Origin of the sequence: Streptomyces sp. CB02414, from assembly GCF_001905385.1 — a bacterium.
GTDB lineage: Bacteria > Actinomycetota > Actinomycetes > Streptomycetales > Streptomycetaceae > Streptomyces.
On sequence record NZ_LIPF01000007.1, the window covers coordinates 1 to 458,295 of the forward strand.

Annotated in this window: 388 protein-coding genes, 1 tRNA gene, 23 pseudogenes and 1 riboswitch (1 of these 413 only partly in view); of the genes and pseudogenes, 192 read left to right on the forward strand and 220 right to left on the reverse strand. The window is 71.6% G+C overall.

The annotated features are described in order from the left end of the window. Positions 1–439: 439 nt before the first annotated feature. The 6 genes from AMK11_RS22460 to AMK11_RS37975 all read right to left on the reverse strand — a co-directional run bounded on the left by AMK11_RS22460 (position 440) and on the right by AMK11_RS37975 (position 10,622). Entirely contained in the window at positions 440–2,866 is a 2,427-nt protein-coding gene (locus AMK11_RS22460; RefSeq protein ID WP_073729839.1) for a DEAD/DEAH box helicase, read from the reverse strand. A 182-nt stretch (positions 2,867–3,048) separates the two neighbouring features. Next, on the reverse strand, positions 3,049–3,726 hold the full coding sequence (locus AMK11_RS22465; protein WP_073729840.1) for a restriction endonuclease: 678 nt from the start codon (positions 3,724–3,726) through the stop codon (positions 3,049–3,051). Between the two features lie 752 nt (positions 3,727–4,478). Beyond that, positions 4,479–7,493 (reverse strand): AAA family ATPase, encoded by a 3,015-nt coding sequence (locus tag AMK11_RS22475; RefSeq protein ID WP_073729842.1) that lies wholly within the window; start codon positions 7,491–7,493, stop codon positions 4,479–4,481. 1 nt (position 7,494) lies between these two features. Next, positions 7,495–8,664, reverse strand: coding sequence for an exonuclease SbcCD subunit D (locus AMK11_RS22480; protein ID WP_030229525.1), 1,170 nt, complete (start codon positions 8,662–8,664; stop codon positions 7,495–7,497). A 375-nt stretch (positions 8,665–9,039) separates the two neighbouring features. Further along, entirely contained in the window at positions 9,040–9,441 is a 402-nt protein-coding gene (locus AMK11_RS39130) for a hypothetical protein (RefSeq protein WP_338012653.1), read from the reverse strand. Beyond that, complete coding sequence (locus AMK11_RS37975) at positions 9,435–10,622, reverse strand: ATP-dependent nuclease (protein ID WP_338012654.1); 1,188 nt, start codon at positions 10,620–10,622, stop codon at positions 9,435–9,437. Before AMK11_RS37975 ends, AMK11_RS39130 begins: the two co-directional genes overlap by 7 nt. A gap of 781 nt (positions 10,623–11,403) precedes the next feature. Between AMK11_RS37975 and AMK11_RS22495 the strand changes: the two genes are divergently transcribed. Further along, complete coding sequence (locus AMK11_RS22495) at positions 11,404–12,513, forward strand: XRE family transcriptional regulator (RefSeq protein ID WP_241847039.1); 1,110 nt, start codon at positions 11,404–11,406, stop codon at positions 12,511–12,513. Between the two features lie 125 nt (positions 12,514–12,638). Further along, positions 12,639–13,736 carry a hypothetical protein gene (locus AMK11_RS22500; protein WP_073729843.1) on the forward strand — a complete coding sequence of 366 codons (1,098 nt, stop codon included), beginning with the start codon at positions 12,639–12,641 and terminating at the stop codon, positions 13,734–13,736. Here the strand turns inward: AMK11_RS22500 and AMK11_RS22505 are convergent, their stop codons facing one another. Both AMK11_RS22505 and AMK11_RS22510 read right to left on the reverse strand, forming a co-directional pair. Beyond that, positions 13,737–14,366 carry a hypothetical protein gene (locus AMK11_RS22505; RefSeq protein WP_079187626.1) on the reverse strand — a complete coding sequence of 210 codons (630 nt, stop codon included), beginning with the start codon at positions 14,364–14,366 and terminating at the stop codon, positions 13,737–13,739. A gap of 516 nt (positions 14,367–14,882) precedes the next feature. Continuing rightward, positions 14,883–14,956 (reverse strand) — tRNA-Met (locus AMK11_RS22510). Between the two features lie 158 nt (positions 14,957–15,114). Between AMK11_RS22510 and AMK11_RS22515 the strand changes: the two genes are divergently transcribed. Continuing rightward, positions 15,115–16,026, forward strand: a complete 912-nt coding sequence (locus AMK11_RS22515; protein WP_143194589.1) for a hypothetical protein — start codon at positions 15,115–15,117, stop codon at positions 16,024–16,026. 196 nt (positions 16,027–16,222) lie between these two features. Here AMK11_RS22515 and AMK11_RS22520 read toward each other — a convergent pair whose 3' ends face one another. The 4 genes from AMK11_RS22520 to AMK11_RS22535 form a co-directional block, all read right to left on the reverse strand. Beyond that, positions 16,223–16,795, reverse strand: coding sequence for a transcriptional regulator (locus AMK11_RS22520; RefSeq protein ID WP_073729845.1), 573 nt, complete (start codon positions 16,793–16,795; stop codon positions 16,223–16,225). Next, positions 16,795–18,363 carry a helix-turn-helix domain-containing protein gene (locus tag AMK11_RS22525; RefSeq protein ID WP_073729846.1) on the reverse strand — a complete coding sequence of 523 codons (1,569 nt, stop codon included), beginning with the start codon at positions 18,361–18,363 and terminating at the stop codon, positions 16,795–16,797. The genes AMK11_RS22520 and AMK11_RS22525 overlap by 1 nt, the downstream gene beginning before the upstream one ends. Continuing rightward, complete coding sequence (locus AMK11_RS22530; protein ID WP_073729847.1) at positions 18,360–18,647, reverse strand: helix-turn-helix domain-containing protein; 288 nt, start codon at positions 18,645–18,647, stop codon at positions 18,360–18,362. Before AMK11_RS22530 ends, AMK11_RS22525 begins: the two co-directional genes overlap by 4 nt. A gap of 118 nt (positions 18,648–18,765) precedes the next feature. Further along, positions 18,766–19,167 carry a hypothetical protein gene (locus AMK11_RS22535; RefSeq protein WP_073729848.1) on the reverse strand — a complete coding sequence of 134 codons (402 nt, stop codon included), beginning with the start codon at positions 19,165–19,167 and terminating at the stop codon, positions 18,766–18,768. A 418-nt stretch (positions 19,168–19,585) separates the two neighbouring features. Between AMK11_RS22535 and AMK11_RS22540 the strand changes: the two genes are divergently transcribed. Then, entirely contained in the window at positions 19,586–20,086 is a 501-nt protein-coding gene (locus AMK11_RS22540; RefSeq protein WP_073729849.1) for a hypothetical protein, read from the forward strand. Between the two features lie 816 nt (positions 20,087–20,902). Continuing rightward, positions 20,903–21,106 (forward strand): annotated as a pseudogene (locus AMK11_RS22545) (site-specific integrase); the annotation flags it as partial. Between the two features lie 14 nt (positions 21,107–21,120). On the opposite strand, the gene AMK11_RS22550 reads toward AMK11_RS22545, so the two are convergent. After that, positions 21,121–21,936, reverse strand: coding sequence for an alpha/beta fold hydrolase (locus tag AMK11_RS22550; RefSeq protein ID WP_073729850.1), 816 nt, complete (start codon positions 21,934–21,936; stop codon positions 21,121–21,123). Between the two features lie 153 nt (positions 21,937–22,089). Between AMK11_RS22550 and AMK11_RS22555 the strand changes: the two genes are divergently transcribed. The 5 genes from AMK11_RS22555 to AMK11_RS22570 all read left to right on the forward strand — a co-directional run bounded on the left by AMK11_RS22555 (position 22,090) and on the right by AMK11_RS22570 (position 25,690). Beyond that, entirely contained in the window at positions 22,090–22,545 is a 456-nt protein-coding gene (locus tag AMK11_RS22555) for a MarR family winged helix-turn-helix transcriptional regulator (RefSeq protein ID WP_073729851.1), read from the forward strand. Between the two features lie 26 nt (positions 22,546–22,571). After that, the gene (locus AMK11_RS22560; RefSeq protein ID WP_073729852.1) at positions 22,572–23,336 is read left to right on the forward strand and encodes a class I SAM-dependent methyltransferase; all 765 of its coding nucleotides are present in this window, start codon (positions 22,572–22,574) and stop codon (positions 23,334–23,336) included. Positions 23,337–23,731: 395 nt separating this feature from the next. Continuing rightward, positions 23,732–24,100 carry a transposase family protein gene (locus tag AMK11_RS38325; protein WP_241847076.1) on the forward strand — a complete coding sequence of 123 codons (369 nt, stop codon included), beginning with the start codon at positions 23,732–23,734 and terminating at the stop codon, positions 24,098–24,100. Continuing rightward, complete coding sequence (locus AMK11_RS39230; protein ID WP_443333928.1) at positions 23,994–24,593, forward strand: ISL3 family transposase; 600 nt, start codon at positions 23,994–23,996, stop codon at positions 24,591–24,593. Before AMK11_RS38325 ends, AMK11_RS39230 begins: the two co-directional genes overlap by 107 nt. Positions 24,594–25,273: 680 nt before the next feature. Then, complete coding sequence (locus AMK11_RS22570; protein ID WP_073729853.1) at positions 25,274–25,690, forward strand: DUF4259 domain-containing protein; 417 nt, start codon at positions 25,274–25,276, stop codon at positions 25,688–25,690. A 671-nt stretch (positions 25,691–26,361) separates the two neighbouring features. Here AMK11_RS22570 and AMK11_RS22575 read toward each other — a convergent pair. After that, positions 26,362–26,970, reverse strand: a complete 609-nt coding sequence (locus tag AMK11_RS22575; RefSeq protein WP_073729854.1) for a GNAT family N-acetyltransferase — start codon at positions 26,968–26,970, stop codon at positions 26,362–26,364. 159 nt (positions 26,971–27,129) lie between these two features. Next, positions 27,130–27,900 (reverse strand): methyltransferase domain-containing protein, encoded by a 771-nt coding sequence (locus tag AMK11_RS22580; protein ID WP_073729855.1) that lies wholly within the window; start codon positions 27,898–27,900, stop codon positions 27,130–27,132. Positions 27,901–27,928: 28 nt separating this feature from the next. On the opposite strand from AMK11_RS22580, the gene AMK11_RS22585 reads away from it, so the two are divergent. Together AMK11_RS22585 and AMK11_RS22590 are read left to right on the forward strand one after the other, a co-directional pair. After that, positions 27,929–28,399, forward strand: a complete 471-nt coding sequence (locus tag AMK11_RS22585; protein WP_073730300.1) for a MerR family transcriptional regulator — start codon at positions 27,929–27,931, stop codon at positions 28,397–28,399. Positions 28,400–28,639: 240 nt separating this feature from the next. After that, the gene (locus tag AMK11_RS22590; protein WP_073729856.1) at positions 28,640–28,855 is read left to right on the forward strand and encodes a hypothetical protein; all 216 of its coding nucleotides are present in this window, start codon (positions 28,640–28,642) and stop codon (positions 28,853–28,855) included. A gap of 61 nt (positions 28,856–28,916) precedes the next feature. Here AMK11_RS22590 and AMK11_RS22595 read toward each other — a convergent pair whose 3' ends face one another. Then, on the reverse strand, positions 28,917–29,309 hold the full coding sequence (locus AMK11_RS22595; RefSeq protein WP_073729857.1) for a DUF6415 family natural product biosynthesis protein: 393 nt from the start codon (positions 29,307–29,309) through the stop codon (positions 28,917–28,919). A 1,061-nt stretch (positions 29,310–30,370) separates the two neighbouring features. Here AMK11_RS22595 and AMK11_RS22605 point away from each other — a divergent pair. Further along, positions 30,371–30,508, forward strand: a pseudogene (locus tag AMK11_RS22605) (helix-turn-helix domain-containing protein); the annotation flags it as partial. Between the two features lie 148 nt (positions 30,509–30,656). On the opposite strand, the gene AMK11_RS22610 reads toward AMK11_RS22605, so the two are convergent. Continuing rightward, a complete protein-coding gene (locus tag AMK11_RS22610) occupies positions 30,657–30,908 on the reverse strand; it encodes a hypothetical protein (protein WP_073729858.1) in 252 nt (83 codons plus the stop codon). A 251-nt stretch (positions 30,909–31,159) separates the two neighbouring features. On the opposite strand from AMK11_RS22610, the pseudogene AMK11_RS37520 reads away from it, so the two are divergent. Beyond that, a pseudogene (locus AMK11_RS37520) lies at positions 31,160–31,960 on the forward strand (IS5 family transposase). 208 nt (positions 31,961–32,168) lie between these two features. Here the strand turns inward: AMK11_RS37520 and AMK11_RS37980 are convergent. The 3 genes and pseudogenes from AMK11_RS37980 to AMK11_RS22635 form a co-directional block, all read right to left on the reverse strand. Further along, positions 32,169–32,327 carry a hypothetical protein gene (locus tag AMK11_RS37980; RefSeq protein ID WP_158070987.1) on the reverse strand — a complete coding sequence of 53 codons (159 nt, stop codon included), beginning with the start codon at positions 32,325–32,327 and terminating at the stop codon, positions 32,169–32,171. A gap of 190 nt (positions 32,328–32,517) precedes the next feature. Then, a pseudogene (locus AMK11_RS39235) lies at positions 32,518–32,763 on the reverse strand (DUF6083 domain-containing protein); the annotation flags it as partial. Between the two features lie 94 nt (positions 32,764–32,857). Further along, positions 32,858–34,144 (reverse strand): MFS transporter, encoded by a 1,287-nt coding sequence (locus AMK11_RS22635; protein ID WP_073729861.1) that lies wholly within the window; start codon positions 34,142–34,144, stop codon positions 32,858–32,860. A 180-nt stretch (positions 34,145–34,324) separates the two neighbouring features. On the opposite strand from AMK11_RS22635, the gene AMK11_RS22640 reads away from it, so the two are divergent. Genes AMK11_RS22640 through AMK11_RS22660 form a run of 5 tightly spaced genes read left to right on the forward strand, consistent with a single transcriptional unit; the run spans position 34,325 to position 56,796 of the window. After that, the gene (locus tag AMK11_RS22640) at positions 34,325–37,048 is read left to right on the forward strand and encodes an amino acid adenylation domain-containing protein (protein ID WP_073729862.1); all 2,724 of its coding nucleotides are present in this window, start codon (positions 34,325–34,327) and stop codon (positions 37,046–37,048) included. Beyond that, a complete protein-coding gene (locus tag AMK11_RS22645; protein ID WP_073729863.1) occupies positions 37,048–40,170 on the forward strand; it encodes a non-ribosomal peptide synthetase in 3,123 nt (1,040 codons plus the stop codon). Before AMK11_RS22640 ends, AMK11_RS22645 begins: the two co-directional genes overlap by 1 nt. After that, positions 40,167–46,382: a non-ribosomal peptide synthetase gene (locus tag AMK11_RS22650; protein WP_073729864.1), complete on the forward strand. Its 6,216-nt coding sequence runs from the start codon at positions 40,167–40,169 to the stop codon at positions 46,380–46,382. Before AMK11_RS22645 ends, AMK11_RS22650 begins: the two co-directional genes overlap by 4 nt. Further along, positions 46,379–56,584: a hybrid non-ribosomal peptide synthetase/type I polyketide synthase gene (locus AMK11_RS22655; protein WP_073729865.1), complete on the forward strand. Its 10,206-nt coding sequence runs from the start codon at positions 46,379–46,381 to the stop codon at positions 56,582–56,584. The genes AMK11_RS22650 and AMK11_RS22655 overlap by 4 nt, the downstream gene beginning before the upstream one ends. Beyond that, on the forward strand, positions 56,581–56,796 hold the full coding sequence (locus AMK11_RS22660; RefSeq protein WP_073729866.1) for an MbtH family protein: 216 nt from the start codon (positions 56,581–56,583) through the stop codon (positions 56,794–56,796). Before AMK11_RS22655 ends, AMK11_RS22660 begins: the two co-directional genes overlap by 4 nt. Positions 56,797–56,909: 113 nt before the next feature. Here AMK11_RS22660 and AMK11_RS22665 read toward each other — a convergent pair whose 3' ends face one another. The 3 genes from AMK11_RS22665 to rfbB form a co-directional block, all read right to left on the reverse strand. Then, positions 56,910–57,392: a pyridoxamine 5'-phosphate oxidase family protein gene (locus tag AMK11_RS22665; RefSeq protein WP_073729867.1), complete on the reverse strand. Its 483-nt coding sequence runs from the start codon at positions 57,390–57,392 to the stop codon at positions 56,910–56,912. Between the two features lie 228 nt (positions 57,393–57,620). Then, positions 57,621–58,424 carry a phytanoyl-CoA dioxygenase family protein gene (locus AMK11_RS22670; protein ID WP_073729868.1) on the reverse strand — a complete coding sequence of 268 codons (804 nt, stop codon included), beginning with the start codon at positions 58,422–58,424 and terminating at the stop codon, positions 57,621–57,623. 194 nt (positions 58,425–58,618) lie between these two features. Then, on the reverse strand, positions 58,619–59,599 hold the full coding sequence (rfbB, locus tag AMK11_RS22675) for a dTDP-glucose 4,6-dehydratase (RefSeq protein WP_073729869.1): 981 nt from the start codon (positions 59,597–59,599) through the stop codon (positions 58,619–58,621). A 103-nt stretch (positions 59,600–59,702) separates the two neighbouring features. Between rfbB and AMK11_RS22680 the strand changes: the two genes are divergently transcribed. Then, positions 59,703–60,320 (forward strand): dTDP-4-dehydrorhamnose 3,5-epimerase family protein, encoded by a 618-nt coding sequence (locus tag AMK11_RS22680; RefSeq protein ID WP_079187629.1) that lies wholly within the window; start codon positions 59,703–59,705, stop codon positions 60,318–60,320. Here the strand turns inward: AMK11_RS22680 and AMK11_RS22685 are convergent. Then, on the reverse strand, positions 60,272–61,138 hold the full coding sequence (locus AMK11_RS22685) for a putative sugar O-methyltransferase (RefSeq protein ID WP_073729870.1): 867 nt from the start codon (positions 61,136–61,138) through the stop codon (positions 60,272–60,274). The genes AMK11_RS22680 and AMK11_RS22685 overlap by 49 nt on opposite strands. A gap of 219 nt (positions 61,139–61,357) precedes the next feature. Here AMK11_RS22685 and rfbA point away from each other — a divergent pair, with 219 nt between their 5' ends. From rfbA to AMK11_RS22700, 3 genes are all read left to right on the forward strand, one after another. Beyond that, positions 61,358–62,245: a glucose-1-phosphate thymidylyltransferase RfbA gene (gene rfbA, locus AMK11_RS22690; RefSeq protein WP_073729871.1), complete on the forward strand. Its 888-nt coding sequence runs from the start codon at positions 61,358–61,360 to the stop codon at positions 62,243–62,245. Between the two features lie 9 nt (positions 62,246–62,254). Then, complete coding sequence (locus AMK11_RS22695; RefSeq protein ID WP_073729872.1) at positions 62,255–63,322, forward strand: carboxymuconolactone decarboxylase family protein; 1,068 nt, start codon at positions 62,255–62,257, stop codon at positions 63,320–63,322. Between the two features lie 112 nt (positions 63,323–63,434). Beyond that, on the forward strand, positions 63,435–64,814 hold the full coding sequence (locus AMK11_RS22700; protein WP_073729873.1) for an FAD-dependent oxidoreductase: 1,380 nt from the start codon (positions 63,435–63,437) through the stop codon (positions 64,812–64,814). A 298-nt stretch (positions 64,815–65,112) separates the two neighbouring features. On the opposite strand, the gene AMK11_RS22705 is transcribed toward AMK11_RS22700, so the two are convergent. From AMK11_RS22705 to cmdF, 6 genes are all read right to left on the reverse strand, one after another. Continuing rightward, positions 65,113–66,591, reverse strand: coding sequence for an amino acid adenylation domain-containing protein (locus AMK11_RS22705; RefSeq protein WP_073729874.1), 1,479 nt, complete (start codon positions 66,589–66,591; stop codon positions 65,113–65,115). A 107-nt stretch (positions 66,592–66,698) separates the two neighbouring features. Continuing rightward, the gene (locus AMK11_RS22710) at positions 66,699–68,201 is read right to left on the reverse strand and encodes a 4-hydroxyphenylacetate 3-hydroxylase family protein (RefSeq protein ID WP_073729875.1); all 1,503 of its coding nucleotides are present in this window, start codon (positions 68,199–68,201) and stop codon (positions 66,699–66,701) included. After that, entirely contained in the window at positions 68,198–68,335 is a 138-nt protein-coding gene (locus AMK11_RS37985; RefSeq protein WP_158070989.1) for a hypothetical protein, read from the reverse strand. Before AMK11_RS37985 ends, AMK11_RS22710 begins: the two co-directional genes overlap by 4 nt. A gap of 192 nt (positions 68,336–68,527) precedes the next feature. After that, positions 68,528–69,940 carry a multicopper oxidase family protein gene (locus AMK11_RS22715; RefSeq protein WP_241847041.1) on the reverse strand — a complete coding sequence of 471 codons (1,413 nt, stop codon included), beginning with the start codon at positions 69,938–69,940 and terminating at the stop codon, positions 68,528–68,530. 172 nt (positions 69,941–70,112) lie between these two features. Further along, the gene (locus tag AMK11_RS22720; RefSeq protein WP_073729877.1) at positions 70,113–72,242 is read right to left on the reverse strand and encodes a molybdopterin oxidoreductase family protein; all 2,130 of its coding nucleotides are present in this window, start codon (positions 72,240–72,242) and stop codon (positions 70,113–70,115) included. Positions 72,243–72,256: 14 nt separating this feature from the next. Continuing rightward, positions 72,257–73,870 carry a tyrosine 2,3-aminomutase gene (cmdF, locus tag AMK11_RS22725; RefSeq protein WP_073729878.1) on the reverse strand — a complete coding sequence of 538 codons (1,614 nt, stop codon included), beginning with the start codon at positions 73,868–73,870 and terminating at the stop codon, positions 72,257–72,259. A 257-nt stretch (positions 73,871–74,127) separates the two neighbouring features. Here cmdF and AMK11_RS22730 point away from each other — a divergent pair, with 257 nt between their 5' ends. The 4 genes from AMK11_RS22730 to AMK11_RS22745 all read left to right on the forward strand — a co-directional run bounded on the left by AMK11_RS22730 (position 74,128) and on the right by AMK11_RS22745 (position 78,890). Beyond that, the gene (locus AMK11_RS22730) at positions 74,128–75,279 is read left to right on the forward strand and encodes a DegT/DnrJ/EryC1/StrS family aminotransferase (protein ID WP_073730303.1); all 1,152 of its coding nucleotides are present in this window, start codon (positions 74,128–74,130) and stop codon (positions 75,277–75,279) included. Positions 75,280–75,379: 100 nt separating this feature from the next. Beyond that, a complete protein-coding gene (locus tag AMK11_RS22735; protein ID WP_073729879.1) occupies positions 75,380–76,657 on the forward strand; it encodes a class I SAM-dependent methyltransferase in 1,278 nt (425 codons plus the stop codon). Beyond that, positions 76,654–78,000, forward strand: coding sequence for an NDP-hexose 2,3-dehydratase family protein (locus tag AMK11_RS22740; RefSeq protein ID WP_073729880.1), 1,347 nt, complete (start codon positions 76,654–76,656; stop codon positions 77,998–78,000). Before AMK11_RS22735 ends, AMK11_RS22740 begins: the two co-directional genes overlap by 4 nt. Positions 78,001–78,008: 8 nt before the next feature. Beyond that, positions 78,009–78,890: a Gfo/Idh/MocA family protein gene (locus tag AMK11_RS22745; protein ID WP_073729881.1), complete on the forward strand. Its 882-nt coding sequence runs from the start codon at positions 78,009–78,011 to the stop codon at positions 78,888–78,890. A 68-nt stretch (positions 78,891–78,958) separates the two neighbouring features. On the opposite strand, the gene AMK11_RS22750 is transcribed toward AMK11_RS22745, so the two are convergent. The 8 genes from AMK11_RS22750 to AMK11_RS22785 form a co-directional block, all read right to left on the reverse strand. Beyond that, positions 78,959–80,632 (reverse strand): MFS transporter, encoded by a 1,674-nt coding sequence (locus AMK11_RS22750; protein ID WP_079187678.1) that lies wholly within the window; start codon positions 80,630–80,632, stop codon positions 78,959–78,961. A 73-nt stretch (positions 80,633–80,705) separates the two neighbouring features. Next, entirely contained in the window at positions 80,706–82,184 is a 1,479-nt protein-coding gene (locus tag AMK11_RS22755; protein ID WP_073729883.1) for a class I SAM-dependent methyltransferase, read from the reverse strand. 69 nt (positions 82,185–82,253) lie between these two features. After that, positions 82,254–85,364: a non-ribosomal peptide synthetase gene (locus tag AMK11_RS22760; protein ID WP_073729884.1), complete on the reverse strand. Its 3,111-nt coding sequence runs from the start codon at positions 85,362–85,364 to the stop codon at positions 82,254–82,256. 135 nt (positions 85,365–85,499) lie between these two features. Beyond that, on the reverse strand, positions 85,500–86,777 hold the full coding sequence (locus AMK11_RS22765; protein WP_073729885.1) for a nucleotide disphospho-sugar-binding domain-containing protein: 1,278 nt from the start codon (positions 86,775–86,777) through the stop codon (positions 85,500–85,502). Positions 86,778–86,826: 49 nt separating this feature from the next. Beyond that, positions 86,827–88,062, reverse strand: a complete 1,236-nt coding sequence (locus AMK11_RS22770; RefSeq protein ID WP_073729886.1) for a cytochrome P450 family protein — start codon at positions 88,060–88,062, stop codon at positions 86,827–86,829. A 197-nt stretch (positions 88,063–88,259) separates the two neighbouring features. Continuing rightward, positions 88,260–89,147 carry a phytanoyl-CoA dioxygenase family protein gene (locus AMK11_RS22775; RefSeq protein WP_073729887.1) on the reverse strand — a complete coding sequence of 296 codons (888 nt, stop codon included), beginning with the start codon at positions 89,145–89,147 and terminating at the stop codon, positions 88,260–88,262. A 17-nt stretch (positions 89,148–89,164) separates the two neighbouring features. After that, positions 89,165–89,434 (reverse strand): phosphopantetheine-binding protein, encoded by a 270-nt coding sequence (locus tag AMK11_RS22780; protein ID WP_073729888.1) that lies wholly within the window; start codon positions 89,432–89,434, stop codon positions 89,165–89,167. A 42-nt stretch (positions 89,435–89,476) separates the two neighbouring features. Next, the gene (locus tag AMK11_RS22785) at positions 89,477–90,658 is read right to left on the reverse strand and encodes an acyl-CoA dehydrogenase family protein (RefSeq protein ID WP_073729889.1); all 1,182 of its coding nucleotides are present in this window, start codon (positions 90,656–90,658) and stop codon (positions 89,477–89,479) included. Between the two features lie 243 nt (positions 90,659–90,901). Here AMK11_RS22785 and AMK11_RS22790 point away from each other — a divergent pair, with 243 nt between their 5' ends. From AMK11_RS22790 to AMK11_RS22805, 4 genes are all read left to right on the forward strand, one after another. Continuing rightward, positions 90,902–92,281: an extracellular solute-binding protein gene (locus AMK11_RS22790; protein ID WP_073730304.1), complete on the forward strand. Its 1,380-nt coding sequence runs from the start codon at positions 90,902–90,904 to the stop codon at positions 92,279–92,281. A 153-nt stretch (positions 92,282–92,434) separates the two neighbouring features. Further along, positions 92,435–92,863, forward strand: coding sequence for an SgcJ/EcaC family oxidoreductase (locus AMK11_RS22795; protein ID WP_073729890.1), 429 nt, complete (start codon positions 92,435–92,437; stop codon positions 92,861–92,863). Positions 92,864–93,129: 266 nt separating this feature from the next. Further along, positions 93,130–94,479, forward strand: coding sequence for a condensation domain-containing protein (locus AMK11_RS22800; RefSeq protein ID WP_073729891.1), 1,350 nt, complete (start codon positions 93,130–93,132; stop codon positions 94,477–94,479). Positions 94,480–94,483: 4 nt separating this feature from the next. Continuing rightward, a complete protein-coding gene (locus AMK11_RS22805; protein ID WP_073730305.1) occupies positions 94,484–95,728 on the forward strand; it encodes an acyl-CoA dehydrogenase family protein in 1,245 nt (414 codons plus the stop codon). Positions 95,729–96,384: 656 nt separating this feature from the next. Here the strand turns inward: AMK11_RS22805 and AMK11_RS22810 are convergent. The 5 genes from AMK11_RS22810 to AMK11_RS22830 all read right to left on the reverse strand — a co-directional run bounded on the left by AMK11_RS22810 (position 96,385) and on the right by AMK11_RS22830 (position 100,775). Continuing rightward, entirely contained in the window at positions 96,385–96,921 is a 537-nt protein-coding gene (locus AMK11_RS22810; RefSeq protein WP_158070990.1) for a prephenate dehydrogenase/arogenate dehydrogenase family protein, read from the reverse strand. 44 nt (positions 96,922–96,965) lie between these two features. After that, positions 96,966–97,769 (reverse strand): TIGR03084 family metal-binding protein, encoded by an 804-nt coding sequence (locus tag AMK11_RS22815; RefSeq protein ID WP_073729893.1) that lies wholly within the window; start codon positions 97,767–97,769, stop codon positions 96,966–96,968. A gap of 140 nt (positions 97,770–97,909) precedes the next feature. Beyond that, a complete protein-coding gene (locus AMK11_RS22820) occupies positions 97,910–98,368 on the reverse strand; it encodes an acyl-CoA thioesterase (protein ID WP_073729894.1) in 459 nt (152 codons plus the stop codon). A 158-nt stretch (positions 98,369–98,526) separates the two neighbouring features. Continuing rightward, positions 98,527–100,191 (reverse strand): FAD-dependent oxidoreductase, encoded by a 1,665-nt coding sequence (locus AMK11_RS22825; protein WP_073729895.1) that lies wholly within the window; start codon positions 100,189–100,191, stop codon positions 98,527–98,529. Beyond that, positions 100,188–100,775 carry a DUF5987 family protein gene (locus AMK11_RS22830; RefSeq protein WP_073729896.1) on the reverse strand — a complete coding sequence of 196 codons (588 nt, stop codon included), beginning with the start codon at positions 100,773–100,775 and terminating at the stop codon, positions 100,188–100,190. The genes AMK11_RS22825 and AMK11_RS22830 overlap by 4 nt, the downstream gene beginning before the upstream one ends. Before the next feature lie 462 nt (positions 100,776–101,237). Between AMK11_RS22830 and AMK11_RS22835 the strand changes: the two genes are divergently transcribed. Together AMK11_RS22835 and AMK11_RS22840 are read left to right on the forward strand one after the other, a co-directional pair. Then, the gene (locus AMK11_RS22835; protein ID WP_241847043.1) at positions 101,238–102,059 is read left to right on the forward strand and encodes a transcriptional regulator; all 822 of its coding nucleotides are present in this window, start codon (positions 101,238–101,240) and stop codon (positions 102,057–102,059) included. A 57-nt stretch (positions 102,060–102,116) separates the two neighbouring features. Further along, entirely contained in the window at positions 102,117–102,887 is a 771-nt protein-coding gene (locus AMK11_RS22840; protein WP_073729898.1) for a helix-turn-helix domain-containing protein, read from the forward strand. 266 nt (positions 102,888–103,153) lie between these two features. Here the strand turns inward: AMK11_RS22840 and AMK11_RS22845 are convergent, their stop codons facing one another. The 11 genes from AMK11_RS22845 to AMK11_RS22895 form a co-directional block, all read right to left on the reverse strand. Continuing rightward, positions 103,154–104,500: a cytochrome P450 gene (locus AMK11_RS22845; protein ID WP_073729899.1), complete on the reverse strand. Its 1,347-nt coding sequence runs from the start codon at positions 104,498–104,500 to the stop codon at positions 103,154–103,156. Beyond that, positions 104,497–105,048, reverse strand: coding sequence for a flavin reductase family protein (locus tag AMK11_RS22850; RefSeq protein ID WP_073729900.1), 552 nt, complete (start codon positions 105,046–105,048; stop codon positions 104,497–104,499). The genes AMK11_RS22845 and AMK11_RS22850 overlap by 4 nt, the downstream gene beginning before the upstream one ends. Then, positions 105,045–105,497, reverse strand: a complete 453-nt coding sequence (locus tag AMK11_RS22855; RefSeq protein ID WP_073729901.1) for a hypothetical protein — start codon at positions 105,495–105,497, stop codon at positions 105,045–105,047. Before AMK11_RS22855 ends, AMK11_RS22850 begins: the two co-directional genes overlap by 4 nt. Continuing rightward, on the reverse strand, positions 105,490–111,378 hold the full coding sequence (locus AMK11_RS22860; RefSeq protein WP_073729902.1) for a type I polyketide synthase: 5,889 nt from the start codon (positions 111,376–111,378) through the stop codon (positions 105,490–105,492). The genes AMK11_RS22855 and AMK11_RS22860 overlap by 8 nt, the downstream gene beginning before the upstream one ends. Next, positions 111,375–112,403 carry an enediyne biosynthesis protein gene (locus tag AMK11_RS22865; protein ID WP_443333929.1) on the reverse strand — a complete coding sequence of 343 codons (1,029 nt, stop codon included), beginning with the start codon at positions 112,401–112,403 and terminating at the stop codon, positions 111,375–111,377. The genes AMK11_RS22860 and AMK11_RS22865 overlap by 4 nt, the downstream gene beginning before the upstream one ends. Then, entirely contained in the window at positions 112,400–114,364 is a 1,965-nt protein-coding gene (locus tag AMK11_RS22870) for an FG-GAP-like repeat-containing protein (RefSeq protein ID WP_198941439.1), read from the reverse strand. The genes AMK11_RS22865 and AMK11_RS22870 overlap by 4 nt, the downstream gene beginning before the upstream one ends. Further along, a complete protein-coding gene (locus AMK11_RS22875; RefSeq protein ID WP_073729904.1) occupies positions 114,361–115,359 on the reverse strand; it encodes a DUF1702 family protein in 999 nt (332 codons plus the stop codon). Before AMK11_RS22875 ends, AMK11_RS22870 begins: the two co-directional genes overlap by 4 nt. A 106-nt stretch (positions 115,360–115,465) precedes the next feature. Next, positions 115,466–116,446, reverse strand: coding sequence for a DUF1702 family protein (locus AMK11_RS22880; RefSeq protein ID WP_073729905.1), 981 nt, complete (start codon positions 116,444–116,446; stop codon positions 115,466–115,468). Positions 116,447–116,587: 141 nt separating this feature from the next. After that, a complete protein-coding gene (locus AMK11_RS22885) occupies positions 116,588–117,031 on the reverse strand; it encodes a winged helix-turn-helix transcriptional regulator (RefSeq protein ID WP_073729906.1) in 444 nt (147 codons plus the stop codon). A 1,095-nt stretch (positions 117,032–118,126) separates the two neighbouring features. Then, complete coding sequence (locus AMK11_RS22890) at positions 118,127–119,302, reverse strand: IS701 family transposase (RefSeq protein WP_073729907.1); 1,176 nt, start codon at positions 119,300–119,302, stop codon at positions 118,127–118,129. A gap of 530 nt (positions 119,303–119,832) precedes the next feature. After that, positions 119,833–120,813: a hypothetical protein gene (locus tag AMK11_RS22895; RefSeq protein ID WP_073729908.1), complete on the reverse strand. Its 981-nt coding sequence runs from the start codon at positions 120,811–120,813 to the stop codon at positions 119,833–119,835. Positions 120,814–121,108: 295 nt separating this feature from the next. On the opposite strand from AMK11_RS22895, the gene AMK11_RS22900 reads away from it, so the two are divergent. Then, a complete protein-coding gene (locus AMK11_RS22900; protein ID WP_079187633.1) occupies positions 121,109–121,840 on the forward strand; it encodes a TetR/AcrR family transcriptional regulator in 732 nt (243 codons plus the stop codon). Between the two features lie 31 nt (positions 121,841–121,871). Here AMK11_RS22900 and AMK11_RS22905 read toward each other — a convergent pair whose 3' ends face one another. From AMK11_RS22905 to AMK11_RS22915, 3 genes are all read right to left on the reverse strand, one after another. Then, a complete protein-coding gene (locus AMK11_RS22905) occupies positions 121,872–122,618 on the reverse strand; it encodes an SDR family NAD(P)-dependent oxidoreductase (protein ID WP_073729910.1) in 747 nt (248 codons plus the stop codon). 87 nt (positions 122,619–122,705) lie between these two features. Next, complete coding sequence (locus AMK11_RS22910) at positions 122,706–123,389, reverse strand: haloacid dehalogenase-like hydrolase (protein WP_073729911.1); 684 nt, start codon at positions 123,387–123,389, stop codon at positions 122,706–122,708. A gap of 83 nt (positions 123,390–123,472) precedes the next feature. Further along, positions 123,473–124,522 carry a ScbA/BarX family gamma-butyrolactone biosynthesis protein gene (locus tag AMK11_RS22915; RefSeq protein ID WP_241847044.1) on the reverse strand — a complete coding sequence of 350 codons (1,050 nt, stop codon included), beginning with the start codon at positions 124,520–124,522 and terminating at the stop codon, positions 123,473–123,475. A gap of 160 nt (positions 124,523–124,682) precedes the next feature. Between AMK11_RS22915 and AMK11_RS22920 the strand changes: the two genes are divergently transcribed. Then, a complete protein-coding gene (locus AMK11_RS22920; RefSeq protein ID WP_241847045.1) occupies positions 124,683–125,315 on the forward strand; it encodes a ScbR family autoregulator-binding transcription factor in 633 nt (210 codons plus the stop codon). A gap of 308 nt (positions 125,316–125,623) precedes the next feature. Here the strand turns inward: AMK11_RS22920 and AMK11_RS22925 are convergent, their stop codons facing one another. The 3 genes from AMK11_RS22925 to AMK11_RS37990 form a co-directional block, all read right to left on the reverse strand. Beyond that, the gene (locus AMK11_RS22925) at positions 125,624–126,127 is read right to left on the reverse strand and encodes an FAD-binding protein (RefSeq protein WP_241847046.1); all 504 of its coding nucleotides are present in this window, start codon (positions 126,125–126,127) and stop codon (positions 125,624–125,626) included. A gap of 33 nt (positions 126,128–126,160) precedes the next feature. Further along, positions 126,161–126,373 carry a hypothetical protein gene (locus AMK11_RS22930; RefSeq protein WP_073729913.1) on the reverse strand — a complete coding sequence of 71 codons (213 nt, stop codon included), beginning with the start codon at positions 126,371–126,373 and terminating at the stop codon, positions 126,161–126,163. Positions 126,374–126,707: 334 nt separating this feature from the next. Continuing rightward, positions 126,708–126,857, reverse strand: a complete 150-nt coding sequence (locus tag AMK11_RS37990) for a hypothetical protein (RefSeq protein WP_158070991.1) — start codon at positions 126,855–126,857, stop codon at positions 126,708–126,710. Positions 126,858–127,174: 317 nt separating this feature from the next. Here AMK11_RS37990 and AMK11_RS22935 point away from each other — a divergent pair, with 317 nt between their 5' ends. Beyond that, the gene (locus AMK11_RS22935; RefSeq protein WP_079187635.1) at positions 127,175–128,245 is read left to right on the forward strand and encodes a methyltransferase domain-containing protein; all 1,071 of its coding nucleotides are present in this window, start codon (positions 127,175–127,177) and stop codon (positions 128,243–128,245) included. 177 nt (positions 128,246–128,422) lie between these two features. Further along, positions 128,423–128,911, forward strand: coding sequence for an MFS transporter (locus tag AMK11_RS22940; protein WP_198941440.1), 489 nt, complete (start codon positions 128,423–128,425; stop codon positions 128,909–128,911). A 548-nt stretch (positions 128,912–129,459) separates the two neighbouring features. Here the strand turns inward: AMK11_RS22940 and AMK11_RS22945 are convergent. Beyond that, the gene (locus tag AMK11_RS22945; protein WP_073729914.1) at positions 129,460–130,158 is read right to left on the reverse strand and encodes a YHS domain-containing protein; all 699 of its coding nucleotides are present in this window, start codon (positions 130,156–130,158) and stop codon (positions 129,460–129,462) included. 944 nt (positions 130,159–131,102) lie between these two features. Between AMK11_RS22945 and AMK11_RS22955 the strand changes: the two genes are divergently transcribed. The 4 genes from AMK11_RS22955 (at position 131,103) to AMK11_RS37995 (ending at position 133,403) form a co-directional block, all read left to right on the forward strand. Beyond that, entirely contained in the window at positions 131,103–132,404 is a 1,302-nt protein-coding gene (locus AMK11_RS22955) for a phytase (RefSeq protein WP_073729916.1), read from the forward strand. A gap of 269 nt (positions 132,405–132,673) precedes the next feature. After that, positions 132,674–132,868, forward strand: a complete 195-nt coding sequence (locus tag AMK11_RS22960) for a hypothetical protein (RefSeq protein ID WP_073729917.1) — start codon at positions 132,674–132,676, stop codon at positions 132,866–132,868. A 41-nt stretch (positions 132,869–132,909) separates the two neighbouring features. Then, complete coding sequence (locus AMK11_RS22965) at positions 132,910–133,254, forward strand: hypothetical protein (protein ID WP_073729918.1); 345 nt, start codon at positions 132,910–132,912, stop codon at positions 133,252–133,254. After that, positions 133,251–133,403, forward strand: a complete 153-nt coding sequence (locus AMK11_RS37995) for a hypothetical protein (RefSeq protein ID WP_158070992.1) — start codon at positions 133,251–133,253, stop codon at positions 133,401–133,403. Before AMK11_RS22965 ends, AMK11_RS37995 begins: the two co-directional genes overlap by 4 nt. A 350-nt stretch (positions 133,404–133,753) precedes the next feature. Here AMK11_RS37995 and AMK11_RS22970 read toward each other — a convergent pair whose 3' ends face one another. Continuing rightward, on the reverse strand, positions 133,754–134,131 hold the full coding sequence (locus AMK11_RS22970) for a hypothetical protein (protein WP_073730309.1): 378 nt from the start codon (positions 134,129–134,131) through the stop codon (positions 133,754–133,756). 118 nt (positions 134,132–134,249) lie between these two features. On the opposite strand from AMK11_RS22970, the gene AMK11_RS22975 reads away from it, so the two are divergent. After that, the gene (locus tag AMK11_RS22975) at positions 134,250–134,525 is read left to right on the forward strand and encodes a hypothetical protein (protein WP_073729919.1); all 276 of its coding nucleotides are present in this window, start codon (positions 134,250–134,252) and stop codon (positions 134,523–134,525) included. A 235-nt stretch (positions 134,526–134,760) separates the two neighbouring features. On the opposite strand, the gene AMK11_RS38000 is transcribed toward AMK11_RS22975, so the two are convergent. Beyond that, a complete protein-coding gene (locus AMK11_RS38000) occupies positions 134,761–135,084 on the reverse strand; it encodes a hypothetical protein (RefSeq protein ID WP_158070993.1) in 324 nt (107 codons plus the stop codon). Between the two features lie 452 nt (positions 135,085–135,536). Here AMK11_RS38000 and AMK11_RS22980 point away from each other — a divergent pair, with 452 nt between their 5' ends. The 3 genes from AMK11_RS22980 to AMK11_RS22990 all read left to right on the forward strand — a co-directional run bounded on the left by AMK11_RS22980 (position 135,537) and on the right by AMK11_RS22990 (position 141,695). Next, entirely contained in the window at positions 135,537–138,308 is a 2,772-nt protein-coding gene (locus tag AMK11_RS22980; protein WP_073729920.1) for a helix-turn-helix transcriptional regulator, read from the forward strand. A 946-nt stretch (positions 138,309–139,254) separates the two neighbouring features. Then, on the forward strand, positions 139,255–140,169 hold the full coding sequence (locus tag AMK11_RS22985; RefSeq protein ID WP_073729921.1) for an MBL fold metallo-hydrolase: 915 nt from the start codon (positions 139,255–139,257) through the stop codon (positions 140,167–140,169). A 35-nt stretch (positions 140,170–140,204) separates the two neighbouring features. After that, positions 140,205–141,695 (forward strand): carboxylesterase/lipase family protein, encoded by a 1,491-nt coding sequence (locus tag AMK11_RS22990; protein WP_073729922.1) that lies wholly within the window; start codon positions 140,205–140,207, stop codon positions 141,693–141,695. A gap of 910 nt (positions 141,696–142,605) precedes the next feature. On the opposite strand, the gene AMK11_RS23000 is transcribed toward AMK11_RS22990, so the two are convergent. Then, complete coding sequence (locus tag AMK11_RS23000) at positions 142,606–143,475, reverse strand: helix-turn-helix transcriptional regulator (protein ID WP_338012657.1); 870 nt, start codon at positions 143,473–143,475, stop codon at positions 142,606–142,608. A 111-nt stretch (positions 143,476–143,586) separates the two neighbouring features. Here AMK11_RS23000 and AMK11_RS23005 point away from each other — a divergent pair, with 111 nt between their 5' ends. Further along, positions 143,587–144,033, forward strand: coding sequence for a nuclear transport factor 2 family protein (locus AMK11_RS23005; protein ID WP_079187636.1), 447 nt, complete (start codon positions 143,587–143,589; stop codon positions 144,031–144,033). Then, positions 144,030–144,893 (forward strand): NAD(P)H-binding protein, encoded by an 864-nt coding sequence (locus tag AMK11_RS23010; RefSeq protein WP_073729925.1) that lies wholly within the window; start codon positions 144,030–144,032, stop codon positions 144,891–144,893. Before AMK11_RS23005 ends, AMK11_RS23010 begins: the two co-directional genes overlap by 4 nt. A 278-nt stretch (positions 144,894–145,171) precedes the next feature. Here the strand turns inward: AMK11_RS23010 and AMK11_RS23015 are convergent, their stop codons facing one another. The 4 genes from AMK11_RS23015 to AMK11_RS23030 all read right to left on the reverse strand — a co-directional run bounded on the left by AMK11_RS23015 (position 145,172) and on the right by AMK11_RS23030 (position 148,258). Continuing rightward, on the reverse strand, positions 145,172–145,672 hold the full coding sequence (locus AMK11_RS23015) for a hypothetical protein (protein WP_143194590.1): 501 nt from the start codon (positions 145,670–145,672) through the stop codon (positions 145,172–145,174). 50 nt (positions 145,673–145,722) lie between these two features. Then, positions 145,723–145,923, reverse strand: coding sequence for a hypothetical protein (locus AMK11_RS23020; RefSeq protein WP_073729927.1), 201 nt, complete (start codon positions 145,921–145,923; stop codon positions 145,723–145,725). Continuing rightward, positions 145,907–147,154 (reverse strand): cation:proton antiporter, encoded by a 1,248-nt coding sequence (locus tag AMK11_RS23025; protein ID WP_073730310.1) that lies wholly within the window; start codon positions 147,152–147,154, stop codon positions 145,907–145,909. The genes AMK11_RS23020 and AMK11_RS23025 overlap by 17 nt, the downstream gene beginning before the upstream one ends. A 597-nt stretch (positions 147,155–147,751) precedes the next feature. After that, positions 147,752–148,258 carry a MarR family winged helix-turn-helix transcriptional regulator gene (locus tag AMK11_RS23030; protein ID WP_073729928.1) on the reverse strand — a complete coding sequence of 169 codons (507 nt, stop codon included), beginning with the start codon at positions 148,256–148,258 and terminating at the stop codon, positions 147,752–147,754. A gap of 126 nt (positions 148,259–148,384) precedes the next feature. On the opposite strand from AMK11_RS23030, the gene AMK11_RS23035 reads away from it, so the two are divergent. Next, a complete protein-coding gene (locus AMK11_RS23035; protein ID WP_073729929.1) occupies positions 148,385–148,930 on the forward strand; it encodes a nitroreductase family deazaflavin-dependent oxidoreductase in 546 nt (181 codons plus the stop codon). A gap of 321 nt (positions 148,931–149,251) precedes the next feature. Here the strand turns inward: AMK11_RS23035 and AMK11_RS38615 are convergent. The 3 genes and pseudogenes from AMK11_RS38615 to AMK11_RS23055 all read right to left on the reverse strand — a co-directional run. After that, a pseudogene (locus AMK11_RS38615) lies at positions 149,252–149,696 on the reverse strand (transposase family protein); the annotation flags it as partial. A gap of 249 nt (positions 149,697–149,945) precedes the next feature. Then, entirely contained in the window at positions 149,946–150,500 is a 555-nt protein-coding gene (locus AMK11_RS23050; RefSeq protein ID WP_338012655.1) for a hypothetical protein, read from the reverse strand. A 589-nt stretch (positions 150,501–151,089) separates the two neighbouring features. Beyond that, the gene (locus tag AMK11_RS23055) at positions 151,090–151,530 is read right to left on the reverse strand and encodes a VOC family protein (protein ID WP_073729931.1); all 441 of its coding nucleotides are present in this window, start codon (positions 151,528–151,530) and stop codon (positions 151,090–151,092) included. Positions 151,531–151,944: 414 nt separating this feature from the next. Here AMK11_RS23055 and AMK11_RS23060 point away from each other — a divergent pair, with 414 nt between their 5' ends. After that, positions 151,945–153,135 carry an NAD(P)/FAD-dependent oxidoreductase gene (locus tag AMK11_RS23060; protein ID WP_073729932.1) on the forward strand — a complete coding sequence of 397 codons (1,191 nt, stop codon included), beginning with the start codon at positions 151,945–151,947 and terminating at the stop codon, positions 153,133–153,135. Between the two features lie 10 nt (positions 153,136–153,145). Then, positions 153,146–154,084 carry a sigma-70 family RNA polymerase sigma factor gene (locus AMK11_RS23065; protein WP_073729933.1) on the forward strand — a complete coding sequence of 313 codons (939 nt, stop codon included), beginning with the start codon at positions 153,146–153,148 and terminating at the stop codon, positions 154,082–154,084. Positions 154,085–154,360: 276 nt separating this feature from the next. Here AMK11_RS23065 and AMK11_RS23070 read toward each other — a convergent pair whose 3' ends face one another. Next, positions 154,361–155,590, reverse strand: coding sequence for an outer membrane protein assembly factor BamB family protein (locus AMK11_RS23070; protein ID WP_073730312.1), 1,230 nt, complete (start codon positions 155,588–155,590; stop codon positions 154,361–154,363). A gap of 259 nt (positions 155,591–155,849) precedes the next feature. Here AMK11_RS23070 and AMK11_RS23075 point away from each other — a divergent pair, with 259 nt between their 5' ends. Further along, complete coding sequence (locus tag AMK11_RS23075; RefSeq protein ID WP_073729934.1) at positions 155,850–156,503, forward strand: hypothetical protein; 654 nt, start codon at positions 155,850–155,852, stop codon at positions 156,501–156,503. 1,339 nt (positions 156,504–157,842) lie between these two features. After that, positions 157,843–158,796: an adenosine kinase gene (locus AMK11_RS23080; protein ID WP_073730313.1), complete on the forward strand. Its 954-nt coding sequence runs from the start codon at positions 157,843–157,845 to the stop codon at positions 158,794–158,796. A 553-nt stretch (positions 158,797–159,349) separates the two neighbouring features. Here the strand turns inward: AMK11_RS23080 and AMK11_RS23085 are convergent. Further along, positions 159,350–159,784 (reverse strand): DoxX family membrane protein, encoded by a 435-nt coding sequence (locus AMK11_RS23085; protein ID WP_073729935.1) that lies wholly within the window; start codon positions 159,782–159,784, stop codon positions 159,350–159,352. Between the two features lie 83 nt (positions 159,785–159,867). On the opposite strand from AMK11_RS23085, the gene AMK11_RS23090 reads away from it, so the two are divergent. Continuing rightward, positions 159,868–160,545 carry a helix-turn-helix transcriptional regulator gene (locus AMK11_RS23090; protein ID WP_073729936.1) on the forward strand — a complete coding sequence of 226 codons (678 nt, stop codon included), beginning with the start codon at positions 159,868–159,870 and terminating at the stop codon, positions 160,543–160,545. Positions 160,546–161,249: 704 nt separating this feature from the next. Here the strand turns inward: AMK11_RS23090 and AMK11_RS23095 are convergent. Both AMK11_RS23095 and AMK11_RS23100 read right to left on the reverse strand, forming a co-directional pair. Beyond that, on the reverse strand, positions 161,250–162,470 hold the full coding sequence (locus tag AMK11_RS23095) for an MFS transporter (protein ID WP_073729937.1): 1,221 nt from the start codon (positions 162,468–162,470) through the stop codon (positions 161,250–161,252). Positions 162,471–162,536: 66 nt separating this feature from the next. Further along, positions 162,537–162,947 (reverse strand): MerR family transcriptional regulator, encoded by a 411-nt coding sequence (locus AMK11_RS23100; RefSeq protein ID WP_073729938.1) that lies wholly within the window; start codon positions 162,945–162,947, stop codon positions 162,537–162,539. A gap of 253 nt (positions 162,948–163,200) precedes the next feature. On the opposite strand from AMK11_RS23100, the gene AMK11_RS38005 reads away from it, so the two are divergent. Further along, positions 163,201–163,356 (forward strand): hypothetical protein, encoded by a 156-nt coding sequence (locus AMK11_RS38005; RefSeq protein ID WP_158070994.1) that lies wholly within the window; start codon positions 163,201–163,203, stop codon positions 163,354–163,356. Between the two features lie 37 nt (positions 163,357–163,393). On the opposite strand, the gene AMK11_RS23105 is transcribed toward AMK11_RS38005, so the two are convergent. Further along, complete coding sequence (locus AMK11_RS23105) at positions 163,394–163,555, reverse strand: hypothetical protein (protein WP_198941441.1); 162 nt, start codon at positions 163,553–163,555, stop codon at positions 163,394–163,396. Between the two features lie 316 nt (positions 163,556–163,871). Here AMK11_RS23105 and AMK11_RS23110 point away from each other — a divergent pair, with 316 nt between their 5' ends. Next, the gene (locus AMK11_RS23110) at positions 163,872–164,051 is read left to right on the forward strand and encodes a hypothetical protein (protein WP_143194591.1); all 180 of its coding nucleotides are present in this window, start codon (positions 163,872–163,874) and stop codon (positions 164,049–164,051) included. Between the two features lie 71 nt (positions 164,052–164,122). On the opposite strand, the gene AMK11_RS23115 is transcribed toward AMK11_RS23110, so the two are convergent. Then, complete coding sequence (locus AMK11_RS23115) at positions 164,123–164,893, reverse strand: NAD(P)H-dependent oxidoreductase (protein WP_073729941.1); 771 nt, start codon at positions 164,891–164,893, stop codon at positions 164,123–164,125. Positions 164,894–165,019: 126 nt separating this feature from the next. Here AMK11_RS23115 and AMK11_RS23120 point away from each other — a divergent pair, with 126 nt between their 5' ends. Together AMK11_RS23120 and AMK11_RS23125 are read left to right on the forward strand one after the other, a co-directional pair. Beyond that, complete coding sequence (locus AMK11_RS23120; RefSeq protein WP_241847047.1) at positions 165,020–165,319, forward strand: type II toxin -antitoxin system TacA 1-like antitoxin; 300 nt, start codon at positions 165,020–165,022, stop codon at positions 165,317–165,319. Beyond that, a complete protein-coding gene (locus AMK11_RS23125; RefSeq protein WP_073729942.1) occupies positions 165,316–165,702 on the forward strand; it encodes a fic family toxin-antitoxin system, toxin component in 387 nt (128 codons plus the stop codon). The genes AMK11_RS23120 and AMK11_RS23125 overlap by 4 nt, the downstream gene beginning before the upstream one ends. A 49-nt stretch (positions 165,703–165,751) precedes the next feature. Here the strand turns inward: AMK11_RS23125 and AMK11_RS23130 are convergent, their stop codons facing one another. The 3 genes from AMK11_RS23130 to AMK11_RS38995 form a co-directional block, all read right to left on the reverse strand. After that, a complete protein-coding gene (locus tag AMK11_RS23130; protein ID WP_198941442.1) occupies positions 165,752–166,039 on the reverse strand; it encodes a DUF5302 domain-containing protein in 288 nt (95 codons plus the stop codon). 14 nt (positions 166,040–166,053) lie between these two features. Next, positions 166,054–167,682, reverse strand: coding sequence for a ribosomal protection-like ABC-F family protein (gene abc-f, locus AMK11_RS23135; RefSeq protein WP_073729943.1), 1,629 nt, complete (start codon positions 167,680–167,682; stop codon positions 166,054–166,056). A 218-nt stretch (positions 167,683–167,900) separates the two neighbouring features. Further along, a complete protein-coding gene (locus AMK11_RS38995) occupies positions 167,901–168,035 on the reverse strand; it encodes a hypothetical protein (protein ID WP_274535681.1) in 135 nt (44 codons plus the stop codon). Positions 168,036–168,705: 670 nt separating this feature from the next. On the opposite strand from AMK11_RS38995, the gene AMK11_RS23140 reads away from it, so the two are divergent. Further along, positions 168,706–168,984 carry a hypothetical protein gene (locus AMK11_RS23140; RefSeq protein WP_143194592.1) on the forward strand — a complete coding sequence of 93 codons (279 nt, stop codon included), beginning with the start codon at positions 168,706–168,708 and terminating at the stop codon, positions 168,982–168,984. A gap of 246 nt (positions 168,985–169,230) precedes the next feature. On the opposite strand, the gene AMK11_RS23145 is transcribed toward AMK11_RS23140, so the two are convergent. The 14 genes and pseudogenes from AMK11_RS23145 to AMK11_RS23205 all read right to left on the reverse strand — a co-directional run bounded on the left by AMK11_RS23145 (position 169,231) and on the right by AMK11_RS23205 (position 185,717). Then, on the reverse strand, positions 169,231–169,512 hold the full coding sequence (locus tag AMK11_RS23145; RefSeq protein ID WP_073729945.1) for a hypothetical protein: 282 nt from the start codon (positions 169,510–169,512) through the stop codon (positions 169,231–169,233). 104 nt (positions 169,513–169,616) lie between these two features. Then, the gene (locus AMK11_RS38620) at positions 169,617–169,805 is read right to left on the reverse strand and encodes a hypothetical protein (RefSeq protein ID WP_241847080.1); all 189 of its coding nucleotides are present in this window, start codon (positions 169,803–169,805) and stop codon (positions 169,617–169,619) included. Between the two features lie 65 nt (positions 169,806–169,870). Further along, positions 169,871–169,945: pseudogene (locus AMK11_RS38625) on the reverse strand (hypothetical protein); the annotation flags it as partial. A 34-nt stretch (positions 169,946–169,979) separates the two neighbouring features. Continuing rightward, positions 169,980–170,114, reverse strand: a pseudogene (locus tag AMK11_RS39000) (3-hydroxyacyl-CoA dehydrogenase NAD-binding domain-containing protein); the annotation flags it as partial. Positions 170,115–170,266: 152 nt separating this feature from the next. Further along, on the reverse strand, positions 170,267–170,983 hold the full coding sequence (locus AMK11_RS23155) for a hypothetical protein (protein ID WP_073730316.1): 717 nt from the start codon (positions 170,981–170,983) through the stop codon (positions 170,267–170,269). After that, complete coding sequence (locus tag AMK11_RS23160) at positions 170,980–175,299, reverse strand: protein kinase domain-containing protein (RefSeq protein WP_073729947.1); 4,320 nt, start codon at positions 175,297–175,299, stop codon at positions 170,980–170,982. The genes AMK11_RS23155 and AMK11_RS23160 overlap by 4 nt, the downstream gene beginning before the upstream one ends. Before the next feature lie 5 nt (positions 175,300–175,304). Continuing rightward, entirely contained in the window at positions 175,305–175,967 is a 663-nt protein-coding gene (locus AMK11_RS23165) for a DUF7019 family protein (RefSeq protein ID WP_073729948.1), read from the reverse strand. A 446-nt stretch (positions 175,968–176,413) separates the two neighbouring features. Beyond that, a pseudogene (locus AMK11_RS23170) lies at positions 176,414–176,965 on the reverse strand ((2Fe-2S)-binding protein); the annotation flags it as partial. Positions 176,966–177,035: 70 nt separating this feature from the next. Then, positions 177,036–177,440 carry a (2Fe-2S) ferredoxin domain-containing protein gene (locus AMK11_RS23175; RefSeq protein WP_198941443.1) on the reverse strand — a complete coding sequence of 135 codons (405 nt, stop codon included), beginning with the start codon at positions 177,438–177,440 and terminating at the stop codon, positions 177,036–177,038. 62 nt (positions 177,441–177,502) lie between these two features. Next, a riboswitch (cobalamin riboswitch) is annotated at positions 177,503–177,626 on the reverse strand. Positions 177,627–177,684: 58 nt separating this feature from the next. Beyond that, positions 177,685–178,671 carry a ferric reductase-like transmembrane domain-containing protein gene (locus AMK11_RS23180; RefSeq protein WP_073729949.1) on the reverse strand — a complete coding sequence of 329 codons (987 nt, stop codon included), beginning with the start codon at positions 178,669–178,671 and terminating at the stop codon, positions 177,685–177,687. Between the two features lie 240 nt (positions 178,672–178,911). After that, entirely contained in the window at positions 178,912–180,294 is a 1,383-nt protein-coding gene (locus tag AMK11_RS23185) for an alpha-galactosidase (protein WP_073729950.1), read from the reverse strand. A gap of 176 nt (positions 180,295–180,470) precedes the next feature. Beyond that, positions 180,471–181,322 (reverse strand): annotated as a pseudogene (locus AMK11_RS39240) (beta-galactosidase); the annotation flags it as partial. A 476-nt stretch (positions 181,323–181,798) separates the two neighbouring features. Beyond that, complete coding sequence (locus AMK11_RS23200) at positions 181,799–184,573, reverse strand: glycosyl hydrolase (RefSeq protein ID WP_073729952.1); 2,775 nt, start codon at positions 184,571–184,573, stop codon at positions 181,799–181,801. Positions 184,574–185,159: 586 nt separating this feature from the next. After that, positions 185,160–185,717, reverse strand: coding sequence for a TetR/AcrR family transcriptional regulator (locus AMK11_RS23205; protein WP_073729953.1), 558 nt, complete (start codon positions 185,715–185,717; stop codon positions 185,160–185,162). 130 nt (positions 185,718–185,847) lie between these two features. Between AMK11_RS23205 and AMK11_RS23210 the strand changes: the two genes are divergently transcribed. The 6 genes and pseudogenes from AMK11_RS23210 to AMK11_RS23235 all read left to right on the forward strand — a co-directional run bounded on the left by AMK11_RS23210 (position 185,848) and on the right by AMK11_RS23235 (position 190,689). Then, entirely contained in the window at positions 185,848–187,044 is a 1,197-nt protein-coding gene (locus AMK11_RS23210; RefSeq protein WP_079187639.1) for an MFS transporter, read from the forward strand. Positions 187,045–187,338: 294 nt separating this feature from the next. Continuing rightward, positions 187,339–187,461 (forward strand): hypothetical protein, encoded by a 123-nt coding sequence (locus tag AMK11_RS39005; RefSeq protein WP_274535682.1) that lies wholly within the window; start codon positions 187,339–187,341, stop codon positions 187,459–187,461. Positions 187,462–187,835: 374 nt separating this feature from the next. Further along, positions 187,836–188,309: a hypothetical protein gene (locus AMK11_RS38650; RefSeq protein WP_241847048.1), complete on the forward strand. Its 474-nt coding sequence runs from the start codon at positions 187,836–187,838 to the stop codon at positions 188,307–188,309. Between the two features lie 75 nt (positions 188,310–188,384). Further along, positions 188,385–188,519 (forward strand): annotated as a pseudogene (locus AMK11_RS36985) (RNA polymerase sigma factor); the annotation flags it as partial. 233 nt (positions 188,520–188,752) lie between these two features. Beyond that, complete coding sequence (locus tag AMK11_RS23230; protein WP_383580077.1) at positions 188,753–189,457, forward strand: DUF899 family protein; 705 nt, start codon at positions 188,753–188,755, stop codon at positions 189,455–189,457. Between the two features lie 365 nt (positions 189,458–189,822). Further along, positions 189,823–190,689 (forward strand): phenylalanine 4-monooxygenase, encoded by an 867-nt coding sequence (locus AMK11_RS23235; RefSeq protein WP_073729956.1) that lies wholly within the window; start codon positions 189,823–189,825, stop codon positions 190,687–190,689. A 218-nt stretch (positions 190,690–190,907) separates the two neighbouring features. Here AMK11_RS23235 and AMK11_RS23240 read toward each other — a convergent pair whose 3' ends face one another. The 3 genes from AMK11_RS23240 to AMK11_RS38195 all read right to left on the reverse strand — a co-directional run bounded on the left by AMK11_RS23240 (position 190,908) and on the right by AMK11_RS38195 (position 194,430). Further along, positions 190,908–191,417, reverse strand: coding sequence for a hypothetical protein (locus tag AMK11_RS23240; RefSeq protein WP_073729957.1), 510 nt, complete (start codon positions 191,415–191,417; stop codon positions 190,908–190,910). A 278-nt stretch (positions 191,418–191,695) separates the two neighbouring features. Further along, positions 191,696–193,756: a flavin monoamine oxidase family protein gene (locus AMK11_RS23245; protein WP_073730318.1), complete on the reverse strand. Its 2,061-nt coding sequence runs from the start codon at positions 193,754–193,756 to the stop codon at positions 191,696–191,698. 170 nt (positions 193,757–193,926) lie between these two features. Beyond that, positions 193,927–194,430, reverse strand: coding sequence for a hypothetical protein (locus AMK11_RS38195; RefSeq protein WP_198941459.1), 504 nt, complete (start codon positions 194,428–194,430; stop codon positions 193,927–193,929). Positions 194,431–194,832: 402 nt separating this feature from the next. Here AMK11_RS38195 and AMK11_RS23250 point away from each other — a divergent pair, with 402 nt between their 5' ends. The 4 genes and pseudogenes from AMK11_RS23250 to AMK11_RS23260 form a co-directional block, all read left to right on the forward strand. Next, positions 194,833–196,137: a DUF4241 domain-containing protein gene (locus AMK11_RS23250; RefSeq protein ID WP_073729958.1), complete on the forward strand. Its 1,305-nt coding sequence runs from the start codon at positions 194,833–194,835 to the stop codon at positions 196,135–196,137. Between the two features lie 647 nt (positions 196,138–196,784). Then, positions 196,785–197,051, forward strand: coding sequence for a hypothetical protein (locus AMK11_RS23255; RefSeq protein WP_241847050.1), 267 nt, complete (start codon positions 196,785–196,787; stop codon positions 197,049–197,051). Positions 197,052–197,109: 58 nt separating this feature from the next. After that, a pseudogene (locus AMK11_RS39245) lies at positions 197,110–197,274 on the forward strand (helix-turn-helix domain-containing protein); the annotation flags it as partial. A 402-nt stretch (positions 197,275–197,676) separates the two neighbouring features. Next, positions 197,677–199,458: pseudogene (locus AMK11_RS23260) on the forward strand (BTAD domain-containing putative transcriptional regulator); the annotation flags it as partial. Positions 199,459–199,712: 254 nt separating this feature from the next. Here the strand turns inward: AMK11_RS23260 and AMK11_RS23265 are convergent. Both AMK11_RS23265 and AMK11_RS23270 read right to left on the reverse strand, forming a co-directional pair. Next, the gene (locus tag AMK11_RS23265; protein ID WP_073729960.1) at positions 199,713–200,456 is read right to left on the reverse strand and encodes a phosphotransferase family protein; all 744 of its coding nucleotides are present in this window, start codon (positions 200,454–200,456) and stop codon (positions 199,713–199,715) included. A 112-nt stretch (positions 200,457–200,568) separates the two neighbouring features. Beyond that, entirely contained in the window at positions 200,569–201,297 is a 729-nt protein-coding gene (locus AMK11_RS23270; protein ID WP_073729961.1) for an SDR family oxidoreductase, read from the reverse strand. Between the two features lie 76 nt (positions 201,298–201,373). Here AMK11_RS23270 and AMK11_RS23275 point away from each other — a divergent pair, with 76 nt between their 5' ends. Beyond that, complete coding sequence (locus tag AMK11_RS23275) at positions 201,374–201,751, forward strand: MerR family DNA-binding transcriptional regulator (protein WP_073729962.1); 378 nt, start codon at positions 201,374–201,376, stop codon at positions 201,749–201,751. A 96-nt stretch (positions 201,752–201,847) separates the two neighbouring features. Here the strand turns inward: AMK11_RS23275 and AMK11_RS23280 are convergent, their stop codons facing one another. From AMK11_RS23280 to AMK11_RS23300, 5 genes are all read right to left on the reverse strand, one after another. After that, on the reverse strand, positions 201,848–202,264 hold the full coding sequence (locus AMK11_RS23280) for a peptidoglycan-binding domain-containing protein (protein ID WP_073729963.1): 417 nt from the start codon (positions 202,262–202,264) through the stop codon (positions 201,848–201,850). Between the two features lie 159 nt (positions 202,265–202,423). After that, entirely contained in the window at positions 202,424–202,798 is a 375-nt protein-coding gene (locus AMK11_RS23285; protein WP_143194593.1) for a hypothetical protein, read from the reverse strand. A gap of 138 nt (positions 202,799–202,936) precedes the next feature. Beyond that, positions 202,937–203,362, reverse strand: a complete 426-nt coding sequence (locus tag AMK11_RS23290) for a peptidoglycan-binding domain-containing protein (RefSeq protein ID WP_073729965.1) — start codon at positions 203,360–203,362, stop codon at positions 202,937–202,939. Positions 203,363–203,659: 297 nt separating this feature from the next. Continuing rightward, entirely contained in the window at positions 203,660–204,244 is a 585-nt protein-coding gene (locus AMK11_RS23295) for a peptidase inhibitor family I36 protein (protein WP_073729966.1), read from the reverse strand. A 76-nt stretch (positions 204,245–204,320) separates the two neighbouring features. Beyond that, the gene (locus AMK11_RS23300; protein ID WP_073729967.1) at positions 204,321–205,310 is read right to left on the reverse strand and encodes an ArsR/SmtB family transcription factor; all 990 of its coding nucleotides are present in this window, start codon (positions 205,308–205,310) and stop codon (positions 204,321–204,323) included. Positions 205,311–205,779: 469 nt separating this feature from the next. Between AMK11_RS23300 and AMK11_RS23310 the strand changes: the two genes are divergently transcribed. Beyond that, complete coding sequence (locus AMK11_RS23310; RefSeq protein ID WP_073729968.1) at positions 205,780–206,103, forward strand: hypothetical protein; 324 nt, start codon at positions 205,780–205,782, stop codon at positions 206,101–206,103. Between the two features lie 175 nt (positions 206,104–206,278). Here the strand turns inward: AMK11_RS23310 and AMK11_RS38660 are convergent. After that, positions 206,279–206,515, reverse strand: a pseudogene (locus AMK11_RS38660) (sulfatase-like hydrolase/transferase); the annotation flags it as partial. Positions 206,516–206,637: 122 nt separating this feature from the next. Here AMK11_RS38660 and AMK11_RS23320 point away from each other — a divergent pair. Further along, positions 206,638–207,177, forward strand: coding sequence for a GNAT family N-acetyltransferase (locus AMK11_RS23320; protein WP_073729969.1), 540 nt, complete (start codon positions 206,638–206,640; stop codon positions 207,175–207,177). 161 nt (positions 207,178–207,338) lie between these two features. On the opposite strand, the gene AMK11_RS23325 is transcribed toward AMK11_RS23320, so the two are convergent. Beyond that, entirely contained in the window at positions 207,339–208,409 is a 1,071-nt protein-coding gene (locus AMK11_RS23325) for a cation diffusion facilitator family transporter (protein ID WP_073729970.1), read from the reverse strand. 84 nt (positions 208,410–208,493) lie between these two features. Here AMK11_RS23325 and AMK11_RS23330 point away from each other — a divergent pair, with 84 nt between their 5' ends. Then, entirely contained in the window at positions 208,494–208,853 is a 360-nt protein-coding gene (locus AMK11_RS23330) for an ArsR/SmtB family transcription factor (protein WP_073729971.1), read from the forward strand. 255 nt (positions 208,854–209,108) lie between these two features. Here AMK11_RS23330 and AMK11_RS23335 read toward each other — a convergent pair. Continuing rightward, positions 209,109–209,644: pseudogene (locus AMK11_RS23335) on the reverse strand (hypothetical protein). Positions 209,645–210,094: 450 nt separating this feature from the next. Then, positions 210,095–210,634 (reverse strand): hypothetical protein, encoded by a 540-nt coding sequence (locus AMK11_RS23340; protein ID WP_073729972.1) that lies wholly within the window; start codon positions 210,632–210,634, stop codon positions 210,095–210,097. A 405-nt stretch (positions 210,635–211,039) separates the two neighbouring features. Between AMK11_RS23340 and AMK11_RS38665 the strand changes: the two are divergent. From AMK11_RS38665 to AMK11_RS23360, 5 genes and pseudogenes are all read left to right on the forward strand, one after another. Continuing rightward, a pseudogene (locus AMK11_RS38665) lies at positions 211,040–211,192 on the forward strand (GNAT family N-acetyltransferase); the annotation flags it as partial. 65 nt (positions 211,193–211,257) lie between these two features. After that, complete coding sequence (locus AMK11_RS38670; RefSeq protein WP_241847051.1) at positions 211,258–211,419, forward strand: hypothetical protein; 162 nt, start codon at positions 211,258–211,260, stop codon at positions 211,417–211,419. Between the two features lie 65 nt (positions 211,420–211,484). After that, positions 211,485–212,006 (forward strand): effector-associated constant component EACC1, encoded by a 522-nt coding sequence (locus AMK11_RS23350; protein WP_073729973.1) that lies wholly within the window; start codon positions 211,485–211,487, stop codon positions 212,004–212,006. Between the two features lie 2 nt (positions 212,007–212,008). After that, complete coding sequence (locus tag AMK11_RS23355; protein WP_107429737.1) at positions 212,009–216,562, forward strand: caspase, EACC1-associated type; 4,554 nt, start codon at positions 212,009–212,011, stop codon at positions 216,560–216,562. 385 nt (positions 216,563–216,947) lie between these two features. Beyond that, positions 216,948–217,511, forward strand: a complete 564-nt coding sequence (locus AMK11_RS23360) for a DUF3291 domain-containing protein (RefSeq protein ID WP_073729975.1) — start codon at positions 216,948–216,950, stop codon at positions 217,509–217,511. 25 nt (positions 217,512–217,536) lie between these two features. On the opposite strand, the gene AMK11_RS23365 is transcribed toward AMK11_RS23360, so the two are convergent. Further along, the gene (locus AMK11_RS23365; RefSeq protein ID WP_073729976.1) at positions 217,537–218,790 is read right to left on the reverse strand and encodes an amidohydrolase; all 1,254 of its coding nucleotides are present in this window, start codon (positions 218,788–218,790) and stop codon (positions 217,537–217,539) included. After that, positions 218,787–220,205, reverse strand: coding sequence for an MFS transporter (locus AMK11_RS23370; RefSeq protein WP_241847052.1), 1,419 nt, complete (start codon positions 220,203–220,205; stop codon positions 218,787–218,789). The genes AMK11_RS23365 and AMK11_RS23370 overlap by 4 nt, the downstream gene beginning before the upstream one ends. A gap of 108 nt (positions 220,206–220,313) precedes the next feature. Here AMK11_RS23370 and AMK11_RS23375 point away from each other — a divergent pair, with 108 nt between their 5' ends. Then, the gene (locus AMK11_RS23375) at positions 220,314–221,336 is read left to right on the forward strand and encodes an Lrp/AsnC family transcriptional regulator (protein ID WP_073729978.1); all 1,023 of its coding nucleotides are present in this window, start codon (positions 220,314–220,316) and stop codon (positions 221,334–221,336) included. Positions 221,337–221,370: 34 nt separating this feature from the next. Here the strand turns inward: AMK11_RS23375 and AMK11_RS23380 are convergent, their stop codons facing one another. Continuing rightward, entirely contained in the window at positions 221,371–222,225 is an 855-nt protein-coding gene (locus AMK11_RS23380) for an NmrA family NAD(P)-binding protein (protein ID WP_073729979.1), read from the reverse strand. On the opposite strand from AMK11_RS23380, the pseudogene AMK11_RS38675 reads away from it, so the two are divergent. Together AMK11_RS38675 and AMK11_RS39135 are read left to right on the forward strand one after the other, a co-directional pair. After that, a pseudogene (locus AMK11_RS38675) lies at positions 222,224–222,445 on the forward strand (hypothetical protein); the annotation flags it as partial. The gene AMK11_RS23380 and the pseudogene AMK11_RS38675 overlap by 2 nt on opposite strands. 127 nt (positions 222,446–222,572) lie before the next feature. Next, positions 222,573–222,869: an SbtR family transcriptional regulator gene (locus tag AMK11_RS39135; protein WP_338012656.1), complete on the forward strand. Its 297-nt coding sequence runs from the start codon at positions 222,573–222,575 to the stop codon at positions 222,867–222,869. A 44-nt stretch (positions 222,870–222,913) separates the two neighbouring features. Here AMK11_RS39135 and AMK11_RS23390 read toward each other — a convergent pair whose 3' ends face one another. From AMK11_RS23390 to AMK11_RS23400, 3 genes are all read right to left on the reverse strand, one after another. Then, entirely contained in the window at positions 222,914–223,789 is an 876-nt protein-coding gene (locus tag AMK11_RS23390) for a geranyl diphosphate 2-C-methyltransferase (RefSeq protein WP_073729980.1), read from the reverse strand. Positions 223,790–223,804: 15 nt separating this feature from the next. Continuing rightward, entirely contained in the window at positions 223,805–225,040 is a 1,236-nt protein-coding gene (locus AMK11_RS23395; RefSeq protein WP_073729981.1) for a family 2 encapsulin nanocompartment cargo protein terpene cyclase, read from the reverse strand. A gap of 77 nt (positions 225,041–225,117) precedes the next feature. After that, positions 225,118–226,533, reverse strand: coding sequence for a family 2B encapsulin nanocompartment shell protein (locus tag AMK11_RS23400; RefSeq protein WP_073729982.1), 1,416 nt, complete (start codon positions 226,531–226,533; stop codon positions 225,118–225,120). A gap of 320 nt (positions 226,534–226,853) precedes the next feature. Between AMK11_RS23400 and AMK11_RS23405 the strand changes: the two genes are divergently transcribed. From AMK11_RS23405 to AMK11_RS23415, 3 genes are all read left to right on the forward strand, one after another. After that, the gene (locus AMK11_RS23405) at positions 226,854–227,753 is read left to right on the forward strand and encodes an MBL fold metallo-hydrolase (protein ID WP_241847053.1); all 900 of its coding nucleotides are present in this window, start codon (positions 226,854–226,856) and stop codon (positions 227,751–227,753) included. Between the two features lie 120 nt (positions 227,754–227,873). Next, complete coding sequence (locus AMK11_RS23410; protein ID WP_073729984.1) at positions 227,874–229,550, forward strand: RecQ family ATP-dependent DNA helicase; 1,677 nt, start codon at positions 227,874–227,876, stop codon at positions 229,548–229,550. 128 nt (positions 229,551–229,678) lie between these two features. Then, positions 229,679–230,680, forward strand: a complete 1,002-nt coding sequence (locus AMK11_RS23415; protein WP_073729985.1) for an NAD-dependent epimerase/dehydratase family protein — start codon at positions 229,679–229,681, stop codon at positions 230,678–230,680. A gap of 16 nt (positions 230,681–230,696) precedes the next feature. Here AMK11_RS23415 and AMK11_RS23420 read toward each other — a convergent pair whose 3' ends face one another. Both AMK11_RS23420 and AMK11_RS23425 read right to left on the reverse strand, forming a co-directional pair. Beyond that, complete coding sequence (locus tag AMK11_RS23420; protein WP_073729986.1) at positions 230,697–231,809, reverse strand: sensor histidine kinase; 1,113 nt, start codon at positions 231,807–231,809, stop codon at positions 230,697–230,699. A gap of 1 nt (position 231,810) precedes the next feature. After that, entirely contained in the window at positions 231,811–232,572 is a 762-nt protein-coding gene (locus AMK11_RS23425) for a response regulator transcription factor (protein WP_079187644.1), read from the reverse strand. Between the two features lie 114 nt (positions 232,573–232,686). Between AMK11_RS23425 and AMK11_RS23430 the strand changes: the two genes are divergently transcribed. The 3 genes and pseudogenes from AMK11_RS23430 to AMK11_RS38685 form a co-directional block, all read left to right on the forward strand. Then, on the forward strand, positions 232,687–233,394 hold the full coding sequence (locus AMK11_RS23430) for a glycosyltransferase family 2 protein (protein WP_073729987.1): 708 nt from the start codon (positions 232,687–232,689) through the stop codon (positions 233,392–233,394). After that, on the forward strand, positions 233,391–234,029 hold the full coding sequence (locus tag AMK11_RS23435; RefSeq protein ID WP_073729988.1) for a TIGR04282 family arsenosugar biosynthesis glycosyltransferase: 639 nt from the start codon (positions 233,391–233,393) through the stop codon (positions 234,027–234,029). Before AMK11_RS23430 ends, AMK11_RS23435 begins: the two co-directional genes overlap by 4 nt. Further along, positions 233,993–234,547, forward strand: a pseudogene (locus tag AMK11_RS38685) (class I SAM-dependent methyltransferase); the annotation flags it as partial. The gene AMK11_RS23435 and the pseudogene AMK11_RS38685, both read left to right, overlap by 37 nt. A 128-nt stretch (positions 234,548–234,675) precedes the next feature. On the opposite strand, the gene AMK11_RS37555 reads toward AMK11_RS38685, so the two are convergent. Then, complete coding sequence (locus tag AMK11_RS37555) at positions 234,676–235,158, reverse strand: hypothetical protein (protein WP_241847054.1); 483 nt, start codon at positions 235,156–235,158, stop codon at positions 234,676–234,678. Beyond that, a complete protein-coding gene (locus AMK11_RS23450; protein ID WP_073729989.1) occupies positions 235,155–236,405 on the reverse strand; it encodes a molybdopterin-dependent oxidoreductase in 1,251 nt (416 codons plus the stop codon). Before AMK11_RS23450 ends, AMK11_RS37555 begins: the two co-directional genes overlap by 4 nt. Positions 236,406–236,518: 113 nt before the next feature. On the opposite strand from AMK11_RS23450, the gene AMK11_RS23455 reads away from it, so the two are divergent. Together AMK11_RS23455 and AMK11_RS23460 are read left to right on the forward strand one after the other, a co-directional pair. Next, complete coding sequence (locus AMK11_RS23455) at positions 236,519–237,853, forward strand: hypothetical protein (protein ID WP_073730323.1); 1,335 nt, start codon at positions 236,519–236,521, stop codon at positions 237,851–237,853. Positions 237,854–237,973: 120 nt separating this feature from the next. Beyond that, entirely contained in the window at positions 237,974–238,543 is a 570-nt protein-coding gene (locus tag AMK11_RS23460) for a DM13 domain-containing protein (protein WP_073729990.1), read from the forward strand. A 42-nt stretch (positions 238,544–238,585) separates the two neighbouring features. On the opposite strand, the gene AMK11_RS23465 is transcribed toward AMK11_RS23460, so the two are convergent. Beyond that, positions 238,586–239,152, reverse strand: a complete 567-nt coding sequence (locus AMK11_RS23465) for a dihydrofolate reductase family protein (RefSeq protein WP_073729991.1) — start codon at positions 239,150–239,152, stop codon at positions 238,586–238,588. Between the two features lie 52 nt (positions 239,153–239,204). Between AMK11_RS23465 and AMK11_RS23470 the strand changes: the two genes are divergently transcribed. From AMK11_RS23470 to AMK11_RS23500, 7 genes and pseudogenes are all read left to right on the forward strand, one after another. Continuing rightward, positions 239,205–239,789, forward strand: coding sequence for a hypothetical protein (locus tag AMK11_RS23470; RefSeq protein ID WP_073729992.1), 585 nt, complete (start codon positions 239,205–239,207; stop codon positions 239,787–239,789). 3 nt (positions 239,790–239,792) lie between these two features. Then, positions 239,793–239,992: pseudogene (locus tag AMK11_RS38690) on the forward strand (DUF4872 domain-containing protein); the annotation flags it as partial. A 782-nt stretch (positions 239,993–240,774) separates the two neighbouring features. Continuing rightward, the gene (locus tag AMK11_RS23475) at positions 240,775–243,612 is read left to right on the forward strand and encodes a helix-turn-helix transcriptional regulator (protein WP_079187646.1); all 2,838 of its coding nucleotides are present in this window, start codon (positions 240,775–240,777) and stop codon (positions 243,610–243,612) included. Between the two features lie 768 nt (positions 243,613–244,380). After that, a complete protein-coding gene (locus AMK11_RS23485; RefSeq protein ID WP_073729994.1) occupies positions 244,381–245,586 on the forward strand; it encodes a S1 family peptidase in 1,206 nt (401 codons plus the stop codon). A gap of 267 nt (positions 245,587–245,853) precedes the next feature. Continuing rightward, positions 245,854–252,393, forward strand: coding sequence for a type I polyketide synthase (locus tag AMK11_RS23490; RefSeq protein WP_073729995.1), 6,540 nt, complete (start codon positions 245,854–245,856; stop codon positions 252,391–252,393). A gap of 59 nt (positions 252,394–252,452) precedes the next feature. Further along, a complete protein-coding gene (locus AMK11_RS23495; RefSeq protein ID WP_073729996.1) occupies positions 252,453–253,670 on the forward strand; it encodes a geranylgeranyl reductase family protein in 1,218 nt (405 codons plus the stop codon). Positions 253,671–253,971: 301 nt separating this feature from the next. Continuing rightward, positions 253,972–254,343, forward strand: a complete 372-nt coding sequence (locus AMK11_RS23500) for a hypothetical protein (RefSeq protein ID WP_073729997.1) — start codon at positions 253,972–253,974, stop codon at positions 254,341–254,343. A gap of 265 nt (positions 254,344–254,608) precedes the next feature. On the opposite strand, the gene AMK11_RS23505 is transcribed toward AMK11_RS23500, so the two are convergent. Then, positions 254,609–255,520: a LysR family transcriptional regulator gene (locus AMK11_RS23505; protein ID WP_073729998.1), complete on the reverse strand. Its 912-nt coding sequence runs from the start codon at positions 255,518–255,520 to the stop codon at positions 254,609–254,611. Positions 255,521–255,593: 73 nt separating this feature from the next. Here AMK11_RS23505 and AMK11_RS23510 point away from each other — a divergent pair, with 73 nt between their 5' ends. Next, positions 255,594–256,526: an EamA family transporter gene (locus AMK11_RS23510; RefSeq protein ID WP_241847056.1), complete on the forward strand. Its 933-nt coding sequence runs from the start codon at positions 255,594–255,596 to the stop codon at positions 256,524–256,526. 167 nt (positions 256,527–256,693) lie between these two features. On the opposite strand, the gene AMK11_RS23515 is transcribed toward AMK11_RS23510, so the two are convergent. Further along, positions 256,694–257,317 (reverse strand): hypothetical protein, encoded by a 624-nt coding sequence (locus AMK11_RS23515; RefSeq protein WP_073729999.1) that lies wholly within the window; start codon positions 257,315–257,317, stop codon positions 256,694–256,696. Between the two features lie 175 nt (positions 257,318–257,492). Here AMK11_RS23515 and AMK11_RS23520 point away from each other — a divergent pair, with 175 nt between their 5' ends. Continuing rightward, a complete protein-coding gene (locus AMK11_RS23520; protein ID WP_079187647.1) occupies positions 257,493–258,929 on the forward strand; it encodes a transcriptional regulator in 1,437 nt (478 codons plus the stop codon). Between the two features lie 14 nt (positions 258,930–258,943). Here AMK11_RS23520 and AMK11_RS23525 read toward each other — a convergent pair whose 3' ends face one another. Further along, positions 258,944–259,600, reverse strand: a complete 657-nt coding sequence (locus AMK11_RS23525; RefSeq protein WP_073730001.1) for a hypothetical protein — start codon at positions 259,598–259,600, stop codon at positions 258,944–258,946. Positions 259,601–259,812: 212 nt separating this feature from the next. Between AMK11_RS23525 and AMK11_RS23530 the strand changes: the two genes are divergently transcribed. Next, positions 259,813–261,285 carry an extracellular catalytic domain type 1 short-chain-length polyhydroxyalkanoate depolymerase gene (locus AMK11_RS23530; RefSeq protein WP_073730002.1) on the forward strand — a complete coding sequence of 491 codons (1,473 nt, stop codon included), beginning with the start codon at positions 259,813–259,815 and terminating at the stop codon, positions 261,283–261,285. A 94-nt stretch (positions 261,286–261,379) separates the two neighbouring features. Here AMK11_RS23530 and AMK11_RS23535 read toward each other — a convergent pair whose 3' ends face one another. Then, positions 261,380–262,582, reverse strand: a complete 1,203-nt coding sequence (locus AMK11_RS23535) for an MFS transporter (protein WP_073730003.1) — start codon at positions 262,580–262,582, stop codon at positions 261,380–261,382. A gap of 54 nt (positions 262,583–262,636) precedes the next feature. On the opposite strand from AMK11_RS23535, the gene AMK11_RS23540 reads away from it, so the two are divergent. Further along, positions 262,637–263,377 (forward strand): AraC family transcriptional regulator, encoded by a 741-nt coding sequence (locus AMK11_RS23540; protein WP_073730004.1) that lies wholly within the window; start codon positions 262,637–262,639, stop codon positions 263,375–263,377. Between the two features lie 30 nt (positions 263,378–263,407). Here the strand turns inward: AMK11_RS23540 and AMK11_RS23545 are convergent, their stop codons facing one another. The 4 genes from AMK11_RS23545 to AMK11_RS23560 all read right to left on the reverse strand — a co-directional run bounded on the left by AMK11_RS23545 (position 263,408) and on the right by AMK11_RS23560 (position 265,958). After that, on the reverse strand, positions 263,408–263,809 hold the full coding sequence (locus tag AMK11_RS23545) for a hypothetical protein (protein WP_079187648.1): 402 nt from the start codon (positions 263,807–263,809) through the stop codon (positions 263,408–263,410). A gap of 135 nt (positions 263,810–263,944) precedes the next feature. After that, on the reverse strand, positions 263,945–264,607 hold the full coding sequence (locus AMK11_RS23550) for a VOC family protein (protein ID WP_073730324.1): 663 nt from the start codon (positions 264,605–264,607) through the stop codon (positions 263,945–263,947). A 56-nt stretch (positions 264,608–264,663) separates the two neighbouring features. Beyond that, on the reverse strand, positions 264,664–265,347 hold the full coding sequence (locus AMK11_RS23555) for a hypothetical protein (RefSeq protein WP_073730006.1): 684 nt from the start codon (positions 265,345–265,347) through the stop codon (positions 264,664–264,666). A 68-nt stretch (positions 265,348–265,415) separates the two neighbouring features. Continuing rightward, a complete protein-coding gene (locus AMK11_RS23560) occupies positions 265,416–265,958 on the reverse strand; it encodes a GNAT family N-acetyltransferase (protein ID WP_073730007.1) in 543 nt (180 codons plus the stop codon). A gap of 371 nt (positions 265,959–266,329) precedes the next feature. Here AMK11_RS23560 and AMK11_RS23565 point away from each other — a divergent pair, with 371 nt between their 5' ends. Beyond that, positions 266,330–266,935 carry a dihydrofolate reductase family protein gene (locus AMK11_RS23565; RefSeq protein ID WP_073730008.1) on the forward strand — a complete coding sequence of 202 codons (606 nt, stop codon included), beginning with the start codon at positions 266,330–266,332 and terminating at the stop codon, positions 266,933–266,935. A 29-nt stretch (positions 266,936–266,964) separates the two neighbouring features. Here the strand turns inward: AMK11_RS23565 and AMK11_RS23570 are convergent, their stop codons facing one another. Further along, positions 266,965–267,618, reverse strand: coding sequence for a hypothetical protein (locus tag AMK11_RS23570; protein WP_073730009.1), 654 nt, complete (start codon positions 267,616–267,618; stop codon positions 266,965–266,967). Positions 267,619–267,632: 14 nt separating this feature from the next. After that, on the reverse strand, positions 267,633–269,135 hold the full coding sequence (locus AMK11_RS23575; protein ID WP_073730010.1) for an alpha/beta hydrolase: 1,503 nt from the start codon (positions 269,133–269,135) through the stop codon (positions 267,633–267,635). A 235-nt stretch (positions 269,136–269,370) separates the two neighbouring features. Between AMK11_RS23575 and AMK11_RS23580 the strand changes: the two genes are divergently transcribed. Next, on the forward strand, positions 269,371–270,552 hold the full coding sequence (locus tag AMK11_RS23580; RefSeq protein WP_073730011.1) for a sensor histidine kinase: 1,182 nt from the start codon (positions 269,371–269,373) through the stop codon (positions 270,550–270,552). Continuing rightward, positions 270,553–271,230, forward strand: a complete 678-nt coding sequence (locus AMK11_RS23585) for a response regulator transcription factor (RefSeq protein WP_073730012.1) — start codon at positions 270,553–270,555, stop codon at positions 271,228–271,230. It begins immediately after the preceding gene. A 176-nt stretch (positions 271,231–271,406) separates the two neighbouring features. Here the strand turns inward: AMK11_RS23585 and AMK11_RS23590 are convergent, their stop codons facing one another. After that, the gene (locus AMK11_RS23590) at positions 271,407–271,862 is read right to left on the reverse strand and encodes a hypothetical protein (protein WP_073730325.1); all 456 of its coding nucleotides are present in this window, start codon (positions 271,860–271,862) and stop codon (positions 271,407–271,409) included. A gap of 221 nt (positions 271,863–272,083) precedes the next feature. On the opposite strand from AMK11_RS23590, the gene AMK11_RS23595 reads away from it, so the two are divergent. From AMK11_RS23595 to AMK11_RS39250, 4 genes and pseudogenes are all read left to right on the forward strand, one after another. Continuing rightward, the gene (locus AMK11_RS23595) at positions 272,084–272,647 is read left to right on the forward strand and encodes a GNAT family N-acetyltransferase (RefSeq protein WP_073730326.1); all 564 of its coding nucleotides are present in this window, start codon (positions 272,084–272,086) and stop codon (positions 272,645–272,647) included. A gap of 147 nt (positions 272,648–272,794) precedes the next feature. Then, entirely contained in the window at positions 272,795–274,366 is a 1,572-nt protein-coding gene (locus AMK11_RS23600; protein ID WP_073730327.1) for an SDR family oxidoreductase, read from the forward strand. A 43-nt stretch (positions 274,367–274,409) separates the two neighbouring features. Then, entirely contained in the window at positions 274,410–275,783 is a 1,374-nt protein-coding gene (locus AMK11_RS23605; RefSeq protein ID WP_073730013.1) for a cryptochrome/photolyase family protein, read from the forward strand. A gap of 109 nt (positions 275,784–275,892) precedes the next feature. Further along, positions 275,893–276,179, forward strand: a pseudogene (locus tag AMK11_RS39250) (polyprenyl synthetase family protein); the annotation flags it as partial. A 150-nt stretch (positions 276,180–276,329) separates the two neighbouring features. Here AMK11_RS39250 and AMK11_RS23610 read toward each other — a convergent pair. Continuing rightward, positions 276,330–277,328, reverse strand: a complete 999-nt coding sequence (locus AMK11_RS23610; RefSeq protein WP_073730014.1) for a MerR family transcriptional regulator — start codon at positions 277,326–277,328, stop codon at positions 276,330–276,332. Between the two features lie 157 nt (positions 277,329–277,485). On the opposite strand from AMK11_RS23610, the gene AMK11_RS23615 reads away from it, so the two are divergent. Next, positions 277,486–278,097: a sigma-70 family RNA polymerase sigma factor gene (locus tag AMK11_RS23615; protein WP_073730015.1), complete on the forward strand. Its 612-nt coding sequence runs from the start codon at positions 277,486–277,488 to the stop codon at positions 278,095–278,097. A gap of 31 nt (positions 278,098–278,128) precedes the next feature. Here the strand turns inward: AMK11_RS23615 and AMK11_RS23620 are convergent, their stop codons facing one another. Further along, the gene (locus AMK11_RS23620) at positions 278,129–279,886 is read right to left on the reverse strand and encodes an immunity 49 family protein (protein ID WP_073730016.1); all 1,758 of its coding nucleotides are present in this window, start codon (positions 279,884–279,886) and stop codon (positions 278,129–278,131) included. Between the two features lie 78 nt (positions 279,887–279,964). Beyond that, positions 279,965–280,324, reverse strand: a complete 360-nt coding sequence (locus AMK11_RS23625) for a hypothetical protein (RefSeq protein ID WP_073730017.1) — start codon at positions 280,322–280,324, stop codon at positions 279,965–279,967. 457 nt (positions 280,325–280,781) lie between these two features. Between AMK11_RS23625 and AMK11_RS23630 the strand changes: the two genes are divergently transcribed. From AMK11_RS23630 to rpmF, 3 genes are all read left to right on the forward strand, one after another. Then, positions 280,782–281,696, forward strand: a complete 915-nt coding sequence (locus AMK11_RS23630; RefSeq protein WP_073730018.1) for a YceI family protein — start codon at positions 280,782–280,784, stop codon at positions 281,694–281,696. Positions 281,697–281,740: 44 nt separating this feature from the next. Then, entirely contained in the window at positions 281,741–282,262 is a 522-nt protein-coding gene (locus AMK11_RS23635; protein ID WP_073730328.1) for a GNAT family N-acetyltransferase, read from the forward strand. Positions 282,263–282,363: 101 nt separating this feature from the next. Continuing rightward, positions 282,364–282,534: a 50S ribosomal protein L32 gene (gene rpmF / locus AMK11_RS23640; protein ID WP_073730019.1), complete on the forward strand. Its 171-nt coding sequence runs from the start codon at positions 282,364–282,366 to the stop codon at positions 282,532–282,534. A 25-nt stretch (positions 282,535–282,559) separates the two neighbouring features. On the opposite strand, the gene AMK11_RS23645 is transcribed toward rpmF, so the two are convergent. The 6 genes from AMK11_RS23645 to AMK11_RS23670 form a co-directional block, all read right to left on the reverse strand. Further along, the gene (locus AMK11_RS23645; RefSeq protein WP_073730020.1) at positions 282,560–283,093 is read right to left on the reverse strand and encodes an SRPBCC family protein; all 534 of its coding nucleotides are present in this window, start codon (positions 283,091–283,093) and stop codon (positions 282,560–282,562) included. A gap of 62 nt (positions 283,094–283,155) precedes the next feature. Continuing rightward, the gene (locus AMK11_RS23650) at positions 283,156–283,677 is read right to left on the reverse strand and encodes a GNAT family N-acetyltransferase (protein WP_073730021.1); all 522 of its coding nucleotides are present in this window, start codon (positions 283,675–283,677) and stop codon (positions 283,156–283,158) included. Positions 283,678–283,698: 21 nt separating this feature from the next. Continuing rightward, positions 283,699–284,106 carry an ASCH domain-containing protein gene (locus tag AMK11_RS23655; RefSeq protein WP_073730022.1) on the reverse strand — a complete coding sequence of 136 codons (408 nt, stop codon included), beginning with the start codon at positions 284,104–284,106 and terminating at the stop codon, positions 283,699–283,701. Positions 284,107–284,236: 130 nt separating this feature from the next. Next, the gene (locus tag AMK11_RS23660) at positions 284,237–285,805 is read right to left on the reverse strand and encodes an MFS transporter (protein WP_073730023.1); all 1,569 of its coding nucleotides are present in this window, start codon (positions 285,803–285,805) and stop codon (positions 284,237–284,239) included. Positions 285,806–285,993: 188 nt separating this feature from the next. Next, positions 285,994–286,596, reverse strand: a complete 603-nt coding sequence (locus AMK11_RS23665) for an NAD(P)H oxidoreductase (RefSeq protein ID WP_073730329.1) — start codon at positions 286,594–286,596, stop codon at positions 285,994–285,996. Positions 286,597–286,640: 44 nt separating this feature from the next. Next, a complete protein-coding gene (locus AMK11_RS23670; protein ID WP_073730024.1) occupies positions 286,641–287,390 on the reverse strand; it encodes an SDR family oxidoreductase in 750 nt (249 codons plus the stop codon). 172 nt (positions 287,391–287,562) lie between these two features. On the opposite strand from AMK11_RS23670, the gene AMK11_RS23675 reads away from it, so the two are divergent. Together AMK11_RS23675 and AMK11_RS23680 are read left to right on the forward strand one after the other, a co-directional pair. Then, on the forward strand, positions 287,563–290,793 hold the full coding sequence (locus AMK11_RS23675) for a BTAD domain-containing putative transcriptional regulator (RefSeq protein WP_073730025.1): 3,231 nt from the start codon (positions 287,563–287,565) through the stop codon (positions 290,791–290,793). 199 nt (positions 290,794–290,992) lie between these two features. Continuing rightward, on the forward strand, positions 290,993–291,712 hold the full coding sequence (locus AMK11_RS23680; RefSeq protein WP_073730026.1) for a VOC family protein: 720 nt from the start codon (positions 290,993–290,995) through the stop codon (positions 291,710–291,712). A 15-nt stretch (positions 291,713–291,727) separates the two neighbouring features. On the opposite strand, the gene AMK11_RS23685 is transcribed toward AMK11_RS23680, so the two are convergent. After that, complete coding sequence (locus tag AMK11_RS23685; protein ID WP_073730027.1) at positions 291,728–292,117, reverse strand: thiol-disulfide oxidoreductase DCC family protein; 390 nt, start codon at positions 292,115–292,117, stop codon at positions 291,728–291,730. Between the two features lie 45 nt (positions 292,118–292,162). On the opposite strand from AMK11_RS23685, the gene AMK11_RS23690 reads away from it, so the two are divergent. Then, positions 292,163–292,639, forward strand: a complete 477-nt coding sequence (locus AMK11_RS23690) for a nuclear transport factor 2 family protein (RefSeq protein WP_073730330.1) — start codon at positions 292,163–292,165, stop codon at positions 292,637–292,639. A 40-nt stretch (positions 292,640–292,679) separates the two neighbouring features. On the opposite strand, the gene AMK11_RS23695 is transcribed toward AMK11_RS23690, so the two are convergent. Further along, complete coding sequence (locus tag AMK11_RS23695; RefSeq protein ID WP_241847057.1) at positions 292,680–294,014, reverse strand: NAD(P)-binding domain-containing protein; 1,335 nt, start codon at positions 294,012–294,014, stop codon at positions 292,680–292,682. A gap of 144 nt (positions 294,015–294,158) precedes the next feature. On the opposite strand from AMK11_RS23695, the gene AMK11_RS23700 reads away from it, so the two are divergent. Beyond that, complete coding sequence (locus AMK11_RS23700; protein WP_073730028.1) at positions 294,159–294,533, forward strand: ArsR/SmtB family transcription factor; 375 nt, start codon at positions 294,159–294,161, stop codon at positions 294,531–294,533. Here AMK11_RS23700 and AMK11_RS23705 read toward each other — a convergent pair. The 3 genes from AMK11_RS23705 to AMK11_RS23715 are packed head-to-tail and all read right to left on the reverse strand — an operon-like array spanning position 294,467 to position 297,035. Beyond that, positions 294,467–295,624 (reverse strand): ArsO family NAD(P)H-dependent flavin-containing monooxygenase, encoded by a 1,158-nt coding sequence (locus tag AMK11_RS23705; protein ID WP_079187653.1) that lies wholly within the window; start codon positions 295,622–295,624, stop codon positions 294,467–294,469. The two genes, AMK11_RS23700 and AMK11_RS23705, sit on opposite strands and share 67 nt — an antisense overlap. Continuing rightward, positions 295,621–296,730, reverse strand: coding sequence for an ACR3 family arsenite efflux transporter (arsB, locus tag AMK11_RS23710; RefSeq protein WP_073730029.1), 1,110 nt, complete (start codon positions 296,728–296,730; stop codon positions 295,621–295,623). The genes AMK11_RS23705 and arsB overlap by 4 nt, the downstream gene beginning before the upstream one ends. Beyond that, on the reverse strand, positions 296,727–297,035 hold the full coding sequence (locus AMK11_RS23715; RefSeq protein ID WP_073730030.1) for an ArsR/SmtB family transcription factor: 309 nt from the start codon (positions 297,033–297,035) through the stop codon (positions 296,727–296,729). The genes arsB and AMK11_RS23715 overlap by 4 nt, the downstream gene beginning before the upstream one ends. Positions 297,036–297,130: 95 nt before the next feature. Here AMK11_RS23715 and AMK11_RS23720 point away from each other — a divergent pair, with 95 nt between their 5' ends. Further along, positions 297,131–297,544: an arsenate reductase ArsC gene (locus tag AMK11_RS23720; protein WP_073730031.1), complete on the forward strand. Its 414-nt coding sequence runs from the start codon at positions 297,131–297,133 to the stop codon at positions 297,542–297,544. Between the two features lie 79 nt (positions 297,545–297,623). Here AMK11_RS23720 and AMK11_RS38010 read toward each other — a convergent pair whose 3' ends face one another. Continuing rightward, positions 297,624–297,800 carry a hypothetical protein gene (locus AMK11_RS38010; protein ID WP_158070995.1) on the reverse strand — a complete coding sequence of 59 codons (177 nt, stop codon included), beginning with the start codon at positions 297,798–297,800 and terminating at the stop codon, positions 297,624–297,626. Between the two features lie 756 nt (positions 297,801–298,556). Between AMK11_RS38010 and AMK11_RS38015 the strand changes: the two genes are divergently transcribed. Further along, a complete protein-coding gene (locus tag AMK11_RS38015; RefSeq protein WP_158070996.1) occupies positions 298,557–298,727 on the forward strand; it encodes a hypothetical protein in 171 nt (56 codons plus the stop codon). On the opposite strand, the gene AMK11_RS23725 is transcribed toward AMK11_RS38015, so the two are convergent. Genes AMK11_RS23725 through AMK11_RS23735 form a run of 3 tightly spaced genes read right to left on the reverse strand, consistent with a single transcriptional unit; the run spans position 298,714 to position 303,042 of the window. Then, entirely contained in the window at positions 298,714–299,154 is a 441-nt protein-coding gene (locus AMK11_RS23725) for an OsmC family protein (RefSeq protein ID WP_073730032.1), read from the reverse strand. The genes AMK11_RS38015 and AMK11_RS23725 overlap by 14 nt on opposite strands. 10 nt (positions 299,155–299,164) lie before the next feature. Beyond that, positions 299,165–299,926 carry a peptidase E gene (locus AMK11_RS23730; RefSeq protein ID WP_073730033.1) on the reverse strand — a complete coding sequence of 254 codons (762 nt, stop codon included), beginning with the start codon at positions 299,924–299,926 and terminating at the stop codon, positions 299,165–299,167. An 11-nt stretch (positions 299,927–299,937) separates the two neighbouring features. Further along, positions 299,938–303,042, reverse strand: a complete 3,105-nt coding sequence (locus AMK11_RS23735; RefSeq protein ID WP_241847058.1) for a LuxR C-terminal-related transcriptional regulator — start codon at positions 303,040–303,042, stop codon at positions 299,938–299,940. A 343-nt stretch (positions 303,043–303,385) separates the two neighbouring features. Here AMK11_RS23735 and AMK11_RS23740 point away from each other — a divergent pair, with 343 nt between their 5' ends. The 3 genes from AMK11_RS23740 (at position 303,386) to AMK11_RS23750 (ending at position 306,494) form a co-directional block, all read left to right on the forward strand. Continuing rightward, positions 303,386–304,978, forward strand: a complete 1,593-nt coding sequence (locus tag AMK11_RS23740; RefSeq protein WP_073730034.1) for a S8 family peptidase — start codon at positions 303,386–303,388, stop codon at positions 304,976–304,978. Between the two features lie 193 nt (positions 304,979–305,171). After that, positions 305,172–306,014, forward strand: a complete 843-nt coding sequence (locus AMK11_RS23745; protein ID WP_198941446.1) for an alpha/beta hydrolase — start codon at positions 305,172–305,174, stop codon at positions 306,012–306,014. Between the two features lie 33 nt (positions 306,015–306,047). Continuing rightward, complete coding sequence (locus AMK11_RS23750) at positions 306,048–306,494, forward strand: TIGR03618 family F420-dependent PPOX class oxidoreductase (RefSeq protein ID WP_073730036.1); 447 nt, start codon at positions 306,048–306,050, stop codon at positions 306,492–306,494. 26 nt (positions 306,495–306,520) lie between these two features. Here the strand turns inward: AMK11_RS23750 and AMK11_RS23755 are convergent, their stop codons facing one another. From AMK11_RS23755 to AMK11_RS23765, 3 genes are all read right to left on the reverse strand, one after another. Then, positions 306,521–307,192 (reverse strand): enoyl-CoA hydratase-related protein, encoded by a 672-nt coding sequence (locus AMK11_RS23755; RefSeq protein ID WP_073730037.1) that lies wholly within the window; start codon positions 307,190–307,192, stop codon positions 306,521–306,523. A 124-nt stretch (positions 307,193–307,316) separates the two neighbouring features. Continuing rightward, complete coding sequence (locus AMK11_RS23760) at positions 307,317–307,718, reverse strand: STAS domain-containing protein (protein WP_241847059.1); 402 nt, start codon at positions 307,716–307,718, stop codon at positions 307,317–307,319. A gap of 98 nt (positions 307,719–307,816) precedes the next feature. Further along, positions 307,817–308,575, reverse strand: coding sequence for an IclR family transcriptional regulator (locus AMK11_RS23765; RefSeq protein ID WP_073730039.1), 759 nt, complete (start codon positions 308,573–308,575; stop codon positions 307,817–307,819). Positions 308,576–308,719: 144 nt separating this feature from the next. Between AMK11_RS23765 and AMK11_RS23770 the strand changes: the two genes are divergently transcribed. Together AMK11_RS23770 and AMK11_RS23775 are read left to right on the forward strand one after the other, a co-directional pair. Further along, complete coding sequence (locus AMK11_RS23770) at positions 308,720–309,403, forward strand: hypothetical protein (RefSeq protein ID WP_241847060.1); 684 nt, start codon at positions 308,720–308,722, stop codon at positions 309,401–309,403. Beyond that, a complete protein-coding gene (locus tag AMK11_RS23775) occupies positions 309,339–309,914 on the forward strand; it encodes a S1 RNA-binding domain-containing protein (RefSeq protein ID WP_241847061.1) in 576 nt (191 codons plus the stop codon). Before AMK11_RS23770 ends, AMK11_RS23775 begins: the two co-directional genes overlap by 65 nt. Here the strand turns inward: AMK11_RS23775 and sigJ are convergent. Next, positions 309,877–310,812, reverse strand: a complete 936-nt coding sequence (sigJ, locus tag AMK11_RS23780; protein WP_073730040.1) for an RNA polymerase sigma factor SigJ — start codon at positions 310,810–310,812, stop codon at positions 309,877–309,879. The two genes, AMK11_RS23775 and sigJ, sit on opposite strands and share 38 nt — an antisense overlap. Before the next feature lie 374 nt (positions 310,813–311,186). Between sigJ and AMK11_RS23785 the strand changes: the two genes are divergently transcribed. Next, complete coding sequence (locus AMK11_RS23785) at positions 311,187–311,627, forward strand: YybH family protein (RefSeq protein ID WP_073730041.1); 441 nt, start codon at positions 311,187–311,189, stop codon at positions 311,625–311,627. Between the two features lie 24 nt (positions 311,628–311,651). On the opposite strand, the gene AMK11_RS23790 is transcribed toward AMK11_RS23785, so the two are convergent. Further along, a complete protein-coding gene (locus AMK11_RS23790; protein ID WP_073730042.1) occupies positions 311,652–312,278 on the reverse strand; it encodes a hypothetical protein in 627 nt (208 codons plus the stop codon). Between the two features lie 56 nt (positions 312,279–312,334). After that, positions 312,335–312,976, reverse strand: a complete 642-nt coding sequence (locus tag AMK11_RS23795; protein WP_443333930.1) for a DJ-1/PfpI family protein — start codon at positions 312,974–312,976, stop codon at positions 312,335–312,337. 252 nt (positions 312,977–313,228) lie between these two features. Between AMK11_RS23795 and catA the strand changes: the two genes are divergently transcribed. Beyond that, complete coding sequence (catA, locus tag AMK11_RS23800) at positions 313,229–313,894, forward strand: type A chloramphenicol O-acetyltransferase (protein ID WP_073730044.1); 666 nt, start codon at positions 313,229–313,231, stop codon at positions 313,892–313,894. A gap of 46 nt (positions 313,895–313,940) precedes the next feature. On the opposite strand, the gene AMK11_RS23805 is transcribed toward catA, so the two are convergent. The 4 genes from AMK11_RS23805 to AMK11_RS23820 form a co-directional block, all read right to left on the reverse strand. Further along, a complete protein-coding gene (locus AMK11_RS23805) occupies positions 313,941–314,369 on the reverse strand; it encodes an RNHCP domain-containing protein (RefSeq protein ID WP_073730045.1) in 429 nt (142 codons plus the stop codon). A gap of 21 nt (positions 314,370–314,390) precedes the next feature. Continuing rightward, positions 314,391–314,771, reverse strand: a complete 381-nt coding sequence (locus tag AMK11_RS23810) for an RNHCP domain-containing protein (protein WP_073730046.1) — start codon at positions 314,769–314,771, stop codon at positions 314,391–314,393. Positions 314,772–315,000: 229 nt separating this feature from the next. Further along, positions 315,001–315,933: a CU044_5270 family protein gene (locus AMK11_RS23815; protein ID WP_073730047.1), complete on the reverse strand. Its 933-nt coding sequence runs from the start codon at positions 315,931–315,933 to the stop codon at positions 315,001–315,003. Continuing rightward, a complete protein-coding gene (locus AMK11_RS23820) occupies positions 315,930–316,568 on the reverse strand; it encodes an RNA polymerase sigma factor (RefSeq protein WP_073730048.1) in 639 nt (212 codons plus the stop codon). Before AMK11_RS23820 ends, AMK11_RS23815 begins: the two co-directional genes overlap by 4 nt. Before the next feature lie 131 nt (positions 316,569–316,699). On the opposite strand from AMK11_RS23820, the gene AMK11_RS23825 reads away from it, so the two are divergent. The 4 genes from AMK11_RS23825 (at position 316,700) to AMK11_RS23840 (ending at position 321,441) form a co-directional block, all read left to right on the forward strand. After that, entirely contained in the window at positions 316,700–318,814 is a 2,115-nt protein-coding gene (locus AMK11_RS23825; RefSeq protein ID WP_073730049.1) for an acyltransferase family protein, read from the forward strand. Positions 318,815–318,912: 98 nt separating this feature from the next. Further along, on the forward strand, positions 318,913–319,836 hold the full coding sequence (locus AMK11_RS23830; protein ID WP_073730050.1) for an aminoglycoside phosphotransferase family protein: 924 nt from the start codon (positions 318,913–318,915) through the stop codon (positions 319,834–319,836). Between the two features lie 110 nt (positions 319,837–319,946). Further along, entirely contained in the window at positions 319,947–320,681 is a 735-nt protein-coding gene (locus AMK11_RS23835; RefSeq protein ID WP_073730051.1) for a D-Ala-D-Ala carboxypeptidase family metallohydrolase, read from the forward strand. 97 nt (positions 320,682–320,778) lie between these two features. Continuing rightward, positions 320,779–321,441 carry a histidine phosphatase family protein gene (locus AMK11_RS23840; protein ID WP_073730052.1) on the forward strand — a complete coding sequence of 221 codons (663 nt, stop codon included), beginning with the start codon at positions 320,779–320,781 and terminating at the stop codon, positions 321,439–321,441. A 17-nt stretch (positions 321,442–321,458) separates the two neighbouring features. On the opposite strand, the gene AMK11_RS23845 is transcribed toward AMK11_RS23840, so the two are convergent. Beyond that, on the reverse strand, positions 321,459–322,865 hold the full coding sequence (locus AMK11_RS23845; RefSeq protein WP_073730053.1) for a cellulase family glycosylhydrolase: 1,407 nt from the start codon (positions 322,863–322,865) through the stop codon (positions 321,459–321,461). A 165-nt stretch (positions 322,866–323,030) separates the two neighbouring features. On the opposite strand from AMK11_RS23845, the gene AMK11_RS23850 reads away from it, so the two are divergent. Together AMK11_RS23850 and AMK11_RS23855 are read left to right on the forward strand one after the other, a co-directional pair. After that, positions 323,031–323,543 carry an SRPBCC family protein gene (locus AMK11_RS23850; protein ID WP_073730331.1) on the forward strand — a complete coding sequence of 171 codons (513 nt, stop codon included), beginning with the start codon at positions 323,031–323,033 and terminating at the stop codon, positions 323,541–323,543. Between the two features lie 29 nt (positions 323,544–323,572). Next, positions 323,573–325,900: an FdhF/YdeP family oxidoreductase gene (locus AMK11_RS23855; protein ID WP_073730054.1), complete on the forward strand. Its 2,328-nt coding sequence runs from the start codon at positions 323,573–323,575 to the stop codon at positions 325,898–325,900. Positions 325,901–325,920: 20 nt separating this feature from the next. Here the strand turns inward: AMK11_RS23855 and AMK11_RS23860 are convergent, their stop codons facing one another. Then, on the reverse strand, positions 325,921–327,441 hold the full coding sequence (locus tag AMK11_RS23860; protein WP_073730055.1) for a carboxylesterase/lipase family protein: 1,521 nt from the start codon (positions 327,439–327,441) through the stop codon (positions 325,921–325,923). A gap of 77 nt (positions 327,442–327,518) precedes the next feature. On the opposite strand from AMK11_RS23860, the gene AMK11_RS23865 reads away from it, so the two are divergent. From AMK11_RS23865 to AMK11_RS23880, 4 genes are all read left to right on the forward strand, one after another. Next, on the forward strand, positions 327,519–329,984 hold the full coding sequence (locus AMK11_RS23865) for an SCO7613 C-terminal domain-containing membrane protein (protein ID WP_073730056.1): 2,466 nt from the start codon (positions 327,519–327,521) through the stop codon (positions 329,982–329,984). 67 nt (positions 329,985–330,051) lie between these two features. After that, positions 330,052–330,498 carry a hypothetical protein gene (locus AMK11_RS23870; protein ID WP_143194594.1) on the forward strand — a complete coding sequence of 149 codons (447 nt, stop codon included), beginning with the start codon at positions 330,052–330,054 and terminating at the stop codon, positions 330,496–330,498. Beyond that, complete coding sequence (locus tag AMK11_RS23875) at positions 330,467–330,889, forward strand: hypothetical protein (RefSeq protein WP_143194595.1); 423 nt, start codon at positions 330,467–330,469, stop codon at positions 330,887–330,889. The genes AMK11_RS23870 and AMK11_RS23875 overlap by 32 nt, the downstream gene beginning before the upstream one ends. Positions 330,890–330,950: 61 nt before the next feature. Then, positions 330,951–331,409, forward strand: a complete 459-nt coding sequence (locus AMK11_RS23880; protein WP_073730059.1) for a PPOX class F420-dependent oxidoreductase — start codon at positions 330,951–330,953, stop codon at positions 331,407–331,409. Between the two features lie 18 nt (positions 331,410–331,427). On the opposite strand, the gene AMK11_RS23885 is transcribed toward AMK11_RS23880, so the two are convergent. Further along, on the reverse strand, positions 331,428–332,033 hold the full coding sequence (locus AMK11_RS23885) for a class I SAM-dependent methyltransferase (RefSeq protein ID WP_073730060.1): 606 nt from the start codon (positions 332,031–332,033) through the stop codon (positions 331,428–331,430). A gap of 89 nt (positions 332,034–332,122) precedes the next feature. Here AMK11_RS23885 and AMK11_RS23890 point away from each other — a divergent pair, with 89 nt between their 5' ends. After that, positions 332,123–332,857: a class I SAM-dependent DNA methyltransferase gene (locus tag AMK11_RS23890; protein ID WP_073730061.1), complete on the forward strand. Its 735-nt coding sequence runs from the start codon at positions 332,123–332,125 to the stop codon at positions 332,855–332,857. On the opposite strand, the gene AMK11_RS23895 is transcribed toward AMK11_RS23890, so the two are convergent. The 4 genes from AMK11_RS23895 to AMK11_RS23910 are packed head-to-tail and all read right to left on the reverse strand — an operon-like array spanning position 332,808 to position 336,391. Next, the gene (locus AMK11_RS23895; protein WP_073730062.1) at positions 332,808–333,863 is read right to left on the reverse strand and encodes a pyridoxal-phosphate dependent enzyme; all 1,056 of its coding nucleotides are present in this window, start codon (positions 333,861–333,863) and stop codon (positions 332,808–332,810) included. The genes AMK11_RS23890 and AMK11_RS23895 overlap by 50 nt on opposite strands. Further along, positions 333,784–334,836 carry a GHMP family kinase ATP-binding protein gene (locus AMK11_RS23900; protein WP_079187657.1) on the reverse strand — a complete coding sequence of 351 codons (1,053 nt, stop codon included), beginning with the start codon at positions 334,834–334,836 and terminating at the stop codon, positions 333,784–333,786. Before AMK11_RS23900 ends, AMK11_RS23895 begins: the two co-directional genes overlap by 80 nt. Further along, positions 334,833–335,642 (reverse strand): Rossmann-like domain-containing protein, encoded by an 810-nt coding sequence (locus AMK11_RS23905; RefSeq protein WP_073730063.1) that lies wholly within the window; start codon positions 335,640–335,642, stop codon positions 334,833–334,835. The genes AMK11_RS23900 and AMK11_RS23905 overlap by 4 nt, the downstream gene beginning before the upstream one ends. Continuing rightward, positions 335,639–336,391: a methyltransferase gene (locus AMK11_RS23910; protein ID WP_073730064.1), complete on the reverse strand. Its 753-nt coding sequence runs from the start codon at positions 336,389–336,391 to the stop codon at positions 335,639–335,641. Before AMK11_RS23910 ends, AMK11_RS23905 begins: the two co-directional genes overlap by 4 nt. Positions 336,392–336,569: 178 nt before the next feature. Here AMK11_RS23910 and AMK11_RS23915 point away from each other — a divergent pair, with 178 nt between their 5' ends. Continuing rightward, positions 336,570–337,877, forward strand: coding sequence for an MFS transporter (locus tag AMK11_RS23915; protein ID WP_073730065.1), 1,308 nt, complete (start codon positions 336,570–336,572; stop codon positions 337,875–337,877). 98 nt (positions 337,878–337,975) lie between these two features. On the opposite strand, the gene AMK11_RS23920 is transcribed toward AMK11_RS23915, so the two are convergent. The 3 genes from AMK11_RS23920 to AMK11_RS23930 are packed head-to-tail and all read right to left on the reverse strand — an operon-like array spanning position 337,976 to position 340,781. Then, positions 337,976–338,971, reverse strand: coding sequence for an ABC transporter substrate-binding protein (locus AMK11_RS23920; RefSeq protein ID WP_073730066.1), 996 nt, complete (start codon positions 338,969–338,971; stop codon positions 337,976–337,978). 3 nt (positions 338,972–338,974) lie between these two features. After that, positions 338,975–339,760, reverse strand: a complete 786-nt coding sequence (locus AMK11_RS23925; protein WP_073730067.1) for an ABC transporter ATP-binding protein — start codon at positions 339,758–339,760, stop codon at positions 338,975–338,977. A gap of 1 nt (position 339,761) precedes the next feature. Then, entirely contained in the window at positions 339,762–340,781 is a 1,020-nt protein-coding gene (locus AMK11_RS23930) for a FecCD family ABC transporter permease (RefSeq protein ID WP_073730332.1), read from the reverse strand. A 308-nt stretch (positions 340,782–341,089) separates the two neighbouring features. On the opposite strand from AMK11_RS23930, the pseudogene AMK11_RS39255 reads away from it, so the two are divergent. After that, positions 341,090–342,062 (forward strand): annotated as a pseudogene (locus AMK11_RS39255) (VWA-like domain-containing protein). On the opposite strand, the gene AMK11_RS23940 reads toward AMK11_RS39255, so the two are convergent. Further along, positions 342,011–342,445, reverse strand: coding sequence for a winged helix-turn-helix transcriptional regulator (locus tag AMK11_RS23940; protein ID WP_073730068.1), 435 nt, complete (start codon positions 342,443–342,445; stop codon positions 342,011–342,013). The pseudogene AMK11_RS39255 and the gene AMK11_RS23940 sit on opposite strands and share 52 nt — an antisense overlap. Positions 342,446–342,555: 110 nt before the next feature. Between AMK11_RS23940 and AMK11_RS23945 the strand changes: the two genes are divergently transcribed. Next, entirely contained in the window at positions 342,556–343,440 is an 885-nt protein-coding gene (locus AMK11_RS23945) for an NAD(P)-dependent oxidoreductase (RefSeq protein WP_198941447.1), read from the forward strand. 7 nt (positions 343,441–343,447) lie between these two features. On the opposite strand, the gene AMK11_RS23950 is transcribed toward AMK11_RS23945, so the two are convergent. Together AMK11_RS23950 and AMK11_RS23955 are read right to left on the reverse strand one after the other, a co-directional pair. After that, complete coding sequence (locus AMK11_RS23950) at positions 343,448–344,041, reverse strand: hypothetical protein (protein WP_073730070.1); 594 nt, start codon at positions 344,039–344,041, stop codon at positions 343,448–343,450. A 24-nt stretch (positions 344,042–344,065) separates the two neighbouring features. Beyond that, positions 344,066–344,821, reverse strand: coding sequence for an AraC family transcriptional regulator (locus tag AMK11_RS23955; protein WP_073730071.1), 756 nt, complete (start codon positions 344,819–344,821; stop codon positions 344,066–344,068). 160 nt (positions 344,822–344,981) lie between these two features. Between AMK11_RS23955 and AMK11_RS23960 the strand changes: the two genes are divergently transcribed. The 6 genes from AMK11_RS23960 to AMK11_RS23985 all read left to right on the forward strand — a co-directional run bounded on the left by AMK11_RS23960 (position 344,982) and on the right by AMK11_RS23985 (position 356,290). Further along, complete coding sequence (locus AMK11_RS23960) at positions 344,982–345,872, forward strand: alpha/beta fold hydrolase (protein WP_073730072.1); 891 nt, start codon at positions 344,982–344,984, stop codon at positions 345,870–345,872. 46 nt (positions 345,873–345,918) lie between these two features. Then, on the forward strand, positions 345,919–347,385 hold the full coding sequence (locus AMK11_RS23965) for an aldehyde dehydrogenase family protein (protein WP_073730073.1): 1,467 nt from the start codon (positions 345,919–345,921) through the stop codon (positions 347,383–347,385). Between the two features lie 42 nt (positions 347,386–347,427). Beyond that, positions 347,428–348,990 (forward strand): GMC family oxidoreductase, encoded by a 1,563-nt coding sequence (locus AMK11_RS23970; protein WP_073730074.1) that lies wholly within the window; start codon positions 347,428–347,430, stop codon positions 348,988–348,990. Beyond that, a complete protein-coding gene (gene betT, locus AMK11_RS23975; RefSeq protein WP_073730075.1) occupies positions 348,987–351,107 on the forward strand; it encodes a choline BCCT transporter BetT in 2,121 nt (706 codons plus the stop codon). Before AMK11_RS23970 ends, betT begins: the two co-directional genes overlap by 4 nt. A gap of 86 nt (positions 351,108–351,193) precedes the next feature. Continuing rightward, a complete protein-coding gene (locus AMK11_RS23980; RefSeq protein WP_073730076.1) occupies positions 351,194–353,821 on the forward strand; it encodes a SpoIIE family protein phosphatase in 2,628 nt (875 codons plus the stop codon). Between the two features lie 72 nt (positions 353,822–353,893). Continuing rightward, the gene (locus AMK11_RS23985; RefSeq protein ID WP_073730077.1) at positions 353,894–356,290 is read left to right on the forward strand and encodes a SpoIIE family protein phosphatase; all 2,397 of its coding nucleotides are present in this window, start codon (positions 353,894–353,896) and stop codon (positions 356,288–356,290) included. Positions 356,291–356,308: 18 nt separating this feature from the next. On the opposite strand, the gene AMK11_RS23990 is transcribed toward AMK11_RS23985, so the two are convergent. Beyond that, complete coding sequence (locus AMK11_RS23990) at positions 356,309–356,887, reverse strand: dihydrofolate reductase family protein (RefSeq protein ID WP_073730078.1); 579 nt, start codon at positions 356,885–356,887, stop codon at positions 356,309–356,311. 201 nt (positions 356,888–357,088) lie between these two features. Between AMK11_RS23990 and AMK11_RS23995 the strand changes: the two genes are divergently transcribed. Next, complete coding sequence (locus AMK11_RS23995) at positions 357,089–358,270, forward strand: serine hydrolase domain-containing protein (RefSeq protein WP_073730079.1); 1,182 nt, start codon at positions 357,089–357,091, stop codon at positions 358,268–358,270. A 22-nt stretch (positions 358,271–358,292) separates the two neighbouring features. Here the strand turns inward: AMK11_RS23995 and AMK11_RS24000 are convergent, their stop codons facing one another. Continuing rightward, on the reverse strand, positions 358,293–359,093 hold the full coding sequence (locus tag AMK11_RS24000; protein ID WP_073730080.1) for a VOC family protein: 801 nt from the start codon (positions 359,091–359,093) through the stop codon (positions 358,293–358,295). A 176-nt stretch (positions 359,094–359,269) separates the two neighbouring features. Here AMK11_RS24000 and AMK11_RS24005 point away from each other — a divergent pair, with 176 nt between their 5' ends. The 3 genes from AMK11_RS24005 to AMK11_RS24015 are packed head-to-tail and all read left to right on the forward strand — an operon-like array spanning position 359,270 to position 363,636. Then, positions 359,270–360,775, forward strand: a complete 1,506-nt coding sequence (locus AMK11_RS24005) for a peptide MFS transporter (RefSeq protein WP_073730081.1) — start codon at positions 359,270–359,272, stop codon at positions 360,773–360,775. A 32-nt stretch (positions 360,776–360,807) separates the two neighbouring features. After that, positions 360,808–362,814: a CocE/NonD family hydrolase gene (locus tag AMK11_RS24010; RefSeq protein ID WP_073730082.1), complete on the forward strand. Its 2,007-nt coding sequence runs from the start codon at positions 360,808–360,810 to the stop codon at positions 362,812–362,814. A gap of 24 nt (positions 362,815–362,838) precedes the next feature. Then, positions 362,839–363,636, forward strand: coding sequence for an inositol monophosphatase family protein (locus AMK11_RS24015; protein ID WP_073730083.1), 798 nt, complete (start codon positions 362,839–362,841; stop codon positions 363,634–363,636). 101 nt (positions 363,637–363,737) lie between these two features. On the opposite strand, the pseudogene AMK11_RS24020 reads toward AMK11_RS24015, so the two are convergent. Next, a pseudogene (locus tag AMK11_RS24020) lies at positions 363,738–364,076 on the reverse strand (ABC transporter ATP-binding protein); the annotation flags it as partial. A gap of 98 nt (positions 364,077–364,174) precedes the next feature. Then, positions 364,175–364,723, reverse strand: coding sequence for a pyridoxamine 5'-phosphate oxidase family protein (locus tag AMK11_RS24025; RefSeq protein ID WP_073730085.1), 549 nt, complete (start codon positions 364,721–364,723; stop codon positions 364,175–364,177). Between the two features lie 134 nt (positions 364,724–364,857). Between AMK11_RS24025 and AMK11_RS24030 the strand changes: the two genes are divergently transcribed. Beyond that, positions 364,858–365,565 (forward strand): 2-phosphosulfolactate phosphatase, encoded by a 708-nt coding sequence (locus AMK11_RS24030; RefSeq protein WP_073730333.1) that lies wholly within the window; start codon positions 364,858–364,860, stop codon positions 365,563–365,565. Here AMK11_RS24030 and AMK11_RS24035 read toward each other — a convergent pair. Both AMK11_RS24035 and AMK11_RS24040 read right to left on the reverse strand, forming a co-directional pair. Then, complete coding sequence (locus AMK11_RS24035) at positions 365,543–366,421, reverse strand: NmrA family NAD(P)-binding protein (protein ID WP_073730086.1); 879 nt, start codon at positions 366,419–366,421, stop codon at positions 365,543–365,545. The two genes, AMK11_RS24030 and AMK11_RS24035, sit on opposite strands and share 23 nt — an antisense overlap. Next, positions 366,418–366,840: a nuclear transport factor 2 family protein gene (locus tag AMK11_RS24040; protein WP_073730087.1), complete on the reverse strand. Its 423-nt coding sequence runs from the start codon at positions 366,838–366,840 to the stop codon at positions 366,418–366,420. Before AMK11_RS24040 ends, AMK11_RS24035 begins: the two co-directional genes overlap by 4 nt. A 92-nt stretch (positions 366,841–366,932) precedes the next feature. Between AMK11_RS24040 and AMK11_RS24045 the strand changes: the two genes are divergently transcribed. After that, positions 366,933–367,529 (forward strand): TetR/AcrR family transcriptional regulator, encoded by a 597-nt coding sequence (locus tag AMK11_RS24045; protein WP_073730088.1) that lies wholly within the window; start codon positions 366,933–366,935, stop codon positions 367,527–367,529. Here AMK11_RS24045 and AMK11_RS24050 read toward each other — a convergent pair. Further along, positions 367,507–367,659, reverse strand: a pseudogene (locus AMK11_RS24050) (RNA polymerase subunit sigma-24); the annotation flags it as partial. The gene AMK11_RS24045 and the pseudogene AMK11_RS24050 sit on opposite strands and share 23 nt — an antisense overlap. 63 nt (positions 367,660–367,722) lie before the next feature. Between AMK11_RS24050 and AMK11_RS24055 the strand changes: the two are divergent. Then, the gene (locus AMK11_RS24055; protein ID WP_073730089.1) at positions 367,723–368,625 is read left to right on the forward strand and encodes an aminoglycoside phosphotransferase family protein; all 903 of its coding nucleotides are present in this window, start codon (positions 367,723–367,725) and stop codon (positions 368,623–368,625) included. 17 nt (positions 368,626–368,642) lie between these two features. Here the strand turns inward: AMK11_RS24055 and AMK11_RS24060 are convergent, their stop codons facing one another. Further along, on the reverse strand, positions 368,643–369,044 hold the full coding sequence (locus AMK11_RS24060; protein WP_107429739.1) for a RidA family protein: 402 nt from the start codon (positions 369,042–369,044) through the stop codon (positions 368,643–368,645). Between the two features lie 100 nt (positions 369,045–369,144). Here AMK11_RS24060 and AMK11_RS24065 point away from each other — a divergent pair, with 100 nt between their 5' ends. From AMK11_RS24065 to AMK11_RS24085, 5 genes are all read left to right on the forward strand, one after another. After that, positions 369,145–369,528 (forward strand): winged helix-turn-helix transcriptional regulator, encoded by a 384-nt coding sequence (locus AMK11_RS24065; RefSeq protein WP_073730091.1) that lies wholly within the window; start codon positions 369,145–369,147, stop codon positions 369,526–369,528. Positions 369,529–369,874: 346 nt separating this feature from the next. Continuing rightward, positions 369,875–370,111 (forward strand): hypothetical protein, encoded by a 237-nt coding sequence (locus AMK11_RS24070; protein ID WP_241847063.1) that lies wholly within the window; start codon positions 369,875–369,877, stop codon positions 370,109–370,111. A 185-nt stretch (positions 370,112–370,296) separates the two neighbouring features. Next, positions 370,297–370,986, forward strand: coding sequence for a YceI family protein (locus tag AMK11_RS24075; RefSeq protein ID WP_073730092.1), 690 nt, complete (start codon positions 370,297–370,299; stop codon positions 370,984–370,986). A 20-nt stretch (positions 370,987–371,006) separates the two neighbouring features. Further along, positions 371,007–373,100, forward strand: coding sequence for a DUF4139 domain-containing protein (locus AMK11_RS24080; protein WP_073730093.1), 2,094 nt, complete (start codon positions 371,007–371,009; stop codon positions 373,098–373,100). A 6-nt stretch (positions 373,101–373,106) separates the two neighbouring features. Further along, the gene (locus AMK11_RS24085; RefSeq protein WP_073730094.1) at positions 373,107–374,666 is read left to right on the forward strand and encodes a mucoidy inhibitor MuiA family protein; all 1,560 of its coding nucleotides are present in this window, start codon (positions 373,107–373,109) and stop codon (positions 374,664–374,666) included. Positions 374,667–374,685: 19 nt separating this feature from the next. Here the strand turns inward: AMK11_RS24085 and AMK11_RS24090 are convergent, their stop codons facing one another. Then, positions 374,686–375,663, reverse strand: a complete 978-nt coding sequence (locus tag AMK11_RS24090) for a DUF3500 domain-containing protein (protein ID WP_073730095.1) — start codon at positions 375,661–375,663, stop codon at positions 374,686–374,688. 98 nt (positions 375,664–375,761) lie between these two features. Next, positions 375,762–377,213 (reverse strand): amidase, encoded by a 1,452-nt coding sequence (locus AMK11_RS24095; protein WP_073730096.1) that lies wholly within the window; start codon positions 377,211–377,213, stop codon positions 375,762–375,764. Between the two features lie 150 nt (positions 377,214–377,363). On the opposite strand from AMK11_RS24095, the gene AMK11_RS24100 reads away from it, so the two are divergent. Beyond that, a complete protein-coding gene (locus tag AMK11_RS24100; protein WP_073730097.1) occupies positions 377,364–377,969 on the forward strand; it encodes a TetR/AcrR family transcriptional regulator in 606 nt (201 codons plus the stop codon). Between the two features lie 21 nt (positions 377,970–377,990). Here the strand turns inward: AMK11_RS24100 and AMK11_RS24105 are convergent, their stop codons facing one another. The 6 genes from AMK11_RS24105 to AMK11_RS24130 all read right to left on the reverse strand — a co-directional run bounded on the left by AMK11_RS24105 (position 377,991) and on the right by AMK11_RS24130 (position 381,480). Further along, positions 377,991–378,599, reverse strand: coding sequence for a DUF998 domain-containing protein (locus AMK11_RS24105; protein WP_073730098.1), 609 nt, complete (start codon positions 378,597–378,599; stop codon positions 377,991–377,993). A gap of 21 nt (positions 378,600–378,620) precedes the next feature. Next, positions 378,621–379,133, reverse strand: a complete 513-nt coding sequence (locus AMK11_RS24110; RefSeq protein WP_073730099.1) for a hypothetical protein — start codon at positions 379,131–379,133, stop codon at positions 378,621–378,623. Between the two features lie 146 nt (positions 379,134–379,279). After that, a complete protein-coding gene (locus tag AMK11_RS24115) occupies positions 379,280–379,825 on the reverse strand; it encodes a TetR/AcrR family transcriptional regulator (protein WP_073730100.1) in 546 nt (181 codons plus the stop codon). A gap of 22 nt (positions 379,826–379,847) precedes the next feature. Continuing rightward, positions 379,848–380,684: an alpha/beta fold hydrolase gene (locus tag AMK11_RS24120; RefSeq protein WP_073730101.1), complete on the reverse strand. Its 837-nt coding sequence runs from the start codon at positions 380,682–380,684 to the stop codon at positions 379,848–379,850. A gap of 101 nt (positions 380,685–380,785) precedes the next feature. Then, on the reverse strand, positions 380,786–381,175 hold the full coding sequence (locus AMK11_RS24125; RefSeq protein ID WP_073730102.1) for a VOC family protein: 390 nt from the start codon (positions 381,173–381,175) through the stop codon (positions 380,786–380,788). Next, the gene (locus AMK11_RS24130) at positions 381,172–381,480 is read right to left on the reverse strand and encodes an ArsR/SmtB family transcription factor (RefSeq protein WP_073730103.1); all 309 of its coding nucleotides are present in this window, start codon (positions 381,478–381,480) and stop codon (positions 381,172–381,174) included. The genes AMK11_RS24125 and AMK11_RS24130 overlap by 4 nt, the downstream gene beginning before the upstream one ends. 291 nt (positions 381,481–381,771) lie before the next feature. On the opposite strand from AMK11_RS24130, the gene AMK11_RS24135 reads away from it, so the two are divergent. The 6 genes from AMK11_RS24135 (at position 381,772) to AMK11_RS24160 (ending at position 389,234) form a co-directional block, all read left to right on the forward strand. Then, a complete protein-coding gene (locus tag AMK11_RS24135) occupies positions 381,772–382,290 on the forward strand; it encodes a lytic polysaccharide monooxygenase auxiliary activity family 9 protein (RefSeq protein WP_073730104.1) in 519 nt (172 codons plus the stop codon). 140 nt (positions 382,291–382,430) lie between these two features. Continuing rightward, positions 382,431–383,630: an AAA family ATPase gene (locus AMK11_RS24140; protein WP_073730105.1), complete on the forward strand. Its 1,200-nt coding sequence runs from the start codon at positions 382,431–382,433 to the stop codon at positions 383,628–383,630. A gap of 20 nt (positions 383,631–383,650) precedes the next feature. Then, a complete protein-coding gene (locus AMK11_RS24145; RefSeq protein WP_073730106.1) occupies positions 383,651–385,252 on the forward strand; it encodes a VWA domain-containing protein in 1,602 nt (533 codons plus the stop codon). Positions 385,253–385,322: 70 nt separating this feature from the next. Continuing rightward, the gene (locus tag AMK11_RS24150; protein WP_073730107.1) at positions 385,323–386,627 is read left to right on the forward strand and encodes an ATP-grasp domain-containing protein; all 1,305 of its coding nucleotides are present in this window, start codon (positions 385,323–385,325) and stop codon (positions 386,625–386,627) included. Positions 386,628–386,639: 12 nt separating this feature from the next. Beyond that, the gene (locus tag AMK11_RS24155) at positions 386,640–388,685 is read left to right on the forward strand and encodes a CocE/NonD family hydrolase (RefSeq protein WP_073730108.1); all 2,046 of its coding nucleotides are present in this window, start codon (positions 386,640–386,642) and stop codon (positions 388,683–388,685) included. Positions 388,686–388,727: 42 nt separating this feature from the next. Beyond that, the gene (locus AMK11_RS24160) at positions 388,728–389,234 is read left to right on the forward strand and encodes a nucleotide triphosphate diphosphatase NUDT15 (RefSeq protein ID WP_073730109.1); all 507 of its coding nucleotides are present in this window, start codon (positions 388,728–388,730) and stop codon (positions 389,232–389,234) included. A gap of 10 nt (positions 389,235–389,244) precedes the next feature. On the opposite strand, the gene AMK11_RS24165 is transcribed toward AMK11_RS24160, so the two are convergent. Further along, a complete protein-coding gene (locus AMK11_RS24165; RefSeq protein ID WP_241847064.1) occupies positions 389,245–389,742 on the reverse strand; it encodes a hypothetical protein in 498 nt (165 codons plus the stop codon). Positions 389,743–389,888: 146 nt separating this feature from the next. On the opposite strand from AMK11_RS24165, the gene AMK11_RS24170 reads away from it, so the two are divergent. Beyond that, positions 389,889–391,085 carry a glycoside hydrolase family 64 protein gene (locus AMK11_RS24170; protein WP_073730110.1) on the forward strand — a complete coding sequence of 399 codons (1,197 nt, stop codon included), beginning with the start codon at positions 389,889–389,891 and terminating at the stop codon, positions 391,083–391,085. A 111-nt stretch (positions 391,086–391,196) separates the two neighbouring features. On the opposite strand, the gene AMK11_RS24175 is transcribed toward AMK11_RS24170, so the two are convergent. From AMK11_RS24175 to AMK11_RS24190, 4 genes are all read right to left on the reverse strand, one after another. Further along, positions 391,197–392,639: a GH1 family beta-glucosidase gene (locus tag AMK11_RS24175; RefSeq protein ID WP_073730111.1), complete on the reverse strand. Its 1,443-nt coding sequence runs from the start codon at positions 392,637–392,639 to the stop codon at positions 391,197–391,199. A 51-nt stretch (positions 392,640–392,690) separates the two neighbouring features. Beyond that, the gene (locus tag AMK11_RS24180) at positions 392,691–393,614 is read right to left on the reverse strand and encodes a carbohydrate ABC transporter permease (protein WP_073730112.1); all 924 of its coding nucleotides are present in this window, start codon (positions 393,612–393,614) and stop codon (positions 392,691–392,693) included. 12 nt (positions 393,615–393,626) lie between these two features. Then, on the reverse strand, positions 393,627–394,613 hold the full coding sequence (locus AMK11_RS24185) for a carbohydrate ABC transporter permease (RefSeq protein WP_073730113.1): 987 nt from the start codon (positions 394,611–394,613) through the stop codon (positions 393,627–393,629). Positions 394,614–394,719: 106 nt separating this feature from the next. Further along, positions 394,720–396,027 (reverse strand): ABC transporter substrate-binding protein, encoded by a 1,308-nt coding sequence (locus tag AMK11_RS24190; protein ID WP_073730114.1) that lies wholly within the window; start codon positions 396,025–396,027, stop codon positions 394,720–394,722. 260 nt (positions 396,028–396,287) lie between these two features. Between AMK11_RS24190 and AMK11_RS24195 the strand changes: the two genes are divergently transcribed. Continuing rightward, on the forward strand, positions 396,288–397,301 hold the full coding sequence (locus AMK11_RS24195; RefSeq protein WP_073730115.1) for a LacI family DNA-binding transcriptional regulator: 1,014 nt from the start codon (positions 396,288–396,290) through the stop codon (positions 397,299–397,301). A gap of 3 nt (positions 397,302–397,304) precedes the next feature. Here AMK11_RS24195 and AMK11_RS24200 read toward each other — a convergent pair whose 3' ends face one another. From AMK11_RS24200 to AMK11_RS24210, 3 genes are all read right to left on the reverse strand, one after another. Beyond that, positions 397,305–397,988 (reverse strand): haloacid dehalogenase type II, encoded by a 684-nt coding sequence (locus tag AMK11_RS24200; protein WP_073730116.1) that lies wholly within the window; start codon positions 397,986–397,988, stop codon positions 397,305–397,307. Between the two features lie 118 nt (positions 397,989–398,106). Beyond that, positions 398,107–398,595 (reverse strand): DUF6083 domain-containing protein, encoded by a 489-nt coding sequence (locus AMK11_RS24205; protein ID WP_073730117.1) that lies wholly within the window; start codon positions 398,593–398,595, stop codon positions 398,107–398,109. A gap of 196 nt (positions 398,596–398,791) precedes the next feature. Beyond that, on the reverse strand, positions 398,792–399,400 hold the full coding sequence (locus tag AMK11_RS24210; RefSeq protein ID WP_073730336.1) for a GNAT family N-acetyltransferase: 609 nt from the start codon (positions 399,398–399,400) through the stop codon (positions 398,792–398,794). An 82-nt stretch (positions 399,401–399,482) separates the two neighbouring features. Between AMK11_RS24210 and AMK11_RS24215 the strand changes: the two genes are divergently transcribed. Beyond that, the gene (locus AMK11_RS24215; RefSeq protein ID WP_241847065.1) at positions 399,483–400,043 is read left to right on the forward strand and encodes a GNAT family N-acetyltransferase; all 561 of its coding nucleotides are present in this window, start codon (positions 399,483–399,485) and stop codon (positions 400,041–400,043) included. A 30-nt stretch (positions 400,044–400,073) separates the two neighbouring features. On the opposite strand, the gene AMK11_RS24220 is transcribed toward AMK11_RS24215, so the two are convergent. From AMK11_RS24220 to AMK11_RS24245, 6 genes are all read right to left on the reverse strand, one after another. Then, complete coding sequence (locus AMK11_RS24220) at positions 400,074–400,844, reverse strand: class I SAM-dependent methyltransferase (RefSeq protein WP_073730119.1); 771 nt, start codon at positions 400,842–400,844, stop codon at positions 400,074–400,076. 93 nt (positions 400,845–400,937) lie between these two features. Continuing rightward, positions 400,938–402,116 carry an aminotransferase class V-fold PLP-dependent enzyme gene (locus AMK11_RS24225; protein ID WP_073730337.1) on the reverse strand — a complete coding sequence of 393 codons (1,179 nt, stop codon included), beginning with the start codon at positions 402,114–402,116 and terminating at the stop codon, positions 400,938–400,940. Positions 402,117–402,151: 35 nt separating this feature from the next. Beyond that, a complete protein-coding gene (locus tag AMK11_RS24230) occupies positions 402,152–403,489 on the reverse strand; it encodes a pyridoxal-phosphate dependent enzyme (RefSeq protein ID WP_073730120.1) in 1,338 nt (445 codons plus the stop codon). Next, positions 403,486–405,003 carry a Y4yA family PLP-dependent enzyme gene (locus AMK11_RS24235; protein WP_073730121.1) on the reverse strand — a complete coding sequence of 506 codons (1,518 nt, stop codon included), beginning with the start codon at positions 405,001–405,003 and terminating at the stop codon, positions 403,486–403,488. Before AMK11_RS24235 ends, AMK11_RS24230 begins: the two co-directional genes overlap by 4 nt. A gap of 77 nt (positions 405,004–405,080) precedes the next feature. Continuing rightward, on the reverse strand, positions 405,081–405,542 hold the full coding sequence (locus AMK11_RS24240) for a nuclear transport factor 2 family protein (protein WP_073730122.1): 462 nt from the start codon (positions 405,540–405,542) through the stop codon (positions 405,081–405,083). A 135-nt stretch (positions 405,543–405,677) separates the two neighbouring features. Next, positions 405,678–406,223 carry an AAA family ATPase gene (locus tag AMK11_RS24245; RefSeq protein WP_073730123.1) on the reverse strand — a complete coding sequence of 182 codons (546 nt, stop codon included), beginning with the start codon at positions 406,221–406,223 and terminating at the stop codon, positions 405,678–405,680. Between the two features lie 128 nt (positions 406,224–406,351). Between AMK11_RS24245 and AMK11_RS24250 the strand changes: the two genes are divergently transcribed. Both AMK11_RS24250 and AMK11_RS24255 read left to right on the forward strand, forming a co-directional pair. After that, a complete protein-coding gene (locus tag AMK11_RS24250; protein WP_073730124.1) occupies positions 406,352–406,555 on the forward strand; it encodes a hypothetical protein in 204 nt (67 codons plus the stop codon). Positions 406,556–406,723: 168 nt separating this feature from the next. Beyond that, a complete protein-coding gene (locus tag AMK11_RS24255; RefSeq protein ID WP_073730125.1) occupies positions 406,724–407,596 on the forward strand; it encodes a glycerophosphodiester phosphodiesterase in 873 nt (290 codons plus the stop codon). Here the strand turns inward: AMK11_RS24255 and ku are convergent. After that, the gene (ku, locus tag AMK11_RS24260) at positions 407,593–408,564 is read right to left on the reverse strand and encodes a non-homologous end joining protein Ku (RefSeq protein ID WP_073730126.1); all 972 of its coding nucleotides are present in this window, start codon (positions 408,562–408,564) and stop codon (positions 407,593–407,595) included. The two genes, AMK11_RS24255 and ku, sit on opposite strands and share 4 nt — an antisense overlap. Positions 408,565–408,694: 130 nt before the next feature. On the opposite strand from ku, the gene AMK11_RS24265 reads away from it, so the two are divergent. The 3 genes from AMK11_RS24265 (at position 408,695) to AMK11_RS24275 (ending at position 411,902) form a co-directional block, all read left to right on the forward strand. Further along, on the forward strand, positions 408,695–408,910 hold the full coding sequence (locus AMK11_RS24265; protein WP_073730127.1) for a hypothetical protein: 216 nt from the start codon (positions 408,695–408,697) through the stop codon (positions 408,908–408,910). A 141-nt stretch (positions 408,911–409,051) separates the two neighbouring features. Next, a complete protein-coding gene (locus AMK11_RS24270; protein ID WP_241847066.1) occupies positions 409,052–411,136 on the forward strand; it encodes a SpoIIE family protein phosphatase in 2,085 nt (694 codons plus the stop codon). 94 nt (positions 411,137–411,230) lie between these two features. Next, positions 411,231–411,902 (forward strand): CBS domain-containing protein, encoded by a 672-nt coding sequence (locus tag AMK11_RS24275; protein WP_073730128.1) that lies wholly within the window; start codon positions 411,231–411,233, stop codon positions 411,900–411,902. Positions 411,903–412,062: 160 nt separating this feature from the next. Here AMK11_RS24275 and AMK11_RS24280 read toward each other — a convergent pair whose 3' ends face one another. Then, a complete protein-coding gene (locus AMK11_RS24280) occupies positions 412,063–413,010 on the reverse strand; it encodes a LysR family transcriptional regulator (protein ID WP_073730129.1) in 948 nt (315 codons plus the stop codon). Between the two features lie 97 nt (positions 413,011–413,107). Between AMK11_RS24280 and AMK11_RS24285 the strand changes: the two genes are divergently transcribed. Next, complete coding sequence (locus AMK11_RS24285; RefSeq protein WP_073730130.1) at positions 413,108–414,421, forward strand: aspartate aminotransferase family protein; 1,314 nt, start codon at positions 413,108–413,110, stop codon at positions 414,419–414,421. Between the two features lie 59 nt (positions 414,422–414,480). Here AMK11_RS24285 and AMK11_RS24290 read toward each other — a convergent pair whose 3' ends face one another. The 3 genes from AMK11_RS24290 to AMK11_RS24300 form a co-directional block, all read right to left on the reverse strand. Continuing rightward, positions 414,481–416,700 (reverse strand): MMPL family transporter, encoded by a 2,220-nt coding sequence (locus AMK11_RS24290; protein WP_073730131.1) that lies wholly within the window; start codon positions 416,698–416,700, stop codon positions 414,481–414,483. Positions 416,701–416,966: 266 nt separating this feature from the next. Then, positions 416,967–418,082 (reverse strand): winged helix DNA-binding domain-containing protein, encoded by a 1,116-nt coding sequence (locus AMK11_RS24295; protein WP_073730132.1) that lies wholly within the window; start codon positions 418,080–418,082, stop codon positions 416,967–416,969. Between the two features lie 146 nt (positions 418,083–418,228). Next, positions 418,229–419,437: a Cmx/CmrA family chloramphenicol efflux MFS transporter gene (locus AMK11_RS24300; RefSeq protein ID WP_073730133.1), complete on the reverse strand. Its 1,209-nt coding sequence runs from the start codon at positions 419,435–419,437 to the stop codon at positions 418,229–418,231. A gap of 159 nt (positions 419,438–419,596) precedes the next feature. Here AMK11_RS24300 and AMK11_RS24305 point away from each other — a divergent pair, with 159 nt between their 5' ends. The 3 genes from AMK11_RS24305 (at position 419,597) to AMK11_RS24315 (ending at position 422,073) form a co-directional block, all read left to right on the forward strand. Next, a complete protein-coding gene (locus tag AMK11_RS24305) occupies positions 419,597–420,808 on the forward strand; it encodes an MFS transporter (RefSeq protein WP_073730134.1) in 1,212 nt (403 codons plus the stop codon). 70 nt (positions 420,809–420,878) lie between these two features. Continuing rightward, positions 420,879–421,460 carry a sugar O-acetyltransferase gene (locus AMK11_RS24310; RefSeq protein ID WP_073730135.1) on the forward strand — a complete coding sequence of 194 codons (582 nt, stop codon included), beginning with the start codon at positions 420,879–420,881 and terminating at the stop codon, positions 421,458–421,460. Positions 421,461–421,470: 10 nt separating this feature from the next. Beyond that, positions 421,471–422,073: a TetR/AcrR family transcriptional regulator gene (locus AMK11_RS24315; RefSeq protein ID WP_073730136.1), complete on the forward strand. Its 603-nt coding sequence runs from the start codon at positions 421,471–421,473 to the stop codon at positions 422,071–422,073. A gap of 49 nt (positions 422,074–422,122) precedes the next feature. Here the strand turns inward: AMK11_RS24315 and AMK11_RS24320 are convergent, their stop codons facing one another. Then, positions 422,123–423,421, reverse strand: a complete 1,299-nt coding sequence (locus AMK11_RS24320; protein WP_073730137.1) for a YeeE/YedE family protein — start codon at positions 423,419–423,421, stop codon at positions 422,123–422,125. A 310-nt stretch (positions 423,422–423,731) separates the two neighbouring features. Continuing rightward, a complete protein-coding gene (gene htpG, locus AMK11_RS24325) occupies positions 423,732–425,633 on the reverse strand; it encodes a molecular chaperone HtpG (protein WP_073730138.1) in 1,902 nt (633 codons plus the stop codon). A gap of 229 nt (positions 425,634–425,862) precedes the next feature. Between htpG and AMK11_RS24330 the strand changes: the two genes are divergently transcribed. The 7 genes from AMK11_RS24330 to AMK11_RS24360 all read left to right on the forward strand — a co-directional run bounded on the left by AMK11_RS24330 (position 425,863) and on the right by AMK11_RS24360 (position 433,089). After that, positions 425,863–426,735 (forward strand): SGNH/GDSL hydrolase family protein, encoded by an 873-nt coding sequence (locus AMK11_RS24330; protein WP_073730139.1) that lies wholly within the window; start codon positions 425,863–425,865, stop codon positions 426,733–426,735. 27 nt (positions 426,736–426,762) lie between these two features. After that, the gene (locus AMK11_RS24335; RefSeq protein WP_073730140.1) at positions 426,763–427,719 is read left to right on the forward strand and encodes a GlxA family transcriptional regulator; all 957 of its coding nucleotides are present in this window, start codon (positions 426,763–426,765) and stop codon (positions 427,717–427,719) included. A gap of 120 nt (positions 427,720–427,839) precedes the next feature. Continuing rightward, complete coding sequence (gap, locus tag AMK11_RS24340; protein ID WP_073730141.1) at positions 427,840–428,838, forward strand: type I glyceraldehyde-3-phosphate dehydrogenase; 999 nt, start codon at positions 427,840–427,842, stop codon at positions 428,836–428,838. A 50-nt stretch (positions 428,839–428,888) separates the two neighbouring features. After that, a complete protein-coding gene (locus AMK11_RS24345; RefSeq protein ID WP_073730142.1) occupies positions 428,889–429,383 on the forward strand; it encodes a peptidylprolyl isomerase in 495 nt (164 codons plus the stop codon). 148 nt (positions 429,384–429,531) lie between these two features. Continuing rightward, complete coding sequence (locus AMK11_RS24350; RefSeq protein WP_073730143.1) at positions 429,532–431,010, forward strand: glutamate-cysteine ligase family protein; 1,479 nt, start codon at positions 429,532–429,534, stop codon at positions 431,008–431,010. A gap of 28 nt (positions 431,011–431,038) precedes the next feature. After that, entirely contained in the window at positions 431,039–431,872 is an 834-nt protein-coding gene (locus AMK11_RS24355; RefSeq protein ID WP_073730144.1) for a class II glutamine amidotransferase, read from the forward strand. Positions 431,873–432,150: 278 nt separating this feature from the next. Next, positions 432,151–433,089 carry a TauD/TfdA dioxygenase family protein gene (locus tag AMK11_RS24360; RefSeq protein ID WP_079187660.1) on the forward strand — a complete coding sequence of 313 codons (939 nt, stop codon included), beginning with the start codon at positions 432,151–432,153 and terminating at the stop codon, positions 433,087–433,089. 19 nt (positions 433,090–433,108) lie between these two features. On the opposite strand, the gene AMK11_RS24365 is transcribed toward AMK11_RS24360, so the two are convergent. The 4 genes from AMK11_RS24365 to AMK11_RS24380 all read right to left on the reverse strand — a co-directional run bounded on the left by AMK11_RS24365 (position 433,109) and on the right by AMK11_RS24380 (position 438,247). Continuing rightward, on the reverse strand, positions 433,109–434,932 hold the full coding sequence (locus AMK11_RS24365; protein WP_073730145.1) for a glycoside hydrolase family 2 protein: 1,824 nt from the start codon (positions 434,930–434,932) through the stop codon (positions 433,109–433,111). Between the two features lie 68 nt (positions 434,933–435,000). After that, complete coding sequence (locus tag AMK11_RS24370; protein ID WP_073730146.1) at positions 435,001–435,900, reverse strand: carbohydrate ABC transporter permease; 900 nt, start codon at positions 435,898–435,900, stop codon at positions 435,001–435,003. A gap of 2 nt (positions 435,901–435,902) precedes the next feature. Beyond that, on the reverse strand, positions 435,903–436,844 hold the full coding sequence (locus AMK11_RS24375) for a carbohydrate ABC transporter permease (RefSeq protein WP_073730340.1): 942 nt from the start codon (positions 436,842–436,844) through the stop codon (positions 435,903–435,905). 23 nt (positions 436,845–436,867) lie between these two features. Further along, entirely contained in the window at positions 436,868–438,247 is a 1,380-nt protein-coding gene (locus tag AMK11_RS24380) for an extracellular solute-binding protein (RefSeq protein WP_073730147.1), read from the reverse strand. Positions 438,248–438,392: 145 nt separating this feature from the next. Here AMK11_RS24380 and AMK11_RS24385 point away from each other — a divergent pair, with 145 nt between their 5' ends. After that, on the forward strand, positions 438,393–439,448 hold the full coding sequence (locus AMK11_RS24385; protein ID WP_073730148.1) for a LacI family DNA-binding transcriptional regulator: 1,056 nt from the start codon (positions 438,393–438,395) through the stop codon (positions 439,446–439,448). A 22-nt stretch (positions 439,449–439,470) separates the two neighbouring features. Here the strand turns inward: AMK11_RS24385 and AMK11_RS24390 are convergent, their stop codons facing one another. After that, positions 439,471–440,946 (reverse strand): glycoside hydrolase family 43 protein, encoded by a 1,476-nt coding sequence (locus AMK11_RS24390; protein WP_073730149.1) that lies wholly within the window; start codon positions 440,944–440,946, stop codon positions 439,471–439,473. A gap of 222 nt (positions 440,947–441,168) precedes the next feature. Between AMK11_RS24390 and AMK11_RS24395 the strand changes: the two genes are divergently transcribed. The 3 genes from AMK11_RS24395 to AMK11_RS24405 all read left to right on the forward strand — a co-directional run bounded on the left by AMK11_RS24395 (position 441,169) and on the right by AMK11_RS24405 (position 444,247). Continuing rightward, positions 441,169–442,656, forward strand: a complete 1,488-nt coding sequence (locus AMK11_RS24395; RefSeq protein WP_073730150.1) for an NCS1 family nucleobase:cation symporter-1 — start codon at positions 441,169–441,171, stop codon at positions 442,654–442,656. Positions 442,657–442,705: 49 nt separating this feature from the next. After that, positions 442,706–443,431, forward strand: coding sequence for an aspartate/glutamate racemase family protein (locus AMK11_RS24400; protein WP_073730151.1), 726 nt, complete (start codon positions 442,706–442,708; stop codon positions 443,429–443,431). A 129-nt stretch (positions 443,432–443,560) separates the two neighbouring features. Beyond that, positions 443,561–444,247: a GntR family transcriptional regulator gene (locus tag AMK11_RS24405; protein WP_073730152.1), complete on the forward strand. Its 687-nt coding sequence runs from the start codon at positions 443,561–443,563 to the stop codon at positions 444,245–444,247. 15 nt (positions 444,248–444,262) lie between these two features. On the opposite strand, the gene AMK11_RS24410 is transcribed toward AMK11_RS24405, so the two are convergent. After that, positions 444,263–445,192, reverse strand: coding sequence for a GNAT family N-acetyltransferase (locus tag AMK11_RS24410; RefSeq protein WP_073730153.1), 930 nt, complete (start codon positions 445,190–445,192; stop codon positions 444,263–444,265). A gap of 164 nt (positions 445,193–445,356) precedes the next feature. Here AMK11_RS24410 and AMK11_RS24415 point away from each other — a divergent pair, with 164 nt between their 5' ends. Then, positions 445,357–445,791: a hypothetical protein gene (locus tag AMK11_RS24415; protein ID WP_073730154.1), complete on the forward strand. Its 435-nt coding sequence runs from the start codon at positions 445,357–445,359 to the stop codon at positions 445,789–445,791. Positions 445,792–445,812: 21 nt separating this feature from the next. Here AMK11_RS24415 and AMK11_RS24420 read toward each other — a convergent pair whose 3' ends face one another. Genes AMK11_RS24420 through AMK11_RS24435 form a run of 4 tightly spaced genes read right to left on the reverse strand, consistent with a single transcriptional unit; the run spans position 445,813 to position 450,975 of the window. Then, a complete protein-coding gene (locus tag AMK11_RS24420) occupies positions 445,813–447,732 on the reverse strand; it encodes an amylo-alpha-1,6-glucosidase (protein ID WP_073730155.1) in 1,920 nt (639 codons plus the stop codon). Next, positions 447,729–449,111, reverse strand: coding sequence for an MGH1-like glycoside hydrolase domain-containing protein (locus AMK11_RS24425; RefSeq protein ID WP_073730156.1), 1,383 nt, complete (start codon positions 449,109–449,111; stop codon positions 447,729–447,731). Before AMK11_RS24425 ends, AMK11_RS24420 begins: the two co-directional genes overlap by 4 nt. Next, on the reverse strand, positions 449,108–449,908 hold the full coding sequence (locus AMK11_RS24430) for a sugar phosphate isomerase/epimerase family protein (protein ID WP_073730157.1): 801 nt from the start codon (positions 449,906–449,908) through the stop codon (positions 449,108–449,110). Before AMK11_RS24430 ends, AMK11_RS24425 begins: the two co-directional genes overlap by 4 nt. A 20-nt stretch (positions 449,909–449,928) precedes the next feature. After that, positions 449,929–450,975: a zinc-dependent alcohol dehydrogenase gene (locus tag AMK11_RS24435; RefSeq protein WP_073730158.1), complete on the reverse strand. Its 1,047-nt coding sequence runs from the start codon at positions 450,973–450,975 to the stop codon at positions 449,929–449,931. Between the two features lie 143 nt (positions 450,976–451,118). On the opposite strand from AMK11_RS24435, the gene AMK11_RS24440 reads away from it, so the two are divergent. Genes AMK11_RS24440 through AMK11_RS24460 form a run of 5 tightly spaced genes read left to right on the forward strand, consistent with a single transcriptional unit; the run spans position 451,119 to position 456,618 of the window. Continuing rightward, positions 451,119–452,522: an ABC transporter substrate-binding protein gene (locus tag AMK11_RS24440; RefSeq protein ID WP_073730159.1), complete on the forward strand. Its 1,404-nt coding sequence runs from the start codon at positions 451,119–451,121 to the stop codon at positions 452,520–452,522. A 30-nt stretch (positions 452,523–452,552) separates the two neighbouring features. Beyond that, positions 452,553–453,572 (forward strand): carbohydrate ABC transporter permease, encoded by a 1,020-nt coding sequence (locus AMK11_RS24445; protein ID WP_073730160.1) that lies wholly within the window; start codon positions 452,553–452,555, stop codon positions 453,570–453,572. Then, a complete protein-coding gene (locus AMK11_RS24450) occupies positions 453,569–454,453 on the forward strand; it encodes a carbohydrate ABC transporter permease (protein WP_073730161.1) in 885 nt (294 codons plus the stop codon). Before AMK11_RS24445 ends, AMK11_RS24450 begins: the two co-directional genes overlap by 4 nt. 17 nt (positions 454,454–454,470) lie before the next feature. Further along, positions 454,471–455,670: an ROK family transcriptional regulator gene (locus AMK11_RS24455; RefSeq protein WP_073730341.1), complete on the forward strand. Its 1,200-nt coding sequence runs from the start codon at positions 454,471–454,473 to the stop codon at positions 455,668–455,670. 54 nt (positions 455,671–455,724) lie between these two features. After that, positions 455,725–456,618 carry a Gfo/Idh/MocA family protein gene (locus AMK11_RS24460; RefSeq protein WP_073730162.1) on the forward strand — a complete coding sequence of 298 codons (894 nt, stop codon included), beginning with the start codon at positions 455,725–455,727 and terminating at the stop codon, positions 456,616–456,618. A 24-nt stretch (positions 456,619–456,642) separates the two neighbouring features. On the opposite strand, the gene AMK11_RS24465 is transcribed toward AMK11_RS24460, so the two are convergent. Both AMK11_RS24465 and AMK11_RS38700 read right to left on the reverse strand, forming a co-directional pair. After that, complete coding sequence (locus tag AMK11_RS24465; RefSeq protein ID WP_241847068.1) at positions 456,643–457,572, reverse strand: SDR family oxidoreductase; 930 nt, start codon at positions 457,570–457,572, stop codon at positions 456,643–456,645. Between the two features lie 99 nt (positions 457,573–457,671). Next, a pseudogene (locus AMK11_RS38700) lies at positions 457,672–457,811 on the reverse strand (RidA family protein); the annotation flags it as partial. A gap of 202 nt (positions 457,812–458,013) precedes the next feature. Here AMK11_RS38700 and AMK11_RS24475 point away from each other — a divergent pair. Further along, positions 458,014–458,295, forward strand: the beginning of a protein-coding gene (locus AMK11_RS24475; protein WP_073730164.1) for a tellurite resistance TerB family protein. It continues 315 nt past the right edge of the window; 282 of the gene's 597 nt are visible here — the first part of the coding sequence; the start codon lies at positions 458,014–458,016; its stop codon lies beyond the right edge, outside the window.

Sequence of the window (458,295 nt, forward strand, 5' to 3'; positions counted from 1 at the left end):
GCGCGCGTCCTGCTCCGCAGGAACGACGCGCCGACGCTACGCGTCGGTTCAGCACCCGCTCCGCGGGTGCTGGGCTCGGTCCCTCCGGGACCGGATCCGCTCCGCGGATCGAGTTGGGTCGTCGGTGCGGTGTCCCGATCGCTCCGCGATCGTACCTCCTCCCCGACTCGCCTTCGCTTTTCAAGTCCAACATGACTGGGATGCAGGTTGATTCGGCTAGCAGTAGGGGGCGGCGGGCGTTGGCCTACCCGACTGGGTACTTGGTGACGGCTCGTCAGTTACGACTAGAACGTCAAGCCGTGCCAATCCTGTGTGCCGCTGCTTCCTTGTCTCCAAAACTTTGGAGTATTCGAGTTCTGCCACTCCCCCGCTCACTGGAGAATGGGACCCGGGAGCGGGCGAACGCGTCTGCTGTCGCGCTGAGCTCAGCGGCCAAACCTCAGCCGCTTGATGGTCCGATGGTCCCAGGAGCACGGACCAGATCGATGCCGTGCTCGGCAAGGGTAGCGGACACCAACTCTTCTTGCTCTGAGGGGAGTTGATCATTGTTCAGCTTGGTGCGGACCTTGGCGAGCCAGGGACCGATCATGACACGGTCGCCGTCCACCTCGATCCACTCTCGGGCGCCGGGGGTGCGTCCCCACCGTGCCACGAAGAGCCCGAGGATCTCGGTGGTTTGCGCGAACGTGCGCCGCCGCGATGTGCTCGGCCTGCCCGCGACGTGTTTCTGTTCCAGGAGGGCGCAGTCGGGGGTGATTCCCATGCGGGCGAGCAGGTCGCGCTGGCCGGGGTCGAGGTCGGGCCAGCTGGTGAGCTGGCGGCGTAGCCAGCTGCCCGCCTTCACTCCATGGATGACCGCGTCGCGGCGCAGCGTGCTGGGGTGGTTGCCGGCTTCCAGGTGGCGGCGCAGCAGATGGTACTTGCGATGCCAGTCGGGGCCGTAGGGGAGTTTCCAGTCTGGGTCGAGGGCTGTGAGCTGGTTGTCGCGGTCGGGGGTGAGGCGGTCCTTTCGGGCTAGGGCGCGCTGGTCGGCAAGGAACTGGCCGCCGGGTAGTTGGGTGGGGATGGCAAGGTGGCCGTGTTCGGCGTGGAAGGCCTCGACGGTGGCCAGGTGGCCTTGCCAGGTGGCCTCGTGGTCGTCCCAGATCATGCCGAGATCCTCGAGCTCGGCGATCCATGCCGGATCGAGGGTGCCTGCCTGGTAGGCGGTGCGTTGGCCGGTGATGAATTGCCCCAGCCGGTAGCCGTAAGCGTCCTCGTAGTCGGCGCTCACGCGCAGGTGGCTGTGTTCGCTTTGGTAGCGGATGGCGGCGGCTAGGCCAGCGCGGCGGGGAGCAGACAGGACGGCGCCGCTGGAGGGCCACACCAGCAGGTCGAGGGCGCGGGCGATCGCGGTGGGGTCGAGGGTGTGGTCGAAGCGGAAGCGGCGGGTGATGTAGGTGTGGGAGTCGCGGGCGGGATGCTGGTTCTTGGCCCGGGGGGTGTGGGCGGCGATGGTCTGGTCGTGGTGGCGCAGGGCGGCGGTGACCAGCCAGAGGGCTTCGTAGGGGGTGCCGAGGAGGTCGGTGGGGTCGGTGCCGGGCGGGATGTAGGCGGGGATGACGAGGCTGGCTGTCTTCGTCTTGAGGGTGGGTGGTTTGCGCAGGGCGCGGCCGAGCGCTTGGACGATGCGGCGGACGCTGGCGGTGCGGTCGGCGAAGACGACAGCGTCGACGGCCGGCAGGTCGACGCCTTCGCCTAGGACCTTGGCGTTGGCCAGCACGCCTCGCTCGGCGTTGCTGAAGCGGGCGATGGTGTCGGCGCGCCGGTGGGGGCTGTGGGTGCCGTCGATGGACTGCACGACGACGTCGTCCGCCCAGTCGGGGCGCAGTTCGTCGGGGAGGGTGCGCAGGGTGTGGGCGAACTGGCGGGCGAAGTCGGCGGCGTCGGCGATCTGCTGGAAGTAGACGAACACGTGCCGCAGGTCCTGCTCGCGCATGGCTTTGAGGATGGCCAAGTGCAGGGCGGTGGTGCGGCGCGCGGTGGGTCCGGCTTCAGGATCGGTGAGCGCGTTGTGCAGTTCAGTGTCGGTGACGGTGGGGACGGCGAGCTGGTAGTCGGCGAGGACGCCGTCATCGATGGCGTCGGCGTGGGAGTAGGTGTGCAGGCGGGGGCCGAAGATCTGCGGCTGGTCCATGGTCGCCAGCAGGGCTGGGTCGTCCCAGGCGGGTGCGGTGGCGGTGGTGCGCTTGGGTTGCGCTCTGGTGGTGGGCGGCTCGGTCAGGCGGGGGGCGTCCCACACATAGGGGGTGGCGGTGAGGTAGAGGCGGCGCTCGGCAGGGATGCGCTCGTTGTCGTGCAGCGCAGTCCAGTTCTTCTCCCAGGTGCCGGCCGTGGCGTGGGCTTCGTCCACGACCAGCAGGCCGAAGAGGGGGGCGGGGAAGATCGCGGAGTGCTGGGCCTCTTCGATCTTGGACAGCGAGTCGTAGGTGAAGAAGACCGTCGCTTTGGGGTGGCGGCTGAGCCAGTAGGCCAGGTACTCCCCCGCGTTGGCCGAGTCGACCTCGGCCTCGGCGAGCAACGGGTGGGAGGCGGCGCGTAGCGAGGAGACGGTGATCATCGGCTCGCGGCGGCCGTCTGCGCGGGCGGCCGCTGCCCACTGTGCGACCAGGTCCAGGCTGGGCACCGCCACTGCCAGGTGCTGCACGCCGAGTTCCTCGGCTACGCGCAGTGCGAAGAGGGTCTTGCCGGTGCCGCAGGCCGAGACGGCGTGCCCGCGGGTGCGCGGGCGGCGCAGGTGGCGAACCGTGTTGGCGAGGCCCTCCTGCTGGTCTGTGCGCAGGACCAGACGCCCGAGGTGTTCTGTTGCGGTGGGACTGGCGGTCATCGCGCGTTTCCTCGGCATGCAGGAGGGGCTGACTCGCGTTCATTCTCGCGTACAGCAGGGGTGCGGCGCAGTGTCTCTGCTCTGGCGGGGGCGCGCTGCGAGCCCATGCGCGCCCCATGATCAGTGTTGTCGGATGCGGATAGGGGGCGACGGCTCAGGGCTCGGGCTTTCTCCGCTTGGTTTCAGGCAGCCCGGCGGAAGGCTGTCTTGCGTGGCGTGGGCAGGCGCAGAAGGTCTTGCAGGGGCGTGCCGTGTTCGGCCCACCGGCGCAGGCGGTCCCGGTCGATCCAGTGCACTTGGTGGCGTTCGCCCCATGTTTTGGCGTCCTGGGTGAAGGAGCCGTTGGTGACCACGACTGCGATATCAGCTCCGTGCGCGGGGCCTGCGGTGCCTTTGACCTGGTACATCACTGAGGAGCCGACCTTGCCGGCGACGGTCGTGTGCTTGGCCTGCAGGACGATTCTGCCGCGTTGGCGGTCTTCGCCGATGACGTCTGCGGCCTGGTCTCCTTGCCGGCCGACCTGCCGTGCGTTCCAGCCGTCCCTGAGGAGCAGGTCACGTAGGGCGAACTCGAAGGCCCGGTCGTCCATGGCGTCGAGTTGCGCGAGCGTGATCCGGAGCCGGGCCAGCGTCTGGGCCCGCACCTTCCGGGCCTGCAGTTCACGGATGAACCGCCAGGCTGCGTAGCAGAGGGCGAGAGCTGCGAGGACGGCGAGCCATGGCCAGATGCGGACGGCTGCCTGCCATGTGGCTGTGGCGATCTTGGCCAGCAGCCAGAGTGCGGCGCAGGCGACGGCCGCGGCGGCGGCCTGTTCCCTGCCGCCGCGGGGTGGGCGTAGCCGGGGCGAGCGGCGGGGCATCAGTGGCCCACGCTCGCTGACACTGATGGTGTAGGGGTTTGCGGTGTTGTCGGGGAGGCCTCTCCGAAGCCGATGAGCTGGCTCCATAGCCACACCACCGCGATCAGCCCTGCGATCGACCAGCCGCTCAGTTTCTTCGCGCTGGGGCGGGGTTTGCGTCGGTAATGACTTCGCACCTTGTAGTAGCCCTCGGGCGGCTTCGCCACTGCTTCCTCCTCCGTGTCGTCAGGCCGCCAACTGCGGTCTGATCTCTGGGAATTGGTGTAGCAGCGGGTACTGACAAGTCCGCCGGTTTGATCAGCGGAGGCTTTGGCAGTGCCTCGAAAACGCGCCGTGATGCGGTCACAGGTCCGGCGGTGTTCGAACATGCGGGACAGTGGTTCTCGGATCTGCGGAAACTCCTGTCATGCGGACTGGACTGGCGTGTTCTGGTACGGCTGCGGTGGCCGATGCAGGTGCTCATGCACCGCAGTGCTCTGTTTCCGTCACTTCGATCACATGCAGAAATGGCATGAAGCAGTACGTGTTCGATGCGCTCCTTCTGGGAGGCAGGTCGGGTGCCTTCAGGGATGGGCGGCTTTCGACGCGGGAGCGCTGTGGGGCTGCCTTTCTCGGCGGGGCCGAGAGGGGTACAGGCAGCCCCGGTGGTTGTGGCTACGCCTTGGGCCGACGGCAGGTTAAAGATCAGTGAGTGTGCGCGGCCTGGGGCTTGCGTTTCGTCGGCGAGGGCGGGTCCGGCGTCCGTCGTGGGGTCATTCGGCCGTTTCGGTCAGGTGGGTGAGGGTGGAGCCGTCGATGTTCTTGGAGATGTGCAGGCGTTGGCTGATGCGGCGGCGGAGTTCGGGGACGTGGCTGATGAGTCCGACGGTGCGGTCGTGGGCGCGTAGGGAGTCCAGGACGTCGAGGACTTGGTGGAGGGTGTCTTCGTCGAGGGTGCCGAAGCCTTCGTCGATGAAGAGGGTGTCCAGTGCCTGGCCGCCGGCTTCGGCGGTGACGATGTCGGCCAGGCCCAGGGCGAGGGCCAGGGAGACGTAGAAGGATTCGCCGCCGGAGAGGGTGTCTGTGTGGCGTTTGTGTCCGCTCCAGGCGTCGAGGACCTTGAGGTCCAGGCCCGATTTGGCGCCTCGGGCAGCTCTGTCGTCGGAGTGGACGAGGGTGAAGCGGTGGTGGGACATGCGTGACAGGCGGGTGTTGGCGGCGTCGACGACGTCTTCGAGACGGGCTGCCAGGACGTAGGACTCCAGTTGCATGCGGAGCTGGTTGCTGGGGGAGCTGCCGCTGATGAGGCCGTGGAGGTGATCGACGGTGCGGTAGGCGTCCTCGAGGGGTTCCAGGCGCTGGATCTGGGTGTCCAGCTGAGCGGTGAGGGCGGCCAGGGTGGTTGTCCGGTCGGCGGCCTGGGTGGCGAGGGCTGCCGTGCGGGTGTGGGTTGTGGTGGCGGTGTTCAGTTCGGTGACGGCGTGCTCGAGGTCGGCGGGTGGCTGGGTGATGGCTGCCTGCAGTTCGGGGTCGGCGAGCCGGGCGGTCAGTACGAGGCGCTGTTCACGCCAGTGGGTGATCTCTTTGTCGATCGCGGTGAGTTCGTCGTCGGGCAGGCGGGCGGCCGAGGCTTCGGCCGGGGAGGTGAAGTCTGCCGCGTGGGCTGCCTGCTCGGCGAGAGCGGCGGCGCTGTGGCGGTCTGTGGCGGTTGTTGTCACGGTGGCGGCGCACGCGGCGGCGGCCTCGAGGCGGCTGGCGTGCTGGGTGAGGGCGGTGATGCGGTCGGCGAGTGTGGCGTGCCCGTTGAGGGCGGTGGCGAGGCGGTGGGTGAGCTCTTCGCGCTGCGTGTGCAGGCTGTCGTAGGTTGCGTCGGCGGCGCCCAGGCGTGCGGTGGCGGTGTTGCGGGTGTGCTCGGTTTCGGCCTGTTCCTTTTCCAGAAGGGCGAGTTGTTCGCTGGCCGGTCCGGCGTCGGATGCCTGGGAGAGGGCGTCGGCGAGGTGTTGTTCGAGGGCGGTGCGGTGGGCGGTGAGGTCGGCGAGGGGGGTGTCGCCGCCGGCTTCACCGCGTGCCGTGGCGGCCTGTTCGTTCAGGTGGGCCAGGGCCTCTTTGGCCTTGTTCTCACTCTGCTGGGTGCGGGTGTGGGCTGCTTCGGCGGCCTGTTCGTCGGCGGCGGTGGGCTGGCCTGGCTGGGCAGTGGCGGGTGCGGGGTGGGTGAGGGAACCGCATACGGGGCAGTCTTCGCCGTCGACGAGCCGGTCGGCGAGTTCGGCGACGATGCCGTCCGTGCGGCGGCGTCGGATGTCGATGTACGTTTTCGCGGCTTGCTCGGAGTCCTTCTCGGCCTGGCTGAGGACTTTGTGGGCGACGCTGATCTGCTGGTCGAGGGCGTCACGGCGCCTGGCGGCTTCCAGCTGCTTTTCAACGAGGTTGAGGGTGGGGGTGAGTTCGCGGCTGGTTTCCTGCGCGCTGCGGGCGGCTTCCAGACGTGCGGCAAGGTCGGCGCGGCGTTGTGGAAGGGCGTTGAGCCATTGCTGGGCGTCGGTGAGGGTTTCGGTGAGCTGCTGGCGCTCGCGGTCGAGTGCGGCCAGTTCTGCCGTGTGGCGCTGGAGGGTGGCCTCGTCGGGCAGCAGCGCCTGGACAGCGCCGGTGTCGGCGTGCAGCTGCTGCGCGGCGTGAGTGAGGCCAGCGGCGTCGAGGGATGTGTGTTCGGGCGGCAGCAGGGCGCGGGCGCGGCTGTCCTCGTCCAGGGCACGGGTGTGCTCGCGGTCGGCGGTGTGCGCGGTCTCCAGGACGGGTTGCAGTTGCTGGGCTTTCACAGCGCGGTCGCGGCGTTCGGCAAGGAGGTCGTGGCGGGTGGCCTCCTTGTGGAGCAGGTCGAGCTCGTGTGCGGTGGTGCGGTGGGCCTGCTGGAGACGGTGGAGGTCGCGGACGGCCTGTTCTGTCAGGCGGGCTTGCGCCAGCTGCTGCTCGGCGGTCTCGGTGGCGGCGTCGGCGGCGTACTGGCGGGTGAGGGCTTGGTGGTGCAGGGCGCTGGCCCACGCGCGGGCGGGTGCGGTGAGGGTGGCGGGGTCGTCGGCCCGGGGGGCGTTCTGGGCGGGTTCGAGGTCGTCGCCGGCTGCCTGCTTGATGCGTTCGGCCAGGCGCAGGACGTCGGCGCGGGCCTCGTCGCGCGTCTTCGTGGTGAGGGTTTTGCGGTTGGCGAGGAATTCTTCGATGAGGCCGAAGCGGCGGGTGCCGAAGAGGGTGCCAAGCAGGATGCGGCGTTCAGATGCGTCGGCACGCAGGAACTTGGTGAACTCGTTCTGCGGGAGCAGGACGACCTGGCAGAACTGCTGCCGGGTCAGGCGCAGGAGGGACTTGATCTCTTCTGCGGCTTCCCTGTGGGACTTGATGACGCCTTCCCACCGGCCGTGTCCGTGTTCGTCGAGGACCCACTGGTGCAGGTGGGTTTCGGCCTTCTGGTCGACGAGTTCTGCGCTGTTGCGCAGGTGGGGTCGCTTCTGGGCGGGGATCCTGCGGATCTGCAGGCGCTTGCCGGCCAGGGTTAATTCCAGGGTCACTTCGGTCAGCAGGTCCGCGGGAGCGTGATCGCTGCGCAGCCGCATGTTGCGTTCGTGAGGCGGCAGGCCATACAGGGCGAAGCAGATGGCGGCGAACAGGGTGCTCTTGCCGGCGCCGGTGTCGCCGTGCAGGAGGAACAGGCCGTCGGCGGACAGGGCGTCGAAGTCGACGGTGTGCCGGCGGGCGAAGGGGCCGAAGGCCTGCAGGCGCAGGGAGTGCAGACGCATGTCAGACGGTTTCCTTCTCCTGGGCGCGCACGCGCATGTCGTCGACGGCCTCTTGCAGGAGGCCTGCCTCTGCGGTGGTGGGTGGGGTGCCGCGCACGGCGGTGATGAAGTCGTGGGCGATGTCGAGGTCGCCGCGGCCGCGTACCCGTTCGCGGTAGGTGGGGCTGTCGGTGGCCTGTGCCGGGATGCCAGCGGGTACGTGCCGCATGTCCAGCGTCTTGGAGAAGCGCTGTCTGAGTCGTGCCATCGCCTCGTACGGCAGGGCGGTGTCGGTGAGGGTGACCTGCAGCCAGGCTTCGCTGAGAGCTTCGTGCGCGGGGTCGGTCAGCAGATCCTCGATGCGGCCGGTCAACCGGGCCAGCGGCAGATGGAGGTCGGCCGGGATGTTGTGGCGGGTGATCGTGGGGGCTCCGGCGGCCGGCAGGTCGGCCAGGGTGATCGATTTGGTGTGGTTGGCCTCGGAGAAGGAGTAGGCCAGTGGGGAGCCGCTGTAGTGGATGCGGTCGTTAACGCTCTGCGGGCGGTGCAGATGGCCCAGGGCGGTGTAGTCGATGCCGTCGAAGAGGTCGGCGCCGGCGTGGGCGACTCCGCCGACGCTGATGTCGCGTTCGCTTTTGCTGGTGGTGGCACCGGTAATGAAGGCGTGGGCGAGGACGACGGAGCGGGCGCCCGGACGGGTGGCGAGGTCAGTCCGGATGCGGTCCAGTGCCGAGGTGAGAACGGCCTGGTGGGAGGCTGTCTCTGCGTCCAACTGGGTGCGTACCAGGGCGGGCTCGAGGTAGGGCACTCCGTAGACGGCGACGGGACCGTGCTCGTCGTCGAGGAGGACGGGGCGGGCAGCGTCGGCGGGGTCGGTGCGCAGGTGAACGCCCGATTTGGCGTACAGGCCGGAGCCAGTACCGAGACGGTGGGCCGAGTCGTGGTTCCCGCTGATCATGACGGTGGGGATACCAAGGTCGGCAAGCTGGTGCAGAGCCCGGTCGAACAGACGTACCGCGTCCAGGCTCGGAATGGCACGGTCGTAGATGTCGCCCGCGATCAGCAGGGCGTCCACCTTCTGGGTGCGGGCGGTGGCGCAGATGTGGTCCAGGACCTTGCGCTGGTGGTCGATCAGATCTTCCCCGTGGAACCGGCAGCCGAGATGCCAGTCCGAGGTATGCAGAAACCTCATGGGCACAGACCGTAACCAGAGTGGTGGGAGCTACGGGCGGTTTTCCCGATAAACGGTCTTGTTTCGGGGGCTTGGGGCACGTGAGGGAAAGGTTTCTTCGTATGCGCCGCCGGGTGGCGGAGCCGGACGCGGCTCGCAGGGTGATTGTCAGTGGCAGGAGGCAAGATGAGCAGTGGGGGAAGGAGGATGTGATGTCGTTATCGCGTTCTGCCAGGACCGAGCACACTGTGGCGCCCGGGGGCTGCCGGTGGTGCGGAATCGAAGCCCGCGCGCACGCGCGGCAATGGACTGCGGAGGCCGGATGGCACGCCTGGACGGCGCCGACCACTGAGCAGCGCAAGGAGCGCATGCTGCAGCGGCGAACGCAGCAGCAGGTCAGCAGGCGAGGGCCTGCACCTCGGTGAAGATGTCCCGTAGCTGCTGGGGGACCTCTTCGGGGGTGGTGAGCATGGACACCAGTGCGTAGAGCATGTCGGCCTTGCCGTTGGGGCTGCTCTCTGCGGCCTGCTGTTTGATCATGTAGAGGATGCGCTCGCTGAACTTGCCGCCCCGGTGCTCGCTGAAGTCGTCGGCGCTCCAGGGCTGGCCCTCGGGGCGGGGCCAGTGGGCGTTGGCGGCGGCTGCCCACTGGAGGTCGCTGAAGAGCTCTTCCAGTTCGTTGTAGCCCTGGCTCTCGCCGACGTACGAGACCTGCTTGGTGAGGTCGAGACCGGCTTTGATGAGTTTCTCGGTTCTGAAGTGCTTATTTGCGCGGCTGTCGGCGTCGACCATCAGCATGACGGTGCGATGGTGCTTGACGAGGTAGCCCGCGAGGTGGAGTGCTCCTTCGTTGTTGTCGCAGGCCCACAGGGCGATGCCGGCCGCCTGCAGGGGCAGTCCCTGCGAGAGGCGGAAGAGCAGGGGCACGCACTGCTGCTCGGTGGGCCTTCGACTGCCAGGAAGCAGCGTTCGTGCAGCAGGACGGAGTTGCGCAGTCCCACCGCGGCGGCGATCTGTCCGAGGTGGAAGTCGATGCCGTCGTGGGTGTCGCCGTCGAGGCGCTCGACGAGGGTGCGGCCGCTGTCGCTGAGCTTGAGGTGGACGACGTCGGCGATGTCGACGCCGTCGATGAGGTTCATCGAGTGGGTGGCGACGATGACACTGACGTGGGGCAGGGCGCACTGCTTGCGGATGATGTCCATGACGGTGCGCTGGTGGCGGTAGTCGAGGTGGGTGTCGGGCTCGTCGTAGACGACGATGGTCTGGGTGGGCTGCGGCTCGTCCTGCTCCCCCGTCGCGGCGAGTTCACTGCTTTCGAGGAGGCTGCTGGTCCACTCCCACACGGCGAGGGCGATGCGCCGGGTGCTGCCCTGGCCCGAGCGGGTCAGATCCACAGGCTCGCCGTCGGCCTTGGAGACCTCCAGCGGCGCTCTCTTGAAGCCGCCCTTGAAGGAGACCTCGGGCTTGACCTCCACGCCGACGAACTCACGGCAGTGCTGGCGGATGTGCCGGCACAGGGAGTCCGCTTCCTTCTCCAGCCGCTGCGTGATCTCCTTCTCGATCTCCCGGACCTGTCCCTGGAGGGTCTCGTCCTCCAGGTGGGTCTCGTAGCAGCTGCTCAGCGCGGTGCGCACCGCGTCGTCCGGGCTCTCGTCCTTGCCGCCGAACGCCAGCAGCCGCGGCAGCCGTGCCTCGAGGTCTTTCGGCAGCGGCTGCCACTGCTCGGTCTGCGGGACGGTCGCGGCGTGTGCGGTGAGCGCGGCCAGCAGATCTTCCTTCAGCGTGCCCGACGGGGCAAGTCCGAACTCGGCGACCAGTTCGGTCAGGTCCTTCTTCATCAGCCGACCCAGGCCCTGCAGACGGCTGTCGGCGGGCTGCGATCCGAAGAACTCCCAGCATGCCGCCTCACCGGCCCGTGAGCGGCGCCGGATGCGGAGCTCCGCCGGTAAGGGGGCGGCGGCCTGCTCGACGGTGTCCAAGCGGAAGACGCCCTCCACCCATGTCCCGCGCAGCGCTGTCCCTTGACGCCTTCGTCCTGCTGGTAGGTGCGGTCCTCGTCCGTCAGACGGTGCTCGCCCAGCAGGAAGGCCAGCGCGGCCAGGACCGCGCTCTTGCCGCCGTCGTTGCGGCCGGCCAGGATCGTCGGGCTGCTGACCGGGATGTCCTGCACATGGGTCAGCGAGCGGAACCCGCACGCGGAGAAGCGGATGAGGTGCACGGTCGAGCTGCTCCGTATCTCCCCGCTCCGCCGGGCGACGGGCAGGGGTGTGGCGTGCGGGCGTTACGCGTGCGGATGAGGCACCTGAGCACTCATCGCAGGCAGTCATCTTAGAGGGACGCAAAGCAACAGCTCCCCGTATTGCGTCAGTTAGGGTCTGGCTCGAGGCAAGGCGGGACTCTCCGCGCCGGGGCTGGAACGCCGCATCCCGCAGAAGCCGGGCGCTGCGCCGGCACGGCCTCGCGGCGTACGTCTTGACCAGCGCGGACCGGAACAGCACGGTCCTGCGGCCGGGAGTCGGGAGCGGAGGATCGAGACCCGGGACGTCGCGGCCGCCATGGCGGAGCACTTCGCCGAGGGCGTCACGGCCGATCGAGCCTCGTCTCGGGTTCCAGGAGCAGTCATCCGCGTGAACGAGCGGCGTCACGCCGCCCGCCCATCCCCCAGCCACTCGCCTTGACGTTCTGTCAATTTTGTCAACTTCGATACACAGAGGAATATTTGAGGCTAATCTTTTGAGGTCTGATCTGAGGTGGTACAACGTGAGCGACGTACATTCGGCGCAGCCGGGGATGCTGGTGGTGGCCCGCGAGTTCCGCGGCATGACACAAGCCGACGTGGCTGAGGCGATGATGAAGGCCTCCGGCGGTGACGCGGCGGTGTCGCAGGGGTACGTGAGCCGCGCTGAGAGCGGCCGGCTGGCGGTCTCAGGAGAGCGGCTGGAGTTCTATGCGGCGGCGTTGGGGTATCCGCCGGAGCTGCTGTGTCTGGATCCGCAGGTGCATGGGGTCGGCGTGGGGCTCGTCCACCACCGCAAGCGTGCGTCGTTGACCGTCTCCGCCCTTCGGCGCCAACATGCCCATCTCGCCCTGACACGGGCTCAGCTGGAGGGCATCGCCGCGTGCCGACCCGGTCTCCGCGTGCGGGCCGCCGCCATTCCCACTGTCGCACTCGACGCCCTGACCACCGCCAAGGATGTAGCCCGGCAGGTCCGCAAGGCCTGGGGCATGCCGCCGGGCCCAGCGGCGGACCTCACCGCATCCCTGGAGACGGCCGGAGTTCTGGTGGTCGCGCGTGATTTGGGCAGCGGCCGGCTCGATGCGGTCAGCCAGTGGGACGGCACGCAGCCGCCGCTCATCCTGGCCAACCACCACGCGCCCGCAGACCGCTACCGCTTCAGCCTGGCGCACGAGCTGGGGCACCTGGTCCTGCACCAGTCCCCTGGCGACAGCGCCATACAGGAGCGGCAAGCCGACGAATTCGCCGCCGAGTTCCTCATGCCCGCGCGTGACATCCGCTCCGCCTTCGCGCCCCGCGTCGACCTGGAACTGCTGGCCCGGCTGAAGCGGGAGTGGAAGGTGTCGATGGCCGCGCTGCTGCGCCGGGCGCAGAGTCTGAACATCGTCACGGATTGGCAGTACCGCAGTGTGATGGTGGAGATGTCCGCGCTGGGCTACCGCACGGCCGAACCGGTCGAGATAGACCGGGAGCGGCCCCGATACGTCCCCGGGCTGATCCGCTCCGCTCTGGCCGCGGGGATGAGCGAGGAAGAGCTGGCCCGCTGTGCCCGGCTGCTGCCCGAGGACTTCCAGCTGCTGTACGCCCCGCGCGAAGGCGCGGCGGTGGATTCCGCTTCGAAGGTGAGGCCATGACTGAGTCGTTCCCCTCCCCGCGCCCAGGCGCCGGTTCCGATCCCGCGGAGCCTCCCGACCCTCCTCTCACCCAACCGCCCTCTGTACCCGAGCAGTTGCGAGGTCGGATACTGCTGCAGGCCGGAGTGAGCCGCGTCGGCTATATCCGCGAGCAGCTCGATCCGGTGCGCAGCGGGCTTGTCGTCAGCGGGGCAGGGGCGGCGGCGAAGGTCCGCAAACTGCGCGAGGAAGGGTTCACGGGACCGCTGCTGGCGGATCCCGCCGTCTACACCGTGGCGGCGGCCAGCGAGGGCGACCCATTTCCCGACGTCTCGCAAGGCCAGCTGGCCTTCGGCGACCCGCTGCAGCTGTCGATCGAGGAGCAGGTGGGCCACCGTGCGGGCGCGACGGCGGCCATGACGCCCACCGGATATCTGCACGCGGAAGACTCCGACGCCCTCAAGGCCGCCGTCCACCAGGTTCTCAAGCTCGAGGACCCCCACGTCTTCTTCAGTGTGCCGGTGGACGTGGCGTGGCTGCGCGACGACGCTGTCGGACAGTTGATCGCCTGGCTCAATGTCGTACCGAACCCCAAAGCGGTCATGCTCGGCGGGCAGATGGACCCGCTGGCCAGCTTCTCCCAGGCGGTCGGCAACCTCAAGCGGCTGCTGGCGGAGGCCCCCGGGACCGCGCTGCTGCGTGCCGACCTCGCGGCGTTCGGGGCTCTGGCCCACGGGGCGGCGTTCACCGCTTTCGGCGCCACCAGCAGCGTGCGGCACATCGTCCCGCCTGGCCAGGCGGCCAAGCGGTCCCCGGGCGGTCCGAACTCGCCCTCCGTGCTGCTGCCGGAGCTGATGGACTTCTTCCTCGGCGAGACGCTGGCGAAGAGGTTCGCCGCGGGCCTGGCGCCGGTGTGCCGGTGCGCGGCCTGCGACGGGCTCGTCCTGGACACTTTCGTCAGCAATCACTGGCAGGTGCCGGCGGCCGCCCACAATGCGGCGGTGCTGATGGAGTGGCTGCGCAGCATGGACGCCGTCGAGCCAACCGGGCGGCCCGCGTGGTGGCAGCAGCGCTGTCGGCGCGCGGTGGACCGCTACCCGGTGCTCAACGCTGAACTCGACCATCCCGGGTTCAGCGCCTTCGAGGTGCCCCAGCAGCTGCTGCAGTGGGCACAGGCCCCCGTCGGCCCGCAGGCCCCCTCGACGGCACGCCCGGTGGCGGGCGCGGAGCGCGGTGAGCCGTGACTAGCCGATGCGGTGGTGGAACTCCTCTATGAAGCACCATGCCGCGGGGGTATGGCGGCGCGGGGTGTAGGACCGGGGTTCCAGCAGCAGGTCCACGCTCTCGCCGTCGGCCACCAGGACGCCGATGCCGTAGAAGGCGGCTTCCATCAGCTTCTCCTCAGGCGCAGGTGGAGCGCTGTCCAGCAGCAGGGCGCGCCGGCAGAAGGGGGCGAAACGGCCGGCTTGCTCGAGTCCTCCGCGCCAGCCCGCGGCGCTTGCCCGCACCACGGCGAGATCAACGGTGAGCGGCCGCACCGCGCGACGGGTGACCTCACAGCGGTCGACGTCGGCGGCACCGGCCGGAAGCCGACGTACCGCCGAACGCAGCCGTGCAGGCAGCGACGCCAGTGCAACGGGCTCGTCGACGGGCAGCTCCAGAAGCGTCTGCAGCGCATCAAGTCTGTCGAGGCGGGCCGCTGAGACGCGGGCGCGGCGTGCGCATTCTTCCTCGTCGAACCGGTAGAACAGCAGCGCCTGGCTGCCCATCAGCTGGAGCGAGACAGACAGCGCGGCAGGATCCAGCAGGGCCGCAGAGGCTGCGCGTACCGACGTGCCCACCGACGGGCTGGCCAAGGTCACCATGCCGTTCACCCTGCCTCATCCGACTTCAGCCGCACCCGGCGGCCCCGACTATCCCACCCAATGGGGCACGGCCGCCTCGTCCAAACGTTCCAAAAATGCGCCCAATCCCTGCCACAGTGCTATGGCGCCGATCGCCGGTAGAACTACCGCTGTTCCCCAGACACCAGGCCTGCGCTTGGCATGCCTGGCCAGGTGGACCACGGCGCAGGTCCCGCACGGCACGGCGGCTCGGTGACGGTTATGCGCAGACCGGCTTTTGTGCAGACCAGGACGTGCTGCGGGATCCCAGCGCGGACCGCGCACATGGCGACCCTGCACCGTATGCAGACGCCAGCCGCTGCGATCCGCGCACCGTCACCGACGACTCCTCCGTTCGCCGCAGAGCGTCCAGCGAGAACGGCCTGGGATCGATCACCTCGGTCAGGCAGCAAGGACGGCCGGGCTCCCTGCCGGGCAAGAGTCAGACGTGGGCTCGTGCCAGGCACGAAAGAGCCCGGATCGTGTAGATCCGGGCCTCTTCAGCAGTAGCGGGGACAGGATTTGAACCTGCGACCTCTGGGTTATGAGCCCAGCGAGCTACCGAGCTGCTCCACCCCGCGTCGGTATCCCCCACCGTACGTCATCCCAGCAGCCGCCGAAGACCACGTTCCGGTGCAGGTGTAGGTTCCACGACTTGGTAAGCAATTCCGCGTGATCACGAGCACTGTGCGAGCAAATCACCAGTTCGTGAGCAATAGCTGGCGTGCGGGGAGCCTTGGTGGTGTTCACTGAGGTGATCGACGCCGTCGTGAGGGGATCCATGGATGCTGAACCTGCCGAGCCGGAAGAGGCAGCAGCCGCGAAGCCAGGCGCTGTCGTTGCTACAGCGGAGGTGACGCTGCCAAGTCTCAGCGTCGCAGTCACTGCGGAGACGGCCAAGGCAGTCGCGGAGGCCCCTGAAGAGCCTGGGAACCTCACCAGGCTCGTCCTCACTCCCCTGGGGAACCGACCCTACAAAGCCCCTGAGGTCGTACCGGTCTGGTGGCGGCTGCGGAGCACCCACGACAGCGTCTCCGGCCTGTTCGACACGCTTCATCTGGTTCGCCGGACACGCGCGGCGCAACATAACAGGACGACGCGTGGGCGCCTGCACTCCGACGCCCAAGACCTCCTGCGAGCGGCCATCGTGTTCACTTCCGCCGGGCTGGACGCCACGGTTCAGGCGCTGATTCATCACTCAGTGCCAGTACTGATCGCCCAACCAGGCACCCCGAGACTCAAGTACGAGAGCTTCATCGAGCAGCAGGCCAAAGCTCCCCACGTAGACGAGGACTTCCTGGCAGCACTGAAGGAGCAGGATCCTGGTGTCGCACTGCTCGACCTCTACGTCGTAAGCAAGACGAAGGCGAGTTTCCAAGGAAGTAGCGATCTCCGTGACCGCGCTGGCGCTTCGCTGGGCATTTTCAACCAGCAGATCCCGAAGGCGCTGTTTGCCGCCCTCGATGCCTTTTTCACTGCCAGGAACGATGTTGCACACCGGCTCGACATGGAGAACGTCGGTCAGAGCACGACCAAGCCACTGACGAAGATCCGCGCTCAACAGGATGTACTGCAGATGTGTGACCAGGCTCTTCTCCTAGTCCGCGAACTGATCAAAGAGACGGCCGTGAATCTGGCCGCCAGCCGCTGAGCGCCTTCACGCTCCGAAGGCCCAGACAAGCGAACCGATTCAGGACGGCGCTCTTACCCTGAAGCAGCTGAACTGCTGCAACCAGATTGCTCATGATCCGCCGACGAACTAAATCGTCGGCACTGCTTACCCATTCGGATGCCGCAGGTGAGTGGCTCGCGAGCGCTTACGAGTCTGCAGTTGCTAGAGCAGGGCTCTATGCGGCAAAGCCGACGTTGGTGACGTACTCGTACTGGCCCCACTGCGAGCCGAGGTCCACGATCGTGTCCTGCCACGCTGCGTCGAGGCTCTGGTGGTCGCCGGCCGCCCAGGAGCCGACGATGCGGTCCCAGCGGCGCACGTTCATCGTCCGGTACTCCACCACGCGCTGCAGCTGTTGCGGCACCTGGGACTGGTTGAGCGGGTGGATCTCCACCCGGGTGCCGCGTCCGTCGCGGTCGAGGCGCCTGAGGAGGTGGCGGGCGACGTTGTGACGGCGCACCGTCCGATATGCCTGCTCGATGCGTTCCAGGCTGGTCTTGGAGGGGCGGCGTTTGCCCTCCAGCCAGGCCTTCAGCGTCCGGTGGGTCACAGTGAGTCCGGCGTCCTGCGCGGCCTTCAAGGTCGGGGTCGACTTCGTCAGGTAGTGCAGGCGCGCCATCCAGCCGCGCTTGGCGGTCACGGGAGTGGCGATGCCGCCCGCGAGTTCGTCGAGTTTGCGAGCGACGGCGTCGCTGCCCTTGATGCCCCGGGCGCCGAACCGTCCGAAGTCGATGTTCTTCTCTGGCACTACTCCCCCTCGTCTGCGTGCTCAGCGACGTCGCTTCCGGCGGTGTACGTGTCCTTGACCTTGACCTCGGTAACAGCTCGGCCTTCGGCGAAGACACGGCGCCAGTCACCGATGACGTGAAGTTCGTCGGTGCCCATCGCCCGGACGACGGCCAGGCCCTCGTCATGGGCCTTGAGCGCCTTGAGCCACAGATTGGCGAAGGCCTGGCTGCGGATGAGGTGCATCCAGTCCGGCCGGTAGAGCTCCCGGTTGTAGTTCGACTCCCCCATCGTGGAGACGAACTTCGAGTACATCGCCTTCACGTACTCCAGCGTCACCGTGTCGCCCTGCTCGATCGCCGTGTCGCGGGCGTCCTTCAGGGCGATGCGGAACTTCTCCAGCAGGTTCTCCGTGGCCCCGGAGGTGTACGACTCGTGGATCTGAGGAGGGTCGCACAGCTGGTGCTTGGGGCCGGACAGGCGCAGCAAGAGGCGGAGCGTCGGCTCGGTGACCCACAGGGGACCGGGCTCGTCCCGCTGGCCGATCGGGTTGGGCAGCACCGCCTCGTGCTCCCACTCGGGCGGGGTGATCAGGTGGACTCCGGAGCGGCGGCGGTCGTGGGCGAGGCCGGTGGAGTGCTCGAGCTGGCCCAGGGGGAGGTGCGTCTTAAGGGCGGAGAGGTAGGCGCCGTTGATGTCGAGCGCGGTCACCTGATGCCGGCCGGGCGGGAGTTCGTGACGGGTCCACTTGGGGCGGGCTTCCCAGATCTGGTCCGCGCCGCGCGCGGTCTGCTTCTTGAGGATGTCGGGGATCCAGGGGTGCGCGATCATGTCGTAGCGGGCGCCCTTACGGGTCTCGTCCAGCAGTCGCATCGCGTCCGGGATGGCCCGCTTCACCAGCGCCGCCGTGGCTGCGTCGACATCGCCCTGGTGCTCGGCGAGCGCGCCCTGCACGGCCTCGCGGATCAGGTCGACCGGGCCGGACGTCTCCTGGAACGCGTGGCGGGCTGGGCCCTTGGAACGCTCCGTCGCACGCGCCGGACGTGTCGTGCGCAGCGGCGCCTTCGAGGTGTGCGTGGTGGGCTGTCCGGCTAGCGGGGCAGCTGGGGCCCCGGTGGCGGTGGGCTGGCAGTCGGCCGGGGTCAGGTGCTGAGCGAACCCCGCCACGCGTTGTCCGGCGGGACGGCCGCACAGCACACAGGGCTCAGGGGCGACGAGCAGCTCCACGTCGTCCCCTTCCTCGTCCTGGCCGAGGTCGAGCGAAGACAAAGGGGTGACAGTCGCGGCCGTGCCTGACGCGACGGGCTGCTCCGCAGCCGGCGCCGCCTCGGTCTCGGTCTCGCTCTCGGTGGCGAGCTTGGCGTTCAGCCCGTCCAGCAGGTAGGCGTATTTGGTGCGGATCTCGCCGGCCGGGTCCCGGCCGCTTTCCCATCCGCTGAGGGTTGAGGGGCTCACGCCGAGCGCGCGTGCCACCTGCGCCTTGGACAGCCGAGCCCGCTCCCGCAGCTCGCGGCGCACGTGGCAGGGCGGGAGTTCGGCCTGGGGGCCGACGGCGTCAAGTAGCGAGTCGATCGCGTCGAAGTCGCTCACCGGCCCGTCCCCCTTGCTTCGGTCCGCGCGGTACGGCGCCTGTCGGCGGGCAGCGCCTCGCACGCTCTGGTCGGACCCGCCAGGAGATCCAGCGCGCCGATGCCGTAGTGCTCGGCCAGGACGTCGACGTCGCGCAGGCTCCAGGAGATGGTGCCCGACTGCCGGCGCGACACCTGTGTCTGCGTCAGTCCCAGCACCCCTGCGACCGACCGCTGCGATTCACCCGTTACCTGCATCAACGCGGCCACCGTCAGCCGCAGCGACTCCTCCAAGCGCAATCCCATGCCACCATCTTACCTGAATCCATGCAACTTCCGCATCTGCATCAGCTTTTCACTATCGTCAATGCAGAAAAGCTTTCAGCGTTCTGAGGGAGCTGAAGGTTCTCGGGCACCCGGTGTGTCAGCGATCCATGCCGCCGGGATCACGCGGAAGCCGTCGGGCCGCGCGCCGGGCTTCCCGATTCGCCTGGCGCGCCTGTTCCACCGCACGATCGGACAGGCACCGCGGGCACACGAGGTCCACGACACGGCGGTGCAGGGCCCGGCGCAGCCGGAGCCCGGGCGGTGGCGGCCACCCACGGCAGTGGCGGCGCACCGTACGCACTCCAGTGCCCAAGAGCGCGGCGACCAGGGAGGCGTTGCCGGCGTAGTTGGCCAGGAGGAACGCCATCTGCGCCTGGTGGCCGGCCGGGAACCGGGCCGCGAACTCGCTGAGCTCCTCGGCCTGGAGGAGGGTGTCGTGGCGTTCGCAGCGCGGCGTCTTCTTGTTGTTCCGGGCGATGCCCGGCGAGCTGATGTCCATAGCTCAAGAAGCCTGCCGGGGGCTGTCTGTGGACAGCGGGCTGCCATTGAGGGCTTCTCGCCTGCGCCGTCACCGACAGAGGCAGCCGCCCGTCCCTTGCAATCCGTAACGCTGCTCCCCGTGCATCTTCCCGGCGGAGGCTCCAAAGGCCCGGAACCCGCCCTGGGCATCACCGCGGTGGCTGAGGATATGAGAGACGCACGGCAGGTGGGCCGCAGCTCCCGGCCTACGGCGGCAGGAGTCAGATCCGGTCATGTTGTTTCGAGGCAGAGTGAGACGCCCTGAGACGCAGGGAGACACCGACGGACACCCAAGAACGCCACTGAACGACAACGACCGCCAACACCCCTGGCCAGAAGTGTCCGAGACGGGACACCGGGTTGTTTCGACCTTGAGGAGGGGAGCAACACTTGCCGTTATGCCGAGCTTTCAGCAGAGGAAGGCCGTGGGCGACGCGCACGAAAAACGTGTCGCTGAGGAACTCGCCCTGCGCGGATGGGACGTCAGCCCCTGGGGCCAGGGCGTGCTGACCGAAGCGGTGCGAGTCGCCCTGCGGGGCACCGGGAGTTCGCTGCGGTGGACACCCGATCTGGTGGCTGCCAAGGACCGGCAGGTGTTTCTGATCGACTGCAAGAGCCGCATGACCAGCCGCATCACCCAGCGCCATGCGGTGGAACGGGCCGCCGTCATGGCGCACCTCCAGCTCGCCGCATGGACCCAGCTGCCGATCTGCTACGTCTTCGACAACCTCGACGTCCTCACTCCCCTGGACGTCCTGATGCTGGGCCGCACAGGTCCGCAACCTGTCGCAGGCTCAGGCTCCCCCTACCACCTGGTGCCCACGAGACGCTCCCTCGCATTCGACGATGTGTTCGGAACCACGCAGCAGCTACACACCCCCGAACTCGGCGCCGCCTGACCCGGTCAGCATGCAGCTGCCAGCCAGGGCGCCCCGTCTCCTGCGCCGTGCCCATCACACCCGAGCGGTTCACCACTCGGCCCGCCGCAGCAGACCAGATGGATCAGGCCGGCGAAGGCAGTGGGCCGCCTGGTGGTCAGGGAACGGCACGGGGCGGCAGCACCCAGCAGTTCCCAGCCCGGCCTGAGGTCCCCTCACAGCTGGACGACCCCCTGCCTTGCTCTCCGCTCTCACCCACAAGGATTCGCGTGGTTCACGTGTCCAGAGGCGCGACAGGCTGGTCCCTGCTGTTGCTTGCACCCACCGTGCCGGTCCACCGGCTCACCGCTCGCGCGGCTCATGGGAAATGTGGAACCAGTTGCATAATGACGACAATTGACCACGTGCGCACATGGTCGGGCAAAGATCGGTCCCTTCTCGTTCACAGTCGCCGGGCAGCGCCGTGCGGACGCTAACGTCCCCCGGAGTGCGCACTGCTGCGGGAGGCTGGCCGTCATAGTGGAAGCGACCCCGGAACTTCTCACCCTCAGAACGAACTACGCGGCCAAGATCGATGCCGACCTGGAGCTCGTCGAAAAAGACCGCGAGCGTGTCCGTACGGAAATCGACGCGTTGCAGGATCAGCTGCACACCCTGGAGGGCAACCACGCCCTGCTGCTGAGCATGCGGGAGGCCCTGTCCGGTCACTCCCCCGCCGCCTGCCCCGAACCAGGGCCGGACCGTGCAGCCACGACCGGCAGCGGTCCTGCCGCTGCGCCCGTGTCCGACGGTGTGCCCCGCACACGGACGACGGTGCCGCTCCTGGTGGTCGCCGGGATGCCGGCCTGGGCGAAGCGGATGACTCCGCTGGACTCGGAGACCCCGGCCCGCTCGAAGATGGCTGTCGACCGGCTGATTGCGCGGCGCGAGGTGCACCTGCGGGAGAAGACGCTGGGGCGCACGCTGTACGAGACCTGCGCGCGGGCAGAGGAGATCCTCAGCGTCAACATAGAGGATCTGGACCTCGCCGGTCGCCGCTGCCGGGGAGTCTCTGGTCAGGCCGGGCCATGAGCCGATGTCCGGAGGAAGTCCAGCAGGACGCGGTTGAAGCATTCTGGCTGCTCAGCGCCGGGGAGGTGCCCGGCACCATCGATGACGCTCAGTACGGAGTGCGGGGCGAGGTGGCTGATGGCTTCGGCGACTGTGACCGGTGTGTAGACGTCATCGGCGCCGACGACGATCAGCACCGGGCATCGCACGGCGGCGAGCGTGTCACGGTAGTCAGGGCGCTCGGCCCGGCCCCGCAGGGCAGCCGCGGCACCACGGGGGTCGGTGGCGCGCATCATGCCGAGGACGTGTGCGGCGACGGCCGGCAGTGCGGTGACGTTGTAGGCGGCCAGCATCTTGTCGATGACGTCGTCCGCGTAGTCAGCCATGCCGTTGGCGAGCAAGCGGTCGGCCAGGTGGTTGCGAAATGTCTTGCCGTCGGGTGTCTCAGCGGATGCCGAGGTGTCCGACAGGACGAGAGCACGTATGCGACGGGCGTAGCGGCGGTGCATCTCCATGGCGATCTGCCCTCCCATCGAGACGCCGCCGATCACGGCCTGATCGATGGCGAGCAGGTCCAAGAGGCCGATGAGGTCGTCTGCGAAGTCGGACAGATACACCGTTCCGGGAGTGACGTCGCTGTCGCCGTATCCGCGCAGGTCCGGGGTGATGACGCGGTAACCGGCCCCGGCCAGCGCTTTGCTCTGCAGGGCCCACAGCGTGCGGTTGAAGGGGTGCCCGTGGATCAGTAGAACCGCCGGCCCCGTCACGGGGCCGTAGTCGTCGTAGTGGAGCGTGGCTCCGTTCACCGTTGCGTGGCTCATCGAGCCTCCTTGTGTGGGTTGTTGGGGCTTTCGCGGCACAGTACGACCCTGGCATTTGCTTCGCCAAGCAAATAGAGTGCTGACGTGATGTCTGAGCCACAGAGTTCCCGAGAGCCGCGTCCCGCCGACGATGCGCAGGACGACCGATGGTGCATGGCGGTACGACTGCTGGAGCGCGTGGAGAAGCAGTTGGACGAGGCCCTGCAGCGCGAGCACGGCTTGCCGCTGTCGGAGTACCGGGCCATGTGTGCGCTGAGTCGTACGGAGACCGGCTCCGCCCTGCGGATGGGGGAGCTGGCCGATCGGATCGGGCTCAAGGACAGCACGGTGACGCGTCTGGTCGGCCGGTTGGAGGGCCGAGGACTTGCGAAGCGATCGTCCGGGGCCGGTGACGGGCGGACGGTCACCACCAGCATCACGTCGGCGGGCAGGCTGCGTTACGCGGCGGTGACGCCCATGTACCGGGCTGCTCTCGGGGACGCTTTGGAGGACGCCCTGGCCAACGTGTACCTCCGCGATCTCGCCGCCTGGGTTCTGACGGGCGAGTCGGCCGTGCCAGGTGCGTCCGCTCTCCAGAACACGGACAGGGGTGCAGCTTCCACGCCCTGATCGATCCGTTTCATGAAAGGACATGTATGGCCACCGCTGCCGATCATTACGAAAGCCTGCTCGCCGAGCACTACACCTGGATGCTCGGCGGCGACATCGAGGAAGCAGCGGCGGCACAAGCCGGCCTCTTCCGCGAGTTGGGGGTGACAGCACCGGTACAGGGGGGAGCCGCCGCCGTGGACCTCGGCTGCGGCCCGGGCCCGCAGACTCTCGCCCTGGCGTCTCTCGGTTTCGCTTCCGTGACCGCGGTGGACACCAGCGCACGTCTCCTGGAAGAGCTGACGGGGTTTGCCAGGCACTCCGGTCACGCCCAGGCCGTCCGCACCGTGCACCAGGACCTCCGCGGGGCCCTGCCTCGTCTCGCTTCCCCGGACTCTCTCGCCGTCGTCGCGTGCATGGGCGACACCCTCCCGCACCTGCCCAGCAGCCAGGACGTGCAGGAACTGGTCACGGACGTGGCCAAGGCACTGCACCCTGGGGGAAGCTTCGTGGCCACTTACCGGGACCTGACCCGCGAACTCCACGGTCCGGAGCGGTTCATCCCGGTCCGCAGCACCGGTGACCGGATCCTCACCTGCTTCCTCGACTACCAGGGCGAGGACACCGTCCTGGTTCACGACCTGGTCCACACCCGCCATCCCGACGGTTGGAAGCTGAAGACCAGCAGCTACCCCAAGCTCCGTCTGTCTCCCCAGTGGCTCACCGATCAGTGCTGCGCGGCCGGACTCGACGTACGGCGCCACGCCGCCGGCCCTCGTGGTCTGTACGTCCTGCACGCCGTCAAGCAGTGACAAGGCTCCGGTCCGCCCACAGCAGCACGCCCTGAGGGCTGTCGCGTGCGGGTTCGTCTTCTCCCGGCGACCCCGCACGCCACCCCGGATCCCGCGTTCCCGCGCGTTTTTCCGACGCGTCACGGCAGCGGTGGGACGACCAGTCCAGGGGTTCTGGCTCGCATTCCGTGAGACGGCACGCTGAGTGACGACTGACGCTCGGATCAACCTCCCGGAGGTTGCCTGAAAATGGTCAGTACCGACCGCGGGGTGGCCGACAGTTCAGCGTCGTGGAAGAGACATCGCTCCGACTGGAGGGGCTGTTGTTCCCGGCGATCGTGGACCTAGCGGTGCTGTCGGTGGACGTGAACAACGAAGCTGTACACGTCGAGGCCCGCAGTACGGCGGCCGAGGCGGTGTGTCCGAGCTGCGGGAGCCATTCAAGCCGAATACACAGCTCCTACCTGCGCTTTCCCGCCGATTTCCCCAGCGCGGGGCGGCGAGTGGTTCTCTGCCTGCGGGTCCGCCGGTTCTTCTGCCGGAATGCTTCGTGCGGACGGCAGACGTTCGTCGAGCAGCTACCGGGCCTGACCCGGCGGCACAGCCGGTGGACCGACCGTCTACGTTCGACGCTGGCCGCGGTCGGGCCTCGCCCTCGCCGGCCGGGCCGGCGCCCGGATGGCACGAGTCTTCGGGGTGTCCGTCAGCCGCAGCACGGTGTTGCGGCTGCTCACGGCCTTACCGGAGCCGGAGGCGCCCTCCCCACGGGTGGTCGGCGTCGATGAGTACGCGACGCGCAAGGGCCGCGTCTACGGCACCGTTCTGGTCGATTGCGAGACCCGTCGGCCGGTGGACCTGCTGCCCGACCGGGAGGCATCCAGCCTGGCCGAGTGGCTGGCGAAGCGCCCCGGGATCGAGGTGATCTGCCGGGACCGGGCTCCGTTCTTCGCGGAAGGCGCCACGGCCGGGGCACCCCAGGCGATCCAGGTCGCTGACCGGTGGCACCTGTGGCACAACCTCGGCGAGGCCGCCGAGCGGGCCGTCTCCCACCACCGCCAGTGCCTGCGCGTCCTCGTCCTCGAACCGGCCGGAAGGGGTACCGATGATCCCACTCCGCCCGAAGGGAGTACCCACCTCACCGTGGAGGAGCGACCGGTTCGCCAACCGCATCCGGGCCAGACACGCCACCGTCCACGCCCTGCTGGAAGCCGGCCACAGCCGCCGCTCCATCGGGCGTCGGCTCCATATGACCCACCGCACCGTCAAGAGCCTCGCTGACGCGGCCAGGCCGGAAGATCTCTTCCGCGGCCAGTGGCAGCGCAACCGAACCTCCGTCCTCGACGAGTACAAGCCCTATCTCGACGACCGCTGGAACCAGGGCTGCACCAATGCCTGGAAGCTCTGGGAGGAGATCATCCCGCTCGGCTACCAGGGCAGTTACGGCATTGTCAGCGCCTACATCAGGAAGAAGCGCACCTCCCCCCGTCCGGTCACCGCACAGCCGCCGGCACCCCGCGTGGTGACCAGGTGGATCCTCAGCCGCCCGGAATCCCTCACCGAGAGCGAACAACTCCGGCTCAAGGCCGTCCTGGCCGACTGCCCCGAACTCGACGCCCTGACCGGTCACGTCCGGTCCTTCGCCCGGATGCTCACCGAGCGCCGGGGCGAGCAGCTCCCACAATGGCTCGACGCCGTCCGCCAGGACGACCTGCCCAGCCTCCACACTCTCGCGGCAGGCATCGACCGCGACCGCGACGCGGTCATCGCCGGACTCACTCTGCCCTGGAACTCCGGCGTCGTCGAAGGACACGTCAACTGAATCAAGATGCTCAAGCGCCAGATGTTCGGACGTGCCGGCCTCGCACTGCTCCGCAAGCGAGTCCTCCTCGCCCCATGACCGATGCCAGAGGCGCCTGGAATCCTGCCTCCATCCGAGACAGCCATACCAGGAGCCATGCATGGGAACGTGGGGAACCGGCCCGTTCGAGAGTGACCTCGCCGCAGACTTCGTCGATGAACTTGAGGGACTCACCCACCAGCAGGTTATCGACGTGCTTGGGCGGGCATTCCAACGAGTCACCAGCTCAGGAGCACGCATCGATGGCGGAGACGGCGCTGAAGCCGTTGCCGCTGGTGCCCTCGTCGCCAGCACCATCCCGGACAGCCTCATCGCGATCGATCCAGATGACGGTCCAAGGGGACCGCTGCCCAAACTACCGGCATCACTCCACGCGTTGGCCAGGCTCGCACTGGACCGGGTACTCCAGGACGGATCAGAAATGGCGACGGGGTGGGTGGACAGTGCCGACGCCGACCAGTGGCGCCAGGAAGTGCAACGGATCCTCCAGGCACTCGAAGAAGCAACTGGTCACTAATCGTAACCGCGTCACGAAGAGCGAGCCAGAACCCTGCGACGTGAACAGAGCCACTGGGATCGACGGAGATCCGACGCCTGCAGCTGACGGATCTCAATCGGTCGGCCGGACGCCTCATCGCTCGCCGCGGAGACGAGCACACCGTCTACCTGGACGAGCTGACCCTGGAGCTTCTTACCGACTGCCTCCGCGAACGCTACGAGCGTTGGCCTCGCAGTACCAACGCGCATCTGTTCGTCACGCAGGTCACCGCCCTCGCCCCAGAGGGGCCACCGGTTGCCAAATACAGCATTCAACCGATCCTCCCTCAGCTTTGGCTCCAGCCGCAGAAGTCGAGGACCAATCGGATCCTCGACGAAGCGCACGAGACCGCCGACCCCGTCCACCTGATGCGTGTCTTCGGGATCGCACCCGACATCGCGACGAAGTACCTCAAGGCCGCCCACCCGCACCGCTTCATCAAGGACAACACCCAGGCGTGACGAGCCGGCTGGCTCGCGGCCCCGCTTGTCACTTGGGCCCGCCTGCGTGGGCCAGCACGTTGCCGGCCAACTCCTTGGGGGACAGCTCGCCGTCCAGGAACACGGTGTCGAGGCGTGCGGCCGCTCGGGGTTGTGGCAGTTCAGGAAGCCCGCGAGGGCCGCGTAGCGCTCTCACCGGGACGCCCTGGCTCACACTTGCGGATCTCGGTACGAAGGGCGAGGAAAGAACTCAGGGGCCTGGTGCCGCCAGGTCAGTAGTGGCCCGGAGCGGCCCCTGGTGATCGGGGCGGCGTTGGTGATGTGGAAGCCGGTGGCGCGGGCTACAGCCGTGCTGGCTGCGTTGTCGGGGTTGATACGCAAGATGACCTGCTGCAGGGCCAGGACCTGGTAGGCGTAGTCGGTCATCAGCCGTACCGCGCGGGTGGCCAGGTGCTGCCGCCGATAACGGATGCCGACGGCGTAGGCCAGTTCGGCGTACGGCCCGCCCTGCGAGGGCCCGTCGGGGCCGACGACGAACAACAGGATCTCGCCGAGCGCGGTATGCCCGTCACTGGTGATGGCCAGCTGGATGCTGCGGCCCTCGGCACGGCGGGTGCGGGCCTGGTCCAGGTAGGCGCGGGCGGCGGCCAGATCGAACGGGTGGTACAGGGGCGTCCACCGGTCGACCTGGGGTTCGTCGAACAACTCCACCATCACCGGCGCATCGGCATCATTCCACTCCCGCAACTGCAGCCCCAGGCCGGTGATGCTCACGGCGGCAGGCAGACAGCCGTTGGCAGTGGGTGCGGGATCGGTCATCCTTGCTCTCCTTCGTCGTGGCACGTACGTGCGCCGGTGGGGTGGTGTAGTGCCAGGCGGCGGAGCGAAGCAGGCGCGCAGGCCGTCAAGGCCGACGAGGACGGTAGAGCCCTCGTGGCCAGCGACGCTCAAGGGAATCCGCGGGTGGCCGCACAGCTCCTAGGCGGAGGCGGCGGCCACGAAGAACGGAATGGCGATGAGAAAGCGGTCAGCCTCGGCGCGCCGGCGCTGCTCGGCGAGCCACTCGTCGGCCTGATCACGGCCGACGGCGCCGCTCGTGCAGGCTGGCTCGGCGAGCCTGGTGAGCAGCGACAGCATCGCGGGTTCCGTGAACACGCTGGTGTGCACCTCGACGGTGGCGTCGTCGAAGCCGCCATCCAGGAGCAGATTGCGGTACTGGCGGCCAGCGCGGGGCGTGCCCAGGAGGTCGGCGCGGGCGTGCACGATCGTGCGGGTGAGTGCCGCGTCGTCCGAGTCGATCATGATGGCGTCCCAGTCCTGACCGACCAGGACGATCCTGCCGCCCGGGCAGAGGACGCGCCGCGCCTCCGCCACCGCGCGCCCTGGTTCCTGAAGGACGTGGAGAACCTTGTCTGCGCGGTAGCCGCGCACGCTTCCGTCAGCGAACGGCAGATCGTCCGCCCCCGCCTTCCGGAACTCGGCCGCCGACCATCGTTGCCGGGCCGCGGCCAGCATCCACGAGTCGGGGTCCACGCCCACTGCGTGGACGCCGCGTTCGGCCAGCTCGGCGACGGCGCGTCCGGCGCCGCAGCCGACGTCCACGACAGTCGAGCCCGGGACGAGAGACAGCAGTTCGTAGGAGCGGGCCCGCAGCCGGGTGGCGCTCGGTATCTGGTCCGCCGCGTCGAGGACGGCCAGCAGGGCCTGGGTGTCGCGGCGCTCTTCTACCACTTCCTGGTTTTTGGACATGGACGCCAGGCTGCTACTTAATGTCGGCATGAAGTCAAGCGACGACAGCGCCGTCGGTGCGATGAGCATCGGCGCTCTTGCGGCACGGTTCGGCCTGGCCACGCACGTCCTGCGGCATTGGGAGTCGAAGGGCCTGCTGCACCCCGGACGGGACGCGGGCGGGCGCCGCCGCTACGGTGCGGACGACCTCACCCGCGTGGCGATAATCCTCCTTTCCAAGGAGGCCGGCCTCGGCCTGGACACCATCAGGAGCCTGTCCGCCACTGTCGACCGCGCCACCCGGCACAAGGTCCTGCGTGCCGAGGCCGAGGAACTCCGATCGAGAATCGCGGCGGCCCGGGTCTCATTGGAGCTCATCGAGGGCGGCCTGAACTGCGCGCACGAGGATGTCACCCAGTGCCCGAACTACCAGCGGCTCATCGCCGAGCGGGTCGGCTCCCGAGTGCCGGCGCACGGGCGGGCGCGAGGCGGGAACCCGCCTGTTCCGCGGGACGATTGAGCACGGATCGGCCGGGGAGCTAATGATCACGACCGTGGCACCAATCTCATGAGACCACACAGCTAAGCGGGGCCGAAACCCACTGGCAGCCGGGAACCCTCTCACGCTGTCCAGGCCAGTTGGAGGCCCGGAACCCGCGGGCTACTCTGCCTCCAGGAACTCAGCCACCCTCCGTTTCCCGGATTTTCCCTCCAGGAATCCACGAACCCGTCGGCTTGGCGCCGTGCCGACTTCGACCACATGGTCCGGCTCGGTCGGGTCCGCTCCCCGCAGTCGATCGAGGTCCGCTTCGGCACCAGCCGGGCCGGTGCCGTCGACGTCGCGCTCTACACCACGGCCCCCGTCGACGCGGTCATTTCCAACCATCCCGAGGACGACTGGGAGCAGCTGCGCGCGGTGGAGAAGGGCCGACGCTCTCCGCTCGCCTCGCTACGCCAGGAACCGGCACCCGCGTAGGTCCGCTGCGGGTACAGCCCTCCGCACCCGGGCCCGTGGTCGCACCGGGTACGGAGGGTGGTCACACGGCCTGGGGGCGCGCGGCCTCCAGGCGGTCCAGGCGTGCGTAGAGGGCACGGACGAGGCGGGCGCGGTTCTGGACGCAGCGCACGGTGCCCTCGATCGGCACGGACTGCCGGCCTTCCGCCTCTCGCAGAACAACGGCGGCGAGCGCCTTGGGACCGCTGTCCTTGGGCAGCTGGTCGGCGCGGCGGCGGACGTCGGAGGCGACGGCGCGGGCGTGGCCGGTGAGCTGGAGGGCGATCTGCTCCAGGTCGCGGGCGGTGAGGGCGTCATGGTCGGTCCAGGCGAGGACGGCCTTGACGAGGCTCTCGTACGGTTCACGGTCGAGCGGGAGCCCGGCTTCGATCAGGCCGTCGGGGTCGTACAGGACCGTGTGCGTGCTGGTGTGCATGGCGGGCCTCGATGCCGGGAGCGTCGTGTGCGGGTGGCCGGCGGTCGCCGCTGGGGGTCATCGCCGCCGTCGGCTCCGTCGTCCTGGTCCTCGTCGTGCTGGCCGAGGAACCGGGCGAAGCCGCGGTCCGCGCGGGCCAGCAGGGCCGGGGAGGGGACGCCGTAGGCAGGCGACTGGAGGCCGCGGCCCTCCGGGGCCGGGGCGGTGCTGTCGATGTGTGCGCGCAAGGGGGCCCCGCCTCTCCGGCTGGTGGTCCGTCGGTGCCGTCGACGCTACGCACCTGTGGTCCGCGCGCTCAACGAAGTTGCGGAGAATTGCGGGACTTCAACGACTCCTTCCGCTTCCCGGCCCGCGCCGTGGTCACCTACAACCTCCCCTGACGCGCACGGTGGAAAGTCGCGGTTAGCCGCTGCCGACCAGATCACCCCGGAAAATCGGGCCTGGGTGGCGTGAGAGGTCACCAAGAAGGTGACCATCGACCTGCTGAACCCGCTCTGGCGGTTGCGGCTCACACACCCACAGACCACTCAGAGGGCAGTTCGTGAGGTGATGTCGGTTTCCCGGTGAGGCTGTCCGGGCGGACGCGAAAAAACTGATCACCTGGGACATCAGCGTCGACTCGGCTGCCTGCCGGCCGGGCCCAACAGTGCGCCGCCGGAGCCTGGACGGCTGCCAGCGCTCTGGACAGACACGATTTGAACGTGTTCAATTATGAGTACGCGGGAGGCCACGCCGAAGGCTGCCCCGCTCTTGCGGCGAGTACTGCGGGGAGGCGCTGTGGGGTCGGGGGCAGGCATCATTGCCTGGGCGGTGTTCTTCTTCTACGTGCTCCTCATGGCGCCGTTCTGCATCCTTGTTGGCTCGAGAACGTCCTCGGGCATGGGCTGGTTGATGTCAGTTCCCTTGATTGCCTTGCCCCTCGCCTTGTTGGTCGGCTTCCTGATTCCCTGAGTTGCTGGAGTTCCGGTCTGTCGGCGACGGCTGAAAAGTGGACCAGGGGCGACGCTTGAAAGTTGACCCCCTCCAGGGGTCTGGCTCGTTGAGTCAGAACGGGAAGAGTGGTGATCAGCGTGGAGGACTGGGCGGAGATCCGTCGGCTTCATCGGGCCGAGCAGATGCCGGTGCGGTCAATCGCGAGGAAGCTGGGAATCGCGAGAAATACCGTTCGCAGGGCGATCGCGGACGACGCACCGCCGAAGTAGGCGTCACAGTACTCGCACAGCGGAGAGCGGGCTCCGGCGCCGTATTTGTGGGTGGGCCGGCGGCAGGTGGAGCAGGGGCCGACCTGGTCGCCGGGGCACGTGCGTGCCGAAGTGTCCGGCTCCCTGGTGGGCGGTACAGGGGCGGTCATCGGGTTTCCTCGTCGTCCCGGCGGCCACGAACGGCCGCTTCGAACGAAGAGTAGAACGTAATCCGCTCTGCCCCCGGCAGGCTGGCTTCCCGGGCCGCCGCCCGCAGGTCCGCGGCGATGCCTTCCAGCGTCTGCGGGAGGCGGGAGCGGCGGCGGACCGCCATCCCGTGGTCCCAGCGCAGATCCACCCAGCGCGGACCCGCGTCCGGGAAGTGCACGGCGCGGGCGGTGGCCGCCTTGGTCACCACACACGACACAGGGCCGGGGAGGCGTCTCCTGGACGCGGGCCAGCGTCTCCCGTCGCGCGGGCGGCACCGGGGCCGCCTCTAGGCCGTCGGGCTTGCTGTGGTGGTCGAACAGGTCGGCGGGCTCCATGACGTCTCCGTTTCGCCTGTCCTGTGTCAGCGAACTTTGAGCGTGTGCCATCGGCCCTTGAGTAACTGGCTCTAACAAAGCTGCTGATCATGAGTCTGTCGGCGTTCTGCTCGTATGTCTGGGTATGGGAAACCGTCAGTCGCGGCCGTGGGTCGTGTCGGATGAACTGTGGTCGCTGGTCGAGCCGTTGCTGCCGAAGCCGGGTCCGAAGAAGGCCGAGGGCAGACCGCGGGTGCCGGACCGGCAGGCCCTGTGCGGGATCCTCTTCGTCCTGCACACCGGCATTCAGTGGGAGTACCTGCCCCAGGAGCTCGGCTTCGGCTCGGGCATGACCTGCTGGCGGCGCCTTGCGGCCTGGAACGAGGCCGGCGTCTGGGACCAGCTCCACCAGCTGCTGCTGAACGAGCTGCGGTCGAAGAACCAGCTGGACTGGGAACGGGCGGTGATCGACTCCTCGCACGTGCGAGCTGCCCGACGGGGCCCAAAAGCGGGCCCAGCCCGGTCGACCGCGCACGGCCGGGCAGCAAACACCACCTCATCGTCGACGGACAGGGCATCCCGCTCGCGGTGTCGCTGACCGGCAGTAATCGCAACGACGTCACACAACTCGAACCGCTACTCGACAAGATTTCCCGCCGTCGCGGGCCAGGTCGGCAGACCCCGCCGACGCCCCGACGCACTACTGGCTGACCGCGGCTACGACCACGACAAGTACCGCCGCCTGCTCTGGCAGCGAGGGATCCGCCCCGTGATCGCGAGACGGGGCGAGCCACACGGCACTGGCCTGGGCATCTTCCGCTACGTCGTCGAACGCACCATCGCCTGGCTCCACGGCTTCCGCCGCCTACGAAGCATTCCTCGGCCTCGCCGTCTGCCTGATCACCCACCGCCACGTTCGACGCCTTTGTTAGGACCTTTAAGTTGACATCTACATGAGAATTACATGCGGCACGGCAGTGAGAGTCAGCAGCCGGAGCCCGGGCGGTGGCGGCCACCCACGGCAGTGGCGGCGCGCCGTGTGGGCTGCGTGCAGGAGGGGGTCGAAGACCTGCCGTCCGGCCAGGGCGAGGTCGGCGGCGTTCGGCGCTGCTGCATGGGCGGGGCGATGCTGGGTGCGCCGGCGCTCTGCTCCCCTACGGCAGACGGCTGAGGTCACAGACGGCCATCGTCCCGGTGGGCAGGGCGAGTTGGCCTCGCTGGGGGCCGGCGGGCAGGAGCTTGAAGACCCCTTTGGGGGCGCCGGGAGCCAGTACGGGCAGCGGACAGCGGCGGCGGTGCCGGGTCTGGGCCACACACCGGAGGTCCTCCATCGGCCGGCGGCGAGACAGCGGCCCAGCAGCAGATGCACGACGGGACGGCAGGCCGGGCGCTGCTGGCGTCCGGCTCGTGCGGGGGCGGCGCGGCCGGGGCGAAATCCCCTGAGTCGATCAGGCGGCGGGATCGGACGCCGAGCCGGCGGCGCATCTCCTCGGCGTGGGAGGTCAGGCGGAGCGTCGGGATGCGGGCCGGGCAGAGCACGGCGTGCGGGACGCGGCACCAGGCGCTGCCGTCACCGTGCGGGTGGACGATGCCGCAGCTCAGGTGCCAGCGGCAGGAAACGGGGACGAGGGCAGCGGCCAGTTCCGGCGGGGGCAGGGCGGTGGGGCGCTGGTAGAAGTCGGTCCACCCCCGTCGCGCGGCCCCGATGACCGACCTGCTCCCCGGCCCCACCCGCCGGCGGCCGGCCATCCCAACCACACAGCAAGTCCCTGACCAGCCCCACAACACCCCACCCCAGAACGCCAGCACCGGCACGAAGCCGAGAGAGCGCACCAGGGGACTGTCAGTCGGCCGGCTGCAGTTCCTTCGCGGTGGTCGTAACGCGGCGTTGTTCCAGGCGGGTCGACCAGCGGCTGGTGTACAGGAGTCCGGTTCCGGAGGCGAGGAACAGGCCGGCGAGCAGCAGCCAGCCCGGTGAGCCCCATCCGGCGAGCAGCGCAGTGAGCAGACCGGGGGCGAGCATCATCGCGGCGCCTTCGCCGACGCCGAACATGCCCTGGTATTCGCCGTGGGCGTCTTCGCGGGTCATGCCCACGGAGAGGCCGTACCCGCCGGCGACGAAGAAGAGTTCGCCGAGGGTGTGGACCGCGGCGGCGACGAACAGCAGGGCGATGACGGTGCCGGCGGCGGCGCCGTCCGTGGTGGCGAAGAGAAGGCAGGACACCGCCAGAGTGACCCCGGCCAGGGCCGACATGCGTCCTGCGCTCGGGACCGTGGTGGCTGCCTGGGTGAAGCGGTTGAGCAGCAGCACGATGACCACACCGTTGAAGGCCAGCAGGACGCCCATGGTCCAGGGTGGCGCCTGGGTGTGGGAGGTGAGCCAGACGGGCAGGCCCGCGTCGAGCACACCCCAGTTGAGTGCGAGGACGCCGTTGAGGACGGTGAGGACCAGGAACGGGCGGTCGCGCAGCACCAGCATTTTGCGTGTGACCTGGCGTTCCCGGAGTGACTCGACGTGCGGGACGCGCGCGATCAGGGCGGTGAAAGCGAGGCTGGCCGCTCCGCAGAACAGCACCATGCCCACGTAGCCGGGGCGGTTGTCGAGGGTCAGCACCACGATGCCGATGACGGAGCCGGCGACCGCGCCGATCTCCTTGATGACGTGGCAGTTGCTGATCGATTTGAGCCGGTCGGGGCCGTCGGTCAGGCCGGAGAGCACGGCGATGCGGATGCCCGGGGACGCCTTCTCCGCCGTCACCACGACAGTGGTCGCGATCATGGCTGTCCAGAAGTCGTGCACCAGTGCCAGGGACATGGTGGCCAGGCCCTGGACCGCCGCGACGGCCATCAGCACCTCGCGGGGCCCGATGCGGTCGGCGAGGTAGCCGACCGGCATGCCGGCGACCATACCGACGAGACCCGCAGCGGTGATGCCGATGCCGAACTGGGCCGGCGACAGCTGGACGGACCGCAGGAAGAACAGCGCCCAGCAGGCGTACCAGGCGCCGCGGCCGACCGACAGTACGAGGGTCGCGACGTAGACCGAGCCGACCGGTCCCTGCCAGAAGCCGCGTCGGGTCCATCCGGGCCGGCTCTGCCGCCCGGTGTCCTGCCCCTCCGTCGCCGTCATAGTCGTCCTGCTCCTTTTCGCCCGTGTCCGGTCAGCATCGCGGGTGCGGCGGAGGGCTTCATCTTCCGTGTTGCGCAGTTTCGGCCGGGCCGCCGGCAGTGCGCATGGCGGAAGAAGACAGACCGGGACGGCCGAAGGGAGGCTCGGGCCGGTAATCGAGAGCCGCGGGAAGGGAACGCAGTGGACGAGCGGGTTGCCTCACGAGCGGACCGGACGGACGGCGGGGGGCGGCCCGTACATCACGCGATCGCATACTGGGCCCGCCGTACTCCTCAGGCACCGGCGATCACCTGCGCCGACGGTGTGCTGTCCTACCGTGAGCTGGACGAGCGGGCCAACCGGCTGGCCCACCATCTGCGCGGGCTCGGCGTGGAGCGGGGCGTGGTCGTCGCCGTCCACCTGGACCGTGGCCTGGAGCACTATGTGGCGCTGCTGGGTGTGCACCGGGCCGGGGGTGCCGCGTTGCCGCTGGACACCGGCTATCCGGAGGCGCGTCTGCGGTACATGCTGGAGGACAGCGGCGCCCTGGTGGTCATCACGAGGCAGGATGCGGGCGCCGGCACAGTGGTGGACCCGTACGCCGATGCGGCGCTGATCGCCGCGTGTCCCGCCACGCCGCCGGACGTCGGGGTGCGCCGGGACGACCTGGCCTGTCTGATGTACACGTCGGCGTCGACGGGCGCACCCAAGGGAGTGCAGCTCGAGCACGGCGGGATCGCCGACCTGTGCCGCTGGCATGCGGAGGCGCTCGGACTCACCGCGGCCGACCGGGGTTCGCTGGCCGCCCCGCTGAGTTTCGACGCGTCGATCCTCGATCTGTGGCCGCTGCTGAGCGTGGGCGGGCATGCCGTCGCGGTCTCCGACGACGACCGGGGCGACCCCGAGCGGCTGGTCCGGGCGTTGCGGGAGCGTGTGATCACGGTGTGTTTCCTGACCACCGCGCTCGCCGAGATCGTGCTGGCCCAGCCGGGCCTTGAGACGTTGGCGCTGCGCTGGCTGGTGACGGGCGGTGAGGCGCTGCGGCGCCGTCCCCGGCCCGGCCTGCCGTTCCGGCTCATGAACATCTACGGTCCGACCGAGACGACGGTGTACGTGACGTCCGCGGTGGTCGCCGACGAGGCCGCAGCGGACGGGCCGGTCCCGATCGGGCGGCCGTTGGGCGGGGTGGATGTGCGCCTGCTCGACCCGCAGGGCCGGCCCGTGCCCGCGGGTGAGGCCGGTGAGATCGTGGTGGCCGGTCCCGGTGTGGCCCGCGGCTATCTGCGCAGGCCCGGGTTGACGAGCCGGCGGTTCGGGATGGACGGCGGGCTGCGCACCTATCGCACCGGCGACCTGGCGCGGCTCGGGGCGGACGGGCAGTTCGAGTTCCTCGGGCGGATCGACCGGCAGGTGAAGGTCCGCGGGCATCGCATCGAACCCGACGAGATCGAGCGGGCGTTGATGCGGCACCCCGGTGTGCGGCAGGCCGCGGTGGCCGCTGTGCGGCCCGCGGGGCAGGCCGCACAGTTGGTCGCGTACGTCGAAAAGGCCGGCCCGGGCGGTGCGGCGGGCTGGTCGGTGCCGCCGGGGCCGGCCGGGAGCGCCGTCACCACGGTCGCCGCCGTGCGGGCTCTCGCGCCCCGGTCCGTGCTGGAGATCGGGCCGGGTGTGCCGGGCCTCGACAAGGTGTGTGACGTCCATGAGCGGCGGGAGTCGCTGACGTCGGAGGTGCGGGGGGCCTACGACCTGGTGCTGGTCGATGCGCACGCCGTGGACGGTGCCGATGGTCTGCTCGCCGTGATCGGCGCGGCGCAGCGGCACGGCGGCACGGTGCTGGTGAGCGGGGTGCGGTCGCTGCCTCTGCTGGGGCCCGCCGCGGGGAGGGCCGTGCTGGCGGCCGCGGTGGACGGCACCACCGGCGACGAGCTGCGCTGGCGGGCGTACGGGCAACACCGGGACGATGCCGGGCCGGCGGTGCATCCGGTGGTGTTCGCGGACCTGCCGGCGGGGTCGGTGGAGATCGTGCCGCGGTACGACCGTGCCGACCCCGGCCGGTTCGATGTGCTGGTGCGGGCGGGCGAGGTTCCGGAGGCTCCCGGGTTCGAGTGGCGGGACTACGGCGGCGAGGTCGACCTGGCGGCGATCCGTGCGGTGCTGCGTGGTGGCGAGGCGCGGGTGTTCGGTGTCCGGGGCATTCCGTACGCGGAGCTGGCGGCGCGGTTTTCGGCGTGGCGCGGCATGGCCGGGCAGGTGACCGCCGGTGAGCTGCGGGCCCGGGCCCGGCCGGGCGGGGCGCCGTCGCCGGTCGATCTGCGGGCGCTCACCCTCGGTCTGCCCTACCGGGTGCGGCTCAGCTGGGCCGCCGGGCGTGCCGACGGTGCACTGGACGCGGTGTGGCTGCACGACACGGTGCCCGAGCCGGTGCGGCTGCCCTGGCCCGGCCCGGCCGCGGCACCCGTCGAGACGGTGAACCGGGCGCCGGACGAGGCGGGCGACGAGCGGCTGCGGGAGGAGTTGCGTGAGGTGCTCGCGGCCCGGTTCGTACCGCACGAGATGCCCGACCTGCTGGTTCTGCTCGACCGGCTGCCGTTGACGCCGGTCGGCAAGGTGGACCGCAGCGCGTTGCCGTTGCCGTGGTGGCTCGACGGGCCGCGGCGTGGTGCGGACGGTCCGCGGAGCGCCGCCGAGGAGGCCGTGAGCGGGCTGGTCGAGGAGCTGCTCGGCCGTGGGGTCGGCCGGGACGACGATCTGCGGACGCTAGGCGCGCACTCGCTGACGTTCGCCCAGCTCTCGTCGCGGATCCTGCACGAGTTCGGTGTGCGTGTCCCCGTACGCCGGCTGCTCGAGGAGCCTTCCGTCGCGGCGATCGCCGGTCGCCTCGGCGTGTCCGGGACGAGCCTTGTCGGTCACACGGAGGTCAGCTGATGGATGCCCCGCTCACCTTCGCCCAGCAGCGGTTGTGGTTCCTCGACCAGCTGCATCCCGGTGCCGCCGGGTACAACATTCCGTCCGCGCACCGTATTCGGGGGCCGCTCGCGCCCGGTCTGCTGGCGCGGGCGCTGACCGAGGTGGTGCGTCGGCACGAGGTGTTGCGGGCCGCGGTCGCCGACGGGCCCGACGGTCGGCCGGTGCACCGGATCCAGGCCTGCGAGCCGGTCGAGGTGCCGGTGACGCCGGTCGGCGGCGTGCCGGGGCAGGAGCGGCTTGCGCGTGCCGCGGAGTTGGCGCGGGAGCAGGTGCTGCGGCCGTTCGAGCTGCGCCGGGGCCCGTTGTTGCGGGCCGGTTTGCTGCGTATCGACGAGGACGACCATGTGCTGGTGCTCTGCCTGCACCACCTGGTGGCCGACCAGTGGACCCTGTCGCTGCTGCTGCGTGAGGTGTCCGAGCTGTACGAGGCGTACCTCCTCGATGTGGATTCTCCGCTGGGTGAGCCGCCGCTGCAGTACACCGATTTCGCCCGGTCGCAGCGGGAGACCCTCGACGAGGACGTCCTGGACGGTCAGCTCGAGTACTGGCGGGGGAAGTTGGCGGGTTGTGAGCCGCTGGGGCTGCTCACGGACCGGCCGCGGCCACCGGTGCAGTGCTGGGACGGGGCACGGGTGCGGCGGCGTGTTCCCGCCGAGGTGCTCTGCGCGGTGCGTGAGCTGGCCGCCCGGCACGACGTGACGCTCTTCGCGGCTGTCGCCGCCGGGTTGTCGGCACTGCTGGCCCGGCACACCGGGCAGCGGGACGTGCTCCTCGGCGCGGCGCTGGCCCACCGCGACCGCCCCGAGCTGGAGGAACTCCTGGGGTTTTTCGTCAACACGGTCGTGCTGCGTACGGACCTGACCGGTGACCCGTCGTTCGGTGAGTTGCTCGGGCAGGTGCAGGAGACGGCGCTGCAGGCGCAGGAGAACCAGGACCTGCCGTTCGAGCAGCTCGCCGACCTGCACGGCCCTGACCGTGATCTGAGCAGGCCGCCGCTGGTCAATGTCGTGCTGTCGTTCCTCAACACGCCCGCCGACCCGCTGCGGGTGCCCGGCTCGACGGTCACCGAGTTCGTCTTCGATCCCGGTGTCGTCAAGTTCGAACTCGACGTGATGGCGTTCGAGGACGGCGGCGAACTCGTCGTCGACGTCGACTACCGGCAGGACCTGTTCGACCGCTCCACCGTGGAGCGTCTCCTCGCTCACCTCGAACGGATCCTGGCCGCTGCCGCCGCCGGCCCGGACCGGCCGGTGTCCTCGCTTGCGCTGCTCACCGCCGACGACGAGGCCGAGCTCCTCGCCCGGGGCAACGCGGCCGCGCCGTTACACGGTGCGGGCAGGTCGGTGCCGGAGCTGTTCGCCGAGCAGGTCGCGCTGCGCCCGGAGGCGCCGGCCGTACGCGAAGGGGAGGAGGTTCTCACGTACGCCGAACTGGACGCGCGGGCCGAACGGGTCGCGGCCGCGCTCGCCGGACTCGACGGCCCGGCGTGTGTCGGTGTGTGTTTGGACCGCTCCGCGGACCAGGTGGCGGCGCTGCTGGGCATCCTCAAGGCGGGCGGCCACTACCTGCCGCTCGATCCCGGCTATCCGGCGGAGCGGCTCGGTGGTCTCCTTGCCGATGCCGGTGCCGTCGCGGTGGTGACCGGCAGCCCGTACGTGCAGAAGACGGCGGCCTGGGCGGGGCCGCGGGTGCTGATGGACCAGCTGCCCGAGGCCACGGGCCGTGCGGCGCGGGGCGTGCCGGGGCCGGAGGATCTGGCGTACGTCATGTACACCTCCGGGTCGACGGGCCGTCCCAAGGGGGTGCGGGTGCCGCACCGGGCGGTGGTGCGGCTGGTGCACGAGACCGACTATGTCGACATCGGGCCCGGTGACCGGGTCGCGCACAGCAGCAGCATCTCGTTCGACGCCGCCACCTTCGAGATCTGGGGCGCCCTGCTCACCGGCGCCGAGGCGGTCGTCCTGCCGAAGGAGACGGTGGTGGAGCCCGCGGTGTTCGCGGCCGCGCTGCGGGAGCGGGGCGTCACCGTGCTGTGGATGACGTCGTCGCTGTTCAACCACACCGTCGGCGCAGTGCCGGACGCGGTCGCCGGGGTCGGCACGGTCCTCGTGGGCGGCGAAGCACTCGATCCCGCGGTGATCCGTACCGTGCTGGAGCCGCGGAACGCGCCGGGGCGGCTCCTGAACGGGTACGGGCCGACGGAGAACACCACGTTCAGTACCACGCACCTGATCACCGAGGTGCCGCCGGAGGCCGTGTCGATCCCCATCGGCAGGCCCGTCCGTGGTTCCCGCTGCTACGTCACCGACCCGCAGCTGCGGCTGGTCCCCGCCGGGGTGCCCGGTGAGCTGCTCGTCGCGGGCCTCGGCCTCGCCCACGGCTATGTGGGGGCGCCGGACCTGACGGCCGAGCGGTTCGTGCCCGATCCGTACGGCGAGGACGGGGCGCTGCTGTACCGCACCGGTGACATGGTGCGGTGGCTGCCCGACGGCACGCTGGAGTTCCTCGGCCGCAGCGACGACCAGGTGAAGATCCGCGGCTACCGGATCGAGCCGGGCGAGATCGAGGCGCGGCTCACCGGCTGCCCCGGGGTGCGGTCGGCGCTGGTGCTGGTGCGCCGGGACGAGGACGGGCCCCGGCTCGTCGCCTACGCGGTGCCTGACGCGGGTGTCGAGCTGTCGGTGCCGGAGCTGCAGGACCTGCTGGCCGCCGTGCTGCCGCCGTACATGGTGCCCAGCGACTTCGTGATACTCGGCCAGTTCCCGCTGAACGCCAGCGGCAAGGTCGACCGCGCGCGGCTGCCGGAGCCGGTGCGGGCCGAACGCGCCGCCGGTGTCGCGCCGCGCACCGATCTGGAGGCGGCCGTGTGCCGTGTCTGGGCCGAGCAGCTCGGTGCGGGCGAGGTCGGTATGACCGACAACTTCTTCCATCTGGGCGGCGATTCGCTGCTCGCCACACGTGTGGTGGCCAGGCTGCGCCGGGTCCTCGGTGTCCGGCTGAGCGTGCGCACGCTGTTCGACCGACCCACGGCTGAGGCGTTCGCCGCCGCTGTCGACGATCTCAGGAGGACCGGAGTATGAGCACGACGACCGTCGGCACGCCGGCGACGAGCGTCCAGGAACGCATGTGGTTCGCCGAGCGTCTCGAACCGGGCGACGGGCTCTACAACGTGCCGTACGCGTGGCGGGTGCAGGGCACGCTCTGCGCGGAGGCGCTGGAGCGGGCCGTGGCGGTGCTGATCGAGCGGCACGAGATCCTGCGTACGACGTTCGCCGAGCGTGACGGCCGCCTGTTCCAGCAGGTCGGCGAGGCCTGGACGCCGGTCGTCGACCGGGCCGACCTGCGGGGCGAGCCGGAGGACGCCGTCGAGGCGTGGATACGTGCGGGCTCCCGCAGGCCGTTCGACCTGGGCGGGCGGCGGCTGCTGCGGATCGGGCTGGCCGAACTCGACGGGCAGCGGCAGGTGTTGTTTCTCTGCGCCCACCATCTGATCTGGGACGCCACCTCCACCCAGGTGTTCCTGCGTGAGCTGCGCGACTGCTACGACGTGGCCGCCGCCGAGCTGGGCGTGGGCAGCGCCCCGGCCGCGACGCCCGTGTGGCAGGAGGAGGCGCTGCCGCTGCCCGCGCTGTTCCTCGGGCAGGCCGCGCGCACCCCGGACGACACGGCGCTGGTGCACGGGGGCAGCACGCTCAGCTATGCCGAAGTCGGTCGCCGGGCGCACGCGGTGGCCGGTCATCTCGCGGCGCGCGGGCTGGGGCGGGGCGACCTCGTCGGGGTGTACCTCGACCGGTCGGCGGACCTGGTGCCGACGCTGCTGGGTGTGCTGCTTTCGGGTGCCGCGTATGTGCCGCTCGACCCGATCTACCCGGACGAGCGGATCGCCGGCATGCTCGACGACTCCCGGGCGGCGCTGCTCATCGCCGACCGGGCCCCGGGCGCCGAAATCGCCGCCACCGGCATCGAGACCGTCCTGCTGGGCGAGGTCCTCACGGCCGCACCGCTCGCCGTGCCGGTCCCGGTGGGCGGCGACGACATCGCGTACGTCATCTACACCTCGGGTTCCACGGGCAGGCCGAAGGGAGTGCAGGTCACGCATCGTGGTCTGGCGAACCTGCTGCGGTCCATGGCGGTCCGGCCCGGGTTCGGCGACCGCGACACGATGCTGGCCCTCACCACGGTCTGCTTCGACATCGCCGCACTCGAACTGTTCCTTCCGCTGATCACCGGCGGCACCGTCGATGTCGCCTCCGCGGAGGTGGCCCGCGACGGTGACCTGCTCGTGCGGCATCTCACCCGTACCCGCCCCACCCACATGCAGGCGACACCGGCGACGTGGCGGATGCTGCTGGCCGCGGGGTGGGCGGGCGACCCGGAACTGACCGTCCTCTGTGGTGGGGAGGCGCTGCCGCGGACCCTCGCCGACGAGCTGCACCGCCGCTCGCGGGCGTTGTGGAACCTGTACGGCCCCACCGAGACCACCATCTGGTCGACCGCGGGCCTGGTCGCGGCCACCGGCCCGGTCACGCTGGGCCAGCCGGTCACCAACACCACCCTGCACGTCCTCGACGAGAGGCTGCGGCCCGTACCGGCGGGGGAACCGGGTGAGCTGTGGATCGGCGGTGACGGTGTCGCCGCCGGGTATCTGCGCCGGCCGGAGCTGACCGCCGAGAGGTTCCGCACCGACCCGGCCGACCCGGACGGCGGCATCATCTACGGCACCGGTGACCTCGTGCGGATGCTGCCGGACGGGCAGCTCGCGTACGTCAACCGGGTGGACAACCAGATCAAACTGCACGGGTTCCGGGTGGAGCCGGGTGAGATCGAGGCGCTGCTGCGGGAACGGTCCGACGTGGCGGACGCGGCGGTGCTCCTCGACGGCGCCGACACGCTCGCCGGGTACCTGGTGTGCGACGGGGAGCCGCCGTCGGCCGCCGACCTGCGCGCCCACCTCTCGACCCGGCTTCCCGCCTACATGGTGCCCGGAGTCTTCCGGATCGTGGAGCGCTTCCCGCTGACCGGCAACGGCAAGGTGGACCGCAACGCGTTGCGCGCCCAGGGCGGCGGGCTGCCGGCCGCGCCCCGCGCCGAGCCGTCGACACCGACGGAACAACTCCTCGCCCAGATCTTCACCGAGGTCCTCGGCTGTCCCCCGCCGGGTGCCGGTGACTCGTTCTTCGAGATCGGCGGGCATTCCCTGCTGGTGCCCCGGCTCACCGGGGCGATCGCCGCCCGCACCGGGATCCGCCTCTCCGTCCGTGACCTGTACCGGGTGCCGCGGCTCGGCGAACTCGCCGCGCACCTGGACACGCGGGCCGAGGACCGGCTCGTGGAGCAGCCGGAGACGGCGGCGGCCGGGGTGCCCGCGACGAGCATGCAGGAACAGATGTGGCTGGCCGAGCAGATGGACTGCACCGGCCCCGCCTACAACGTTCCCCTGTCGTGGCGGATCACCGGCGACGTCGACCCGGGGGCGCTGCGGACCGCGCTGGGCGCGCTCGTCGAACGGCACGAGATCCTGCGTACCGCCTTTCACCACCACGACGGGCGGCTCCACCAGGTCGTCACCGGACCGTGGACGCCTGAACTGGCCCACGGCACCGAGGACCTGGCCGTGCTGACCGACCGGGAGGCGTCGACGCCGTTCGACCTCGCGGCCGGGCGGCTGCTGCGGGCCCGCCTGGTGCGGACCGGGCCGGACACGCACACGCTGCTGCTGTGTTTCCACCACATCGCGTTCGACGCGCAGTCGGTGCCGACGCTGGAACGCGACCTCGCCCACTTCTATGCGCGCGCCCTCGGTGAGACCGTCGGTGAGCTGCCGCCCGTGGTGCAGTTCGCGCGGGCCCGGTGGGAGGAGGACCCGGACGCCGTCGGCCACTGGGTGGACCGGCTGACCGGCGCGCCCGACACCCTCGGCCTCGGCGCGCCGCCGCGGCGCCCGGAGGCGCACGGCGCGGTGCCGGTCCCGTTCGCGCCGGAATTCGCCCGCCGCACGGCCGCGCTCTGCGACGAGCACCGGGTGTCCTGGTACATGGTGGCGGTCGCGGCGGTCGCCGCGTGGCTGCACCGTACGGACGAAGGCGGCGACGTCACGTTCGGGCTGCCGATGGCCAACCGGGAGGGCGGCGGCCTCGACGACGTGCTGGGGCCCTGCCTGAACACGGTGGTGCTGCGCTCGCGGGCCGGGGCGGCGACGACGTTCGCCGACCTGCTCGACGAGGTGCGCGACAGCATGCTCGACGCGTTCGAGTACCAGGCGGCGCCGCTGCCCGAGGTGCTGTCCGCACTGGCCCCGCAGCGGCGGTCCGGGCGCACCCCGTACCTGGACGTCATGCTGAACCTGGTGTCCGTGCCGCGCACCCGGCGGGCGCTGGGCCCGGCGACGATGGCGGCGCTGCCGTTCGACCGCTGGCAGCACGAGACGAAGTTCGGTCTGACCGTGACGTTCGTGGAGGACGACGGGCAGCTCAGCGCGGTGCTGTCGTATCGCGGGGACCGGCACACCGCCGCCCGTGCCCGGCGGCTCGCCGAGCGGCTCGGCCGGGTCCTCGACGGGCTCGCCGACCTGCCCGGGGTGCCGTTGGCCGAGCTGCTGCCGTCCGGCCGCCCGCAGTTCCGGGACTTCGCGGTGGCGCAGGCCGAGGAGCGGGACAGTGCGCACGGCCGGGAGGGGCTGGACGCGTGGGAGCGGCAGCTCTCCGGGACACCGGCGTTCCCGGCGCTGACCGCGCCGTTGCAGACCGCGCCGCCCGGTTCGGTGGCCATCCCGCTCGGGCCCGGGGCGCTGGACGGGCTGCGCCGGATGCGGGCGGAGCACGGCCTGTCCTGGTTCATGGTGGCCGCGACCGGGCTCGCCGCGCTGCTGCACCGGTGGACCGGGCAGGAGGACGTCGCGTTCGGCTGCCCGGTCGCCAACCGGGACGAGTTCCCCGACCTGCTCGGGCCGTGCCTCAACACGCTCGTGCTGCGCTCGACGTGCGATCCGGACACCACGGTGCTGGACCTGGCGCTCGCCATGCGGGAGACCGTGCTCGGCGCGTTCGACCTGGACCGGGTGCCGTTCGAGGACGTGGTGAGCCGGCTGCGGCCGCCGCGCCGCCCGGGCTGGACGCCGTACGCGGACGTGACGCTGGCCGCGACCGCGGCGGGAGGGGCCGCCGTGCCGATCGGCGGGGCCGCGCTCACGCCCGTCGAGCTGGACCACGCGGGGGCCGGGTACGCCGGGAAGTTCGGGCTGACCGTCGGCTTCGAGGAGACCGACGGCAGGCTGCGGGGCACGATCCTGTACCGCGGTGACCGGCTCACCGGCGGTGAGGCGGAGCGGATGGCCGCCTGGCTGGGCCGGTTCGTCGAGTCGTTCGCCGAGGTCGCGGACCAGCCGGTCGGCACGGTCGACCTGCTCGGCGCCCCCGAACGGGCGGAGCTCGCCCGGTTCGAGGAGTCCGCCCCGGCGGGGGCGCAAACGACGGTTCTGGCGCTGTTCGCGCAGCGGTGCGCCGAGCAGCCGGACGCGCCGGCGATCCGCTCCCGCTGCGGTGTCCTCAGCTACGCGGCGCTCGACGCGCGGGCCGACGCGCTCGCGGCGGTGCTGCGGCCGCTGGCCGGTGACCGCACGGTGGTTGCGCTGCTGCTGCCCCGCGGCGCCGACCTCGTCGTGTCGATGCTGGCCGGGTGGAAGGCGGGGCTGGCGGTCTGCCCGCTCGACCCGGAGTACCCGCAGGACCGGATCCGGTTCATCCTCGGCAACGCCGGTGCGTGCGCCGTCGTCACCGACCGGCCCGCCGAGGCCGCCGGGGCCGTGCCGCCGGGCGTCGAGGTCGTCGACATCGGCACGGTCGCCGAGAGCGCCGGCACGGTCACCAGGGACGCCCCGGCGGCGCTGCCCGGCCCGGACGCGACGGCGTACATCCTGTACACGTCGGGTACCACCGGCGAGCCGAAGGGTGTCGCCTACCGGCACGGGAGCCTCGCGCACGTGACCCGCTGGCACATCGACGCCTTCGACGTGCGGCCCGGCGACCGGGTCAGCCAGATCCACAGCGTCGCGTTCGACACGACGCAGCACGAGGTGTGGCCGGCGCTGTGCGGCGGCGCGGAACTGCTGCCGTACGAACGTCCCGTCGTGGTGCCCGAACTCACCTCGTGGCTCGGTGAGCAGGGCGTGACGATGTTCTTCGCGCCGACACCCGTGGCCGAGGCGCTGTGGGCGGCGGGCACCGAACTGCCGGCGCTGCGCTGGCTGTTCTTCGCCGGCTCGGCGCTGACCACGCTGCCGCCGGCCGTCCCGTACGGGGTGTGCGACGCGTACGGGCCGACCGAGACGTTCATCACGACCAGTCATGTCCTCGACGTGTCGACGGCGACGGTGCTGAACTGCATCGGCCGGCCCCTCGACGGTGTGCGCCCGTACGTCCTGGACGCGGCGGGGCGGCGCTGCCCGGTGGGGATGCCGGGTGAGCTGTTCGTCGGCGGGGTGACGGTCGCGCAGGGTTACTGGGGCCGGGACGACCTGACCGGGGAGCGGTTCAGCGACCGCGATCCGGACGGCGGTCCCGGCTGGGTGTACCGCACCGGGGACCGGGCCCGCTGGCTGCCGGACGGCACCCTCGAATATCTGGGCCGCCTGGACCGGCAGCTGAAGGTCCGCGGCTACCGTGTCGAACCCGCCGAGGTCGAGACGCAGTTGCTGGCCGACCCTGCGGTGCGTCAGGCCGTGGTGCGCGGCTGTCCGGGTGAGGCGGCGCCGCTGGTCGCCTATCTGGTGGCCGTGGCGGGCGAGCGTGCGGACACACCGGCGGTGCTGACGCGGCTGAGGTCGCGGCTGCCGGAGTTCATGGTGCCGAGTGCCGTGGTGTGGCTGCCGGAGCTGCCGCTGAACCATCGCGGGAAGCTCGACACGGGGGCGCTGCCCCGGCCGCAGCGCGCCGACCGGGTCGGTGAGGTCGCGTGGACGGCGCCGGAGTCGGAGACGGAGCGGCGGATCGCCGGTGTGTGGTCGGCGGTGCTCGGCCTCGACGCGGTCGGTACGCACGACAACTTCTTCGACCTCGGCGGCAATTCGCTGCTCCTCGGCACGCTGCACGCCCGGCTGGAGAGCGAGCTGTCCCTGACCCTGCCGATCCGGCGCCTGTTCGAACATCCCACCGTGCACGCGCTGGCCCGGTCCCTGGCCGCCGGCAACGGCGAGCCGTCTTCGGCGGCCGCCGAGGTCCGCAGCCGCGCCGCACAGGCGCGGCGGGCCCGTCGTGCCCGCACCGCCCGACCGACGAAGGTTGGAGAGGACGCATGAGCGAGTCCAACGCTGTGGCGATCGTCGGGCTGGCCGCCCGGCTGCCCGGGGCCGAGAACGCCGGACGGTTCTGGCGGAACCTGCGCGACGGTGCCGAAGGCATCAGCCGGTTCGGTCTCGAGGAGCTGATCGCCGCCGGGGTGGATCCGGCGCTGGCCCGGCATCCGCGTTATGTTCCCGCCCGCGGTGTGCTGGCGGGCGGTGAGTTCTTCGACCGCGGGTTCTTCGGCTACAGCCCGGCCGAGGCCGCGGCGATGGACCCGCAGCAGCGGGTCTTCCTGGAGTCGGCGTCGACGGCGCTCGACGACGCGGGGATCGATCCGCAGCGCTTCGGCGGCTGGGTCGGTGTGTACGCGGGCTGCGACATGATGAACCCGCAGCTGCAGGGCACCGGCGGCGACGGACTGTCCAGCATGATCGGCTACGACAAGGACTTCCTCGCCACCCGGGTCGCGTACAAGCTGGGGTTGCGCGGCCCGGCGCTCACCGTGCAGACGGCGTGCTCCACGTCGCTGGTGGCGGTGCACCAGGCCGCGCAGAGCCTCCTCAACTACGAGTGCGACGCGGCTCTGGCCGGGGGCGCCTCGCTGTGGTTGCCGCAGGTCACCGGCTATCTGTACGAGGAGGGGTACGTCGAGTCCGCGGACGGCCACTGCCGCCCGTTCGACGCGGCCGCCAGCGGCACGGTCGGCAGCAGCGGCGTGGCCGTGGTGGTGCTGCGGCGGCTGGAGGACGCGGTCAGGGACGGCAACCGGATCGTCGCGGTGATCCGCGGCTCGGCGCTGAACAACGACGGCGGGGAGAAGATCGGCTTCAGCGCGCCCTCGTTCGCCGGCCAGCGTGACGCCATCCAGTACGCGCACGCCCAGGCCGGTGTGGAGGCCGGCGACATCGCGTACGTGGAGGCGCACGGCACCGCCACGCGGGTCGGCGACCCCGTCGAGGTGGCCGCGCTGACCGCGGCGTTCCGTGAGTCCACCGACCGGGTCGGTTACTGCCGGCTCGGCGCGGTGAAGAGCAACATCGGCCACACCGGTGCCGCGGCCGGCGCGGCCGGGCTGATCAAGACGGCGCTGATGCTGCAGCACCGGGAGCTTGTGCCGACGCTGCACTACCGGGAGCCGAACCCGGGTCTGGAGCTGGGCACGTCGCCGTTCCGGATCGCCACCGAGCTGGCGCCCCTGCCCGCCGAAGGGCCGGTCCTCGCCGGGGTGAGCGCCTTCGGTGTGGGCGGCACCAACGCGCACGTCGTCCTGGAGTCGCCGCCGGTCCGCAGCCGTAGGGACGGGGTGGGGCCTCGTGTCTTCTGCCTGTCGGGAGCTTCGGCGGCGGCCGTCCGCAGTCAGCGCACCGCACTCGCCGAGCACCTGGAGTCGTCCGCCGACCCGCAGGACGACGTGGCGTTCACCCTGGCCACCGGGCGGCGCCGCTTCGACCACCGCAGTGCCGTGGTCGCGGCCGACCGGGCCGAGGCGGCCGAGGCGCTGCGTGCGGCGCCGCCGGTCGCCCGGGTCTTCGCCGAGCGGGACATCGCGTTCCTGTTCCCCGGCACCAGTGTGCTGCGCTCCGGTTTCGGGGGCGCCGCGCACCGCAGGCTGCCGGTGTTCCGCGAGACGTTCGACGCGCTCGCCGCCGAGTGCCGCAGCCGCTACGGCATCGACCTCGACGTCGTGCTGCGCCCGGATCCCGGCCTGGAGTGGCTGCGGAGCATGGTGAACGAGCAGCTCGCGCTGTTCGCCATCGGGTTCTCCCTCGCCCGGCAGCTGCAGGCGTACGGCATCGAGCCGAAGGCCATGCTGGGGCACAGCGCCGGTGAACTCGTCGCCGCGGCCGTCGCCGGACGGTGGTCCCCCTCGGACGCGCTGCGTCTGGTGCACGAGCGCGGCACCATCCTGAGCGGCGTCGGGCCGGGCCGGATGCTGACCGTCAAGGCGTCCCCGGACGAGGTGCGGGAACTGCTCGCCGCGCGGCCGGGGCTGGCCGTGGCGATCGAGGCGCCCCGCTACTCGGTGCTGGCCGGCCCGGTCGAGGAGATCGACCGGCTGAAGGCCGACGGGATCGGCGACCGGGTCCTCGACATCGACGGCGCCTTCCACACGGAGGCGATCAGGCCGGCCGCCGAACGGCTCGGCCGGATCGTCGAGGAGATCCCGCACACGGCTCCCACCCTGCCGTACCTGTCCAACGTCACCGGCGGCTGGGCCGATCCGGCGGTCACCTCGGGCGGCGCCTACTGGGCCGACCACGCGGCCGGCACGGTGCGGCTGTCCGACTGCGTGGACACCCTCCTCGACAGCTCCTGCCGGGTCTTCGTCGAGCTCGGCCCCGGCCAGACCATGACCCGGATGCTGCGCGGGCATGCGGCCTGGACCGGTGAGCACCTGGCGGTGCCGGTCGGCGGAAGCGCCGAGAACAGCGAGGAGGAGAACCTCCTCGCCGCGCTCGGCAGGCTGTGGGAGTGCGGCTTCGACATTCCCGTCGAGGAGCTCCTCGACGCGCCGCAGCTGTGCGCCCTGCCGCCGCACCCGTTCGAGCCGATCGACTGCGAGAGCAACCGCGTCCGGTCCACCGGGAGTCCGGCCGCGGGCCGGCGGGAGCACGACGTCGTCGTCACCGTCGGCGACCTGCCCGCGCCGGGGCTGATCGCCGCGCTGGCCGGCGACACGGGCACCGTGCGGTCCGCCGCGGCGGACGGGGCGGTCGCCGCCACCGAGGGCGCGGTCGGCCCGGCCGTCGCCGTCGCGGTCGACGACCCCGCCGTGCGGGAGGCACTGCCAGAACTCGCCGGGCAGGCCGCGGCCGCAGGGGTGCGGCTGCTGCTGGTGGGCGGCGGGCTCGTCGGTGCGGGTCCGGTGCCCGACCTCGTGGCCCGGCTGCGGGAGACCGCCCAGGTCACCGTGTTCGACCTGGAGGAACAGGCACCGGCCCCGGTGCGTGCGCCGGCCGCCCTCGGTGCGGTGCACGCCTGGCGCGACGGCCGCTGGTGGCTCCTCGACGAGGAACCCCCGCCCGCCGTGGAGGCCGAGCCCAAGGCGGCGGAGACGCAGGCCGCCGACGAGGTCCTCGACGGGCCCCGGGACGCCACCGAGGAGGCCGTCGCGGCGATCTGGTGCGAGCTCCTCGGGCTGGCCGCCGTCGGTGTCCACGACGACTTCTTCGAACTCGGCGGGCACTCCCTGCTCGCCACCCAGCTCGGCTCCCGCCTGCGGGCCCGCTTCGAGACGGAGCTGCCGATCGAGGCGGTCCTCGACAACCCGACGGTCGCCGCACTGGCCCGTGCGATCGGCGGCTCCGGTCCGGCCCGGCGGCAGGCCGTCGTTCCCCGGCCCGTGTCCAACGAGCCGCTGCCCGCCGCGTTCATGCAGCGGCGGCTGTGGTTCCTCGAACAGTCCGGTGCGGACCTCGCGTACGCCATTCCGCTCGTCCTCGACCTGGAGGGCGACCTGCGGATGGGGCCGCTGCGCGAGGCCGTCACCGAGGTGGTGCGGCGGCACGAGGTGCTGCGCACGGTGCTGCCCGAGCAGGACGGCGAGCCGGTGCAGCAGGTGCTGCCGCCCGCGCCGGTGGAGATACCGCTGGTCGACGTGGCGGACCTGGACGAGGCCGGGCAGGAGCAGCGGATCACCGACGATCTGCGGCGCCCCTTCGACCTGGCGGCCGGACCGATGCTGCGGGTCACCGTGTTCCGCACCGGCGCCGGCCGGTACGTGCTCGCTTTGTGCGTGCACCACATCGTGATCGACGGCTGGTCCCTCGACGTCCTCTGCGACGAGATCAGCCGCCTGTACAACGCGTTCCGGGACGGCCAGAAGTCGCCGCTGCCGCCGTTGCCCGTCCAGTACGGCGACTACACGCTGTGGCAGCGCGACCGGATGCCCGCCATCCTCGACAGCGGCCTGCCCTACTGGACCGAGCAGCTCGCCGGCCTGCCCGCCGCCCTGGAGCTGCCGACCGACCGGCCCCGGCCGCGGGTGCAGACCAACAACGGCGCGGTCGCCGACCGGCAGCTCCCGGCCGGGCTGCGCGCCGACCTCGAACGGCTGGGCCGCAGCCACGACACGACGCTCTTCATGACGCTGCTCGGCGGCTACCAGGCCCTGCTGCACCGGTACACCGGCGCGAGGGACATCTGCGTGGGCACCCCGGTCGCGGGGCGCACCGAGGTCGAGCTGGAGCGGATGATCGGTTTCTTCGTCAACACGCTGGTGCTGCGCACCGAACTCGACCGCACGCTGTCCTTCGCCGACCTGCTGGCCCGGGTACGGGAGACGGCGGTGGGTGCTTTCGCGCACCAGGAGGTGCCGTTCGAGCGGCTGGTGGAGGAGCTCAACCCGGCCCGTGACCCCAGCCGCAACCCGCTGTTCCAGGTGATGTTCAACCTGCTGAACCTCAACGACGACCCGCTCGACCTGGCCGGGGTCGCGGCGCACGACCGGCCGGGCTCGGGGCTCGGCAGCGCCCAGGTCGACCTGTCGCTGGACGTCTACCAGCGCGACGACGGCCTGCTGTGCCGGCTGGAGTACAACACCGACCTGTTCGACGCCTCGACCGCCGACCGGATGCTGCGCCATTTCGAGACGCTGCTGACCGCGCTGGCCGCGGACCCGGGCGCCGCGCTGGGCAGTTGTGAGCTCCTCGATGCGGCGGAGCGGCGGCAGCTCCTGGAGGAGTGGAACGACACCGTCCGCCCGGTCGAGCCGGTGACCGTGCCGGAGATGTTCGAGCGGGCCGCACGCCGTGTGCCGGACCGGGTCGCCGTCGTGGCCCGGGACGGCAGGCTCACCCACGCCGAACTGCATGCCCGCGCGAACCGGGTGGCCCGTCATCTGATCGCGCAGGGGGTCGGCCCGGAGGACCGGGTCGCGCTGGTCCTGCCCCGTACGACCGACATGGTGGTGGCGCTCCTCGGGGTGCTCAAGTCCGGGGCGGCCTACCTTCCGGTCGATCTCGCCATGCCCCGCGACCGGGCCGACGCGATGCTGGAGGACGCGGCGCCCGCCGTTGTCCTCACCGGGCTCGACGACGAGGTGCTTGCCGGTTTCCCGGACGGTGACCTCGACCCGGCGGAGCGGGTGCGGCCGCTGGACCCGCGGCACCCGGCCTATCTGATCTACACCTCCGGTTCGACGGGGAAGCCCAAGGCCGTCGTGGTGGAGCACCGTAACGTGGTGAACCTGTTCCACGAGCACCGGACCACGCTGATCGCGCCGCTGGCCGCGCGGGTCGGGACCGTCCAGGTGGCGCTCACCGCGTCGTTCTCCTTCGACACGTCGTGGGACGAGCTGCTGTGGCTCGCCGACGGGCACACCCTGCACGTCATCGACGAGGAGCTGCGCGCCGACACGGAGGCGGTCGTCCGATACGTGCGGGACGAGAGGATCGACTTCCTGGACGTGACCCCGTCGTACGCGAAGCCGCTGATCGCCGCCGGTCTCCTGGACGGCGGCGACGGCGGCGGGCACGCCCCGGCGGTCCTGTCGGTCGGCGGTGAGGCCATCGACGCCGCTCTGTGGGACGAGATCGGTGCCGCGCCGCGGACCGACTGCTACAACTACTACGGGCCCACCGAGTGCACGGTCGACACGCTCGGCAGTCCGATCGTGGCCGGCCGGCCGGTCACCCTGGGCCGTCCGCTCGCCAACACCCGTGCGTACGTGCTGGGTCCGGACCTGCAGCCGGTGCCGCCCGGCGTGGCGGGCGAGCTGTATCACGCGGGTGCGGGGCTGGCCCGCGGCTACCGGGGCCGGGCCGCGATGACCGCCGTACGGTTCGTCGCCGACCCGTTCGGTGAGCCGGGCTCCCGGATGTACCGCACCGGTGACCTGGTGCGGTGGCGGGGCGACGGGACGCTGGAGTATCTGGGCCGGACCGACGACCAGGTGAAGATCCGCGGTTTCCGGATCGAGCCGGGCGAGGTCGAGGCGGTCCTCGAAGGGCACCCGGCGGTCGCCCAGGCCGTCGTCGTGGCGCGGGAGGACCGGCCCGGTGACGCGCGTCTGGTCGCCTACGTGGTCCCGGCCGATGTCGACGCGGCCGAAGTGCGGGCCTGGTCGGCCCGGTCGCTGCCGGACTACATGGTCCCGGCGGCGGTCGTGCCGCTCGCCCACATTCCGCTGAACACCAGCGGCAAGGCCGACCGGAAGGCGCTGCCCGCGCCGGTGTTCGCCGCCGCGGCGGCGTCCCGGGCGCCGCGCACCCCGGCGGAGCGCACGCTCGCCGACCTGTTCGCCGACCTGCTCGCGGTGCCGCCGGTCGGCATCGACGACGACTTCTTCGCGCTGGGCGGGCACTCGCTGCTGGCCACCCGGCTGATCACCCGGATCCGCTCCGCGTTCGGCGCGGACCTCCCGGTGCGGGCGCTGTTCGAGACGCCGACCGTGGCGGGGCTCGCCGAGCAGCTCGCCGGGACGGACCGTGCCGGCGGCAGCCCGCTGCGCGTCTTCGAGCGGCCGGAGATCCTGCCGTTGTCGTTCGCCCAGCAGCGGCTGTGGTTCCTCGACCGCCTCACCGGGTCGGACTCGACGTACAACCTGCCGTTCGCGCTGCGGCTGACCGGCACGCTCGACTCCGGCACGCTGCGGCAGGCCCTCGCCGACGTGACCGGCCGGCACGAGGCGCTGCGGACCGTGCTGCCCGAAGTGGACGGGGAGCCGCGCCAGGTCGTCCTGGCCGGGCCGGACGCCCGGCCGGAACTGACCGTCACGGACGTGGCGCGCGCCGGCCTGGAGGAGGCCGTCGAGAGGGTCTGCGCCACCGGCTTCGACCTGGGGGCCGAACTTCCGTGGCGGGCGCACCTGTTCCGGCTCGCCGACGACGAGCACGTCCTCGTCGTGGTGCTGCACCACATCGCCGGTGACGGCTGGTCCCTCGCACCGCTGGTCGAGGACCTCGGCACCGCGTACCGGGCCCGCCTCGCCGGGGCCGCTCCCGACTGGCGTCCGCTGCCCGTCCAGTACGCCGACTACACGCTCTGGCAGCGGGAGGCCCTCGGCGACGAGGACGACCCGCAGAGCACCCTGGCCCGGCAGATCGCCTTCTGGAGCGACACCCTGGCCGGCGCGCCGGAGCTCCTCGACCTGCCCCTGGACAGGCCGCGCGGGGCGAGCGCCGACGGGCACAGCGCAGTCGTGGACTTCCGCGTCCCCGCCGAGGTGCACGGCGCGCTGGCCGGGCTCGCCCAGGAACACGGCTGCACGCTGTTCATGGTGCTGCAGGCCGCACTGGCGGCGCTCCTGACCCGGTCGGGCGCCGGCACGGACCTGCCGATCGGCACGGTGGTGGCCGGGCGTCAGGACGAGGCGCTCGACGACCTGGTCGGCTTCTTCGTCAACACGCTCGTGCTGCGCACCGACACCTCGGGCGATCCGACGTTCAGTGACCTGCTGGCCCGGGTCAAGGAACGGGATCTGGCGGCGCTGGCCCATCAGGACCTGCCGTTCGACCGGCTCGTGGAGATCCTCAACCCGGTCCGGTCGCCGGCCGCGCACCCGCTGTTCCAGGTGGCGTTCGTGCTCCAGAACACCGGCCGGGCCGAGGTGACGCTGCCCGGTCTGCGGGTCGAGCCGGAGCCGGTCGGCGGCGTCAACGCCAAGTTCGACCTGACGTTCAACTTCAGCGAGAGCGGCGACGGCGTCGACGGCTCCCTGGAGTACCGGACGGACCTGTTCGACGCGTCCACGGTCGCGGCGCTGGCCGAGCGGCTGCTGCGGCTGCTGACCGCCGCGGCCGCCGAACCCGGCACCAGGGTGTCCGCGTTCGAGCTGCTCTCCGACGACGAGCGGCGCCGTGTCCTGCCCGACGCGTCCGGTGCGCCGGTGCCGCCCCGCACGTTCCCGGAGCTGTTCGCTGAGACGGTGGCCGCGTACCGGGACGAGATCGCGGTGGCCGACGGCCGGGTGGAGTGGACGTACGGCGAACTCGACGCCCGCGCCGACGACCTGGCCCGGCTCTTCGCCGCGCACGGGGCCGGACCGGAGGACGTGGTCGGCCTGGCCCTGCCCCGGTCGGCGGAGATGGTCGCCGCGCTGCTCGCGGTGCAGAAGGCCGGTGCGGCGTATCTGCCGGTCGACCCCGGGTATCCGGCCGAGCGGATCGCCCACCTGCTGTCCGACGCCGCGCCCGCGCTCGTCGTCAGTACCGGGGAGACCGCCGCGGTGCTGCCCCGGCTCGACTGCCCGGTGCTCCGTCTCGACGCGCTGCCCGAGGTCCCGGCCGACGGGCCGGTGCCCGCCGCCGTCGACCTGCGCAACCCGGCCTACCTGATCTACACGTCCGGGTCGACCGGCCGGCCCAAGGGTGTGGTCGTCTCGCACGCCGGTCTGGCCGCGTTCGCCGCGACCCAGCGCGAGCGCGTCGGGACCGGTCCGGGCGACGTGGTCCTGCAGTTCGCCTCGCCGAGCTTCGACGCGTCGGTGTGGGACCTGTCCCTCGGCCTGCTCTCCGGGGCCCGGCTGGTGCTCGCCCCGCCGGAGGAGCTGCTGCCCGGGCCCGCGCTGACCGGTCTGGTCCGGCGGCACGGGATCACCCACATGTGCCTGCCGCCGTCGTCGCTCGCGGAGCTGGACCCGGCGCAGATCCCGGCGTCGGTGACGGTCATGGTCGGCGGCGAGGCCTGCCCGGCCGGTGTCGCGGCGACCTGGTCGGACGGCCGGACCCTCATCAATGTGTACGGGCCGACCGAGACGACCGTGGTGGGCACCGTCAGCGACCCGCTGAGCGGTGGCGGCGCGCCACCGATGGGGCGTGCGGTGCGGGACATGCGCCTGTACGTCCTCGACGCGACGCTGCGGCCGGTGCCGCCGGGGGTTCCCGGTGAGCTGTATCTCGCCGGGCCCGGACTGGCCCGCGGCTATCTGCGCCGGCCCGCCGTCACCGCGGAACGGTTCGTCGCCGATCCGTACGGCAGCGGCGGCGCCCGGATGTACCGCACCGGTGACCTGGTGCGGTGGCGGGGCGAGGGCACGCTGGAGTATCTGGGCCGCACCGACGACCAGGTGAAGATCCGCGGTTTCCGGATCGAGTTGGGCGAGGTCGAGGCGGTGCTCACGGGCCACCCCGCGGTGAGCCAGGCCGCCGCCGTGGTCCGCGAGGACCGGCCGGGCGACCGCCGTCTGGTCGCCTACGTGACCATCACCGGCGCGCAGGCCGCCCCGGCGGAGCTGCGCGCATGGATGCGTGAGCGGGTCCCGGCGCATCTGGTGCCGTCGGCCGTGGTGCTCCTGGACGCGTTCCCGCTGACGCCCAGCCGCAAGATCGACCGCAAGGCGCTGCCCGCGCCGGAGGCCGGCGTCGCGGACCGGCCCGCCCGTACCGCCCGTGAGGTGGCGCTGTGCGGTCTGTTCGCGGAGGTGCTCGGGCTGGAGCGGGTCGGGGTCGACGACGGGTTCTTCGAACTCGGCGGCCATTCCCTGCTTGCGGTGAAGCTGTTGAAGCGGGTCCAGTCCGTGCTCGGCGCCGAGCTGAGCATGCGGACGTTGTTCGCGGCGCCCACGCCCGAGGCGCTCGCGGAGCAGCTCGACCTGGCCGTCCCGGCGAACGCCGCGGTCGACGTGCTGCTGCCCGTGCGGGCCGTCGGTTCCGCGCCCGCGCTGTTCTGCGTGCACCCGGTCTCCGGGCTCAGCTGGTGCTACGCGGGCCTGCTGCCGCACCTGCCGGGCCATCCCGTGTACGGGTTGCAGGCGCGCCGGGACGAGCCCGCGGCGGACCTGGAGGCGATGGTCGACGACTATCTGGCGCGGCTGCGCTCGGTGCAGCCGGCCGGCCCGTACCACCTGCTCGGCTGGTCGGCGGGCGGGACGATCGCGCACGCGCTGGCGTGCCGGCTGCAGCGCGACGGTGAGCAGGTGCGGTTCCTCGCCCTGCTCGACTCCGCGCCCGCTCACGGCCGGATGGACCGTGCCGCGATCGCCCGTGCGATCGGCGACGACGTGGGTGTCACCGGTGAGGACCTGGACACTCTGGTGGACAGCGGCCTGCACACGCAGCGGCTGCTGCACGAGGCCCCGCCGGGGGTGTTCCACGGCAACGTCGTCTACCTGACCGCCGCCCGCGACGGCGCACCGGCCGTCGACTCCTGGCTCGGCCACGTCGACGGGGAGATCAACGAGTACCGGATCGACTGCCACCACACGACGATGATGCGTCAGGGCCCGCTCACCGAGATCGGTCCGATCATCGCCGCCGAGCTGAAGGAGACACGATGACGAACCCGTTCGAGGACGCCGACGGCCGGTACCTGGTGCTGGTCAACGACGAGGGCCAGTACTCGCTGTGGCCGGAGGCGGCCGGGGTGCCGGACGGCTGGCGGTGCGCGCGGCCCGCGGACAGCCGGCAGAGCGCTCTCGACTTCGTCGAGCGGACCTGGACCGACATGCGGCCGCTGAGCCTGGTCCGGGAGATGGAGGGGGCCTCGTAGGGCCTGTGTCGCCGAACCCCCGTCAGGTGTCCTGCGCAGGTCACATGACGGGGGTTCGGACGTACGGGTGCGGACGTACGGGTGCGGACGGCCCCGGTGTTGAGGGCCCGGTGTCAGAGGGACACTGCCATGCGGTGGTCGGAGACACGGCCGTGCTCGGGGCAGGGCTCGCTGGACGCCTGCGGGCAGAGCATGAAGTGTCCGGTCACCGTGGCCCGGTACGCCCGGTACCGGCCGGGGGGCCGGAAGGCCTCGGGGCCCCGGCTGAACGGTGCCTTGCCCAGGTAGATCTCCAGGCCCCGGTCCAGTTCGTCCCCCGTCAGCTCGCACGCCGTGGCGGACATGTACACCGCTTCGTCCGAGCCCGGCACCTGCTGCGAGTTGAACACCACGATGCCGACCTGGGGCCGTGCCGCGATGTTGCGGACCTGGGTCGCCTCGGGGGACGAGATCCAGTAGAACGTCCCGTATCCGTCGGCCACGTAGTAGACCGGGGACGCCCAGGGTTCGCCGTCGGCGTTCGCGGTTCCCAGGGTCATGAAACAGTTTCTGTCGATGATGGCCCGGCCCTCGGCTATCAGTTTCTCCGTGTCCATGGCGTAGACCGTACAGCTGAGACGCCGTCAGTGCCGGTGTTTCGCGGAGGTTTTCCTTCCGGGCAGGTTCTCTTTTCTGCTGTTCCGGGCGTGTTCGGGTATTCGCCGGTCGTTCTCCGGGCCGGCGGGCTGGGGTTTTCCCCGTTCTCTGACGCGCAAGAGAGGGCCCATGCCTGAACCCCCGCCGCCTGACCGGTTGTCAGGCGGCGGGGGTTCGGGTGCAGGCTCTCAAAGAGTGGTGCCGGCGAATGCGGTGACCGGTGTCGTGTCCTTGCTGACCAGGAATTCCGGGCGCGGTGACGAACGTGGGGCGTTGCTCACCGCGTTGTAGGTGATCAGCAGCATCGCCCGGCGGTCGGGGGAACGGTTCGACGACGAGGCGTGCACGATGCTGGGGTGGAAGGCGAAGACCGAGCCGGCCGGGCCGACGATCAGCTCCTTGCCGTACTCCTGACGCAGCCGCTCCGCGACGTCGTCGGGGACGGTGTACTCGAGGTCCGCCGCGACGTGCTGGCGCCAGTCGCCCGAACGCCCCGCTCGGCCGGCCGTCTCGACCAGCCCCAGCTCGTGGGTTCCCGGCAGGACCTGCAGCGGGCCGTTGCCCTCGTGGGTGTCGTCGAGGAGGACGGCGATGTTGACCGCCCGGTCGTCGGTCATGCCGTCCTCGTTGCGCCAGAACGTGTAGTCCTGGTGCCACGGCCAGGCCGCGCCCTCGAAGGGCTGCTTCAGGTTGACCTTGAACTGGTAGACGTAGACCGGCTCGCCGATGATCGACTCGGCCAGGCCGAGGAGCAGCGGATGCCGCACCAGCCGCGCGCTCGTCTCGTCGAAGAGATGGCAGCCGTGGACCGCCCGTACGACCTCGGTGTCCTTCTCGAACACCACCTCGGGCCGGGTCTGACGGCTGATCCGGTCGATGCTGTCGCGGATTCTGCCTATTTCATGGGCGCTGAGCGACTCGGTATGGCGATGATATCCGGCAGTCCCGTATTCGACCTGAGCGATATCAATGTCCTGCGTGGCCAGTGCCATGGCTGGCGACACCTCCGAAAGGTTGTCTTCTGTCCCGGTTGTTCGACGGCCGGTCGTCGCAAGCGCGCCGGAAAGGGCCGGTCCATGTGCCCTCATCGACATCCGGCACCGCGCTTCCCCGACTTCGGGGCGAAATCCCATAGTCGTCGGCATGTGTTCCGGGGTCATCTCTCTGATTGCTGAGCCGCGCACGCTCAGCCGGCGGATTTCCCGGTGGCCGGCGGCGCCCACCACGCGCGGTGGCCGGCGTACCAGCGCACGGTCTGTTCGAGGCCCGTGTCGAAGTCGTGCCGGGGCACGAACCCCAGCAGGCCGGTGATCTTCGAGCAGTCCACCGAGTAGCGCCGGTCGTGGCCGGGACGGTCCGCGACCCGGTGGATGCGGCCCCGGCCGCAGAGCGCGATCAGCCGCTCGGCGATCTCCCGGTTGGGCAGTTCGGTGCCGCCGCCGATGTTGTAGATCTCGCCGGCCGCGCCCTTGGTGCGCACCAGGTCGAGCGCCCGGGCGTGGTCGGCCACGTGCAGCCAGTCCCGCACGTTCAGCCCGTCGCCGTACAGCGGTACGTCCCCGCCGTCGAGCAGGTTCGTGATGCACCGTGCGATGAACTTCTCCGGGTGCTGGTAGGGGCCGTAGTTGTTGGCGCACCGGGTGACCCGCACGTCCACGCCGTGGGTGCGGTGGTAGGCGAGTGCGAGCAGGTCGCTCGCCGCCTTGGTCGCCGAGTACGGCGAGCTCGGGTCGAGGAGGTCCCGCTCGCTGCTGCTGCCGGTGGGCACCGAGCCGTACACCTCGTCGGTCGAGACGTGCACGAACACGGCGGCGTCGCCGTGGCGGCGGGCGGTGGCCTCCAGGAGGGTCTGGGTGCCCAGGACGTTGGTCCGGGCGAAGGCGGTGCCGTCGGCGATCGCCCGGTCCACGTGCGACTCCGCCGCGAAGTGCACGATCTGCTCGTGTTCGGCCACCAGGGTGTCGACCAGAGGGGCGTCGCAGATGTCGCCCTGCACGAAGCGGAACGAGGGGTGTGTTGCGACGGGGGCGAGGTTGTCGAGGCGGCCCGCGTAGGTCAGCCCGTCGAGCACGGTGACCGTCGCGGGCGGGCTGTCGTCCGTGAGCAGCGCGCGGACGTACTGCGAGCCGATGAAGCCTGCCCCGCCGGTGACCAGAATCCGATCCATGTCCTGATCGTCGCCGCCGGTCGCCGCGCGGGCATCTCTCAGCGTGCCACGGCCCGCAATCGGCGAGTGGCCACGTCGGGCGTGCCTCGGTGACCCTGGTGCGGTGACTGACGAGACCACGCCCACCCGGCTGGTGGGCGGTGCCCTGGCCTTCGCCGTGCCGTCGTTCCCCGACGAGCGCGGTGTCTTCCGTACGCCGTTCCGGTCGTCGGCGTTCACGTCCGCGGCCGGACATCCGCTCTTCCCGGTGGCCCAGGTCAACTTCAGCGTCTCGCGCCGCGGTGCGGTGCGGGGCCTGCACTACACCGCGACTCCGCCGGGCACCGCCAAGTACGTCTACTGTGCGCACGGCCGCGCCCTGGACTTCGTGGTCGACCTGCGGGTCGGCTCGCCGACGTTCGGGAGTTACGACGTCGTGGAGCTCGGCCGGGAGGACAGCCCGGCGCTGTACTTCCCGTTCGGGGTGGGCCACCTGTTCGTCGCCCTGGAGGACCACACGGTGATGAACTACCTGCTGTCGCTGGAGTACCGGCCGGAGAACGAGCGGGCGCTCGATCCCTTCGACCCGCGGCTCGCGCTGCCGATCCCCGGCGACATCGAGCCCGTTCTGTCGCCGCGCGACCGGGCGGCGCCCCGTGTCGATGAGGCGCTGGAGGCCGGTCTGCTCCCGGACTACGCGGTGTGCCGCCGCTTGGAGGAGCGGTACAGCGCCTGCCAGTAGTAGCTCCACACCGGTGTGGCGGCCTCGGCGGCGCACTCCCAGCGCTCGCCCGGCGCGTAGACGGACACGAACCGGCGGGACTGCTCGTGCACGGCCTCGCTGTCGAAGATGTCGATGACTTCGGTCAGCAGTCCGTTGCTCAGCGCGGTGGCCACCTCGTCGGCGCCGCGCGCGTGGTTGTCCAGCTCCTTGTCGAGGAACTTGCCGACCGGCCCGTTGACGTAGAACGCCCGGCACCGCTCGTCGACGAGCCGGAGGTAGCCGCGTACCGCGTCCGGCGGCATGCAGGCGAACGAGTCGATGTTGACGGCCAGGTCGACGTCGTGCGGGAAGGTGTCCGCGGCGTCCGTGGCCGAGTGGAACGACACCTTGGCGAACTGTTCGGGGGCGAGCACCGTGCGCAGGTAGGCGCGGGCCAGCGGCAGCGACTCCTCCTGCTCGACGATGTGGTACTCCGCGACGTCGTGGGCGGTCATCAGCGCGTGGCCCGTGCGGCCGTACCCGGCGCCGATCTCGACGATCCGCGCACCGTCCAGCCGGACCCGCTCGGCGAGGTAGCCGACCTCCTGCACCGCCCGCAGGTAGTCCATGTCGATCTCTTCGCCGTCGTGCCGGACGGTGATCGGGCCGCCGACGTCACGGTGGCTGATGCGGCGCAGCTGCTCCCGTTCCAGCGGGCTCAGCCGGCCGGCGGCGCTGTACAGCAGCGTCTTCAGGTAGCGCACCCCGTTGGTCCGCGGATCCCACAGCGTCAGCCTGAAGTTGGCGTCATCGGCCCGGAATCCCTGCAGTGCCTCGGTGTCCTGCTCGACGATCATCGTCGAAGCCTCCTCGGTGAGGGTGACGGGCCTGGGCGACCCGGCGCAGTGGAGTATCACGCGGTTCCCCGGCAGCTCACGCCTTTGAGAATGCGCACCGCCGGGCCGCCTCGCGTGGGCATGTGCAGACCGCATTCCAGGAGACCCGGCCGCGGGACGCCCGCCACATACTCGGAGCCTGCGTCTCCGCCAGATCCGACTCGACGAACGGAGCGGAAGGTGAAGGGAATCGTTCTCGCCGGTGGCAGCGGCACACGGCTCTACCCGCTGACGCTGGCGACGTCCAAGCAGCTGCTGGCCGTCCACGACAAACCGATGCTGTACTACCCGGTCTCGGTGCTGATGCTGGCCGGTGTCCGGGACATCCTGATCATCTCGAACCCCGATGTGGTCCCGCACATCCAGGATCTGCTCGGTGACGGGTCCCGGCTCGGCCTGAACATCAGTTACGCCGAGCAGAAGGAGCCGCGTGGCATCGCCGAGGCGTTCCTGATCGGCGCGGACCACATCGGGCACGACCGGTCCGCGCTGGTCCTCGGCGACAACCTCTTCCACGGCGCCGGTTTCTACAATGTGCTGCAGCGGGAGACCCGTGCGGTCGACGGCTGCACGCTGTTCGGGTACTCCGTCGCGGATCCCGGGCGGTACGGCATCGCCGAGACCGACGACACCGGCCGGCTGCTGTCGATCTGCGAGAAACCCCGCAGCCCGCGTTCCGACCAGGCCATCACCGGCCTCTACCTCTACGACAACGACGTCGTCGGCATCGCCGCCGGGCTGCGGCCCTCGGAGCGCGGCGAGCTGGAGATCACCGACGTCAACCAGGAGTACCTGCGGCAGGGCAGGGCCAGACTCGTGCCGCTCAGCCGCGGCTACACCTGGATGGACTGCGGGACGCACGACACCCTGACCGCCGCGAGCCAGTACGTGCAGGTGATCCAGGAACGGCAGGGGGTGCGGGTGGCCTGCCTGGAGGAGATCGCGCTGCGCATGGGCTACATCGACGCCGAGGCCTGCTACGAACTCGGCGCCCGCATGTGGCAGTCGGACTACGGCCGCTACCTCACCGAGATCGCCCACACCTTCGCCGCCCACACCTTCGCTTAGGAGGCCACCATGGGAAGACTGCTCAGGACGGCGACCCGGCGCGTGGTGCCCGCCCACCTGCGGTTCGTCCGGCCGGTATCACCGGGGGCCGCCGCCGGACCCGTGGCGCGCGTCTACCGGCAGGTCGAGGCCGACTTCGGGATGCTCGCCCCGCCGCTGGCCCTGCACGCCGCGGCACCCGACGTGCTCGCGGCGTGCTGGAGCATCCTGCGGGAGACACTGCTCGTACCGGGCCTGGCCGGCCGCGCCGACAAGGAGGCGGTGGCCGCGGCCGTGTCGCTGGCCAACCGCTGCCCGTACTGCGTGGACGTGCACGGTGCCGCCCTGACCGGACTGCTCGCCGGACCGGACGCTGCCCGCATCGCGGCCGGCGGGACCGACGAGGTCTCCGACCCCCGGCTGCGCGCCCTGGTCCGCTGGGCGCGGGCCGGCCGGGGGCCGGAGCCGTTCCCGGCCCGACAGCGGCCCGAACTCGCCGGGGTCGCGCTGACCTTCCACTACATCAACCGCATGGTCAACGTGTTCCTCCGGGACTCGCCGCTGCCGTCCGTGCCGCGGCCCGCGGAACGGGTCCTGCGGCGCACCGCGGCCTCGGTCATGGGGCGGCTCGGCCGAGTCCAGGTCGCCCCGGGCGCGTCGCTCGGCCTGCTGCCCCCGGCGGCGCCGCCCGCGGACACCGGCTGGGCCGCACCCGTACCGCACATCGCGAAGGCCGTGCACCGCGGTGCCGCCGCCATCGCCGCCGCCGGTGAGCGGAGTGTCCCGGCGGGGGTGCGTGCACTCGTCGAAGCCCGGCTCGACGACCCGGACTCCGGTACTCCCCCGGTGGACTTCCCCGGGTGGCTGGAGGGGGCGGTCGAACCGCTGTCCGCGCAGGACCGGCCGGCCGCGCGGCTGGCGCTGACGACCGCCGTCGCGTCCTACCGTGTCACCCCCGGGCTTGTCGCGGAATGCCGCGCGGACGACGCGCAGCTGATCGAGCTGACCTCCTGGGCGGCGTTCTCCGCAGCCCGCCGGGCGGTCGGCCGGCTCGTGCCGCAGGAAGGCACACGGAAAGATGTGGGGCCGTCCGCCTGACTGCGACGCTCCACCGCATGGGCGGATCCAGCGAGGTTCCGTAGTCCTCGACGCCCTGCGCCCCACGCCGCCGCCAACGGGCCGAGCGGCCACGAGGAAGGGTGGACCACCGATGGGCAAGAAGCCACGCCGGGCGCTGGTGCTCGGCGGCAGCTACGCCGGCCTGTTCGCCGCGCGTGTCCTGACCGAGCAGTACGACGAGGTCCTGATCGTCGACCGTGACCGGCTGGTCGGCGAGCGGGGACCGCGCCGGGGCCGCCCGCAGGGCCGGCACATCAACGCCATGCACGTCCGCGGGCTCCAGGTCACCGAGGAGCTGTTCCCCGGCTTCATCGACGGACTCGTCGCCGACGGCTGCCCGACCGGCGACTACGCCGGCTCGTGCCGCTGGTACTTCAACGGGCTGCCGCTGGTCCGTGAGGACATCGGCTACATCGCGGTACCGGCCACGGCTCCGCTGATGGAACGTCACCTGCGGGAACGCGTGGAGCAGCTGCCCGGGGTGCGGTTCGTCGAACGCCACGACATCGTCGGCCTCGAAGCCACGCCGGACCACTCCCGGATCACCGGGGCCCGGCTGTCCGACCTGGACGACGACCGGCGTGAGGTGGTCATCGAGGCCGACCTGGTCGTCGACGCCACCGGCCGTGGCTCGCGGACCCCGGCGATGCTGAAGCGGTTCGGCTACGGGACGGTCCCCGAGGAACGCATCAAGATCGACCTCGGGTACGTCACGCAGCACTACGAGCTGGACGACGACCCGTGGCGCGGCGATCTGGCCATCATCCCGGTCGCGTACCCGGGTTCCCCGCGTGGCGCGATCTTCACGCAGACCGACCACGGCCGGGTCGAGCTGACCACGTACGGTCTGCTCGGTGACCATCCTCCGACCGACCAGGAGGGCTTCTACGAGTTCGTCCGGTCGCTGGCGGTCCCGGACATCGCCGACGCCCTGGAGACGGCCCGCCCGGTCGACGAGCCGGTGCCCTTCCACTACCCGGTCACGCTGCGCCGCCGGTACGAGCGGATGTCCCGGCTGCCGGCCGGCCTGGTCGTCACCGGGGACGCGGTCACCAGCTTCAACCCGGTGTACGCGCAGGGTATGACCGTGGCCGCGGTCTCCGCGCTGACACTGCGCCGGCACCTGCGCCCGGCCGGCGGGCCCGACCCGGCGGCGTACTTCCGCGACCTGGCCCGCGACTGCATCGACGCGCCCTGGGAGATGACCACGACGGTCGATCTGAACTTCCCGGACGTGCCCGGCCACCGGTCCCTGAAGATGCGCATGGTCCAGCGCTACCTGCGGCTCGTCCAGGTGGCGGCGACCCGGGACCCGAAGGTCACCACGGCGTACCTGCGGGCCGCCGGCATGGTCGACACCCCGCAGTCGCTGATGCGCCCGGGCGTGCTGTGGCGGGTCCTGCGCGGCGCCTTCACCCGGTCCTCCGCCGCCGCCCGGCCGCGGCAGCCGGCTCTCGCCCGGACGCGCTGAGAACCCGCGTTACGGGCCCCCGCCCGTATCTCGTGCGCAGGCGCTGAGCTCAGCCGGTCCACCGCAAAGGGCCCGTCGTGCAACCTCCCCTGCACGACGGGCCCTTCTCCTCGTCTGCCCCTCCCCCCCTCCAGCCCTTCTCCGGTGCGCTGACGATCGCCTTGGTGTGCGGGAGGTCATTGCCGGCCCCCCGTGCCGGTGAACGCTGTGGTGACACTGCCGGTCCGGGCATGGGCGTCAGCGGTGACCGGGCCGGCGGTGGCGGTGGCGGTGGCGCCGTCCCGGCGTACCTTCCCGGTCAGAGCGCCGGCTCTCCCTGGCTCTCCCCCAGCCGGCGGCCGTCGACCTTGCCGGTCGCGGTGCGCGGCAGCGCGTCCGGCACGATCCGGAACCTGATCGGCAGCCGCACGTCACCGAACCGCTGCCGTACGGACGCCCGCCACTGGCGCTGCGGCGGCTCCTCGTCCCGCGACACGACGTACGCCATGAGCGAGGTGACGAGGCCGTCGTCGTTGCGGGCGGCCAGCACGGCGCACTCGGCGACCGAGGAGTGCCCGTCGAGGACGGCCTCGACCTCGGCGAGTTCGATGCGGTGGCCCTGGATTTTCACCTGCGCGTCGTGCCGGCCGCGGAACTCCAGGAGTCCGTCCGGCCGTCTCCGGCCCCGGTCGCCGGTGCGGTACCAGGGGCCGGGGCCGCGCCCGGGGACGGGACGGAAGGCGGGGCCTTCGCGGCCGCCGCGCAGATAGCCCGGGGTGACGTACGGGCTGCGCACCACCATCTCGCCCTCGTCCGCCTCGCGGTCCGCGTCGTCGAGGAGCAGCACCTCCCGGCCAGGGATGGCCCGGCCGACGGGGACGGGGCCGGCCTCGCCGCGCGGGATGCGGTGCCAGGTCGCGGCGACCGTCTCGGTGGGGCCGTAGAGGTTGTACAGCTCGATGTCCGGGGACCCGGCGTGCAGCGTCCCGACGAGGTCCGGCGGGATCGCCTCGCCCATCAGGACCAGTCGCCGCACCGGCAGCGGCCGCCCGTCGCTCGCGCGGGCCAGTTCCCGCGCGAAGCTCGGGACGGTCTGGAGCACGTCGATCCGCGTCTCGGCGAGCCAGTCGAGCAGCCGGGCGGGGTGGGCGCGGGTCTTCGGCGGTACGGGGCACAGTGTCGCCCCCGAAAGGAGAGCGGCGAACGTCTCGCAGATCGCCGGGTCGTGCTCGGGGTGCACCCACTGGGCGACCCGGCTGCCGGGGGCGAGGCCGAAGGCATCGGCGAACCAGCGGCCGAACTGGGCCAGCGCGGCGTGCGTCTGCGGCACCCCCTTGGGGCGGCCGGTGGAGCCGGACGTGTGCGCGATGTACGCCCAGTCGTCGGGCCGGACCTCCTGATCGGGCACGGCCGCCGCGGGCAGTTCCGTCACGTCCAGGGGTGCGGTCCCGGTGTGCCCGGCGTACCAGGTGACGAGGTCGTCCGGGGGGCCCGCGGTCAGCACCGCGGCCGGGCGGACGTCGTCCAGGATCATCCGGGTGCGCTCACCGGCGGCCCCGGTGTCGAACCAGACGACGTGCGCCCCGGCGCGCAGCACGCCGAGCAGCGCCGCGTAGCGGTCCGGTCCGGGCGGCACCCGTACGGCGACCGGGCGGCCGGCGAGACCGGCGAGCGCGGCGGCGATGCGGGCGGAGCGGTCGTGCAGGTCGTCCGGGGTGATCTCCTCACAGTCCCAGAGCAGGGCAGCGCCTTCGGACCCGCGCTGCCGGACGAGGTGGTGTACGGCATCGGCTGTCATGCCGTGAGCGTGGCGCCACGGCGGGCCGCGGGTCTCCTTCCCGCGTGCCCCTGGGGGCGAAGAGAGCACGATACGAGGAAGGGGCGCGCTGTTTCTTCCGTGGGCTCTCAGCGTTCCGGTGTCCACAGGTCGGGGGCGGTCCAGCCGTCCAGGTCGTACTCGGACAGGCACTGTTCGGCGAACGCCTTGTAGCCGTCGAGAAGGCCGGTCGCGGTCTGTGCGCGCAGCAGTTCGATCCGGGTGTTCTCGTGGTTGCCGGCGTAGTTGCGCTCGTAGAGCTCGTGCCGGCCGCCGAACTCGGTGCCGGTCGCGTCCCAGAGCAGCTTCATCACCTTGACCCGCTGTTCGGCGTCCGAGCCGTCCGAGCCGCGCAGATACCGGTCGAGGTAGGGCCGTATCTCCGGGCTGCGGAAGTCGTCGGCGCTGGAGTTCACGTAGATGAGCCCGCTCGCCACGTCCTGCTGGATGATCTCCTTGACCCGTGGATAGCCGACCTGCATGAACCAGCGGTACGCCATGCCGTACTGCGGGTTGGGCAGCAGTGCGCCGTTCTTCCACTCCACCGGGTTGCGGGCGGCCGCGTCGGAGAGCCCCCAGAACAGGTTGCGCCAGGCGAGCACCTCGCCGAGGCGGCTCTGCACGCCGCGGAAGTCCTTGGTGCCGGTGAGTTCCAGGGCCTTGGCGAGGAGGCCGGCGAGGAATTCGAGCTTGACGGCGAGCCGGGTGCAGCCGTGGAAGGTGAAGCGCTCGGAGAATCCGGACTGGCCGGCGAACATCTGGACCTTGCCGAGGTCGCCGTGGACGAACACGTTCTCCCAGGGCACCAGCACCTGGTCGAGGACCAGGATGGTGTCGTTCTCGTCGAGCCGTGACGACAGCGGGTAGTCGAAGGGGGTGCCGACGGCGGCGGCGTTCGCCCCGTACGACGGGCGGCAGATCAGCTTCACCCCGGCCGCGTCCATCGGCACGGTGGCGATCAGGGCGAACTCCTTCTTGCGGACCGGCAGGCCGAAGTGGGCGATGAAGTTGTAGTGGCTCAGTGCCGAGCCGGTGGCGACGACCTTGGCGCCGCTGACGACGAGACCGGCGTCCGTCTCGCGTTCGACCCGGATGTAGACGTCGGCGACCTGGTCGGGGGCGCGGTTGCGGTCCACGGGCGGGTGCACGATGGCGTGGTTCCAGAAGAGCACCTTCTCCTGCGACTCCCGGTACCAGCGCTCCGCGTTGTCGCTGTACGGGGCGTAGAAGCCGGAGTTGGCGCCGAGGGTGCCGAGGAACGACGCCTTGTAGTCGGGGCTGCGGCCCATCCAGCCGTAGCTCATCCGGGCCCAGGCCGCGATGGCCCGCTGGTCGGCGACCATGTCGTCGACGGTGCGCGGGGTGCGGAAGAAGGGGTGGGTGAAGCCGCCCGAGCCGGTGTCGGTGGGGGCGGTCAGCACGTCGCGCTGCGCCGGATCGTGCAGCGCGTCGTAGAGCCGGGCGGTCATCCTCACCGGGTTGCGGAAGGCGGGGTGTGTGGTGACGTCCTTGACCCGCTCGCCGTTGAGGAACACCTCACGGCCGTCGCGGAGGCTCTCGACGTATTCGTCGCCGGTCAGCGGCCGGGTCACTGTGCTGCCCCGGCACGTCGGCGGGCGACGGGCCCGGGCGCGAGGGCCCGGGCCCGTTCGATCGGCTCGGAAAGGGGGCGGGGGCGGGAGGGCGGCGTGGTGCCCGACTCGGTCATGCGCGGGATGACGGTCATGCCGTCAGCGTCACACCGGTTCCGGGGCCCCGGCATCTCCTCCGGTGCTCAGCGGTGAAATCGCGGAGCACCTTCGTGAACTCCCTGATGCACGGCGGCATCATGACTCGCTGCGACCAGGCCGCCGAGCCCTGCCGGGCGGCCGTCACCCCCGCGTCGCACCTGATGCGGCGTGGCGTGGGACGACAGGCCCTAGCGGACGACCTCCATCTGGGCCATCATGCCGAAGCTGGAGTGCTCCAGGAAGTGGCAGTGGTAGACGTACCGGCCCAGGTAGTCGGTGAACGTCGCCTGCAACCGCACCGATGTGCCGGCCGGGAGCCGCACGGTGTCCTTGAGTCCCTCGTCGTCCTGGGACATCGGCATGCCGGAGCGGTCGAGGACCCGGAACTGCACCAGGTGCATGTGGAAGTTGTGGTCGAGATCGGCGTCGTCGTTGTGGACGGTCCAGATCTCGGTGGCGCCCCGCTTGATGGTGAAGTCGACGCGGTCCGGGTCGTACGGCTTGCCGTTGATCAGCGGGACCGGTTCGCCGGAGAAGTCGAACTTGAGGCTGACGTCGCGCTGCACGGTCGCCTTGGGCAGTGCGGGCAGCGGCCGCAGCCGCGCGGGGATCTTGCTGGCGTCGTCGGCCGTGGACGTCACGTCGAACCGCAGCACTTCCCCCTTGGTGCTGTCGCTGAGCATCACCGACGACCCGACAGGGATGCCGGTGAAGTCGATGACCAGGTCGGCGCGTTCGCCGGAGCTGAGCGTCACCGAGGAGCGGGGGACGGGGGCCGGCAGCAGCCCGCCGTCCGAGCCTATCTGCGTGATCTTCCCCTGGCGCAGGCTCAGCGTGTACGTGCCTTCGTTGGTGGCGTTGAGGAAGCGGAAGCGGTACTTGCGGGCGGCGACCGGGAAGTAGGGCTTGATCCTTCCGTTGACCACCACGTGGGTGCGGTCGTGCGGGAAGCCCCAGATCAGGGTGCCGTCGGCGTCCAGCTGGACGTCGGTGAACATGACCGGCACGTCGTACGCGCCGGCCGGCAGCCCCAGGTGGTCCTCGGCGGGGTCGTCGACGAGGTAGAAGCTGTGCAGCCCGCGGTAGGTGTGCTCGGCCTCGTCGCCGTGCACGTGGTCGTGGTACCAGAGTGTGGCTCCACGTTGGTTGTTCGGGTAGTGGTAGTCCTTGGCGGCACCCGGCATGATCATGTCCATCGGGTGTCCGTCGTCGACGGCCTTCACATGGCCGCCGTGCAGGTGCACGTTGGTGTGGGCGGCGAGTTTGTTGCGGAACGTCACCTTGACCGGGCGGCCGGTGCGGCCCCGTATGGTCGGGCCGACCCAGGCGCCGCCGTAGGTGAAGGCGTCGGTGACGACGCCCGGCGCGAGTTCGAGCTGCGCGGGGCGCACCTCGACCTCGTACTCGTCCCCGGCCTCCGTCCGGCGGACCGGCTTCGCGACCGGCGGCACCGGCATGCGCCTTCGGAACGCCTCGACGCGGAGCGGCTTCGGCCTGCGCGCCGCGGACGGGCTGGTGCCCGGCGCGTGCGGATGGGGCGCGGTGGGTGTGGTGGACGCGGCGGGTTCGGCGGGCGAGGCGAGTCCACGGAACAGCATCATGGAGCCCGCCACCGATCCGCCCGCGACCATAAACAGCCGTCTCTTCAACCTGTTTCCCCCTGATTCGGCAATGTCGACGGAACACTACGACGGTGGGGCGGGCCTCACCCTCTTCCAGATTGCTGACCTCGGCCGGGTGTGCGGCCCGGGTTTCGTCGTGTGGGCGCAGGGTTCAGGTGCAGGCGCTCAGCGTGACCGGCACGCCGTTGAAGACCGCGTTGCCGGACGGCACGTCCACCGCGCCGCCGGTCAGCTCGTTCACGTTGACCCCGGCCCGGTCCGCGGCCAGCCGCTGCCCGGTGTTCCGGTGCCCCCAGCCGTGCGGCAGGCTCACCACCCCCGGCATGATCGTGTCGGTCGGCTCCAGCTCCACCTCCAGCGTGCCCGAGGCCGAGGTGATCCGGGCCCGCTGGCCGAGCCCGAGCCGGGCCTGGTCCTCCGGGTGGATCTGCAGGGTGCAGCGGTTCGTGCCGCCGGTCAGCCGGGGCACGTTGTGCATCCAGCTGTTGTTGGAGCGCAGGTGGCGGCGCCCGATCAGCACCATCGGCGCCGGAGGACGGTTCATCGCGGCGCGCAGACGGCCGGTGTCCTCGGCGAGCGGGCCGGGGGCCAGCTCGACCCGCTCGGACGGGGTCTTGAGGATCTCGCCCAGCCGGGGTTCGAGCGGGCCGAGGTCGAGGCCGTTCGGGTGCCCGAGCAGCTTCTGTCGGGTCAGTCCGTACGGGCCCATCCGCAGCATGGCGTCGAGCAGCAGGTCGGGGCCGTCGTGCCCCTCGAGTTCGGCGCGGGTCGTCACCGGGACCGCCTCGATGAGCCGGCTCAGCATCTGCTCGGGCAGGGCCGAGGGGTCGGCCTGCGCGCCCAGTCCCGACGCGATCAGCGTGAGCCGCTCCATGATCTCGGCCTCGCTGCGCTGGCCCGGTTCGAGCGGCAGCACCGCCGGTGAGTAGCGGGCGTAGTTGCGCACCTGGATGGTGGAGATCAGGAAGTCGTAGTGCGGCGTCTGCAGGGTGCGCGGCGGCGGCAGGATCACGTCGGCGTGCCGGGTGGTCTCGTTCAGGTAGGGGTCGACGGCCACCATGAAGTCGAGGCTGTCCAGGGCGCGGTCGAGGCGGCCGCCGTCCGGGGTGGAAAGGACCGGGTTGCCGGCGACGGTGACGAGGGCGCGCACCTGGCCGGGGCCGGGCTGTTCGATCTCGTCGGCCATCGTGGCGGCCGGGAACTCGCCGAGCGTCTCGGGGAAGCCGCGCACCCGGCTGTGCCAGCGTCCGGCGGTGAACGGCTCGGGGCTCTTGTGCGCCTCGGCGGTGGCCGGCTTGGCGTACATCGCGCCGCCTGCCCGGTCGAAGTTGCCGGTCAGGATGTTGAGGACGTCCACGAGCCACTGTGCGAGGGTGCCGAACTCGGCGGTGCTGGTGCCGATGCGGGCGTAGACGGCGGCGGTGGGCGCGGCGGCCAGCTCGCGGGCGAGCCGCCGGATCGTGCCCGCGTCGACACCGCAGTACGGGGCCACCTGCTCGGGGGTGAATGCGGTGGCGAGCTCGCGCAGCCGGTCGAGCCCGGCCACCGGGACCCGGATCGTGTCCAGGTCCTCGGTGAGCAGGGTGTGCACCATGGCGAACAGCAGCGCGGGGTCGCTGCCGGGCCGTACGAACACGTGCTCGTCGGCGAGTTCGGCGGTCCGGGTGCGCCGTGGATCGACCACCACGATCCGCCCGCCGCGTTCGCGGATCCGCCGCATCCGCCCGGTGAAGTCCGGTGCGGCGCACAGGGAGCCATTGGACACCGCCGGGTTGGCGCCGATGATCAGGAGGTGGTCGGTGCGGTCGAGGTCGGGCACCGCGACCGCCCACGGGTCGCCGGTCATCAGCCCGGACGCCACGTGTTTGGGCATCTGGTCGACGGTGCTCGCCGAGAACACGTTGCGGGTGCCGAGCGCCATGGCCAGCGGTCCCCGGTAGAGGATGCCGGCCATGGTGTGGAACGTCGGGTTGCCGTAGTAGAGGGCCAGGGCGTCCCGTCCGTGCTCGGCGATGACGGCGTCCAGGCGACGGGCCACGTACGCGAACGCCTCGTCCCACTCGGCGCGGCGCCAGGCGTCGCCCTCGCGCACCATGGGGCTGGTGAGCCGGTCGGGGTCCTCGTCGAGGCGGCCCAGGCCGGCTCCCTTGGGGCACATGTAGCCCTTCGAGAACGGGTCGTCCTTGTCGCCGGTCACCGAGACGACGCGTTCGCCGTCGAGGGTCAGGCGCAGGCCGCAGACGGCCTCGCACAACGGGCAGGTACGGTACGCGGTCCTCATGTGTCGTCCCTTGGTCAGTGCAGGCTGATGCCGGCGGCGTCGAGGGCCTTGAGTACCGTGCCGCGTTCCAGTTCGGCGGCGAGGAGTTCGAGGTCGTCGGCCATGTAGCGGTCGTCGTCGAGGGTGGGCACCAGCGAGCGGACGGTGTCGTAGGTGACCCGGGCGGCCGGGCTGAGTCCGTCGAGGCGGCCGGAGACGTCCACGGCCTGGGCCGCGGCGAGGAACTCGAGGGCCAGGATGGTGTTGTTGTTGCGCAGCACCCGGCGGCAGTTGCGGGTGGCGATCAGGCCCATGCTGACGACGTCCTGGTTGTCGCCGTTGGACGGGACGCTCTGGGTGCTGGCCGGGCTGATGGTGCGGTTCTCGGCGACGAGCGCGGTGGCCGGGTACTGGGCGCCGGCGAAGCCGCTGTTGAGGCCGGGCTCGCCCTTGACCAGGAACTCCGGCAGGCCGTAGCTGAGGTGCCGGTTGAGGAGGCGGTTGCTGCGCCGCTCGGAGAGCACGCCGAGCTGGGTGAGCGCGATGGTCAGGAAGTCCATCACGAAGGCGATGGGCTGGCCGTGGAAGTTGGCGCCGTGGAAGATCTCCTGGCCGGGGAAGAACAGCGGGTTGTCGTTGGCGGAGTTGAGCTCGATCTCCAGCTTGGTGCGGGTGTGCGACAGGGTGTCCCGCATGGCTCCGATGACCTGCGGGATGGCCCGCAGCGAGTACGCCTTCTGCAGATAGACCTCGGAGCGGTGGACGTTCCCGCCGTCGCTGTTCTCCTTGCTGGCGGCCACCTGCTTGCGCAGGTCGGCGTGTTCGACGGTGAGGCGGCTGCCGGCCATCAGGGTGCGCATGTTGGCGGCGCTGGCGATCTGTCCCGCGTGCGGGCGGGCGATGTCGTGGCCCTCCGGCTGGAACGGGCTCATCGAGCCCTGCAGGGTCTCGACGACCAGCGCGGCGACGATTTCGGCGTGCCGGGCCTGGGCCAGCGCGTGCTCGGCGAGGAGGGAGCCCACACCGGTCATCGCCGACGTGCCGTTGATCAGGGCGAGGCCCTCCTTGAAGCGCAGCTGCAGCGGCTCGATACCGAGCGAGCGCAGCACCGGGCCGGTCGGTGTCTTCACCCCGCCGCGCAGCAGGTAGCCCTCGCCGATGAGGGTGCTGGCGATGTGCGAGAGGGGGGCGAGGTCGCCGCTGGCGCCGAGCGAGCCGATCTCCGGGATGGCCGGGGTGAGGCCCTCGTTGAGGTAGAGGGCGAGGCGTTCGAGGATCTCGGGGCGGACCGCGGAGTGGCCCTTGGCGAGGGCGTTGAGGCGGGCGGCGACGACCGCGCGGGACTCCGACTCGTTGAACAGCGGGCCGACGCCGGCGCTGTGGCTGCGTACGAGGTTGGTCTGGAGCTCGGTCTCCTTGGCGGTGTCGACCAGCATGTAGATCATCTCGCCGTAGCCGGTCGTCACCCCGTACACGGGGATGTTCTGCCGGACGGTCTCCTCGAACTGTTCGCGGCTGGCCGCGGCGCGGCTCAGGACCTGCGGGCCCAGGGCGACCGGTACGTGCTCCTCGGCAACCCGGCGGACCTGCGGCACGTCGAGCGTCTCGCCGTCGAACTCGACTCGGACATCGGTTCCCACCATGGTCATGTGAAACTCCCGGTCAGGTGTGGTGACAGGACGCCTGGTTGCGCGTCGATGCCACCACCGGCACGCCGGGTGCCGCACCTTCTCCCGTGCCCTGATGGTGATCACGTGCCGAGGCCGCCGCGTGCCCCGCGGTGCGGCCGCCCTCCCGGCCGGCCGCGGGAGTTCGGGCGCGGGCGTCGGCAGGAAAGGCACCGCGGAAGATGCGGCGGCCGCCCGAGGGCGCCGAGCATGACGGCATGCGAGACAAGGGAGGCCGGATGATCAACGTGTTTCAGCCGAGCGTCGGCGCCGAGGAGCTCGCGGCGGTCGGCGAGGCCTTCGGGAGCAACTGGCTGGGCTACGGGCCCCGAACGCGTGAGTTCGAGCGCGAGTTCGGCGAGCACCTCGGTGTCCCGCCGGAGACCTTGCTGTTCCTCAACTCGGCCACTTCGGCGCTGGGTCTGACGGCCCAGCTCCTCGGATTCGGGCCGGGCGACGAGGTCGTCGTCCCGTCGATGAGCTTCGTGGCCAACGCCAACACGATCGCCGCCACCGGCGCCCGCGTGGTGTTCTGCGACGTCGACCCGCACACCCTGAACCCGTCCGCGGCGGACATCGCCGCCTGTCTCACGCCGCGCACCAAGGCCGTGACGGTCCTGCACTACGGCGGCCACCCGGGCGACATCGTGGCGATCACCGAGCTGTGCCGCAAGCGGGGCATCCCGCTCGTCGAGGACGCCGCCTGCGCGGTGCACTCCCGGGTGGACGGCCGGGCCTGCGGCACCTTCGCCGATATCGGCATCTGGAGCTTCGACTCCCGCAAGATCATCACGACCGGTGACGGCGGCATGATCTATCTGCGCGACCCCGAACTGGCCCGCCGCGCCCACCGCCTCGCCTACCACGGCATGGAGGACCGCGGTGCGTTCGCGGCGATGGCCCACAACCCGCGCCGCTGGTGGGACCAGACCGTCCACGAGGTCGGCCAGCGGCTCATCGGCAACGACATGACCGCGGCCATCGGCCGGGTCCAGCTGCGCCGGCTGCCCGGCTTCGTGGAGCGCCGCCGGGAGATCTCGGCCGCCTACGACCGCATGCTGGCCGGCCTGCCCGGTGTGCGGCTGAGCCCGCCGCCGCCCGCGGGGCACGAGTCCACGCACTACTTCTACTGGGTGCAGGTCGACCCGGCGCTGCGCGACGGCATCGCGGAGTACCTGCTGGACAACGGCGTCTACACCACGTACCGCTATCCGCCGCTGCACCGGGTCCCGCTGTACGGCTCGGACGCGCAGCTGCCCGGCACCGACACCGCCGCCGCGAACACGCTGCTGCTGCCGCTGCACCAGGCGCTCACGGACGCCGAGGTCGAGCAGGTGGCGCGGCGGTTCTGCGAGGCGGTCGAGCGGCACGCGCCGGGCGCGGCGGCCTGAGAGCCGGTGCCCGCCGGGCAGGCGTTGCCGCGTCCGCCGGAGCCGTCACCGCCTCGGCACCCGGGCGGCCGACCGCCCGTCACTCAACCACGGAGGCATCATGACCATCGGCGCCGACACGGTCGTCACCGAGTGCACCGCCTGCCGGATCTGCGGGAACCGCAGTCTGCTGCCGGTGCTCGACCTGGGGATGCAGGCGCTCACCGGCATCTTCCCCCGGCCCGGCGAGACCGTACGGGTCGCCCCGCTGGAGCTGATGCGCTGCGCCCCGGGCGGCTGCGGGCTGCTGCAGATGCGGCACACGCCCGACCTGTCGCTGATGTACGGCGAGCACTACGGTTACCGCTCCAGCGTCCGCCCCTTCATGGTCGGCCACCTGAAGGGCAAGGTCGCCGCCCTCACCGGCCTGGTCGACCTCGCCCCCGGCGACCTCGTGCTCGACATCGGCAGCAACGACGCGACGCTGCTCAAGGCGTACCCGTCGGACGTCACCCGGGTCGGCATCGACCCGACCGGCGAGAAGTGGCGGGCGTCCTACCCCGACGACATCGGCCTGATCCCCGACTTCTTCTCCAAGGACGCCTTCACCGAGCGGTACGGCGACCGGAAGGCGAAGGCCGTCACCGCGATCGCGATGTTCTACGACCTGCCCGACCCGCTGGGCTTCATGACCCAGGTCCGCGACATCCTGGCGGACGACGGCGTGTGGATGATCGAGATGAGCTACGCGCTGCCGCTGCTGGCCATTCCGGCGTACGACGCGATCTGCCACGAGCACCTGGAGTACTACCAGCTGCGGCAGATCGAGTGGATGGCCGCCCGCGCCGGGCTCACCCTCACCACCGCCGAGATCACCGACGTGAACGGCGGCAGTCTCTGCGTCACGCTGGTGAAGGACCCCTCGAAGCACCGCATCGACCACGCCGGCATCGAGCGCGTCCGGCAGCGCGAGGCGGCGCTCGCGCTGGACACCGACGAGCCGTACGAGTCGTTCGCGCGTCGTGTCGCCCAGCACCGCGACGAGGTCCGCGCGTTCTTCGACCGGTCGCGTGGGGCCGGGCTCCGCACCGTCGGCTACGGCGCGTCCACCAAGGGCAATGTGATCCTGCAGTACTGCGGCGTCACCACCGACGACCTGCCGTGCATCGGCGAGGTCAGCGCGGAGAAGCACGGCGCGGTCACGCCCGGCTCCGGGATCCCGATCGTGTCCGAGGACAACGCCAAGGCGCGCAGGCCGGACCAGCTGTTCGTGCTGCCCTGGGTGCACCGGCAGGGCTTCGTCGAGCGGGAGCGGGAGTTCGTCGCCGCCGGGGGCAGGCTGGTCTTCCCGCTGCCGTCGGTGGACGGCCCGGCGCGGCCCCGGGGCGGCGTGAGGTGACGCAGGCCGGGTTCCTGTCCTCGGCGCTCGCCGAGGACGGGCGGGTCGACGCCGACGCGTTCCTCAAGGAGCGCTCCGCGTCCGCCGCGTACGACGTGACGGAGGTGCCGCTGGCGTCGCTCGGCGCATGGCACCTGGGCGAGCGGCTGGTGCACTCCTCGGAACGTTTCTTCACCGTCGAGGGGCTTGCGGTGCGCACCAACCACGGCCGGGCGCCCTCCTGGTGCCAGCCGATCATCGTGCAGCCCGAGATCGGGATCCTCGGGATCCTCGTCAAGCGGTTCGACGGTGTGCCGCACTTCCTGATGCAGGTCAAGATGGAGCCCGGCAACACCAGCCTGGTGCAGTACGCGGCGACGGTGCAGGCCACGCCGAGCAACTACCAGCGGGTGCACGGCGGACGCTCCACCCCGTACCTGGACTACTTCCTGCCGTCCTCCCGCCGCCGGGTGCTGGTCGACCGGCTGCTGTCCGAGCACGCCGCGTGGTACCTGCACAAACGCAACCGCAACATGATCGTGGAGGTCCCGCCGGACGAGGACGTGCCGCGGTACGACGACTTCGTCTGGCTCACCCTCGGGCAGATCCGGCGCCAGCTGGCCCTGGGCCAGGTCAACATGAACGCCCGTACGGTGCTGGCCTGCATCTCGTACGCCGCGGGCGGGGGACTGCCCGCCGACGACTTCCACGGGGCCGTCGTCACCTCGCACCGCAGGCACCGCTCCAACGCCGACCTGGCCGAGGCGATGACCTGGCTGATCGACCAGAAGGAGCGCTACACCCTCGAAGTGCGCCGCGTCGGCCTGTCCGAGCTGGACGAGTGGATCGCCGACGAGGAGAGCATCCGGCACCGCGACGGCGACTTCTTCCGCGTCGTCGGCCTCTCCGTGGCCGCGAGCAGCCGCGAGGTCGGCCGCTGGTCCCAGCCCATGCTGGAGCCGGTGCCCGGAAACCTGGTGGCCTTCCTGTGCCGGCGCCGCGCCGGGGTCCTGGAGTTCCTCGTCCAGGCGATGGTGCAGCCGGGCCTGACCGACCGGCTCGAACTGGCCGCCACCATCCAGCTGTCGCCCGGCCTCCACCGCACCGGGGCTGCCGCACCGCCGCTGCTCGAGTACCTCGCCACGGCCGGGCCGCAGGTGCGGCACAGCTCGGTGCAGTCCGAGGACGGCGGCCGCTTCCTGCGGGCCGACACCCAGCACGTCGTCGTCGAGCTGCCCGCGGACCGGGACATCGCCGTCCCGCCCACCCACCGGTGGATGACCCTCGGCCTGCTCGACCGCCTCGTCGCCGCCGGCTACTACGTCAACGTCGAGGCACGCAGCCTGATGGCGTGCCTCCTCTAGGAGACCGTATGGACTTCCTGCTGGTGGGCCGGTCGCGGTTCGCGCAGCGGCGGGTGCTGCCCGCCGCTGCGGCGCTGCCCTTCGGATCGACCGCGGTGGCGAGCCGCCGCGACGGCACCGACTGGCGTGCCCTCGCGGCCCGCAGGCCCGGTCTCGTCCACGTGTCTTCGGCCAACGGCGACCATGCCGAGGCCGTGCTGTGGGCGCTGGAGCACGGGAACCACGTCGTGGTGGACAAGCCCGCGTTCCTGACCCTGCCCGAGGCGACCGCGGCCGTGGCGCTCGCCCGGGCGTCGTCCCTGGTCCTGGCCGAGGCGACCTGCTACGCGTACCACCCGATGTTCGCCCACGCCCGCGGCCCGACGTTCACCGGGGCCGTGGCCGTCTTCACCCCGCCGGTGCCGCCCGGCGACTTCCGTCACGACCGCGCGCGGGGCGGCGGCGCCTTCGCCGACACCGGGCCGTACTTCGCCTCGCTGGGCCGTGTCCTGTGGGACGCCGAGCCCGCCAGGGTCGAGGTGATCGTGGGCGACCGGTCCGCCGACGGCCTTGAGCTGTCGTACAGCGTCCTGGCCGGATATCCGGGCGGCCGGACCGTGGTCGGCCAGTTCGGCTTCACGTCCGGCTACCGCAACGCGCTGCACCTGCTCGGTCCGGGCACCAGCGTCGACTTCGAGCGCCCGTTCTCGGCGCCGCCCGGCCTCTCCCCCACTGTGCGGGTGTCCCACGACGGTGCTTCCGTGTCCCACCGGGTCGCCCCGGCCGACAGCATGCTGCTCTTCCTGGAGCAAGTCCTCACGGCGATCCGTACCGGGTCGAGGGAGTTCGACGAGCCGCTGCTGAGCGACGCCCGGACCCGGGACCTCCTCGCCCGCGCGGCCGGCGTCTGAACGCGTCGTCCCCGCACACGCGGACGCCACCCGCGCACCGCGGGTGGCGTCCGTGGGCCGAGGCAGGGTCAGACCGTGGCGGCCGGCTCCCGTGTCTCTCCGGGACCCTCGGCCCCACCGGCGTCCGTACCGGCGTCCGTGTCCGTGCCGGCGTCCTTGCCCGCGTCCGTCTGGGCCGCGGCGTCCCCTTCGGGGGTGGCGCCGCCCTCGGCCGCCTCGCCCGTCGGCGGGAACTGGCGGAGCACCGTGAGGGCCACGACCACCAGGGCGGCGGCGATGACCGCGGAGACCACCCCGACGCTGCGCAGGGCCGTTGTGAAGGCGTCCCGTGCGGCCTCGAGCAGGGCTGCGCCGGCGGGGCCCGAAAGTTCGGCCGCCGAGGCGACGGCACCCGTGATGTTCTCCCGGGCCCCCTCGGCCGCCCCTTCCGGCACACCCGACGGCACGTCGAGGAGGCTCCGGTAGACGGTCGTACCGAGCGTGCCGATCAGTGCCACGCCCAGCGCGCCGCCGAGTTCGCCGCTCATCTCCGAGACCGACGACGCCGAACCCGCCCGCTCCGGCGGCACCGCGCCGACCAGGAGGCCGGTGGAGAGCGACGCGAAGCCACCGGCACCCAGCGACACCATCGCGACGGCGATGATCGGCAGGGCCAGCGAACTGGTCCGGTCCGCCTGCGTCATCAGCAGGAAGCCGACCATCGAGATGCCGAGGCTGACGGCGATCACGATGCCGGGGCGGCGCTTCTGCGCCAGGGACGGCGAGCCCATCGAGCCGGCCACCAGCGCCACCGCGGAGATCACCATCCACAGGCCGGTCTGCAGGGCGGACAGACCGCGGACGGACTGCAGGAACAGCGTGAAGAACAGCGCCAGGCCGGACATCATCACCGAGCCGAGCAGCATGATCATGAGGGCGCCGGTGAAGGCTCGGTGCTTGAACAGCTTCAGGTCCAGCAGCGGGTTGTCCTGGCTCTTCTGCCGCCGGATGAACAGGTACCCGATCACCAGGCCGGCCACCAGCACGAGCGCGGGCAGCGGGGCCCAGCCGTTGCGGGCCAGCTCCTTGAGGCCGTAGATGACCGGCAGGATCGCGCCGAGCGAGAGCACTGCGCTGATCAGGTCGATGCCGCCGCGCTCACCGCTGCGGTACTCCGGCAGCAGCGCCGGGCCGGCCAGCACGATCAGCAGCATCACCGGGACGTTGATGAGGAAGACCGAGCCCCACCAGAAGTTGGTCAGCATGGCGCCGCCGACCGCCGGGCCGATCGCCGCGCCGCCCATGAAGCAGCCGATGAAGACCGCGATGGCCAGACCCATCTGCTTGGGGTCCGGGAACATGTTGCTGATGAGGGCCAGCGCCGACGGCATCACGGTGGCACCGGCGATACCCATCAGGGCCCGTGCCGCGATCAGCATCTCGGGGCTGGTCGAGTACGCCGCGAGGACGGACATGAGACCGAAGACGGCCGCGCCGATGAGCAGCAGCCTGCGGCGGCCGGTCCGGTCGCCGAGGCCGCCCATCGTGATCAGGAAGCCTCCGATGAGGAACCCGTACACGTCGATGATCCAGAGCTGTTCGACGCCGGTGGCGCCCAGATCCGCGCTCAGTTGCGGGAGCGCCAGGAAGAGCACGCTGGCATCCACGGACAGCAACAGTGCGGGAAGGGCCAGCACCGCCAGCCCCAACCACTCGCGCCTACCTGCCTTCACGGCCGGGGCCGTGTCGTCAGTGGGTTGCATCAGGTATCCCTCCTGGTTCTTCCCGAGCATCCGGTGGATCTGGGAACAGGTCTCCTTCAAGGAAGCCAAGTTGTCACGATCGGGAGCCGTTCAGTTCTTCCAGATTGCGCAATCCGTCGGTCGGCTGGGGAAGGGCGTTGACGATCTCGACGGCCGGGACGTCCGACCCCGGCAGCCGTTCGGCGACGAAGCGGCGTACGTGCTCCGCCAGCTCGGCCGCCTGCGGGTAATTCACGTGGTGGGACGCCGGTTCGAGCGGTTCGCGCGGCTCGTAGAGATCGGTCAGCGGCTCCTCCTCCGGCGCGCTCAGGAAGACCGCGTCCATCTCGCCGGGCTGCGCCGACCCGGTCACTACGACCCTGCGGCCGAGCTGTTCCGCGAGCAGATGCAGGTCTTCGGGCAGCAGGCCCGCTTCCTCCTGGGCGGGTGGCGGCTCCTCGCCGCGCCGGACCGCCGCCGCCGAGGCGAGCAGGCGGAGCAGCGCGCGGTTCGGGATGCCTGTCACCCGCAGGTCCTCCCCCGGCCTGCGCACCAGTTCGGCGGTGAGTTCCGGCCGGCCCGCGAAGGGCAGCCGGGGTACGCCGGTGAGCGAGCGGACCGGTGCGGGCCCCTTGTGCAGCACCACGTCGAAGCGGAAGCTGGTCAGCTCGTTGACCTGCGAGCCGCGTTTCAGCTGGATGTCGACGCCGGCGACGTCGGGGAGTTCCCGGGCGGTCGCGACGAAGTACTCCGGTGCCAGCAGCAGCCACTCGTGGCCCGCGACGGCCTGGTCCACGCGGTCGCGGAGTTCGGCCGGCGCGGCCGACGGGTGCTGCGTGCGCTGGATCTCGGTGACGAACTCCGGGAGGAGGCTCAGGTCGCGGTTGTCGCCGATGAACAGCCGGCCGCCCGGTGCCAGCACCCGCAGCGCCTGCTCGACGACGCGGCGCATGTACCCGTGGCCCGGGAAGTGCATCGTCACCGAGTTGATGATCACCGTGTCGAAGTAGCCCTCGGGGAACCGGTCGGTCTCGACGGCCTCGGCGGCGCGCAGGTGCACCCGGCTCGCCCAGGGCACGCCGGAACTCTTCAGCCGCGACCGCAGGTTCGCGATGGTGACGGGCGAGAAGTCGGTGGCCCGGTACTCGGCGCAGTCGGGGGCCAGATGCCAGAGCAGCAGTCCCGAGCCGACGCCGATCTCCAGGACCCGGGACGGGCGCAGGCCGCGGATCCGTTCGACCGTGGCGGCCCGCCACTCCTCCATCTGTTCGGCGGGGATCAGTTCGCCGGTGTAGCTGCTGGTCCAGCCGCTGAAGTCGGACATGGGGCCCCCGGCGGAAGCGGCACCGCCGTCGGGGCGGCCGTCAAAGGAGGCGGTCCCGGAGTCGTCGGCGTCACCGGCGTACAGATCGTCGTAGAGCCGCCGCCATTGCGCGACGAACTCGGTCTGCGGTGCCGTGTCCGCCGGCATCACCTGGATGACGCCGTCGGACACGACCGCCCGCTCGACCTGCGGATGCGTGGTGGCGACGGCCTCGATCTCGGCGTCGCCCGCTACGGATTGGACGGTCAATTCCCGCTCCTTTCCAGGGTCTGCGTGCCGGACCCCCGTTCGGCCCCGGTGTGGTCCGGAAGCCACGGTCTAGGCGGTCGCGTGCGCGGCCAGGGCCTTCAGGTCGACTTTCGCGTTGCGTGTCAGCGGGAAGGCGCCGACGAAGGACCACAGTTCCGGTACGGCCCACGACGGCAGCGTCTGGCCGACCCAGTCGCGCAGCTCGGCCGGGGACGGGGCCCTTCCCTCGGCGATGACTCCGGCGATCAGCCGCTGGTCGGCGACCTTGCCCTCGCCGACGACGACGGCGTCCCGGACCCCCGGGTGCTCGCGCAGCCGCCGCGCGACCGCCTCCGGCTCGACCCGGAATCCGCGTACCTTCAGCTGCCGGTCGAGGCGGCCGACGAACATCAGGCGGCCGCGGGTGTCCCAGCGCACCAGGTCCCCGGTGCGGTAGAGCCGCTCGCCGGTCTCGGGGTCCCGCCCGCCGAACGCCTGGGCGGTCTCGTCGGGAAGGCCGAGGTAGCCGTCGGCGAGGGCGGTGCCGCCGACGCAGAGTTCACCGACCGCGCCCGGCGGCACCAGGCGGCCGCCGTCGTCGAGGACGAAGACCCGCGTGCCGGGGACGGGCCTGCCGATCGGCAGCGGGTCGCTCACCTCGGCCGCCGCGTCGAAGTGGTGGATCGTGGTGAAGGTGGTGCACTCGGTCGGGCCGTAGGCGAGGCTGATCCGCAGTCCCTCGTACCGTTCGAGCAGTCGCCGCACCTGCTCCGGCGGAGTGACCTCGCCGCCGGTGAGGACCTGGCGCACGTCCGCGAAGGCCTCGGGCCGGTGGTCGGCCATGAGCCGGAACAGGCCGGTGGTCATCCACGCCACGCTCACCCGGCGCTCGGCCAGGAACCGGCCCAGCTCGGTCACGGTGACCGGGCCGTCCGGGAAGATCTGCAGACTCGCGCCGGACAGCAGCGGCGCGAACAGCTCCAGGGTGGAGGCGTCGAAGGCCAGCGGCGCGGTGCGCGAGAAGCGTTCGCCGGGCCCGGTCCGTACATAGCTGACGTCACGCACCAGGCGTACGACCGCGCGGTGCGGCACGGGCACGCCCTTGGGGCGGCCGCTGGAACCGGACGTGAACGCGATGTACGCGGTGCGGCCCGGGTCGGCCGGTGCCGGCTCCGGTCCGGGCTCCAGCGGGGTGGCCGGGTTCCAGGGCGCGAGGGCCGGGCGGCCGGCCAGCCCGGCCACCTCGGGCGAGCCGATCACGGCGACGGGCGAGACCTGCCTGAGGATCTTCTCCAGCCAGTCGGGCGGCGCGGCCTGGTCCACCGCCACGTACGTCGCGCCCCGGTGCAGCACGGCGAGCACGGCGACGACCTCGGCGGTGCCGCGCGGCAGGGCCACGACGACGCGGTCGCCGGGGCGGACGTCGGTGAGGGCGGCGGCCTGGGTGCGGACGGCGGCGAGGAGTTCGTCGTACGTCAGGTCCTCGACGGCGACCTCGTCCGGGTACCGCTCGGCGGTCTCCTCGAAGAGCTGCCACAGCCCGGTCTCGCAGTCGGCGGCGGGCGCGTCGGCGAGCTTTCGGAGCCACTCCCGCTGTCCCGGCGCGACGGCGCTGACCGACGAGACGGGTGCGTCCACGTCCGCGACGAGCTCCTCCAGGGCCGCGACGAATCCGTCGATCAGCGCGTGCGCCTCGTCCGGGGTGAACACGCCCGGCTGGTACTCCAGTTGCAGCGCGGGCCGCTCGGCCCAGCTGGTCAGGAACAGGGTGGTCTCCATCATGGAGGAGCCGGTGTAGCCCTCGTGCAGCGGCAGGTCGAGGCCGCACTCCTGCAGCCGGTCGGGCATCAGCTCGTCGTGCGCCTCGAACACGCCCTGGATGACCGGCAGCCGGTCGGTGACGTGGTCCTGGCCCAGGGCCGAGATGACCTTGTCGAGCGGGAGTTCGGCCCGCTCGGTGGCGGCCGCCCAGCTGGCGGCGCAGGCCCGCAGCTGCTCGGCGACGGTGCGGTCCTCGTCGATCTGGAAGCGCACGGGCACGATACGGACGCACAGTCCGAGTACGTCGTGCAGCTGGGCGGTCTCGCGGCCGGACATCGCGACGCCGATGGCGAGGTCCTGCAGCCCGGCCCGCCGGCCCATGGCCAGGGCCCAGGCGCTGAACACGATGACGGTGTGGGTCACGCCGAGCTGCCGTGCGGTGGTCATGACCCGGTCCCGCAGCCCGGCGCTGAGGCCGAACGGCAGGTGCACGCCGTTGACGTCCGGGGGCTCGGGCCGCGCTCGGTCGACGGGCAGCGGGACGGTCTCGGGCAGTCCGGCGAGGTCCTCGGCCGCGAGCCGGGTCAGCTCGGCGAGCCGGCCGTTCCCGGCGATCTCCCGGTCCCGGGCCAGGATCAGCTCGGGCGAGAGGCCCGGCTCGGCGGTACCTGTGCTGTACGCGCGGGCGAAGGCGTGCCAGAACCGGCTCAGCGCCCACCCGTCGAGGAGGGCGTGGTGCAGCAGGATGCTCAGCAGGTCCGGGCCGTCCTCGACGCGGGTGTGCACGAACACGACGGGCGGCTCGCTGAACGGCTGCAGCAGCCCCGGCGCCGCGGACAGCTGGTGGTGCACGATGTTCACCGCGTTGCCGCCGGGCGGCGGGGCGAGCCGCTGCTCGATCAGCCGCGGCTCCCAGTGCGGCAGCACACGGCGTGCGAAGCCGTCGTCGGTACGGGTGAAGGCGGTGCGGAGCGCCTCGTGGCTGCGGGTCAGCGCGGCCAGCGTCGTGCGCAGCCGTTCCGGGTCGAAGGGGGTGGCGCTCTCGGCCGTGAACAGCACGCGCACCGGACGGCCGTCGATCTGGTCCTCGGCCATCAGCATGCCGTCCTGGCTGGTCAGCAGCGGCCGGTCCACCTCGGTGGTCGCGGCGGGCGCCGGTACGGGCCGGAACTCACCGGCCTGTGCCATGGCCTTGGCGAGGGGCACCGAGCCGCGCATCGCGCGGACCGGCGGGGAGATGCCGAGCCGCCGCTCCACCCGGGCCACGAAGTCGGCCGCGCGCAGCGAGGTGCCGCCCATGTCGATGAAGGACGCCGTCCCGGCGCGCTCCTCGACCGTGCTGACCGGACACCCCAGCACCTCCGCCGCCAGCGCGATCCACTCCTTACGCATCGCGTCGTCCGAGGCGGACGCCACGCGGTCGAGATCACTGGTTGTCATGGTGTCTCCTCGGGGTTCTGCCACGGTTTTTGCCGTGGCACCACTCGATTCATGCTCGTCATTCCCGTGGACCGGCGGCATCTTCCCCGTTGCCCGACCGGGCGGCGCGCGATGCGTGTGCGCCGCCCCGGATGTTCAAGGCCGGTGCTGCGCCGTGAGCCGTTCGATGGCCGGGACGGTCTCGTTCGGTGTGGGCAGCTCGTTCAGCCGCGCGCGCAGACGGGCCGCGTTGTGGCCGAACTCCGGGTCCTTCAGCACCCGGAGCAGCTGGTCGCGCAGCGCGTGGGGGGTCAGCCGGTCCGGGTCGCTCACGTAGAGGCCGGCGCCCTGCTGCTCCAGGATGTCGAGGTGGGCCAGCGGGCCCCAGAACTTGTCGTTGCCGAACTTGCCGGGCACCACGAGCTGCGGCACGCCGTGCTGCAGCGCCGTGATGAACGTGCCGTAGCCGCCGTGGTGGACCACCGCCGAGCAGGTCGGCAGCAGCGCCGCCAGCGGCACAAACTCGACGGCGCGCACGTTGTCGGGCAGTGTCGGCAGCGCCGCGATCTGCTCCCGGCCGAGTGTGATGACCACCTCGGCGTCCAGGTCGGCGACCGCTCCGAGCAGCTCACCGGCCGGCGCACCGGCGTCGAGTTCGCGGAAGCTGAGGCCCAGGGTGAGGCAGACACGTCGGCGTGCGGGCGTGTCGAGTACCCAGTCCGGCACCGCCGACGGCCCGTTGAACGGGGTGGGCCGTGTCCAGAGGTAGTGCGTGCCGGGCGGCTGCCAGGTCCACGGCGGGGTGGCGTTGATCGACCAGTGTCCCGTCAGGGTGTGCTCGTCGTAGGCCAGCCCGTACCGGTCGAGGAGGGGCCGTACGACCTCCCGCAGCGGGTCCCGGTCCGGTGTGGCGGCCCGCAGCTGGGCCAGCGAGTCCGGGCCGAACACGAAGCGGGCGTGCGCGGCGCCGGCCGCCTGCGCGGCGGCCGGGCCGGCGTAGGCCATGGTCATCGCGTCCCAGATCACCAGGTCGGGCCGCCACCGGCGGGCGTAGCGGACCGCGCCGTCGATCACCGAGGGCGAGTTGAAGAACGGGAAGTGCTGCGTGGCCAGTCCGTCGAGTTCGCCGTAGGGGTCCTCGGCGGCGTACTCGCTCTGCGTCGCTCTGCGGCGCGGCCCGGCCGGGGCGTGGGCCGTGGGGGGCGGTGGCTCCGCCGCCTCCATCACGGCCGCCATCGTGGCGCTCACGTCGAGGTCGTCGCCGATCGCGACGGCGGGCAGGCCGGTGCGCGCGATGTCGTCGGCGCTGAAGTTGGCGGCGTCGGGCTGGCTGGCGACGTGCACCTCGTGCCCGGCGGTCCGCAGGGCCCAGGCCAGCGGCACCATCGCGTACAGGTGGGTCTTGCTCGGGCACGTCAGGATGAGGATGCGCATGGAGTCTCCTGCGGCGGGGTCGGGGCCAGGACGTGGGTGCGGCGGGCGGTCAGTGCTGGGCGAGGCGGGCGGTCAACCGGACCGGCAGCGACCGGTGGCCGTTCATGACGAAGGTGCCCAGCGGTGCGAGGTCCTCCGGTGCCGTGCCGAGGTGCAGGCCGGGGAAGCGCGCGAACAGGGCCTGCACGGCGATCCGGACCTCCATGCGGGCCAGGGCCTGGCCGACGCACCGGTGCGCGCCGTGGCCGAAGGCAAGGTGCCGTTTGTCCGCCCGCTGCGCGTCGAACTCCCGCGCGTCGGCGCCGTGCAGGTCGGGATCGCGGCCCGGGGCCGCGAAGCTGACCAGTACGGGGCAGCCCTGCGGGATCTTCTCGCCCTCGACGGTCACGTCCTCCACCGGGAACCGGAAGGGCATCATGGCCACCGGTGCTTCGGTGCGCAGCGTCTCCTCCACCACGTCGTCCCAGGAGACCCGCCCCGCGCGTACGGCGTCGAGCAGGCCGGGGCAGGTCAGCAGGGCGGCGACGGTGTTGGTGATGAGGTTCTTGGCCGGTTCCGTGCCGGTGTTCAGCATCAGCAGGACCAGGGAGACCAGCTCCTCGTCCGCCGCGGGCCCCTCGCCGGCCTGCGCCGCGATCAGGTCGCTGATGAGGTCCTCGCCGGGGTTCTGGCGCTTGGCCGCCACGAGTTCCTCGGCGTCCTGCCGGTCGCGCAGGAACGCGGCCCGCATCTCCTGCGGGCTCGCCGGGGTGTATCCCGCGCGGGCCAGGATGCCGTCCTGGTCCTGCGGGCGTGCGCCGAGGAGCTGTCCGATCACCTGTGCCGCCACCGGACGCGCGAAGTCGGCCCGCAGGTCGGCCGTCGCGTCCGGGTCCTGTTCGGTACGGGCCTGAAGGGCGTCCAGTGCGCGTGTCACGACGTCCTCGATGCGGGGCTGCAGGGCCGCCACACGCCGCGGGCTGAACGCGCCCGCGACGAGGCGGCGCTGCCGGGCGTGCGGCTCGCCGTGCGCGGTGGACATGTTCTCCATCCGGGCCCAGGGCAGCAGCGGGAAATCCGCGCCGATGGAGCCCTCGGCGTAGGCGGGCCAGTGCAGGCGGGCGTCCTTGGAGAACCGCTGGTCCGCCAGGACCTGCCGGGCGGCCCGGTAGCCGGTCACCGCGTAGGCGGCCACCCCGCCGGGCAGCTCGACCGGGGCGACCGGTCCGTGCTCCCGGATCCGGGCCGCCTCGCCGTGGATGTCGCTGCCGAGGTGGTCGATGGCGATGGGCGGGTCTGTGTCCACGCTTACTCCCAAAGGTCGGTGCACATGTGGTCCCGGAGGCCGGCGCACGGGGGTGGCGTGCGGCGGCCGCCGCAGCTGTGGCCGGTAGCCGGGGCCGGCATGCCCGTCCGCGCCCCGGCACGCGCGCGGCGTGCGGGGCCGCCCGTCCTGCGGCACCGCACGCCGATCGCGCCTGCCGGCTGCTGCGGACAGAGGCGCTACTGCAGCGGGTTCGCGCCCCGTGGCCTGCCGGCGAGCTCTTGCTGGGTCCGTTCCAGGAGCAGGTGCGGGTCCTGCGTCTCGACCTGGCCGAGGCCGGGCGGGCAGCGGTCCCAGCCGAGCAGCCGCTGCACCTCTTCCGGCAGCGTCGCCACGGTCTCCCGGGAGACGGCGAGGTACTGGTTCTCCTCCTGCCGCAGGTTGCCCAGGTCGAGGGCGACGGACAGGCTGTACCGCGGCGCGTTGGTGGTGTTGGCCCCGCCGCCGTGGTAGACGCCGCCCTGCCAGAGCAGCGCGGAGCCGGCGGGCATCACGGCCGGTACCGTCTCGGCGTACGTGGGGGCCCGTTCGTCGTCCCAGTGGTGGCTGCCGGGGATGACCAGGGTCGCGCCGTTGGCGCTGGTGAAGTCGTTCATGGCGAGCATCAGCTGCAGCCGGCACGGCGGTCCCGGGTGCCGCCACAGATGCATCGCGTCGTCGCGGTGCAGCGGCTGCCGGCCCTGGCCCGGGTCGATGCGGATCGCCTGGGTGAAGCTGACCTGGATGCTCGGCTTCACCTCCATCCGGACCTTGCCGATCCAGATGTGCTGCGGCTGCTGCAGCAACTGCCGGGCCGCACCCAGGAAGTGACGCTGGGTCACTACTGGTGACATGTGCATCGACCGCTGGAACAGACTGGACAGCCGCTTCGTCTTCTGGCCGTCGTAACCGCTCTCGCTGTAGCCGGACTCCTCCAGGCCGGGCCCGAGGTCGTCCTGGAGCCCGGCCAGTGTCGCCGGGTCGGTGAATCCCTCGACGACCACCGCTCCGTCGCGCTCCAGGACCGCCACCACGTCGTCGAGGGCCGCATCCGGCCGTACGTGGGTCAGTTCGTGTTTCGTTCTCACCTCCGCGGCCCCCGCACTCAGTCGGCCGAGCCGCCGGACAGGGCGAGCACGACGTGGGTGAGGGTCTCCAGGTCCGGGTCCTCGAAGAGGTCGCCGATGTCGAGGGTGAGGCCGAGCTGTTCCTCGACGGCCGCGGCGACCTGCACGGCGGCGATGGACTGTCCGTTGAGGTCGAAGAACGTGGCGCCGGGCCGGTCGGAGCCCGGGCCCAGGACGTCCGTCCAGATCGCCGCGACGCGCTGGGAGATTTCTTCCTTGCTGAGAGCCGACTGCTGCTGGGTGCTCATGTCTCCTCCAGGCGGGTTCACAGGGGTGCAGAGGAATACGGATCAGAGGTACTGGGTGTTGGCCGGCAGGCCGCAGGCGAGGCGCCCGTACAGTTCGAAGTTGGTGTCGGGGTGCATGATCGCGTGCAGGTTGAGCGCCTTGATGTCGCGCTCGATGCGCTGGATGGGCGCGCTGGAGTACAGCGAGGAGCCGCCGCTGGCACCGGCCAGCACGTCGACGGCCTCCTTGGCCCGCAGGCAGACGGCGCCCAGGTCGAGCCGGGCACGGGCGCGCTCTTCGAGGCTCCACTGCTCGCCGGACGACGCCTTCGTGTCGATGAGGTCGGCGGTGCGCAGCAGGTGGAACCCGGCCTCCGCGATCGCGATCTCCGCCTGCGCCAGCTGCAGATGGGTCAGCGGCGCGGCGCTCTGTTCCGTGTAGTCGGTGTAGGTGATCTTGGCTCCGGGCAGCCGCTCCATGAACGCGTCCCGGGCGGCGAGCGCGAGGCCGTACGCGGCCGCGCCGACGGTGGCGCAGGCGACCGGCATGAACGGGGCCCGCCACATGGTCGCTTCGGGATTCTGCTGCCCCGGGTGCGCACCGCCGATCACCGGGCCGACCGGCAGCACCCGCTCGGCCGGTACGAAGACGTTCTCGGCGACGGTCGTGACGCTGCCGGAGGCGCACATGCCGGAGGTGTGCCAGTCGTCGATCACCTTCAGGTCGCTCATCGGCATCAGCACCATGACGGGCTCGTGCTGCCCGTCCGGGGTGGGCCGGACGGCGGCGTTCACGTTCCACGTGCTGTGCTGGGCACCGGTGTTGAACGACCACTTGCCGTTGACCAGGTAGCCACCGTCGGCGGGGGCGGCCATGGCGCCGGGGCTGAGGATGCCGCTGATCCGTACGTCCGGGTCGGCGAACACCTCGTCGCGGACGGACTCGGGGAAGAGGCCGACCATCCAGCTGCTGATCATCCACACCGAAGCGGTCCAGGCGGCGGAGCCGTCGCCGCGCGCCAGCTCGGCGAGGACTTCGGAGACGGTGCGCATGTCGGACTCGTAGCCGCCATGACTGCGCGGCACCCGCATGCGCAGCAGACCGGATCCGCCCAGCGCTTCGAGTGTCTCGGCGTTGAGCTGCCTGCGCTGCTCCGACGCCTGGGAGTTGGACCGCAGTACGGGGCCGAGCTCGGCTGCGCGCCGCAGCAGTTCGGTCCGCGACAGCGTGGTGACGGTTTCCATCGGCTCTCCTTGAGTCGGGGCGCGCCCTGAGGACGGGGTCACGGCGGCGTCGTGAGGACGATGGCAGCCGGGATCACCGCGCCGCATCTTCCGAGCTGCTGTTTGCCGTGCGTACCGGGCGGCGGGGGCGCGGACGCATGGTGCGGGCCTGCGCCTGGAGCACGCGGGGAGATGCGGCCGGCAAGGGCGGCGCGGAGCATGAACGGCCCAGGAAGCCGGTACCGACCTGAGATGGGCAGACTGATGCACCAAGCAGCCGAGAAGCTCACGATCAACGTCTGGCTCAATCGCTGGCCGATGTGGCAGCAGCTCGTCGACCCGATCCGGAGGCAGGCGGAGGAGTTCAACCGCAGGCACCCGCGGTACCGGGTCGTCGTCGACGCCGTCAACGTGGGGCGGTTTCCCCGGGAGGTGGCGCGGGCAGCCCGTACGGGGAACGCGCCGCACCTCGCCTCGTACCAGTACACCTATGTCCAGGAGGCACAGGACGTACGCGACCGGGACGGGCAGCCGCTGTTCACCTCGGTGACCGAGGCGGTGGGCGGGCGGACGGAGATCCTCGGCGAGCCCGTGGTCCTCGACGACGTCGTGTCCAACATGCGGGCGTACTTCACGCTCGACGGCGACCTGAGCTCGATGCCGCGCAACACCTCCACCGTGCTGCTGTTCTCCAACATCGACGCGCTGAACGCCGCCGGGATCGCCGAACCGCCGCGCACCTGGGCGCAGGTGGAGGCGGCGTGTGCCGCGTTGGCCGGACGGGACGGCGCCCGCCGCGCCGGCATCACCTGGCCCAACTTCGGCTGGCTCTTCCAGCAGTCCGTGGCGCAGCAGGGCGGCCTGTTCTGCGACCACGACAACGGCAGGTCGGGCCGGAGCGGGAAGGTCGACTACCTGTCGCCCGAGATGCTGGCCTACGCGACCTGGTGGCGGGACCTGTACCGGGCGGGCCACTACCTCTACACCGGCAAGTCGTCGGACTGGTGGGGCTGCATGCAGGCGTTCGCCGACGGCGACGCGGCGATGCTGGTCAGCACCTCCGTCGAGGCCGGGCCCATCGTGCGGGCGGCCCGCAAGGCGGGTTTCCGCGTGCAGGCCAGCGCGATGCCGTACAACGAACGGGCCGGGTACGCGGGGAACCTCGTCGCCGGTGAGTCGCTCTGGCTGCGCTCCGGGCTGGACGAGGCGACCCGCGACGGCGCGCTGGCCTTCCTGCAGTTCATGAACAACCCGCGCAACGCGACCGCCGTCTACGACCACGAGCGGACGTTCGTCCCCACCACCGAGTCCTCGATCGCCCTGCTCACCGAGGAGGGCTGGTTCGACCGGAATCCGCACTGCCGGGCCGCGATCGACCAGCTCCGGACGAGTCCCGACTCCCCTGCCACGCGCGGGGCGGTGCTGGGCAACTTCCTGCCCGTCCAGGGCGCGGGCACGCAGGCCATGCACGATGTGCTGGTCGGCGGCGAGGATCTGACCGCGCGGTTCAGCCGGGCGAACGACCAGGCCCGGCAGCTCCTCGACGAGTACGCGCGGCAGGTGGAGTCGGAGGCCGGCGCCGACGGCCACGCGCCGCAGCGGCTGCCGCAGATGGAGGGCGAGCGGCTCCGGCTCGGCGCCTGAACGCCTCCGTCCGGCCCTCCGCGTCAGCCCCCTGCCGGCGGCACCGTCTGCGCAATCCGCAAGATGCCGGGACACACGCGGAGTGTGACGGTGTGAACCACCCGGTCGCCCCTGCGATTTCCCGCCTGCTTCCCACCCTGCGATGGAGGAGACATGAGTACCCACAGCGCCCTCTCGGATGTTGCGGTCACCGACGCGGACAAGGCCGCGGTCGCCGCGGTGCCCCAGCGCATCGTCGAGGCCTGGGCGTCCTACGACGCCGACGCGTTCGCCGAGGTGTTCACCGCCGACGGGACCCTGATCCTTCCCGGCTTCTTCGAGAAGGGCCGTGACGCCATCCGCGCCTTCGCCGCGGCGGCCTTCGCCGGCCCGTACAAGGGCACGCGCGTCACCGGCACCCCCGTCGACATCCGCTTCCTCAGCGCGGAGGCGGGGATCCTGGTCACGCGCGGCGGCATCCTGACGCCGGGTCAGGACGAGCCGTCCCCGGAGCGGGCCGTGCACGCCTCCTGGCTGGTCGTGAAGCAGGACGGCCGGTGGCAGCTCGCCGCCTACCAGAACAGTCCGCGTCACACCGGCTGAGCAGCGTCCCGTACCGCCCGTAGAAGCCTGTGCCCGGGCCCCCGGTCGCCCGCCCGGAGTGCGGGTGGCGTCGGGGTGAGGGGGTGCTGCCCCAGGCTCCGCGCGCCGGAATCGGCGGCAACCACGAAGATGCGGCAGTCCTCCGGCGCTGCCGACAATCGGGCGCGGCCACCGCGCCGGCGTCGGCACGACGCCCGGTGCCCGCTGCCCTCCACCACGACGGCGTCAGACACAGGCTCTCAGCCTCCACCGAGGAGAGATCGCGCATGACCACCTATCCGGAAGCTCAGCAGGCACCGACCACCACGCCGCTCTCACTGCAGCAGCAATTCCTCGCCCTGTTCGCCCAGGGCTACGAGGCCGGGCCGTTCGGGCCGCACTACGTCGAGGTCGGCGGGTGGCGGCTGCACGGCCGGGTGAACGTACCGGCGCTGCGCCTGGCGCTCGCCGACGTGGTCGAGCGGCACGAGGCGCTGCGTACGGTGCTGCACCTGGACAACGGCGGCGGCACGCAGAGCGTGGTGCCCGCCGGGCAGCCCGAGCTGCTGCTCGTCGAGCTGGACGAGGCGCCGGGCCCGGACCGCGAGCGGCGCGCCGAAGAGCTCATGATCGAGGCGGAGACCCGGCCGTTCCCGATCCACGAGGTGCCGCTGCTGCGTGCGGTGCTCGGCCGCTTCGACGACGAGGACGCGGTACTGGTGCTGGCCACGCACCACAGTGCCGCGGACGTCTGGTCGCTCCAGGTGATCATGCAGGACCTGGCGCAGTGCTACGCGGCCCGCGCGGCCGGGGACGAGCCGCGGCTGCCGGAGGCGACCCAGTACCGCGACTACATCGTGGCGCAGCAGGAGGACGCCTCCGGGCCGTCGGTGGCCGCCGCCCAGGCCTACTGGCGTGAGACCCTGCGCGGCGCCCGGGTCCTGGTGGCGCCGACCCGCCGCACCGGCGAGAGCCCGGCGACGAGTTACCACCGCTTCACCACCGACGCCGAGCTGAGCGCGGAGGTGTCCCGGCTGGCCCGGGCGACGCGCAGCTCCCCGTTCATGGTGCTGCTCGCGGCGTTCGCCGTGTACGTGAACCGGCGCACCGGGCAGACCGACCTCGTGGTCCCCACCTTCGCGCCGGGCCGCCGGCACGGCTTCAGGTCCACGGTCGGGTCGTTCTTCAACTTCGTGCCGCTGCGTGTGGACGTGAGCGGCTGCGGGACCTTCCGTGAGGTCGTCGCCCGCACCAGGACGGCGTGCGTCGGTGCCTTCTCCCACGAGCTGCCGCTGATGCAGGTCCTCGCCGTGGCGCCCGAGCTGATGAACTCGGTCGGCCCCGACACGGCACCGACCCTGTTCCAGGCCGTCCAGCCGCCGTACTCGATGCAGGCCGAGAAGGTCGGCGACCTGGAGTACTCGGCGATCTGGCGGCGGGTCGTGCCGCAGCCCATGGGGTCCGAGACCCCCGACGGCATGATCTGGTCGATGCACCTCAGCAACACCGAGGTGGTCGGCGGGCTCAGCTTCAGCCGCCACCTGTTCGACCGGGCCGAGGTCGACGAGCAGGTCGCCGGATTCCTCGGTGTGGTCGGCGAGCTGGCGGCCGCCCCCGACGCGGCGATCGGGGCGTGACGCGATGACCCTCACCGAGACCCCCGCGCAGGCCACGGCCGCGCCGTTCGAGGCCGACGTCACCCCGGCCGTGCTCATCGAGCGGGCCCGGGCCGTGGCCGCCACCCTGGTCTTGCGCCAGCGCGAGACCGAGGAGCGGACCTACTACGCCGAGGACACCCACCGGGCGTTCCGGGACGCGGGGCTCTACCGCATCACGGTGCCCAGGCGTTACGGCGGCTTCGAGTTCGGCTTCGACACCTTCCTGGAGGTCGTGAAGATCCTCTGCCGCGCCTGCCCGTCGACCGGCTGGATGTACTGCCTGGGCGCCGCGCACTCGCTGTTCGCCGCCACCATGTTCGAGGAGGAGGCGCAGGCCGAGATCTTCCGCGGCGGCGACTTCATCGCGCCCCTCGTCAACGCGCCGTTCGGGACGGCCGAGCAGGCCGCGGACGGCTCCTGGATCCTGAACGGCACGTGGAAGTACTGCTCCGGCGCACCGTACGCGACCCACCTGATCGGCAACGCCGTGATCGCCGGAGGCGAGGGGGAACCGCCCCGCCGGCTGCTGTTCATCGCGCCGCGCGACCGGTGGGAGATGCTCGACGACTGGGGCGGGCAGATCGGCCTCAAGGGCAGCGGTTCGCACAGTATCCGGATCTCCGGCGGGCGCATCCCCGGTCACTTCGGCCTGGAGGTCAACTTCGAGGAGATCTCGGTGACCGGCGGCACCCCGGGCCGCGCGCTGCACGACCACCCGCAGTACGGCGGTGCCCCGGCCAGCTCGATGGCGCTGGAGGGCGCACACATCGCGGTCGGCATGTGCCAGGGCGCGCTCGACGCGTACACCGAGCTGATGTTCTCCCGTACGACGATCCTGCCGCCGTTCCCGCCCCGGGCCGAGGACCCCGACTACCAGCTCTGGTACGGGCAGGCCAGCAGCATGATCGACGCCGCCGAGGCCCTGGTGGGTGCCGCGGCGCGGCGCTGGCACGAGCTGTCCGAGCAGCCGCCCGAGGCGTTCACCGCGGAGGAGGACGTGCGGATCGCGCTGCTGTGCCGGGAGGCCACCCAGCTGGCCTGGCGGGCCGTCGACGAGATCATCCAGCCGACGGCCGGCAGCACGTCCGCACGGGAGGGGGAGCGCCTCGAACGGGTCTGGCGGGACCTGTCCACCGGGCGCACGCACGTGAGTTCCGCCGTGCTGCTCACCACCGTGGCCAACCGCGGGTACGCCCAGCTGCGCCTGATGAACGCGCAGTCCGGCTGACCCGGGGAGCAGCGGACAGGGGGCGACCTCGCGAAGATCCCGGCCGCACCGGCATCCGTAGGGGTGCCGGTGCGGTGGCATGTCGGGGGGGGGCAGTGGTGTGCCGGGGAGCGGTGGCAGGTGGACGGGGCGGGGGCATGTCCGGGGGCGGGGATATGTCCGGGGGGGGCGGGGCCTGCCTCCGCCCCCCGCCCCGGCCCCGGTCCTCGCCGGACGTCAGCCGTCGCGGTGGTGTCTCGGTCCGCTGAGGGCGGTGCAGCCGGGCCCGCACGCCCCGTCCGGGAGCTCCTCCCCGGGCAGCGGTTCCGGCTGCTGGGTGACGGCCGACACCAGGAGCCGCACGAGGGCTTCTGCGGACTCGCGCGCTCCGGACGGGCTGTAGGTGAATACGGCAGCTGCCCTCGGGCGGCAGGCCGTGCGTCCGCCGGGCCGGTCGGGAACCGGCGTGTCCGCGTCCGGCGCGCTGTCGACGTGTGCCGGTGGAGTATCGAGCACCTGTCCCACGGTTGGCCTCCCCACCCGTGCTGGTCGCCGCAGGCCGCCGGAGTGCACGGCGGCCTGCGGCACTGCATCAACGGTGACGCCCGTCACACGGTGCGGGCATCTTTCGTCGTGCTCAGGCCCGGCCGCCGCAGTGGTGCACGTGCCTCGCCGGGTCAGGCGACGGGCTCTGCCTCAAGGGACATGTCGGTGCGCTGGGCACCGCACAGGGTGATCAGGCGGTCCACCGCGTCGAGGGCGTCCGGTTCCACCAAGGGGTACGGGAAGAGGAGCCAGGGCCGGCCGGCGAAGTGGTCCGCGCTGGGACCGGCGGGCAGGTCCGCCGGCCTCGGTACGAGCGGGCGCCCGGGGAGGTAGCCCCAGAGGTCGCAGCCGCGCATCTGGGCCTCCTCCCAGATGCGCTGCTTCCCGGGCGCGACATCGGTGTAGGCCCGGCCCCGGCCGCACGCCTGCGCTTCATACAGCACGTCCACCACGGCGTGGGGTGCCGTCGCGATCACCACGAGGTCGGCCGGCGGGGAGTCGGGCAGCAGGACGGACCCGGCGCCCAGCTCCCGGGCCCGTGCCACGGCTTCGGGGTCGACGTCGTCGAGCGAGACGTCCACCCCGGCGCTGTTGAGCGCCAGGGCGATGGAGGTGCCGATCAGGCCGCAGCCGATCAGGGTGACGTGCTGCAGATCCGTGCGGGCCACCGTGATCGCCTCCCATCCGTGGCTCGGTGCTGCGGGGCCGGCGATCACTCGTCCAGGTTCTTGAACTGACCGGGTGTCCTGCCCTCGCCTGCGGGTCCACGGTACGCCTGGGCTATGCCGAGCCAGTGCCGGGCATCGTCGCCGACCGCGGTCAGAGCGAGGTCGTCAGGATGCCTGCGCCGGGTCACGAGCAGGCAGAAGTCATGGGCGGCTCCTGTGACGACCTGGGTGGCGTCGGCCGGGCCGATGCTCCAGGTCCCGCCGGAGGGCGCGGTCAGCTCGAAGCGGAAGGGCCCGTCCGGGGGCGTCTCGCCGCGGGCCTGGTAGCCGAAGTCCCGGGTCAGGAAGGCGAAGTCGGCCAGGTGCCGCAGCCGGTCCGTCGGCACCCGGCGTACCCCGAGCGCGTCCGCGATGTCCTGGCCGTGGCCGAAGAGCTCCATGATTCCGGCGCAGGCGAGGACAACCGGCGGCAGCGGATTGACCAGCCAGGGCACGACCTGGTTCTCCGGCACCGCGCCCAGGGCCCGGACGCAGTCGTCTGCCTCGGTCTGGAAGGCGGCGAGCAGCTCCGCCGGGGGCAGGGTGTTGAACTGGGCCAGGGCGGCGTTGACCGCGCCGTTGAAGTCGCCGGCCGCGGCCGCGGTGATGTTCTTGAACAGCTGCGGGTCGGCGGCGGCGGTCTTCGCGAGCCGGAAGATGAAGGTCAGGTGGGCGACCTGGTCAGCGACGGTCCAGCCCGGGGCGGGCGTCGGGGTCTGCCAGGCGGTGGCGTCCAGGTCCGCCACCAGCCGGACGACGTCCTCGACGTCGGCGGTCAGGTCCTTGAGGGTGTCGTGCAGCGTGGCCATCGTCTTCTCCTTGTGTGGTGGAAGCCGGGTACGGACCGCAGGGCCGTCCCGGGCTGACGGGTCTCTTGATGCAACTCACCGGGGATGCCGGGTTGTTCGATGCAACCCGGTGGGCACGGGTGGTCCGGCCGGAGGCCGGTTCAGGCGGCGTGTCCGGCGAGCGGGAGCACCTGCGTGGAGTACGGGGCGAGGGCCTGGACGAGCGAACCGGGGATCGCGGAGGGCACGGTGGCGGTGTTCGGGCCGCGCATGCAGGCGACCCGCTGCCGGCCACGGGCGACCAGCGTCTCGGCCCCGTCCGCCGACACCTTCACGTAGTCGAAGGTGAACTCCAGCTGGGTCTGCCCCAGCTCCGCCAGCCGCATCCGGACTGACAACTCGTCGAAAGCGGTGATCTCGGCGAAGAACTCGCAGTCCACCTTCAGCGTGAACAGCTTCAGGTCCTCCTGCACCTCCGCAAGGACCGCCGGCGCCTTCTCCTTCAGGAAAAGCTCCCGGCACCGGCCCTGCCAGCGCAGGTAATTCACGTAGTAGACGTTGCCGACGAGATTCGTCTCCTCGAAACCCACCGTGTGCCGGTACTCGAAATAGTCGGTCATCGTTCTTCACCTTTCGCCTTTTTCCCTGCCGGGTTTTTTGAAGCAACTCATCAGGGTCGACGGGGCTGTCCGGTGCCCCCTGTGGGCTGTCCGGAGGAGGAACAGTTCTTTTCCGGTGCGATGCCGGGCCGGCCTGACGGGCCGGCCCGGCCCATCGCCTAGGAGCTCGCGCCGCGCAGGGCGGGGAGCAGGGGCAGGACGCCTTTGCGGGCGCTGCGGGAGCCGTCGGGGGCCGGGGCCCCGTACCGGACGTGGACGCCGCGGCTCCGTGCCGCGTCGACGATGCCGGGGACCGCTCGCTCGGCGAGCGCCGCGATGGTCATGGCCGGGTTGACGGTCAGGGCACCGGGTACGGCGGAGCCGTCGGTGACGAAGATGCCCGGGTGGCCGCGGAGTTCGTTGCGGTCGTCCAGGGCGGAGGTGTGCGGGTCGTCCCCGATCCGGCACGACGCGAGGGGGTGCACGGTGTAGGCGCCGACGACGTCGTTGGTCCAGGGCATGACCTTGGAGAGTCCGTCCTTCTCGAGGATCTCCTTGACCTCGGCGTCGGACTGCGCCCAGGCGGCCAGGGTGGTGGGCCTCGGGTCGTACCGGAGGTTGCCCCGGCCGAGCATCTGCTGGGAGATCCGGTGGGCGTTGCCGGTGGCCGGGGGCGGCCCGAAGACGCCTTCGTTGTCGTCCTCGATCATGGTGAAGATCGTCAGCCAGGAGGACCAGCGTTTGAGGAGTTCCTTCTTCTGCGGTCCGAACCAGGTGGGTCCGGTCGCGTCGGGCACCTGGGCGAGGATCGTGCCCAGGCCCGGCGGGAAGTACAGCTGTTCCAGGGAGTAGCGGGAGTACTCGGGCAGGGAGCCGTCCAGGCGGTCCCAGTTGGCGGCGGTCGGTCCCTTGCCGATGTGGTTGGCGGCGTAGGCGATGCCGTCGCCGCGGTCCAGGCCGAGCAGCTCGGCGGCCTTCTCCTCGTCGATGACGGCGGTGTTGAGCCGCTCGCCGTTGCCGGAGAAGTAGCGGCCCACGGCATGCGGCATGGTGCCCAGGGAGGGTTCGCTGCGCTGCAGGATGACGGGGGTGGCGCCGGCGCCCGCGGCCATGACGACGATCTTCGCGTCGATGGTGCCGCCGCCGGTGTGGACGCGGTAGTCCTCGTCGTCGACGACGTTGTAGTGGACGCGGTAGTCGCCGTCCGGGGTCCGGGCGATGTGCTGGACCTCGTGCAGCGGGCGGATCTCCGCGCCGTGGGCGAGGGCCGCGGGCAGGTAGTTGAGCAGCAGCGACTGTTTGGCGTCGAAGCGGCAGCCGGCCATCATCCAGTTGCAGTTGACGCACGTGCTGTTGTCGACGGCCGCGGGCAGCGGGTTGGCCGTGCGGCCCGCGTGGTCGCAGGCCGCGGCCCACAGCCCGCCGGCGTAGCTGACCTCGTTCCAGTCCGGGTTGCTGATGGAGATGGACTCGGCGACCCGGTCGTACCAGGGGTCGAGGGTGTCGCGGCTGACCGACTTCGGCCACATGCGCCGGCCGATGCTGCCGTGCCGCTCGAAGACGAACCGCGGGGCGCGGGGCATCGCCGCGAAGTACACGACGCTGCCGCCGCCCACGCAGTTGCCGCCGAGCACGCTCATCCCGTCGCCGACGACGAAGTCGAAGGCCCGGGTGTAGGAGGAGCCGAGTTTGTAGTCGTGTTCGAAGTCGTCGGTGTCCAGCCAGGGGCCCCGTTCCAGGACGGTGACCTTGGCGCCGCCCGCGGCGAGGTGGTAGGCCGTGATCGCCCCGCCGAAGCCGCTGCCGATCACCAGGACCTCGGTCTGTTCCGTGCTGGTGCTCATGCCGGACTCCCTGAGGGTGTGGTGCCGGGGTGACGGCGGGCGAGTGCCCTGCCGTATCCGGGCTTGCCGAAGCGCCACAGTCCGTCCGCGTCGGGCGGGGTGATGCCCATCGCCGTCAGGCCGGGATGGCCCTCGGCCAGGGCTTGCGCGGTGTGGCGGTGGGCCGCGGAGTCGAAGCTCATGTTGGAGAAGAGCGCGAGCATCACCCACAGCTCCTTCTCCGGGTGCCCGGGGCCGGTCAGCCGCTGCACCAGGGCGGTGCGGTGTGCGAAGTCCAGCGCCACGAAGGGCGGGACGGAGGCGTCGAGGGTCAGCCCGTGCTCCGCGGCGTAGGTCCGGGTGTGCCCGTCGAGCAGCTCCACCAGGTCGCCGAGGCCTTCGGAGATGCCGGTGGCATCCCACTGCATCAGCTCCAGGGCACCGGCCGCGACGGCTCCGCCGCCGGGCGCCGCACCGGCCACGGCTCGGTCGTCGGGCCGGCGCTTCTCGCCCGGCACGATCGTGTCCGCGTAGGCCTCGAGTGTCTGTGTCCGGTGTGCGACGAGGTCTCCGCTGGGGCTCCCGGTCAACTCTGCCTCCCTCATCGGGGCCGGTTCGTTCGATGGCGAGAGCAACGCTAGGGACGACCGCGAAGTTCAAGCAACCGACGGCTTTGTTCAAGCAACCGGCCTCCCTATTTCGCAGACTCGCCAGAGTCGCCGCGTCTGCGTCTCGAGCACTTATCGAAATCAGGCCAACCGGTAGGCTCCGTCCCTGATCTCCTCAGAACCTGCGCGCGGCTGGAGAATCGTTCTTCTGCGGCAGCGCGTCCTGCACACCGACAGTGCATATCCACCTTGGTTGGAGCGGCAATGGAGAGTTCTGGCGGCATCGCCACGGAATTACCGGCACATTTCACGCAGCCTGTGCGGATCAGCACTCTCGTCTCCGCTGACACGCCTCGGCTCGACGGAATCAACGAGGTGCATGTCCGCCGGCTTGTCGAAGTGTTCGAGTCGGTGCCCCCGATACTCGTGCACCGGCCGACCATGCGCGTGGTCGACGGCATGCATCGCGTCAGAGCCGCCGCGGTGCTCGGACGGGACCTCATAGACGCCCAGTTCTTCGACGGCGGCGACGACGAGGCCTTCATCCAGTCCGTGGCCCGGAACATCGCGCACGGCCTGCCGCTGTCGGTCGCCGACCGCAGGGCGGCCGTCTGCCGCATCCTGGCTTCCTTCCCGGCCATGTCCGACCGGAGCATCGCCGTGTACACGGGACTCGATGCCAAGAGCGTGGCCGATGTGCGCCGCCGTTCAGCCGCGGATCTTCCGCAGTCGAACGTCCGCCTCGGCCTCGACGGGAAAGCGCATCCCCTCGACCGGACCCAGGAACGCCGGCACGCCGCCGAGCTGATGAGCCGAAGTCCCGAACTGCCCCTGCGGGTCGTCGCCCAGGAGGCCGGGCTGTCGCTCGGCACCGCTCACGACGTCCGCCAGAGACTGCTCCGGGGCGAGGAACCCGTTCCCCCTCCTCTGTCCTCGCCCCGGAGCCCCGCCCCGGCGAAGCGCACCGTGCCGGCGCAGGCCCGGACCGCGCCCGCCGTACGGCCCCAGCGGGCCAGACCCCCTGCGGGGACGTCGCGCAGCGCGATGGACATGATGCGGACGCTCGCCGGCGACCCGTCCCTGCGCAATTCGGAAGCGGGCCGCGATTTCGTCCGGTGGCTGCACGGCCACTACTTCACCGACGAGGCCTGGCGCCGGCGCATCGAGGCCATCCCGCCGCACCACTCCGAGACCGTCGCGGAGCTCGCCCTGAAGTGCGCGGGGACCTGGCGGCGCCTCGCCCAGGAGCTCTCCGAACGAAAGCTGTCCCGCGGCATGTGAGCAGCACGTGCGCGGAAGTTCCCGCCGCCCGTACCACGATCCCGAAAGGAGAGGGCCATGGTTGCCAAGTCTCTCGATGCCGTTCGCCGGGTCATCGACGAGATGCACCACCATCTCGATCAGGAGTTGACCATCGACGACATGGCCCGCACCGCCATGTTCAGCAAGTTCCACTTCACCCGGGTCTTCAGCGAGGTGACCGGGACGTCGCCGCGGCGGTTCCTGTCCGCGCTCAGGCTGCAGCGGGCGAAGTTCCTGCTGCTCAGCACGGACCTGAACGTGGCCGACATCAGCAGCCAGGTGGGGTACAGCAGCGTCGGCACCTTCAGTTCGCGCTTCAAGATCTGCGTCGGTGTCTCGCCGAGCCGGTTCCGGGAACTGGGCGGGGACGTCCCGGAGCTGGGCGCCGGTCCCGCCGACGCGTGCGACGCGCCAGACCGGGTGGCGCTGCGCGGCCGGCTCGTGCTGCCGGGCGACCGGCCCCTGGGCCCGGTCTTCGTGGGGCTCTTCCCCAGCTCGATCCCCCAGGGCCTGCCCGCCCGCTTCCTCGAACTGGACGGTCCGGGCCCCTTCGAGCTGCGGGACGTGCCCCAGGGGAACTGGTACGTGCTGGCCCACTCGGTCCCCCACGGCACGATCGCCGGGTGGGCCGGCGGCGGCCACGGCACGCGGGACGGCCTGTCCATAGGGCGGCACGGCCCGGTCACGGTGCGCGCCGGGGTGCTGCCGCTGCCCGTGGACATCGTGCTGCGGCCCGCGGACCCCTGGGACCCCCCGGTGCTGCTCGCGGTGCCGACGGGCGCGGCCGGGCGGGTGGCGGCCGCCTGAGAGCCTGCGTACGGCACCCTCCGTGGGAAAGCCCGCGTGCGGGACGACCACGCCGGGCCGGGGCCTGCCGGAGTGTGCCGGCCGGCCCGGGTGCGTGCACGCCCGGCTGAGAGCCCGCGTCCGAACCTCCGCCCACGCGACCGGGGGTTCGGACGCGGGCTCTCAGCTGGGCGTGCTGGCCCCGGGTCTTTCCGGATCTGTCCGGCGGATCCCCAGGTGAGTGGCGTTGTACGACATCCCGCCGCGCCCCGGTACCCGGCGCGCGGTCAGCTCGCCGCGGTCACCGTCATCGGCAGTCCGCCGGCCATGCGCAGCGACAGCATGGGCTCCGGAACCGGCCGGTGGCCGGGTACGGAGGTGAGCGTCAGGTCCCGGGTGAGGAGCGCGGTGACGAAGACCGCTTCCATCATGCCGAGGTTGCTGCCGACACAGAAGCGGGGGCCGGCACCGAACGGGATGTAGGCGTACCGCGGCCGGTGGGCCACCCGCTGGGCGTCGAACCGCTCGGGGTCGAAGCGTTCCGGGTGGTCCCACAGGTCCGGGTGCCGGTGCAGGATGTACGGGCTGACCAGGACGTCGGCACCGGCCGTCACCGTGTAGCCGCCGACCTCGTCGTCCTTTTGGGCCACCCGGGGCAGCACCCACACCGGCGGGTACAGCCGCATGGCCTCCTGCACCACCATGGTGGTGTAACCGAGCCGGTGCAGGTCCTCCAGCTGCGGGGCGCGGTCGCCGAGGACCTGCCGTGCCTCCGCCCGGACCCGCTCGCGGGCCCCGGGGTGCTTGTCGAGCAGGCTGAGCGTCCAGCCGAGAGTGCTCGCGGTGGTCTCGTGCCCGGCGAGCAGGAGGGTGACGATCTCCTCCCGCAGCCGGGCCCGGGCGGCCGTGGCGTCGGCCGTCCGGCGGGCCGCGAGGATCATCCGGCCGAGGGCGTCCTGCGGCGGTTCGCCGTCCGCCATGCGTCCGGTGCGGTCCGCGACCAGCCGGTCGGCGACCTCGTACAGCTCCCTGCGGGCCTTGCGGAACCGCCGCTGCCCGGGGGTGGGCAGCCACTTGGGCACCAGGTCCTGCGTCACCATCTCGAACATGGCCTGGTCCTGGACCGCTTCGAAGGAGTGGGCCACCGCGTCGTGGCCGCCGAGGTCCGTGTCGAGCAGGGTGCGGCCGAGCACGCCGAGGGTGAGCCCGGTGAGCTCGGCCTGGACGTCGAGGGGGCCCGCGCCCTCGTGTCCGCGGAGCAGGGCGACCAGCTTGGCCGCCTCCTCCGCGACCGCGTCCGCCTGGCGGGCGATGCGGGTGGGCCTGAAGGCCGGCTGGACGGTGCGGCGCTGTTCCTGCCAGATGTCGCCGTCGCTGGTCAGCAGGCCGTCACCCAGGACGCGTCGGGCCTGCACGAGGCCGATGCCCTTGTGGTAGTTGGTGCTGTTGTCGGCGAGCACGTGCTTGGCGTGGTCGGGGTGGTTGAACACGTACAGCTTCTTCGGGCCGATGACGACCCGGACCGCGTCGCCGAGGGCCGCCGCCTCCCGCATCAGGCCGAGCCGGTCGACGGCGAGCTTCTTGAGCAGTCCGGGCAGTGCGGCGGGCGGCGGGCCCGGCGGGTGTCGGGTCATGGCGTACGGTCCTCCGCTGTCTCGGTGGCCGGGCGGCCGAAGCGGCCGTTGTGGAAGAGCAGCGGGGTGCCGGCCGCCGCCGTCCGTCCGGCGGCCAGGACGCGGCCGACGAAGATGGTGTGGTCGCCGCCGTCGTACAGCCGTTCCTTGACGCATTCGAGGTGCGCCAGGGCGCCGGCGATCAGCGGGGTGCCGGTGGCGGCGCCGGCCAGCCAGTCGACGGTCTCGAACTGGCCGCGTCCGGCGGGCCGGGAGGAGTTGGCGAAGTGGCGGGCCGCGGCCTCCTGGTCCGCCGCCAGCACCGAGACCGAGAAGGTTGCGGCGTGCGCGAGGCTGCGGTGCATGACCGCGTCGCGCCCGACACAGACCAGGACCAGGGGCGGGTCGAGGGAGACCGCGGTGAACGAGTTCGCCGTCATGCCGCGGCAGTCCTCGCCGCCCACGGTCACCACGGTGACTCCGGTGGCGAAGGTCCCGAAGGTGCGGCGCAGCTGCTTGCCGTCCTCGATGTCGACGAGCTCCGCGGGCGGAGCGGCCAGGACGCTCATGACCGCCTCCCGGCCGGTGTCCCGTCGTGCGGCACGAGCTGCCGCTCGTGGGCCGGTGCGAGGGTGGCCGGGGGTGTGCCCATGGTGGCGCCGGCCCCCGGCTGCCCGTAGGCGATGCGCTGGCTGCCCCGGGCCACCAGCTCGTCGCCGCCTGCGGGCAGGCTCCTGACGTGCTCGAAGGTGAACTCCAGTTCGTCGGGCCGCAGCTGCCGGGAGTGCACACGGATCGTCAGCTCGTCGCCGGGCGTGATCGCGGTGTACAGCTCGCAGTCCGTCTCCAGGGTCACGGGGTCGGCCATGGCGGGGCTGGTGGCGGCGCCGAGTCGCTGGACGAGGTGCAGGTCCCGGGAGTGCTCCTGCCGGATCAGACAGCTCAGGTAGGCGTCGTCGACGGCACCGTCCGGCTCGGCGGCACCGGCCGTGTAGGTGTGGGCGGAGGTGTCAGGCACGGTGGATCCCTTCGTTGCTGGGCGGTGTGCTGTCTGTGAGTACGGCGAGGACGACGGGTTCCAGGGCGGTGCGCAGCGTGGTGACGAAGGTGGCGACGGTGAGGTCCCCGCAGGTGAAGGACACCCAGTTGGTGCGGGTGTGCGGGGTGAGGGCGAGCGGGACCTGGGCCAGGTGTCCGGCCTTGCGCAGGCATTCCGCGGCGCTCCACACCCGGGTGGCGGCCGTGTCGGGGGTCTCGCCGGTCTCCTTGGCGACGAGCGCCGCGAGTGGTGCGTACTCGCCGAGGAGTGACTGCCACTCGTTGTCCGGGCGGATGCTGACCGGCTCGATGTCGCAGGCCACGGTCGCGTCGGAGAGCGTGGCGAGGGTCAGTCCCATGCCGTGGGCGGCGGAGACCTGCAGGCCGCCGTCGATCTGTGGGCGCCCGTCGGGCCGGTAGCGGAGGTCGGCGTGGGCGCCGAGGGCGCGTTGCACGGCGGCCGCGGTGGCCGCCCGGCGGGCCGCCACACTGCCCGGTTCTGTGCCGGTGTCCTGCCGGTCGGGTTCGACCGCGACGGCGATGCGCCGGCCGAGCATGTCCTCCAGGGTCCGTTCCAGGTAGGAGCCGAGCAGCGGCGGCGCCCAGGGGCCGGAGCCGTCGGTCTTGCCGACGGCGTGCAGGGTCAGTCCGTCCCAGCGTTCCACCACGGTTCCCTCGCGGTCCCGTACGGCGATGTCGTAGACGTACGTGTCGCCGTCCCGGGAGCGTTCGGTGGCGCAGTAGCGCAGCTCCTGCGGGTCCTGTGGGAGTTCGGTGCCGGCGCCCATCGGCTGCAGCCGTTCGATGGCGGACGGCAGCAGCGTGGCGTCGGGGACGCAGACCTGGTTGCCGTGCATCAGGGCGTCGCGCATCCCGGGGTCGGCGAGCAGCAGTGTGGGCGGCAGGAAGCCGGCGAACCAGCCGGTGGGCGCGGCGACCGCCACGTCGGCGTCGACGTCGCGGGCGGCGGCCCGGTGGAAGCGGCGCAGCCGCTGGAAGCGTCCGCCCTGGAACAGCACGCTGCCGTACAGGTCGGCCGCCGGGTCGAGGGCGACCGGGGTGGTGTCGGGGGCGGCCTGTTCGGGTGCTCCGGCGGGCACGGGCGTGTCCGTGTAGACCAGGCGGGCCCGGAAGTGCTCGGCGGTGAAGCCCGTGTCCTGGGCGTGGATGGCCACGTCGACGGTGTCGATGCCGGTCACGGTGGCGGCGATGCGGATCCGGGCGGCGCCGCCGGGCGGCACCACGATGGGCCGCTGGAACTGCACCCGTTCGAAGGCGGGGGTGCCTTCCCAGCCGGTGGCCGCGTACGCCACCTGGGCCATGGCCTCCAGGCCGAGCACGGCGGGCATCAGCAGGTTGCCGTCCATCAGGTGGTCGGCGAGATAGGGGTCGGTGCCCGCGTTCAGCTCGACCTCGGTGACCAGTTCGACGCCGTGGTAGCGGATCAGGGGGGTGCCGGTGAAGCGCAGCAGCGGCAGCGGGGGCAGGTCGCGGCGGACCGTGCCGATGCCCTCGGTGCGGCCGCTGACGACTGTGACGACGGGCGCGTCCGGGTCTGTGATGAGGCGGAGCAGGAGCTCCACTCCCTGGTCGGGCGAGATGGGGGTGATGCCCTGGCGGGACAGGGTCTCGACGACGGACAGCTTCTCGCCCATGCCGACACCGGACCAGACCGACCACTCCAGGCAGCGGGCCCGGCAGCCGGGGTGGGTGCGGGCCACTTCTTCGGTGAGGTCGGCGAGCCATTCGTTGGCTGTGGCGTAGTGTGCCTCGCCCTGCAGTCCGGAGCGTCCGATGATGCTGCCGAAGGTGACGAGCAGCTTGAGGTGTTCTGGTCCGACGGCGTCGAGGACCGTGCGCAGGCCGTCGACCTTGGGGGCGAAGGTCGACTCGATGTCCGCCTGTGTGAGCCCGCCGAGGGGGCCGGGTTCGTTGCGCCCGGCGCCGTGCAGCAGCGCGGTGACCGGGCCGAGCCGGCCGGTGAGTTCGCCGACCGCGGCCCGGACCTGCTGCGCGTCGGTGACGTCGGCGCGGGCGTAGTGGAGCCTCACGCCCCCATCGGCCATCCGGGCCAGGTTGGCGGCGAGTTCGGTGTCGGTGTCCGGGTCGGAGCGGCCCAGGACGGCGAGGGCGGCGCCGGTCTCCCGGGCCACGGCCAGGGCGCACTCGGCGGAGATGCCCTTGCCGCCGCCGGTCACCAGGAGGACGTCCGCGGTGCCGATCGGCCGTTCTGTGCGGGCGGCCCGGGCCGGCAGGGCGGTCAGGGTCGGTACGCGGCGGGTGCCGTCGGTGTCGTAGTGCGCCTCGCAGAACCGGGTGCTGCCGGTGACGGCGGCGACCTCGGCGAGCACGCGTGTCACCGTCTGTTCGGCGCTGTCGGCGGTCAGCGGGGTCTGGACGAGGGTGGTGCGCAGGCCCGGCTGTTCCAGGTGCAGGGTCTTGGCGAGACCGGCGGCGCCGCGGCCGGACTGCACCAGGACGAACCGCAGGTTGGGTGTGGCACCGGCGGCGGCCAGGGCGGCTTTGGCGCCGTTCAGCGCGTACTCCACCTCTTGGGGCGGGCAGGCGTCGGACAGGCAGACCAGGACGCCGGGGCCCAGGGCGGACTGCCGCAGGGCGGTGGCCAGCCGGTCCGCCACCGGGTGGCCGTCGGGGGCGAACAGCTGCCAGTCGCTGGCGCCTTCGGCGGCGGCCGGCGCGTCGGGCAGCGCGCGTTCCTGCGGTGCGACGGAGAAGGCGCGGGCCCAGGGTGCGGAACCGGCCACCACGGGGGCGGCCTCGTCCGCGCCGCCGGTGCCGGCGAGGGACTCCAGGGCCTCGGCGATGTCGCCCACCGTCGCGGTCGCGAAGTGGGTCGGCATCCGGGTGGCGGGGATGCCGAGGCGGGTGGCGGCCTGGTTGACGATCTGTCCGACGGTGATCGAGCTCAGGTGCAGTCCGTCGAGGAGGCTGCTGTGCGCGTCCACCAGCTCCACGGGCAGTTCGGCGCGTTCGGCCACGAGGGCGAGGAGCACGTCGAGTGCCGAGTCCCCGGCGCGCGAGGCGGTGGTCGCCGCTCCTTCGGTGCCGGCGGTGGTGCCGGTGGTGGTGTCGGTGGTGGTGTCGGTGGGCCGGGCCTTGAGGGCGGGCGGGTCGTGCTGCGGTGCCTGCTCGCAGGGGCTGGCCAGGAAGCTGAGTTCGGCGCCGATGGTCAGCGGGCGGGTCAGCCGGTCGCGGAAGAGCCGCTCGTGGATCACGGGTGCGCCCAGCACCCAGGCCGCCGCGACGACCTGCAGGAGGGAGCGCAGGGATTCGTCGTCGGTGTTCAGGGTCAGCGCGGGGACGTCGGTGGAGGCGGCCGTGAGGCTGCTCAGCACCCGGCCGGGGCCGACCTCGACGAACAGGTCGGCGTCGTCGGCCGCGGTGGTCACCGCCTGGGTGAACAGCACCGGTTGGGTGATCTGGTCCCGCAGCAGCCCGGCGAGGTCGGTCCGCCCGGTCAGTTCGGCGCCGGTGACGGTGGAGACGACCCGGCGCTCCGGGCCCGCGAACGCGGTTTCGGACAGCCAGCGGCCGAACGCGTCGGCGGCGGGCGCGACCAGCGGGGAGTGGAAGGCGTGCGACACCGCGAGGCGGGTGCAGGCGGTGCCGGCCCGCGCGGCCCGCTCGGCGAGCGTGTCGACGGCGTCGGCCGGTCCGGCGACGACGGTCTGCTCGGGCCCGTTGTACCCGGCCACGACGACCGGCAGTCCGGCCGTCAGTTCCTGGACGGCCGCCGGTGCGGCGCCGAGCGAGGCCATGGTGCCGCAGGCGCTGTGTTCGGCCATGGCCCGGCCCCGGATCTTGGCGGCGTCGAGCAGCACCTGGCCGTCCATTGCTCCGGCCCAGTGCAGGGCGGCGAGTTCGCCGAGGCTGTGGCCGACGGCGACGTCGGCCTCGATGCCCAGGGCGTCCAGGGCCCGCAGGCCGGCCAGCGAGCCGGTGGCGATGCGGGGCTGGGCGACCTCGGTGGCGGTGGTGTCCCCGTCGGTGGGCAGTCCGGCGCCGGCGTAGACGTCCGCCGCTTCGGGGAAGCGGCGGGCCAGGGCGCCCCCGGAGGTGCCCGTGCCCGAGCCCTGGCCGGGGAAGAGGAAGCCGATCCGGCTGTTCTCACCGGTTCGGCCGAAAAACGTGCGGCCTCCGTCGACGGCCCGGAAGCCGTCGTCGGGCCCGCGTGCGTCGAGGGCCTCGACGAGCCCGCGCAGCTGCTGTCCGGCGTCCTGCGGGGAGGTGACGACCGCGGCCGCCCGCCAGGGCTGGTCGAGGAGGTCGCGCTGGAGTGTCGCGGCGAGGTCCCCGATCTGCGCGTACGACAGCTGGGTGGTGTAGTCGGCCGCCTGGACGAGGCGTTCGCGCAGTTCGCCGGGGGACTGCGCGTCGAACATGAGGAGTTCGCTGTCCTGCAGGGAGCCGGCCAGGGTGAGGGCGCGGCGGCTGGGGGCCTTGTGCGGCGGGGCGGCGGTCTTGTCGAGGACGACGTGGGTGTTGATCCCGCCGAATCCCATGGAGGTGACGCCCGCGCGCAGCGGCAGCCCGTGCGGCCAGGCCTCGGCCCGGCGCAGCACCCGCAGCGGTGCCTTGTCGGCGGTCAGCAGGTCGTGCGGGTCGACGCAGCCGAGCGCGGGCGGCAGCATCCGGGTGTGCAGCGCCATGGCCGCCTTGATGAGTCCGGCGATGCCGGCCGCGGCTTTGGTGTGTCCGATCATGCCCTTGATGGAGCTGATGACCGCGGGGGTGTCGGCGCCGGCCGCGGTGCGGGACTCTGACAGCGCGGTCAGTTCGGTCAGGTCGCCGACGGCGGTGCCGGTGCCGTGGCCTTCGAAGAGGGGTACGGATTCGATGCCGAAGCCGGCGTGTTCGTAGGCGCGGTCGAGGGCCTGGCGGTAGCCGCTGGCCTCGGGGCGGGTGATGCCGCCCTGGCCGTCGGAGGAGATGCCCCAGCCGGGGATGCTCGCGTAGATGCGGTGCCCGGCGGCGAGTGCGTCCTCCTCCCGCATGAGGACGATCATGCCGCAGCCCTCGCCGGGCCAGAAGCCGTTGGAGTGGCGGTCGTACAGCCGCATCTCGCTCGTGGACAGGGCGCCCGTCTTCGCGAACCCGATGATCTCGAAGGGGTCGATGGACAGGTCGACGCCGCCGGCGACCGCCACGTCGACGGTGCCGCTGAGCAGTGCGGACCCGGCGGTGGTCACGGCCAGCAGCGACGAGGAGCAGGCTCCGTCCACGCTGTAGCCGCCGCCGTTGAAGTCGAAGTGGTTGCAGATGCGGCCGGCGATGGTGTTGGACAGGCCGCCCGCCAGGGTGTCCTCGTCGACGGGCGGGAAGGGCTTCTTGTACTCCTCCTCCATCCCGGCGGCGAACTCCGCGACGCGCTCGTCCTGCCAGCCCATGCCCTTGAGGGCCTCGGTCAGGACCCGGCGCACGTAGGGCCAGCGCTGCCGCATCACGTTGGCGCGGGAGAACTCCCCGGTGAGGGTGTTCCCGATGACCACGCCGGTGGTCTGCCGCGGCAGGCCGTGGCCCGCCGGGAAGCCGGCGTCGGCGAGGGCCCGGCCGGCGATGTCCAGGGCGAGCCAGTGCGTGAGGTCGGTGGACCGGTAGGTGCTGCCCGCGATCTTGTGGGCGACGCGGTCGAACTCGTATCCCTCCAGGACCGCCGCGGTCCGGGCGTAGAAGCGGTCCGGTACGGCCGGGTCGGGGTCGTAGTAGTCGGCGAGGTTCATGCGTACGTCGGGCAGTCTGCGGAAGGCCCGGCGGCCCGCGACGGCGTTCTCCCACAGCTCCTGCGGGGTCGCCGCGTCGGGGTAGCGGCAGGCCATGCCGACGATGGCTATCCTGCTCATGCGGACACCGTCTCCTTCTGTCCGCCCGGAGCGGTTCCGTTGACCGGCCGGGCGCCCAGCAGGGTGGTGAGGGACTCCTGCGCGGGGGCCGGCGGTGCCGCCGCTTCGGTGCGCTTGCCCAGGCGGTCGAGCCACCACAGGTAGCCGCCGCGGATCAGGCAGACCAGCGCGGTGGCGAAGAACAGGCCGTAGGCGATGTGCAGCGCGGTGAGCAGCCCGTACATACCGGCGACACCGCCGCCGAAGGCGATCTGCTGGAGGCGTCCGGACGGGGACGTGCCCGGGTCGGTGATCATGTAGTTGGTGAACAGGACGAAGGCCGTGCCGGTCATCATGCCGAGGCCCGAGGGGATGGAGGTGCCGAAGAGCAGGCCGCGGACGACGGCCTGCAGCGCGAATCCGCCGACCCAGGCCGCGATCAGCCACATGCGGCCGGTGAGTTTGGCGTTGAGCATGGTGCCGAGCACGATGATGATGCCCGGGAGCACCCAGTCGGCGGGGCCGTACAGGTACTCGGTGAAGTGGTAGGGCGGGGCGATGCTGGCCCAGGGGAAGAGCAGCAGGATGACGGCGATGCCGAAGTTCGACGGGTTCATGTAGTGCCGCATCCGGCCGCGCAGCGGGGCGCGCAGCACCCACTTGGTGCCGACGGCGACGATGACGCCGAACACCATGACCCAGACCCGGTCGTTGACGTAGGTCAGCATGTTCACGGCCAGGGCGGTGATGTGGGAGGGGAGCAGGAAGTCCATCACTGTGCGGGGGCCGCCGCCGAGGTAGCGGGCCCGGCGTCCTTCGACCCGGGCGCTGATCGCCTCCAGCCCGGTCTCCACCGCGTAGGCGGCGGCGAGGGCGATGAAGGGCCAGGTCCACGGCTGTTCGAAGCCGAGCACGGTGTAGCCGAGGATGTTCAGTACGGAGATCGAGAGGGCGAACCGGCGCAGCGCCTTGATGACCTTGGCATTGTGCCGGGGCGCCGCCTGTGGCGCCGCCTGCGCGGTTGTGTGCTTGTCGGACACGGTCACTTCTCCTTGGCGTCGGCGCCGAGCTGGAGCGTGTGCCAGCCAGGGCTCAGCTGAAGGTCCTGCTTGCGTACCTGGCCGTTGCGGTCCCGCCAGACGAGGTCGACCCGCACGGGAGTGTCGGTCTGCCGGCCCAGGCCGATGTGCACGTCGCTGCTGCGCCGCCCGGAGTGGCCGCCGCCGCCGTCGACCCGGCCGAGGCGGGTGCTGCCGTCGGGCAGTGTCACCGTCGCCTGGGCGCCGATCACCGGGGAGCCCGCCTGGTCGACGAGCTTCAGCCCGAGGTGGTCGCCGGGCTTCGCGGTGGTGTTCTGGTAGAAGACCGGCTCGCCCCACTGGCGGGCGACCGCCATGTCGAGGCGTCCGTCGCCGTCGGCGTCACCGGTGGCGATGCCCCGGGTGGGCACGGGCACGGCCATGCCGAGTTCCTGGGCGAGGTTTTCGTAGCCGCCGTCGCCGGCCTTGCTGAAGAAGCGCAGGGTCTGGTTGCCGGCGAGGTCGTCGCCCTCGCGGACGTTCGGCCACCACATCGGGTCGGCGACGAGGGCGTCGTTGGAGGTCGCCAGTTCCTGCAGCTGGGGCCAGCGGTTGGTCTTGCCCTTGACGAAGCCGTTGGCCTGGACGATCTCGACGTCGCCGTTGTTGTCGAAGTCGCCGGTCTTCACGTCCCAGCCCCAGCCGGACCAGGCCAGCCGCAGCGGCACGCTCCGGTCGGTGAAGGGGGCTTCGCCCTGGCTCATCCGGTCCTTCAGGTCCGTCTTGTCCTTGGCCTCGTTGATGAAGGCGAAGTTGGACTCCTGGATGCCGAAGGAGGTGGTGATGTTCGAGACGAAGGCGTCGTAGAGGCCGTCGTTGTCGAGGTCGGCGAAGTCGACGCCCATGCCCTTGAAGGAACTGCGGCCCATCTGCTTGGACTTGGGCACGGTTCCGCTGTGCACGGACTTGACCTCGCTGAAGCTGATCTTCCCGGGGCGGGAGGTGTTGTACAGCAGCGCCGAGGTTCCGAAGTCGTGGCCGAGGTACAGCTCGGGCAGCTGGTCACCGTCCAGGTCGTTGGCGGAGGCGGCCAGGGTCCAGCCCTGGTCGATGTCGTCGGGCAGGACGTCCTTCTGTTCCTTGAAGCCCTGCTCGGTCCAGCGGAAGAAGTGGGATCCGCCGCCGTTCTGGGCGTGCGACAGGGAGTCGTTCATGGTCACTTGGCCGTCCTTGGACGGGTCGAGGACCGGGCTGTCGGGGAAGTAGTTGCCGATGAGGATGTCGTTGTGGCCGTCGCCGTCGAAGTCGGCGACGGCGGAGGTGTTGGAGTTCCACAGGGGGCCTGTGTAGGTGTCCCCGCCGTCGCCGGGCACGAGCTCGGCCGGTTCGAAGCTGTCGGGGGTCATGGTCGTCCGGGCCTCGGTCCTCTCGCCGGCCTGCGCGGCAGCCTCGGTATCGGCCGGCGCGTTGGGCTTCGCGAGGAAGAGCACCGGGGTGCGTCCCCAGTAGTGCACGAGGAGGTCGGTCGCGCCGTCCTCGTTGAAGTCTGCGGGCGTGCAGCCCATCGGCGCCATCGTCTTGCTCTTCGGCAGCGGCGCGGGATCCAGTGCGAACGGCTCGTAGGTCGCGCTCTTGCGGCCGGGCACCGGAGCCGGTGTCACCACGACCTGGTCGATCCTGGGGTCGGTGACGCACAGGTCGTTGTCCAGCCCGTCACCGTCGATGTCGTTCATGGCGATGCCGGCGCCGACCGAGGAGATCCAGGCGTCGATGTGCTCGAATGCCTTGTTGACCTCGCGGATCGTCTGCTGCGGATGGCCGGACGGCATCGCGATCGACATCGGTGCGAACGAGAAGTTCTCCGCCAGTTCGCGCCGTTCGGCCGCGGAGGATTCCGGTATGTGCACGGCGTAGTAGGTGCCCACCATGAGGGCGAGGGCAACGACGCCGGGCGCCTGTTTGGTCAGCCAGGTCCGTGGGTGGGTCATGAGTTCGCATCTTTCTGCGCGAGGGGGACGGCGGAGAGTGCGGCGGCGATCTGCTGTCGCCAGGTCTCGTAGGCCGGTGTGGCGCCGGCGTTGCCGGCGGTCGCGTCGGCCGTGGGCATGAGGTCGCGGCAGAGCTCGGCGGCCTCGTGCGGGGTCCGGCCGCACAGCACGCGGGCCGCGAGCCGGGTGTGCGGGATCGTCAGTCCGGCCTTCTCGCGGGCCTCGGCGGCGAACGCGGCGCCCTGGGCGAGCTGCGGGCGGTGCTCGCCCGCGTGCCGGGCGAGCTTGTGCAGCTCGCCCTCGTCGGCGCTGCCCGCGTAGGCGGCGGCCAGCCCCGCGCCGCCGTACAGGTCGGGGTGCCGGTGCGCGGGGTAGGCCGCGATCAGTGCGGCGACGGTGTCGGGGTCGGTGCCGCCGACGAACCACAGCGCCCGGCCGATGCCGTGGTCGATCGCCCGCGCGCTGTACGCGGCGGATCCGCCCGCCCAGGTGAAGGGGTGCTCGCGGTGCGGGTCGCGGACGTATGTGCCGGTACGGAAGTACGCCTGGTGGAAGCCGTATCCGTCGAGGATCAGCCAGCGCAGCAGCGGGTCGGTCCGGGTCACGTCCGGCCACAGGAAACGCGGCAGCCGGGCCATGGCCCAGCCGATTCCGACGTACACCATGTAGATGTGGTGCTGTCCCTGCCCGGCGAGCAGACCGGTCAGCCTTTTCGTGCTTCCGGCCAGTGCGTCGAGGATCACGGCGCCCATTCCGGCGCCTTCGTAGGCGAATCCGCGGAACTCCCGGTCCACCCCTTCGAGCCATTGTTCGGCTTGTTCAGGCGAACGGGCTTCCACTGCATAGCCGTAGCCCTGCAGGAACGTGCTTCCGATGGTTTCCAGTTTTTCTTTCGCTTCAGCGTTCTTCACATGGAAACCACGGACATCGAGTCTGGTGGCCGACACATTGGGTGTGAGGATTTTGCGCCGCAGCGCGCGGAGACCTGTGGACACGCGGAGAACCGCCCCTCATTGATTGTCTGCGATCCTCGGGCCTGAATCCGGTCATCAGCAGGAGCGCAGCTTTACGAGTGGTGCATCACGCCGGTGGAGATCCGCTTCACCGGTTCGCCGTCGGCACCTTGCTCCGTACGGCACGACGCCATAGTTCGTACGCGGGAACGCCGGGGCTTTCTGCGTCGGCCACGGCGCAGTCGTCGGCGAGTCGGGACGCCTGTTCCACGGAGAGACCGGCCAGCGCCCAGAGGGCGGCGTGGGTGTGCTCGGGCACCGCCTGCGCGTGGACGCGGGCCTTCGCGGCGAACACGGCGCCCTGTGCGAGGTCGGCCCGGTGCTCGCCCGCCTCGGCGGGCAGCGTCCGCAGGGCGGTGGGGGTGCAGCAGCCGGCGAAGGCGGCCGCGAGCCCGGCGCCGCTCCACAGGTCGGGCTGCCGGTCCGCGGCGAACCGGCGGACCGCGGCGGCGACGTTCGCCGGGCGGGCGCCGTGGATGAACCACAGCGCGCGGCCGATGCCCTGGTCGACGGCGCGGGGGAAGTAGGCGGCGTCGCCCTGCCACGGGTAGGCGTCGGGCACGCGCTGCTCGTCGACGAAGCGGCGGGTGTGGAAGTAGGCCTTGTCGAAGCCGTAGCCGTCGACGGCCAGCCAGTGCATCTGCGGGTAGAGGGCGGTGCCGGTGAGGTCGGGCAGCACCTTCTTCCACAGCGGCCGCGGGAGGCGCGCCATGGCGAACCCGATGCCGATGTAGTTGAGGAAGATGTGCCGGGCGCCCGCGCCGGTGAGGAGGCCGCGGGTGCGGCTTGGGCGGCCCGGTCCCATCGCGTCCCGGACGACGCAGGCCATCGTCGCGCCCTCGTAGGCGAATCCCTGCAGTTCCGGGTCGATCATGGCCAGCCTGCGCTCGGTCTCGTGCAGGCTCGGCGCCTCGATCCCCCACTCGAAACCGCAGACGACCGCCTGGGGAACGTGCTCCAGTCGTCGGGTGGCAGCCGTCGGCTCGACGGGAAATCCACGCCGGACGAACTCCACATCGGCCAGGGACGGGGCCAGGAGCATTCTGCGGAGCGTGCCGATCGCCGCCATGTGGCGCCTCCTTGTCTCCCCTACGAGTGCAAGAGGGCCTCATCGTCGGGGCGGCGCCGATCCGCGGGCATCTTCAGGCGTGCGCAGGTGTTCGGTGGCTCACGGGCCTTGCCGCGTTCCCCCGAAAAAAAGGGGGGGCTGTCAACGGGTCCTGCGGACGGCGACTTCCTCGGTGTGCACCTCCCGCGCGCATTCGGTGCAATGCAGCTGGGACTGCACGAGCCCTTCACAGCCGATGTGCTGCGCCTGTCGCGGCGGCCCGCCCTCATTGGGCAGATTACGGTCTCCCCATTGCATGAGGGCGATCACCGCGCGGGCGAGGTCATTTCCTTTCGGGGTGAGCCGGTATTCATAGCGGACCGGTTTCTCCTGGTACGGGACCTTTTCCATCAGTCCGTTCTCGACCAGCCTGGTGAGCCTGGTGGCGAGCACGTTCCGGGCGATGTCCAGGGTGCTGAGGAATCCGTCGAACCGATGGGTGCCGAGGAAAGCGGAGCGGACGATGAGCAACGTCCAGCGCTCCCCCACCACTTCGAGTGACCGCGCTATGTTGCAGTCCTGGCCGTCATAGGTACGTTTCAGCATTCGGTCACGGTAGGCAGCCGACAAGTCCGGTGAAAAGACGGAGGTGGTGAAGTAGGCACGAGTGGCCGGCCGCGGAAAGCGGCGTCCGCGCCGCGCCGCCGGCGGCCGTTCCCGCAGGGCCCCGCCGCCTGCGGGGAAGTGAGCACTGCGGAAGACGCCGGGGGCGGCCGGGGCCGTCATCCTGACTGGGCAACGGCCTTTCCCGCCCACCGCCCCCGCCCCCGCCCCCGAAGGAGTCCCGCCCATGGCGGTCCGTGCCGGCCGCCGCCCTCCAGACGCCCCGCCGGCCCGGCATCCAGGTGCGGCGCCCCTTCGGGCCTGTGCGGCCGGCCCCGGTGGCCCGCCGGGCCGTTCCTGCCCGGGCGGACGGCTGCGACCAGTACCGTCCAGCTGTTCTTCCCGCGGGTGGAAGCGCACCTGTGCTCCCCCGCGCCGGTCTTCGCGCCGACGGCCCTCGCCGTGCTGCTCCACCGGCGTGCCGGTGCCGCGGCCGTCCGCTGCGGCTGCGGCTGCGTGTCGTGGACCGCCGGGTGCCGGCGGGGCAGCGGACCGGCCTCCCGTCCCGGTGCGGCCCCCGCCCCGCGCCGTCGCGGCCGGTGACCGTGGTCCTGCCTGTGACGGCGGCGCCACCGCGGTGCGTCTCGCCGCCCGCCACGGGCACCGCACGGCGGGCGCGGCGGAAGGGGACGGCCGGTCCGGGGTGTTCGGCGCGGAGCGGCCGGCCCGCATCCGGCAGCCCGGCATCCGGGGCGCGAGAGCTGCGGCCGGCCGGGGGCTCGGTGCCACGTGGAGGGGGCGGCGCCGAGCGCGCCTGCTTCCACCGTGCCGACCGCGACAGCACGCGGACGGCTGAGCGCGTCTGCTCCCGCGGCCGACGTCGGGCTGCCGTTTTGAGGTCCACGACCCGCAGGGCCCGAGGCAGTGGCTGTGCACCGCGGGTCTTGCGGCCGCGGGCCCGGGCATCCTCGTCTTCCTCGCGCGCGGGCGCCTCGTGCCTGTGCCGCTGAGGACGCGAAAAGCGGCCGCCCCGTGCACGGGGCGGTCCTCCCGTGGCCGTCCCCCGCTCACGCTCTCGAAGCGGCGCGGGCTCCCGGATCAGGAGGCCAGCGCGGGCTGCCGGCTGTCGCGATGTTCAAGGACGTTGTGCACGTAGGCCGCGCTGACCAGCGTCATGTGGTGGTGCCAGCCCGGGTAGGACCGGCCCTCGAAGTCCTGGAGCCCGAAGCCGCCGTCCAGGTCCCGCAGCGTCTGCTTCGTGTGGGCCTGCATCTGGACCGTGGCGATGACGTCCTCGATCCGCCGGTGCACCATGTTGGTCAGCCACAGGGTGCTGGACCGCGGCTGCCGGTCGCAGCGGACGGAGAGCAGGCGGTACGTGCGCTGCGGCAGCTTCTCGAACGGGCCGCTGCGCGGCAGGCCCACGAGGCCCGCCTGGACCGTCAGGGTCCGGCCCTGCGGTGCCGTGCAGATGGTGGTTTCGAGGCTGCCGCCGTGGCCCGGCTCGAAGAACTTCCCGGCCGGCAGGACGACGGGCTGGGGCCGGCCGTCACGCCGTGGGGCTTGGAGGTGGCGGCCGACCACCAGCGGCAGGTTGCCCGGCACGGCCACACCGAAGTCGCAGCCGAGCTGGCTGAATCCGCGCACCAGCGTGCCCGCTCCGGCGTGGGCGGTGAGGTCGGCGATGACGGGGACGGCCGCCAGGCGGGTGCGCTCGCTCATGGCGCGCGCCAGATCGAGGGCGTGGTCCTCGAGCCCCTGCGCGGCGACGTCGTGCGGAATGCGGGCGCGCGCCCTGCGGTTGGAGTCCCGGACCCAGGCGCCGGGCAGGAACAGCCGCCAGTCGACCGGGACCGCTCCGTCCCGGTGCACGAGGAACCCGCCGATGCCGACCTGGCAGTTCACCGACCTCCCGGTGTCGGGGACGAAACGCCGGTGGACGCCGCAGGAGTGCTCGCCGCGCTTGCGCATGACCGCGACGTCGACCTGCCAGGCCACCGGGTTCAGCTGCTGCTCCGCCCAGCGCATGATCTCCTGGTTGGCCGGCTCCCATTCCCAGGGACTGGCGTTGACGAACTGGTGCAGCGACTGCGCGGCCGTCGGCGAGTCCGAGATGGTCGCCGCCAGCCGCCGCATCGACTTCTTGCCCGGGGTGCGCAGCAGGCTCACCAGGTAGGCGTGCGCCCAGCGGCGCTGGTCGGAACGGGGCAGGTGGGCGAAGATCTGCTCCGCGAAATCGAAGGCCGTCGCCTGCTGCTGGAGCGAGCCCGTCATCAACACAGCGTGGTCCCCCTGTCGGCCGCGGTGTCTGGATACAAAAAGAATAACGCTTGACCTCTTTTTTTGACCTGCCCGTGCCGCCCCGCCCGGAGACTCTGGGAAGTCGCCTCCGCCCGCGCGGCGACGAGGCGGGCAAGTACGGGCAATCGGTGCGGGCCGGGACGGCGGCCCGAAAAGCGGCCCCGCCCCCCCAGGGGGGGGCGGGGCCGGGGCCGGACGCCGCCCCCGGGGGGAGCGGCCGGCCGCTCAGGGGCTTGTGTCCGGCCTGGTCACGGGCCGCCTCGATCGCAGGTCACGGGCCACAGGGAGGGGACAGGAGCGGGACTCGGGGGCCCGGGAGCCCGGGGCCCGGGGTCCGGGGTCCGGGGTCCGGAGACCCCAGGGCACAGGGGTGCAGGGGTGCAGGGGTGCAGGGGTGCAGGGGTGCAGGGTGGGGGGCGAGGAGTGTGGGGAGGCCGGGGGCAACGGAGCTCAGACCGCACCAACCGCTCGGTATGCCCGGTGTCCGCCCTCCCGGTGTCGCCTCAAGCGGCCCACGGGGCGATCGGGTACCAGGGGATGATGTCCCGGCGGGCGAGCAGCCTCACGTCCCAGTACAGGAACGTGAAGGCGCCGGCGACGATCAGGGCGACGGCGGTGAGGACGGCGGCGCGTTGGGGCTTGGCCATCCACCGCTGTACCCGGGCGCCCGCCACGGCGGACAGTGCCACGAAGACGACCGCCATGATCGCGATGTTGCCCACCGACTGGAGCGTGAACGCCGCAGCGCCGTAGAGCGGGTTCCCGCTCTCCGCCGCGTCCCGGAACAGCTGCCGGAACAGCGGGTAGGGCCGCCCGATCAGGAAACCGCCGATCAGGGCGCCCATGAAGACGGTCTGCGCGTGCGGGAACCGGCGGCGAAGACGCGCGAAGGGGTCACGGACGAACCCGAGCGCGCTCAGTCCCAGATAGAACATCGACAGGCCGACGATGCCGAACGCGGCCATGCTCTGCACGGAGCGGCCGGAGAGGAGTCCGGGGACGGACTCGGCCTCGGAGAACTGCGGCATCGACGTCCCCACGAACCCCACCAGCGCGCCGTACAGCGCGGACACCGTGACCATCCCGAGCGAGAGCGGGCCCAGCGGCTTGAGCGCCTGCACCACCCGTCCCCACCGGCTGCCCACCGTGCCGAGCAGCGGCGCGACCGTGCCGAAGGCCGCGATGTTGCAGGCGGTGAACGTACCGGCGAGCCCCGAGGTGAAGGCGAAGACGATGCCCGCCACGGCACCGGAGATCGGCGCCTGGGGGTCGTGGCCGAGCAGGGTGGTGGCGATGTTCCCGCCGATCGTTTGGTCCACGAACTCGGCGGACCACACCACCGTGAGCGCGAAGCCCGCGGTGATGCTCAGCAGGAGCACGCGCCACCGCCGGCGCACCGGTCCGGCCGGGGGCCCGGCCGGGGGTGCGCCGGTCTGTACCGCACGGTTTCGTGACGAGACCTGCGGGTCCTGTGTGTGCGTCATCGAGGCTCTCCAGTGGGCAGGTTCGGCGGCGGGGAGGGCGGGAGCGCCGTCCCAGCGGGAGAGTAGGGAGGACCCCGGCCCGGGAGCGTCTTTGAGATTGCCGACTGCGCAGTGCGCGCCCACGGCCGGTGGCACCGGCCACGGCGGTACGTCGGCGCACTTCGGCAAGTCGGGGGGTGGACGCAGAAGCCGGGTATCAACAGGTGCGCATTTCAGGCAACTTCGCATTGCCGCGCTGCGCCGCGGAGGCAACGCTTTGTGTTGATGCGACTGTCAACAGGAAGCCAGGGAGGACATGACCAGGCAAGACCGTGCGGTGCGTACGCGCAGGACGCTGATCGACGCGGCCGCCGTGGAATTCAACCGGGACGGCTACCACGGCACGACGCTGGCTCAGATCGCCGGTGCCGCGGAGATCTCGATGGGAGCGCTGACCTTCCACTTCCCGAACAAGGCCCAGCTCGCCGATGCCGTCGCGGAAGAGGCGTGGGCCACGGCGAGGACGGTGGTCGAGCACGTCGCCGGCCAGCCGGCCCCGGCGCTCCAGCGCACGATCGCGCTGACCCTGGAGCTCACCCGGCTGATCGAGGAGGAGGTACTCGTACGGTGCGCGGTGCGCCTGTCCCGCGAGCGGCACAGCTCCACCGGGTGGGCCGAGGTGTGGCTGCCGCTGGTCACCAGCCTGGCCGGCCAGGCGCATGCGAGCGGTCAGCTGAGCGGGCATACGCTGCCGGACGACCTGACCGGGCTCATCCGCCTGCTGATCGGGGGCTGCGAGGTGAACCTGCGCAACGCCGAGGCGGCGCCGCCCGGCGAGAGTGCCGTCGACCGGCTCCGGCACAGCTGGCGCCTGGTGCTGGAGGGCATCGCACCGTCAACCAGCGCTGCGGCACTCCCGCTGCCGGGCGCGAGCGCGGACGCGACGGCGTCTTCGGCGGCAGCCGTTGTCACCCGGGCCCCGTCCAGGCCCCCGTCCGGACCCCCGGACGGGGCCCCGTCCGGGGCCCTGTCCGGCGGGCAGGCATGAACGGCGGGGCCCGGGACGCGGGCTGCGGCTCTCACTGGGCCGTTCGTCCTCCGTCCACGGCGAGCGCCGCTCCGGTGACGAACGAGGAACGGTCGCTGCAGAGCCAGACCGCCGCCTCGGCGATCTCCTCGGGCGACGCCATGCGCCTGTGGGCCACCCCGCCACCGGGAGCCACCCCGCCACCGGGAGCCATCCCGCCGGGGGCGATCTCCGTGGCGTGCTCCAGGAGTTCCGTGCGGGTGCTGCCGACCACCAGGGCGTTCACCCGTACGCCCTGCTGTCCGTAGTCGGCCGCCGCCGCCCGGGTCAGGCCGAGCACGGCGTGCTTGGCCGCGACGTACGGCGCCGAGGCGCGGGTCGCCCGGACCCCGGCGACGCTCGCCGTGTTCACGACGACGCCGGCGCCGGTGACGAGCATGAAGGGCAGCTGGGCGCGCATGCAGTTCCACACGCCCCGCACGTTGACGTCCATGACCTGGTCGTAGACCGCGTCCTCGACCTCGTGCAGCCGCTGGCCCGCCGTCCCCCATCCGGCGTTGTTGAAGGCGCAGTCCAGCCGGCCGAAGGCGGTCAGGGCCGCCTGCACCGCCCGCCCGGCGTCCTCCGGCCGGACGACGTCGCCCGGTACGCACACCGCGGCGCCGCCGGCCCCGGTGATGTCCTCGGCCACACACCGCAGTGCCTCCTCGCGCCGCGCCATCAGCACCACCGCCGCGCCCTCGGCCGCGAACAGACGGGCCGCGGCGGCGCCGATACCGCTCGACGCCCCCGTGATCATGACCACCTTCCCCCCGACCAGCCCCGTGTCTGCGCGGCCTTCCCCGATCGCTGCCACCGTGCTCCCCCCCAGGTGCCGTGTGCGGGCTCACCCCCGCACGAGTGCTGCGCTCTGCGCGTCGATGTGCTGCAGCAGGGCCTCGTCGATGTCCTCCAGCCGGTCGACCAGGTGCCGGACACCGGCCGCCGCCATCAGCCGGCGCTGGAACCCGTGGGCGAAGTCGCCGGGATACCCGATGAAGGCCGTGCCGAGCCGCCCGGCCTCCGCGGCCACCTCCGCGACGTCGTCGATGAACAGCACCTGGTCGAAGCGCAGGCCGAAGGTGTCCGTGGTGATCTCGCGCAGGCCGGGCCGGACATCGGCCGTGCACACGTAGCCGGCGGAGAACAGGTCCGCGCAGTCGCCGAGGTGCCGCAGGAAGTGGTCCCGGCCCAGACCGCCGTAGCAGACCGTCTCCAGCCCCAGCGCACGCAGCCGGACCAGGAGGCCGCGGCCGCCGGGCAGTTGCCGGACCGGGTGGCCGGCGAGGTACTCCTCGCGTGCGGCGAAGTAGGCCCGGAGCACCTCGTCGGGCTCCATGGCGACACCGGCCGCGCGGGCCAGCGCCCGGGCCGCCGTCCCGGGGCTCCGCGAGAAGACGCTCTGCTCGACGGCCTGGGTGTACGCGCCGCCGCGGCTGACCACGAAGTCGTGGATCACGGGGCTGAACGTGTCGTTCAGGAGCACCCCGTCGATGTTGACCGCCGCCGCCCGCAGATGGTTCAGCCGCATGATCTCTCCTCCGTCCCAGAAGTGCACAGATGCCGGTCCCGACGCGGCACCGCGGGAAAACGGGCCGCCGGCCCGTCGCTGTCTCAATGACCGCCGCGCACTTCCGCCCTCGCGGTGAAGGCAGTCGCCTCGCCCTGCACGCCCTTGATACAAACCGTGCGCCGGGAGTCTGCGGCGCGGGACGGCTGCGGCTCCGCCGTGATGGTGCAGGGAGAGTCGAACTCCACGTAGCGGTGGAACTCGACATCCATCACGATGGGCATGCCCATGTCACTGCGGGAGCCGAGTGCGTGCGTCGCCTGCCGCACCGCCTCCAGCAGCAGCATGCCGGGCACGTGGTCGACGGGATGATCGAACAGGACCGGGTGGCTGGTGTCCACGCGCAGCGTCCACCCCCCGGGCCGGCCCGCAGGGACGGACGGGGACAGGACCACGTCCTCCGGAATCAGACGCCCCACCTCACCCGGCGGCAGCGGCGGCGCGGGCTCGGACACCTCGCCGAACACCCGGGCCGCATCACCCCGCTCCCCGCGCATCCGGCGGTAGACGGCCGGAGAGTGGCAGGTGAAGCTGGTGACGGCGGACCCGAGCGGCTCGGAGCCGCGCATGACCTGGAACTCCATGGTGACGGCGGCCGGCACACCCCGTATCCGCCGCATCCGGGAGCAGGTGACGTACAACTGCAGCTCCGCAGGCCGGCGTTCGATGCGCAGAGCGCGCGGATCGGCGGTGAACCGGAAACGCGTCCAGATCATCTGGTGACCGAACGGGACGAGATAAGCGGCGTGCATCAGCAGCGCGGGCGCCTGCCGGACCGTCTCGCACAGCAGCAGCGGATCGTACCGGGTGCGGCTGGTCCGGTAGAAACTGTGACTGCGCGGCCACTGGGCACTGACGGTGAAATCGTCGGCCCCGGTTCGCTGCCAACCGGTTAAGAACACCTCGGAGACCGCGGCGCGGTGCACGTACTCCCTGGGAACGGTAGAGGTCAGGACCGCGGGTGGAGCCTCGCCGGCGCGTTCGGCGGATCTGAGCATGATCACTCCCAGAAGAGAGGAAGCCCAAAAGGGCACGAGGTGCGGGCCACGTAAAAATAAGGGGCGTTCTGTTTCTCTGTCGAGGGTCTTGGCCATGATCCCTATGCTCCCCCCCGCCGACCAGGCACGATCCGCGAGGACAGCATCCGCTCCACACCGCACCAGCAGGCACACCACAACGGCATGCGGCCCCCAGGATTTGCCCGCACCCCCCTCGGGGGAAGATAGTGAGTGTTTGGTTTTTTACGGAGGTACCGTGGCAACGCGCAGAGTGAAGCAGCCCCGGGCACTGCGGACCCGGGAGTCCATCGTGCAGGCCGCGGCCCAGGTCTTCGACGAGCTCGGCTACAGCGGATCGAGCATCGCCAAGATCGTGGAGCGGTGCGGGACCACTCCGGGCGCGGTCTACTTCCACTTCAAATCGAAGGAAGCACTGGCCGACGCCGTGATGGAGGCCCAGTCACGCACCGTCCTGCCGCGCCTGGAGTCACAGCGCCTGCAGCGCGTGGTCGACGCCACCATCGTCTGGGCCCACCAGCTCCAGACCGACCCCCTGCTGCGCGCCGGGGTCCGCCTCACCAGCGAACGGGGCACCTACCAGGCCCATGTCGGCTCACCGTACGAAACCTGGGTGTCGATCCTCGAAAACGACCTGGAGGAGGCACAGCGCGCAGGCGAACTCCAGCCCGGCGTCGAGCCCCGGGAACTGGCCGAATTCATCCTCGAGGCATGCACCGGCATACAGATGTACGCCGCCGCCACCACACGCCGCAACGACCTCCCGGTCCTGGTGGAACGCATGTGGCGCTACCTGCTCCCGGGCGTGGCAGTACCCGCCATGATCACACAAGTACTCACACGCTCGACATGGACACTCGAACCCACATAACACCCTGCCGAACCCCCGCCCCCCGCCGGACCACGACCCGCAGCAGGCCCGGCAGCCCCCGCCCCCGCTGGCAGCCACCCCGACAACCCTTCACCCCCACCACGCACACGACCAAGCACACGCGCACGTCCAGACGCACACGCACGCGCACGTCCAGGCGCACACGCACGTACCCGTCCAGACGCACACGCACGTACCCGTCCAGACGCACACGCACGTACCGGACACACTCCACGACGGACACGCCCTCAAACACCGGACAAACCCAAAGATCAGCCCGCCCGGCACTCGAAGACGGCCGCCACACCTCAGCGCGTCCGGTAACGCACGTACATCACACCACTACCGAAAACCCGCTCCTCGACCAACTCAAGATCGAGCCGCACCCCATCAGGAAAAAACCGCCTGCCACCACCAACCACAGTCGTAGTCACAAACAAGTGATACTCATCCACCAAACCCGCCTCAATCGCCTGCGCAGCCAGCGTCGGACCATCAACCGTCACATCACAATCCGCATCCGCCTTCAGCCTCCGCACCACCTCCGGATCAAAACACCGCACAAGACTCGTCCTCGCACTGGACACCGACTCCAACGTCGTCGCGAGGCCGTACTGCTGGGTCGCCCGGTCGACGTCCCGCAGCAGGCATCCCGAACCGGCGTGCGCGAGACGGGCGGCCGGGTCAACGGTGACCCGGCGCATGCGCGACATGTCGAGTGTCAACCCGCCGTCGGCGAGTGCCGTTCCGGCGATGTTGTGGCCTCCGCCCTTGATACTCAGCAGCAGGCCGTGGTCCGCGGCGAGGTGCACCAGGCACTGGCCACGATATGGCTTGAGGTCCTGCTACGTGGCGCACCAACGGCTCAGCGCGAACGTCCGCTCCTGCATGCGGCGGAGGCCGAAGATCCCGCGGCAGGCGAGGATCACGGCACAGCAGACGATTCCGGCGGCGATCGGCGACACCCGCCCGGTTGTCACCGCCACCATCGTCTCGTCCAGCATCGTCAGGCCCTGCGCCGCCCGGCCCTGCGCGACCAGCGCCTTGCCCTGCCCCAACCCCCGAACGCCCGGAGATCGGCGTCGTCGCACCGGTCGGCGATCTCGGTGATCTCCGCGAACAAGCGGCGGGCAGCCTCGGGCTCGCCACATCCAGCGTCCGAAGGGCGCGCAGGGATGCGCAGATACCCCTGCTCCACGCAGTCCAGCGGCGTGTCCTCAAGCATGTGCCGCGCCCGTGCCAGCCATCCACCGCCGCATGTCCGCTCGCCGTGGAGGACGAGCGTGAGCCCGGTCCAGAAGGCACACCGTACGGCCGATGCCGCGTCCCCCTGGGCCAGGAATGCGTGGTGGGCACGCTTCCAAGTCTCGGTCGCAGCGTCGACGGACCCGATCAGGTATGCCGCCCGCGCGCCATCCGGACCAGATCATCGGCCGTCAGCGGGGCCTGCTGCTCGGCGGCCGACAGCTGCTCAGACGCTTCCCGCCACGCCAGCCGCTCGTACGCCTCTCTCCCCTGCACACGTGGATCAACGGCGGTCATGAGTACTCCTGCGAGCAACTAGTCCCTGTGGGCAGCGCACGCGCTGCGCTGAGCGCAGGTCGCGCCGGAGCCCTGCGCCGAGCCACCTGACCAAGGCCTTCCTGCGGCCTGCGTATCTCTTGGCGATCTCAGGACACCGCTCTGGATCGCTGGGCACGGACAAGCCTTGGGTTCCTGCACGTCGTTGCTCGAATCGGGTGAGGTGATCCGGCCCGGATGTCTCCTCCCGTTGTGGCGGCATCCCAAGGGAGAGACCCAGTGCTTTGCTTTTCCGGCCGGTCGCATTCCGCGGTCGCGGTCATTTCAGAAGGGGCATCGTGACGGCACAGAGCGAATGGAACGATGCGAAGGCCGAGGCCTTCATGGAGAAGGCGCTCGGAGACCTCAGCGGGGCCTTGACCACCGGTTTGTGCCATCTGGGCGACCGGCTGGACCTGTTCAAGGATCTCGCAGCAAACGGCCCCGCAGGCAGCCAGGAGCTCGCGGACCGTCTCGACCTGAATGAACGATACGTACGCGAGTGGCTGCGAGGCCTCACCGCCGCGGGGTATCTGGAAGAACCGGAGTCCGGGCGCTTCACCCTCCCCGCCGAGCACGCCCCCGCCCTGGCCGACGAGTCAGGGCCCATGTTCCTCGGCGGCGTCTACCAGATGATGCCCGCCGCCCTGGCACCGTACGAACGACTGACCGAGGCGTTCCGGAATGGAGGAGGCGTACGGCAGAGCGAATATCCGGACATCCTGTGGGACGGCATGAGCCGTTTCACGGGCAGCTGGTTCGAAAGCGTGATGGTCGCCGACTGGCTCGGCACCTTTCCGCACATCGTCGAGAGGCTGGAACGGGGAATCGACGTTGCGGACGTGGGGTGCGGTGCGGGCCGTGCCCTGATCGTGCTCGCCAAGGCGTTCCCCCGTTCGCGTTTCACGGGGTTCGACAACTTCCCGGCGCAGGTGGAACGTGCCCGGACGAATGCGGCCGAGGCCGGTGTCGCCGACCGCGTGAACTTCGAGACGGTCGATGCCACCAAGGGACTACCCGAGCGCTACGACCTCGTCACCACCTTCGACGTCATTCACGACTCGGCGGAACCGAAGCGACTCCTTGCCGCTGTCAGGGCCGCGGTCAAGGATGACGGCGACTACCTGATGCTCGAGATCAACTGCCACGACCGCCCTCAGGACAATGTGGGTCCTGTTGCATCGATGTTCTACGGACTCAGCGTCTTCTACTGCATGACCACGTCCCTCTCGAACGGCGGAGCCGGCCTCGGAACGTGCGGGATGCCCGAGGCGGTCGTACGCGGGCTGTGCGCCGAGGCGGGTTTCAGCAGCGTGGTCCGGTCCACGGCGGAGGACCCGTTCAACGTTCTGTACGCCGCCAAGCCGTAGGCGTCCACGGATCCATGGGCGCGCAAGAGCCTGTGCCCGTGAGCTACAGACAAAGGGGCTCCGGTCGTATCTCGCCGGATCGGTCAGGCCTCGGCGCCCGTCTTGCGGCGGTGGGCGACGAGCACGACGCCGGCGCCGAGGACGAGCACCGCACCGCCCGGGCCCGACGGCTTCGCGATGATCAGCCTCGCCCTCGGCACGATCGGCATGTTCGGCGCGGCGGCGGCACCGTCGGCGACCGTGATGGGCGCCTTCCGCCTTGTCACCGGCATCGGTGTCGGAGCCATCCTGGCCAGCACCAACGTGATCGCCAGTGAGTTCTCGAACGCCAGGAACCGCGGTCTGGCCATCGGCATCTGCACCGCCGGATACGGGGTCGGGGCCACCGCCGCGAGCCTGGTCGCCAAGGCCACCGTGGGCGGCGACTGGCGGATCGTCTTCTACGCCGGCGGTGTCGGGACCCTGCTCGCCCTGATCGTCATCGCCCTCATCCTGCCCGAGTCGGTCGCCTTCCTCGAGCAGCGCCGTCCAAGCCACGCGCTGGAGCGGATCAACCGGACACTGGCCCGGATGCGGAGTCCGTCACGGACGCCGACCTCGACCAGGCGGCCGCCACCCGGCTGGGCCCCGAACGGGCCGGCTCGGGATGGCTCAAACAGTTGCTGACCCCGACGATCCTGCTCTGGCTCGTCTTCATCACGATCATGTTCGGCTTCTACTTCGTCAACAGCTGGACCCCCAAGCTCCTGGTCGAGCCCGGCGCCGCCTCGACGTCTTGTGGGCCCTCCTACGCGACCAGCGGACCTTCGCCGCCGAGCCGCCTCAACGCGGCCTTGCAACGGCATAGCACGGTCACAGTCCGCTACCGACGTCCTAGACAAACCTGATCGGGAATCACTGACCCATGGCGTACTGTCATCGATCTGTCCGTGGCGGGCACCGGCTTCCCGGTACAAGGCCGGGCACGGCACCGGCAGACCCGAGGCTGCTGGTGGAAGCCGGAGAGGTCGGCAGGCACGCGGATCCACCGAGCACCGCCGGGCCCCTTCCAGAGGGCGTTGGCGGCGAGGGCCTCGAGCGGGACAACGGTCATCGGTCGGCCGACCACTCGGCGGGAACCAAGAGCGATCATCTCGTTCGGACTCGCCCGCTCGGGCGCCGCAGCCCGCCGGGCAACTTCGGCACCCGCTTGTCCTCGCCGTGCTCTCTCCGGCTCAGGCAGGGTCCTCCGTCCGCTGGGAGGCAGTGCCGTACTGTCCGTGCAGCCCGTGTTCGTCGGCGAAGGACCGTCGGCACAGACCGTGGCAGAAGCCGTACAGGACGCCCTCGTACACCAGCGTGGGCGGGGAGTCGGCGAGGTCGACGCTCATCCCGCACACCGGGTCGATGAGCCGGCCGCGGGTAGCCGGGGGCGCCGAGCGGGCTGGGGCGCCGTCTCCGGGCGGGGCGGTGTCACGGTAGGGGCGGGAGATGAGCTCCAAGAGGTCCAGGCTGCTCACGGCCCTGCCGTGGATGCCGATGCCGCCTTCGGAGATGCCGTCGACCAGGACCACGGCGTCGGGTTCGCGCCGTACCCGGTCGGGGTCGCGGCCGGCGGCCCGCTCCGTCTCCGCCAGGACCCCGGTGACGATCTCCACGGTGTAGCTGCTCATCTCCTTGCGCCACGACGCCGGGACGGTGACCCGCACCAGGTAGCGGGGCGGGTCCGCCGGGTTCGTCCTCGGGCGCCGGCCGAGGACCCAGGTTGCCGGTTCGTGCACGAGCACCTGCGTGAGCCTGCGCTGGGCGTCGAGGACCTCGGCGGCGTGGCTGTCGTCCTCGGTCATGAGCGTGTCGATGAGTCGTTGGGCCAGCATCTGCCGTCCCTCGTCGCTCAGGGCGTTCCTGGGTACGTACACGTCGATCAGCAGCATGCGTTGCTCCCCTCGTGCGGCCGGATTCTGGGTGTACCGACCAGAATTCCCGGTGCGGGGGCGAGCGCCCATCCGCCGCCGGCAGGGTTCACGCCTACTGCGGGCGAAGCAGTCGGCGACGGCATCTGCCGCCGGAGCAGCAAACCCGGTGGACGCCTCGCGGCCCCGGCCGGCCACAGGACTGGCCGGGCGAGGGGGGAATCGAGCAGCCCGCCGGGCCCGCCACGGCCCTGCATGGGGTGTACTGCCCACAAGGGTCCTGCTGCACCAGCCGGCACAGCGTGCAGCAAACGGTCAGCAAGCCACCCCGGCGAGGGTGAGGTCATGCAGGGTGCGGTCACGCTCCGGGCTGCGGTCACGCTCCGAGGGGCGGTACAGCGTCCGCAAACAGTTCAAGGCGCGAACGGTACAGGCGTACCGATGACCACCGGCCGGCAGGGGAGGCGGAGGCTGCTGTGGACGTCACACGGGGCTCCCTGGTACGGGGGGGGAGGCGAGGAACAACGGTACGAGTTCATGACCGACGAGCCGTTGGAAGACCACCCGGCGCTTCGCCTGCTGGAGGCCGTGACACCGGCCCGCCCGGCCATCGCGGCAGCAAGCTGAGTTTCACGGCTGCCTGCCGGCCGTCCCGAGGCGGCTCGCGCGTCGCCTTTCGGCGGTGCCCCACGCACGAGCGGCTCAAGTGCCTGGCTGTCGGGGAGATTTGCGCCGGAGATGCCGACGGAAGAGGCAGCCGGTCGGATCGGCTCCCGCGCAGTGGCCAGGTCCGTGGTCGACGCGTTCCTGGAGCCGCGCCTCCACCACCGGCCAATCGGACATCTCCGACATTCACCTGTCAGACGCCCGCCCGTCGACGGAGAGTTGCCGACATGTCGCTCACATTCCGTGTGCTCTTGTGATCATGCGGTGTTGTTCCGTCCACTCCCTGAGAGGAGAACCTCTTGCGCGCGTTCACAAGACGCCGTTCCGGTGCGGTCGCGGTGGCCGCAACCCTCGCTATCGCGGCGGGTGCGGCATCCGGCACTCCGGCAGGTGCGGCCGCACCGCCCGAGGTCGTTCCCCGGGCCGAGACCGCCGCGTTGTTCGACGACGACGAGGGCGGCAACGCGAACGCGGACGACCCTGCGATCTGGCGCAACCCCGCCGACCCGGACGCCAGTCTCGTCATCGCCACGGCCAAGGAGGGCGGCCTGCGGGTCTACGACCTCGACGCCCGGCAGGTGCAGTCAGTCCCCGCCCCCGCGGCGCCCGGAGCAGACGACGCTCCCGGCCGCTTCAACAACGTCGACCTGGTGCACGGCACGTCCCTGGGTTCCGGCGCCACGGACCTGGCGGTCGTCAGCGACCGCGGCAGCGACAAGCTGCGCGTCTACCGCATCGCCGGAGACCAGCCCGACGCCCCCCTCACCGACGTCACGGACCTCTCGGCGCCGTGGATCTTCTCCGGCTCGCAGGAGGAGGTCAACGAGGAGAGCACCGCCTACGGTCTGGCCACGTACACCGACTCCGCGACCGGCAAGTCCTACGCTCTCGTCAGCCAGAACGCGACCACCCGCATCGCGCTGCTGGAGCTGTTCACGACGGCAGACGGCACGGTGTCCTACCGGAAGGTCCGCACCTTGGACCTGCCCGCCACCTTCACGATGCCCGACGGTTCGAAGTGGTCCCCCTGCAGCGACCCCGGCGAAGGCCCCCAGGTCGAGGGCATGGTCGTCGACCCGAAGACCGGCACGCTCTTCGCCGGGCAGGAGGACGTGGGCATCTGGCGCCTGCCGGCCGATCTCAAGGGCGCTCCCGTCCTGCAGGACAAGGTCCGCGAGTACGGCGTGCCGGCCACGTACGACGAGGCGGCCGACGAGTGCGTGGTGGGTGACGACTCCGGCTTCGGCGGTGACCGGCTGTCGGCGGACGTCGAGGGCCTGACCCTGCTGAAGCAGGACGACGGGGACGGCTATCTGCTCGCCTCCAGCCAGGGCGACGACACCTTCGTCGCCTACGACCGCGAACGTTCCGACGACTACGAGTACGAGGGTGGCTTCCAGGTGGGGGCCGCTTCCGAGTCGCTGGACGGCTCCGAGGAGTGCGACGGCGCGGACGTACTCGCCGAGCCTCTCGGCAGCAGGTACCCGAACGGCCTGCTCGTCGTCCAGGACGGCCACATGGCCCCGGAGGACGGCGACCGCGAGGCCACCGGCTTCAAGTTCGTCGACCTCGCCGACGTCCTGGAGGCGCTCGACGACTGACAACCGGCCAAGAAGTGCGCGGCGGCCCGCACCGGCGGCCCGCCGCGCTCACCGGACGAACGGAGATCCGGGCTCCGGCTCCAAGCGGCCCAGCACCGCGCAGAGCAAGCGGGGCGAGTGGGACAAGCAGCAGGCGCCAGCGGTCGTCAAGACCGGCGGTGCGAACGTCGTCCCGCACTCACTGGACTTCGACGCACCGTCGAAGTCGTTCTACGTCGGTCGGTTCACTGAAGCACGGCACGGTCTCCGTCGTCAGTACGGACGGAAAGGTGCGCACCTTCATCGACGATCCGCAGATCGTGTCGGCCCAAGCCGTCAACGTCGACCGCGAACGGGACCGCGTCCTGGTCAGCAACGTCGAATACGGCACCGCCGACCGCTCCCGCAAGGCACCGCGTTCCGAGTCGCCGGTGTCGGCAGCTGCGACCTGGAGTCCGGGAAGCAGAACTGGTGCGTCGACCTGACCGCACTCACCCTGGACGGCAAGCAGCACCTGATCTCCGACGTGACGGTGGCCCCCGACGGCACCGCGTATGCCGTCGACGAGCTGACCCTGGCCGTCTTCCGCATCGACCCCGAAGGCGACGCCTCGGTCTTCATCCGGGACGGCCTGCTCCAGGACACCCTCGACATCCCCGACTTCCTGGACGACGTGGGGATGGCCACGGTGGAGTACGTGGAGGGCGACCCGTTGGTCATCGCCATGGCTGACGGCTCCCTGACACCGGTGCCGGTCCAGCACTCCGAGGACGCGCAGAAGGCGAAGCCTGTCCGCGCCACTGGCCTTCCCCACCGGCCGGGTTGCGTCCTGGCCGACGGCTCGATCACGGCCGGCAGACGGCAACCGTGACGGTCACCGACACCGTCACGGAACCAGTCACCAGCGATGTGACCGAGGGATTGACCAGAACGATGTACGCCCTCAGCGGCGGACTGGCCGACCTCCTCTCAGGCAAGCCCAACGACGGATTCACCCTGACCCCCGTCAAGACGGGCTGACCCGGCCGTCCGCTCCCGAAACGCTTCCCCGCCCCGCCCCTACGCACGTGGATCCGCACCGCATCTAGGGTGTGGGTCGTCCGCACCGTGCTCCCGAAGGTCGAGCTGCGCTTCACCCCGACCCGCGCTTCCTGGGCCGATCCGATCGAGGCCCACTTCGCCCGCTGCGGGATTTCGCCCTGGCCAACGACGTACTCGCCGCTCAACGCAAGGAATGCGCGGAATCCGCAGCGAATGGCATCCGCTGGGGCGGACGCCGTCTCAGCGGCGCAGCCTGACCGACCGCCAACCGCAGCCCCGGAGTACCGAAAGGGACAAGTTCACGAGAAGGACAGCGCCAGGAGAACCACTCAGGAGGCGGACGGCTCGATCTCCCCCGCAAAGACGATGACCTGGTCGATGAGGCTCCGCCGCAGATGGACGATGTCCGTTCCCGCCAGGCGGGGGCCTCCATCCGGCGTGGTGAAGACCCACTGGTACCGGGCCCACTCGTCAGGCATGTCCACCGCCGAGCAGCGCACCATCGTGCCGGTCCCCGCCGGGTGGCGCCGGATGTCCAGCACGAACCGCTCGACCGCCGCGATTCCTTCGCTGCGACCCAACGGTCCCCAGAAGACCACGTCTGAGGTCAGGGCCTGGGAGAGCAGGGCAGTCACATAGCTGTCGTCCGAAGTGTTGAACGCGGAGATGAACATGTCGATCGCGGAGCGTGCCGTCTCTTCCTGCATGCCCCAGTAATACCAGCCGTTGAACAAGCAGCGGCCCCTGGCCAGAACGCATCCTTGTCGACAAGCCCCCCTTCCCTCACCCATTCAAGGTCATCATCTGTGACCGGATGGAGGGACCATGCCGTTCGGCAGTGCAGACAGGGCCACACTCGGGGAGATCGCGCGACAGGTCAAAGACATCGGCGAAAGCGTCGCCGCGCGCAAACAGCAAGTCTCCGACCAGCAGCATGTCATCGACCAGATCCGCCGGGATGCGACCGGAGCCATCAGCACCGGACCACTCACCCTCATCAACAACGAGTTCGTCGCCGCCGTCAGGGAGATCACGGGCCGGCCATGTCACGACAGCGACGGCAAACCCGACCACACCGACACATCGCCAGACGCGGCCTGACTCGAACGCGGCCAGACCTACGGCCAGGGCCGCCCCGATCCCCCGAGCCGTGCCGACCCCGCCGGCCTGCGGGGTCGGCACGGCTCGCAGCATCCCTGCTCAAGCGGCCTCGCGCCGAGCCTTCCGATCCGAACCTGAGAACGCCCTTCCTGGACAGCCGGAAGCCGGACGGCAGAAGGACCGACAAGACTCTCCAGCAGACGTGTAAGTGCAGGATCAGTTGCCGTTCGCCGAGTCACGGCGCCCGTCCTCGGTGGTGTGGTCGGCCGGGACGGAATGGGGGACGAAGTTCCAGGCGTCGGCGCTCGCGTGTCCGGCCCGGCGCATCGCGGCCGTACTCCCTGGCGACGCGCTGCGCGAGCGCCCACAGCACCCCGGCGGAGCGGGCCCCGTCGGGGAGGGTGGGGCCGAGGGCCTCGTACAGCAGGTGCGGGGCCATGACGACGGTGGACTTGTCGCGGACGGCCATGGCGGCGAAGGCGGGCTTGTACGGGGCGGCCCAGGCGGGCCGCCGCGCGCAGCACGGTGAGCCTGCCGCGGGGGACGGCGTCCGGTTCACGGACGAGGCGGGCGTAGATCTCGGGTTCGGGCAGGCTGCCGGGCAGCGGGTCGAGGACCCGGGGCGCAGGTGGAAGGTGCTCGGTCAGGGCGATGCCGATGAAGACGACCAGGTTCGAGCGCGGCAAGCGCCCTCGCGAAGGCGGCGGAGTCGGCCAGGAGTGCGCGGGGTTGGACGAATCGATGACTATCGCGCGGAACCGGTCGGGATGGTCGATGAGGATCTCCTCGGTGATGACGTCGCAGGGAACCAGGCCTCCTGGCATCCGTGCGCATGGCGCCGGGCCTGGCGAGGTTCCCGGTCAGCAGCCAGGTCAGCTTGTTGAGGTAGGACACGAGCGTGCTGTTGGGACCCTGCTGGACGCCCAGGTCCTCGTACATCGAGACTGTAGGTTGAAGCCTCTTACTATCGGACCAGTCTCAACTCCCGGCGCAGTCGTGAAAAATGGTGGAATGACGCAAGGGAACCAGGGCTCCACACGCGGTCTTGACCTGACGGTGGTGGGTCGGGAAACCGAGACCGCAGAAGTCATGCGGCGCGTCGCCACTGACCGGTGTCACGGCGAGGTGTTGATCCTCACGGGCGAACCCGGTGCCGGCAAGAGCGTACTGCTCGACTTCGCGGCCGACCGCGCGCGGCGTGAGGGCGGCCGGGTACTGCGAGCGGTCGGCAGCGAGTCCGAGGCGCACCTTGGGTTCGCGGGCCTTCATCAGATGCTCCGCTCGGTGCTCGGCGAACTGGACAGCCTGCCACCGCGGCAGCACTCCGCGCTCCGGGCGGCCCTGGGTCTGGGCGAACGCACCGAGGTCCCTGATCGCATGCTCGTCGGTCTCGCGGTTCTCACCTTGGTGTCGGACCTGGCGGAACCGGCGCCACTGCTCGTGGTGATCGATGATGCCCAGTGGATCGACCGCGCATCGTTGGACGTTCTCTCCTTCGTGGCCCGGCGCATGGACAGCGAGCCCGTCACGCTGCTGGTAGGTGTGCGCGCCGCGGCCGTGCTGCCCGGGCTCGACAAGGGATACGACCGTCTCGACATCGGTCCGTTGAGCGGTGAGGCCGCGAACCGGTTGCTCGACCAACAACCGACACCCCCCGTTGGTCGAACCCGGATGCGAATCTTGCAGGAGGCGGCCGGAAATCCGCTCGCCCTGATCGAACTGGCCCGCGCCACCGCCACCCGGCAGCTCGATGGCGGCAGCGTGGAAGGCCCGCTGCCCGTCACCGACCGATTGGAACGGATCTTCGCGCAGCACGCACGGCTCCTGCCAGAAGTAGCTCGCCGACCCCTCCTACTGCTCGCGGCTGCTGATGCGACGGACGCACCGACTGCCTATCGGGGACTCCCCCAGGCCGACGACAAGACGTGGGCACCCGCGGAGCGGGCCGGTCTCGTACGCCGAGACGGCTTCCGGATCTCTTTTCGCCACCCGCTCATCCGCTCGGCCGTCTACCATGCAGCGCCCTTCGAGGAACGCAGGCAAGCGCACCTCGCTCTCGCCGAGCTGCTGAGCGAGGAGCCTGACCGCCGCGCCTGGCACCTCGCCGCCGCGACCGCACGCCCCGACGAGGACGTGTCGGACGCCCTGCGGCAGACGGCCGATCGGGCCCGGCGCCGGGGCGGCTACGCGGCCGCTGCCGCCGCCTTGGAACGCGCCGCGGAGCTGAGCCCGAGCCGCGGGGACCGGGCTCAGCTGCTGACCGAGGCCGCCGCCATGGCCGTCTTCACCGGTCAGCTCGGCTGGGTGGACCGCCTGGCCGCTGAGGTCCGGGGGCACAGTGATGATCCGGCATTGATCAGCAGGGCGTCGCTGGCCACCGGACAGCTCATGACCCTGCGTCGGAACCATGCGGCGGGCTTCGCCCTGCTGACGCGTATCGCCGAGGAAGCCGTGGAGACCCGGTCGCCCCGCCTGCTGGAGGCGCTCGCCGCGGCGGCGGTGGTCCGCTACTACTCGGGCGATGAGTCCCAGCAACAACAAATCAAAAGCCTGTTCACCAGTGTGCCGGACGCCACCGTCAGGGGTGCCCTGCGCGCCTGGGTGCCGGCGGTCTCCGACCCCTACGGTGCGGGGGCCTCCCTCGTCCCGGCGCTGCCCGGACTGATCGCTGAGGCCAAGGACGACGCCGACAGTCTGACCGCGCTCGCCATCGTGGCGTGGATCTTGGACCAGACCGCCCTGGCTGCCAGAACCTTCGACGAGGCGTTCGACCGGTGGCAGGCCCGTGGCTCGCTGCCGGACGGTCTGGGATGTGCCTTCGGCTGGGCCTATCTGGAGCTGGGCCGGTGGGCTGAGGCCCGTTCGGTGGCCGCTGAGATCTCGGCGGTGGCGTCAGTGGCAGGGCTGGACCACGCCGAGGCGTGTGCGCATGCGCTCGACGCGACGGTGCTCGCGCTGCTCGGCGAGACGGTCGACGCGCGACGGGGTGCCGAGCGGGCGTTGGTCCTCGTCGACCCGCTGGAGAGCCGCTCCGTCGCGGTCTTCGCACGCCGGGCCCTGGGCCTGGCGGCAGTGGCCGAGGGCGACTACGACACCGCGTATGCGCAGTTCCGCTCCGCCTTCACCGACGACGGCGGTCCGGTTCACTACCATGTCTCCTACACCGTCCTGGCCGAGCTCGCCTCGGCGGCCGTCCGCCGAGGTCGGCGGGAGGACGCCGCCGAACTGCTGGAGCGATCGGCGCGGCGCCTGGGTACAGGCGTTTCGGCACGGCTCAGCGCACTGCTCGACCGAGGCCGCGCTCTGCTCGCCGAGCCGGAGCACGCAGAACAGTACTTCCAGGCCGCGCTGGCGGACGACACGGGCGAGCAGTGGCCGTTCGAGCGGGCACAGACTCGGCTGGACTACGGCGAATGGCTCAGAAGACAACGTCGCATCGCTGAGGCCCGCCCGCTGCTGATCGCGGCACTCGACACCTTCCGACGACTCGGCGCGCGGCCCTGGATCGAGCGGGCGAAGGCAGAACTCCGAGCTGCCGGCATCAACGCCGCCAGCAGCGTAGCGCCCAGCGCCCTCACCCAACTGAGCCCTCAGCAGCAACAGATCGTTCAACTCGCCGCCCGCGGCCTGACGAACCGCGAGATCGGAGAGAATCTCTTTCTTTCGCCCCGCACGGTTGGCTCCCACCTCTACCGGGTGTTTCCCAAACTGGGCATCACCGCCCGGTCGCAACTCCGCGATGTGATCGAAGGCACCCTGTCAGGCACCGGCACCCAGAGGTGAGAAGGCTGCGTCCGCCGCTGCGAGAGTGCCTGTTCGCAGGTCGAGGACTGTCCCAAGGCGGGCGCCTTCGCACCTGGGCGTGAAAGCCAGGACTTGTCGATCGTCTGCGGCAGGGCATGCGAAGGGCGCAACTTGCCCGATGATCACGACGCGGAGCCTGAGCACCGACACCACGACGGGCCTGATACGCGCGGCCCCGGCCCGTGACCTAGACCAGGCACTGGCGTCCTTCCGCAAGGCGCATCTGCCCCTCACCCACCCGCTCAATTGCCAGCGCGGCCGTCGTGCTCGCGCCCGCCACCTGCTGGATTTGCTGGACGCCAGTCGGCACGCCCCAAGGACCGTCGCCGCAACGGCGCCTACTGCTCCACATCGACCGCCTCGACCTCACCTCGACCGGACTCCCTCAAGCCTCGGCCTCGCCCGCACCGGCCGCCGACGACACCATGGCGCCGTCCGCAGGCGGCGAGGTCTCCTCGCTGCCCAGGCCGGGAGACGGGCAGTCGGCTCCTGAACGAGGTTGTGCCGGCCGGTGACGAACCGCAGCTGTTCCCGGGCTCGCCCAGACCCGGACCGCGCACGGCTCCCCCGGTTCTCGCCTTGCGTCCGCATCGGCGCATGGACGGCTCTGCCCAGGTGCAGTCACGTGACGCATACCGCGCCGCGCCCGGCAAGACGCACCATGGCTGAGCGGAGTCGTCCACGAACGGACGCGTACCGGACGGCCCGTTTCCACCGGCGAGGACCCCCACGGTCCGATGCCCGCAACCAGCCTCGGCTGCGGGACCGCCCCGCACCGGTGACGCCGCGACCCGCAGTCACGGCGTCACCGGTGCACGGCCCGGCGGGGGCGCAGCGCCCCGTACCTGTCATGAGCGGCTGCTCACCCGTGTACAGCCCGCGCCTGCGGCCTGAGCACGCGCAATCGATCGAACTGGAGAGAATCGTGGACACCATCACCCTGGGCGACGTCACCGTGACGCGAGTCCGGGAGTACTACGGCCCCGTCGGCATGACACCCGAGGCCTTCGTCCCGGACAGCCCGGCCCAGGCGTGGGACACGCACCGTTCCTGGCTGGTTCCGGACTTCCTGGACGCCGAGACCCGCATCGTCAACACCGCGATCCAGACCTGGGTCCTGCGCAGCGAGGGCAGAACCATCCTGGTCGACACCGGCGTCGGCAACTACAAGGACCGGCCGTACGCGCCGGTGTGGAGCCGCCTGGACACCGACTTCCTGGGCAATCTCGCCCGCGCCGGGGTGCGCCCCGAGGACGTCGACATCGTGATCAACACCCACCTGCACATCGACCACGTCGGCTGGAACACCTACCTCGACGGCCGGACCTGGGTACCGACGTTCCCCAACGCCACCTACCTCATGGCGAAGGCCGACTTCGACTACTGGAACCCCGCCAACGAGAACAAGACCCTGCTCGGCCGCGGCAACCAGAACGTCTTCGAAGACAGCGTCGCCCCCGTGCGCGAGGCCGGCCTCACCCGGCTGTGGGAGGACAGCCACCGCATCGACTCCAACCTGCGCCTCGACCTCGCACCCGGCCACACCCCCGGCTCATCGGTGCTGCGGCTGGAGTCCGGCTCTGACCGCGCGCTGTTCGTCGGCGACCTGATACACAGCCCGATCCAGATCCACGAGCCCGACGCCAACAGCTGCTTCTGCGAGGACCCCGCCGAAGCACGCGCTACTCGCCACAAGCTCCTGGGCTCGGCGGCCGACAGCCACGCACTCGTCTTCCCCGCACACCTCGGCGGCCACAGTGCCGCCGAAGTCGTTCGTGCGGGCGGCAGGTTCGCTGTCAAGGGCTGGGCGCCCTTCTCCCCGTACACCGAGCAGGTCTGAGGCCAGCGGCAGGAAAGGCGAGAAGGACACACGAGATGAGCCAGCACCCCGCCCCCGTCGTGACCACCGCGCAGGGCACCGTTCGCGGCCTGCGCCGGGGCCGCACCCTCACCTTCCAGAACATTCCGTACGCCGCCCCGCCCCGCGGCGCCGACCGGTTCGCCCCGCCGCGCCCGCACGAACCGTGGCAGGGCGTACGGGACGCCACCCTGCCCGGACCCACCGCCCCGCAGGCGGAACGCAGGCTCGGCGACATCGACATGACCCCCTACTTCGGCACCGGCTGGAGCCGCGGCGATGACTACCTCACCGTGAACGTCTTCACGCCCGCCACCGGGGCCGGCGACCTGCCGGTCATGGTCTTCGTCCACGGCGGCGGCTTCGTCGCCGGATCGACGCGGGCCACCCTGTACGACGGCTCCGCCTTCGCCCGCGACGGCGTCGTCCTCGTCACCCTCAACTACCGGCTCGGCATCGCCGGGTTCCTCGACCTCCCCGGGGCACCCGCCAATCGCGGCCTGCTCGACGTCGTCGCCGCACTGCGCTGGGTGCGGGAGAACGTCGCCGCCTTCGGCGGCGACCCGCACAACGTCACCCTCTTCGGCCAGTCGGCCGGGGCGACCGTCGTCGGCGGCATCCTCGCCACCCCCGATGCCGCCGGGCTGTTCCGTCGCGCGATCGTGCAGAGCGGCAGCGGCCTGGGCGCGTTCACGCCCGAGCAGGCTGCCCGCGTCACCAAGGCCGCGGGCGATACCCTGGGCATCGAGCCCTTGGCCGACGCCTTCGCCTGCATCCCCGACGAGCGGCTCGTCGAGGCGGCCGGCAAGCTCACGGGCATCGATCTGCGGACCGGTACCCACGGCGATCCGCTGATCGGCCTCAGCCCCTTCAGCCTGGTCCTGGACACCCAGCCCGCCGTATCCGTCGCCGCCGGCGGCGACGCCGACGTCGACCTGCTCGTCGGCACCAACACCGAAGAGGGGAACCTCTACCTGGTCCCGGTGGGCAAGTACGCCACCTCGACCGCCGCCGACGTCGACGAGACCGCCGCACGCTCGCACCCCGACCCCGCGCGGCTCGTCGAGACCTACCGCGCCTCACGCCCTGGGGCGTCCTTCGCCGAACTGCGCTCCGCCATCATGGCCGACGCCCTGTTCGGAGTGGGCAGCCGCGCTCTGGCCGACGCCCATGCCGCCCGTTCGCCGTCCGCCACCTACGCCTACGAGTTCGCCTGGCGCTCGCGCGCCCTGGGCGGAGAACTCGGCGCCGCCCACGGGGTCGAACTGCCCTTCGTCTTCGACCTCACCGACCGGGCCGAACTCAGCGGCCCCAACGCCCTGCTCGGCCCCGGCCAGGCCCCCGCTGACCTCGCGACCCGCGTCCACAAGACCTGGATCCGGTTCGCCCGGACCGGCGAGCCCGGCTGGGACCCGTACGACACCGGCCGCCGCGCCACCATGCGCATCGACGCCGAGTGGACCCAGGTCGACGACCCCCGCGGCCAGGAACGGCAGGCCTGGACCTGATCCCCAACCAGCTGACCGCACCCTTCAAGGAAACACCATGGCCAGAACCGTCATTTCCACCGACAACGCGCCCTCCCGTCGGCCCCGCTGTCCCAGGGCATCCGCAAGGGCACCGTCCCAGCAGGTCTCCGGGCAGCTCCCCTCGCCCAGGACACCGGCGAGGTCATCCGCACCACGGTCGCCGAACAGGACACGCAAGCCCTGAGCAACGTCACCGCCGTCGTTGAGGCGGCGGGCCCTTCCCAGCCCGCACCACCGTCCACATGCAGCTCCCGCCGGGACTGCTCGTCGAGATCGACGCCTTGGCCGTGCTGGACGACTGATCACGATGGCCGGTCGTCTGACGAAGCACGCACCAAACTGCGGGCAGGCGGTAGGGGCGGTGCCACCGTGCGTGCTGGAGCCGGGTGATGTATCCGCGGCCACGGACGTACAGGCGGGCCTGTTGAACGCCGGCATCCCGGCCCCTCGGGTCGGCCGGGGCTGTGCGGACTCGGACGCGGCAGAGCCATGACGCAAGACGATCTCTCGTGGGGCTCCGCCGCGGTCCTGGCTGTAGCAGATCCCGGTGCCGGAGACCCGCTGGGCGAACTCGCCCCGCACACTCTCGCACAGGAGGTTTCCGAACGGGCCCCGTGCCGCTGGGGCCGAGACCACACCGAGGCGGTACGCGCCGCGCCGTACCGGATTCCGGCCGACCACATACCTCATACATGCGCCATAGCCACCCGGGCGCACAACAGGGCTATGCCGTCAGCCCCGATCCGGCTGCAGGCACGGCCGATGGCCCGTCACCCGTTGTCTCTGGGGGACACCTGCCGCCGAGGCAAGGTCTGCCAGCCGCTGGACTGGGGTTCCCGAGCGCTCGTGGACAGGGGGCTCTGCCGTCCCGTCAGGCCTGGGCCAACGGTCACGGTGTCGCGTCGGGAGGGCCCAGCTTGGCCAGTGCGGCGGCGCTCGGGCTGCCGGGATCTGCGGTGTAAAGCACCAACCGCAGGCTGGTACCGGGCATGAGCAGGGTTTGACGATCCAGTTCCAACTCGCCGAGTTCGGGATGACGCAGGCGTTTACGCAGCGTCGGCCGGGGGTGCACGTCATGGCTGCGCCAGCCGGCGACGAAGTCGGGGTTGTGCGCGGCGTACTCGTTGACCAGCTCGCCCAGCGCACGGTCCGCCGGGTGACGGGCTCCGGCCGCGCGCAAGTGGGCGGCGGACTGCCGGGCGAAGTCGCCTTCCGCGCCGACGGGTGCCGAGCAGAGGGTGCCGCCCAGCCGGATGGCGAGACGCACAGTGTTGCGCTCGTGGGCGGGCAACTGCGCGAAGTCGATGATCAACGCGGCCGCCGCAGAGTTCCAGGCCACGATGTCCTCCAGGTCGTTCACCAAGTAGGCGGGAAACGGCCCGAGCCGATGCAGCAGTCGGCGTGCATCGGCGGGTACCGGCGTGCGATCGGCGTCCGTACTGGGCGGGATCTGACCGGCCAGCCGCGCCAGGTGCTCACGCTCTGTGTCGGTGAGGCGCAGCGCGGTTCCCAGTGCGGACAGCACCTGCGGCGACGGACGCGGCGCGCGGGCCTGCTCCAGTCGCTCGTAGTAGCTTGTGGACACCCCGGCCAGGGCGGCCACCTCTTCCCGCCGCAGCCCGGGAGTGCGCCGGGCGCGCGGGCCGGGTGGGTGGACAGCCGTGGCCGGCAACTGGGCGGGGCGCAGCGCCTCCCGTCGACGGCGCAGGAAGTCAGCTAGTTCTGCTCTGCTCACCCGGGCAGGTTGACACAGCGGCACCCGGTTTAGCCACGCACCAGTGGTCCGGGGCTCGCTGGTGCGTTCCACGGCACTGCCTCGTGGGCCCACTCTGGTGCGGTCACACATCCTGCAGAACGCTGGAGAATCACCGTGTCACGACGCACTCCCGAAATGACCTTCCGCCGGCTGCTGGAGCTGCTGCTGGCCAAAGACATGGATGCCGTCGCCGATCTGTGGGCGGAGTACGGCACCGCCGAGTTCCCGTTCGCCGAGGGGGCATCGCCGAGACGGCTGACCGGACGTGAGGCCGTCCGGGGCTATCTGGCCGGCTACCCGGACCTGATGGACGTGCAGACGATCCCGACCCTCACTGTGCGCCACACGGACCAGCCGGACACCATCGTGGTGGAGTTCACCGCGCGCGGTCGCACGGTGGCCACCGATACGCCGTACCAGTTGGACTACATCACGGTGCTCACCACCCACCAGGGCCTGATCACCCGTTATCGGGACTACTGGAACCCGCTGGCGGCCGCCGCAGCGGCCGGCACGCTGCCCGAACTGCTCGACTCGCTCCGCTCGCAGGCCACCCGATGACCGGCGTGCTGATTACCGGCGGCACCGGAAAGACCGGAAGCACCCTGGCCGAACTGCTCCGCAGAAGCGGTGTGCCGGTCCGGGTGGCAAGCCGCGTCCCAGCGGCCGACGCTCCGGACGCGGTTCGGTTCGACTGGAGCGATCCGGCCACCCATCCGGCCGCATTGCACGGGATGGACCGGGTCTACCTGGTGCCTCCGGTGGACACCACCGACCCGATGCCGCTGGTCGCACCGTTCTTGGCCGAGGCCGAACGCCGCGGCGTGCGCCGGGTGGTGCTGCTCGGCTCCGCTATCGTGCTGCCCGGTGCCGCCAGCGCGCTGGAACTGGCCGCGCACGTGCGGGCCCGGTCCGGATGGGTGGTGCTGCGTCCCTCCGGGTTCATGCAGAACTTCCTGGCCCCCCACCCGCTGGGTGAGCGGATCCGGCGACGCGGTGAGATCCGCACCGCTGCCGGAACCGGCCGGGTGGGCTGGATCGACGCTCGAGACATCGCGGCGGTAGCCGCCGTGCTACTGACCGAACCCAACGGCCACCCCGACGACCGGCGTGACTACCTACTCACCGGGCCGAGGGCGCTGAATTACCAGGATGCGGCACAGACCATCGCCATCCACACCGGCCGGCCAATCCGGGTCGTGCCCGTCGGAGTCGCCGAGCAGGCGGACGCCTACCGTGCGTCCGGCCTGCCGGACGCTTTCGCGACCGCCCTCGCCGCTGTCGACGCCGGCATCCGAACCGGCCGGGACGACCAGGTCAGCACCGCGGTGCTGGACCTCACGGGCCGCCCGCCCCGCACCTTCGCCGAGTTCGTCCAGGATCACGCACTCCAGTGGAGTGACCGTCGGGACACCCGCTGACTAGGACCTGTCCGGACGATCACGGAAGCCCGTGGCATCGACAAGTCGGCGGCCGATGTTCCCGCCAACGGGTTGTCGCCTCCGGCTTGCTCTGTGCGACGACGCCTGCTCGGAGGCAGACCCGCTGCGCCGAGCAACCGTACGGGGCCGCGGTGACGCGGCCACGGGAACGGGCGGCCGCGGCACTGGGCGACCGCGAAGGGCAACCAGAGCGCACTGAAGCCGGTCAGGTACCAGCAGTTCAGTAGACGCCCACAACTCTCGTCCAGGTGGCTGGGTCAGCGGTGGACGTACTCCGCTGCGATGAACAAGACGGCTGCCAGCGGCACCACCCGTGAGGCGAACGCCGATCCGATAGTGGCCCGCCCTGCCCGGACCTGCGGGCGGGCATCGACGTGTCGTGCCATCTCGGTCAGCACCTGTGCCGCTCGGGCCCCGGCTCCCCTACGACGGGCCAGCCTGCCGGCCCATGGCGGAGGGAACAGACCCGCCGGCGGAGCCTGCGTCGTCCCCACGAACTCGAGCAGTCCGTCGCGCCGCAGGTCCACTCGCTCGATCTTCGACCAGGGCAGGAACGTCACTGTCCACATTCTGCGGATGTGGACCCCGTCGCGGTCCGCGGTGAGGCGCCATAGTCCCACCCGGCAGCACAGCCACCCCGCCACCAGCGACGTCCAGACCGCGAAGAACACCGCGCCGGGCTGCGGACCAGCAAGCACCCCGCCGGAGGGACGCTCGACGAACTCCACGAACAACACACACCACCCCGCAGTCGCCACGCGGCCCAGCCACCCCGCACGCCACACGTACGCTTCCGAGGACGGCCCGGTCACCTCCGCCTCCGGCTGAGGAGCCACAGGCCGACCACTCCGGGCAGGAGCACCGCGCCCATGGCCAAGAGCGGCAGCCCAGGGCCGGGCAGCACATACATCGCGCTCCCGGCGATCGTGACCAGTGCGCCGACGCCGAGCAGCGGTCCCGCAGCACCTCGTTCCGGCCGGCGCTCGCCGTGCTCACGACTGGCGAACATGGCCTTCTTCCTGGCTCGGAACTCGCTTCTGCCCGCTGGTCGCCGGCTCGGGGATGCCGGTCAGGTCCTCGACATCGAAGATCTTCGCGATGGGCACGTCGGTGCTGCTGTGAGCGATGATCGAGAAGGCGATACAGACGGCGATGAGCGTGTACGCCTGCTCCCCCTGCGGGATGTCGGCCTGCAGCACGAGAAGCCCGTAGACCACGGACGCGAATCCCTTGGGGCCGAACCACGCGGCCACCAGCTTCTCCCGTCGGTCGAACTGCGTGCCGACGAGCGAGATCATCATGGAGGCGGGCCGCACCAGCAAGATCGCCAGAATCACCGCCACGTAGCCGGTCCAGGACAGGTCGGCGAAGAGCTGGGGCGTCAACAGGGCACCGAAAACGAGCAGTGCGGCGAACTTGGCCAGCTCTGCGAGCGCTTCGCCCAGCGGTTCGAAGGCCGTCTTCGCCTCCGGTGACACGGCGGTGAGCACGGCACCTGCGGAGAAGGCGGCCAGGTAGGGGTTGGCGTGGGTCAGGTGGCAGGCGGCGTACAGGATGATGCCGGTGGCCAGTGGCAGCAGTGGCTGCAGCTTGGGCTCCGCCCCCAGCAGCCGGAACCGTACGAGCCCGTTCACCAGCAGGGGCAGCACTACGCCGAAGGCGAGCCCCAGCGCGAGTTCGAGGGCGATCTTCCCGAAAGCTGACTCCGCGTGGCCGCTGGTCGGGCCGGCGGCTGCGATGAGGACGAGCACCAACGGCAGGGCGAGCCCGTCGTTGATGCCGCTCTCCACGTTCAGCAACTGCCGCAGTTTGGCCGGCACTTCCTTGCGGGCCACGATCGCCGAGGCGAACACCGGGTCCGTGGGTGCCAGGACGGCGCCCACGAGGAAGGAGGTCGTCCAGTCGAACCCGACCAGGTAGTGGGTGATCAGCGCCATGCCGACGAAGGTGAGCGGCATGCCGAGACCAAGCGCACGGGCCGGGTTCTTCCAGTTCTCCTTGAGCTTTGGGAAGGACACGTGCATGCCGTCGGTGAACAGCACCGCGAACAGCGCCAGGTCGGCGGTGACCGCGACGATGTCGCTGTCCGGTGAGATGTGGATCAGGCCGAGGAACCCGTCGCTGACGAGAGCGCCGCCGACCAGGAACAGGAAGGAGGTGGACAGTACGGTCCGGGCCGCGAGTCCGGAGAGAAGAACCGCGATGAGCAATGCGGCGCCGAAGACCGCGACGAGTACCACGAAGACCAACCCCGATCGGCGAAGACAACTGTTCCCTGATCGCCGACCAGACTTCCCGGCACTCCGCGACGGACTTTACACGATCCTTACGCGTCCCTGACAGGTGCCTGACCGGCCGTTCATCTGGCGTGAACGGCACCGGACCGCGACCGCTGGTGCCGACAACGACGACCTTGACCTGTGTCATGGCAGTGGCGGGAGGGAGTTCGTGCTCGTCATGGTGCCTTTCTGCGTGCTGGTGGGGATCGCGAGCATCCCAGGGCATGGGATGGATGTTGTCGGTCCCGCTACTCCTCTTCCCCCCTGGCTCCGCTGCGCGCCTTCCTGGTTCCACGATCGTGAGGTACTGGAAGAGAATGCCCAGGATCCAGGCGAAGGCGAAGTCCAGGGCGAAGGCGGCGTAGAGGGCCTTGCCGGCGAGCGTGAGTGAGGCCGCGTACACGAGCCATCCTCACCGATCAACCACCGAGGCGGCAGGCCCGTGAACTCCGCCGCCGCGGGAGCCCCGTACTCGGACGGGTCCCGGCGCCGTCTGCTCATACGCGGGCCCCCTCACGCCCGCAACGGGCATGGGACCCGCAACGGAGTACGGTGTCGTCATTCCCAGCCGAGAGGGGACGGCCGGGTGTCCCCGGCCGGGGCGGAGGGCTCCGCGCCCGCCTCGTTGAAGGCGGACAGGGCGTCGATGAGCGCCCGCCGCTTCTCCGGGCTCAGACGTTCGACGATGACGGCGATCTCCGTGCGCCGCCGGGCGGTGACCTCCTCGACCGTACGGTGTCCCTCCGTCGTGAGCCGGAGCAGGGTCTCCCGCCGGTTGTCGGGATTGACCTGGCGGTCCACCAGCCCGGCGGCGACGAGCCGGTCCACCATGCGCATGGCCGTCGAGGGGGCGACGCGGAGCAGGTCGGCGAGAGCGACGAGTTTGGTGGCGCCTCGGGTGGACAGGACGACCAGCATCCGGAACTGCGGCAGCGTGACCCGGTCCTCGACAGCGGACAAGGAACGGGCGGAGACCGCCACCAGCAGCCGGGAGGCGGTCAGAACCTCCCGCGTGACGGCATCGACGTCCTCCATGGTCCCCTCGCGGGACTCGCGCTCCATCATGAGTCCTTTTTTACCGGGATCCTTCATTTAGACTGTGCAAAATTTTGCCTGCCGAAGTGATCGTTCTTGGGTCTTCCGCCCCGTCGATGCGGGGAGTGGACACCGCCCACCCTCTGGAAGGCGAGCATGACACCTGACGAAGCGGACCCCGCCAGACCACGCGTCCCCGCCGGCTGGCGCCGGCAGGCCGCTCGCGCGCCCATCCTCCTGTTCAGGGCCGGCCTGGGGCCGCTACTCGGCAGACGGTTTCTGCTGTTGCACCATGTGGGCCGGGTCAGCGGAAGCGACCGCCGGGTGGTTCTCGAAGTCGTGGCGTACAAGGCGCCGTATCGCTGCTGGACGGTCGCCTCCGGTTTCGGTTCGCGCTCCGACTGGTATCGCAACCTGCGTGCCCGGCCGAAGACGGTCGTGCAGTTCGGCAACCGCCACCACGCCGTCACCGCCCGTTTCCTCACTTCGGACGAAGGCGCCGACATCATGACGGACTACGGTCGGCGCCACCCCCGCACCGCTCGTCGCCTGTGCGCATACCTGGGGCTGCCCGCCGACGGCTCCGAGTCGGCCCTGCGCGAGGCCGGGCGCACGATCCCCTTCGTCCGCCTCGAGACAGACACCTGTCCACCGGACGAGCCGCGCCGTGCCGGCCATGACACACCGACTCCCCGGAAGTGAGCGACAGTGCCGAACCCCACCCCTGATTCGGTGTGGACGCGATTCCTCACGGACAGCGAGGAAGCCATCGCCCGGTCCGCACCGCGAGAGCCATCAGCCCGGAGGCGGACCGGGCATCCGGAGAGAAGCGGCCACGTGGGCGACACCTGGTACTGCGACGACGCACTGTCCGAACCCCCATGGCGCCACCTCGACACACGCGGGCGAATACGTCGCCTCGGGCGCATCCTGGCAGGCGCGGCCGCGCTCGCTGCTCTCCTGGGACTCTTCTCCTGCCTTCCCGAAGAGCCCCCGGGCCGGCCCACAGGCCCCGAGAGCACCTCACCACCCCAGATCTCCAGTGCCGTTGTCGAGACACCGGCCCCGGCCTCCCCGTCCTTGCAGTCGGCGGACGCGGCGTAGAACGAACCCGGTGTGGGTGACGTTGTGGAGGCGGGCGATACCGAGCATTGCGTGGTGAACGCCGTCGTCCTTGACGGCGGCAGTCGCGGCGGATCTGCCACGTCTTCATGTGCGCGAAAGCGTGATCGACGCGGGCTCGGACCTTGCGGTGGGAGGCGTTGTGCTCCTGTTTCCAGGCCGGCAGTTCGGCCTGGTCACGTTCACGGCGGTGCGGGATGACCGGGCTGGTGCCGCGGTAGCCGCCGTCAGCGATCACTGTTTTCCTGCCGACGGCGGCCTCCCCGCCGGACAGCTCCTACGCCTTGCAGTCGTTGCGGTTGCCCGGCAGGGGCCGGCAGACTGCGACAACGAGCCAGGGGTCCGCGCCGAGCGAGGGCCGGCCCGAGGTGGCCGGAAGAGGTGATCGGGGCGACGCACCACCGGTTCCTCGCCGCGGTTCCGCTGCTTGTCGACAGCCGCCCGCTCCAGGTCCTGATCACCGCACGCACGAGTCGGAAGGATGGCATTCGCCAATCGTCCCGACTCGTTGTCGGCCGGCGTGAACGACCAGACCCCACGTCAAGATCGATTACGGGACAGCCGTTGGCGAGCCGAAATCAGCATGGGCGCGCGGTCAGATCCCTGGCCCGTAGCCGGGGTCAGGATGCTGACGGGGAGTCCACCACTCGGTGAGTCCCCACACCCCGAGCGCGAGCGCGGTCAAGGCTACGAGTACCGCAACCCACGGACGGTGCACTCGCCTGATGACCAAAGACCAGGTGAGGGGCGGGACCAGCAGGCCGCCGAGCAGAATGAGTGGCAGGTCGACAAAGAGCACGCTCAGATCGCGGGCGTGGGCCTCGAACCCTCCGTCGATACTGAACGTGGCCCGTGGTGCCCAGACAACCAGCCCGGCGGACGCGCCGAGACCGGCGAGAAGGTACCTGGTGCTGTTCCTGCCTTTCGAGTTCGTACTTGCGGCCCGCCCCGGAGTGTTCTCGCTCATGCCTTCGATGGACGTGGCTGCGGTACGCGCGGTTGCGGACGACGCCTCGGCACCCGAGGGTGTCACACGGTCAGCACTGACGAAGCCAGCGGAACGGACGAGCAGGGTCTGCCGGGAGGCCGACGCCCAAGCGCTCCGCCGGTCCTGGACGTTGGGGAACTGCTCGGAGCCGGGCTTGCTCACGGAGGATCCACGGTACGTGGGTCTTGCGACTATGCGGGTGGCCGGCCGTCCCCGGAGTCTGCCCCCCCGGCCCCAACGCGGTGGGGGCGGCGGCCACCGTCAGATCGTCAGGTCAGGCGGGGGTGAACTGCCTCCAGGACTGGACGTCGGCGCCGTTGCATTCGTGAATCTGGACCCGTATCGCATTGGCGAAATCCGCCAAGTGTTGAGACGACCGGTTGAACTCCCCCTTGGACTCCGTGACCGGAGTAGATCACGGTCCCGGCTGTCGGTCGGCGGTTGCTGATCGCCAATTCGCATGCCGGGAGCTCCTTGAGTGCGCGAGACTGTTTGACTCGTGTTCAGCGACGCCGTCTCGGCAACGGTTCACTGAATGTCGTTCGCCCACCCCCAGCCGGGCTTGGGCGTGACGCCCCGCGGGGCCCGGGCGTCACGTAGGTCCTCCACGTACGCTCGATCCAGACTGAGCCTTGCGCGTAACTCCTCGCCCCCGGTGACGGATCCGTGTCCGAGGAGATGAGGGCATCGACGTCGCCCGCTACGCCCTCGAGCAGTCCCGGCCCGACGAGGACTCGGCGTTCGCGGGTGCTCAGCCGAGCTGCTCGGCCAGTCCGACGATGATGCCCTCCGGCCCGCGGACGTAGCAGAGTCGATAGCTGTCCTCGTACTGCGCCAGCTCGCCGACGAGTTCCGCGCCGTGAGCGTGCAGGCGGGCGACCGTGTTCTCGATGTCGTCGACGGCGAACATGACGCGATGCGTACCCAGGACGTTGTGTGGCTGATTGCGCGGCTCGGCGCTGATCGCCGCGGGGCTGCGGTATTTCGCCAGCTCGAGTCGGCTGTGCCTGTCCGGGGTCCGGAGCATCGCGATGTCGCAGCGGACGCCGTCGAGTCCGGTGCACTGGTCAGCGACCGGTCCCCCGACTTCCGCCCGACCCTCCACCTCCATACCGAGTTCCACGAAGAACGCGACGGCGGCATCCAGGTCCTCGACCACGATGCCGACGTTGTCCATCCGCTGAATCGCCATGCTGACTCCTGCCTTCCTCTTCAGCCGCTGGGACGCCGGTGCCCCTGGGACGTAGCCGGTGGCGCCTTCTCGACATCCTCCGTCACTCATCGGCACACGCTTGCGGTTCGGCGGCACAGGTCAGTCGTTCCGGCAATTACGAGCAGCCGCTTAGAACGGAGAATGAAGCGACACCGTGCTCCGCTCACCCAGTCGGCAGACCTCCCGGGCCGGGGCTGTGACACCGCTCGATGGTTGGCCACCTCGATCCGGAGTTGACCATTCGCCCCGTTCTGCCTGCCCATGACAATTTCAAGCGTGCGTCGAAGACTGCGCACCTCACTCAGCATAGTGACCCAGGTCATACCTGGCTCCTGTCAGCAACCGGCGCGCCGTCTCGTTCAAGGGGCACGCGATCCAGACAGGAGCATCACCATGAAGCACCGCATCGTCGTACTGGGCGCCGGATACGCCGGGGCCTTCGCCGCCGGGAACCTGGCCCGTCGGCTGTCCCCCACCGACACCGAGATCACTGTCGTCAACGCCGTTCCGGACTTCGTTGAGCGGATGCGGCTCCACCAGCTCGCGATCGGTCAGGACCTCGCATTGCGCAAGCTCGCCGACGTCTTCGCGGGCACCGGGGTCCGGCTCCGCCTGGCGCGCGTTATTGGCGTCGACCCCGAGCGCAGGACCGTCGCCGTGACCGGCGAGGACAGCGACGACGAGCTGGCGTACGACACGCTTCTCTACGCGCTCGGCAGCTCCGTGGCCCACCATGGGGTCCCCGGCGTGGCCGAGTACGCCTTCGATGTGACCGGCCTGTCCTCTGCGCTGCGACTGCGCGAGCGCCTGGCCGGCCTGGGCGAGGGCGGCACCGTGCTGGTCGTCGGTGAGGGACTGACCGGTATCGAGACCGCCACCGAGTTCGCCGAGTCGCGGCCCGACCTCTCGGTCGCCCTCGCCGCCCGCGACGAGCTGGGCACCTGGCTCTCCCCGAAGGCCCGCCGCCACCTGCGCCAGGCCTTCGACCGGCTCGGCGTCACGGTCCACGAGCACACCGCCATCGAAGCCGTCGAGCCGACGCGGGTGATCGCGGCGGACGGTTCGTCTCTCCCGGCCGACGTGACCGTGTGGACGGCCGGGTTCGCCGTGCACCCCATCGCGGCCGCCAGCGGCCTGGAGATCGCCGAAAGCGGCCAGATCGTCGTCGACCGCACCATGCGCTCGGTCTCGCACCCGGACGTCTACGCCGCCGGTGACTGCGCCTACGCGATCGGGGACAACGGCCGGCCGCTGCCGATGTCCTGCGCCTCGGCCGGTCTCACCAACATGCAGGCGACCGCTGCGATCATCGCGCGCCTGACGGGCGGCGAAGTACCGACCACCGGCATGAAGTACTACGGCAACCACATCAGCCTCGGGCGGCGGGACGCGATCTTCCAGATGGTGGACGGGGACGCCCGGTCGAAGACCTGGTATCTGGGCGGCCGGACCGCCGCGCGGCTCAAGTCGGGCGTGCTCAGGGGTGCCGGATGGGGTATCGCCCACCCGACCTTCGGCATGCCGAAGCGCAAGCGCCGCCTGGCCACCTCACCTGACCGTGCCGGTGCGAGGGTCGCCGCATAAGCTCCTCCGCATGGACAGCGCAGCCATCGATCAGTTCGAGGCCGGCCGGGGCCGGCTGGCCTCGCTCGCGTACCGTCTGCTCGGCTCGGCCGCCGACGCCGAGGACACGGTGCAGGACGCGTTCCTGCGCTGGCAAGGCGCAGACCGTGAACGTATCGAGGTTCCGGAGGCGTGGCTGACCAAGGTCGTCACCAACCTCTGCCTCGACCGGCTCCGCTCGGCGCAGGCGCGCCACGAGCGCGCTGCCGGAGACTGGCTGCCCGAACTGCTTCTCGAGGGCGACCCGATGCTCGGCCCCGCCGATACCTTCGAGCAGCGCGAATCGGTGTCCTTGGCAGTCCTGACCCTCATGGAGCGCCTCTCGCCGGTCGAGCGGGCCGCCTACGTCCTGCGCGAGGCCTTCTCGTACCCCCACGCCGAGATCGCCGAGATCCTCGACATCACCGAGTCCGCGAGCCAGCAGCACGTCCACCGGGCCCGACGGCGGGTCACCGCCGAGCGCCGCGGCGGCCACGAGGTGGACCCCGCGTCCGCGCGCCGGATCGTCGAGGAGTTCCTCGCCGCGGCCACGTCGGGGCGCACTGAACGGCTGGTCGCGATGCTCACCGCCGACGCGACCGCGGTCTCGGACGGTGCCGGACTGGCCAGGCGGCTGCTGCGGTACACGACGCGCGAGCGTATCGCCTCGTTCGTACGGGCCGGGTTCAAGGCCACTCCGGCGAAGCGGCGGCTGGCCGGCGGCTCCCCCACGATGCACTTCGCGCAGGTCAACGGCTCTCCGGCCGTCCTGGCCGTGGTCGGCGACCGGGTCGTGGGCGCCGTGGCCTTCGAGATCGGTGACGGCAAGATCGCGTCGCTGCGCGGCATCGCCGCCGCGGACCGGCTCTCGCGCCTCAATGAGGCCTGGCGGCACCACGAACCCGGTGTGCCGGTCATCAGCGCATGGTGACGGCGCGCCGGGAACCAGTGACCCGAGTCGAAGCGAGGGCAGTGCCCCATCTCGTGGACCCGGCGGAAACGGTGTTCCCGCCATGCGCTCTTCGGTTCCTCTGTACGCACACTGATGTACGCACAGAGCGGCGAACTACCCTCGACAGTCCCGACCGTGCCACCCACGAGGAACGGGACAGCATGATCCGCCGCCCTCTCATCCGGCGATCCCGCCCTGCCGGCGACCGGCGACCACGTGCCGTCGTCGACCGGGCGGACGTCGTCTGATGCGGCACTAGGCCGGCAAGGCGTGCAGGTTCTTGCCGTGCAGGGCGAAGACGTGCTTGCCGTCGGTGGCCACCAGCCACGCGTGATAGTCGCCGGACTCGTCATTGAACGTCCAGAGCAGGTCACCGCTCCTCGCGTCGACGGCGTGCACGCCGCCCCGCTTGTCGAGGCGGGTGGCGCCGTAGAGGGTGCCACCCGCCTTGACGAACTGCTGCGGCTCCTGGACCCCCGCGTCCGCCAGAGCCGTGCTCCGCCAGAGCTCCTTGCCGGTCTGCGGCTCGACGGCCCAGAGCGTCTTGCCGCCGTCCGCGACGTACAGCTCGTCCTCCAGGACGGCCGGTGCCTGGAAGGAACGGTACTTATCGGTCTCCAATGACCACTCCTCGTTGCCGTCGGAAAGGTTGAAGGCCTGGAGCTTCCGCCCCTGCGGGACGATCACCAGCTTCTGGTGGACGGCGAAGGAGCCCCAGTTCGTCCGCGTCGTCTTCCGCGTCCACACCTGGCGGCCCGTGGCGGTGTCGCGGACCGTGAGGTTCTTCTTGTAGTCCGTGTAGACGAGGTAGCGGCCCTGTACGGCGGCGCGCACCCCGTTCTGCTGAGTGCCGAGGTCCCGCTGCTCCTTCCACGCCACCTTGCCCGTGGTGCCGTTCAGGGCGGCGATCACGTTGGTGTGGGACGAGCCGTCGTCCTCCAGGATCTCGGCGATGACGTAGACCTGCTCCCGGTCCACCGCGACCGGCCTCGGCTGCCGGTACTCCGTTCCCAGGCGGCTGCGCCAGGTCTCCTTGCCCGTGGCCGGGTCGTACCCGGCCACGCTTCCGTCGTACTTGCCGCTGGCCAGGTAAAGGGTGCCGTTGCCGAGCAGGAGCGGCGCGCCGGGTATGGCGGCGTCCGCCAGCGACCACCGCTCCTCGCCGGTCTCCGCGTCGAGGGCGGCGAGTGGCTCGCCCGTCGCGATGACCACGCCGTCCGCGGCCACGAGTTCGTCATTGTCCCCGTACGTCTGCGCCGAGGTCGACTCCGTCCACAGTGCCTTGGGCCCCGCCCCGTCCTCGGCGGCCCCCGTGGACGGGGCGCGGCTTGCCCGGTCTGCGGAGTCCCCTCCGTCGGCCGTCTCCTCCTCACGGCAGCCGGCGGCTCCCGCCCCCAACGCCGCCAGCGCGAGGCCGCCCCCGGCCAGCCGCAGCAGCAGCCGCCGGTCGGGCATCTCGTCCGCCGAGCGGTGATTGCATGACATGTCGTTGTCCCCCGTGAGCCGTGTGAACAGTGGGAAGCGCAGCCCGCGATCGGTGCCGCGACCGGGCACGTTAACCGCTGTCGGGCGGCCACGGCGGCGGCACTACCCGATGGGGACAGTGTCGTGAACCGATCGATACGTTGATCGCGTCGTACATGAGAACTACAGGGGGACGGACAGACATGCCCATGTATCGCGGTGGCGGCATCAGCCCCTGCAAGCTGGTGCTCCTGGGACTGCCACTGTTCTTGGGGGCGTCGTGGTGCCCGCCGCCATGCTGCCGTCGGCGCTGGCGGACGAACGGGCCTACACCGAGGCCGCGCCGTGCCCGAGGCGAGCGACGGCTGCTGCGGACGCCGACTGTCTGCTGTCCCGGCAGGCGTCTGTGGCCGCCAAACACGTCACCGGCAGCGGCGACAACAAGAAGTACTTCCTCGTCATCGGTTTCCCGGACGGCACGCAGGAGCGGGCACGGCTGAGGAAGGACAGCCATGGGAAGGTCGAGTCGGGCGAGCCGGTCACCGTCGTCTCCTGGCGCGACGAGATCCGCGAGATCACCACGCCCGACGACGAGCGGCTGACCACCTGGGCGTATCCGGTCGGCTCGTACGTGCCCCTGCTGTTCGTGGCCGTGATCGGAACGCCGTCGGGCGCCTCGATCCTGTGGATGGCCTACTGGTCGAGGCGGCTGCGGCGTGCCGGGCGCAGCCTCGTCTCCACCGGCCGGTGGCACACCTCGGTCCCGTTCTTGACGGCCACGCTGTACGGCTTGTCGGCCATGATCACGATCGCGGTCTCCCCGAGCTTCACGGCGGCGGTCATCGCCGCGGGCGCGGTGGCCGTCGCCGCCGTCCCGCTCTCCGCCCTGGCCTGGCGCGGTCGGCGGAGCACGGCCGAGGCGAAGGCGGCCTAGCTGCTGACCGCGACCGGGGTCGCTGTTCCGGTGACGGAAACGGTGATTCCCGCGCGGGTGTCGGACGACGTTCCGTACAGCCGTGTCGACTGCGACCACCTGGTCCTCACCCCCGGCGGCCTGGCGGTCACACCCGATGCGCGGGGTGTGAGCTGGCGCCTTCCCCTGCCGGGTCCCTGGCCTTCGTCCGCCTGCACCGCGCGGAGTCGGTCGGCCGTGCCCGCGTCCGGGGTGTCTCGCGACCGCTGCTGGTGGAGTGCCGCGACGGCGGCCGCAAAGTGCTGATCACGGCGGACCGCGAGCATGTGCCGTGCACCGGCTCTGAAATTACTTGCAGAATATCCCTGCAAGTAATTGCGGAACGTCGGACACGGTCGTTAAGGTCCCTGGTGCTGAACGGATCTGGCGGGCCTTCGGCTGGAGTGCCGAGTGACTCGGGGAGTGTCGTGGCGGTGCACGCAGCCGTTGTCGAGCCCGGCGTGCGATGCGACGGCGGCGGCTTCACGCCGCAGGCGGGGGACGCCGGGTCGTCGCCTTCCTCGGGCCGACGGTGGAAGGGCTCTACGGGCGGCGGCGGCATTGCCTGTCCTCGCGGCAGGCTCCCGGCAGCCGGAGCGTTGCCGTCCTGCTGGGCGGGGAACGCCACAAGACGATGCCGACCGTCGCCCGGGCCAAGCCTGCTGGAGCCTCTAGGGCATCAGGAGGTGGCCTTGTGCGGCCAGTGGGCGCAACTGTACGACGTCGGCGCGGACCGCCTGCCCGCCACGGCGGCCCTGGACCGCGCCACCGACCGGTCCCCCGGCGAGTGCATCACCGGGAGGCTTGGCGGCCGGCGCTCGCGGTGGTCACCGCGGGGGTTGACGGGGAGCCCCTCGTCACGGCCGGCTTCGGCACACGTGTGCGGCACGGCCGGCGGCTCGTGGAGGGCCCCGAACCGCTGTGGGAGCGGCCGGTGGAGAAGGTACTCATCCGCAGCCGGCACCTCGACGACGACAGCCTGGCCGCGCCGGCGGTTCACGTATGCGGGTACCTGATCGCCGTCATGCACTCGGGAGGGCGCAGTCGGGCTACTGTCCGCGGACTGGCCACCGCCGCCCGACTACTCGGCATCGCCCTCGCCGGCACCGTCACCATGGGCAACGCCCGTCCCTGGTTGCCGCGGCCGGTGGACGAGACCGCGCCGGCCAACGAACACGCCGACTTCGCGGCCGTCTTCGCACGTACCGCCTGGAGGCCGGCGCTCTCCCTGCCCCCGCACCGCACGCCTCCTACGCCCGCACATCCGTACGTCCGCCTCCCCGGTCGTTTCACGATCGGCCGACACAGCCAAGGAACCCCTATGAACCGCAGCATCGACGTCCTCGTCCTGGGCGGTGCCGGCGTGGACACCGTCGTCCACGTGCCCGAGCTGCCCCTCCCGTTCGCCGACAGCTACATGATCCGCCCCGGGATCGTGACCCGCGCGGGGCAGAGCGGCGACTTCTTCGCCGTCGGCACGCACGCCCTGGGCCTGCGCACGCACCACCTCGACATGATCGGCGACGACCACGAGGGCAACCTCGTACGCGCCCTCCACCGGGACCGGGGCATCCCCTTCACCGAAGTCCGGCAGCCCGGCGGCACCAAGCGCGCGGTCAACCTCGTCGGCCCCGACGGGCGGCGTCTGTCGCTGTACGACGACAGCCGGGCGGGCGAGACCGACCGGCTGCCCGACGACGTGGTGCGCGACCTGGCCGGTGCGAGCCGGCACGCCCATGTCGTCATCACCCACCCGTGCGCGTACGCGCTGCCCGCACTGCGCGCCGCCGGTCTCACCGTCTCGACCGACCTGCACGACTGGGACGGCGTCAACCCCTACCACGAGTCCTTCGCCCACGAGGCGGACCTCGTCTTCCTCTCCACCACGGCACTGTCCGACCCGGAGCGGACCATGCGCGGGATCGTCGAGCGGGGCAGGGCCCGGGTGGTCATCGCGACCGCTGGCAGCGAGGGCGCGTACCTGCTGACCGAAGACGTTCTGACACACATCCCCGCGGTCGCCCCTCCCGGGCCCGTGGTGGACTCCAACGGCGCCGGCGACGCGTTCGCCGCCGGGTTCCTGTACGGCTGGCTGGGCGGGGAACCACCCGCCCGCTGCGGCCTCTACGGGGCGGTGGCCGGGGCGCACGCCTGCACCGTTGCCTCCACGCGGACCGAGGCCATCGGCCTCGACGACCTCATCGGCCGCGCCGCCGCGCTGGACGGCGCCTCCGCCGCCGTCCGCGACGGCGCGGTGGCGGGAGACCGCGCCTGACCGCCCCCGGGCGCACCAGAGGACCCGGGACGGTCGGTCTGCCTGGCCGAAGCGGGGCCGGACCACGGACCCGGTGGCGGGAGTGGCCGCCGACGCTCCTCGACGCCCACGCGCTGCCCCGCGTCCATGTGTGGGAGCGCCGCACCGCCGTCCACCGGGTCCGGGCCCGCGTCCTCGGCGGCTCGTGTTACGTCCAACGGCGGTCGGCACACCTGGGGCAGCGCGGCCGACCACGACGATCCCGGGTACGGCCACCGGTTCCTTCTCGGCGAGGCGCGCGGGGCCGGTGAGGCGATGGCCGGGCGGGCCGTCTGGAGGGACGATCTGTCGCGACAGCCGTTGGCGGGGCGTCTTCGGCAAGCGGCGGGGCCGGGGCCAGTTCAAGCACGTGCGCTCCGGCCTCATTGTGGGCTACTCGATCTACGCCGGGACGAGGTCCGGCCTCACGGAGAGCCCTCGAATCCGCTGTCGCCCGCCCTTGCCAGGGAGAGTGGTACCGCGGAATGGCCGTCTCCCTGGCCCCGCGGGTGGATTCAATGCGCTCCGCACCTGTTCACCGCTGCCGCTTCGTGTCGTAGCGCTGGGCGACCCGTGCGAGCGCGACGGCGCCGAGGAGCAGTCCGAAGTCGCGCAGTGCGACGTCGTAGTAGCCCGGAATGGTCAGCAGGTTGACGATAATGCCCGCGAGCCAGCCGGCGACCAGCCAGCCCCCGAAGCGAGGGGCCAGCGCCACGGCGATGCCGGCCACGATCTCGATCGCGCCGACAGCGTACATGGCAGCCTGGGCGCTGCCGGGAACGATGTCGTCGATCCACGGCGCGAGGTAGGTGGGCCAGTCCACGAGCAGGTTGGTGAACTTGTCCAGCCCGAACAGGATCGGTGCCACCGTGAAGCCGATGCGCAGGATCATGAACGCCTGGTAGCCAGGGTCGCTGAGAACCGCCCGCCGTGGCGTGGCGGAGGTCGTGCTTGTGGTTGCGGAGGACATGACCCTCTCCTTCTATCGGCAACTCTCATTACCTATAGAAGCTCTGCTCCGTTCTTTAGTCAATGGCTGTGGGTTTTACACTGGTGTTCGTGGACACCCCGAAGGAAGTACGCGACCCCGACGTTTCCGCCGTCGCCGCACTCGACGAGCCCACCCGCAGGAGGCTCTACGAGCATGTGGCGCGGCAGACGAGTCCCGTCAGCCGCGACGAGGCGGCCGCTGCTCTCGGGCTGGCCCGGAAGACCGCCGCGTTCCACCTGGACCGGCTGGCCGACGAATCGCTGCTCGACGTCATTTACGAGCGCCGCAGCGGACGCTCCGGACCAGGCGCAGGCAGGCCGGCCAAGCTCTACCGCCGCTCGGCGAAGCAAGTCGCCGTCCATTTGCCGGACCGCCGCTATGAGCTCGCCGGACGGCTGCTCGCCCAAGCCGTGGAGGAATCCGACGCGACCGGTGAGCCGGTGCGCGACGCGTTGCACCGCAAGGCGGTAGAACTTGGCACGCGACTGGGCGAACAGAACAAGACGAACGTCGTCGACCTGCTGGAACGGTACGGCTTTGAGCCACGCCACGAGGACGATGTCATCGTTCTGGCCAACTGCCCCTTCCACGCACTGGCCCAGGAGCACACCCAGACGGTGTGCGGCATGAACCTCCACTTGCTGCGCGGCGTCCTCAGTGGCCTGGGCGAGGCGGGACTCGAGGCATGCCTGGCGCCCAGCCCCGGGCGATGCTGCGTCCTACTGCAGCCGGCCGCCTGACCGGTGCGGAGCCCGCCGGTACGGGGCGACGTCAACGAACGAGACCACTCGGCACGCTGCTGTGACGTACACACAGTGGGTTCGGGGTTGTCGTCCGCGGCGAGGAAGTACCTGGGTCGCACTCGGCGGCCACCATTGACGCGGGCAGATACGGCGGTTCCGCCCGGGCACCGGACCTGCCACCTCACCAAGGCACGGCCGGCCAGGCCGTGATCGAAGCGACTCCTTCGGCCCCAGGGCGTATTCTCGTCGATCAGCCGGAAACAGGTCACCGGCCGGTCTCCCTCACGACGAAAAACCGTGGCCTTGCGGAGGATCTCCTCTTCTCCTCGCGCAATTGCTTGACCACGCGACGCAGTCCGGACCGGAGTGAGGAGGAGTCCATTGTGCCGAGAACCCGCCGCGCATAACCGCAGACCTGCGCGGGGACTAGGGCCTGTTCGATAGGTCACACCGTGCAGTCAGACGCGGGCATCCGCCCTGGTAGGCCGGCGATGTTGGCCACGGCGGGGCCCGACCACTGACCGGGCACCGGCCGTTCGGCGTCAGGGGGGCGGGACTGGGACTGGGCACCTCGTCGACTCGACAGACCTTTTATACCAGTTGGCCATCTTCGTCCGGAGCGGTGACGACTTGTTCGTGGCCGTCCTCGTCGGCAGCGCGCCGGGCCGTGCTCCCGTCCGCGACCACGTGGATCCTCATGGTCAGTCTGCCGCGGGACCGAGCGATGGCGTGGCCGGTCGGCTCGTCGGGCGGCGGAGCCCCTTCTTTCGTGCCGGGGGAGACAAGAGGAAAGCGCACGCCATCAGCGCGGCTGCGGTCAAAGGAACGTAGGCGACGCCGACAGTCCCTACTACGGCTCCGCCCGTAGCGGCGGCGATGCCTGTGCCGAGGTAGAGCCCGGAGATGTTCAGCGACACCGCGGTCATCCCTGCAGAAGGACCGGCGGCAGTCAGGATGCTGCCCTGCACCGGCGGGGTAAGGGCCCAGGCGAAGAACGCCCAACAAGCGATCACCGCAGCCAGAACGTAACGGTCGCCGATGCCGCTGAAGACGAGCCCGGCGGCCAGAGCGAGGGCGATGGCGTGGCCGGCAAGGACCCGCCGTAGGCTTCGCTGCGGGCCCCAGGCATCCGCGGCCCGCCCCGAGAGCAAGGCTCCAGCGAGGCCGGCGGCACCGACGAGGAACAGCACGAATGACAGCAGGCCGTAGGAGCCCCCCGCAGCCTCGGACGTGTACGGCCCGAGGTAGGTGTAGAACATCAGGCCGCCGCTTGCCGCCAGGAATGTCACCACCACCAGGCGGAGGACAGCACGGTTGCGCAGTGGTGCCAGGCGTTCCCGCAGGGGAGCCGGGGCGTCACCGGGGACGGGCGGTGCGGTGGCCAACAGGCCCGCAGCTGCGACTGCGCCGACCGCGGCGATCGTCCAGAACGTCGCGCGCCAGCCGAAGGCCCCGCCTAGCCACGAACCCAACGGCACTCCGCTGAACAGCGCGGTGGTCATCCCGGCCGTCACGACTCCCAGGTACCGCCCTTGCGCTCCGTCGGGGGCGCTGGCGGCGGCCGTGGCGAACGCCGCCGAGGCCACCGCCGCCGCACAGAGGGCAGCCGCCACACGCGCGCCCATCAGGAACCAGTAGCCGGGGGCGAGTGCTGCTGCTGCGTTGGCCAGGACGAACAGCAAGAGACCGACGACCAGCATCGTCCGCTTCGCGAAGCGTTCGCAGACCACGGACAAAGTGGGTGCGCCGACGGCGTAGACCACGGCGAACACGGTCACCAACTGTCCGGCGGCGGCAACGCTCACCTCCAGGTCGTCGGCGACAGCGGGCAGCACGCCGGCGATCACGAATTCGTCAGTGGCCGTGGCCAGCAGGGTCAGGAACAAGATGTACAGCCAGCCCGGCAGGGCAGCTCTTTTCATCGGTCTACTACCTCCGTGGAACGCGGTACGTCCGTCGCACGCTAGGTAGTGACACCGGTGTCAAGGTCAAGCGCCGGAGCGCAGCAGCTGCGCGAAGCCCTCTGTGTCCGCCGCTTCGGACCGCGAGTGGGCGATGCGCTCCACGAGTTCGCTCCGGTGGCGCTGAAGTTCTGCCGCCTTGGCCTCCACGATGGCCAGGCGCTGCTCGTACATGGCGAGGACTTCGTCGGGGCTGTCGTCGCAGGCCAAAAATTCCTCTGTCTTCATGTCCAGGCAGGGCGCCACCACGCGGATGTCCTCTGCCGTGAGCCCGGCGCCAAGCAGCTCCCGAACGTTCAGGACCCGGTTGACCGCTCGCGCGTCGTACTCCCGCCAGCCCTTGCTCGTCCGTGTCGCTTCCAGCAGGCCCTGCTGTTCGTAATAGCGAATCGAGCGGCGGCTTGCGCCAGTGCGCTCGGACAACTCCCCGATCTGCATGATCCGTCCTCCTAACGTCAGGCCCACGGTACGTGTGTCCTCAGCCCGGCAGGCGGCCGTTCGCATGCGCTCGGGCGCCATGCTCAGAGCTCACGCAGGTCAAAGAGTCATGAAGGGCGAGTGCTCGACGAGCAGCAGTCTGCGAAAGCAGGCGCGCAGGCGTGACAGAGTTCGACGGCGTGGAGACGTTGATGCGGGCATAGCTCCCCCCGGCGACAAGGTGTCGGAGTGCAGCGGCACTGGCGAGTGGGGCGTGTATCCCGACGACAAGGCAGCGAAGCAGTTGCCGATCAGCGTCTGTGATGGCAACCCGTGGGAATTCGGCGGCTCGAAGGCGCATCCGAAGATGCGGCGCAGCGTGGGCAATCCTGACCATGGCAACTTCCAAACCCTCAGCCGCGAGGAGTAAAAACCGCCCGGCGCCTTCGGCCTGGCATACACCCGACTCACCCGTACTGCACCAGGAGGGGTCGACAAGTAGCGATCTCGAAGAGCGAGGTCTTCTCGGCGGTGTTCATAACCGTGTCCGTTGCCCCGTGTCCGTTGAGGACGAGCTGCATGACCGGCGACCCAGCCGTGGCCTGCTCGTCGGCGAGCTGCTCGCTCATCCGCTGCCGCACCCGCACGGCCACGGCGAGACCGCTCTGCCGCTCACGTCCAGCACGAGCACGCCGAACTTGGCACACGCCAGACCCTTGACCTGCAACTTCACGACGCACAACCCTCAAAAGGGGAGCCGACGAAGGCGCACGAGACTCTCCATGGTTGCTCTACCTGGACAGTTGCAGGTTCACAGGCCAAGCTCTCTGCGCCAGGTCCTGTCTCCTCGATCCCGAGTGATTCTCACGAATGGGATGCGCCGTATGCCGCCACTTCGGCGCCTTCCAGGGCGCTGATGAGGTGGTCGCCAGCTCTCGCGCGTCGGTGAGTGCAGCGGCTCTCCAGGAGACCAGCCTGGTGGTGGGGGCGGCTCTGGGTGTGGCCGGGTTCGGTGGCGTCTTCGCCGCCACCGGTTCGGTCGTGATGACGTCCGTCATCACAGCGATCACCGTCCACGTCGTCGGCTGGACCTGCCGCTGCAGTCGCGGCCTCCTCCCGGCGTGAACCGGCCGGCCTCGGTCGATCGTGAGCCCCCGTCAGCCTGCTGGCGTAAACCCCGCTTTCGTCGTGCGTCTTTACCGCTCGTGAACCCCCAGGCCCTCGCGGCCCGGCGCGAGGTCGGGTTTCAGGACGAGGTCGTCGTCGTACTCACCGCCTGCCTCGGGCCGGTAGGGCAGCGGTACCTCGTCGGGCAGCGCGCGCAGCCGCTCCCGCAGGGCGGTGGACGTGCGGGCGTAGTCCGTCGCGTCGTGCCGGTCCGCGCCGTACGCCACGAACGGCTTGAGCGGCGCCATTCCCGTGTACCAGAACGTGCCGTGCAGCAGCGGGAACAGAACCTCTTCCACGTTCCCATGGATCCCGCGCGGCCCGAATCCGGACGGCCGGGCCCCCACTGACGTGACGGCCAGGGCCCGCTTGCCGGCCAGACCGCCGTCCCCGTACCGGCGGGTGTGCCCGCCCGGTGCCTTCACGCCGAACCCGAGGCCCTGGACCAGGACCCGGTCGAACCAGCCCTTGAGAATGGCCGGAGGCCCGAACCACCACAGGGGGAACTGCAGGACCAGCACGTCCGCCCAGAGCAGCTTCTCGATCTCGGCGCGGATGTCGGCGCTCAACTCGCCTGCCGTGTACGCGCGTTCCTGCTCAGCACCGACGAACAGCCGTTCACCGTCGGGCGGCCTGCCGCCGAAGTCGTCGGCGTCGAGGACTGCCTTCCACTTCATCGCGTACAGGTCGGACACCTGGTACGCGTGCCCGAGCTCGTCCAGGGCGGCGAGCGCGTCGGACATCAGGGAACCGTTGAGGGAGCGCTGCTCGGGGTGAGCGAGGACCCAGAGGATGTTCATGTGCCCAAGCATGTGCTTGCGTCCCCGCGGAGTGTCAGTGGCTGGATGGCCACTGAGTGAAAGAATCTGGCCACCGGGCGGACAAGGGGACACGGCGCGTGTGGTATCGGCGGTACCATCGGTACCATGTCGCATCCCAAGGCCATGAACCTCCGCTTCCCCGACCCTGCCCAGCGGGCCGCGATCGAGGCCGCCGCACGGCAGGAAGGCGTCAGCCTGCAGGAATACATCCTCTCGGCCGCCTACGCCCGGGCCACGGCCGTGGAAGAGCGCTTCCTCGACGCCTTCAGGGCCTCGATGTCCCGCAGCGGCGACGCGTTCGCCCAGGAGGCCGGCACGGCCGGTCACCCTGCGGAGCAGCGCTCCGCGGAGCTGGAGGCACGGCGCGATCTCGAGGAGCGGCAGGAGCGGGGACACGCCGCGTGAGCCAGAACGGTCCGCTCCACCCTCTTGATGTGGGCTTCCTCCCGCATGCGGCCGAGTTGCTGCCCGGTGATCCCCAAGTGGACGACTACGGGCCGCTCTACGCGGCGGTCGCCCGGGTCAACGCCCGGGCCATGGAACGCGACATCTACGGGTCGGTGTATCTGAAGGCGGCCGCACTCCTTCAGACTCTGGCGAGGCTGCCGTGTCTGGAGCACTCCAACGAGGCCTTCGCCTGGCACACCACGGATGCCTACCTGGCCCTCAACGGGCGCCCGCTCGACTACCCGCCGAAGGAAGCGGTCGCCCTGGTGCGGGACGCCGCCACCGGTGCACTGGGCGTCGGTCTGATCGGCCGTCGACTGCGCGCCTGGAACGGCTCCTGAGCGACCACAGGTCGACCAGGGGCCGTCCCCTGCGTGCGGCGGGCCGCGGTCAGCCGGACTTGCGGCGGAAGGTGCGGTTCTGGCCCTTGGGCCCGCTGAAGCCCTTGAGCTTGAGGCGGCCGTCCTCGTGGGCCTGGCGGGAGCGGCTGACGGCTGCCTTGCGTTCCAGGGCCTCCTGGAACCTCCGCTTGGCATCCGTCTCGGCCGGAGGGGTCTTCTTCTCGTTCGCGGGCGCGCCGTTCTCCGGCTTCTCGGTCTCAGGCATCTCGTTCTCAGGCATCTCGTTCTCGGGCATCTCGTCCTCCGGCTGGGTGTGCGACGTGGGTGTGTCGGTCATGTGTCGGCTCCTGGTCAGTTGGTCAGGGACGGGACGGTGTCACGCGGTGGGAGGGCGAGGTGGTCGCCCTGCCACCGGGCGCGCAGGCGGCGGTCGTGGGAGACCAGGACGAGGGCGCCGGGGTAGTCGGCCAGGGCCTGTTCCAGGTCCTCGACGAGCGCTGGGGAGAGGTGGTTGGTGGGCTCGTCCAGCAGCAGGACCTCGCTGGGACGGCTCAGCAGGCGGGCCAGGGCCAGCCGCCGGCGCTGGCCGGTGGAGAGTTCGGTGACGCGGGCCGTGAGGCGTTCGGGGGTGAAGAGGCCGAGCGCGAGCAGGCGTTCGGTGTGCTCCTCGGGGTGGCCGGGCAGCCCCCGGGCGTAGGCGTGGAGCAGCGTCTCACCGGGGCGGCCGGGGGCGGGCTCCTGGGGGAGGTGGCCGGTGCGGCACCGGCGGGTGACGCGGCCGGCGTCGGGGGCGAGCCTCCCGGCCAGGACGCTCAGCAGGGTGCTCTTGCCGGTGCCGTTGCTCCCGGTGATCAGGAGGCGGCCCCCTGCCCGGACGGTGAGGTCGGTGGGGGCGAGGCGGCCGGTGACGGCGACGCCGGTGGCGTCCAGGACCGTGCCGGTGAGCGGGCCCGAACGCAGGGCCGGCGTGAAGCGGAGCGGCTCGGGCGGTCGGGGCACGGGGGCGGCGAGCAGGCGGCGCAGGCGTTCCTCGGCGTTGCGTACCCTGCCGGCCAGGGACTGCTGGACGCGGCCGGCGGCGCGGTCGTACGCCATTTTGTTGCCGTCGGTCATGGCCCGGCCGGGGGCTACGCGGCGGGCCGTGGTGGCGGCGGCTTCGCGCTGGGCGGCCACTTCCGCTTCCCAGCGGGCGTGTTCCTGTGCCCAGCGCTGCCGGGCGGCTGCCTTCTCGGCGAGGTAGCCGGTGTAGCCGTTGCCGTAGCGGGTGACGGTGCGGCGGTCGGCGTCGACCTCCAGCAGGGTGGTGGTGACGCGGTCGAGGAAGGTGCGGTCGTGGGAGACGGCGACGGTGGTGCCGCGCCGGGTGCGCAGGTGGTCCTCGAGCCAGGTCAGCGCGTCGGCGTCGAGGTGGTTGGTGGGCTCGTCCAGCAGCAGGACCTCGGGAGAGGCGGCGAGGAGTGCGGCCAGGCGCAGGCGGACCTGCTCGCCGCCGGAGAGGCTGCCGAGAGCACGGTCGCGCGGCAGGTGGACCAGGCCGAGGCCGTGCAGCGCGCGTTCGACCCGGGCGTCGGCCTCGTAGCCGCCGCGCAGTTCGAAGGCGGTCAACAGGCCGCCGTACTCGGCGAGGAGCCGGTCGTCGCCGGCTCCGTCGGTCATGGCGGCCTCGAGGTCGCGCATGCGGCGCTCCATGGCGCGCAGGTCGCTCAGGGCGTCGTCGACGGCCTGCTGAACGGTGTGGTGCGCGGGGAGCCGGCCGTCCTGCGGGAGGTGGCCGACGCCGCCGTCCGCCTGGACGGTGACCTCGCCGGCGTCCGGCTGCTCAGTCCGGGCGAACAGGCGCAGCAGGGTTGACTTGCCCGAGCCGTTCTCTCCGATGATGCCGGTGCGCTCACCCGTGGTGAGGGCGCAGGTGACGGAGTCGAGGACGAGACGGCCGTTGTACGACTTCGTGACGGCGCGGGCGCTGATCTGTGTGGGCATGGGGGTGCTCCGAGGCGTTCGTGCGAAGGGCGGCCCGGGCGGGCCGCGGGGTCGGGTGAGCGCCCCGGAAGAGCATGTCCACTCCTTGCTGCGACTACAGCTACGCCAAGGATGCTTTCTTGTTGCGGCGGTGTGAGCAAGCGAATTTCCGGCGCGGGGCCGTGGGCCGGCCGCTGGTGCGCCGCCCGCCAGGCGCGACCGTTCTTCGTGTTCTCCGATCAGGCGACCGTCGGGGACTCCTGATCGACGCGGTCGGCGTTCGCGGGCGGGCCGGCCGGCTCCTGGGGTGCGGGGGTCCCCTTGCCGATGACCGGGATCCTGCCCAGCATCACGAGGGCGATGGCCCTGGTCACCACGGTGCACCCGGCACTGACCCAGGCAGCGGTGTGGAAGCCCGATGCGAAGGCGTCCCGGGCGACGGCAAGCAGTTCCCCGCCGAGCCCACCGGGCAGTTCCTCGGCGGCCGCGGTCGCACCACCGATGGTGTCGCGCGGCCCTGGCCGACTCCGCGGGCAGCGCTCGTGGCCGCGCCCGCCTCCATCGGCGCGGTGTTTACGGCGAGGTTGGGCCGGAGCGCACCCTGGGAGAGATCGAGGCCGCACACCTCACCCTCGTACACAGGGATCCGCGCCCCACCACACCCGTACCCCAGCGGCCTGCGGACGTCTCACCGCTGGCCGTGCACGAGGTACCGAACTCGCGCGAGACAACACGGTGGGGTCTTCCCCCAGCGGGTAGAAGAAGTCAGCGCTGGAATTGCCCGCACGTCCAGGCCCCTGGCGCTCATGTCTCCTGCCCGTGCTCACCTTCGTCGGGGGAACCATGCGCAATATGACCGTACTTGCCCTGCTCAGCGCGTTACTGGCAGGCCCGCCCGTCCTCTTGCACGTCGCGTCCGCAGTCGATCGACAAGCTGCGGAGCCGGTTCGAATCACTGAGACCTCACGCGCCGCTGGGGCGGGGGTGGTCGCTCTCCCCGCTCGCGTTTCCGGCGGTTCGAGTTCTTCGGGCAGGGCGGGCAGCATGAGCAGTGCGGGCGGCATGGGTGTGATGGGCATGACGAGCGGCATGAGCAGCGCGGGCAGCACGGGTATGACCAGCGGCATGACGACTGGCATGGCAGGCGGCACGAGCAGCGTGGGCGGCACGGTTTCCACCGGCGGCACCGATGGCATACAGGTGTCCTGGAAGGCCGTGTGGTGGGTTGTGCCCGTCATACTGGGGGGCGCTCTCGTGCTGTTCGCCGTCTTCTTCGTGAAGGAAATCCATGGCCTGCGACGCGGGCGGCGCAAGAACCAGTGAATGCCTTTCCTGTTGGCCAAGCGGGCGCGTTGATCGTTTAGTGAGCCTGAAAAGGCCCGCCACGGTCACCGCTGTACGTGCGTCAGCAGGTCTCGGTGTTCCCCCACGGCCACACCACCAGGCCGGCCTCTCCCCTGCTTCTGTCCGTTGTTCATACGGCACACATGTGCAGAGTGCGACAGTCGACAGGCCGGCCCTGACCATAACCGCTCACCTCGCCGATATCACGCCCGGCTTCCTCGCGCCTCACCCGCCGCCGCAGAGCGCGGCCACCGACCGGGGGCGAATGACGGCCCGATGGGGACCGTGCAGCACCTCCAGACTACGGCCCAGCTTCTGGGTCAGCAGCATGGAGGCGCTGCCACACGTCTCGTCCTCACCCTTGCCGATCCGGGGCGCCCACAACCGAGCGCGCACGCGGCTGGCTGCTTCGCCCTCCCAGGCCCATACCTGGGTGAAGTCTTGGCTGTCCGGCAAGCCGGTCAGGGCGTCGATCTCGCCGCGTCGGCCATCCGGTAGTGGTGCCATGGCTTCGACCAAGCCGCCGGCGCGGTCCGCCAGACCGTGCCGTCGATGTCCCTACGGCACGGCACCGGCCCCGGGCCTGTCCCTCGGCGGCCATCGCGACCGTGTCAGGCGCTCTCTGCCGTACGGTCGGTGGCGCCGAGGGCACGCATGAGGGCGATCTGCCAGCGGTCGCGTTCGGCGGCAAGTTCGTTGACGCTCGCGCCGAAGTCCTGCGCCTGTGCGGTGGGTAGTTCGACGGTGTGTGCGTCGAAGGAGACGTGTTCCCCGGCCATCTGCTCCCAGGGCTGTTCCATGCGCCTCCGAGGTGGCTGACGAAGTGCGCGAGGCCATCCTGCCCGCCGCCGAGGTGGAAGGTGCGGAACGGCGGCGCCACGGCCCAGCGCAGCCCGGTGGAAGAGGTGACGATCTTGTCGAGTTCCTGGACAGTGCCCACACCCTGGGCGACCAGGTGTACGCAGGTGAGGCGGGTTGACGGGATGACCGACGACCAGGCGCTCCGGCTGCCGCAGCGCCCGGGCGATGCCGGTGGCCGGGATGCCGGAGGTGGACGTCGCGAACAACGCGTGGGCGGGGGCCGACTGTTCGGGATGCCTCCCGAACATCGTCAGGGAGCAGTGACCGAGAACCGCTTACGAGCAGGGCGAAACGCTGGAGACTGAGCTGACGGTGCGTTATTTCTGGCACAAGACAGAGGAGCCGACGTCGGGGCGCCGCTCGGTGCGGGTGCCTAAGGCCGGGAGGGTGTACCGCCGTGTCAGCGCGGCACTTCTACCTCGATGCCGCCGAGCTTGTAGTTCCAGCGCGGGTCGGACCGGGAGCCGCTCTTCCCGGCGCCCTTCAGGTTCTTCACAAAGGTTCTGCGCTGGGCCGGGGTCGCCGAGCGCCAACGCAGTTCGAGGACCGGGTGCACCGGCGGGACGAGTTCGCGCATGGGCTGGTCGAGCCTGGCGAGACTCGCCTCGTAGTCGAACGGCCGGTAGACCAGGTCGAGATCGATCGACGGTGCCGTGCCGCCCGCCTCGTGGTGACAGGAACCCAGCCAGTTGGCAAGGTAGTCCAGCCCGATCCGTACGTGGAGAGAGATCTGGTCCTGCCACTTTCCGAGGTAGGGCGCGTTCACCGCCTCCGCGGTCACCTCTTCCGGCATCACGATCAGACCGCGGACGGAGGTGCCCGGCAGGGCGATGTGGATGCGCGGCCACTTTCCGCCGGCCTCGATCCGGAAGGAGGGGAAGTAGCCAGCCATGCCCATCCCTGTCCGCAGTTGGGCCCAGCTCATCGCGTCGGACGGGAGCCGCTCCGGCGAGTAGGGCCCGCTGGTGCGGTGCCCGAGGTCGCCCTCCCGCATCATGAACACGGCCTCGAACGCATCACCGCGCAAGGCCATGCTCACTGGGAAGTACGCCCCGACCTCCGACATGAACGCCTTGCCGGTGATCAGGGCACCGATGCTGGACCGGTCCGCAATCATGGCCGTCTCCTCCATCCCCTCCGTGTCGGCCTGGGCGGTACCGGCCCGGGCAGACTGTCCAGTTCGGTCTGGACGGCGAGGGTGTCCGGGTGGTGCTCGCCCAGACGCAGCCGCCGTTTCGCCAGCACTTCGCGCAGGGCCTGCGCCGCGTCACTGTGCCGTCCGAGCCGGCGGTGCACACGGGCCAGCCCCACCCGGGCCTCCAGGGTCTGGAGGTCATCGGGGCCGCGGCGCCTCACGAGCTGGGGCAGCAGCATGTCGTACATCCGCTCGGCCTCGTCCAGTTCGCCCTTGTCGGTGAGCAGGGACGCGAGTGCCGCGATCGCCTCCAGGGTGGCCGGATGGTCCGGTCCCAGGTCCCGTTCGCGTTCCGCGGTCACCGCCCGGACCAGGGCCAGGGCTTCCGTCTGCCGGCGCAGATCGATCAGCACCGAGGCCCAGCCGAGCATCGCGCGCTGGGTCTCGACGTGCCCGGCGTCCCACAGGTGGGAGCGCACGTCGACGACGAGCTGCCAGGTCCGCTCGGCCGCTACCGGGTCGCCCTCGCTGTGCAGGAGGGGGGCGGCCTCGGCGAGCGTGACGAGGTCGTCCTGGAGCTGGTGGGCGAAGTGGTTGGCCCAGAAGGACTCGGACCGGTTGAGTTCTTCCTGCGGTCTGAGCAGCAGCGTGAGCGCCTCGGCTGTGCCCGGTGTCCTGTCGGGCTCCCGGCTCGCCAAGTCCTCGGCCACGGAGTGCATGTAGAGGCGGTAGCCCGTGTCGTCGCGGGAGGGGACCTTGTCCAGTTCGGCGGCGAGTTCCAGGGTGCGGGTGACGGCGCGCTGCTGCCGCTCGCCGATGCGGGCCATCGTCTCGATGAGCGCCGGGCGGCTGTCGTCGCGGGACGGGAGCTCGACAGCGACCTCGGCCCGCAGTTCCTCGATCACGGGCTCGGACTCCGCGCGCAGCACCCCGGTCGCCGAGCCGAAGTCGTACTCCCAGTCCAGGGCCCAGGTCAGCAGGCGACCGCATTCGTCGCCGGCCAGGAGCAGGGCGCCGTCGGGGGCCAGCGCGACATCGGTGACCGCGTCCGAGAAGCCGGTGAAGGTCCGCAGTACCTCGCCGCTCGTCAGGTCCCACAGTCGTGCCTGGCGGTCCTCGCCGCCTGACGCCGCGAGCCGGAAGTCCGGCGTGACGGCGAGACTGCGCACGGCGGCGGTGTGTCCGGTGAGCACATGGAGGCAGCGGGCGGCGGCGACGTCCCACAGCCGGACGGTGCCGTCTGCGGAGCAGGACAGCAGGTGCCGGCCGTCCGCGCCGGGCAGGACGTCGATCACGGCATCGGTGTGTCCGGTGAGCACCGTCTCACACTGTCCGTCGGCGGTCCGCCAGAGGCGTACGGTCGCGTCGGAGCCGCCGGTGACGACGTAGCGGCCGTCCTCACTCAGCCGTGCGGCGCCGATCCACTCCTCGTGCCCGCCCAGCACCCACCGCAGCTCGCCTGTGCGCAGGTCATAGATCTTCACGGTGACGTCCTGGCCGCGGGAGAGGCCGTAACGATGGTCGGCGCTGACGGCCACGTCCAGCACGGCTCCGGAGTGGGCCTCCCAGCGTCCGAGGGACCGGCCGGTGGGGATGTCCCAGGCGGCCACGACGCCGTCGGCGGTCCCGGAGAGGGCCACGTGGCCGTCCTCGCTGACCGCGACGTAGTACACGAGGTCGCGGGGGCTGGTGAACAGCTGGACGAGGCGCCTGTCGCGGGGCTGCCAGGCGACGACCCGGCCGTCCTCGCCCCCGGACACCGCGAGTCGGCCGTCGGCGGTCATCGCCAGGGCACTGAGGAGACCGGTGTGCAGGCTGAGCGTGTGCAGCAACTGCCCGGTCTCCACGTCGAACACCCAGGCTTCGGAGTTCTGTGCGCGGGCGAGCGCGGTGGGGCTGCGCCCGCTGAGTTCCAGGGCCCACGACCGGTCGTCGTCGGGGGCGATCCGGCCCGCGGACCAGGCGTCGACGAGTGCGGTACGGCGGCCGAGTGCGCCGAGTCGGCGCCACAGGCGTACGGGCTCGGTGTGGCGCCGGTGGCCGGGCAGTGCGCGGGCGGCGCGGATCAGTTCGGCCGCCTCCTCCAGCCGTCCGGCTGCGCCGTGCGTGGCAGCGTGGTCCAGCAGTTCGGCTGCTCGGGCGGCAGCGGCGGTGACATCCCTCGCCTGGTGGGGGCGGACGTAGCTCCAGGGGGCCGGTGGTCCGGCGGGCGGCAAGTGCCATGCGCGCACAGTCTTGCCTTCGGCGGTGAGGGCGCGGTGCCCGGTCGCGCTCAGCGCGACCTTACGGGTGTCGGGTGTGGCCTGCAGGGAGAGGCGGCAGCGGCCCGTGGTGAGGTCCCACACCCGTGAGGGCTCGGCGCGTCCGCCGCTGGAGAAGCCAACCGTGCCGTCCGTGTTCAGGGCTGTCCGGCCGTATCCGGTCTTGAGTACCCGTGGGGCGTCATCGGAGCCGAGGTCGGCCAGTCGGGTGTGGATGCTTCCGCCGGTGACCGCGACGAGTCGGCCGTCGTCGGTGAACCGCACGCTCAGGCAGGCGTGGTCGAACCGGCGGACCAGTGCGCCCGTGCGGACATCGTGCACCGAGCTCGTCCGGCGTTTGTGGTCGACGGCGCAGCACAGGGTGCCGCGGGCGCCCAGGAAGTCGGCCTTGCTCTCGAACTGCCGGACCTGCACGGATTCGCCGGTCTCCAGATCCCAGGTGACGACCTCTCCCTCGTACCCGCTGGTGACCGCGTGCCGCTGATCCTGCGTCAGCTCGACCGCGAGCACCCAGCTGGGGTGGCCGGGGAGTTCCAACCCGGTGGCGGCCTCGAGGTCGAGCACCAGGGCGCGCCCGATACCGCCGCCGACGACCAAGACGCGTCCGTCGTCGCGGACCGCGAGTGCCGAGGCGCGGTAGTTCTCCAGCCGCAGTTCCTGGCGGCACTCCCCCGTGGCCAGGTCCCAGATCCGCAGCCCGCCAGTACCGTCCGCCGAGATTCCGGTCGTGCCGTCCGGGGTCAGGGCGAGGGCGGTGATCCAGTCGTCGTGTTCCCCGGGCAGCACGGACTGGGCGGGGGCGGGCGAATCCCGCACCGAGGCGAGGGCGGCGGCGATCTGCTGGTCGTGGGGCATCCGTGCGGACGCGTCCCGCAGCAGTTCGGCCGCGGCAGGCGCGTCGCCCCGCTCACGGTGCACCAACGCGAGCAGGTAGGTGCCGTCGTCGGGGTCGGCGAACCGCACGGATTCCAGCTCGTCCACCAGTTCCGCGTCGGTGATCACACCCGTTCGCCAGCGGTGCAGTCCGCGGTTGTAGCGGGCGTGCGGGTGGTGGGGATCCGCCCGCAGGGCGCGGGTCCACAGCTCCTCGGCGCTGTCGCGGCGGCCGAGGTCCAGCATGGACAGCGCGTGGTTGGAGAGGCTGTCGGCGAGCAGGGTGGCCGCGGACGGGGCATGGCGGGGATAGGGGCCGATCTCGCGCCGGTGCACCTCGACCAGCCGCTCGGCGAGCGGGCCGAGCCCGGTCGGGCGTGCGGCGGGGTCCTTCGCGAAGCACTCGCGCAGTAAGTCCAGCATCTCGACCGGCACCCGCTGGATCACGCCCGGCGTCTGGGACCGCGTGTACTCCTCGAAGGCGTCGCCTGCGGTGGTCCCGTCCCGCACCGGCGGCCTGCCCAGGAGCATCTCGAACACGGTGACCGCCCAGGACCAGACGTCCGTGGCCGGGGTGAGCCCGGACGGTGACCGTGCCTGCTCGGGCGAGCAGTAGGCGGGGTCCAGGCCGCCCCGGCTGACGAACGGCTCCGCGTCCCCGGCCGTGCGGGCCCGTGCCAGACCGAAGTCGGTGACCTTGACCGTGCCGTCCCGGGTCAGCATCACGTTGGCGGGCTTGACGTCCTGGTGCACGACGTCGTTCTCGTGCGCGTGGTCCAGGCCCCAGGCGGACTGGATCGCGACGTCCAGCAGCGTCGCGAGGGGATCGTCGCCGTACAGGGTCCGGTTACGGACGGCTTCCGCGAGGCTGCCTCCGTCGGCCCACTCGGCGAAGACCCTGGGCACGTCCTCCAGGGTGCGCACGTAGGCGCAGTTGGCGATGTGCGGGTGCAGGCCCAGCCCCACCCACACCTCCGCCTCCCGCTCGAAGTCCCCGATTCCGTCCGGCGAGCGGACGACGGCCGGGCGCGGGGTCTTCACCGCCAGGTCGATGTCCCAGCCCCGGTGGTGGACCCGGTGCACGAGTCCGAGGCCGCCGGTGCGCACCACATCCAGGACCTCGTACAGGTCCAGGATGACGTCGCCGCGGCGCCAGGTGGCCATCGGCGTCAGTCCACCACGGCGGCGTACAGAGGTGTTCCGAGCAGCACCGACGTGCCGGTGCCGTCCGGGCTTTCGCCGTGCAGCAGCCGCTTCGCAACGAACTCGACGTTCTGCGCCGGCCAGCGCAGTCGCGAAACGGCCCGCTCAACGCGGCCCAGCGCCGCGCGATCGACGCGGTCGAGGTCGCCGTCCACCGCGTCGGCGACGTACTCGTCCTCCAGGTCGGAGGTGATACCGAGGCCGTCGAGCATGGAGGACATCATCGAGCGCCCCACGCCGTGGGCCTCTGCGTCCGGCACGTAGTCGTACACGTGCCGGTACGAGCCGCCCAGGGCGACGACGGTGTCCTCGCTGCGCCCGCCGAAGAACACCAGGGAGGACGCGGGGTCATCGCGGAACGAGCCCCAGCGCATCCGCAGCGAGCCCCAGAAGTACTGGCCCGGTGCGTCCACCGTGCCGAGGTCACCGTGGTCGCGGAGGTACCGGACGACCGCCTCGAGACGGGTGATCCGGCCGTTCGGCGGGCCCTCGGTGATGCGCTTCGCCGACAGCACGGAGAGGTTCACGCCTACCTCCGTCTGACGCTTGGCCCCGAACCCGGGGTCGATCTGCGGCAACAGCATGTCGACCTTGCTGTCGGAGATGTACACGTAGTAGCTCAACGACACTGCCGGGTCCTCCCAAGCGCTTCGACCTTCCCAGCCTATCGATCACGGCCCGTTGTGCGCCATGGGATGGGCGGGCGCAGGGAGTTGAGCGAAGCGGCGACGGCGATCCGCATCACCCGGGCGGTTGCGGTGCGACGGGTTTGCCGCTGCCGGTCATCGCCCCGGTGGACGACCGGCTCATGGCGGAGCGCATCACTGCAGCGGTCGGTGCAGTGGTCGGCTCCCTCACGTGGCGCTGTGGGAGCGGCGACAGACCGTACGGGCGCTCGCCCGCTGCATGCGCCAGGCGGACCCGGAGCCGCTGTCGTTCTACCCACCTGCTGGCCTGGGAGCTCGCCCATCTCCCGGCGGACAAGCGCGTCCTGCCGGTGATCCTGCTGGACACCTTCGAGGACGTCGGCGACCGCACCCACCGCGACCTGGAGCGCCTCATCCAGCGGGTGGTGGGGCACCACTGACGCCAGCGAACAGTCACCGCACTTCGAGCCGTTCGGCGCACGGCAGTACAGACAGCGGCTCCGGCGGCGGAACGCGAGGCCGGGGCCGGTGAGCGCCCCGGTGCCCGCCAGGCGTCCGGTGTCCAGCAGCGCGGTCGTGAGGTCGGTGAGCGGGCCACGGACGGCGGGACGGAGTGTGAGCAGGGCATGGGCCGCCCCGGCGAGCGCCGACGCCGAGTTGCCGTCCAGCAGACGCGGGGCGATCTTGACCGGCAGTCCGTCCGCCAGTACCGACAGGTGACCCGTCACCTGCTCGTACAGGGCGCGGACGGGACCGTCGGGGAGCCCGTCCGCGTACCAGCCGGCCGGGCGAGGCACCCGCAGGGCCGGACCGCCGTCGGCCCGCTGCGTTCCCTGCAGGTCGGAGACGATCCCGTGCAGGACGACGCAGGCCAGAGCCGGTGACCAGAGACGGGTGGCGTGACCGACCGGATGCCAGCCCTGGTCCGGCCCGCCGACCCGCACGGCGAAGAAGCCGCCGAGGCTCGCCACGTCGTGCAGGGCGGCTTCAACGGATGCCGTTGAGGCACGGGCTGCGTGCTGTCCTCCCTCCGGCTCTCCGTCCGCTCGGTCAGCGCGTCGTACGCCGTCGCGGTGGCGTGATGGCGTACAGGTCGAGAATGTCCGGCAGAGGCGCCACGCCGGGTCCGCCCGCGCGTGCCCAGGCAGCGATGTCCTCCGTCGCGTCCGGGTCGTTGACCAGTCCGAGCCAGACGGGGCGGGCACCGGCGGCGCGGCCCTCGGCGGAAGGCAGTACGACGACGACGTTGGCTTGCTCGCAGACGTCGAGGCAGTCGGAGACGCGTACCGGTGCCGCTGTGCGCAGGCGTTCGATCTGGAACGCGTGGTCGACGCCCGGCACCTTGGGGCTGCCGCAACAGCAGTCGCGGCACACGACGATGCGGCACGGCACGGAGTCCGCCGGCGATCGGGTCCGTGCGTCGTCAGTCGTTCGTCCGGTCGGTTTCGCGGGCATGCGATGCCGCCCCTCTCTCCGGGGAGATCCGCCCCGGTGGTCCGTCGAGGAGGCGACCGCGTGAGTCTCCTGGCTCTCGGGTCGATGCTCGTCCCGGCCTTCCCACCCGTTACCGGGCAGTGGCCTGTCGGGACTCGCTCGCCGATCACAGTGGCGGGACCGCGCCGGATTCGCACCGGCTTCCTCGTTCCGCCGTCGCCTTGTCGTCTGCCATCATCCCACCCCCAGGACGCCGTGCCGGCCGTCAGTCCGATTCCTGGGAGTGCGGGACCGTGGCGGGTGGATGGGTCGGACGATCCCGTCCGCCGTCACGGCCGGACACCACCACGATGACCAGGCCGGCGAGGACGGCTCCGACGACGACCCTCCCCACGGCGCGCGCCCACCAGGCCGGGCGGGCCGCGCCCGCGTCTCCCCTGGGCGGGCCCAGCCGCTCGGCCCGGCGAGCAGGTCTCAGCAGGCGGAGCAACAGTAGGGCGGCGACCGGCAGTTGCAGCAGCCACAGGACGATGCGCGGCCACTCCCCGTACCAGACGTTGGTTCCGTACAGCAGGGTGTGCCACACGCTCAGCACGTACACGACGATCACGAAGCGGTGCAGCCGTCGCCAGGTGTTCGCTCCGATGCGGTGCCGGACGTAGAACAGCAGCCCCAGCGGAATCGCCAGGTACAGGGCGCCCTGTCCGAGCGGGATGGCGATCCGGCCGGTGCCGGAGTCGTACCAGCCGGGCACGAAGCTGTCGGCGAAGCCCACCCACAGGCGTTCGGCCCAGTCGACCTTCGTCTCATAGCGTACGAGTTCCGCGGCGAACATCAGGGCGTGCGCGGACATCAGCGCCATCGTCGTCAGGCTCGTGGTGCGGTGCCAGCGCTCCAGTACCTGCCGGGAGGCCGGCAGGTGGGCGGGGCGTGGCCCCGACAGCAGCAGGCCCAGCATGACCGTGCCCCAGGCCCACAGCAGTCCCGACCAGCCGAAGGCCTGGCTGAGCAAGTACATCCAGTAGGTTCCGGCATCGTCCATGAACGGCATGACCGCGACCGTGTCCGAGGCACCCGACTCCATGCGCGCCCACAGGAGAGCGAACACGAGCGCCGTGACCACCACCGCCGCGGTGGCGTCGGGCAGTGCGGAGCGCAGATCGCCGCGCAGAGACACGCGGTCCCCGGGCGGCCGTTGCCGTCCGGGCGGGGCTACTGCCCCGTCCTCGTCCGGGCTCGCGTCTGACGTCATCAAGGGCCTCCCGGGCACGGGCCACCGCCGCTACGGTGTGCATGTGTCGTGAGGCAACAAGTCTGACTGACGGGGCGGTGGTTCCCAGAGGCGTTATCCGGCCAGGGCCGCAGCGACAACTGCGCAGGGGACACACCTTGGTTCCGCCTCCCCTCCACATTGACTGAACTGGCGAAGCCGGCCGGCGCGCGTTGAGACGGCCGCGGGGCGGATGTCCGCCGGTCCGCTCCCCTTCGCCGCTCACCTGGAGCGGATCTGCGCGGATCGCCTCAACGGCCTGCCGGCTCCCACCACGCGCGGCACCAGCTGGTGCCGCAGCTCGGTGGCCGTGCGGTCGGGCAGGTGCAGGACCCAGTCGGGGTGGGCGCGGTACGAGTCGCTGTCGGCGTTGGTCATTTCCGGTTCCACCCACAGGCCGAACGCCATGCCCAGGCGGTGCACCTCGTCGGCGAGCGGACGCAGTCCCTGCGGGAACCGCCTCGGGTGGGGCGTCCAGTCGCCGAGGCCCGAGCGGTCGTCCTCACGGCCTCGGAACCAGCCGTCGTCGAGCACGAACAGCTCCGCGCCGACGGCGGCGGCACGGCGGGCGAGGGCGATCTGGTTCTCCTCGCTCACCTCGAACCACGTGGCCTCCCAGGAGTTGTAGAGGACCGGCCGCAGTTCCCGCGGGTGCGGCAGGACGTGCGCGCGCAGGTGGCGGTGGAAGGCCCGGCCCGCGCCGCCGAAGCCGTGACCGCTGTGCACGGCCAGGCTGACCGGGGTGCGGTGCCGGTCGCCGGGCCTCAGGCACAGCTCGGCACCTTCGTGGCCCCCGCCGGCCAGGACGCCGGTCCGGCCGGCGGCCGTGCGCTGGGCGGTGATGCGCCAGCTGCCGCTCGTCGCGAGCGCGACGACCCACACCTCGTCGTGCTCCTCGCCGGTGTCCCCGGGGTCGAGGGCGATCCAGGGGCTCGCGTGGTGGCCCGTGTGGCCGCGCCTGCTGCCGAGCACCGTCTCGCCGACCGGCAGCCCGGACCGCCGCAGGCGGCTTTCGGCGGCCCATCCTCCGTGCACGGCGCTCAGCCGCCAGTCGGGCCGCTGTGGGAGCGGCCAGTGGGCCGAGGCGTACCGGACCAGCAGCACGTCCCCGTCGTCCGGCGTGCCCGTGTGGACGAACTCCGTCCACCGTTCCAGCACGTCGCCGTCCGGCGGGACGCGGTAGTGCAGGGACCAGGTCAGTGGTCGGGTGCGGTCCCGCAGCAGGACGGCCGCATGGTCGTCCTCGAGCAGGACCACGTCCTGCACGGTCGGTTCGACGGGACTGCTGCCGTCGGCGAAGCGCACCTCGAAGGCGGGGGCGCCGAAGCGGGCACCGCCGTCGACCGGGTACTCCTCGGTTCCGTCCCAGCGGCCGGCGAAGCTGTTGTCGTGGTCGCTCCACAGCGGCAGCGAGGCCGCGTCGGCGAGGGGCAGGGCAGCGCCCCAGTGGACGTGCCGGACGGTGCCGGCGGCGCGGTCCACCCGGAAGGCGTAGGCGCCCTGTGCGGTGCGCAGCAGCACGGTGCCGCTGTCCTCGTCCAGCTCCACGCGGCGTGACGCACCGGCGGACGACGACGGGACCGGGTGGGCGGGCGTGGTGGTCACGTGACCGTTCCGCATTCGTTCTCACAGACGGCAGACGGGTCAGGCTGAGGCGGGCAGGTGGTCCTCGCGGACGACGACCACTCCCCCGGGCGGCACCACGGCCCGGCCGCCGGTGGCTTCGGCCCTGCGAGGGCCTCTCCTGCGACGGGCACGGTGACAGTCTTCTCGGTGTGGTTGATCAGGAACAGGTAGGAATGCCCCCCGCCCCGTCCTTCGTACCGCCTCCAGTCCGTCAGGACCCTCCACGACCGGAGTGATCCGCGCCTGCTCGCACACTGCGCGGAGCAGTGCGCGCAGAGCGGGTACGGGCAGCCGGCCGGCCCCGTACCAGGCGGTGCCGTCGCCGAAGGCGTGCCGGGTGACGGCCGGGCCGCCACGGGCGGGGCCGCCCTCGGCCGAGTCCGCGTAGCGCGACACCGTCGTACAGCCGCGGGATTCGACGCGTTCCGTCCACTGCTCGACGTCCGTTCCGTCGGCGAGACGGGCGCGCTCGCCGGTCCGCAGCGGCAGGAACTCGTCCACGACGAGCCCGAGCACGTCGCGCAGCGCTCCCGGGTGAGCGCCCGGGCGCACCCGGTCGGAGTCGTCGACGAGCCCGCTGAAGCAGCCGACGGTGAGATGGCCGCCCTGCTGGACGTACTGGGTGAGGTTGTCGGCGTCGTCGTCGGACAGCCGGAGTGCCACTTCTCGGCGCCGGCGCGGGACTGCCGCCACTGGAAGAACATCAGCCCGTCGGCGCCGCGGGCGAGGTGGGTCAGGCTGTTGCGCCGGGTCTCCCCGGGCCGTTTGGCCACGTTGACGGGCTGCCAGTTGACCGCGGAGGTCGAGTGCTCCATGAGCACCCAGGGTCGGCCCCCCGCCATACCGCGGGCGAGATCCGCGTTGAGCGCCAGGTCGATGTGGCCGTCGGGGTCGGCGGCCGGCAGGTAGTGGTCGACGGAGACCAGGTCGCACTCGGCCGCGAAGGCGTGGCCGTCGGCCTTCTTCTCCAGGGTGCCCATCACATTGGTGGTGATCGGCACGTCGGGGGTGATCTCGTTCCAGTCTCCGTAGCGCTGGCTCCGGAAGTCGGTGCCCCAGGCGTCGTTGTTGCCGCCGCATTGCCGAAGAAGCTGCCGCCGGTCCGGCCGAGGAACACAGCGTCGTAGCCGTAGGCGGTGCCACCGGGGCGCGTGCAGTGCCCGGCGGTGACGAACTTCTTGCTGCCGTTCGCTCCTCGCGCGCCTGGTCGAGGAATCGCCGCACCTCTGCCGTCGGGGTCCGGCCGCGGAGCACCTCCACGACGACGCTGTTGGTGACCGTGTCGGTAGCAGCCGCTCCACCTCCCGAGGGACGGCTCTGCCGTCCTCCAGGGTGTCGAGAGCGTCCCTGGCGGCGTGCGCGGCTTCGTCCTGGCCTGGGCGGCATCTCTCAGGGCCGTGCGAGCACGAGGAGTGGGACGGCGAACGGCGGGCGCGGGATGGAGCCCCGCGCCCGCCGCCCTCAGCCGCCGGAGGCCGCCTTGTCAGTCGTAGGGAATGACCACCACGGACGTGTCCGTGCCGGTGCGCAGCAACGCGCTCGCGTTTCCTATCGCGCTCCAGACCTCCAGCCGGACCGTCCCCCCGCGCAGGTTCCCGAGGGTGCCGGTGGCGGCCTTCAGACCGCGGGTCTGGTTGTACTCCTCCCAGCCCGTGACCGGGTCGGTGGCGAAGTAGTGGTAGGTCTCGGTCCGGTCGAAGGTGCCGTCGCCCGTGAGGTCGTAGCTGATACGAGCCTGCTGACCGAGGCCCACGGCCGGGCCGGCGTCCACGGGGAGGCGGAACGTGGTGGACGCGCCCGCCTTGAGGGTGGCGTTGACGCCCTTGACCTCGTAGACGAGCTGCTTGTTCGGGGTGCCGTCGTGGTTGCGGCCCTCGGCCGACGGAATGGTGTCGTTGGCAGCCGTGGTGCCGGTGGCCGTGGTGAGCGTGCCGCCGGAGCGGAGGCGGAAGGTGTTGCCGGTGGACGGTTCGGGGTCCCCGCCTCCGGAGTCGGTGCCGGTACCGGTCGCGGTGGAGCGGGCGGGCACGGTGAGTGTCTTGCCGTCGGAGAAGGTGACCGTGCGGGCCGTGGCGCCGTGGTTGTGCGCGGCGTAGGTGCGGGTGCCGTTCTTGGCGAACACCGCGGACGTGGGCAGGTCGCCGGTCACCGAGGGGTCGGGGGCGCCGAGTGCGTCCAGGGTGGTGATCCAGTGGTAGGTGTGAGCCTTGGACTCGCCCTGCTCGGGGGTGTATCCGGCGTTGCCGGCGTCCCACTTCGACTTCGCGGCGGCCGGGTCGGCCAGCGACTGGAACTCCCAGAGGATGTCGCGCCATTCGACGGCGGGACCGCCGTTCTCGCGTTCCATCTCCGCGATGTTGCGCCGGATCGCCTCCTTGTGTCCGGCCAGGTGCGGGGAGCCGCCCGCGGTCACGGGCAGGACGTTGATGCCGTGGATCTCCTCGGGGTTGGCGGTCCACCAGGTGGCGTACGCCCCGCCGCTGCCCCACACCATGCCGACCGTGTCGTGGGTGAAGGAGCTGGGGAAGACCTGCTGGTCGGCGTCGAACCAGTACTGGGCGATGGCCTCGCTCTCGGTGGCGAGCAGGTAGCTGCCGAGGTCGCGCAGCTGAGTGTTGCCGGTGGCGGAGCCCCAGAGCACGAGCGCCGCGCTGAGGTTGGTGGACTCCGAGGAGGACTCCTGGTTGTTGCCGGCGGCGAAGCCCTGATGGCCGGAGGCCCAGCTGTGCCCGGCGTAGACGTCGAAGCCGCGCAGGAACGGGAAGGCGCTGTCGGTGCGGCTGGCGTTGGCGGTGTCGCGGATCAGGGTCTTGACCATGCCGCCCCAGGCGGAGTCGGCGGCCCAGGCGGCGTCGTACTGCGCGACGATCGCCGCCGCGTAGACGTAGTAGCCGTAGTGGAAGTGGTGGTCGTTGAGCTCGGCGTCGCTGCCGTAGGAGGCGGGGTAGCCGATGAGGGTCTTCCAGTCCTTGTCGTAGGAGAACTCGCTCGCCCCACCCGCGGTGAACCACTCCTGGAGGCGCCCCTTGAGGAGGCCGACGAGCTTGTCGCGGACCGCGGTCTCACCGATCTGGTCGGCCAGCGGCACCAGTTGGGCGAGCTTGCCCAGCGCCTTGCCGGTCCAGTACGTGTCCGTCGCTCCGGAGAAGGGGTCGGAGGAGTTCGCGACCTCTGACAGGTAGGTGCGCAGCCGGGACGTGTCGACGGCGCTGGTCCGAGGCAGCGCGGGCAGTACCGGGGCGGCCTTCTGACGGGTGGTGAACGAGGCGCCCTCGCGGACCTTCATGGTGCCGCGGGGGGAGACGTAGGTGTAGGGCGTGAGGGCGTCGGTGGTGTGGAGCCACTGATGCCGGTAGAGGGCCTGGAGAGTGCCGCGTTCGGTGCCCTCCTTGGCCTCGGTGGTGAGCTGGTACGTGGCGCCGACCGTGCCGCCGGAGGTGCTCCAGTCGACCTGTGATCCGGTGACGAAGCTGAACGCGTACTTGCGGAAGGTCGCGAGGGCGTCGGTGGAGGGCAGCACGGCGAGGGAGAAGTAGTCCTTGCCGCCGAGGCCGGCGTTGATCGTGGTGCCGGAGATGTTCCAGTCGCTGCCGGTCGGTGCGAAGAGGGCGTAGTGGTGTCCGCCGACCGTGATGCCGACGACGTTGCCCTGGTCGGCGAAGACGGTCGGCGTACCAGCGGTGGTGATCTGGGCGTTGCCGCCGGAGCCCTGAGCATAGACGAAGGGCATGCCGTGGCCGATGGTGGTCCGCAGGGTGCGGGTGCCGTCGGACCAGTACGGGGTGACCGTCCAGTCGGACCAGGCGTCGGCCTTGGTGTCGGGCGAGTTGAGTCCGCTCAGGCCGAGGGTGAGGTCGCGTTTGTGCGCATACTCGTACTGGCGGCCCTCGCCGACGATGGTGGGGCTGGTCGGGTAGCCGATTTCCAGTCCACCGGAGACCGCCTGGTACGTGAGCGGGTGGCCGTACATGGGTGTGGAGTACGGATTGTCGCCGTAGCGCTGGAAGGCGAGGGAGGACCACCAGTCGTTGGTGGGCACGGGCTTGTCCTTGGCGGCCTGCGTGACCTTGGGCGTCACCGGTCCCCCGGTGTTGTTCGTGGGGCCGGTTGTGCCCGGCGGCCGGGTGTCGGAGTAACTCCCGGCTCCTACGGGGACGGTCGCGGCCGCCGCCGGGGTCGCGGCGGGGCCGAGGCTCACGGCCGCCAGGACGGCGGCCAGGAGCACTGCGGCAGCCGGCCGTGGTCGGGGAGTTGGCATGAAGTGCACCTCATGTCATCGAGAGGGGCGGGCTCGTCAGCGGCAGCGGCCTGGGGCGGGGGTGCCCTGCGCCGGGGCGAAGCTGTGTGGGGAGAGTTGAAAAGCCCGGCCTGAGAGCGCTCTCAGGTGGCCGCAAAGTAAGACTCCTGAAATCAGTTGTCAATACATCGCGCAAGACGAGGCAGTTATAGGCGTGTTCCGGAGACATCGTCCTTCCTCGTTGCGTCATCTCTTCAAGACTTGACGGGACGAAGGCGGTGCGGGCCGGAGTAGCGGGGCTTCCCATGTCCATTGCCCGATCCGTCAGGAGGGCCACCGTGCGCCTGATCCCGTGCCGGTCACCGGTGAACTGTGGACGACGCGGTCGGCTTCTCAGCGGGCGAAGCAGCCGCGTAGGAAAAGGCGCCGAGCAGCACGTACCCCCTGATGACCGCGGTCCCGGCGGCGCAGGCGCACCAGAACCCGAGGGAAACCCGTTCCCGGCGACGCACCGATGACCTTCAGGGCGACAGCGGTTGCTGGTCTCCGGGAGGACCAACGGCGCACGGAGAGGCTGAGCGGCACCCCGCGGGTCGGCCCGCCGCGTTCAGCGGTGCCGGTCGACCACGGCGCTCACGATGGCGGCCACTTCCCCGCGGTCGGTGGGCCGCGGGTCGACGGAGTTGTGGATGGAGAGTCCTTCGATCAGGGCGTCGAGAGCCCGCGCGGTGAGCGGGTCGAAGTGCCTGGCCAGCGAGTCCCGGCTGGCCTGCATCCAGAAGCGCATGACGGTGCGCACCTCGGGGTGGCGGGCGGCGAAGGCGTAGAGCTCGTAGCCGAGCAGGAGGTTGCGGTCGGTGCCCCAGACCTTGCCGCAGATGATCTCGACGACCGCCTCCTGTGCTTCCCGGGGAGACCGCGCGGCCTCCAGGAGCGCGCCGTAGCGCGTGGAGACGGACTCCGCGTGCCGGGTGAAGGCGTCGGTCAGCAGGTGCTGCATGTCGTCGAAGTAGTAGGTGAGCGAACCGAGCGGTACACCCGCGGCTTCGGCGATCTTGCGGTAGGTCACTTTGATGGCGCCGTGTTCGGCGACGACGTCGAGCGCGGCGTCGAGGATGCGTTCGCGGCGCCGGGGGTCGTTGGGGCCGCGGGTGCTGCCTGTCATCGCGGTTGTCTGCCTTGTCTTCTCGGAGCCCCACCCGGTGTGTACATTTGTACATTCCTGGTGGGTGCGCGGACTCGTTTCCTGCCGTTCCTGTCCTGCCCATTCTGTCGAACGCCAGCGGAGCCCCTTCTTGATAGACCGCGCCGTACGCCGACGCCGCCGCGCGCTGTTCCTGTTCTTCTTCCTCAACGGCATCGCGATGTCCTCCTGGGTCACGCGCACGCCGGACATCCGTGATCATCTGGGAGTGTCCACCGGGCAGATGGGACTGGTGCTCTTCGGCCTGTCGGTCGGCTCCATGGCCGGCATCCTGTGTTCCGGCCACTTCGTGTCGAGGTTCGGCACCAGGCCCGTCACAGCACTCGCGACCGTGTTCGTCATCGCGAGCATGGTCGTCGTGGCGGCCGGCAGCGCCCTCGCCTCCGCACCGCTGGTCACCGCGGGACTGTGCCTGTTCGGCACGGGGATCGGGTCGGGTGAGGTGGCGATCAACGTGGACGGCGCCGACGTGGAACGGATCACCGGTACTCCGGTGCTGCCCAACCTGCACGGATGCTTCAGTCTGGGCACCGTCGTCGGAGGTCTGGCCGGCATGGCGGCCACCGCCGCGTCGTTCCCCGCCCACTGGCACCTGGCTGCGGCCGCGGTGGTGGCGGCCGCGCTCTTCGCGTACGGCATCCGTGCCGTCCCCGCCCGGGTCGGAATGCGTACGGCTCCGCCCGCCTCGGACACCGGGCGGCGTTCGAGGCCGCAGGTGTGGCGGGACCGGAGGCTGCTCCTGATCGGGGCCATCGTGCTGGCCATGGCCCTCGCCGAGGGCGCCGCCAACGACTGGCTGCCGCTGCTCATGGTCGACGGCCACGGGCTCGACGCCGCGGCCGGCTCACTCGTCTACGTGGGGTTCGCCGCGGCGATGACCCTGGGGCGCTTCAGCGGCACGTTCTTCCTCAACCGTTACGGCCGTGCGACTGTCGTGCGGGCCAGCGCGATCTCCGGTGCCATCGGCCTGGCCCTGGTCATCTTCTCCGACAACGCCGTCGTGGCCGCGGGGGCCGTCCTGTTCTGGGGCCTGGGCGCGTCCCTGGGCTTCCCGGTGGCCCTGTCGGCTGCGGGCGACTCGGGGCCCGACGAGACCGCCCGGGTCAGTCTCGTGGCCACGATCGGTTACGTCGCCTTCCTGGTGGGGCCGCCCGCTCTCGGTTTCCTGGGCGACCACTACGGGCTGCGCCCGGCGATGCTGGTGGTGCTGGCGTTCGTCACCACGGCCGTCTTGGCGGCCCCGGCCGCCGGTACCCGCGCACGTAGCTCCCCTCCGGTGCGCGTCTGACCCGAAGCCGTGGCTCCTCCCCTTCCCCCCGGAACTCGTCTGTGAGACGGCCGAGTCAGCGCATCCAGGATGGATCACGTGTCCAGCCCCCGTCGGCGAATTGAGCGACTCACCCCTCTTCTCACCCGGCTCGGGCAGCCGGTGCCCGCGGCTCTCCTCCTCGCCACCGCCCTGCACACCGTCTGGGCGCTGGTGTTCGCCAACACCCGGACTCCGCGTACAACTTCGCCTGGTTCGGCGGCATGCATCCCGCCTCCTACAGCGTCCTGTCTCCGGACGTGATGAGTCTGCTCGGTGAGCCCGGTCGCCGGGTTGTTCGTGAAGATGGTCGCCGGGGCTCTGTGGCTGACGAAACGACGCGCCGCCGCGTACGCCCTCGGCGGCGCGCCACTCGCCGTCGTCGCCCTGACCTCGTGACTCTTCCCCTTCTCCGGGCAGATGCCGATGAACGGATGGACAGCAGCACTGTCCCTCGTGTGCGGCCTGGCACCGTAGGCCTTCGTGCCGGTTCACTGGCGCACGGGGCGCGTGGCAGGCGTCCTGTACGCCCTGGCGGTGCTGGGTGCTTGGCTGATCCCTTCGCAGATCGGCAGCAACATCACCCGCCTGGGCATGCTTTTCGGCGGTGTCGTACTCCTCGCGGCCCTGCCCGGGGTCCGGCTGCCACGCCCGGCCGCGCCGCGGCCGACTGTGCGCAAACGCCTCGCGCTGATCACGGCGATCTGCGCGGTCATCGTCTGGCAGGCCACCGGGGCGGTGGCCGATGCCGTGCGGACCGCTCCGACCGCAGCGTGGTCGCGGGACCTAAACCGCTGCCGCATCAGCTGGAGCGCGTCAAGATACGGCAGCAGGGGAGACTCGAAGTGGTACCGGCCAGCAGTCGCGCCGCCGACGACCGTCAGGCCGCCGTAACGCTGGCTCCGGACGCGAACCCGAAGTCCGAGTACGCCGTGCAGCAGGTGCGGGCGGCACTCGAGCGGACCGGAGCCCATGAGCTGGTGGAGGCGAAGATCGAGGAGCTGACGGAACAGAGCCTCGGGCATTTCGAGCGCACCGGCGCGCACCCGGCCGTGCGACGCGAGTTCGCCGCGCTGGTCCGGCGCGCGACGGGCGCGGCCCGCCCCAGCCGGATGAGGCTGCGTGAAAGGGCGCCGGGGCCGACCGGCCATGTCGTCGTGGCGGGCGCCGGTCTGTCCCACCGGCCTGTGCCCTGCACCTGCTGGGCGGTGCCCACGGGTCACCGTGGTCGAACGGAACATCGGTAAGCGTCACTGAGTGACCAGCGACTCCACTGTGGCCCGCAAGATCGTCGTTGCTCTGGCGGGCCAGGACGAGGCGTCGAGGACCTGACCCAGGTACAGATCGCGGACCGCACCGGTGTGCCCCCGAGGACGGTCAAGAGCCACGCCAGGCGGTGTCTGCACCGGCTGCGCACGGCGATCGACCAGGACAGCGCGCACGGCACGGACACCTGACCGACCCGACGGACCGGACTCACGAGCGCGCACCCCATAGTGATGCGCACACGGTCGGCGTCGGCCGTTGGACCGAACGAGCGAGCCGCCGAAGGGATACTGCGTGGCGGCTGAAAGCTCGGCGCAGCCCGGTGGCCATCCTGGATCCTCCGTGGCTTGTGACAGCCGCCCGGTACAGGAGCGAACGGAGACGCTCGTGAACGATCACTCATCGAGTCCGGCCCTTCCCACCCGTGGTGGACAGAGCCACCTATCAGGAGGCCCGGGAAGGTCTGCTCGTACGGGAGAAGGCGCACACCCGTGAAGGAGACGCGATCGCGGCGGCGCGCCGGCGGCTTCCGATGGTGGAGGTCGACGCCACCATCGAGGTCATCGGCCCTGACAGGCCGGTCACGATCCTCGACGTGTTCGAAGGCCGCAAGCAGCTCATCGCCTACTTCCACGCCTGGTGGCCCGGACGGCCCGCCGCCGGGCAGTGCGAGGGCTGCACGTTCTTCAACTGCCAGGTCCGCGAGTTGTCCTACATCCACTCCCGCGACGTCACGTACGCCACTCTCTGCAAAGGTCCTTACCAAGAGAGCATCCGCTACCGCGACTTCCTGGGCCTGGACATGCCGTGGTACTCGGTCGAGAAGACGGCGCCGCAGCTCCTGGAGGGCCGCGACTGGCAGCGTCACCACCTCGTCTGCTACGTCCGCGACGGCAAGCGGGTGTTCGAGACGTACTACACCGGCGGTCGCGGCGTCGAGGTCATGGCACCCACCCACGGACTGCTGGACATGACCGTCTACGGACGCCAGGAGGCCTGGGAGGACTCCCCTCGCGGCTGGCCCCAGCCCTGGTACTCCGAGGAGAATCCCGAGGAGTGGCGCACGAACGGGCGCCCCATCGCCCAATGGTCCCGCATCGAAGCGGGCCGCTCCGACCAGCTCACCTAGTCAGGCGCTTCTCGATCCCCTCCAGTCCGAGAAGCCGTGCCGACGAAAGCGCGCGCGGACCGGAGTCGTTGGTCGCGGAGTTGACCGGGACGGCGGACGTTACTGGGCCTACTGGGAGCCTGCTGTGCCGTGGCGGCGATCGGCGCCGTTGCAGCCCGCCCGCGTCCAGGCCGAGGTGAAGCAGGACTGTGTCGCTTCCTGGGGGCGTGCCGGCCGCCGCCGTTGCCAGTCGACCGGCGCGCTCCCCCGGGCGGCGGGCAGGGCGGATGGGCGATCCGAGCGGGATGTGGGTGACGCACCACTGGTGCAGGCGTGTCCAGGTGCTCCGGCTGCGCACTGACCGAAACAATCGGTTCGTGAGAGACATGCACGTGCGTACTCCGATCGCGACCGACGGCCGACTCGACGCGGCCGCCAAGCACCCTGGCCTCAGTGACCCCCGCTACCTGCTGCGGCGTCGGGCCATCGCCTCGCTGGCCCGCGGACACCGGGTCGGTGACCCCTCACCGCGAGTGGACTACACCGAGACCGAGCAGCAGACCTGGCGGACCGTCCACCAGCGGCTCTGGAACGCCCAACGGGAGCATGCCTGCCGTGCCGCCCTTGACGCCCGTGAACAGGCGCCCGTTCCAGCGGACCACATCCCGCAGCATGCCGAGGTCGGGCTGCACCTGCGGAGGTTGACGGGTTTCGACTTCACTCTCGCGGGCGGTGTGGTCGGCAACAAGAGGTTCCTGGGGTCGATGGCCGACGGCTACTTCCACGCCGTGCAGTTCGTCCGCCATCCGGCCGTACCGATGTTCACCCCCGAGCCGGACATCATCCATGACGTCTTCGGTCACGGGATCCACCTGGCCTCGCCGGCCTTCGCCGACGTCTACCGGCTGATCGGGGACGCGGCGATGCGCGTCGAGAGCAGGGACGTCCTCCAGATGATCAGCGACGTGTACTGGTTCACCCTGGAGTACGGAGTCCTCGACGAGGGAGGGACACCCAAGGCGTACGGGGCGGCTCTGCTCTCCTCGTCCGGGGAGATCTGCCGCCTGCGGCAGGCTCGGATCCGTCCGCTGGACATCCGCGCGATGCTGGCCACCGGGTACGACATCTCCGGGTACCAGCCGGTGCTCTTCAGCGCCCGCAGCCTGGACGAGGTCACCGACACCCTGGGCGGCTTCCTGACGGCGCTCGACGACGAGAGCGCGCCGCGCTTCGGACGGGCCGTGGAGTCCTGAGAGCTGTGCCGCACCAGGCCCGCGCGACGGTACTCCGCGGAGGTCAGGGTTTCTGCGGGGGCTGCCGTTCTCAGCGAAATCGGTCGGGCCCCACAGAACCCGGCCCGACTCGGCCGAGGAGCCAAGCCGGTCGACCCCATCGTCGGCCAGCTCATCACCCCCAGAGAGCTGGGGCACCAGCAGCGCCTTCGTCCCCCTGACCCGTTTGGCGGACACCATCACGCCGAAGGCGGAAAATCACCCATGAGGGAGGCGTATGGGTTCGAGAACGAGGTCAGGTCACTTACGCGGACCAGGCTGAGCTCGCTGGGTTCGATCCCGGAGCCGGACAGGACCACTTCAGTGCCTTCGACGCATCCCCGTGCGACCCAGTCACGATCATTGCTGTTGCGCCAGAGTTCGAACGTCACGAGTCTCCCGTCTGCGGTGATACTGACGGGTTCGGAGGCCGGCAGGCTGGCCGGAGGTTCCTCGCCGGCGTGGTAGTAGTCCTCGAAAGCCCGCGCCAGGGCATCGCCGACCTCCGCATTGTCGGAGGAGGCGCTCAAGACCGTGACGTGCTCGACCTCTGGGTCGAAGTACGGGGAGCCGAACCACAGGTACACATGTATCTCGCCGGTGACTCGGTTGTAGCCGTGACCCGTGACCTGCCGTGATTCAGGCCAGTTGGCGTCGACAGCGAAGACGCTGAAGCCTTCTGCCGAGCCAGGGGTGCCTTGATCGTTCATGGGACCTCCCGCGTGCTCTTACGTGATCAGGCATCCTGTCACCGCAAGAGAACCAGCGGGGGGTGGGGTCGGCATCGATGGCCGGGGCGATGTGCTTCCGGATCGACCTGGCCCACCCAGGAAACGCCTGGTCCACGGACGTGCTGCCCACAGGGCCACAGGGTCCGCGCCCCACCTCAGCCGGGCCGCCCGCCTTACACGCCCGGCAGGACGAGACGCATCAGGTACGGTCCGTCCCGGGGGCGGGCGGCGAGGGCCCCCGGGCGGGCAGGCAGGCGTCAGCCCGTGTGCACCTTCAGGGCGGTTCGGACGGCCGACTCGAGGGCGCCCTCGATCCAGGCGGGTTTGATCGAGGTGTGGTCCCCCGCGAAGTGCAGGGGCCCTTCCGACGTGGGGATGTCCGGGAACAGTTCCGTGTGCTGGCCGGGGAAGAGCACGGAAGCCTCGCCGTAGGCGTAGTGGTCGCGCATCCACGACTGGGTCTGGCACTTGGTGGTGAAGAAGACCTCGCACCTGCGGCCGAAGACCGCCTGCACTCCGGCGAGGGCACGCAGACAGCGCTCTTCGTCGGCGTAGGCGTCCCACTTGAGGGCGTCGTCGGACCAGCTGTACGAGGCCAGCACGATGCCGCCGTCGCTGCCTTCCATCGGGTGGGCGTGCTCGAAGTACATGAACCGGTTGGCGTTGTCGCTGACGGATCCGCCACCGCGGACGTGCGCTGCCTCGACCTCGCCCTCCCCGGCCGGCCGGAAGGCGGCGAAGCAGTGCTTGTAGGCGTCGGGGACCGTCACGCCCAGGTCCTTCACGGACTTGTGCGCGCCGAGGTACCTGGCGTCCGTGACCTTGCCCGCCCGGTACTTCTCGTACAGGCCGTCCTCGATGGTGTCGAGGGCCTGCTTCCACTGCTCCTCGGTCAGCTCCCACCAGCGCCGGGAGAATTCCAGCAGCACCTTGGTCGCCGCGTCGTAGTGCAGCTCCGTGACGGCCCGGCGCTTGCCGTACGACAGCGGGGGGTCGAAGGCGACATGCCGCAGTCCGGAGAAGGGCACGGTGACGATCGCCTCGTCCCCCTCGAAGACCTCCGTGGCGCCTCCCTTACCCGTCTGGCAGTCCTCCGAGACGGTGTGGACCCGTACCTTGCCGCCGGTGCGTTCGATGCGAACGGCACGACGGTCGAGCCGCACCTTTCCCTTCACCGGCGCGTACATCGCGTCGGCGAGCAGCGCGGTGCCGCCCTTGATCTCCCAGAACTTGGTCCTGGGATCGATGAGCGCGCTGGACAGGAAGCTGTGGAGGAAGGAGAGGTGCAGCCGCGAGGTCAGGTTCTGGATGGTTCCGACCAGGTCGATGGTCCGCGTGTCGAGCCCGGCTGCTTCGGTGAGGTAGCGGTACATGGACCAGTGTCCGTACTTCTTGAGAACCTCGGTCCACCCGTCGACAAGTGCCTTTCCCTCCTTGCCGCGGATGAGTCGGTGCGCGGGTTCGAGGGCGTCGGCGAGGATGGCCGCGGCGGTCTTCTTGCGGTTGGCGCCGGTAACTCCGAAGGTGTCGTTGATCCGTTCCGGGTTCTTCTCGTAGTCGGCCCGGCGCTCGTGGACGCCGTTGACGTGGATCCAGGTGCGGTTGGTCTTCTTCGCCGGGTCGTCGGGGTCGACGTCGACCAGGTAGAACTCCTGGCGGGGGAGGTCGAACTTCTTGAGCAGCGCCATGAGGAGCGGATGGCTCTCCGGCAGCCGCATGGCTCCGCCCTCGGCGTACTGCCGGGGGTCGGCGAAGGGCTGCCTGCCCTTCTCGTGACCGCCCTTGCGGAAGGTCTTGATGCGGCCGCCGACCCGGTTGCCGTTGGCCTCGATCACGACGACGTCGTGGCCCGCCCGGTTGAGCAGGTCGGCGGCGAGCAGCCCGGCCGGGCCGGCCCCGACGATCAGGACCCGCTTGGTGGCCTTCCCCCGGCTGGCCGGCAGACCGTCGTTGACCGCCTTCACGTAGGCCGGGACCAGGGGCTTGTCGTGTTCGTCGTGGACGACGACCGCACGGGCGACCGTGCGGTACGCCTCCGGGGCGGTGCCGGGCGGCGCCGCGGCCGGCGTGACCGCGGGCGCTGTCCCGGGGCTGAGCGCTGTCGCGGGGGTGACGGAGGCGGCGGTGAGCCCGACGGCGAGCGCGGAAGCTCCGGTCGCCGTGACGACGGAGCGCCGTGAGGGCGTGGTCCGCCGGGGTGCCGGGGGCCGGGGCGGTGACCCGTGAGCGTCTGACGCGGGCTGCTCCTCCCCGGCCGCGCAGGACTGCGTGCCGGACGACGTGCCGGTAGCTGAGGTGTTCGCGTTCTGAGTGTTCATCGCCTCCCACCCTTGATGTTGGAGCCCGGCGGTGGCGGTGCCCTCACACGGACGGGAGGCGTAAACCACTCGATGCGGTCCACGGGACGTACCGGGGTTCACCCGGGCGCCGTCGTCAACGCGCCCGCGCCTCACGGAGGGGCAGGCCTCGCGTTCCCCGCGGATGCCGGTCAGTGCTGGTGTCCGCCGGTGGCACTGGTCCATGCCGATCGGCACGAAGACCGTGTCCTGGGGCCGCGCAGCACGGCCGGCGGCGCCTCGCCGTTCACCTCCAGCACGCGGAACTGGACGTCGTGGACCTGGAAGTTGTGCGCATCCCCATCGTGTTGCGCACCGTCCAGATCTCGGATCGCTCCCCCAAGCGCCTTCCCGGCGTCGGTGGGCTTCTCCTTGGCTTCGTGCCTCCACATCTGGAGCAGGCCGATCGTGCGCGCCGGAGCCACGTGGGCGTCGTCGTGGCGGTCCTCGCCTCGGCGGGCTCCGTACCGGCGACGTCTTGGCGGCCACGGCGTCCTGGGCGGCCTCTCGGCCCCGTACAACGCCGGCATGCGGGCACAGTGGCGCGCGGCGGCCTTGTCCTCGTCCGTAGTGGCGGCGTCCCGCTTCGCCGGGGCGGCCGCGGCGGCCTGCTCAGTCTCGATGACCGCGGCCTCGGTGCCGGTGGGGCTCCGCACAGCGGCACGGTTGCCCGCGCAGGCCGCACCTTCTGTAGGGCCCGTACCACCTCGCGGGGCTCTGGGTCGTCCTCTCACCGCCCCGCCCTCCACCGGCCCTCGGCAGTCTCAAGGGCCGGAAGACTGGCGAAGTGATCTGCCCCCGCACCCGGCCCCGGTGGGTGTGCGTCGGGCTGGACGCGGCCGGTGCCGTCCTGGCCGCGGGACGCCTGATGTACTCGGGCGAGTGGACCATATGTGACCCCGGCGTCGGAAGGTGACAGGTCATGGACCGGCTCCCCGGCACGACCGTCTGGGCACCGGATATGGTCCGCTGTCCGCCTCGTAGGAGCGTTGTCACAGGCAGCGGCTACCTTGCAGCTCAGCACACAGCCGAGGCAGGTTGCAGGAACAGGAGCGGCAATGGTCGTCGAGGTGGAGTACGCGCACGCGTGGGATCTGGAGACTCGTGAGCCCTGGCGGCCGATGTCCGCCGAGGAGGCCAGGGAACGCGATGCCGCTGGGTTTCCGTACGTGGTGGTGTACCGGGAGCCGGGCCGGGATGCCCCGCTGGAAGTCCGGCTGGTCTCCTGGCAGGACCACTACGTCGGGCTGTGGATCTACGACACCCAAGGCCGCCGCACCCACGACCTGGACATGCGGCTGCTGGACGACCCGTCGCGGTTGCTGCGCCGATACTCCGTCGGCTGGTACTACACAGGCCCAGAGATGGCGGAGTTCGACAAGGCGTGCCCACGCATTACCGTGGACCTCTTCCCGGACGGGAGGGGCCGACGTACAGAGGAGCGGCAGGGGCAGGTCGGAGGCTCCTACGTCACCTCGCCCGGACTCCGGGACGACGAGCGCTGGATCGACCGCCCCGCCTTCGGGGAGTGGCCACTGCTCTCGGCCCGGGTACACGGGCTCATCGAGCCGCCGGCCTTCGTGGCGGCCGAGGCCGCCGAGGCCGCCGAGCCAGGTGTCGGAGACGCCCCCGTAACCTGCTGGCGTCCGCCGCGCCCCGCGCGGCCCGGGCCGATCAACGAGTTGTTCCGGCCCGGGACGCGCGTGACCGACGGGTACCACCCCGAGATGACCGTCGTGGAGCCGCGCCGGGTCGGCACCCTGCGCGTACCCAGCGGGCTGCTGGCTGTCTCCGGCCCGGACATCAACCACGGCGACGGGCCGCGCATCACGGTCCCCGTCCCTCCCGGGGAGCACGTACTCGACGAGGCACGGGTCCGCTTCAGCTACCACTGCGAGTGGCGGGACGCCGAGGTCACGACCACGGAACCCACGGCCGTCCGCCTGCTCGTCAGCGAGACCCCCGCAGCGACCTGGGAGATGGCCCTCGGTCCGGACGACGATCCCCGGCTGTTCATCGAGAATCAGATAGCCGGCTTCGACACCGACGGCGCCACCGGCTGCTTCGCCGACGCCGGGGCCTGGGAACCGCTCATCGCGCTCTTCGAACGAGGGCTGATCCAGACGGAGTCAGGCCTGGACGGGTGCGACGACGTCGACGACGGCTCCATGTTCCTGCAGCGTACGTGGGACGCGGCTTCCGGCGGCGAGCTCACAACCTTTGCCACGACCGCGGACGGCACCTACCCGGTGTGGGTCGGCCGTTCCGAGGCCGGCGAGGTGATCGGCGTCGTGGTGCTGGTGGACGGGATGCCGGAGCTGCTCCCGGAACGGGACACAACCCCCACCGACGTGGCCGTGTAGGCAGGCCGACAGCATGGAGGCTGTCAAGGTGGTTCCGAGGCGATGGGTGGTCCGGCGTACGATCCACTGTCGGGGTGGATCCACCGCACACAGACGTGCAGCCCGGCCGACGGTGGGCCTCTGCCGGGGCGGTCTTCGTCAGACAGGCCAGGTCGGGATCGTGGTGGACTGAGCGGCCGCGCATGCGGCGAGGCCGGCGCTCTTGGGAGAGTGCCGGCCTGGAGCGGTCTCACGCGGCAACGTGATCGCGCTGGGAGTCCTGATCTGCTGGGGTGGAGCCCGCAACTCTCAGGAGTGGCCGAAGCCATAGTGCCTGTCGAACCGTGCCTGTCGTCTCTCAACGGGCACTGAACAGGATTGGGATGGCGCGACATCTAAATGCCGCGCGGGCCGCAGGAGACTCTGCTGTCGACTGCGAACGTGCTGGTCCGCCAAGGTGCCTGCGGGCAGCGGCGCCTGGACGGATCCGCAGGAAAGTCTTGGACACCGGCGCATCATCGATTTTGAAGGTATCCCCTGATCGGCGGGGCAGGTGGCAGGATGCAGGCCCGGATGGCGTCGGCAAACGCCATTCCGGTAGTTCGGTACTGGAGCCCGCAACCTGCCCCGCTGTCTGCGTGGGCGCGCTTGATTCAGGAGAAGACACCATGATGCGAACCCTCCTTCCGACACGGTGTGTGGTGCACGGCTCGTCGTGCGGACACCGGTCTCCGTTCGCCGACGCCCTGGTGATCGTGGTGATCGCCGTGCTGGCCTGCGTCCTGTCCGTGTACGGACTGGAACTCCTGTACGTCCTGGCCGTGCTGGGAGGTGCCGGCGCGGTGGCGGCCTGCACTCTGATCGTTGTTCGCGGAGCAGGCAAGCGTCTGCACCACGCCGTGGTGCAGGCTGCGACCGCCATCGCCGCTGGCTGACGGCCGGTCGGCTGTGGGGCGTAAGGAGAGGCCGATCGCCTCATCGAACCGGGCACTGGTGAGGCTGGTCAGGTGGCTGCGTGACCAACGGTCGGACAGCGGTTGCTCGTACGCCGAGTTGGCCGCACGTGTGGACCTCCATCCCACCACCTTGCAACGGGCGGCGTCGGGCCAGTCCGTTCCCAGTGAGCGCAGTGTGCGCGCCTACGCCATCGCGTGCGGTGCGTCGGTGGACACGGCGATGGACCTGTGGCGGCAGGCGCGCCGGGGCAGGCTGCGCAGCGCGGGGCCGGCCGCGCCGAGCCCTCAGGACATAGACGGCGTCGAGATGCTTCGCGCGGGGCTGCGAGAGCTGTACGAGCTGGCCGGACGCCCCTCCGTCCGTGTGATGGAAGAACGCGCGGGCGCGGGACGGCTTCCTCACAGCACGGCTCATCGCATCCTGCTGGGACGGACGGTGCCGCGTGACGCGCACCAGTTGACCGGTTTCCTCACCGCGTGCCTGGTCGCCTCGTCAGAGCATCCTGCGTGGGTCGCGGCGTGGCAGCGAGCCCGCGGCAAGCAGCAGGACACGGCCCCCTCCCCCGTTCCACTGCAGACGCGCGTGTCGCAAGGACCTGCGCGCCTGACCGCACCTGTGCGCCCCGCGGTTCCCGCGTCGGGCCTGTACGCCGCGGTACTCGGGCCGGTGCGGCTGTGGCAGGAAGGGGAGCCGCTGTCCACCGGCTCCCCTCAGCAACGGGCTCTGCTGGCCGCTTTGGTGCTGCGTGAAGGACGGACCGCGACGGCAGCGGAACTCATCGACGCGCTGTGGGGTGACGAACCGCCGTCCCAGGCGCTGGCCGCTGTGCGCACGTACGCCTCCCGACTGCGCAAGATGATGGAACCAGGGACGCTCGTCAGCGAGTCCGGCGGTTACGCCATACGCCTTCCCCCGCAGGCATGCGACATGACCATGGCAGCGCAGTTGACCCGGCAGGCTGAGCAGCTGCGCATCCAGGGGGACCTGGAGCGTGCACGGACCTTGTTGGGGCACGCTCTGGGGCTGTGGGAGGGGGAGCCACTCGCCGGGGTCCCAGGGCCCTACGCCGAGACTCAGCGCGTCCGCCTGGAGGAATGGCGGCTTCAACTGCTCGAGACCCGACTGGACATGGATCTCGCCTGTGGTCTGCACGCTGACGTCGTGGCTGAGCTGATCGCGTTGACGTCCGCTCATCCACTGCGTGAGCGCCTGCGCGAGTTGCTGATGCTCGCCCTGTACCGCGGGGGGAGGCAGGCCGAGGCCCTCGCTGTGTACGCGGACGTCCGCCGGCTGCTTGCCGACGAACTGGGCGTCGACCCGCAGGAAGGACTGGCCCGCCTTCAGGAGCGGATCCTGCGGGCAGACCCGCAGCTGGCGGTCGAGGCGGCATCCCACACCACCGACGCGCAGGCTGTTTCCTTCGTCCGCCCTGCGCAGCTGCCGCCCACCGTCCCCGACTTCGTAGGACGGTCGGACGCCCTCGCCGAACTGACGGGTGCACTGGCCGCCGCATCGGCCGGTGAAAGCCTGCCGGTCGTGGCTGTCTGCGGTCCCGGCGGCGTGGGAAAGACCGCCCTGGCTGTCCAGGCCGGCCATGCGGTTGCACAGTTCTTCCCGGACGGGCATCTCTACCTGGACCTGCGGCGAACGACGCCGGATGCGGCCCTCGCCGCGGCGCTGCAGGCTCTGGGAGTGGCGGAGACCGTCATTCCGGCAGGCCTCACAGAACGCTCCGCGCTGTACCGTTCCGCGCTGCACGGCCGACGCGTCCTCGTGGTCCTGGACCACGCCGAGGACGCGGCGCAGGTCCAGTGGCTACTGCCTGCTGCGCGTGGGTGTGCCGTGCTGGTCACCTCTCGCAGGCGGATGATCGACCTGGCGGGTGCGCAGTTGGTGCAGCTTGACGTGATGTCCCCCGCAGAGGCGCTCCAGCTCTTCACCCGAATCGTTGGTCACCCTCGGGTCGGTGACGGTGAACACGGGTCGGCTCGCTACGTGATATCCGCATGCGGCTTTCTTCCGCTCGCCATCCGTGCCGCCGCCTGCCGGTTGGTCGCACGCCAGTCCTGGACGGTCTCGGACCTTGCGGACAAGCTCGCGGACGAGGACGGCAGGCTGGACGAACTGCGGGCAGGGAATGTGGCGGTGAAGCCCGTCATCGAGGACAGCTACCGCGCGCTCAGTGCGGAACAGGCCGACAGCTTCCGGACCCTGAGCTCGTCCGCCGACTCGTTCCTGTCCCTGCGACAGGCCGCGTGTCTCCTCGGCCGCAGCATCGCGGACGCGGAGCGCCTCTCGGAGGGCCTGGTCGACGCCGGACTGCTGACTTCCATCGGCGGCGAGGCGTACCAGGTGCCCCTACTGGCCTGGCTCTACGCGAGAGCCCTCCCCTGACGCCCCGCCCACCGCCAGGGGCGACGCCCAGTCCGCCCCAGTTACCGCGGTGTTCGCGGACCTGGGTGAAGTCGTCGTCGCCAATGCCGGATTCGGTTCCGCAGCAGCCGCGATTGACGTGAAGGGGAAGTGGGAAGCCGGGGCCCCACAGGGTCTCGCGTGCCAGTTGGCTGACGAGCAGGCCGCCTGGGATACCGGCGCGACCTCTGCCGGCACGAATCGGTGATCACCGTGCCCGGGCAGCCTCACATCCGGGCTCTCAGGACGTCGACCTCGCAGCCCGTCGCGAAGGGGTCGAAGCCGTGCTCGATCAGCCAGCGAACTGCCAGCAGGCTTCGCAACGACCACCACGCATGGATCACGTCCAGGTCGAGGTCGGCGCCGTAGCCTGCGATGACGTCGTCGAGGTGCTCCTCGTGTCCGAGCGTGAAGGTGGCGAGATCGTACAGGGCATCACCCTGGCCCGCCTCGGACCAGTCGATGATGCCCGTCACCTCGTCGCCTTCGACGAAGACGTGCGCAATCTGCAGGTCGCCGTGTGTGAACGCCGGAGTCCACGGCCGGAGTGCGGCCTCGGCGACCTGTCGGTTGCGGGTGACCAGGTCAGCGGGCAGGAGGCCGTTCGCCACGAGCGACTCGCACTCGTCGTCGAGTTCCGCCGCCAGGGCGACGATGCTCCTGCCGGCCCGGCCGGGCCAAGGCGGCAGGGGCGCGTCGTGCAGCTTCCGGATGGCGGCGCCCGCCGCGGCCCACGCCGCGGGCGATCCGGTCGACGGCCCACCGAGGCGCCCAAGCGTGGTTCCCGGGAGTGCGGCGATCGCGAGCACGGGGGGCTTGCGCCACAGGACTTCCGGCGTCCGGACCGGCGCGAGGGACATCGCCTCGACCTCGGCGTCGATGCGCGCCGGGTCCGCGTCCACCTTCAGGAACACGTCGCCGGCGCGCAGAGTCGCGCGCTCGGAATGGGCTACGACGACTTCGACATCCATGGACGACCAGTATGCCGGGGGTGCTCGCCGACGTCACCGGGTTACTCACGAGCGATTACGCGGCTGCTCGCGCCCCTCTGACGAGGCCGGCCCACCACTTCGTCGGGGATTCTCAGGCCGCCACCAGCGCCGCCAGGGCGCGGTCCATTGCGGCGTTGAACTCTTCCGGCGTCAGCGGCAGACGGGACTTGACGTCCCGACTCCACTGGTCGGCGAGGACCTCGGCGGAGCCCGCCTCGACACCGTCGAGCGCCGCGTCGGCCAGGTCCGACGGTGCGATCTTGTCCACTGGCCAGCCCGCGGCCATGTCGGTGTCGGCCAGACCCAGGTGTACCGCTGTGACGAGCGTGCCCTGCTCGGCGAGCTCCAGGCGGACGCCGTTGGTCATGGCCCAGGCGGCGGCCTTGGTCAGGTGGTAGGCATTGGCACCATTGTTCCCGAACCACGACATGGCGGAGAGGACGTTGACGATCGCTCCCCCGCCGTTCCTGGCGAGCGCCGGCGCGAACTCCCGGATCATTCCCAGGTGGCCGAACATGTTGGTCTCCAGCTCGTGCCGTACCGCGTCCAGCGAACCGGTCACCAGGTCGGTTCCGGTACTGATTCCCGCGTTGTTGATGAGGAGCGAGACGTCCGGGGCGGCCTCGGCGGCGGCCCTCACTGATGCGGGGTCGGCGATGTCGAGGGGCAGCACCTCGACCCCGGGCAGGTCCACGGTCTCCGGTCGGCGGGCCGTCGCGTAGACCTTGCGGGCGCCCCGTTCGAGCAGGCGCTGGGTGAAGGCGCGGCCCAGGCCGCGGTTGGCTCCGGTGACAAGGGCGACGGAGTTGTTGATATCCATGGCCGGTACGCTAAAACCTGACGTTGGCGTCAGGGGCAAGTGCTGGCCGTCAGAGCCGGCGGTGAGAGGAATCACCATGACTGTCACAGTGGGCGCAGCCGAGGGGCTGATCCGGATCGGCCAGGTGGCGCAAGGAGCCGGTGTATCGGTGCGTGCCGTGCGCTACTACGAGCAGCAGGGGCTGCTCATCGCGGAACGCAGCCCGTCCGGCCAACGCCTGTACCGGCAGGACGCCATCCCCCTGGTTCGCTTCTTCCAGCAGATGTTCGCCGCCGGCCTCACCAGCCGAAGAATCACCGAACTCCTTCCGTGTTGGGACTCCGGGCACACCGACACCGAGCAACGAGCCATGCTGCGAGCCGAGCGCGCGCGCATTCAGGCCAAGATCGACGACTTGCAGGCTGTCCTCGGCCGCCTCGACGAGGTCATCGCGATCACGGACACGCACCCGTAGGCGCGGTCAGCCGGTACGTCTCTGCCGGTCGAAGGTGCCCCACGCGTGGTGGACACCTGGCCTTTCGCAGGAGAGGCCCGCCATGCCGCAGCTCGGTCAGCAGTAGAGCCGACGCAGGTGGGGCCACGTCTGCGGGCCGACCTTGCCGTCCTCGGCCAGGTTGGTGTCGCAGGCGTAGTTCACGGTGCTTTGGAACTTCTTGGCCGCTGCCTGGGAGTTACGGCCGAAGATGCCGTCGATCGTCCCCGGATTGTGCCCGTGGTACTGGAGGAGGCACTGGGCTTCCTTGCCGGCGGAGGTCACCTGCGAGGAGGACGGAACGACAGTGGTGCCGCTGTAGTAGCCGGCGGAGAGGCGGCCGGTGGAGCTCATATTTACGTCGCACGGGTAAGCCGCGGCGGCGGTGGCGCCGGTCTCGGCCGCGGCGGCGATGCCGCCGGTGGCGGTGCCGGCCAGCAGGGTGAGAGAGGCGAGCAGGAGCGAGGTACGCCTGCGGGTTGCGGTGAGTGTCATGGAGGTCTCCTGGAGATGAGTGGTCGATCTGGACATGGGTACGTGTTCGCCGGATGACGCAGGCAGGCCCGACCGCGGCGGCGAGGGACGTACCCAACCCTGAGCTGCCAGGTCACGGGCGACGAGGGCCGGCATGCGGTGCGCAGCTACGTCAGTTCCTCAGCAGCTGGAGGCGGTGTCGATGCGGATGCCGGTCACCGTGAAGGTGTTGCTGAAGGTCTGGTTGTGGTTCGGATCCACGCACAGGTAGGACGTCGCACCGGTGCCATTGTGGATGTAGCGCAGGTAGACCCGGTCGTCGTTGCGCGTGTTGACGACGTAGTTGGCGCCTCGGCTCCGGGAGCCGAGATTCTGGTAGGAGGTCGTGACGTCCTGGAACGCGGCCGTGGGGTCGTCGTCGTCCCAGTCGCTGGAGGTCAGGTAGAAGCAGACGCGCGGCCAGTCGCACCCCCTGCGGGAATCAGCCGAAGCGGTCGGCGCCGTGACCATAGTGGTGGTGGCGAGGGCAGCGGCCGCTGTCGCCACAACGGCCAAGCGCTTGGTCGTGCTGCGGTTCGCTCGTACGCGCACAAGGAATCAACTCCCGTGTTGCTCTGGTGGATGTACGTCCGGACAGGCGCACCTGACTGCCTCCGCAGCACCGGCGCCACGGAGACCGTCAGGGGACGCGGCTCAGCAGTCCGTGGGGTTCAGGTCACGCAGCTTCGGCCAGGTCTTCGGGCCGATCGACCCGTCGGCCTTCAGCCCGTTCTTCTTCTGGAAGCGGATCGTGGCGGCCCTGGTGTTGTCACCGAAGATGCCGTCCACCGTGCCGGGACTGCACTTGACGTACTCCAGCAGGCACTGGGCCTCCTTGACGGTGTTGCCCTGGGAGCCCTTGGAGATGATGGTCGTCAGCGTCCTGCTGTAGTCGAAGCCGTGGTAAGGAGTGCCGTTGACGGTGAAGGCGATGTGGCGGTTCGTGCAGGGCGAGCCGGCCGTCACCCGTACTTCCTTCAGGTCATCCTTGGCATGGGCCGAGCCCGCGAAGACCGTGCTCGCGAGGGCGACGGTCGCGATACCCGTACCGGTGAGCCGAGCAGTCCTCGTGATGGTCATGGTCTTCTCCCGTCGTGGTCCATGAGCGAACCGTTGCTCGCCCGCCCCAGTCTGGAGAAGTCGCACGGCGGGCGGAACCTGGAACATTGCAGGTATGCCTCGTCACAGGCTCTCGGTGAGTCGGTCATCGTCGACGTCGACTTCGGGATGCGTGCACCGCGCGGGCTTGCCCAGCGACCGGGCGCAGGCGATTTCCGGTCCTCCCTGCTCGTGCCTCCTGGGTTGGCGACCGCGGCCCCCGCGCCGCAGCCGCCGCCTTGAGCGCGCGCTCGCCTCAACGAGCTAGCGGAGCCGCCCTCAGCAGACCCGGACCCCGTCGATCATGTTGTTCCAGGGAGTGTTCGCGAGGCTGTCCTCCGTGTGGTACGCGTGGCTGTCGAACTTGTAGACCCAAGAGCCCTGCCAGTTGTAGAACCGAGCCCGCGTGCCGGTGGTCTGGTTGTTCTTGTACGAGGTGAGGCGGTCGTTGAAGCCGTAGTCGCTCAGGTCGCGGAGTGCACACACGTACAACGACAGCTTGCTGCCCGTCCAGTTGGCCCCGTCCCACATGCACAGATAGGTGTAGGAACAGCCGGTGCCTGCCGCCGCGCCGGGCACGGACACCGTGATGCTCGCGCTGCCGTCCTTGGCACGGATTTCGTTGTAACTCACCTGTTCCGCGGGGACCTTGATGTCGGCCAATTGGGCGTCCACCCGGGTCTGCAGCTGCGCCGCCTGCCGGGCCGACAGGCCGACCGCCTTCGCCTCCGCCGCGTACGCCGACTCGGCCGGCTGCGTGGCGCGGTCGGCGGCAGCCGCGGTGGCGCTGCCGGCTCCGAGTGCCAGCGCCATGCCGCAGAGCAGGGCTGTGGCGCGCTTCGTGGTCCTGGTCTTGAACTTCATGGGTTTCCCTCCGTCGGGATCGGGCCTCATGAACAGGTTCGGACCGAGGGTGACCGTCGCGCACCACACTTCGGCCTCAGCCACATCGAACTCCCAACAACTGCAGTCCCATGGCCGTCACCGTGTGCAGTACGTGCTTGCCGTCGCGGCGGCTGGTCAGCAGACCGGCTTCCCGCAGCACCGCCAGCTGCTGACTGGCGCTCGGCAGGGAAATGCCCACCGCCGCCGCCAATTCCGACGTGGTGCCGCAGTCGCGCGTCGCCGTCTCGCGGAGCAGGAAAGCCCGGGTTGAACCAAGGAGCCGGGCAAGTTCGGGAGCGGCGGCCGAGAGCGGAGCGATCGTCTTGTCAGCCGGGTAGACCAGTACCGGCCGGAGCGTCTCGTCGATCAGGGTGATCGGCCGGCGCCAGCAGAAGTAGGAAGGGATCAGCCGCAGGCCGCGCCCGTGCAGGTGCAGGTCCCGCTCGACCGGGTAGTTCACCTCCAGCACGGGCGGATGCCACACCGCCATGGGCCGGAACGTCTCCAGCAGGGCCCGTGTGCCGCCGGCCACCAGAGTACGGGACCGCCACGCCACGTCGGCGCGGACAGCCGCGTCGATCCGATCCCAGGCGGGTGCCAGAAACGCCTCGTGGTAGGTCCGCAGTCCCTTGCCCAGCAGGCGCAACGCCTCAATGTCGCCCCGGGCCAGAGCCGGGTAGGCGATGGGCTTCTTGGCCGCTGCCTCCAACGCTGCCATCTCTGCACGCAGCTGGCGTCCGGGCGTGGACAACACCCGGTCGATTCCGGCCGCCAGGCTGACATTCTCACCCTCGAGGTGCGGGGTCAGGAAGTCCGGCATGTAGACGGCGTACGGCGTCAGGGTTCGCAGCATCCTCACCGCCCACTGGGGCGCCCCGCCGCTTCTGATGCGCGTACCAGCCACCCGCCGCCAGGGGTCGAAGGCGATGGACCCGTCCTTGCTTTGAAGTCGGCAAACGCTGCAGACAATTTCCCAGAGCGGGTCGGGACTCCGGGCGATCCGGATGTGCTCCAAATCCTGACTGGTGAAGTGGATTCTCAGCAACGACTTCCTCCGACGTCCTGGACGTGGGCACGAAACGCGCAAGGCCTATGCTGAGGGCCTCTCATTGCCATTTGATCGACGCTGGATAAACGCGGCCGTCCGGGCGCTGCGTCTGCTACGCGCGGGACGCCCGTGATGTCGGAGCCGGTGCTCGAGTTGACCGATCGTGTGTTTCGGTTACGGGCGGTCGGCCTCTTTGCTCGTAGGTCTGCTTATGGGAGATCGTCAGTCGCGGTCGTGGATCGCGTCGGGTGAACTGTGTTCGCCGACCGAGCCGTTGCTGCCGAAGCCGGGTCCGAAGAAGGTCCGGGGCAGGCAGGCCGCGGGTGCCGGACCGGCAGGCCCTGTGGGGGTGCTCCGCAGAGCCGCGTGGTGTCCATCGCGCTGCGTAAACTGTCGGCTCGTACGGCCCGTCTGTGATGGCTGCTCGCACACCGGCGGCTTCCCGCTCGACCCGAAGGACTGAGCCGTGCCCGACCGACCTGAGATCGTCTGCATCTGCGGCTCCACCCGATTCGTGAACGAGATGAGCGCGGCGAACCGCGATCTCACCTTCGCAGGTGTCATCGTCGTGGCGCCAGGTGTCTTCCTGCCTGCCGAGGATCGCGAAGGGGACGAGTTGATCACCTCCGAGCAGAAGACCGCGCTGGACGCCCTCCACCTGCGCAAGATCGACCTGGCTGACCGGGTTCTGGTCGTCAACCCTGGCGGGTACATCGGTGAGTCCACGAGCAGAGAGATCGCATACGCCCACGCCACCGGCAAGCCGGTCTCGTTCACCGATCCTCTCTGACCAGCAGACGCTTCATTGTGTGCGCGGGCCGCGACGTCGACTGAACCGCGTCGATCGACTTCACGATCGCGCGCGCCCATCAGCCGGGCGTGACCCTGCCACCGGGGTGGGCATCTCGGGGTCGCTCAGGCCGACGCAGTCAAAGGCCCAGGAGGCTCCGAGTAGACGAAGGTGCCGGGTGGTCCAACGGGTTGTGCCGGCCGGGCAGTTCCGGGCCGTCGAAGCCGCAGTCGGCGGCCGAGCGCCAAGTGCCGGCGTGCCACTTGCCGATGAGGCCGTTGCAGCCGTTCTTCCGCAGGGCGTGGGAGAAGGTGTGAACTGGTCCTCGGCCAGGTCCTCAAGGTAGCCGGCGTTGCGTTCGTGGTTGGCGAGCAGCTCGTGCCGGGGAGGGGGCCTGTCCGGTCAGGAGGCTGGGGTGCCGTCCTGGGTCAGCTTGTCGAGTTCTGCGACGCCGAGCACCTTCGTTGAGCGGCGGTGGCAGTCCCCGGCGAAATTGGATTGCCTCGGGGGCGGCGCTCACGTTGGCTGGGCAGCATGGCTGAACTGCGCACCGATCGCCTTGTGCTCCGTCGATGGCAAGACTCCGACCTTGAACCGTGGGCGGCGATGAACGCTGATCCCGAGGTCCGGGAGCACTTGGGCGACCTGCTCACCCGTGAGCAGAGCGATGCCTCCGTGGCGCTGTTCCAGGCCGAGTTCGACCGGCGGGGCTACGGATGGTGGGCGGTTCAACTGCAGGCCACGGGCGAGTTCATCGGCTTCGCGGGCTTGGACCAGGTGGATGACGGCATGCCGTTCACGGGGGTCGAGATCGGTTGGAGGCTCGCTCGCTCGGCCTGGGGCCAGGGCTACGCCACCGAGGCCGCCTTGGCCGGCCTGGCCTTCGGTTTCGAAACGCTCGAACTCCCCGAGATCCTTGCAGTGACGACTGCTACCAACCTCCGCTCCCAGGCAGTGATGCGCCGGATCGGCATGACCCGCGACCCTGCTGACGATTTCGACGACCCCACCGCGCCCGAAGGGCCACTGCGGCCGAACGTGCTGTACCGGATCGCGTCCGGTGTGAGGGGCTGACGCTCTCGGCCCGGTCGCTCGGCCAGGCTGCGGCGGGGAGCGGGCGCCCTCCCCGGCAGATGCCTTCTGTGGCTTCGGTCGCGACCCACCCGAGAGTGCCGAGCCGACGCAAGGCTTCCCCCGCTCCTTGCGGTTCGGGACGGTGGGGTTGGCCGTGGGTGTCAGGCAGCGGTGTGGTGGGCCAGGAGGTGGTGCGGGTCGCCCTCGCTGGTGTCGGGCTCGACGTCGGTGTGGATGACTGCGGCGGTCAGTTTCGGGACGGCGTGCAACAGTGCGTGCTCGGCCTCGACCGCGATGTGGTGTCCGGCCCGGACGCTGAGGTGGCCGTCGATGACGATGTCCGCCTCGGCACGCAGGCGGTGGCCGATCCAGCGCAGCCGCAGCCCGCCGACCTCTCGTACGCCGGGCACCTGGCGCAGTGCGGTCTCGGCGGCGTCGACGAGGGCGGGATCGACGGCGTCCAGCACGCGGCGGAAGACCTCGCGGGCCGCGTCGCGCAGGACCATCAGGATCGCCGCGGTGATCAGCAGTCCGACCACGGGGTCGGCGAGCTGCCAGCCCAGACCGGCGCCGCCGGCGCCGAGGAGGACGGCCAGGGAGGTGTAGCCGTCGGTACGGGCGTGCAGGCCGTCGGCTACCAGCGCGGCCGACCCGATCTCGCGGCCGACCCTGATGCGGTAGCGGGCCACCCACTCGTTCCCGGCGAACCCGACCACGGCCGCCGCCGCGACCGCCCACAGGTGCTGCATCTCGCGCGGGTCGATCAGCCGGTCGATCGCCGTCCAGGCGGCGAAGACGGCGGAGGCTGCGATGGTGGCCACGATGACGATGCCCGCCAGATCCTCGGCGCGGCCGTAGCCGTAGGTGAAGCGCCGGGTGGCGGCACGTCGGCCCAGGAGGAAGGCGATGCCCAGCGGGACGGCGGTCAGCGCGTCGGCGGCGTTGTGCACGGTGTCGCCCAGCAGTGCGACCGAGCCGGAGATCACCACGATCACCGCCTGCGCGACAGCGGTGACGCCCAGAACCGCCAGGGATGTCCACAGCGCGCGCAGCCCGCGCGCCGACGACTCCAGCGCCGCGTCCAGCTTGTCGGCCGACTCGTGGGAGTGCGGCACCAGCAGATGCCCGGCCCGATGCCGCAGCCGAGCGAGCCGCCCGTCTCCCCCACCGTGCGCGTGGCCGTGCGGGGCGTGAGAGTGATGCCCGTCATGGTGGCCGTGGTCGTGGCTCACGGGGTCCTCCTCGTGCGGGTGCGCGGGCAGGGCGAAGCCGCGCCCCGTTGGACACGGGAGCGGCACGCCCTCCATTATGTGCGTATGAGCGCACGCACGCACCTATCAACTGCGCATGATGCGCACCCGCACAACCCGCGTGAGGAACAGTTCGCCCTCGCAGCCGAGATCCTCGCCCTCCTCGGCGACCGCACCCGTCTGACCCTGCTGCACGCCCTCGCCCAGCAGGAAGCGGACGTCACCACACTGACCGAGGCGTGCGGCGCCCAGCGCCCCGCCGTCAGCCAGCACCTGGCACGTCTGCGCCTGAGCGGCCTGGTCACCACCCGCAAGGAAGGACGCCGCGTCGTCTACACCCTGGCCGACGGACACCTGCGCCGCGTCGTGGACGAAGCACTGAAGCTCGCCGACCACCACCTCACCAACCGACCCGCGCACGACTGACCTACAGCGCCTGGCGCCTTCCAGCCGACACAACACTGCTGCGGGGGCAACGGCGGGACATCCATGACCGAGGCGGTCTCGGAACCGCCGCGCTCAGGGCGTACGGGGCGGCCTCGGCGGTGGCCCTCACTGATGACCGTCGCAGTGGCCGCCGCAGCCGAGCGACTGGTCCGTATCGGCCAAGTGGCACGACGTGCCGTCGTCTCGGTGCGCGCCGTGCGCTGCCACGGACAGTGATCGAAGGGGCGCGGCTGATCAGTCCGCGTCTGCACGGGACAGTGCGTCGGCGACCATGCGGGTGGCGAAGTCGGGGTCATCAGTGATGCGGTTGATGTGCTCCGCGAGCAGGAAGGCGGTGGCTTCGAGGCCAGTCAGTTCCGGCTCGGTCCACTCCCCGTACTGCTTGCGCCACAGGTTCGGACTCAGGCCGGTGCCTGCGGCGACCACCAGTCCGGACATGGTGGGGATGATTTCGGGGCGGAAGGTCTGGGCATCATGCGCATCGTGGCCACGAGGTTGGGCACCACGTGCTCGATGACGTCCTCGTCGTGCTTCGTGCAGGCCGCCCTCAGCCACTGCGTGAACATGTAGATGAGCGTGCATGCGCCGTCCAGCAATTCCTCCACTCCCCGAGGACCCAGGGTCGCGATGTACTGATTGATCATCGCCTGCTGGTCGGGGGCGGTCTCGGTCCTGCCGTCGCGGATCTGTTTGAGCCGCGAGTCGATCATCATGAGCGCCGCGTCCACGTCACCGACGGGAGCGTGCTCGGGGTCACAGGACGATGGCACAGAAGTTACTCCTCGCGTGACCGCGGTGGGTGACACTGCTTCAGCGCACAGTAGACGGTCGCCAGGCCGGGTGTCCGGCGAAGCCCCGAACGTGGGGCGATCTTGGACAAGGGCGTACCCCGAGACCGTGACGGGGCCAAGCATTCCGAGCGCCTTCCCGTGTCGTGGCGCATCCGCCCTGCCGGCCCCGCTCTCGGCGCCGTGGTCCGGCACACCGCCTCCACCGTGACCACCTCGGTGGTGGTCGCCCTCGTACCGCCCCTTGTCTTCACCGACGGCCGTCAATGGTCGGCGGTCGTCAGGCGGCGCTCGCCTTCGACTCAACACACGTAACTCGACCGGCACGGACCGAACTGCTGCTCAGCCGCCGACCTGGCTGGAGGAGACCGTTGGCGAGGTCCGCCTCGCCGCCACCCTCGTCCGGGCCCGCAGGCGACCGCGCGAGAATCTCTAGGGCTGATCACCGATGCCGAGGGCGTGTTCTTTGAGGAAAGCGCCCGCGTGGGCGGCGGCTTCCTCGGCGGTCGCGTACGGGGCCCCATCGGCGGACGCACCGGATGCCCCATCAGCGCCTCGGCCAGTCCAGCCCCAGCCGCCGGAAGGCGACTGCACCACCTCAGCAGCCCCTCCGAACAGGGCAAGTGTGCTCTTGCCCGCCGGCGCGGATGCTGGGCGGCTGACGGCGTCGGGCCATTTCTTGCGGGCGCCCTGCCGGGTGATGCCCCAGACGGCTCCCAGTTGTTCATAGCTCGCGCCGTAGGAGCCGGCGGTCGCCGCCGCCCGCGCCGTGAGCCGCTTGACCTCGCCATCCATCACCTTCCAGGCGGCGAGGACGGACAGCGCCACTTCGACCGGACTCGCGTCCCACATACGGTCGACGGACGCCCCGGTCTCCCGGGAACGGATGGCGGAAGCCAGGGGGTTCAAGGCGTCGTACAGGGCCGCATCCAGCCCTGCCTGCTCTTCCGGAGTGATCTCGAAGGCCGTCATGCTGCAACTTTAGTTTACGGAAGCGGTCTACGTAAACTAAAGTTTCCGCACCGCGTCGGTTGGCACCGCATCACTCACCACGGGGCGGATGCGGACGCGGGCCTGACGGTCGCTCACTGGCCGGTGAGCCGCGACAAATCGTTGGACTCCCTCGGTGCGGGTCGGCGAACATCCGCGGGTGACGGATGAAGCCGATGGCCGGGGACCGCGCAGGCGGAGCCCGAAGTGTGTGCGTTTTGTCGAGCTGTCCGGCGGGGCGATGTCCGCTCTGCTCGATGGTGACCTGTCCGAAGCCGGCCGACTGGCCGGGGTTCGCTGCCCGAGTGCTTCGTGACCGGCAGCGCACGGTGGCTGTGGCGGTTCCGGCTCGACCAGATGGCCGCCGATCCCGGCGAGGCCCGGTGGATGGTGCGGTACGCGGTCGTCGGTGACCAGGGTCTCGTCGTCGGACATGCCGGGTTCCACGGACCACCTGACGCGGCCGGCACGGTCGAGATCGGCTATTCCGTCGCTCCCGGCTTCCGTCGCCAGGGATACGCCCGGTCCTCGCTGACCGAGTTGCTCCGCCGGGCCGCGGCCGAGCCCGCGGTCACCACTGTGCGGGCGACGATCAGCCCGGCAACGTGGCGTCCCTGGCCACGATCTCGGGCTTCGGCTTCGTCGAGGTCGGAGAGCAGTGGGACGAGGAGGACGGCCGCGAGGTCGTCTTCGACGTCCCTGCCCGCCCGACCGTACGAGGACGGACGCCACCGCCTTGCGATTGCGAGGAACTGTCGGGCGGGTAAGGGTAGTTGGGAACACAGGGACAGTTGTTCGGCGCGGCGTCGGCGTGCCGGGAGAGGAGCGGGAGGTGCGTTTCACACTCGGCGTACAGGCGGAGACCGGGGATCACATGGGCGCCACGGACGACTTGTACGACTGGCTGCGCCAGGACCCCGAGCTGCGGGGACTCGTGCGCCGCGACCTCGTGGACAGCGCGCCCTCGGGAGCGATGGGCGGTGCGTGGAGCGAGCTGCTGGCCCTGCTGCTCGCCCCCGGCGGGCCCACCGCGGCGGCCGGCGCCGCTCTCGTCGTCTGGCTGCAGAACCGGCGGAGCAATGTGACCGTCACCATCAGCCGGCCGGACGGCACCCAGCTGGTGGTCACCTCCGAGAAGGTCCGGCCGCTGACCGCCGAGGGCACCGGCGAGCTGGCCCAGCGGGTGGCGGAGGCTCTGCGGGAGCCATCGGCTCAGGATGCCGGGCGAGGGCCGTCCGCGCCGGACACGGGCGAGCGGGAACTGTCCGCCGGTGACGGCACTGGGCAGGCCGACGGGTACGGTTCCCGCCGGCCGGACGGAGACGGCACGCGCCGGACCGAGGGGGCGCACTGACCATGCCGTTAGGGAGAGGGCCGGATCTGACCGGCCCCGGCTGTCACGCGGTGGTGGTCGGCACGGGCCGCCACCCGGGGGACCGGCTGCACGATCTGCCCGCGGCCGTGCCCTCGGCGCGGGCGCTGGCCGAGACGCTGCGCACCCACTGCGGCATGGGTGAACGGGTCCGGGTCCTGACGGACCCCGCGTCACCCAGCGAGGTGCTGGAGGCGCTGGCGGAGGCCGCGGACCGGGCGGCGCCCACCGAGGAGCGGCCCGAGAGCGGCATCGTCGTCTTCTGCTTCGTCGGCCACGGTCTGCGCGCGCCCGGCGGTCGGCTGTATCTCGCGACGGCCGCGACGAAGTCCCTCACGGACACCGCTCACGCGGTGCCCTACGCGGAGATCGAGCGCTATCTCGGCGACGCCGCCGCGGATCCTGTGCTGATCCTCGACTGCTGTTTCGCCGGGAACGCCCGGGAACCCGGCCGGGCCCCCGCCCAGGACCCGTTCGGCGCGTCCCGTCCCCAGGGGAGCTACCTGCTCGGTTCGGCCCAGCGCAACTCCCTCGCCTACGCCGCCGAGGGCGCCGAGTACACCTTGTTCACAGGCCGTCTGCTGAAGCTGCTGCGGGAGGGCGACGCGGGTGCCCCCCGGCTGCTGACGCTCGGTGGGATCTACCGCACGCTCGACCAGCGGCTCCAGGGCGAGGCGGCCCGGCCCTACGGCGGTGGCACCGCCCGCATGGCCGAGCTGGTATTCACCACCAACCGCCGTTATCCCGCGCGTCCTGCCCCGGACGTCCCGCCAGTGCCCGACAACGACTCGGACGCCGTGTGCCCGTATCCGGGCCTGCGCCCGTACCTGCCCGAGCAGCACCACCTCTTCTTCGGCCGCGAGGCGTTGACGGAGCGGCTGCTGGCCAGGATCGCCGGGAGCAGGCCGGGCGAACCACTGGTACTCATCGGCAACTCCGGCGTCGGCAAGTCGTCGCTGCTGCGCGCCGGGCTGAGCGTGTCGGCGCACCGTGCGGGACTGGGGCCGGTCTGCCTGGTGCCCGCACCCGGAGCGCGACCGCTCCGGCGGCTCGCCGAGGCGTGGGCGCAGGCAGTGGGCCGCCCGGTCGCCGAGGTCGTACGCGATCTGGAACGGGGTCGTTTCACCCGGGAGGATCCCGGGACACGCGGCGGGCCGGTGCCCGGGGTCCTGGTCGTCGACCAGCTGGAGCAGTACTTCACGCACGGCGCGGACGAGGCCGAGCGCGGCCGGTTCGCCGCCGCGCTGGCCGCGGCCGACGGCCCGCGCGTCGTACTGGCGTTGCGCGCCGACTACCACGGCGACGTTCTCGGCGACCCGTATCTCGCACCGTTCGCGGAACGCGATCACTTCGTCGTGCCCGCCATGAACGACGACGAGATCGAGTCTGCCGTCGTCGAGCCCGCCCGCTATGCCGGACTGGAGTGGGAGGCGGGCGTCCCGCGCATCCTGATGCGCGAGGTGAACGAGGAGAGGCGCGGCGGACGCACCGGCGACGCGGCGGCCCTGCCGTATCTGGCGTACGTCCTCCAGGAGATCTGGCTCCGGCGGCGCGGCACGACGCTCACCTACGCCGCGTACCAGCAGGCGGGCGGCATCCGCGACGCGGTCGCCCGCGCCGCCGACCGGATCCACGACGGCCTCGACGAGGAGGGCCGGCAGCGGCTGCGCACCCTGATGCTCGCCATGGTGCAGGTCGCCGACGGAGAGGGCCGGCTGGTGCGCCGCAGGGTGCCGCGCGAGGAACTGGCCGACGCGCAGGACTTGCTGCGGCTCCTCGCCGACGCCCATCTCGTCGTGGTGGACGAGGACGGCGGGGCGCAGCTCGGGCACGACTCGCTGTTGCACGCCTGGGAACGGCTGACCGGCTGGATCGAGGAGGTCCGGGGCGAGCTGCTGCGGCTGCGGCGGCTGACGGCCGCGGCGGAGGGCTGGGACGAGGGCGGACGCGGGCCCAGCGGCCTGTGGCGGGGCTTCGACCTGCGGGAGGCACGTGAGCCGGCCGCCGGCCGGACCGCCGGGGCGGCGCCCGTACGGCAGGTGGTCCGCGACTTCGTCGCCGCGAGCGACGCCGCCGAGCGGCACCGGCGACGGGCCGTCCGGGCGTGGGTATCCGTGCTGTCGGTGCTGACCCTGGTGGCGGCCTCCCTGGCGGGCTGGGCCTTCCACGAGAACGGACAGGCGGCGAACCGGGAGCGAGCCCTGATCGCCCGCGAGCTGGCAGGCCGCGCCGACCTCATCCGCGACCACGACCCGGGGACGGCGCTGCGCCTCAGCCTGGCCGCGTACCGCACGGCCGAGACCCCGGAGACCCGTTCCAGCCTGTACGCGGCGGCTGTCACCCTCACCCCCGTCCACCTCACCCCCGCCGAGCCCCACCGCGAGCCCGTCCTCAGCCTCGCCTACCGTCCGGACGGAAAGGCGCTGGCCGCGAGCCACCGGGACGGCCGGGTGCAGCTGTGGGACCTGTCCGATCCCAAGCAGCCGGCCGAGGGGGGCTGGTTCCGGGTGAAGGGCCGGCCCGTCCTCGCCCACCATCCTCGCGAGCCGCTGCTGGCCGCGCAGACGGGTACGGAACTGACCCTGTGGAACACCGCGGACCCCGAACGGCCCGAGCGGCTGGCGCGGGTGCCGGTCGAGGGGAGCAGGACGACGTTCACTGTGGCGTTCAGCGAGGACGGCCGGACCCTTGCGTCCGGCGGCGACAAGGGCCGCCTGCGGTTGTGGGACGTCTCCGACCCGGCGCGCCCGCTGCTGCGCGCGCGGCGTACGGTGGCGGACGCGGAGCTGATCTCCCTGGCGTTCACCCGCGACGGACAGCACCTGATCACCGGCAACGGCAACGGTCCGGGCGCGGACGGGAACCCCGCCGAGGTGCGGCTGTGGGACCTGGCCGACCCCGGCCGGCCCGTCCTGCGGGACACCGGCCAGGCCCCCTCGGTCATGTCCGTCGCGGCCCATCCGCATCGCGACCTGGTCGTCGCGAACGGCGGTGGCGGGACGGCAGTCTGGTGGGAGGTGGTGGACGGGCGGGAACTGCGGCGGGTGACCGCCGAGGACGGCTCGGGCGGCTGGGGCGGTTACAACGGCATGCCGCAGCTCGCGTTCAGCCCGGACGGCAGGTTCCTGGCGGCGGCGGACCGCGACACCGGCGTACGGCGGCTCGACGCGACGGCCGAGACGGCCGAGCTGGCCCGGATCAGGCCGGAACTCGGTGTGCTGTCCGCGGGGCAGCCGGTCCAGTCGGTCACCTACAGTCCCGACAGCCGCTATCTGGCCGCCGGTGAGGTGGGGGGCGAGATCCGGCTGTGGGGCGAACGGGCGTGGGCGCCCGCGCTCCCCGGGTCCCTGCCCGTGCAGGAGGTGGCGGGCACGGGGCCCATCAGCGACGACGGCAGGCTGCTCATCACCAAGGAGGCCGGGCCCGACTACTCCACGACCACCCGGATCTGGACCATCGGCGACAACGGTTCGCCGAAACCGCGGTACACCCTCCCGAAGGACTGGGAGGCGAACTGGTTCCTGACCGGCCGGGACGGCGACCCGGTCCTGCTGGCCCACCACTGGGCCGAAGGGCTGGACCACACCCTCCAGCTCTGGCGGTTCGGTGCCACGGGCCCGCCGCTGCGGAGCGCGAGCATCCGCTACACCGCCGACGTCTCCCACATCACCGTCAGCCCCGACGGCGGCTTGCTGGCCGTGGGTTCGAGGGAGGAGCGGGCCATCGCCCTGTGGGACATCAGTGACCCCGCTGAGCCGGTGCGCCGGGCGGACATCCCCGCGCAGGCCAAGGGCAGTCTCTTCGACACGGGGAGCCTGTGGTTCGCGGGGCCGCACACCGTCGTGACCGTCGAGAACGAGCGGCACCTGCGTTTCTGGGACGTCTCCGACCCCGGCCGTCCGCGCAGGGGCGGGGTGATCGAGGACGCGGCGCTGCGCCGGGGCGCGATGTACGACGGTGCGTCGCGGCTGCTCGTCACCGAGGAGAGCGGCGACACGATCCGGCTGTACGACCTCTCCGAGCCGGCGCGTCCGGTCGAGGGGAAGCGGATCCCTGCCGCTCCCGAGAGCTACTTCCCCTCCGGGAAGGACGAACTCGCGACCGCGGTCGCCGACGGCACGGTCGAGTTCTGGGACGTGTCCGATCCCGGCGAGCCGAGGAAGAAGCCCGAGACGGTACGCCTTGACCACGCCATCACGTCCCTCACCGTCACCGCCGACGGCCGTCACGTCATCACCGGCAGCCCGTACCGCATCTGGTTCCTGGGCCGTGACGGCCGCTGGGTGACCCCGGAGTTCGCCACCCTGGAGGCCGCGGAGTCCGTCCGGCTGCCCTCGGGCGGCAGCTGGCTGGCCGTCACCACCGGAACCGACGGGCCAGGTCTGTCCGACGAGCGGAACACATACATCCTCGACTACGACACCGACCGCCTCTACGAGGTCATGTGCCGCACACAACCCGTCGGTCTGTCCGAGGACCGCTGGGAGGCGTTGTTCCCGCACCTGGAGCACCGCGACTCCTGCGCCGAAGGGGAATGACCATCGTCCGGCCGAGTTGAGCGCGGTCCCGGGCGGGAACGCGAGCATCGGGCGCTCAGCTCTGACGTGTGCCGCCGACCCGGTCGCCGGTGACCGCGACGGCACCGGAACGGCACAGGTGCCCGGCACGCCTGGCGTCGCCCCGCCAGGGCCTGTGCGAGAGGGCACTTGGGCAGGGAATGCGCAACTTCGACATGGCCCGCGGAGGCGGCTACCTTCTCCCGGGTCCTCGGCGATCGCCCACGGCCGCACGGGAATTCCTTCGGGCTGAGCCGAGCCACCCGCGTCGGGCTGAGCAGGTCACGCCCCAAGGACCGGCCCTCGCCCCCGTGCGCGAGTCACCGGACCGGGTCCGCACCCGACACCCCGACCAGGGAGAGACCGCATGGCCCAACTCGCTCTGTACACATTCGGCGTCCTGAAGTCGCCCCTCGCCGATCCCGCACCTCTCACGCACGAGTTCTACGACATCGGTGAGGCCGTTTACCGGAGGATGAGCCGGCACTCCGGATACCTCGCACGTGCCGAACTGGCAGACGGCGACCGGGGCGCGCTGTTCGATGCGGACTGGGGTGCCTGGGGAGAGTTCGTCGTGCCGGCCTGGTACGACAAGGGCCGCACGCCGGAGACCACCGCTCTGGCCACGTCCCTCTCCCTCTGGACCGACCTGGGCCCCGCCTTCGACGCCGTCTACACCGGTCCGCACCGTGCGGCCCTGAACAGGCGATACGACTGGTTCGAGAGGACGGGGCACCCGAACTACGTGTTCTGGTGGGTCTCCGACGGCGTGCTACCCACCTGGCAGGACGGGGTTTCCAGGCTGGAGCACCTCCACGACCACGGGTCCGCGCCGCACGCCTTCACCTTTCACGACTCGTTCGCCCCGGACGGAACTCCGGCCACCGGCCGTCGGCGGTGCGGAACGGAACGGAAGACCGGAAGACGGTGACCGCGGGATGCGACCATGACCGGTCTCAGAGCCGGGGCTCGCCGCCCTCCGGTGTTCGGCGCGGGTCGGCGCGGGCCGGCTCGACGGCGGTCCGACGCAGTTCGACGCGGCGGAGGAAGTCCGCGCGCTGCCGGGTGTCGGTGGCCAGCTCCACCGCGACGTGTGCCAGGGCGGTCGCACCGTCCAGGACGGCCCGGTCGGCGCCCGTACTGGTCCCGTGGCGGGTGAAGCCGGCGGTGTGCTGGAGTGCGCCGCCGGTGTCGTAGCCGATGCACGGGTGAAGCGACGGTACGGCGTGGGAGACGTTACCCATGTCGGTGGAGGCCATCAGCTCGCCGTGGCGGGGCACCGGGTCGCGGCCCAGGGCGCGTGCGGCCCGGAGGTAGGCGGAGGTCAGGAACGGGTCCTGCCGGAGATCGGCGAAGTCATGGCCGCGCTGCACGACGTCCAGTTCCGCTCCGGTGGCCAGGGCGCCCGCCTCCAGGCAGGCCCGGACCCGCCGGCGAGCCGCGGCCAGTGCCTCCGTGCTGCGGGCGCGCACCTCGTAGCGTGCCCGCGCGCGCTCCGGAATGACGTTGACCGCGTCGCCCGCCTCGTGCACGACGTCGTGGACCAGGGTGCCCGGCGGCAACTGCTGGCGCAGCATGCCGACAGCCGTGTGCGCCAGGGTGACGGCGTCGAGCGCGTTCACCCCTTCCCACGGGGCGAGGGCGGCGTGCGCGGGCCTGCCGCGGAAGGTGACGTCCCACGCCCCGACGGCGAGGGACGAGGCCCCGACCGAGTCCTCCGGCGCCGCGTGCACCATCATCGCCGCGGCCGCGTCGTCGAACACGCCCGCCCCCAGCAGCGGCACCTTGCCGCCGATGTCCTCCTCGGCCGGTGTGCCCACGAGCTTCACGGTGATGCCGACGGTGTCCGCGACGGCCGCCAGGGCGAGGGCCGCGCCCACGGCCGCCGCGCCGTTGACGTTGTGCCCGCAGGCGTGCCCGATGCCTGGCAGGGCGTCGTACTCGGCGCACAGGGCGATCACCAGGTCGCCCGAGCCGTGGGTGGCGACGAGGGCGGTCGGCAGTCCGGCCACTCCCCTGGTCACCCCGAAGCCGGCGTCCTCCAGCAGGAGGGCGATCTTGGCGGCCGACCGGTGCTCCTCGAGCGCGGTCTCGGGCTCCGCGTGCAGGCTGTGGCTGAGCCCGACCAATGGCCCGCTCCGGGAGCTTACGGCGTCCGTGACGCCGTCGAGGGCGGCTTCCCGCAGGTGCTCGTACCGGTGGTCTGTCATGTCGCCTCCTTGCTGTGCGTGATACGGGGCTTGTCCGTGGCCGGCGACGGCCGGACCTCGCGGTAGAGCAGGCCGAGCAGTGCCCCGCCCAGCGCCACGGCGGCGCAGGCCCCCCACGCCCACAGGTAACCCGCCTGCCCGATGCCGCCGTCGGGTCGTGGGTGGCCGGCGAAGAGCGCGCTGATCACCGCCGCGCCGATCGCCGCTCCCAGGGAGAGCGCCAGTTCGTTGATGCCGACGGACAGGGCCGTCTCGGTCTCCTCGACGACCTCCACCGACAGGGTCCGGGTGACCGCTTCGAACATGCCCGTCGCCACCCCGACCAGCAGCGCCCCGACGAGGTACTGCGGGAGGGAGCCGTGGAACAGCATCAACGACAGGAAGCCCAGCGCGCCGAGACCGCCGGTGACGACCATGGTGGCCCGGTCACCGATGCGCCGGGCCAGCCTCGGCGACGCCGTGGATCCGCCGAAACCGACGACGACCATCGCCAAGGACACCAGCGAGATGGCCCGTGGCCCCAGCCCCATCCCGTAGCCGTCCCCGGCCGGATCGGCACCCAGGAAGACGGCGTTGGCCCCGAGGAATCCGATGGCGCCGAACGCGGCGCAGAAGGTGTGCGCACTCACGATCGTCAGCCGCGGATTGCGCAGCAGTCCGAGGTCCACCAACGGATGGTCCGACCGGTGTTCCACCCTCACCCACAGGGCGAGGAGGGCCGCCGCGACCGCCGCGGTGGCCACGGAGGACGCCGAGTCCCATCCCCAGGAGCCGCCTTCGGTGAGCAGCAGGATCAGTGCGGCGAGGCCCAGGGTCAGCAGGATGGCGGCCGGCACGTTGAAGCGGCCCGCGCGCGGTGCCGTGCTGCTGGGCAGCGCGAGCGCGGCCATGAGGGCCAGGCAGCCGAAGGGCACCGCGGTCCACAGGCCTGCGAGGGCGTGCTCCTCGCTCAGCGACCCGGCGACGAATCCGCCGGCCCCGATGGACAGCAGCAGCGCGCCGACGAGCACCGACATCCCCGTACGACCGTGTTCCGGAGCACGGGATCGCAGGATTCCGGCGAGCAGGGGAAAGAAGCCGACGACGGCGCCCTGGAGCACCATGCCCAGCGCGAGCGTCGTGGTCGTCGGCCGCGAGGCGATCAGCAGGGAACCGGCCGCCACCATGGCGACCGCGATCCGCAGCAGGCGCCGATGGCCCCAGATGTCACCCCAGCGGGACAACAGCGGAGTCAGCACCGCGAAGGCGAGTTGCGAGAGCAGGTAGAGGTTGCTCTGGCCCACCCCGCCGATGCCGACGTGGTGTCCCACCGCCGGCAGCAGCGGCGTCAGATACCCCTGGACGACTCCGCTGCAGACCACGATCACCGCCATGACCGCGAGCAGACCGCGGCCCCGGCTGACAGCAGGCGTCACCGTGTCACCCTCTTCCCCTTGGTTGAAGAACGAAGTGGTGACTACAGTGCGAGCTCCACCGGAAGCGTTCGCCGACTTCGCAAGAATCGTGCGGGAAGGCCGGCTGCGATGAAGGAATCAGCCAGCGTCACCGAGCTCGACCTCGCCCTGGTGCACGCGCTCCAGATTCGGCCGCGTGCCGCGTGGACCGAGATAGCGCCTTCCCTGGGAGTGACGGCCGTGACCCTGGCCCGCCGTTGGGAGCGGCTGACGGAGCAGGGGCTGGCGTGGCTGTCCGCCGTCCCCGGCCCCGCCTACTCCCACTCCCGCTGCACCGCATTCGTCCTCGTGGGATGCCGGCCCGCCGCGCGGGAGTCACTGGCCGCCCGGATCGCCGAGCTGAATCAGGCGGCGACCGTCGAGCTGACCGCTCCGGGCAGCGCCGACCTGCTGTTGGACGTGCTGGCCGCGGACCCGGCCGACGTGCACCGGTTCGTCGACGAACACCTGGCAGCCCTGCCCGAAGTGACGTCGGTGGAGTGCCTGTTCGCCACGTCGCTGTACGCGGAGGGCAGCCGGTGGCGGCTCGGTTCCCTGGACCCCGCACAGCTCTCCGCCCTGGGCCGCCGGCGCGGCGGTGTTCCGGACGCCGAGGCGCCCACGTCCGCTCTCGGCGAGGTCGACCGCGCGCTGCTCGACGCCCTGGCTCACGACGGACGCCTCGGACTGGCCACTCTGGCGCAGCGCCTGGACGTCAGCGCCGCGACCGTCCGGAGACGGCTCGGCAGACTCACGCGTTCCGGAACGGTGGCCTTCCGCTGCGACGTGGCACCCGAACTCACCGGGCTCCCGGTGGCCGTGACCTTCCGGGGCCGGGCGCCGATCAGGGACGTCAACACCCTGCACCGCACGCTGGCCACCCTGCACGGTTGCCGGCTGGTCGCCGCCGTCACCGGCAGTTCCACGGTCCTGGCCACCTATTGGCTGCCCGGCATCGGCTCCGTGCAGCAGCACGAGACGGCCATGTCCGCGCGCCTGGGCACTCTGGAGATCACCGATCGGATCATCGGCGCCCGAACCGTCAAACGCATGGGGCACCTGCTGGACAGAGCGGGCCGGCGCGTCGGCACCCGTCCGGTGCGGTCCTGGTAGCACCTGGGGCGCCGCACCGTCGTAACGACGCCCTTCAGGCAGTGATGCCGGCTGCGAGCCGGTCAGCGACGCTGCGGGGCTCGCGGCCGAGGAGTTCGGCCAGCAGGGGGTCGGCTTCGGCGAAGTGGCCGGCGCGGCCGGCCTGGTACCAGGTGAGCATGAACCGGGCCATCTGCTCCGGGACGCCGATCGAGATCTGGTCGGCGACCCACTGTTCGTCGTCCAGGACGACGCGTTCGATGGTGCGGCCGGTGAGGTCAGAGGCGATCTTGGCCAAGTCTTCCAGGGTGACGGCGGTGGGCGCGGTGAGGTTGACCGGGCCTTCGAAGGAGCGGTCACCGGCGAGTATGACTGCGATGGCCTCGGCCACGTCGGCACGGTCGGTGTACGGGACGGGACCGTCTTCCGGTTGGGCGATCCGTCCGGTCCGCTGCCACGGGCCGAGCACCTGGTCCAGGGTGCCGTAGGCGCCGTTGCGCAGTGCGGTCCAGGCGACTCCCGACTCGGCGAGGATCGCCTCCGTGGCGATGTGCATCTCCGACGGCAGGTACGGATTGCCGGGGACGGCGGCCAGCTGGCTCGTGTAGAGGATCCGCTGGACGCCGGCCGCGACGGCGGCCTCGACCGCGTTTCGGTGCAGGCCGACCAAGTCGGCCGCCGGGTCGTTGCCGGACACCAGAAGCACCTGTTCGGCACCGGCGAAGGAATCGCGCAGCGCGGCCGGGTCGTCGTAGGAGCCCTGCCGCACACGTATACCGCGGTCGGCGAAGTGCTTCGCCTTGGCGACGTCGCGGACGCTGACGCCGATCCGGTCGGCGGGTACGCGTGTGAGGAGGTGTTCGACAGTGGTCCCGTTCAGACCCCCGGTGGCACCGGTGACAACGATCATGTTCGTGGCCTCTTCCTGTGTGCCCACACCGGATTCGCCCTGGTGGCGGCCGCATCATAAGTTGACGACGGTGAGGGTCTTGGCCGGTGCGGTGCCTTCGGGATCCGGCCTGCGCGCCGACGCCAGGCGCAATTCCCAGCAGATCCGCTCCGCCGCGATCGGCGCCTTCCAGGGGCGGGGCCTGACCGTGCCGCTGGAGGAGGTCGCCAAGGCGGCAGGGGTGAGCAAAGCCACGATCTTCAACCGGTTCGGCGGTCGGATCGGCCTCATCGAGGCCGTCATCGAAGAGGTCGTCGCGACGGAGCTGTTCGCCGTCATCGACCGCACTCGGTCCATCGGCGACGTCGGTGAGCGGATCGCGTACTACCTCACCGCGCTCCGCGACCTCCAGTACCGCCAGCCCGCGGTCAACGACGTTCTGCTGCCGGGCCGGGAGCGAGGCCAACGACGAAATCGTCGCGGCGGCGCGGGCCGCCGGTGCGCTGCGGCCGGAGTTCACGGCGGGCGACCTTCACGCCCTGGTCCTCGACAATGCCCTCGCCCTCAAGCACGGCGAGCGGCCGCATCGGGACGATTACGACCGCCGCACCGCCTACCTCCTGGACGGGATCCGCCCGCGCCGGTCCGCGTCAGACGGACGCTGACCGCGCCGTCGCCCCGTGGGGCGGGGTCGCGCCGCCCGCGGGACCTACACGCGGTCCGCCGCGATCAGGACGTACTGGAAGGAGCCGTCGCGGTACGACTCGATGAACGCCTCCTCGATGCCGGTGACCAGCGAGGACGTGGCCCGCAGTTCCCAGTAGGGCAGCGTGTCCGGCGTGAGGTCGACGATGGTGTGCGGCACGAGGCGGTTGTCGGCCATGGCACGCAGGTACTCGCGGCGGGAGTGGATGTTGCACTCGAAGTGGGCGTTGATCTGGGAGACCCACTTCGACGGCTGGCCGTAGCGCGGGTTCCAGCAGCCGGTGATCGTCACGTACCGGCCGCCCACCTTCAGGAAGCGTGAGTGCTCGGCGAACAGGTCGTGCAGGTCGACGTACATGGTCGACTCGTTGTTCCACGAGGCCGTGACGCTGCCCTTCTCGAAGGGCGTGTCGAGCATGTTGCACACGCGGGAGCGGACGTGGTCCTCGATGCGCAGTTCTCGCGCGCGCCCGTTGCCGAAGTCGGCCTGGGCGGCGGACAGGGTGACGCCCTCGACCCGGCAGCCGAAGCGGTGGTGTGCCATGACCATGGAGCCGCCGCGACCGCAGCCGGCGTCGACGAGGGTGTCCTCGGGGCCGACGGAGCCGAGGTGGTCCATGAGGAAGTCCGCCTGTGCCGACTCCAGCCGGTGCAGCTCCGCGATGAGCTTCTTCTCGTACTCGCTGTGCGCCGGGTCGCCGAGCGCGGCGTGGTCCACGGCGCCGATGCCGTAGTGGTGGTGGTAGAGCCCGTCCACGTCCCCCAGGCGCAGGTTGACCGGCCTGGCCTCGTTGTTCCAGTAGCGGGCGATGTCCCCCTGGTAGGGCGTCGCCGGGGCCGGGATCTTCGCGGTGGCGGTGGAGGTCGTTTCAGTCGTCACAGAGGTATCCGTTTCTTACCAGAAGTCAGGCAGGCTGTAGCGGTAGGTGTTGGTGCGGTGCCAGTCGTGGTTGCCGTCGACCCACGCGGCGACGCCCCTGAGGAAACGCAGCACGGTGGGCAGGGGGCAGGCCGCGGCGAGGTCGGCCGCGGCGGCCTCGAAGGCGTGCTGGAGTTCGTTGTGGACCTCGACGGCCTTCAGGTAGGCGTCGCGCTCGGAGAGCTGCTCGCGTTCCGCGATCACCACGGGCAGGTTGAGGTGGAGGCCCGGGCTGTCGAGTTCCTTGGTGTACGAGTAGAGGTCGTTGACGATGGTGGTCGCGTTGCCGGCGAGGGCGATGACCCGTTGCATGTCCGGCCGGGCGTGCAGATCCGCGGGCAGTTCGTAGCCGCCGACGGTGTCGGTGATCGTGGGGCAGGGCCGGAAGTTGTTGAACTGGCGCATCGCCAGGTACTCCCACACCTCCGGTACGTCACCGGTCTGAGCCCAGGCGGCCTCGGCGAGGTAGCCCATGTGAAGCCGGGCCATGTCGTGCCGGTAGCGGTCGGACTGGGAGGGTGTGGCCGCCTCGACGAAGTACTTCATCGCGCTGTGGTAGGCCCGGCGCGGGGCGTCCGCCGCGAGCGACTCCTGCCACGGCGGCGTGTACTCCGCGGTGGTGTGGAAGTGGTCGATCGCGGTGTGCGCGAGGAGGAGACGCCCGCCGAGACCGACGGGTGACCCGCCGTGGTCCTCGCAGTAGCAGTCGTCCACCGCGTTCTCCGCGACCATCAGCCGCGTCGCGAGCATCAGGTGGTCGATCGTCGGTGCGTCGGGGTGGCAGCCGACCATGTAGCGTCCGACGGAGAAGCCGTCGAACTGCCCTTCCCATTCCTCGGGATATAGCTGGACCTCGTCCTCGGCCCAGCACTTGATCCGGCGGCTCACCTCCTCGACGCGCGCCGGGTCGGGCTCCGGGACGGGGTGGTGGTAGAGGCCGGGGACGGCACGGCCCTCGGCGGACGGTGCGGGGGGCGGGGCCGCCGGCTCCGGTACGGATCGCTGCCCGCCGGGCAAGGCGAGTGAGGTCGTGCCCGGTCCGGTCGGTCCGCGCAGGACGCGCTGGAGAGCGGAGTCCGCGGCGGCCGTGGTCGCGGTCGCGTGCGGCGTGTCGGGTGCGGCGGGAGCGTCCGTCGGCGGCGGTGGTGGTGGTGTCGGCTCGGGGAGCGTGACCGGCGGATGCAGCGCCGCCAGGAAGTCAGGGTCGGGCATCGGCGGCTCCTTGCTGCGGTGGGGTGGGCACTCCGTGGTGCGTGCGGCGGTCGGGCCGGGGCATGCTGCGCATCGCCTCAGCGCGGCCCGGAGGCGATCTGCACGTTCTCCATCACGCCGAGGGCGTCGGGCAGGAGCACCGCGGCGGAGTAGTAGGTGCTGACGAGATAGGAGATGATCGCCTGTTCGTTGATGCCCATGAACCGTACGGAGAGACCCGGTTCGTACTCGTCGGGCAGTTCCGTCTGCCGCAGGCCGACGACGCCCTGGTTCTTCTCGCCCGTGCGCATCGCGATGATGGAGCTGGTCTGTTCCTTGCTGATCGGGATCTTGTTGCAGGGCAGGATGGGGACCCCGCGCCAGGCCGGGACGGACTGACCGCCGAGCTCGACGTGGTCGGGGTAGAGACCGCAGGCGTTGAAGCCGCGCCCGATGGCGGCGATCGTCCTGGGGTGGGCGAGGAACAGTTTGGTGCCGCGACGGCGGCAGAGCAGGTCGTCCATGTCGTCCGGGGTCGGGGGGCCGCTGCGGGGCTGGATAACTTGCTTGAAGTCGGCGTTGTGCAGCAGCCCGAACTCACGGTTGTTGATCAGTTCGTGTTCCTGACGCTCCCGCAAGGCCTCGACGGTGAGCCTGAGTTGTTCCTCGCTCTGGTTCATCGGGCCGTTGTAGAGGTCGGCGACCCGGGTGTGCACGCGCAGAACGGTCTGCGCGACGGAGAGCTCGTACTCGCGCGGCTTCAGTTCGTAGTCGACGAAGGTGCCCGGCAGGTCGGGCTCGCCGACGTGCCCGGCCGACATCGCGATCTCGGCTTCACCGTGCTTGTTCTGCCGCTGCCGGGTGCGGGCACCGAACCCGTCGACGTGTGCCCGGAGCTGTGGCGCGGCATCCCGGACGGCGGCGAAGTCGGCTCGCGTGAGGGTGAGGAGGGTACCGGCCGTCTCGGCGGTGACCGTGCAGTCGTGGCGGGCGTCGGAGTCCGTCAACGCGTTCTCACCGAAGTGGTCGCCGTCCGCGAGTACGGCGATGGCGATCCCTCCGCCGTACTTGCCCTCGGAGGTCTGGCTCACCCGGCCGTGGGCGATCAGGTGGATACGGTCTGCGGGGCTCCCGCGCTCGACGAGGACTTCGCCCGCCGCGAAGTCGCGCTGCGTGCACCGGCCGGCGAGGGCGCTCAGGACGTCCGGGTCCTCGAAGCCGCGCAGGAGGGCCAGTTCGGTGAGCTCCCGGGGGATCACCCGGACCGTCGCGCCCTCCTGGACGAATTCGACGCGTCCGTCGCCGAGAGTGTGACGCAACCGCCGGTTGACCCGGTAGGCACCGCCCGCGGCCTCGACCCAGGGCAGCATCCGCAGCAACCAGCGGGAAGTGATCTCCTGCATCTGCGGCGCGGACTTGGTGGTGGTGGCGAGATTGCGGGCGGCGGCGGTACTCAGGGACTGCTGCGGCGTGGCTGGGGTGGTCTGGGCTTCCGGGATGCTGTCGACGGACATCGGCGGGATTTCTCCTTGGACGACGGGTCGTCCGGCGCACACGGGTGCGCCGACCGGGAGACGGGGAGGAGTGGGCAACGAGCGGGAGGATCACGGGAATCCGTCCACACGCAGAAGCTAGCGGCTGAACTGGCGGCATTCAGCAGGGAGACGAGGTGCTTACCTCGAAGCAGTGACATTCGATTCAGTGCGGTTTATCGGTCCGCCGCGTGTCAACGCCTGCCCGCGGCTGATCCCGCACCTCGCCCCGGACGCCACCGTCGGTCAGGGCACACTCTCTACCTGTACCCGATCACCGCGACGACGCGGCGGAGGAAGGAGTGCCGGCCTTGGCCACCACGGCATACACGGAAAGGCAGTACGGCGGAGTCACCGTGCTGGTGGGCGCGGAACTGGGCGCCTACCCCTACGCAAACTCCGTACTCGTGCGCGGGACCGCCGAGACACTGCTCATCGACCCGTCGCTCTCACTCGTCGGCACGGCGCCGGCTGCGGACGTGGTCCTCGTGAGCCACGCGCACGAGGACCACGTCGCGGGTCTCGCCGACCACGACGTGCCCGTCCGCGTCCACGAAGAGGACTTGGCCACGCTGCGGTCACGCGAGGTCATGGTCGACGGCTACGGCCTCCCCCCGGAGGCCGCCGAGCGTACCCACGCGATGCTGCGCGACCGCTTCCACGTGCGGGATCGTACCGACGCCGCGGGGTTCGAGGACGGCACGGTGTTCGACCTCGGCGGCCGCACCGTGACCGTCGTCCACCTCCCGGGCCACACTCCGGGCCACAGCGGCTTCCTGATCGAGCCGGACGGCTTCCTCTTCGTGGCGGACATCGACCTGACCTCTTTCGGCCCGTACTACGGAGACGTGGGCAGCAGCCTCACGGATTTCGAGGCTTCCATGCGCCGATGCCGGGAGATCGGTGTCCGCTGGTACGGCACGGCTCACCAGAAGGGCGTGATCGAGGGCGCCGGAAAGTTCTCCGGGCGGCTCGACGCTTTCGTGGGGGTGGTGGAGAAGCGTGACGCGGCCCTCTTGGCGTTCCTGGACGAGCCGCGGACCGTCGAGGAGATCGCCGAGCACCGGCTGGTCTACCGCCCGCACGTCGAGGGCCCGCACGTGGAGCCGGTCGAGCGACGGACCGCCGTGCAGCACCTGGACCGGCTGCTCGGCACGGGACGGGTCACGGAGGTCGAGCAGGGCAGGTTCCGCGCGACGTAGCCTTCGCCGCGCCCTGTGCCGGCCGAACGGCCTCCCGGTCGGCCGGTTGCCCTCCGCTGCCGGGGTACCCGGGGCTCGGAGCGGCGCTCCGGGTCTGTCGGCCGAGGTGAGGTGCTGGGTATGGGTGCGACGGGACGGGCCGCGCGGTTGCGCGGTGTGGCAGCCGACGTCTTCGGCTGGGACAGTCTGCGCCCTGAGCAGCTGACAGCCATGGAGTGGGTGCTGGACGGGGCGGACGCCTTGGTGGTGATGCCGACCGGCTCCGGGAAGTCCGCGGTGTTCCAGGTGCCCGGCCTGCTGCTGGGTGGTCCGGTCGTGGTGGTCTCACCGCTGCTGGCGCTGCAGCGCGACCAGATCGCCGGCCTGCCCGGGGACGACCGGTCGCCGGGCGCCGTCGCCCTGAACTCCGACCTCACCTCCGCACAGGAGCGTGCCGTTTGGGAGGAGGTGCGCGAGGGCGGCGTCCGCTTCTTCTATCTCGCGCCCGAGCAGCTCGCGAAGGACCTGGTGGTCGAGCGGCTGGCCGAGGTACGGCCCGCGCTGTTCGTGGTGGACGAGGCGCAGTGCGTCTCCTCTTGGGGTCACGACTTCCGGCCCGACTACCTGCGTCTGGAACAGGCCGTACGACGGGTGGGCAGGCCCCCGGTGCTGGCTCTCACGGCGACGGCCGCGCCGCCGGTGCGCGGGGAGATCACCGAGCGCCTGGGCATGAACCGTCCGCGGGTGATGGTGACCGGTTTCGACCGGCCGAACATCCGGTTGGAGGTGAGGCGCTTCCAGGACGACGACGAGCGTCGTCGCGCAGTCGTGGAACGGGCCGCGGCCGAGCCCAAACCGGGCCTGCTGTACACGGGGACCCGCAAGGACACCGAGTACTACGCCTCGGAACTGTCCTCGCTGGGACTTGCGGCCGAGGCGTACCACGCCGGTCTGAGCACCTCCGAGCGCACCCGGGTCCACCAGGCCTTCCAGTCAGGTGAGGCCGACGTGGTCGTGGCCACCTCGGCCTTCGGCATGGGCATCGACAAGGAGGACGTGCGCTTCGTGCTGCACGCAGCGCTCCCCGGCTCGCTCGACGCCTACTACCAGCAGATCGGCCGCTGCGGCAGGGACGGCCGCCCGGCCAACGCCGTGCTGCACTACCGCCCGGAGGACACCGGCATGCAGGCGTTCTTCGCCGCCCGCGCCACCGGCAGACAGGCGCTGACCGAGGTCGCCGACGCCGTCCACGACCACGAGGACGACCCGGCCGACCTCGCGGAACTGCGTCAGGACACGGGCCTGTCCCGCCCACGGGTGACGGCCGCGGTGAACCTCCTGGAGGAGGCCGGCACGGTCACCACCGGGGAGCGGGGCGAGGTGCGTCCGGACCCGGACACACCACCGGGCGAGGCAGTGGAAGAGGCGGCACGTGCCGCCGAGGCACACCGGCGCACCGACCGCACCCGAGTGGACATGGCGCGGGCGTACGCCGAGGGGACCGGCTGCCGCCGCTACTTCCTGCTCGGCTACTTCGGCGAGGCCTACGAGCCGCCGTGCGGCAACTGTGACCGGTGTGAGGCGGAAGATTCCGGCGACGCCCAGAACCCCGTCGAGGCCCGCCGGCCCGTGCATCGCACCGCCTCCCGCTACCCGGTCGGCACCCAGGTACGGCACGGTCAGTGGGGCGGTGGCACCGTGCTCAGCGAGGACGGCGACCGCATCACCGTCCTGTTCGACCGGGCCGGATACCGCACCCTGTCTCTGGAGACTCTGGCCGACCGGGGTGACCTGCTCACGGTGGTGCGCCGGCCCTAGCAGGAACGAGGAGGATGCGGCGGCCGCCGAGCGCGAACGATCGTGGAGACGCCGCCGGCTTCTTACAGACCCGTGACGTGCCGCTCGCGGCGCGCGGTGCGGACGTTCGGGGGGCCTAGCGTGGGCGCATGCGCGTACTGGTCACCGGCGGTGCCGGGTTCATCGGGTCCCACGTCGTCGAGGCCCTGCGGGAGGACGGGCACGATGCCGTCTGCTTCGACGTGCGCGAGGATCCCGGCGACGACGTGCGTGACCCGGCGGCCGTGGCGCGGGCCCTGGCGGGGGTGGACGCCGTGTGCCACCAGGCGGCGATGGTCGGGCTCGGCACCGGGTTCGCCGACGCCGCGGAGTACGTCTCGCGCAACGACCTCGGCACCGCCGTACTGCTCGCCGCGATGGCCGAGGCGGGCGTGCGGCGGCTCGTGCTGGCCGGGTCGATGGTCGTCTACGGGGAAGGACGCTACGGCTGTCCGCGGCACGGGGTGGTGCGGCCGGGACCGCGCGCCGTGGCCGACCTGGAGGCGGGACGGTTCGAGCCTCCGTGCCCGGTGTGCGGTACGGACCTGGTGCCGGGGCTGGTCGGCGAGGACGCCGCGGCCGATCCGCGCAACGTGTACGCGACCACCAAACTGGCGCAGGAACACCTGGCCGCCGCCTGGGCCCGGACGACCGGCGCCGCGGCGGTGTCGCTGCGCTACCACAACGTGTACGGCCCGCGGATGCCCCGCGACACCCCGTACGCCGGTGTCGCCTCGTTCTTCCGCTCCGCACTCGCGCGCGGCGAGGCTCCGCGGGTCTTCGAGGACGGATGTCAGCGCCGGGACTTCGTGCACGTGCGGGACGTGGCCGCGGCGAACGTCGCCGCGCTGACGGTCCGGAGGCCGGGCGGTGGCCTCGTCGCCTACAACACCGGCAGCGGTGAGCCGCACACGGTCGGGGAGATGGCCGGTGCCCTGGCGGCGGCGTACGGCGGGCCGGAGCCCGTCGTCACCGGCGAGTACCGCCTGGGCGACGTACGCCACATCACCGCGGACTCCGCGCGGCTGCGGAACGAGACGGGGTGGCGGCCGCGGGTCGGGTTCGCCGAGGGCATGCGGGAGTTCGCGCGGGCGGAGTTGCGCCGGCACTGACCGCGGGCCCGGGGGCTCAGGTTTCCGCCGGGGGCAGGAGCACCTCGAAGCGGCAGCCGCCCGGGATGTTGCGGACCGTGGCGCGGCCGCGGTGGGCCTCGACGATGCCGCGCACGATGGCCAGGCCCAGTCCCGCGCCGGCCGGGGGCGTACGGGCGTGGGTGCCGCGCCAGCCGGTGTCGAAGACGCGGGGCAGGTCCTCCTCGGGGATGCCGCCGCAGCCGTCGGTCACCGAGACCACCACGCCCTCGGAGGAGCGCTCGGCGGCGACCGCGACCGTGCCGTCGGCGGGGGTGCGGCGGATCGCGTTGACGAGGAGGTTGCCGAGGACCCGGCTCATCTCCTTGCCGTCCACTTCGACCGGTACGGCCGCCACCGCGTCGCCGACCAGCCGTACGCCGTGCTCGCGGGCGAGCGGGTCCGCGCCCGCGAGGGCGTCGCCGACCAGGTCGTAGAGGGAGATCCGGGCCGGAGCGAGGGGAAGCGTGCCGGCGTGGATACGGGAGAGTTCGAAGAGGTCGCCGACCATGTCGTTGAGGCGTTCCACCTCGGTGCGGATCTGGCGCAGATAGCGGTCGGGGTCGGCGGCGACGCCGTCCTCCAGCGCCTCCGACATGGCGCGCAGGCCGGCCAGTGGGGTGCGCAGGTCGTGCGAGATCCAGGTGACCAGTTCGCGCCGGGAGGTCTCCAGGGCGCGTTCCCGTTCGCGGGACTCGGCGAGCCGGGCGCTGGTGGCCGCCAGTTCGCGGCTGAGCGCGTCGAGTTCGGCGGTGGCCGGTGTGGTGGGTGCCGCGTAGTCGCCGTCGTCTCCGAACGAGCGGGCCGCCGCCGCCAGTTCCCGGCTTCGGGCGACCACCCAGCGGCCGAGCAGCAGCGCGGTGGCGAGGGAGACGACGGCGGCCATGGCCACGACGGTCGTGACGACGGACAGGTCGTGCGGGGACAGGAACATCGCCCACGCGACGGCGAGGGTGCCCGCGAGCATCGCGAGGACGGCGACGGCGGCCACCACGGCGAGCGACGCCGTCAGCGAGCGCCGCCGGATCAGCCGCAGCACGCCCGCGCCGGCCAGGCCCGCGGCGGCGGCGCCGGCGAAGGCGTAGAGGGCGATGAGGAGGGTGTCGTGCACGTCAGTCCGCCTCCCGTCCGGTGGGGTCGAAGCGGTAGCCGACGCCCCACACGGTCTGTATCAGCCGGGGGCGGGCCGGATCGTCCTCGACCTTGCCGCGCAGCCGCCGTACGTGGACGGTGACGGTGGACAGGTCGCCGAAGTCCCAGCCCCACACCTCGCGCATCAGCTCCTCGCGGGCGAAGGCCTGCCCGGGGTGCCGGAGGAAGAAGGCGAGCAGGTCGAACTCGCGCAGGGTAAGGGCCAGTTCGTCACCGTCCTTGGTGGCTCTGCGGGCGGTGGGGTCGGCGGTCAGTCCGGCCGCGGACGGCGGGCGCGGCGCGACGGCGGGCCGGGTGCGGCGCAGGACCGACTCCACCCTCAGCACCAGCTCCCGCGGGCTGAAAGGCTTGGTCACGTAGTCGTCGGCGCCGACCTCGAGACCCAGGATCCGGTCGTCCTCGTCACCTCGGGCGGTCAGCATGATGACCGGCACGGGTCCCGTGCCGCGTATCCGCCGGCACACCTCGAGGCCGTCCATGCCGGGCAGCATGAGGTCCAGCACGACCAGGTCCGGCCAGTGCGCGGCGGCTCGGTCGAGCGCGGCCGGACCGTCGTCGGCCCGGTCCACGACGTGGCCCGCGCGCTCCAGGTAACCGGCGACGACTTCCGCGACCGTGGGGTCGTCGTCGACGACCAGGATGCGGGCGGGACCGGCAGGGGGTCCGTCCGACGGCCTGCGGGGGGACACGTCCGTGAAGGCGGACTCGTGGGGCTGCTGCATGTGCCCAGCCTCGCACCGCGGGCCCGCGGGCGTCGCCGCCGGGAGCCGTCCCAGCAGCGACGTCCACGTTTCGTAAGGAACGGAAGTCCGGTTCGCGCGTTTTGCGCTCGTAGGGTGAAAGCCGTGACCACCTCGCCCCCTCCGGACGTCGACGTCGTACTCCCGTGCCTGGACGAGGCCCGGGCCCTGCCCTGGGTCCTGTCCGGTGTCCCGGCCGGCTGGCGCGCGCTCGTCGTCGACAACGGCTCCACCGACGGCTCGGCGGACATCGCCCGCGCGCACGGTGCCACGGTCGTGACCGAGCCGCGCCGTGGCTTCGGCGCCGCCTGCCACGCCGGACTGACCGCCGCCACCGCCGACGTCGTCTGCTTCTGCGACTGCGACGCCTCCCTCGACCCCGCCCTGCTGGTTCCCTTCGTGCGCGAGGTCCTCGCCGGCGGCACCGACCTCGTCCTCGGCCGCAGACGCCCGCAGGGCCGGGGTGCCTGGCCCGCGCACGCCCGCGCCGGGAACCTCGCCCTCGCCCGGATGCTGCGCCGCCGCACCGGCCTGCGCCTGCACGACCTGGGCCCGCTGCGTGCCGCCCGCCGCGAGGCGCTGCTCGCCCTCGGCCTCACCGACCGGCGCAGCGGCTACCCGCTCCAGATGGTGGTCCGCGCCGCCGACGCCGGCTGGCGGGTCACCGAGCACGACGTGCCGTACCTGCCGCGCACCGGCGTCTCGAAGGTGACGGGCACCTGGCGCGGCACCTGGCACGCCGTACGGGACATGCGCCGCGTCCTGGCCGAGCGACCGGACGCCCGAGAGGAGACCTCCGGGTGAGCGCCGCGACCACTCTCCTCGTCATCGCCAAGGAGCCGCGCCCCGGCCGGGTCAAGACCCGGCTCACCCCGCCCTTCACCCCCGCCGAGGCGGCCGCGCTGGCCGAGGCGGCGCTCGCCGACACCCTGCACGCCGTGGCCGCGACCCCCGCACTCCGCAGGGTCCTGGTGCTCGCCGGAGAACCGGGCCCCTGGCTGCCGGCCGGCTTCGACGTCGTACCGCAGTGCCCGGGCGGCCTCGACGAACGGCTCGCCGCCGCGTTCGCCGGGTGTACGGGGCCCGCCCTGCTGATCGGGATGGACACCCCGCAGGTGACACCGGAACTGCTCGACGTGGACTTCGCCGACTGCGACGCCTGCTTCGGCCCGGCCGAGGACGGCGGCTTCTGGGCCCTGGGTCTGTCCCGTCCCGACCCCGCCCTGCTGCGGGGCGTGCCCATGTCGACGCCGGTGACGGGAGCCGTGCAGCGCGGGCGGCTGCTCGCGGCCGGGCTGCGGGTACGCGACCTGCCGCCGCTCCGGGACGTCGACACCGCCGACGACGCCCGGGCCGTGGCCGCACTGGCCCCGCACGGACGCTTCGCCGCCCGGCTCGCGGCATGCGCGCCGGGCGCGGACCGACGGGCGAGCCGGTGAGGGCGGCCCCGCGCGTGGGCCCCGGCCGGCTGTCCGCGCCGTCCGCCGCCGCCCGGGCCTGGGAGGCCTGTGACCCCTATACGGCCGCGCTGCGCGCCGGTCGCGGGCCACTGTTCCTGCGGCGCACCGACGGCCGGCTGCTGCCGCTGGACGTGGAACGGTGGTGTGCGCGGGCCGACGCGGTCGACCTGGAGGTGCTGGACCGGTGCGAGGGCACCGTGCTGGATGTGGGCTGCGGCCCGGGCCGGCTGGTGGCGGAGCTCGCCGCCCGGGGCCGTACCGTCCTCGGTATCGACGTCAGCGAGGCCGCCGTGGCCCGCACGGTACGCACCGGCGGCCAGTCGCTGCGGCGCTCCGTGTTCGAGCCGCTGCCCGGCGAGGGGCGCTGGGGCACCGTCCTTCTCATGGACGGAAACATCGGCATCGGCGGCGACCCCGGCGCCCTGCTCGCCCGCGTCGCCGCCCTGCTCGCACCCGGCGGTCTGCTGATCGCGGAGACGGCTCGGGCGGACGTCGACGAGCGCACTCACGTGCAGGTCGTCGACGGCACGGACGGCCCCGCGCCCGGCAGTCCCTTCCCGTGGGCGCGGATCGGCGCCCGCTCCCTGCGCCGCCGCGCGACCGCCGGCGGCTGGCGGACGGCCGGTCAGTGGACGTCGGGCGAACGCCGTTTCGTCGCCCTGCGCAGCAGCAACACCAGCGCCGAACTACCGAACAGCACCGCCGTGATCAGCAGCCAGCGGGTGAGGAAGCCGTCCGCCGACAGTCCGGCGACCGAACGGTAGCGTGCGTCCACCCGACCGCTGATCAGCGGGAACCACACCAGCAGAAGCAGTGCCGAGAAGGCGGCCGGCACCCGCACGTACAGCACCCACTCACGACGGCCCGCCTTCCCCAGCCCACGCGTCACAGCCCGGTCGGCCACCGCGTACAGCGGCAGCAGCACCAGGTCGTGCAGGAGCGCCGCCCCCACGAACCACAGCGCCACGCCCAGCCAGTCACCGGCGAGCAGCCGCACTCCCGCGTAGCCCGCGAGCGCGAACGAGACGGCGAGCAGCAGGATCTGGAAGGGGCCGCCGATCACGGGCCGCGGAAAGCGCGTCGGCCGTAGCCTGCGTACGAGGTTCATCCCAGGTCTCCGAACGTCATCCGCGCCACCCACTTGGTGTTCAGCACGCCGGGTGCGGCGGGCACGATGATCCGCGCCGGATAGCCGTGGTCCGGGCTCAGCGTGTCCCCGTTCACGTACAGCGCGAGCAGGGAGCGCGGGTCGGACACCTGGTTGCCGCGCAGGGCGCCGCTGCGGAAGGCGCCCCGCCGTTGAAGGGACTCGACGAGCACGTCCGGGGAGTCGCCGTCGAACCCCACCAGGGCGGCGAGGTCGCGCAGCCGCACCCCGCGCCACCACTGGTCGGAGGTGGACCAGCCCTCGACGCAGGCGATGGGCAACGCGGCGCTGTACAGCGGCAGTCGCAGCAGGTCGGCGCGGGCGAGGCGGACCGTTCCGGTGGGGCCGACGACGACGAGCCGCCACGCGTCCTCGTGTGTCTCGGCCGCGTCGATGCCCGCGTACGCGGCGGTCTTGTTGATCTGGAAGCCGTTCGGGCCGCCGCCCGGTTCGGGCCCGCCGTGCGGCGCGAGCACGGCCGTCGCCCGCAGCGCCCCGTCGAAGCTGCGGCCGGCACTGGTGGCGAACAGCAGCAGCGATCCCCCGCCGACCGTCCACAGGGCCCCGCGCCGCGACACCGTCGGCGCGTCGGGCCGCGAGGCCACCAGGCTGTCCCGCTCCTCCCCTCCCCCGGCCCGCATCCGCCGTACGTTGCGCACCGCGGCCGGCGCCTTCAGCGCGACGTGCGCGAGGAACGCGGCGAAGAAGACCCAGGCCCCGTAGAAGTGCAGCGGATAGAAGGAGCCGGGGAAGACGTACTCCAGCTGGACGTTGAGCACGCCGGTGACGAACTCGAACAGCGCGCCTCCCACCAGGAGCAGCAGTGAGACCCGCTCCAGCGCGTGGGCGAGCGAACGGACCGGCGGCAGCGTGAACAGCCTCGGTACCACCGACCACAGCTTGGCCAGCAGTACCGGGATCAGGGTCAGCCCGAGGGTGACGTGGACGCCCTGGGTGAGCCGGTACAGCCAGGGAGGGTCGGTCGGCCAGGCGAAGAGATAGAAGCCGAGAAGCCCCTTGTCCGGGGTCTTGTCGTTGACCGGGGACAGGTCCGGGTTGTAGGCGGCGTACGAGAGCAGGCCGGTCACGAACAGCACGGTGGCGCCGACGAGCAGGACGAGGCCGAGTACCGAGGTCAACCAGGGGCCGCGCAGGGGGCTGCGCCAGAAGCGCGGCGAGGACGGAAGCCGTGTGGCGAGGTCGCGCATGCTCCGACGGTAGGACGCGATCGGTGCCCGGGACGGTGCACGACCCATGACGAAACACTGACGTCCGCCGCGCGCACCGACCGGTGCGCCGTCTCCCGGCCTACGGTGCCGGTGTGACCCGCCTCCGCTCCGTTTCCCGCGACCTGTACGCCGCCGCGGCCGCCGCGCTGCTCGTGGCGGCAGCCGTCCTCGTCGGCCGGTACGTGTTCACCTACGACGACCTGATCGTCGGATGGCCACCCCTGCTGGGCCGCTGGGACCCGCACCTGGGCCCCGGCACACCTGCGGCCGTCCTGGTGGCGGTGGCGACCGTGGCGTACGGCCCGGCCGTCGCCGCCCGCCTGCCGTGGCGCGCGCTGCTCCCCGCGGCCTGGGCTGCGGCGATGGCCTGGACCTGGTCGCTGGCCCTGATCGACGGCTGGCAACGGGGCATCGCGGGCCGGCTCACCACCCACCAGGAGTACCTGTCGGTCATCGGCCGCTGGAACGACATCCCGGCGACCCTGCGCGACTTCACCCAGCACATCCTGCTCCACTCCCCCGACAACTGGCCGGCCCACGTCGCCGGCCACCCCCCGGCGGCCACGCTCACCTTCGTACTGCTCGACCGGCTCGGGCTGCGCGGCGGGGGCTGGGCCGGGGTCTGGTGCATCACCGTCGGCGCCACGGCGTGCGTGGCGGTGCTGGTGGCGGTACGCGCCCTGGCCGGAGAACGGCTCGCCCGGCGGGCGGCGCCCTTCCTGGTGCTGGCGCCGGCCGCGGTGTGGATGGGCACGTCCGCCGACGGCTACTTCGCGGCGGTCGCCGCGTGGGCCGTGGCCCTGCTGGCCCTCGCCGTCACGCGGCGCTCGCTGTGGTGGGCGGCGGGCTCGGGGCTGCTGTTCGGCCTGACCTGCTACCTCTCGTACGGGCTCACGCTCTTCGCGGTGCTCGGGGCGGCGGCACTGCTGCTGGGCAGGCGCGAGGTGCGGAAGCGGCCGCTGCTGATCGTGCCGCTGCTCGCGGGGACGGCGGTGGTGCCCGTGGCGTTCGGCGTCGCCGGGTTCGACTGGTGGGAGGCGTACCACCTGCTGGTCACCCGCTACTACGAGGGCGCGGGCGGGGTCCGCCCCTACGGCTACTGGGTGTGGGCCAACCTCGCCTGCACGGTGCTCATCACCGGCCTGGCGACGGCGGCGGGCCTGCGCCGGGCCGCTGTGGTCCGGTGGCACGGTGAGGAGGTCCGCACCGAGGACATCCGCCTCGCGTTCCTCATCGCCGCGTCGCTGCTCGCCCTGTTCGTCGCCGACCTGTCCGGCATGAGCAAGGCGGAGACGGAACGCATCTGGCTTCCCTTCGCCCTGTGGCTCCTCCCGGCCTGCGCGTTCCTCAGCCGTCCGCGCGTCTGGCTGGCAGCGCAGGCGGTCCTGGCCCTGCTCCTCAACCACCTGCTGGCGACCGGCTGGTGAGCGCGGGGCGCGTCCGGTCGCGCGCGGTCGCGCGTAAGAGTTTCGTCATCTGCCGGGTCGCCCATGTCGGCCGGTTCTCGCATTGAATGGTTCGGGTCAACGACTATCGGGAGGGGCGCGATGAGACGTCTTCGAAGTGTGCTGGTCAGGCCGTGGGTCATCGCCGCGCTGACCGTGGCTGTCGCGGTGGGCGGTTTCGGCTCCTACTGGTTCCAGCCATGGAAGCTGTGGCAGGAGGAGACCGTCAACGAGGCACTGCCCGAAGCCGTGCCGCCACCGCGCCCGTCCGATGGGGAGCCGGCCGGCGGCGCCCCTTCCGCACCGGCCCCGGCCGGACCGGTGACTCTGGCGAGCGGCGGGCTGATCAGCCACGAGCACGCGACCTCGGGAACGGTGAAGCTGGTGCGGCTCACCGACGGCTCCCACATCGTGCGTGTCGAGAACCTCGACACGAGCAACGGCCCCGACCTGCGGGTGTGGCTGACCGATGCGCCGGTGAAACCGGGGACGGCCGGCTGGCACGTGTTCGACGACGGGGAATACGTCAGTCTCGGGGAGCTCAAGGGGAACAAAGGCAGCCAGAACTACACGGTACCGGCCGACGTCGACCCGTCCCGTTACACCAGTGTGAGCATCTGGTGCGACCGCTTCGACGTCTCCTTCGGCGCCGCTGAACTCGCCCGCGTCTGAGAGCGCCACCGGGGCTGAACGGCTTCTCCGCACAGAGCTGGTTCAGGAACGCCGCTTCGGGCGGTAGGTACGCCCGAAGCTACGCGGACTGTCCTCGTAGATCTCGACCAGCTCCCAGTCGATCCGTTGCCCGCCGGGAACGTCGAAGACGCGGGTGCCATCGCCGAGGAACACCGGGGCGACGAAGACCTGCAACTCGTCGATGAGGTCGTGCTCGAGCGCCTGCCGGGCGATGTCGGCGCTGATGATCTGCACGTCCCTGTCGCCGGCGACTTCCTGAGCGCGACGGACCGCTTCCACGATGTCGCAGTTCAGGGCGACGACGGCAGGGTCGTCGGCGATCTCCTCCGGTCGGTGGGTGAGGACGAACTCGGTTCCGGACCACGCGCCGCCGTATGCCTCCGACGTCGTATCGTCCCGCTCGTCCTGCTGCGCTTTCGCCGCGTCATAGCCTGCCCGACCGGAGATGATCACTGCGACATCTCCCGCCATCCGCTCCGTGGTGCCCTCGGCCAGGGGTTCCGCGGCGGACATCCAGCTCATGTCGTGTTCCGGTCCGGCGATGAAGCCGTCGATCGAACACGTGAATCCCCAGGCGACCTTTCCCATGTGTCCTCCTCGCCAGTCAACAGCCCCGTCGTTCAACGGCCATCCTGGTTGAATGAGCTGCGTGGACGAAACTGCTGCTTTGCGCCTTCACCGGGCCGTTCGGCTTATCGAGGCGGCCACCCGTAACCGTGCCGCAACGGGGCGCGGCCCGGACGAAGCCGATGACGTGGTCGGTACGTTCGCCACGGACGGCGCCTTCGGCTTCGATCCGTTTCCGTTGCTTCGGGCTCTTCACGAGGCCGGTTCACGTGCGGTGGTCATAGGCCAGGTGGCCGGCATCATGCACGGCTCGGAGGAACTGACCGGCGACCTCGACCTGCTGTGGGACGGCACGCCCGAGCAGGCGCACGCCCTGCGCGAGGCCCTGACCGCCACGGGTTGTGCGAGCCTGCCCGACCTCGCTCGCTCTCAGGTGGCCTACCAGGTCATCGGCGCCGGCGGCGACCTGTGCACTCCCGCCCTGCCCTGGGGCGACATGGACGTCGCGCCCTGCCTTGCCCGGGCGGTCGACGCCCACGATCCGGCGGGTTTCGCCATCCTCTACGCCGGCCTGGACGACCTGATCCAGATGCGCCGTTCCCTCGGGCGTCCCAAGGACCACCGTCGCGCGGACGAACTCGAGGCCTTGCGCCCTTGAGGGGTGGACACCGATCCGCCGGGCGGAGCGGTCTCCACCAGCCTCGCCGCCCTGGCCGGCCCAGGGCCGAGCGCGGCCCCAAGTCCGCCAGGCACCGCTCCTTCACCGTCACAGCGCCCAGCAGGGAGGACCTGCCACGGGCCGCCGTCCTCATGGAGAAGGCCGGCACCGGCGGCGCCCTGTTCCGCAATCTCTACCGGGAGGTCTCGGGGGCGACTGTCACGGTGTTCTTCCGGCGTCTGGGAATCAGGAGCGGGCGGCGGGAGCGGTGCTTCCGGCCTCGAGTTCTTCACGATTCGCCCATAGGACCGGCGACCCTGTCGAGGCACGCAAGCGCGTGTCTCGACGAGCTGGGCAGCCGTTCAGGTGGCCGGCCTCCACCAGCCTTCGCCACCCGGCTCGACAGGCGCGCGGTCCGCTGCGAGACAAGCGTCCTTGTCGCCGCGGTCAACGAGCGGCTGTGACCGGCCTCGACTTTCAGGCCCGCACGTCATTCCGGCCGCGATCAGGTCAGCGGGTCGATACTGCTCTTCCGAAAGGTTGATTGAGTATCCGTGACCCCCGACTTCCGGATGTTACGGGCCCGGAGCGGCGCCTAGTTTCAGGTGTCGGCCGTCCGGGCTGCGAGACCGCGCAGCGACTTCGCGGAACTCGTCCAGCCTCGGTCGACCGACAGTGTGCACGGGTGTGTGGAACGGACCGCGATGCCGCCTCCCGGCTGTCCCGAGCCGGATGGCATGGTGGTGCTTCTCGACGGTCGGGCGGTGTGCTCCGCGGTGCGCCTCGACGCCGGAAGCCCTTCCGCACGCCCGGGCACGCATGCCCGGCCGAACGGCAGTGACCTGGTTCGCCGGAGGAGTGTCCGCGGACGTCCCGCACTTACGTCTGTTCGGCTGTGTCGTCACCTTGGTACCGTGCCGGAACGGCGCCTTCCGTGGGCCGTTGCGATGGACAGGCTCCGCCTGAGGAGAGCGAGGATGACGGCGTGATCGCGACGCGTGGTTCCGCTCTGCGGCCCCTGGCACGCGCCCTGGCCGACGAACGTGCCGATCCGGTGCTGTTGTTCGTCGAGGGTCTCGCCGGTCAGGGAAAGAGCCATCTGCTGCAGGAACTGGCCGACCTGCCCGAGACGGCGAACACGGTCCGCGTGTGGTGGCGGTGTGGAGTCGACGGCGGGCCGTCGGACGGGGACGGGGACGGGGACCGGCGAGTGCCGGGCCTGTGGCTGGTAGACGACGTTCACCGGGCGGACGAGGACGAACTCCGACGGCTGCGTCTGGTGCTGGAGGGGCTGGGGCCGGGCTCCGGGGCCGCGGTGACCTATCGCCCCGAGGAACTCTCCGTACCCGGTCTTCCGCTGGGCAGCCCGCCGATGGCGTACCCGCCCCGGATGACGGTGCTCCGGCACCGGCTCGGGCCCTGGGACGAGGAGCGGGTCCACCGGGCGGCGGTAGAGGCGCTGGGCGAGGACTGTACGGCCGAAGCGGTGCGCACGCTGCACGAGCGGACCGGCGGCGTGCCCCGGGCGGTCGTCGACCTCCTCGCCGTACTGCGGGAGCGGCGGCCTGCGTTCACCGGTACGGCAGCCGAGGTGGAAGCGGCCGGTACACCGGCCCGGCTGACGGAGCTGGTGTTGAGCCGTACGTACGCGCTGTCCCCGGCGGACCGGCCGGTGGTCTGGGCGGCCGCCGTCCTCGACGGACCCGCCGGCCGCGACGAACTGGCCGCGGTGTCGGGACTTGGAGCCGCGTCGGGGAACAGCGCACTGCTGCGGGCCTTGGAGGGCGCGGCCCTGGCGGAGCTGGGCGAAGACCGCTACGGCTTCGCCGTCCCGCTCGCGGCGCCGGCCGTACGAGCCTGTGTGCCCGGGCCCGTCCGCCAGGACCTCCACCGGCGGGCGGCGGGTGTGCTGAGCCGCAGACAGCCCGTCGTCTGGCACGCCGTGGCCGAACACCACAGGGCGGCCGGCGACGGCCACAGGTGGATCAAAGCGGTGGAGAAGGCCGCGGAGTCGGCGGCGGCCTCCAGCCGGCACCAGCAAGCCGTCACGCTACTGGAACAGACACTGGCCACCCCGGGCCTCGCACCCCGGGTCCGTGCCCGGCTGGCACCGTTGCTGGCCCGCAGCGCGGTGACCGGCCTGCGCTCTGACCAGACGGTGGAGGTCCTCGCGCAGATCGTGCAGGACGCGTCCCTGCCGCCCGCCGTGCGCGGAGAGCTGCGGCTCGACCTGGGGCTGATGCTGTGCAATCAGATGGGTCGGTACCCCGAGGGCCGGCGTGCTCTGGAGACCGCCGCCGCCGAACTGGTCGAGGTCCGCCCCGGTCTGGCCGCACGCGCCATGGCGGCGCTGTCCAGCCCCTACTGGCCGGGCGACTCCATCGACGTCCACCGAGAGTGGTTGGTCAAGGCCATGGCCTCGGCGGACGCGAGCGGGGACGACTCGATGCGTACGGCGGTCCTGGCCAACCGGGCGGCCCTCGCGACGAGCTGTGCCGAGCCGGACGCGTGGGAGCTGGTGAAGCAGCTTCCCCTGGAAGCCACCGACCCCGCGTGTGCCCGGCAGGCGGCACGCGGCCTGTGCAACGCCGCGGACTCCGCCGTCTGGCTCGGCCTGCACGAGCAGGCGGAAGACCTGCTGGCGGAGGGACGGGACCTGTCCGCGCGGAGCGGCGCGCCCTACTTCGAGCACAACGCTCTGGGGGCCCAACTCCTCCAGGAGTGGTGGACCGGCCGGTGGTCGGGCCTGGCCAAGCGGTGCGAGGACTTCGTCGCCGCGACCGCCGACATGCCGCTCATCGCCTCCGACGCCTACATCGTGCGCGGCCTGCTCGCCCTCGCCCAGGGCGACTGGGGGGAGGCGGCCCGCCGGCTGTCCCAGCGTGGGACGTTCGGCACGGAGGACCTGCCGGTTCCCCTGACCGCGACCGCCGCCGGCGCCGTGGTCCGGCTCGCCCTGGCCCGTCAGGAGGTGGAGGCCGCGGCGGAACAGGCGCGTGCCGCCTGGAAGGTGGTGGCCGAGAAGGGCGTGTGGTCGTGGGCCGCGGAACTCGCGCCGTGGGCCGTGGAAGCACTGGCCCGCGCGGGTGACAACGCCACGGCACACACCATGGTCCGGAGCTTCTCCCAGGGCCTCGGCCCTGGCGACGCGCCCGCCGCCAGGGCCGCACTGACCTGGAGCCGGGCCGTGCTCGCCGAAACGGAGGCCCCCGCCCATGAGCGGCGGGACGGACTGCTGAGGGCCGCCGAACTGTACCGGCAGGCTGCGGCGGCTTACGCGGAGCTGCCCCGCCCCTACGCCCAGGCTCTGGCCGCGGAGGGCGCCGCACGCTGCGTACTCACGGCGTACACAGAAGCCCATGACTGCCCGGCCGCGAAGGCCGGATCCACCGCCACGTCGGCAGACCCGGCATCCGACAACGCCTCCACCCTGTCGGCGACCACCGAGTTGGAGTCCTGCGCCCAGCGCTTCACCGACCTCGGGGCCGTCTGGGACGCGGCGCGGACCCGGGCCCTGCTGCGCACACGCCAGCCGGCCAGGAAGGGCCGCCCTCCCGGACGCCCGTCGCACGCCGACGAGTTGTCCCCCCGGGAGGCGGAAGTCGCCCAGCTCGCTGTCTCCGGTCTCACCAATCGGGAGATCGCCGCGACCTTGCACCTGTCTCCCCGTACGGTGGAGCAGCACATCGCCCGCGCCATGCGCAAGACCGGGGCGCTCTCCCGCCGTGACCTCGACCACCGGCTGGGAGGTGCTCCTCGAAACGGTGAGCGCCTCTTCCCAACCGGGGACAGCCGTACCGTCAGGGCAGTTGAGATCTGCTGAGCCGGAACCTCCTGTCCTGCCCCCAGGCGTGCACAGTCGCAGCCGTCCAGTCGAGCACCCAGCCGGGGCGCAGCCCGCGCGCTCCCCAGCCGTCCGGGCGCCGGCCAGGGACCGGGAGGCCCGCCTTCTGCGCGGCAACGGCCGTGTCACAGGTTTCGCGCGCGATACGGAGGGCTGCCGACCAAGTGTCGGCCGCACCGGTGAAAACGTGCAGCCCGTGCTGCTCGGGCCGTGCGGAGCTTCTGATGGGCACATGGACCTGGAAGTAGATTCTGGTCACGGCGCCGCCTCCTTGTTTCTGCGCGCTTTTCCGCTCCATCGGCGCATGGTGTGGTGAAATCGTCCGGCGAGCTGCGCGCCTTGACCAACGTATGAACCGGTCTGATCTCTGAATATCCGAATCGGCCAATCACCTATACGTATCCCGGTCGACGGATGCGGACCGTTGCGGTGACGCCGGATGCTGTGGCGCTCCAGTGCACGCCGGGTTTCTTGCGTATCCGTAAATGCGCCCGCCTGATGCAACGGTGGGCGAGGCCCTCCTATGCTCCGGTCCTGCGTACTCTTCTTCCCGCAGAGCATCCAGAACTTCGCGAAAAGATGCCGCCGCACGCACCTTGAAATTTGAGGAATTGCTGAGCAATAGTTCGGGATCACGACGGGTCACTGACTCGCCGTCAGGCAGGAACCGTCCTGTGCCGGGGCGCTTTTGCGTTCCGGCATAAACCCCACATCGGGTTCCTGTCTGTCACCCGGAAGGAATTCGACGTGCGCAATTCTCGTAAGTACCGCCTGGCTGCGGCGGGCATCGCGCTTTCGGCCTCTGCGGTCCTGGGGACCCAGACCGTGGCGCAGGCGCAGGGCGCTCACCCCACCCCCCACTACCAGCCCGAGATGGTCCGGGCGTTGGCCGGCTCGCTCGGTGTGAGCGAGGAGGCCGCAGCCGACCGCCTGGACCGGCAGAGCGCCCAGCAGTCCAAGCTCGCCGAGCTCAGGAGGAGCGGCATATCCGGCGACGGAGCCTTCTTCGACGCCTCCGGACAGCTGACCGTCAACGCCACCGACACCACCGAGGCGGCCAGAGTCGAGCAGGCCGGCCTCACCGCCCGGGTGCCCGCCCGCGGTCAGGCAGCACTCGACGAGATCAAGGCCGAGCTGGACGCCCTCGCCGCCAAGAAGGTCCCCTCCGGAGTGGTCGCCTGGTCCGTGGATCTGGCCTCCGACAAGGTGGTCGTCAAGGTCAACGACGACCGGGGAGCCGCCGCCAAGGCGTTCCTCGCCGCGGCCGCAAGGCACGGTTCCGCTGTCGAGATCGAGCGGGGCCAGAAGGAGCTCGAGCCCAAGGCCGCGATCTACCCCGGCAGCAAGATGACGTTCAACGACACCACGCAGTGGTGCTCCGTCGGGTACGGGGCCCGCGACCGGTCGGGCAACCAGTACCTGGTGACCGCGGGACACTGCGTCGTGAACACCCTGCGCTACGACGGAGCGGCCTTCGCCAAGGGCTACAAGACCCGCTACGCCCTCGGCACCCGCAGCGTCGACATGGGCATCGCCACCATCAACTCCGGTCACTCGATCACCACCAGCGTCGGTACCTGGGGACAAGGCAGCACCAGCACGGTCGCCGTCAGGGGCAGCAGCCGGGCCGCCGCCGGCGCCGCGGTCTGCAAGTCCGGTGCCACCACCGGCTGGACCTGCGGCGCGATCAGTTCCTACAACAACACCGTCACCTACACCGACCCCAATGGCGGCCCCGACACGGTCGTCAGCGGCCTGGCCGCCTCCAGCGTCTGCGTCGAGGGCGGTGACAGCGGCGGTGCTTACATCTCCGGCAACCAGGCACAGGGCATGACCTCCGGCGGACCGACCAACCAGCAGTGCGGCGGCGGGGTCTACTCCCGCGGCTCCTCGTACTTCCAGCCGCTCGACGACACCCTTCGCTACTACGGGCTGACGCTCAACACCAACTGAGCACGTCCGTAACAGAACCGGCCGGGGGCCGCCCGCGAGACAGCGAGCGGCCCCCGGCTTCGTGGTCAGCCGACCGGCTACCGCGCGCTGCGCAGGACCACCACCCCCTGATGATCCTTTAAGCGCCCGACCAAGTGGCTGAACTCGAAGCATTGAGGCATCCGCGCAGTTCAACGCGCTCTCGTCCGATACTTCCGGTTCTTGGAGATCACCCACGACTGTGTCGAAATAGGAGGCCCCACCCAAGATCGAAGCGACAGTCGGTGCGTGTGTGCCAGGCCGGGCACCGTCAGCCTCTTCGCGCTGAAGAACGGACACCTCATGGACGCACACGCCGGCAGCGACGCACTCGGCGCAGGCCAGGACGAGCCAGTGGCAGTGGTCGGAGCCGCCTGCCGCTTCCCTGGTGAGGCGCGCTCCCTCACTTCGCTGTGGCGACTGCTGATGTCCCGTCGCGAAACCGTGCGAGAGGTGCCCGCCGAGCGTTGGGAGCAGGCGGAACTGGCCGGCCTCCCCGCCCAGGTGGCGGCCCGGCTCCGCCACGGCTGCTTCCTGGACGACGACGTCTACGCCTACGACCCGGAGTTCTTCGGCATCAACGCGCAGGAAGCGCCCTGGGTGGACCCGGAGCACCGACTGCTGTCCGAGGTCGTGTGGGAGGCAGTCGAGCACGCCGGGATTCCGGCCCAGCGACTGTCGGGGACGCCGACCGGCATGTTCTTCGGGATCTACCAGAAGGACTACATGCTGCGGGTGCAGCGGCCGCTGGAAGAGGTGAACGCCTACGCGATGTACACCGGTTTCGACAGTATCGGCCCCGGCCGCGTCGGCTTCATGCTCGACCTGAAGGGCCCTCAGGTCGTCGTCGAAAGCGCCTGCGCGTCGGGACTCGTCGCCGTGCACTCCGCCTGTCAGAGCCTGCGCGCCGGAGAGTCGGACGTCGCCGTGGCCGGGGCCGCCATGCTGACCCTGGGACCCGAGGGCGTGATCGCACCCGCACTCTGGGGCGTGTTCTCGCCGACCGGTCGCTGCCACGCCTTCGACGCGGCCGCCGACGGGTACGTACGCGGGGAGGGCTGCGGCGTGGTCGTACTCAAGCGCCTGTCGGACGCGCTCCGGGCCGGCGACCGGGTGCTGGCGGTGCTGCGCGGCACAGCGGTCAACCAGAACGGGCGCGGCACGCGGCTCAGCGCGCCCTCCGAACCTGCGCAGATCGATCTGTACCGGATGGCCCTGGAACGCGCGGGAGTGGACGCCGGTGACGTGGGGATGGTGGAGGCGCACGGACCCGGTACGGCCGTCGGCGACCCGATCGAGTTCGCCGCGGTGGCCGCCGTCTACGGCAAGGGCCGGGACCGGTGCGCACTCGGCTCGGTGAAGACGAACATCGGACACACCGAGCCGGTGTCGGGCGTGGCGGGCCTGCTGAAGGCCATCGCGTCCCTGCGGCACGGCAGGGTGCCGGCCAGTCTGCACTTCAACCGGTGGAACCCTCAGATCGATGCCGAGGGCACCCGCCTGTTCGTACCCACCGACACGACCGAGTGGCCGGTGCGCGACGGCACCCGGCTGGCCGCGGTTTCCTCCTTCGGCATCAGCGGCACCAACGTTCACGTCGTGCTGGAGCAGCCCCCTGTGCAGTCGCCCGCACAGGCGTCCGGTCCCTCACCGGTCCGGCGCGCGGCCCGGCCGGCGGAGGCACCGCGCGTCTTCCCGCTGTCCGCCGGCACGCCCGTCGCCCTGCGGTCGGCGGCCGGGCGCCTGGCCCAGTGGCTGAAGCACGAGGGAGCGCAGATCCCGCTGGGCGACGTGGCACACACGCTCGCGGTGCGCCGATCCCCCACCCGGGAACGGGCCGCCGTCGTCGCCGCCGACCGGACGGAGCTGGTGGCGAGGCTGGAGGAACTGGCGGCCGGGCGCACCCCCGGTGCCGGGGTGGCGACCGGCAGGGCCCTGCCGGAGGCCGGACAGGGGCAAGGCGTGGTGTTCGTGTTCGCCGGGCACGGTTCGCAGTGGGGCGGCATGTGCCGGCGACTGCTCGATCATGACCCGGAGTTCACCCGGGTCGTCGACGAACTCGAACCGCTCGTGGCCGAGGAGTCCGGCTTCTCCCTGCGCGAGACCCTGAACCGTCCCGAGGTGGTCACCGGCTTCGACCGGGTGCAACCCGTGATTTTCGCCGTCCAGTTGGGTCTGGCGGCGATGTGGCGCTCCCACGGTGTCGAACCGGCCGCCGTGATCGGCCACTCCATGGGTGAGGTCGCCGCGGCGGTGGCCTCGGGGGCCCTCAGTGTGCGGGACGGGGTGCGGGTCATCTGCCGCCGGTCGCGGCTGATCCTGCGCACCGCCGGCCAGGGCCTGATGGCCTCGGTCGCCCTGGGCCGTGCCGAGGTCGAGCGGCTCCTGGCCGAGCAGGACGTGCGCGGGGTGAGCATCGCGGTCGTCGCGTCGCCGGAGAACACCGTCGTCGGCGGCGACGCCGACCGCATCCGCCACCTCGCCGAGGAGTGGGACGCCCAAGGCGTGGGCATTCGCGTGATCGAGGTCGACGTCGCCTCGCACACCGCCCACATGGACCCCATCCTGCCCGATCTCGCCGACGCTCTCGCCGAGGTCACCGGCAGGCCGCCGCACACGACGTTCTACAGCACCGTCTCGGACGACCCGCGCGAGCGCGGCGCCTTCGACGCCTCCTACTGGTCGGACAACCTGCGCAGGGTGGTGCGCTTCGCCGACGCCGTACACGCGGCGGCGGAGGACGGGCACCGGCTCTTCGTCGAGATCGGCCCCCACCCGGTGCTGATCCACCCCGTGCAGGCCACCCTCACCGGGAACAGCCACTCCGGTACCGCGGTCGTGCCCTCGCTGCTGCGCGACACCGACGACCAGCTGGCGTTCCACACCCACGTGGCGGCACTGCACTGCGCCGGGCACCCGCTGGACTGGGCCGACCGTCACCGCGACGGCGCCCTGGCCGACGTACCGCCGACCACCTGGGAGCGCACCCGGTACGTCGTCGAGCCCTCGCCGCTGCGGCAGCGGGCCGGGGTTCTCACCTCGCTCGCCGCACACCCGCTCACCGGTCCGCACACCGCCGATCCCGATGGCGAGGGCCGCCACCTGTGGCAGACGCGGGTCTCCCCGCGGACACTGCCGTGGCTGGACGCGCACCGCGTCAACGACGTCGCCGTCGTGCCCGGCGCCGCCCTGTGCGAGATGGCCGTGGCCGCCGCCTGCGACCTGTACGGTGCCGGCCCGCAGCGCCTGCGCGTCACCGGCGTCGAACTCCAGCGGCTGCTGCTGCCGGCTGCGGACGGCACCGCCGTCACCGCCACGACCGAGAGCGCCGGTCCGGACGCCGCCCGCTGGCGGGTGGTCAGCACCTCCTCCGACGGCACCAGCGTCCAGCACGCCGAGGCGTATCTGCACGCCGCATCCGACGACAACTCGGTACCGCAGGGCTGCGACCTCGAGCAGTTGCGGACAGACTTCCCGCACGCGGTCGACCCGGTGGAGATCTACCGGCAGATGCGCGAGGAACGCGGCGTGCATCACGGCCCGTCGTTCCTCGGCCTGCAGGCCCTGTACTCGGACGGCGCGCCCGCGGACCGCGAGGGCGCCCGTCTGCTGGCCCACGTGCGGGTACCGGACGAGGGCCGGGCCGGCGCCCAGGCCCTGCACTGCCACCCGGTCGCGCTGGACACGTGTCTGCAGGCCGTGGCGGGTGTCGTCCTGCGCTCCGGATCCGTGCCCGAGGGTGGCATCCTGCCGCGGGGCATCGAGGAACTGCGGCTGTACGCGAAGGTCCCGCTCGACGGGTACTGCCTGGTCACCCTGCGGCAGATGAGCGCCGACCGGTACATCGCCGACTTCCGGTTGTGGGCCCATGACGGGTCCGTCGCCGCCGACGCCACCGGCGTGGAGTTCCGTCACGTACCCGCCGAGAGTGCGGAGGAGCGCTTCAGCCGCCGTCTGCTCCGCGCCTGCTGGGAGCCCAGCGAGCGCCCGGCGCCGAGCCCGGCGACCGGAACCTGGACCCTTCTCGCCGAAGCCGGCCGTGAGGAGTACGCCTCTTCCCTGGCCGAGGCGCTGCGGGAGCTGGGCGCCACAGTCGGCCTCCGGGTCGCCGCTCCGCACGGTTCCGCAGCGTCGTGGCCGTCCGCAACCTCCGACGACGGACAGGTCTCGCAGACGGTCGTGTACCTGCCGGCTCCCGGCACTGACCGCGACAGCGCGTCCCCCGACCAGTTGGCCAGGCGGCAAGTGGCTCGCCTCGCGGAAACCGCCGGAGCACTGGCAGGCGCCGCGCACGGCGACGCGGCGGCACCCCGCCTGTGGACCGTCACCCGTGCCGCACAGCACGTCACGCCCGGGGACGAGCCGGACCTGGCCCAGGCCGGCCTGCGTGGGTTCGTGCGGGTCCTGAGCTACGAGCACCCCGAACTTCGCCCCGCCATCCTGGACACCGACGCGCACACTCCGGTCGCGGACGTGGCCGCGGAGCTGCTGTCCTGCCCCGCCGAGCAGGACGAGATCGCCTATCGGCGGGGGGCGCGTCACCTGGCCCGGCTGCGCAACGTCCCGCTGGACGCGGAGGAGCGGCGCCGTGCCACCGTCGCTCACGGACACGATCAGGTGGCCCTGCACCTGGCACGCCCCGGTGACCTCGATTCCCTCGAGCTCGTCGCCCAGTCACGGCGTCGGCCCGGGCCGGGGGAGGTGGAGATCCGGCTCGACGCCACCAGCGTCAACTTCATCAACGTGCTCCAGGCCGTCGGCGTGTACCAGAACTTCGCTGTCGGTGAGAGCCGGGAGGACGTCTGCGCGTTCGACGGGGCAGGGGTCGTCATCGCCGTCGGAGACGGCGTCCGGGACGTGCGGGAAGGCGACCGCGTCGCCGCGATGTTCGTGGACGCGGAGCAGTCCGCCGTCATGGCCTCCTTCGCGACCGTCCGCGCCGACTGCCTCCTGCCCGTGCCGGACTCGGTGAGCACCCGTGACGCCGCAGCCTTGCCCTGCGCGTACCTCACCGCCTGGTACGCCCTGCGGCACCTGGCCCGGCTGCGGTCCGGTGAGCAGGTGCTCATTCACTCGGCGAGCGGCGGCACCGGTCTCGCCGCACTGAACCTCGCACGAGCCTGCGGCGCGGAGGTCTGGGCCACCGCGGGCAGCGAGGCGAAGCGCGCCTACCTGCGCGAGCTGGGCGTGCGGCACGTCATGGACTCCCGCACCCTGCACTTCGCCGACCGGGTGCGCGAGCTCACCCACGGCCGCGGCGTCGACGTGGTTCTCAACTCCCTCACCGGTCCGACGCAGTCCGCCAGTCTCGAGCTGCTGGCACACCGCGGCCGCTTCCTGGAGCTCGGCAAGCGGGACATCTACGCCAACACCCGCATGGGGCTGCTCCCGTTCCGCCACAACGTCACCTTCGCCGGCGTCGACATCCTGATGATGATGCGGCAGGATCCTGGGCTGCTCGCCGAGGGCTACCGCGAACTCGGCGGCATGCTCGCGGACGGCGCACTGCCTCTCCTCCCCGTCGCCGAACACCCGGTCACCGAGGCGTCGTCGGTCTTCCACACGATGGCCTCCGCACGGCACACGGGCAAACTCGTCCTCACCTGGCCCACCACGGGCACCGGCACCCTGCCCGTTCGGCCCGAGGACGTCCCCGTGGTCCGGCCCGACGGAAGCTACCTGGTCACGGGCGGGCTCGGCGGACTGGGCCTCCTCGTCGCCCGCCGACTCGCCGAACGAGGCGCTGCGGCGGTCGTGCTCACCTCGCGCGGTGCGCCCACCGCGGCCACCCGCCGCGCCCTCTACGCACTCACCGCCGACTTCGGCACGCGCGTCGAGGTCGTCCGCGGGGACCTCGCCGAACCGGGTGTCGCCGAGTCCGTGGTCCGAGCCGCCCTGGCAACGGGCCACCCCCTGCGGGGCGTCGTCCACGCCGCGGCCGTCGTCGAGGACGCCACCGTCGCCAACCTCTCCCCCGCCCTCCTGGAGAAGGTCTGGCGCCCCAAGGCGACCGGAGCCTGGCTCCTCCACCTCGCCACGGCCGGCCAGCACCTGGACTGGTGGGTCACCTTCTCGTCGGCCGCATCCTTGCTCGGCAATCCCGGGCAGGGCGCCTACGCGGCCGCCAACGCCTGGCTGGACGAGTTCACCTCTTGGCGCCGAGCCCAGGGTCTGCCGGCCACCTGCGTCAACTGGGGCCCGTGGGCCGAGGTGGGCCGCGGCACCGGGATGGCCGACCGCGGCTACACCATGATCGAGCCCGCCGAGGGCATCGCCGCCATGGAGCGCATCCTCTCCCACGACCGCGACCGCACCGCTTACACACCCGTCGACCTGACGCGCTGGCTGGAGTCCTACCCCGCCACCGCCCGCACCGCGTTCTTCGCCGAACTGGCCGCCGCGGCAGGCGGTACGGACACCACCGGAGCCCGCAGCGCTGTGCTGGAAGCCCTTGTGGCCACGGACGATCCCCAGCAGCGCGCGCAAGTCCTGCAACCGGAAGTCGTCGACCACATCGCCGCGGTCCTGCGTCTGGGCACCGACCGGTTCGACGCCGACACGTCCCTGGTCACGCTGGGCCTGGACTCGCTCATGGCAATCGCCCTGCGCAACCGCCTGCAGCGCGAACTGGCCCTGGACATCCCCACCACGGTGATGTGGACCCACCCGACAGCCTCCGCCCTGACCCGCTACCTGCTGGGCCGCCTGTTCCCCGAGGAGGGCCAGGACGACGACCGTTCCGAGACGGAACACACCCTCGCCGGCACCTCGTCACCCCAGCGCGCCTGAGCGCCCCTCTCACCGCCCGTTCACCCGCCCGTCCCGCCAAACCGCTAGGTGATCACCACATGCCTCCTCCTTCCACCGTCAAGCCCGGCACTTGGGACGTGATCGTCGTCGGCGCCGGCCCGGCCGGCGCCACCGCCGCTCGCGTCGCCGCCGAACACGGCTGCGAGACGCTGCTTCTGGAGCGCGCCGTCATCCCCCGCTACAAGACCTGCGGCGGCGGGCTCATCGGGGCTTCGCTGGCCGCCCTGCCGGCCGGCCTGCCCCTCAAAGTCCACGACACGGTCCAGCAGTTCACCTTCGCCCACAACGGTGGCAAGGAACGCACCCTCGACTGCCGGACCCCGACCTGCGCCCTCGTCTACCGCAGCGAACTCGACGCGGCGCTGACCGAGGCCGCCGCCGCGGCGGGAGCGAAGGTCCAGGACGGCACCGCCCTGACCCGACTGGAGCAGCATGGCGACACCGTCACGGTGCAGACCGGCCACGGTGACACGCTCCACGCCCGCGTGGTCGTCGGCGCCGACGGCAGTGCCAGTCGCGTCGCCCGGTACGTAGGAGTGGAGTGCGCCCAGGTCGACCTCGCTCTGGAGGCCGAGGTGCCGGTCGACGGACCGACGGCCGCCCGCTGGCGAGGCCGGGTGCTGATGGAGTGGGGACCACTGCCGGGCTCGTTCGGCTGGGTGTTCCCCAAGGGCGACGTCTGCACCGCCGGTGTGGTCGCGGCGCGGGGCAACCCGGTCGCCCTGCGCGCGTACAAGGACGACTTCCTCAAGCGCCAAGGCCTTTTCGGCACCACCCCCCTGCACGACACCGGCCACCTGACCCGGTGCCGCCGCCCCGGCTCCCCGCTCGCGCGAGGACGCGTCCTCGTCGCCGGCGACGCCGCCGCGCTCGTCGACCACTGGTCACGGGAGGGCATTTCCTACGCGCTGCGCTCAGGGAACCTCGCGGGCCGGGCCGCCGGCCGCATCGCCATGGCCGGCGGCAAAATGGCGGCGCGCGACGGTGCCGCCGCCTACACACAGCAGGTCAAGGACACCCTCGGCACGGAAATGGAAGCCAGCGGAACGCTGATGAACCTCTTCGCCCGCAACCCCGGACTGGTCCACTCGGTCATCACCCGCCTGCCACCGGCATGGCAGCGCCTCGACGCCTACATCGCCGGCCGCACCAGTGTCGCCCGCATCATGACCAACCCGCTGGTACGCACCGCCGCCACCGCGGTCACGCGGGGGCGTTCGCGGAGTTGGGGGCCGATCAGTTCGGCCGGTTGCTGAAAGCGGTCCGGGATACGGTGGCGCGGGCTGTGGGCTGAGGTCGTCCGTGGCGGCTGCCGCTGGCCGAGCGAGTGCAAGACGCGGGCCCGCTGCTCGCCCTCGAGCCGGCCCGCCCCCCTCGCGGGGCAGTCGGCTCGTCCCCGCGTCGGGGACCTTGACACCGGCCTGTTCGGTGAGGACTCGTTGCCCGAGGTTGCCGCCGTACAGCTGCATCGTGGTGGCGGCGTGCTGAGGCGGCGGTGTCTCCTCCCCTTGACTCGCCGTGAATACTGTTGCGAATTGCCATCACGCTAGGAGCAACATGACCGTCACCAAGCTCTTGAGACCCGCCCTCGTCGCCGTGCTTCTGGCCTCGGTCACCGCCTGCGGCGCGTCGTCCATGCCGGACGCCTCGGAACCCGCCCAGACACGTCGCTCGGCAAACGCCGAACCGGTCACCGCCACGATGCCGGATGTCATCGGTGGCAACGCCGGGCGTGCATACGAGCAGATGGGCTCCCAACTCGACATGACCTTCAAGGACGCGAGCGGACAGGGCCGTCCGGTGGACGACCCGGCGGCCTGGAAGATCTGCAACTCTCATCCGGGACCGAACCAGCAGATCACCGATTACCCCGTGGTCTTCGGTGTGGTGAGGGATACGGAGAGCTGCCAGGACGTCATACCGGATTGATCATGATGTCGTGAGGCAGTCGCCCGGTGCGCCTGTCAGGCAGGATCTGCCGGGCCGTCCACGGTCGGGTGGAGGTCGCCCGGGGGCGAAGGCTTCTAGGTGGACAGAGCAGCATCGAGCTTCCTGGGCAGGCGCTGTGAGCGGCTTTCGGGACGGCACACGCGAGACACTGCGAAGTCGGACGCCGCCTGCATCGTCTCGATGGCCGCCGCCGCATCACAACAACATGGCCTGCCCGTGCTCAGCGCGAAGGACAGGCGGCCTGTCAGTCGCCGAAGGCGCACGCCGTGGTCGCGTCGCGCAACGCTGCCAGACCCGCCGCGACCACGGGGTGGCCGGCGCTGCCGCGCCGCACCGCAGTGAGCAACTGCCGTACGGGAGTTGATTCGCCCAGCAAGGGGACTCGCACCACGGGATGCTGGGGCAGCGGCACGATGCGCGGCAGGAGGCAGACGCCCAACCCTTCCGCGACGAGCGAGGAGACCGCGTACCACTCCTTGACCTGGTGGACGATGCGCGGGCTGAAGCCGACGGCTGTACACGCCGCCAGCAGCAGGGGGTAGGAGTCGTTGTTGTGCTTCTTCACGATCCACGCCTGGTCGGCCGCTTCCTCGAGCCGTACTCCTTCGGGTCGGGCAAGCCGGTGGTTCTCAGCGACCAGCAGGTCCTGGCGGTCGGTCATCAACGGTGTCTGCTCGAATCGGGCGTCGGTGACGGGTGGCGCCTCCGGTCCGGGCAGTACCAGGGCTATGTCCGCCTCGTCCGCGAGCAGCATCCGGTAGCACTCGGTGCTCTCTTCCTCGGTCACCAACGGCTGCACCAGAGGATGTGTTGTTCGCAGAGCGGTGACGGCCGGTGCGGCGAGCGTGGCGAGTGCGGAGGAGACGCCGCACAACCGCAGCGTGCCCCGGACGACCTCGCTCTGCTGGGCCAGCTCGGCCTGGGCCGCTTCCCATTGAAGCCGTAGCGCGTCGGCGTGCCGGAGCACGATGTGCGCGGCCGGTGTCAGCCGCACGCGCCGCCCCTCGGGCTGTAGCAGTTCCACACCGAGATCACGGGCCAGCAACCGCAGTTGCTGGGAGACGGCCGAGGGGGTCAGGTGCAGTGCGGCGGCGGTGGCGGTCACCGTCCCGTGCTCAGCGAGTGCCCGCAACACGTGCAGACGATGGTCGATCATGCAGTGAAGCCTAAAAGGTTACCCGCGGAAATCTTCGCTGGACGTGGAGGCTTCTGCCGTCAAACCTGAAGACATGACCAAACTTCCCGCCCCTGCGCTGATGCTGGGGAGTGTGCTGAGCATCCAGTTCGGGCAGGCCGTGGGCAAAGAGCTTTCCGGCACGGTCGGAGCCTCTGGAGCGGTGGCCTTGCGCCTCGGGTTGGCCGCAGTGCTTCTGCTGCTCCTCTACCGCCCTTCCTTGCCGAGCAGCCGTACCGACGCAGGCGTGATACTCGGCTTCGGTACGGCCATCGCGGGCATGAACCTGATCTACCCCGCGTTGACACTCCTGCCCTTGGGCCTGGCCAGCGCTCTCCAACTCCTCGGGCCCGTCACCCTGGCGCTGCTCACCTCGCGCCGCCTCCTCGACGCGGGCTGCGCCGTCCTGGCCGGAGTCGGTGTGTGGCTCTTCTACGCCCCACTCGGCTTCCGATTTCCGCTCGACGGCGTGCTTCTCGCGCTGGCCTCCGGAGCCTGCATGGCCGCGTATCTGCTGCTGAGCAAGCAGGCAGGGGCCCGGAACAGGGGTGGCGGGGCGCTCGCCCTGGCGTTGACCTGGGCAGCGGCGCTGACCGTGCCGCTGGGCGTGGTGAAGCAAGGAACGCACCTGCTCACCCCCCAGGTCCTGCTGACCGGGACTGTGGTGGCGGTGTTGTCGGCCGTGCTTCCGTACTCACTGGAGCTGGCAGCTTTGCGGCGCCTTCCGACGAGGACAGTGGGCCTGCTGGCCAGTCTGGAGCCCGCGAGCGCGGGCCTCGCGGGAGTACTGGTCCTCGACGAAGACCTGAAGCTGGTGCAGTGGACGGCCCTGATGTGCGTGGGCGCGGCCAGTGCGGGGACAGTGACCCGTCGGCAAGCCGAAAGCCCACCCGTGCGACCAGGGCCGAGCCACTCGGTCGGCACGCCCGCCGGCAGGGATACGCCGCCGGTCAAGACGTGTCGGGCCCGGTCCAAGCACACCGAATAGCGCACCGGCACCAGCGGAACGCTGCCGCTCCACCACGGGCATGGTGACGTCCCGGGGCATCTCCCACTCCCCCGGCGTCCGGGGTGGTGCACGCCCCATGCGGAGGCCGTCCTCCCGACCCCCGTGGCGGGAGGACGGCCCCGGGCGCATTCCGGTGGCCGGCCCGGTCAGTACAGCTTGTCGACGGCCGTGCTCGTGGTCTTCTTGAAGGCGGCCACGGGCGCGTTCCCGAAGTCGCCCATCTGTCCCCACCGCACGACGGTGACGGTCCTGCCGTCCCGCCCGACCGACAGCAGGGCGATGTCGGTGGCGCCCCACGACGTCTCGGTGTGCAGGCCGCGGACGCGGGCGCCCTCCTCGACCGGCATCCTGCCGTAGTCCCGGCCCTCGGCCTCGACGTCGGGCGAGGACTCCTCGATGCGGTCGGCGCAGGTGCGGATCAGGTCGTCGTAGTGCTTCGCCAGGGCCTTGGCCTGGGCGGCTGTGCCCGTCACGACGGTCAACTGCACGGCGCTGGTGTCCAGGTCGGTCCAGAACTGCCGGTGCCGGTAGTCGTAGGCGGGCACGCCCTCCGTGCTCACGCAGAGGCCGAGTTCCTCCGGGAACCCGTCGGTGACCGGCCCGGCGGTCCAGGACGACGTCGGGTGCGGCGGCAGCTGGGTCGCCGACAGGAACTTGGGCGCGGCGGTCTTCGGCGCGGCGCCGACGGCAGGTGCCGTGAGGACCGTGCCTGCCGTGAGGGCGGCGGCGGTGAGTGCGGTGAGAGCGCTCGTTCGGATGCGCAGGGACATGGATGTTCCCCCGTGGATGAGTGCATGGACGTGGATGCCGCGGCGAGGCCGGCTGGTCGGCCCGGGCCTGGCCGGTGCGACACCAAGAGCATCCGCGGTCACAGTGGCCGGACGCAACAGCCGACGGCCGATCGGGCACGGTGGAACCATCCCAGCCCGTCTGACGTGCAGGTACATGGAGTGCCTGGGATGCCGTCCCGGGCCGGGCGGGGTCGTACGAGGACCGGGGGGACCTGTGTCGGCACAGGACGACGGCGACGGCATCGACGAGGTGGCCGAGTTCGCGGCACTGCTGCGGGCGCTGAAGGAGCGCACGGACCGGAGCTACGGCTCGCTGGCCCGCCGTCTGGGCATGAACACCTCGACGCTCCACCGCTACTGCGCGGGCGACGCGGTGCCGCTCGGCTTCGCCCCCGTGGAACGCTTCGCGGCCCTGTGCGGGGCGACGTCGGAGCAGCGCCTGGAACTCCACCGCCGTTGGCTCCTGGCAGTGGCAGCCCGTCGCCGGCCTCGTACGGCGGGCGCGGCGAAGACCCCGCCCGACGCCACGGCGGCGGGAGCGGTGAACGACACGGCGGACGACGGACCGGACCCAGCGGTGGAGGCCACCAACGGCCCGGTCGCCGAGACGTCGGCGACGCGTCGTGCCCCTTCCCTCACGCCCCCGCTTCCGCTTCCGCACCGCCCCTGGTACCGCCGCGGACGTCTCGTGGTCGGGCTGGCCTCCGTCTGTGCCGTACTCGCGACGCTCGGGACCCTGTCCGCGCTGCCGGACGGGCGGCGGGCCTCCGCCGACGGCCCTGCACGGGGCGCCGGTCCGACGGTGTCCGGTACGGCGGAGGCCAGGGCCTCTGAGCGACGGGGCGCCTCACCCAGCCCGAGCGGTACCCCCACCGCCGAGCGGCCTCCGGGCACCGCCACCCCGCAGAACGAGCCGGGCGCCTCCCGCCCGCCCGGCGCGACATCCGCCCCGCCCCCCGGCGAACAGCCCGCCGGGCTGCCGCTCACCTGGTCCGTCAACTCCCAGGAGTGGAAACTCGGTTGCGGCCACGACTACGTCATCGACAAGCCGCCGAGCCAGGTACCCCCGCCCCCCGCCCCGCAGGACGCGGCGCCCTGGGCGGCGACGCAGAACGCGGCGCACGGTCGCGAAACGCTCGTGCAGCTGTCGGTGCAGGGGCGCAGCGAGACGGCCGTCGTGCTGGAGGCACTGCGCGTGCGCGTGGCCGGCCGTACGGCGCCGGCCGAGGGCAACGCCTACGCCATGGACCAGGGCTGCGGCGGCTCGGTCACTCCCCGGTACTTCGCCGTGGACCTGGACAAGGACCGCCCCATCGCCCGCGCGGTCGCCGGGAACGACTCCGGCACGCCGATCCCGGCCGTGCGCATGCCCTACCGTGTCTCGGCGAAGGACCCCGAGGTGCTGCTGGTCACGGCCGGGACCAGCTCGTGCGACTGCCGCTGGTACCTGGAGCTGGACTGGTCCTCCCAGGGCCGCAAGGGCACCGTGCGCATCGACGACGACGGCCGCCCGTTTCGCACCAGCGCCATCGACGGCCTGCCCCGGTACAGGTACGACACCCTGGATCGCCGGTGGGCGCCCTACGGGTAAGTCCGGTCCGCTCCTTATGACCGCGGTGTACTGTCCGAGCGCCACGTGGTGAGACGGGGGTGTCCCGGCAGCTCGGCGCGGCCGGTGGCCCACAACAGGGTGCGCCAGGGATCCGCGCCGCCCGGCGCCTCCGGAAAGAGACGGGTGAGCACTCGCGAGCAGAGCGCGGAGGGCGGGGTCCAGGCAAGCCCGAGGCCTTCCGTCACATCGTGCATGTGCACCAGCGTTTCCTGCACACCGAGTGCCGCGAACCCTTCGGGGTCCGACACTCCGGCGGCGTGGTGGGCGCGGACCCGGGACGGCGTCGTACGCACCATGGCGACCAGTAGCGCGCCGCACGCCTCCAGCACCTGCAGCAGGCCGGCGGGACCCGCATCACGCTCCGCGTGGGCGAAGACCATGGGCCCTTCCGGCCTCTTCCGGCTCAACGCGAAAGGTACGTGGGTGTCCAGCGGCGGGCTCTGCGGCCCCAGTTGCACGGCGTAGTACAACAGGTCGTTGGCGATGTGCTCGACTGTCTCCCAGCAGTCCCACTCCAGCGAACCCGCCTTACCGCCCCACCTCTCCGGGGGTGCGCCCCGAAGGGTGCCCACGGCGAGCCGCACGGCAAGGTCGACGTCGTCCGCGGTGACCGGAGACAGGGCTGAACCGGATTCGACTGATCGAGACATGACAGCACCGTATCCTCTACGCGCCGGCGCCATACACGACCGGTCACCTGCGCGGCCATGGGCGGCCGTCACACAGGACCCTCGGCAGCGCTGGACGTCGGGACCATGCCAATGGGGCATCGGGCGCCGGACGATGCAACACCGCGCGAAGTGCGGAATCCCACCACCCCCGGGCTCACCCACGTGACCCGCACTCCTCAGGAGACAGTCCCATGTCACATCCGCACCTTCCGCGCCGCCTCGCCGGGGGTATCCGCCGCTGGGCCGCTGCGGCGGCGGGTGCCCTGGCCCTCACCGCCGGCCTCCTCGCGGTCGGCCCACCGGCGTCCGCCGCGGGTCTGACGCAGGTCTCCGGGTTCGGCACCAATCCCGGAAACCTGTCCATGCACGCGTACGTACCCGACGCCCTCCCGGCCGGTGCTCCACTCGTTCTCGCCCTGCACGGCTGCACACAGAGCGCGAGCGACTATCACGCCCACTCGGGTTGGTCCACGTTCGCCGACCGTTACGGATTCGCGGTGGTCTACCCCCAGACGAGCAGCGCCAACAACGCCAACTCCTGCTTCAACTGGTTCGAGGCGGGCGACAGCACCCGCGGTCGGGGCGAGGCCCTGTCGATCAAGCAGATGGCCGACAAGGCGGTCGCGGAGTACGGCAGCGACCCCGGACGCGTCTACATCACCGGCCTGTCGGCCGGCGGCGGCATGACGGCCAACATGCTCGCCGCCTACCCCGACATCTTCGACGGCGGATCAATCGCCTCGGGCCTGCCCGCACGCTGCGCCGAGGCGCTGACCGCGGCCTACACCTGCATGTACAGCCCACCGGACAGGACGCCCGCGCAGTGGGGAGACCTCGTGCGCTCCGCCGCCCCCGCGGGCACCGCCTCCTGGCCGCGCGTGACGATCTGGCAGGGCACCGCCGACACCACCGTCCGGCCCGCCAACGCCACCGAACTGCGCGACCAGTGGACGAATGTGTGGGGCATCGGGCAGACACCCTCCGACACCCGGAACCTCACCGGCGGCACCACCGTGACGACGTACGACGACGCGTCCGGCCGGCCCGCGGTCGAGGTGTACTCGGTCTCCGGCATGGCCCACGGACTCGCCGTCGACCCCGGCAGCGGAGCCGAGCAGTGCGGCACCGCCGGAAGCTACTACCTCGACACCATCTGCTCCAGCTACCACACCGCCCACTTCTGGGGCCTCGACGGCGACGGCGGCGAGAATCCGGGAACGCTGCCCGCCCCCGCCGGGCTGACCGTCACCGCGACCACCGACACGACCGTCGCCCTGGCCTGGGAAGCAGTCGCCGGAGCGACCTCCTACACCGTCCACCGCAACGGCACCAAGGTGAGCACCACCTCGTCCTCCCACTACACCGACACCGGCCTGGCCACCGGCACCACCTACAGCTACACCGTGGCCGCCGCCGACTCCGCGGGCACGGCCGGCGCGGCTTCCCCGGCGGTCACCGCGACCACCAGCGGGTACACGCCCACGTGCCACACGGCGAGCAACTACGACCACACCACGGCCGGAAGGGCCTACGCGAGCGGCGGCCTCACCTTCGCCAAGGGTTCCGGCCAGGCCATGGGACTGTGGAACACGTTCACCATCCACACCCTTCAGCAGACCGCGCCCGGCCACTACGTGATCGCCGACGACGGGTGTCCAGCCTGACGGCGGATGAGGGGCGACTCAGGCACTGCGCGGCCAGGCGAGCGGTCCCCGGCGTGGCGCCGAACGATGGTGCCGACTGCGACATTCTGAGATGTCACCTCCGGGAAGGAGAGTCTTCGGCGTCGGCGTCTTCCCCCTTCGGCACCGTGGCGACGGACTGAGGCGGCAGGGAGGGCTCCGACAGGGTTCTGAACAGCAGCCAGGCCAGCACAGGCATCAGGATCAGCGGGGTCAGGGCCGTCTGGAGTGTCGTCCGGTCGGCCAGCGTGCCGATGACCGGGCTGCTCAAGCCGCCGATGCTCACGGTGAGTCCGAGCGTGATACCACTGGCGGTGCCGATCCGCGAGGGCAGATAGTCCTGACCGAGGGTCACCTGGAGCGAGAAGGGGACGTACAGTCCGACCGAGGTCAGGACGACGAACGCGTAGAGGGACGGTCCCGGGACGAGGACCAGTCCGGCGATCGATGCGGCGGTCGCCAGGTACGACCAGCGCGAGACTCGGACCCGGTCCCAGCGGTTGGCCAGCCAACCGCCGAGAACGCTGCCGACCGCACCTCCCAGGTACAGCAGGAACAGCGCGGCCGTGCCGGCGTTCCTGCTGCCGTCCATGCGCTCGGCGGCGTAGAGCGAGATGAACGTGCTGAGGCCGACGAACGCGATGGAGCGGCACACCACGGCCAGGGAGAGCCGCACGAACGACGCGGTGTCGTCCCGCGTCCGCACGGAGGGCTTGGCCGTGTCGGACAACCGGGACTCCAGTGTGCGCAGCACGGGCAGGCACAGCGCGGCACCGACCGCGGCCGGCAGCAGGAGCAGCGGTGTCAGCCGTAGCCCGCCGACGGCTACCACGGCGGCGACGGTGAGCGGCGCCAGCGCGAAGCCTAGATTGCCGCCGAGCGAGAACCATCCCATCGCGCTGTGACTGCCGCCGCCGGCGACCCTGGCCACCCGCGCGGCCTCGGGGTGGTACGCCGCCACTCCGATCCCGGAAACCGCGACGACCGTGAGCGTGAGGACGTACGACTCGCTCAGCCCGCTCAGTGCGATGCCCAGACCCGCGAGCAGGGTGCTGACCGGGAGCAGCCAGGTTCCGGCCCGGCGGTCGGTGAGCACGCCGAAGAGAGGCTGAGCCACCGAGGACAGCAACGAGGCCGCGAGCACGATCCCCGAGACGGCGGCATAACTGTAGGCGCGCTCGGAGACGAAGAAGGGCACGAGGGCGGCAACGGCCCCCTGGTAGACATCGACGCAGCCGTGCCCGACGGACAGCAGAGTGATCGAGCGGTTTCTTCGCACCTCGTCATCCTGTGTCGTGCTCGGCACGTCGCGCTTCCGATAAACTGCCAGACAATGACGGAAGTCCGCCATACACCTGTGGCTCCCACCCGTACCCAGCGCCTGGCCGCCGGTGGGGAGATCGACGCGCACCGTCACGACGACCACCAGATCGTCTACGCGGGCCGGGGAGTACTGACCGTGTCCACCGGCGCCGGTTCCTGGGTCGCCCCGGCGACACGCGCCATCTGGGTTCCGGCCGGCACCGTCCACGCCCATCAGGCACACGGTGACCTGGAACTGCACCTGGTCGGGCTGCCCGCGCGGGAAAACCCCCTGCGCCTGGACGTCCCCGCCGTGCTCGCGGTGAGTCCGCTGCTGCGCGAACTGATCATCGCCCACACCCGCACCGAGGACCACGGAAGCCCGGAGTCGACGCGACTGCGCGGCGTCCTCCTCGACCAGCTGCGGATCTCGGTGCACCAGCCCCTGCACCTGCCGACCCCGTCCCACCCGTTGCTGCGCGCGCTCTGCGACCTCCTTCGCGCCGACCCTTCGGACAACCGCACCCTCGCCGAACTGGGCCGGGAGGTCGGGGCGAGCGATCGCACCCTCTCCCGCCTGTTCGGCAGGGACCTCGGGATGACCTTCCCTCAGTGGCGCACTCAGCTGCGCTTGCACCGGGCGCTGGTACTTCTGGCCGAGCACACGCCCGTGGCCCAGGTCGCGAACGAGTGCGGGTGGTCGTCCACCAGCGCCTTCATCGACGTGTTCCGCCGAGCGTTCGGCCACACCCCGGGGACGCACGCGCGGTGACCGCCGCCGGCCGGGACAGCGTGCTGATGTTCAACGGCCGTCGCACGGGTCGCCGCCCGCGGGTACCGGCACGGTGTCGACCGCCAGACAGGAGGAGTACACCCGTGGAGGTGCAGGCCGCGGCTTCGGGTCCGCCTCGGCACTGACAACGAAGTGGTCGCGGAGCTCGTCGCCGCAGTCGTCCGCGCCGACCCGGGTTCGGGTGAACACCAGACCCTCGTCCTGACCCTCCTCCTGGGCCTTGTCCAACTGCCTCTCGACGTCCGCGATGTACTCGGCGCACTCGGCGCTGACGGTCTCTTCGCGTCTGTCGGGCTGCGGGTCGGGCGCCGGGGAGCTGGTCAGTGCGGCGGTGGCGGTGATACCGGCCGCGCACATCACCGCCAAGGCGGCGACCCACACCCGGCGGCTTCTCCGTAACAGCTTCAGCATCCGTACATCCTATGAGCGCCGCACGGGCCGGCCCGAAGGAGCCCTTGGCCGGTCAGGACCCCCGTTGCGCGAGCACGGAGGACGGCAACCGCACCTGGACACACCGACTCCTGGCAGCCGCTCCCTTCCTGCGGTTCACGCGGCAACAGCCCGGATGCGGAGCGTCAGTCCGTCCGGGCTGGTCAGCCGCTGCTCGCCGGCGTGATCGGGACCGTCCGGCATCCGGTGGCCCACACCGCGTGCGCGGGCCGCCACGGCGTCCGGGTCGTCGACGGCGACGACGAGCTCCCAGCGAGGTGCGGGCTCCTCGGGGCCGTGCGTCGCAACGAAGTCGGCGCAGCTGGGGACTGTGCCGAGCATGTCCCGGTAGAAGCGGCGGGCCTGCTCGGGGCGGGGGCAGGCAAGGACCATGCGCTGGGGTGTGCGCGCCGACGGAGACCATCGGTTGGAGGGATGTGTCTGCCACAGGGAGAAGGCCGCGCCCACGGGATCGATCAGGGTGGCGATGCGGCCCTGGTTCCCGGCATCGAACGGCGCGAGCACGAGTTGGGCACCGGCCGCGGTGGCGGCTTCCGTGCGGGCCTCGACGTCATCGACGGCCAGGTAGTAGGCGATGTGCGCAGGAGTGCCCGGCGGATAGAGCGGAGAGCTGAGGTCGCTCACGCCGCCGATCTGATGGCCGTCGGCCAGGATTTTGGTCGCTCGGCGCCAGTCGCTTTCCTCCACGGCGAAGCGCCACCCCAGCACAGCGGAGAAGAAGGCTTCCGTGCCCGGCACATCGTGCGTCTTGACGTCCATCCAGCAGAACTCGCACAACGCACCGAGACCGGATTCGCGGTGCGCGTCCGCCGAAGTCACTCGATCCGCCAGTCGAGGCGATACACCGGCTCTCCGTCGATCACCACGGGCACCGCGAACATGCTTGGCACGGTGATGGTCGGAGGGACTTCGATCACTTGGGGAACGTGCCGGTACGTTCGCCCGCTCCCCCGGACACCCGAGCCGGATTCGAGACCGTCCGCGATCTCGGCGAACATGCTCGCCAGGTTCTCCCAAAGGATCATGCCCCATGCGTCGGAGCCTTCACAGTCGATCTCCCGGACCGTTCCGTAGGTGTCGCCGGGCCGGTGATCGACCGCGAGGTACTCCCCGGTGTTGGTGACCGCGAGGGGAACCCAGAACTCGTACGCGTTCGGCGGGTCCCACGGCCCTTCGGGCCCTTCGGGCTCCAGCCCGTCATCCGTGAACGCGCTACGGAATTCCTCGAACATCTCCCCGAACCACTGTGGCCCGTCCTCCATCCCCTCCGCCCTGATCGGGGAGTACCGGAACGGCCAGATGGAACACTCTCGCAGGGCACCGTCATGAATTCCGAGCCATTGCACCAATTGCGGGTGAAGCGGATACGGGACGGCGTCCTTGAGGGACCGGAGGGCCTCTTGAGAGACCGGGGGATACAGGGCATCGAGGTCGGCGGTGCACTGGTGCTGCTGGAGCCAGTTCTCGATACGGGACCAAGCTCGTACGACATCGCTCATGGCGTTCGCCGGACGACCTGGACGTCCGCCACTGTGTCAGCCCGGAAGATCATGTCGCGTCGCATCCCTCAGGCATCGGGGTCGCGCAGGCCGACGCAGTCCAAGGCCCAGAAGGCCTCCGAGTAGACGAAAGTGCCCGACATCCATGGTTCGTGCGCGGACAACCGGGCAACCTGAAACGCGGCGTCGGGGATACGCAGCGACGGCGAACGGAAGCCCACAGCGCCCGCGGGCTCGAAGCCGCGCGTGCCGTAGTAGCGCGGCGAGCCCTCCAGGAACACCAACGGCACACCCTGACTGTCGGCCGCCTGGAGAGCGTGGGCGACGAGCCGCGTACCGATCCCCTGGCGCTGGAACTCCGGGACCACGCCCAGCGGTGACAGCGACAGGACGTCCACGATCCGGCGCGGAGCGTCCAACCGCGTCGCGCTCAGCAGGACATGCCCGACGACCCGGTCATCAACGACGGCGACGAAGGACATGGGCGCCAATGCGGCCTCCGCAACGCGAAGCGCCTCCACGAGCCCGGGAACCCGAACGCTGTCACCGAAAGCGCGCGTATGAACCTCGCGCACCTCTCGGTGATCGTCCGGGGTCTCCTGCCGGATCACCAGCCCCGCACTGGCGGGACCGACCCGGGAGCCTGCGGGTGCACCGTGTGATGTCATGGCCGCGAGGATAGATCGCGGGACGGCTCGTGCGCGAGGCAATTAGGCACCGGGTCGGGATCGCTCGGGGAAGCAGGCGAGAGCCGCTGGGGCCGACCGTCATGCGCGGGGTGCATCGCGGTCCTGCCGGAATCGATGGCCGGGGCAGATCCGCTTGTCTGGTCACCCGCTACGACGATGTGCGCCAGGCACCTCTGGATACCAGGGCTTCGCCCTGCCGCCGCGCTCGACGCCAACCTCCTCAACACGCGGACGTTCCGCCGATGAGTGTCCGGCGTTTCCGCGGTCTACCCCATCGACGAAGGGAGCCCACCATGCGCAAGATCATCGTTTGCACGTTCCTGACACTGGATGGCGTCATGCAGGCGCCGGGCAGTCCGGACGAGGACGCTCAGAGCGGCTTCGAGCACGGCGGCTGGCAGAAGCCGGTGGCCGACGACGAGGTCGGCACGGCCATCGCCGGTTGGTACCAGCACTCCGACGCGATGCTGCTCGGCCGCAGGACGTATGAGATCTTCGCGTCGTACTGGCCGACCGCCGATCCCGCCAACCCGTTCACCGACCGGATGAACAGCATGCACAAGTACGTGGCGTCCCGGACCCTGACCTCCGTCGAGTGGCAGAATTCCACGCTGCTGAGCGGCGACATCGTCGATGCCGTACGCAAGCTGAAGGCGTCCGAGGGCGGCGGCATCAACGTCGTGGGCAGCGGCGACCTCGCCCAGACCCTCATGCGACACAGCCTCGTCGACGAGTACCGGCTGACCATCCATCCGGTGATCATCGGCACGGGCAAGCGTCTGTTCGCCGACGGAGCCGTCCCCACTGCGCTGGAGCCGGTCAGCGTCTCGACGACGAAGGGCGGCACCGTGGTCGGCGTCTACCGGCCGAATGGCGAGCCCGGCTACGACAGCTACTGACAAGGTGCCCGCTCGGCACACCGCGGTGGTCAGCCCGCCCCTCCGTCGAGCAGCCAGTGGTAGCGCAGGCGCAGCGCCCGTTCCGTGCTGGCCGCCACGGTGGTGAACCCTACGACGGCGGTGCCCCAGGCCGGCAGGTCGATGGGCGACGTGAACGTGCCGACGTACTGGGCGACGCCCTCCGGCGAACGCGTGATCTGCTCGGCGAGCTGGAGGACCAGGAGAGCCAGACCGATGCCCAGCACGGTCGACGAGAGGAAACCCGTGCAGCGGCTCAGTGCGGGGTGGGCGCGGTCGAGGCGCGCGCGGCGTCCCTCGGCGGAGGCGGGGTCCGGGACGAGTCGGTGTGCGGTCCCCTCGGCGGTGACGTAGTGGCAACGCTTGAGCCCGAAGGCGCTCGTCCTCACCTCGACGGTGCCGCCCCGGACGGGGAAGACGGCGGGGACTCTGGACGCGGCGTGGTGCCTGCCGTCGAGGTACAGGTGGGCCCTGACGTGGCCCTCCGACCGATTCTGATGCCTGACGTCGACGGTGTAGACCGTCCGACGGCCGCCGTCGTCGGTCAACTCGAGGTGGAACAGGGCGCGGGTGAGCGTCTGCCACCAGCGGAAGCGCTTCAAGGGTCGCCCGTCGCCCGGTTCGACCCGCCGCACGGCCCGACGATGCCGCCACTTGTCGAACATGCCTCGTACTCCCGTCACTCGACCGGTTCCGGCGCGCAGGCGAGGTCCTGGGGCGGGCGCTGCCCGTCGGTCAGGAACGCCGTCACCGCGTCTTTCGCGCAGGTGTTGGGGCCGAAGGGGTAGACGCCGTGCCCACCCTGGTCGGCCGTCACCATCGTGGCCCGGGCCCCGAAAGCCCGCCGCAGCTTCCGGGCGCCGGCCAGGGGTGTTCCCGGATCGCGCTCGTTCTGCACCATGAGCACGTTCGACGGGCCGCGGTCGCCGATGCGCACCGGCGGCTCGGCCCGTTCGTCGGGCCAGAAGGCGCACGGTCCGATTCCGGCCGTGGCTCCACCCAGCATCGGGTACCTCAGCCGGTCTGCCGCGACATTGCGCTGGTACTCCCGTACCGTCCGCGGCCAGCGGCTGTCGCCGCAGATCACCGAGAAGCGGGCCGACATGAAGTTCTCCATGCCGGGGAACGGCGGGGTGGGCGGCGGCGGTTGGTTCGTGTCGAGTGCCTGCCAGGTCTTGGCCACCAGGGGCATGTCCGCGTCGCTGTAGAGGCGGTCGAAGGTGAAGCCTCGGAACGACGTCGCGTCGAAGCCCTGGACGGGCTCGGTCTCCAGCCGCGCCGCGAGTTCGAAGAACTTCGCCCTCACCTGCTCGGGTGTGGTGCCCAGGCCGTACTCGGGGTGCGCGGCGGCGAAGGCCGCGAAGTCCGGGAACCGGTCCTCCATTCCGCGGGCGAGCAACCGCATGGCCGTGACGTCGTAGCCGCCGGGGCCCAGGTTGCTGTCGAGCACGATCCGGTCGCCGCGCTTCGGGAACATCGTCGCGTACACCGCACCGAGGTAGCTGCCGTAGGAGGCGCCGAGGTAGGAGAGCTTCGGCTCGCCCAGCGCCGCCCGGATGCGGTCCATGTCCCGGGCCGTGTTCGCGGTGGTGGTGTGCGGCATCATCCAGGCTGTCCGTGAGCCGGCGCACTGCTCGGCGACGGTCCGCGCTTTCGGTGCCTCCCGCGCGACGTCGGCGGCGGTGTGCGCGTACGGCGGAACGTTGCCGCGTGCCTGCTGTTCCGGCGTCAGGTCGCAGGTCACCGGTGTGCTGCGGCCGACGCCTCGCGGGTCGAAGCCGATCACGTCGTAGGAGTCCAGCACCTGCTGCGGCAGCCCGGTGGCGGCGAGGACGGCCGGGTAGCCGAGGGCCGTGATGCCGGGGCCGCCCGGATTGGTCAGGAGCACGCCGCGGCGTCGGGAGGGCTCCCGGCTCGCCAGCCGGGAGATCGCGATCTCGATCTGCCGGCCGTGCGGATCCCGGTAGTCCAGCGGGACTTCGAATGTCGCGCACTCCAGAGTGGGCGAGGCGGGCGCGCCGGCGGGTTCTGCGGCCTTCGCCGGTGCTGCCTTCGCCGGTGCTGCCTTCTCCGAGCACGGACCCCACCGCACGGAACCTGGCGTCGCCGCGACCGACACTCCCGGGATCGTGGTCGTCGCCATCGCGGTGGCGGCGAGGGCGAGGGACAGGGTTCGGTGCATCGGACGTCCTCCTGAGGTGGGCACGAGGCGCACAGGCGGGGTGCGGGGGCGGGCGGGAAACCGATCGTCGTCCCGGACGGCTCGACGAGTCTGCCCGTGCGGCGCCGGCCGGCACATCGGCCCGGCGGCCGGAGTCGTACTCGTCCGAAGTCGGGAGGGGCATTCGACTCTGGTCGAAGGACACGTCGGCCTCCGGTCTGACTCACCGGCCGTGCGTTTTCGCGACAATGGCGGGGTGAATACAGACGTGGCGCCACGGCTCGGGGGGTGGCAGCAGACTTGGCGGCTGGCGGCGGCCGCGGCGGTGGGCGTTCCGACCTGGCTCTCCGTCGGTGTGCTGTTGCGGTGGCAGGAGGCCGATCCGGGTTCCTGGTTCCGCGTCGGCGATCCGCTGGTGGCTCTCGGGTGTCTGACGGCGCTGCTGTGGCGGCGTCGGTTCCCGCTCGCCGTCGCGCTGACGGTCGCGATCGCCTCGCCCGCGTCCGCACTCGCCACCGGCGCCGCACTCCTGGCGCTGGCGTCACTCTCCGCCCGTCGCCGCCCGGTGGAGATCGCGGTCGTCTCGTCGGCCTTCGTGACCGCGTCGCAGTTCGCCGTCGGGCTCTACCCGGTCGCGAGGCCGCCCGGATCGCTGTGGTTCCAGCTCGCGTTCCCGGCGCTGACCGCGGGTGTCGCGGTGGCGGCGGGACTGGCCGTCGGTGCCCGGCGTGTCGAAGTGCGGTCCCTGCGGGAACGGGCGGAGAGCGCGGAACGGGAACAGGCCGCACGAGCGGACCGGGCCCGCGCCCTGGAGCGCAACCGGATCGCCCGCGAGATGCACGACGTGCTCGCGCACCGGATCTCCCTGGTCGCCATGCAGGCCGGAGTGCTGGACCACCGCAGCGACCTCGCGGCGGAGGAGAACCGCGTGCTCGTTCGCGGCATCGCCGACGGCTCCCACCAGGCCCTGGAGGAACTGCGGGGTGTCCTCGGCGTGCTCCGGGCCGACCCGGACCGCCCGGAACCACCCCAACCGTCCCTCGACCGCGTCCCCGACCTGGTGGCCGACGCCCGCGCGTCCGGACTCGACGTCACCCTCACCACCACCGTGACGGGGACACCGTCCGACGTCGCCGGACGGACCTGCTACCGGATCGTCCAGGAAGGTCTGACCAACGCCGCCAAACACGCCCCCGGCACGCGGGTGCACGTCATGGTCGAAGGACGCGCGGGCGGCGGTCTCGGCGTCAGCGTCCGCAACTCCCCGGCGACCGCGAAGAGCCCGCGGCCACCGGCGTCGGGATTCGGCCTGCTCGGTCTCACCGAGCGGGTCGGCCTCGCCGGCGGTGAACTGGACCACCACCCCACATCCGACAACGGGTACGTCCTCACGGCACGGCTGCCCTGGCCGAACCCCACGCACGAGAGGAACACCTGAGTGGACAGCGAGCGGGAGCCGGTGCGTGTCGTGATCGTCGACGACGAAGAGCTGGTGCGCATGGCGCTGCGGCTCGTCGTCGACGGTGAACCGGACCTGACCGTCGTGGCGGAGGCGGCCGACGGGGACGCCGCGATCACCGTGGTCGACGAGCAGCGGCCGGACGTCGTCCTCATGGACGTGCGCATGCCCGGCCGGGACGGTCTCAGCGCGACCCGCGAACTCCTCACCCGACCGGCGCCGCCGCGGGTACTGATGCTGACCACGTTCGACTCCGACGACCTGGTGCTCGGCGCGCTGCGTGCCGGGGCCCTCGGGTTCGTGCTCGCGGACACCCAGCCGGCGCGGATCCTCGACGCGGTGCGGACCGTCGCGGACGGCGAGCCGGTGCTGTCCCCGGCGGCCACGGCACGGGTGATCGCCGCGGCCACCGGTCCGCGGTCCGCTCACGCCCGCAGCTCGTCGCGCGAGGCCGCACGGGCACGGCTCGCCGCACTGACCGAACGGGAACTCGAGACCGCCCGGGCCATCGCCGACGGACTGGGCAATCCGGAGATCGCCCAGCGGCTGTGCATCAGCGTCGCGACCGTCAAGGCCCACACGGGCAGCCTGTTCGCCAAGCTGGCGGTCGACAACCGGGTGCAGATCGCGCTCGTGGTCCGCGACGCCGAGGAGTGACCGGCGTTCCAGGACGGGCAGATCCCGCAGGTAGGCGCGGGCACCGGGTTCCGTGAAGAAGGGGCCGTTGCGGCCCCAGGTGATCAGGGCGGGCGGCGTGTGCCGGCGCAGCCGGGCCTGCCATCGGCCGTAGCGGCACCGGCCCGGGTAGCCGGGCGTCCAGGACGCCCGCCGTTTCACCGGCCCCGGAGTCCGCCGGCGCCCTCGTGGGCGGCAGTCGCGCCCGGTGCGTGGGGCACGACCACGATCTGCACGTCGTCCTCGTAGACGACCCGCCCCGGGTCTGTGGAACGCAGGGTCCGGCAGTCGACGCCGTGTGCGGAAAGGATCTCCAGATAGCCGGGGACACGGGCGAGGAGGTGAGTGGCGGACGGCTTAAACCAAGCTGCCGCACCGGGGTTGATCTCGTCGTCGTAGACGTCGGGGTCGACGGTCGAGGGGTCGGTGTACGCGGAGTCGTACCAACTGTTGTTGCTGCGGCGGAAGGACTCCTGTGCGTCCGAGAGCCTTCCCTCCCTCGCCAGATTGTTGACAAGCCCGAACACGCCGGTGAAGTGGCCTAGGCTGTTCCGGTGCGGCGATTGGAAACGTACGTACTGGACGGCCTCACCGTCGCTTTCGGTCTTCCCCATCGGCACATCCTCCCACCTCATTCCCTCATGCTCCGCCCCGCGAGGTCGCAGGTGTGGACCGGCGAGAACCTGCAGTGAGCTCGTCAGCTGCCTCGCGGGGGCGTCCCTCGATGCGGAGGAGGCATGCCACTGCAGGACAAGTGTCACGCGGGCTACGACGGTCCGGTCAGGGCCGGATAATTCGGTGTTCTCGCCGCCCCTGAGGACACAAGATGGTGCGCATGACTTTGGCCACCCCCATACTGCACACCCCTCGCCTGGGGCTGCGCCCCTTCACCGACGCCGACGCCGACTCCCTCTTCGCGCTGCACAGCAACGCCCACGTGATGCGTTACTGGGACTCCCCGCCGTGGAAGGAACGGGCCCGCTCCGAGCGCTTCCTCGCGATGTGCCAGAAGGTCGCGGACGAGGGCACCGGGGCCCGGGTGGCCATCGACCGTGCTGCTGACGGTGCCTTCGTCGGCTGGTGCTCCCTGACCGAGTGGAACCCGGACTACCGCAGCGCCTCATTGGGCTACTGCCTCGACGAAGCCATGTGGGGCCACGGCTACGCGCCGGAGGCCGCGCACGCCCTGCTGCGGTGGGGGTTCGACACACTGGACCTGAACCGGGTCCAGGCGGAGGCCGATACGCGCAACGTCGCGTCCGCCCGAGTGCTGGAGAAGATCGGTTTCGTTCGTGAAGGGACGTTGCGGGAGGAGTGCATCGTGGACGGCGACGTCTCCGACACGTGGGTGTACGGGTTGATCAGGCGTGAGTGGCAGCCGTCGACCATGCCGAACTGAACCCGGGAAGCCGTGCATCCACAGCGCCCCTGTCCGCCGAAGTGGTCGCGTAAGCGGTCCGCACCGCGACAGGCAGGGTCACACCGGTGCGTTCATGATCGGACATGAATGGGAAGCCGCATGTGACGCGTGGGAGGAACGCTCGTGGTGGACAAGGACGGACAGGCGGACGGCGAACGGCCGCACTGCCTGGTCACCGGGGCCTCCGGATACATCGGCGGACGGCTGGTGCCGGAACTGCTGCGGGCCGGTCACCGGGTCCGGTGCCTGGCCCGCTCCCCCGGCAAGCTCCGCGACCACCCCTGGGCGCGGGACGCCGAGACGGTCGGCGGTGACGTCACGGACGCCGCGTCCGTCGCCGAGGCCATGCGCGGGATCGACGTCGCCTACTACCTGGTGCACGCGCTCGGCTCGGGATCGGATTTCGAGGACACCGACCGCCGGGCCGCCCGGATCTTCGCCGAGCAGGCACACGCCGCCGGCGTCCGACGGATCGTCTACCTGGGCGGACTCACCCCGGCAGGCGTACCCGAGCGTTCCCTCTCGCCCCATCTGCGGTCCAGGGCCGAGGTCGGGCGCATCTTCCTGGAGGCACCGGTGCCCGCCACGGTGCTGCGGGCGGCGGTCGTCATCGGTTCGGGGTCGGCCTCGTTCGAGATGCTGCGTTACCTCACCGAGCGCCTGCCCGTGATGGTGACCCCCAGTTGGGTGCACACGCGCACACAACCGATCGGCGTCCGGGACGTACTCCGTTACCTCGTCGGTGCCGCCGGCATGCCGCCCGACGTCGACCGGGCGTTCGACATCGGTGGGCCGGACGTCCTCACCTACCGGGAGATGATGGGCCGCTACGCGGCCGTCGCCGGGCTGCGGCGACGGCTCATCGTGCCGGTGCCGGTCCTCACCCCACGGCTCTCCAGCCACTGGGTGGGCCTGGTCACGCCGGTGCCCGCCTCCATCGCCCGTCCCCTGACCGAGTCGCTGCGCCACGAGGTCGTCTGCCACGAGCACGACATCGCCCGCTACGTGCCCGACCCGCCGGGCCGTCCGCTGCCCTTCGACGAGGCCCTGGCACTCGCGCTGCGCAAGGTCCGGGACGCCCAGGTGGCCACCCGCTGGTCGTCCGCGGCCGTGCCCGGCGCCCCCAGCGATCCGCTGCCCACCGATCCCGACTGGGCCGGCGGCAGTCTCTACCGGGACGAACGCCACCTGCCGGTCGACGCGCCCCGCGCCTCGCTGTGGAAGGTCATCGAAGGCATCGGCGGCGACAACGGCTGGTACTCCTTCCCGCTCGCCTGGGCGGTCCGCGGCTGGCTCGACCGGTTCGTCGGCGGGGTCGGCCTGCGCCGCGGCCGCCGCGACGCGGAGCGCCTGCGGGTCGGTGACTCCCTGGACTTCTGGCGGGTCGAGGAGATCGAGCCCGGCCGTCTGCTGCGACTGCGCGCCGAGATGCGGCTGCCCGGACTGGCCTGGCTGGAGATGTACGCCGAGACGGACGCCGGCGGTCGCACGCGCTACCGCCAGCGCGCCCTGTTCCATCCCCGCGGCCTGCTCGGCCACGCCTACTGGTGGAGTGTCTCGCCGTTCCACGCGGTCGTCTTCGGCGGCATGGCCCGCAACATCGCCCAGGCCGCCGCCAAGGGGATGAGCGCACGCGGGCCCGCGGCGGGCAACGACCACGCCGGGCGCTCCCGCTCCCCGAAGGGCCGTCGTCAGTGAACGGCCGCCGCGGTACTCCCCTCGCCACACCAGGAGCGACGACATGACCCGCGCGGTCGTCCTGTTCACCGCCGACCTCCGCCTGCACGACCATCCGCCGCTGCGCGCCGCGCTCGCGGCGGCCGACGAGGTGGTCCCGCTCTTCGTCCGCGATCCCGGGATCCACGCGGCGGGCTTCGACGCCCCGAACCGAGCCGCGTTCCTCGCCGACTGCCTCGCGGCCCTGGACGCGTCGCTGAGGCGGCGCGGCGGCCGACTCGTCGTGCGCAGCGGCCCGGTCGACCGGGAGGTCGGCGCGGTCGCCACCGAGTGCGGTGCGACGCGGGTCCACATGGCCGAAGCGGTGACGGGCTACGGTCGCCGTCGGGAGGAGCGGCTGCGCGGTCACCTCGAATCGCTCGGCGTGGCCCTCCACGTCCACGACGCCGTGACCACCGCCGTCGCGCCGGGGCAGGTCACGCCCACCGGCTCCGACCACTACGCGGTGTTCACCCCCTACTTCCGCCGCTGGTCCGTCCAGCGGCTGCGGGAGGTCTGCCCGCCGCCGCGCACCGTGTGCGTTCCGGACGGAGTGCGTGGCGAGCCGCTTCCGTCCCGCGACGCGCTGCCCGGCCTCTCGCCGGGTCTGCCGGCGGGCGGGGAGAAGGCGGGCAGGGAGTGGTTCTCCCGATGGGCACGGTCGGGGATGGCCGCGTACGAGGAACGGCACGACGACCTGGCCGGCGACGCGACGTCCAGGCTGTCGCCCCACCTCCACTTCGGCACCCTGTCCGCGTCGGAACTCGTGCAGCGGGCCCGCGCGCACGGTGGGCCCGGGGCGGAAGCGTTCGTACGGCAGCTGTGCTGGCGCGATTTCCACCATCAGGTGCTGGCGGCGCGCCCCGGGGCGTCCGCACGGGACTACCGCACCAGGCACGACCGCTGGCGGACCGAGAAGGAGGCGGCCGAGGACATCGCCGCGTGGCGGGAGGGCCGGACGGGCTACCCGGTGGTCGATGCGGCCATGCGCCAGCTCCGCCACGAGGGCTGGATGCACAACCGGGCACGGCTGCTGGTGGCGAGCTTCCTGACCAAGACGCTGTACGTGGACTGGCGGATCGGCGCCCGGCACTTCCTCGACCTCCTCGTCGACGGCGACATCGTCAACAACCAGCTCAACTGGCAGTGGGCCGCCGGCACGGGCACGGACACCCGTCCGCACCGGGTTCTGAACCCGGTCGTCCAGGGCAAACGCTTCGACCCGCGAGGAGCCTACGTACGCCGCTGGGTCCCCGAGCTGAGCGACGTGGACGACCGGTTCGTGCACGAACCCTGGCGGCTCCCCCAGAACGTGCGGGCCCGCCTCGACTACCCCGGGCCGCTGATCGACCTCTCCGAAGGGCTCGCACGTTTCAGACACGCCCGCGGTCGCGACTGAGCCGCCGCAGAGCCGTGCCCGACGCGCCCGAGCAGGGCTACTCGGACGAACCACTGGTGTGCGGGTGACCGGGAGCGACGAGAGCGAGAAGAGGTTGTGCATGCGGGGAGCCCTCGCCTGGGCGGACGACCTGCTGACCGAGACGGCACTCGGCTCGCCGTACGGGGCGCGACTGCACCGCGCATGGCAGGGCCGTGCGCGGCGAGACGGTCGCCGGCCAGTACCGGACCTCCACGCGCGGGCGACCCGTGCGTCCGGTGTCGACGAGGCGGTGGACGTCGCCACTCTCAAGACCGCCCTGTACACGGTCGAGCGTCCGCTGGCGCTCGGGGCGGTACTGGCCGGCGGCGGGACGACCTCCTCGGCACCTTCGGTGACCCTGCTCGCTCCGGGCGCGCCGTCCGTGTCCGACGATGCCGTGTGCCGGATGCGCGCGAACTGGAACGGACGGGGGCGCGGGCCGGTGAGGCCGCGTGAGAACGGTGCCGCTGCCCACTCCGTGCGGCCGGGCGGTGGTTGGTGGGTCATTCCCGGCGGGGCGTCGCTTCACCCGCGCACGGCCGCCTCCACCGCCGCGACCGCCTCCGCCAGCCCGGCGGGACGCGGCAGACCGGGCGAGGTCTGTCCCGCCCAGCCGGGACCGAGCGTCAGGACGACCGGCTTCCTGCGGGCGCCTCGCACGCCCCACTCGATCGCCGAGACGTGCTGGGCCAGCGGACGGCTGGCCGTGGTTCGCGACTGCGCCCACAAGCCCACGGCCGCAGGCCCGGTTCTCCGTACGGCGGTCACGAGCGACTCGGCGGGCAGCGCGGCGCCGAACATGCGCACGGGAAGGCCGCGTTCGGCCAGCGCGCCGGCCAGCGCCTCCAGGGGAAGTGTGTGGTTCTCCGCGGGCACGCAGGCGAGCACCGTCAAGACCCCTGAGCGATCGGCGGGCACCGGCGGCGTTCGCGGCCGCAGGGCGCAGGAGACGTGCCAGGACAGGAAGTGCTCGACCTCCACGTACCGCTCCCCCGAGTTCTCCCACTTCCGGCCGACCGCCTGCAGCGTCGGCATGATCACCTCCGTCCAGGCCGCGACCAGCCCGTGCTGCTCGATCGCGTCCCTCAGGAGTGCGTCCAGGGCGGTGGCGTCCAGCCGCAGGGCCGCGCGGGCGACCCCCTTGCACTCCTGGCGCACGTCGCCGAGCCCGAGGCCGGCCCCGGCCCGGCTACGGGCACGGGCCGCCGGCCGAGTGTCAGGAGCCGCGCCGTCCGAGGGCAGCGGCCTACCCGCGCCCTCCTCGTCCAAGGCCAGGCGGGCGGCCTCGGACGGCGGCAGTCCGGTGGCGGTCAGAGCGCACATGCGCTGCAAGCGTGCCAGGTCCCCGGGGGTCCAGCGGCGGTGCCTGCCACCGGTGTGAGCGGTGGGGCCAAGACCGTAGCGGCGGTCCCAGGAGCGGATCGTCGTCGGCGCCACGCCCAGCCGCCTGGCGACCTCGCCGGTGGTAAGTCCGGCGCCGCGCGGCCCGTTCGCGCCGTCGGCCTGCGGCTTGTTCGGGTCCATCCGGCCACCATACGACGCACAAACGACGCGTGTTGTCTGCGTCCTCTCCTCTCACAAGACTCGACCGTACGAGCCGTTGGCGACGGCGAACGCCGTCCCGGCCGCTCCGCGGGCCGCCTTACCCCGCGTACAGCGCAGACGGCAGGAGGAACAGGTCATGACCACGCACTCGCGGCACACGGCAGTACGCCACGAGGCCCCTCGCCCGACCGCCGACGCCGAGGACCACCTCGTCCGTGGCCTGCTCGCCGCGGACGAGAACGCCTTCGCGGCCGTCTACCGGCGCTGGGGTGCGCTCGTGCACACGATGGCCATCCGCTCCCTCGGTGACGCCCACGAGGCCGAGGACGTGACCCAGCAGGTGTTCCTGGGCGCCTGGCGCGGGCGCAACGGATACCACCCGGAGAAGGGTCCTCTGGGCAGCTGGCTCGTCGGCATCACCCGTCGCAAGATCGTCGACGCCCTGGCGGCCAGGACGAAGCGCCTCACCCTGATCGACACCGTCGCCCATCGTGCCGTCGGGTGGCACCACGACGACGCCGCGCCGGGCGAGGTCCTGGACCGGGTGCTCCTCGTCGACGCGCTGTCCCGGCTGCCGAGCGGCCAGCGCGAGGTGCTGTGCCTGGCCTTCTACGAGGACCTCACCCAGGCCCAGATCGCCGAGCGCACCGGCATGCCCCTGGGCACCGTCAAGAGTCACACCCGGCGCGGCCTGCTCCGACTGCGCGCAGGCATCGAACAGGGCCGTGCCGAGGAGAACGCCGCGTAACCGCTGGACCGGCGAACGGACACCGGTCTGGCTAGAAGGGCTCGGCTGCCCGCAGGAGGCTCTGCGGAAGATACGGGGATTCGACGCGGACGGCCCAGCCGCGGCGGCGGGCGTGGCAGGCCAGGGCGAGGGCGTCGAGGTTGACGGCGGCGTCCGGGTCGGTCGCGCGGTCGGCGACCTCGTAATAGGCCCGGTGGGCTTCGAGCGCGTCGGCCAGAGCCAGGTTGAAGCTCTCCTCGTCGCCCTCCACAAGCTGCGACAGCAGCACGGCCGGCGGCATGGCGAAGCCCCAGTCCTCGGCCTTCTCGTCCTGCTCCAGCGCCCGCCGCGCGGCCGCCTCCGGGTCGGCGCCGTTCAAGTAGGCGTGCAGGGCCTCGCGGTACGCGGCGAAGGCGGAACCGTCCGGGCGGGCGAAGGCGGGCCCGGCGAGGACCAGCGGGGCCAGGTCCTCGCGTGCGCCCGTGATCAGGGCGAGGGCGGTGGCTGTGTGCCAGGTGCCGGCGCCGGCCGCCTCGCCCCGCTCGGCCGGGTAGCGCAGTGTACGGCCGTCGATGGTCACCTCCACCTCGGTGCCCGGCTCCGCGAGGGCGACGCGGAAGACGGCCGCCCCCGTCCGGGAGGCCAGCCGAAGGTTCGCGAGCAGGGCGTCGGTGGCGCCGCCGGGGGCACCCGCACGCCACTTGAACAGGCGCTCCTGGTCGTCCATGACCCGGCCGAGCCCCGAGACGGCGAGCGGCTTCCCGTCGACGGAGGTGAACGCCTCGCGGAGGTCCTCCTCGTACCTGGCTTCGGTCTGCGGGTGCACGCCCCGCTCGCAGTCCGGGCGCTCCACCAGCAGCGGGCCGGCGGCGAGAGCGGCGACCGCGTCCGGTCGCCGGTTCCGGCCGAACCCCGCGACCCGGGGGCCGCGGCTCTCGAAACCGGTGACCAGGGCGTGCGGGAGGTAGTCCGTTCGGACGGCAGGCGTCCAGCCCAGAGTCCGGTAGGCGAGGGCGGCAAGAGCGATGGGGACCAGCGGGAGAAGGCTGCTCGGGGAGGCTGAGGGACCGTGCAGGGCGGACTGTCTGACCAGGAGGTCGGACAGCGCGGCATCGAAGGCGTCCCGGTCCTCGTCGGCCAGAGCGCGCAGCGTGCGCAGCGCCGCGCTGTGCGTGCGGTCCAGCAGTGGCTCGCCGGTCTCCTCGGCGCGGACGCGGACACGGCCCAGGGCCGTGTCGACGGCCGCGAGCTTGGCCTGTGCGCTCGGCGGGTAGTCCTCGTCGTCGCCGGTGTCGTCCAGGACCACGGCCATCAGTCCGGTGGCGAGTTCGCCGACGGGCGTTCCCTGCGCCTGGTCGGCGAACTTCTGCCGGGCGAAGTGGAACGCCTCGCCGTGCCACTTGGCCTTGTCACGGAGGACGGACAGGCACAGCGCGTCGATCCACTCCCCTGGCGTGACGCTCTCCTCGGGGGCGTCGCCGCCCGGGTCGTAGCTCATGCCGAAGTTCACGTAGTCCAGGAAGACCTGGAAGGTGCAGTGCGGGTGGTACGCGGCGTAGGCGACGGCGCCGGCCGCGGCCTCGGAGGCGTCCTTGAGTGCGGCCTCGGCTTCCGGTGTGTCGAGGCCGGGGTTGTCGGCGGAGAGGGCGCCCAGGTAGTCGAGGAACTCCTCGGATATCGACTGCCATTCGTAGGTGGCCATGCGGTCGGCCCGCGACATGGACCGCACCAGACTTCCGATCCGGTTCGTGAAGTCCTCACGTGCGGCCGACACGACGGCCCCGCCGACCTGGTGACGCTCTATCCGCACTGTCCCGCTCCTTGGTCAGATCTTGTGGGGACAGCGTAGGTTCGCACGTCGGGGGCGCTTCGAGGCGGGGGCACGTACTCAGTGGTCGGAGTAGCTGAAGTCGCCCACGGTCCAGGCGCTGACGTCCTCGATCGCCACGCGGTACATCCCGCCCGTCTCCGGGATCCCCATCGTGCCCTGCAGGATCCGCGCGACGTGGAAGTGCAGGTGCGTGGGCGGCCCGTCCTTCTTCGCAGGGGTGTCGAATACGGCGGAGAACTCGGCCAGGTCCGCGGAGCCCGTCAGTACTTCCGACACCCTCTGCCTCCACACGGCTTCGGGAGCCAGGCGGCCGGTGAGGACGGCGCCGCTGGTGACCACGGTCAGGGACATCCGATTGCTCTGCCCGGACTCCACGAGGGCGGCGAGGGCAACGATCAACTCGTCAGGCTTCGGCATGAAACCGGATTCTATGCGCCGGCTCGGGCAGGGACGCCACCGCTCGACGGGTCATACGCAGGTCTGAGACCGCAGTTCAGATCTGGATCCCCGACGTCCTTGACGGTACTCGCTCTGATCGCTCGTGCCGGGTCCGTGGTGAAACTCAGGACTGCTGGTGAAAATCGCGGCCCGCTTCCGTGCCCTTCGCCACAGCATCGCTGCGAAGCGGCGAAGCGGCGAAGCCGAGGTGCGGTGAAATGGGCCGTCCATGTACTGATATGCGACCCGGCATCCACGGACCAGGCGGTAGAACTGCTCCCGGTCAGGAACGAGGTGGCTGAATCGAACGGCTTTATGATCAACAGTGAACCGCCGCTTCCGCATACGCCCTCCTGTCGCCATCCCCTTGGCGACCGCGAACATCGCCGACCGAGTGGGCCGCGTCGCGGTGCCCCTGTGAAGAAAGGTGAACTCCATGGCCCTCGGGTTGCTACGACGTCGACGTTCGCGCGGTGCCTCCGGTGCCGGAGCAAGCATCTCGGTCCCCCTGCCGCCCGAAGCCGGGGCGTTCGGCTTCGAGGTCGTCGATCCCATGGGGCAGCCCATGGGCGGGGCCGAGGTCACCGTGAGCGCGGTGGAAAGTCACCGGGTGGTGACACGTGGAACCACGGACCCCAACGGCTACTTCATAGCGACGCTGCCTCCGGGCTCCTACAGCGTCATGACTGTTGCCGAGGGTCTGTCGCCCGCCCGCGAGACCGTCGACATCACGGCCGGGGTCGCTCTGGCGCCGAAGCGCGTGGGCCTCGCGCCCGCGCGCCGACTGGAGCTCCCGACAGCCGGCACCTGGCTGTTCGACCCTCCGCACACCGCGATCCGCTTCATCGCCAAGCACGTCGGCATGGCACATGTCCACGGCCGGTTCACGCGCTTCCAGGGAGGCATCCGCGTCGCACCGGACATGGCCGACTCACAGGTCTCGGTACGCATCGACGCCGCCAGCATCAACACGGGTAACAACACCCGCGACAACCACCTGCGCTCCGCCGACTTCCTGGACGTCGAGCGCTACCCCTACATCGACTTCACCAGTACCCGGTTCGCCTACCGCGGCGGGTCCAAGTGGACCCTGCACGGCACGCTCACCATGCACGGCACCAGCCGCTCCGTCGGCCTCGACACGACCTACCTCGGGATGGTCAACGGGGGCTACGAGCAGGAGCTGCGCTGTGCGGCTCTCGCCAAGGCGGAACTCCACCGGGAGGACTACACCCTCAACTGGCGTTCCATGCTGGCCCGCGGCATCGCCGTCGTCGGTCCGACCATCCAGCTGGAGATGGACGTACAGGCCATGTACCGAACCCACGACACGCCCACTCCCCCGGAGTAGACCCACCGGCGGAAATGCGTTGCCGCGCCGGCGCCGTGGTCGGCATGCTCCATGTCGTGATCACCGAAGACGACTCCTTTGATGCCACGATCGTCATGCCGGTGAGCGTGCGCGATCTACTGCCCCGGGACCTGCCGGCGTGCGCCTGGTCCGGATCGGCCACCCACCTGCGCCACGTGGAACGCGAGTTGGTGCGCGCCGCGGCGGGCGAGGTGGACTATCTGGCCGTATGCACCCCCGTTGGTCTGCCGGTGGCGATCGGCGGCGTCGACTACCGGGTTTCCGAGGGGGCCGGGACCCTGTGGCAGCTCGCGGTGCTCCCGGCGCTCCAGTCCCGCGGCCTGGGGACCCTGCTCGTCAGAGCTGCCGAACGGCGGATCAGGGACCGCGGGCGACTCAGGGCGGAACTCGCCGTGGAGGAGGACAACGTGCGCGCCCGCGCCCTGTACGAGCGCCTGGGCTACGTCGCCTACGGCCGCGAACCCGACGCCTGGGACGAGGAAGGGCCCGACGGGTCGGTCCGCCGCCACGAGACGATGTGCGTCCTCATGCGAAGGGACCTTTGAGCGCCCGGAGCCGTCGGTGAGCGAGGTACATCCAGGTCGTAACGACATCCATTTTCATGTACTGTCTGCCTGGAGCCCACGCTTCACATCCGGAGGACCCCATGGCCGTACCCAAACGCAAGATGTCACGCAGCAACACCCGGCACCGCCGCGCCCAGTGGAAGGCGGACACCCCGCAGCTGGTGACGGTCACGGTGGACGGTGCCCAGTACCGTGTCCCCCAGCGGCTCGCCAAGGCGTACGAGCGCGGCCTGCTCCGCCCCGAGGCCTGACAGCACGGCAGAGACTGCGGAACGGTCATGACCTGCCGTCCTCGGCGAGCGTCTTGATGCCGTGGAGGGTGGCCTCCATGCCGGCGCGCAGTTCCCGCATCCGGAAGGCGATGATCTCCTCCTCTCGGTCCGGCCGGCGTTCGAGAGCCAGGGTGACTCCGCTGCGGCCCGGTCCGATGAAGGCCGACTGCCGCAGTCGGGTGCCCTCGCCCTCGGCCTTGAGCAGGAAACGCCAGGACGCCATGCAGGTCGCCGGATCCAGTGTCGGTTCTCCGTATCGGCCGTCGGCATCCGTGACCGCCCAGGCGAACGACCGTCGCTCCTCCAGCTCGATCACGTGCGAGACGGTCCGCCACTCGCCGAGCCTCTGGTGATGGTTGTATCCCTCGAAGCGCGCGCCTACCCGAGGCCGGGTCGCGTCGTCCAGCCAAGCCACACGCCGTAGTTCGGGGCTGAGCCGGGCGGGCAGGCGTATGTCGGTCACCAATTTCCAGACCTGCGACAGGTCCGCCTCGACATGTACGTCGCAGTGCACACTCGGGCCATCGGCGAAGCGCATGTCGCCTCCTGAACGTCAGCGGAAGTGGGTGCACATTCTCGCAGCGCCCGGCGGCACCGCCTTTACCGCCGCAGACCGAGCCACTGATCGGCGCCCCAGGCCCGGAACCGCTCCATTTCGACGAACCCCAGCTTCGCCGCGAGGCGCATCGAGCCGGCGTTGGCGGTCTGGGTGGCGAGCACCACCGGCTCACCGGGGAGGGCGCCTCCGAGCCAGTCGAGTGCCGCCGCGCACGCCTCGGCGGCGTATCCGGTCCCCCACGCCCGCGGCAGGAACAGGTAGCCGAGATCGGCCTTCCCCACAGCAGCCGGGCGGTGGTGCCCGGTTGCTCTCCTGAGCAGGACCTGGCCGATCATCGCTCCGTCGAGATCGACGACGAAGCTCCCGGGCCACCGCTCGGGCACCTCGGGCAACTCGCGCTCGAGTTCGTCGCGCGGGCGCGGTCCGCCGAGGTAGGTGTGCACGTCCGGCGATGCCAGCAGCTCGATGAACGTCGCACGGTCCCGGGCCTCGGGCTCACGCAGCACGAGTCTCTCCGTCCTGATCGGTGCGGGCGGCCAGGCGACGTCTCCGAGATCATTCATGCCGGGAGCCAATCAGCAGGTTCAGCGGCCAGCAAGAGCCGCCACCAGCCGGAATCGCAGGCACACCAGTGGCGTGCTGTCGTCCACCGGAGTACCGATGCCCTCCCAGAAGCGCATGTGTCCGGCCCGCCATTCGTCCAGCGACCGGTCGCCCTCCCCTTCGGCGGCGGCGTGTTCCCACGTGACACCGCCGAAGGCGGCCAGCTCGACGCCGGTGATCTCGATCGTGGCGACGCAGTCTCCGTCGTTCCCGGCAAGCGCCAGGCGCTCACCCTCGAACTCCAGGCCCTCCGTCTCCTCGACGTACTCCGCCAGCAGCCCGGTGGTGGCGGTCTTCCGCCCGGCCAGGACGAGGCCGTTGAGCCGCTCCCGCATCTCACCGGCCGTACCGAGCTCCAGTGCCCGCATGCCGTTGATTCGTGGCCACACGGTCCTACCTCCTCTTCCGGCACCGCCCCGTGCCGATCGTCACGCCCGGACAAACCTCGACGACGATAGCGCTCGTCTTCCACGACCAGAACCTCGGCGCCGGTGTGCGGGCCGCGTCGGACGCCGGCGTTCAGGAGGCTGATGTGACCGGTTGGGGGACCTCCGTGTGCCGCTCCGGCTGCGTCGTGGCGGGGGCGGTGGCCGCGCCGATCGGTGGGACGCGACGCAGCAGTACCCCCACCAAGACCGCCGTGGCCAGGGCGAAGGCCGCGCTCATCGTGGCTGCCGTCTGGAGCCCGGCGGTGAAGGCGTCCTTCGCGGCGGCCAGCAGCGGGGCACCGTCCGGCAGGCGTTCCGCGGTGGCGATCGCGGCGCCCACACTGTCCTTGGCCACGGCGGGCGCCTCGCGGGGCATTTCGCCGCGGTAGACCGCGGCCGCGAGCGTGCCCGTGACGGCGATGCCGAGGGCGAGTCCGAGGTCGTAGGCCGTCTGGCCCGTCGCCGCGGCGGCGCCCGCTTTCTCCGGCGGTACCGATCCGACCGCGAGGGCCGTGCCCAGGACGCTGATCGGGGCGACGCCGAACATGACCACGGTGAGTCCGAGTGAGGCGGTCAGGATCCCTTCGGACAGGGCGATGGCAGCGTAGCCCGTCAGGGAGAGCAGCAGGCCGCCGACCAGGACGTACGCCGGGCGGAAGCGGCGCGCCAGGACCGGGGTGACCTGAGAGCCGGCGATCAGGCCGAACGCTCCGGGCAGCAGCCACAACCCGGCTTCCAGCGGGGACTGCCCGGCCACGGCCTGCAGGTACTGCGGAACCAGGTACTCGACGCCGTTGAGGGCGGTCATCCCGAGCAGCAGGGCGAGCAGCGCGCCGGTGAAGGCACGGTCGCGGAAGAGCCGCAGGTCCAGCAACGGGGTGGACAAGCGGTTCTGCCGGCGTACGAAGGCGGCGGTGCTGACCGTGCCGGCCGCGAAGGCGGCGACGGGCCACGCAGGGGATGCGGCCGAGACGAGACTCTTGATCCCGTACACCACGGGCAGGACCGCCGCCAGGAACAGTGCGACGCTCACCGGGTCCAGCCGCCCCGGGTTCGGATCGCGGTACTCGGGCAGCAGCACCGGGGCCGCGGCCAGCGCGAGCAGCATCACGGGTATCCCCATCAGGAAGACCGAGCCCCACCACCAGTTCGCCAGCATCACCCCGCCGACGACCGGTCCGACGGCCAGGCCGGCCGAGAGGGCGGTCACCCACATCGCGATGGCCGTCGCCCTTTGCCGGGGGTCGGTGAACATGTGGCTGATCAGGGAGAGTGTGGACGGGAGCACGGCCGCGCCCGCGATGCCGAGCACCGCGCGGGCCGCGATCAGCACCTCCGGGCCGGGGGCGTACGCCGCGGCCAGCGACGCCAGGACGAATCCGGCCGAGCCGATCATCAGCAGCCTGCGGCGGCCGATGCGGTCGCCGAGTGTCCCCATGATCACCAGAGTGCCGGCGGTCAGAAAGCCGTAGATGTCGGTGATCCAGAGGACTTCGGCGCCGCTGGGCCGGAGGTCGGCGGTGAGGTACGGCGTGGCCAGCCACAGCACTCCGAGGTCGGCGGTCATGAGGGCCACGGGGAGCAGCAGGAGGGCGAGACCGAGCCATTGCCGGGCGCCGGCTGCCTTTGCGGGGGCTTGGGTTGTGAGGTGTGAGGTCATGGGGCGACTGTGCGGGGCGGTGTTTCGGATTCGGTTCGGACGGTGTTGCGGTGGTGTTCGGGTGGGGAACAGACGAAGGCCGCGGCCACCCGGGTGGGTACCGGGGTGACCGCGGCGTTTCGCGCGGTGGTCCGCCTGCCGGGCGTCGGGACGCACGGCGAAAGGGTCCGTTCAGGCGGCGGGTCCGTTCAGCGCGGCAAGTGGTCGTCCAGGGCGGCGCCGGCGGCCTCGAGTACCTCGGCCACGCGGGCCGGTCGCAGTGCCTGGGGAACACCGGACAGCTCGGTGCCGTGCAGCAACGTCACCGACGACTCCGCGATTCCGCAGAACTCGGATACTCCCACCCGCAGTTGGAGGTCCAGAGCAGTGGCGAGGCCGGTCTTCGCGTAGTCCTCGTACGTGCCACCGGCCAGGCCCAGCCAGAGCATCCGCTTCCCGGCGAGCCGGGGTCTGCTGCGGCCGTACGCGAAGCCGTAGTTCCAGACCCGGTCGATCCAGCCCTTGACCACGGCGGGGGGCGCGAACCACCACACCGGGAAGACGACGAGGATGTCGTCCGCTGCCGTGATCCGGTCCATGTGGGCGTGGGCCTCCGGCGAGTACCTCTTCTCCCTGTCCTCCCAGTCCGGTTCGTCGGCGGGGGTCAGCCGCGGGTCGAAGTCTTCCGCGTACAGGTCGAGGAGGTCGACCGTGCCGCCCGCTTCCTTGATGCGGAGCTGCATCTGGGCGGCGGTTCGGGCGGTGAGCGAATCGGGCCGGGGGTGGGCCAGGACCAGCAGGGTATGGCGCATGGAGGTCTCCGGTCTGCGTGCGTGGACGTGGTGGGCGGCGGACGTCACAGGCCGAGGCCGCTGCCTCCGCTGACGTCGATGTTCTGGCCGGTCACCCAGCGGGAGTCGTCGGAGGCCAGGAAGGAGACGACGTCGGCGACGTCGGCGGGCTGGCCGACGCGGTCGAAGACGGAGAAGCCGGCGGCGTGGGCCTTGGCCGCGGGGTCGGCCATCCAGGGGTGGATGTCGGTCTCGATGGTGCCGGGAGACACGGCGTTCACGGTGATGCCGCGGGAACCGAGGGTCTGCGCCAGAGTCAGGGTCAGCACCTCCACGGCCCCCTTGGAGGCGGCGTAGGAGGTCATGCCCGGAAAGGCGACCTTGGTGACGCCGGAGGAGACGTTGATGACGCGGCCGCCGTCGCGCAGGCGTTCCAGGCCCTTCTGGATGATGAAGAAGGGGGCCTTGGCATTGACGGCGAAGACCCTGTCGTAGTCGGTTTCGGACACTTCGTGGATCAGCCCGGGGCCGGCGATGCCCGCGTTGTTGACCAGGATGTCGAGACCGTCGGCGTGCTCGTCGAAGGCCTGCCACAGGGCTTCCGCGTCACCGGGGACGCCCAGTTCGGCGCGGATCGCGAAGGCGTGGCCGCCGGCCGCCTCGATGCCGGCCACGGTCTCCTCGGCGGCAGCTTCGTTGCTCGCGTAGTGGACACCGACACGTGCGCCTTCGGACGCCAGGCGCAGGGCGATGGCACGTCCGATCCCGCGGCTGGCGCCGGTGACGAGAGCGGTCCTGCCGGTGAGCTTGCTCATGATGGTTCCCTTTCGACGGGGTCGGTGCCTCGTGGCTTCGGGGAACACGGTCGGACGCGGTGGCTCGGGCCGGGCTCGGGCGGTGTTACGGCTCTGTTCGGGCGGGCCGGCCGGGGCACTGCCGGCCGATCTCTCCAACCAGGCCGCGACAGGGCCGGGTTACTGTGACGTCGTGCATTTCGGGGTGCTGGGAGAGACGGCTGTCTGGACGGATGAAGGGCGGCCCGTACGGGTTCCGGAGCTGAAGGTGCGGGCCCTGCTCGCGTCCCTGCTCGTCGATCCGGGGCGGCCCGTGGCGACGCACCGGTTGATCGACGACCTGTGGGGCGAGGAGCCGCCCGGCAACCCGGTCCGGGCGCTCCAGGCCAAGGTCTCCCAACTGCGCCGCGTACTGGAGGAGGCCGAGCCGGGCGGACGCGAACTGGTGCTGTCCCGGGCCCCGGGTTACCAGCTGTCCGTGGCGCAGGGCGCACGCGACGCCGACCGGTTCACCGCACTGGCATCGCGGGCCAGGGCCGAGCGGGACGGCCGCGTACGGGTCGGACTCCTCGCCGACGCGCTCGCGCTGTGGCGGGGGCCGGCCTTCGCGGACTTCGCCGACCAGGCGTTCGTCCGGGCCGCCGTGAACCGGCTGGAGGAGGACCGGCTCGCCGTGCTGGAGGACCTTGCCGAGGCCCGGCTCGCCGACGGGGAACACATCGAACTCGCCGGGGAGCTGGCAGGACTCGTCGAACGGCACCCTCTGCGGGAACGGCTGCGGTCGGTGCAGTTGCGGGCGCTGTACCGGTCCGGACGGCAGAGCGAGGCACTGGCCGCGTACGACGATCTGCGGACGCGGCTCGCCGAGGAGCTCGGTCTCGACCCGAGCCCCGAACTCGCCGGTCTGCAGCAGGCGATGCTCCGGCAGGACCCCCGGCTGGGTGCCCCTCCCCCGACCACTGTCCCCGTACGCGGCACGACGAACGTACCCGCCCTGTTCGATGACCTCATCGGACGGGAGGACGAGGTCACCGACGTCCGTGAACTCCTCGGCCGGCGTCGGCTGGTCACCCTCACCGGGCCGGGCGGTGTCGGCAAGACCCGGCTCGCGATCGCCGTCACCGAGCGGCTGAAGGGCGCTTTCCCGGACGGCGAATGGCTGGTGGAACTCGCCGGGGCCCGTGGGGACCTGGCGGAGGTCGTCGCGGCCGCGATGGGGCTGCGGGACGACGGGAACTGGGGCACGCGTCCGGAGGGGGAACGGCCGCCGGCCGGGGCGGACCGACTCGCCGAGGTGCTGCGGGACAAGCGGATGCTGCTCGTCCTGGACAACTGCGAGCACGTGATCGACGAGGCCGCGACCCTGGTCGAGTCGCTGCTGCGGTCGGCCGCCGGTCTGACGGTACTGACGACCAGCCAGGAAGCGCTGGCGCTGGCCGGAGAAGTCCTGTGGTCCGTGCCGCCGCTCACGGCCCAGGACTCGGTGGACCTCTTCTCGGCGCGTGCCGCGGCCGCCGCGCCCGGCTTCGCGCTCACCCCTGCCGACGCGGACGCGGTCGCCGCCATCTGCCGCCGGCTGGACGGCATTCCGCTGGCCCTCGAACTCGCCGCGACCCGGGTGCGGGCACTGGGTGTGCACCGCCTGCTGGAGCGGCTGGACGACCGGTTCCGGCTGCTCGGCGTCCGTCAGCGGGGTGCGCCCGCTCGCCAGCAGACTCTGCGCGCGATGATCGACTGGAGCTGGGAGCTGCTGAGCGAGCCCGAACAGGCCGTACTGCGGCGCCTCGCCGTGCACGCCGAGGGGTGCACGCCGGAGGCGGCCGAGGAGGTCTGCGCGGGCGACGGGGTGGCCGCCGAGGACGTGCTGAACCTGCTGGTACGGCTGGTGGACCGGTCCCTGGTGGTCGCTGTCGACGGCGTGGAGGGGCCCAGGTACCGGCTGCTGGAGTCCGTCGCCGCGTACTGCGCCGAACGGATGCGGGAAGCGGGCGAGACGGCGTCCGTACGCCGGCGGCACCTCGTGTACTACACCAGGTTCGCCGAGGCCGCGGATTCCGAGCTGCGCGGACATACGCAGGGTGGGTGGCTGGCACGGCTGGACGCCGAGAGCGCGAACCTCCGCTCGGCGCTGGACGGTGCTCTCGAACGGTGCGACGCGCAGGACGCGCTCCGGCTCGTCGACGCGCTCTGCTGGTACTGGGTCCTGCGCGGCCGGCTCGGTGAGGCCCGGCGGTCGGTCACCGCGGCGCTCGCCCTGCCCGGCGGTGACGCGGCGCTGCGGGCGAAGGCGGGCGCCTGGCAGACCGGCGTCCGCGTCCTGTCCGGTGACGGAACCGACCGCGCGGCCCGGATCGAGGCGGCGCTCAGCGCGTGCGAACAGGTCGGTGATCCGTCGGGCACGGCGTGGGCGCAGTGGTTCCTGGCGCACGCGCTGTGCGGGACGGGTGACCTGCCGGCGGGAGAGAAGCTCACCGCGGCGTCGCTGGAGGGCTTCCGGGCTCTCGGTGAGCGCTGGGGGGAGGCGGCCGCGCTGGCGGACCGTTCCGTGCAACGGTTGCTGCGGGGCGATCTGACCGGCGCGGAGGCGGACGCGGGACGCAGCGCGGAGATCTTCGCGGACGTCGGGGACGCGTGCGGGCGGTTGTGGTCGGTGTACCCGCTGGCGTCGGTGGCCGAGATCCACGGTGACTACGAGCGGGCGACCCGGCTGCTGCGGGACGGCCTGGACACCGCCGAGAAGTTCGGGTTCTCCACCCAGGCCGCGGACCTGCTGTCCGGGCTCGGGCGGACAGCACTGCTCGTCGGCGACGTCGACGGCGCACGGGAGTTCCACGAACGCTCCCGACGTCTCGCCGCGGGGCTCGGTTTCCGCGCGGGTGAGATCAACGCGGAGCTTGGGCTGGCCCTCGGCGCGCGCCGCGAAGGACTCCTCGACGAGGCCGAGGCGCGACTGCGTACGGTCCTGGACTGGCACCGCCAGGTCGGTCTCGAGGGAGCGAACGCGCTGGTCCTGGCCGAGTTGGGCTTCGTCGCCGAACTGCGCGGCGACGCGCGGGGTGCGCTGGCCCACCATGGCGAGGGCTGTGCGACGGCCCTCACCACCGGCGATCCCCGTGCGGTCGCCCTCGCCCTCGAGGGCCTCGCCGCCGCCCTCGCCGCCGCGGACGATGCCGAGGGTGCGGCCGTCCTTCTCGGCGCCGCCTCCGCCGCCCGGGCCGCCACGGGTGCCCCGCTCCCGGCCGCGGAACGCCTCGACGTCGACCGGGCGGCCGCCGCGGCGACCGCCGCGCTGGGTGCGGCGAAGTTCGCGGACGCCTTCGCGCGAGGGGAGTCCCTCACCCCGGAGGAAGCACATGCCCGGACGACGGCCGCGCAGGGCCGGCGCGTGGCGGGGCCGGTCCCTGCGCGAGCCGGTGAGGCATGAGGAAACGCCGGGTCCGTCAGCCCTTGCTCGTGCGCCGTCCCCGGCCCCGCCTCCTCCCGCACGGGCGCGGCCGCCGAATACTCGGCTGCGGCCGGGCCCGGCCGGCCCATAGGATCCCCGCTCAAGGGGCCGGCACGGCGCCACGCCGACTTCTTGGCACTCGACGGACCTACTCACAGGACCAAGGAAGCGTGGGGCAATGAGCAGCCGACTCTTCGCAATCTCCTTCGACGCGCACCGGCCCGAGGTTCTGGAGCGATTCTGGTCAGGCCTCCTCGGCTCGGAGCGGCCCGGCGACGCGCACGACGGCGTCGGCCTGCCGTCCGGGAACGACGCCGGCTACCGCCTCCGCTTCCGGCCCTCCCAGCGGCAGAAGGCCGCCCAGAACCGCATGCACTTCGACCTGACCAGCTCGTCCTCGGAGGAGCAACGGCGGATCGTGGCCAGGGCACTCGAACTCGGCGCCCGGCACGCCGACGTCGGTCAGGGTCCGGACGCCTCCCACGTGGTGCTCGCCGATCCCGAGGGCAACGAGTTCTGCGTCCTCGAACCGGGCAACGGCTTCCTCGCAGGCTGCGGCTTCCTCGGCGCGCTCGCCTGCGACGGTTCGCAGGCCGTGGGCTACTTCTGGAGCCGGGCGTTGGGCTGGCCGCTGGTGTGGGACCAGGACGAGGAGACCGCCATCCAGTCGCCCGGCGGCGGTACGAAGATCACCTGGGGCGGCCCGCCGCTCATGCCGGACGCCGGGAAGGACCTGCGTTTCGACCTCGTGCCCGACGACGATCGTCAAGCGGAGGCAGAGGTCGCGCGTCTGCTCTCCCTCGGCGCCGAGCCTCTCGCCTCCGCCCACCCGAACGACGGCGAGGTACTGCTGGCCGATCCGGACGGCAACGAATTCCGCCTGCTCACACGCCGGTAGCGCCCCCGGGGGGGATCAGCCGCCTCGGGACTCCGTGTCGGGCAGTGCACAGGCCGGGGTCCCTCCGGGCAGCCGGTGCCTGTTGTCGGCGATCAGCCGGTAGACGCCGGCCGCCGCCCAACGGGTGGGCGGCAAGGTGAGCACCGCTCCGACGACACGCCATCCGCTTCCTGCGCTCATCAGGAGTTTCGCCACGGCCTGCGCACCACCGTGGACGGCCCCCGCCGGTGTCACCCACAGCACCTCCCGCTGGGCCCGTTCCTGGCGCACGCCCAGGGCCGCTAGATCGGCCCGCTGCCAGGGAGTGGTCTCGCAGCGTGGACGTACCTTCCGTTCGATGACGCGTACCGCCGCGGTGCAGAAACCGCAGTCTCCGTCGAAGACAAGCACAGGCCGAGTGAGCATGGGGCCATCGTGCCCCAGGGTTGGCAGGAAAAGGAGATGACCACCATGTCGCCCAGTGACCTTGACCCGCTGGAGCGTGTTCTCGCTGAACGCGCCTGCGAACGTTTGATCCTGGAGCTCGTCCGCCGGCTCGACCTCGGTGAGCCGAGCACGGTCTCCGAGCTCTTCACGCCCGACGGGGTGTGGGAGTGGCCGCATGACCAGCGGCGGATCCAAGGCCGTGAGGCGCTGCGCGAGTACTTCGGTTCCCGGCCCGCGGATCGGCTGTCGCGGCGAATGTGCACGAACATCCTGGTCAGTGTCGACTCGGCGGACACCGCCGCGGCGACCACCTATTTCGCGACCTACCGAGTCGACGGTTATGCCGAGGGGGCGCTGGTGGCGCCCCGGTTGCCGGTCAACGTCGGCCACTACCGGGACACCTTTCGCAAGATCGACGGCTCCTGGCTGATGGCGACAAGGACTCTCTTCCTGCCGTTCGGCGGGCCGACGGAACGCCTCGACAGTCCCGGCCATAGCTGACCGTTGAGCGGCCCTCAGTCCCTGCGGGCGCTGTGGACGGTCACGAACCGCAGCAGCCACCGCCGTCTCCGTCGGGCTGCTGGACGTCGGGGGTGTCGAACAGGCCCGCGCCGCCGCAGACCCCCGTCTCGGGGAGGGTGAGTTCGACGCGGTCGGCGGAGTCGAGGTCGCCGGCGATCGCGGCGGCGACGGAGCGGACCTGCTCGTAACCGGTCATGGCGAGGAAGGTCGGGGCCCGGCCGTACGACTTCATCCCGACCAGGTACACGCCCTGTTCGGGGTGGGAGAGCTCGCGGTGGCCGTGGGGGTAGACAGTGCCGCAGGAGTGCTGGTTGGGGTCGATCAGCGGCGCGAGTGCGACCGGCGCCTGGAGCCGCTCGTCGAGCCCCAGGCGCAGCTCGTCGACGAAGGACAGGTCGGGACGGAAGCCGGTCAGGACGATCACCTCGTCGACCGCGTCCAGGCGGCGCCCGTCCTCGCCGACCAGGATCAGGCGGCCGTCGGCGTCACGCTCGATCGACTCGGTACGGAATCCGGTGACCGCGTCGACGTGGCCCTCGTCGACGGCGGCCTTCGCCGCCAGCCCCAGCGCGCCGCGTGCCGGAAGCTGGTCGGCTTCTCCGCCGCCGAAGGTGGAACCGGAGATGCCGCGGCGCAGGATCCACACCCCCTTCGTCCCCTCGCCGTCGCCGGACCCGGCGAGGTCGGCGAGGTCGGCGAGGTCGGCGAGAGCGGTGAACGCCGAGGCACCGGAGCCGATCACGGCGGTGCGCCTGCCCGCGTACCGGGCGCGGACGGCGGGGTCCTTGAGGTCCGGGACGCGGTACCCGATCCGGTCGGCAGCGGCCTTCTCACCGAGTGCGGGCAGGCCGCTGCCGCCGGCCGGGGACGGGGTGGCCCAGGTGCCTGAGGCGTCGATGACCGCGCGGGCGAGGATTCGCTCCTCACGGCCGTCGGCATGGGCGACGTGCACGACGAACGGCTGCCGCTCCCGCTCGGCGTCCACGATCCGGTCCCGCCCGGACCGGGAGACACCTGTGACGGCCGCCCCCAGCCGGACGCGGTCACCGAGGGCGTCGGCGAGCGGCTGCAGGTAGCGGTCGGCCCAGTCGCCGCCGGAGGGGTAGGTGGCCGGGTCGGGCCGCGTCCAGCCGGTGGGAGCGAGGAGCTTCTCGGCGGCCGGGTCGACCACCTCGCCCCAGGTGGAGAACAGACGCACGTGGGACCACTCACGCACCGCGGCGCCGGCGGTCCGGCCGGCTTCCAGGACCAGGGGCTCGATGCCCTGGTCGACCAGGTGGACGGCAGCTGCCAGGCCGGCGGGGCCGGCCCCGATCACGACGACGGGCAGCTCGGTGGTGGCGGGCGCGTTCACGGCGACTCCTTGCGTGTTTCGACGTCTGTCGATGGCTTGCACGGCTCAGCATGGCACCTGCATTGATAGACGTCAACATAGACAGTTATCGAAACAGACGGCGTTCACCGGCGACCCTGGTTCGATGTGTGTCAACATAGACGTATGTCGAACGCGAAGGTGCTGCCGCTGCTCGAGCCCGCCGACGGCCAGGGTGTGGTGCCGTGCTGCCCGCCGCTGACCGAGCGCCCGATGACCGCCGACGAGGCCGAGACCGCGGCGCGGATGTTCAAGGCGCTCGGTGACCCGGTCCGGCTGCGGCTGTTCTCCGCGGTTGCCTCGCACGCGGGCGGGGAGGCGTGCGTGTGCGACATCTCCGACGTCGGTGTCTCCCAGCCCACCGTCTCCCACCACCTGAAGAAGCTGAAGGAGGCCGGGCTGCTCACCTCCGAGCGGCGCGGTACCTGGGTGTACTACCGGGTCGAGCCGTCCGTGCTCGCGGCGATGGGCAAGCTGCTCGCGCTGCCGGCCGCCGTCTGACGCAGCAGTCGCGCGATGTCCCGGGCCGCGTCGCGGGCGGGACGGCCCACACCGATGAGCGTGGCCGAGGCCGGGCCGGTCCAGTCGCCGTAGCCGAGCAGGTGCAGCCGCGGTTCGCCGAGGGCGCGGGTGCCGTCGGTGGGGATGTGCCCGCGCGGGCCGCGCAGGCCGAGGGGGGCGAGGTGGGCCAGGGCCGGGCGGAATCCGGTGCACCAGACGATCGCGTCGGCGCGGGTGTGGCTGCCGTCGGCCCACCGGGCGCCGGTGGCGGTGAGCTGCGCGAACATCGGCCTCGCGGACAGGCGTCCGGCGTCGCGGGCGGCACGAACCGGGGGTACGGCGACGATGTCGCCGAGCGAGGCCACACCGCCGGTGTCACCGCGGCCTTGTTCGAGGGCGCGGCGGCGGGCGGTGGCGACGTCGAACAGCGCGCGGCCGTCGATGCCGTCCGGCAGGAAGCGTGGCGGCCTCCTGGTCACCCACGTCACCCCGACGTTGCCGTCCAGGGCGAGGTCGGCCGCGATCTGGGCGCCGGAGTTGCCGCCGCCGACCACGATGACGCGCCGCCGGCCTCCGGCCGCGAGGTCACCCGGTCCGGTGAAGTCGGCCGGGCAGCGGTAGTCGACGGTGTGCAGCTGCCGGCCGGTGAAGAGGCCTCGGCCGGGGACGGCGGGGACGAAGGGCCGTGACCAGGTGCCGGTGGCGCTGATGACCGCCCTCGCCCGCCAGGTGCCGGCGTCCGTCTCGACCATGAGGCCGTCGCCGTCGTCGTCGCGGCGTACGGCGTCGACGCGAGTGCCGTGCTGGACGGGCAGGCCGTAGCGCTTCTCGTAGTCAGTGAGGTAGGCCACCACGTGCGCGGCGCCCGGGTAGGTCCGGCCAGGCCGGGTGGGCATGAGCCGGCCGGGCAGGGAGGAGTGTTCCGCCGGGGAGAACAGGCGCAGGGAGTCCCACATGTACTGCCATGACCCGCCCGGCGCCGGGCCGGCGTCCAGGACGACGAAGTCGAGGCCCTGGCGGCGCAGGTGGTAGCCGGCGGCCAGCCCTGCCTGGCCGCCGCCGATCACCACCACGTCGGTGTGCCGGGTCACGGTGCCGTCGTCACCGCGTCGGGGGCGAACTTCCGGCGCCAGGCGAGCGCGACGTGGACGAGGCCGATCAGCACCGGGACTTCGATCAGTGGGCCGACGACGCCGGACAGCGCCTGGCCGGAGGTGACGCCGAAGGTGGCGATGGCGACCGCGATGGCCAGCTCGAAGTTGTTGCCCGCAGCGGTGAACGCCAGGGTCGTGGTGCGGTCGTAGGCCAGACCGAGGCCCTTCCCGAGGAGGAAGGTGCCGAAGAACATGACCGCGAAGTACACGAGCAGCGGCAGTGCGATCCGGGCGACGTCCAGCGGCTGGGAGGTGATGGTCCTGCCCTGCAGGGCGAAGAGGACGACGATCGTGAACAGCAGCCCGTACAGCGCCCACGGCCCGATCTTCGGCAGGAACCGCGTCTCGTAGGCGGTGCGGCCCGTCTTCCGCTCGCCGATGCGGCGGGTGAGGAACCCGGCGAGCAGCGGGACGCCGAGGAAGATGACGACGTTCAGCGCGATCTGCCACACGGACACGTCCAGGCCCTGGCCGTCACCGAGGTTCATCCAGCGCGGCAGCAGGTCGAGGTAGAACCAGCCCAGCAGGCCGAACGCGAGGACCTGGAACACCGAGTTCAGCGCGACCAGGACGGCAGCGGCCTCGCGGTCGCCGCAGGCGAGGTCGTTCCAGATGATGACCATGGCGATGCAGCGGGCGAGCCCGACGATGATCAGGCCGGTGCGGTACTCGGGCAGGTCCGGCAGGAAGATCCACGCCAGCGCGAACATCACCGCCGGTCCGGCGATCCAGTTGACGACCAGCGAGGAGATCATCAGCTTCTTGTCGCCGGTGACGCGGTCGAGCCTGTCGTAGCGGACCTTGGCCAGGACCGGGTACATCATGACCAGCAGGCCGAGCGCGATCGGCAGGGAGATCCCGCCGATCTCGATCTTCGCGAGCGCGTCGTTCATCCCCGGGATCAGCCGGCCCGCGCCGAGACCGACGGCCATGGCCAGCAGGATCCACACCGCGAGATAACGGTCGAGGGTGGACAGCTTCTTGACGATCGAGTCGTCGCCGCCCTCGGTCTGCGCGGAGGCGGCGGGCTCGGTGGAGGTCACGGGCAGGCCCTCTTGTTCTCGGCGGCAGTGCGGGCGGAGGCGGCAAGTTCGGCGAACTGCCCGGACAGGCCGGCCAGGACCTCCGGCTTGAGCTTGTAGTAGGTGAAGCGGCCGCACGGCTCGGTCTCCACGATCCCGGCCTCGCGCAGCACCTTCATGTGGTTGGACAGGTTGGTCTGCTTGGCTCCGGTCTCCTCGACCAGGTGCGTCGTGCAGAGCGTCTCGCGCGCCAGAAGGGACACGATCTTCAGGCGGAGCGGATCGCCCAGCACCCGGATCACATCAGGATCGACTGAAGTCAGCATGCGCTGATACTGTCACATCATTGCCTGCTGATACCAGCGAGGGCTGAAGTCATCGGCGGCCGGGTTCCGCCGTGCGACAGGAGAGAACGATCACCATGGCCGACAAGCCGTCCGTCCTGTTCGTCTGCGTCCACAACGCCGGCCGCTCCCAGATGGCCGCGGCCTGGCTCACCCACCTGGCCGGAGACCGCGTCGAGGTACGCTCCGCCGGCTCCGCCCCGGGAACCGAGGTCAACCCGGCCGCCGTCGAGGCCATGGCCGAGGCCGGCATCGACATCTCCCGGGAGACTCCGAAGATCCTCACCCTCGACGCGGTCCGCGAGTCGGACGTCTGCATCACCATGGGCTGCGGCGACACCTGCCCCGTCTTCCCCGGCAAGCGCTACCTGGACTGGGAGCTGGCGGACCCGGCGGGCCAGGGCGTCGAGGCGGTGCGCCCGATCCGCGACGAGATCAAGGCGCTGGTCGAAGGGCTGATCGCCGAGATCGCCCCGGAGAAGACGGTTTGAGCGCGAGGCGCGACGCCGTCGTCACCGGCTCCGGGGCGAAGCAGTCCGTGCGGAGCGGCTCGCAGAGGCCGTCCGCGCGTCAGGCTCCGGTCCCGGCGCGGACGATGCGGGCGACGATCTCCTCGGCCACGGCCGGCAGGTCGGCGTCGGTGACGAGGCGGACCGGACCGCTCGGGTCGGCGTGGAAGACGGTCAGGCCGTCGTCCTCGACCGTGACGTGTCCGGGTTCGACGGTGTAGAGGTCGGGACGGAGCATCGACAGGGCGGTGATCGGGTCGTGCGGAGTGGTCCAGGTGCGGCCCTCGAACTCGATCCAGGCGTCGATCTCCCGGTCCCGACGGCGCCCCCTCCGTCCTGACCGACCACCGGATCGCTCCCGACCGGGGCAGCCACAATCCCTACCGGGAGCACAGCCGCCCCGGGGGCAATTTCACTGTCTCGGTCACCGACCGGGCCGCCGGCCGGCACAACACCCTGCCGCTCGCTCCCGCCGGAACACCGGAGGGCGCCGAGGGAACGGTGATCTACCGTGTGTACCTCCCGCACGGCGAGATCCGGCTGCCGAAGGCACCTTCCTCCGTGACGGCCACCGGGTCCGCGTCGCGGCCTGCGACGACGCCCTGACCAACGGGGCCGGCCGCCGCGGGCCCGTGCCGCCCTCCCCCACCGCCGGCGAACCGACCCGGCCGGCCGTCGCCCGGCTGGGCGGCTCCGGGCTGTACCCCAATCCCGACAACGCGTACGTGGCCACCGGCTTCGACGCCCCGCCTCCCGGACAGGTCCTCGTCGTGCGCGGCAAGGCGCCGCGGGTACCACCGGCGACCGGGCGCGGCCCTGGCCCGACCCGAAGGCCCAGGTGCGGTACTGGTCGATGTGCAACAACCTGTGGTGGGGTCCCGGCGAGGTCGTCGCCAACCCCATGCCCGACGGCACGGTGGACACGGGCTGCCGCACGGACTCCGACACCCGTCTCACCGCCGACGGCACGTAACACCTGCTGATCCTCCGGAACATGCTGGCCGACCCCAGCTTCGCGGAGGCGATCCAGCAGGTCCCCGTCGGCAGCGGACCGGCCCGCACCGCCGAGGTGATGGGTGACCACTACCCGAGGACGGCCTACTGCGACCTCACCTCACTGACCGCCTCCGGACCGGAGGCCTGCCCGGGCGTCAGGCGTCGTTGACCGTCGTGGTCACGGGTGTGCCGATCTCGACGGTTCTGCTCACGGTGCAGAGACGGTCGTGGGACGACTTCACCGCGCGGGGCAGGATCGCGCGGGCGCGCTCCGCTCCCTCGTCGTCCGGGAAAGCCACGGTGAAGGTGACCTCGAGGTTCGTCATGCGGTTGCCCAGGTCGTCGCTGACCTTGTCTCCGGTGACCGTCACGGAGAACCGGGTGGGCTCCGCGTGGCGGCCGGTGGCGACGTCGACGTCCACGGCCGAGCAGCCGCCGATCGCGGCCAGGAACAACTCGACCGGGGTGAATCCGGTGTCCTGGCCGCTGTCCGAGGACGTACCGAAACTGATCGATCCGCCGCGGGGGTTGGTCGCCAGGAACTGACCGCTGCTGGTGCGTTCGACGACTACGGAACGCTCCGAGTGTTCGCTCATGTCATCGACATTAGCCGCATCCGTGCACGGGGCCACGGAGGGTCGTCGGTCCGGCGACGAGCAGACGACAGGGCACGGCCTGCTCCGTGGCCCTCCTGTTCCCGCTCCCGCCCGCCCGTACATGGTGCAGTCGCGCCTCCGGCGTGCGGGTCACGGCCTCCGTCAGCCGGCCGTCGGTGAAGAGGGCTCCGGTGCCGTCTTCCAGACCCCAGCCGGCGGGGAGGGACCCGGTTGCCACGGCCTCCTGGTAGGAGGAGCGCCGGCCCGGCTCACTGGCGTAGTGCGGGCAGACCGATCCGGGCAGCAGACCCAAGCCGTCCGGCAGGAACGTCAACGGTCCGAACGAGTCCGTGTGGGATCCTTCGGCCCAGCAGTTGGCGCCGGCACTGATCCCGCACAGGAGCGTGCCGCGTTCGTGAGCCTCGCGAAGCAGCCGGTCGACGCCGTGCGCACGCCAGACCGCCAGCAGGTTGACCGTGTTGCCACCGCCGACGTACACGACGTCTTGGGAGAGCAGGAACCTCCGCAGGGCGTCGTCGTCGAGTTCCCTGCGGAACAGCGGCAGCACACTGGGTTCACAGGCGCGCGGCCGGAACGCGGTGAGGAACTGTTCGACGTAGGCGGGAGCATCGCCGCTGGCCGTCGGCACGAAGCACACCTTGGGCCGCGAGGCGCGTGCATGGGAGAGCACCCAGTCGTCCAGGAGACCGTCCGTGTCGGTGGAGAAGCCTCCTCCGACGAGGGCGAGCCGATGTGCGGGGGCTACGGACACGGACGGACGCCTCAGAGTGACGGGTACGGGTTCCCCGCACCATGGCGGGTGACCGGCCTCGTCCGCAATCGAAATCCGTCGTCGCCGGCAGCGACGATGTCCGTACGGGAGCTGACGTTGAGCTTGCGCATGATGCGCGCCACGTGGTGTTCCACGGTGCGGGTGGACAGCACCAGGCTCTCGGCGATGTCGCGGTTGGCTCGCCCCTGGACGACGAGCCTGGCCACCTCCTGTTCGCGCGGGGAGAGCTGGTCGCCGTAGCCGAGACGGCCGCGGCGGTGTGTGGTGACGACGGCGTGGCGGCGCAGCAGCCGGTGGCACCGGGCGACGTCCCAGCGTGCGCCCAGCATCTGGTACTGCTCGATCACCGCGTGAATCGTGTCCACGGCCGTCTGCCGCCGCTCGGCCCCGTCCTGCTCCGCCGCTTCCGGGGCGGGCAGGAGACAACGCCCTCTGGCCTCGGCCGTACGGGCGGCGTCGAAGAGGCGGCCGAGGCGGCGCCACTGCGTTTCGGCCTCGGCCAGCAGGAGGGCCGCGCGGTCGTGCCGTTGTCCGTCCTCGGCCAGCAGCGCCCGGCACACGGTCAGCGCCGCGCGGGCGGCGGGCGCGTCGCGGCCGGCGGTTCCCGCGTCGAAGTCCGCGACGATCCGGTGGGCCCGCGTCGTCTGACCGCTGCCGCACAGGGCCTCGACGGCGGTGGGAGCCACCTCGGTGGCCCATACCCAGCCGCCGGTCCGCTCCAGGTGCCGCAGGGCACCTTCGACGGCGTCGCAGGCCTGCCCGGGCCGACCTGCCTCCAGGTGGACGCGGGCGAGGGCCGCGGCGGACGCGGTGATGATGACGCCGGTGTCGTAGCGGGCCGTGCGGGCGGCCTCCGTGAGGTCGCGGCGGGCGCGGGGGACGTCGCCCAGCACGTGCAGGGCGGTCAGCCCCCGCACCAGCATCGCCTCCGCGGCCAGGTCGGGTATCTCCTGGTACAGGCGTGTGGTGTGGTCGGCGTCCTGGTGCAGGCGCTCCCACCCGCCCTCGTGCCAGGCCAGCACCAGGCGCCCGGTCTGCGTGAGCCCCTCCAGGTACGGGCTGCTGGTGTCGGCGAGTCCGTCGGCCGCGCGGAAGAGGAACTCCCTCGCCTTCGCGGCGTGTCCGAGGGCCATCGAGGCGTGCGCCAGGTTGGTCCAGCCCCGGGCGTACTGCGCCGCCTCCATCACCGACCCTGCCGGGCCGCGCAGCGCTTCGGCGGCCGCCCACGCCCGGTGGTCGCCGAGGAGCATGAGCGCGGTGGCGCGGTTGGCGGCCATCGCGGCCCTGGCCACCGGGTCGGTGACCCGGTCGGCGACCGCCTCGGCCCGTTCGAGCCAGGCGGCGTGCCGCTGTACCGGCCAGCCCTGGATGGACGGGATGGCGGCGACGAGCATCGCCCGTACCGCGGTCTGCGGGTCGGAGACCTCCAGGTCGGGGATGGCGCGGGCGACCTCTTCGAGACTGTCCAGTGCGCCCCCGCTCTGGTTGCGCAGGACCACGCCGAGGTGGAGGCGCATCTCGCCGCTCAGCCAGGGCGGCGGCGCGTCCTCGTCCAGCACCCGCCGCACCGCGCTCACCACCTGCTCCCCGGCCCTGGCCAGTTGCGCGGTGCGGGCCAGCTTCGCGGCGGTCCGGATACGGCCGGCGGCCCTCGGGTCCTCGGTGACGGCCTGGGTGTAGAGGGTGGTCGCCGCGGTGTAGTCGCCCTCGGCGGCGGCCCGGTCCGCGGCCGTGACGAGGCAGCGCAGGCTCTCCTTGGTGCGGCCCGCCGCCCGGTACAGCCGGGCCAGTTCCGCGAGCGGCAGCGGTGCGCCGCGGCGCTGCAGCGCGCGTGCGGCCCGCAGGCTCAGCCACGCCAGCCCCGGCCCCGGCACTTCGTCCAGCACGGCCTGTCGGTCCAGCGGGTGCCGGAACCCCGGGTGTGGTCCGTCGGCGCGGAGCACCGACCGCCGTACCGCCTGGGCGACGGCACGCTCGGTCCGCTCGGGCTCCAGGCCGGCCACCTCGGCCAGGACGTGCACGGTGACGGGCAGTTCCAGCACCGCCGCCGCCTCGACGACCCGTTGCGCGTCGTCGGTGAGCGGGCCGCGCCGCTGCGCCATGTCGCGCCTCAGCCGCGCGGGCACCTCCGCGGCGCCCACGGCGCGCACGACGCCCTCGGCCGGTGCGGCGCCGTCGGCCGCCCCCGGAATGCCGCCGTGGCACACGGCACGCAGCAGGGCCTCCGCCGCGTCCGGGAAACCGCCCGTCCGCGCGTGCACCTCCTCCGCGGCTCCCGGCTCCGTCGCCCGCTCCCGCAGCCGGCGCCGGACGAACTCGCCCGTCTCCTCGGGCGTCCACGGCCGCACCTCGACCTCCTCGACGAGGACGTGGTCCGGTACGCGGATGCCCAGGGCCGGCAGCCCGGGCGCCCGGCGTTCGGTGAGGACCAGTCGCAGCCCGGGCGGCAGGTCCGCCAGCAGTCGGTGCAGCAGGTCCCGGGTCGCCGGGTCGGCCCAGTGGACGTCCTCCACGACCATGACCACGGGGCCGTGGGCCGCCAGCAGCAAGCGGACGGCGCGCGGCAGCAGCCCGCGCCGGGTCTCCGGGTCGGCCGCCGCCGCGGGCGGCTCCGGGAGCCGGTCGGCCAACTCGGGCACCAGTGTGGCCACCACCCCGGTCAGCGGGGGCAACGGCGTGTCCGCCCCGTCCGTGCGGTACGGCAGCCCGGCCAGGGCGTCGGCGACCGGGACGAGGGCCGCGCCCTCCGGCACGTCGGGACAGACGCCGCGCACCTGTGCGCAGTCCCGCAGCCCGTCGTCGGCCAGCGCCTCGTCCACCAGCCGGGACGTGCCCGCACCGGCCTCGCCGCGCACGACCACAACGCACGGCGGCCGGCGGAGCGCCGCACGGACCCGCGCCACCTCGGCGGCGCGCCCGACGAACCCGGCATCGGTGTCCGCCGTCGCGCGGGCCGCCGGCTGGAGACCGGCGCCGTCGCCTGCCCCGGAATCAGGGAAACGTCTCTTCACAGGTGCCTCCTCGGCGCCGACGACCACGCTGGTGCGCAGGTGGTCTACCGGGCGGCGGACTCCGGTGCAATAGGTGTCCGCCACCCAGGCATGGGAGACGCCATCGGTCCGGGCCGGCCGGGTACACCGGGCCGGGCCGTCATCGTCGTTCTTTGGGTAGCGCTACGGATTGCCGGGGCGCGGCCGGACGCCCGAAGCTCTGAGCGGTCGGCCGCCCAGGCTGCCGTCCGTTCGTCAGAGGCGGTGTCGCCCGGCGCCCCACTCCGCGCGACACCCGCCCACCCCCCATGCCCCACCGCTCGTGGACCACCCAGGACACCGGCAGTGCCATTGTCATGCACTCGCCATTGCTTGGATGGCGCGCGCCGCGACGGGTGCCGTCGTCCGGATCCGAGCCGGTTTCCGGACCGCTCTCAAGGGAGAAACCATGGAGTTCGACGCTCGCGTCGTCCGGCGCGTGCTCGCCGTCGGCGCCAGTGCCGCCCTGCTCTTCGGGGCCGCGACGACCGCCGGGGCCGCCCCCGCGCCTCCCGGCGGCGGCGAGGGACGCATCGTCGGCGCCGACCGGCCGGGCGCGGTCGACGGTTCCTACATCGTGACGTTCAAGGACTCGGTCGCCCGAACCGACGTGCCGGCCTTCGCGAAGGCGCTGGCCAAGCGGCACGCGGGCAGCCTGCGTCACACCTACACGGCCGCCCTGCGCGGCTTCGCGGTCAGGATGAGCGAGGCCGAGGCCAAGGAGCTGGCCGCCGATCCGTCCGTGGCCCGCGTGGAGGCCGACGGCGTCGCCTACGCGGTCGACACGCAGACCGACCCGCCCTCGTGGGGGCTGGACCGCATCGACCAGCGCGACCGTCCGGTGGACTCGCGCTACACGTACTCCACCAAGGCCTCGAACGTCACCGCGTACATCGTGGACACCGGCATCCGCATGACCCACCGCGACTTCGGCGGCCGGGCGGTCAGCGGCTACGACTTCATCGACGACGACCGCGACGCCTCCGACTGCCAGGGCCACGGCACGCATGTCGCCGGCACCGTCGGCGGAGCCTCGCACGGTGTCGCCAAGGGCGTCGAGCTGGTCGGTGTGCGGGTGCTGAACTGCCAGGGCACGTCCGGCAGCACCTGGGGCCCGGTCCTCGCGGGCATCGACTGGGTCACCAAGAACGCGGTCCAGCCCGCCGTGGCCAACATGAGCATCGGCGGCGGACGCACCCAGTCCGTCAACGACGCGGTGGCCGCCTCCATAGCGTCCGGCGTCACCTGGGTGGTGGCCGCCGGCAACAACAACGCCGACTCCTGCCAGTACTCCCCGTCCTCGACACCGTCGGCGATCACGGTCGGCGCGACGTCCGCCAACGACGCCCGCTCGACCGGCTGGTCCAACGGGCAGGGCTCCAACTACGGTTCCTGCCTGGACCTGTTCGCTCCCGGCAACGCCATCGTGTCCACGTCCAACGCGGGCGACACCGCCTCCCAGGCGATGAGCGGCACGTCGATGGCCGCACCGCACGCGGCGGGCGCGGCCGCGCTGCTGCTCTCCGCCAACCCGACGTGGTCCCCGGCCCAGGTGCGCGACCGGATGGTCGCCGACGCCACGTCCGGCCGGATCAGCGACGCACGGGCCGGTTCGCCCAACAAGCTGCTGCACACCGGGGCCGGCACGCCGCCCACCGGACCGCTCTTCGAGAACACGGACGACCACCCCATCCGTGACAACGCCACCGTCGAGTCCCCCCTGCCGGTCACCGGCGTCGGCGGCAACGCCCCCGCCGGCCTCTCGGTCGAGGTCGACATCCGGCACACCTTCCGCGGCGACCTGCGGGTGGAGCTGGTCGCCCCCGACGGCACCACCTATCGGCTCAAGGACTACGACAGCTACGACAGTTCCGACAACGTGCGGGCCACCTACACCGTGGACGCCTCCGCCGAGACGGCCGACGGCACGTGGAAGCTGCGCGTGAGCGACAACTGGGTCAACGACACCGGATACGTCAACGCCTGGTCGCTCCAGTTCTGAACCCCGCTCCCCAGGGCCGCACCGGGCTCCGGGCCGCCCCCTCCCCGGGGCAGCCCGGAGCTCGCCCACGTGGCCGGCCGGCTACGCCGAGCAACGGCGGTGAATCGCTTGCACCGGCGATCTTCGGCTACGTAGGCTCCACGGCGTATCGGGCAGCTGTTCGCCGCCCACGGGGCAGAGAGTGAGTAGACCCATGCAGCCGACGTTCGTACTGGTACACGGAGCCTTCGCGAACTCCTTCTCCTTCGCACCGCTCCAGGCCGAACTCGGCCTCCTGGGGCACCGCTCGGTCGCCGTCGACCTCCCCGGTCACGGTTTCGCGGCGACCTACTCGCGTGCCTACCAGGCACCGCAGGACCTCGAAGGCCTCGCCACCGCGCCGGGCTCCATCAAGGGCGTCACGCTCGCCGACAACGCCGCGCACCTCATCGGCGTCCTGGAACGGGCCAAGGAGAACGGGCCGGTGATCCTCGTCGCGCACAGCCGCGGCGGTGTCACGGCCACCGCCGCGGCCAACGCACGCCCGGACCTCATCGACCGCATCGTCTACGTCTCCGCCTGGTGCCCGGTCGACCTCACCGTCGGCGACTACTACGCCGAACCGGAGATGGCCTCGGTCGACGCCGCCTCGCTGGGCCTGGCGATGGCCGGAAACCCGGCCGAACTCGGTCTGCTCCGCGTCAACTTCCGCACCGCCGACCGTGACGCCCTCGCGGCGTTCCGGGCCGCCTTCCTGGCCGACGGCACGGACGAGGAGTTCCTGACCTTCCTCAACACCTTCCAGCCGGACGAGAACCTCGACGTCGGCACCGGCGCCGACCGCGCGCAGGCGGAGACCTGGGGCCGCGTCCCGAAGACCTTCGTACGCCTCGCCGACGACGCGAGCCTGCCCCTCGCCATGCAGGACCGCCTGATCCGCGAGGGCGACGCGCTGACCCCGGACAATCCGTACGACGTCCGCACCCTCGCCGGCAGCCACCTGAAGTGGCTCGTCGACCCGGCGCCGGCGGCCCGCGTCCTGGGGGAACTCGCCTGAAGCCGGGCCCTCGGTGGTTGGTAGCCTCCCGGGATGACTGCAACGTTCGACCATGCCGTCCGTGCCCGGCTGCAGGCTCCCAACATCTGGTACGTCGGTACCGTGTTCGCCGACGGAGCGCCGCAGGTCAGTCCGATGTGGGTGGACCTGGAGGGCGAGGGCGAGCTGACGTTCAACACGTCGGTGGGCCGGGTGAAGGAGGAGAACCTGCGCCGCGATCCCCGCGTCTACCTCTCGCACGCGGACGCCGCCGACCCCTTCGACCGGGTGCAGATCAGTGGGGTGGTGGCCCGCTTCATCGAGGGTGCGGAGGCACACGACCGGATGGACCGGCTGGCCCGCAAGTACCTGGGCAGCGAACGGTTCGAGTGGACCATGCCCGGGGAACAACGGGTCGCGGTGATCGTGCGTCCGGTCAAGGTGCGGCACATCGTCGGGGTGGAGCGGTTCCGGCCCGGCGGCCCCGTTCCCGCCCCCTGACGGGCCGGTGACCGGAGGCAGCACGCTCAGCCGAGCGGATCGGTGGTGTCGCGCAGGGTGGCCAGGGCCGGTGCGTACATGCGGGCCTTGATGGTGCCGAGAGTGTCGCCGGCCTTGTTCACCTGCGCCTGGGCGATCTCGATCGCGGCCGAACGCACGCTGTCCTCGCCGACCGCCTGATCGACGATGCCGACGGCGGCGGCGTCGGTGCCGCCGTAGCGGCGGGCGGTGAGCATGGCCTCGTGGGCGGTCTGCGGCGCCAGCCGGGACTGGATGAGCGCGGTCATGCCGGGCGTGAAGGGGATGTTGATGTCCGCTTCGGGCAGGCACCAGTAGCCGCGGTCGGCACGCATCACGCGGAAGTCGTGGGCGAGGGAGAACATCGCGCCGGCGGCGAACGTGTGCCCCTGCAGCGCGGCCACCGTGACGACCGGCAGGGACAGCATCCGCGCGAACAGCTCATGGACGGAGACGACGTAGTCCTGGTGCTGGTCGGCGTGGGCGAACAGCCAGTCCAGGTCGAGCCCGTTGGACCAGAACTTGCCGGTGGCGGCGGTGACCAGGGCGCGGGGGCCTTCCGCCTTCTCCACTTCGTCGAGGGCGGCGCCGACCGCGGCGAGCCATTCGGGGTGGAACCGGTTCTCTCCATCGCCGAGGTCGAGGACGAAGACGTTCTCGTGGCGGTCGAGCGAGGGCATGGTGACTCCTTCTTGCCGGGCGGACAGGACCGCATGCTACCTGCCAGTAACTTATGAGTCATGGCACAGAACGCGCAAGAGGGTCGCAGCGTGCGATGGCGGCGCACTGCCCAGGCCGCGAGGGTCACCTCTGACGCCGGCGTCGCACGTGTGGCCAGTCGGCGAGCTCATCAGCGCCCGGGGGCTGGGCGGCGGCCTGCTCGACGGACTCGTGGAACGAGTAGACGGGACGCAGGCCACCGAGGGAGAAGACACGCAGCAGCCCCGGGTCGGCGCACGCGATCCGCAGCGAGCCGTGACGGCCCTGGATGTGCTTGGTGACGGCGACGATCATGCCGAGCCCCGTCGAGTCCAGGAAAGGTGCGCCGCACAGGTCCAGAACGAAATGACGGTGACCGTCGGCGAGGAGCCCGTCCACCGCGGCACGGACGAGGGGAGCGAAGGCGATGTCGATCTCGCCGTCGGCCTCGACGACCGTCCAGCCGTTCGTCACGCGCCAGCCGACCGATTCCTGCTGCCTCGCCATGCCCTGATCACACACGTCCGTACTCCCTCAGCCTCGCCTTTTCCGCCCGACAAGACCAGGAAACGCGCTATGCGCCCTACGTCACAAGAGTGCCGATTTCAGATGGTGAGCGAGAGCCTCCTGGACACGCGCTCCGCGGTGGCCACCAGCGTCGCCACCGCGCCTTCCAGGGTGGAGGTGCGGCCGGCGCTCAGCGAGATCCCGAGCGAGCCGATGGTGTCGCCGTTCCGCACGGGCACCGCTACGCACGCGGTGCCGAGGGAGTACTCCTCGATGTCGGTGACCCCGGTGCCGTGGGACATGAGGTCGAGGCGTCGTAGCAGTTCAGCGCGGTGCGTGATGGTGCGCGGGGTGAGATCGTGGAGCTTGTGGCGGGAGAGGTAGTCAGCGCGGGCCTCACCGTCGAGATCGCGCAGCACGCACTTGCCGAGGGCCGTGGCGTGCCCCGCCTCCTCGAAGCCGACCCAGAGATCGACGCGGGGCGTCTTCGGCCCGTCCACGATCTCCGCGACCCGGATCTCGCCTTCCTCGTAGAAGGTCAGATAGGCCGCGGCCGACAGGCCGTCCCTGAGCTCCGTGAGCGTCGGCCGGACCCTGCTGAGCGCCGCCTGATCACGGCTCCCTCCGTGCAGCGCGTCCAGCTTCTCCCCGAGGACGAATGTGCCGTCCTCGAGTTTGCGCACGTAGCCGTCGTGGACCATCGTGCGCAACAGGTGATAGGTCGTGGCCAGCGCCAGCCCCGTCTCACGTGCCAGCTGTTTGGCCGGTACGCCGCCCTCGTGCGCACCCACGGCCTCCATCAGCCGGAAGGCTCGCTGCACCGACGAGATGAGTGTCGGGCCGTCCTTGCCGCCCATGCCTCCACCATGCTTCGCACGGACAAGTCTGGGCAAGTCGGATGCGAGTCCTACCTGAGAGGCCGCGGCCTCCTCCGCGGGGCGGAGGAGGCCCGCCGCAGCGGACGACGCCCTGTCGCCACGTCGGCGGCCAGCATGTACGCCATGACGACCGCGAACGATCACCTCCCCGCCGCCGAGCCCGCGCCTGTCTGGGCACGCCGCGCCGCCCACGCCGTCGCACTGTGCGCACTACCGTCGGGCCTGTGGCGGATCGCCATGGCCTCCGGTGTCCACGTGGGCTACAGCGACCAGGTGCTGCGCGACGTCTACGACATCCCGGGCTGGGGCATCGCGTACGTCGTCGGCCTGTCCGTCCTCGCCGAGCTGGCCGCGCTGCTCCCGCTGCTGCTCGTCAGCGACCGGTGGCGGCCCCTGCGCCCCGCGGCCCTCACAGCGGTGGCCTGGGCCGCATCGGGCATTCTCGTCCTGGTGGCGCTGTGGCAACTCGTCGTCGCTGTCACCGTGGAAAGCCAGACGTACCTGTCGAGCGGTGCGGCGCAGACGGTGTGGGGCATCGCTTTCGCCCCGCTGTTCGCCATTCCCGTCCTGACGACTGCGGTGACCTGGTCGTACGCGAAGCGACACCGGGGTTGTGGCAGACGTGTCCCGAGGGGGAGCATCAGTCGTCGTACCGGATCAGGGGGGAACCATGCCGTTCATGAACGCTGCCGAGAACGCCGAACTGTGGGCGTTTCTGAGCTCTCGCCGCAAAGGCGAGATCATGTCGGGCAGGATCGCCTCGATCGAGTCGTTCGGCGTCTTCGTGGCGTTGGACGACGGCCCTGATCACCCCGTTTTCCCGGGCGTCGGGTTCATCACGATTCCCGAACTGTCCTGGCGGCACTTCGAGAGGGTGTCGGACGTCGTGCGGGTGGGGCAGCACGTCACGTGCGTGTTCCTCCAGTTCGACACGACGAACGGAGAGGCGAGGCTGTCCCTGCGGGGGACTCGGCCCGACCCGTTCCGGAACTTCGCCGAGCGCACCGCGGTGGGCCAGACCCTCCAGGGACAGGTCACCAGGCTGGTCCCGTTCGGAGCCTTCGTCCAGGTCACCGAGGACATCGAGGGACTGGTCCACCTGCGAGAACTCGCCTGGACCGATGTCGAGGCTCCGGAGGAGGTGGTCCGGGTCGGCGACCGGCTCGCGGTCGTCGTCACAGAGGTCGACCCGGAGCGACGCAGGGTGGCCCTCTCCCGGCGACAGGCCCTGCCACAGCCCCGTGCCGGCACGATCGTGAGGAACGCAGCCGAGGCGGACGTCAGCCCGCCTTCCACGGCCCCAGCTTCTGGGGGTTGAGCACGCCCCAGACCCGCCGGATCCGGCCGTCGGCGATGTCGAACGCGTACACCGACACGACGACCCCGTCCAGCTGGGCCGACAGACCGGGCTGGCCGTTGACCGTGCACTCCCCGACCGTCAGCCCGCTGGGCAGGGGCCGGCCGGCGAAGAAGCAGGCGATGCTCTCGGCTCCCTCGATCGGGTGGAGCAGGGCCGTGACGAGCCCGCCACCGTCACCGACGGCCGTGGCCCCGGGGTCGAGCAGGCCGACGAGGGCCGGGATGTCCTTGGCCTCCCACGCCTGCTTGAACTCCCTGACGACACGCGCCCGCTCGGCCGTCGGCGAGGCGGGAGCACGCGAGGCGTCGATGCGGCGGCGGGCCGAGGACGCCAACTGGCGGCAGGCCCCCGCGCTGCGGCCCACGATGTCGGCGACTTCGGAGTACGGATAGCGGAAGACGTCGTGCAGGACGAACGCCACGCGTTCGGCCGGAGTCATCGATTCGAGCACGACGAGGAAGGCCATGCTCACCGACTCGTCGAGCGTGACGCGGTCGGCCGGATCGGTCGTGCGGCCGTCCGTCGCACCGCCGGGCCACTCGGTGAGCGCCGGGAGCGGCTCGGGGATCCACTCCCCCACGTAACGCTCCCGCCGCGCCCGTGCCGAGCGGAGCACGTCCAGGCAGATCCGGCCGGCGACCCGGGTCAGCCAGCCGCCGGGGGACGCCACCGCCTCCCGTTCCCGCGGGGACATCGCGTACCAGCGGGTGTACGTCTCCTGGACGGCGTCCTCGGCCTCGGCCAAGGAGCCCAGCATCCGGTAGGCGAGGTTGATCAGCCGGCGGCGTTCGCCGGTGACCGCGCCGTGCTCCGCATGGAGCGGGCCGTCTTCCGCAGCGTCCGGGACGGGTGTCATGGTCGCGTGGCTCCCTCGGTCGGAATGTCCCCCGCGAGTACGACGGGACAGCGCCCTCGAATGTGAGGGCGGCGCCCGGCCTGACATTCCGCCGGGCCGTCTCGTCGAACCCGTCGTCGGCAGCACGACGGCAGCAGACGGAGGTACACCGGTATGAAACCCGTGAACGTCGCGGTCATCTACTACAGCATGAGCGGCAATGCGCACGCCTCGGCGGACCGCTCCGCCGGAGGCGGTCGCCGCACACCCTGCCTGGGCCCGGCATCACCAGGACACCGCCGACCTGGCCGGTGACGGGCAAGGCCGGCCGCGCCGCACGGTCCGCCTGATCCAGTCCGTTCCGTTCCTCCGCACCGAGACCGAAGGAGTTCACCATGACCACGTACGAGTCCGAGGTCAGGACGCTGCTCGCCAGTCGCGCCGACGCCCAGCAGGCGAAGGACATCGACCGGCTCATGTCCTTCTACGCCGCTGACGCCGTCTACTACGACGTCGTCCCTCCACTGCGGTTCACCGGCATCGAGGAGATCCGCCGCAACTTCCTGCGCTGGTTCGACGGTTACGCCGGCGGCATCAGCCTGGAGACGCACGACCTCACCCTCGCAGCCGGCGGGGACGCCGCGTTCGCGCACATGCTCCACCTGGACTCCGGGGAGCGGAAGGGCGGGCTCCAGGCGTCGATATGGGTGCGCGAGAGCGTCTGTCTCCGGCGGTCGCACGGGACGTGGGCGATCACGCACGAGCACGTCTCGATTCCCGTCGACCCGGCGACCATGCGGGTCTGGATCCCGTCCGACAGGGACCAGCCCGCCTGATCCCCGACCGGCGTCACGAAGGCGTCACGCGGGCCCGCGCCCGTCGGGCAGGGCGTGCGCGAGGAGGAACTCGGTGGCTCCCGCGATCGCCTCGGCGTAGGTGCTGTGGACGGCCTCGGACTCCCGCTCCTGCTGGTCCGCCGCGGTGGCGGCGAACCACCAGGCGTCGGCGTCGACGTCGTGGTGGACGACGGCGTTGCCGCCTGCGTAGTGGAGCGGGATGGACTCCCGAGCGGCTTTCCCGACCACCGCGTGGGGCCACTTGAGGCGGGCGGACTGGCGCTTGATGCCGCCCCACGCGGCACCGAGTTGAGCGTAGTTCGCTCCGCTGCGACCGGCGACGGTGGCGGCGCTCTCCGCCAGCCGGTCGACGGACTGCTTGGCCTCGTACAGGGCTCGCAGCAGCGCGAGCTGCACATCGGGCGCGGCCATGAGCACGGGGTCGAAAGGCTTGCCGGCGGTGCGGTAGGCCCGCGCCCGGGTCGAGATCCGTTCGGCCAGGGCGCGGACCGTGTCGTGGACTCCCTCGTCCATGGTGAACGTGTCGTCGGTGGTGGGCTCGGTCCAGGAGGGCTCCATCAGGGTGCTGACGGTGGTCCAGAAGGTCTCGTCGTTCTTGTCGGGCGTCGGGATCTCAGCTGCCTCGGTCATGCGACAAGAGTAACTGTCGAATTGTCATTGCGACAGCTGAATTTGTCGGCTGGACCTCACTTCGCCGCGTCCGCGAGCAGGCGCAGCGCCAGCTCCCGGATCTCCGGGCTCGCCTTCTCGGGGCTGCCCGTGTCGAACGGGGGGTCTGGGTCGTATTCCACGGCGAGTTGCATCGCCTGCCCCACCTGGTCGCCCGCCAGTCGCGCGGCGAGGTGCAGTCCCATGTCGATGCCGGCCGAGACGCCGGCGGCGGTGACGATCCTCCCGGCCTCGACGAAACGCCCCGGTGTGTAGACGGCGCCGACTTCCGCCAGGTAGGAACGGGAGGCCCAGTAGGTGGTGGCGGGCAGGCCGCGCAGCAGACCGGCCGCACCGAGGATCAACGACCCCGTGCACACGGCGGTGGTCCACGCCGACCGGCGGTGGATGCGACGTATCCAGTCGAGGACCACCGGGTTGGCCATCGTGGCCGTGGTGCCGCGTTGGCCCGCTCCCGGAATCAGCAGCACCTCCGCCCGCGTCACCCTGTCCAGGGAACGGTCGGCCACGAGCCCCAGCTCGCCGGTGTCGGTACGGACCCGCCCCGCCTTCTCCGCCACGGTCGTCACCGTCACCCCGGGTACCCGGCACAGCACCTCGTACGGCCCGACCGCGTCGAGTGCGGTGAACCCGTCGTACAGCAGTACCGCCACCCGCACCTTGCTCCCTCCCTCTCCGGCGGGGCTCACATCACCCGCCGGTTCCGCCTGGGCCGCCGACGCTCCACCGGCCGCCGCCAGCCCCGCCCCCAGGCCACTCGCGGCCGCGGTGTATAGAAACCGCCGACGGTCACGGTCCGTCTCCGACATGTCCGACTCCCTGTTCCGGAACGCACCCCGGCGGGGCGCTGACGAACGAGCAGTCGCGTGGTGACGCCGAGGAGTTCCGCGGCCGCCTGACAGGATGACCGGATGCATGCTCCCCTTCCGATCGACTTGGACACATGGCCGCGCCGCCGGCACTTCGAGCACTACCGCCGGCTCGTTCCGTGCACGTACTCGATGACGGTGGAGCTCGACGTCACCGCGTTCGCCGCGGCACTGCGGCGGTCACCGCGCAAGTCGTACATCGCACAGGTCTGGGCGCTCGCCACGGTCGTCAACCGCCACGACGAGTTCAGGATGTGCCTGACCGCGTCGGGGGAACCGGCCGTCTGGCCGGTCGTGCACCCGTCCTTCACGGTGTTCAACCCCGACCGCGAGACGTTCGCGTGCGTGTGGGCCCCGCACGATCCCGACTTCGGCGCGTTCCACGACATCGCCGCCCCCTTGCTCGCGGAGCACGGTCGTGCCACCGACTTCTTCCCCCAGGGGACGCCGCCGCCCAACACGTTCGACGTGTCGAGCCTGCCGTGGGCGTCCTTCACCGGGTTCAACCTCAACATCGGCGACGGCTGGGACCACCTCGCGCCGATCTTCACGCTCGGCCGGTACACCGAGCGCGACGGCAGGGTCCTGCTGCCCCTCGCGCTGCAGGTGCACCACGCCGCCGCGGACGGGTTCCACTCGGCACGGCTCGTCAACGAGCTGCAGGCGCTCGTGGCGGACCCGGCCTGGCTGGACTGCGCCGCCGACTGACGGCGCAGTCCTGACCGTTCACCGGGCGGCGACCGTCACCTGCCCCTCACAGGGTCAGCAGCACGCGATGCGCGATGCTGGTGTCCCTGAGGGGCTTGAGGACGAGGCGCACCAGGACCAGTGCGTTGTCGTCGCCCGCGATCCGGTTGGCGCTGAGCTCCCCGCAGGCCAGACAGTGATGGATGATCATCCACTCACCGTCGGGCCGTACCGACATGCTCAGTGCTTCCATCCGGCCCCGGCAGTCCGCGGCCCGGTCGCCCGGGACCCGTCGGTCGACGTGCAGACTGGTCAGACAGTTCGGGCAGTGGTTGCGGTGCGTGGTGCCGGACGCGTTCGGTGACACGTCCATGCGGCAACCCACGCACCGGAAGGCGTTCGCCCGGTGTTCTCCCTGTCCGTGGAGGACGTCCTTGCGCCGCTGCGGCCGCCGCTCGGCCCGCGCACGCCTGTGCGGCTTACTGCGCCTTGGCATGATCGCGCTTCCCCTTCCGGCTCACAGGTCACCGAACACTTCGAGAGGGAAAGGCGGTTGGGCCAGTGGCCGCACGGCCATGCGCATCAGCACGAGCTGGTTGTCGTCCGTGCAGACGGGGTTGGAGGTCAGCTCGTCGCAGCGCACACAACGGTGGATGACCATCCAGTCACCGGTTCGCAGGACGGCGATGGAGATCGGCGACATCCGGCCGTGGCAATCACTGGGCCCGCCCTCGACATGGTCGAGGACGTGCCGCGAATGCAGGCAGGACGGGCAGTGGTTCCGCCGTTCGCCGTCACCGGCGACGGCGGACACGGTCAGGCCGCACCACGCGCAGACGAACGTTCCGGTGAGGGGGCGGTGCGGAGTGCTTGAGGGAGTCTTTCTGGTGCTGGACACCCGGGATGCTCCTTGCTGAGTGACTGGTGATGACAGCAAGAGCAGGCCGAGCGGCCTCGACGGACGGGCCACCCAACAGCGTGAAGGGTCGGACGGTCAGGCGGTGCGGCGAGGCGCGCTCAGCGCGGGCCGGGTCATAAAAGTCTCGTTTCCAGGGCCGTCACCGGCCCAGAGCAGATCGACAGAGCACTGACACGGTAACCACTGCTCCAGGCCGGGTGCCACCGGATTACGGTCCCAGCCTCCAGGAATCGGCCGGCGGCGCACCGGCGCGGTCGGCGACGCCGATCTCGAGCAGCGCGGTCGTCTCCTCGACGCCGAGGAAGACGAGGCTCGACACGTCGAAGACCAGGGCGCGGCCGTCCTTGCCGGACCGCGGGAGTGCCAGGCCGGTGCCGGTCCGCCCGACGATGTCCCGGACCCCCTTCTCGACGACGACGCCTGGGACGCGGCGCGCGGCCCGGTACAGCGCCTCACCGAGGCCGGGGACCAGGGCGGCCGGTTCCAGCACGCCGGCGATGTACTCGAAGACCGCCTCCTCGTGGGTCGGCCCCTGCCCTTCCGTTTCCCGGTAGACGTACGCGAGCAGTTCCCGCGGGTCGGTGGGCAGTGCCTGGAGCTCCCGGTAGTCCCTGCCGCCGGATATGGCCATGTGCTCCGTCGTCGGCGAGTCCGGGTCGAGACGGTCCCCGGCCACGGGCCGGGGCCCGGTCAGGGCCAGACCGTCCCGCCCGCCGCTCACGGCGAGCCAGTCCTCGCGCTGGACCACCTCCGCTCCACCGCGGTGGCCCGTGTACTCCCCCGCCATGACCCGGCGTTTGTACAGGAACTGGTACTCGTTCATCTCGATGACCGGGGGACGGCCGACCGCCGTCGCGGGCCGGCCCTGCGTGTGCACGGCCTCGCGTCCGCCCTGCAGCCCGGTGACGACGACCGTTCCCGTTACCACGGTGACCGCGAGCGCCAGTGGCGCCGCCGCCCAGACGACGAGCCGCCGGCCCGGAAGCCTTCGGGGCGTGGCCACCCGCTTCCTCGCGATCTCCCCCATCAGGTGCTCTCGGAGCACCCGGCGCCGGCCCGGGCCCAGCATCGGGTCGCCCGGGGCCGGCAACGGATCGGCCATCTCCTCGTACTCGAACCCGCGAAGATCGTTCGGAGTCATCGCCCTCTCTCCTCCGCGCACCGCTCCACCCGCCCGTGCCGCGCGAGCGCCGGCGCGCCGGGAACCGGGTGCCTTGCCGCGGCGGGCGCCCGCCCGCGCTCCGCGTCGGTGAGCACGCGCAGTCGCTTCCTGGCCCGCGAGAGCCGCACCCGTACGGTGCCGGCCGTCACCCCCAGGGCCTGGGCCGCCTCGGAGGTGTCGAGCCCCTCCCAGACGCACAGTGTGAAGACCTCCCGTTCGGCGCGCCGCATGCCGCTCAACGCCCGTTGGGCGGCGACCAGTTCCTCCCGGTCGGCCAGCCGCTGCGTCACCTCGTCGGCGAAGTCCGGGACCGGGGCGGCGGGAGGGAGCCGCGCGAGAGCGTCCCGGTGCCGGCGTGCCGTGCGTGTCATGTTGCGCATGACGTTGGTCGCTATGCCCAGCAGCCAGGGGCGCAGACTGTCCCCCTCCCGCAGCACCCGTTCACGCAGCCGCCAGGCCTCGAGGAAGGTCAGTGACACGACGTCCTCGGCGGTGGACCAGTCGCCCGTGACCCGTACGGCGTGCCGGTGGACCGTCGAGGCGAAGGTGTCGAAAAGTCGCCCGAAGGCCTCGGGGTCCCCGGCCCGGACACGGTCCCGCAGTGAGTGCTCCACGCCTGTAACTGTCCGCAGGACGGGGGACGCATCGGTGACGTGCGTCATACGGGCCGGTGGAGAGCAGACGGCAGTATGCCGTGTGACCGAGGCAACAGTAACCGTCCCGGACGTGCGGACAGTTCCGGAGTGTGACACGCACCTCCGACGTCCTCCTCCCGACACGTCCATCGGCGCCGAAGCGGCCGGTTCCGTCGCCTGTTCCCCACCGACGCGACATCCAGGGGCTGCGCGGGCTCGCCGTCACCCTCGTGGTGCTCGCGCACGCCGGGCTCCCCCGTCTCGCCGGCGGCTACGTCGGTGTCGACGTCTTCTTCGTCGTCTCCGGCTTCCTCATCACCGCCGGTCTGCTGAGGGAGGCCGAGCGGAGCGGATCGCTGTCCCTGCGGCGCTTCTACGGCAGACGCGCGCTGCGCATCCTCCCGCTGGCGACCCTGGTCTGTCTCTGCACCCTCGTCGGCTGCCGGCTCCTCGCCTCGAAGATCCGTTACGAGGAGTTCCTGCACGACGCGCTGACCAGCGGCTTGTACGTCATGAACGTGAACCTGGCGGTCTCGGGGACCGACTACCTCCAGGAGGGCGGTGCGCCGTCGCCGTTCCAGCACTTCTGGTCGCTGTCCGTGGAGGAGCAGTTCTACCTGTTGTGGCCGGCGCTCCTCCTGGTGACCTGGAAAGTGCTGCGTCGGCCGTGGCTGAGGGTCCTGCCGCTGGGCGTGCTCTGCCTCGTCTCGTTCGTCCTGAGCGTGTGGACGACCGCCGGCTCTCCTTCCTGGGCGTACTTCGGTGCCCACACCCGGCTGTGGGAACTGGGCGCCGGTGGCCTGCTGGCCTTCTGCACGGGGGCGTTGGCCCGTGTTCCGCGTCCCGTGGCCGCGGCGGGATCGTGGCTCGGGCTGTCCGCGATCGTCGCGTCGGCCCTGGTGTACGACGCCGACACGCCCTTCCCCGGCCACAGTGCCGGCCTGCCCGTGCTCGGCACCGCGCTGGTGATCGCCGGCGGATGCCGGCCGTCCCCGTCCGGTGCCTCACGCCTGCTCGCGCTGCGTCCCGCGACCTGGGTGGGGGACCTCTCGTACGGCTGGTACCTGTGGCACTGGCCGCTGCTGATGCTCGTCCCCGCCGCCCTGAACCGTCCGGCCACCCTCCTGCTGTCCCTCCAATTGAGCGCGGCGGCGCTGCTGCTGGCCTGGGCGAGCCTGCATCTGGTGGAGAATCCGGTCCGGTTCCGCGCGTCACTGAAGCGCAGGCCCACGGCGGCGGTGGCCCTCGGCCTCGGCCTGACCTCCGGCGTCGTGTGCGTCTGCCTGGTCGCGGCGTCCTTCCCACCGACGATCAGCTCCGGTGTGCGCGCCCCGACGCTGAGCGAGACCCTTGCGACGGCACCGGACCCCGAGGACCGGCTCGCCGGTCTCCTCTCCACGTCCGGGACCCGGCTGCCCGCGAACCTCTCCCCGTGGCTGCCGGACATCAAGAAGCAGCGGTCGGCCGTCTACCGGGACGGCTGCCACGTCGGTTACGGCGCCACCCACTCGCCCGCGTGCGTCTACGGGGACCCGTCCTCGCGCGACGTCGTGGTCCTCTTCGGCGACTCCCACGCGGCACAGTGGTTTCCGGCGCTCGACCGGGTGAGCCGGGAGAACGGGTGGAAGCTGGTGTCCCTGACGAAGGCGTCCTGTAAGACCGCCGACATCACGACCCGCGCCCGCGGCCGGGCGTACGAGGCGTGCGACGCCTGGCGGGAGAGGGCGCTGCGGCGCATCACGGAGCTGCGGCCGATGCTGGTCGTGGCCGCGTCGTCCGAGGCGGCGGAGCCGGTGGACCGGATGGAGGATCCGTCGCGGGAATGGACGGCGGGATACGAGCGTGTGTACCGGCGGCTGGCCCGTGACGCCGGCTCGGTCGCCGTGCTGCTCGACAGTCCGTGGCCGAAGGGCGACCCCGTCGAGTGCGCGGCGCGGCATCCGCTGCGGCTGGGGAACTGCGAGGCGGACCGACGGGACGCGATCAGGTCCCCCACCCTGAGGGAGGCGGGGGAACGGGCGGCCCGCCGGGCCGGCGCCGCGGTCGTCGACCCGCGGCCGTGGCTGTGTTCACGGGCGGGCCGGTGTCCCGCGGTCGTGGCGGACACCTTCGTCTACCGCGACGAGAGCCACGTGGCGGAGTCGTACGCCCGGGCACTGGCCCCGGTGCTGCGGGAGGAGTTGCGCGGACTGGGGTTCGGCGGCGGCACGCGCCCCGCCGGCTGACGGCGGGCACGGTGCCGGTCGGCGTGTGCACGGGAGCGGCCTCCGTCCACCCGAAATCTCGTTGCCACCCGGCCGGCCGGCGGTCTACGGTCACGATCATGCTGCCTGGGGTGGAGACGGACGAAGAGTGGGACGCGATCGTTCCCGATGAAACGGTGATGCGTCCCGGCGCGTCGGACCTCTGTGCGCGGCTCGGTCTCGCCGACGCGCCGCTGACCCGCTTTCCGGACGGGTCGCAGCCGGTCTACGCGGTGGGTGACGAGCACGTCCTCAAGCTGTTCCCGAAGGCCGCCGCGCAGGACGGCGTCGCGGAGGGCCGGGTCCTCGCCCACCTTCAGGGACGGCTGCCGGTGCCGACGCCGCGGGTACACGACCGCGGCCCGTACGAGAACGGCTGGCAGTACGTGCTCATGTCCCGGCTCCGCGGCGAGAACCTGGCCCGGGCCTGGGACCGCGTGCCGCGCGCCGACCGGGAACGGCTCGTCACCGAGGTGGGCGAGGCCCTGGCGGTGCTTCACTCCCTCGATCCCGGCCCGCTCGGGGACGTGCTCGGCCCCGGGGACTGGGGCGCCTTCGTGGACCGCCAGAGCGCCGGTGCCGTGGAGCAGCAGCGCGCCCGCGGGCTGGCCGCCGGCTGGCTGGAGCAGATACCGGACTTCCTGGCTTCGGTGCCGCTGCCGCGCGACCCGGACCGTTGCCTGCTGCACACCGAGGTGATGCAACAGCATTTCCTGGTCGATCCCGACGGATGGCGGCTGACCGGGCTCTTCGACTTCGAACCGGCCATGATCGGTGACCGCGCCTACGACTTCGTGGGCGTGGGCCTGTTCGTCACGCGGGGTGATCCGGACCTGCTGGCCCGGCTCGCCAAGGCCTACGGACGCACCTTCGAGCCGGTCGAACTGCTCGCGTACACGCTGCTGCACGTGTACAGCAACCTCCCTTGGTACATGCGGGAACTGGGTGCGCCCGCCGAAGGAACGCTGCACTCGCTCGCGGAAGCGTGGTTCGGCACGGTCTGACACCTGCCCGTCATGGCGCCGGCGGCCGGGCCCCGGCGCCATTGACGCGCGTAGTCCGTTCCCGCACGCTGGGCTTCGGTTGTTGTCGGCTCAACGGTCGGGAGGCCGGGATGTTCAGACGCGTGTCACGTCTGCTTCTTTCTTTTGTCATGCTCATGGCTGGCGCTGCGGTCGGCGTGGGTACCACCGCCGGCACGGCGCACGCCGACTCCTGCTACACCTGGAACCGCACCCTGTCCCAGGGATCCTCCGGCAGCGACGTGACCCAGCTGCAGATCCGGGTCGCCGGCTGGGTGACGTCCGGCGAACGACTCTCCTACGACGGCCAGTACGGCGCGCGGACCGCCGCCGCCGTCAAGAAGTTCCAGGCCGCGTACGGACTGAGCGCGGACGGCGTCGCCGGACCGGCCACCTTCAGCAAGATCTACGCCCTCCAGGACGCCGACTGCACGCCCGTCCACTTCACCTACGCCGAACTCAACAAGTGCAACTCCGACTGGTCCGGCGGCGCCGTCTCCGCGGCCACCGCCAGGTCGAACGCGCTCAAGACCATGTGGAAGCTGGAGGCTATGCGGCACGCCCTCGGCGACGTCCCCATCACCATCTCCAGCGGCTTCCGCTCCCGCGCGTGCAACAACGCGGTCGGCGGTTCCGCCACCAGCCGCCACCTGTACGGCGACGCGGCCGACCTCGTCGGCTCGCCGTCCCTGTGCCGGCTCGCCCAGCAGTCCAGGACGCACGGCTTCTCGGAGATCCTCGGCCCCGGCTACCCCGGCCACAACGACCACACCCACGTGGCCTTCGACCCGTCGCCCTACTGGTCGGCTCCCACCTGCGGCATCTGATCCGGCGGTGACCGGGGCGGCCCCCTGCCGTGTTCCGGAGCCCACGGCGGCGGTGGCACAGTGGAGGGAGTTTTCCGTCCTGTGGAGGTAGCCCCGCATGCGTCTGCTGCTCGTACGCCATGGTCAGACCCCGTCCAACCTCAAGCACCTGCTGGACACCGGCGCGCCGGGGCCGGGGCTGACACCTCTGGGGCAGGAGCAGGCCGCCGCGCTGCCGCAGGCCCTGGCGGCGGAGCGGATCGGTGCGCTGTACGCCTCCACGCTGGTGCGTACCCAGCTGACCGCCGCGCCGCTGGCGGCCGCGACAGGGCTGGACGTCCGCGTCCGGGACGGGCTGCGGGAGCTGGCCGCGGGAGATCTGGAGATGCGCGGCGACGAGGACGCCGCCGCCGTGTATCTCTCCACCGCCTTCGCCTGGTCCGCCGGCGACACCGGCCGCCGGATGCCCGGCGGTGAGAACGGCGTGGAGGCCCTGGGCCGCTTCGACGCCGTCGTCGCGGAGGCGGCGGAGGCGGGCGCGGACACGGTGGCCATGGTCAGCCACGGCGCGATGATCCGTGCGTGGGTGGCCGCCCGGGCGGACAACGTCGACGTGTCGTACGCCGCCGGCCACCCGCTGGGCAACACCGGCATCGTCGTGCTCACCGGCTCGCCCGACCGGGGCTGGCGGGCACTCCTGTGGGAGGGCAGTCCGCTCGGCCCGGAAGGGGACTTCCCCGAGGACAGCGGCCCGGCCGGCGAGGCGGCCCCCCGTCCCTGAGGGGGCTCCTCGGCGGGTCACCGCGGCGGGCGCGGAGTGACGACGACGGTGACGTGCGCGCCCGGTCGCGCGACGACGCGCACGGTCCGCGCGCGGTCACCGGGCGGGGCCGGCACGGCGGTGCGAGCGGCACCGGTCAGTTCGATGCGCCAGCCGCCCGCCCGGGGCGGCAGCGAGACCTCGGTGACGCCGTGCCCGGCGCGGTACGACAGCCGGTAGACGCCGCCGTCCGGCTCGTACGTCTGAGCGGTGATCCGTCCGGCGACGGCCGGGGCGTACGGCGCCGAGGTCTGCTCCTTGTTGGTCCGGAAGCGCCCCTCGGCGTCCACGGCGCAGTACCCGCCGCCGTAGCACCAGACGTACCCCGCCCAGCCCGAGGTGTAGCGGTTCAGGGACGACAGGGCGTCGCGGTAGAAACGCCCCATGTTCGGCAGGGAGTTGTTCAGGGGGCCCCACTCGCCCACCACGACGGGTACGCGGTACCGGCCGGGATAGACGGTCACCGCGGACTCGTACGCCTCGATCCAGCCGGCTGACGGGTCGTAGTCGGCGCCCGCCTCCATGGCCGTGTTGTAGAAGTGGGGCGCGTAGACGGCCTTCGGGTCGTCGATCCGGCCCAGGCCGGTGGGGACGCCCTCCCCCACGATGGGAGTCGGTTCGAAGAAGATCCAGGAGTCGTCGTCGACGTCGCGGACGGCGTCGGCGAGCCGGTTGTACAGCGGGGTGAGCTGCTCGCGCTCGATGCGCCGGGCGGCCGTCGGCAGGTCCTCGCCGCGCGCGATCTCCCCCATGGGCTCGTTGATCAGGTCGTAGCCGAGGACGGCCGGGTGGTCCCCGAGGCGCCGGGCCAGCACCCGCCACATGTCCGCCTGGGCGCGGCGCAGGTCGGGGTCCTCGTAGAGGTGGGTGAACGCCCGTTGCACGGCCGGTTCGAAGTACTCGGCGAACCAGTCGTCGGGGTGCGGGGTGAACGGCAGACCGTCGGTCCTCGTCGCCCACTCGGGGATGCCGCGGTGCCCGAACGCGGGCCCGAAGACGTCCTGGTGCGCGTCGATCAGGACGTGCACGCGGTGTTCGTGCGCCCAGTCCAGGATGCGTTCGATCCTGCGCAGGTACCGCTCGCTGTAGTGGCCCCGCCGGGGTTCGAGGTCGTCCCAGAAGACGAGGAGCCGGGCGAAGTTGAAGCCCCGGGCCCGCAGGTCCCGGAAGTGCCGCTCACTGATCGCGGACAGGGCGTCCTCACCCCGGTGCGTCTTGTCCTCGACGTTCCAGCCGCGCAGGGTCAGGACGCGGCCCCGGTCGTCCGTGAGCCGGGCTATGCCGGAGGGCGGGACCCGATGGTCCTCGACGGCCGGCTGCGCGTAGGCCGTCCCGGTGGCCAGCAGCGCGATGCAGACGAGCGCGGTGAGCAGACGGCGGTACATGGGACCTCCGGCACGCTCGGTCGACTGTGCCGCAGATCACATCAGGAAGGGTGAGGATTGTTCAAGACCGCGGACGGCGTGCGGGCGCGGTACCGAGGCTTCGCGTGGCGGGCATCCGGCCGGGCCGTGACACTGGGGGAACCAGTGATCGCAGACAGGCGGACCATGACCACCATCGAGGAGACGGTCCGGGTCACGGTGCCGGTGCGTACCGTGTACAACCAGTGGACCCAGTTCAAGACGTTCCCCCGGTTCATGACCACGGTGAAGAGGGTCGAGCAGGTCAGACCGTCCATCACCCATTGGGTGGTCGGTGTGGGGCCGGTGCGGCGCGAGTTCGCGACGGAGATCATCGACCAGCGGCCGGACACCTGTGTCGCCTGGCGGAGCCTGGACTCGCACCACCGGGGCGAGGTGACGTTCCACGCGGCGGGTCCCGACCGGAGCATGGTCACCGTACGCATCGAGGTCGGGCGGCGGGGTGCCGCGGCCGTACTGTCCGGCCTCTCCGGTGTCGCGCGACGCGTGCTCCGGTCCGAGCTGGCGCACTTCAAGGAGTTCATCGAGGGTCTGGGCCAGGAGGCCGGGGGCTGGCGGGGAACCATCCGGAACGGGCACGTCCTGCCGGCGGAGCCCGAGCCCGCGCGCTGCCGCGTTCCCCGTTGGCCCGTGGGCTGATCCGACCGGCGAGAAAGCGAGCGACCTCTGTGACGCACAGGCCACCGGGCGAAGAGCCCCCGCAGGAACTCACCGTCACTCCGCCCAAGAAGTGGGCGGCGGGCGTGCCCGCGGTGCGGCACGCCCTGGAGTACTCCCTCGACGAGACGTCCCTGAGGCGGACCGGGGTGACCCTGCTGACCATGAACCAGGTCGGCGGCATCGACTGCCCCGGCTGCGCGTGGGCGGACCCCTCCCCCGGCCACCGGCACCGCAACGAGTACTGCGAGAACGGCGCCAAGCACATCAACGACGAGGCGACGTCCCGGCGCGTCACCGCCGACTTCTTCCGCGAGCACTCGGTGTCCGCACTGCGCCGGCACTCCGACCTCTGGCTCAACCAGCAGGGGCGGCTCACCGAGCCGATGGTCAAGCGCCCGGGTTCGGACCACTACGAGCCCATCAGCTGGCACGACGCGCTGGGGCTGATCGCCGACGAGCTGAGGTCGCTGCACTCCCCCGACGAGGCGGTCTTCTACACCTCCGGCCGGGTCAGCAACGAGGCCGCCTTCGCGCTGCAGCTGTTCGCCAGGGCCTTCGGCACCAACAACCTGCCCGACTGCAGCAACATGTGCCACGAGTCCAGCGGCTTCGCCCTGCACGAGACACTGGGCACCGGCAAGGGCACGGTGAGTCTCCAGGACCTCCACCACGCCGACCTGATCTTCCTGGTGGGACAGAACCCGGGGACCAACCATCCGCGGCAGCTGTCCGCGCTGGAGGAGGCCAAGCGCAACGGGGCCCGGATCGTCGCGGTGAACACCCTGCCGGAGGCCGGACTGCTGCGGTTCAAGAACCCGCAGAAGGCTCGCGGGGTGATCGGACGCGGCGTCGAGATCGCCGACCGGTTCCTGCACATCCGCAGCGGCGGGGACCTCGCCCTCTTCCAGGGGCTGAACCGGCTGCTGCTGGAGGCCGAGGACGACCGGCCGGGCACCGTGCTCGACCACGCGTTCATCCGCACGAGCACCAGCGGCTTCGAGGACTTCGCACGGCATGCCCGGACCATCGCCTGGGACGACGTTCTGCGGGCCACCGGACTGACGCGTGCGGAGATCGAGGAGGTGCACGGCGACGTCCTGCGCAGCAAGCGGGTGATCGTCTGCTGGGCCATGGGCGTGACGCAGCACAGGCACGGCGTCCCCACCATCAGGGAAATCGTGAACTTCCTGCTGCTGCGCGGCAACCTCGGCAGGGCCGGAGCCGGTGCGTGCCCCGTGCGCGGGCACAGCAACGTGCAGGGCGACCGCACGATGGGCATCTGGGAGCAGATGCCCGACGACTTCCTGGACGCGCTGCGGGAGGAGTTCGGCTTCGATCCGCCCCGCGCCCACGGCCTCGACTCGGTGAACTCGATCAGGGCCATGGGCGAGGGCCGGATCAAGGTCTTCCTCGGCGTGGCGGGCAACTTCGTCCTGGCCGCCCCGGACACCGCGGTCACCGAGGACGCCATGGAGCGCTGCCGGCTCACCGCCCACATCTCCACCAAGCTCAACAGATCGCACACGGTCTGCGGTGAGACCGCGCTGATCCTGCCCACCCTGGGCCGGACGGAGCTCGACATCCAGGCGGGCGGCGAGCAGTTCGTCACCGTCGAGAACTCGATGAGCGAGGTGCACGTCTCCCGGGGCCGTCTCACCCCGGCCTCCAGGGTCCTGCTCAGCGAGGTCGCCATCCTGTGCCGGCTGGCCCGCCGCACCCTCGACGGCCGGACCGGCATCCCCTGGGAGCGGTTCGAGGGCGACTACGGGTCCCTGCGTGACCGGATCGCCCGCGTGGTGCCGGGGCTGCACGACTTCAACCGGCGGGTGATCCGGCCGGGTGGCATCAGGCTGCCCAACCCGGTCAACGAGGGCGTCTTCGCCACGTCCACGGGCAAGGCCCGGTTCACCCGCAACGACTGGGAGATGCCGACGGCTCCCGAGGGACACCTGCTGTTGCAGACGCTCCGCTCGCACGACCAGTGGAACACGGTCCCCTACACGAACAACGACCGCTACCGGGGCATTCACGGCAGCCGGCGGGTCGTGCTGGTCAACCCCGAGGACATGGCGGACCTCGGACTCGCCGAGAAACAGCACGTCGACCTGGTGAGCGTGTGGAGGGACGGCACGGAACGCCGCGCGGAGGGCTACCGGGTGGTGCCGTATCCGACCAGCCGTGGCTGCGCGGCGGCGTACTACCCGGAGACACAGGTCCTCGTTCCGCTGGACAGCGTGGCCGAGATCAGTAATCAGCCGACGTCGAAGGGGCTGGTGGTGCGGCTGGAGTCCGCGGGCCCGGAGCCCGGCGAGCCCGCGGATCCGCCCGTCGAGTGAGGTCGCCGCCCTCCGACGGGTCAGCCGCCCGAGCGGCCGGGACGCATCGGTTCGAACCGGACGTGGCGCCACACCTCGCGGAAGCCGCACGTGTCGTCGGCCGTCAGGCCGTCGTCGGGGACGGCCCAGTATCTGACCGGCGTGGTGTCCGACGTGACCGCCGGCCAACCCGGGTCCCCGGTGGCCGCGAAGCCGGCCCAGGAGCGGAGCATGCGGCGGGACAGGGCCCGGTCGTCTGCGTCGGGCGCGCCGCCGATGACGAAGTCCGCGCCGACGGCGTCCAGGTTGCCGAAGGCGAAGGGGACGTCCGCGGTGTGCCAGGGTCCGGCCGCACCGCGCCGGCGGGCGAAGCGGGCCAGGTACGCCCGGCCGCCGGCCCTCGCGTGCTGCTCGGCGAGCCGGGTGGTGTACTCGCCGAACCGCGCGTCGCCGAGGACCGCGAGGCAGCGGTCGAGCACCGGGGCGTCCGGCAGCAACTCCCGGTAGCCGTCGACCAGGTGGGCGGGGAGGCGCAGGGCCTCGGCGACGTCCGCGAGTTCCGCCTCGGTGACGGCTGCCCGGACGGCCCCCACCATGTGGAGGAACCGGTATTCCTCCAGCGTGTGACAGACCAGCAGATCCACGTCCCGCGCCGTGCCGGAGACGAGCGCGCGGAGCGGTTCCGCGGGCAGCACCTCGCCGTCGACGACGGGCTGGAAGATGACGGGGTCGAAGGCCTGGACCGGCGTCACGGGATTGGCCCGGCAGTCCGCGGCGGCCTTGTCGGACGCGGCCACGAGCGCCTCGGGCGGCACGGACAGCAGTCCCGCGGCCGTCGGGCTCACCCCGGCCCCGGCCGCGATCCGCTCGGTGACCGCCTCGGCGAGCTCCACGGTGAAGAAGGCACTGGGCACGCTGTGGGCGATGGCCCGCCGGAACAGCCCGCGCGCCCGCTCCATGACCACCAGGCAGGCCACCGAGCCGCCCCCGGAGGAGTGCCCGGCGATGGTGACGTTGTCGGGGTCGCCGCCGAAGGCTTCGATGTTCTCCCGGACCCAGTCCAGGGCGGCGGCCTGGTCGAGCAGCCCGCGGTTGTCGGGGAACCCGGGCACCCTGCCGAAGCCCTCGAAGCCCACGCGGAAGTTGCAGCTCACCACGACCAGACCGGCGCGGGCCAGGGACGCCCCGTCGATGTCGGGCTGGGCGGACGAGCCGAAGGTGTAGGCGCCACCGTGGAGCCAGAAGAACACCGGCAGCCCGCCGTCTCCCGCACCGTCGGGGACCCACACGTTGACGCTGAGGACGTCCTCGTCGCCCGGGCGCCACACCGGCGCTCCGGGCAACTCGGCCGACTGCGGGGCGATGGGGCCGAAGTCCGTGCAGTCCCGTATCCCGCTCCAGCCCGGCGCCGCTTGCGGCTCCCGGAACCGGCGGGCACCGAAAGGCGCGGCGGCGTACGGGACGCCGAGCACGGCTGTGACACCGTCACCGGCCGCGGTACCCCGCACCCGGCCCCGGGTCGTACGGAAGACTGCCTCTTCATCACGTGGTTGCTCACTCATCGCGCGTCAGTCTGACTGAGTAGGAACTGAGTACGCGCACCCATGTGCGGCCAAGTGACGGGGACCACACTCAGGCCATGACGAACATTCCGCCTCCGGCCGAGGAACTGCGCTTCCTCGACGCCGAGCTGCGGCAACTCGACGCCCGCCGCGCCCTCTTGCTCCGGCGCCGCGAGTGGCTGGTCCACGCCCTGCGTACGACCTCCGCACCGCAGCCCGCCCGGGTGGCCGACCCGGTGTGGCCCGGCACGGCCGCGCAACGGCCGGAGGCCACGGCACCCGGCGTGCAGAACGTGCTGCTGCTCCTCGGCGGCGTCCTCCTGACGGTCGCCGCCATCGCCTTCACCCTGGTCGGCTGGGGTCACCTGGGTATCACCGGACGGGCACTGGTGCTGGGCGCGGTGACCCTGAGCGCGCTGGCCGCGCCCGTGCCGTTGCTGCGACGAGGACTGGGCTCGACCGCCGAGGCGGTGGCGGCTCTGGGCATGGCTCTGACCGTGCTCGATGCCTACGCCCTGCACGAAGTGGCGTTCAGCGGCAGCGGCGGTCTCGGGTACACGGCTGCCGCGTCGGCCGTCCTGGCCGGTGCCTGGGCCGCGTACGGTGCGGGAGTGGGCCAGCTGGTGCCGCGGCCGGCCGGCGACGTCGCGGCGGAGCAGGGTCCGGCGCGAGCGGGCGGGCGCCTCGCCCTGCGGCTCCCGCTCCCCCTCGCCGCGGTGACCGCGCAGCTGCCGCTGCTTCTGTGGGCGCTCGCCGTCGACGCGGGCCCGTATGCGCTCACCGCCGCGCTGCTGGCGACCGCCGCGGCCGACACCGCCGTGTCGCTCCGGTCGGCCCACGCGCCGGTGCGGGTCGTCACGCTCGTCGGCGCCTGCGGCACGGGTGCCGTCGGGGTGCTGTCGGCCGGATGGCTCTGCTGGAGCGCGCCCGGTCCGGGTACCGCCGCGCGGGGCGCCGCGCTCCTGGTCCTCGCAGCGGCGATCGCCCTGACCGCCGCCCTGTTCGCCCCGAGGCCGGACGTCGCCGTGTGTACCGCCCTGTCCGCCGGGCTGTGCCTGGTCGCGGGGGCCGGCGGGGTACTGCGGGCGTCGGTGCCCGGTGAGTGGACGGTGCCCGGATGCCTGGCCCTCGGGATCAGCCTGCTGACGGCCGTCCGGATGCCCCTCCCCCGGCCGCTGCGGCGGGGGATGGCCGGCGCCTCGCTGGTCGTCCAGGGCCTCGCGGTGCTGTGGGCGCTCCCGCTGGTCGCGGGGACGCTCTTCGGCCCGGCGGCCTGGATCGAGCGGCCCTGGTCGGGGGTGCCGATCGACTCCCGGGACGCCGTGTTCGCGGACGCCGACTGGCCTTCCTACGCGACTGCCGCGCCGCTCGTCCTCGCCCTCGTGGCCGGTGTGCTGGCCGTGGCCGAGCGCCGCGCGGTGTGGCGCCCGGCGGCCGCGGTGGGTGCGCTCGTCCTCGGGTGGGCGGCGGCGACCGTGACTCCGGTGGTGCTCGAACTGCCTTACGGGGCGGGGCTGGTGGCGCAGGGTGTCCTGGTCGTGGCCTCGCTCTGCGTCGCCGAACGGGCCCGTCGTGCGGCAGGCGGTCCGTCCGCGCCGGCCGTGACGGCCGTCGTACTGGCCCTCGTCACCTCCGTCACCCTCGCCCTCCTCTCCCTGGCCACCGAGTCCGGGACGATCGGGGTGCTCCTGACTCTGACGACGCTGTTCGGCGTCGCGAGCGCCCGTCCGGGGCTCGTCGTGTTCGCCGCGCCCGCCGCCCTGGCGTACGCCGCGGCTCTGGCCTGCGCGGTCGGGGCGTTTGCCGGCCGGCCTCCGGAGCACACCGCGCTGCTGGTCCTGGTCGTACCCGTCGTCGCCGCTCTGAGCGCGGCGCGGACGCGGGGCTCGGCCGCGACCGTCCCGGTCGAAGGGGCGGGTGCGGCCGCGGCGCTGCTGTCGATCGCTCTCACGGCGCGGGATCTGCCCATGCTGGCCCTGGTGCTCTCGCTCTGCGGGGTCGTCACCGCCGGGACCGCGCTGCGGCCGGAGCGGCGACGGGCCGGTCATGCGGCGGCCGCCCTGTTCCTGGCGGCCACCTGGGTGCGGCTGGCGGCGTGGGACGTCACCACGCCGGAGGCCTACACGCTGCCGGTGACCGTCGCCGCGCTGGCCGTCGGGCACCTGGCCCGGCGCCGTGATCCGTCGGTGTCCTCCTGGACGGCGTACGCGGCGGGGCCGGCCGTCACCCTGGTGCCGAGTCTGCTCGCGATGTGGGGAGATCCGCACTGGCTGCGGCCCCTGCTGCTCGGCACCGCCGCGCTGGCCATGACCCTGGCGGGCGCACGGTTCCGTCTCCAGGCCCCGCTGGTCCTGGGCGGGAGCGCACTCGCGCTGGTGGCGCTGCACGAGCTCGCCCCTTACGTCACGCAGGTCGTCGGCGCGCTTCCCCGATGGGCACCTCCCGCACTCGCCGGTCTGGCCCTGCTGGCCCTGGGCGCCACCTACGAACAGCGCCTGCGTGACGCGAGGCGGCTGCGGGAAGCACTGGGGCGGCTCCGGTAGGCGACGCCCCGGACGCGGGCCGCCGACTGTCGGTCCCCGACGCCGAGTTCGTCGCATGAAGCCGGAGATGCTCGACAAACTGAACCGGGCCCGCGAGTCGGCGCTCGCGCGCGGAGTCCCGCCCGCCGAGGCGGAGAGGTGGCTGGAGGCCGCCCGTCCGTGCGCGACGCTCACGCCTGACGGGGACGGACCGGTCGTCGGCCGCTTCGGCGGACCCCTGCTGCTTCCCGTCGAGTCTCCCGACCCTCCGGCGCGCACGTACCTGATCGCCTCCATAGATCTCGCGGCACTGCCCGCGGACGCGACGACCCTGCCGCTGCCGTCCGACGGTGTACTGCACCTGCTCGCCCGGTCCACCGACGACGGTTTCGATGCCGGCGGCGAAGCGGTGTACGTTCCTGCCGGCACACCGGTGGAGGAGCGCCCCCTGAGCCCGAGGCACTCGCCCAGGGACCCGTGGGCGAACATGGGCCTGGGCCCTCATGAGGGGACGGCACTGCGGCTTCGCCGTTGAGGTCTCCCCGCCGGACTGCAAGGCGATGTACGACCCCGCCGAGCACCCCCACGCCGCGGAACTGCGCGATGCCTGGCGATCGGTGCGCGACGAGGACCGGTCACGCGGCAGGTCCTTGCTGCGGATCGACGGGTACGCCCGCGATCCCTACGGCGAGTTCGACATGCTTGACCCAGCAGCGTCGCTGAGGGCCCGGAGGGAAGGGCGGCCGCCGGGCGAGCCCGCCAGTGCCTGGGCCGCACCCCGGCCGGAGGACTGGGCCCTGCTCACCCAGCGGTACGGGGGCGTCTACGTCCACGGTGACGTCTACTGGACGGTCACGAGAAAGAACCTGGCGGAGCGCCGATTCGATGAGGTGGACGTATTGGGGTACATCGAAGGCCCGGCCTGACCGGCGCCCGCGCCGCTCGCGTTCCGGAATTCACCGAGCACCCCCTGACGTTGATCGGGTCATGACTCAAGCACCGGCACCACGCCCACTGTCCGACGAAGCGCTCTCCGGCCTGCTCGGCAGCCAGCAGTTCGGCACACTCGCCACCGTCAAGCGCAGTGGCCACCCCCACCTGACCACCATGCTGTACGGATGGGACCCGGAGGCCCGTATCGTCCGGTTCTCGACCACGGCGGACCGGGTCAAGCTCGGGCACATACGGCGCGAGCCGCGTGTGGCGCTGCACGTACAGGGTGACGACGTGTGGTCGTTCGCCGTCGCGGAGGGCGAGGCCGAGGTCTCGGAGATCACGACGGTGCCCGGCGACGCGGTCGGGAGGGAACTGCTCGCGATGATGCCGGCGACCCTCAGACCCGACGACGAGGAGGCGTTCCTGGCGCGGTCGGTCGCCGAGCGCCGAGTGGTCGTCAGGCTGAAGGTGGACCGCTTGTACGGCACGGCACTCGACGTCCAAGGGTGACGCACCGCTGTGGCCGCGTCAGCGGCGATGGACACTGACCGCGTAACCTCCGCCGTCGTAGGGGTCGGCGTCCCAGGTGGCGAAGCGGTCGGTGAGCGTGAGGCCGGCCGCCGTGCAGTGGGCGTCGTACTCCGCCAGCGTGAGGCTGGGCGGCACGGGCAGGTGCTCCCGGTCCAGGCCGAAGCCGGCGACGAGCAGGCCGCCCGGGTGCAGGGCCCGGGCCAGGACGGCGGCGACGGCGGCCTCCGTGCCCGGCGCGAGGAGCGGGAACACGTTGCCCGCGGCGACGACCAGGTCGAAGCCGGGGCCGACGTCCGCCGCGGCCGGGTCGAAGTCGGCCAGGTCGGCCTGCAACCAGGTCAGCCGGGGCGCGTTCCGACGGGCCACGGCAAGCATGGAGGCGTCGCGGTCCACGCCCACCCCGTCGTAACCGAGGTGGGCGAGTTGGGTCAGGACCCGCCCGGTGCCGCAGCCCGCGTCCAGCACCCGCGCCCCTGGGGGCACCAGCGTGGCGCACAGTCGCGCCTCGCCGTGGACGTCCTGCCCGCGTTCGGCGAGTTCGGCGAAACGCGCGGCGTACTGCTCACCGGACGTACCGCCGGTCAGCTGCTCCCATCGGCTCATGGCGGCAAGCCTAACGGGCCGCCGGCGTCGTCCGCTCCGCCAGGTAAATGCGTCGACAGCGCACCCCGCGCCCGGCAGAGTGGTCGCCCGTGACGAGCAGCGAACTGTGGACACGCGCGACCGCCGACCGCTACGACGCCGAGGAGACCGAGATGTCCTCGGCCGCCGTCCTCGGACCCACCCTCGACCTCCTCGCCGAACTCGCCGGGGACGGCCGGGCACTGGAGTTCGCCATCGGGACCGGACGCGTGGGCGTCCCCCTCCGGGAGCGTGGCGTGCCGGTGGCGGGCATCGAACTGTCCGAGCACATGGCGGCGGTCCTGCGGCGCAAGGCCGACGCGGACACGCTGCCGGTGACCCTCGGGGACATGGCCACGACCGTCGTCCCCGGTGAGTTCGCCGTGGTCTACCTCGTCTACAACACCATCACCAACCTGCTCACCCAGGACGAACAGGTCGAGTGCTTCCGCAACGCGGCCCGTCACCTGAGGCCCGGGGGCAGGTTCGTCATCGAGCTGGGCGTGCCGCCCCTGCGATACCTGCCGCCCGGCCAGACCGCGGTGCCGTTCGACGTCTCCGACCGGCACCTCGGGTTCGACACCTTCGACCTGGTCGAGCAGATCCTCGTCTCGAACCACTTCACCCGAGACGGCGACCACTACCGCCGCGGCAACTCCCGGCACCGGTACGCCTGGCCGGCGGAGCTCGACCTGATGGCGCGCATCGCCGGTCTCGACCTGGAACACCGTTACGCGGACTGGGACCGGACCCCGTTCACCCAGGACTCGGTGAAGCACGTCTCGGTGTGGCGCAAGCCGGCCTGACGACCGCCGCCGCGGGGGCGGGCGAGCCCTTCCAGTCCATACGCGACCAGGGCAGGGCGAGGTCGTCCGTGCCACGCACCGGACGGGGTGCCAGGTCCTCCACCCGCGCCGCCTCCGCGTGCCGGGCGAACACGGTGTCGGCGTACCGGTGGCCGGTGTCGGCGGCGATGAACACGGCCGTCCGGCCGGGCTCCGCACCGCGTTCCCAGCGGGCGGCGAGATAGGCGGCGCCGGTGGACAGGCCGGCGAAGACGGCGTGCCGGCGCAGCAGGTCCACGCTCCCGGCGAGGGCGGCGTCGAAGGCGAGCCAGTGGACGGTGTCGTAGAGGTCGTGACGCACGTTGCCGAACGGGATGGAACTGCCGATTCCGGCGATGATGATCTCCGGGTCCGAGACGTGGTCGCTGCCGAAGGTGACGCTGCCGAACGGCTGGACGCCGACGAGTCGCACGTCGACGGAGCGTTTGCCCAGGTAGTGGGCGAGGGCGCCGGTGGAGGCCCCCGATCCCACGCCGCCCACGAGGGACAGGGCGGCGGCACCGGTCTCCTCCTGGATCCGTTCGGCCACGGCCTCGTAGCCGAGGTAGTGGACGTCGTCGTGGTACTGGCGCATCCAGTGGTAGTCGGGGTGATCGCGCAGGATCTCCCGGACGCGGGCGACGCGGCGGCTCTGGTCGAGTTTGAGGTCGGTGCCGGGCCGCATCTGCTCCAGGGTGGCACCGAGGACGTCGAGTTGGGTGCGCAGGGTGTGGTCGACGGTGGTGGAGCCGACGATGTGGCAGCGCATGCCGTAGCGGTGGCAGGCCAGCGCGAGGGCGTAGGCGTAGATGCCGCTGGAACTGTCGACTAGGGTGTCGCCGCGCCGCACGGCCTTGGTGTCGAGCAGGTGGCGTACGGCGGCCAGGGCGGAGACGACCTTCATCGTCTCAAACCGCAGGCAGACGAGTCCGTCGTCGAGGCGTATCAGGTCCGGTCGGCCGATGGCCTCCGAGATGTGTTCGTCCACGGGGGTACTCCTCACTGGCGGGGGTCGCGAAGGTGGTGAAGGTCCGGGTCGACGGGATGCCTTCACGGTCCAGGGCGCGGGCGCAACGGTGCAGCCTGCGGTTCAGGCCGGGGACTCGGGGGTCGAAGAGGATGCCGGCGACGTTGCCGCTGTGGGCGATCTGCACCCCGGCGGCGCCCACGCTGTCGGCGATGCCGGTGAGTGCCGGGAACTCCTGGTGCCGCAGCACGCGTTGGCGCAGGCGGGCGCTGGCCGTGCCGACCCTGCCGAGCAGCGCGGTGTCGGCGTCGGTCACCGCCCTGCGCAGCATGCGGCGCAGGTGCTCGTACGCGGCGAGGTCGTCGTGCGCGACGACGACCGGCAGGGAGAGGGTGTCGACCGGTTCGCCGCCGCCGAGCGCGCACCCGACCACCACCGCGGGCGGCAGCGCGGAGCCCAGGGTCTCCAGGACGCGGCCCTCGCGCTGCGCGAAGAGCAGCGGGCGACAGCCGTGCATCAGGGGGTCGCTGGCGCCCTCGGCGCGCACCGCGAGGCGGGCGATGGTCTCCGGCGGCAGGAGCAGGCCCCGGGAGTCGGCGACCGCGCGCACCGTGGCGATGACGTCGCTGGTGGACGAGCCCATGCCGAGTCCGACGGGGAGGTCGCCGGTGAGGGTCAGCTCGCCGCCGCACGGTTCCTCTCCGAGGCGCTCGGCGCACTCCCGCAGCGCGAGGACGGCCGCCGCCCGCGCCTTGGCCCGGCCGCCCGGCGTCACCGTCACCTCGCCGGGCGGGCTGCCGGGCCGGTGGGTGAAACGGGCCGTGCTGCCCCGGGCGGTCATGGGCAGGGTGACCAGGCCGTGGCGGGGGCGGCGCCGTTCGTCGAGGAAGACGCCCTGGAGGATCTCGCCGTGGTGGCAGGCGGCGTGTCCGGTGCCCGTCGTCTCACGGGCGGCGGCGTCCGGCGACGCCGGCCGGCGGGTGGCGGACGTCATGCGCCGGCCGCCGCCCGGTAGCGGTACAGGGTCGTGGGTTCCGCGCTGAACTGGGAGAACGGGAAGGGTTCCGCGGACAGGGCGGTCACGCCCGCTCCGAGGAACGCGCGGGCCACGGCACTTCCGGTCTGGGCGTAGACCACCAGCGGCACGCCGCGCTCACGGCAACGGGCCAGGACGGTGTCGAAGCTGCCGTTGCTCAGGGTCATTCCGGTGGCGACCACGGCGTCGGCGGTGCCGAGCAGCTCGTGCATGTCGTCGGTGACCGGGTCGCCCCACTGGGTGGTACGGAGGTTGAAGTCGCAGAGCAGGGGCGAACCGCCGCGTTCGCGGATGGCCGCGACGAGCGGGTTGACCACGCCGATCAGGCCGACCCGGGCGCCGGCCCCGATGTCCAGGAGGCCGGCGATGGCCGCGTCGCGGGCCCGCGCCCGGGTCTCGGGTGTCCCGGCGGGCAGGGTGACCGGTTCCGCCCCGGCCGCCTCCCGGTGCGGCCGGGCCGCGCTCAGGTAGGCGTCGAGCGCGGCGATCCGCAGCGGGCGGGGCGCGTCGCGCAGCAGCGCGTCGAGGGGGGCGCCGGAGGCGTCGCGGCACAGGGACGGGTCGGCTTCTCCGGCCTCGAAGGCGCAGCCGCCGAACGAGTCGCCGACGCGGACGAGGATGTACTGGTTGAGGTAGGTGGTGTTCCCGCCGGCCAGCCGGGTGCCGTGGTGGACCCAGAACACGCTGGTCGCCGTCATGTCGGCGGGAGAGGGACCGTGTTCGCCCGCCAGTACGCCGGCCAGGAGTTCCTCGGTGTTCTTCATCGCGGGCCTCCGGAGCGGGGCGTGTCGTGGGTGATGCGGAACAGGAAGGTCAGCACGCCGTCCCGCCAGTCGTGGAGGTGGTCGACCCGGGGGCTCAGCCCGTGGTCCAGGGCGTGCTGGACGAGGGCGCGCAGGTCGGCGGTGTTGGAGGCGATGAGGTGGATCTCGCCGCCGGGTGCCAGGAGGTCCTTCTCCGTGATCTGGGCGAAGAACTTCTCGATCAGCGGTGCGCCCACGCAGACGTTGCGTACGACGTCGGGGTCGTCGCTGACGGTCTGGCTGACGGCGGGCGGGTTGAAAGTGACGACGTCCAGCTGGACGGCGTCCGGGAGGGCGTCGAAGACGTCGCTCACGGCGGGGAGGAACGCGGTGTCCGGGCGTTCGCCGACGAGGCGCCGGTAGTGGCGGGTGGCCGTGGCCACGCTCTCCGGATGGACGTCGAGCGCGTGGATCTCCCGGGCGCCCCGGATGCCCGCCGCCACGGCCTCGACGCCGAGGCCGACGCCCATGGCGGCGTAACGGCGGCCGCGGGTCTCGATACGGCCGTCGAGCAGCCGCTCGTGGATCAGGCGGCTGGTCCAGCCGGGTATGAAGACGCCGGGCGGGACGTCGAAGGTCCATCCGTTCCACTCGTAGGAGCGGGTGGTGTGCAGGTCGCCCTTGGGCTGGTTCAGGGCGATGATCCGGTCCGCGGGCAGCGGCGGGGGCAGCTGCTCGAGGAGAGCGGGGCCGGTGGTGTTCCGGTCCATTGGGGGGTCCCTCCTGGTCCTTGACGAGGCGTCAGGTGTACGAGGCGGACGAGGCGTCGGCCTCCTCCGGCAGCACACTAATGGAAATGATTGTCATTGCGATAGTCTGTCGCCGACGCAGCGCCACCCCGCTCGATGCGTCCCCCGCCGACCCCGTACACGACAGGAGCGCGTCATCGTGCCCACCCCCTCCGCCCCGCCCGACACTGTCGAGGAGCGAGCCGCGAAGCAGCGGACCGTCCTGCTCGACATCGCCTTCCTCCGCCTCTGGACGGGCGCCACGGCGTCGGGCCTGGCCACCTGGGCCCTGCCGTTCGTGCTCGGCCTCGCGGTCCTCGACCGGACGCTCACCGCCACCGACCTGGGACTGCTGCTCGCCGCCCGGACGGTGGGGTTCCTCACCGCGGTGCCCCTGGCCGGGGTGCTGGCCGACCGGCACTCCCGCCGGGGCGTCGTCCTGTGGGCGGGGCTCGCCGCCGGAGCCGCGGCTCCCGTGCTCGCCGCCGGACTGGACCGCTCGGTCCTGCTGATGGCCACGGCCGCCGCGGTGGCCGGCGCCGGTCAGGGTGCCTGCCGGCCCGCCTACCAGGCACTGACCGCCGAAGTGGTGGACGCCGGCCGCAGGCAGCAGGCCAACGCCGCGATGACCCTGGCCGTACGGGCTACCACGCTCGTGGGGCCCTCGCTGGCCGCCCTGCTCGCCGTGTTCCTCAGCACCGGGGCGCTGCTGGTGGGCATCGGGCTGCTCTGGCTCGTCGCCGCGTGCGTCCCCGGACGCGGCGCGCGGCCCGGCACCGTGAACGGCGCTTCCCGGCCCTCGGCCGCTACGGACAGGGCGTCGTTCCTCACCGAGTTCACCGAGGGGGTCCGCGAGGCCCGCAGGCACCCGTGGTTCCTCGCCGGGCTGGGCGCGCTGACGGCCGTCATAGCCACCGGCTACTCCGCGACGGGCGTCGCTCTCCCCATGGTCAGCAGGGACGAGTACGGCACCGAGGTCGTCCTCGCGGGTGCGATGACCGCCTACACCGCCGGGGCGCTGGCCGGTGCGCTGCTCATCGCCCGCTGGCGCCCCCGCTCCCCCGGCCGGGCCGCCCTGGCCGGACTCGCCGCGTACGGATTCGCCCCGCTCAGCCTCGTGTTTCCCGTGCACCCGGTCGTCGTGATGGCCGCCTACGCCGTCGCGGGCATCGGCATCGAACTGTTCAACGTGCCGTGGTTCACCGCCGCCCAGCGCGAGGTGGCCCCGGACAAGCTGGCCCGGGTCTCCTCCCTGGACTTCCTGCTCTCCTACGGCCTCGCCCCCGTCGGACTCGCCGTCATCGCCCCCGCCATCGACGCCTTCGGTGCCAGGGCGGTACTCGCGAGCTGCGCGGTCGTCTGCTTCGCGGCACCGGCGGCCGCGGCCCTGGTTCCCAGCACACGGACCTTCTCCCACCCGCCCGCGGGGACGGTCACCGCCCCTCGGGGGGCGGACCCTTCCGCCTGACGGGACCGGCCACTCACACGTTCGCTCCCGCCGCCCGCAGTGGGCGGCGGGAGCGAACGGCGTGTCAGGGGCCTGTGCCGTCGGCGGGTGCCGGCGGTTCAGCTGTCGAGTTCGCGCAGGTACGCGGCGAACTTCTCCAGGCCGTCGATGTTGCGGGGCCCGCTGATGCCCTCGTTGTAGTCGAGGATGAAGAAGTTGTCCTTCTTCACTGCGGGAAGACCCCTGGTGTGGGGGGACTTCTTCAGGAAGTCGATCTTCTTCTGGGCGGGCATGTCGCCGTAGTCGAGGATGACGATGACCTCGGGCTCGGCCTCGGCGACGGATTCCCAGCTGACCTGGGTCCAGCGCTCGTCGAGGCCGTCGAAGACGTTCTTGCCGCCCGCCTTACTGATGATGTCGTTGGGCGGCACCTGGTTGCCCGCGGTGAACGGCTGGTCGGTGCCGGAGTCGTAGAGGAAGACGGGCACCGGGTCGCCCTCCGGGGCCTTGGCCTCGACCTCCTTCACGCGCCTGCGCAACTCGCCGACCACCTCCGTGGCCCTGTCCTCGACCCGGAAGATCTTGCCGAGTCGTTCGAGGTCGGTGTAGAGCGCTTCGAAGGGGGTCACTTTCTCAGGAAACCCGGGGTAGTTGAAGCAGCTCTCGGTGTGCATGAAGCTCTGGATGCCGAGCGTGTCCAGGATCTCGGGTGTGATGCCCCGCTCGTTCTTGAAGCCGGAGTTCCATCCGGCCACCACGAAGTCGGACTCGGCCTCGACCACGACCTCCTTGTTGAGGAGGTCGTCGCTGAGCATCTTCACCTTCGCGTACTCGGACGCCCACGGGGACTCGCTCACCGGCGGGTTGGCCGGCGGCATCACATAGCCGTACACGTGCTCGGTCAGGCCGAGGGCGAACAGCTTGTCCGCGCTGCCGCCCTCGTAGGCGACGGCACGCTCGGGAACCGTGTACTCCACCGGTTCGCCGCAGCGCTTGACGGTGACCTTGCCGGAGGCCTTGGCGTCGTCCGACTCGACCTCGGCGCCGCAGCCGCCGAGCACCAGGGCCGCCGCGAGGGCGGATCCGACGGCGGTACGGGATCTGCTCATGAGCATGTGTCAGGTTGCCTTTCGATCACTGGAGTTGAGCGAATACAGCAGCTGGGGATCGCCCGTCAGCGGATGCGGGACGACACTGGCCCGCACTCCGAAGACCTCGGCGACCAGGTGTGGCGTGAGGACCTCCGCAGGGGCACCGGAAGCGACCAGACGGCCCTGGGAGAGCACGCCGAGCCGGTCACAGGCGGCCGCGGCGAGATTGAGGTCGTGCAGGACGACGAGGACCGTGAGCCCCGAGCCGCGCAGGAGCGAGAGCAGGTCGACCTGGTGGCGGACGTCGAGGTGGTTGGTCGGCTCGTCGAGGACGAGGACCTTCGGCTCCTGCACCAGTGCGCGGGCGAGCAGGACGCGCTGGCGCTCCCCGCCCGACAGCGTCAGAACCCCCCGGTGCGCCAGGTGCCCGATGTCGAGCCGGCCCATCACCCGCTCGCACAGTTCGCGTTCGCGGCCGCTGAGCGCCTGGTTCCCGCGCAGGTGCGGCGCGCGTCCGAGTGCGACGACCTCCTCGACCGTGAAGTCGAAGTCGACGCCGCCGTCCTGGGTCATCGCCGCGACGGTCCGGGCGCTGCTGCGCAGCGGGAGCCGGGTCAGGTCCCGCTCGCCCAGCCAGACGGTTCCGGAGCTGGGACGCAACGCCCGGTACACGCATCGCAGCGCGGTGGACTTGCCGCTTCCGTTCGGGCCGACCAGACCCACGACCTGCCCGTCCGTCACTTCCAGGGACAAAGCGCGGACGAGCGTCCTGCCGTCGGTCACGACCGAGAGCTCTTCGAGTCTCAGGTCCATGTCAGCGCCCTCCGAAGGTGTAGGCCCTGCGGCGCATCAGGCCGATGAAGACGGGCACGCCCACGAGCGCGGTGACCACCCCGAGCGGCAGTTCGCGCGGGGCGGCCACGGTGCGGGCCGCCAGGTCGACCCACACCATGAAGATCGCCCCGGCCAGCGGAGCCACCGCGAGCACGCGGGCGTGGGTGGCACCGATGACCATCCGCACCACGTGCGGCATGACGAGCCCGACGAACGCGATGGCGCCGCTGACCGCGACCATGACGCCCGTGACGAGCGAGACGAGAAGCAACAGCCCCTTCCGGTACCGGTCGGGACCGACTCCCAGACTCGCGGAGGTCTCGTCACCGAGGGCCAGGACGTCCATCACCCTCCCGTACCGGTGGAGGACGACGAGTCCGCCCAGCACCACGACGGAAACGACGGGCAGCGCACCCCAGGTCGCGGCGCCGAAGCTGCCCATCGTCCAGTACAGGACCATGCTCGTCGCCTCGGCGTCCGGCGCGAAGTAGACGATCAGGCTCATCACCGCCTGGAAGCCGAGCGACATGGCCACGCCCGTGAGGACGAGGCGCAGCGGCGACAGGGTGCCCCGGCTCGCGGCGGCGGCGTACACCAGGAGCGAGGCGGCGAGCGCACCGGCGAAGGCCCCGGCGGACACCGCGTAGATGCCGAACGCGGCGAGTCCGCCGGTGACCGTGACGCCGACGGCGCCCACGGACGCGCCCGACGAGACGCCGAGGACGAAGGGGTCGGCGAGCGCGTTGCGCACCAGGGCCTGGACCGCCACGCCGACCGCGCTGAGCCCCGCCCCCACCAACGCCGCCAGCAGCACTCGGGGCGTACGGATCTGCCAGACGATCTGGTACGTCGTCACCTCGTCGGGGGCGATGCGCCCGCCGTGGAGAGCCGCCCACAGGTGGCGGGCGGTCTCCCCGGGGGAGATGACCGCGGGGCCGAGTCCGATGGCGACGACGACGGAAACCAGCAGGACCGCGGTCAACCCCGCGCAGCCGAGCAACAGGGCCTTGCGGGAGGCGAGCCGGCCTTTCGCGGCCGCCGCGGGTGCGGACGCCGGCACCTCGGCCGGGCCGGCCGTGTCCGCGCTCACCGACGGTATGGAGGTCGAAGGCGGAGGCACGTGGCCTACCTACACTTTCTCTCGATAATGGAAACCATGTTCAGCTTCGGGAATCTAGCATGCCCCGCCCGCCGGCGGCGGGTTGCGCCCGGAAGAGTGACAGATCATCCGCGAGTGGTTACGATGCCCGCGATGATGACTTTCTCCTCGTACGGATTGGGGGAATCGTTCGCGTCAGGTGAGTGCTGATGGCTCATCACCTCGTGAACGGTGTTCCACCCCACCAGTTGATGTGGCGGCGCGTACGTGAGTACGCCGTGCCACCGTCCATGATCGAGACCGCGACCGCGCGACGTGCGGTCGGCGACTGGGCGGGGGCGTGTGCCGCCGCCCGGATCGACGTCGATCTCGATCTGCGCGCCGTGGGCAAGCACCACGGCACCGACCTCGTTGCCCGCCTCCGGGCGGATCTGCGCCGGCTGGCGCAGTCCCGGCACGCCGGTCGTGCACCTCGTCGTCCGGACGCCGCCGGCCTGGGCGGACGCCGGACAGCGCATGTCCCTGGCCCTGTGGGACGGGTCCCGCCGCGGCACGGCCGGACACCATCCGCACCCGCATCCCGACCGGCGTTTCCGGCTCGACCTGCACCGGCACCTCTGGGACGCCGTACGCAGCGGCGACCTGTCCCGGCGGTGCGGCGCGATCGGGCCCGCGCACGCACCGCCGGCCGGCTACCGGCGCCCGTCCCGCCGCTCGGCGAGCGTGCCCGGCGCGCTGCTGCCCAGCCTGCGCCGCACACCGCCCCGGGTCTGCGTCGTGATCGACACCTCCGGATCGGTGAGCGACGGCGAACTCGGCAGCGCGCTGCTGGAGGTCGCGGCCGTCACCCGCGCGGTCGGCGGCCGGCGGGACCTGGTCACCGTCATCTCCTGCGACGCCGCGGCCCGCACCGTGGTCCCCGTCTGCCAGGCCGAGAGCATCGAACTCCTCGGCGGTGGCGGGACCGACCTGCGTTCCGGCTTCACCCGGGCCCTGCGCGCCCGGCACCGGCCCGACGTGATCGTCGCCCTGACGGACGGCCAGACACCCTGGCCCTCCGCACAGCCTCCCTGCCGCACGGTGGTCGGACTCTTCCCCCGGCCGACCGGCATCGACACCGACGACCCCGACTACGTGCCCGACCTCCCGCCGCCCTGGGCACGGGTCGTGACCATCGGCTGACGCACACTCCGCCGACCCGTCGCGGCGTCGTCGACCGAGACCTTCTCGGCGCCGATCCGCCGCATGCGCTCGGTGCCCCACTGTCCCAGCGAGGCCAGCGCGGCGTTGAGCGAGACGCCGTGCTCGGTCAGGGAGTACTCCACCCTGGGCGGCACCTCGGGGTACACCTCACGGTGCACGAGACCGTCCTCCTCCATCTCACGCAGATGCTGGACCAGCATCTTCTCGCTGACTCCCGGCAGACCGCGCCGGAGTTCGGCGAACCGACGGGTCCCGTGGTGGTGGAGCTCCCACAGGATCAGCGACTTCCACTTGCCGGTGACCACGTCCATCGCCGCGTCGATGCCGCAGAAGTAGGGACCACGTCGTGCCGCTGTCGCCATTCGCCCCTCCAAGGCGTACTTACCCGAGAGTGAGTACCCCACTAATTAGTCCGTACTGGTCAAGCCTACCGAGCACGGAGAGGATCGAACCGAACGACGAACAGAGGGGAATGAGAACTGTGACGACCAACGGCGAAGACCGGGTGAGCGTTCTCGGGCTGGGGGCGATGGGAAGTGCCCTCGCGGGCGCCCTGGTGAAGGCCGGGTACCCGACGACGGTCTGGAACCGCTCACCGGGGAAGGACGAGGACCTCGTCGCGCAGGGCGCGGAAGCCGCGGCCACGGCCGGTGACGCGGTCCGGTCCGGCCCCCTGGTGATCGCGTGTCTGCTGGACCACGCGTCGGTCCACGAGGTGCTCGACCCGCTCGCCGACGAGCTGGCCGGACGCACCCTGATCAACGTGACGACGACGTCCCCGGCTCAGTCGCGGGAACTGGCCGACTGGGCCGCGCGCGCCGGCGTCGCGTATCTGGACGGCGGGATCATGGCCGTACCGCACATGATCGGCGCGCCCGGCTCGTCGATCCTCTACAGCGGGTCCGCCGACGTCTTCCATCAGCACAAGCCACTGCTGGACGTCTGGGGGACCAGTACCTACTTCGGTGCGGACGCCGGGCTGGCGTCGCTGTACGACCTCGCCCTGCTCTCGGGGATGTACGTCATGTTCGCCGGCTTCATGCACGGTGCCGCGATGGTCGCCCCGGCCGGCGTGACGGCGGGCGAGTTCGCCGCCATGGCCGCACCTTGGCTGACCGCCATGACCGGCGCCTTCGAAGGGTTCGCCGAGGTGATCGACGGCGGCGACTACACCGTGCCGGGGCAGCAGAGCCTCGACTTCTCCGACCTCGGCCACATCCTGGCGGCCGGCTCCGAGCAGGGCATCGACAACGACGCGGTCGCCATGGTGCAGCGGCTGATCCGGCGTCAGGCCGACGCGGGGCACGGGGCCGAGGGGTTCGCCCGGATCTACGAGAGCATCAGACGACCGGACTGAGCCGACGTCACGGGCCGGCGCGGCAGGCGGGCGGACGTGCCTCCAGCACGAGTGCGGTACCGGCCACGGTCCGGTCCTCGTGCATGGTGATCCGCAGGCCGGCTTCGACGTGCCGCCAGTGGGACGGGGTGAGCGGAACGAGCCGGACGGTGGCCCGGCCGCCGGGCTCCAGGTAGGGGACGTCCTCGATCCAGAGCCCGGCGATGCTCACCGAGACACCCCCGGTGGGGGAGAGGTTGCCGATGTCCCACATGGGCCGCAGCACACCGTGACCGGCGATCGGCGTGCTGCGTCTCGCTTCCGCGGCGGGACGCAGGGTCAGTTCCGCCCGGACCATCCCGTTCCGTGCCTCGGCGGCCCGCCAGCGGCACCAGGCGGCACTCCGCTGGAGGCAAAGCCGTTCGGCCGCCGCGGCGAGCTGCTCCCAGAACGCCGAGGGCAGCGGCTGTCCGTCCCCGCATTCCTCCAGGAGGTTCAGCACGGTCTGCCAGTCGTCGTGGGCCAAACAGTCCCAGACGTCCCGCGCTGTCACGTCGTTCGCCGTGGCGGCTTCCTCCGGCACCAGAAGGGCCGCCGATTCGAGCAGTTCGATGATGTCCACAGGGCGATGGTCGGCCACGATTCCTCACACCGGCCATGCCCGGTCGTCCACCGTCAGGAAGGGTTCGCCCACCACGGTCACCGGTGTCGCGCCGGTGAACGCCATGACGTCCCGGTGCAGATGGGGCTGATCGAAGTAGCCGCCGTCCGCCGCGACCGAGGCGGCGCCTTCTCCACCGACCAGGCGGTGCACCGCGCGGTCGAAACGGACCAGTCTCGCGGCGCGCTTGGGCGGCACACCGATGCCGGACCGGAACCGGGACCACAGACGCTTGCGACTCCATCCGAGTTCGGCCGCCAGGTGCTCGACCCGGACGAGACCCCCACTGGCCACGATCCGCTTCCAGGCCCAGGCCACCTCCGGTTCCACCGGCGGACGCGTCCGGCAGCGGCGGACGAGCAGCGCGTCCACGAGCTCGAAGCGTTCCCGCCACGTGGGCGCCGCGCTCAGTCGCTCCCGGACCCGTGCAGCCTCCCCGCCCCACAGGTCGTCGAGCGTGACCACGCCACTGCCCAGGTCGGCCGAGCAGGCACCCAGCACCGCGCGCGCGACCACCGGCGACAGGCGCACCTGCACGCACTCGACGTGTTCCCCCCAGGCACGGACCCCGCCCCCCGAGCCGAACCCGGGCCCGGCGACGAAGCTTCCCCCGAGTCGCCGCCCGGCACCGTCGTCCACGGTGGGCGACTTCGCCCCGAACTCGAGGATCAGCATCACGGCCGGGTGGGGGACCACCCTCAGGTCGCCCACGAGCGGGCCCGGCACCCAGAATCCCGCCATGTCGACACCGGTCGTCCGGCTGGGCCTTCGCGGACGCGCCACGTCCCACCCGGCGGAATCGTCACCTCTCCTCACGGCGAACCCCCTTTGCCGAATGCTACGCGGCCGCGGGGAACATTCGTCCAAGCCGCAGGCGCCCACCGGAAGCGACCGTGGGCTCGTGACTCCTCTCGACAGGGACTCGCAGACGGCCGGCGGCCGCGGTGACACCGAGAGCTCGGTGCTGCGGCTGGAGCACGGCGACCTCCACGTCCGCCGGGACGGCCCTCGTGGCGCCCCGGCCCTCCTGCTCATCCACGGCTCCGCCACCTCGAGCCGTTCCTGGGACGCGCTCGTTCCCTTGCTGACCGGCTCCCATCACGTCATCCGGATCGACCTCCCGGGCCACGGCCGCTCGGCCGAACCGGCCGACCGTGACTACGACACATCCGAGCAGGCACGCACGCTCGGCACGGCGCTGGACCGGCTCGGCGTCGAGCGGGTCCTGGCCGTCGGCCACTCCAGTGGCGGCTACGCCGTCACCGCCCTCGCCGAACAGCGGCCCGATTCCGTGACCGCGCTGGCGCTCGTCAACACCGGCCCCGGCATGGACGCCTTCATCGCGCCGGACGGCCCCGGGCTCGATCCCGCACGGTGGCCACCGGCCGACGAGCAGATCCGCCGGTTCGCGAGCACCGGCTTCCGCGCGGGTCACCCGATCCCGCAGGAACTCGTCGACGACCTGCGCGGGATGACGTACCACGCGGTCACCGCCGCCATGCGGGCGTCCACCGCCTACCTGAGCCGGCAGGCGCTCCCCGACCGGCTGGCGGTCCTCGGCAAACCGCTTCTGGTCATCTTCGGCGACCAGGACCGCAGATGGCGCCCTTCCTCCGCCGCCGACTACCGCGCGGTGCCCGCGGCGGAGGTGGAGATGCTGCCGGGTGCCGGACACACGCCCATCCTGGAGGAACCGCGGCGCACCGCCGGCCTGCTGCTGGCCTTCGCCGATCAGGTACCGCGTCACTCCGAAGGGCCGCTCAGCAGACCCTCACGCCGCAGCAGAGGGTAATGTCCCGATTTGCTCGGGTCCGGTCCGTCGCAGAGGAGATTCCACGGTGAGCGACCTGTACATCGACGGTGAGTGGACCCGGCCGGCGGCCGGCGGGCGGCGCGAGGTGCTCAACCCGTACGACGCCTCCGTGGTCACCACCGTCGACGAGGCGGACGCCTCGGACGCGGACCGCGCGGTGCGGGCCGCCCGCCGGGCCTTCGACGAGGAGGAGTGGGCGGACGTCCCCACCCGCCGGCGGGCCGACCTGCTGCTGCGCGTGCACTCCCTGCTGCTGCGCGACAAGGAGGACATCGCCCGTACCGAGACGCTGGACACCGGCAAGACGCTGACCGAGGCGCGTCTCGACGTGGAGGACGTGGCGAACGCCTTCCGCTACTACGGCGAACTGGCCGACAAGGACGGCGGCCGGGTCGTGGACGTGGGCCCCGACGTCCTCAGCCGCGTCGTCCACCAGCCGGTCGGGGTGTGCGCCCTCATCGCGCCCTGGAACTACCCGCTGCTCCAGGCGTCGTGGAAGGTGGCGCCGGCGCTGGCCGCCGGGAACACCGTCGTCCTCAAGCCGAGCGAGGTCACTCCGCTCACCACGATCACCATGATCCGGCTCATCGAGGAGGCCGGGGCGCCGCCCGGCGTCGTCAACCTGGTCCTGGGCGCCGGCGCGACCGTCGGCGCCGCCCTCACCAGCCACCCCGAGGTGGACCTGGTGTCCTTCACCGGCGGCCTCGCCACCGGACGCGGCATCATGGCGGCGGCCGCCGAGGGGCCGAAGAAGGTGGCTCTCGAACTGGGCGGCAAGAACCCCAACGTCGTCTTCGAGGACGCGGACTTCGCCGCCGCCGTGGACTACGCGCTGGACGCGGCCTTCCTCCACTCCGGCCAGGTCTGTTCCGCCGGCTCCCGCCTGCTGGTGCAGGACGGCCTGTACGACAGGTTCGTCGAGGCCCTCGCCGGCCGGGCCCGGGCGATCCGGCTCGGCAACGGTCTGGACGAGGGCACGGAGAGCGGACCGCTCAGCTCCGCGGAGCACCGTGACAAGGTCGAGCGGCACATCGCCGCCGCCCTGGAGGAGGGCGCCCGGCTCGTCACCGGGGGCGCCCGTCCGGACGATCCCGCGCTGAGCCGCGGCTACTTCCTGCTGCCGACCGTGTTCGCGGACTGCGACAGGTCGATGCGCATCGTCCAGGAGGAGGTCTTCGGCCCGGTCGTCACCGTCGAGCGCTTCCGCACGGAGGACGAGGCGGTGGAACTGGCCAACGACACCCGCTACGGCCTGGCCGGCGGCGTGTGGACCTCCGACGCGAGCCGCGCCCAGCGCGTCGCGCAGCGCCTCCGGCACGGCACCGTGTGGATCAACGACTTCCATCCCTACGTGCCGCAGGCGGAGTGGGGCGGTTTCGGTCACTCGGGCGTGGGGCGTGAGCTGGGGCCCTCCGGGCTGCGGGAGTACCAGGAGGCCAAGCACATCTACCAGAACCTCTCCCCCGCGCCCTCCGGCTGGTTCAAGGGCTGAACCCGGCGCACCGCGCTCACTTGGACGGACGAAAGGCACCCGATGGCCAACCCCACCCCGCACGGTCCGGAGACCGCCTACGACTACGTCATCGTCGGCGGCGGCACCGCCGGCTGCGTGCTCGCCGCGCGCCTGAGCGAGGACCCCGAGTGCCGCGTCTGCGTCGTGGAGGGCGGCCCCAGCGACGTCGGGGACGACCGGATCCTGCGCCTGCGCAACTGGATCAACCTGCTCGGCTCGGAGTTCGACTACGGCTACACCACCGTCGAGCAGCCGCGCGGCAACTCCCACATCCTGCACTCGCGTGCCCGCGTGCTCGGCGGCTGCTCGTCCCACAACACACTGATCAGCTTCCTGCCCCTCCCCCAGGACCTCGACGACTGGGTGGCCCGGGGCTGCGCCGGCTGGGACCCGGGGACCGTCCTGCCCTACCGGGACCGGCTGCGCACCAGCATCGTGCCGGTGGCCGAGGCGGACCGCAATCCCATCGCGAAGGACTTCGTCACCGCCGCGGCGAGCGCCCTGGGCGTTCCGGTGATCGACGACTTCAACGCCGAGCCCTTCGCCGACGGCGCCGGCTTCTTCTCCCTGGCCTACGAGCCGGAGGGCAACCTGCGCTCCTCCGCCTCCGTCGCCTACCTGCACCCGGTGCTCGACCGCCCGAACCTCACCGTCCGCCTGGAGACCTGGGCCCACCGTCTGCTGACCGACGAGACGGGGCGGACGACCCGCGTCGCCGTCCGCGGTCCCGACGGCCTCCCCGCCACCGTGCGCGCGGAACGGGAACTGCTCCTGTGCGCGGGAGCCGTCGACACCCCGCGGCTGCTGATGCTCTCCGGCATCGGACCCGCCGACCAGTTGCGCGGCCTGGGCATCGACGTGCGGGCCGACCTGCCCGGGGTGGGCGAGAACCTGCTGGACCATCCCGAGTCGGTGATCGTCTGGGAGACGGCCGGCCCGCTGCCGCCGAACTCCGCGATGGACTCCGACGCCGGACTGTTCCTGCGGCGCGAGGCGGGACAGCCGCGGCCGGACCTGATGTTCCACTTCTACCAGGTGCCGTTCACCGTCAACACCGAACGCCTCGGCTACCCCGCCCCGGAACACGGGGTGTGCATGACGCCGAACGTCCCGCGCGCCCGGTCCACCGGACGCATGTGGCTGCGCAGCAGCAACCCCGCCGAGCATCCCGCGCTCGACTTCCGCTACTTCACCGACCCCGAAGGACACGACGAGCGCACCATCGTCGACGGTCTGCGGGTGGCCCGCGAGGTCGCCGCCACCGACCCGCTGCGCGACTGGCTGGTGCGCGAGGTGGCGCCCGGCCCCGACGTGACCTCCTACGCCGATCTGTCGGAGTACGGGCGCCGTGCCGCGCACACCGTCTACCACCCGGCGGGCACCTGCCGGATGGGGGCGGCGGACGACCCGATGGCCGTCTGCGACCCGGAGCTGAGGCTGCGCGGCGTGGACGGCGTACGCGTCGTGGACGCGTCGGTGTTCCCGACCATGCCCACCATCAACCCCATGGTGACGGTGCTGCTCGTCGCCGAACGCGCCGCCGACCTGCTCACCGGCCGCTCCGGGCCGCGGAGACAGTCATGACCGGCGGCCCGCAGCACGTCCCTCACACACCGGAGGAAGCGGCCGAGGAAGCCGCCCCGGCGGGCTCGGGCACGCTCAAGCCCGTCGTCTTCTTCGGTTCGGCCGCGCTGATCCTCGCGATCTCGACGTGGGCGATCGTCACGCCCTCCGGGGCGGAGAAGGCCATCGGCGTCGCCGTGGACAAGATCTCGTCCTGGTTCGGCTGGTACTACTTCCTCGCCGCGACGCTGTACCTGGTGTTCGTCGTCTTCATCGGAGTGTCCAAGTACGGCACGGTCAAGCTGGGCCCGAAGCACTACAAGCCGGACTACGGGCTGTTCGCCTGGGCGGCGATGCTGTTCGCGGCGGGCATCGGCATCGACCTGATGTTCTTCTCCGTCGCCGGTCCGGTCAGCCACTACCTCGCGCCGCCGCAGGGCTCCCCGGAGACCATCGAGGCGGCACGCCAGGCGGTGGTGTGGACGCTGTTCCACTACGGCATCACCGGCTGGGCCATGTACGCCCTCATGGGCATGGTGCTGGGCTACTTCGCCTTCCGCTACCGGCTGCCGCTGGCGATCCGCTCCGCGCTCTATCCGGTCATCGGCCGCCGCATCCACGGGCGGATCGGCGACGCCGTGGACCTGGCGGCCATCATCGGCACCGTGTTCGGCATCTCGGTGTCGCTCGGCATCGGCGTCGTACAGCTCAACTACGGGTTGAAGGTCCTGTTCGACGTACCGGAGGGGCTGCCCGCGCAGATCGCGCTGATCGTGGTGGCGGTGGTGATGGCCACGGTGTCCGCCGTGGCGGGCGTCGACAAGGGAATCCGGCGGATGTCCCAGCTCAACGTCCTCCTCGCCGTCCTGCTCATGCTCTACATCCTGATCGTGGGCGAACCCTTCCGGCTGCTCAACGCGCTGGTCCAGAACGTCGGGGACTACGTCAGCGGCTTCCCCTCGATGACCCTGAACACCTTCGCCTACGACCAGCCCACCGAGTGGCTGAACGCGTGGACGCTCTTCTTCTGGGCCTGGTGGATCGCCTGGGCGCCGTTCGTGGGCCTGTTCCTGGCACGGATCTCCCGCGGCCGCACCCTGCGTCAGTTCGTCGCCGCGACGCTGATCATCCCGTTCCTGTTCACCGGTCTCTTCCTGGCGGTCTTCGGCAACAGCGCGCTGTTCGTCGTGCGGGACGGGAACACCGAGTTCGGCCGGACCGCGATGGCCCTGCCCGAGCAGGGCTTCTACGGGCTGCTGGAGCAGTACCCGGGCGCGTTGTTCAGCGCCGGCCTCGCGACGTTCGTCGGGCTGCTGCTGTACGTGACCTCCGCGGACTCCGGTGCGCTCGTCATGGGCAATCTCAGTTCCGAGCTGCCGACCCCGGTGACGGACGCCGCTCCCTGGCTGCGCATCTTCTGGGCCCTGACGACAGGCCTGCTCACCCTCGCCATGCTCCTCGTGGGAGGCGTGCAGGCTTTGACCGACGCCACCATCATCATGGGGCTGCCCTTCTCCGTCGTCATGTTCCTGATCATGATCGGGCTCTATCTGGCGCTGCGCACCGAACGCATGCGGGAGGAGGCGCTCACCACCTCGCTCCCGGCGTCGCTGTCCGGGCGCACCACCCAGCAGGGCCCACCGGGGACGCGGAACTGGCGGCAGCGGCTGGCGCGGGCCACGACGTTCCCCGGCCGGCGGGCGGCTCTCCGCTTCGTCGACGACGTGTGCCGTCCGGCCTTCCGCGACGTCGCCGAGGAGCTGCGGGAGCAGGGCGCGCAGGCCACGCTCCTGGAAGGCGTGAGCGAGGAGAACGGCCTCTCGCACACCGGCCTGCAGGTACCGATCGGGCCGAGCGACGTGTTCGTCTACCGGGTGTGGCCCGTGGAGATGCCGACCCCCGGGTTCGCGACCCGTTCGGTCAGCACCCACGACACCTATGTGCGCTTCGAGGTCCGGCTGTCCGAGGGCAACCAGGGCTACGACGTGATGGGCTACACCAGGGAGCAGCTCATCGCCGACGTGCTCGACCAGTACGAGCGCCATCTGGAGTTCTTGCGGTTGCACCACGAGGCGGCCGCCCGGTCGGCCCTGCCCGACCACCGTCCCGACGACCCTGAGGCGCACCTTCCGGAGTAGTCCGGGCGACGGAGTCGTGTGGGCCGTTCGGCATCCACCGTCATGCGCTTACGGGGCATTCAGCAGGAAAGTGCTACAAAGGGTGCATGCAGGGCTTGCGTGGGCGCAGCGTCGCGGGGCAGGTGCTCTTCCTGCAGGTCGTCGTCGCCGTGATCCTCATCGTGGCGGCCGTCGCGGGACTCACCCTCCAGGCACGAAACGACGCCGAACAGGACGCGCAGGCGCGGTCACGCGCTGTGGCGGAGACGCTCGCGCACTCCCCGGGCATCGCCGCGGCGCTGCGGTCCGACGACCCGACGGCCAGGTTGCAGCCGCACGTGGCAGCGGCCCACAAGGGCACAGGGGTGGATTTCATCGTCGTCATGGCGCCGGACGGCACCCGTTACGCCGACACCGACCCGGGACTGATCGGTGAACGGGCGGGCGGTGTGGAGCGAGCGGCGAGGGGCGAGCCGTTCACCGAGATCTACGAGGGCGATCCGTCGGACGCGGCGCGTGCGGTCGTGCCGGTCACCGGTGCTGGCGGATCGGTCCTGGGGCTGGTCGCGGCAGGGGTGAGTCTCGAGACGGTCGGGGAGTCCCTGCGGGGCCAGATCCCGGTGATCGTGGCTTCGGCCGGTGTCGCGCTGGTCCTCGCCGTCGGCAGCGCCGCCCTGGTCAGCCGACGGCTGCGTCGTCAGACGCGGGGCATCGGGCCGAGCGAGATGACCCGGATGTACGAACACCACGACGCGGTGCTGCACGCCGTCCGCGAGGGGGTGCTCATCACCGGCGGCGACGGCCGGCTGGTCCTGGCCAACGACGAGGCGCGACGGCTGCTGGACCTGCCGGAGGACTGCGACGGGCGGCACATCACGGAACTGGGCCTGAACCCCGCCACGGTCGGGCTCCTCCGCTCCGACCGTCCCGTGACGGACCAGGTGCACCTCGCCGGGGACCGCCTGGTGTCCGTCAACACCAGGCGCACCGCCCCCTACGGCGGCCCCTCCGGGAACGTGGCGACCCTGCGGGACACCACGGAGCTGCGGGCACTGGCCGGCACGGCGGAGGTGGCCCGCGAGCGGCTGAACATCCTCCATGAGGCAGGGGTGCGCGTCGGCACCTCCCTGAACGTGGTCCGGACGGCGGAAGAGCTGGCGGATGTGGCCGTTCCGCGGTTCGCCGACTTCGTCACCGTCGACCTGCTGGGCGCCGTGACGCGCGGCGAGGAGCCCGGCGCCCCCGGGGAGATGCGGCGCGCGGTACTGCGCGGTGTCCGGGCGGACCACCCGTTCCGGCCCGTCGGCAGCGTTGTTCCGTCCGACGTCGCGGACGCGCCGACCGGTGGGGCCGCGGTGCTGGAGACCGATCCGGCAGGCGTCCGCGCGTACGGCATTCGCTCACTGGTCACGGTGCCGTTGCAGGCCCGCGGCGTCCCTCTGGGCCTGGCGCGTTTCTGGCGCACCGACACCTCGGAGCCGTTCGGCCAGGAGGACCTGACGTTCGCCGAGGAGCTGACCGCCCGTGCCGCGGTCGCCATCGACAACGCCCGCCGTTTCACCCGCGAGCACACGATGGCGGAGACCCTTCAGCGCAGTCTCCTGCCGCACGCCCTGCCGCACCAGAGCGGCCTCGACATCGCCTACCGCTACCTGCCCGCGCAGGCACGGGTCGGCGGCGACTGGTTCGACGTGATTCCCCTGCCGGGTGCCCGGGTGGCGCTCGTGGTCGGTGACGTCGTCGGGCACGGACTGCACGCGGCGGCGACCATGGGCCGGCTGCGCACCGCCGTGCAGAACTTCTCGACGCTCGACCTCCCCCCGGACGAACTCCTCACCCACCTCGACGAATTGGTGAGCCGTCTCGACCAGGAGGATCCCGAGGGCCGTAGCGGGGAGGCGGTCACCGGCGCCACCTGCCTCTACGCGGTGTACGACCCGGTCTCCGGCCTGTGCGGCATCTCCCGGGCCGGGCACCTCGCCCCCATGCTGGTCCACCCCGACGGCACCGTCGAGACTCCCGACGTGCCGCTCGCCCCGCCCCTGGGGCTGGGCGGCCTCCCCTTCGAGTCCGCCGAGCTGCGCCTGCCCGAGGGCAGCACCCTCGTCCTCTACACCGACGGTCTGGTCGAGCGGCGCGACCGCGACATCGACACGGGGCTGGCGATGCTGCGCGGCACCCTCGCGGGCGCGCAGGAGCGTACTCCGGAGCAGATCTGCGAGGCGGTGCTCGGCGGTCTGCTGCCCGAGCACCGCCGCGACGACGTCGCGCTGCTCGTCGCCCGTACCAGGCTGCTGGACCGCTCGCACGTCGCCGACTGGGACGTCCCCCGTGACCCGGCCGCCGTCGGCACGGTGCGCAACGCGTGCAGCCGTCAACTGGCCGCCTGGGGGCTGGACGACCTCGCGTTCACGACGGAACTCGTGCTCAGCGAACTGCTCACGAACGCCATCCGGCACGGTTCGGAACCGATCCACGTGCGGCTGCTCCACGAGCGTGCGCTGATCTGCGAGGTGTCCGACGGCAGCAGCACCTCCCCCCATCTGCGCCGGGCGGCCACGACCGACGAGGGCGGACGCGGACTGTTCCTCGTGGCGCAGCTCGCCCAGCGCTGGGGGACGCGCTACACCGCGACCGGCAAGGTCGTGTGGACGGAGCAGTCCCTGACGGAACCGCCCTCGGCCGAGGGGGCGCTTCCCGACCTCGCCGCGTTCCCGGACCTCGACGAACTGTGACCGCGGGGCTGCGGTTGTGCCCGCCCGGGGGACGGCGGATTCTGTAGGGGAGGAACGGGGCTGGTACCGGCTATGGCTGCATGGAACGCGGACGAGAACGCTGACCTGCGGGGTCCTCTCGACGTCTCCAGGGCTGCCACGATGGTCATCGACGCCCAGGACACGGTCGTCGGGTGGAGCCCGGCGGCGGAGCGGCTGCTCGGCTACCGGCCGGAGGAGGTCGTCGGCCGTCCCCTGTCCGCCTTCCTGTCGGCCGGCCCGAGCGCCTCGGTCGCCCCGCTGTCCCACCGCCTCCGGGGGAACGAGACGCGCACCGCCCGGAGGCGGGACGGGCTCGAGCTGGTGCTCGCCACCGCGGTGTCTCCCCTGTCCGGCTCCGCCACGGCGGAGCGCGTTCTCATCGCCACCGAGCTGACGGACTTCCGGCTGTGGGACTTCCGGCTGGCCCTGTTCGACGGACTGGCCACCCAGTCACCGGTCGGCCTGGCCGTCTACGACACCGATCTGCGTCTGATCTGGTGCAACACGGCGTACGAGCGGGAGATCGGACGTCCGTTCGCCGAGTTCCGGGGGCACCGGGCCGATGAGCTGTACGCCGGTGGAAGGTTCGTGACCAAGGGGCATCCGCCCACACTGGAAGCCGTCATGCGCCGGGTGCTCGACACCGGGGAGCCCTTCCTGGACCTGCACTTCCGGGGCAGGCCGCCCAGCGATCCGGAAACGGACCACCTCTGGTCCTGCGCCTACTACCGGCTCCAGGACGCCGACGGCCACGTCTTCGGGGTCTGCGAGGACGCGTTCGACATCTCCGACCGCCACCGGGCGCAGCAGCGGCTCGCCCTGCTCGTCGAGGCGGGCCGCGGGATCGGCACCGCCCTCGACGTGATGGTCACCGCCCGGAAGGTCACCGAGGTGGCGGTGCCGGGTTTCGCCTCCACGGTCACGGTCGACCTGGCGGGCGAGGTACTGGAGGGCGAGGTTCCGGCCGGCAGCGGCGTGACGCAGGCGCCGCTGGTCCGGGCCGCCCGCTGCTCGGCCGAGGACGACGCCGCCGCGGGTCCGGGAGCGACGTCCTCTCCCGTCCCGGAGCGCTCGCCCGTGGAGTACCCGTCCGGTTCGCCGCAGGACCGTTGTCTCTCCTCCGGCGGGCTCGTGCTCGACGACACGACTCTCGTCGTGCCGCTCCGGGCGGGTGACGGCATGCTGGGACTGGTCACCTTCGTCCGCGGCTCCGGAGCGGCCGTCTTCGACGGCGGCGAGGTGGCGCTGGCCGACGAGCTGGTCGCCCGTACGGCCGTGTCCATCGACAACGCCCGGCGGTTCACCCGTGAGCGCACCGCCGCGCTGACTTTGCAGCGCCAGTTGCTGCCCCAGAAGCTGCCCGAGGGGTCGGCGGGCGACCTGGCCTACCGGTACCTGCCCACGGACGACGTGACCGGTGTCGGCGGTGACTGGTTCGACGTCATTCCGCTGTCCGGGGCCCGGGTCGGACTCGTGGTCGGGGACGTGGTCGGCCACGGGCTGCAGGCGGCCGCCACCATGGGGCGGCTGCGTACGACCGTCCACGCGTTCGCGCAGATGGACATGGACCCGGTGGAGCTGCTGTCGCGGCTCGACGACCTGGTGGCGCAGTCGGCGGAGGAGCAGTGGGGGGAGATGGGCATGCCGGACGGCACCCACGCCGATGTGACCACCGGGGCGACCTGTCTCTACGCGGTCTACGACCCGGTCTCGCGGCGCTGTGTCATGGCCAGGGCCGGGCATCTGCCGCCGGCGGTCGTCGCCCCCGACGGCCGGGTGTCCTTCCCGGACCTGCCGGCCGGTCCGCCCCTGGGCCTCGGTGGCCTGCCGTTCGAGTCCATGGAGGTCGAACTGCCGGTGGGCAGTCTGCTGGCCCTCTTCACGGACGGCCTGGTCGAGGCCCGCGACCGCGACATCGATCACGGGCTCGCCGTCCTGGGGCGGGTCCTGAGCGAGCGGTGCGCGTCGCTGGACGAACTGTGCGACCGGGTGGTGGCGGAACTCCTGCCGGACGGGTCGACGGCCGACGACACCGCGCTGCTGCTCGTCCGCACCCGCGAACTCGACACCACGCAGGTGGCCGCATGGGAGCTTCCCGCCGAACCGGTCACCGCCGGACGGTTCAGGGACCTGACCACGCGGCAACTGCACCGGTGGGGCCTGGAGGAACTGTCCTTCACGACCGAACTGGTCGTCAGCGAGCTGGTGACCAACGCCGTCAGGTACGCCGAAGGGCCGGTCCAGGTGCGCCTCATCCGTGACCGCACCCTGTGGTGCGAGGTCGCCGACACCGGACACACGTCACCGCATCTGCGGCACAGCGGCGAGGACGACGAGGGCGGGCGAGGGCTGTTCATCGTCGCGCAACTCGTCCAGCGCTGGGGCACCCGCTATTCCGGCTCCGGCAAGACAATCTGGACCGAACAGGCCCTCCCCGGACCGGGCTGACGGGCCGCCCCGCGTCGGCTAGGCACCGGTGCCGGGCGGGCCGTCGAGCACCGTGGGGGCGTACTCCAGCAGCTGGAGCCGGCCGTCGAAGGTGCGGTGCTCGACCAGGTCCAGGGCGACGTCCGGGTACGCGTCGAAGATGCGGTCCTTCCCGGTGGCGCCGGTGATGACCGGGAAGACGACCACCCGGAACCGGTCGACCACACCGGCCCGCAGGAGCGACCGGCACAGGCTGACGCTGCCGAGGGTGCGCAGGGGCCGGGAGCCGCGCCGCTTGAGGTCCCGCACGGTCTCGGCGGCGTCCCCGCGGACAAGCTCCGTGTTGGCCCAGGCCGGCGGGGACTCAAGGGTCGAGGAGAACACCACCTTCGGCGCCGCCGTGAGCTTCACGAACAGGGGGTCGTCGGCCATCTCGGCGGCGAAGCCCGACATCAGCCGGTACGTCGTCGCGCCCATCAGCGTGGTGCACTCGCCCGCGGAGTCCTCGTCGAGCCAGGCGAGGTACTCGGGCACGTCCATGCCCCACAGGCCCGGCCAGCCGTCCGCGGCCCCGTAGCCGTCGAGCGAGATGATGAAGTCCACCATGAGGTCCGGCATCGGCCTTGTCCTTCCCGAAGTACGTGTGCGTACCGGTGATGACCGACGCGGAGCCCGAAAGTCATCGTCCCGCCGGGACGGTCGCGACACGGAGGTGTGAACGCCCTCGAAACGCCTGAGCGGGACTGCGGTACCCAGCACACTTGGCCGGGACCGGAGCCGCACGATCTTCGGCTCCCCGCTCACGAAACGAGGACTGACGTGCCGTCATCACCGCGTCGCCGCCTGACCGCAGGTGCCGCCCTGATCGCCGCGCTCGCCGGAGGGGTGGCCTCCTCCCCCGTGGCGTACGGCGCCCCCGCCTCCCCCGTGGCGGCGCGGGCCGCCGCCCCGTCCCCCGACATGGCGGGCGTGGCCGCTGCCCTGAACGCCGCCGTGGCCGAGGGAGCGCCGGGCGCGATGGCCAGGTTCACCGGCCCGGAGGGGGTCCGGGCCCGGACGGCCGGGGTCCGCGACCGTACCTCGGGCGCGGCCATGGACGTCCGGGCGCGTTTCCGCGTCGGCAGTGTCAGCAAGACCTTCACGGCCGTCGTGGTGCTGCAACTCGTCGACGAGGGCAGGCTCGCGCTCGACGCCCCGGTCGACCGCTACCTGCCCGGGCTCCTGGCCGACGACCGGATCACGGTGCGGCACCTGCTGACCCACCGCAGCGGACTGGCGGACTACACAGACCGGATGTTCCACGAGACCGTGCCCGGCTTCGAGGCCGTCCGCAACCGGGTATTCAGCCAGCGGGAACTCGTGGACCTCTCCCTCGCCGAGCCGCGCACCACCGAGCCCGGTGCGGCGTACAAGTACTCGAACACCAACTTCGTGGTGGCCGGGATGCTCGTCGAGGAGGTCACCGGCCGGCCGGTGGCGCGCGCGTACCAGCAGCGGATCATCGGCCCCCTCGGGCTGCGCGACACCTCGTACGTGCATCCCGACACCCGGATCGCGGGCCTGCGTGTGCGCGGGTACCTCCACCCCGACGAGGCCGGCGCCCCACTGGTGGACTCCACGGAGCAGACGGTGTCGTGGGCCCAGTCGGCGGGGGCGGTCATCTCCGCCCCCGCCGACCTCACCACCTTCATGACCGCGCTGATGCGCGGCGGGCTGCTGCCGCCCCGCATGCTCGACGCCATGACCACCGTCGCCCCGACGGACGCCACGAACACCCGGTTCTACGGGCTCGGCCTGCGCCGCTACGACCTCACCTGCGGCACGCGGGTGTACGGGCACACCGGCGCCGTCCAGGGCTACTACACCTACGCGTTCGCGACCCGGGACGGCAGGCGCGGCCTCTCCGCGATGGCGAACACCTCGAACCGGGGCCAGGCCAACACGGCGCTCGGCGGCACCCTGGAGGCGGCGTTCTGCGGGAAGAAGCCGTCCGCGTCCTGAGCGTGGTCCGAAGCGGCCCGTGTCAGCCTTCGCTCGGCTGGAGCACCACGAAGTCCGCGCCGGCCGGATCGAGGCAGACCGCCAGCCGGCCGACGCCCTCCGCGTCCTCCGGGCCCATCTGCACGCTGCCGCCGTTCCCGGTGACCGCGGCGACGGCGGCGTCGCAGTCGGTGACGGCGAAGACCGGGTGCCAGTACGGCCGGCCGCCCGCGAGGGCGAGGTCCTGCTCCCTCAGCTGCATCAGCCCGCCGTGCATCCGCTCCTCGGGCTGCCCGGCGGGGGTGATGAGCGTGTACGTGCCCCCGCCGCCCGGCATCTCCATGTCACCGAACTGCCAGCCGAAGACCCCGCCGTAGAACTCCTTGGCCGCGGCGGCGTCGCTCGTGTACAGCTCCGTCCAGCACAGCGAGCCCGGCTGGTCCACCCGCTCGACACCCTTGGTCTTCCCCGGCTGCCAGACGGCGAACTGGCCGCCCAGCGGATCGCTGTACTGCGCCATCCGGCCCCAGTCCTCGAGGTCCATCGGCGCCACCCGCACCGTGCCGCCCGCGCCCTCCACCGCCCGGGTCGTGGCGTCGGCGTCGGCCACGGAGTGGTAGATCATCCAGGCCGGGCGGGCGCCCTCCTCGGTGAGGGTGCCGAGGCCGGCGACGATCCCGCCGTCCTTGCGGAACATCCCGCCTTCCGGCCCCTCTCCCCCGCCACCCATGGACTCGTACTCCCAGCCCAGGACCGCGCGGTAGAACGCCGCGGCGGCCGGAACGTCCGGGACGCCGAGGTCGATCCAACAGGGCGAGCCGGAGGCGAAATCAGTGGTGATCACGGCGATTCCCTTTCGCAGTTCCTGTGTCCTCCCAGCCTGACACCCACCACTGACAACCGCCCCTCGGCCCGCGAAGGGTCACCGGTCCACAGGGGCACGCGAACGTCGCAGTTGCGAAGCGCGCATGATCCCTGATCTCCTGACCTGCGAACCTTCCCCGACCGGCGACAGGAATCATGACAGACAGTGCCCACCCCGTGACAGCCGACGACGAGCAGCCGCCGTCCGAGGACGACCGCGCCTTCTTCGGACAGCCCAAGGGGCTGCTGACGCTGTCGGCCCTGGAGGTCTGGGAGCGGTTCTCGTTCCTGGGCATGCAGGCGATCCTGGTCCTGTACTTCGCCGACTCGGTGGCGAACGACGGCCTCGGCATGGACGCGGGCACCGCCGCGTCCGTGTCGGCGGCCTACGGCACCCTCGTCTACCTGGTCTCCGTCGGGGGCGGCTGGCTCGCCGACCGCATCCTCGGCTCCTACCGGGCGGTCCTGTGGGGCGGCATCCTCATCGCGCTGGGCCACTATTCCATGGCCGTGCCGACCGCCACCATGACCTGGGTCGGCCTGGGCCTGATCAGCGCCGGCACCGGGCTGCTCAAGCCCAACGTGGCCGCCATGGTCGGCAAGCTGTACCGCACCGACGACGACCGCCGCGACGCGGGCTTCGCGCTGTACTACATGGGCATCAACATCGGCGCGTTCGCCGGCCCGCTGATCACCGGCTGGCTGGGCGAGCACCAGGGCTGGCACTGGGGCTTCTCGGCCGCCGCGTTCGGCATGACCCTCGGGCTGATCCAGTACATCGCCGGACGGCGGCACCTCGCCGGACGCAAGCACGCCGCCGAGTTCGCCCTGGCGCCGGCGGCCATGCGGCGGGCCGTGTGGCTGATGGCCGCCGGGGCCGTGGCCTTCGCCGTGCTGTGCGGCGTCCTCGCGGGGGCCGGCTGGCTCACCATGGGACGGTTCGTCGACGTCCTCACGCTCGTCTCGGTGATCGCGCCGGTCGTCTACTTCTGGGTCATGTTCACCAGCCCCCGGGTCACCGCGGAGGAACGCGGGCGGCTGCGGCCCTACATCGTGCTCTTCCTGGCCTCGGTGGTGTTCAACTTCATCCTCTTCCAGGCGTACTCGACGATGATGCTGCTCGCCTCCACGAACGCGAACACCAGCATCCTCGGGTTCGACTTCCCCTCCAGCTGGTACGCCTCCGCGCTCGGCGCCTTCGAGGTGGCGCTGGCGCCCGTGGTCGCCGCCGTCTGGGTGCGGATGGGCCGCCGCCAGCCGCACGCCTCGAACAAGATCGCGCTCGGCGTGATCCTCGGCGGCCTGTCGTTCCTCCTCATGGTGCTGCCGACCTCGGGGCACGAGGGCACCGACTACCGGATGGCCGCCTGGTGGATCGTCGGCTCCTACCTGCTGCTCGGCCTCGGCGACGTGCTCCTGGAGACCTCGGGTCTGTCGGCCAGCAGCAAGCTGGCGCCGAAGGCCTTCTCCAGCCAGACCATGGCCCTGTGGTTCCTCTCCCTCGCCCTCGCCAACGGCATCCAGGCCCAGGTGGTGAAGATCTACGACGACGTGTCCCACCCCGCGTACTTCGGCGTCAACGGCGCGATCGCCGTCGTCCTCGGCCTGGTCGTCGTCGCCCTCGCACCGTGGCTGCGGCGCACGATGCACCCCGTCCACTGACCCACCCGGCCCGCCAGAAGGTGTACCTCCCCATGCGCATCCGCACCGACTTCCCCTACGAGACGACCCACGAGGACATCCGCATCCCCCTGCCGGACGGCACCCGCCTCTACGCACGCGTGTGGCGTCCGGTCACCGACGAGCCGGTCCCCGCCCTGCTGGAGTACCTGCCGTACCGGCTCAGCGACTGGACCGCGCCCCGGGACAGCCAGCGCCACCCCTGGTACGCGGGCCACGGCTACGCCTCCGTCCGCGTCGACGTGCGCGGACACGGCAACAGCGAGGGCCTGCCCGGCGACGAGTACGACGCCACCGAGCTGGCCGACGGTGTCGCGGTCGTCGAGTGGCTGGCCGCGCAGCCCTGGTGCGACGGCAAGGTCGGCATGTTCGGCATCTCCTGGGGCGGCTTCAACTCGCTCCAGATCGCCGCGCTGGCGCCCGAACCGCTGAAGGCAGTCGTCACCGTCTGCTCCGCGGACGACCGGTACGACAACGACGTGCACTACATGGGCGGCTCGGTGCTCGGCGTCGACATGCACGCCTGGGCCTCGACCATGCTCGCCTTCGTCTGCCGTCCGCCGGACCCGGAGTACGCCGGGGAGGAGTGGCGGCGGATGTGGCTGCGGCGGCTGGAGGCGGTCGACCCGTTCATCCACACCTGGCTGTCCCACCAGCTCCGTGACGAGTACTGGCAGCACGGCAGCGTCTGCGAGGACTACTCCGCGATCGACGCCGCCGTCCTCGCCGTCGGCGGCTGGCACGACCCGTACCGCGACACCGTGCTCCGGCTCGTGGAGCACCTGCCCGGCGACCGGGTGCGCGGGCTGATCGGCCCCTGGTCGCACCAGTACCCGGACCGCGGGCTGCCGCCGGGCCCGGCGATCGGCTTCCTCCAGGAGACGCTGCGCTGGTGGGACCAGCACCTCAAGGGCCGGGACACCGGCGTGATGGAGGAGCCGCTGCTCCGTTCCTGGATCAGCGAGTCGCACCGCCCGGCCACCGTCTACCCGGAACTGCCGGGCCGCTGGGTCGGCGACCCCGCCTGGCCCTCCCCGTACACGGCCCCCACGCCCCACGCCCTCGGCGGTGACCCGGTCGTCGTGCGTTCGCCCCAGCACACCGGCATCGACGCCGGCCGCTTCTTCCCCTTCGGCAACGACGCCGACCTGCCGCCCGACCAGCGCGAGGAGGACGCCCGCTCGGCGTGCTTCGAGTTCCCCGTCACCGGCGGCCCGGTGGAGATCCTCGGCCGTCCCGAGGTGACGCTGCGGCTGCGGATGGACGTGCCCTACGGGCAGGTCGTGGCCCGGCTGTGCGACGTGGCGCCGGACGGCTCGTCGACCCTCGTGACCCGCGGCGCGCTCAACCTCGCCGCCCGCGAGGGCCGGGACCGCAACGTGCCCTGGCCGCCCGGGGCGACGCAGGCGGTGACCTTCCAGCTCAACGGCATCGGCCACAGCTTCCCCGCCGGGCACCGCATCCGCCTCGCCGTCTCCTCCGCCTACTGGCCGTGGATCTGGCCGCAGGCGGGCTCCGAGGACGGCTTCGTGCTGGAACCGGCCGGGTCGGCACTCGTACTGCCCGTGCGGGACGGCGGGGCCCACCCGGAGGACGCCGGCATCCGTTTCGAGCCGCCCGAGCAGTCCGAGCCGCTGCGCGTCACCGTGCCGCCGGCCGAGGGGGAGGAGCGCCCGGAGCGGCTGGTGGTGCGCGATGTCGCCAAGGGCGAATGGCGGCTGGAGGTCGATCCGCGTTACGGCGGCACCCGCGTGTACCCGGACGGCCTGGAGTTCACCGAGGACGCGCTGGAGACGTACACCGTCCGGGAGGACGACCCGCTGTCGGCGCGGGCCGGGTCCGAGTGGACCGTGCGTCTGCGCCGGCCGGAGCGTGCCTGGGACGTCCGGGTCGAGACCAGGTCGGAGATCACCTGCGACGCCGAGGACTTCGTCACGTCGAACGAGGTGGTGTGCCGCGACGGCGAGGAGATCGTCTTCCGGCGCAGTTGGGAGAGGCGCGTCCCGCGGGTCGCCCGCTGACCTCTCGTCGGTACGCTGCGCGGCATGACCAGCTCGTACGAGAGCCTCGACGACGCCGGGGTCGCGGCGGCCGCGGCCGGTGCCGGTGCGGACGTGGTGCGCCGCATGTACGGCCGGCGGCTGTCCCGGACCGACAAGGGCGCGGGGGATTTCGCCACCGCCGCCGACGTGGAGGCCGAGAAGACGATCGTCGGTGTCATCCGTGCCGCCCGGCCCGATGACGCGGTGCTCGGCGAGGAGGGCGGGCGGCGAGGTCCGGCCGCCGCCGTACGCGAGTGGCTGGTGGACCCCTTGTGCGGCACGTTGAACTACGCCTCCGGCAGCATGCTGGTGGCCGTCAACGTGGCGCTGCGCCGGGGAGCGGCGGCCGTGGCCGACCCGTTCAGCGACGAGGTCTTCCGCACGGACGGTGAGAGCGCGTGGGTGCGGCAGGACGAGGTCGACGTAGAGCTGACGCCCACGTCCGCCGCCCGGCTGGTCGACGTCAATCTCGACCCGCCGTTTCCGAGCGCGCCCGGGTTCCGGGCCGTGGACCTGCTGGCCCACCCGGCGTTCGCCGAGCGGTTCCGGCCGCGCGTCGTGTCGACGACCCTCGCACTGGCGTGGGTGGCGGCCGGCAGGCGGGCCGCGTACGTCACCGACGGCGGGGACCTGTCCGGCAGCGTGCACTTCGCCGCCGGCATCGCCGTGTGCCGGGCCGCCGGCTGCGTCGTCACCGGCATCGACGGCGGACCGCTCGGCCGGGCGGGCCGCGGGCTGGTCGTGGCCGCCGACGCGGAGACCCACGGTCTGTTGATGTCGATGATCGCGGGCAGCGGCTAGCTGTACTGCCTCGCGAGGTCCTCGCCGGGGGCGTCGCCGTCGGGCGCCGGGGCGGCGTTCTCGCCGAGGAAGCCGCCCGACTGGTGCTGCCAGAGCCTGGCGTAGGCGCCGTCGGCGGCGAGCAGTTCGCTGTGGCTGCCCTGCTGGCAGTGCTGACCGACCCGCCACACGGCCTCCGCGAGCAGCAGCACCGCACCGAAGCCGAGCACGTAGGGCAGTGCCGAGCCGACCGTGAGACCACCGCCGTCGGCTGCCTGTCCTGCCAGTTTGGCGACCAGCAGGGGCGCCACGTAGCGGATCCCGATGTTGCCCACGGCGGGCAGCAGCAGCGCCGGCAGGGCCGGCCGTCGCAGCCGGAGGAGTTCCCTGCCGTAGCACCGCAGGGCGAGAACGACCGCGCCCCTGCCCGGCGCCGTCACGTGTGCGGCTGTCTGCGTCATCACACTCCCGGAGTTCAGACCCGGAAGTTTCCCTACAAGACCCGCCACCAGTCCAGGCATTTACCCCGGACAGGCGAGAACCGGACATCCGCCGGCGGTCAGGCGAAGGTGTAGCGGGTGTGGCTGAACACCTGGCCGTCGTGCCCGAAGCCGTACGCCGTGCCGGGCGCCACCGCGAACAGCAGGTCGTTGCCCTCGCGGATGCTGTCGCCGAAGCCGTGGAAGGGCCCCTCCGGCGAGGCGACGCGGTCCCCGTACTGCTCCTCGAACGCGGCGATGACCTCGTCCTGCCTTGCCGGATCCGTCACCCGCTCCGCCGTGCCCTCGACCACGATGTCGAGGCCTTCGGAGAACGTGTTGTTCCCCGTGGTGAGTACGCAATGGGCGTTGCCCGCCAGGTTCTTGGCCTTCTGTTCCCCCGACCCGGTGCTGAAGTGGAGCGCGCCGTCGTGCCAGGCGGCAATCAGCGGAGTGACGTGGAGGCGGCCGTCCGGCCGGACCGTGGTGATCCAGAAGATCTCGGCGGCGCGCAGTCGGCGCTCGGCCTCGGCCCATTCCGTGGCGGTGACGTCCTCCGCGCCCGGGCGCGGGTTGAGTGCGGCGCTGTAGCGGGCGTCGAGCTCGGTCTTGGGATGCTTCGGTGTCATGCCGGAATCCTCCCCCTCCGCTTCGGGGCACGGGGCGAGGCTCGCCGGTGCGGCCGCGGCCCCGGGCACCCAACGCCGCGGTGCCGACGGTGAATTCACTGTCCGGCACCGTCGGCGTACGCGATCATGACGGCATGGACGCTCGTTTCGTCGGCATCGCCGACCTGGTCGGAACCGGAATCCCCTCCGTGGCGGTCGTGGTCGACGTCATGCGCGCATACACCGTGGCCGCCTGGGCCTTTGCCCGGGGTGCGGAAAGGATCGTCCTCGCCGAGTCGCTGGACGAAGCCCTGGCCCTGAAGGCGCGCCACCCGGACTGGGCGGCGATCAAGGACGGTCCGCCCCAGCCCGGGTTCGACGCCGTCAACTCGCCGGGTCTGCTGCGGTCCGTCGACCTCGCCGGGCGGACCGTCGTACAGAAGACCACGGCGGGGACGGTCGGCGCCCTCGCGGTCAAGGACGCGTCGCTGGTGCTGTGCGCCGGCTTCGTGGTGGCCGAGGCGACGGCCCGGCTCCTGCGCACGCGCGCGTGCGACCGCGTCACGTTCGTGGTCACCGGCGAGGACGGGCGCGCCGACGAGGACCTGGCGTGCGCCCAGTACATCGCGCGCCGGGCCAGCGGCGCGGAGACGGACGCCTCCGGGTTCCTGCGCCGGGCCGCCGCCTCCCGGGCCGCCGTCGAGCTGACGACGGGCGTGCGTCGGGGAACCCATCCCGACGACGTCGCGCTCTGCCTCGAACTCGACCGCTTCCCCTTCGCCATGGTGGCGGCCCCGGAAGGCCCGCTCATGGTCCTGCGCCCGGGCGCGGACCCTGCCCCTACCGGCGCGGCGGCGGGCTGATCGCGGCCCGGCCGCGTCGGCGCAGTTCCCCCTCCAGGTGGGCGCGGAAGCCGCCCGGGGCGCGGCCGGTCACGCGCCGGACGGTGTCGGTGACGCGGTCCTCCGCCCCTTCGGCGATCGCCCGGTCCAGGCCGGCCAGCATGGCGGCGAACTCCGGCGGCACCACCGCGGTGAGACGCTCGGTCATCTCCTCGTGGGTCAGCCGGTGGTGGACCACCGGGCGGCCCGTGACGTCGGTCATGATCGCGGCGATGTCGTCATGAGTGAGCGCCTCCGGTCCGGTCAGGACGAGATCGGTGCAGGGGGCCCGCTCGTCGGTCAGGGCGTGGAAGGCGACGGCCGCGATGTCCTCGGCGTCGACGAAGCCGGTCCGGCCGGCTCCGGTCGCCGTCCGGATGGCGCCGTCCTCGCGGATGCTCCGGGCGTGCTCGTGTGTACCGGTGAAGTTCTGCATGAACCACGACGGGCGCAGCACCGCCCACTGTTCGAACAGTTCCCGTACCGCCCCGTAGACCTCCCCCACCGCGGGGCCGCCCTCCCGGACGGCCGAGGAGCCGAGGAGGACCGCACGGCGGACACCTCCGGTCACGGCCCGCCGGAGGAAGGGCAGCATGGTCGCCGCGGGGTCGGCGTCGCCGACGGGCGGTACGAGGTAGAGGCGGTCGACCGCGTCGAGGGCCGCGGGGTGGGTGGCGGAGTCGTACCAGTCGAAGGGGACCGGCTCGGCACCGGGGACCGGGGTGGCACGGCGGCTCGCCGCCCTGACGCGGTGTCCGGCGGCGGTCAGCCGCGCGACCGTGCGGCTGCCGGTGGTACCGGTGGCACCTATGACCAAAGTGGTGCCGGTGGCGGTCATCGGCCACTCCGGAAGTCCGCGCCGGGTTCGAGGACGGCAAGCGGGTTCCAGTAGTCGCGGTACGAGGTGAAGCGCCCTCCCTCCACGGTCACGACGGCGATGTAGGTCATGTCGAAGGGCGCGCCGGTCCTCACGAGGCGGCCGACGCCGCGCATCTCGACGACGAGGGTCTCCGGCTCGACGGTCCGGTGGATGCGCAGCTCCGGGAAGTCGCGCAGATCGATGTGGTCGGGATAGCCGCGCATGTAGGCGCCGATGGCCTCCTTCCCCTCCAGTCGTCCCGGCCAGCCCTCGGGGGCGAACGGGAACTCCATGACTCCGTCGTCGGCCCACAGGCCGGTCCATGCGGCGATGTCCTTGTCGAGCAGCAGCCGCAGGCTGTGGCGGTAGAGATCCGCCGGTGAGGTCGGTGCGGACATGGGTGTCCTCCATCTCGTAGAATCCGGACCACGGGTCCGTTTCAACGACGATACGGACCCCGGGTCCGCTTTGCAAACGAAGGAGCAGCACCATGGCCGAGCGCAGGCCCCGCAAGGACGCCGCCCGCAACCGGGAGGCCGTCCTCGCGGCAGCCGACGCCCTGTTCGCCGGGCGCGACAGCCCGGAGGACGTCACCATGGCCGACGTCGCGGCCGCCGCCGGCGTCGGCAAGGGCACGCTCTTCAGGGCGTTCGGCGACCGGCCGGGACTGCTCCGCGCGCTGTACGAGAGGCGGCTCGAACCGGTCGGGGAGGCCGTCGAGTCCGGCCCGCCGCCGCTGGGGCCCGCCACTGAGCCGAGGGAGCGGGTGGCCGCCCTGCTCGACGCCGTCCTGTGCTTCAAGTACGACAACCGTCGCCTGGCGCTGGCACTGGAGGACGGCGGCGCCGGCAGCCCGTACGGGGCGGAGCACTACGCGCGCTGGCACGCCCTGCTCCGGACGGTACTGGAGCAGATCCCCGGACTGCCCGACCGCGACTTCACCGCTCACGCCCTGCTCGCCGCGGTCCGGGCCGACCTCGTCGAGCATCTCGCCGGTCAGGAGGGCGTGCCGCGGGAAAGGCTGCGCAGGCGACTGGCGGAGTTCACCGGCAGGGTCCTGGCCGTCAGCGACGCCGACGGGCGTTGAGCCGGGCCGCCCGGCGCGTCAGATGGTCGCGCTCGGCGAGGCTGGACGCCTTGCGGGCCGCCTCCGCGTACAGCCGTGCCGCCGTCGCCGGATCGCCGTCGCGTTCGTGGAGGTACGCCGCCACCGCGGCAAAGTCTTCCGCGAGGTTCTCGTGGAGGGGACGGTCCCCGCCTGACCAGTACTGTGACGTCTCATGACCGACTCCGCATCCGAGATCACCGCGGACCTGGTCCGCGAACTGCTGCGCGAGCAGCACCCCGACCTCGCGGACCTTGCCATCCGTGAGGTGGCGGGCGGATGGGACAACCAGCAGTGGCGCCTCGGGAGCGAGCTGGCCGTGCGCGTGCCCCGTACGGAGCGGGCCCCGGGTCTCCAGCGCAAGGAGCGCCAGTGGCTGCCCGTCCTGGCCCCGCGCCTGCCGCTCCCGGTCCCGGAACCGGTGCGGACCGGCGAACCGTCCGCGCGCTTCCCCAAGCCGTGGACGGTCATGACGTGGGTCCCCGGCGAGCCGCTGGACCACAGTCGGATCAGCCGGGGTGACCACGCGGCCGGCCGGCTGGCGGACTTCCTCACCGCGCTGCACGTTCCGGCGCCCGCCGAGGCGCCGGCCGGTTCGGACCGCGGCGGGCACCCCAAGGAGTGCACGGACGGCTTCGACCACTTCTTCGAGGCCGTCGCCCCCGGTGACATCGCCGACGGCCTCCGGGCCGTGTGGGACGACGCCGTGGCAGCCCCCGAGTGGGCGGGCCCGCCGGTGTGGGTGCACGGTGATCTGCATCCCGCGAACGTCGTCGTCTCGGACGGAACCGTCTCGGGCGTGGTCGACTTCGGCGACCTGTTCGCCGGCGATCCGGCGTGGGACCTCGCGGCCGCGTGGGTGGTCCTTCCCGAGGGCGCCGCCGCACGTTTCTTCGACGTGTACGCGCGGGCGGACGGGGGGACCGTCCGGCGCGCCCGCGGGCTGGCCGCCCTCAAGGGCCTCGTCCTCATGCTGATCGGCCGGAACGGGGACCGGGGACTGCCCGGCGGCAAGCCGGTGTGGGGCCCCGCGGGCCGGGCGGCGCTCGACCGTGTTCTCCGGGGCGCCCCGGTGTAGACGCGCCGGGCCCGGGGTCAGGCGGGCAGCTTCTCGTCCACGACGAAGGCGATCTCGACGACCTGGCCGGGGAAGGTCAGTTCGGTGACGCCGACGACCGTGCTGACCGGGCGGTGTTCACCGAAGTACGCCAGGTTGCCCGCCGCCGTCGCCGCGGCGTTCTGCCGCAGGTCCACCACGTACAGGGTCTGCGAGACGACCTGGTTCCGGGTGACGCGGAAGTGGTCCAGGACCTTGTCGGCGTTGGTGTACGTCTGCTCGAGCTGGGCGGCGAAGTCGTCCGCGTGGACGAACTCGCCCGCCGCGTCGAGCGAGAGCTGTCCGGAGACGTGGATCAGATCGCGGGACTTGATCGCCTGCGCGTAGCCGAACTCGCTCTCGACCGGCACACGGTGGTTGAAGACGTCCATGGCAGTCAACGTGCTCACCCTTCGGTTCACTCTCTTGTGGTTACTGAAGAACTGTAGGAGAGTGAGCGCCGACCTGGAAGAACGCACTTTTCGGTGACTGAGGAACCAGATGGTGACCAAACAGCTGCTCAAGGGCTTGCCCGAGGACGCGGACCTGCGGCGCGCGGACTCCCTGGCGCGGGAGATCTTCTCGGACGTCGCCAACAAGTGGGCGCTCCTGATCATCGAAGCGCTCGGCGAGCGCACCCTGCGCTTCAGCGAGTTGCGCGACGAAGTGGAGGGCGTCAGCCACAAGATGCTGACGCAGAACCTGCGCATGCTGGAGCGCAACGGTCTGCTGGAGCGGACGGTGTACCCCACGGTGCCGCCGCGGGTCGAGTACACGCTCACCGAGCCGGGCCGGGCGCTGCGCACCACGGTCGACGCCATGTGCGGCTGGACCCACCAGTACCTCGGCCGCATCGAAGAGGCGCGTCGCAGGTTCGGCGAGTGACAGGGCGCGCCGGAAGCGAGGCGCCGCGTCATGCCTCCTCCTGTGCCCTCAGGCGCTGCCGGGTGAGTTCCCCGGTGCTGGGCACCGTGAGATCGAGGTGCGCCTGCATGGGGACGGGGACGTCGTGCACCGGTCACGTCGTACGGGGAAACCGGTCCGCGAGCTGGAAGGCCAGACGGCTGGCTCCGTCGGCGTGAGCGGCACGAGCCGGTCGGGCTCCTCACGGCCGGTCACCGTTGCCCTGCCCGTTCGCCGCCCCGAGGGCGCAACTCCCGCGGACGCTCCGAGGGCCGACCCCGCGGGTCGGGGCCCGAGCCCGGCCGCGGCCGAGCCTAGGATCGGCGGTGTGGACATTCCCGAGGACCTGATCAGCCTTGAGCGGGCGGCGGAAGAACAGCGCGCGCGGCTCGCCGGACTCGACGGCGAGGAGTTCGAAGCACAGCAACGGGCCTGGCAGGAGGCCGCCCAGGCGGCACGGGCGGCGATCGCCGATCACGCCGCGGCCGGCGGCCAGTCGGTGGAAGCGGTCGAGAAGGCGGTCCATCGCGCCGTACGGCAGGCGGAAGAGGACCCCGCCGGGTAGCCGCGCGCGCCCGTACGCGGGCTGTCGGTCACCGAGTCCGTGCAGGTACGCGTACTCAATCCGGCGATCTTGTGCAGCTTTCCGGTCGGCGTCATGGAACCCGGACGAGGCCGCACATCTTGCCCGGTCCGGCCAGCCCACGGCGTGGTACCACCGAGTGTTCCGACTCGAAAGGGCCACGTCACATGGGTATCTTCAGCCGCCGCCAGACCGCCGTCGCCGAGCCGCCGCCGGCCGTGGGGTCGGGTGGGCAGGCCTCGGCGGCCGGCGCCGCACTCGACCCGGCGCTTCGCGCACTGACCGGACACTGGACCATCGACCGCCCGCACAGCCGGATCGGCTTCTCCGTGCGGCACGCCATGGTCACGACCGTCCGCGGGTCCTTCGCCGACTACGACAGCGCGCTCTACTTCGACGGAGCCCGTCCCGCCGAGTCCCGGGCCGAACTCGTGATCCGGGTCGGGAGCGTCGACACGGGCGTGGAGCAGCGAGACGGGCACCTGGTCGGCAAGGACTTCTTCGACGTGCGCCGCCACCCGGAGATGACGTTCCGCAGCACCTCGACCGTCCACGACGGCGGGGAGAGCTTCCGTATGACGGGCGACCTCACGATTCGCGGCACGACCAGGCCCGTCGACATCCAACTGGACTACCTCGGCTCGGTCATGGACCCGTTCGGCTACGAGCGTGCGGGCTTCGACGGCACCACCACCATCGACCGCCGCGACTGGGGGCTCGTCTACAACCAGCGGCTCGAGGCCGGGGGCAGCATGGTCAGCGAGAAGGTCCGGCTCCAGTTCGACATCTCCGCGATCCGCTCCACCGCACCGGAGCACGCACGGCCCGCATCCGGCATAGAGTTCCCCCGGCACTGACACGGCGTGTGGGGGAACACATGATGGCTGAGGCGGCCCCGAAGTGGGCATCGACCCTCGACTCGGTGGTGGTGTACGCACAGGGCGCCCTCTGCCGCCGGCTCGCCCGCGGCGGCATGCCCCGAGGCGGGCGGGTGCGGGTGACCGGTCTGCCCCGTTCGATGGACCCGGGCTCCCTGCGGGTGCGGGTCGTCGGCGCCACCGGGGTACGGGTCACCGAGGCGAGAGCGGCCGTCGAGGCCGAACCGCTCGACAGCCGCCCGGTCGGCGAGCTCCGGCGTGAGGTGGAACGGCTCCGCGACGTCCGGGACGCCGTCCAGGCCCGCCGGAACCGGCAACAGGAGCTGATCGACGAGGTGGCGGCCCTGCGCCCGGTGCCGCCGCCTCGCGATGACGAGGTTCCCCACCGTCGCACCCCCGTCGACGCCTGGCTGGACCTCGCCGAGTTCGTGGACGGCCGGCTGACCGTGCTGCACACTCGCCTGCGCGAGACGGACGAGGAACTGCGGCACGCCGAGCACGAGTGGGAGGTCGCCGCCGACAGGCTGGCCCGGGCCTCCACCGACGCGCCCGCCTCGCGCTCCGAGACCACCGCGTGCGCGGACGTGACCCTCACGGGCGGCGCGGGCACGGACGTCGAGATCGAGGTGGAGTACGGGGTGCCCGGCGCCGTCTGGGTGCCGGCCTACCGTCTCACCCATCACCGGGGCGGGAGCGACGGACGGTTGCTGCTGCGGGCGTCGATCGCCCAGCGCACCGGCGAGGACTGGGCCGGCGTCCGCGTCTCGCTGGCCACGGCCGATCTGCGGAGGCGCACCGATGTGCCCCGGCTGCGATCGATCCGCATCGGACGCGAGCAGCCCGCTCCCGCGTCGTCGGGATGGCGTGAGCCCCCGCGCGGACTGCTCGGCCTCTTCAGCGACTACGACGCGGCAGGACCGCCTCCGGGCGCCGGCGACTCCGCGGGGGCCGCCCACGACGCGGTGGCGGCCGCAGCCGCTCCCGCGGCAGGTCCCGTACCGCCCCCCGCCCCGCAGATGACGTCTCACGGCTACGGCATGCCGTCCGGCGCGCTGCCGCCACCGCCCGGCGGCATGCCGGCGGGCGCCGAGGGCGTGATGCCGGGGGGCTCGGCGCCCGGCGCACCTCAGCCGTACGCCCGTCGCAGGAGCGGCGCGCCCCGTCCCGTGGCTCCCGCGGCGCCCGGCCGGGCCGCGGCACCGTCCGCGGCCGTTCCTCAAGAGGTACCCGCCCCGTCGCCGGCCCCGGAGACCGGGCCCCCGCGGCCGAGCGGTGCCGAACTCGACTACGCGGCACTGGTGCTCACCGGCCCGGACGGCCAACCGGAGCGTCGGGGACGGCTGTTCCCCGACGCCGTCTCCGACCCGGTGGCGGCCGAACACCGGCGGCGCGCGGAGACGGTCACGGCGCTGCCCCTGCCGGGCAACGCCGTACGCCCCCGCGAGTCGGCCGGTTCCTTCGACCACCGCTACGACGCCGCGGCACGCGCCGACGTCCCCTCGGACGGTACGTGGCACACGATCACCGTCGGTGAGGTGGCGGTCGGTCTGCGGACCGAGTACCTGTGCGTCCCGTCGGTGGAACAGGCGGTCTACACGACCCTGGTGCTGTCCAACACGTCGGACCAGGCGCTGTTGGCCGGCCCGCTGGAGGTCTCGGCCGACGGGGACTTCCTGCTGACCACCTCACTGCCCACGCTCGCCCCCGGCGGTGTGCGCCGCGTGGGCCTGGGTGCCAACGAGGCCATCGGGGTCACGCGCCGAACGAGCCTGCTCGAATCGACCTCCGGGCTGCGCAACAGCGTGACCGTCCTCGACCACCGCGTGCACGTGGAACTGGCCAACCGTCTCCCGGCCCCGGTCACCGTCGAGGTGCGCGAGCGGGTGCCGGTCACCTCCGACGCGGACATCAGGATCGAGGAGAAGGCCGACTGGCAGGCGCCCGCGGCCGGCACCGACGCCGAGCGGCACGCTCCCGGCACCCGCGTGTGGCGGGCCGAGATCCCGGCCCACGCCACCTCCGCCCTCGACGGCGGCTACGTCATCCGCATCCCGGCCGGCAAGGCCCTGACCGGCGGCAACCGCAGGAGCTGACCCCGCATGGACACGAGCCCCGCTCCGATCGCCCTCCCCGTCACCGCCGTCACCTGTCTGGAGGACCGGGCGTACGTCGAGCGGACCGCCGGGGTCGACCTCGCGGCCGGCACCCAGGTGCTGCGTCTCGGACCGGTCAGTGCCCTGACCGTCGACCACAGCCTGCACGCCGAACTGTCCGCCGACGGCCCGGTGACCGTGCTCGACGCCCGGGTCGTACGCGAGTGGACACCGAGAGCGCCGGGTCCCGCCGACGACGACTCCGCCCTGCGGCACCGGGTGAGAAGCCTTGAGGAGGAGCAGCAGGCGCTGGGCGGGCGGCGCGAGCGCCTGCACGCCCGTGTCGACCTCCTCGGCCGCCTCGCCGGCGATCTGCTGCGGGAGATCGGCGAGGGTGCGGGTCTCGGCGAGTCCGACACTGCCCGGTGGGCCCGCGAACTGGACCGGGTCGACGCGGAACGCGACACCTGCGGCGAACGGCTGCGCGCGGTCGACTCCCGGCTGACGGCGCTGGCCGCCGAACTCTCCGACGCCCGGCACGCCTTGGCGAACACGGAGTCGGAACCGTCCGAACTGGTCGGCCACATCGAACTGACCGTACGGGCGGGCGACGCGGGTCCGGCCGCGCTGCGCGTGGCCCACCTCGTCCCGTGCGCCCTGTGGCGGCCCGCCTACCGCGCCGTGCTCGACGGGGACTCGCTCACCCTGGACACGGACGCGATGGTCTGGCAGCGCACCGGCGAGGACTGGTCGGACGTACGGCTGACCCTGTCCACGGCCCGCAGCACGCTCGCCACCGAGCCTCCGCGCCTCGCGGAGGACCGGCTGACCCTCCGGGACCGATCGGCGGCGGAACGCCGCACCGTCCAGGTCGAATGGCGCGAGGAGGAGATCACCGACCTCGGTCCGGCGCCCGTACAGGGCCTGCCGGGAGTCGACGACGGCGGCGAGGTCCGGGTCCTGCACTGCGACGCCTCGGTCTCGGTACCGTCCGACGGCCGGGCCCACCGGGTGCCGGTCTCCTCCTTCGGGACTCCCACGACGACGGAGTACGCCTGCTCCCCCGAACTGTCCCCGCTGGTCGGGCGACTGGTCCGGTTCGACAACCGCTCGGGGCACGCGCTGCTCGCCGGGCCCGTGGACCTCGTCAGCGGCGGCGGCTTCCTCGGTCGTGGCACGCTGGACTTCACCGCTCCCGGGGCCCCGGTCGCCCTCGCCTTCGGCAGCCGCGACGACCACCGGGTCGTGCGGGAGACCGAGGAGACCCGTGACACCGCCGGTCTCACCCAGCGGACCGTGCTCACCCGGACCGTCCGCCTGCACCTGTCACGGTTCTCGGGGCCCGGCGAACGCCATGAGCACCTGGTCGTCGTCCAAGAACGCGTTCCGGTCTCCGAGACGTCGGCGGTGGAGGTGAGCCTGCGCCGGAGTGCCTGCGCTCCCCCGCCCGACGACGTCGACGCGGACGGCGTCGTCCGCTGGAACGTCCTCCTGCCTCCCGGAGGCCGGCGCACGCTGGAACTGGTCTACGAGATCTCGTCGAACGCCAAGGTGCACGGGCTCTAGCCGTGTCGGCTCGTGGCGGTCAGTGCTCCCGCCCGTGCTGCTCCGTGTAGTGGGCGCGGAGCAGATCGGTGCCCCAGTCGTGGCGGACGTGCCGCCAGACGGAGTGGGCGTGGTTGCCGTCGTCCTGGGTGTTGTCGTACTCGATGAGCAGGTCCGGGGCGCGGACACAGTAGTAGTGCCGGTCGCCGGGCGCGCGGCCGCCGGCCCAGGCGAACGCCAGGGTGTCCAGGCCGCGCGCCGCCAGGGCGGACCAGCACTGGTCGGCGTAGGCCGCGGGTGCCCGGTCGAGGTAGCGGCGCACCAGGCGGGCGAGGAGCCGCTGCTGACCCGGGGTCATGTCGCCGTGCGGCAGACCGGCCGGCAGCAGGTCCGGGTCGGCGAACGGGTCGTCCCGGGTCAGGATGTCGTCCGGTGGGGCGGCGGCGAAGACCGCCCTCGCGCGCCGGCCGGTGTCCAGGTCCGTGACCAGTTCCCGGGCCAGGTCCTCCTCCGGCCCCAGCAGCCGGCGTCCGGCCTGTGGACCGTCCGCGACGCGGGCCGGCTCCGCCCCGACGAAGTGGGGTGTCACGCGGATTCCGGCGGCCGTGACCACCACGTGCACGGCGAGGTGGTGGCCGTTCATCCGCCAGCCCCAGGGGTCCTCCCCGTCCGGGTCCCCCAGCAGCCGCACCCAGTAGCGGTCGGCGCCGATGGCACCGGCCAGGGCGCGGCGGTGGCGCTCCACCTCGATCGCCCCGCGCGCCAGCGCCGCTCCGGGTGTGCCGTGTGCCGCGGCCAGCAGCGCGTCGACCGCCTCGCGCTGCCGGCCGTCGAGGCCCTCGGTGGACAGTCCGGGGCGCGGACCGGGCAGGTAGGTCCACTCCCGCAGTTCGGGAGCGTCGAGCCGGCCGGGTCCCGCGCGCAGCTCGCGCACCTGCGCCGGCTCCAGTACGGACAGCAGTGCCCGCGCCGCCTCCCGCAGCTCCGCGGCCGTCGCCTCCGCCGGATGAACGCCCACCGTTTCCCCTTACGCGCGGTGTCCCGTACGGTTGCGCACCCTACCCGTACCGAGTCCTGGTCACGGGATGTACGAGGCCGTCGGCCGTCAGTCCGAGGTCAGTCGCCCGCGCGGTCCCCGGCCCACACCGTGGGCGTCCGGGCCGACCAGGGGCCGGCCTGTTCGAGTTGTCCGGCGAGGCGGAAGAGGCTGTCCTCCCGGCCGTGACCGGCGGCGAACTGCATGCCGACCGGCAGCCCCGACGCGGCGTCGGCCGTCACCGGTACGGACATGGCGGGCGTGCTCGCCACGTTGAACACGGCGGTGAACGGCGAGATGTCGAAGAGCCGCCGCAGCCAACCGAGGCCGTCCAGCCTCCCGGCGCCCTCGGCGTGCGTGCCGAGGGGCACGGGGAGCTCGGGCAGCGTCGGGGTGAGCAGCATGTCGTACCCGGCGAAGTACCGTGCCAGGGCTCGGGCGACCTTGTTGCGGGTCGCCAGCGCGGTGACGAACTCGGCGGCGGTGACCTCCTGTCCGTAACGGTAGCTGGCGAATATGGGCTCCTCCAGGGTCGACGCGTTCACGGAACGGCCCGACGCGGCGGCCAGCTCGTCGACCGACGCCGTCAGGTTGGCGGTCCACTGACGGGCGTTGGCCAGGAGGAAGTCCTCCCAGTCGACGCCCAGGCCGACCTCGGCCTCCTCCACCTCGTGACCCAGGGACTCGAGCAGACGCACGGTGCGCGAGAGCGCGTCGGCCACCGGCGCGGTGGTGCGGTGTCCGCCCCACGCCTGGGTGAGGACACCGATCCGCAGCGGCCCCGGGTCACGGACGGCTTCCTCCGCGTACGGCCTGGACGGCTCCTGGGCGAAATAGGGGTCGCCCGGTTCCGGACCGCGGATCTGGTCGAGCAGGACCGCGCTGTCGCGTACCGTGCGGCTGACGCTGCCGTGCACGGCCAGGCCGTTGAAGATCTCGTCGAAGTGCGGACCCACGGAGACACGGCCGCGGGTCGGCTTCAGGCCGAAGAGGCCGTTGCAGGCGGCGGGGACGCGGATCGAACCGGCTGCGTCGGTGGCGTGCGCCATCGGGACCACCCCGGCGGCGACGGCGGCGCCCGCGCCCCCGCTGGATCCGCCCGCGCTCCGCTCCGGGTCCCACGGGTTGCGGGTCGCGCCGTACAGCACTGGTTCCGTCGTGTTGCTGTAGGCCATCTCCGGTGTCGCGGTGCGCCCGAGCGTCATGAGGCCGGCGCGGCGGAAGCGCAGCATCAGGGACGAGTCGGAGCGGGCCACGTGGCCGGCCGCCAGGCGGCTGCCCATCTCCATGCGCCGGCCGGCCATGGCGACCCCGATGTCCTTGATCAGGAAAGGGACACCGGCCAGCGGGGCACTGCCCGGCTCCGGCAGGTCGTCCGCCGGCCACATCTCGACCACGGCGTTGATCTCCGGATCGACCGCCTGCGCGGCGTCATGTGCGGCTGCCTCCAGTTCGGCGGGGGTGACCTCACCCTTCGCCACCAGTTCCGCGAGGCCTACGGCGTCGAAGCGCACGTACTCGTCGATTCTCACTGTCACTCCAAGACAAGGGGCGGATACCGCGGACATCGCGATACCGAATGGTCCTGGACGATACCGATCGGTATCGAACGGAACGGACTGGTACCGTAGCAGGCGATGAGGGGCCCGACGCCCCACGGGACCGGACGTCACGGAGCAGCCATGGCAACGACCGCCGCAAGGCCGGGCAGGGTGGCGAAACTGCCGCCGCGCGAGCGCATCCTCGACGCGGCGGAGGAGCTCTTCCAGAGCGAGGGGATCCGGCGGGTGGGCGTCCAGGCGATCGCCGAGAAGGCGGAGACCACCAAGATGGCGATCTACCGGCACTTCGAGACCAAGGACGCGCTCGTCGCGGAGTGGCTGCGCATCGTCGCCGCCGAGTACCGGGCGGCCTTCGACCGGGTGGCGGCCGAACATCCCGGCCGCCCCAGGGAGCAGATCCTTGGCCTCGCCCGCTTCATCGCCGAGGGGCTGCCCGCGATCTCGTACCGGGGCTGCCCGTTCATCAACTCGCTCGCCGAGCTTCCCGACCGCTCCCATCCCGCACGACAGGTCATCGAGGAGCACAAGGCCGACCAGACCCGCAGAATGACCGGCATGTGCGCCGACGCGGGACTGCCCGACCCCGAGCAGACCGCGGCCGAGATCACCTTCGTACTCGAAGGCGCACAGGTCAGCACGCAGAACGGCAGCATCGACCGGGCGGGCGACCGGCTGATGCGCATCGTCGAGGGGATCGTGGACCGGCACCGCTCCCCGGCCGCCTGAGCGTTCGCCGCTCGCGCCCCGCTACTCCCGTACGGGCCGCCGGGCCGGTCGGCGTATGCGGCTCAGACACGAGACGGCGACCACGAACGGCCACAGCGACTGAAGGAACGTCACGACGCGTTCCGCGACACCGGCGTTGCCGTGTCGGTGCATCTCGAACAGGAACCATGCTCCGCCCGCGGCCATCAGCGCGCACACCGCCACCGCGGGCGCGGTCCGCAGAGCCCAGGGAGCGGCCGCCGTGCCGTCCACGGCCAGCAGCGGCCACACCGCCAGAAGCGTGAACCCGGCCACCGCCACCGCGCCGTGCCGCAGGGAACCCCCGCTGCTCGGCGCGGGAAGCAGGGCCACGGCCAGCGCGGCCACACCCCCGCCGCCCAGCGCCACACGTCCGGCGGTCGCGGCGGCCCGCAGGCCCCAGGCGGTCAGCAGGTGACAGGCGCCCAGAGCGAGGAACGCCGACGTCATCACCCAGTAGCCCGCGGCCCCGTAGGCGCCAAGAACGCTGATCGTCTGGGTGGCGGGATCGTACGCGGACCCTTCGAACAGTGCCGCGCCCGACCAGCCTCCGATCAGCAGGACGGGCGCACACCCGGAAGAGACCAGGACCCATCTGGGGACAAGACGCATCAAGTAACCATAAAGCGACCGTCAGGCGGCTCGACAGAGCCCCGCGGGAGCGGCCGGGACGGAGGCGTGGTGAACGGGACGGGCGGCGGGACCGGCACCGGCGGCCTGCGACCGGGTTCGCGCGAAGACGACCAGGCGCAGCACCGCGAACCGCGCGACACCGGCGAGCGCGGAGGCGGACAGGTACACGACCTGTTCGAGCACCGCGCCGGGCGTTGCCACGAGCTGGTGCAGGGCGAGCATCGCCATGCTGGTCACCGCGTAGGCGGCCGCGGCGGAACCCGCCGACTGGGTGTGCTGACGCCAGGTCGCGCCCCGGCCCGCACCGAAGGTGAAACGTGCGTGCAGTTCCGTGGCGAGCAGCGTGGAGACCACGGTGATCACGGCGTTGGCCAGGATCCAGGGAATCCACGAGGCGAGAGCCGCCACGGCGAAGCTCGATGCGAGCCCCACTCCACCACCACAGAGCACGAAACGAGCGAAGGCGGTGAAGGCGCCGGGTGCGGCCTGCTTCCGATTCTGCACTGCGTCCATGATCCACCCCCCTCGGTGCTTTCCGACGAGGGAAACGCTACGTTGCATTCACGGTATGGGCAACCGATTTATTGCAGCAATCGACTATCTATGCAGGTAGACACCTTGGATTCGTTGCAATGTGCCCTGGTTAACGCAACAGATCATTACAGTTCGTTGCAATATTGACGCAACCCTCGGTCGGCGAAGTCGATCAGCCATTCGAAGCTCTCGTCGACGTCGGCGCTCCACTGGAAGCCGCCCGCGGCCTGCAACGCGGCGAAGCCGTGGCACAGGCTGCGGAGCATGCGCAGAGCGTGGTCCACGTCTGCCGGGTCGATCTCGTAGCCCCGCAGGACGGCCATGAAGGCATCGAGAAGTCGCCGTGCCGCGGCGGCCAGCGGGTCGTCGGGGCCGGACGGCTCCTGTCCGATCGTGGCCGCGTACCGGCCGGGGTGCTCCAGTACGAAGGCACGGAACGCCCGGGCCGCCGCCGCCAGGGCGTCGCGGCCCGCGTACCCCTGGACCGCGCCGCCGACCGCGTCGGCGGCCTCGCTCATCGCCAGGACGGCGATGCGCCGGAGGAGATCCTCCTGTCCGCCCACGTGCTTGTACAGGGACGGAGCCCGCACACCGACCCGCTCCGCCAGCGAACCCATCGTCAGGTTGGCGAGACCCACCTCGTCGGCGAGGGCGGCACCGGCCGCGACCACCGCCGCCGGGTCCAGGCCCGCCCTAGGCACGGGCGGCGTCCGTGCGCAGGAAGCCGAGCACGAGCGAAACGACCTGGTCGGGATACTGGTCGTGCGGGTAGTGCCCGGCACCCTCGATCATTTCGAGACGGCCGAGGCCGGACGGCAGCGCCTCGACCACCGCCGAGCCCTCGGCGTGCGGGTCGGCCCAGTCGGGGTCGAGGGTGCCCATGACGACCAGGGCCGGGCAGCGGACGTTGCCGAGCTGTGCGCCGGCGTCCGTCGGGGCGCTGCGCCCCATGGCCTGCATGGCCTTCATCCGGCCCGGCTCGCGCAGCAGGGAGTCGATGCGCCCGAGCCGCTGCGCCCAGTCGGCCGGCTTCACGCCCGGGTAGGCGAGGTCGAGGTACGAGCGCCACAGCGGCAGGCTGCCGAGCAGACCCGCGCCGAGCAGCCGCAGCATGCCCTGCCGGAAACGCCTCACCTTCAGGTCGCCGAGACCGACCGACTGCTTGCGGGTGAACGGCGCCAGCTCGACGACCGCGGTGACCAGCGAGGGCTCCCGCGCCGCGGCGATGGTGGCGGCACCGCCGGAGACCGAGTGGCCGACGAGCACAGCCGGGCCGCCGAGGTGGCGGATCACGGCGAGCAGGTCACCGGCGATGTCGGTGCGGCTCCAGGCCGGCCAGTCGACGCTGGACTCGCCGCAGCCGCGCAGGTCCACCGAGGCCACCCGGTATCCGGCCGCGACCAGCTGCGGGACGACGGCACGGTAGGCGGCGCGACTGTCACCCATGCCGTGGGCCAGAACGATCAGAGGGCCGGAGCCCGCCACCTCGTACGCGATCATCCCGCCGTCGACGGGGAGGTACTCGGTCATGAACGCCTCCGGAGAGCGTTGGCTAATGGCATTAGCCATAAGCTATTGCCATTAGCCTGACCTGTCAATGCCGTCCCTCACCGCCGTGCGGCGACCGCCCACTACCCCTGGTTGGCGATCTGGATCAGGTTGCCGCAGCCGTCCTCGAAGACGGCCGCGGTGACGGGGCCCATTTCCACCGGCTCCTGGGTGAAGCGGACGCCGTGACCGCGCAGCCGCTCGTGCTCCGCCTTGACGTCGTCGACGGCGAACTGGGCGAGCGGGATGCCGTCCGCGACGAGGGCGTCGCGATAGGTCCGCGCGGCCGGGTGGCCGAGGGGCTCCAGGAGGAGCTCCGGGCCTTCGGGGTCCTCGGGCGAGACGACGGTCAGCCACCGGTCCGTCTCCCCCACCGGGACGTCGTGCTTCTTCACGAAGCCGAGAACCTCGGTGTAGAAGCGCAGGGCCGCCGCCTGGTCGTCGACGAAGACGCTGGTCAGATGGATCTTCATGGGGTGCTCTCTTCCGGTTCGGGTGTGTCGGGGTCGGACGCGGGCCAGCGCTCGGCTATCTGCCGGAGCGGTGCCACGTTCAGGTCGTGGAACTTGTAGCGCCCCTCCCGCCTGGTCTCGACGAGCCCGGCGCCTTCCAGCACGGCGAGGTGCTGGGAGACCGCCTGGCGGGAGATGCCGAGGTGATGCCTCATGCTCAGCCGCGAGCAGATCTCGAACAGGGTCTGCCCGGACTTCTCCGTGAGCTCGTCGAGGATGATGCGGCGCGTGGGGTCGGCCAGCGCTTTGAAGAGGTCGTCGGCCACCGCTCCAGGATAGGCAAGCTCTCACTTGCCTATCAAGTCGGGACGCCCCCCGGGCAACGGCCGTCACACCCTTGACACGTGCACGTCGACCGCTTGTATGGTCTAGTCCAACAGAACTCGCCGCTCCGCTTGCGGAGTTGGGCCCCGCGCGGGCTCACCACTTCACGGTGGGCGGCGGGTGCGCGTCACCTTCGCGTCTCTCGACCCCACTCAGAGAGGCCGCCCCCACGTGCGGTCACCCCACACGCATGACCGTGCGCCCCGGGACGGCCCGAGGTGAAGGAGCTTCACATGCACGCCAGCAGGAAGACCGCTGCCCTGATCGGCGCGGCCCTCGCCCCTGTCATCGCCGTCAGCCTCCCCGCCTCGTCGGCGAGCGCGCACGGTTACATCTCCGACCCGCCCAGCCGCCAGGCCCAGTGCGCGGCGGGCACGGTGTCCTGCGGGGACATCAAGTACGAGCCGCAGAGCGTCGAGGGCCCCAAGGGCCTGACCAGCTGCAGCGGCGGCAACAGCCGCTTCGCCGAGCTGGACGACGACAGCAGGGGCTGGACCGTCACCCCGGTGCCGAAGAACGCGACGTTCTCGTGGCGGCTCACCGCGCAGCACGCCACCAGCACCTGGGAGTACTACGTGGGCGGGCAGCGGATCGCCGTGTTCGACGACGGCGGCGCCAAGCCCGACGCGGTCGTGAACCACCAGGTCGATTTCGGTGGCCTGTCCGGTCAGCAGAAGGTGCTCGCCGTGTGGAACGTGGCCGACACCGACAACGCCTTCTACGCCTGCATCGACGTCAACGTCGGCGGCTGAGCGCGACCGCGTATAGCCGGTGATGAAGGGGGGAAGGCACCCGCCGGGAGCGGGCACCTTCCCCCCTCGTCGGGGACACACACGTGCGTAATAGGCTACGAATCGTCGGCCCGTCCGAGCGCCGAGGCGAGGAGTTGGCTATGGGCGCACAGGACGCGCGGGACACGGGAGAGCGGCTGCGGACCATCGGCGACGAACTGTCGGACCGCTTCTACGAGCGGGCCGACGTCGTGCGGACACTGGTGGTGACGCTGCTCGCCGGACAGCACTCGCTGGTGCTCGGACCGCCCGGTACGGCCAAGTCGGAACTGGCCCGGGAACTGACGGGCCGGATCGACGGTGCCTCCTACTGGGAGATCCTGCTGTCGAAGTTCACCGCGCCGACGAGGATGTTCGGTCCCATCGACGTCGCCGCGCTGGCCCGGGGCGAGTACCGCCAGGTCTACGACGGCCGCGCCACGACCGCGCACATCGCGTTCATCGACGAGATCTTCAAGTGCTCCACGGCGGCGCTCAACGAGACGCTCGGCTTCCTCAACGAGCGGATCTACCACCCCGAGAACGGCGGCGAACCGATCCGCTGTCCCCTGATCGGGGCGATCACGGCGAGCAACGAGCTGCCCACCGGAGAGGACTCGGCCGCGATCTACGACCGGCTGCTCGTGCGCCTCGAGGTCGGCTACCTGACGGACCCCTCCAACTTCGCCGCGCTGGTCCGCTCCGCCGTCGGCGGCACCGAGGCACCGCCGAGGACCACGATCGAGCTGGCCTCGCTGCAGTACGCCGTGGCCGAGGCCGTCCCGGCCGTCGAGGTCCCCGACGCCGTCGTCGACGCCGTGTGCACGCTGCGGGCCGCGCTGCGCCGCAAGGAACTCGTCGCCTCGGACCGGCGCTGGCGGCAGGCCGTCCGCCTGCTCCAGGCCTCCGCCTACCTCGACGGCCGCCCCGCGGTCACCGACACCGACCTGTCGGTGCTGACGCACGTGCTGTGGGACTCCCCCGCCCAGCGTCCGGCCGTCGAGCGGGAGGTACTGCACCTGGTCAACCCCGACGCCAAGGAGGCCCTCGACCTGGCGGACACCGTCGAGGAACTGGAGGCCCAGCTCGACGCCATGGCCGGCCAGTCCCGCGAGGCGCTGAGCGAGTGGGTCATCAAGAAGGCCCACCACCAGCTCGCCACGACGGGGAAGCGGCTGGAGAAGCTGCGCGCGGAGGCGGCGAGCGCGGGACGCAGCACCGCCGCCATCGACCGGGTCGCCCGTCGCCAACGCGCGGTACGCGCCCGTGTCCTGACCGAGGCCCTCGGTGTGGACGCGAGCACGGTGCGGGCCCAGCTCTGAGCACCAGGGCGGTCGGGGACATGGACGAGGGATCGCAGGCGCGCGGCGAGCCGGCGAGCCGGGCCGGGAAGTGGCTGAGCCTTTCGAGCGCCACGGCCGAGCGGCACACCGCCGCCGTGGTCGCGGACCGGTTCGACCTCATGATCTGGCGCGACATGCACGGGCAGTCGGCCGGACTGCACGACCTGGCCCGGGAACTGGACGACCGCCACGCCCACGCCGCCGACCTGCTGGCCGACACGTTCCTGGCCGCCTACAAGGCACGGCCGCGGTTGCGCCGGCCCGCGGAGATGGACCCCGCCCGGCTGGTCAACCACCAGATCATCACGTCTCTGACGGACTCCCCGGAGTTCGCCGCGCTGCACCGGGAGACGGCCGGTGACGCGTACGCCGCCGCCATGGCCGTACTCGCCCAGGCCGGCGCGCTGCGCCGGATGCTGGAGCACTCCGGGCGCGCCCAGGAACAGGCCGAGCGGGCGAAGCGAAGCCTGCTGGACGCCGAGGAGGCGGCCGCCGCCGTGGCCGACGCCCTCCGGCAGGCCGCCCACGGGATACAGCAGGACGACGCCGACGCCGTGGGACGGGCGGCCGAGGCGGCCGAGAACGCCGAGGACGCCGCGCGCGAGGCCGCCGCCGGCGCCGCGCAGGCACTCGGGGTGGCCGTCCCCGGGATCCGGGCCGCCGCGCGCGGCGCCGTGGCCCGGGCCGCCGAGGCCACGCGGAACGAGACGGCGCTGATGCGGGCGTGGGGCGTCGGCCCCGGAGAACTGGAGCGGATGCCCTTCGAGCAGCGGGCCCGGCTCGCCGAGCGGCTGCGGACCGGCCGGCTGGCCCGGTGGGCCGAGCTGATCGGACGTTTCCGGCAGATGGCCGGCGGTGAGCGAGCCCGCAGGGTGGAGAACGCCACCGGGGAACTGATCGGCGTCACACTCGGCGACGACCTCTCCCGCGTCCTCCCCTCCGAGCTGGCGGCCCTCGGACTGCCCGAACTGCGGGCGGTGTTCGCCGCCCGCTACGCCGCCGGTGAGCTGATGCTCTACGACAGCCAGGGCGAACAGGCCACCGGACGGGGCGCGATCATCGCCTGCGTGGACACCTCGCACTCCATGTACGAGGCGGGGCCCGGCGGCATCACCCGGGAGGCATGGGCCAAGGCGTGCGCCCTGGCGCTGCTGGACCAGGCCCGCGACGCCGGGCGCGACTTCGTCGGCATCCTGTTCGCCGCCGCCGACAAGCTCCAGGTCTTCCGCTTCCCGGCCGGCCGGCCCGCCCCCGTCACCGAGGTGCTCGACTTCGCGGAGTCCTTCCTCGGCGGCGGCACCAGCTACCAGCGGCCGCTCACGGCGGCCGCCGGACTGCTGGAGGAGGAGTTCGACGACACGGCCCGCGCCCGCGGCGACATCGTGATGCTGACCGACGACGACTGCGGCGTCACCGAGGAATGGATGCGCGACTGGAACGCCGCCAAGCACCGCCTCGGTTTCCGTGTCTTCGGCATCGCCGTCGGCACCCCGCGCGTCGCCGAGGCCGACTCGGTCCTCGACGCCCTGTGCGACAACCTCCGCGCCGTCGAGGACCTCACCGACGTCCACGCCGCCGCGGACCTCTTCCGCGTCATCTGACCGGACGCGGTGGAGGTTTCCCGCGCCCTGCCGGGGTACCCCGCCGAACCTGGGAGGAGAGAGGAGAGCCGTGTCTGACGACAAGGTCAAGAACGTCTTCGTGGTCGGCCTCGACGAGGCCAACCTTCCGGTGCTCAAGGCCGTGCCGGGCGCCGATTCGCTTCGATTCCACGGCCTGTTGACGGTCGAGGAGCTGCAGGACGGCGAGGTGCACCTGCCGACGGTGCTGGAGAAGGCACAGTCGGTGCTGGACGCGTTCGACGGGAGCATCGACGCAATCGTCGGCTACTGGGACTTCCCGGTCAGCACCCTCGTCCCGATCCTCGGCGAGAGGTACGGCACCCGGACCACCAGTCTCGAGTCGGTGGTCAAGTGCGAGCACAAGTACTGGGGCCGGCTCGAACAGCGGAAGGTGACGGACCGGCATCCGCGCTTCGGCCGCGTCGATCTGACGGCGGACCCGCCGCGTCCGCCGGACGGCGTGCGGTTCCCGATGTGGCTCAAGCCCGCGTTGTCCTATTCCTCCGAACTCGCCTTCGGGGTCGGGGACGAGGAGGAGTTCCGCAAGGCCGTCGCGGAGATCCGCGACGGCATCTCCCGTGTGGGCCGCCCCTTCGAGCACATCCTCGGCCGGGTGGACCTGCCGCCGGAGATGGACGGTGTCGGTGGCCGGGTGTGTCTCGCCGAGGAGGCGCTGTCGGGCGTGCAGGTCGCGGTGGAGGGCTACGTGCACGACGGCGAGGTGATCGTCTACGGCACGCTCGACTCCATCGACTATCCGGACTCACCGTGCTTCCTGCGCCACCAGTACCCCTCCATGCTGCCCCCGGACGTCGTCGCCCGGCTGCGTGACGTCACCGAGCGGGTGATGCGCCGGATCGGCTTCGACGACGCGACGTTCAGCGTGGAGTACTTCTACGACCCGGGCAGCCAGGACATCAGCCTGCTGGAGATCAACCCGCGCCACTCCCAGTCCCACGCCGAGCTGTTCCGGTACGTGGACGGCGTCCCCAACCACCACGCGATGCTCGCCCTCGCCCTCGGGGACGACCCGCGCATGCCGCACCGCGAGGGCCCGTACGCGATGGCGGCGAAGTGGTACTACCGGTGGTTCACGGACGGTGTGGTGCGGCACGTGCCCTCCGCCGAGGACGTCGCCCGCGTCGAACGCGAGATACCGGGCGTGCGGATCGAGGTCCTGCCCGAGCCGGGCCGGCGGCTCTCCGACCTCTCCCAGCAGGACAGTTACAGCTACGAACTCGCGCACATCTTCACCGGCGGCGACGACGAGGACGACCTGCGCAGGAAGTACGACCAGTGCGTCGCTGCCCTGGGCCTCACCTTCGACGGGCCGCCGGAAGGAGCGCGGGGTTAAGGAGCGCCGACCATGCGTCATGTGACCCACCTGCCGTACACGACCAAGGAAGAGGAACACGTCGTCATCCCCATGTCGGACGGCGTCCGTCTGTCGGCGCGGATCTGGCGGCCCACGTCGTCGGACCACGAGCCCGTGCCGGCGGTGCTGGAGTACATCCCGTACCGCAAGCGGGACCTCACCGCCGAACGCGACTCCATGCACCACCCCTACATCGCCGGGCACGGCTACGCCTGTGTCCGCGTCGACCTGCGGGGCACCGGCGAGTCGGAGGGCGTGCTGCGCGACGAGTACCTGGAGATCGAGCAGCGCGACGCCGAGGAGGTCCTGGCCTGGCTCGCCGACCAGCCCTGGTGCGACGGCGGCACGGGAATGATGGGTCTGTCGTGGGGGGCGTTCGCGGCACTCCAGGTGGCGGCCCGGCGGCCACCGAGCCTGAAGGCCGTCGTCATCGCGTCCTTCACCGACGACCGGCACGCCGACGACATGCACTACATGGGCGGCGCCATGCTGTCGGACAACCTGGCCGAGGCGGGCACCATGTTCGCCTACGCCACCTGTCCCCCCGACCCGGCCGTGGCCGGCGACAGCTGGCGCGACATGTGGCACGAGCGCCTTGAGCACGCGCGCCCCTGGGTCGTGGAGTGGCTGCGCCACCAGCGCCTCGACGACTACTGGCGGCACGCCTCGGTCGCCGGGAACTACGCGGACGTGCGCTGTCCGGTGCTCGCCTCCAGCGGCTGGGCGGACGGCTACTCCAACGCCGTGACCCGGCTGCTCGCCCACCTGGACGTGCCCCGCAAGGGGCTCATCGGCCCCTGGTCGCACAAGTTCCCCCACCTCGGCGAGCCGGGGCCCGCCATCGGCTATCTCCAGGAGGTCGTGCGCTGGTGGGACCACTGGCTCAAGGGCGTCGACAACGGGGTGATGGACGGCCCGATGCTCCAGACGTGGATGCAGGACAGCGTCCCGCCGTCCACCTCGTACGAGGAGCGGCCGGGCCGCTGGGTGGCGGAGCCCGAGTGGCCGTCCCCGCATGTCCGTCCGGTCACGCACCCGCTCACCGGGCGGCGGATCGGGCCCGCCCTCGAAGCGGACGCCGAGGCGGGTCCCGGGGACGAAGGGGAGATCCTGACCGTGCGGTCCCCGTTGTCCGTCGGTCAGTTCGCGGGCAAGTGGGCCTCCTACAACGCGCCGCCCGACCTGCCGTACGACCAGCGCGAGGAGGACGGCGGTTCCCTCGTCTTCGAGACCGAGCCGCTGACCGAGCGGGTGGAGATCCTCGGTTCGCCGACCGTCGACCTCGATCTGACGGCCGACCAGCCCGTCGCCATGGTGGCCGCGCGCCTGTCGGACGTCCACCCGGACGGAGCCGCCACCCGGGTCACCTACGGCCTGCTCAACCTCACCCGCCTGAACAGCGCCGAAGAGCCCGAGCCGCTGGTGCCCGGCCGCCGCTACCGGGCCAGGGTCCACCTCAACGGGGTGGCGCAGAGTTTCCCGCCCGGTCACCGCGTCCGGCTCTCACTGTCCACCTCCTACTGGCCGCTCGCCTGGCCGCCGCCGAAGCCGGCGATGCTCGGCCTCCGCGAGGGCTCCAGCACGCTCACCCTCCCGGTCCGTCCCCCGGAGAAGGCCGACGACAGCCCGGCGGTGCCGTTCGGCGAGCCCGAGGGCACCCCGCCCATCGCCACCACGACGCTCACGCCCCCGGAGGAACGGTGGGACGTGAAGCGGGACCTGGTCGGCTACCACGCCGAGCTGGAGACGGTGAAGGACCGGGGCACGGTCCGCTTCGAGGAGATCGGCCTCGACGTCGGCCGCCGCGCGCACGAACGCTACGCGTCCGTCGCCGACGACTTCACGTCCGTGAGCGGTGAGTCCACGTGGACGATGGACTTCAGGCGCGCCGACTGGGACGTGCGTGTGGTCACGCACACCCGGCTCACCTGCGACGAGAGCCGGTTCTTCGTCGACGCCACGCTGGACGGCTACGAGGGCGGCCGCCGGGTGTTCTCGCGCACCTGGAACGAGACGGTGCCGCGCGACCTGCTGTAGGGCCGGTGGCCCCGGACGGTCGCGACGGTGTGCAATGGCCGGGTGAACTCTCGTACTCCCGGCGCCGAGCGTCCCGAACGCGCCCGCCCCGCCTCCCACAGTCTCACCGGTGTCGGCATCGCCGTCCTCGATCCCGCCGGCCGGGTCCTGCTCGGCCTCGGCCACGACGGCCGCTGGGAACTCCCGGGCGGCAAGGTCGACACCGGTGAGGACTTCGAGACGGCCGCCGCCCGGGAACTGGCGGAGGAGACCGGGCTCGTGACGGACCCGGCGGACGTACGGGTCGTCGCGGTTCTCGTCGACGGTCTGGCCGGGCTGACCCGCGTGACGGCGGCGGCCGTCACCGAGGGTGCGGCGGGGACGCCCCGGGTCACCGAGCCGGACAACATCGTGCGCTGGGAGTGGTTCGCCCGCCCGGCGGTGCCCTCCGCGCTGTTCGCGCCGTCCGCCTGTGTGCTGGACTGCCTGTGGCCCGAGGCGACGCCACGAGGGCCCGTCGGAGTACGGCACTACGGATTGCTCGGCGGCGCGGACACCCGGACCGGCTGAACCGGGCCGCTCAGCGCGTCGGGTCCGCTGCCGGGCCGGGCGAGCCGAGTACGTCCCTCAGCCGGTCGCACACGCGCTCCACCTCCGCCGGGTCCGGGAGGCACCCGGCCTGCCCCATCGCTACTTGCAGCGCCGGTCCGAAGGCGTCGAAGCGGGTCATGTCCGCGCCGCCGACGGGCTGCACGACGAAGTGGATGTGGCCGGGCACTCCCCCGGCGTGCGACCACAGGCACACGTAGACCTGCTCCGGGGCCATCACCTCGGTGACGGCGGCGCTGACCTGCTGCAGCAGCGGCCCCAGTTCGCCGGACTCCGCCGCGGTCAGGCCGGCGACGTGCACCACGTGCCGAACGGGCTTGACCACGAGGGTGCCCGGACCGAACGGCCCGACGCAGTGTTCCACCACCCATGCCCCGGTGTGCAGTACGGTGCCGCCCGGCAACGGGGCCTTCCCCGTCATCAGGTCGCACGCCAGGCAGTCGTCGTCCGCACCGGAATCCGTGACCACGCAACTCCCCTCCCCGCTCCACCGGACAGGCCGACAACGCTATCCCCTCCCCGCGCATTGACATGGACGCGCCCTGGCGGGAGGCTGAGAGCGCTCTCAAGTTCGGTACGGACCAATCTCCCCCCACACCCGCACGGAGGTCGAGAGTGCTCTCCAGCCTCAAACACCGTCTGCTCGCCGTGGTCTCGGCCGCGGGCCTGGCCGGTGCCCTGCTCGCGTTCGGCGGCTCGCCACCCGCCGACGCGGCCGTGCCCGCCACCATCCCCTTGAAGATCACCAACAACTCCGGCCGCGGCGAACCGGTCCACATCTACAACCTGGGCACCTCGCTGACGACCGGTCAGCAGGGCTGGGCCGACGCGAACGGCACCTTCCACGCCTGGCCCGCCGGCGGCAATCCCCCCACCCCCGCACCGGACGCGTCCATCCCCGGACCCGCCGCCGGACAGACCAAGACGATCCGCGTCCCCAAGCTGTCGGGGCGCATCTACTTCTCGTACGGCCAGAAGCTCGACTTCCGCCTCACCACGGGCGGCCTGGTGCAGCCGGCGGTCCAGAACCCGAACGACCCCAACCGCGACATCCTGTTCAACTGGTCCGAGTACACACTCAACGACTCCGGACTGTGGCTGAACAGCACGCAGGTCGACATGTTCTCCGCGCCCTACACCGTCGGCGTGCAGCGCGCCGACGGCGGAGTGAGCAGCGCGGGCCGGCTGAAGGCCGGCGGCTACAGCGGCGTGTTCGACGCGCTGCGGGCACAGCCCGGCTGGGGCGGGCTGATCCAGACCCGGTCCGACGGCACCGTCCTGCGGGCGCTGGCGCCGCTGTACGGCGTGGAGACCGGGGCGCTGCCCGCGTCGGTCATGGACGACTACATCAACCGGGTCTGGCAGAAGTACACGACGAGCACCCTCACCGTCACCCCGTTCGCCGACCGGCCCGGCACGAAGTACTACGGGCGCGTCTCGGGCGGCGTCATGCACTTCACCGACGGCTCCGGTGCGGTCGTGACGAGCTTCCAGAAGCCGGACGCCTCCAGCGTCTTCGGCTGCCACAGGCTCCTGGACGCCCCGAACGACCAGGTGCGCGGGCCGATCTCCCGCACCCTGTGCGCCGGTTTCAACCGCTCGACGCTGCTGAGCAACCCGAACCAGCCCGACCCCTCGGCGGACGGCTTCTACCAGGACTCGGTGACCAACCACTACGCGCGGGTCATCCACGACCACATGGCCGACGGGAGGGCGTACGCCTTCGCCTTCGACGACGTCGGCCACCACGAGTCGCTGGTGCACGACGGCAACCCGGTCGAGGCCCGGCTGACGCTCGACCCTCTCGACTGACCCGGCCGGAAGGCGCCCGCCCCCGGCCCCGCGCATCGGCGCGGGGGCGGGGGCGGGCTCTTGGTGCGGCACCGCGCGGGGCGGCGGATGGCGGTGCCGCACCGGGTCCGGTCAGGCGCCGGGCAGCACGCCGGTGCGGGCGACCTCGGAGTACCAGCGGGCGCTCGCCTTGGGGATGCGGGTGCCGGTCGGGTAGTCCACGTAGACGGCGCCGAAGCGCTTGCCGTAGCCGTGCGCCCACTCGAAGTTGTCCAGCAGCGACCACAGGAAGTAGCCGCGCACGTCCGCGCCGTCCACGACGGCCCGGTGCACGGCGGCCAGGTGGTCGCGCACGTAGGCGATCCGGGCGGGGTCGTTGACCTGGCCCGCCGGGTCGGCGTAGTCGTCGAAGGCCGCGCCGTTCTCGGTGATGACCAGCGGAAGCCCGGGGAAGTCGGACGCGAGCCGGCGCAGCAGGTCGTACAGGCCGGTCGGGTCGACGGCCCAGCCCATGGCCGTGGTGTCGCCCGGCGGCTGGTGGAAGGCGACCCGGTCGGCGCCCGGCCAGGGGCTGTGCGGGCTGTTGCCGTGCCCGTCGGAGGTGTGCGCGCCGCTGCCGTCCGCCTCGGAGACGACGGTGGGCGTGTAGTAGTTGACGCCGAGGAAGTCCAGCGGCTGCCGGATCTGCTCCAGGTCGCCGTCGCGCACGAAGGACCAGTCGGTGAGCGCGGCGGTGTCCTTGAGCAGGTCCTCCGGATAGGCGCCCTGGAGCATCGGTCCGGTGAAGACCCGGTTGGCGAGCGCGTCGATCCGGCGGGCCGCGTCGGCGTCGCCGTCGCTGCCGGTCAGCGGGCGGACGTGGTGGATGTTGAGGGTGACCGAACACTGGGCGTCCGCGCGGACGCGCTCGCGCAGCGCCTGTACGGCCAAGCCGTGGGCCAGGTTGAGGTGGTGGGCGGCGCGCAGGGCGGCGACCGGGTCGGTGCGTCCGGGCGCGTGCACGCCGGAGCCGTAGCCGAGGAAGGCGCTGCACCAGGGCTCGTTGAGGGTGGTCCAGGTCTTCACCCGGTCACCGAGGGCGTCCGCGGCGAGGGCCGCGTACTCGGCGAACCGCTCGGCCGTCGCGCGCTCGGGCCAGCCCCCGGCGTCCTCCAGTTCCTGCGGCAGGTCCCAGTGGTAGAGGGTGGCGACGGGCTGGATGCCCTTGTCCAGCAGTTCGTCGACGAGGCGCCGGTAGAAGTCCAGACCCTTCTGTACGGCGGGGCCGCGGCCGGTGGGCTGGATGCGGGGCCAGGCGAGGGAGAAGCGGTAGGCACCGAGGCCGAGTTCGGCCATCAGGGCGACGTCCTCGCGCCAGCGGTGGTAGTGGTCGGTGGCGGTGTCGCCGGTGTCGCCGTTGCGGACCCGGCCGGGGGTGCGGGCGTACGTGTCCCAGATGGACGGGGTGCGGCCGTCCTCGGTGGCGGCCCCCTCGATCTGGTAGGAGGCGGTCGCGGAGCCCCAGACGAAGCCCTTGGGGAAGGTGAGGGCGGCGTCCGGGGCGGCGGACGCGGGCTGCTGTGCGGCGGTGGCCACGTGAGTCCTTTCGGGGTGAAGGGTGGGGTGGGGTGGGGGTGCGCGGGCCGGTCAGCCCTTGACGGCGCCCGCCATGATGCCGCTGACGATCTGCCGGCCGAAGACGATGAACATCACCAGCAGGGGCAGCGTGCCGAGCAGCGCGCCCGCCATGATCAGCGACTGGTCGCGGACGTACCCCGCGCTGAGCTGGGTGAGGGCGACGGGGACCGTCGGGTTGGTCATGTCGAGCACCACGAAGGGCCAGAAGAAGTCGTTCCACGCGTGCACGAACGTGATCATGAACAGGACCGACATGGCGGGCCTCGCGACGGGCAGCACGATGCTCCAGAAGATGCGCAGCGAGTGCGCGCCGTCCACGCGTCCGGCCTCGACGAGTTCGTCCGGCAGCGCCTCCGACAGGTACTGGCGCATGAAGAAGACACCGACCGCGCTGACCAGGGTGGGGAAGATGACGGCGGGCAGCTGCTGCGACCAGCCCAGCTCGGCCATCATCATGAACAGCGGTACGACGGCGAGCTGCGGCGGCACCATCATGGTGCCGATCACCAGCATCAGCAGGAGGTTGCGGCCCTTGAAGCGCAGTTTGGCGAAGGCGAATCCGGCCAGGGTCGCGAACAGCACCGTGGACAGGGCGATCACCCCGGCCACGATGAGGCTGTTGACCATGGCCTTGCCCATCGCGGCCTCGTCCCAGGCCCGGGCGAGGTTGCTGAACAGGTTCGGTCCGGGCAGGAACGGCGGCGGCGTCTGGCTGACCCGGGTGTTGTCGGTGGAGGCGGCCACCATGGTCCAGTACAGCGGAAAGATCGACAGTACCGCCATGATGGCGAGCAGGACGTAGGCGAGCGGGCCGGCGTGGTGCTGGCGGCCGGCGCGCTGGCGCAGCAGCCGGCGGCCGCCGCGGCCGGCCGGCCGCCCGGCGGGGGTCCGGTCCGGAGCGTCCGTCCGGGCCGGGAGGCTTTGGGTGGTCATGGCGACTCCAGGTCAGGACGTGCGGGAGCGCAGGCGCTTGATCAGACGCTGCGCCACGAAGGCGAGGACGAGCAGCATGAACATCGCCCAGGCGACGGTCGCCGAGCGGCCCATCTGGTAGTTCTTCCAGCCCTCCTCGTACAGCAGCAGGCCGAGCGTCTGGTACTGGTTGTCCGCGCCGCCGGTGATGCCGTTGGGGCCCTGGCCGAAGATCAGCGGCTCGCCGAACAGCTGGGTGGCGCCGATCGTGGAGAGCACGATGGTGAAGACGATGGTGGAGCGGATGCCGGGGATGGTGACGTGGATGAACTGCTGCCACCGGGAGGCGCCGTCGAGGGAGGCGGCCTCGTAGCGGTCGGCGGGGATGGCCTGCATGGCGGCCAGGTAGAGCAGCGCGTTGTAGCCCGTCCAGCGCCAGATGACGATGGTGGAGATCGCGACCTGGGCGGGCCACTTGTCGGCCTCCCAGTTCACCGGGTCGATCCCGACGGTTCCCAGCGCCCAGTTGATCATGCCGAAGTCGCGTTCGAAGATCATGGTGAACACGAGGGCGGCCGCGGCGACGGACGTGGCGTAGGGCACGAGCGAGGCGACGCGGAAGAACAGTGAGGCGCGCATCCGGTAGTTGAGCAGGTGGGCCAGGCCCAGCGCCATCATCAGCTGCGGCACCGTGGAGATGACGCCGATGGTGACGGTGTTCCGCAGCGCGTTCCAGAACCGTGAGTCGCCCCAGAGTTCGACGTAGTTGTCGAACGCCACCCACTCCATGACGTCGAGGGTGGCCAGTTCCACGTCGTGCAGGGAGATCCACGAGGTGTAGACGAGGGGGTAGAAGCTGAACGCCGCGAAGACGACGAAGAACGGCGCGACGAAGGCGTACGGGGCGCCCTTGACGTCGAGCCGGTGCATCAGTGCGCCGCGTCGCCGGGCGGTGCCCGCGGCGCCCGTCCTGCCGGGCGGCTCCTCGCCGGTCCGGGTCTTGGTGGTGGAGGTGGCCACCGGACTTCCTTCCTGAGAGCGGAAAGCGGATGTGCGGGCCGGGTCACGGGCCCGCCGCCGGCCTGGCGGCGGGCCCGGACGGCCGCGGGAGTCAGCGGTCGGCGGGTCAGCCGACCGCCTTCTCGATGCGCTCCGCGGTGGTCTTCCACGCCTCGTCACGCGAGTCGCCCTGCTCGATCAGGGTCAGGCCCTGGGAGAAGAGGTCCTTGATCGTGCCGTCCTTGCGGCCGAGGACCTGCTTGTCGGGTATCTCCTGGGCGGCGGCGCCGAAGATCTGGCCGATCGGCGCGTCGCTGAAGTACTCCGACTTGGCGTTCTTGACGTCGGGGGACTGCAGCGCCTGCTCGGAGGAGGGGATGTTGCCGATCTCCTTGAAGATGTGTGCCTGCTGCTCGGGCGCGGTCAGCCAGGCGACGAGCTTCTTGGCCTCCTCCTTGACCGGGCTCTGCTCGATCACGCCGAGGAAGGAGCCGCCCCAGTTGGCGCCCTTCGGGGCCCGGGCGACGTCCCACTTGCCCTTGTTGGCCTCGCCGGCCTTCTCGCTGATGTGGCTGAGCATCCACGCCGGGCACACGGCCGTGGCGAACGTGCCGTTGGCCAGGCCGGGGTCCCAGCCCGGCTGGAACTGGCGGAGCTTGGCGGTGAGCCCTTCCTCACCCGCGTCGGCGGCGAGGTTCCACGCCTCCTTGACGGCCGGGTTGGTTTCGTGGATCAGGTCGCCCTGCTCGTTGTAGTACTGCTCGGGGTAGCCGTAGACCATGGCGTTGAACAGGCCGCTGGCCGCGTCCATGTAGGCCACGTCGTCGCCCTTGAAGTTCTTCTTGAAGGTACGGCCGACCTCGACGTACTTCTTCCAGTCGCCCGCCCACAGCTGGGCGACCTCCTCGCGGTCGGTGGGCAGGCCGGCCTGCTCGAAGTAGTCCTTGCGGTAGCAGACGGCCATCGGTCCGATGTCGGTGCCCAGGCCCAGCACCTTGCCGTCCTCGGTGCTGATCTGCGACTCCTTCCAGGGCAGGAAGTGGTCGGTGCCCGTCATCTTGGAGAAGTCGGCGAACTTGTCCGCCTGCGTCTCGGTGATCTCCTTGGCGCGGCCGATCTCGATGCCCTGGATGTCCTTCAGGCCGTTGCCGGCGGCGAGCCTGGTCTGCAGCGCGGTGTAGTACGTCTGCTCGTCACCGGCGATCTCGGCCTGGATGTCGACGTCCGGGTTCTCCTTCTCGTACTTCTCCAGGAGGCCCGTCTCCTTGATGCCCATCACCCCGTACAGACCCATGGTGATGACGGTCTTGCCGTCCTTCTTGCCGCCGCCGGTGACCGAGTCGTCACCGCTGCTGCATCCGACGACGAGTGTCAGCGCGCCGACGGCCGCGACCGCCGCCACCGCCCTCGTGCGCAACGAACCGAGACTGCCCATGGATCTCCTCCTAGCGATGGCGCTCACACATGAGGTGGGAACGTGCCCAATCTGGTGGGCACGTTCCCACCCGGCGCAGTGAAGACTCGTGGGAGCGCGCCCATCTGTCAATGACTTGAACGCAAGTTGCCCGTAAGTCCGAGGTCCCGCGTTCGTTTCCCGGTCCCCGAAGTCGCTGCGCACACGGCGGCGTCTGCAAGAATTGCCGCAGGTCACCTCCGCGGCAGGCATCGCCGCCGCGGCCGCCGAGGGGGGAGTACATGACCTCAGACCGCCGTCCCACGATCAAAACGGTCGCCGCCCGTGCCGGCGTGGGCCGCACCACCGTCTCCCGGGTCGTCAACGGCTCGGATCTCGTCAGCGCCGACGCACGGGCCCGCGTGCTCGCGGCCATCAAGGAACTCAACTACGTCCCCAACTCGGTCGCGCGCGGCCTGGTCACCAACCGCACCGACGCCGTGGCCCTGGTGATCCCGGAGTCGGAGAGCAGGCTCGGTTCGGAGCCGTTCTTCGCCGCGCTGATCCGCGGTGTCAGCGGCGCGCTCGCCGACAGCCGGACCCAGTTGCAGCTGATGCTCGTCCGAGACCAGGCGGAGCGGGACCAGTTGACCGAGTCGGTGGCGACCCGCCGCGTGGACGGCGTCCTCCTGGTCTCCGTGCACTCCGAGGACCGGTTGCCGGGCATGCTGGAGGAGATGGGCCTGCCCACCGTGCTGGCCGGCCGCCGGGACGCGGGCGAGCGGCTGAGCTACGTCAACTCCGACAACGCCGGGGGTGCCGCCGCGGCGGTCCGGCACCTGCTCGGCAGGGGCAGGCGGAGGATCGCCACGATCGCCGGGCCGCTGGACATGGACGTCGGCCGCAGCCGGCTGGCGGGCTGGCGGAGCGCGCACGAGGAAGCGGGGCTGCCCGCCGGGGAACTCCTGGTCGAGGCGGGTGACTTCACCGAGGAGGGCGGTCGGCGGGCCATGCGTTTGCTTCTTGAACGCGTCCCGGATCTGGACGCGGTCTTCGCCGCCTCCGACCTCATGGCGGTCGGTGCTCTGGCCGAACTCCGCGGGCGGGGCAGGCAGGTGCCCGGGGACGTCGCCGTCGTCGGGTTCGAGGACTCCGTCCTCGCCCGCCACACCGATCCGCCGCTCACGACGGTGCGTCAGCCGGTGGAGGAACTGGGCCGCACCATGGCCCGTATCCTCACCGACATCACGCGGCACGGCGCGCCCCGGCAGCAGACGACGCTTCCGACGGAGCTGGTGGTGCGCGAGTCGTCCTGACGCTCAGCCAAGCCGGTCGGCCAGATCCGCCAGGCCGTCGGCGTGCAGGTCGAAGCGGTCCGACGAGGCGGGCGGGTCGCCGACGGGTCGGGCGACGTAGGCGGTGCGCAGGCCGAGGGCCTGTGCGCCGCGCAGGTCCCAGGCGTGGGCGGCGACCATGAGGAGCCGGTTCGGCGGCCGGCCGGACGCCGTGACGGCCAGCCGGTACACCGCCGGATCCGGTTTGTAGCTGCGGGCGTCCTCGGCGGACAGCGCCTGGTGCCAGCGCAGTCCGGCGTGGGAGTTGAGCTGGAGCAGTGCGGTCCGGCCGGCGTTGGAGAGGCCGATCAGCGGGAACCGCTCGGCGAGCCGGGCGAGCCCCGGCACGGTGTCGGGCCATGGCGGGAGCCTGCGACTCGACCGGGCCAGTTCCTCGACGGCGGCCGGATCGTGGACTCCGGCGGCGTCGGCGACGAGCTGGGCGGCCTCCAGATCGAGGACGTCGCTGGTGAGGTAGGGCCGGGCACCGTCGAGGACACGGCGCTGCTCCCGTTCGACGTGGCGCTGCCACAGTGCGAGCAGTTCCTCGACCCCGGCCTCGTCGAAGGACGGGGCCAGCGCACGGATTCCGGCGCGGATGCCGGCGGGTTCGTCGACGAGCGTGCCGAGCACGTCGAAGACGAGGGCGTCGATCTCCAGTGGTTTCATGGCAGAGGGCTCCCGGTGGACTACGGGGGTGCGGCAGTGGCACTCATCCCAACATCGCGGGGAGCCGACCGGATTCCTGTGCGCGCCGATGGCGACCCGGCCGAAGTCCGCAGCACGGTCACCCGGCGTCGGGCAGCGCTCCCGGGCATTCGCCGTCCCGCGCCTGCCGCGTGGCGCGCCGCGCGTTCTCCTCGCGTACGGCGTCCAGCCAGCGCCACGGTTTGAGCTCGTCCAAGGTGAGGCCGGGGCAGGCGAGTTGGTGAGGGAGGCGGCAGGTCGAGCCCGGCGGGGGTTCGCCCAGCCCTCCGTTCCATGCTTGCCCGCCCGGGTCGATGTGCCAGCGGTGCCCCGCGGGGACCAGGTGTGCCGGGATGGTGAGCCCGGGTTCGAGCAGCACGTGCTGACCGGTGTAGGTCAGGCGGCGTTCACCGTCCAGGCCGCAGTGCGGGCAGACGGGCCGGGCGGGAGGCTCCGGCCCGGTGGCTCCGTCATGTGCGGCTTGCCTCCGGTCGGCGGTCTCCCAGGAACGAGGGGCGTCGGCGGGTGGCTGCCGGCTGCTGTCGGGGCCGGGTAACGGGACGAGACGCGGTTCGTGTGTATCCGCCATGAAAGCGAGGGTGCGACGCAGGCGGGAGGCCGGGTAGGGCGCAAAGTGGGCGCAACGGCAGCATGAGGGTAGGCCGGACGGGGCTCACAGCTCCCCCGAATGCCCGGATATCTTGCGTTTCACGTGAAACCGGACGGTGCTCGCCGGGAGTGGCAACACCCTCGCTCCCGGCGCGCTCCGGCCTACGCGCATTCCCTCAGGCTCCGACGGGTGAGCGCGGCTCGCGCCGCATGGCCCACAGCACCGGCCCGCCTCCCGGCAGAGAGAACTCCTCGCGCACGGTGAAGCCGAAGTGCTCGTAGAAGCCGAGGTTCGACGACTTGGAGGACTCCAGGCAGACGGGCAGGCCCGCCGCGTCCGCCTTGGCCAGTCCGGAGCGCAGCAGGGCGGCTCCGTGCCCCCCGCCCTGTGCGGCCGGGTCGGCGCCGATCACCGCCAGGTACCAGTGGGGTTCCTGAGGAGTGTGCCGGCCCGCGGTCTCGACGGCGTCGCGGAACAGCCCGGCCCGGTCACCGAGGATTCTCACCAGCTCCTGGATCGTCTCCGCGTCGGGGACGACCTGCGCCTGGCCCTCGGGCGGCACCCAGAACGCCGCCGCGGCACCCGTGCGCTCGCAGACGCCATGGCGGACGTACTGCCGGGTGAAGATCGTGGTGAAGTAGCGGCCCAGCGTCTCCTGGCGCGAGGAATCGTCGGGGAAGAACCAGCGCATCATGGGGTCGTCGTCGAAGGCGCGGGCGAGGGTACCGCTGACCGCTGCGGCGTCGTCCGGCGTCGCTGTCTCCGGAGTGCTCGTTTTCGGCATGAGGGCCATTCTGCACGGCAGTTGATCTTGACTGGTCGGCAGGTACCCGACTGACGCGCGTACGCCTGGCAGACTGGCGGACGTGACAGCGCACGAGACGGTACACGCACCCGCGTTCGCGCAGCTGATGCGGGATCAGGACGCCACCGAAGCCGTACGGCGGGACCTCGGGGAGTGCTGGGCGGGGGTCATCAACGCCGGGGGCGCGGTCGTGCCCATGGGCTGCCCGCTTCCGCCGGTCTCCCCGCGACAGCTGGAACCGGCGGTGGACGCGATCCTCAGGGGGCTCGCTCCACAGCGCGGCCGGCTGCTCCTGGCCTCCGTCGGGGGCGCTCTCGCGGGATGGGTGCTGCTGCGCCGCGAGGCGCACGCCCTGGAGGCGCACTGCGGAACGGTGAACCACCTGCAGACGCACGTCCGTTTCCGCGGTACGGGTGTCGGAGCCGCCCTGATGCGCCGGCTCCCCGCGATCGCCCGCGAGGAGATGGGCCTGGAGCGGCTGCGGCTCACGGTGCGGGACGGTCTGGGCCTCGAGGACTTCTACCGTGGGGTGGGCTGGTCCGAGGTCGGCCGGTGGCCGGGGGCGTTGCGGGTGGCACCCGGTGACGACCGCGACGAGATCCTCATGAGTCTGGCGCTCTGACCCGGCGTTCAGGGCACTCCCCCTCCCGGATCAGTCGCCCATGACCGCCACCAGCACCGCGCTGTCGCCGAACCTCCAGACCGGCGCGACATGACGGAAGCCGGCCCCGGCCAGCAACTCGGCGTGCCGCTCCAGCGCGAGGTCCTCGCCCCGTCCGCTCCCGCCGTGGACCTCGTGGCGCCGCGCACGCTCGGCGTACAGGTCGGCGAGCTCGGGGTCCCGCGCGGCCGCGCCCCACCACGCGTGCCAGTCCTCGTGGGCGTGGCCGCCGGTCCGCTCGGCACGGCGCCGCCCCACGTGCGCGGTGATGGCCGCGCAGGAGGCGTCGCCGGGCGGGAAGTGGTCGCCGTTGACGAGTACCCCGCCCGGGCGCAGCAGGGCGGCGAGCCGTCGGTAGGTGTCCAGCAGGACCGGTTCGGGGAGATAGTGCAGGGCCGTGGTCGAGACGGCGGCGTCCAGCGGGCGGTCCAGCCCGAGGGCGTCGGTCCAGCCGTCGGCGCCGATCACGGTGTCCACGTAGCGGGCGGCGTCGGCGTGGTGGGTCCGCCCCAGCTCGAGCAGCAGAGGGTCCATGTCGGCGGCGACGATCTCCGCGTCCGGCAGGCGGCCGACGAGCCTGGCGGCCAGGGAGCCCGGGCCGCACCCGAGGTCGAGCAGGAGCGGACGGGGTCGGCCGGCGGTGACGTACTCGACGACATCCGTGATCACCGTGAACCGTTCCTCGCGGTCCACGGCGTAGCGCTGCTGCTGCCGCTCCCAGCGCTCCACCCACGTCCCGGCCACCGCCATGCTGATGCCCATCTGGTCGCGCCACCTCTTCCGATTCGCACCCGTCGTGGTCGGGACCGAATCTACAGGTGGAAACGGTTATCAGTTGCCTCATCGGTCGCCGGTTCACGCCAACGAGGCGAGTACGCCGTGCAGGCGGTCGATCTCCTCCTCCGTGTTGTACGCGTGCACGCTCACCCGCACCGCCCCCTTCCCCTCTTCCGCGCCCGCCTGGCAGAGGCTGTCGGCGCGCACCATGAAGCCGTGGCTGTAGAGGATGAAGCCGAGGTCGTCGGAGGGGATGTCCCGGTGCCGGAAGGTGACGATGCCGTGGCGCCGCTGGGCCCCGGGGAGTACGGAGTCGGCGGCCAGGCTCGTGGGACAGCCGAGGATCTCGTACGCGTCGAGGTGCCGCAGCCGGTCGGTCAGCCGGGTCGTGAGGCCGGCCGTCCAGCGGGCGATCCGGTCCACTCCGGCCCGGCCGAGCCAGTCGAGCGCGGCCCCCAGCGACACGATGCCCACCGTGTTGGGCGTGCCCTGCCAGCCGCCCGGCCGGAACTCGGGCCCCCGCGTGTTGCGCGCCCACACCGCCCCCGAACCGGGCAGGGCCATCGCCTTGTGCCCCGAGAAGACCACGAAGTCGACGTCCAGCAAGGGGTCGGCCAGGTCGACGGGCAGATGGCCGACGCTCTGGGCCGCGTCGAGGCAGATCGGCACGTCCGGGCCGACCGCCGCGCGGATGCGGTGCACGTTCATGTCACCGCCGTAGACGTGGTGGACGTGGGTCGCGGCCACGAAACGGGTCCGGGGACCGACGAGGTCGCCGAGGGCACGGTGGTCGTAGTCGCCCGACACCGCCTGGTACGGCAGGGCGCGGACGTGCACCTGAACACCGCGTTCGGCCAGCGACTGCCGGGCTTCGAGCCACGGGTCCAGGTTGGCGCGGTGATCGGCGAACGGCACGAGGATCTCGTCGCCGTCGGAGAGGTACGGCACGAGCCAGTCGCGGGCCACGGTGCGCAGTCCCTCGGTGGTGCCGCTGGTGAAGTGGACGGTGGAACGGTCAGGTTCCGGATCGTGCAGGAACGCCTTGACCCGCTCCCTGGTGTCCTCCACGAGCCGGGTGGTCTCGTTGGCCCAGGGGTAGGTGCCCCGGCCGGCGTTCGCGTTCGACGTGGTGAGATAGGTCTGGGCGGCCTCCAGTACGGCCCGCGGCTTCTGGGAGGTCGCCGCGCTGTCCAGGTAGGCCGACTCCGGATGGGCGGCGACGATGGGGAACTGTTCCCTCAGCTCCCGCTGCCACATGTGGTCCTGTGTGGCCGGGAACAGGCTGCCCGCGCTCACTCGCGCACCAGCGGCGCGCCCGCGTCCCGCCAGGCGACGATCCCGCCGGCCAGGCTCCGCACGTCGGGGTGGCCCAAGCGGGTCAGCAGCGCCGCGTGGCGCAGCGACTTCTCGCCCACCGGACAGGCCAGCAGCACCGGTGTCCGTTTGCTGAAGGGAAGCCCGCCGCGGACGAGTTCCTCGAACAGCTCGTCGACGATGTTGACCGAGCCCTCGATGTGCAGGGCCGCGTAGGCGTGCGGGCTGCGCAGGTCGACGACGAGCGGCCGGGTATCGCTCTCGGCGATCCAGCGGCGGGCGTCGTCGACGCTCACGGAACGGGCCTCCGCCCGCACGTCGTCCTCGGTGAGCGTGGCGAGGGTGGGCACCCGGCTCGCCCTGCCCAGCAGTTCGGGGCGTCGTGCGCGCACGTAGCTGAGGTAGCTCTCGGCCCGGTCGCACACGATGAACACCGCGGTCTCCCGGCGTCCCGTCCCCTCCAGTGCCTCGTCGGCGTCCCGCAGGTGCCGTACCGCGCCCTGGTAGGCGGCGCCCCCGGTCGGCCCCGACAGCAGTCCGCAGCGGCGGATCAGGGTGAGCATCCCGTCGATGGCCTCGCCCGAGGTGACGGACTCGATCGTGTCGTACGTCGCGGGGTCGAACAGGCCCACCTGGTGGACCTCGTCGATGGTGCGGATGCCGGGAATGAAGTCGGACTTGTGGGCGACGAGGCCGAGGACCCGCACGTCCGGGTCGTGCTCGCGTAGCACCCTGGCGACGCCGGTCGAGGAACCGGCCGTGCCGACACAGGCGACGAACCAGTCCGGAGCCCGCCCGTCCAGGTCCTTGACGATCTCCGGTCCGGTGCCGGAGGCGTGGGCCTCGACGTTGCGCGGGTTGAAGTACTGGTCGGTGTGCAGGTAGGTGCTGCCCGGCTCCGTGAGGGCCTGGTGGAAGTGGGTCAGCGGATCGTCCGTGTCGGTCGGGTCCAGGCACTCGCTGCGCCCGGGCAGCTCCTCGATCTCGGCGCCCAGGAGCAGGAGCAGTTCCTTGATCTCCGGTACGCGCATGCGGTTGGTGACGCTCTTGAACCTCAGGCCGTGCATGCCGGCCAGCAGGGCCAGCGCCTTGGCGGTGTTGCCGCTGGAGAGCTCGACGACCGTCCCCCCGCCGTCGCCCGCGCCCTCCAGATGGGGGCGGGCCATGTGCCAGGCGGGACGGTCCTTGACGGAGCCGAACGGGTTGAGCATCTCCAGCTTCGCGTACAGGTCGATGTGGCGCAGGCCGTGCACGGCGGGGTCGATGCGGACGAGCGGTGTGTTGCCGATGGCGTCCGTGATGCTGTCGTACCTCATGCGGGCGTTCCCCCCGGGTGTGAGATCGGCCAGTAGTCCTCGTCCGGGCACCAGCGCCAGGAGTCGCCCTCCCTCTCCACGGCCACCGTCCGCGCCGACGGCTGCCGCTGCGCGTGGTGGGCGTGGAAGTCCATCGCGTAGCCCGCGGTGTTGACGAAGGCCAGCACGTCACCGGGGCGCGGCAGTCTCGGGAGGAACACGAGCCGACGGGTGATCAGGTCGGCCTCCAGGCACAGGTTGCCGACCAGGTGGACGCCGACCGGGGCCTCCGGTTCCGGGCCGCCGCCCGGGCCGTTCCCTGACGGGTCACCGCGGGACAGCAGCACGGGGTCCATCAGGACTCCGTGCTCCTCCAGGCTCACGTCTCCCGCGTTCATGCCCAGACGCACCAGGTACGGGTCCGGGCCCGCGCCGGTGCCCCGGACGTCCAGCACCCGTGCCAGCGACAGTCCGCACTGGTCGACGAGGGAACGGCCGGGTTCGATGTGGAGGTCGTGCAGGTGCTCGAGAAGGAGCGTGCCCGGCTCCCGGCCGAGGACCGGTGCCGGTAGTGAGAGGAGTTCGTCGAGGTAGCCGGGGCCGGCGTCGGGGCGGTGGCCGGGGTACAGGGCGACCGACCCGCGCACCGTGCCGCCCTCGTTGCGCAGCCCGTAGCCGTGGCCGCGCCAGGTCAGGGGCGGGCGGCCGCCGAGGACCGCCTCACTGAGCGCGGTGGTCCAGCGCTGCCACTCCCCCGCGTCGGCGACGTAGCCGACGCCGAAGCCGCCGCCGATGTCGACGGCACGCGGCGCGAGGCCCCGCTCCCGGCAGGCGTCCATGAGCAGCACGCACTGTTCCAGGGCACGGGCCTTCTCCTCCAGGCCGGTGGTGTCCAAGTGGTAGGCGAGGCCGGTGAGTTCCACGGCGTCCGCATGCTGCTCCAGGGCCGACCAGAGTGCCTCCGCGTCCCGCACGGGCGTTCCGAAGCGGCTGCGCCGGGACAGCAGGCGGGTGCCCGCGCCGTTCTGGCCGGCGGTCGACTCGAAGCCGGACAGGCGCGCCAGCACACGGACCCGGCCGAGCCCGTGGCCGCGTACGAGAGAGGCCAGTTGCTCAAGCTCACGCGGCGAGTCCAGGTTCACGGTGGCGCCGACCCGGGCCGCCAGCCACAGGAACTCCGGGTCCTTGGGGCCGGTGGCCATGACCCGGTCCCCGGTGAACCCGCAGCTCAAGGCGTGCCGCAGCTCCGCGAGCGACGCGACGTCGATTCCCACGGCCGCCGGGTCCTCGGCCGCCAGTCTGCGCACCAGGGCGCTGGAACGGTTCGCCTTGTGCGCGAAGTAGAGCCGGCCGGTGAGACGGTGACGGCGGTAGACGGCCCGGAAGCGCGCCGCGTTCTCGGCGATCGTCTCGGGCAGCAGTACGTTGAGCGGAGATCCGAGGGCGTCGACGAGTGAGTGCAGGAACGGTGCGGCGCCCAGCAGTGAGGCGAGCGGCGGTTCCACCCGCGGCCTCAGATATAAGGGCACGTCCACGAAAGACCCCTCCCCGTGTCGGCCGACCGTCGTTTCGACGACCGTTCGGGAGTAGTCGTTTCCAGGTACACGCTCCGCTAAGCCTCGGTTCCCGTCGGTGAGCACGCCTCGGCGATCGAAAGGCTGTTCTCGTACAGGTGGTGCCGGGTGATCCTGCCGTCCTCGACGGTGAGGCGCAGCGCGAACGGGCCCGCGAAGGACTTTCCGGTGGCACGTACCGTTCCGGAGAGGTGGCCCGTCAGGACGGCGTCGGTGCCGTCGACGAGGAAGGCGTCGACACTGGCGCGCGCGTCCTCGGGCACGGTGTGGGCCGCCAGCTCCTCGGACTGTGCGGCACATTCGGCGGCCGTGGAGCGCGGACGGATCCACGGGACGGTGGGGTTGTCCGCCAGCAGCCAGTCGACCTCGTCGGCGAAGAGACCGACGAGCCGATCGGTGTCGCCGGCGAGCCGGGCGGCGAGGAAGGCCTGCACGACGGCGCGGGTCGCCTCGGTGGCCGAACTCATCGCATCCACACTGGACTTGGGGTACACCGACATCGTCCTCTCCTCCTCGAATCGCGGCGGCTCCCGGCGGCTGTCCGTCGGGGCCGTGCCGATGCCCCGATCCTGCCGGGCCGTGGCAGGGCGGTCGATTACCCCGGAGGTAGGGCCGCGGACGGCTGGGACGGACGGTCAGGGTTCGAGCGGCGGAAGGCCGTCCAGTCCTGTCTCACGCATGATCCGGTCGACGGTCCCGGCGAGCGTGCTGTCGGCGCCGATGACGGTCTCGGCGCCTGAGGAGAGCAGGTCGCGCGGCCGGTACCACTCACGCAGCTGTGCCTCGTCGACCTCGCCGGCGATCGGCTTGGTGGCGTGCCGCGCCACGGTCTCGTCGAGCGGTACGTCCAGGTAGTAGCCGTGGGTGGGTCCGCGGTGGTCGGCGCGGAGGCGGGCCAGCATGTCGCCGTAGTGGTCGGCGTACAGGATGCCCTCCACCACGACGTGGTACCCGGCGTCCAGGGCGTAGCGTGCCGTCAGTTCGATGAGGCCGATGTTCGCCGCTCCGGGCCGGTCCCGTTCCCGGAGGACGGTCCGGCGGAGATTGTCCTGGCCGACCAGGGCGAGGCCGCGCCCGAATCGGTCGCGGACACCGGCCGCGACGGACGACTTGCCCGAGGCGCTGTTGCCGCGCAGCACGACCAGCCGGGTCTCTTGCGTGCCCACCCTCACCCGCCGCACGCTACCGGCAACGGCCCCGGGCCGGGCCGCCGTTGCCCCGGGCGACGAACCCGCGGCGCATGCACCCGAGTGGAGCAGCCGGGGAGCGGGGAGCGTTTCCGCACGGGTCACCGCTCGTTGAGGTCGGCATGATCAAGAAGCTCGCCTGTGCCTCCGTCATGGCCACCGCCCTCCTCGCGGCCGCGCCCGCCGCCGAAGCGGCCCACGAACCCGTCCCCTCCTCCGGCGTCCCCGGCGGACCGATCCTCAACAGTCTGCTCGGTTCCCTCGAGATCGGTCATCCGGCCACCTCCCCCCAGTCGCTGCTGCCCGAGCGGCTCGTCGGCAGGTGACGGGGTACCGCGCCGAGCGCGATGGCGCGTAATCTCCCCTTCGGCCTCGGATCAGCCGGTTCACCGTTCCGGTCCACTGGCTGGTCCCGGCGCCGCCAGGCCCCGGCAGGCTTCCCGTAACCGGCGTCCGCCAGCCTCCAGGAAGTCGTTCGATACGGGGAGGCCGAAGTGAAGCATGGGAACAAGAGCCGCGCGGGCCTGGTCGTGGCCGTACTGACCGGGCTGACCCTGACGTCCGCCGCGACCACCGCGCACGCCGACCCGCGCACCTCCGGGGCTCCGGACGTCATCGCGCACCGGGGCTCCTCCGGAACGGCCCCCGAGAACACCGCCGCCGCCATCGACCTGGCCGTCGAGCAGCGCGCCGACTTCGTCGAGATCGACGTCCAGCGCACCAAGGACGGCAGGCTGGTCAACTTCCACGACTGCACCATGGAACGCACCACCGACGTCGAGGACGTCTACCCCGGCCGGGCCCGCTACCGCGTCTCCGACTTCACCTGGGCCGAACTGCGCCGTCTCGACGCCGGTTCCTGGTTCCACGACGACTACGCCGGCGAACCCCTGATCACCGTCGACGAGGTCGTCTCCAGGGTGAAGAACACCCGGACCGGACTCCTCGCCGAGATCAGTCCCTGCGCCCACCACACCGGCATCGCCACCGACTTCGCGGAGTTCCTGCGGGACAAGCCCCGTTACGTCCGCCGCGCACTCGACCGCGAACAGCTCGCCGTCCAGTCCTTCCAGACCGAGGACGCCCGGGAGTTCCACGCCCTCATGCCGGACGTCCCCATCGGCATCCTGGACGCCGACCGCCCCACGGACACCGAACTCGTCCGGCTCAGCCGGTGGGCCGACCAGGTCAACCCGCAGTACACCGTCACCGACCAGGGTCTCGTCGACCGCGTCCACGAGCTCGGTATGGACATCAACGTCTGGACGGTCGACGAACCCGGCGCCATGCGGACGATGGCGGGCCTGGGCGTGGACGGCATCATCACCGACTTCCCCCAGTCGCTCACCCAGCGCCGGGAAGGCTAGGCACTCCTGGGCCCGCGGGCCGCCGCCTTCTTCGCCGCCGGCTTCTTCGCCGCGGCCTTCTTCCCGGCCGGCTCCTTCGCCGCGCCCTTGGCGGTCTTGGCGGTCTTGGCTGCGGGTGTCTTCTTCGCGGCGGTCTTCTTCCGCCGCCCGGGCAGCTCCCGCACCTCCGCGTGGTCGTCCTCGCCCCGGGACTCCTTCGCCTTGGACACGGACTCCTGGAGGGCCGCCATCAGGTCCAGCACCTGCCCCGGCCGCTCCTCCGGTTCCGGCGCCTCCTCCGGCTCCCTGTGTTCGCGCTTCGCCTCGATGAGTTCCGCGACGGCCTCCGTGTAGGTGTCGCGGAACTCGTCGCCCTCCAGGTCTTCCCGGGTCATCGTGTCCATCAGCGCCAGCGCCCCGTCGATCTCCTCCTCGGACACCTCGACCGGGGGCGGGGTGAGGGACGAGGGGTCGCGGATCTCGTCCGGCCAGCGCATGGCGTGCAGCACGATCGCCTCGCCGCGCACCCGCAGCAGACCCAGCCGCTCCCGGCCGGACCACGCGTACCTCGCCACGGCCACCTTCGCCGACCGGGCGAGCGCCTGCCGCAGCAGCTTGTACGGCTTGGCCGCCACCTGCCCGTCCGGCTGAAGGTAGTAGCCGTCGCCGATCCGGATGGGGTCCACGGACGCGAGCGGCACGAACGCCACGATCTCGATGGCCTTGGCCGTCGGCAGCGGCAGCTCTCGCAGGTCGTCGTCGGTGATGGGCACCACCTGGGTGCTGGTGAGCTCGTACCCCTTGCCGATCTCGTCGGAGCGGACCTCCCGGTCCTCGAGCTCGCAGACCTTCCGGGTCCGTATCCGGCCCTGGTCGGCCAGGTGGTAGCGGTGGAAGCGGATGCTGTGGTCCTCGGTCGCGCCGACCACGTGGATCGGCACGGTGACCAGGCCGAACGAGATGGCGCCGCTCCAGATCGACCGGGGCATGGACAGGCCTCTCCACGTGACGTCCCCGAGCGGTACCAGCCTAGGAGCGGCACGCCGCCCCCGCACACGCGCCACCTCCGCGCACACCCCCCGGCATGCGTGCCGCCGGTTCCGGCCGCACGCTGGTGCCATGACGACCGCACCGCCTGTGATCGTGTACCCGCCCGACGAGGAGGGCGGACGCCGGGTGCGCGTGGACGGAGAGGTCCTGGGCCGGGCCTACGGCGTGCGGGACGTCGCCCGCTTCCTCCAGGAGGCCGGCCTGCAGGACTGGGACGAGATGGACGTGGTCCGGTCGGCCGTCGTCGAGTGGCGCGGGGGTGGCCCGGACGTGTGGGACCACTGACGGAGTACGGACGGTCACGTCCTCGCATGCCGCCGCGGGAAAGCGGGCGTAGTGTCCTCATATGGGTGATGTGCGGTGTGGCCGGCGTCGGGCGGTCCCGCCGGAACCCGTGGAACTCGGCCGTCGGCGGGCGGACATCTGATGCACACCACGATGGACACCGCGATGGACACGGCGATGACCGCCGTGGTGCGCGACAGCGGTGCCTACGGCGGGCTGCTGTACGTGCTGCCCCCGCGCGACGACGCCTTGTGGCTGGTCATGACGGCGGGGGTGCCCCAGGACATCGCCGTGCCGTGGCGGCGTGTGGCGCCGACCGATCCGATGCCGGTGGCGGACGCCGTGCGCGAGGAGCGCCTGGTGTGGGTGGGCGGCCGGGAGGAGATGGCGCGCCAGTACCCCCGGCCGGCGCTCGTGCTGCCGTACGACTTCGCGCTGGGGGCGGCGCCGGTCGTCTCGGACGGCGCCGTACGGGGCGGGCTGGTGCTGCTGTGGCCCGGCACCCATGCGTCGCGGCTGAGCCGCGAGGAACGGGACGTCGTCGAGGCGGGCTGCCGCCGTCTGGCCGGGCTGCTGCGTCAGGCCGCGGACAGCGGCGCCCCGCTGCTGCCCGCGGAGCGGCCACGCACCCTGCGGCCCCCGGCCGGTCGCGTTCCGGCACCCGCCGAGGCGTCCGCGCTCTCGGCCTTCGTCGACCGTCTGCCGGGCGGGTCGTGCGGGCTGGATCTGAACGGACGCATCACCTTCATCACCCCGGCCGCGGCCGGCCTCGTGGGTGCCGACCAGGCCGCGCTGGTGGGCGCGCTGCCCTGGGAGGCGCTGCCGTGGATGGACGTCCCGCAGGTCGAGGACCGCTACCGGGCCGCCCTGGTCAGCCGTCTGCCGCAGGCCTTCACCGTGCTGCGGCCACCGGGGACCTGGCTGGCCTTCGAGCTGTACCCGGACTCCACCGGCATCAGTGTCCGCATCACGCACGGTGACCCGGCCGACGGTGCTCCGGCGCGGGCGCTGCCGACGGCCGGGCCCAGCCGCGCCACCGTGCTGTACCACCTGATGCACCTGGCCTCGACCCTGACCGAGGCCATCGGCGTGCAGGAGGTGGTCGAGCAGACCGCCGACCAGTTGCTTCCGGCGCTGGGCGCGCAGGCCATGGTGCTGATGACCGCCGAGGACGGCCGTCTGCGGATCGCGGGCCACCGCGGCTACCGCACCGAGCTGATGGACCGTTTCGACGGCATTGCGCTGAGTTCCGAGGTGCCCGGCGCCGACGTCATGGCCACGGGCGTCGCCGGGTTCTTCGCGACCTTCGACGAGATGGCCGACGCCTATCCGGCCATGACGCACGAGGACGGGATGGCCGCGTGGGCGGTGCTGCCGCTGATCGCGTCCGGCCGCCCCATCGGCTCCCTCCTCCTCTCCTACGAGCGGCCCCACACCTTCCCGCCGGGCGAGCGCGCCGCTCTGACCTCGCTGGCCGGTCTGGTCGGCCAGGCGCTGGACCGGGCCCGGCTCTACGACGCCAAGCACCACCTCGCCCACCGTCTGCAGTCCGCCCTGCTGCCGCACACCCTCCCGAGCGTGCCCGGTCTGCGGGTCGCCGCACGCTATCTGCCGGCCGCCCGGGGGCTGGGCGTCGGCGGCGACTTCTACGACCTCATCCGTCTCGACGAGCACACGCTCGGCGCCGCCATCGGCGACGTCCAGGGCCACAACGTGGACGCGGCCGCGCTCATGGGCCAGGTCCGGACCGCCGTCCACGCCCACGCCACGGTGGGCGCCTCCCCCGACGACGTCCTGGCCCGCACCAACCGCCTGCTCACCGATCTGGACCCCGGCCTCTTCACGAGCTGTGTCTACGTGCATCTCGACCTCGCGACGCGCCGGGCCTGCCTGGCCACCGCCGGCCACCCGCCGCCCCTGCTGCGGCATGCCGACGGACGCACCGAACTGGTCCGCGTGCCGCCCGGTCTGCTGCTCGGCATCGAGCCGGACACCCGTTACACGGCGTTGGAGTTCCCGCTGCCGCCCGGCAGTGTCCTCGCCCTGTACACCGACGGGCTGGTCGAGGCGCCCGGCGTCGACCTGGACGACGCCGTCGCGGCCCTCGCCGGGCTTCTGGAACACGCGGACCCCGGTGACCTCGACGCCATGGCCGATGCTCTGATCCGGCACGCGCCCGCCCCCGGCGACGACATCGCCCTGCTCCTCATCAGCCCGAACGCGTGAGGCGTGGGGCACTCACCGGGCCGACGGACCGTTTCCCATGACAAGAAGGACGAACGCCGGCCCATCCCGGCCGGCAGCGGAGGAGAGACCCTCGATGAAGCACCAGAAGGTGAGCGATCTGATGAGCGACGCCGTGGTCCGGGCCCAGCCCGGAACGCCGTTCAAGGAGATCGCCCACCTGCTGCAGGAGTACGACATCACCGCGGTGCCCGTCGTCGACGAGGAGGACCGGCCGGTGGGGGTGGTGTCGGAGGCGGACCTCCTGCGGAAGATGTGGGGCGGGGAGCCGGACGGTCCTCCCGGTGACGGGGAAGTGTCCCGGCCGGCCGACGCCAAGGCGTCCGCCACGGACGCGGCCGGGCTGATGACGTCGCCCGCCGTCTGCGCGCGCGAGGACTGGAGCGTCGTCGACGCCGCCCGCGTGATGGCCCGGCACGGCATCAAGAGGCTCCTCGTCGTCGACGAGGCGGGCCGGCTGATCGGGGTCGTCAGCCGGAGCGACCTGCTGCGGGTCTTCCTGCGCACGGACCGGGCGATCCGGACCGAGATCATCGAGGAGGCCCTGGTCAAGGCGCTCGGGCTGGCCCCGTCGTCGGTGCAGGTGGACGTGGCCCACGGCCATGTCGTCCTCAGCGGCAGGCTCCCGGGCGACGTGTCCGTCCCCGTGCTGGAGGAGCTCTGCCGGCGCGTCGACGGCGTGGTCGCCGTGGAGTTCAGGGCCGCCGGGGAGGCCGACGCCGAGGACCCGGCCTCCGTCGGCCATTGACGGGACGCCTGCGCCGAGGGCCCGCCCGCGAGCAGGCAGGCCGCCGCGGTGACGATGCGTCCCGTGTGGCCGAGGCCTCCCGCGACGGCGGACCCGGGATCTCCGTACGTCGATGCGGACCAGGGCGGAGGACGTCCAACGACGGACTCCCGCCGTCTGGTCACGGCGCGGGCGGGTGCTCCTCGCCCCCCGGGTGCCGGCCGGGGGCGGCCAGGGCCGGGAGCTCCGGGTGGGCGCGCAGCGCGGCGATCACCGCGTTCACCGCGGCGCGTCGCGCGGTGCCGCGCCGCACAAGGACGGCGATGTTGCGGCGCACCGGCGGGTTGAGCTCGCGGGTGACGACCGCATGGTCCGGGGTGACGGCCAGGGCGGGCAGCAGGGCGATCGACCCGGTCGTCTCGACGTGCCGCAGCAGCATCAGGTAGTTGCCGAACCGGCAGGCCACACGGGGTTCGAAGCCCGACTCGCGGCACAGCCGCAGGGTCAGGTCCGCCATGTACGACTGCGGCCGGTCGCAGGCCCAGGTCTCGTCCTTGCAGGCGGCGACGCTCACCGCGGTCCGCGAGGCGAGCGGGTGGGCGCGCGGCAGCACCAGTACGACCGAGTCGGTGCCGAGGGACATGACCTCGAGGTCCGTGCCCCAGGACAGGCCGCTGTAGTCGGTGGTGGTCACGATGACGTCCACCTCGCCGGAGCGCAGGGCGGGTCCGCTCTCGTGCGGCTCCATCTCGGTCAGTTCCACGCGCAGGTGCGGGTGGCTGCTCGCGAGGCGAGTGGCGGCCGGTACCGCGAGGGTGTAGATCGCGCTCTGGAACACCCCGAGACGCACGGTGCCGATGGGCTCGTCGTTCAGGGCACGCAGCTCGGCCTCGGTCTCGGCCATGCGGTCCAGGATCTCCCGGCCCCGCCGGGCCAGCAGAAGCCCGGCCGGGGTCAGCCGGACGCGCCGGCCCGTCCGCTCCAGCAGTGGGCACCGGGTCTCGGTCTCGAGCACCGCCAGCTGCTGGGAGACCGTCGACGCGCTCAGGTGCAGCGTGTCGGCGACCGCGCGGACGGTACCGAGGGTGTCCAGCAGGCTGAGCAGTTGCAGCCGTCCCGAATTGAGCACGTGGCTGATCCTAGGCAGGCTTGTACGGCTCTAGCGAACAGCAGGGTCGAAACTGTGCGATGGACGCGCGCAGCACCGCGTCCCTAACGTCGGTCGCATGCCTTCCGAGACTGCATTCGCCGACCCCGAGCGCCACCTCGTCCGCTACTCCGGTCACGGCTCCTTCTCACCGGAGCTGGTCGTGCGCGCCGCGGGCACGTCGGTGTTCACCGAGAGCGGTCGTGAGCTGCTCGACTTCACCTCCGGTCAGATGAGCGCGATCCTCGGGCACTCCCACCCGGCGATCGTCTCGACGGTGCGCGAGCAGGTCGCGCGCCTCGATCACCTGCACAGCGGCATGCTGAGCCCGCCGGTGGTCGAGCTGGCGCGCCGGCTCGCCGGCACCCTGCCCGAACCACTGGACAAGGCGCTGCTGCTGACCACCGGGGCGGAGGCGAACGAGGCCGCGGTGCGGATGGCGAAGCTCGTCACCGGCCGCCACGAGATCGTCTCGTTCGCCCGGTCCTGGCACGGCATGACCCAGGCCGCCGCGAACGCCACGTACAGCGCGGGCCGCAAGGGCTACGGGCCCGCCGCCCCGGGCAACTTCGCGCTGCCGGTGCCCGACCGGTACCGGCCCGCCGTCGTCGACGCCGACGGCGACCTCGACTGGCGCCGCCAGCTCGACCTGGGCTTCGAGATGATCGACGCCCAGTCGGTCGGCTCCCTGGCGGCGTGCCTGGTCGAGCCGATCCTCAGCTCCGGCGGCGTCGTCGAGCTGCCGCCGGGCTATCTCACCGCGCTGGCCGAGAAGTGCCGGGAGCGCGGGATGCTGCTGATCCTCGACGAGGCCCAGACCGGGCTGTGCCGCACCGGTGACTGGTACGCCTTCCAGCACGAGGGCGTCGTCCCGGACATCCTCACCGTGTCCAAGACGCTCGGCGCGGGGCTCCCGCTGGCCGCCGTGCTGACCAGCCCGGAGATCGAGCAGCGCGCCCACGACCGGGGCTTCCTGTTCTTCACCACCCACGTCAGCGATCCGCTGCCGGCCGCGGTGGGCAACACCGTGCTGGACGTCCTGGTCCGCGACCGCCTCGACGAACGCGCGCGGGTGCTCGGCACGGCACTGCGCGACCGGCTCGACAAGCTCGCCGCACGCCACGAGGTGGTGGGCGACGTACGCGGCCGGGGGCTCCTCCTGGGCATGGAGCTGGTCGGCGACGACGTACTGGGTCCGGGCGGCGCGGACCGGCTCGGCGCGGCGGTCACCGCGCGCTGTTTCGAGCTGGGGCTGCACATGAACATCGTCCAGCTGCCGGGGATGGGAGGCATCTTCCGCATCGCACCCCCGCTGACCGCGGGCGACGACGAGATCGCCCGGGGCGTCGACATCCTGGACGAGGCGCTGACCGACGCCTCCAGGGACCTCTGAGAAGGCGGCGCCGCCCGGCCTGGTGGTCCAGGCCGGGCGGCGCCGCGGTGGTGCGGGTGTCAGACTCCGGCGGTCTCGGGCTCGCGAGTGGGCTGCGCGGGTCCCGAGGTGTCGCCGAGTTCCTTGTGGAGCTTCTCGCCCTCGACGTCGACGTTCGGCAGGATGCGGTCCAGCCACTTCGGCAGCCACCACGCCTTGGTGCCGAGCAGGGCGAGCACGGCGGGCACGATGGCCATGCGGACGACGAAGGCGTCGAAGAGGACCGCGATGGCGAGGCCGAAGCCCATCATCTTGATCATGTCGTCGTTCTCCATGATGAAGCCGGAGAAGACGCTGATCATGATGATCGCTGCGGCCGCGACGACCCGGCCGCCGTGGGTGAAGCCGGTGGTGACGGACTCGGCGGCGGACGAGCCGTGGACGTAGGCCTCGCGCATCCGGGTCACGAGGAAGACCTCGTAGTCCATCGCCAGGCCGAAGACCACGCCGATCATGAAGATGGGCATCATCGACATGATCGGACCCGGCTGGTCCACGCCGAACACGTCCGCGAGCCACCCCCACTGGAAGACCGCGACCACCGCGCCGAGCGCCGCCGCCACGGAGAGCAGGAAGCCCAGTGCCGCCTTCAGCGGGACGAGGACCGAGCGGAACACCAGCATCAGGAGCAGGAAGGCGAGGCCGACGACCAGGGCCAGGTACGGGACGAGCGCGTCGTCCAGGGTCTGCGAGAAGTCGATCGTCATCGCGGTCATGCCGGTGACCAGCATGGTCGCGCCGGTCTCGGACTCGATGTCCCCGGACAGCGAGCGGATGTCCTTGACCAGGTCCTCGGTGGCCGCGTCGCTGGGCCCGGTCTTGGGCACCACGGTGAGGACGGCGGTGTCGCCCTGCTCGTTGAAGTTGGCCGGGGTGACGGCCGCGGCCTCGCCCAGGGCGGTGATCTCCTTGCCGACGGTGGCGGCGGCGGCCTTCGCGTCGTCCGCGTCCCGGGTGTCGACGGTGACCATCAGCGGGCCGTTGAACCCGGCACCGAAGGACTCGGACAGCATGTCGTAGGCCTTGCGCTGCGTGGTGTCCGGCGCGGCGCTGCCCTCGTCCGGCAGACCCAGTTCCATGCTCGCGGCCGGTACGGCGACGGCGCCGAGGCCGATCACCGCGGTGAGCAGCACGGTCACCGGGCGGCGCAGGACGAATCGGGCCCAGCGGGTGCCGAGCTTCGGCTTGCCGGAGGCCGCGCGCTGTCCGGCGGCCGCCTTGCGGTCCTTGCGGCTGAGCGCCTTCTTGCCCGCGAAGCCGAGCAGGGCCGGGGTCATGGTGAGCGCGATCAGCACGGCGATGCCGACGGTGGCGGCGGCGGCCAGGCCCATCTTGGTGAGGATCGGGATGTTGACCACCGCGAGGCCGGCCAGGGCCACGATGACGGTGAGTCCGGCGAAGACGACGGCGGAGCCGGCCGTGCCGACGGCGCGTCCCGCGGCGTCCTCGGGGGTGCGGCCCTCGGCGATCTCGGCGCGGTAGCGCGAGACGATGAAGAGCGCGTAGTCGATGGCGACCGCCAGGCCGATCATCATGGCGAGGGTCGAGGTCGTCGCGGAGAGTTCGAGGGTGCTGCCGAGCGCTCCGATGGCGGAGATGCCGATGCCGACGCCGATGATCGCCGAGAGCAGCGGCATGCCGGCCGCGACCAGCGAGCCGAAGGTCAGCAGGAGCACGACGGCCGCGACCCCGATGCCGATCAGCTCGGCGGTGCCGCCCATCTCCTGCTCGGCCATGACCGCGTCGCCGCCGGTCTCGACGGTGAAGCCGTCGCCGCGCGCGTCGTCGGTGGCCGCGGTGAGGGACTCGCGGGCCTGGTCGGTCAGCTCCATGGCGTTGACCTTGTACGTCACCGAGGCGTACGCGGTGGTCCCGTCCTGGCTGACGGCGTTCGCCTTGAACGGGTCGTCCACCGAGGCGACCTGCGGGCCGTTGCCGAGGGCGGTGACCAGTTCCCCGACCTTGGCCTTGCCGGCCGGGTCGGAGATCTTGTCGCCCTCGGGGGCGCGGATGACGACCCGCGCCGTGGCGCCTTCGGCACTGGCGGCCGGGAAGCGCTCGTCGAGCAGGTCGAACGCCTTCTGGGACTCGGTGCCGGGCATGGAGAAGGAGTCTTCGGGCGGGGCGGGCGCGGTGGACGCGGCGACGCCGGCGCCCACGAGTATGGCCACCCAGAGCAGGGCGACGAGACCGCGGCGCCGGAACGCGCGTCGGCCGAGCCGGTAAAGGAACGTAGCCACCTGGGACCAATCCGTCGGATACGGGCAGGACGAGACCCGGCAGATGGGAACGCAGGCGTTCTCTCCGGGGTACTCACCCATGCTCACCCGGCTTCTGTTTCATTTGATCCGCCCCTGGGGCTGGACCGGCGTACTGCATTGGGTGTAGCGCGTGCCCGTTGCCCTCTCCCCGGGGTGTAGATCCCGAGGATGGGTGTACGCCGCATTTGTTCCGTCGTGGAACCAGTGTCCGTCAGCCGGTCACCGGCGTCGCGTCTCCACCGCTGTCACTCGTCGAGGGGTGCGGTGAGCCGCACCCGGTCGCTGTGCTGGTCGGAGAGGAAGGACGCCAGGGCCCGCCCCTCCTCGGCGACGGCCGTGCGGTCGGCGCGGGAGATGGGGCGCAGCGGGGTGACGGTCACCGTGTCCGCCTCGACGTTCCAGGTCGCGGCGACCCTGCCGTCGACCAGGACCAAACGGGCGCCGACGACCGACAGGCCGCGGTGGGCGTCGTCGATGATCCTGCCCCGGTCGTGGTAGCCGAGGACCGCGTTGTCGAACGCCGGCAGGAACCGCACGGGGGCGGGGGTGCCGGGATCGGGTCTCGGCGCGTCGGGCAGGTCCAGCAGTTCCCGGCCCCGCTCGTCGCGGAAGGCGACCAGCTCCTCGCGGACGGCGGCGACGGCCGCCGGCAGTCCGGCGAGGCCGCACCAGGCGCGCAGGTCCGCCGAGGCGGCGGGGCCGAACGCCGCGAGGTAGCGCCGTACCAGTGCCTGGCCGACCGGATCGGAGTCGTGCGGTGCCGGCGGGTCGATCTCCCGGCCCAGCCAGTGGGAGAGCGGCAGGTAGCGTACGCCCGCCTTGGTGCGCCACAACCCGCGCGGCGGCAGCTGCGCCATCGGGATCAGGGCGGCGGCCAGCATCTCCCCCAGGGCCCGTGGCCCCGGGGCCGGCCAGCGTCCGGCGAGCGCCCGCGCCAGCTCGCCCATCGAGCGGGGCTCGCCGTCGGCCATCACCTCCCGTCCCGCCACGGCGAGTTCAGCGAGATCCACTCCTCGCAGCTCGCGGCGGTAGACACCGAGGACCTTCTGGCGCAGCATGGCGTCGTGCCGGGAGCGCCAGGCCAGGACGTCGTCGGCGGTGACGAGGTGGACGGTGCGGCGCATGAGATGGGTCCGCACCAGCTGCCGGCCCGTCAGGCGGTCGGAGAGCGAGGCCGGTTCGAAGGCGCGCAGTCTCGACCAGAGCCCGACGAACGGTTCCTGCGGCTCCTGTGCCTGCATGCCGCCGAGGTGTGCGACGGCGTCCGGGACCGGGAGGTCGGCCCGGTCGAGCAGCAGTTGCCGGGCCAGCGTGGCGCGGTTGAGCGCGCGGGCGTCGAGAACATGGGGGTGGCGGCTCACTGATCGGGTCCTGTCTTCCTCGGTGGGGTTCGGCAGCGGGCTCTGCTCGGTCCCGCGGTCCCCACCGTGGCAGGCATGGCGGTCAGGTGGTGACCGCCATGCGCGTCGGTACCGTCGCGTCACGCGTGCCTGCCCGCGCGGGAGGGTCAGACCGGCCGGCCGGACTCCACGCCCACGGGCTCGGCGGCCATGGCTCCCGTCACGATCCGGGACCGGCTGTGCAACCGCAGCGACACCGCCACGAGGACGATCGCGGCCAGGGTCATCCCGGCTCCCGCCCAGGCGGTGGCGGCGTAGCCGAGGCCCGCGTCGATCACCGTGCCGCCGAGCCAGGGGCCGCCGGTGTTGCCCAGGTTGAACGCCGCGGTCGTCGTCGCGCCCGCGAGGGTGGGCGCGGCACCCGCGACGTTGAACATGCGGGCGTTGAGCGCCGGTGCCGTGTAGAAGGCGGAGATCCCGAGCAACAGGGACAGGGCGATCACGACCGCGGGGCTCGACGCGAACAGCGCCAGTGCGGCCAGGAACACGGTGGACGCGGCGATGCCGGAGAGCAGCACGCCGAACAGGTGGGCGTCGGCGACGCGGCCGCCGATCGTCGTGCCGATCAGCGCGCCGAGCCCGAACAGCGCCAGCACGGTCGGCACCCAGCCGTCGGCCAGCCCGGCCACGTCGGTGAGCAGCGGGGCGAGGTAGGAGAAGGCGCAGAACACACCGCCGGCCGCGAGCGCGGTCAGACCGACGGACAGCCAGACCTGGCGGTCGCGGTAGATCGCCAGCTCGCCCTTCAGCCGGGCCCGCCGCTCGGGCAGCGGGATGCGCGGGATCAGGGTCACCACACCGAGGAGCGCGACGGCGGACGCCGCGCCCACCGCCCAGAACGCGGACCGCCAGCCGAGGTGCTCACCGAGGAACGCGCCCGCCGGAACGCCGAGGACGTTGGCGATCGACAGTCCGCCGATCATCACGGCCATCGCCCGTGCCCGCGAGGTCTTCGGCACCATCGCGATGGCGACGGCGGCGCCGACCGCCCAGAAGCCGGCGCACGCGAGGGCGCTGACGACCCGTGAGACGAAAAGGATCTCGTACGTCGTCGCCAGCGCGCCCGCGACCTGCCCGAGGCCGAACACCGAGATCAGCGCGATCAGTGTGGTCCTGCGCGGCAGCCGCAGCGTCGCGACCGCGAGCAGCGGCGCGCCGACCACCATGCCGATCGCGAACGCCGATATCAGCAACCCGGCCTGCGGGATGGACACGTTCATGTCGTCGGCGATGGGCGGCAGCAGACCGGAGAGCATGAACTCGCTGGTACCGAGCGCGAAGACGGAGAGGCCGAGGATGTAGACGGCGAGCGGCATGCGGGGTGCCGCGGGCCGTGGGGAAGAAGCGGGCATGACAGGTGTCAACGAAGATCCGCTTCCCGCCATTCCCGTCGCGGGACGCGTCTCACCATACGGCCGCGGGCCGACGGCCGAGCGAGTGTACGTTCGTACGCTTGCGGTTGTAGGCTCCGGCGCATGACTGTTGACGTACTGCGCCGGCCGGCCCTGGACGAACGGCGGGCCCGCGCGGCCGTCGCCGTGCTGTTCTTCACCAACGGAGCCCTGTTCGCCAACCTCCTGCCGAGGTACCCGCAGATCAAGGCGGACCTCGGCATCGGCAACGCCGCCTACGGGCTGGCCGTGGCGGCGTTCCCGGCGGGCGCCATCGCGGCCGGGCTCGCGGCCGGTGCCCTCGTCCGCCGTTTCGGCTCGGCGCGGGTGGCGGTCGGCGGCACGCTGGTGACCGGCGCGGGGATCCTCGCCGCCGGCCTGGGCGGCTCGGTGGCGCTGTTCGCGGGCGCGCTGCTCCTCGCCGGAGCCGCGGACGCGGTCACCGACGTGGGGCAGAACGCCCATGCGCTGCGGGTGCAGCGCCGCTACGGACGTTCCATCATCAACTCCTTCCACGCCATCTGGTCCATCGGCGCCGTCACCGGAGGGTCCATGGCTGCCGGCGCGATCGCGCTGGACATTCCCCGGGGTCCGCACCTGTTGTTCTCGGCGGTGCTGTTCGCGGTCGCGGCCTGCGTCGCTCTGCGGTTCTGCCTGCCCGGCCGCGACAACGAACCGGCCGGGGAGGACACGGCGGAGGACCACGCCCGGCCGGCGCGGCGCGCGCTTGCGGTGCCGGGCGCGCGGACGGGGTACGTGCTCGCCGCGCTCGTGCTGATCGCCACGGCCGGCACCCTCGTCGAGGACGCGGGCAGCTCCTGGGCGACGCTCTACCTCTCCGATTCCCTGCACGCGTCGGTGGCGCTGGCCGCCTCCGGCTATGTCGCCCTGGTCGGTGCCCAGTTCGTGGGCCGGCTCATCGGTGACCGGCTCACGGACCGGTTCGGACAGCGCGCCGTGGCCCGCTCCGGTGCCCTGATCGCCGCCGTGGGCATGGGCCTGGCGTTGGCGCTGCCCACGGTGCCCGGGACGATCCTCGGGTTCGCCGCGGCCGGGTTCGGGGTGGCGACCCTGGTGCCGGCGGCGATGCACGAGGCGGACGAGCTGCCCGGCCTCAAGCCCGGGTCGGGGCTGACCATCGTCTCGTGGCTCATGCGGCTGGGCTTCCTGCTCTCCCCGCCGGTGGTGGGCCTGGTCGCCGACGCGACGAGCCTGCGGGCGGGGTTGCTGGTGGTGCCGCTCGCCGGGGTCGTCGTGCTGCTGCTCGCCGGGGTGCTGCGACCCCGCCGGGGTTGAGACGGGCGACACGGCGACACGGCGAGCGGCGAGTGTACGTTCGTACGCACTGGCGAGTAGGATCGTGCGCATGCCGACCGACCACTTCGCGGACGACCCCCGCTCGAACCTCGAACGCATGCAGGCGGGCGACCTCTACATCGCCGACGACCCCGAGATCGCCCGCAGGCAGCAGCGGGCCGTGCGGCTGGCCGCCCGCTACCAGGCCGCCTACGCGGAGGACGCCGGGGCCGCGGGGCCGATCCTGGCGGAACTGCTCGGCTCCCTCGGCGTCGACGCCCATGTGCGGCCACCGCTGTACGTCGACTACGGCAGCAACATCACGATCGGTGCGCGCACCTTCGTCAACTACAACCTGACGGCGCTGGACGTCGCGGCCGTCACGATCGGCGAGGACTGCCAGATCGGGCCGAACGTCCAGCTGCTCACCCCCACCCACCCCCTGGAGCCCGGGCCCCGGCGCGACAAGCTGGAGGCGGCCCGGCCCATCACCATCGGCGACAACGTCTGGCTGGGCGGCGGCGCCATCGTCCTGCCCGGCGTGACGATCGGCGACGACTCCGTCGTCGGCGCCGGCGCGGTCGTCACGAAGGACGTCCCCGCGGGCGTCGTCGTGGTCGGGAATCCCGCCCGGCCGGTGCGGAAGGTGTAAGCCTGCTCCCATGGCAACCGGACACACGGACCCGCGGCGGCGCGAGCGCATTCTCGACGCCACGCTCGACCTGATCGCGGACGAGGGCATCGCACGCGTCTCCCACCGGAGGATCGCCGCGCGCGCCGGCGTCCCCCTGGGCTCGATGACCTACCACTTCAGCGGCATGGACCAGCTGCTGCGGGAGGCGTTCGGCCGTTTCACCGACCACATCGTCGCCGTGTTCGACGCCCGTCTGGGCGCCGCGGCCGACCGCGACCAGGCCCGCACGGCGGTGGCCGACCTCGTGCACTCGCTGTCCGAGGAGAGCCAGCGGGACCTGGTGCTCACGCAGGAGCTCTACACCCTCGCGGCGCGGCAGCCGGCCTACCGGGAGCTCACGCAGGAGTGGATGCGCCGCAGCCGCGTCCACCTGGAGAAGCACTTCGACCCGGAAACGGCCCGCCAGCTCGATGCCCTCATCGAGGGCCTGACACTGCACCGCGCGCTCGCGCGGGAGCCGCACGGCCGGGCCCTCACCATGGAGGCCATCGCCCGCGTCACCACCACAGGCCGGGGCGCCGCCGCGGACCGGAACACACCGGGCGCGGGCACCGGCGCGGACACCCCCTAGCCGCCCGTGCGGCACAGGCCTGACCCCTGTGCCGCACGGGCATCCCCCGTCAGCAGACGCCGTCGCCGGGCTTCGGGTTGCCCAGGCCGAACAGGGGACGCAGCTTGAGGCCGACCCAGGTGCCGGCCAGCGCGAAGGCCGCCCACAGCCAGCCGCTGAGGCTGCCCGAGGCGATGCCCGCGAGATAGGCGCCGATGTTGCAGCCGCCGGCCAGCCGGGCGCCGACGCCCATCAGGACACCGCCGAGCACCGCCGCCACCGCCGTACGCCAGGCGACGCCCCGGTGCAGGGCCCAGATGCCGCCGAGCGCCGCGGCGAGAGCGGCACCGATCATGATGCCGAGATCGGTGAGGCTGGTCTTGTCGGCGAGGACGGGGCCGGCCAGCATCTCGGCGTTGCCGGGCCGCTGCCACCACGTCCAGTTCTCCGGGTGGCCACCGAGCGCGCCCACCAGCTCCGAGCCCCAGAGACTGAAGGCGCTCGTCACGCCCCAGGCCCCGCCGGACACCATCAGGACGCCCGCGCCGAGCAGGGCGAGCACCAGGGCACCGACGGCCAGCGGCCAGGAGCCGCGCAGGGCGCGGACGGCCGCACCGCGTGCCGAGGGCACCGCGCCGAGCGGCGGCGGGTTGCGGCGCGCCTGGACGCGTCGTGAGACGAGGACCACGAGCAGCAGCACCGCGATGGTCACGGCCCACGAACCGAACCAGCCGATGTGGTCGGACAGGACCACCGGCTCCCATGCCGGGAGGTCCTTCCACAGGTCGAACTGCCAGGCCGCGAGGGTGGCGCCCGCGATGAACCCGCCGAGGGTCAGCACGATCGACGTCTGTCCCGAGCCGACGGCGAAGAGCGTGCCCGACGCGCAGGCGCCGCCGAGCTGCATGCCGATCGCGAAGAGCGCCGAGCCGGCGAACAGGCCGACGCCGATGGTCCCGGCGGAGGGGGCCGGCTGGGCGCCGAACAGCCCGGTCTCCGTGCCGATGACCAAGGCGAACAAGGTGGCCGTGGTGCCGAGCAGCAGTGCGTGGGCCCGCAGCCCGGTGCCGTTGCCGACGGCGACCAGCTGCCGCCACGCGGAGGTGAAGCCGAACCGGGAGTGGAAGAGGGCGACGCCCAGGCCGAGACCGAGCAGGAGGAGCACGCCCGGCTCGGCGCCGTGCGCCGCCCACACGTACGCGGTCAGGGCGGCGGCGAGCAGGGCGGATACCGCGAGCGGCGTCCGCCGTACCGGCGGCAGGGGCGGTGCCTCGGGGCGGGGCGAGGAGGTGGGAGAGGGGGCGAGCAGGGCCGCGGGCGCGCGCGGCGGCACGGCCGGGGCGGCCCCGGCCGGGGGTGCGGTGGTCACGGAAGATCTCCGGTGGGGTGCACGGGGACGGCGGCGGGCTGGGCGGGCCGGCGGCGCGGGTCTCGCGCGGCCGGTGCGGGTTCAGCGGCGACAGAGGCCGTCGTCGACGCACCACGCCGAGTTCGCGAAGAGCGCGAGGCACAGCAGCGGAGCCGATGCATACATGCGTGCGAATATACGGAGCCGAAGGCTCCGCATGCCATGCCGTCTCGCCATGCGGATGCCAAAACGGACAGGCGCGTGCCGCGCGGCTTCCCGCCGCGGCACGCGCCTGGTTCCCCGGTCCGGCCGAGCGGCCCCGGGCGACCGGCTACAGCGTGCGCTCCAGGCGGTCCGCCACCAGCTTCACGAACCGCCCCGGCTCCTTGGGCCGGCCGCCCTCGGCGAGCACCGCCAGGGCGTGCAGCAGGTCGGCGGTCTCGGTGAGCTCCGTCCGGTCCTGCTGCTCGGTGTGGGCGCGGTTCAGCGACTTCACCAGCTGGTGCTCGGGGTTGAGTTCGAGGATGCGCTTGGCGTGCGGCACCTCCTGGCCCATCGCCCGGTACATGTTCTCCAGGGCGGGCGTCAGCTCGTCCGCGTCGGAGACGACACAGGCCGGTGAGACCGTCAGGCGGGAGGAGAGGCGCACCTCCTTGACGTCCTCGGACAGGTGCTCCGTCATCCAGCCGAGCAGGCCCGCGTACTCCTCATCCTGCTGCTCCTTCTCGGCGTCGGACTTCTCCTCCCGGTCGCCGTCGAGGTCGATCTCGCCCTTGGCCACCGAGCGCAGCGCCTTGCCCTCGTACTCCCCCACCGCGTCGACCCAGACCTCGTCGACCGCGTCGGTGAGCAGCAGGACCTCGACGCCCTTGGCGCGGAAGGCCTCCATGTGCGGGGAGTCCTCGATGGCGCGGCGGGACTCGCCCGTCATGAACCAGATGTCCTTCTGGCCTTCCTTCATCCGCTCCGCGTAGGCCTGGAGCGTGGTCGGCTCGTCGGCGTCGTGGGTGGTCGCGAAGGAGGAGGCGGCGAGGATCGCGTCCCGGTTCTCGGAGTCGGTGACGAGACCTTCCTTGAGGACCGGACCGAACTCCCGCCAGAACGTGGCGTAGCGCTCCGGCGCGGACGTCCTCAAGTCCTTGACCGTGGCCAGGACCTTCTTGGTCAGGCGGCGCTGGATCATGCGGATGTGCCGGTCCTGCTGGAGGATCTCGCGGGAGACGTTGAGCGAGAGGTCCTGGGCGTCGACGACGCCCTTGACGAAGCGCAGGTACGGCGGGAGCAGTTCCTCGCAGTCGTCCATGATGAAGACGCGCTTCACGTAGAGCTGGACACCGCGCTGGTAGCCCTGGGTGAAGAGGTCGTGCGGGGCGTGCGAGGGCACGAAGAGCAGGGCCTGGTACTCGAAGGTGCCCTCCGCCTGGAGCCGGATCGTCTCCAGCGGCTCGCGCCAGTCGTGCGCGATGTGCTTGTACAGCTCGTGGTACTCGTCGTCGGACACCTCGTCGCGCGGACGCGCCCACAGGGCCTTCATCGAGTTGAGCGTCTCGGCCTCGCCCGGCTCGGCGCCGTCCTCGCCCCGCTCGGGCAGCAGCCGGACCGGCCAGGTGATGAAGTCCGAGTACCGCTTGACGATCTCCTTGATCTTCCAGGCGGAGGTGTAGTCGTGGAGCTGGTTCTCGGAGTCCGCCGGCTTGAGGTGGAGGGTGACGGAGGTGCCCTGCGGCGCCTCGTCGACCGTCTCCAGGGTGTAGGTGCCCTCGCCGCGGGACGTCCAGCGGGTGCCCTGGGGTTCGCCGGCGCGCCGGGTCACCAGGGTGACCTCGTCCGCCACCATGAAGCCGGAGTAGAAGCCCACGCCGAACTGGCCGATGAGCCCGTCGGCCCCGGCGGCGTCCTCGGCCTCCCGCAGCTCCTCGAGGAACTTGGCCGTGCCCGAGTTGGCGATGGTGCCGATGAGCCGGGTGACCTCGTCGTAGGACATCCCGATGCCGTTGTCCCGCACGGTGAGGGTGCGGGCCTCCTTGTCGGCCTCCAGCTCGATGTGGAGGTCGGACACGTCGGCGTCGGACAGGTCGTCCCGCAGGGCGGCGAGGCGGAGCTTGTCGAGCGCGTCGGAGGCGTTGGAGACGAGCTCGCGCAGGAACACGTCCTTGTTCGAGTAGACGGAGTGAATCATCAGCTGCAGCAGCTGACGCGCCTCTACCTGGAACTCAAACGTTTCGGTCGGCATGGCTGGTGACTACCTCACAGGTCCACGGTCGTCTGCACTGGCGGGACAACTCTAGAACAGCGCGAGCCGCCGTCGGCGCCGGTCAGGCACAGTCCGACGCGGGGGGCTCATCGTAAGAAGTTCTGTCAACAACGTTGACTACAAGTCAGGACGCCCGCACATTACTTAAAAGTAGAACCGCCCGGTAACCCCACACCCCCGCCCCAGTCTTCACGGGAAGCGAGAGTCCATGCCCCAGCATGCCCTTCGCCGTGTCATGACCGCGACAGTCGCTGCGGTCGGCACCCTGGCCCTCGGCATCACCGACGCCACCGCCCACGCCACCCCCTCCCTGGACTACGTCGCCCTCGGCGACAGTTACAGCGCCGGCTCGGGCGTCCTGCCCGTCGACCCCACCAACCTGCTCTGCCTGCGCTCCACGGCGAACTACCCCCACGTCATCGCCGCCGAGACGGGCGCCGACCTGGAGGACGTGACCTGCGGCGCCGCCCAGACCTCCCACTTCACCCAGTCGCAGTACCCCGGCGTCGCCCCCCAGGTGGACGCGCTGAGCACCGACACGGACCTGGTGACCCTGACCATCGGCGGCAACGACAACAACACGTTCATCAACGCCATCACGGCCTGCGGCACCGCCGGACTCCTCAGCGGCGGCAAGGGCAGCCCCTGCAAGGACAGACACGGCACGTCCTTCGAGGACGAGATCGAGTCCAGCACCTACCCCGCCCTCAAGGCCGCGCTGCGCACCGTCCGCGCCGAGGCGCCGAACGCCCGGGTGGCGGCCCTGGGTTACCCGTGGATCATGCCGGCCACCGCCGACCCGTCCTGCTTCCTGAAGCTGCCGGTCGCCGCCGGTGACGTGCCCTACCTGCGGGACATCCAGGCGAGCCTCAACGACGCCGTCGAGCGCGCCGCCGAGGAGACGGGCGTGACCTTCGTGGACTTCTCCGGCGTGTCCGAGGGCCATGACGCCTGCCAGTCCGCCGGCACCCGCTGGATCGAACCGCTCCTGTTCGGTCACAGCCTCGTCCCCGTGCACCCCAACGCCCTCGGGGAGCGGCGCATGGCCGAGCACACCATGAAGGTGCTCGGACTGAGCTGACGCCGCGTCACCGCGTACGCTCGTGCCGTGCCGTCCTCCCGCCTGCGCCGTGTCGCCGTCCTCGTGCTCGAGGGTGCCAAGCCGCTCGACGTCGGCATCCCGGCGCAGGTGTTCACGACGCGCGCGAGCATGCCGTACGAGGTGCGGGTGTGCGGGGCGGCGCCCGGCCTGGTGACCGGCGGTGACGGGCTCTCGTACCACGTGGCCCACGGCCTGGACGCGCTGGCGTGGGCGGACGTGGTCTTCCTCCCCGGGTACCGGGCGCCGGACGTCGAGGACCCGCCACGGACCGTCGTCGACGCGCTGACGGCGGCCCACGACCGGGGCGCGCGGCTCGCCGCCATCTCCACGGGCGCCTTCGCGCTCGCCGCCACCGGACTGCTCGACGGCAGGCGGGCCACCACGCACTGGCACTACACGCGTGCCCTCGCGCGCAAGCACCCCCGCGTCCGGGTCGACGAGAACGTGCTGTTCGTGGACGAGGGCAGCGTGCTGACCTCCGCCGGCGCCGCCTCCGGCATCGACCTGTGCCTGCACATCCTGCGCGGCGACCTCGGCGTGGCCGCCTCCAACCACGCGGCCCGGCGCCTGGTCGCCGCGCCCTACCGCAGCGGCGGTCAGGCGCAGTACGTGCCGCGCAGCGTGCCCGAGCCGCTGGGCGAGCGGTTCGCCGCGACCCGCGAGTGGGCCCTGCGCCGGCTGGACGAGCCGCTGACGCTGGAAGCGCTCGCCCGGCACGCGGCGGTGTCGGCGCGCACCTTCTCCCGGCGCTTCGTCGAGGACACGGGCTACACGCCGATGCAGTGGGTGATGCGCGCCCGCGTCGACGTGGCCCGCGAGCTGCTCGAACGCTCGGAGCGCGGCGTCGAGCAGATCGCCGCCGACGTCGGCCTGGGCACCGGCGCGAATCTGCGGCTGCACTTCCAGCGCATTCTGGGCACCACTCCGAGCGAGTACCGGCGCACCTTCACCCAGGGGGAGTAGTCGCCCCGGCCTCTCCTTGGCGCGATCCTTGCGAACCATGGCACTCACGCCGCTGCCCCCTGCGGACCCCGCGCGCCAACCTGGGAATCGCACCGCACGGCGAACCGGAAGGGCACTCTCATGACTCGCATCGGCATCAACGGCTTCGGACGCATCGGCCGCAACGTGCTGCGCGCGCTGCTCGAACGCGACACCAAGCTCGAGGTCGTCGCCGTCAACGACCTCACCGAACCCGCCACCCTCGCCCGGCTGCTCGCCTTCGACACCACGGCGGGGCGGCTGGGCCGTCCGGTGACCGTCGACGGGGACGCCCTCGTCGTCGACGGCCGCCGCATCCGGGTGCTCGCCGAGCGCGAGCCGGCCCGGCTGCCCTGGGCCGAGCTGGGCGTCGACCTCGTACTGGAGGCGACCGGCCGCTTCACCTCGGCCGGGGACGCCCGCGCCCACCTCACCGCCGGCGCGAAGAAGGTCCTGGTCAGCGCGCCCTCAGCGGGCGCCGACGTCACCCTCGCCTACGGTGTGAACACCGACGCCTACGACCCTGCCGCGCACACGGTCGTCTCGAACGCGTCCTGCACCACCAACGCCCTCGCGCCGCTGGCCTCAGTGCTCGACGAGCTCGCCGGCATCGAGCACGGCTTCATGACGACGGTGCACGCGTACACCCAGGAGCAGAACCTCCAGGACGGCCCGCACCGCGACCCGCGCCGCGCCCGCGCCGCCGGGGTCAACATCGTGCCGACCACGACGGGCGCCGCCAAGGCCATCGGCCTGGTACTCCCCGACCTCGACGGCAAGCTGTCGGGCGACTCGATCCGCGTGCCGGTGCCGGTGGGCTCCATCGTCGAGCTGAACACCACCGTCGCCCGCGACGTGACCCGCGAGGACGTGCTGGCCGCCTACCGGACCGCCGCCGAGGGGCCGCTCGCCGGCGTCCTGGAGTACTCGGAGGACCCGCTGGTCTCCTCGGACATCACCGGCAACCCGGCCTCGTCGATCTTCGACTCGGCGCTCACCCGCGTCGACGGCCGGCACGTCAAGGTGGTCGCCTGGTACGACAACGAGTGGGGCTTCTCGAACCGCGTGATCGACACCCTGGAACTGCTCGCCACACGCTGAACGGGCGGGCCGGTTCGGCATCGCCGGGGCCCGCACGTCACAATGGGGGGATGAGCAATTCCAAGGTTTACTTCGACATCGACATCGACGGCCAGGATGCGGGCCGCATCGTCTTCGAGCTCCGCGAGGACGTCACCCCCAAGACCGCCAAGAACTTCATCGAGCTGGCCACCGGCGAGCACGGCTTCGGCTACGCGGGCTCCTCGTTCCACCGCGTGATCCCGCAGTTCATGCTCCAGGGCGGTGACTTCACGCGGGGCGACGGCACCGGGGGCAAGAGCATCTACGGCGAGAAGTTCGCGGACGAGAACTTCCAGCTGAAGCACACCGAGCCCTACCTGCTCTCCATGGCGAACGCGGGCCCGAACACCAACGGCTCGCAGTTCTTCATCACCACGGTCGTCACCCCGTGGCTGGACGGCAAGCACGTCGTCTTCGGCAAGGTCGTCGAGGGCACGGGCGTGGTCGACAAGATCGAGGCCCTCGGCTCGCAGTCGGGCCGCACCTCCGCGAAGATCACGATCCGGGAGTCCGGCAAGCTCTGAGACCGGCCGGTCCCACGAGCGCCTGATCTCGACGGGGCCCGCCGCACACGTTGCGGCGGGCCCCGTTCCCGTTCCGTCTGGTGGGGTGCGCCGGGTGGTGCGACGCTGGGGTGGAGAGGCGTCCGAGTGAGGCAACCCGGGAGGGCCGATGGGACGGGACGTCCCGGCGCTGGTCTTCACCCGCGAGGACCGCCGCCGGTACCGGATCAAGATGCAGGAGTGCCTCGAGGCCTTCGCGCAGATGCTGCGCGAGTCCCGGTTCGAGACCGAGCGCCCCCAGGTGGGCCTGGAGATCGAGCTGAACCTGGTCGACGACGGGGCCGAGCCCGCGATGCGCAACAGCGACGCGCTGGAGGCGATCGCGGACCCCGCCTGGTCCACCGAGCTGGGCCGTTTCAACCTGGAGATCAACATCCCGCCACGCGCGCTGACGGCGGGCGGCCCTGACGCCTGGGAGACCGAGATCCGCGCGGCCCTGAACCACGCGGACGTCCGCGCCGAGTCCGTCGGCGCTCACCTGATCATGGTCGGCATCCTGCCCACGCTGCGCCAGTCCGACGTCGGCGAGGCCGCCCTCTCGGAGAACCCGCGCTACCGGCTCCTCAACGACCAGGTGTTCGCGGCCCGGGGCGAGGACCTGCACATCGAGGTCGACGGCGTCGACCGGCTACGGACCTACGCGGACACGATCACGCCCGAGGCCGCCTGCACCAGCACGCAGTTCCACCTCCAGGTGGCCCCCGAGGAATTCCCCGACTACTGGAACGCGGCCCAGGCCATCGCCGGCGTCCAGGTCGCCCTAGCGGCGAACTCACCCTTCCTGCTCGGCAAGGAACTGTGGCACGAGAGCCGTATCCCGCTGTTCGAGCAGGCCACCGACACCCGCCCGCAGGAGATCAAGGCACAGGGAGTGCGGCCCCGGGTCTGGTTCGGCGAGCGGTGGATCAACAGTGTCTTCGACCTCTTCGAGGAGAACCTGCGCTACTTCCCCGCCCTGCTGCCCCTGTGCGACGAACAGGACCCCGCGGAGACCCTGGACCGGGGCGACATCCCCGAGCTGGGCGAACTCACCCTGCACAACGGCACCATCTACCGCTGGAACCGTCCCGTCTACGCCGTCGCCCACGACAAGCCCCACGTGCGGGTGGAGAACCGCGTGCTGCCCGCCGGCCCGACCGTCGCCGACACCCTCGCCAACGGCGCCTTCTACTACGGGCTCACCCGCGCGCTGGTGGAGGAGGAACGGCCGGTGTGGTCGCGGATGTCCTTCTCGGTCGCCGAGGACAACCTGCACACCGCGGCCCGGCACGGCATCGAGGCGCGGCTGTACTGGCCGGGCATGGGCGAGGTGACCGTGCCCGAACTCGTGCTCCGGCGGCTGCTGCCGCTGGCGCACCGGGGGCTGGAGCTGTCCGGCATGGACTCGGCCTGGCGGGAGCCGCTGCTCGGCATCATCGAGCAGCGGTGCGTCACCGGCCGCAACGGCGCGGTCTGGCAGAAGGAGATGTTCCACCACATCGACGCGACCGCCCGTCCCGGCCGCCACGAGGCGCTGCGCCGGATGACGCGGCAGTACATGGACTACATGCACCTGAACGCCCCGGTCCACACCTGGCCGGTCGACTGACGTCCCAAGACCAGGGAGGCTGCGGACGATGTGCCGATGGCTCGCCTACTCGGGAACGCCCGTGCTGCTGGAGACGCTCCTCTACCAGCCCGAGCACTCGCTCATCGACCAGAGTCTGCACGCCCGCATGGGTGTCGAGACGACGAACGGGGACGGGTTCGGCGTCGGCTGGTTCGGGCCGGAGATGACCACGCCCGCGATCGTCCGGGAGATCGGGCCGGCGTGGAGCAACCGCAATCTGCGCGAGATCGCGAGCCATGTCCGCTCGCCCCTGTTCTTCGCGCACATCCGGGCCTCTACGGGCAGCGCGGTGCAGCAGACCAACTGCCATCCCTTCCGCCACGGCCGCTGGATGTGGATGCACAACGGTGCCATCGCCGAGTTCCACCGGCTGCGCCGGGACCTCGCCCTGGCCGTCGATCCGCGGCTCTTCCTGAACATCGAGGGCTCGACGGACTCGGAGATGATGTTCTACCTGGCACTCACCCTCGGCCTGGAGGACGACCCCCCGACGGCCGTGGCGCGGATGGCGGGGCTGGTGGAGGAGATCGGTCACGAGCACGACGTGGAGTTCCCGCTGCAGATGACGGTCGCCGTGACCGACGGACTGCGGTTGTGGGCCTTCCGCTACTCCAGCCAGGCCCAGACCCGGTCGCTCTACTACAGCAGCCGGGTGGAGAGCCTGCGGGCGCTGCATCCCGGGCTGCCGTTCCTCCAGGAGGCGTCCGACGACGCCCGGCTGATCGTGTCGGAGCCCCTGGGTGACCTGCCGGGCGTCTGGAACAAGGTGCCGGAGGGCAGTTACGGGGTCGTGCAGCCCGAGGGGGACGCCCTGCGGCCCTTCACTCCGGTGCCGGCGTGACCACCGCCCCGTTGACAGCGGCGGGTGAAGATCACACAATCGATGCCATGACCACATACCGGTTCGGCACCACGGCGGAGTGTCTTCGCGTGCCCGAGCGCACCGGATGTGAGCGTTCCGGCCGATAACCGGCCGTCCCCGGGCTGAGACCCGCTCTCCGGCGAACAGCACGGAGCACCTTCTTTTCCTCCTGGCCATCACGCCTCGACGTGGTGCCGCCATGGCCCGTACCCGTATCACCACACGTACCCGTACCATCCCGAATGGGGAGGATTCCCATGACCGTCATGTCTGCCGGACCCGCCGTCGAACTGCGCGAGGCGCGTATCCCGGCCGATGGCCTGTACGAGGGGCGGCGCGTGCTCCGCCGGCTACCCGAGGGGTGGGAGGAGCGGCCCTACGAACGCTTCGAGGTCGTTCCGCAGGCCCGCACGATCGGCGCCGAGATCAGGGGCGTCGACCTGTCGCGTCCCCTTGCTCCCGCGCTGCGTGAGGAGTTGAACCGCGCCCTGCTGGAGTGGAAGGTGCTGTTCTTCCGCGCCCAGCACCTCACCTCCGGGCAGCAGCGCGCGTTCGCGGGCAACTGGGGCGAGCTGGAGACCAATCCCCTGCTCGCCGCCGGTTCCAGCGAGGACGTCGTGCGGTTCGACAAGCGCGACGGCGCCGTCCCGACGTACGAGAACGTCTGGCACACCGACGTCACCTTCCGCGAGCGGCCCGCGCTCGGCGCGGTGCTGCAGTTGCGCGAGGTGCCGCCGTTCGGCGGGGACACGATGTGGGCGGACATGGCCGCCGCCTACGACAACCTTCCCCAGGAAGTGAAGGACCGCGTCGACGGCGCCCGCGCCGTGCACGACTTCATCCCCGGCTTCGCCAGGTTCTACGGCCCCGAGCGGCTTGTCCCGCACCAGGGCCTCTTCCCGCCGGTGGAGCACCCCGTCGTGCGCACCCACCCGGAGACCGGGCGGCGCATGCTGTTCGTCAACACGTCCTTCACCACCCACATCACCGGCATGGACCGGGACGAGAGCGACCGGCTGCTGCGCTTCCTGTTCCAGCAGGCGCACGTGCCCGAGTACCAGGTCCGCTTCCGCTGGCAGCCCGGCGACGTCGCCTTCTGGGACAACCGGGCCACGCAGCACTACGCCGTGAGTGACTACGGCTCGGAGCGCCGGGTCGCGGAGCGCGTCGCCGTCGAGGGCGACCGTCCCTTCTGACCCGCCGCGCGACCCGGCCCTACTCGGGGCCCTGCTCCTCGATGGCGGCCGGGCGCGACTGCGCGGCGCGGATGCGCTCGACGTCGAGCTTGAGGCCGCGGTCGAATCGGTAGACGCCGTTCTGCTCCTGGAAGACGTCAGTCAGCTGCGTGTAGCAGTAGCCGAACATGTCGCGGTCCGACAGGAGCACTTCGGTGAGTCCGGCGAACCGCTCGTGGAACTCCTCCTCGTTGCGGACGCGTTCGCCGTAGCCCCAGGAGACGGTGCGGTCCTCGCCGGACCGGTCGGCGGCCGCCTCCGGGTCCCACCAGATGCCGCCGAACTCGCTGACGAAGTAGGGCTGTCCGCGGTAGGGCTGGGAGTAGGGGGCGCCGTTGTCGTAGGCGTTGACGAAGGGGGCGTCCTTGGCGAGGCCGGACATGAGCTCCCGGAAGGCGGCCGGGTCCTGCTCGTAGTTGTGGGCGTCGTAGATGTCGGTCTCGGGGACGCGGTGGGCGTAGCCGGAGGCGTCGATGACCGGGCGGGTGGTGTCCATGGCCTTGGTGGCGAGGAACATCGCGCGGGTCACGTCGTCCAGGGTCGTGACGCGGTCGTGGAGCTTCTGGTAGGTCTCGTTGAGCGGGCACCAGCCGATGATCGACGGGTGCGAGTAGTCGCGTTCGAGGGCTTCCAGCCACTGGGCGACGTAGGAGGCGTCGGGTCGCTGGTTGTCGCCGGAGGAGCCGCCGATTTCGCAGCCCCAGTCGCCGAACTCGCCCCAGACCAGGTAGCCGAGGCGGTCGGCGTGGTACAGGAAGCGCTCCTCGAAGACCTTCTGGTGCAGCCGGGCGCCGTTGAAGCCGGCCGCCATGGCCAGCTCGATGTCCCGCACCAGTGCCTCGTCGGTCGGGGCGGTCATCAGCCCGTCCGGGTACCAGCCCTGGTCGAGGACGAGGCGCTGGAAGACCGGGCGGCCGTTGAGGAGGACGGCCTTGCCGCGCAGGCCGACGGCGCGCAGACCGGCGTAGCTCTCCGCGCCGTCGACGACCTGTCCGGCGGCGTCGAGCAGTTCCAGGCGCAGGTCGTACAGGTGCGGGTCCTCGGGGCACCACTCGCGGCGCCGGCCGTCGGGCACCGGCAGGTGCAAGCGCGGGGCGAGGTCCAGGTCGGCGCGTGCCTCGGCGCGGCTCACCTCGCCGTCGGCGTCGCTGAGGACGGCGCGCACCCGGTGGCCGGGACGGTTGCCGGACAGGGGCAGCTCCACGTGGAAGGCGGAGCCGGCCAGGTCGGGGGTGATGCGGGGGCGGCGCAGGTGCAGGTCGGGGACGGGCTCGAGCCAGACGGTCTGCCAGATGCCGGTCACCCGGGTGTAGTTGCAGTCGTGGTTGGCGTACTTCACGGCCTGCTTGCCGCGGGCCTGCGGGCCGGACTTGGGGTCGCGGGCACGGACGGTGACGACGACCTCCTCCCCCGCCCCGGCCACGTCACCGAGGTCGGCGGTGAAGGGGGTGAAGCCGCCGCGGTGCCGGGCGACCTCCCTGCCGTCGGCCCACACGGTGGTGTCGTGGTCGACGGCGCCGAAGTGCAGCAGTACGCGGCGCCCGGCCCAGGCGGCCGGCAGGGTGAGGGCGCGCCGATACCAGACGGCCTCCAGGAAGTCGGTGTCGCCGATGCCGGACAGCTCGGACTCGGGCGGGAAGGGCACGAGGATCTCGCCGGTCAGTTCGCGCTCCAGGAGGCCGCGTTCGAGTCCGCTGTCGCCTCGGTCGGTCTCGAACTGCCAGTCGCCGTTCAGGTTGAGCCAGTCGCGGCGCACGAACTGCGGTCGCGGGTACTCCGGGCGCGGGGCGGAGTGAGTGGGCACACATGCTCCAGTCGATCGGTGGGCCGGCGCGGAAGGCACCGGACCCGTGGGTACAGCCGGGGTGAGGGTCAGGAGCCGCCGAGGCCGGTGGTGGCCACGGAGTTGACGATGCGGCGCTGGAAGAGGAGGAAGACCACGATCAGCGGCAGCGCGGCGAGCAGGGCGGAGGCCATGGACTGCGCGTACTGGATGCCGTAGGCGTCCTTGACGGTGGCCAGGCCCACCGGGAGGGTCATCAGGTCGGGATCGTTGGTGACGATGAAGGGCCACATGAAGTTGTTCCACGCGCCGATGAAGACGAAGATCGCCACCGCCGCCACGATCGGCCGCGACAGGGGCAGCACGATCGACCGGAAGACCCGGAACTCGGAGGCGCCGTCGATCCGGGCCGCCTCCTCCAGTTCCTTGGGGATCGCGTCGAAGAACCGCTTGAGGATGAAGACCATCATCGGCGCGACGACCTGGGGCAGGATGACCGCCGCGTAGGTGTCGACCATGTTGAACAGGGTCATCTGGTCGAACAGCGGCACGACGAGCAGCTGCGGCGGGACCATGATGGCGGCGACGGTGACGCCGAGCAGCGCCCGGCGGCCGCGGAAGGTGCCGCGCGAGAAGCCGTACGCGGCGAGGGTGGAGACCGCGACGGTGATCAGGGTGACCAGGGCGGAGATCAGGAAGCTGTTGAAGGCCCAGACGGTGACGTTCCCGCGTTCCAGTATCTGCTGGTAGGCGTCGAGGGTGAAGGCGCCCTTGAACGGGGAGAGCCCGGTGGTGTTGATGTCCTCCTCGCTCTGCACCGAGGTGATGACCGCCCACACGAACGGCAGCAGCCAGACGACGGCGAGGACGACGAGTGCCGTGCCGGCCAGGACGCGGGGCAGCCGGCCGTGGCCGAGGAGCAGGGGCGAGCCGGCCGCTTCGCGGAGTGGAAGGCGCCGGGCGCGGAGGGAGGTGGCGGTGGCGGACACGGTCAGTCCTCCCGGCGGAAGAGGCGGAGCTGCACGAGCGAGACGACGACGATCAGGGCGAAGAAGAGGTACGAGATGGCGGAGGCGTAGCCGAGGCGGTAGCCGGTGAAGCCGACGTCGTAGACGTACTCGAGGACGGGGCGGGTGGAACCGTTGGGGCCGCCCTTGGTGAGGATGTAGATCTGGTCGAAGACCTTGAGGGAGGCCAGGATCTGGAGCATGGCCACCAGGCCGGTGGTCCTGCGCAGTTGCGGCAGGGTGACGGACCACAGGCGGCGCCAGGCGCCGGCCCCGTCGAGGGCGGCGGCCTCGTCGTAGGTGGTGGGCAGGGACTGGAGCGCCGCGAGGTACAGGAGGAAGTTGAAGCCGACCGTCCACCAGACGGTGAGGGCGGCGACGGACCACATGGCGACGGACTCGTCGGACAGCCAGCCGACCGGTTCCATGCCGAGTGTGGTCAGGAGCTGGTTGGCCATGCCCAGTTCCGGCTGGTAGAGCCAGGTCCAGATCATGGTCACCACGGTCACGGGCAACAGGTAGGGGGCGAAGAACGACAGGCGCCACGCCCACTGCCCGGCGAGTCCGCTGTGCACCAGCAGGGCCATCGCGAGCGCGACCAGCACCAGCGGGACGCTGGAGACGACGGTGAAGAAGACGGTGTTGCCGAGGCTGCTCCAGACGTCCGGATCGCCGAAGGCCTCCGTGTAGTTGTCGAAGCCGACGAAGTTCGTGTCGCGCAGGGCGAGCGAGCTGTCGGTGAGGCTCATCCAGAGCCCCTGGACGATCGGCCACACCATGAAGAGGCCGAACACCAGCAGGAACGGCAGGACGAACACGAGCCCGTTGCCGGAGCGCAGGCGGCGCGGGGCGGTGCCGCGTCCGCCCGCGGGAGCGGCGGCCGGGCCGGTCGGCTCCTCGGTGCCGAGGGGTGCGGTGGTGGTCACGTCGGTCACACTCCTTTTCCTGGTCAGGCCACCGGGTCGGGCTGCCGCAGCAGCGTGTCCGCCTCGCGGACCATCTGCCGCACCGCCTTCTCGGCACTCGTGTTGCCCAGCAGCGCCGACTGGAGCGGCTGGCACATGCGGTTCTGGAAGTTCGAACCGGCGCCGGCGAACCAGTTGGGCGGATCGAGCACGGCCACCTTCGCGGCGTCCGCGTAGGAGGACTGCGGGTCGAGCGCCGCGTACTCCGGCTCCGCGAGGACGGGCTGGTACGCGGGAATGTGTCCGGCGCTCGCCCAGGTGAGGCTCTGCTTGAGTATCTCGGCCACGTAGCGGTGGGCCTCACGGCGCCGGTCCGGGTCGGGGTCGTCCTGGTGCGGGAGGACGAAGCTGTGGCTGTCGGTGTAGACGGCCGGCTCGTCGAAGACCTGCGGGAAGGGCGCGGCTCCCAGGTCGATGCCGGACTTCTTCAGGGTCGGCAGCTCCCACTCGCCGAGCATCGCCATGCCGCCGCGGCCGCTGGTGAAGGCGGCCAGCGCGCCGTTGTAGTCCAGGTTGTTGGGGTTGGACTTCCCGTCGAAGAGCCGCGTCATGAGGGTCACCACGCGTACGGCGGCGTCCACGTCGATCTCCGGGGGGCCGCCGTCCGGCAGGCCGAACTCGGCGCCGGTCTGCGCGTAGAGCCCGGCGAACAGGCGCCAGTTCTGTGCCGTGTCGGTGACGTGGCCGAACAGGATGCCCGCCTCCCCGGTCGCCTCGGCGAGGGCCTTGCCCGCCTCCAGCAGGGCCTCGGGGGAACCCATGGGGGCCAGCTCGCCGTCGGTGGTCAGGAGCCCGGCCTGCTCCGCGGCCTTCTTGTCGTAGAACACGATGAAGGGGTGGACGTCCAGCGGGATCGCGTAGACGGTCCCCTCGTGCCGGGTGCGCGACCACACGGCCGGCGTGAAGTCATCGGCCGTGACGCCGAACTCGGCGAGCAGGTCCAGGTCGAAGGGGTCCACCAGGCCGCCGGGCGCGTAGCCCGCGAGCCGGGACAGGTGCATCGCGGCCACGTCGGAGGCCCGCCCGCCGGCGGCGGACATGGCGAGCTTGGTGTAGTACGACGGTCCCCAGTCGAGGATCGTGCGGTCGACCTCGAAGCCCTCGGCGCCCTGGGCGCCCTGGGCGCCCTTGGACACGGCCTCGATCATCTCGTCCATCAGCATGCCGTCGCCGCCCTGGAACAGGTCCCAGACGCTCAGCGAGGAGGCTCCGGAGGCGGAGGCCGGTGAGGCGCAGCCGGACAGCGGGCCGGCGGCGAGCAGGCCTCCCGCCGCGGCCACGGTGTGACGCAGCAGCCGACGGCGGCCGATGCGGCGTACGGGATCGGACACGGCCGCCCCCTGGGCAGGCAAACGGGAACTCATCACGGACCTTTCGACGGCCGGACGCTCATGCGGTGGCTAGTTTTTACATCGATGTACATTGGCTGTAAAGAGGCGGCGCCCGGGTTGGGGGTGATCGACTGCCGGGACATAGACTCGGGCAGCGCGAGGAGGCAGGGAGGTCTCGGTGGCACGGCCCAGGATCAAGGACGTCGCACGTCACGCGGGCGTGTCGGAGAAGACGGTGTCCAATGTCATCAACGACTACGCCCATGTCTCCGACCGGACCCGGCGCGTGGTACGGGAGGCCATAGAACAGCTCGGCTACCGGGTGAACCTGGCCGGCCGTCACCTGCGCAGGGGCCGTACCGGCATCATCGCCCTGGTCGTGCCCGAGCTGGACATCCCGTACTTCGCGGAGCTGGCCCGGCACGTCGTCCGGGAGGCCGAGCAGTGCTCCCTGACCGTCCTGATCCACCAGTCCGGCGCGGACCGCGCCCACGAGCTGGCGGCGCTGGCCGGTTTCGGCTCCACGTTCGTGGACGGGATCATCCTGAGCCCGCTCGCCCTGACCGCCGACGATCTGCGGGGCCGCGCGGGCGCCCCGCCCACCGTGCTCCTCGGTGAGCTGCTGGAGGAGGGCGCCGACCACGTGGCGATCGACAACGAGCGGGCCGCGCGCGAGGCCACGAGCCACCTGATCGGACTGGGCCGCCGCACCGTCCTCGCGGTGGGCGGGCGCGACGACCCGGGCCTCGGCACGGCCCAGGCCCGCACCCGCGGCTACCGTTCGGCCCTGGCCGAGGCGGGCATCGCCTACGACCCGGCCGCCCTGCTGCCGGTCGACTCGTTCCGGATGCCCGACGGAGCAGAGGCGGTAGCGCGGGCGCTCGGCGCGGGCCTGCGGCCGGACGCGCTGCTCTGCCTCAACGACCAGCTGGCGCTCGGGGCGTTGCGCGCCCTGCACGAGCACGGGATCAGGGTGCCCGAGGACGTCGCGGTCATCGGCTTCGACGACGTGGAGGGCGGGCGGTACTCCGTGCCGACGCTGAGCACGGTGGCGCCCGACAAGGCGGCCGTGGCCAAGGTCGCGGTGCAGCTGCTCCAGCACCGCATCGAGGAGGCGACCGGGCCGGAGGGTGTGAGCGAGAACGCGGAGGCCGGTGTGCTGTCGCCCCAGGACCGCATCGTGGCCCACCGGCTCGTCCTGCGGGAGAGCACGGAGGGCCACGACCGGCACTGACGGCCGTCCTTCGCCGGGCGCGTCAGTTCACGTAGACCTCGGCGCGGTCGACGCTCACGAAGGACGCCCCGGACTGGGAGTTGCGCTCCCCCGTCACGCGGACGCGCAGGGTGTGCTCGCCGTACGGCAGCCTGGGGCTGACGTACTGCACGGCCTCGCCGACGCGGATCGGGCCGTGGAAGTCCACCCGCTGCTCCGGGCCGCCGTCGATGCTGATGCCGGCGTAGCCGTTGCCGGTGTCCTTGACGGAGAGCAGGGCGATACGGGTGCCGGTGAAGGTGAAAGTGGCCGTGGCCCCGGCCCGGTCGCTCCAGTGGTCGTCACTCCAGAAGCACTGCGTGGCGCAGCCCGTGCCCGAGTTCCAGGCGCCGGTGTAGGTGACGCCGCCGGGGCCGCTGGAGCGGCCGTCGTCGTTGATCCAGTAGTTGCCCGATCCGGGGTCGCCGGAGGGCAGGTCCTGGGTGGCGCCCAGGGCGAGCGGACGGCCGAAGTCGGGGCTGCCGTCGGCCCGCCAGGTGAACTTCTGGGCCCGCGTCGTGCGGTTGCTGTAGGTGTTCACCGACGTGGTCTTCGCGTGGTAGACGATCCAGTCCTCGGTGCCGTCCGGTGACTTGAAGAAGGCGTGGTGGCCCGGTCCGAACACGCCCCGGTCGTCGGCCCGGGAGAACACCGGGCCCTGGTGCTGCCGCCAGTTCCCTGGCACCAGCGGGTCGGCGTCCAGCGGCATCGACATCATCCAGACCTGGTAGTCGGGCTTGCCCGTGTCGCAGGTGGAGTACGTCATCCAGACCCGCCCGCCTCGGTAGAGGAACTCCGGCCCTTCGCGCACCTCGGGGCAGCCGCCGGCGGCGTCGATGGCGACCGCGTCGCCGGAGACGGTGTAAGGGTTGGACATCGGGGCGATGTTGATGCCGTTGTGCTGGTACTGGTTGATGCCGCTGTAGGCGAGGTAGAGGCGGCCGCCGAGCTGGAGGATGCCCGCGTCGATGGCGAAGTCGTCCGCGTGGTTGGGCGGGGCGAGCTTCGCCTTGAAGCGGTACGGGCCGGCCGGGTCGTCGCCCTCCGACTCCAGGACGTACAGCCGGTGGTGCTCGTCGACGCCGTCGTCGGCCGTGTAGTACAGGTACCAGCGGTCACCGAAGCGGTAGAACTCCGGCGCCCAGATGTTGCGGTTGCGGGACGGGTCGGAGTCCGTCCACACGGTGACCGGGTCGGCGGTCAGCAGGGTGGCCAGCGACGGGGAGCGCCACATGCGGATGCTGTCGCCCTGGGTGGCGGTGAGGTAGTAGTTCCCCTTCCAGTGCGTCATGAACGGGTCGGGCCCGGTGTTGAGCGGGTTGCGGAACGTGCCGGCCGCGGTGGGGCGGGGGGCGGGTGAGGAGTCGTCCGCGGCGGCCGGGGCGGTGAACGCGGGCAGCAGGCCGACGAGGAGCCCGAGGAGGGCGGCGGCCAGCAGGCCGACGTGCGCGCGGGGGCGGCGGGAGGGGCTGGGAAGCACGAGGGGTCCTTTCCGCAGCTTTACATCGATGTAATGACGGGCCGTCACGGTAGGGACGGCCCGCACCCCTGTCAACAGGACGAAAAATGGTATTCCATTTGCCGCAGACCTCTTGACGGTGCCGTTTGGCGAAAACTACGTTCTGTTCACCGGAACGCCGCTTCCGCTTTGTGGAACCCTCCAACTCCCCACTCCCCCGCTCCCCGAGCCCAGGAGTCCCGTATGACTGCCCTGGAAGACCGCCGCTCGTCCGCCGGGACCGACGGCACCGCCACCAGCTCCGGTCTCTACACCTACGACCTGGCCCCGACGAAGCGGGAAGGGCGCCGCTGGGGCGCCTACAACGTCTTCACGCTCTGGGCCAACGACGTGCACAGCCTGGGCAACTACGCGTTCGCCATCGGACTGTTCGCCCTCGGGCTGAACGTGTGGGGCATTCTCGCCGCCTTCGCGCTCGCCTCGGTCCTGCTCTTCCTGCTGCTGACCCTGTCCGGGTTCATGGGGCACAAGACGGGCGTGCCGTTCCCGGTCATGAGCCGCATCGCGTTCGGCGTCAAGGGCGCGCAGATACCGGCCGCCGTCCGAGGAGCCGTGGCCATCGCCTGGTTTGGTATCCAGACCTACCTCGCGTCGGCCGTGCTGAGCACCCTCCTGGTGGCCATGTTCCCGGACCTGGCCCGCCTGGACACGAACTCCCTGCTCGGCCAGTCGACGCTCGGCTGGATCACCTTCCTGGTCCTGTGGGCCGTGCAGGTCGTCATCGTCAGCTACGGGATGCAGATGATCCGCCGGTACATGGCGTTCGCGGCGCCCACCACGCTGCTCACCATGTGCGCCCTGGCGGTGTGGATGTTCGTCCGCGCGGACGGCTCCATCTCGCTGTCCGTCGACGACCCGCTCACCGGCGGCGCGATGTGGCTCCAGGTGCTCCAGGCCGCCGCGCTGTGGGTGGTGATCTACGGGACGTTCGTGCTGAACTTCTGCGACTTCACCCGGTCCGCGCGCAGCCGCGGCTCCATCGTCCGCGGGAACGTCATCGGCATCCCGGTGAACATGCTCTTCTTCGCCGTCATCGTGGCGGTCCTCAGCGGAGCCCAGTTCAGCCTCGACGGGCGCGTCATCACGAGCCCGACGGACATCGTGCGCAGCGTGCCCAACATGCTCCTGCTCGCCGTCGCCTCACTGGCCCTCATCGCCCTGACCGTGGCGGTGAACCTGCTGGCCAACTTCGTCGCCCCGATCTACGCCCTGGTCAACCTCTTCCCCCGCCGGCTCGACTTCCGCCGCGCGGGACTGGTGAGCGCGGTGCTGGGCCTGGTCATCACCCCCTGGAACCTCTACAACAGCCCGGTCGTCGTCAACTACTTCCTCGGCGGGCTCGGCGCGCTGCTCGGCCCCCTGTTCGGCGTGATCATGGCGGACTACTGGCTGCTGCGGAAGGCCCGCGTGAACGTGCCGGCCCTCTACACCGAGGACGCGGAGGCGGAGTACCACTACCGCCGCGGCTACAACCCGCGGGCCGTCGCCGCCTTCGTGCCGAGCGCCGCGATCGCCGTCGTCGTCGCCCTGGTGCCCTGGTTCCACGCCGCGGCCGGCTTCTCCTGGTTCATCGGGGCGATCCTCGCCGCCGCGCTGTACACGGTCGTCGCCGACCGTTCCTCCCCGATCCGCGACGTGGACGGCGAGTCCATCGCCGTAGCCGCGGAATAGCTCCGGCACCGTCGCGCGCCGTACTCCCTTTCGAGCAGAAGGCCCCTTCATGCGCATCCTCGTGGTCAACGTCAACACCACGCAGTCCATCACCGACGCGATCGGCGAGCAGGCGGCCGGCGCCGCCTCGCCGGGCACCGAGATCGTCCCGTTGACCCCCTCCTTCGGCGCGGAGTCCGTCGAGGGCAACTACGAGAGCTACCTGGCCGCGGTCGCCGTCATGGAGACCGTGCGGGCCCACCCGGAACCCTTCGACGCGGTGATCCAGGCCGGATACGGCGAACACGGCCGGGAGGGACTGCAGGAACTGCTCGACGTCCCCGTCGTCGACATCACGGAGGCCGCGGCGAGCACGGCGCAGTTCCTGGGCCGCCGGTACTCCGTCGTCACCACCCTGGACCGGACGGTCCCGCTGATCGAGGAGCGGCTGGAAGTGGCGGGCCTGGGCGCCCGGTGCGCCTCGGTGCGGGCCAGCGGGCTCGCCGTGCTCGCACTGGAGCGGGACGAGCAGGCCGCCGTGGACGCCATCGCCGAACAGGCCGCCCGCGCGGTCGAGGACGACCGGGCCGAGGTGATCTGCCTGGGCTGCGGCGGCATGGCCGGCCTCGCCGAACGCGTGGTGGAGCGGACCGGTGTCCCCGTGGTGGACGGGGTCGCCGCCGCCGTGACGATCGCCGAGTCGCTGGTCCGGCTGGGCCTGTCCACGTCCAAGGTGCGCACCTACGCCCGTCCGCGCCCCAAGCAGATCGTCAACTGGCCCCCGAAGGCCGGCTGACCACGCCCGCGCCGTCCCCCGCCCCACGGGCCGCGACCGGCCCCGGGGTATCCTGACGGGCCGCCCGACCGACGCACCGCACCGCCCGGTCGGCGTGGCTCGGAACGGGAAGACGGACGAAGGACGGCGATGGCTGCGTCAGGGGGCTTCACGCCCGAGTCCGAGCGGGTCACACGGCGGTTGCGCGACGAGATCATCGACGGCACCCGGCGGCCGGGCAGCCGCCTGGTCGAGCGCGAGCTGGCCGAGGCGCTCGGAGTGAGCCGGCTGCCGGTGCGGGAAGCCCTCAAGACCCTGGTGTCCGAGGGGCTGGTGACGCCGAGGCCGCGGACCTGGGCGGTGGTGCGGGAGTTCACCACCAGCGACATCGCGGACCTGGACGAGGTGCGCTCGGGCCTGGAGACCCTGGGTTTCCGGCTCGCCGCGCAACGGCACACGCGCGAGGGCCTGGAGAGGCTGCGCGCGACGGTGGACGCGGAGCTGGCGGCGGCGCGCGCGGGTGACGCGGTGCGGGCGCGGCGGGCGGCGGCCGACTTCCACGAGACGGTCGTCTCCCTGGCCGCCAACGAGCTGCTCAACGAACTCGAACGCGTACTGCGCAGCCGGCTGCGCTGGCTCCTGGGCCAGCACGACGACCTGCTGGCCGTGGCGCTGGAACACGAGGCCCTGTACCAGGCCATCGCCGAGCGGGACGTCGAACGGGTGCAGGAACTCGTCCTGCACCACCTGGCGGCCAGCCGCAGCGCGGCCCTGGGCCACCACGCCCAGGAGCGGGCCGCGGGCCGGGAAGAGGGCGCGGAGCGGGACGCGTCCTAGCGCGGCACGCGGGGCTCAGGCGAGCACGGTCTCCCAGGTGTCGACCGCGTAGTGGACCGACATGCCGCCTCGGCCGTAGAGCCGCGGGGCGCCCGTGGCGTTGGCGGTGTCGACGCCGAGACCCACCGTGTCCCGGCCCCGCGCCGCGAAGCCGGCGAAGGCGTGCCGCAGCAGGAATCCGCCGAGGCCGCGGCCGCGGGCCTCGCGCAGGACGCCGATGGCGCGGATCCAGCCCATGGCCTCGCGGTCGTCGCGGGCCAGCAGGAACCCGGCGTCGCCGAGGTCGTCGGTCTCGGCGATCCACACGAGGGACCAGTCCAGGCGCTCGGCGTCGAGGTCGCTGAGCCACAGTGCGTACTCACGCGGCTGGAAGTCGAAGTGGTCCGCGAACGCCCGCTGGTACAGCTCGTGCACCCGCAGGCGGTCGGCCTCCGTGGCGCAGGCCCGCACCCGCACTCCGGCCGGCGGCTCGGGCGGGAGGTCCCTTGCCGGGTCCACCGGGCGGCGCAGCACGTGGTAGCGCCGTACGACGCTCCAGCCGCGGTCGGTGAGGAGTCCGGTGTCGGTCGTGGGCCGGGTGTTGAGGTGGAGGTGGACGACGGCCCGCTCGGCTCCGTTGTCCCGCGCCTTGGCCAGGGCACGGGTCTCCATGGCCGCGAGGACCCGCAGTCCGGTCGCCTGGTGGTCGGGCAGCACGTAGTGGTCGATGTCGACGCGCTCGCCGCCCGACTCGTCCCACAGCAGGCCGTAGGCCACGAGCCGGTCGTCGTCGAAGGCCAGCCAGGAGTCGCGCGTCAGGTCGGTCTCCGGGTGTTTCAGGTCGGCCTCGACGGTGTGCTGGTCGGTCTCGGGCCGGCCGATCTCGATCCGGTCGATCTCGTTGAGCAGGCCGGTGACGGCGGGGGCGTCGGCGAGGGTGGCCGGCCGCACGGAAGCAGGGGACATGAGTGCAGGGTTGGGGTTGACGGTGGGTGACCGCAACGGGTTTTCCGGCGGCCACCGCGTCCGAGGGCGGTGCCACCGGTTCCAGCCGGGGGCACGTAGACCGGCGAACCGGGGGCATACGGAAGTCCCGAGCCCCTCTCCGACGCCGACCGACGGGAGTTCCCGTGACGCCGAGCCTGCGCACCGCCCGAGCGTGCCGTGCCGCCTCCGTCCTGCTGCTCGCCGCCGCCGGCTACGCGGCCACCCATCACCCCTGGCTCGCCGTGCCGGGCCTGTACGCCGCCGCCGTGTTCGCGTGGTGCGCCGCCCGTGCGCGGACGGAGCACCGGCTGCGGCTCGCGCGGGTGCAGCGTGCCGAGCGCCTGGCCCGCCCCCGGTCACGGCGGCCCCTCGTCGCGCTCGCGCCGTGCTGCGCGTTCTGGCAGCACTCCTACGGCGCCATGCACGGCCCCGACTGCACCCGGCCGGCAGCCGCCCGCACGCCCTGGCGCGGCGGCTGCTGCGAGCGGTGGTGGACCTCGCTGGGCACGGGCCACGACGCGGACTGCCGCCACCGCACCGGCAGTTCGGAACCGGACCGGGCCCGTACCGGCCCGTGACCTGCTCGCCGGGCCCTCGCGTCAGCGGGCGGCCTGTGCCAGCGCGGTCCGCAGGGCGAGCGGGGTCGCGGCCGCCCAGGCCTGCGGCGAGCAGGAGTGCGGGTACGGCACCGGCCCGGCGGTCGCCGAGCGGTCGTACCCGGCGAGGACCTCGGGCAGCCGGTGGCCGTGGTGGCCCGCCGCCGCGACCAGGCCCTCGGTGACGGTGCGCACCTCGGCCGCGAGGCCGTGGCGGGCCAGCCCAAGCGCGATGACCGCGTTGTCGTGCGGCCACGCGCTGCCCCGGTGGTACGACAGCGGGTGGTACGGGCGCTGGCCGGCCGCGAGGGTGCGGATCGCCCAGCCGGAGAAGAAGTCCGGCTCCAGCAGCCGCCGACCGACCCGCCGGGAGCGCTCGGTGTCGAGGATGCCCGACCACAGCAGGTGTCCGGCGTCCGAGGCCAGCGCGTCGACCCGGCGTCCGGCGCCGTCCAGGGCGAGGGCCGGGAAGTCCGCCTCCGGCATCCAGAAGTCCGCCGTGAAGCGCTCGCGGAGGCGGGCGGCGGTGTCGCGGAGCCCGCGCGCGTACGGAGCGTCCGCCCAGACCTCGTCGGCGAGTCGGGCGGTGCGGACGAGCGCGTCGTAGGCATAGCCCTGCGCCTCCGAGACGGCGATGGGCCCTTCGGCCTGGGTGCCGTCGGTGAAGCAGATCGCGCCCGCGGAATCCTTCCAGTTCTGGTTGACCAGGCCGCCCGGGTCCGGGGTGTAGACGAGGTAGCCGTGCTCGTCCAGACCGCCGTCGGTGAGCATCCAGTCCACGGCGCGCCGGGCGTGCCGCTCCAGGCGCAGGGCCAGGGACGGATCGCCGGTGGTCTTGTGGTGGGCCTGGAGCAGGACCAGGAAGAGCGGCGTGGCGTCGACGGCGCCGTAGTACCGGCCGTAGGGGACCTGCCGGAAGTGGGCGAGTTCGCCGTGCCGGGTCTCGTGGACGATGCGGCCGGGCTGCTCTCCGCCGAAGGCGTCGTGGCGCTCGCCCTGGGTGGCGGCGAGGGCGCTGAGGACGGCGGCGGCCGTCGCGGGCCGGTACGGCAGCAGGAAGTACGAGGTCAGCAGGGAGTCACGGCCGAACAGGGTGAGGAACCACGGGATGCCGGCCGCGGGGACGCGCACCTCCTCGCCGTCGACGCCGGTGACCGGGACGGTCAGCAGGTCGATGTCCGCGAGGCCGCGCTCGACGGTGCGGGACAGGTCGTCCGTCGCGGGTTCCCGCCTGTTCGGGCCTCCTTCGGCGGTGGCCGGGGCGGGCGCGGGCCGTCCGTGCGGGTGGGCGCGGACGGTCAGGTGCAGTTCGGCCCGGCCGTGGGCGTCGAGCGGCAGGTGCCAGGTGAGCGTGCGGGCGGTGTCCCGGGGTCCGGCCGGTGCGGGGGCCGCCTTGTCCGGTGCGGGACGGCAGGTGAGTTCGGTCCTGGACCGCCAGTCGGCCCGCCGGTAGGTGATGAGCAGCCCGTCGGCGGTGCCGGCGGTCTCGTACTCCGCACCGGGTTTGGCGTACTCGCGGTCGTCGGCGCGGAGTTCGAAGAGGTCGGCGAAGTCGGCGTCGACGGTGAGGTCGATGCGGGCGGTGACGGGGTCCGGGCGGTTGCCGACCAGGGTGAGGTGCTCGGTGAGGGTGCCGGCGGTGACGCTCTGGCGCCGGAAGACGGTGTAGGCGGGCGGGTGGTCCCGGGTGCCCTCGGGGGTGAGCACGCAGGTGGCCGTGGAGTCGGTCTCCGGCGTGGCGGGCACCAGGGCGGCGGGGGCGGTGCCGTCGACGGTGAGGTGCCAGCGGCTGAGGTGCCGGGCGTCCTGGAAGAACAGTCCGTCGGGCGCCGAGCCGCCGGTGCCGCTGATCTCCCCGTCGGCACCGAGCCGCACGAAGGTGGCCTCGCGCACCAGTTGGACATGTGCGTCGGCGGCGGTCATGGCGTGGACTCCTTCGGGTCGGGCTCCCCCTCGGGGCCGGTGCTCAGCAGGTCGAGCGCGAGGGCGGCGGTCCAGGAGAAGTGCCGGGTGCCCCGCGCCTCACCGGTGCGGGGATCGACGTACTCGGCGAAGCCCGAGCGACCCGCCCGGTCGAGGAAGCCGGCGCGCAGCCGCCCGGCGTCCTGGAGCAGGCCGTGGGTGCGCAGCCCCCGCTCGATCAGCCAGGCGGTGTTGAACCAGGCCGGTCCGCGCCAGTACCGCGTCGGGTCGAAGGCGTGACCGGCCAGGTCGTAGCTCGGGACGAGGCCGGTGGCGGGGGCGTCGAAGTGGGGCCCGGTGAGGGTGTCGTGCAGGCGCCGGACGACGTCCTCGGGCAGGTGGGGGACGAGGAGCGGGATCAGCCCGCTGACGCTCCGCTCGTCGACCGGCGCGCCGGTGTGCAGGTCGCGCACGAGGAACAGGCCGGCCTCCTCGTCCCAGAGCCGGTCCACCAGCGCGCGGGTCAGCTCGGCGGCCCGCTCGGTGTGCGGCCGCCCGGGCAGGCCCAGTTCGCGCGCCATGGCGGCCAGGGCCAGTTCGCTGGCGATCAGCAGCGCGTTGAAGGCCGGGTCCTCCACGGCGAACCGGTGGCGCACGACCCGGTCGTCGTAACCGGCCTCCCGGTACTCGGTGGCCAGCCGGACGTAGCGGCCGTAGTCGAGGTCGGTGGGCCGGTCGGCGGCGTGCCCGTGGTCGAGGTCGGCGCGTCGGAAGGTGCCGGGGTCGATGGGTTCGACGCGCCGCAGGGCGCGGTCCCAGCAGGGGCTGTTGTCCATGCCCGGTTCCCAGGGGTGGACGACCGCCGCGAGGCCGCCGCCGCCGAGGTCGCGGCGGGTGCGGAGGTAGTCGTGCCAGGCGGCGAGGCGGGGGTGGACGCGGGCGAGGAAGCCGCGGCGGCGCGACTCCGCCGGGTCGGCCAGGTGCACCAGCCAGGCCGCCAGGGCGTGCACGGGCGGCTGGACGATGCCGGAGGTCTCGGCGGCCGTCGGGGCGCCCGCGGCGCGGCCGGCCGACGAGGACTGCCAGAAGTCGGGGCTCGGGAAGTAGGCGTCGTGGGGCAGGGCGGGGTTGAAGACGATGTGCGGGACGCGTCCGTCGGCCCACTGGGCGGCCAGCAGGGACTCCAGTTCCCGCTGGGCGCGGCGCACCGAGAGGTGGCGCAGGCCGATGGCGACGAAGGCGGAGTCCCAGCTCCACTGGTGGGGGTAGAGGGTGCGGGAGGGGACGGTGGAGGCGCCGGTCCAGTTGTCGATGAGGACCCGCGCCGCGCCGCGCCGCAGGGTCAGGTCCGCGGGCGCGGCGGGCGCGGGCCGGTCCAGGAGGTTCGGGGCGGACCTCACGCGCCGGACCTCTTCAGGAAGGCGGGGACGGAGCGCACGGCCTCGACGGGGTCGCCGGTCAGCCGGCATTCGAGGGCGAGGTGGCCGTCGTAGCCGATGGTGTGCAGGGCGCCGAGCCAGGCGGGCCAGTCGAGGTGTCCGGCGCCGGGCTGGAAGCGGTTGGAGTCGGAGACCTGCGCGTGGCCGATGACGTCGGCGTGGGCGAGGATCGCGGCGGCGGGGTCGGTCTCCTCGATGTTCATGTGGTAGCTGTCGATGCCGATCCGGACGGAGTCCAGGCCGACCTCGCGGATCAGCCCGGCGGCCTGGTCGAGCCGGTTGACCATGTGGTCCTCGTAGCGGTTGAGCGGCTCCAGGAAGAGGGTGACGCCCTCCCGGCGGGCGTGCTCGCCCAGTTCGGTGAGCCCGGCGAGGAGCACCTCGCGGTCCTCCTCCTCGGTGCGCGGCGGCTCGAAGGGGGGCAGGCGGCGGGAGAACATGCCGTACGAGGCGGGCGTCTGGGCGCCGGTGCCGCCGATCTCGGCGATGACGGTGAGCTGGGACTTCATCTGGGCGACGGCGTCGCGGCGCAGGTCCTCGTCGAAGGCGCCGAGGAAGTGCAGCATGTCGACGCAGACGGTCGGCATGACGACGCCGTCCTCGCGGGCCTGCTCGAGTTCGGCGCGGCGGGAGGCGAAGTGGAGGTCGCCCTTGCCGCGCAGTTCGATCGCGTCGTAGCCGGCCTGCTGGGCGAAGTCCCACTTGGCCTGGAGGGTCTCTCCGGGCAGGAGTTGTTCCTGGACGGCGGTCTTGAGCATGGGGATGCCTTTCGGGACTCTCAGAATTCCAGAACGACCTGCAGCGCCTCGGCGGGCCGCTCGTCCAGCAGTACGTAGGCGTCGGCGGCGTCGGCGACGGGGACGACGTGGCTCACCAGGCCGTCGACGTCCACCTGTCCCTCGGCGACCAGGCGCAGGAAGGTCTGCTGGAGGCGTTCGACCGTCCAGCGATTCGACAGCTGCGGGGGGACGCCGCCGATCTGGGAGCAGATCAGCTGGACCCGGTTGTGGTGGAACTCGTCGCCGAGCCGGAGGCCGATGCCGTCGCCCTGGTAGAAGCCGGAGGCCACCACCCGGCCGCCGGCGGCGACCGAGCGCAGCGCCTCGTGCAGGGCCGGGTAGGCGCCGCTGATCTCGATGGCGAGGTCGGCGCCGAGGCCGCCGGTGGCCTCGCGGACGCGTTCGGCGACGGCGTCGGTGCGGGCGTTGAGGGTGTGCTGGGCGCCGTACCGCTTCGCCGTCTCCAGGCGGCCGTCAAGGGCGTCGACGGCGGTGACGCGGGCGCCGCTGAGCTGCGCGAGGCGGGTGGTGAGCAGACCGATGACGCCCTGCCCGAACACGGCGACGTCCTCGCCGAGGTGGATGTCGCCGGCCAGCACGGCGTTGTACGCGATGGCGCCGACCCGGGCGAAGGCACCGGCCAGCGGCTCCAGGCCGTCCGGCAGGGTGTGCCCGATCATGCGCTCGACGGGGACGATCCCCTCGCCGCGGTGGCCCCAGATGCCCCACACGAGGTCGCCGGGGGCGGGTAGGCCCGGGGTTCCGGCGAGTTCCGGGGAGACCTCGACGACCTCGCCGACCTCGGAGTAGCCCCAGCCGGCCACCGGGTACTCGATGCCGGGCGCTCCGTCGCGGAACAGCCGCGCCTCGGGGTCCCAGGTGCGGGTCAGGTACGGGTTGGTGCCGCGGTAGGCGGTGAGTTCGGTGCCGGCCGAGATGCCCGAGTAGCGGGTGCGGACCCGCAGGTGACCGGGCGGGAGTTCGGCCCTGGGGTGCTCGGCGACCTCCACCTGACGGGGGCCGGTGAACTGGACGACGCGCTCCACGGATGACACGGCTGACACGAAGGGCTCCGGAAGGGTTGCTGGTGCGGTTGCGTCGACAATATCCGCAACTTATGTCTTGTCAACCAGCAAAAGTAGTGCTGTGATGCGTGGCGAGCAGACGTAAGCCGGAACGAGGACACTCAATGCGCATCAGGACCCTGCGGTCGAGGACGACCGCGGTCGGCGTCACGGCAGCCATGGGAATCGGGCTGCTCTCGGGCTGCGCGGGCAGCACCGGGCCCGGCACACCGGACCGTGAGATCACGGTCTGGTCGCAGGAGAACCTGCCCGACCGCGTCGCCGCGACGCAGAAGGTCATCGACGGGTTCGAGAAGAAGAGCGGCGTCAAGGTGAAACTCGTCGGGGTCGACGAGAAGCAGATGCCGCAGCTCATCATGTCCGCGGCGGCGTCGGGCACCCTGCCCGACGTCATCGGCGCCGCCCCCATGGGCCAGGTCTGGCAGATGTACACCAACGGCCTGCTGAACACCGACATCCCGAAGCGGATCGTCGACGGACTCGGGCGCGACACCTTCAACGCCAACGCGCTGGAGCTGACCTCCGACGGCGGCACCAGTCTGGGTGTGCCCTCCGACGCCTGGCTGCAGCTGCTGGTCTACCGCACGGACCAGTTCGGGCAGCAGGGCCTGCCCGCTCCCGACACGTACGCGAAGGCACTGGCCGCCGCCAAGGCGCTGACCACCGGGGGCCACGACGGCATCTCCGCGGCCACCGATCCCAGCGACGCCTTCACGTCCCAGAGCTTCGAGAGCATCGCCCTGGCCAACGACTGCCAACTGGTCGACGACCGGCACGAGGTCGCCCTCGAGTCCCCGCAGTGCGAGGCCGCCTTCCGCACCTACGACCGACTCGCCCGCGTCTACGGCGCCCCGGGCACCCAGACCGTGGACTCCACCCGCGCGACGTACTTCGCGGGCCGGTCCTCCATGGTCATCTGGTCGTCGTTCCTGCTCGACGAACTCGCCGGCCTGCGCAAGGACGCCCTGCCCAGCTGCCCCGAATGCGAGCAGAACCCGCGGTACCTGGCCGACAACAGCGGCATCATCACCGCGATGAAGGGCCCCGACGCGAAGGAGCCGGCCCAGTTCGGCGAGATCTCCTCGTGGGTGACCACGAAGACGGCCGAGACCGCGGCGTCCCGCGAGTTCATCGAGTACATGATGGGCACCGGATACGAGTCCTGGTTCGGCATGGCGCCCGAGGGCAAGATCCCGGTCCGCAAGGGCACGGCCGCCGACCCCGAGCGCTACCTCGACGCCTGGCGCCACAGCGACATCGGCGTCGACACCCGCGAGCCCCTCGACGAGGTCTTCCCCGACAGCCTGCTCGACCAGCTCGCCGACGGCGTCAGCGACATGCGCCGCTGGGGCATCACCCAGGGCGAGGGAGCCCTGGTCGGCGCCACCAACGGCGAACTCCCCGTACCGAAGGCCGTCGGCGCCATGACCAGCGGCCAGATCTCTCCGTCCGAGGCGGCACGCGACGCCGACGAAGAGGTCGCCGCCCTGAAGAAGTCCCTGCAGTAGCCGCCCGCCTGCACCTCACGAAGGTCCCTCATGACTACAGCCCCAGCCGGCGCACCGCAGCGCCGGGACACCGGCCCCCGGTCCACGGACGGGCCCGCCGAACCCCGCCGCCGTCCGATGACCGCCAGCCGCCGCGCCAACCGCGCGGGCCTCGCGTTCGTCTCCCCCACGTTCCTCGTGGTCCTCGTGGTGGTGGTGCTGCCCATCGCGTGGACCGTGCTGCTGGCCTTCCAGAAGGCCAAGCTCGTCGACATCCAGGGCATGGGCCTGTTCGGCAACTGGTCCCTGGACAACTTCGCCCAGGTCTTCGACTCGGCCGGCTTCTGGTCCAGCCTGTGGACCACCCTGCTCTACACGGCGGGCTCCACGCTCGGCTCGGTCGTCCTCGGCCTGGTCGCCGCGCTCGCGCTGCGCAAGCCGTTCAAGGGGCGCGGGGTGCTGCGGGCCGCGATGCTGCTGCCGTACGTCGCGCCCGTCGTCGCCGTGGCCTTCGTCTGGGAGGTCGCGCTCAGCCCGCAGTACGGCGTGGTCAACGACTGGGGGCGGCGGCTGTTCGGCTGGGACGACCCGATCGCGTTCCTGTCGACCCGCGAGTACGAGGTGAACCTCCTCGGACTGCACTTCGACGTCCCGCTGGCGCTGCTGACCGTCATCGTCTTCGAGTGCTGGCGCTACTTCCCCTTCGCCTTCCTCTTCATCCTGGCCCGGCTGCAGGCGGTGCCGGACACCCTGGAGGAGGCCGCGCTGGTCGACGGCGCCACCGTCACCCAGCGCTTCCGGCACGTCCTGCTCCCCCAGCTGATGCCGGTCATCGCGCTGCTGTGCGTGCTGCGCTTCATCATGACGTTCAACAAGTTCGACGACGTCTACCTGCTCACCGGAGGCGGCGCCGGCACCGACGTGGCCGCGGTGCGCGTCTACGACTTCCTCACCGCCCGCTACGACGTGGGGGCCGCGGCCGCCCAGGCGCTCGTCCTGGCCCTCGTACTGATGATCCTGCTGGGCCTCTACTTCAAGTTCTTCGGCAACAAGGTCCAGGAGGAAGCGTGACCCAGAAGGCGGCCCTGAGCCGGGCCCGGTTCGAGGAGCGGTTCTTCGGCGTCGCGCGGTGGATCGTCATCGCGTTCCTCGCCGTGATCACCCTCCTGCCCTTCTACTACATGGTGCTGCTGTCGCTGAAGCCCATCGACGCGCTGCTGCTCGACCCGGGCTCCCTGTGGATCTCGGCGAAGGACTTCACCCTCTCCACCTACCAGGACGTACTGCGCTCCACCGACGACGGCGGCCAGGGGTTCCTCAAGTTCCTGGCCAACTCCGCGCTCGTCTCCCTGGGTACGGTCGCACTGACCCTGGTGGCCGCCGTGCCCGGCGCCTACGCCGTCAGCCGGCTGAAGTTCTTCGGCCACCGCCAGGTCAGCGCCCTCTTCCTGGCCGTGTACATGTTCCCGGCGACCCTGCTGGCCGTGCCGCTCTTCGTCATCTTCGCGAAGATCGGCCTGTCCTCCAGCCTGGTCGGTCTCGCCATCGTCTACGTCGCCCAGACCGTGCCGGTGTCGATCTACATGCTGAAGAACTACCTCGTCACCATCCCGGCCTCCATCGAGGAGGCCGCGGCGCTGGACGGGTGCTCGCGGCTGCAGACCGTCCGCAAGGTGATCCTGCCGCTCGCCCTGCCCTCCCTGATGGCGACCGGGCTGTACGTCTTCATGATCGCGTGGAACGAGTTCCTGTTCGCGCTGCTGTTCCTGGCCGCCGACCCCGGTCAGTGGACGGTCTCCCTGGGACTGGCCCAGCTCTCCAACGGCATCGAGGTGCCGAAGACGATCCTGATGGCCGGTTCCGTGGTGCTGACGATCCCCGTGGTACTTCTGTTCTTCGCCGCCGAACGACTGCTGACCGAGGGTCTGACCAGCGGCGCCGACAAGAGTTGAGCCCTGGGGGACACATGATGACGTCGAGTCAGGCCAGCGCGGGCGCGCTGCTGCAGCTGATCCGCAGCGGCCGCGCCAACACCCGGGCCGACCTCCAGCAGGCCACCGGACTGTCCCGGTCCACCGTGGGTCAGCGCCTCGACCTGCTCAACCGCGCGGGGTGGCTGCGCCACACCACCGGCGAGTCCACGGGTGGCCGGCCGTCCCACCGGATCGCGTTCGACCCGGGCCACGCGTCGGTCATCGCCTTCGACCTGGAGACCCGGCACGCCCGCGCCGCCGTCCTCGACCTCGCCGGCACCATCCTGGCCGAGCACACCGGCCCGATGGACGTCGGCGAGGGGCCCGAGCACGTCCTGGACCGGCTGGCCGAGTGGTTCCCCGACCTGATCGCGGCGGCCGGCGTCCCGGCCTCCCACGTCGCGGGTATCGGGCTGTCGGTACCGGGGCCGGTCGACTGGGAGTCCGGGCGGGTGATCGAGCCGCCCATCATGCCGGGCTGGGACCGGTACCCCATCCGCGAGCGGCTGCGGAAGGCGTACGCGGAACAAATGGGCCTGGACGCGGAGGCCGGCGCCGTCCCGGTACTCGTGGACAACGACGCCAACCTGATGGCACTGGCCGAGCACCAGGCCAACCACCGTGACTGTTCGTCCTTCGTCCTGCTGAAGGTCTCCACGGGCATCGGCGCGGGCGTCGTCATCGGCGACACGCTCTACCGGGGCATCGACGGCGGGGCCGGCGACATCGGGCACATCCGTCTGCACGACCGGTCCGACGCGCTGTGCATGTGCGGCTCCCACGGCTGCCTCGCGGCCGTCGCCAGTGGGCGGGCCATCGCCAAGGAGCTGTCCGCCCTCGGCCTCGACACCGCCTCGGGGCGGGACGTCCGGCGGCTGCTCAACGAGGGGCACCCGGACGCCGTGCGGCTGGCCCGCGAGGCCGGCCGGCGAGTGGGCGAGGTGCTGGTCACGGTCGTCACCCTGCTCAACCCTGGCGTGCTCATGATCGCCGGTGAGCTGTCCGGGGTGCCGTTCCTGACCGGGGTGCGCGAGCTGGTGTACCAGCGGGCGATGCCCCGCGCCACGGCCAACCTCCAGGTCGTCACCTCACGGCTCGGCGACCACGCGGGGCTCATCGGGGCCGCCGCCATGGTCGTGGAGCACCTCTACTCCCCCGCGGGCGCCGACGCGCGGCTCGACCGGCTCACGGCGTGAGCGCGGCGCCGCCCGGACCGCGCCCGTCCGAGCCCCCACCAGAACAGGAAGACCGTGACCGCTGAACCCGCCCCCTGGACCGACCGCCCCGTAGAGGTCGGGCTCGTGGGTGCCGGCCCCTGGGCCCGGACGATGCACGCCCGGGTACTCGCCGCCGGGCCCGAGACCCGGCTCACCGCCGTGTGGGCCCGCCGCACGGAGGCCGCCCGCGAGACCGCCGCTCCCTACGCCGCCCATGTCGCCGCCGGCTTCGACGAGTTGCTGGACCACTGCGAGGCGGTGGCCTTCGCCGTGCCGCCCGCGGTCCAGGCCGAACTGGCACCACGTGCGGCCGAGCGCGGCAAGGCCCTGCTGCTGGAGAAGCCGCTCGGCCCCGATCTGTCCGCGGCCCGCCGCGTGGCCGACGCGGTCACCGAGGCGGGCGTGGTCTCCCAGCTCGTACTGACCAAGCGCTACCACCCGGCCACCCGGGCCTTCCTGGCGGCCGCACGGGACTTCGAGGTGGCCGGCGCCCGCTCCCGCTACCTCCACGGCGCCTTCCTGGGCGGTGACCTCGCCACCGGCTGGCGCTTGGAGCACGGGGCACTGCTCGACCTCGGTCCCCATCTGCTCGACCTGCTGGACACCGCGGTCGGTCCGATCACCGCCGTCCGCGCCACCGGCGACCCGCGCCGCTGGGCCGAACTGACCTGCGAGCACGAGAACGGGGCGGTGAGCCAGGCGTCGCTGTCCGGCTCCGTGGCCGTCCCCCGCACCCTGACCCGCGTCGAACTCTTCGGCGCGGCGCAGCCGCTGGTCTACGACACGGCCGGCATCGACCACGAGGAGTGCTGGCCGGTCCTGCGCCACGACTTCGCGACGGCCGTCCGCACGGGTACTCCCGGGCCGCTCGACGCGGGGCGCGGCCTGTACTTGCAGCGGCTGTTGGAGCGGGCCGCGCACGGCTGACCGGCCGGACCGCGGGCCGGTGCCTCAGCGCGTGTCCGTCAGGCCGCCCGTCACGGCGACGACCTCACCGACGGTGAAACTGGAGTCCGCGTCGGACGCCAGGTACACGTACGCGGGCGCCACCTCCTCCGGCTGGGCGACGCGTCCCATCGGAGCCGAACTGCCGAGGTTGGTCAGGTAGTCGTCCGTGAACCGCTGGCCCGACAGGTTGAGCACCGTCCAGGTGGGGCCCGGTGAGACGATGTTCGCGCGGACACCGCGCTGGGCGAGGTGCGGGGCGATGGACTTGGTGAAGACCACCAGGGCGGCCTTCGAGGCGGCGTAGTCCATCATGATCTCGCTGCCCTTGAGGGCCTCCTCGGAGGCGGTGGCGATCACCGCGTCACCGTGGGAGAGGTGCGGCAGGGCCGCCATGACCAGGTGGAAGTAGGCGTAGACGTTGGTCTTGAAGACCCGGTCGAAGTCCTCCGCCGTCAGGTCGGAGAGGCTGTTCTGGCTGTTGAGGTAGGCGGCGTTGCTCACCAGGACGTTGAGACCGCCGAGTTCCGCCACGGTGCGCTCGACGACGTCCGCGCAGAACGCCGGGTCGCACAGGTCGCCCGGCAGCAGGAGGCAGGTGCGGCCCTCCTTCTCGACCGCCGCGCGGGTCTCGTCGGCGTCGCCGTGCTCCTCGGGCAGGTGGACGACGGCGACGTCGGCCCCCTCTCGGGCGTAGAGCACGGCGACCGCGCGGCCGATGCCGGAGTCGCCCCCGGTGATCAGCGCGACCTTCCCGGTGAGCTTTCCGGAACCGCGGTAGTTCGGGGCGAGGTAGCGCGGGCGCACCTCCATCAGCTCTTCCAGACCGGGCCGCTGCTGGCGCTCGAAGCGGTAGGGCGGGGTGATCTCCGCCTCCTCCTGGGGCATCGCCGGACGGTCGAGCGGTCCGCCGCCCATGCCGTTCCTCTCCGCCATCACTGGCCTCCACACGATCGCTTGCACGGTCGGCGCCGTCGGCCGACGGCGCACAGAATCCGCATGTCCGGAGCTCAGGGCCTCAAACGACCCACCGGTTCAGTCGACGACCGCGGTGGCCTCGACCTCGATCAGGTGCTCGGGCACGTCCAGCGCCGCGACGTGAGCGTGGCGGGCGGCACCGGGGTCGTTCCCAGGACGTTCAGCTTCGTCACGTCCGCGAAGGAGGCACCGGCGGCGATCGACACCTGCCGGCAGACGTCGATCTCACTTTTCGGTGACTGAGGAACCCTTTGGTGACCGAGAAGTCCCGATGGCCGCGCCACCGCCGTGAGACACTTTGCCTCGCCTTTGCCTTCCGGGAACCCCGTGGCTCCCAGGGGCGTTCAGGCTGGTGAGAGTCAAGACGCATACACAGCAACAGAAGCCGAGGTGGCACGAGTGGCGATGTGGGACAAGATCAAGGACCAGGCCAAGACCTTCCAGCAGTCCCAGGGCACTCGGGGAGCAAGCGGTCACGGACAGCAGGGACACGGGCGGCAGGGGTACGGGCAGCAGGGCGTCGGCGGCGGGTCGGGGTCGTCGTCCTCGGGCGGTTCCAAGGCCCAGCTGATCGGGCTGTTCAAGTCCCAGCTGGCGTCGGTCAAGACCGAGCTCAAGAGCGGTGCCTACCGGGACGCCAGCATGGCCATGTGCGCGCTGGTCGCCGCGGCCGACGGCCAG

Excerpts from the sequence above, each read along its gene's own strand:
- AMK11_RS24240 (WP_073730122.1), bottom strand. The coding sequence starts at position 405,542 with ATGTCGGTGTACCCCAAGTCCAGTGTGGATGCGATGAGTTCGGCCACC.
- AMK11_RS24135 (WP_073730104.1), top strand. The coding sequence starts at position 381,772 with ATGCACGCCAGCAGGAAGACCGCTGCCCTGATCGGCGCGGCCCTCGCC.
- AMK11_RS22815 (WP_073729893.1), bottom strand. The coding sequence starts at position 97,769 with ATGGCCACGCTGCACGACACCCTCAAGGACCTGACCGCCGACGTCGAG.
- AMK11_RS23450 (WP_073729989.1), bottom strand. The coding sequence starts at position 236,405 with ATGCGCGACCTCGCCACACGGCTTCCGTCCTCGCCGCGCTTCTGGCGC.
- AMK11_RS22460 (WP_073729839.1), bottom strand. The coding sequence starts at position 2,866 with ATGACCGCCAGTCCCACCGCAACAGAACACCTCGGGCGTCTGGTCCTG.
- AMK11_RS24455 (WP_073730341.1), top strand. The coding sequence starts at position 454,471 with ATGACGTCGAGTCAGGCCAGCGCGGGCGCGCTGCTGCAGCTGATCCGC.
- AMK11_RS23425 (WP_079187644.1), bottom strand. The coding sequence starts at position 232,572 with ATGCAGCAGCCCCACGAGTCCGCCTTCACGGACGTGTCCCCCCGCAGG.
- sigJ (WP_073730040.1), bottom strand. The coding sequence starts at position 310,812 with ATGACACCCGTCCCGGACGCTGCGGAAGACGGCCCGCTCCATGCGGAG.
- AMK11_RS23880 (WP_073730059.1), top strand. The coding sequence starts at position 330,951 with ATGACTCAAGCACCGGCACCACGCCCACTGTCCGACGAAGCGCTCTCC.
- AMK11_RS24125 (WP_073730102.1), bottom strand. The coding sequence starts at position 381,175 with ATGAAGATCCATCTGACCAGCGTCTTCGTCGACGACCAGGCGGCGGCC.
- AMK11_RS22765 (WP_073729885.1), bottom strand. The coding sequence starts at position 86,777 with ATGCGCATCCTCATCCTGACGTGCCCGAGCAAGACCCACCTGTACGCG.
- AMK11_RS22465 (WP_073729840.1), bottom strand. The coding sequence starts at position 3,726 with ATGCCCCGCCGCTCGCCCCGGCTACGCCCACCCCGCGGCGGCAGGGAA.
- AMK11_RS23145 (WP_073729945.1), bottom strand. The coding sequence starts at position 169,512 with ATGGCACCACTACCGGATGGCCGACGCGGCGAGATCGACGCCCTGACC.
- AMK11_RS22720 (WP_073729877.1), bottom strand. The coding sequence starts at position 72,242 with ATGAGGACCGCGTACCGTACCTGCCCGTTGTGCGAGGCCGTCTGCGGC.
- AMK11_RS23250 (WP_073729958.1), top strand. The coding sequence starts at position 194,833 with ATGGTCGTCGAGGTGGAGTACGCGCACGCGTGGGATCTGGAGACTCGT.
- AMK11_RS22980 (WP_073729920.1), top strand. The coding sequence starts at position 135,537 with ATGACGCAAGGGAACCAGGGCTCCACACGCGGTCTTGACCTGACGGTG.
- AMK11_RS39130 (WP_338012653.1), bottom strand. The coding sequence starts at position 9,441 with ATGCTGATGGTCGACGCCGACAGCCGCGCAAATAAGCACTTCAGAACC.
- AMK11_RS23140 (WP_143194592.1), top strand. The coding sequence starts at position 168,706 with ATGAGCAGTGCGGGCGGCATGGGTGTGATGGGCATGACGAGCGGCATG.
- AMK11_RS23545 (WP_079187648.1), bottom strand. The coding sequence starts at position 263,809 with ATGCTGAAGCTGTTACGGAGAAGCCGCCGGGTGTGGGTCGCCGCCTTG.
- AMK11_RS23180 (WP_073729949.1), bottom strand. The coding sequence starts at position 178,671 with ATGACGTCAGACGCGAGCCCGGACGAGGACGGGGCAGTAGCCCCGCCC.
- AMK11_RS23095 (WP_073729937.1), bottom strand. The coding sequence starts at position 162,470 with ATGAAAAGAGCTGCCCTGCCGGGCTGGCTGTACATCTTGTTCCTGACC.
- AMK11_RS23920 (WP_073730066.1), bottom strand. The coding sequence starts at position 338,971 with ATGCTCATGAGCAGATCCCGTACCGCCGTCGGATCCGCCCTCGCGGCG.
- AMK11_RS23745 (WP_198941446.1), top strand. The coding sequence starts at position 305,172 with ATGCAGCCGACGTTCGTACTGGTACACGGAGCCTTCGCGAACTCCTTC.
- AMK11_RS22730 (WP_073730303.1), top strand. The coding sequence starts at position 74,128 with ATGATCAACGTGTTTCAGCCGAGCGTCGGCGCCGAGGAGCTCGCGGCG.
- AMK11_RS22530 (WP_073729847.1), bottom strand. The coding sequence starts at position 18,647 with ATGGGATTGCGCTTGGAGGAGTCGCTGCGGCTGACGGTGGCCGCGTTG.
- AMK11_RS24345 (WP_073730142.1), top strand. The coding sequence starts at position 428,889 with ATGAGCAATTCCAAGGTTTACTTCGACATCGACATCGACGGCCAGGAT.
- AMK11_RS23245 (WP_073730318.1), bottom strand. The coding sequence starts at position 193,756 with ATGAACACTCAGAACGCGAACACCTCAGCTACCGGCACGTCGTCCGGC.
- AMK11_RS24440 (WP_073730159.1), top strand. The coding sequence starts at position 451,119 with ATGCGCATCAGGACCCTGCGGTCGAGGACGACCGCGGTCGGCGTCACG.
- AMK11_RS22870 (WP_198941439.1), bottom strand. The coding sequence starts at position 114,364 with ATGACCCACCCACGGACCTGGCTGACCAAACAGGCGCCCGGCGTCGTT.
- AMK11_RS23410 (WP_073729984.1), top strand. The coding sequence starts at position 227,874 with ATGGGTGCGACGGGACGGGCCGCGCGGTTGCGCGGTGTGGCAGCCGAC.
- AMK11_RS23840 (WP_073730052.1), top strand. The coding sequence starts at position 320,779 with ATGCGTCTGCTGCTCGTACGCCATGGTCAGACCCCGTCCAACCTCAAG.
- AMK11_RS22475 (WP_073729842.1), bottom strand. The coding sequence starts at position 7,493 with ATGCGTCTGCACTCCCTGCGCCTGCAGGCCTTCGGCCCCTTCGCCCGC.
- AMK11_RS24005 (WP_073730081.1), top strand. The coding sequence starts at position 359,270 with ATGACAGACAGTGCCCACCCCGTGACAGCCGACGACGAGCAGCCGCCG.
- AMK11_RS24430 (WP_073730157.1), bottom strand. The coding sequence starts at position 449,908 with ATGCTCAAGACCGCCGTCCAGGAACAACTCCTGCCCGGAGAGACCCTC.
- AMK11_RS22535 (WP_073729848.1), bottom strand. The coding sequence starts at position 19,167 with ATGGACATCAGCTCGCCGGGCATCGCCCGGAACAACAAGAAGACGCCG.
- AMK11_RS23200 (WP_073729952.1), bottom strand. The coding sequence starts at position 184,573 with ATGCCAACTCCCCGACCACGGCCGGCTGCCGCAGTGCTCCTGGCCGCC.
- AMK11_RS23815 (WP_073730047.1), bottom strand. The coding sequence starts at position 315,933 with ATGACTCCGAACGATCTTCGCGGGTTCGAGTACGAGGAGATGGCCGAT.
- AMK11_RS23175 (WP_198941443.1), bottom strand. The coding sequence starts at position 177,440 with ATGCCCGCGAAACCGACCGGACGAACGACTGACGACGCACGGACCCGA.
- AMK11_RS24305 (WP_073730134.1), top strand. The coding sequence starts at position 419,597 with ATGACTGTTGACGTACTGCGCCGGCCGGCCCTGGACGAACGGCGGGCC.
- AMK11_RS23460 (WP_073729990.1), top strand. The coding sequence starts at position 237,974 with ATGAGACGTCTTCGAAGTGTGCTGGTCAGGCCGTGGGTCATCGCCGCG.
- AMK11_RS23860 (WP_073730055.1), bottom strand. The coding sequence starts at position 327,441 with ATGAGTGAGCAACCACGTGATGAAGAGGCAGTCTTCCGTACGACCCGG.
- AMK11_RS23720 (WP_073730031.1), top strand. The coding sequence starts at position 297,131 with ATGGCCGACAAGCCGTCCGTCCTGTTCGTCTGCGTCCACAACGCCGGC.
- AMK11_RS23330 (WP_073729971.1), top strand. The coding sequence starts at position 208,494 with ATGAGCGCACGCACGCACCTATCAACTGCGCATGATGCGCACCCGCAC.
- AMK11_RS23530 (WP_073730002.1), top strand. The coding sequence starts at position 259,813 with ATGTCACATCCGCACCTTCCGCGCCGCCTCGCCGGGGGTATCCGCCGC.
- AMK11_RS22845 (WP_073729899.1), bottom strand. The coding sequence starts at position 104,500 with ATGACCCGACACCCGCCGGGCCCGCCGCCCGCCGCACTGCCCGGACTG.
- AMK11_RS22635 (WP_073729861.1), bottom strand. The coding sequence starts at position 34,144 with ATGACGGCGACGGAGGGGCAGGACACCGGGCGGCAGAGCCGGCCCGGA.
- AMK11_RS22940 (WP_198941440.1), top strand. The coding sequence starts at position 128,423 with ATGATCAGCCTCGCCCTCGGCACGATCGGCATGTTCGGCGCGGCGGCG.
- AMK11_RS23555 (WP_073730006.1), bottom strand. The coding sequence starts at position 265,347 with ATGAGCGATGTCGTACGAGCTTGGTCCCGTATCGAGAACTGGCTCCAG.
- AMK11_RS24030 (WP_073730333.1), top strand. The coding sequence starts at position 364,858 with ATGGACGCTCGTTTCGTCGGCATCGCCGACCTGGTCGGAACCGGAATC.
- AMK11_RS24265 (WP_073730127.1), top strand. The coding sequence starts at position 408,695 with ATGACGACCGCACCGCCTGTGATCGTGTACCCGCCCGACGAGGAGGGC.
- AMK11_RS22900 (WP_079187633.1), top strand. The coding sequence starts at position 121,109 with ATGACCAGGCAAGACCGTGCGGTGCGTACGCGCAGGACGCTGATCGAC.
- AMK11_RS37985 (WP_158070989.1), bottom strand. The coding sequence starts at position 68,335 with ATGACCGTCATCCCGCGCATGACCGAGTCGGGCACCACGCCGCCCTCC.
- AMK11_RS23985 (WP_073730077.1), top strand. The coding sequence starts at position 353,894 with ATGGCTGCATGGAACGCGGACGAGAACGCTGACCTGCGGGGTCCTCTC.
- AMK11_RS24120 (WP_073730101.1), bottom strand. The coding sequence starts at position 380,684 with ATGACCGAGTACCTCCCCGTCGACGGCGGGATGATCGCGTACGAGGTG.
- AMK11_RS22685 (WP_073729870.1), bottom strand. The coding sequence starts at position 61,138 with ATGATCGTCGAGCAGGACACCGAGGCACTGCAGGGATTCCGGGCCGAT.
- AMK11_RS23415 (WP_073729985.1), top strand. The coding sequence starts at position 229,679 with ATGCGCGTACTGGTCACCGGCGGTGCCGGGTTCATCGGGTCCCACGTC.
- AMK11_RS24190 (WP_073730114.1), bottom strand. The coding sequence starts at position 396,027 with ATGGGCAGTCTCGGTTCGTTGCGCACGAGGGCGGTGGCGGCGGTCGCG.
- AMK11_RS23590 (WP_073730325.1), bottom strand. The coding sequence starts at position 271,862 with ATGGGGAAGACCGAAAGCGACGGTGAGGCCGTCCAGTACGTACGTTTC.
- AMK11_RS23835 (WP_073730051.1), top strand. The coding sequence starts at position 319,947 with ATGTTCAGACGCGTGTCACGTCTGCTTCTTTCTTTTGTCATGCTCATG.
- AMK11_RS23630 (WP_073730018.1), top strand. The coding sequence starts at position 280,782 with ATGGCCCTCGGGTTGCTACGACGTCGACGTTCGCGCGGTGCCTCCGGT.
- AMK11_RS22560 (WP_073729852.1), top strand. The coding sequence starts at position 22,572 with ATGGCCACCGCTGCCGATCATTACGAAAGCCTGCTCGCCGAGCACTAC.
- AMK11_RS22705 (WP_073729874.1), bottom strand. The coding sequence starts at position 66,591 with ATGACAGCCGATGCCGTACACCACCTCGTCCGGCAGCGCGGGTCCGAA.
- AMK11_RS22945 (WP_073729914.1), bottom strand. The coding sequence starts at position 130,158 with ATGCTGCTGATCGACGTGTACGTACCCAGGAACGCCCTGAGCGACGAG.
- AMK11_RS23375 (WP_073729978.1), top strand. The coding sequence starts at position 220,314 with ATGAAGGAATCAGCCAGCGTCACCGAGCTCGACCTCGCCCTGGTGCAC.
- AMK11_RS22745 (WP_073729881.1), top strand. The coding sequence starts at position 78,009 with ATGGACTTCCTGCTGGTGGGCCGGTCGCGGTTCGCGCAGCGGCGGGTG.
- AMK11_RS23010 (WP_073729925.1), top strand. The coding sequence starts at position 144,030 with ATGACCGGCGTGCTGATTACCGGCGGCACCGGAAAGACCGGAAGCACC.
- AMK11_RS22570 (WP_073729853.1), top strand. The coding sequence starts at position 25,274 with ATGGGAACGTGGGGAACCGGCCCGTTCGAGAGTGACCTCGCCGCAGAC.
- AMK11_RS24310 (WP_073730135.1), top strand. The coding sequence starts at position 420,879 with ATGCCGACCGACCACTTCGCGGACGACCCCCGCTCGAACCTCGAACGC.
- AMK11_RS23100 (WP_073729938.1), bottom strand. The coding sequence starts at position 162,947 with ATGCAGATCGGGGAGTTGTCCGAGCGCACTGGCGCAAGCCGCCGCTCG.
- AMK11_RS24155 (WP_073730108.1), top strand. The coding sequence starts at position 386,640 with ATGCGTCATGTGACCCACCTGCCGTACACGACCAAGGAAGAGGAACAC.
- AMK11_RS22795 (WP_073729890.1), top strand. The coding sequence starts at position 92,435 with ATGAGTACCCACAGCGCCCTCTCGGATGTTGCGGTCACCGACGCGGAC.
- AMK11_RS24080 (WP_073730093.1), top strand. The coding sequence starts at position 371,007 with ATGATGGCTGAGGCGGCCCCGAAGTGGGCATCGACCCTCGACTCGGTG.
- AMK11_RS22805 (WP_073730305.1), top strand. The coding sequence starts at position 94,484 with ATGACCCTCACCGAGACCCCCGCGCAGGCCACGGCCGCGCCGTTCGAG.
- AMK11_RS24250 (WP_073730124.1), top strand. The coding sequence starts at position 406,352 with ATGATCAAGAAGCTCGCCTGTGCCTCCGTCATGGCCACCGCCCTCCTC.
- AMK11_RS23635 (WP_073730328.1), top strand. The coding sequence starts at position 281,741 with ATGCTCCATGTCGTGATCACCGAAGACGACTCCTTTGATGCCACGATC.
- AMK11_RS23970 (WP_073730074.1), top strand. The coding sequence starts at position 347,428 with ATGGCCAACCCCACCCCGCACGGTCCGGAGACCGCCTACGACTACGTC.
- AMK11_RS24445 (WP_073730160.1), top strand. The coding sequence starts at position 452,553 with ATGACTACAGCCCCAGCCGGCGCACCGCAGCGCCGGGACACCGGCCCC.
- AMK11_RS37990 (WP_158070991.1), bottom strand. The coding sequence starts at position 126,857 with ATGACCGCCGTTGATCCACGTGTGCAGGGGAGAGAGGCGTACGAGCGG.
- AMK11_RS24015 (WP_073730083.1), top strand. The coding sequence starts at position 362,839 with ATGACCAGCTCGTACGAGAGCCTCGACGACGCCGGGGTCGCGGCGGCC.
- AMK11_RS23160 (WP_073729947.1), bottom strand. The coding sequence starts at position 175,299 with ATGGCCACCTGGCGCCGCGGCGACGTCATCCTGGACCTGTACGAGGTC.
- AMK11_RS23910 (WP_073730064.1), bottom strand. The coding sequence starts at position 336,391 with ATGGACCGGAACACCACCGGCCCCGCTCTCCTCGAGCAGCTGCCCCCG.
- AMK11_RS23500 (WP_073729997.1), top strand. The coding sequence starts at position 253,972 with ATGACCGTCACCAAGCTCTTGAGACCCGCCCTCGTCGCCGTGCTTCTG.
- AMK11_RS23270 (WP_073729961.1), bottom strand. The coding sequence starts at position 201,297 with ATGGATATCAACAACTCCGTCGCCCTTGTCACCGGAGCCAACCGCGGC.
- AMK11_RS23690 (WP_073730330.1), top strand. The coding sequence starts at position 292,163 with ATGTCGCCCAGTGACCTTGACCCGCTGGAGCGTGTTCTCGCTGAACGC.
- AMK11_RS23875 (WP_143194595.1), top strand. The coding sequence starts at position 330,467 with ATGAGGGGACGGCACTGCGGCTTCGCCGTTGAGGTCTCCCCGCCGGAC.
- AMK11_RS23830 (WP_073730050.1), top strand. The coding sequence starts at position 318,913 with ATGCTGCCTGGGGTGGAGACGGACGAAGAGTGGGACGCGATCGTTCCC.
- AMK11_RS23060 (WP_073729932.1), top strand. The coding sequence starts at position 151,945 with ATGAAGCACCGCATCGTCGTACTGGGCGCCGGATACGCCGGGGCCTTC.
- AMK11_RS24315 (WP_073730136.1), top strand. The coding sequence starts at position 421,471 with ATGGCAACCGGACACACGGACCCGCGGCGGCGCGAGCGCATTCTCGAC.
- AMK11_RS23515 (WP_073729999.1), bottom strand. The coding sequence starts at position 257,317 with ATGTCCCTGCGCATCCGAACGAGCGCTCTCACCGCACTCACCGCCGCC.
- AMK11_RS38620 (WP_241847080.1), bottom strand. The coding sequence starts at position 169,805 with ATGGAACAGCCCTGGGAGCAGATGGCCGGGGAACACGTCTCCTTCGAC.
- catA (WP_073730044.1), top strand. The coding sequence starts at position 313,229 with ATGCATGCTCCCCTTCCGATCGACTTGGACACATGGCCGCGCCGCCGG.
- AMK11_RS23905 (WP_073730063.1), bottom strand. The coding sequence starts at position 335,642 with ATGAAGAACACCGAGGAACTCCTGGCCGGCGTACTGGCGGGCGAACAC.
- AMK11_RS23030 (WP_073729928.1), bottom strand. The coding sequence starts at position 148,258 with ATGATGGAGCGCGAGTCCCGCGAGGGGACCATGGAGGACGTCGATGCC.
- AMK11_RS24380 (WP_073730147.1), bottom strand. The coding sequence starts at position 438,247 with ATGAGTTCCCGTTTGCCTGCCCAGGGGGCGGCCGTGTCCGATCCCGTA.
- AMK11_RS24200 (WP_073730116.1), bottom strand. The coding sequence starts at position 397,988 with ATGAAACCACTGGAGATCGACGCCCTCGTCTTCGACGTGCTCGGCACG.
- AMK11_RS23980 (WP_073730076.1), top strand. The coding sequence starts at position 351,194 with ATGCAGGGCTTGCGTGGGCGCAGCGTCGCGGGGCAGGTGCTCTTCCTG.
- AMK11_RS23940 (WP_073730068.1), bottom strand. The coding sequence starts at position 342,445 with ATGGCGACAGCGGCACGACGTGGTCCCTACTTCTGCGGCATCGACGCG.
- AMK11_RS23255 (WP_241847050.1), top strand. The coding sequence starts at position 196,785 with ATGATGCGAACCCTCCTTCCGACACGGTGTGTGGTGCACGGCTCGTCG.
- AMK11_RS22990 (WP_073729922.1), top strand. The coding sequence starts at position 140,205 with ATGAGCCAGCACCCCGCCCCCGTCGTGACCACCGCGCAGGGCACCGTT.
- AMK11_RS23105 (WP_198941441.1), bottom strand. The coding sequence starts at position 163,555 with ATGAGCGAGCAGCTCGCCGACGAGCAGGCCACGGCTGGGTCGCCGGTC.
- AMK11_RS24400 (WP_073730151.1), top strand. The coding sequence starts at position 442,706 with ATGCGCATCCTCGTGGTCAACGTCAACACCACGCAGTCCATCACCGAC.
- AMK11_RS24330 (WP_073730139.1), top strand. The coding sequence starts at position 425,863 with ATGCCCCAGCATGCCCTTCGCCGTGTCATGACCGCGACAGTCGCTGCG.
- AMK11_RS23275 (WP_073729962.1), top strand. The coding sequence starts at position 201,374 with ATGACTGTCACAGTGGGCGCAGCCGAGGGGCTGATCCGGATCGGCCAG.
- AMK11_RS23885 (WP_073730060.1), bottom strand. The coding sequence starts at position 332,033 with ATGAGCCGATGGGAGCAGCTGACCGGCGGTACGTCCGGTGAGCAGTAC.
- AMK11_RS24285 (WP_073730130.1), top strand. The coding sequence starts at position 413,108 with ATGCCTTCCGAGACTGCATTCGCCGACCCCGAGCGCCACCTCGTCCGC.
- AMK11_RS22915 (WP_241847044.1), bottom strand. The coding sequence starts at position 124,522 with ATGGCCAAGACCCTCGACAGAGAAACAGAACGCCCCTTATTTTTACGT.
- AMK11_RS23155 (WP_073730316.1), bottom strand. The coding sequence starts at position 170,983 with ATGATTGCGGACCGGTCCAGCATCGGTGCCCTGATCACCGGCAAGGCG.
- AMK11_RS22820 (WP_073729894.1), bottom strand. The coding sequence starts at position 98,368 with ATGACCGACTATTTCGAGTACCGGCACACGGTGGGTTTCGAGGAGACG.
- AMK11_RS23320 (WP_073729969.1), top strand. The coding sequence starts at position 206,638 with ATGGCTGAACTGCGCACCGATCGCCTTGTGCTCCGTCGATGGCAAGAC.
- AMK11_RS23130 (WP_198941442.1), bottom strand. The coding sequence starts at position 166,039 with ATGACCGACACACCCACGTCGCACACCCAGCCGGAGGACGAGATGCCC.
- AMK11_RS22830 (WP_073729896.1), bottom strand. The coding sequence starts at position 100,775 with ATGAGGGAGGCAGAGTTGACCGGGAGCCCCAGCGGAGACCTCGTCGCA.
- AMK11_RS23670 (WP_073730024.1), bottom strand. The coding sequence starts at position 287,390 with ATGAGCAAGCTCACCGGCAGGACCGCTCTCGTCACCGGCGCCAGCCGC.
- AMK11_RS23685 (WP_073730027.1), bottom strand. The coding sequence starts at position 292,117 with ATGCTCACTCGGCCTGTGCTTGTCTTCGACGGAGACTGCGGTTTCTGC.
- AMK11_RS24360 (WP_079187660.1), top strand. The coding sequence starts at position 432,151 with ATGACCGTCATGTCTGCCGGACCCGCCGTCGAACTGCGCGAGGCGCGT.
- AMK11_RS23870 (WP_143194594.1), top strand. The coding sequence starts at position 330,052 with ATGCTCGACAAACTGAACCGGGCCCGCGAGTCGGCGCTCGCGCGCGGA.
- AMK11_RS23650 (WP_073730021.1), bottom strand. The coding sequence starts at position 283,677 with ATGAATGATCTCGGAGACGTCGCCTGGCCGCCCGCACCGATCAGGACG.
- AMK11_RS22695 (WP_073729872.1), top strand. The coding sequence starts at position 62,255 with ATGGGAAGACTGCTCAGGACGGCGACCCGGCGCGTGGTGCCCGCCCAC.
- AMK11_RS24410 (WP_073730153.1), bottom strand. The coding sequence starts at position 445,192 with ATGTCCCCTGCTTCCGTGCGGCCGGCCACCCTCGCCGACGCCCCCGCC.
- AMK11_RS24395 (WP_073730150.1), top strand. The coding sequence starts at position 441,169 with ATGACTGCCCTGGAAGACCGCCGCTCGTCCGCCGGGACCGACGGCACC.
- AMK11_RS24405 (WP_073730152.1), top strand. The coding sequence starts at position 443,561 with ATGGCTGCGTCAGGGGGCTTCACGCCCGAGTCCGAGCGGGTCACACGG.
- AMK11_RS22885 (WP_073729906.1), bottom strand. The coding sequence starts at position 117,031 with ATGCTGAAACGTACCTATGACGGCCAGGACTGCAACATAGCGCGGTCA.
- rpmF (WP_073730019.1), top strand. The coding sequence starts at position 282,364 with ATGGCCGTACCCAAACGCAAGATGTCACGCAGCAACACCCGGCACCGC.
- AMK11_RS23865 (WP_073730056.1), top strand. The coding sequence starts at position 327,519 with ATGACGAACATTCCGCCTCCGGCCGAGGAACTGCGCTTCCTCGACGCC.
- AMK11_RS38015 (WP_158070996.1), top strand. The coding sequence starts at position 298,557 with ATGCTGGCCGACCCCAGCTTCGCGGAGGCGATCCAGCAGGTCCCCGTC.
- AMK11_RS23790 (WP_073730042.1), bottom strand. The coding sequence starts at position 312,278 with ATGACCGAGGCAGCTGAGATCCCGACGCCCGACAAGAACGACGAGACC.
- AMK11_RS24110 (WP_073730099.1), bottom strand. The coding sequence starts at position 379,133 with ATGGACGCAGTGCAGAATCGGAAGCAGGCCGCACCCGGCGCCTTCACC.
- AMK11_RS23540 (WP_073730004.1), top strand. The coding sequence starts at position 262,637 with ATGACGGAAGTCCGCCATACACCTGTGGCTCCCACCCGTACCCAGCGC.
- AMK11_RS23070 (WP_073730312.1), bottom strand. The coding sequence starts at position 155,590 with ATGTCATGCAATCACCGCTCGGCGGACGAGATGCCCGACCGGCGGCTG.
- AMK11_RS23785 (WP_073730041.1), top strand. The coding sequence starts at position 311,187 with ATGACCACGTACGAGTCCGAGGTCAGGACGCTGCTCGCCAGTCGCGCC.
- AMK11_RS23725 (WP_073730032.1), bottom strand. The coding sequence starts at position 299,154 with ATGAGCGAACACTCGGAGCGTTCCGTAGTCGTCGAACGCACCAGCAGC.
- AMK11_RS22840 (WP_073729898.1), top strand. The coding sequence starts at position 102,117 with ATGGTTGCCAAGTCTCTCGATGCCGTTCGCCGGGTCATCGACGAGATG.
- AMK11_RS24010 (WP_073730082.1), top strand. The coding sequence starts at position 360,808 with ATGCGCATCCGCACCGACTTCCCCTACGAGACGACCCACGAGGACATC.
- AMK11_RS23035 (WP_073729929.1), top strand. The coding sequence starts at position 148,385 with ATGACACCTGACGAAGCGGACCCCGCCAGACCACGCGTCCCCGCCGGC.
- AMK11_RS23595 (WP_073730326.1), top strand. The coding sequence starts at position 272,084 with ATGACTTTGGCCACCCCCATACTGCACACCCCTCGCCTGGGGCTGCGC.
- AMK11_RS23955 (WP_073730071.1), bottom strand. The coding sequence starts at position 344,821 with ATGGCGGGATTCTGGGTGCCGGGCCCGCTCGTGGGCGACCTGAGGGTG.
- AMK11_RS22580 (WP_073729855.1), bottom strand. The coding sequence starts at position 27,900 with ATGTCCAAAAACCAGGAAGTGGTAGAAGAGCGCCGCGACACCCAGGCC.
- AMK11_RS23575 (WP_073730010.1), bottom strand. The coding sequence starts at position 269,135 with ATGCACCGAACCCTGTCCCTCGCCCTCGCCGCCACCGCGATGGCGACG.
- AMK11_RS23765 (WP_073730039.1), bottom strand. The coding sequence starts at position 308,575 with ATGGGCGGCAAGGACGGCCCGACACTCATCTCGTCGGTGCAGCGAGCC.
- AMK11_RS23740 (WP_073730034.1), top strand. The coding sequence starts at position 303,386 with ATGGAGTTCGACGCTCGCGTCGTCCGGCGCGTGCTCGCCGTCGGCGCC.
- AMK11_RS37555 (WP_241847054.1), bottom strand. The coding sequence starts at position 235,158 with ATGAACCTCGTACGCAGGCTACGGCCGACGCGCTTTCCGCGGCCCGTG.
- AMK11_RS24065 (WP_073730091.1), top strand. The coding sequence starts at position 369,145 with ATGGTGACCAAACAGCTGCTCAAGGGCTTGCCCGAGGACGCGGACCTG.
- AMK11_RS22595 (WP_073729857.1), bottom strand. The coding sequence starts at position 29,309 with ATGCACACCAGCACGCACACGGTCCTGTACGACCCCGACGGCCTGATC.
- AMK11_RS23510 (WP_241847056.1), top strand. The coding sequence starts at position 255,594 with ATGACCAAACTTCCCGCCCCTGCGCTGATGCTGGGGAGTGTGCTGAGC.
- AMK11_RS22480 (WP_030229525.1), bottom strand. The coding sequence starts at position 8,664 with ATGAGGTTTCTGCATACCTCGGACTGGCATCTCGGCTGCCGGTTCCAC.
- htpG (WP_073730138.1), bottom strand. The coding sequence starts at position 425,633 with ATGCCGACCGAAACGTTTGAGTTCCAGGTAGAGGCGCGTCAGCTGCTG.
- AMK11_RS24210 (WP_073730336.1), bottom strand. The coding sequence starts at position 399,400 with ATGCCGAAAACGAGCACTCCGGAGACAGCGACGCCGGACGACGCCGCA.
- AMK11_RS23470 (WP_073729992.1), top strand. The coding sequence starts at position 239,205 with ATGAGCTGCGTGGACGAAACTGCTGCTTTGCGCCTTCACCGGGCCGTT.
- AMK11_RS23465 (WP_073729991.1), bottom strand. The coding sequence starts at position 239,152 with ATGGGAAAGGTCGCCTGGGGATTCACGTGTTCGATCGACGGCTTCATC.
- AMK11_RS24145 (WP_073730106.1), top strand. The coding sequence starts at position 383,651 with ATGGACGAGGGATCGCAGGCGCGCGGCGAGCCGGCGAGCCGGGCCGGG.
- AMK11_RS23080 (WP_073730313.1), top strand. The coding sequence starts at position 157,843 with ATGAACCGCAGCATCGACGTCCTCGTCCTGGGCGGTGCCGGCGTGGAC.
- AMK11_RS23605 (WP_073730013.1), top strand. The coding sequence starts at position 274,410 with ATGACCCGCGCGGTCGTCCTGTTCACCGCCGACCTCCGCCTGCACGAC.
- AMK11_RS22905 (WP_073729910.1), bottom strand. The coding sequence starts at position 122,618 with ATGATCACGGGGGCGTCGAGCGGTATCGGCGCCGCCGCGGCCCGTCTG.
- AMK11_RS23805 (WP_073730045.1), bottom strand. The coding sequence starts at position 314,369 with ATGCCAAGGCGCAGTAAGCCGCACAGGCGTGCGCGGGCCGAGCGGCGG.
- AMK11_RS24140 (WP_073730105.1), top strand. The coding sequence starts at position 382,431 with ATGGGCGCACAGGACGCGCGGGACACGGGAGAGCGGCTGCGGACCATC.
- AMK11_RS22590 (WP_073729856.1), top strand. The coding sequence starts at position 28,640 with ATGGTCCGGCTCGGTCGGGTCCGCTCCCCGCAGTCGATCGAGGTCCGC.
- AMK11_RS22910 (WP_073729911.1), bottom strand. The coding sequence starts at position 123,389 with ATGCGGCTGAACCATCTGCGGGCGGCGGCGGTCAACATCGACGGGGTG.
- AMK11_RS22715 (WP_241847041.1), bottom strand. The coding sequence starts at position 69,940 with ATGATGCTGTTCCGTGGACTCGCCTCGCCCGCCGAACCCGCCGCGTCC.
- AMK11_RS23395 (WP_073729981.1), bottom strand. The coding sequence starts at position 225,040 with ATGCCCGACCCTGACTTCCTGGCGGCGCTGCATCCGCCGGTCACGCTC.
- AMK11_RS24085 (WP_073730094.1), top strand. The coding sequence starts at position 373,107 with ATGGACACGAGCCCCGCTCCGATCGCCCTCCCCGTCACCGCCGTCACC.
- AMK11_RS23550 (WP_073730324.1), bottom strand. The coding sequence starts at position 264,607 with ATGGACGTCAAGACGCACGATGTGCCGGGCACGGAAGCCTTCTTCTCC.
- AMK11_RS39230 (WP_443333928.1), top strand. The coding sequence starts at position 23,994 with ATGGCACGAGTCTTCGGGGTGTCCGTCAGCCGCAGCACGGTGTTGCGG.
- AMK11_RS23065 (WP_073729933.1), top strand. The coding sequence starts at position 153,146 with ATGGACAGCGCAGCCATCGATCAGTTCGAGGCCGGCCGGGGCCGGCTG.
- AMK11_RS23235 (WP_073729956.1), top strand. The coding sequence starts at position 189,823 with ATGCACGTGCGTACTCCGATCGCGACCGACGGCCGACTCGACGCGGCC.
- AMK11_RS23365 (WP_073729976.1), bottom strand. The coding sequence starts at position 218,790 with ATGACAGACCACCGGTACGAGCACCTGCGGGAAGCCGCCCTCGACGGC.
- betT (WP_073730075.1), top strand. The coding sequence starts at position 348,987 with ATGACCGGCGGCCCGCAGCACGTCCCTCACACACCGGAGGAAGCGGCC.
- AMK11_RS24055 (WP_073730089.1), top strand. The coding sequence starts at position 367,723 with ATGACCGACTCCGCATCCGAGATCACCGCGGACCTGGTCCGCGAACTG.
- AMK11_RS23770 (WP_241847060.1), top strand. The coding sequence starts at position 308,720 with ATGACGACCGCGAACGATCACCTCCCCGCCGCCGAGCCCGCGCCTGTC.
- AMK11_RS22735 (WP_073729879.1), top strand. The coding sequence starts at position 75,380 with ATGACCATCGGCGCCGACACGGTCGTCACCGAGTGCACCGCCTGCCGG.
- AMK11_RS22825 (WP_073729895.1), bottom strand. The coding sequence starts at position 100,191 with ATGAGCACCAGCACGGAACAGACCGAGGTCCTGGTGATCGGCAGCGGC.
- AMK11_RS23925 (WP_073730067.1), bottom strand. The coding sequence starts at position 339,760 with ATGGACCTGAGACTCGAAGAGCTCTCGGTCGTGACCGACGGCAGGACG.
- AMK11_RS24350 (WP_073730143.1), top strand. The coding sequence starts at position 429,532 with ATGGGACGGGACGTCCCGGCGCTGGTCTTCACCCGCGAGGACCGCCGC.
- AMK11_RS23360 (WP_073729975.1), top strand. The coding sequence starts at position 216,948 with ATGGCCCAACTCGCTCTGTACACATTCGGCGTCCTGAAGTCGCCCCTC.
- AMK11_RS24045 (WP_073730088.1), top strand. The coding sequence starts at position 366,933 with ATGGCCGAGCGCAGGCCCCGCAAGGACGCCGCCCGCAACCGGGAGGCC.
- AMK11_RS24205 (WP_073730117.1), bottom strand. The coding sequence starts at position 398,595 with ATGGCGGATACACACGAACCGCGTCTCGTCCCGTTACCCGGCCCCGAC.
- AMK11_RS23625 (WP_073730017.1), bottom strand. The coding sequence starts at position 280,324 with ATGCCGAAGCCTGACGAGTTGATCGTTGCCCTCGCCGCCCTCGTGGAG.
- AMK11_RS23265 (WP_073729960.1), bottom strand. The coding sequence starts at position 200,456 with ATGGATGTCGAAGTCGTCGTAGCCCATTCCGAGCGCGCGACTCTGCGC.
- ku (WP_073730126.1), bottom strand. The coding sequence starts at position 408,564 with ATGCCCCGGTCGATCTGGAGCGGCGCCATCTCGTTCGGCCTGGTCACC.
- AMK11_RS23845 (WP_073730053.1), bottom strand. The coding sequence starts at position 322,865 with ATGTACCGCCGTCTGCTCACCGCGCTCGTCTGCATCGCGCTGCTGGCC.
- AMK11_RS23340 (WP_073729972.1), bottom strand. The coding sequence starts at position 210,634 with ATGACGGCCTTCGAGATCACTCCGGAAGAGCAGGCAGGGCTGGATGCG.
- AMK11_RS23290 (WP_073729965.1), bottom strand. The coding sequence starts at position 203,362 with ATGACCATCACGAGGACTGCTCGGCTCACCGGTACGGGTATCGCGACC.
- AMK11_RS24300 (WP_073730133.1), bottom strand. The coding sequence starts at position 419,437 with ATGCCGCTCGCCGTCTACATCCTCGGCCTCTCCGTCTTCGCGCTCGGT.
- AMK11_RS24420 (WP_073730155.1), bottom strand. The coding sequence starts at position 447,732 with ATGACCGCCGCCGACGCACATGTCCAACTGGTGCGCGAGGCCACCTTC.
- AMK11_RS22850 (WP_073729900.1), bottom strand. The coding sequence starts at position 105,048 with ATGAGCGTCCTGGCCGCTCCGCCCGCGGAGCTCGTCGACATCGAGGAC.
- gap (WP_073730141.1), top strand. The coding sequence starts at position 427,840 with ATGACTCGCATCGGCATCAACGGCTTCGGACGCATCGGCCGCAACGTG.
- AMK11_RS22575 (WP_073729854.1), bottom strand. The coding sequence starts at position 26,970 with ATGACCGATCCCGCACCCACTGCCAACGGCTGTCTGCCTGCCGCCGTG.
- AMK11_RS23020 (WP_073729927.1), bottom strand. The coding sequence starts at position 145,923 with ATGTTCGCCAGTCGTGAGCACGGCGAGCGCCGGCCGGAACGAGGTGCT.
- abc-f (WP_073729943.1), bottom strand. The coding sequence starts at position 167,682 with ATGCCCACACAGATCAGCGCCCGCGCCGTCACGAAGTCGTACAACGGC.
- AMK11_RS22880 (WP_073729905.1), bottom strand. The coding sequence starts at position 116,446 with ATGGCGGCGATCGGCACGCTCCGCAGAATGCTCCTGGCCCCGTCCCTG.
- AMK11_RS23700 (WP_073730028.1), top strand. The coding sequence starts at position 294,159 with ATGTCGAACGCGAAGGTGCTGCCGCTGCTCGAGCCCGCCGACGGCCAG.
- AMK11_RS22800 (WP_073729891.1), top strand. The coding sequence starts at position 93,130 with ATGACCACCTATCCGGAAGCTCAGCAGGCACCGACCACCACGCCGCTC.
- AMK11_RS22660 (WP_073729866.1), top strand. The coding sequence starts at position 56,581 with ATGACGAACCCGTTCGAGGACGCCGACGGCCGGTACCTGGTGCTGGTC.
- AMK11_RS23990 (WP_073730078.1), bottom strand. The coding sequence starts at position 356,887 with ATGCCGGACCTCATGGTGGACTTCATCATCTCGCTCGACGGCTACGGG.
- AMK11_RS23615 (WP_073730015.1), top strand. The coding sequence starts at position 277,486 with ATGACCACGCACTCGCGGCACACGGCAGTACGCCACGAGGCCCCTCGC.
- AMK11_RS23755 (WP_073730037.1), bottom strand. The coding sequence starts at position 307,192 with ATGCCCTCGCTCGACCGCCACGAGAACGTCTTCGTCCTCGACCTCGGC.
- AMK11_RS23660 (WP_073730023.1), bottom strand. The coding sequence starts at position 285,805 with ATGACCTCACACCTCACAACCCAAGCCCCCGCAAAGGCAGCCGGCGCC.
- AMK11_RS22700 (WP_073729873.1), top strand. The coding sequence starts at position 63,435 with ATGGGCAAGAAGCCACGCCGGGCGCTGGTGCTCGGCGGCAGCTACGCC.
- AMK11_RS24025 (WP_073730085.1), bottom strand. The coding sequence starts at position 364,723 with ATGACACCGAAGCATCCCAAGACCGAGCTCGACGCCCGCTACAGCGCC.
- AMK11_RS22550 (WP_073729850.1), bottom strand. The coding sequence starts at position 21,936 with ATGAGCCACGCAACGGTGAACGGAGCCACGCTCCACTACGACGACTAC.
- AMK11_RS22650 (WP_073729864.1), top strand. The coding sequence starts at position 40,167 with ATGAGCACGACGACCGTCGGCACGCCGGCGACGAGCGTCCAGGAACGC.
- AMK11_RS23115 (WP_073729941.1), bottom strand. The coding sequence starts at position 164,893 with ATGAACATCCTCTGGGTCCTCGCTCACCCCGAGCAGCGCTCCCTCAAC.
- AMK11_RS23505 (WP_073729998.1), bottom strand. The coding sequence starts at position 255,520 with ATGATCGACCATCGTCTGCACGTGTTGCGGGCACTCGCTGAGCACGGG.
- AMK11_RS24040 (WP_073730087.1), bottom strand. The coding sequence starts at position 366,840 with ATGTCCGCACCGACCTCACCGGCGGATCTCTACCGCCACAGCCTGCGG.
- AMK11_RS24275 (WP_073730128.1), top strand. The coding sequence starts at position 411,231 with ATGAAGCACCAGAAGGTGAGCGATCTGATGAGCGACGCCGTGGTCCGG.
- AMK11_RS23525 (WP_073730001.1), bottom strand. The coding sequence starts at position 259,600 with ATGTCTCGATCAGTCGAATCCGGTTCAGCCCTGTCTCCGGTCACCGCG.
- AMK11_RS24105 (WP_073730098.1), bottom strand. The coding sequence starts at position 378,599 with ATGCGTCTTGTCCCCAGATGGGTCCTGGTCTCTTCCGGGTGTGCGCCC.
- AMK11_RS23715 (WP_073730030.1), bottom strand. The coding sequence starts at position 297,035 with ATGCTGACTTCAGTCGATCCTGATGTGATCCGGGTGCTGGGCGATCCG.
- AMK11_RS23495 (WP_073729996.1), top strand. The coding sequence starts at position 252,453 with ATGCCTCCTCCTTCCACCGTCAAGCCCGGCACTTGGGACGTGATCGTC.
- AMK11_RS22780 (WP_073729888.1), bottom strand. The coding sequence starts at position 89,434 with ATGAGCACCCAGCAGCAGTCGGCTCTCAGCAAGGAAGAAATCTCCCAG.
- AMK11_RS22970 (WP_073730309.1), bottom strand. The coding sequence starts at position 134,131 with ATGCAGGAAGAGACGGCACGCTCCGCGATCGACATGTTCATCTCCGCG.
- AMK11_RS23680 (WP_073730026.1), top strand. The coding sequence starts at position 290,993 with ATGAGCAGCCGACTCTTCGCAATCTCCTTCGACGCGCACCGGCCCGAG.
- AMK11_RS22975 (WP_073729919.1), top strand. The coding sequence starts at position 134,250 with ATGCCGTTCGGCAGTGCAGACAGGGCCACACTCGGGGAGATCGCGCGA.
- AMK11_RS38010 (WP_158070995.1), bottom strand. The coding sequence starts at position 297,800 with ATGCTCCGTCCCGACCTCTACACCGTCGAACCCGGACACGTCACGGTC.
- AMK11_RS23120 (WP_241847047.1), top strand. The coding sequence starts at position 165,020 with ATGTCGCATCCCAAGGCCATGAACCTCCGCTTCCCCGACCCTGCCCAG.
- AMK11_RS23400 (WP_073729982.1), bottom strand. The coding sequence starts at position 226,533 with ATGTCCGTCGACAGCATCCCGGAAGCCCAGACCACCCCAGCCACGCCG.
- AMK11_RS24195 (WP_073730115.1), top strand. The coding sequence starts at position 396,288 with ATGACCTCAGACCGCCGTCCCACGATCAAAACGGTCGCCGCCCGTGCC.
- cmdF (WP_073729878.1), bottom strand. The coding sequence starts at position 73,870 with ATGACCATGGTGGGAACCGATGTCCGAGTCGAGTTCGACGGCGAGACG.
- AMK11_RS22665 (WP_073729867.1), bottom strand. The coding sequence starts at position 57,392 with ATGGACACGGAGAAACTGATAGCCGAGGGCCGGGCCATCATCGACAGA.
- AMK11_RS23570 (WP_073730009.1), bottom strand. The coding sequence starts at position 267,618 with ATGTTCGACAAGTGGCGGCATCGTCGGGCCGTGCGGCGGGTCGAACCG.
- AMK11_RS23945 (WP_198941447.1), top strand. The coding sequence starts at position 342,556 with ATGAGAACTGTGACGACCAACGGCGAAGACCGGGTGAGCGTTCTCGGG.
- AMK11_RS22585 (WP_073730300.1), top strand. The coding sequence starts at position 27,929 with ATGAAGTCAAGCGACGACAGCGCCGTCGGTGCGATGAGCATCGGCGCT.
- AMK11_RS23610 (WP_073730014.1), bottom strand. The coding sequence starts at position 277,328 with ATGGACCCGAACAAGCCGCAGGCCGACGGCGCGAACGGGCCGCGCGGC.
- AMK11_RS22555 (WP_073729851.1), top strand. The coding sequence starts at position 22,090 with ATGGCGGTACGACTGCTGGAGCGCGTGGAGAAGCAGTTGGACGAGGCC.
- AMK11_RS23280 (WP_073729963.1), bottom strand. The coding sequence starts at position 202,264 with ATGACACTCACCGCAACCCGCAGGCGTACCTCGCTCCTGCTCGCCTCT.
- AMK11_RS23240 (WP_073729957.1), bottom strand. The coding sequence starts at position 191,417 with ATGAACGATCAAGGCACCCCTGGCTCGGCAGAAGGCTTCAGCGTCTTC.
- AMK11_RS23645 (WP_073730020.1), bottom strand. The coding sequence starts at position 283,093 with ATGCGCTTCGCCGATGGCCCGAGTGTGCACTGCGACGTACATGTCGAG.
- AMK11_RS23520 (WP_079187647.1), top strand. The coding sequence starts at position 257,493 with ATGGAGTGCCTGGGATGCCGTCCCGGGCCGGGCGGGGTCGTACGAGGA.
- AMK11_RS23565 (WP_073730008.1), top strand. The coding sequence starts at position 266,330 with ATGCGCAAGATCATCGTTTGCACGTTCCTGACACTGGATGGCGTCATG.
- AMK11_RS23760 (WP_241847059.1), bottom strand. The coding sequence starts at position 307,718 with ATGGCGAGGCAGCAGGAATCGGTCGGCTGGCGCGTGACGAACGGCTGG.
- AMK11_RS23055 (WP_073729931.1), bottom strand. The coding sequence starts at position 151,530 with ATGGCGATTCAGCGGATGGACAACGTCGGCATCGTGGTCGAGGACCTG.
- AMK11_RS22860 (WP_073729902.1), bottom strand. The coding sequence starts at position 111,378 with ATGAGCAGGATAGCCATCGTCGGCATGGCCTGCCGCTACCCCGACGCG.
- AMK11_RS23750 (WP_073730036.1), top strand. The coding sequence starts at position 306,048 with ATGACTGCAACGTTCGACCATGCCGTCCGTGCCCGGCTGCAGGCTCCC.
- AMK11_RS23355 (WP_107429737.1), top strand. The coding sequence starts at position 212,009 with ATGCCGTTAGGGAGAGGGCCGGATCTGACCGGCCCCGGCTGTCACGCG.
- AMK11_RS24225 (WP_073730337.1), bottom strand. The coding sequence starts at position 402,116 with ATGTGGCAGCGGGAGCTGAGGGAACAGTTCCCCATCGTCGCCGCCCAT.
- AMK11_RS22670 (WP_073729868.1), bottom strand. The coding sequence starts at position 58,424 with ATGGCACTGGCCACGCAGGACATTGATATCGCTCAGGTCGAATACGGG.
- AMK11_RS23850 (WP_073730331.1), top strand. The coding sequence starts at position 323,031 with ATGACCACCATCGAGGAGACGGTCCGGGTCACGGTGCCGGTGCGTACC.
- AMK11_RS22790 (WP_073730304.1), top strand. The coding sequence starts at position 90,902 with ATGCACCAAGCAGCCGAGAAGCTCACGATCAACGTCTGGCTCAATCGC.
- AMK11_RS23295 (WP_073729966.1), bottom strand. The coding sequence starts at position 204,244 with ATGAAGTTCAAGACCAGGACCACGAAGCGCGCCACAGCCCTGCTCTGC.
- AMK11_RS22540 (WP_073729849.1), top strand. The coding sequence starts at position 19,586 with ATGCCGAGCTTTCAGCAGAGGAAGGCCGTGGGCGACGCGCACGAAAAA.
- AMK11_RS22760 (WP_073729884.1), bottom strand. The coding sequence starts at position 85,364 with ATGACAACCAGTGATCTCGACCGCGTGGCGTCCGCCTCGGACGACGCG.
- AMK11_RS24035 (WP_073730086.1), bottom strand. The coding sequence starts at position 366,421 with ATGACCGCCACCGGCACCACTTTGGTCATAGGTGCCACCGGTACCACC.
- AMK11_RS23205 (WP_073729953.1), bottom strand. The coding sequence starts at position 185,717 with ATGACAGGCAGCACCCGCGGCCCCAACGACCCCCGGCGCCGCGAACGC.
- AMK11_RS23665 (WP_073730329.1), bottom strand. The coding sequence starts at position 286,596 with ATGCGCCATACCCTGCTGGTCCTGGCCCACCCCCGGCCCGATTCGCTC.
- AMK11_RS22655 (WP_073729865.1), top strand. The coding sequence starts at position 46,379 with ATGAGCGAGTCCAACGCTGTGGCGATCGTCGGGCTGGCCGCCCGGCTG.
- AMK11_RS24075 (WP_073730092.1), top strand. The coding sequence starts at position 370,297 with ATGGGTATCTTCAGCCGCCGCCAGACCGCCGTCGCCGAGCCGCCGCCG.
- AMK11_RS23775 (WP_241847061.1), top strand. The coding sequence starts at position 309,339 with ATGTCGGGCAGGATCGCCTCGATCGAGTCGTTCGGCGTCTTCGTGGCG.
- AMK11_RS22645 (WP_073729863.1), top strand. The coding sequence starts at position 37,048 with ATGGATGCCCCGCTCACCTTCGCCCAGCAGCGGTTGTGGTTCCTCGAC.
- AMK11_RS22785 (WP_073729889.1), bottom strand. The coding sequence starts at position 90,658 with ATGGAAACCGTCACCACGCTGTCGCGGACCGAACTGCTGCGGCGCGCA.
- AMK11_RS24180 (WP_073730112.1), bottom strand. The coding sequence starts at position 393,614 with ATGACCACCCAAAGCCTCCCGGCCCGGACGGACGCTCCGGACCGGACC.
- AMK11_RS24270 (WP_241847066.1), top strand. The coding sequence starts at position 409,052 with ATGCACACCACGATGGACACCGCGATGGACACGGCGATGACCGCCGTG.
- AMK11_RS24465 (WP_241847068.1), bottom strand. The coding sequence starts at position 457,572 with ATGGCGGAGAGGAACGGCATGGGCGGCGGACCGCTCGACCGTCCGGCG.
- rfbB (WP_073729869.1), bottom strand. The coding sequence starts at position 59,599 with ATGGATCGGATTCTGGTCACCGGCGGGGCAGGCTTCATCGGCTCGCAG.
- AMK11_RS23900 (WP_079187657.1), bottom strand. The coding sequence starts at position 334,836 with ATGACGTCCGCCACCCGCCGGCCGGCGTCGCCGGACGCCGCCGCCCGT.
- AMK11_RS22895 (WP_073729908.1), bottom strand. The coding sequence starts at position 120,813 with ATGACGCACACACAGGACCCGCAGGTCTCGTCACGAAACCGTGCGGTA.
- AMK11_RS24100 (WP_073730097.1), top strand. The coding sequence starts at position 377,364 with ATGGCAACGACCGCCGCAAGGCCGGGCAGGGTGGCGAAACTGCCGCCG.
- AMK11_RS22890 (WP_073729907.1), bottom strand. The coding sequence starts at position 119,302 with ATGACGGGCTCGCTCCAGCAGCAGGCGACGGCCTTCGATTTCGCGGAG.
- AMK11_RS23380 (WP_073729979.1), bottom strand. The coding sequence starts at position 222,225 with ATGATCGTTGTCACCGGTGCCACCGGGGGTCTGAACGGGACCACTGTC.
- AMK11_RS24220 (WP_073730119.1), bottom strand. The coding sequence starts at position 400,844 with ATGGGCATCAGCATGGCGGTGGCCGGGACGTGGGTGGAGCGCTGGGAG.
- AMK11_RS24355 (WP_073730144.1), top strand. The coding sequence starts at position 431,039 with ATGTGCCGATGGCTCGCCTACTCGGGAACGCCCGTGCTGCTGGAGACG.
- AMK11_RS23085 (WP_073729935.1), bottom strand. The coding sequence starts at position 159,784 with ATGTCCTCCGCAACCACAAGCACGACCTCCGCCACGCCACGGCGGGCG.
- AMK11_RS22835 (WP_241847043.1), top strand. The coding sequence starts at position 101,238 with ATGCATCGCGTCAGAGCCGCCGCGGTGCTCGGACGGGACCTCATAGAC.
- AMK11_RS24230 (WP_073730120.1), bottom strand. The coding sequence starts at position 403,489 with ATGAGGTACGACAGCATCACGGACGCCATCGGCAACACACCGCTCGTC.
- AMK11_RS22750 (WP_079187678.1), bottom strand. The coding sequence starts at position 80,632 with ATGCAACCCACTGACGACACGGCCCCGGCCGTGAAGGCAGGTAGGCGC.